The sequence below is a fragment of the Streptomyces seoulensis genome, from assembly GCF_022846655.1.
Lineage (GTDB): Bacteria > Actinomycetota > Actinomycetes > Streptomycetales > Streptomycetaceae > Streptomyces.
Genome location: NZ_AP025667.1, coordinates 5,563,221 through 6,017,344, shown reverse-complemented (window position 1 = coordinate 6,017,344; position 454,124 = coordinate 5,563,221). Strand labels below are relative to the sequence as shown.

417 protein-coding genes, 2 tRNA genes, 2 pseudogenes and 1 riboswitch (1 of these 422 only partly in view) are annotated in these 454,124 nt (G+C 72.1%); of the genes and pseudogenes, 267 read left to right on the top strand and 154 right to left on the bottom strand.

Annotated features, from left to right (window positions below; genetic code table 11):
* The 4 genes from alr to HEK131_RS27495 form a co-directional block, all read left to right on the top strand.
* Positions 1–1,003 carry the 3' portion of an alanine racemase gene (alr, locus tag HEK131_RS27510; RefSeq protein ID WP_244337504.1) on the top strand. 152 nt of this gene lie to the left of the window's left edge, so 1,003 of the gene's 1,155 nt are visible here — the last part of the coding sequence; its start codon lies beyond the left edge, outside the window; the stop codon is at positions 1,001–1,003.
* An 86-nt stretch (positions 1,004–1,089) separates the two neighbouring features.
* Positions 1,090–2,340: an alpha/beta fold hydrolase gene (locus HEK131_RS27505; protein ID WP_244337502.1), complete on the top strand. Its 1,251-nt coding sequence runs from the start codon at positions 1,090–1,092 to the stop codon at positions 2,338–2,340.
* A complete protein-coding gene (gene tsaE, locus HEK131_RS27500) occupies positions 2,297–2,818 on the top strand; it encodes a tRNA (adenosine(37)-N6)-threonylcarbamoyltransferase complex ATPase subunit type 1 TsaE (RefSeq protein ID WP_217461880.1) in 522 nt (173 codons plus the stop codon). Before HEK131_RS27505 ends, tsaE begins: the two co-directional genes overlap by 44 nt.
* Before the next feature lie 128 nt (positions 2,819–2,946).
* Entirely contained in the window at positions 2,947–3,120 is a 174-nt protein-coding gene (locus HEK131_RS27495; protein WP_217461881.1) for a hypothetical protein, read from the top strand.
* A 16-nt stretch (positions 3,121–3,136) separates the two neighbouring features.
* Here HEK131_RS27495 and HEK131_RS27490 read toward each other — a convergent pair whose 3' ends face one another.
* Positions 3,137–3,691, bottom strand: a complete 555-nt coding sequence (locus HEK131_RS27490; protein ID WP_217461882.1) for a hypothetical protein — start codon at positions 3,689–3,691, stop codon at positions 3,137–3,139.
* A gap of 132 nt (positions 3,692–3,823) precedes the next feature.
* Here HEK131_RS27490 and tsaB point away from each other — a divergent pair, with 132 nt between their 5' ends.
* From tsaB to HEK131_RS27470, 4 genes are read left to right on the top strand one after another with little or no spacing between them, the layout of a single operon-like run.
* Positions 3,824–4,480 (top strand): tRNA (adenosine(37)-N6)-threonylcarbamoyltransferase complex dimerization subunit type 1 TsaB, encoded by a 657-nt coding sequence (tsaB, locus tag HEK131_RS27485; RefSeq protein ID WP_217461883.1) that lies wholly within the window; start codon positions 3,824–3,826, stop codon positions 4,478–4,480.
* A gap of 17 nt (positions 4,481–4,497) precedes the next feature.
* Complete coding sequence (gene rimI / locus HEK131_RS27480; RefSeq protein ID WP_217461941.1) at positions 4,498–4,980, top strand: ribosomal protein S18-alanine N-acetyltransferase; 483 nt, start codon at positions 4,498–4,500, stop codon at positions 4,978–4,980.
* Positions 4,973–6,076 (top strand): tRNA (adenosine(37)-N6)-threonylcarbamoyltransferase complex transferase subunit TsaD, encoded by a 1,104-nt coding sequence (gene tsaD / locus HEK131_RS27475; RefSeq protein ID WP_161147246.1) that lies wholly within the window; start codon positions 4,973–4,975, stop codon positions 6,074–6,076. Before rimI ends, tsaD begins: the two co-directional genes overlap by 8 nt.
* Positions 6,073–6,327, top strand: coding sequence for a hypothetical protein (locus HEK131_RS27470; RefSeq protein ID WP_217461884.1), 255 nt, complete (start codon positions 6,073–6,075; stop codon positions 6,325–6,327). The genes tsaD and HEK131_RS27470 overlap by 4 nt, the downstream gene beginning before the upstream one ends.
* A gap of 209 nt (positions 6,328–6,536) precedes the next feature.
* On the opposite strand, the gene HEK131_RS27465 is transcribed toward HEK131_RS27470, so the two are convergent.
* The 4 genes from HEK131_RS27465 to HEK131_RS27450 are packed head-to-tail and all read right to left on the bottom strand — an operon-like array spanning position 6,537 to position 11,866.
* Positions 6,537–8,843, bottom strand: coding sequence for a glycoside hydrolase family 3 N-terminal domain-containing protein (locus tag HEK131_RS27465; protein WP_244337500.1), 2,307 nt, complete (start codon positions 8,841–8,843; stop codon positions 6,537–6,539).
* Between the two features lie 35 nt (positions 8,844–8,878).
* Positions 8,879–9,697, bottom strand: a complete 819-nt coding sequence (locus HEK131_RS27460; protein ID WP_161147249.1) for a carbohydrate ABC transporter permease — start codon at positions 9,695–9,697, stop codon at positions 8,879–8,881.
* 4 nt (positions 9,698–9,701) lie between these two features.
* Positions 9,702–10,562: a carbohydrate ABC transporter permease gene (locus HEK131_RS27455; protein WP_244337498.1), complete on the bottom strand. Its 861-nt coding sequence runs from the start codon at positions 10,560–10,562 to the stop codon at positions 9,702–9,704.
* Positions 10,559–11,866: an ABC transporter substrate-binding protein gene (locus HEK131_RS27450; protein ID WP_244337496.1), complete on the bottom strand. Its 1,308-nt coding sequence runs from the start codon at positions 11,864–11,866 to the stop codon at positions 10,559–10,561. The genes HEK131_RS27455 and HEK131_RS27450 overlap by 4 nt, the downstream gene beginning before the upstream one ends.
* 117 nt (positions 11,867–11,983) lie before the next feature.
* Between HEK131_RS27450 and HEK131_RS27445 the strand changes: the two genes are divergently transcribed.
* A complete protein-coding gene (locus HEK131_RS27445) occupies positions 11,984–13,012 on the top strand; it encodes a LacI family DNA-binding transcriptional regulator (protein ID WP_244337493.1) in 1,029 nt (342 codons plus the stop codon).
* Between the two features lie 25 nt (positions 13,013–13,037).
* Here the strand turns inward: HEK131_RS27445 and HEK131_RS27440 are convergent, their stop codons facing one another.
* Complete coding sequence (locus HEK131_RS27440) at positions 13,038–14,222, bottom strand: class I SAM-dependent methyltransferase (protein WP_432215678.1); 1,185 nt, start codon at positions 14,220–14,222, stop codon at positions 13,038–13,040.
* Positions 14,223–14,312: 90 nt separating this feature from the next.
* Between HEK131_RS27440 and HEK131_RS27435 the strand changes: the two genes are divergently transcribed.
* The 4 genes from HEK131_RS27435 (at position 14,313) to groL (ending at position 18,390) form a co-directional block, all read left to right on the top strand.
* Positions 14,313–15,218, top strand: coding sequence for a polysaccharide deacetylase family protein (locus tag HEK131_RS27435; RefSeq protein WP_244337489.1), 906 nt, complete (start codon positions 14,313–14,315; stop codon positions 15,216–15,218).
* Complete coding sequence (locus tag HEK131_RS27430; protein WP_244337487.1) at positions 15,215–16,009, top strand: polysaccharide deacetylase family protein; 795 nt, start codon at positions 15,215–15,217, stop codon at positions 16,007–16,009. Before HEK131_RS27435 ends, HEK131_RS27430 begins: the two co-directional genes overlap by 4 nt.
* A gap of 327 nt (positions 16,010–16,336) precedes the next feature.
* Positions 16,337–16,645 (top strand): co-chaperone GroES, encoded by a 309-nt coding sequence (gene groES, locus HEK131_RS27425; protein ID WP_135783711.1) that lies wholly within the window; start codon positions 16,337–16,339, stop codon positions 16,643–16,645.
* A gap of 116 nt (positions 16,646–16,761) precedes the next feature.
* Positions 16,762–18,390: a chaperonin GroEL gene (gene groL / locus HEK131_RS27420; protein WP_217461892.1), complete on the top strand. Its 1,629-nt coding sequence runs from the start codon at positions 16,762–16,764 to the stop codon at positions 18,388–18,390.
* A gap of 99 nt (positions 18,391–18,489) precedes the next feature.
* Here the strand turns inward: groL and HEK131_RS27415 are convergent, their stop codons facing one another.
* Positions 18,490–19,263, bottom strand: coding sequence for an SDR family NAD(P)-dependent oxidoreductase (locus HEK131_RS27415; protein WP_217461893.1), 774 nt, complete (start codon positions 19,261–19,263; stop codon positions 18,490–18,492).
* Positions 19,264–19,316: 53 nt separating this feature from the next.
* Positions 19,317–19,985 (bottom strand): MOSC domain-containing protein, encoded by a 669-nt coding sequence (locus HEK131_RS27410; protein WP_217461894.1) that lies wholly within the window; start codon positions 19,983–19,985, stop codon positions 19,317–19,319.
* A gap of 80 nt (positions 19,986–20,065) precedes the next feature.
* Between HEK131_RS27410 and HEK131_RS27405 the strand changes: the two genes are divergently transcribed.
* Both HEK131_RS27405 and HEK131_RS27400 read left to right on the top strand, forming a co-directional pair.
* Positions 20,066–20,965, top strand: a complete 900-nt coding sequence (locus tag HEK131_RS27405; RefSeq protein ID WP_217461895.1) for a LysR family transcriptional regulator — start codon at positions 20,066–20,068, stop codon at positions 20,963–20,965.
* A 151-nt stretch (positions 20,966–21,116) separates the two neighbouring features.
* Positions 21,117–21,323: a hypothetical protein gene (locus HEK131_RS27400; RefSeq protein WP_244337485.1), complete on the top strand. Its 207-nt coding sequence runs from the start codon at positions 21,117–21,119 to the stop codon at positions 21,321–21,323.
* Between the two features lie 181 nt (positions 21,324–21,504).
* Here HEK131_RS27400 and HEK131_RS27395 read toward each other — a convergent pair whose 3' ends face one another.
* Positions 21,505–21,828 (bottom strand): WhiB family transcriptional regulator, encoded by a 324-nt coding sequence (locus HEK131_RS27395; RefSeq protein ID WP_217461897.1) that lies wholly within the window; start codon positions 21,826–21,828, stop codon positions 21,505–21,507.
* 381 nt (positions 21,829–22,209) lie between these two features.
* Between HEK131_RS27395 and HEK131_RS27390 the strand changes: the two genes are divergently transcribed.
* The 4 genes from HEK131_RS27390 to HEK131_RS27375 all read left to right on the top strand — a co-directional run bounded on the left by HEK131_RS27390 (position 22,210) and on the right by HEK131_RS27375 (position 26,974).
* Positions 22,210–22,821 (top strand): response regulator transcription factor, encoded by a 612-nt coding sequence (locus HEK131_RS27390; RefSeq protein WP_003948568.1) that lies wholly within the window; start codon positions 22,210–22,212, stop codon positions 22,819–22,821.
* A gap of 547 nt (positions 22,822–23,368) precedes the next feature.
* Positions 23,369–23,956: a sigma-70 family RNA polymerase sigma factor gene (locus HEK131_RS27385; RefSeq protein ID WP_161149924.1), complete on the top strand. Its 588-nt coding sequence runs from the start codon at positions 23,369–23,371 to the stop codon at positions 23,954–23,956.
* Between the two features lie 247 nt (positions 23,957–24,203).
* Complete coding sequence (guaB, locus tag HEK131_RS27380; protein WP_217461898.1) at positions 24,204–25,712, top strand: IMP dehydrogenase; 1,509 nt, start codon at positions 24,204–24,206, stop codon at positions 25,710–25,712.
* A 137-nt stretch (positions 25,713–25,849) separates the two neighbouring features.
* A complete protein-coding gene (locus HEK131_RS27375; protein ID WP_161149926.1) occupies positions 25,850–26,974 on the top strand; it encodes a GuaB3 family IMP dehydrogenase-related protein in 1,125 nt (374 codons plus the stop codon).
* Positions 26,975–27,036: 62 nt separating this feature from the next.
* On the opposite strand, the gene HEK131_RS27370 is transcribed toward HEK131_RS27375, so the two are convergent.
* Complete coding sequence (locus tag HEK131_RS27370) at positions 27,037–28,245, bottom strand: nucleotide sugar dehydrogenase (protein ID WP_217461899.1); 1,209 nt, start codon at positions 28,243–28,245, stop codon at positions 27,037–27,039.
* Positions 28,246–28,539: 294 nt separating this feature from the next.
* Between HEK131_RS27370 and HEK131_RS27365 the strand changes: the two genes are divergently transcribed.
* The gene (locus HEK131_RS27365; RefSeq protein WP_161149928.1) at positions 28,540–30,246 is read left to right on the top strand and encodes a glycerol-3-phosphate dehydrogenase/oxidase; all 1,707 of its coding nucleotides are present in this window, start codon (positions 28,540–28,542) and stop codon (positions 30,244–30,246) included.
* Between the two features lie 66 nt (positions 30,247–30,312).
* Here the strand turns inward: HEK131_RS27365 and HEK131_RS27360 are convergent, their stop codons facing one another.
* On the bottom strand, positions 30,313–31,473 hold the full coding sequence (locus HEK131_RS27360; RefSeq protein ID WP_244337483.1) for a serine hydrolase domain-containing protein: 1,161 nt from the start codon (positions 31,471–31,473) through the stop codon (positions 30,313–30,315).
* A 171-nt stretch (positions 31,474–31,644) separates the two neighbouring features.
* Between HEK131_RS27360 and HEK131_RS27355 the strand changes: the two genes are divergently transcribed.
* From HEK131_RS27355 to HEK131_RS27345, 3 genes are all read left to right on the top strand, one after another.
* Positions 31,645–33,654, top strand: a complete 2,010-nt coding sequence (locus HEK131_RS27355; protein ID WP_244337481.1) for a serine/threonine-protein kinase — start codon at positions 31,645–31,647, stop codon at positions 33,652–33,654.
* A gap of 162 nt (positions 33,655–33,816) precedes the next feature.
* Entirely contained in the window at positions 33,817–36,273 is a 2,457-nt protein-coding gene (locus HEK131_RS27350; protein WP_244337479.1) for a protein kinase, read from the top strand.
* Between the two features lie 168 nt (positions 36,274–36,441).
* Positions 36,442–38,016: a serine/threonine-protein kinase gene (locus HEK131_RS27345; protein WP_244337477.1), complete on the top strand. Its 1,575-nt coding sequence runs from the start codon at positions 36,442–36,444 to the stop codon at positions 38,014–38,016.
* A gap of 5 nt (positions 38,017–38,021) precedes the next feature.
* On the opposite strand, the gene HEK131_RS27340 is transcribed toward HEK131_RS27345, so the two are convergent.
* A complete protein-coding gene (locus tag HEK131_RS27340; RefSeq protein WP_244337475.1) occupies positions 38,022–38,435 on the bottom strand; it encodes a hypothetical protein in 414 nt (137 codons plus the stop codon).
* Between the two features lie 160 nt (positions 38,436–38,595).
* On the opposite strand from HEK131_RS27340, the gene HEK131_RS27335 reads away from it, so the two are divergent.
* From HEK131_RS27335 to HEK131_RS27315, 5 genes are all read left to right on the top strand, one after another.
* Entirely contained in the window at positions 38,596–40,191 is a 1,596-nt protein-coding gene (locus HEK131_RS27335) for a serine/threonine-protein kinase (RefSeq protein WP_244337473.1), read from the top strand.
* A 79-nt stretch (positions 40,192–40,270) separates the two neighbouring features.
* Positions 40,271–41,884: a serine/threonine-protein kinase gene (locus tag HEK131_RS27330; protein WP_244337471.1), complete on the top strand. Its 1,614-nt coding sequence runs from the start codon at positions 40,271–40,273 to the stop codon at positions 41,882–41,884.
* Positions 41,885–41,950: 66 nt separating this feature from the next.
* Positions 41,951–42,829 carry a serine/threonine-protein kinase gene (locus HEK131_RS27325; RefSeq protein ID WP_244337469.1) on the top strand — a complete coding sequence of 293 codons (879 nt, stop codon included), beginning with the start codon at positions 41,951–41,953 and terminating at the stop codon, positions 42,827–42,829.
* Between the two features lie 125 nt (positions 42,830–42,954).
* On the top strand, positions 42,955–44,568 hold the full coding sequence (locus HEK131_RS27320; RefSeq protein ID WP_244337467.1) for a succinic semialdehyde dehydrogenase: 1,614 nt from the start codon (positions 42,955–42,957) through the stop codon (positions 44,566–44,568).
* Between the two features lie 47 nt (positions 44,569–44,615).
* Positions 44,616–46,445 carry a GMC oxidoreductase gene (locus tag HEK131_RS27315; RefSeq protein ID WP_279614280.1) on the top strand — a complete coding sequence of 610 codons (1,830 nt, stop codon included), beginning with the start codon at positions 44,616–44,618 and terminating at the stop codon, positions 46,443–46,445.
* Between the two features lie 678 nt (positions 46,446–47,123).
* On the opposite strand, the gene HEK131_RS27310 is transcribed toward HEK131_RS27315, so the two are convergent.
* Positions 47,124–47,393, bottom strand: a complete 270-nt coding sequence (locus tag HEK131_RS27310; RefSeq protein WP_217461907.1) for a chorismate mutase — start codon at positions 47,391–47,393, stop codon at positions 47,124–47,126.
* Positions 47,394–47,713: 320 nt separating this feature from the next.
* Here HEK131_RS27310 and guaA point away from each other — a divergent pair, with 320 nt between their 5' ends.
* The 4 genes from guaA to HEK131_RS27290 all read left to right on the top strand — a co-directional run bounded on the left by guaA (position 47,714) and on the right by HEK131_RS27290 (position 52,362).
* Entirely contained in the window at positions 47,714–49,294 is a 1,581-nt protein-coding gene (gene guaA, locus HEK131_RS27305) for a glutamine-hydrolyzing GMP synthase (RefSeq protein WP_161148478.1), read from the top strand.
* Between the two features lie 128 nt (positions 49,295–49,422).
* Positions 49,423–50,217, top strand: a complete 795-nt coding sequence (locus HEK131_RS27300; RefSeq protein ID WP_244337465.1) for a class II aldolase/adducin family protein — start codon at positions 49,423–49,425, stop codon at positions 50,215–50,217.
* 189 nt (positions 50,218–50,406) lie between these two features.
* A complete protein-coding gene (locus HEK131_RS27295; protein ID WP_244337463.1) occupies positions 50,407–51,690 on the top strand; it encodes a hypothetical protein in 1,284 nt (427 codons plus the stop codon).
* A 153-nt stretch (positions 51,691–51,843) separates the two neighbouring features.
* Complete coding sequence (locus tag HEK131_RS27290) at positions 51,844–52,362, top strand: DoxX family protein (RefSeq protein WP_244337461.1); 519 nt, start codon at positions 51,844–51,846, stop codon at positions 52,360–52,362.
* A 47-nt stretch (positions 52,363–52,409) separates the two neighbouring features.
* Here HEK131_RS27290 and HEK131_RS27285 read toward each other — a convergent pair whose 3' ends face one another.
* Together HEK131_RS27285 and HEK131_RS27280 are read right to left on the bottom strand one after the other, a co-directional pair.
* Entirely contained in the window at positions 52,410–52,625 is a 216-nt protein-coding gene (locus HEK131_RS27285) for a hypothetical protein (RefSeq protein ID WP_244337459.1), read from the bottom strand.
* Positions 52,612–54,054, bottom strand: a complete 1,443-nt coding sequence (locus tag HEK131_RS27280) for a PspC domain-containing protein (RefSeq protein ID WP_244337457.1) — start codon at positions 54,052–54,054, stop codon at positions 52,612–52,614. Before HEK131_RS27280 ends, HEK131_RS27285 begins: the two co-directional genes overlap by 14 nt.
* Positions 54,055–54,277: 223 nt before the next feature.
* Between HEK131_RS27280 and HEK131_RS27275 the strand changes: the two genes are divergently transcribed.
* Positions 54,278–55,570 carry an ATP-binding protein gene (locus HEK131_RS27275; RefSeq protein ID WP_244337455.1) on the top strand — a complete coding sequence of 431 codons (1,293 nt, stop codon included), beginning with the start codon at positions 54,278–54,280 and terminating at the stop codon, positions 55,568–55,570.
* Positions 55,567–56,331, top strand: a complete 765-nt coding sequence (locus HEK131_RS27270; protein WP_244337453.1) for a LuxR C-terminal-related transcriptional regulator — start codon at positions 55,567–55,569, stop codon at positions 56,329–56,331. The genes HEK131_RS27275 and HEK131_RS27270 overlap by 4 nt, the downstream gene beginning before the upstream one ends.
* A 54-nt stretch (positions 56,332–56,385) precedes the next feature.
* Here HEK131_RS27270 and HEK131_RS27265 read toward each other — a convergent pair whose 3' ends face one another.
* Complete coding sequence (locus tag HEK131_RS27265; RefSeq protein ID WP_217461915.1) at positions 56,386–57,495, bottom strand: C40 family peptidase; 1,110 nt, start codon at positions 57,493–57,495, stop codon at positions 56,386–56,388.
* A gap of 440 nt (positions 57,496–57,935) precedes the next feature.
* Between HEK131_RS27265 and HEK131_RS27260 the strand changes: the two genes are divergently transcribed.
* Positions 57,936–58,289, top strand: a complete 354-nt coding sequence (locus HEK131_RS27260) for a hypothetical protein (protein ID WP_244337451.1) — start codon at positions 57,936–57,938, stop codon at positions 58,287–58,289.
* Here the strand turns inward: HEK131_RS27260 and HEK131_RS27255 are convergent.
* The gene (locus HEK131_RS27255) at positions 58,267–59,274 is read right to left on the bottom strand and encodes a hypothetical protein (protein ID WP_244337449.1); all 1,008 of its coding nucleotides are present in this window, start codon (positions 59,272–59,274) and stop codon (positions 58,267–58,269) included. The genes HEK131_RS27260 and HEK131_RS27255 overlap by 23 nt on opposite strands.
* Positions 59,275–59,452: 178 nt before the next feature.
* Between HEK131_RS27255 and pcrA the strand changes: the two genes are divergently transcribed.
* Entirely contained in the window at positions 59,453–61,933 is a 2,481-nt protein-coding gene (gene pcrA, locus HEK131_RS27250; RefSeq protein WP_244337447.1) for a DNA helicase PcrA, read from the top strand.
* Positions 61,934–61,993: 60 nt separating this feature from the next.
* Here the strand turns inward: pcrA and HEK131_RS27245 are convergent, their stop codons facing one another.
* The 3 genes from HEK131_RS27245 to HEK131_RS27235 form a co-directional block, all read right to left on the bottom strand.
* Positions 61,994–63,469: a M23 family metallopeptidase gene (locus HEK131_RS27245; protein ID WP_244337445.1), complete on the bottom strand. Its 1,476-nt coding sequence runs from the start codon at positions 63,467–63,469 to the stop codon at positions 61,994–61,996.
* 191 nt (positions 63,470–63,660) lie between these two features.
* Positions 63,661–64,227: an SMI1/KNR4 family protein gene (locus HEK131_RS27240; protein WP_244337443.1), complete on the bottom strand. Its 567-nt coding sequence runs from the start codon at positions 64,225–64,227 to the stop codon at positions 63,661–63,663.
* 43 nt (positions 64,228–64,270) lie between these two features.
* Positions 64,271–65,125: an esterase/lipase family protein gene (locus HEK131_RS27235; protein WP_161146458.1), complete on the bottom strand. Its 855-nt coding sequence runs from the start codon at positions 65,123–65,125 to the stop codon at positions 64,271–64,273.
* 237 nt (positions 65,126–65,362) lie between these two features.
* Between HEK131_RS27235 and HEK131_RS27230 the strand changes: the two genes are divergently transcribed.
* Positions 65,363–65,785 (top strand): cobalamin B12-binding domain-containing protein, encoded by a 423-nt coding sequence (locus tag HEK131_RS27230; protein WP_217461922.1) that lies wholly within the window; start codon positions 65,363–65,365, stop codon positions 65,783–65,785.
* 12 nt (positions 65,786–65,797) lie between these two features.
* On the opposite strand, the gene HEK131_RS27225 is transcribed toward HEK131_RS27230, so the two are convergent.
* Together HEK131_RS27225 and HEK131_RS27220 are read right to left on the bottom strand one after the other, a co-directional pair.
* Complete coding sequence (locus HEK131_RS27225) at positions 65,798–67,417, bottom strand: DUF5691 domain-containing protein (RefSeq protein ID WP_244337441.1); 1,620 nt, start codon at positions 67,415–67,417, stop codon at positions 65,798–65,800.
* A gap of 100 nt (positions 67,418–67,517) precedes the next feature.
* Complete coding sequence (locus HEK131_RS27220; RefSeq protein ID WP_244337439.1) at positions 67,518–68,873, bottom strand: SWIM zinc finger family protein; 1,356 nt, start codon at positions 68,871–68,873, stop codon at positions 67,518–67,520.
* 132 nt (positions 68,874–69,005) lie between these two features.
* Between HEK131_RS27220 and HEK131_RS27215 the strand changes: the two genes are divergently transcribed.
* The 5 genes from HEK131_RS27215 to sucD all read left to right on the top strand — a co-directional run bounded on the left by HEK131_RS27215 (position 69,006) and on the right by sucD (position 76,082).
* Complete coding sequence (locus HEK131_RS27215; protein WP_217461925.1) at positions 69,006–70,136, top strand: ATP-binding protein; 1,131 nt, start codon at positions 69,006–69,008, stop codon at positions 70,134–70,136.
* Positions 70,133–72,517 (top strand): DUF5682 family protein, encoded by a 2,385-nt coding sequence (locus HEK131_RS27210; protein ID WP_244337437.1) that lies wholly within the window; start codon positions 70,133–70,135, stop codon positions 72,515–72,517. The genes HEK131_RS27215 and HEK131_RS27210 overlap by 4 nt, the downstream gene beginning before the upstream one ends.
* Complete coding sequence (locus HEK131_RS27205) at positions 72,514–73,719, top strand: VWA domain-containing protein (RefSeq protein WP_244337435.1); 1,206 nt, start codon at positions 72,514–72,516, stop codon at positions 73,717–73,719. The genes HEK131_RS27210 and HEK131_RS27205 overlap by 4 nt, the downstream gene beginning before the upstream one ends.
* Positions 73,720–73,984: 265 nt before the next feature.
* On the top strand, positions 73,985–75,169 hold the full coding sequence (sucC, locus tag HEK131_RS27200; protein ID WP_161150279.1) for an ADP-forming succinate--CoA ligase subunit beta: 1,185 nt from the start codon (positions 73,985–73,987) through the stop codon (positions 75,167–75,169).
* A gap of 28 nt (positions 75,170–75,197) precedes the next feature.
* Positions 75,198–76,082, top strand: a complete 885-nt coding sequence (gene sucD, locus HEK131_RS27195; RefSeq protein WP_217461927.1) for a succinate--CoA ligase subunit alpha — start codon at positions 75,198–75,200, stop codon at positions 76,080–76,082.
* 82 nt (positions 76,083–76,164) lie between these two features.
* Here the strand turns inward: sucD and HEK131_RS27190 are convergent, their stop codons facing one another.
* A complete protein-coding gene (locus tag HEK131_RS27190; protein WP_432215713.1) occupies positions 76,165–76,992 on the bottom strand; it encodes an RNA polymerase sigma factor in 828 nt (275 codons plus the stop codon).
* A 195-nt stretch (positions 76,993–77,187) separates the two neighbouring features.
* Here HEK131_RS27190 and HEK131_RS27185 point away from each other — a divergent pair, with 195 nt between their 5' ends.
* Complete coding sequence (locus HEK131_RS27185; protein ID WP_432215677.1) at positions 77,188–78,846, top strand: cell division protein PerM; 1,659 nt, start codon at positions 77,188–77,190, stop codon at positions 78,844–78,846.
* Between the two features lie 70 nt (positions 78,847–78,916).
* On the opposite strand, the gene HEK131_RS27180 is transcribed toward HEK131_RS27185, so the two are convergent.
* Positions 78,917–79,669 carry a hypothetical protein gene (locus HEK131_RS27180; protein WP_244337429.1) on the bottom strand — a complete coding sequence of 251 codons (753 nt, stop codon included), beginning with the start codon at positions 79,667–79,669 and terminating at the stop codon, positions 78,917–78,919.
* 269 nt (positions 79,670–79,938) lie between these two features.
* Between HEK131_RS27180 and purN the strand changes: the two genes are divergently transcribed.
* Positions 79,939–80,577 carry a phosphoribosylglycinamide formyltransferase gene (purN, locus tag HEK131_RS27175; protein ID WP_217461931.1) on the top strand — a complete coding sequence of 213 codons (639 nt, stop codon included), beginning with the start codon at positions 79,939–79,941 and terminating at the stop codon, positions 80,575–80,577.
* On the top strand, positions 80,574–82,145 hold the full coding sequence (purH, locus tag HEK131_RS27170) for a bifunctional phosphoribosylaminoimidazolecarboxamide formyltransferase/IMP cyclohydrolase (protein ID WP_244337427.1): 1,572 nt from the start codon (positions 80,574–80,576) through the stop codon (positions 82,143–82,145). The genes purN and purH overlap by 4 nt, the downstream gene beginning before the upstream one ends.
* A 70-nt stretch (positions 82,146–82,215) precedes the next feature.
* Here purH and HEK131_RS27165 read toward each other — a convergent pair whose 3' ends face one another.
* Positions 82,216–82,812: an RDD family protein gene (locus HEK131_RS27165; RefSeq protein WP_217461933.1), complete on the bottom strand. Its 597-nt coding sequence runs from the start codon at positions 82,810–82,812 to the stop codon at positions 82,216–82,218.
* Positions 82,813–83,074: 262 nt separating this feature from the next.
* Here HEK131_RS27165 and HEK131_RS27160 point away from each other — a divergent pair, with 262 nt between their 5' ends.
* The 4 genes from HEK131_RS27160 to HEK131_RS27145 all read left to right on the top strand — a co-directional run bounded on the left by HEK131_RS27160 (position 83,075) and on the right by HEK131_RS27145 (position 86,938).
* Positions 83,075–83,929, top strand: coding sequence for a bifunctional methylenetetrahydrofolate dehydrogenase/methenyltetrahydrofolate cyclohydrolase (locus HEK131_RS27160; RefSeq protein ID WP_161148855.1), 855 nt, complete (start codon positions 83,075–83,077; stop codon positions 83,927–83,929).
* Positions 83,919–84,383 carry a DUF3017 domain-containing protein gene (locus HEK131_RS27155; protein ID WP_244337425.1) on the top strand — a complete coding sequence of 155 codons (465 nt, stop codon included), beginning with the start codon at positions 83,919–83,921 and terminating at the stop codon, positions 84,381–84,383. Before HEK131_RS27160 ends, HEK131_RS27155 begins: the two co-directional genes overlap by 11 nt.
* Before the next feature lie 299 nt (positions 84,384–84,682).
* Complete coding sequence (locus tag HEK131_RS27150; RefSeq protein WP_244337423.1) at positions 84,683–85,639, top strand: helix-turn-helix domain-containing protein; 957 nt, start codon at positions 84,683–84,685, stop codon at positions 85,637–85,639.
* Between the two features lie 309 nt (positions 85,640–85,948).
* Positions 85,949–86,938, top strand: coding sequence for a malate dehydrogenase (locus tag HEK131_RS27145; protein ID WP_031180783.1), 990 nt, complete (start codon positions 85,949–85,951; stop codon positions 86,936–86,938).
* 64 nt (positions 86,939–87,002) lie between these two features.
* Here HEK131_RS27145 and HEK131_RS27140 read toward each other — a convergent pair whose 3' ends face one another.
* Complete coding sequence (locus tag HEK131_RS27140) at positions 87,003–87,689, bottom strand: siderophore-interacting protein (protein WP_217461936.1); 687 nt, start codon at positions 87,687–87,689, stop codon at positions 87,003–87,005.
* A 312-nt stretch (positions 87,690–88,001) separates the two neighbouring features.
* Here HEK131_RS27140 and HEK131_RS27135 point away from each other — a divergent pair, with 312 nt between their 5' ends.
* From HEK131_RS27135 to HEK131_RS27100, 8 genes are all read left to right on the top strand, one after another.
* Positions 88,002–89,717, top strand: a complete 1,716-nt coding sequence (locus HEK131_RS27135; protein WP_244337421.1) for a hypothetical protein — start codon at positions 88,002–88,004, stop codon at positions 89,715–89,717.
* Positions 89,714–90,061, top strand: a complete 348-nt coding sequence (locus HEK131_RS27130; RefSeq protein WP_217461938.1) for a hypothetical protein — start codon at positions 89,714–89,716, stop codon at positions 90,059–90,061. The genes HEK131_RS27135 and HEK131_RS27130 overlap by 4 nt, the downstream gene beginning before the upstream one ends.
* 25 nt (positions 90,062–90,086) lie before the next feature.
* Positions 90,087–91,409: a hypothetical protein gene (locus HEK131_RS27125; RefSeq protein ID WP_244337419.1), complete on the top strand. Its 1,323-nt coding sequence runs from the start codon at positions 90,087–90,089 to the stop codon at positions 91,407–91,409.
* Positions 91,410–91,631: 222 nt separating this feature from the next.
* Positions 91,632–93,152 (top strand): aldehyde dehydrogenase family protein, encoded by a 1,521-nt coding sequence (locus HEK131_RS27120; protein WP_244337417.1) that lies wholly within the window; start codon positions 91,632–91,634, stop codon positions 93,150–93,152.
* 52 nt (positions 93,153–93,204) lie between these two features.
* Positions 93,205–94,737: a GMC family oxidoreductase gene (locus HEK131_RS27115; protein WP_217461125.1), complete on the top strand. Its 1,533-nt coding sequence runs from the start codon at positions 93,205–93,207 to the stop codon at positions 94,735–94,737.
* The gene (locus HEK131_RS27110; RefSeq protein ID WP_244337415.1) at positions 94,734–95,876 is read left to right on the top strand and encodes a quaternary amine ABC transporter ATP-binding protein; all 1,143 of its coding nucleotides are present in this window, start codon (positions 94,734–94,736) and stop codon (positions 95,874–95,876) included. Before HEK131_RS27115 ends, HEK131_RS27110 begins: the two co-directional genes overlap by 4 nt.
* Positions 95,876–97,822, top strand: coding sequence for an ABC transporter permease (locus HEK131_RS27105; RefSeq protein ID WP_244337414.1), 1,947 nt, complete (start codon positions 95,876–95,878; stop codon positions 97,820–97,822). The genes HEK131_RS27110 and HEK131_RS27105 overlap by 1 nt, the downstream gene beginning before the upstream one ends.
* Position 97,823: 1 nt before the next feature.
* Positions 97,824–98,786, top strand: a complete 963-nt coding sequence (locus HEK131_RS27100) for an ABC transporter substrate-binding protein (RefSeq protein ID WP_217461122.1) — start codon at positions 97,824–97,826, stop codon at positions 98,784–98,786.
* A 78-nt stretch (positions 98,787–98,864) separates the two neighbouring features.
* Here the strand turns inward: HEK131_RS27100 and HEK131_RS27095 are convergent, their stop codons facing one another.
* On the bottom strand, positions 98,865–99,365 hold the full coding sequence (locus tag HEK131_RS27095; RefSeq protein ID WP_217461121.1) for a carboxymuconolactone decarboxylase family protein: 501 nt from the start codon (positions 99,363–99,365) through the stop codon (positions 98,865–98,867).
* 46 nt (positions 99,366–99,411) lie between these two features.
* Here HEK131_RS27095 and HEK131_RS27090 point away from each other — a divergent pair, with 46 nt between their 5' ends.
* The 6 genes from HEK131_RS27090 (at position 99,412) to HEK131_RS27065 (ending at position 105,964) form a co-directional block, all read left to right on the top strand.
* Positions 99,412–100,806, top strand: coding sequence for a PLP-dependent aminotransferase family protein (locus HEK131_RS27090; RefSeq protein WP_244337413.1), 1,395 nt, complete (start codon positions 99,412–99,414; stop codon positions 100,804–100,806).
* An 83-nt stretch (positions 100,807–100,889) separates the two neighbouring features.
* On the top strand, positions 100,890–101,246 hold the full coding sequence (locus tag HEK131_RS27085; RefSeq protein ID WP_217461119.1) for a hypothetical protein: 357 nt from the start codon (positions 100,890–100,892) through the stop codon (positions 101,244–101,246).
* A gap of 18 nt (positions 101,247–101,264) precedes the next feature.
* On the top strand, positions 101,265–102,452 hold the full coding sequence (locus HEK131_RS27080; protein ID WP_217461118.1) for a glutathionylspermidine synthase family protein: 1,188 nt from the start codon (positions 101,265–101,267) through the stop codon (positions 102,450–102,452).
* Positions 102,453–102,540: 88 nt separating this feature from the next.
* Positions 102,541–102,627, top strand: a riboswitch (ZMP/ZTP riboswitch).
* A gap of 36 nt (positions 102,628–102,663) precedes the next feature.
* A complete protein-coding gene (locus HEK131_RS27075) occupies positions 102,664–104,121 on the top strand; it encodes a glycine hydroxymethyltransferase (protein ID WP_217461117.1) in 1,458 nt (485 codons plus the stop codon).
* 69 nt (positions 104,122–104,190) lie between these two features.
* The gene (trpS, locus tag HEK131_RS27070; RefSeq protein ID WP_217461116.1) at positions 104,191–105,204 is read left to right on the top strand and encodes a tryptophan--tRNA ligase; all 1,014 of its coding nucleotides are present in this window, start codon (positions 104,191–104,193) and stop codon (positions 105,202–105,204) included.
* A gap of 181 nt (positions 105,205–105,385) precedes the next feature.
* Positions 105,386–105,964 carry a 2'-5' RNA ligase family protein gene (locus HEK131_RS27065; protein ID WP_217461115.1) on the top strand — a complete coding sequence of 193 codons (579 nt, stop codon included), beginning with the start codon at positions 105,386–105,388 and terminating at the stop codon, positions 105,962–105,964.
* 7 nt (positions 105,965–105,971) lie between these two features.
* Here the strand turns inward: HEK131_RS27065 and HEK131_RS27060 are convergent, their stop codons facing one another.
* Positions 105,972–106,727: a decaprenylphospho-beta-D-erythro-pentofuranosid-2-ulose 2-reductase gene (locus HEK131_RS27060; protein WP_244337412.1), complete on the bottom strand. Its 756-nt coding sequence runs from the start codon at positions 106,725–106,727 to the stop codon at positions 105,972–105,974.
* 161 nt (positions 106,728–106,888) lie between these two features.
* Between HEK131_RS27060 and HEK131_RS27055 the strand changes: the two genes are divergently transcribed.
* The gene (locus HEK131_RS27055) at positions 106,889–107,797 is read left to right on the top strand and encodes a YihY/virulence factor BrkB family protein (RefSeq protein ID WP_217461113.1); all 909 of its coding nucleotides are present in this window, start codon (positions 106,889–106,891) and stop codon (positions 107,795–107,797) included.
* Here HEK131_RS27055 and HEK131_RS27050 read toward each other — a convergent pair.
* Positions 107,745–109,028, bottom strand: coding sequence for a D-alanyl-D-alanine carboxypeptidase family protein (locus tag HEK131_RS27050; protein ID WP_347881873.1), 1,284 nt, complete (start codon positions 109,026–109,028; stop codon positions 107,745–107,747). The genes HEK131_RS27055 and HEK131_RS27050 overlap by 53 nt on opposite strands.
* Positions 109,029–109,119: 91 nt before the next feature.
* On the opposite strand from HEK131_RS27050, the gene HEK131_RS27045 reads away from it, so the two are divergent.
* Together HEK131_RS27045 and HEK131_RS27040 are read left to right on the top strand one after the other, a co-directional pair.
* Positions 109,120–109,359: an SCO4848 family membrane protein gene (locus tag HEK131_RS27045; protein WP_161146858.1), complete on the top strand. Its 240-nt coding sequence runs from the start codon at positions 109,120–109,122 to the stop codon at positions 109,357–109,359.
* A 12-nt stretch (positions 109,360–109,371) separates the two neighbouring features.
* On the top strand, positions 109,372–110,679 hold the full coding sequence (locus tag HEK131_RS27040; protein WP_244337404.1) for a metallophosphoesterase: 1,308 nt from the start codon (positions 109,372–109,374) through the stop codon (positions 110,677–110,679).
* On the opposite strand, the gene HEK131_RS27035 is transcribed toward HEK131_RS27040, so the two are convergent.
* The 4 genes from HEK131_RS27035 to HEK131_RS27020 form a co-directional block, all read right to left on the bottom strand.
* Entirely contained in the window at positions 110,680–111,513 is an 834-nt protein-coding gene (locus HEK131_RS27035) for a PIG-L family deacetylase (RefSeq protein ID WP_217461110.1), read from the bottom strand.
* A gap of 169 nt (positions 111,514–111,682) precedes the next feature.
* Positions 111,683–112,462, bottom strand: coding sequence for a VOC family protein (locus HEK131_RS27030; protein WP_217461109.1), 780 nt, complete (start codon positions 112,460–112,462; stop codon positions 111,683–111,685).
* Positions 112,463–112,595: 133 nt separating this feature from the next.
* Positions 112,596–112,802, bottom strand: coding sequence for a DUF397 domain-containing protein (locus HEK131_RS27025; RefSeq protein WP_244337402.1), 207 nt, complete (start codon positions 112,800–112,802; stop codon positions 112,596–112,598).
* Positions 112,799–113,626, bottom strand: coding sequence for a helix-turn-helix domain-containing protein (locus HEK131_RS27020; protein WP_347881872.1), 828 nt, complete (start codon positions 113,624–113,626; stop codon positions 112,799–112,801). Before HEK131_RS27020 ends, HEK131_RS27025 begins: the two co-directional genes overlap by 4 nt.
* Positions 113,627–114,004: 378 nt before the next feature.
* On the opposite strand from HEK131_RS27020, the gene HEK131_RS27010 reads away from it, so the two are divergent.
* Positions 114,005–114,334, top strand: coding sequence for a hypothetical protein (locus tag HEK131_RS27010; RefSeq protein ID WP_244337400.1), 330 nt, complete (start codon positions 114,005–114,007; stop codon positions 114,332–114,334).
* 2 nt (positions 114,335–114,336) lie between these two features.
* Here HEK131_RS27010 and HEK131_RS27005 read toward each other — a convergent pair whose 3' ends face one another.
* From HEK131_RS27005 to HEK131_RS26950, 12 genes are all read right to left on the bottom strand, one after another.
* On the bottom strand, positions 114,337–114,834 hold the full coding sequence (locus HEK131_RS27005) for a hemerythrin domain-containing protein (protein WP_244337398.1): 498 nt from the start codon (positions 114,832–114,834) through the stop codon (positions 114,337–114,339).
* Positions 114,835–114,929: 95 nt separating this feature from the next.
* Entirely contained in the window at positions 114,930–115,658 is a 729-nt protein-coding gene (locus tag HEK131_RS27000) for a TetR/AcrR family transcriptional regulator (RefSeq protein ID WP_279614279.1), read from the bottom strand.
* 11 nt (positions 115,659–115,669) lie between these two features.
* Positions 115,670–116,167 (bottom strand): thiol-disulfide oxidoreductase DCC family protein, encoded by a 498-nt coding sequence (locus tag HEK131_RS26995; protein WP_244337396.1) that lies wholly within the window; start codon positions 116,165–116,167, stop codon positions 115,670–115,672.
* On the bottom strand, positions 116,164–116,571 hold the full coding sequence (locus HEK131_RS26990; RefSeq protein ID WP_244337394.1) for a hypothetical protein: 408 nt from the start codon (positions 116,569–116,571) through the stop codon (positions 116,164–116,166). Before HEK131_RS26990 ends, HEK131_RS26995 begins: the two co-directional genes overlap by 4 nt.
* A gap of 95 nt (positions 116,572–116,666) precedes the next feature.
* Entirely contained in the window at positions 116,667–117,077 is a 411-nt protein-coding gene (locus HEK131_RS26985) for a VOC family protein (protein ID WP_244337392.1), read from the bottom strand.
* A 93-nt stretch (positions 117,078–117,170) separates the two neighbouring features.
* The gene (locus tag HEK131_RS26980; RefSeq protein WP_244337390.1) at positions 117,171–117,662 is read right to left on the bottom strand and encodes a hypothetical protein; all 492 of its coding nucleotides are present in this window, start codon (positions 117,660–117,662) and stop codon (positions 117,171–117,173) included.
* A gap of 76 nt (positions 117,663–117,738) precedes the next feature.
* Entirely contained in the window at positions 117,739–118,347 is a 609-nt protein-coding gene (locus HEK131_RS26975) for a Uma2 family endonuclease (RefSeq protein WP_244337388.1), read from the bottom strand.
* 148 nt (positions 118,348–118,495) lie between these two features.
* A complete protein-coding gene (locus tag HEK131_RS26970) occupies positions 118,496–119,257 on the bottom strand; it encodes a succinate dehydrogenase iron-sulfur subunit (RefSeq protein ID WP_217461101.1) in 762 nt (253 codons plus the stop codon).
* On the bottom strand, positions 119,257–121,011 hold the full coding sequence (gene sdhA, locus HEK131_RS26965) for a succinate dehydrogenase flavoprotein subunit (RefSeq protein ID WP_217461100.1): 1,755 nt from the start codon (positions 121,009–121,011) through the stop codon (positions 119,257–119,259). The genes HEK131_RS26970 and sdhA overlap by 1 nt, the downstream gene beginning before the upstream one ends.
* A 17-nt stretch (positions 121,012–121,028) precedes the next feature.
* Positions 121,029–121,502, bottom strand: coding sequence for a succinate dehydrogenase hydrophobic membrane anchor subunit (locus HEK131_RS26960; RefSeq protein ID WP_217461099.1), 474 nt, complete (start codon positions 121,500–121,502; stop codon positions 121,029–121,031).
* Between the two features lie 5 nt (positions 121,503–121,507).
* Complete coding sequence (sdhC, locus tag HEK131_RS26955) at positions 121,508–121,888, bottom strand: succinate dehydrogenase, cytochrome b556 subunit (protein WP_037774792.1); 381 nt, start codon at positions 121,886–121,888, stop codon at positions 121,508–121,510.
* 188 nt (positions 121,889–122,076) lie between these two features.
* A complete protein-coding gene (locus tag HEK131_RS26950) occupies positions 122,077–122,637 on the bottom strand; it encodes a 2-oxo-4-hydroxy-4-carboxy-5-ureidoimidazoline decarboxylase (protein WP_217461098.1) in 561 nt (186 codons plus the stop codon).
* A 226-nt stretch (positions 122,638–122,863) separates the two neighbouring features.
* Between HEK131_RS26950 and HEK131_RS26945 the strand changes: the two genes are divergently transcribed.
* The 6 genes from HEK131_RS26945 (at position 122,864) to HEK131_RS26920 (ending at position 128,474) form a co-directional block, all read left to right on the top strand.
* Positions 122,864–124,438 carry a beta-N-acetylhexosaminidase gene (locus tag HEK131_RS26945; RefSeq protein ID WP_244452154.1) on the top strand — a complete coding sequence of 525 codons (1,575 nt, stop codon included), beginning with the start codon at positions 122,864–122,866 and terminating at the stop codon, positions 124,436–124,438.
* Between the two features lie 109 nt (positions 124,439–124,547).
* A complete protein-coding gene (locus tag HEK131_RS26940) occupies positions 124,548–125,216 on the top strand; it encodes a DUF4328 domain-containing protein (RefSeq protein WP_244337386.1) in 669 nt (222 codons plus the stop codon).
* A gap of 92 nt (positions 125,217–125,308) precedes the next feature.
* The gene (locus HEK131_RS26935; protein WP_244337384.1) at positions 125,309–125,884 is read left to right on the top strand and encodes a hypothetical protein; all 576 of its coding nucleotides are present in this window, start codon (positions 125,309–125,311) and stop codon (positions 125,882–125,884) included.
* Positions 125,885–126,054: 170 nt separating this feature from the next.
* On the top strand, positions 126,055–126,441 hold the full coding sequence (locus HEK131_RS26930) for a hypothetical protein (protein WP_217461094.1): 387 nt from the start codon (positions 126,055–126,057) through the stop codon (positions 126,439–126,441).
* Between the two features lie 261 nt (positions 126,442–126,702).
* Entirely contained in the window at positions 126,703–127,365 is a 663-nt protein-coding gene (locus tag HEK131_RS26925) for an RNA polymerase sigma factor (RefSeq protein ID WP_244337382.1), read from the top strand.
* Positions 127,365–128,474: a hypothetical protein gene (locus HEK131_RS26920; protein WP_244337380.1), complete on the top strand. Its 1,110-nt coding sequence runs from the start codon at positions 127,365–127,367 to the stop codon at positions 128,472–128,474. Before HEK131_RS26925 ends, HEK131_RS26920 begins: the two co-directional genes overlap by 1 nt.
* An 84-nt stretch (positions 128,475–128,558) precedes the next feature.
* On the opposite strand, the gene HEK131_RS26915 is transcribed toward HEK131_RS26920, so the two are convergent.
* Entirely contained in the window at positions 128,559–129,359 is an 801-nt protein-coding gene (locus HEK131_RS26915; RefSeq protein ID WP_217461091.1) for a L,D-transpeptidase family protein, read from the bottom strand.
* Between the two features lie 81 nt (positions 129,360–129,440).
* On the opposite strand from HEK131_RS26915, the gene HEK131_RS26910 reads away from it, so the two are divergent.
* Both HEK131_RS26910 and leuE read left to right on the top strand, forming a co-directional pair.
* The gene (locus tag HEK131_RS26910) at positions 129,441–131,021 is read left to right on the top strand and encodes an acyl-CoA mutase large subunit family protein (RefSeq protein WP_244337377.1); all 1,581 of its coding nucleotides are present in this window, start codon (positions 129,441–129,443) and stop codon (positions 131,019–131,021) included.
* A gap of 33 nt (positions 131,022–131,054) precedes the next feature.
* On the top strand, positions 131,055–131,708 hold the full coding sequence (gene leuE / locus HEK131_RS26905; RefSeq protein ID WP_217461089.1) for a leucine efflux protein LeuE: 654 nt from the start codon (positions 131,055–131,057) through the stop codon (positions 131,706–131,708).
* A 1-nt stretch (position 131,709) separates the two neighbouring features.
* Here the strand turns inward: leuE and HEK131_RS26900 are convergent, their stop codons facing one another.
* A complete protein-coding gene (locus HEK131_RS26900) occupies positions 131,710–133,074 on the bottom strand; it encodes an FAD-dependent monooxygenase (RefSeq protein ID WP_244452153.1) in 1,365 nt (454 codons plus the stop codon).
* A gap of 83 nt (positions 133,075–133,157) precedes the next feature.
* Here HEK131_RS26900 and HEK131_RS26895 point away from each other — a divergent pair, with 83 nt between their 5' ends.
* A complete protein-coding gene (locus tag HEK131_RS26895; protein WP_244337373.1) occupies positions 133,158–133,808 on the top strand; it encodes a TetR/AcrR family transcriptional regulator C-terminal domain-containing protein in 651 nt (216 codons plus the stop codon).
* 1 nt (position 133,809) lies between these two features.
* Here HEK131_RS26895 and HEK131_RS26890 read toward each other — a convergent pair whose 3' ends face one another.
* Genes HEK131_RS26890 through HEK131_RS26880 form a run of 3 tightly spaced genes read right to left on the bottom strand, consistent with a single transcriptional unit; the run spans position 133,810 to position 137,271 of the window.
* Positions 133,810–134,922, bottom strand: a complete 1,113-nt coding sequence (locus HEK131_RS26890) for an acyltransferase family protein (RefSeq protein WP_244337368.1) — start codon at positions 134,920–134,922, stop codon at positions 133,810–133,812.
* A gap of 40 nt (positions 134,923–134,962) precedes the next feature.
* Entirely contained in the window at positions 134,963–136,297 is a 1,335-nt protein-coding gene (locus HEK131_RS26885) for an alpha-2,8-polysialyltransferase family protein (protein WP_244337366.1), read from the bottom strand.
* Complete coding sequence (locus tag HEK131_RS26880) at positions 136,294–137,271, bottom strand: glycosyltransferase family 2 protein (protein ID WP_244337364.1); 978 nt, start codon at positions 137,269–137,271, stop codon at positions 136,294–136,296. Before HEK131_RS26880 ends, HEK131_RS26885 begins: the two co-directional genes overlap by 4 nt.
* Before the next feature lie 198 nt (positions 137,272–137,469).
* Here HEK131_RS26880 and HEK131_RS26875 point away from each other — a divergent pair, with 198 nt between their 5' ends.
* From HEK131_RS26875 to HEK131_RS26860, 4 genes are read left to right on the top strand one after another with little or no spacing between them, the layout of a single operon-like run.
* A complete protein-coding gene (locus HEK131_RS26875) occupies positions 137,470–138,780 on the top strand; it encodes a DUF6716 putative glycosyltransferase (protein ID WP_244337362.1) in 1,311 nt (436 codons plus the stop codon).
* Positions 138,781–138,827: 47 nt separating this feature from the next.
* On the top strand, positions 138,828–140,090 hold the full coding sequence (locus HEK131_RS26870; RefSeq protein ID WP_244337360.1) for an acylneuraminate cytidylyltransferase: 1,263 nt from the start codon (positions 138,828–138,830) through the stop codon (positions 140,088–140,090).
* 13 nt (positions 140,091–140,103) lie between these two features.
* Positions 140,104–141,042 (top strand): N-acetylneuraminate synthase family protein, encoded by a 939-nt coding sequence (locus HEK131_RS26865; RefSeq protein ID WP_161145862.1) that lies wholly within the window; start codon positions 140,104–140,106, stop codon positions 141,040–141,042.
* A gap of 43 nt (positions 141,043–141,085) precedes the next feature.
* The gene (locus HEK131_RS26860) at positions 141,086–142,177 is read left to right on the top strand and encodes a hypothetical protein (RefSeq protein ID WP_217461082.1); all 1,092 of its coding nucleotides are present in this window, start codon (positions 141,086–141,088) and stop codon (positions 142,175–142,177) included.
* Between the two features lie 4 nt (positions 142,178–142,181).
* On the opposite strand, the gene HEK131_RS26855 is transcribed toward HEK131_RS26860, so the two are convergent.
* Positions 142,182–142,832, bottom strand: a complete 651-nt coding sequence (locus HEK131_RS26855; RefSeq protein ID WP_244337358.1) for a class I SAM-dependent DNA methyltransferase — start codon at positions 142,830–142,832, stop codon at positions 142,182–142,184.
* Positions 142,833–143,064: 232 nt separating this feature from the next.
* On the opposite strand from HEK131_RS26855, the gene HEK131_RS26850 reads away from it, so the two are divergent.
* From HEK131_RS26850 to HEK131_RS26795, 12 genes are all read left to right on the top strand, one after another.
* On the top strand, positions 143,065–144,294 hold the full coding sequence (locus tag HEK131_RS26850; RefSeq protein WP_217461080.1) for a M20 family metallopeptidase: 1,230 nt from the start codon (positions 143,065–143,067) through the stop codon (positions 144,292–144,294).
* Positions 144,295–144,592: 298 nt separating this feature from the next.
* Entirely contained in the window at positions 144,593–145,648 is a 1,056-nt protein-coding gene (locus tag HEK131_RS26845) for a BMP family lipoprotein (RefSeq protein WP_217461079.1), read from the top strand.
* Positions 145,649–145,801: 153 nt separating this feature from the next.
* Positions 145,802–147,388 (top strand): ABC transporter ATP-binding protein, encoded by a 1,587-nt coding sequence (locus tag HEK131_RS26840; protein ID WP_244452152.1) that lies wholly within the window; start codon positions 145,802–145,804, stop codon positions 147,386–147,388.
* On the top strand, positions 147,385–148,512 hold the full coding sequence (locus HEK131_RS26835; RefSeq protein ID WP_217461078.1) for an ABC transporter permease: 1,128 nt from the start codon (positions 147,385–147,387) through the stop codon (positions 148,510–148,512). Before HEK131_RS26840 ends, HEK131_RS26835 begins: the two co-directional genes overlap by 4 nt.
* A complete protein-coding gene (locus tag HEK131_RS26830) occupies positions 148,512–149,798 on the top strand; it encodes an ABC transporter permease (RefSeq protein WP_244337356.1) in 1,287 nt (428 codons plus the stop codon). Before HEK131_RS26835 ends, HEK131_RS26830 begins: the two co-directional genes overlap by 1 nt.
* The gene (locus HEK131_RS26825) at positions 149,795–150,217 is read left to right on the top strand and encodes a cytidine deaminase (RefSeq protein ID WP_217461076.1); all 423 of its coding nucleotides are present in this window, start codon (positions 149,795–149,797) and stop codon (positions 150,215–150,217) included. Before HEK131_RS26830 ends, HEK131_RS26825 begins: the two co-directional genes overlap by 4 nt.
* 76 nt (positions 150,218–150,293) lie before the next feature.
* Entirely contained in the window at positions 150,294–151,577 is a 1,284-nt protein-coding gene (locus HEK131_RS26820; protein WP_244452151.1) for a thymidine phosphorylase, read from the top strand.
* 634 nt (positions 151,578–152,211) lie between these two features.
* A complete protein-coding gene (locus HEK131_RS26815; RefSeq protein ID WP_244337354.1) occupies positions 152,212–153,585 on the top strand; it encodes a DUF4041 domain-containing protein in 1,374 nt (457 codons plus the stop codon).
* 334 nt (positions 153,586–153,919) lie between these two features.
* Entirely contained in the window at positions 153,920–154,189 is a 270-nt protein-coding gene (locus HEK131_RS26810; RefSeq protein WP_244337350.1) for a CopG family transcriptional regulator, read from the top strand.
* Positions 154,186–154,602, top strand: a complete 417-nt coding sequence (locus HEK131_RS26805; RefSeq protein ID WP_347881871.1) for a PIN domain-containing protein — start codon at positions 154,186–154,188, stop codon at positions 154,600–154,602. The genes HEK131_RS26810 and HEK131_RS26805 overlap by 4 nt, the downstream gene beginning before the upstream one ends.
* Positions 154,603–154,754: 152 nt before the next feature.
* Positions 154,755–155,339, top strand: a complete 585-nt coding sequence (locus tag HEK131_RS26800; RefSeq protein WP_244337348.1) for a Uma2 family endonuclease — start codon at positions 154,755–154,757, stop codon at positions 155,337–155,339.
* A 43-nt stretch (positions 155,340–155,382) separates the two neighbouring features.
* Positions 155,383–155,730, top strand: coding sequence for an STAS domain-containing protein (locus HEK131_RS26795; RefSeq protein ID WP_244337346.1), 348 nt, complete (start codon positions 155,383–155,385; stop codon positions 155,728–155,730).
* Here HEK131_RS26795 and HEK131_RS26790 read toward each other — a convergent pair.
* Both HEK131_RS26790 and HEK131_RS26785 read right to left on the bottom strand, forming a co-directional pair.
* The gene (locus HEK131_RS26790) at positions 155,614–156,627 is read right to left on the bottom strand and encodes a sigma-70 family RNA polymerase sigma factor (protein WP_244337344.1); all 1,014 of its coding nucleotides are present in this window, start codon (positions 156,625–156,627) and stop codon (positions 155,614–155,616) included. The two genes, HEK131_RS26795 and HEK131_RS26790, sit on opposite strands and share 117 nt — an antisense overlap.
* 131 nt (positions 156,628–156,758) lie before the next feature.
* Positions 156,759–158,063 carry an MFS transporter gene (locus HEK131_RS26785; RefSeq protein ID WP_244337342.1) on the bottom strand — a complete coding sequence of 435 codons (1,305 nt, stop codon included), beginning with the start codon at positions 158,061–158,063 and terminating at the stop codon, positions 156,759–156,761.
* Positions 158,064–158,126: 63 nt separating this feature from the next.
* Between HEK131_RS26785 and HEK131_RS26780 the strand changes: the two genes are divergently transcribed.
* On the top strand, positions 158,127–159,080 hold the full coding sequence (locus tag HEK131_RS26780) for a LysR family transcriptional regulator (protein WP_217461071.1): 954 nt from the start codon (positions 158,127–158,129) through the stop codon (positions 159,078–159,080).
* A 6-nt stretch (positions 159,081–159,086) separates the two neighbouring features.
* On the opposite strand, the gene HEK131_RS26775 is transcribed toward HEK131_RS26780, so the two are convergent.
* Complete coding sequence (locus tag HEK131_RS26775; protein WP_244337340.1) at positions 159,087–159,848, bottom strand: alpha/beta hydrolase; 762 nt, start codon at positions 159,846–159,848, stop codon at positions 159,087–159,089.
* Positions 159,849–160,313: 465 nt separating this feature from the next.
* On the opposite strand from HEK131_RS26775, the gene HEK131_RS26770 reads away from it, so the two are divergent.
* Entirely contained in the window at positions 160,314–160,667 is a 354-nt protein-coding gene (locus HEK131_RS26770) for an ATP-binding protein (protein ID WP_217461069.1), read from the top strand.
* 96 nt (positions 160,668–160,763) lie between these two features.
* On the opposite strand, the gene HEK131_RS26765 is transcribed toward HEK131_RS26770, so the two are convergent.
* The 5 genes and pseudogenes from HEK131_RS26765 to afsQ1 form a co-directional block, all read right to left on the bottom strand.
* The gene (locus HEK131_RS26765) at positions 160,764–160,967 is read right to left on the bottom strand and encodes a PspC domain-containing protein (RefSeq protein ID WP_217461068.1); all 204 of its coding nucleotides are present in this window, start codon (positions 160,965–160,967) and stop codon (positions 160,764–160,766) included.
* Between the two features lie 381 nt (positions 160,968–161,348).
* A pseudogene (locus HEK131_RS26760) lies at positions 161,349–161,831 on the bottom strand (VanZ family protein); the annotation flags it as partial.
* 94 nt (positions 161,832–161,925) lie between these two features.
* Positions 161,926–162,537, bottom strand: a complete 612-nt coding sequence (locus HEK131_RS26755) for a hypothetical protein (RefSeq protein WP_217461066.1) — start codon at positions 162,535–162,537, stop codon at positions 161,926–161,928.
* Positions 162,534–164,117 (bottom strand): sensor histidine kinase, encoded by a 1,584-nt coding sequence (locus tag HEK131_RS26750; protein WP_244337338.1) that lies wholly within the window; start codon positions 164,115–164,117, stop codon positions 162,534–162,536. Before HEK131_RS26750 ends, HEK131_RS26755 begins: the two co-directional genes overlap by 4 nt.
* Positions 164,114–164,791, bottom strand: a complete 678-nt coding sequence (gene afsQ1, locus HEK131_RS26745; RefSeq protein WP_244337336.1) for a two-component system response regulator AfsQ1 — start codon at positions 164,789–164,791, stop codon at positions 164,114–164,116. Before afsQ1 ends, HEK131_RS26750 begins: the two co-directional genes overlap by 4 nt.
* Before the next feature lie 262 nt (positions 164,792–165,053).
* On the opposite strand from afsQ1, the gene HEK131_RS26740 reads away from it, so the two are divergent.
* Complete coding sequence (locus HEK131_RS26740) at positions 165,054–165,842, top strand: SigE family RNA polymerase sigma factor (protein ID WP_217461064.1); 789 nt, start codon at positions 165,054–165,056, stop codon at positions 165,840–165,842.
* Positions 165,843–166,075: 233 nt separating this feature from the next.
* Here the strand turns inward: HEK131_RS26740 and HEK131_RS26735 are convergent, their stop codons facing one another.
* Positions 166,076–166,711 (bottom strand): uridine kinase family protein, encoded by a 636-nt coding sequence (locus HEK131_RS26735; RefSeq protein ID WP_374201411.1) that lies wholly within the window; start codon positions 166,709–166,711, stop codon positions 166,076–166,078.
* 126 nt (positions 166,712–166,837) lie between these two features.
* Between HEK131_RS26735 and HEK131_RS26730 the strand changes: the two genes are divergently transcribed.
* Entirely contained in the window at positions 166,838–167,260 is a 423-nt protein-coding gene (locus tag HEK131_RS26730; RefSeq protein WP_217461063.1) for a hypothetical protein, read from the top strand.
* 58 nt (positions 167,261–167,318) lie between these two features.
* Here HEK131_RS26730 and HEK131_RS26725 read toward each other — a convergent pair whose 3' ends face one another.
* The 3 genes from HEK131_RS26725 to deoC are packed head-to-tail and all read right to left on the bottom strand — an operon-like array spanning position 167,319 to position 170,636.
* A complete protein-coding gene (locus HEK131_RS26725; protein ID WP_244337332.1) occupies positions 167,319–168,203 on the bottom strand; it encodes an aldehyde dehydrogenase family protein in 885 nt (294 codons plus the stop codon).
* The gene (locus HEK131_RS26720; RefSeq protein ID WP_217461061.1) at positions 168,196–169,632 is read right to left on the bottom strand and encodes an aldehyde dehydrogenase family protein; all 1,437 of its coding nucleotides are present in this window, start codon (positions 169,630–169,632) and stop codon (positions 168,196–168,198) included. Before HEK131_RS26720 ends, HEK131_RS26725 begins: the two co-directional genes overlap by 8 nt.
* A gap of 5 nt (positions 169,633–169,637) precedes the next feature.
* Positions 169,638–170,636: a deoxyribose-phosphate aldolase gene (gene deoC / locus HEK131_RS26715; RefSeq protein WP_244452149.1), complete on the bottom strand. Its 999-nt coding sequence runs from the start codon at positions 170,634–170,636 to the stop codon at positions 169,638–169,640.
* A 162-nt stretch (positions 170,637–170,798) separates the two neighbouring features.
* Here deoC and HEK131_RS26710 point away from each other — a divergent pair, with 162 nt between their 5' ends.
* Positions 170,799–171,497: a PH domain-containing protein gene (locus tag HEK131_RS26710; protein WP_244337328.1), complete on the top strand. Its 699-nt coding sequence runs from the start codon at positions 170,799–170,801 to the stop codon at positions 171,495–171,497.
* Positions 171,498–171,561: 64 nt separating this feature from the next.
* Here the strand turns inward: HEK131_RS26710 and HEK131_RS26705 are convergent, their stop codons facing one another.
* The 3 genes from HEK131_RS26705 to HEK131_RS26695 form a co-directional block, all read right to left on the bottom strand.
* Positions 171,562–172,701, bottom strand: coding sequence for a hypothetical protein (locus tag HEK131_RS26705; protein ID WP_217461059.1), 1,140 nt, complete (start codon positions 172,699–172,701; stop codon positions 171,562–171,564).
* Positions 172,702–172,827: 126 nt separating this feature from the next.
* Positions 172,828–174,459, bottom strand: coding sequence for a phospho-sugar mutase (locus HEK131_RS26700; protein WP_244337323.1), 1,632 nt, complete (start codon positions 174,457–174,459; stop codon positions 172,828–172,830).
* Positions 174,460–174,502: 43 nt separating this feature from the next.
* Positions 174,503–175,327 carry a purine-nucleoside phosphorylase gene (locus tag HEK131_RS26695; protein WP_030806759.1) on the bottom strand — a complete coding sequence of 275 codons (825 nt, stop codon included), beginning with the start codon at positions 175,325–175,327 and terminating at the stop codon, positions 174,503–174,505.
* A gap of 234 nt (positions 175,328–175,561) precedes the next feature.
* Between HEK131_RS26695 and HEK131_RS26690 the strand changes: the two genes are divergently transcribed.
* The 3 genes from HEK131_RS26690 (at position 175,562) to HEK131_RS30195 (ending at position 179,071) form a co-directional block, all read left to right on the top strand.
* Positions 175,562–177,010, top strand: a complete 1,449-nt coding sequence (locus tag HEK131_RS26690) for an NAD(P)H-quinone dehydrogenase (RefSeq protein ID WP_217461057.1) — start codon at positions 175,562–175,564, stop codon at positions 177,008–177,010.
* A gap of 134 nt (positions 177,011–177,144) precedes the next feature.
* A complete protein-coding gene (locus HEK131_RS26685; RefSeq protein WP_161146673.1) occupies positions 177,145–178,083 on the top strand; it encodes a DeoR/GlpR family DNA-binding transcription regulator in 939 nt (312 codons plus the stop codon).
* 40 nt (positions 178,084–178,123) lie between these two features.
* Positions 178,124–179,071 carry an HNH endonuclease signature motif containing protein gene (locus tag HEK131_RS30195; RefSeq protein WP_279614278.1) on the top strand — a complete coding sequence of 316 codons (948 nt, stop codon included), beginning with the start codon at positions 178,124–178,126 and terminating at the stop codon, positions 179,069–179,071.
* Between the two features lie 48 nt (positions 179,072–179,119).
* On the opposite strand, the gene HEK131_RS26675 is transcribed toward HEK131_RS30195, so the two are convergent.
* Positions 179,120–180,892, bottom strand: a complete 1,773-nt coding sequence (locus tag HEK131_RS26675) for an acetyl/propionyl/methylcrotonyl-CoA carboxylase subunit alpha (protein WP_217461056.1) — start codon at positions 180,890–180,892, stop codon at positions 179,120–179,122.
* A 374-nt stretch (positions 180,893–181,266) separates the two neighbouring features.
* On the opposite strand from HEK131_RS26675, the gene HEK131_RS26670 reads away from it, so the two are divergent.
* On the top strand, positions 181,267–181,815 hold the full coding sequence (locus tag HEK131_RS26670; protein ID WP_374201410.1) for a hypothetical protein: 549 nt from the start codon (positions 181,267–181,269) through the stop codon (positions 181,813–181,815).
* On the opposite strand, the gene HEK131_RS26665 is transcribed toward HEK131_RS26670, so the two are convergent.
* From HEK131_RS26665 to HEK131_RS26655, 4 genes are all read right to left on the bottom strand, one after another.
* Entirely contained in the window at positions 181,787–182,401 is a 615-nt protein-coding gene (locus HEK131_RS26665) for a Maf family protein (RefSeq protein WP_217461055.1), read from the bottom strand. The genes HEK131_RS26670 and HEK131_RS26665 overlap by 29 nt on opposite strands.
* A gap of 39 nt (positions 182,402–182,440) precedes the next feature.
* A complete protein-coding gene (mmpB, locus tag HEK131_RS30190) occupies positions 182,441–182,569 on the bottom strand; it encodes a morphogenic membrane protein MmpB (RefSeq protein ID WP_279614277.1) in 129 nt (42 codons plus the stop codon).
* 74 nt (positions 182,570–182,643) lie between these two features.
* Positions 182,644–182,853, bottom strand: a complete 210-nt coding sequence (locus HEK131_RS26660; RefSeq protein WP_217461054.1) for an acyl-CoA carboxylase subunit epsilon — start codon at positions 182,851–182,853, stop codon at positions 182,644–182,646.
* A 22-nt stretch (positions 182,854–182,875) separates the two neighbouring features.
* Positions 182,876–184,477 (bottom strand): acyl-CoA carboxylase subunit beta, encoded by a 1,602-nt coding sequence (locus HEK131_RS26655; RefSeq protein ID WP_244337319.1) that lies wholly within the window; start codon positions 184,475–184,477, stop codon positions 182,876–182,878.
* A 110-nt stretch (positions 184,478–184,587) separates the two neighbouring features.
* Here HEK131_RS26655 and HEK131_RS26650 point away from each other — a divergent pair, with 110 nt between their 5' ends.
* Together HEK131_RS26650 and HEK131_RS26645 are read left to right on the top strand one after the other, a co-directional pair.
* Positions 184,588–185,448: a biotin--[acetyl-CoA-carboxylase] ligase gene (locus tag HEK131_RS26650; protein ID WP_244337317.1), complete on the top strand. Its 861-nt coding sequence runs from the start codon at positions 184,588–184,590 to the stop codon at positions 185,446–185,448.
* Between the two features lie 206 nt (positions 185,449–185,654).
* The gene (locus HEK131_RS26645) at positions 185,655–186,779 is read left to right on the top strand and encodes an adenylate/guanylate cyclase domain-containing protein (protein ID WP_161146679.1); all 1,125 of its coding nucleotides are present in this window, start codon (positions 185,655–185,657) and stop codon (positions 186,777–186,779) included.
* Between the two features lie 8 nt (positions 186,780–186,787).
* On the opposite strand, the gene HEK131_RS26640 is transcribed toward HEK131_RS26645, so the two are convergent.
* The gene (locus HEK131_RS26640; protein ID WP_244337315.1) at positions 186,788–187,780 is read right to left on the bottom strand and encodes a hypothetical protein; all 993 of its coding nucleotides are present in this window, start codon (positions 187,778–187,780) and stop codon (positions 186,788–186,790) included.
* Between the two features lie 192 nt (positions 187,781–187,972).
* Here HEK131_RS26640 and HEK131_RS26635 point away from each other — a divergent pair, with 192 nt between their 5' ends.
* The 3 genes from HEK131_RS26635 to hutH all read left to right on the top strand — a co-directional run bounded on the left by HEK131_RS26635 (position 187,973) and on the right by hutH (position 191,601).
* Positions 187,973–188,767 (top strand): enoyl-CoA hydratase/isomerase family protein, encoded by a 795-nt coding sequence (locus HEK131_RS26635; RefSeq protein WP_217461050.1) that lies wholly within the window; start codon positions 187,973–187,975, stop codon positions 188,765–188,767.
* A 75-nt stretch (positions 188,768–188,842) separates the two neighbouring features.
* Positions 188,843–189,991 carry a GGDEF domain-containing protein gene (locus tag HEK131_RS26630; RefSeq protein ID WP_244337311.1) on the top strand — a complete coding sequence of 383 codons (1,149 nt, stop codon included), beginning with the start codon at positions 188,843–188,845 and terminating at the stop codon, positions 189,989–189,991.
* Positions 189,992–190,062: 71 nt separating this feature from the next.
* Positions 190,063–191,601 carry a histidine ammonia-lyase gene (gene hutH, locus HEK131_RS26625; protein WP_217461131.1) on the top strand — a complete coding sequence of 513 codons (1,539 nt, stop codon included), beginning with the start codon at positions 190,063–190,065 and terminating at the stop codon, positions 191,599–191,601.
* Between the two features lie 65 nt (positions 191,602–191,666).
* On the opposite strand, the gene HEK131_RS26620 is transcribed toward hutH, so the two are convergent.
* A complete protein-coding gene (locus HEK131_RS26620; RefSeq protein ID WP_244337309.1) occupies positions 191,667–192,035 on the bottom strand; it encodes a hypothetical protein in 369 nt (122 codons plus the stop codon).
* A 109-nt stretch (positions 192,036–192,144) separates the two neighbouring features.
* Here HEK131_RS26620 and HEK131_RS26615 point away from each other — a divergent pair, with 109 nt between their 5' ends.
* Complete coding sequence (locus HEK131_RS26615; RefSeq protein WP_244337305.1) at positions 192,145–192,495, top strand: hypothetical protein; 351 nt, start codon at positions 192,145–192,147, stop codon at positions 192,493–192,495.
* 226 nt (positions 192,496–192,721) lie between these two features.
* Positions 192,722–193,984 (top strand): L,D-transpeptidase, encoded by a 1,263-nt coding sequence (locus HEK131_RS26610; RefSeq protein WP_217461046.1) that lies wholly within the window; start codon positions 192,722–192,724, stop codon positions 193,982–193,984.
* An 80-nt stretch (positions 193,985–194,064) separates the two neighbouring features.
* On the opposite strand, the gene HEK131_RS26605 is transcribed toward HEK131_RS26610, so the two are convergent.
* Entirely contained in the window at positions 194,065–194,952 is an 888-nt protein-coding gene (locus tag HEK131_RS26605; RefSeq protein WP_217461045.1) for a helix-turn-helix domain-containing protein, read from the bottom strand.
* A 178-nt stretch (positions 194,953–195,130) separates the two neighbouring features.
* Between HEK131_RS26605 and HEK131_RS26600 the strand changes: the two genes are divergently transcribed.
* On the top strand, positions 195,131–196,174 hold the full coding sequence (locus HEK131_RS26600; protein ID WP_217461044.1) for an NAD(P)-dependent alcohol dehydrogenase: 1,044 nt from the start codon (positions 195,131–195,133) through the stop codon (positions 196,172–196,174).
* 100 nt (positions 196,175–196,274) lie between these two features.
* Here the strand turns inward: HEK131_RS26600 and msrA are convergent, their stop codons facing one another.
* The 4 genes from msrA to HEK131_RS26580 form a co-directional block, all read right to left on the bottom strand.
* Positions 196,275–196,940, bottom strand: a complete 666-nt coding sequence (gene msrA / locus HEK131_RS26595; protein ID WP_217461130.1) for a peptide-methionine (S)-S-oxide reductase MsrA — start codon at positions 196,938–196,940, stop codon at positions 196,275–196,277.
* A gap of 72 nt (positions 196,941–197,012) precedes the next feature.
* A complete protein-coding gene (locus HEK131_RS26590) occupies positions 197,013–198,122 on the bottom strand; it encodes a hypothetical protein (protein ID WP_244337303.1) in 1,110 nt (369 codons plus the stop codon).
* A gap of 66 nt (positions 198,123–198,188) precedes the next feature.
* Complete coding sequence (locus HEK131_RS26585; protein ID WP_244337301.1) at positions 198,189–199,823, bottom strand: M48 family metallopeptidase; 1,635 nt, start codon at positions 199,821–199,823, stop codon at positions 198,189–198,191.
* A gap of 209 nt (positions 199,824–200,032) precedes the next feature.
* Complete coding sequence (locus HEK131_RS26580) at positions 200,033–201,151, bottom strand: hypothetical protein (protein ID WP_244337298.1); 1,119 nt, start codon at positions 201,149–201,151, stop codon at positions 200,033–200,035.
* Positions 201,152–201,281: 130 nt separating this feature from the next.
* On the opposite strand from HEK131_RS26580, the gene HEK131_RS26575 reads away from it, so the two are divergent.
* Entirely contained in the window at positions 201,282–202,439 is a 1,158-nt protein-coding gene (locus HEK131_RS26575; RefSeq protein WP_217461040.1) for a cystathionine gamma-synthase, read from the top strand.
* Positions 202,440–202,445: 6 nt separating this feature from the next.
* Here the strand turns inward: HEK131_RS26575 and HEK131_RS26570 are convergent, their stop codons facing one another.
* The 3 genes from HEK131_RS26570 to HEK131_RS26560 form a co-directional block, all read right to left on the bottom strand.
* Positions 202,446–202,694, bottom strand: a complete 249-nt coding sequence (locus HEK131_RS26570) for a hypothetical protein (RefSeq protein ID WP_244337296.1) — start codon at positions 202,692–202,694, stop codon at positions 202,446–202,448.
* Positions 202,695–202,707: 13 nt separating this feature from the next.
* Positions 202,708–203,175: a sigma factor-like helix-turn-helix DNA-binding protein gene (locus HEK131_RS26565; RefSeq protein WP_244337294.1), complete on the bottom strand. Its 468-nt coding sequence runs from the start codon at positions 203,173–203,175 to the stop codon at positions 202,708–202,710.
* 124 nt (positions 203,176–203,299) lie between these two features.
* Positions 203,300–203,794 (bottom strand): MarR family winged helix-turn-helix transcriptional regulator, encoded by a 495-nt coding sequence (locus tag HEK131_RS26560; protein WP_217461129.1) that lies wholly within the window; start codon positions 203,792–203,794, stop codon positions 203,300–203,302.
* A gap of 161 nt (positions 203,795–203,955) precedes the next feature.
* On the opposite strand from HEK131_RS26560, the gene ilvA reads away from it, so the two are divergent.
* The 3 genes from ilvA to HEK131_RS26545 all read left to right on the top strand — a co-directional run bounded on the left by ilvA (position 203,956) and on the right by HEK131_RS26545 (position 207,227).
* Positions 203,956–205,185, top strand: a complete 1,230-nt coding sequence (gene ilvA / locus HEK131_RS26555; RefSeq protein WP_244337292.1) for a threonine ammonia-lyase — start codon at positions 203,956–203,958, stop codon at positions 205,183–205,185.
* 186 nt (positions 205,186–205,371) lie between these two features.
* Entirely contained in the window at positions 205,372–206,373 is a 1,002-nt protein-coding gene (locus tag HEK131_RS26550) for an ATP-binding cassette domain-containing protein (protein ID WP_244337290.1), read from the top strand.
* Entirely contained in the window at positions 206,370–207,227 is an 858-nt protein-coding gene (locus HEK131_RS26545) for an ABC transporter permease (RefSeq protein WP_217461035.1), read from the top strand. Before HEK131_RS26550 ends, HEK131_RS26545 begins: the two co-directional genes overlap by 4 nt.
* A gap of 84 nt (positions 207,228–207,311) precedes the next feature.
* On the opposite strand, the gene greA is transcribed toward HEK131_RS26545, so the two are convergent.
* Complete coding sequence (gene greA / locus HEK131_RS26540; RefSeq protein WP_217461034.1) at positions 207,312–207,812, bottom strand: transcription elongation factor GreA; 501 nt, start codon at positions 207,810–207,812, stop codon at positions 207,312–207,314.
* 171 nt (positions 207,813–207,983) lie between these two features.
* Positions 207,984–208,382, bottom strand: coding sequence for a DUF4307 domain-containing protein (locus tag HEK131_RS26535; RefSeq protein ID WP_244337286.1), 399 nt, complete (start codon positions 208,380–208,382; stop codon positions 207,984–207,986).
* Positions 208,383–208,539: 157 nt separating this feature from the next.
* On the opposite strand from HEK131_RS26535, the gene mca reads away from it, so the two are divergent.
* Together mca and HEK131_RS26525 are read left to right on the top strand one after the other, a co-directional pair.
* Positions 208,540–209,421, top strand: a complete 882-nt coding sequence (gene mca, locus HEK131_RS26530) for a mycothiol conjugate amidase Mca (RefSeq protein ID WP_244337284.1) — start codon at positions 208,540–208,542, stop codon at positions 209,419–209,421.
* Positions 209,414–209,653, top strand: coding sequence for a hypothetical protein (locus HEK131_RS26525; protein ID WP_244337279.1), 240 nt, complete (start codon positions 209,414–209,416; stop codon positions 209,651–209,653). The genes mca and HEK131_RS26525 overlap by 8 nt, the downstream gene beginning before the upstream one ends.
* 70 nt (positions 209,654–209,723) lie before the next feature.
* Here the strand turns inward: HEK131_RS26525 and HEK131_RS26520 are convergent, their stop codons facing one another.
* On the bottom strand, positions 209,724–212,930 hold the full coding sequence (locus HEK131_RS26520) for a tetratricopeptide repeat protein (protein WP_244337277.1): 3,207 nt from the start codon (positions 212,928–212,930) through the stop codon (positions 209,724–209,726).
* A 466-nt stretch (positions 212,931–213,396) separates the two neighbouring features.
* Here HEK131_RS26520 and HEK131_RS26515 point away from each other — a divergent pair, with 466 nt between their 5' ends.
* The 22 genes from HEK131_RS26515 to HEK131_RS26410 all read left to right on the top strand — a co-directional run bounded on the left by HEK131_RS26515 (position 213,397) and on the right by HEK131_RS26410 (position 238,163).
* Positions 213,397–214,182 (top strand): response regulator transcription factor, encoded by a 786-nt coding sequence (locus HEK131_RS26515; protein WP_217461029.1) that lies wholly within the window; start codon positions 213,397–213,399, stop codon positions 214,180–214,182.
* A gap of 99 nt (positions 214,183–214,281) precedes the next feature.
* Positions 214,282–214,947, top strand: coding sequence for a ScbR family autoregulator-binding transcription factor (locus tag HEK131_RS26510; RefSeq protein WP_217461028.1), 666 nt, complete (start codon positions 214,282–214,284; stop codon positions 214,945–214,947).
* A gap of 435 nt (positions 214,948–215,382) precedes the next feature.
* A complete protein-coding gene (locus tag HEK131_RS26505; protein WP_217461027.1) occupies positions 215,383–216,291 on the top strand; it encodes a phytanoyl-CoA dioxygenase family protein in 909 nt (302 codons plus the stop codon).
* Between the two features lie 19 nt (positions 216,292–216,310).
* Positions 216,311–216,835, top strand: a complete 525-nt coding sequence (locus HEK131_RS26500) for a GNAT family N-acetyltransferase (protein WP_244452148.1) — start codon at positions 216,311–216,313, stop codon at positions 216,833–216,835.
* Entirely contained in the window at positions 216,832–217,758 is a 927-nt protein-coding gene (locus HEK131_RS26495) for a TauD/TfdA dioxygenase family protein (protein WP_244337275.1), read from the top strand. The genes HEK131_RS26500 and HEK131_RS26495 overlap by 4 nt, the downstream gene beginning before the upstream one ends.
* A gap of 125 nt (positions 217,759–217,883) precedes the next feature.
* Complete coding sequence (gene argE / locus HEK131_RS26490) at positions 217,884–219,080, top strand: acetylornithine deacetylase (protein WP_244337273.1); 1,197 nt, start codon at positions 217,884–217,886, stop codon at positions 219,078–219,080.
* A 72-nt stretch (positions 219,081–219,152) separates the two neighbouring features.
* Positions 219,153–220,445, top strand: a complete 1,293-nt coding sequence (locus tag HEK131_RS26485; RefSeq protein ID WP_217461024.1) for an MFS transporter — start codon at positions 219,153–219,155, stop codon at positions 220,443–220,445.
* 103 nt (positions 220,446–220,548) lie between these two features.
* Positions 220,549–221,949 carry a hypothetical protein gene (locus HEK131_RS26480; RefSeq protein WP_244337271.1) on the top strand — a complete coding sequence of 467 codons (1,401 nt, stop codon included), beginning with the start codon at positions 220,549–220,551 and terminating at the stop codon, positions 221,947–221,949.
* A 29-nt stretch (positions 221,950–221,978) separates the two neighbouring features.
* Positions 221,979–223,214, top strand: a complete 1,236-nt coding sequence (locus tag HEK131_RS26475; RefSeq protein ID WP_244337269.1) for a hypothetical protein — start codon at positions 221,979–221,981, stop codon at positions 223,212–223,214.
* Between the two features lie 129 nt (positions 223,215–223,343).
* Positions 223,344–224,663, top strand: coding sequence for a cation:proton antiporter (locus tag HEK131_RS26470; RefSeq protein ID WP_244337267.1), 1,320 nt, complete (start codon positions 223,344–223,346; stop codon positions 224,661–224,663).
* A gap of 38 nt (positions 224,664–224,701) precedes the next feature.
* The gene (locus HEK131_RS26465; protein ID WP_244337265.1) at positions 224,702–225,406 is read left to right on the top strand and encodes a VOC family protein; all 705 of its coding nucleotides are present in this window, start codon (positions 224,702–224,704) and stop codon (positions 225,404–225,406) included.
* Entirely contained in the window at positions 225,403–227,139 is a 1,737-nt protein-coding gene (locus tag HEK131_RS26460; protein ID WP_244337261.1) for a hypothetical protein, read from the top strand. Before HEK131_RS26465 ends, HEK131_RS26460 begins: the two co-directional genes overlap by 4 nt.
* On the top strand, positions 227,129–228,475 hold the full coding sequence (locus tag HEK131_RS26455) for an amidase (RefSeq protein ID WP_244337259.1): 1,347 nt from the start codon (positions 227,129–227,131) through the stop codon (positions 228,473–228,475). The genes HEK131_RS26460 and HEK131_RS26455 overlap by 11 nt, the downstream gene beginning before the upstream one ends.
* Positions 228,472–229,968 (top strand): glutamine synthetase family protein, encoded by a 1,497-nt coding sequence (locus tag HEK131_RS26450; RefSeq protein ID WP_244337257.1) that lies wholly within the window; start codon positions 228,472–228,474, stop codon positions 229,966–229,968. The genes HEK131_RS26455 and HEK131_RS26450 overlap by 4 nt, the downstream gene beginning before the upstream one ends.
* On the top strand, positions 229,955–230,983 hold the full coding sequence (locus HEK131_RS26445; protein ID WP_217461016.1) for a GNAT family N-acetyltransferase: 1,029 nt from the start codon (positions 229,955–229,957) through the stop codon (positions 230,981–230,983). Before HEK131_RS26450 ends, HEK131_RS26445 begins: the two co-directional genes overlap by 14 nt.
* Positions 230,980–232,449: a phosphotransferase family protein gene (locus HEK131_RS26440; protein ID WP_244337255.1), complete on the top strand. Its 1,470-nt coding sequence runs from the start codon at positions 230,980–230,982 to the stop codon at positions 232,447–232,449. Before HEK131_RS26445 ends, HEK131_RS26440 begins: the two co-directional genes overlap by 4 nt.
* The gene (locus HEK131_RS26435; protein ID WP_244337253.1) at positions 232,446–233,183 is read left to right on the top strand and encodes a class I SAM-dependent methyltransferase; all 738 of its coding nucleotides are present in this window, start codon (positions 232,446–232,448) and stop codon (positions 233,181–233,183) included. The genes HEK131_RS26440 and HEK131_RS26435 overlap by 4 nt, the downstream gene beginning before the upstream one ends.
* The gene (locus tag HEK131_RS26430) at positions 233,180–234,451 is read left to right on the top strand and encodes a lyase family protein (protein ID WP_244337251.1); all 1,272 of its coding nucleotides are present in this window, start codon (positions 233,180–233,182) and stop codon (positions 234,449–234,451) included. Before HEK131_RS26435 ends, HEK131_RS26430 begins: the two co-directional genes overlap by 4 nt.
* Positions 234,448–234,870: a GNAT family N-acetyltransferase gene (locus tag HEK131_RS26425; protein ID WP_244337249.1), complete on the top strand. Its 423-nt coding sequence runs from the start codon at positions 234,448–234,450 to the stop codon at positions 234,868–234,870. The genes HEK131_RS26430 and HEK131_RS26425 overlap by 4 nt, the downstream gene beginning before the upstream one ends.
* On the top strand, positions 234,863–235,603 hold the full coding sequence (locus HEK131_RS26420) for a gamma-glutamyl-gamma-aminobutyrate hydrolase family protein (RefSeq protein ID WP_217461011.1): 741 nt from the start codon (positions 234,863–234,865) through the stop codon (positions 235,601–235,603). The genes HEK131_RS26425 and HEK131_RS26420 overlap by 8 nt, the downstream gene beginning before the upstream one ends.
* On the top strand, positions 235,600–236,898 hold the full coding sequence (locus HEK131_RS26415) for a 50S ribosomal protein L11 methyltransferase (protein ID WP_244337247.1): 1,299 nt from the start codon (positions 235,600–235,602) through the stop codon (positions 236,896–236,898). The genes HEK131_RS26420 and HEK131_RS26415 overlap by 4 nt, the downstream gene beginning before the upstream one ends.
* Entirely contained in the window at positions 236,895–238,163 is a 1,269-nt protein-coding gene (locus HEK131_RS26410) for an MFS transporter (protein WP_244337245.1), read from the top strand. Before HEK131_RS26415 ends, HEK131_RS26410 begins: the two co-directional genes overlap by 4 nt.
* 19 nt (positions 238,164–238,182) lie before the next feature.
* Here HEK131_RS26410 and HEK131_RS26405 read toward each other — a convergent pair whose 3' ends face one another.
* Entirely contained in the window at positions 238,183–238,893 is a 711-nt protein-coding gene (locus HEK131_RS26405; RefSeq protein ID WP_244337243.1) for a YczE/YyaS/YitT family protein, read from the bottom strand.
* Between the two features lie 61 nt (positions 238,894–238,954).
* Here HEK131_RS26405 and HEK131_RS26400 point away from each other — a divergent pair, with 61 nt between their 5' ends.
* From HEK131_RS26400 to HEK131_RS26390, 3 genes are all read left to right on the top strand, one after another.
* Positions 238,955–240,346, top strand: coding sequence for a PLP-dependent aminotransferase family protein (locus tag HEK131_RS26400; RefSeq protein ID WP_244337241.1), 1,392 nt, complete (start codon positions 238,955–238,957; stop codon positions 240,344–240,346).
* Positions 240,347–240,418: 72 nt separating this feature from the next.
* Positions 240,419–242,452 (top strand): thioredoxin domain-containing protein, encoded by a 2,034-nt coding sequence (locus HEK131_RS26395; protein WP_244337239.1) that lies wholly within the window; start codon positions 240,419–240,421, stop codon positions 242,450–242,452.
* 141 nt (positions 242,453–242,593) lie between these two features.
* A complete protein-coding gene (locus HEK131_RS26390) occupies positions 242,594–243,475 on the top strand; it encodes a prohibitin family protein (protein WP_244337238.1) in 882 nt (293 codons plus the stop codon).
* A 16-nt stretch (positions 243,476–243,491) separates the two neighbouring features.
* Here the strand turns inward: HEK131_RS26390 and HEK131_RS26385 are convergent, their stop codons facing one another.
* Positions 243,492–244,223 (bottom strand): Mut7-C ubiquitin/RNAse domain-containing protein, encoded by a 732-nt coding sequence (locus HEK131_RS26385; RefSeq protein ID WP_244337237.1) that lies wholly within the window; start codon positions 244,221–244,223, stop codon positions 243,492–243,494.
* A gap of 30 nt (positions 244,224–244,253) precedes the next feature.
* Positions 244,254–244,937 (bottom strand): PAQR family membrane homeostasis protein TrhA, encoded by a 684-nt coding sequence (gene trhA, locus HEK131_RS26380; RefSeq protein ID WP_217461004.1) that lies wholly within the window; start codon positions 244,935–244,937, stop codon positions 244,254–244,256.
* Between the two features lie 373 nt (positions 244,938–245,310).
* Here trhA and HEK131_RS26375 point away from each other — a divergent pair, with 373 nt between their 5' ends.
* Positions 245,311–247,143: a phosphoenolpyruvate carboxykinase (GTP) gene (locus HEK131_RS26375; RefSeq protein WP_244337236.1), complete on the top strand. Its 1,833-nt coding sequence runs from the start codon at positions 245,311–245,313 to the stop codon at positions 247,141–247,143.
* Between the two features lie 6 nt (positions 247,144–247,149).
* Here HEK131_RS26375 and HEK131_RS26370 read toward each other — a convergent pair whose 3' ends face one another.
* Positions 247,150–247,584, bottom strand: coding sequence for a hypothetical protein (locus HEK131_RS26370; protein WP_244337235.1), 435 nt, complete (start codon positions 247,582–247,584; stop codon positions 247,150–247,152).
* A 113-nt stretch (positions 247,585–247,697) separates the two neighbouring features.
* Complete coding sequence (locus tag HEK131_RS26365; RefSeq protein WP_244337234.1) at positions 247,698–248,909, bottom strand: pyridoxal phosphate-dependent aminotransferase; 1,212 nt, start codon at positions 248,907–248,909, stop codon at positions 247,698–247,700.
* Between the two features lie 228 nt (positions 248,910–249,137).
* Here HEK131_RS26365 and HEK131_RS26360 point away from each other — a divergent pair, with 228 nt between their 5' ends.
* Positions 249,138–249,962, top strand: a complete 825-nt coding sequence (locus HEK131_RS26360) for a trypsin-like serine peptidase (RefSeq protein ID WP_244337233.1) — start codon at positions 249,138–249,140, stop codon at positions 249,960–249,962.
* A 3-nt stretch (positions 249,963–249,965) separates the two neighbouring features.
* Here HEK131_RS26360 and HEK131_RS26355 read toward each other — a convergent pair whose 3' ends face one another.
* Positions 249,966–251,576, bottom strand: coding sequence for an N-acyl-D-amino-acid deacylase family protein (locus tag HEK131_RS26355; RefSeq protein ID WP_244337232.1), 1,611 nt, complete (start codon positions 251,574–251,576; stop codon positions 249,966–249,968).
* Positions 251,577–251,588: 12 nt separating this feature from the next.
* The gene (locus HEK131_RS26350; protein WP_244337231.1) at positions 251,589–252,866 is read right to left on the bottom strand and encodes an amino acid deaminase; all 1,278 of its coding nucleotides are present in this window, start codon (positions 252,864–252,866) and stop codon (positions 251,589–251,591) included.
* 155 nt (positions 252,867–253,021) lie between these two features.
* Between HEK131_RS26350 and HEK131_RS26345 the strand changes: the two genes are divergently transcribed.
* From HEK131_RS26345 to HEK131_RS26325, 5 genes are all read left to right on the top strand, one after another.
* The gene (locus tag HEK131_RS26345) at positions 253,022–254,080 is read left to right on the top strand and encodes a sugar kinase (protein WP_244337230.1); all 1,059 of its coding nucleotides are present in this window, start codon (positions 253,022–253,024) and stop codon (positions 254,078–254,080) included.
* Positions 254,077–254,841 carry an IclR family transcriptional regulator gene (locus tag HEK131_RS26340; protein WP_244337229.1) on the top strand — a complete coding sequence of 255 codons (765 nt, stop codon included), beginning with the start codon at positions 254,077–254,079 and terminating at the stop codon, positions 254,839–254,841. Before HEK131_RS26345 ends, HEK131_RS26340 begins: the two co-directional genes overlap by 4 nt.
* Positions 254,838–255,248 (top strand): RidA family protein, encoded by a 411-nt coding sequence (locus tag HEK131_RS26335; RefSeq protein WP_244337228.1) that lies wholly within the window; start codon positions 254,838–254,840, stop codon positions 255,246–255,248. The genes HEK131_RS26340 and HEK131_RS26335 overlap by 4 nt, the downstream gene beginning before the upstream one ends.
* A 126-nt stretch (positions 255,249–255,374) precedes the next feature.
* Entirely contained in the window at positions 255,375–256,850 is a 1,476-nt protein-coding gene (locus tag HEK131_RS26330; protein ID WP_217461148.1) for a GntP family permease, read from the top strand.
* A gap of 100 nt (positions 256,851–256,950) precedes the next feature.
* A complete protein-coding gene (locus HEK131_RS26325) occupies positions 256,951–257,502 on the top strand; it encodes a hypothetical protein (protein ID WP_244337227.1) in 552 nt (183 codons plus the stop codon).
* A gap of 64 nt (positions 257,503–257,566) precedes the next feature.
* Here the strand turns inward: HEK131_RS26325 and HEK131_RS26320 are convergent, their stop codons facing one another.
* A complete protein-coding gene (locus tag HEK131_RS26320) occupies positions 257,567–259,267 on the bottom strand; it encodes a chitinase (protein ID WP_244452147.1) in 1,701 nt (566 codons plus the stop codon).
* 319 nt (positions 259,268–259,586) lie between these two features.
* Between HEK131_RS26320 and HEK131_RS26315 the strand changes: the two genes are divergently transcribed.
* The 14 genes from HEK131_RS26315 to HEK131_RS26250 all read left to right on the top strand — a co-directional run bounded on the left by HEK131_RS26315 (position 259,587) and on the right by HEK131_RS26250 (position 270,707).
* Complete coding sequence (locus HEK131_RS26315; protein ID WP_217461182.1) at positions 259,587–260,429, top strand: hypothetical protein; 843 nt, start codon at positions 259,587–259,589, stop codon at positions 260,427–260,429.
* Positions 260,430–260,490: 61 nt separating this feature from the next.
* Positions 260,491–261,201 (top strand): Flp pilus assembly protein CpaB, encoded by a 711-nt coding sequence (gene cpaB, locus HEK131_RS26310; protein ID WP_217461150.1) that lies wholly within the window; start codon positions 260,491–260,493, stop codon positions 261,199–261,201.
* Between the two features lie 12 nt (positions 261,202–261,213).
* Positions 261,214–262,464, top strand: a complete 1,251-nt coding sequence (locus tag HEK131_RS26305; RefSeq protein ID WP_244337226.1) for an AAA family ATPase — start codon at positions 261,214–261,216, stop codon at positions 262,462–262,464.
* Between the two features lie 2 nt (positions 262,465–262,466).
* Entirely contained in the window at positions 262,467–262,853 is a 387-nt protein-coding gene (locus HEK131_RS26300; RefSeq protein ID WP_217461152.1) for a TadE/TadG family type IV pilus assembly protein, read from the top strand.
* 1 nt (position 262,854) lies between these two features.
* A complete protein-coding gene (locus tag HEK131_RS26295) occupies positions 262,855–263,220 on the top strand; it encodes a TadE/TadG family type IV pilus assembly protein (RefSeq protein ID WP_244337225.1) in 366 nt (121 codons plus the stop codon).
* 13 nt (positions 263,221–263,233) lie between these two features.
* Entirely contained in the window at positions 263,234–264,571 is a 1,338-nt protein-coding gene (locus HEK131_RS26290; protein WP_217461154.1) for a CpaF family protein, read from the top strand.
* A gap of 4 nt (positions 264,572–264,575) precedes the next feature.
* Positions 264,576–265,520, top strand: a complete 945-nt coding sequence (locus HEK131_RS26285; protein WP_244337224.1) for a type II secretion system F family protein — start codon at positions 264,576–264,578, stop codon at positions 265,518–265,520.
* Between the two features lie 16 nt (positions 265,521–265,536).
* Complete coding sequence (locus tag HEK131_RS26280) at positions 265,537–266,424, top strand: DUF5936 domain-containing protein (RefSeq protein ID WP_244452146.1); 888 nt, start codon at positions 265,537–265,539, stop codon at positions 266,422–266,424.
* A gap of 9 nt (positions 266,425–266,433) precedes the next feature.
* A complete protein-coding gene (locus HEK131_RS26275; RefSeq protein ID WP_244337223.1) occupies positions 266,434–267,756 on the top strand; it encodes a sensor histidine kinase in 1,323 nt (440 codons plus the stop codon).
* A gap of 12 nt (positions 267,757–267,768) precedes the next feature.
* Positions 267,769–268,506 (top strand): response regulator, encoded by a 738-nt coding sequence (locus HEK131_RS26270; protein WP_244337222.1) that lies wholly within the window; start codon positions 267,769–267,771, stop codon positions 268,504–268,506.
* A 113-nt stretch (positions 268,507–268,619) separates the two neighbouring features.
* On the top strand, positions 268,620–268,850 hold the full coding sequence (locus HEK131_RS26265; protein ID WP_217461185.1) for a hypothetical protein: 231 nt from the start codon (positions 268,620–268,622) through the stop codon (positions 268,848–268,850).
* On the top strand, positions 268,847–269,458 hold the full coding sequence (locus HEK131_RS26260) for a pilus assembly protein TadG-related protein (RefSeq protein WP_254641005.1): 612 nt from the start codon (positions 268,847–268,849) through the stop codon (positions 269,456–269,458). The genes HEK131_RS26265 and HEK131_RS26260 overlap by 4 nt, the downstream gene beginning before the upstream one ends.
* Positions 269,459–269,491: 33 nt before the next feature.
* Positions 269,492–270,073: a hypothetical protein gene (locus tag HEK131_RS26255; protein WP_217461157.1), complete on the top strand. Its 582-nt coding sequence runs from the start codon at positions 269,492–269,494 to the stop codon at positions 270,071–270,073.
* Positions 270,074–270,080: 7 nt separating this feature from the next.
* Positions 270,081–270,707, top strand: coding sequence for an OmpA family protein (locus tag HEK131_RS26250; protein ID WP_244337220.1), 627 nt, complete (start codon positions 270,081–270,083; stop codon positions 270,705–270,707).
* Between the two features lie 3 nt (positions 270,708–270,710).
* On the opposite strand, the gene HEK131_RS26245 is transcribed toward HEK131_RS26250, so the two are convergent.
* On the bottom strand, positions 270,711–271,067 hold the full coding sequence (locus tag HEK131_RS26245) for a DUF192 domain-containing protein (protein WP_244337219.1): 357 nt from the start codon (positions 271,065–271,067) through the stop codon (positions 270,711–270,713).
* An 81-nt stretch (positions 271,068–271,148) separates the two neighbouring features.
* On the opposite strand from HEK131_RS26245, the gene HEK131_RS26240 reads away from it, so the two are divergent.
* The 6 genes from HEK131_RS26240 (at position 271,149) to HEK131_RS26215 (ending at position 277,879) form a co-directional block, all read left to right on the top strand.
* Positions 271,149–271,628, top strand: coding sequence for a GNAT family N-acetyltransferase (locus HEK131_RS26240; protein WP_217461160.1), 480 nt, complete (start codon positions 271,149–271,151; stop codon positions 271,626–271,628).
* Between the two features lie 32 nt (positions 271,629–271,660).
* Positions 271,661–272,449, top strand: coding sequence for a methyltransferase domain-containing protein (locus HEK131_RS26235; RefSeq protein ID WP_244337218.1), 789 nt, complete (start codon positions 271,661–271,663; stop codon positions 272,447–272,449).
* 386 nt (positions 272,450–272,835) lie between these two features.
* Positions 272,836–273,609, top strand: coding sequence for an isoprenyl transferase (locus HEK131_RS26230; protein WP_161150609.1), 774 nt, complete (start codon positions 272,836–272,838; stop codon positions 273,607–273,609).
* 372 nt (positions 273,610–273,981) lie between these two features.
* The gene (locus HEK131_RS26225) at positions 273,982–275,307 is read left to right on the top strand and encodes a PhoH family protein (protein ID WP_217461162.1); all 1,326 of its coding nucleotides are present in this window, start codon (positions 273,982–273,984) and stop codon (positions 275,305–275,307) included.
* A gap of 402 nt (positions 275,308–275,709) precedes the next feature.
* Entirely contained in the window at positions 275,710–276,426 is a 717-nt protein-coding gene (locus tag HEK131_RS26220; RefSeq protein ID WP_161150607.1) for a transglycosylase SLT domain-containing protein, read from the top strand.
* Positions 276,427–276,568: 142 nt separating this feature from the next.
* Positions 276,569–277,879 carry an AI-2E family transporter gene (locus HEK131_RS26215; protein ID WP_244452145.1) on the top strand — a complete coding sequence of 437 codons (1,311 nt, stop codon included), beginning with the start codon at positions 276,569–276,571 and terminating at the stop codon, positions 277,877–277,879.
* Between the two features lie 22 nt (positions 277,880–277,901).
* Here the strand turns inward: HEK131_RS26215 and HEK131_RS26210 are convergent, their stop codons facing one another.
* The gene (locus HEK131_RS26210; RefSeq protein ID WP_217461163.1) at positions 277,902–278,435 is read right to left on the bottom strand and encodes an alkyl hydroperoxide reductase; all 534 of its coding nucleotides are present in this window, start codon (positions 278,433–278,435) and stop codon (positions 277,902–277,904) included.
* A 3-nt stretch (positions 278,436–278,438) separates the two neighbouring features.
* Positions 278,439–278,993, bottom strand: coding sequence for a peroxiredoxin (locus HEK131_RS26205; RefSeq protein WP_135783929.1), 555 nt, complete (start codon positions 278,991–278,993; stop codon positions 278,439–278,441).
* 135 nt (positions 278,994–279,128) lie between these two features.
* On the opposite strand from HEK131_RS26205, the gene HEK131_RS26200 reads away from it, so the two are divergent.
* Positions 279,129–280,118: a hydrogen peroxide-inducible genes activator gene (locus HEK131_RS26200; RefSeq protein ID WP_244337217.1), complete on the top strand. Its 990-nt coding sequence runs from the start codon at positions 279,129–279,131 to the stop codon at positions 280,116–280,118.
* A 4-nt stretch (positions 280,119–280,122) separates the two neighbouring features.
* Here the strand turns inward: HEK131_RS26200 and HEK131_RS26195 are convergent, their stop codons facing one another.
* Genes HEK131_RS26195 through HEK131_RS26185 form a run of 3 tightly spaced genes read right to left on the bottom strand, consistent with a single transcriptional unit; the run spans position 280,123 to position 283,675 of the window.
* Entirely contained in the window at positions 280,123–282,468 is a 2,346-nt protein-coding gene (locus tag HEK131_RS26195; protein ID WP_244337216.1) for an ABC transporter permease, read from the bottom strand.
* Entirely contained in the window at positions 282,465–283,154 is a 690-nt protein-coding gene (locus tag HEK131_RS26190) for an ABC transporter ATP-binding protein (RefSeq protein WP_217461166.1), read from the bottom strand. The genes HEK131_RS26195 and HEK131_RS26190 overlap by 4 nt, the downstream gene beginning before the upstream one ends.
* A complete protein-coding gene (locus HEK131_RS26185; protein ID WP_244337215.1) occupies positions 283,151–283,675 on the bottom strand; it encodes a PadR family transcriptional regulator in 525 nt (174 codons plus the stop codon). The genes HEK131_RS26190 and HEK131_RS26185 overlap by 4 nt, the downstream gene beginning before the upstream one ends.
* Positions 283,676–283,909: 234 nt before the next feature.
* Between HEK131_RS26185 and HEK131_RS26180 the strand changes: the two genes are divergently transcribed.
* Positions 283,910–286,252 (top strand): transglycosylase domain-containing protein, encoded by a 2,343-nt coding sequence (locus tag HEK131_RS26180; protein WP_217461168.1) that lies wholly within the window; start codon positions 283,910–283,912, stop codon positions 286,250–286,252.
* A 65-nt stretch (positions 286,253–286,317) separates the two neighbouring features.
* Here the strand turns inward: HEK131_RS26180 and HEK131_RS26175 are convergent, their stop codons facing one another.
* The 5 genes from HEK131_RS26175 to HEK131_RS26155 form a co-directional block, all read right to left on the bottom strand.
* A complete protein-coding gene (locus HEK131_RS26175) occupies positions 286,318–288,396 on the bottom strand; it encodes a SpoIIE family protein phosphatase (RefSeq protein WP_217461169.1) in 2,079 nt (692 codons plus the stop codon).
* A gap of 295 nt (positions 288,397–288,691) precedes the next feature.
* Positions 288,692–289,381, bottom strand: a complete 690-nt coding sequence (gene fomD / locus HEK131_RS26170; RefSeq protein WP_217461170.1) for a cytidylyl-2-hydroxypropylphosphonate hydrolase — start codon at positions 289,379–289,381, stop codon at positions 288,692–288,694.
* 94 nt (positions 289,382–289,475) lie between these two features.
* Positions 289,476–290,864, bottom strand: coding sequence for a class II fumarate hydratase (locus tag HEK131_RS26165; protein WP_244337214.1), 1,389 nt, complete (start codon positions 290,862–290,864; stop codon positions 289,476–289,478).
* 110 nt (positions 290,865–290,974) lie between these two features.
* A complete protein-coding gene (locus HEK131_RS26160) occupies positions 290,975–291,754 on the bottom strand; it encodes an SDR family NAD(P)-dependent oxidoreductase (protein WP_244337213.1) in 780 nt (259 codons plus the stop codon).
* 47 nt (positions 291,755–291,801) lie between these two features.
* Positions 291,802–293,472, bottom strand: coding sequence for a fumarate hydratase (locus HEK131_RS26155; protein ID WP_217461173.1), 1,671 nt, complete (start codon positions 293,470–293,472; stop codon positions 291,802–291,804).
* Positions 293,473–293,661: 189 nt separating this feature from the next.
* Between HEK131_RS26155 and HEK131_RS26150 the strand changes: the two genes are divergently transcribed.
* Both HEK131_RS26150 and HEK131_RS26145 read left to right on the top strand, forming a co-directional pair.
* Positions 293,662–294,363: a DUF1707 SHOCT-like domain-containing protein gene (locus tag HEK131_RS26150; protein WP_217461174.1), complete on the top strand. Its 702-nt coding sequence runs from the start codon at positions 293,662–293,664 to the stop codon at positions 294,361–294,363.
* A 177-nt stretch (positions 294,364–294,540) separates the two neighbouring features.
* On the top strand, positions 294,541–294,906 hold the full coding sequence (locus HEK131_RS26145) for a WhiB family transcriptional regulator (protein ID WP_161146701.1): 366 nt from the start codon (positions 294,541–294,543) through the stop codon (positions 294,904–294,906).
* 84 nt (positions 294,907–294,990) lie between these two features.
* Here the strand turns inward: HEK131_RS26145 and glpX are convergent, their stop codons facing one another.
* Positions 294,991–296,025 carry a class II fructose-bisphosphatase gene (glpX, locus tag HEK131_RS26140; RefSeq protein ID WP_217461175.1) on the bottom strand — a complete coding sequence of 345 codons (1,035 nt, stop codon included), beginning with the start codon at positions 296,023–296,025 and terminating at the stop codon, positions 294,991–294,993.
* A 125-nt stretch (positions 296,026–296,150) separates the two neighbouring features.
* Here glpX and HEK131_RS26135 point away from each other — a divergent pair, with 125 nt between their 5' ends.
* Entirely contained in the window at positions 296,151–296,675 is a 525-nt protein-coding gene (locus HEK131_RS26135; protein ID WP_161146699.1) for a DUF4245 domain-containing protein, read from the top strand.
* A gap of 85 nt (positions 296,676–296,760) precedes the next feature.
* On the opposite strand, the gene HEK131_RS26130 is transcribed toward HEK131_RS26135, so the two are convergent.
* The 3 genes from HEK131_RS26130 to xseA form a co-directional block, all read right to left on the bottom strand.
* Positions 296,761–297,351 (bottom strand): malonic semialdehyde reductase, encoded by a 591-nt coding sequence (locus tag HEK131_RS26130; protein ID WP_217461176.1) that lies wholly within the window; start codon positions 297,349–297,351, stop codon positions 296,761–296,763.
* 103 nt (positions 297,352–297,454) lie between these two features.
* Positions 297,455–297,679 (bottom strand): exodeoxyribonuclease VII small subunit, encoded by a 225-nt coding sequence (locus HEK131_RS26125; RefSeq protein WP_217461177.1) that lies wholly within the window; start codon positions 297,677–297,679, stop codon positions 297,455–297,457.
* A gap of 9 nt (positions 297,680–297,688) precedes the next feature.
* Entirely contained in the window at positions 297,689–298,909 is a 1,221-nt protein-coding gene (gene xseA / locus HEK131_RS26120; protein ID WP_244337212.1) for an exodeoxyribonuclease VII large subunit, read from the bottom strand.
* Positions 298,910–298,998: 89 nt separating this feature from the next.
* Between xseA and HEK131_RS26115 the strand changes: the two genes are divergently transcribed.
* The 3 genes from HEK131_RS26115 to HEK131_RS26105 all read left to right on the top strand — a co-directional run bounded on the left by HEK131_RS26115 (position 298,999) and on the right by HEK131_RS26105 (position 301,401).
* Complete coding sequence (locus HEK131_RS26115) at positions 298,999–300,015, top strand: 4-hydroxy-3-methylbut-2-enyl diphosphate reductase (RefSeq protein ID WP_202494770.1); 1,017 nt, start codon at positions 298,999–299,001, stop codon at positions 300,013–300,015.
* Positions 300,016–300,044: 29 nt separating this feature from the next.
* Positions 300,045–300,800 (top strand): polyphosphate--glucose phosphotransferase, encoded by a 756-nt coding sequence (gene ppgK / locus HEK131_RS26110; protein WP_217461179.1) that lies wholly within the window; start codon positions 300,045–300,047, stop codon positions 300,798–300,800.
* Positions 300,801–300,873: 73 nt separating this feature from the next.
* Entirely contained in the window at positions 300,874–301,401 is a 528-nt protein-coding gene (locus HEK131_RS26105; RefSeq protein ID WP_244337211.1) for a hypothetical protein, read from the top strand.
* Between the two features lie 28 nt (positions 301,402–301,429).
* Here HEK131_RS26105 and HEK131_RS26100 read toward each other — a convergent pair whose 3' ends face one another.
* Positions 301,430–301,909: a DUF6542 domain-containing protein gene (locus HEK131_RS26100; RefSeq protein WP_432215676.1), complete on the bottom strand. Its 480-nt coding sequence runs from the start codon at positions 301,907–301,909 to the stop codon at positions 301,430–301,432.
* A gap of 292 nt (positions 301,910–302,201) precedes the next feature.
* On the opposite strand from HEK131_RS26100, the gene ychF reads away from it, so the two are divergent.
* The 5 genes and pseudogenes from ychF (at position 302,202) to HEK131_RS26075 (ending at position 310,604) form a co-directional block, all read left to right on the top strand.
* Positions 302,202–303,290, top strand: a complete 1,089-nt coding sequence (gene ychF / locus HEK131_RS26095; RefSeq protein WP_244337209.1) for a redox-regulated ATPase YchF — start codon at positions 302,202–302,204, stop codon at positions 303,288–303,290.
* Positions 303,291–303,596: 306 nt separating this feature from the next.
* Entirely contained in the window at positions 303,597–305,210 is a 1,614-nt protein-coding gene (locus HEK131_RS26090) for a site-specific DNA-methyltransferase (protein WP_244337208.1), read from the top strand.
* 47 nt (positions 305,211–305,257) lie between these two features.
* Positions 305,258–307,684: a DEAD/DEAH box helicase gene (locus tag HEK131_RS26085; protein WP_279614276.1), complete on the top strand. Its 2,427-nt coding sequence runs from the start codon at positions 305,258–305,260 to the stop codon at positions 307,682–307,684.
* Between the two features lie 116 nt (positions 307,685–307,800).
* Positions 307,801–308,639: pseudogene (locus tag HEK131_RS26080) on the top strand (hypothetical protein).
* 1,125 nt (positions 308,640–309,764) lie between these two features.
* Positions 309,765–310,604, top strand: a complete 840-nt coding sequence (locus HEK131_RS26075) for an SDR family oxidoreductase (protein ID WP_244337206.1) — start codon at positions 309,765–309,767, stop codon at positions 310,602–310,604.
* A gap of 113 nt (positions 310,605–310,717) precedes the next feature.
* Here the strand turns inward: HEK131_RS26075 and HEK131_RS26070 are convergent, their stop codons facing one another.
* The gene (locus HEK131_RS26070) at positions 310,718–311,032 is read right to left on the bottom strand and encodes a hypothetical protein (protein WP_244337205.1); all 315 of its coding nucleotides are present in this window, start codon (positions 311,030–311,032) and stop codon (positions 310,718–310,720) included.
* Complete coding sequence (locus tag HEK131_RS26065) at positions 311,029–312,255, bottom strand: serpin family protein (RefSeq protein WP_217462990.1); 1,227 nt, start codon at positions 312,253–312,255, stop codon at positions 311,029–311,031. The genes HEK131_RS26070 and HEK131_RS26065 overlap by 4 nt, the downstream gene beginning before the upstream one ends.
* A gap of 174 nt (positions 312,256–312,429) precedes the next feature.
* Between HEK131_RS26065 and HEK131_RS26060 the strand changes: the two genes are divergently transcribed.
* The 6 genes from HEK131_RS26060 to HEK131_RS26035 all read left to right on the top strand — a co-directional run bounded on the left by HEK131_RS26060 (position 312,430) and on the right by HEK131_RS26035 (position 319,099).
* Positions 312,430–313,611 (top strand): DUF4190 domain-containing protein, encoded by a 1,182-nt coding sequence (locus HEK131_RS26060; RefSeq protein WP_244337204.1) that lies wholly within the window; start codon positions 312,430–312,432, stop codon positions 313,609–313,611.
* A 159-nt stretch (positions 313,612–313,770) separates the two neighbouring features.
* Positions 313,771–314,523, top strand: a complete 753-nt coding sequence (locus HEK131_RS26055) for a GntR family transcriptional regulator (RefSeq protein WP_217462992.1) — start codon at positions 313,771–313,773, stop codon at positions 314,521–314,523.
* A gap of 367 nt (positions 314,524–314,890) precedes the next feature.
* Positions 314,891–315,082: an SPOR domain-containing protein gene (locus tag HEK131_RS26050; RefSeq protein ID WP_161145706.1), complete on the top strand. Its 192-nt coding sequence runs from the start codon at positions 314,891–314,893 to the stop codon at positions 315,080–315,082.
* Positions 315,083–315,112: 30 nt separating this feature from the next.
* A complete protein-coding gene (locus tag HEK131_RS26045) occupies positions 315,113–315,523 on the top strand; it encodes a (deoxy)nucleoside triphosphate pyrophosphohydrolase (protein WP_244337202.1) in 411 nt (136 codons plus the stop codon).
* A gap of 214 nt (positions 315,524–315,737) precedes the next feature.
* Positions 315,738–316,166 (top strand): ATP-binding protein, encoded by a 429-nt coding sequence (locus tag HEK131_RS26040; RefSeq protein WP_217462994.1) that lies wholly within the window; start codon positions 315,738–315,740, stop codon positions 316,164–316,166.
* A 350-nt stretch (positions 316,167–316,516) separates the two neighbouring features.
* Positions 316,517–319,099 carry a SpoIIE family protein phosphatase gene (locus tag HEK131_RS26035; RefSeq protein ID WP_217462995.1) on the top strand — a complete coding sequence of 861 codons (2,583 nt, stop codon included), beginning with the start codon at positions 316,517–316,519 and terminating at the stop codon, positions 319,097–319,099.
* A 33-nt stretch (positions 319,100–319,132) separates the two neighbouring features.
* Here HEK131_RS26035 and HEK131_RS26030 read toward each other — a convergent pair whose 3' ends face one another.
* A complete protein-coding gene (locus tag HEK131_RS26030) occupies positions 319,133–320,638 on the bottom strand; it encodes a hypothetical protein (protein ID WP_244337200.1) in 1,506 nt (501 codons plus the stop codon).
* Positions 320,639–320,833: 195 nt separating this feature from the next.
* On the opposite strand from HEK131_RS26030, the gene HEK131_RS26025 reads away from it, so the two are divergent.
* From HEK131_RS26025 to HEK131_RS25995, 7 genes are all read left to right on the top strand, one after another.
* Positions 320,834–323,008, top strand: a complete 2,175-nt coding sequence (locus tag HEK131_RS26025; protein WP_244337199.1) for an ABC transporter family substrate-binding protein — start codon at positions 320,834–320,836, stop codon at positions 323,006–323,008.
* 147 nt (positions 323,009–323,155) lie between these two features.
* The gene (typA, locus tag HEK131_RS26020; protein ID WP_217462998.1) at positions 323,156–325,063 is read left to right on the top strand and encodes a translational GTPase TypA; all 1,908 of its coding nucleotides are present in this window, start codon (positions 323,156–323,158) and stop codon (positions 325,061–325,063) included.
* Positions 325,064–325,638: 575 nt separating this feature from the next.
* A complete protein-coding gene (locus tag HEK131_RS26015; protein WP_217462999.1) occupies positions 325,639–326,673 on the top strand; it encodes an ABC transporter permease in 1,035 nt (344 codons plus the stop codon).
* Positions 326,674–326,779: 106 nt separating this feature from the next.
* Positions 326,780–328,591 carry an ABC transporter substrate-binding protein gene (locus tag HEK131_RS26010; protein ID WP_244337197.1) on the top strand — a complete coding sequence of 604 codons (1,812 nt, stop codon included), beginning with the start codon at positions 326,780–326,782 and terminating at the stop codon, positions 328,589–328,591.
* A gap of 89 nt (positions 328,592–328,680) precedes the next feature.
* Complete coding sequence (locus HEK131_RS26005) at positions 328,681–329,661, top strand: ABC transporter permease (protein WP_217463001.1); 981 nt, start codon at positions 328,681–328,683, stop codon at positions 329,659–329,661.
* Between the two features lie 10 nt (positions 329,662–329,671).
* On the top strand, positions 329,672–330,730 hold the full coding sequence (locus tag HEK131_RS26000) for an ABC transporter ATP-binding protein (RefSeq protein ID WP_244337196.1): 1,059 nt from the start codon (positions 329,672–329,674) through the stop codon (positions 330,728–330,730).
* A 20-nt stretch (positions 330,731–330,750) separates the two neighbouring features.
* Positions 330,751–331,875, top strand: coding sequence for an ABC transporter ATP-binding protein (locus tag HEK131_RS25995; protein WP_217463003.1), 1,125 nt, complete (start codon positions 330,751–330,753; stop codon positions 331,873–331,875).
* 221 nt (positions 331,876–332,096) lie between these two features.
* On the opposite strand, the gene HEK131_RS25990 is transcribed toward HEK131_RS25995, so the two are convergent.
* The 6 genes from HEK131_RS25990 to HEK131_RS25965 form a co-directional block, all read right to left on the bottom strand.
* Entirely contained in the window at positions 332,097–332,831 is a 735-nt protein-coding gene (locus HEK131_RS25990; protein WP_244337195.1) for a class I SAM-dependent methyltransferase, read from the bottom strand.
* A 185-nt stretch (positions 332,832–333,016) separates the two neighbouring features.
* On the bottom strand, positions 333,017–334,060 hold the full coding sequence (locus tag HEK131_RS25985; RefSeq protein ID WP_217463005.1) for an ABC transporter ATP-binding protein: 1,044 nt from the start codon (positions 334,058–334,060) through the stop codon (positions 333,017–333,019).
* Between the two features lie 26 nt (positions 334,061–334,086).
* Positions 334,087–335,124, bottom strand: coding sequence for an ABC transporter ATP-binding protein (locus HEK131_RS25980; protein ID WP_217463006.1), 1,038 nt, complete (start codon positions 335,122–335,124; stop codon positions 334,087–334,089).
* A 40-nt stretch (positions 335,125–335,164) separates the two neighbouring features.
* The gene (locus tag HEK131_RS25975; RefSeq protein ID WP_217463007.1) at positions 335,165–336,145 is read right to left on the bottom strand and encodes an ABC transporter permease; all 981 of its coding nucleotides are present in this window, start codon (positions 336,143–336,145) and stop codon (positions 335,165–335,167) included.
* Between the two features lie 111 nt (positions 336,146–336,256).
* Positions 336,257–338,017, bottom strand: coding sequence for an ABC transporter substrate-binding protein (locus tag HEK131_RS25970; protein ID WP_217463008.1), 1,761 nt, complete (start codon positions 338,015–338,017; stop codon positions 336,257–336,259).
* A gap of 80 nt (positions 338,018–338,097) precedes the next feature.
* Complete coding sequence (locus HEK131_RS25965) at positions 338,098–339,126, bottom strand: ABC transporter permease (protein ID WP_217463009.1); 1,029 nt, start codon at positions 339,124–339,126, stop codon at positions 338,098–338,100.
* A gap of 471 nt (positions 339,127–339,597) precedes the next feature.
* Here HEK131_RS25965 and HEK131_RS25960 point away from each other — a divergent pair, with 471 nt between their 5' ends.
* Genes HEK131_RS25960 through HEK131_RS25940 form a run of 5 tightly spaced genes read left to right on the top strand, consistent with a single transcriptional unit; the run spans position 339,598 to position 345,177 of the window.
* Positions 339,598–341,220 (top strand): peptide ABC transporter substrate-binding protein, encoded by a 1,623-nt coding sequence (locus HEK131_RS25960; protein ID WP_244337193.1) that lies wholly within the window; start codon positions 339,598–339,600, stop codon positions 341,218–341,220.
* 5 nt (positions 341,221–341,225) lie between these two features.
* Positions 341,226–342,149, top strand: coding sequence for an ABC transporter permease (locus HEK131_RS25955; RefSeq protein WP_244337192.1), 924 nt, complete (start codon positions 341,226–341,228; stop codon positions 342,147–342,149).
* Entirely contained in the window at positions 342,142–343,125 is a 984-nt protein-coding gene (locus HEK131_RS25950; RefSeq protein ID WP_217463012.1) for an ABC transporter permease, read from the top strand. The genes HEK131_RS25955 and HEK131_RS25950 overlap by 8 nt, the downstream gene beginning before the upstream one ends.
* A gap of 8 nt (positions 343,126–343,133) precedes the next feature.
* A complete protein-coding gene (locus tag HEK131_RS25945; RefSeq protein ID WP_244337190.1) occupies positions 343,134–344,108 on the top strand; it encodes an ABC transporter ATP-binding protein in 975 nt (324 codons plus the stop codon).
* Positions 344,101–345,177, top strand: a complete 1,077-nt coding sequence (locus HEK131_RS25940; RefSeq protein WP_244337189.1) for an ABC transporter ATP-binding protein — start codon at positions 344,101–344,103, stop codon at positions 345,175–345,177. The genes HEK131_RS25945 and HEK131_RS25940 overlap by 8 nt, the downstream gene beginning before the upstream one ends.
* Positions 345,178–345,317: 140 nt before the next feature.
* Here the strand turns inward: HEK131_RS25940 and HEK131_RS25935 are convergent, their stop codons facing one another.
* Positions 345,318–347,438, bottom strand: a complete 2,121-nt coding sequence (locus HEK131_RS25935) for a S9 family peptidase (RefSeq protein ID WP_244337187.1) — start codon at positions 347,436–347,438, stop codon at positions 345,318–345,320.
* Between the two features lie 215 nt (positions 347,439–347,653).
* Between HEK131_RS25935 and HEK131_RS25930 the strand changes: the two genes are divergently transcribed.
* Entirely contained in the window at positions 347,654–347,848 is a 195-nt protein-coding gene (locus tag HEK131_RS25930; RefSeq protein ID WP_018544306.1) for a hypothetical protein, read from the top strand.
* Between the two features lie 53 nt (positions 347,849–347,901).
* Here HEK131_RS25930 and rho read toward each other — a convergent pair whose 3' ends face one another.
* The 3 genes from rho to HEK131_RS25915 all read right to left on the bottom strand — a co-directional run bounded on the left by rho (position 347,902) and on the right by HEK131_RS25915 (position 350,444).
* Positions 347,902–349,041 (bottom strand): transcription termination factor Rho, encoded by a 1,140-nt coding sequence (rho, locus tag HEK131_RS25925; RefSeq protein WP_244337186.1) that lies wholly within the window; start codon positions 349,039–349,041, stop codon positions 347,902–347,904.
* 324 nt (positions 349,042–349,365) lie between these two features.
* Complete coding sequence (locus HEK131_RS25920; RefSeq protein ID WP_161151053.1) at positions 349,366–349,572, bottom strand: DUF397 domain-containing protein; 207 nt, start codon at positions 349,570–349,572, stop codon at positions 349,366–349,368.
* Entirely contained in the window at positions 349,569–350,444 is an 876-nt protein-coding gene (locus HEK131_RS25915; RefSeq protein WP_244337184.1) for a helix-turn-helix domain-containing protein, read from the bottom strand. Before HEK131_RS25915 ends, HEK131_RS25920 begins: the two co-directional genes overlap by 4 nt.
* A 154-nt stretch (positions 350,445–350,598) precedes the next feature.
* On the opposite strand from HEK131_RS25915, the gene HEK131_RS25910 reads away from it, so the two are divergent.
* From HEK131_RS25910 to HEK131_RS25865, 10 genes are all read left to right on the top strand, one after another.
* Positions 350,599–351,051: an ATP-binding protein gene (locus tag HEK131_RS25910; RefSeq protein ID WP_244337183.1), complete on the top strand. Its 453-nt coding sequence runs from the start codon at positions 350,599–350,601 to the stop codon at positions 351,049–351,051.
* A 227-nt stretch (positions 351,052–351,278) separates the two neighbouring features.
* Positions 351,279–352,211 carry a helix-turn-helix domain-containing protein gene (locus HEK131_RS25905; RefSeq protein WP_244337182.1) on the top strand — a complete coding sequence of 311 codons (933 nt, stop codon included), beginning with the start codon at positions 351,279–351,281 and terminating at the stop codon, positions 352,209–352,211.
* A 30-nt stretch (positions 352,212–352,241) separates the two neighbouring features.
* Positions 352,242–352,550, top strand: coding sequence for a DUF7677 family protein (locus tag HEK131_RS25900; protein WP_217463019.1), 309 nt, complete (start codon positions 352,242–352,244; stop codon positions 352,548–352,550).
* Between the two features lie 50 nt (positions 352,551–352,600).
* Positions 352,601–353,455, top strand: coding sequence for an N-acetyl-1-D-myo-inositol-2-amino-2-deoxy-alpha-D-glucopyranoside deacetylase (mshB, locus tag HEK131_RS25895; RefSeq protein ID WP_217463020.1), 855 nt, complete (start codon positions 352,601–352,603; stop codon positions 353,453–353,455).
* Positions 353,452–353,868 (top strand): DUF6113 family protein, encoded by a 417-nt coding sequence (locus HEK131_RS25890; protein ID WP_244337181.1) that lies wholly within the window; start codon positions 353,452–353,454, stop codon positions 353,866–353,868. The genes mshB and HEK131_RS25890 overlap by 4 nt, the downstream gene beginning before the upstream one ends.
* A gap of 152 nt (positions 353,869–354,020) precedes the next feature.
* Positions 354,021–356,291, top strand: coding sequence for a hypothetical protein (locus HEK131_RS25885; RefSeq protein ID WP_244337179.1), 2,271 nt, complete (start codon positions 354,021–354,023; stop codon positions 356,289–356,291).
* 135 nt (positions 356,292–356,426) lie between these two features.
* Positions 356,427–357,362 carry an ABC transporter ATP-binding protein gene (locus HEK131_RS25880; protein ID WP_244337178.1) on the top strand — a complete coding sequence of 312 codons (936 nt, stop codon included), beginning with the start codon at positions 356,427–356,429 and terminating at the stop codon, positions 357,360–357,362.
* Entirely contained in the window at positions 357,359–358,117 is a 759-nt protein-coding gene (locus tag HEK131_RS25875; RefSeq protein ID WP_244337177.1) for an ABC transporter permease, read from the top strand. The genes HEK131_RS25880 and HEK131_RS25875 overlap by 4 nt, the downstream gene beginning before the upstream one ends.
* 5 nt (positions 358,118–358,122) lie before the next feature.
* On the top strand, positions 358,123–359,307 hold the full coding sequence (locus HEK131_RS25870) for a sensor histidine kinase (protein WP_244452144.1): 1,185 nt from the start codon (positions 358,123–358,125) through the stop codon (positions 359,305–359,307).
* Positions 359,304–359,918, top strand: a complete 615-nt coding sequence (locus tag HEK131_RS25865) for a response regulator transcription factor (RefSeq protein ID WP_217463025.1) — start codon at positions 359,304–359,306, stop codon at positions 359,916–359,918. Before HEK131_RS25870 ends, HEK131_RS25865 begins: the two co-directional genes overlap by 4 nt.
* Before the next feature lie 49 nt (positions 359,919–359,967).
* On the opposite strand, the gene HEK131_RS25860 is transcribed toward HEK131_RS25865, so the two are convergent.
* Together HEK131_RS25860 and HEK131_RS25855 are read right to left on the bottom strand one after the other, a co-directional pair.
* Positions 359,968–360,852: a transglutaminase-like domain-containing protein gene (locus HEK131_RS25860; protein ID WP_217463026.1), complete on the bottom strand. Its 885-nt coding sequence runs from the start codon at positions 360,850–360,852 to the stop codon at positions 359,968–359,970.
* 9 nt (positions 360,853–360,861) lie between these two features.
* Positions 360,862–361,881 carry a GNAT family N-acetyltransferase gene (locus tag HEK131_RS25855; protein ID WP_217463027.1) on the bottom strand — a complete coding sequence of 340 codons (1,020 nt, stop codon included), beginning with the start codon at positions 361,879–361,881 and terminating at the stop codon, positions 360,862–360,864.
* Positions 361,882–362,021: 140 nt separating this feature from the next.
* On the opposite strand from HEK131_RS25855, the gene fdxA reads away from it, so the two are divergent.
* Both fdxA and HEK131_RS25845 read left to right on the top strand, forming a co-directional pair.
* Positions 362,022–362,345, top strand: a complete 324-nt coding sequence (gene fdxA, locus HEK131_RS25850; protein ID WP_217463028.1) for a ferredoxin — start codon at positions 362,022–362,024, stop codon at positions 362,343–362,345.
* Between the two features lie 134 nt (positions 362,346–362,479).
* Positions 362,480–363,577: a bifunctional succinyldiaminopimelate transaminase/glutamate-prephenate aminotransferase gene (locus tag HEK131_RS25845; protein WP_217463029.1), complete on the top strand. Its 1,098-nt coding sequence runs from the start codon at positions 362,480–362,482 to the stop codon at positions 363,575–363,577.
* A 57-nt stretch (positions 363,578–363,634) separates the two neighbouring features.
* Here the strand turns inward: HEK131_RS25845 and HEK131_RS30370 are convergent, their stop codons facing one another.
* Both HEK131_RS30370 and HEK131_RS25835 read right to left on the bottom strand, forming a co-directional pair.
* The gene (locus HEK131_RS30370) at positions 363,635–363,919 is read right to left on the bottom strand and encodes a hypothetical protein (RefSeq protein WP_374201464.1); all 285 of its coding nucleotides are present in this window, start codon (positions 363,917–363,919) and stop codon (positions 363,635–363,637) included.
* 313 nt (positions 363,920–364,232) lie between these two features.
* On the bottom strand, positions 364,233–365,240 hold the full coding sequence (locus HEK131_RS25835) for a heavy metal transporter (RefSeq protein ID WP_244337176.1): 1,008 nt from the start codon (positions 365,238–365,240) through the stop codon (positions 364,233–364,235).
* A 95-nt stretch (positions 365,241–365,335) separates the two neighbouring features.
* Between HEK131_RS25835 and dapE the strand changes: the two genes are divergently transcribed.
* The gene (dapE, locus tag HEK131_RS25830) at positions 365,336–366,415 is read left to right on the top strand and encodes a succinyl-diaminopimelate desuccinylase (RefSeq protein WP_244337175.1); all 1,080 of its coding nucleotides are present in this window, start codon (positions 365,336–365,338) and stop codon (positions 366,413–366,415) included.
* Between the two features lie 106 nt (positions 366,416–366,521).
* Entirely contained in the window at positions 366,522–367,280 is a 759-nt protein-coding gene (locus HEK131_RS25825; protein WP_217463032.1) for a TIGR00730 family Rossman fold protein, read from the top strand.
* 48 nt (positions 367,281–367,328) lie between these two features.
* Here HEK131_RS25825 and folP read toward each other — a convergent pair whose 3' ends face one another.
* A complete protein-coding gene (gene folP, locus HEK131_RS25820; protein ID WP_217463033.1) occupies positions 367,329–368,189 on the bottom strand; it encodes a dihydropteroate synthase in 861 nt (286 codons plus the stop codon).
* Between the two features lie 155 nt (positions 368,190–368,344).
* Here folP and HEK131_RS25815 point away from each other — a divergent pair, with 155 nt between their 5' ends.
* Both HEK131_RS25815 and HEK131_RS25810 read left to right on the top strand, forming a co-directional pair.
* Positions 368,345–368,692 (top strand): DivIVA domain-containing protein, encoded by a 348-nt coding sequence (locus HEK131_RS25815; RefSeq protein ID WP_244337174.1) that lies wholly within the window; start codon positions 368,345–368,347, stop codon positions 368,690–368,692.
* The gene (locus HEK131_RS25810; RefSeq protein WP_244337173.1) at positions 368,689–369,285 is read left to right on the top strand and encodes a DNA-3-methyladenine glycosylase I; all 597 of its coding nucleotides are present in this window, start codon (positions 368,689–368,691) and stop codon (positions 369,283–369,285) included. Before HEK131_RS25815 ends, HEK131_RS25810 begins: the two co-directional genes overlap by 4 nt.
* 53 nt (positions 369,286–369,338) lie before the next feature.
* Here HEK131_RS25810 and HEK131_RS25805 read toward each other — a convergent pair whose 3' ends face one another.
* Positions 369,339–370,145, bottom strand: coding sequence for an enoyl-CoA hydratase/isomerase family protein (locus HEK131_RS25805; protein ID WP_244337172.1), 807 nt, complete (start codon positions 370,143–370,145; stop codon positions 369,339–369,341).
* Between the two features lie 374 nt (positions 370,146–370,519).
* Between HEK131_RS25805 and HEK131_RS25800 the strand changes: the two genes are divergently transcribed.
* Positions 370,520–370,687 carry a DUF3117 domain-containing protein gene (locus HEK131_RS25800; RefSeq protein ID WP_018544333.1) on the top strand — a complete coding sequence of 56 codons (168 nt, stop codon included), beginning with the start codon at positions 370,520–370,522 and terminating at the stop codon, positions 370,685–370,687.
* 100 nt (positions 370,688–370,787) lie between these two features.
* Here the strand turns inward: HEK131_RS25800 and HEK131_RS25795 are convergent, their stop codons facing one another.
* Entirely contained in the window at positions 370,788–371,501 is a 714-nt protein-coding gene (locus tag HEK131_RS25795) for an O-methyltransferase (RefSeq protein ID WP_161149001.1), read from the bottom strand.
* Between the two features lie 230 nt (positions 371,502–371,731).
* On the opposite strand from HEK131_RS25795, the gene sigE reads away from it, so the two are divergent.
* From sigE to HEK131_RS25770, 5 genes are all read left to right on the top strand, one after another.
* Positions 371,732–372,442: an RNA polymerase sigma factor SigE gene (sigE, locus tag HEK131_RS25790; protein ID WP_161149002.1), complete on the top strand. Its 711-nt coding sequence runs from the start codon at positions 371,732–371,734 to the stop codon at positions 372,440–372,442.
* Positions 372,439–373,380 (top strand): anti-sigma factor family protein, encoded by a 942-nt coding sequence (locus HEK131_RS25785; RefSeq protein WP_244337171.1) that lies wholly within the window; start codon positions 372,439–372,441, stop codon positions 373,378–373,380. Before sigE ends, HEK131_RS25785 begins: the two co-directional genes overlap by 4 nt.
* A gap of 141 nt (positions 373,381–373,521) precedes the next feature.
* Positions 373,522–375,195 (top strand): trypsin-like peptidase domain-containing protein, encoded by a 1,674-nt coding sequence (locus HEK131_RS25780; RefSeq protein ID WP_244337170.1) that lies wholly within the window; start codon positions 373,522–373,524, stop codon positions 375,193–375,195.
* 84 nt (positions 375,196–375,279) lie between these two features.
* Positions 375,280–375,732 (top strand): sec-independent translocase, encoded by a 453-nt coding sequence (locus HEK131_RS25775; protein ID WP_217463039.1) that lies wholly within the window; start codon positions 375,280–375,282, stop codon positions 375,730–375,732.
* Positions 375,733–376,005: 273 nt separating this feature from the next.
* Entirely contained in the window at positions 376,006–376,677 is a 672-nt protein-coding gene (locus tag HEK131_RS25770) for a hypothetical protein (protein WP_244337169.1), read from the top strand.
* A 59-nt stretch (positions 376,678–376,736) separates the two neighbouring features.
* On the opposite strand, the gene HEK131_RS25765 is transcribed toward HEK131_RS25770, so the two are convergent.
* The 3 genes from HEK131_RS25765 to HEK131_RS25755 are packed head-to-tail and all read right to left on the bottom strand — an operon-like array spanning position 376,737 to position 379,830.
* Entirely contained in the window at positions 376,737–377,870 is a 1,134-nt protein-coding gene (locus HEK131_RS25765; protein WP_217463040.1) for an Mrp/NBP35 family ATP-binding protein, read from the bottom strand.
* Positions 377,871–377,912: 42 nt separating this feature from the next.
* The gene (locus HEK131_RS25760; protein ID WP_217463041.1) at positions 377,913–378,533 is read right to left on the bottom strand and encodes a DUF1003 domain-containing protein; all 621 of its coding nucleotides are present in this window, start codon (positions 378,531–378,533) and stop codon (positions 377,913–377,915) included.
* A complete protein-coding gene (locus HEK131_RS25755) occupies positions 378,526–379,830 on the bottom strand; it encodes a magnesium transporter MgtE N-terminal domain-containing protein (RefSeq protein WP_161149806.1) in 1,305 nt (434 codons plus the stop codon). The genes HEK131_RS25760 and HEK131_RS25755 overlap by 8 nt, the downstream gene beginning before the upstream one ends.
* A 204-nt stretch (positions 379,831–380,034) precedes the next feature.
* Between HEK131_RS25755 and HEK131_RS25750 the strand changes: the two genes are divergently transcribed.
* Positions 380,035–380,781 carry a hypothetical protein gene (locus tag HEK131_RS25750; protein ID WP_217463042.1) on the top strand — a complete coding sequence of 249 codons (747 nt, stop codon included), beginning with the start codon at positions 380,035–380,037 and terminating at the stop codon, positions 380,779–380,781.
* A gap of 220 nt (positions 380,782–381,001) precedes the next feature.
* On the opposite strand, the gene HEK131_RS25745 is transcribed toward HEK131_RS25750, so the two are convergent.
* Positions 381,002–381,532: a hypothetical protein gene (locus HEK131_RS25745; RefSeq protein WP_244337168.1), complete on the bottom strand. Its 531-nt coding sequence runs from the start codon at positions 381,530–381,532 to the stop codon at positions 381,002–381,004.
* 23 nt (positions 381,533–381,555) lie between these two features.
* On the bottom strand, positions 381,556–382,674 hold the full coding sequence (locus tag HEK131_RS25740) for a magnesium and cobalt transport protein CorA (protein ID WP_217463044.1): 1,119 nt from the start codon (positions 382,672–382,674) through the stop codon (positions 381,556–381,558).
* A gap of 459 nt (positions 382,675–383,133) precedes the next feature.
* Here HEK131_RS25740 and HEK131_RS25735 point away from each other — a divergent pair, with 459 nt between their 5' ends.
* From HEK131_RS25735 to HEK131_RS25720, 4 genes are all read left to right on the top strand, one after another.
* On the top strand, positions 383,134–383,730 hold the full coding sequence (locus HEK131_RS25735) for a suppressor of fused domain protein (protein WP_244337167.1): 597 nt from the start codon (positions 383,134–383,136) through the stop codon (positions 383,728–383,730).
* A 118-nt stretch (positions 383,731–383,848) separates the two neighbouring features.
* Positions 383,849–384,490 carry a DUF6758 family protein gene (locus HEK131_RS25730; RefSeq protein ID WP_217463046.1) on the top strand — a complete coding sequence of 214 codons (642 nt, stop codon included), beginning with the start codon at positions 383,849–383,851 and terminating at the stop codon, positions 384,488–384,490.
* A 123-nt stretch (positions 384,491–384,613) separates the two neighbouring features.
* A complete protein-coding gene (locus HEK131_RS25725; RefSeq protein ID WP_217463047.1) occupies positions 384,614–385,471 on the top strand; it encodes a PHP domain-containing protein in 858 nt (285 codons plus the stop codon).
* Positions 385,472–385,607: 136 nt separating this feature from the next.
* Positions 385,608–386,213, top strand: coding sequence for a MarC family protein (locus tag HEK131_RS25720; RefSeq protein ID WP_217463048.1), 606 nt, complete (start codon positions 385,608–385,610; stop codon positions 386,211–386,213).
* A gap of 43 nt (positions 386,214–386,256) precedes the next feature.
* On the opposite strand, the gene HEK131_RS25715 is transcribed toward HEK131_RS25720, so the two are convergent.
* Positions 386,257–386,412, bottom strand: coding sequence for a hypothetical protein (locus HEK131_RS25715; RefSeq protein WP_217463049.1), 156 nt, complete (start codon positions 386,410–386,412; stop codon positions 386,257–386,259).
* Positions 386,413–386,632: 220 nt separating this feature from the next.
* Between HEK131_RS25715 and HEK131_RS25710 the strand changes: the two genes are divergently transcribed.
* A complete protein-coding gene (locus tag HEK131_RS25710) occupies positions 386,633–387,526 on the top strand; it encodes an NYN domain-containing protein (protein ID WP_161149798.1) in 894 nt (297 codons plus the stop codon).
* 63 nt (positions 387,527–387,589) lie between these two features.
* Here the strand turns inward: HEK131_RS25710 and HEK131_RS25705 are convergent, their stop codons facing one another.
* The gene (locus HEK131_RS25705) at positions 387,590–389,899 is read right to left on the bottom strand and encodes a DEAD/DEAH box helicase (protein WP_244337166.1); all 2,310 of its coding nucleotides are present in this window, start codon (positions 389,897–389,899) and stop codon (positions 387,590–387,592) included.
* Between the two features lie 506 nt (positions 389,900–390,405).
* On the opposite strand from HEK131_RS25705, the gene HEK131_RS25700 reads away from it, so the two are divergent.
* Positions 390,406–391,161, top strand: coding sequence for a ferritin-like fold-containing protein (locus HEK131_RS25700; protein WP_217463051.1), 756 nt, complete (start codon positions 390,406–390,408; stop codon positions 391,159–391,161).
* A gap of 22 nt (positions 391,162–391,183) precedes the next feature.
* Here the strand turns inward: HEK131_RS25700 and HEK131_RS25695 are convergent, their stop codons facing one another.
* From HEK131_RS25695 to HEK131_RS25680, 4 genes are all read right to left on the bottom strand, one after another.
* A complete protein-coding gene (locus tag HEK131_RS25695) occupies positions 391,184–391,450 on the bottom strand; it encodes a hypothetical protein (protein WP_217463052.1) in 267 nt (88 codons plus the stop codon).
* 167 nt (positions 391,451–391,617) lie between these two features.
* Positions 391,618–391,845, bottom strand: coding sequence for a DUF3107 domain-containing protein (locus HEK131_RS25690; RefSeq protein WP_217463053.1), 228 nt, complete (start codon positions 391,843–391,845; stop codon positions 391,618–391,620).
* A gap of 120 nt (positions 391,846–391,965) precedes the next feature.
* The gene (locus HEK131_RS25685) at positions 391,966–392,607 is read right to left on the bottom strand and encodes a TetR/AcrR family transcriptional regulator (protein WP_161146898.1); all 642 of its coding nucleotides are present in this window, start codon (positions 392,605–392,607) and stop codon (positions 391,966–391,968) included.
* A 146-nt stretch (positions 392,608–392,753) separates the two neighbouring features.
* Positions 392,754–392,978, bottom strand: coding sequence for a hypothetical protein (locus HEK131_RS25680; RefSeq protein ID WP_217463054.1), 225 nt, complete (start codon positions 392,976–392,978; stop codon positions 392,754–392,756).
* A 197-nt stretch (positions 392,979–393,175) separates the two neighbouring features.
* Here HEK131_RS25680 and HEK131_RS25675 point away from each other — a divergent pair, with 197 nt between their 5' ends.
* From HEK131_RS25675 to HEK131_RS25615, 13 genes are all read left to right on the top strand, one after another.
* Positions 393,176–394,156 (top strand): alpha/beta fold hydrolase, encoded by a 981-nt coding sequence (locus HEK131_RS25675; RefSeq protein ID WP_244337165.1) that lies wholly within the window; start codon positions 393,176–393,178, stop codon positions 394,154–394,156.
* An 8-nt stretch (positions 394,157–394,164) separates the two neighbouring features.
* On the top strand, positions 394,165–395,514 hold the full coding sequence (locus HEK131_RS25670; RefSeq protein WP_244337164.1) for a DUF3152 domain-containing protein: 1,350 nt from the start codon (positions 394,165–394,167) through the stop codon (positions 395,512–395,514).
* Positions 395,515–395,595: 81 nt separating this feature from the next.
* The gene (locus HEK131_RS30245) at positions 395,596–395,691 is read left to right on the top strand and encodes an Ms4533A family Cys-rich leader peptide (protein ID WP_329014725.1); all 96 of its coding nucleotides are present in this window, start codon (positions 395,596–395,598) and stop codon (positions 395,689–395,691) included.
* 184 nt (positions 395,692–395,875) lie between these two features.
* A complete protein-coding gene (locus tag HEK131_RS25665; RefSeq protein WP_217463057.1) occupies positions 395,876–397,588 on the top strand; it encodes an ABC transporter substrate-binding protein in 1,713 nt (570 codons plus the stop codon).
* Between the two features lie 4 nt (positions 397,589–397,592).
* Positions 397,593–398,588, top strand: coding sequence for an ABC transporter permease (locus HEK131_RS25660; protein ID WP_217463058.1), 996 nt, complete (start codon positions 397,593–397,595; stop codon positions 398,586–398,588).
* Entirely contained in the window at positions 398,585–399,583 is a 999-nt protein-coding gene (locus HEK131_RS25655; protein WP_217463059.1) for an ABC transporter permease, read from the top strand. Before HEK131_RS25660 ends, HEK131_RS25655 begins: the two co-directional genes overlap by 4 nt.
* A complete protein-coding gene (locus HEK131_RS25650; RefSeq protein ID WP_347881870.1) occupies positions 399,580–401,175 on the top strand; it encodes a dipeptide ABC transporter ATP-binding protein in 1,596 nt (531 codons plus the stop codon). The genes HEK131_RS25655 and HEK131_RS25650 overlap by 4 nt, the downstream gene beginning before the upstream one ends.
* A 202-nt stretch (positions 401,176–401,377) precedes the next feature.
* Complete coding sequence (locus HEK131_RS25640) at positions 401,378–403,060, top strand: DUF3492 domain-containing protein (RefSeq protein WP_244337163.1); 1,683 nt, start codon at positions 401,378–401,380, stop codon at positions 403,058–403,060.
* On the top strand, positions 403,057–404,238 hold the full coding sequence (locus HEK131_RS25635) for a hypothetical protein (RefSeq protein WP_244337162.1): 1,182 nt from the start codon (positions 403,057–403,059) through the stop codon (positions 404,236–404,238). The genes HEK131_RS25640 and HEK131_RS25635 overlap by 4 nt, the downstream gene beginning before the upstream one ends.
* Positions 404,239–404,445: 207 nt before the next feature.
* Positions 404,446–405,405, top strand: a complete 960-nt coding sequence (locus tag HEK131_RS25630) for an NAD-dependent epimerase/dehydratase family protein (RefSeq protein WP_161147047.1) — start codon at positions 404,446–404,448, stop codon at positions 405,403–405,405.
* Positions 405,393–406,142 carry a spherulation-specific family 4 protein gene (locus tag HEK131_RS25625; RefSeq protein ID WP_244337161.1) on the top strand — a complete coding sequence of 250 codons (750 nt, stop codon included), beginning with the start codon at positions 405,393–405,395 and terminating at the stop codon, positions 406,140–406,142. The genes HEK131_RS25630 and HEK131_RS25625 overlap by 13 nt, the downstream gene beginning before the upstream one ends.
* Before the next feature lie 64 nt (positions 406,143–406,206).
* Positions 406,207–407,385: an adenylyltransferase/sulfurtransferase MoeZ gene (gene moeZ, locus HEK131_RS25620; protein ID WP_244337160.1), complete on the top strand. Its 1,179-nt coding sequence runs from the start codon at positions 406,207–406,209 to the stop codon at positions 407,383–407,385.
* 179 nt (positions 407,386–407,564) lie between these two features.
* Positions 407,565–408,077, top strand: a complete 513-nt coding sequence (locus tag HEK131_RS25615) for a hypothetical protein (protein WP_217463064.1) — start codon at positions 407,565–407,567, stop codon at positions 408,075–408,077.
* A 6-nt stretch (positions 408,078–408,083) separates the two neighbouring features.
* Here HEK131_RS25615 and HEK131_RS25610 read toward each other — a convergent pair whose 3' ends face one another.
* Together HEK131_RS25610 and HEK131_RS25605 are read right to left on the bottom strand one after the other, a co-directional pair.
* Positions 408,084–409,625, bottom strand: a complete 1,542-nt coding sequence (locus HEK131_RS25610; RefSeq protein ID WP_244337159.1) for an alpha/beta hydrolase — start codon at positions 409,623–409,625, stop codon at positions 408,084–408,086.
* Between the two features lie 99 nt (positions 409,626–409,724).
* A complete protein-coding gene (locus HEK131_RS25605; RefSeq protein WP_244337158.1) occupies positions 409,725–412,535 on the bottom strand; it encodes a lysylphosphatidylglycerol synthase transmembrane domain-containing protein in 2,811 nt (936 codons plus the stop codon).
* Positions 412,536–412,719: 184 nt separating this feature from the next.
* Here HEK131_RS25605 and HEK131_RS25600 point away from each other — a divergent pair, with 184 nt between their 5' ends.
* From HEK131_RS25600 to nudC, 5 genes are all read left to right on the top strand, one after another.
* Entirely contained in the window at positions 412,720–413,091 is a 372-nt protein-coding gene (locus tag HEK131_RS25600; RefSeq protein ID WP_217463067.1) for an MGMT family protein, read from the top strand.
* A gap of 167 nt (positions 413,092–413,258) precedes the next feature.
* A complete protein-coding gene (locus HEK131_RS25595; RefSeq protein ID WP_244337157.1) occupies positions 413,259–416,678 on the top strand; it encodes an ATP-dependent helicase in 3,420 nt (1,139 codons plus the stop codon).
* 85 nt (positions 416,679–416,763) lie between these two features.
* On the top strand, positions 416,764–420,186 hold the full coding sequence (locus HEK131_RS25590) for an ATP-dependent DNA helicase (protein WP_244337156.1): 3,423 nt from the start codon (positions 416,764–416,766) through the stop codon (positions 420,184–420,186).
* A gap of 10 nt (positions 420,187–420,196) precedes the next feature.
* On the top strand, positions 420,197–421,600 hold the full coding sequence (locus tag HEK131_RS25585; protein ID WP_244337155.1) for a dipeptidase: 1,404 nt from the start codon (positions 420,197–420,199) through the stop codon (positions 421,598–421,600).
* Between the two features lie 155 nt (positions 421,601–421,755).
* Complete coding sequence (nudC, locus tag HEK131_RS25580) at positions 421,756–422,700, top strand: NAD(+) diphosphatase (protein WP_244337154.1); 945 nt, start codon at positions 421,756–421,758, stop codon at positions 422,698–422,700.
* A 61-nt stretch (positions 422,701–422,761) separates the two neighbouring features.
* Here the strand turns inward: nudC and HEK131_RS25575 are convergent, their stop codons facing one another.
* Positions 422,762–423,019 (bottom strand): mycoredoxin, encoded by a 258-nt coding sequence (locus tag HEK131_RS25575; protein ID WP_217463072.1) that lies wholly within the window; start codon positions 423,017–423,019, stop codon positions 422,762–422,764.
* A gap of 110 nt (positions 423,020–423,129) precedes the next feature.
* Here HEK131_RS25575 and HEK131_RS25570 point away from each other — a divergent pair, with 110 nt between their 5' ends.
* The 4 genes from HEK131_RS25570 (at position 423,130) to HEK131_RS25555 (ending at position 426,786) form a co-directional block, all read left to right on the top strand.
* Positions 423,130–425,442: an ATP-dependent DNA helicase UvrD2 gene (locus tag HEK131_RS25570; protein ID WP_432215712.1), complete on the top strand. Its 2,313-nt coding sequence runs from the start codon at positions 423,130–423,132 to the stop codon at positions 425,440–425,442.
* Positions 425,443–425,582: 140 nt separating this feature from the next.
* Positions 425,583–425,906, top strand: coding sequence for a hypothetical protein (locus HEK131_RS25565; protein ID WP_161147074.1), 324 nt, complete (start codon positions 425,583–425,585; stop codon positions 425,904–425,906).
* Between the two features lie 173 nt (positions 425,907–426,079).
* Positions 426,080–426,448 (top strand): WhiB family transcriptional regulator, encoded by a 369-nt coding sequence (locus tag HEK131_RS25560; RefSeq protein ID WP_030807350.1) that lies wholly within the window; start codon positions 426,080–426,082, stop codon positions 426,446–426,448.
* 11 nt (positions 426,449–426,459) lie between these two features.
* Complete coding sequence (locus HEK131_RS25555; RefSeq protein WP_217463075.1) at positions 426,460–426,786, top strand: hypothetical protein; 327 nt, start codon at positions 426,460–426,462, stop codon at positions 426,784–426,786.
* 135 nt (positions 426,787–426,921) lie between these two features.
* Here the strand turns inward: HEK131_RS25555 and HEK131_RS25550 are convergent, their stop codons facing one another.
* Both HEK131_RS25550 and HEK131_RS25545 read right to left on the bottom strand, forming a co-directional pair.
* A complete protein-coding gene (locus HEK131_RS25550; protein WP_244337152.1) occupies positions 426,922–428,352 on the bottom strand; it encodes an ABC1 kinase family protein in 1,431 nt (476 codons plus the stop codon).
* Positions 428,345–429,604 carry a TOMM precursor leader peptide-binding protein gene (locus HEK131_RS25545; RefSeq protein ID WP_244337151.1) on the bottom strand — a complete coding sequence of 420 codons (1,260 nt, stop codon included), beginning with the start codon at positions 429,602–429,604 and terminating at the stop codon, positions 428,345–428,347. The genes HEK131_RS25550 and HEK131_RS25545 overlap by 8 nt, the downstream gene beginning before the upstream one ends.
* A gap of 239 nt (positions 429,605–429,843) precedes the next feature.
* Between HEK131_RS25545 and HEK131_RS25540 the strand changes: the two genes are divergently transcribed.
* The 4 genes from HEK131_RS25540 to HEK131_RS25525 all read left to right on the top strand — a co-directional run bounded on the left by HEK131_RS25540 (position 429,844) and on the right by HEK131_RS25525 (position 433,584).
* On the top strand, positions 429,844–430,410 hold the full coding sequence (locus HEK131_RS25540; RefSeq protein ID WP_244337150.1) for a M48 metallopeptidase family protein: 567 nt from the start codon (positions 429,844–429,846) through the stop codon (positions 430,408–430,410).
* A gap of 111 nt (positions 430,411–430,521) precedes the next feature.
* The gene (locus HEK131_RS25535; RefSeq protein ID WP_244337149.1) at positions 430,522–432,120 is read left to right on the top strand and encodes a TerD family protein; all 1,599 of its coding nucleotides are present in this window, start codon (positions 430,522–430,524) and stop codon (positions 432,118–432,120) included.
* An 11-nt stretch (positions 432,121–432,131) separates the two neighbouring features.
* Positions 432,132–432,812, top strand: a complete 681-nt coding sequence (locus HEK131_RS25530; RefSeq protein WP_161146972.1) for an AIM24 family protein — start codon at positions 432,132–432,134, stop codon at positions 432,810–432,812.
* Positions 432,813–432,828: 16 nt separating this feature from the next.
* Positions 432,829–433,584: an AIM24 family protein gene (locus HEK131_RS25525; protein WP_217463080.1), complete on the top strand. Its 756-nt coding sequence runs from the start codon at positions 432,829–432,831 to the stop codon at positions 433,582–433,584.
* 85 nt (positions 433,585–433,669) lie between these two features.
* Here HEK131_RS25525 and HEK131_RS25520 read toward each other — a convergent pair whose 3' ends face one another.
* Complete coding sequence (locus tag HEK131_RS25520; protein ID WP_244337148.1) at positions 433,670–434,191, bottom strand: NUDIX hydrolase; 522 nt, start codon at positions 434,189–434,191, stop codon at positions 433,670–433,672.
* On the bottom strand, positions 434,188–435,636 hold the full coding sequence (locus HEK131_RS25515; RefSeq protein ID WP_217463082.1) for a zinc-dependent metalloprotease: 1,449 nt from the start codon (positions 435,634–435,636) through the stop codon (positions 434,188–434,190). Before HEK131_RS25515 ends, HEK131_RS25520 begins: the two co-directional genes overlap by 4 nt.
* A 191-nt stretch (positions 435,637–435,827) precedes the next feature.
* Here HEK131_RS25515 and HEK131_RS25510 point away from each other — a divergent pair, with 191 nt between their 5' ends.
* From HEK131_RS25510 to HEK131_RS25495, 4 genes are all read left to right on the top strand, one after another.
* Positions 435,828–436,955 (top strand): SDR family oxidoreductase, encoded by a 1,128-nt coding sequence (locus HEK131_RS25510; RefSeq protein ID WP_217463083.1) that lies wholly within the window; start codon positions 435,828–435,830, stop codon positions 436,953–436,955.
* A gap of 76 nt (positions 436,956–437,031) precedes the next feature.
* The gene (locus HEK131_RS25505) at positions 437,032–437,493 is read left to right on the top strand and encodes a molybdenum cofactor biosynthesis protein MoaE (RefSeq protein WP_217463084.1); all 462 of its coding nucleotides are present in this window, start codon (positions 437,032–437,034) and stop codon (positions 437,491–437,493) included.
* Positions 437,494–437,634: 141 nt separating this feature from the next.
* Positions 437,635–437,808: a hypothetical protein gene (locus HEK131_RS25500; RefSeq protein WP_217463085.1), complete on the top strand. Its 174-nt coding sequence runs from the start codon at positions 437,635–437,637 to the stop codon at positions 437,806–437,808.
* Positions 437,809–437,858: 50 nt separating this feature from the next.
* Positions 437,859–438,956, top strand: a complete 1,098-nt coding sequence (locus HEK131_RS25495) for a YlbL family protein (RefSeq protein WP_217463086.1) — start codon at positions 437,859–437,861, stop codon at positions 438,954–438,956.
* A gap of 113 nt (positions 438,957–439,069) precedes the next feature.
* On the opposite strand, the gene HEK131_RS25490 is transcribed toward HEK131_RS25495, so the two are convergent.
* Positions 439,070–439,612: a PPA1309 family protein gene (locus HEK131_RS25490; RefSeq protein ID WP_202494841.1), complete on the bottom strand. Its 543-nt coding sequence runs from the start codon at positions 439,610–439,612 to the stop codon at positions 439,070–439,072.
* A gap of 163 nt (positions 439,613–439,775) precedes the next feature.
* Here HEK131_RS25490 and HEK131_RS25485 point away from each other — a divergent pair, with 163 nt between their 5' ends.
* From HEK131_RS25485 to HEK131_RS25465, 4 genes are all read left to right on the top strand, one after another.
* Complete coding sequence (locus HEK131_RS25485) at positions 439,776–442,652, top strand: UPF0182 family membrane protein (RefSeq protein ID WP_244452143.1); 2,877 nt, start codon at positions 439,776–439,778, stop codon at positions 442,650–442,652.
* 43 nt (positions 442,653–442,695) lie between these two features.
* Positions 442,696–442,769, top strand: a tRNA-Met gene (locus tag HEK131_RS25480).
* A gap of 205 nt (positions 442,770–442,974) precedes the next feature.
* On the top strand, positions 442,975–444,813 hold the full coding sequence (locus HEK131_RS25470) for a tetratricopeptide repeat protein (RefSeq protein ID WP_279614275.1): 1,839 nt from the start codon (positions 442,975–442,977) through the stop codon (positions 444,811–444,813).
* A 72-nt stretch (positions 444,814–444,885) separates the two neighbouring features.
* Positions 444,886–444,959 (top strand) — tRNA-Met (locus HEK131_RS25465).
* Positions 444,960–445,059: 100 nt separating this feature from the next.
* Here HEK131_RS25465 and HEK131_RS25460 read toward each other — a convergent pair.
* From HEK131_RS25460 to hisN, 3 genes are all read right to left on the bottom strand, one after another.
* Positions 445,060–445,476 (bottom strand): Fur family transcriptional regulator, encoded by a 417-nt coding sequence (locus HEK131_RS25460; protein WP_217463088.1) that lies wholly within the window; start codon positions 445,474–445,476, stop codon positions 445,060–445,062.
* A 116-nt stretch (positions 445,477–445,592) separates the two neighbouring features.
* Positions 445,593–446,024: a CBS domain-containing protein gene (locus HEK131_RS25455; RefSeq protein WP_244337147.1), complete on the bottom strand. Its 432-nt coding sequence runs from the start codon at positions 446,022–446,024 to the stop codon at positions 445,593–445,595.
* Positions 446,025–446,186: 162 nt separating this feature from the next.
* Positions 446,187–446,987: a histidinol-phosphatase gene (gene hisN, locus HEK131_RS25450; protein WP_217463090.1), complete on the bottom strand. Its 801-nt coding sequence runs from the start codon at positions 446,985–446,987 to the stop codon at positions 446,187–446,189.
* A 165-nt stretch (positions 446,988–447,152) separates the two neighbouring features.
* Here hisN and HEK131_RS25445 point away from each other — a divergent pair, with 165 nt between their 5' ends.
* Complete coding sequence (locus tag HEK131_RS25445; RefSeq protein ID WP_244337146.1) at positions 447,153–447,758, top strand: TetR/AcrR family transcriptional regulator; 606 nt, start codon at positions 447,153–447,155, stop codon at positions 447,756–447,758.
* Between the two features lie 4 nt (positions 447,759–447,762).
* On the opposite strand, the gene HEK131_RS25440 is transcribed toward HEK131_RS25445, so the two are convergent.
* The 4 genes from HEK131_RS25440 to HEK131_RS25425 form a co-directional block, all read right to left on the bottom strand.
* Positions 447,763–448,086 (bottom strand): DMT family transporter, encoded by a 324-nt coding sequence (locus HEK131_RS25440; protein ID WP_086693118.1) that lies wholly within the window; start codon positions 448,084–448,086, stop codon positions 447,763–447,765.
* 84 nt (positions 448,087–448,170) lie between these two features.
* Positions 448,171–449,181 carry a ribosome small subunit-dependent GTPase A gene (rsgA, locus tag HEK131_RS25435; RefSeq protein WP_244337145.1) on the bottom strand — a complete coding sequence of 337 codons (1,011 nt, stop codon included), beginning with the start codon at positions 449,179–449,181 and terminating at the stop codon, positions 448,171–448,173.
* Between the two features lie 17 nt (positions 449,182–449,198).
* Entirely contained in the window at positions 449,199–450,515 is a 1,317-nt protein-coding gene (aroA, locus tag HEK131_RS25430; protein ID WP_217463093.1) for a 3-phosphoshikimate 1-carboxyvinyltransferase, read from the bottom strand.
* 72 nt (positions 450,516–450,587) lie between these two features.
* Entirely contained in the window at positions 450,588–451,310 is a 723-nt protein-coding gene (locus HEK131_RS25425; protein WP_244337144.1) for a M50 family metallopeptidase, read from the bottom strand.
* 50 nt (positions 451,311–451,360) lie between these two features.
* On the opposite strand from HEK131_RS25425, the gene HEK131_RS25420 reads away from it, so the two are divergent.
* From HEK131_RS25420 to rsrA, 4 genes are all read left to right on the top strand, one after another.
* Positions 451,361–452,215, top strand: coding sequence for an SOS response-associated peptidase (locus tag HEK131_RS25420; RefSeq protein ID WP_217463095.1), 855 nt, complete (start codon positions 451,361–451,363; stop codon positions 452,213–452,215).
* A gap of 13 nt (positions 452,216–452,228) precedes the next feature.
* The gene (locus HEK131_RS25415; RefSeq protein ID WP_217463147.1) at positions 452,229–452,858 is read left to right on the top strand and encodes an alpha/beta hydrolase family protein; all 630 of its coding nucleotides are present in this window, start codon (positions 452,229–452,231) and stop codon (positions 452,856–452,858) included.
* A gap of 258 nt (positions 452,859–453,116) precedes the next feature.
* The gene (locus HEK131_RS25410) at positions 453,117–453,812 is read left to right on the top strand and encodes a sigma-70 family RNA polymerase sigma factor (protein ID WP_217463096.1); all 696 of its coding nucleotides are present in this window, start codon (positions 453,117–453,119) and stop codon (positions 453,810–453,812) included.
* Positions 453,809–454,111, top strand: a complete 303-nt coding sequence (gene rsrA / locus HEK131_RS25405) for a mycothiol system anti-sigma-R factor (RefSeq protein ID WP_161149708.1) — start codon at positions 453,809–453,811, stop codon at positions 454,109–454,111. The genes HEK131_RS25410 and rsrA overlap by 4 nt, the downstream gene beginning before the upstream one ends.
* Positions 454,112–454,124: the final 13 nt, after the last annotated feature.

Sequence of the window (454,124 nt, the reverse complement as noted above, 5' to 3'; positions counted from 1 at the left end):
CGCCGTGCCCTGCGCCCGCGCGGCCCTGGACGCCGGGGCGACCTGGCTGGGCACCGCCACCCCGGAGGAGGCCCTCGCGCTGCGCGCGGCCGGGCTGCCGGGCCGGATCATGTGCTGGCTCTGGGTGCCCGGCGGGCCCTGGCGGGAGGCGATCGAGGCCGACCTCGACGTGTCCGTCAGCGGCATGTGGGCGCTGCGCGAGGTGACGGCCGCCGCCCGCGAGGCGGGCCGCCCCGCGCGGGTGCAGCTCAAGGCCGACACCGGTCTCGGCCGCAACGGCTGCCAGCCCGACGACTGGCCCGAGCTGGTCGCCGAGGCCCTGGAGGCCGAGGCCGCCGGGCTGATCCGGGTCACCGGCCTGTGGTCCCACTTCGCCTGCGCGGACGAGCCCGGTCATCCCTCCATCGCGGCCCAGCTCGCCCGGTTCCGGGAGATGGTGGGGTACGCCGAGGAGCGGGGCGTGGAGCCCGAGGTCCGGCACATCGCCAACTCCCCGGCCACGCTGACCCTTCCGGAGACCCACTTCGACCTGGTCCGCACCGGCATCGCCGTGTACGGCATCTCGCCCAGCCCCGAGCTGGGCACCCCGGCCGACTTCGGACTGCGCCCGGTGATGACGCTGAGCGCGTCGCTGGCGCTGGTCAAGCGGGTGCCGGGCGGCCACGGCGTCAGCTACGGCCACCACTACGTCACCCCCGGCGAGACCACCCTCGGCCTGGTGCCGCTCGGCTACGCCGACGGCATCCCCCGGCACGCCTCCAGCGGCGGTCCGGTGCTGGTCGACGGCAAGCTGCGGACCGTCGCGGGGCGGGTGGCGATGGACCAGTTCGTGGTCGACCTCGGCGGCGACGAGCCGGAGGCGGGCACGCGGGCGGTGCTGTTCGGGCCGGGCGACGGAGGCGAACCCACCGCCGAGGACTGGGCGCAGGTGTGCGGGACGATCGCGTACGAGATCGTCACCCGGATCGGCACGCGTGTGCCCCGCGTCCATGTGAACGCGTGACCCCTGCGGGCGCCGGGCACGCTACTGTCCGGTAGCCCTTGGCACACCGGCCCGGCGGACCGTAGTACGGCGAGGAGGAACGGCACGTGAGCGAGAGCAGTGCGGAGGCCGTGGTGGACGCGGTCGCCGCGACGGCCGCGTCCGGCGGCTGGCGCAAGGCGACCGGTCTCGCCGGCGCCGCGATAGGCGTCCTCGCCGCGGGCGCGGCGGCCGGTGTCGCCATCGAGCGGATGACGGTCGGGCGCGGCATACGCCGCAACGCCGCGCTGGCCCTGGACTCCACGGGCCCCTACGGCACCCTGCGCGGCACCCCCGGCAAGGCCGTCGCCGACGACGGCACCGAGCTGTACTACGAGGTCGACGACATCGACCCCGACCCCGGCCCGAACGTCTCCCCGCGCCGCCGCAGGCTCTTCGGCCGCAAGACGCCCGCCCCGGTGACCGTCGTCTTCTGCCACGGCTACTGCCTCGGCCAGGACTCCTGGCACTTCCAGCGGGCCGCCCTGCGCGGCGTCGTCCGCACCGTGCACTGGGACCAGCGCAGCCACGGCGAGTCCGGGCGGGGCGTGTCCCAGACCCGCGACGGGCTGCCGGTCACCATCGACCAGCTCGGCCGGGACCTCAGGGCGGTGCTGGACGCGGCCGTCCCCGAGGGGCCCGTGGTGCTGGTGGGGCACTCGATGGGCGGGATGACGGTGATGGCGCTGGCCGCGCAGTACCCGGAGTACATCCGGGACCGGGTCGTCGCCACCGCGTTCGTCGGCACCTCCTCGGGCCGGCTCGGCGAGGTCAACTTCGGTCTGCCGCTGGCCGGGGTGAACGCGGTGCGCCGGGTGCTGCCGGGCGTGCTGAAGGCGCTGGGGCAGCAGGCCGAGCTGGTGGAGAAGGGGCGCCGGGCCACCGCCGAGCTGTTCGCCGGGGTGATCAAGCGGTACTCGTTCGCGGGGCGGGACATCGACCCGGCGGTCGCGCGGTTCGCGGAGCGGATGATCGAGTCCACCCCGATCGACGTGGTCGCGGAGTTCTACCCGGCCTTCACCGACCACGACAAGACCGAGGCGCTGGCCTGCTTCCAGGAGCTGCCGGTGCTCGTGCTGGCCGGGGTACGGGACCTGGTCACGCCGAGCGAGCACAGCGAGGCCATCGCGGACCTGCTCCCGGACGCCGAGCTGGTGCTCGTGCCGGACGCCGGGCACCTGGTGATGCTGGAGCACCCCGAGGTCGTCACCGACCGCCTCGCCGACCTGCTCACCCGCGCCGGCGCCGTTCCGGCAGGGGCTACCGTAAGCGGTTATGGAAGAGGCACCAGCAGCAGCGGCACCGTACGACCCGGCTGAGACCCGGCTCACCGTCACCTCCCCCGAGCAGATGCGGGAGCTGGGCCTGAGACTGGCCGGGCTGCTGCGCGCGGGCGACCTGGTGATGCTCACCGGCGAGCTGGGCGCGGGCAAGACGACGCTGACCCGCGGGCTCGGCGAGGGGCTCGGGGTGCGTGGCGCGGTCACCTCGCCGACCTTCGTGATCGCGCGGGTCCACCCCTCGCTGGTGGACGGGCCGCCCCTGGTCCACGTCGACGCCTACCGTCTGTCCGGCGGGCTCGACGACATGGAGGACCTCGACCTCGACGTCTCCCTGCCCGACTCGGTGATCGTCGTGGAGTGGGGCGAGGGCAAGGTCGAGGAACTGACCGACGACCGGCTGGAGATCCTCATCCACCGCGCGGTCGGCGACACCACCGACGAGGTCCGCCACGTCACGCTGACCGGCCTCGGCGACCGCTGGGCGAAGGCGGATCTGGACTCGCTCGCCGGCTGAGGGCGCCGATATCCCGACAGGGTGTCGGAATCGTATTGCGCGGGACGTACCGGGCGTGGTCACATGGTACCCAGCCCGTGGTTAGGCATACCTAACCTCGCCCGCCCCCGCAGCTCAGGAGGCGCCCCATGTCCGTTCCGCGTCCCACGGCCCGCCCCGAGGGGGCGACGCGCGCCCAGGTGACCGCGCAGGTGTCCATGCGCGACCTGCTGGCGTCGTGCGCGGCGGCGAAGGCGGTCTCCACCCCGCCGCCCGCGCCGGTCCCCGCCGAGTGCACCCCGGACCACCGCGAGGCGGCCTGAGCGGCGGGCCCTCGCCTCAGCGGATCACGACCACCGGCACGCCGATCGTGGCGAACTGCCACATGGCGTCGCCGTCCCGGCGGTTCTCCCGGATGCCGCCCGTGCGGGCGGAGGAGCCGGCTCCGTCCGGCTGGTCGCGCACGGCCGCACTGAAGCCGACCGTCACTCCGTCCACCGTGGTGAAGCGGACGACGTGCTCCACGGGGACGCCGTCGCTGCCGGTGATGGCGTTCGAGCGCGAGGTGACCCAGTAGGAACCCGGCGCCGGGTCGACCCCGCCGGGGCGGACGCCGAAGGTGCGCCGGACGCGGCTGTGGTCGTCCACCAGCCAGACCCGGTCGTCGTCCACCGAGTACACGACCCGCTCGCCCCTGCCCGAGTGGGCCGGCAGCGCCGTGGGATGCCGCCGGTCGCGCGGGGCCTTGGTCACGGCCACCGAGGGGGACGCGCTCGCCGAGGGGGCGCGCAGGCTCGCCGGGACGTTCGCGTGGGCCTGGTAGGCGAGGAGGCCGACGGTGCCGACGGACACCGCGACGAGTCCGGCCACGATCCCCGAGCTGGTCCCTGCCACGTGCGCCACCTCTGCCTCGTACCGACCCGTTACGGTTCGCGGGATATGTCGTACTTCATACAGACCGTAGCAGTCAGTGACGGTCCGACCGGGACGGCCGTGCGCGAGCCGTGGGCGCCGTAGGCTGTTCGCGTGCTTCTGCTCGCTCTGGATACCGCCACCCCCGCCGTCACCGTCGCCCTGCACGACGGGACGGACGTCGTCGCCTCGTCGAGCCAGGTGGACGCCCGCCGACACGGAGAGCTGCTGCTGCCCGCCGTCGACCGCGTGCTCGCCGCCGCCGGGCTGAAGCTGGACGCCGTCACCGGCATCGTCGTCGGCACCGGCCCCGGCCCCTACACCGGTCTGAGGGTCGGCCTGATGACCGCCGACACCTTCGGGCTCGCCCTCGGCGTCCCCGTGCACGGCGTGTGCACGCTGGACGGCCTCGCCTACGCCGCCGACATCGGCGAGGGCCCCTTCGTCGTGGCCACCGACGCCCGGCGCAAGGAGGTCTACTGGGCGACGTACGCCGACTCCCGCACCCGGCTCACCGGCCCGGCCGTGGACCGCCCGGCCGACATCGCCGAAACCGTCGCGGGGCTGCCCGCGGTGGGCGCCGGCGCGCTGCTCTACCCGGACACCTTCCCCGACGTCCACGAGCCCGAGCACGTGTCCGCCGCCGCGCTCGCCTCGCTGGCCGCCGAGAGGCTGGCCGCCGGACAGGAGCTGGACGAGCCGCGTCCGCTGTACCTGCGCAGGCCCGACGCCCAGGTGCCCAAGAACTACAAGGTGGTCACCCCGAAGTGACCGCGGAGCTGCGCGAGATGCGCTGGTGGGACATCGACCGGGTCCTCGACCTGGAGAAGGACCTGTTCCCCGAGGACGCCTGGTCGCGGGGCATGTTCTGGTCCGAGCTGTCCCACGCGCGGGGCGACGGCGCCACCCGGCGCTACCTCGTCGCCGAGAACGGCGGCCGGCTCGTCGGGTACGCCGGGCTCGCCTCCTCGGGCGACCTCGGCGACGTCCAGACCATCGCCGTCGCCCGCGACCAGCAGGGCACCGGCCTCGGCGCCCGCCTGCTGACCGAGCTGCTGCGGGCCGCCACCGCCTTCGAGTGCGCGGAGGTGATGCTGGAGTGCCGGGTGGACAACATCCGCGCGCAGAAGCTCTACGAGCGCTTCGGCTTCGTCCCCATCGGCTTCCGGCGCGGCTACTACCAGCCGGGCAACGTGGACGCCCTGGTCATGCGCCTGACCGACCCCTCATCCTCCCTGGAAGACGTACAAGGAACCGAGATCAATGGCTGACGAACCTCTCGTCCTCGGCATCGAGACCTCCTGCGACGAGACCGGCGTCGGCATCGTGCGCGGCACCACCCTGCTCGCCGACGCGGTCGCCTCCAGCGTCGACGAGCACGCCCGCTTCGGCGGTGTCGTGCCCGAGGTGGCGTCCCGCGCGCATCTGGAGGCGATGGTCCCGACCATCGACCGCGCGCTGAAGGAGGCGGGCGTCTCCGCCCGCGACCTCGACGGCATCGCCGTCACCGCGGGCCCCGGCCTCGCGGGCGCCCTGCTGGTCGGTGTCTCGGCGGCCAAGGCGTACGCCTACGCCCTGGGCAAGCCGCTCTACGGCGTGAACCACCTCGCCTCGCACATCTGCGTGGACCAGTTGGAGCACGGCCCGCTGCCCGAGCCGACCATGGCGCTGCTGGTCTCCGGCGGCCACTCCTCGCTGCTGCTCTCCTCGGACATCACCTCCGACGTCCGGCCGATGGGCGCCACCATCGACGACGCGGCCGGTGAGGCGTTCGACAAGATCGCCCGCGTGCTGAACCTGGGCTTCCCCGGGGGCCCGGTCATCGACCGCTACGCCCGCGAGGGCGACCCGACGGCCATCGCCTTCCCGCGCGGTCTGAGCGGTCCCCGCGACCCCGCCTACGACTTCTCCTTCTCCGGCCTGAAGACCGCCGTGGCCCGCTGGATCGAGGCCAAGCGCGCGGCCGGCGAGGAGGTGCCCGTCCGGGACGTGGCCGCCTCCTTCCAGGAGGCCGTGGTGGACGTGCTGACCCGCAAGGCGGTGCGTGCCTGCAAGGACGAGGGCGTCGACCACCTGATGATCGGCGGCGGTGTCGCGGCCAACTCCCGGCTGCGGGCGCTGGCCCAGGAGCGCTGCGAGCGGGCCGGTATCCGGCTGCGCGTGCCGCGTCCCAAGCTGTGCACGGACAACGGCGCGATGGTCGCCGCGCTCGGCGCCGAGATGGTCGCCCGCAACCGGGCCGCCTCCGACTGGGACCTGTCCGCCGACTCCTCCCTGCCGGTCACCGACCCGCACGTGCCGGGCACCGGCCACACGCACGACCACGACCACGTGCACGAGGTCAGCAAGGAGAACCTCTACTCATGACCGTCGCCCTGATGTGGGAGGCGCGGGCCGCCGAGGGCCGGGGCGAGGAACTGCTCGCCTGGGCGCGCGGACAGCGGCTCGACCCGGGCCCGCAGCGCAGGGAGACCTTCCGGGCGCCGGGGGACCGGGTACTGGTCATCACCTGGTGGGACGCGGCCTACGACGCGGACCTGCCGGAACTGCCCGCACCGGACGCCGGTCTGGTGTCCCGGCCGGTGCACCGGTGGCGGTTCGAGCCCGTCGGGAACTGATCCACGGCAGGAGTGGCGCGCGGCGGCGATCTCTGGCTATGATCATCACACAGCGAACGGCCGGAACAACTCCGGTTCGAACGCCAGGCGTTGGTGGTCCAAGTCAAGACGCCCCGCTTCCTGCGGGGAAATGCAGGTGCAAGACCTGCCCAGCGCTCCGATCAGAAGGCCGCTCCGGTTCACCGGGGCGGCCTTCGCCGTTGTGCGGCTCACCCGGCCGGTGTCACCGTGGTCCCGCAGCGCAGCACCCGGTCCGGCCCGACCTCCCGCACCGGCCCCGTCAGCCGCAGCCGTGTGGTGTGCCGTACCTCGGCGCTGGACGGCCCGAGGCGCAGCTCCAGCGCGCCCGGCTCGACGATCCGTACCCCCGCGACCCCGGTGAAGGACGCCAGGTCGGCGTGGAAGGCGAAGGTGATCCGGCGGGCCTCGCCGGGCGCGAGCTCCACCCGCTGGTAGCCGACCAGCCGTATGTCCGGCCGGGTCACCGAGGCCACCGGGTCGTGCAGATAGAGCTGCACCACCTCCGCGCCCGCCCGGTCCCCGGTGTTGCGCACGGTCACCGTGATGTCGTACGAGCCGTCCGTGCCGGTCTCCGCCTTTGCCGCGCCGAAGTCCGTCCAGGCGAACGTGGTGTACGACAGGCCGTGGCCGAAGGGGTGCAGCGGGGTCGGGTCCAGGCTGCTGACCTCGCCGGCCAGGCCCAGCGGGGGCTGGAGGTAGGTCCACGGTTGTCCGCCGGGCCCGCGCGGCACGCTCACCGGGAGCCGCCCGGAGGGGTTCACCCGGCCCGACAGGACCCCGGCCAGTGCCGGGCCGCCCTCCTCGCCGGGGAAGAAGCCCTGCACCACCGCGCCGAGCCGGCCCTCCCAGCGGCCCAGCGCGTAGGGGCGCCCGGTGAGCAGCACCAGCACCACCGGCGTGCCGGTCGCCACCAGCGCGTCCAGCAGCTCGCCCTGTACGCCGGGCAGCCGGAGGTCCGCCGCGTCGCAGCCCTCGCCGGAGGTGCCGCGCCCGAACAGGCCCGCCCGGTCGCCGAGCACCGCCACGCACACGTCGGCCCCGGCCGCGCCGGCCACCGCCGCGGCGAACCCGGAGTCGTCCGCGTCCGACACCCCGCAGCCCTCGGCGAACGTCAGCTTCGCGTCCGGGAGTTCGGCCCGCAGCGCGTCCAGCACGGTCGGGATGGCGATGCCGGCCGGGGTGCCGGGGTGGTGGGGGAGGACGTGGGCCGGGAAGGAGTAGCAGCCGAGCATGGCCAGCGGGTCCGCCGCGCGCGGGCCGACCACCGCGATCCGGGAGCCGGGGGCGAGCGGGAGCAGCCCCGCCGGGTTCTCCAGCAGGATCACCGACTCCTCGGCCAGCCTCCGGGCCAGCGCGCGCCCCTCCGGCGGGTCCAGGTCGACGGGGCCGGCCGGTTCCGGACGCCAGTCGGGGTCCAGCAGGCCCAGTTCGCACTTCTGGAGCAGCACCCGGCGGGCCGCCCGGTCGATGAGGGCCTCCGGGACGCGGCCCGCGCGTACGGCGTCCAGCAGCGGGGTGCCGTAGCAGTCGACGGTGGGCAGCTCCACGTCCACGCCCGCCTCCAGGGCCAGGTGAGCCGCCCCGGCGCGGTCCCCGGCCAGCCGGTGCTGGGTGCGCAGGAAGCCGACGCCGAAGTAGTCCGCGACCACCGTGCCGGTGAAGCCCCACCGCTCGCGCAGCACCCCGGTCAACAGCCGGGCGTCGGCCGAGGCGGGCACCCCGTCGGTCTCGGTGTACGCCGCCATCACCGACCGCGCCCCGCCCTCGCGCAGCGCCAGCTCGAAGGGCGGCAGCGTCACGTCCGCCAACTCCCGCGCGCCCGCCCGCACCGGGGCGAGGTTCCGGGCGCCCGCCGAGGACGCGTACCCGGCGAAGTGCTTGAGCGTGGCCACGATCCCGGCCGACTCCAGCCCGCCCACGTAGGCGGCGCCGACCGTGCCGACCAGGTACGGGTCCTCGCCGATGGTCTCCTCCACCCGGCCCCAGCGCGGGTCGCGGACCACGTCGAGCACCGGGGCGAGGCCCTGGTGGACGCCGGCCGAGCGCAGGTCCCGGCCGATGCGGGCGCCCACCTCGGCCACCAGCGCCGGATCGAAGGAGGCGCCCCAGGCGAGCGGTACCGGGTAGGCGGTGGCGCCCCAGGCGGTGAACCCGGCCAGGCACTCCTCGTGGGCGAGCGCCGGGATGCCGAAGCGGTTCGCGGCGGCGATCCTGCGCTGGGTGGCGGCGAGCGCGCGGGCGCCCCGCTCGGCGGCGACCGGGGCGGTGCCGAAGGAGCGGGTGAGCTGGCCGAGACCGTGGGTGATCAGCGCGTCCCAGTCCGGCACCGCGCTCATCTCGCTCTGCAGCGGGGCGACTTCACCGCCGTCCGGACCGGCGCCCACCCAGACGCCGTACAACTGGGCGGTCTTCTCCGCCGGCGTCATCCGGGACAGCAGGTCCTCGACGCGTACGGCGGCGGGCAGGGCGGGGTCACGCCAGGCGGCGGTGGTCATGGAACTCCTGTCGGGACTCGTACGGGGGGAGGGGATCACTTGCCGCCCGCGCCCATCAGGCCGCCGACCAGGGTGCGCCGGGCCACCAGGTACACGGCGAACACGGGGACGCCGGAGAGGACGACCGAGGCGAGCAGGGCGGGGATGTCCACCCCGAACTGGCTGACGTAGGTGAACAGGCCGAGCGTCAGCACGCGGCTGTCCTCGGACTGGGTGAAGATCAGCGGGAAGAGGAAGCCGTTCCACGCCTGGAGGGACGCGTAGACGACGACGGTGCCGATGCCGCCCCTGGCCAGCGGCACGACGAGCCGGAACAGCATCCGCGCCGGGGACGCGCCGTCCAGGGCCATCGCCTCGTACAGCTCCTCGGGGACGTCCCGCAGGGTGCCGGTGAGCACCAGTACCGACACCGGCATGGCGAAGGCCGCCGTGGGCAGCGCGACGGCGAGCAGGCTGTCGTACAGGTGCAGCTTGGTGATCATCAGGTAGAGCGGGACCACCACCGCCTGCGCGGGGACGGCCACGCCCAGCAGGAAGAGCCTGAAGGCCGCGCCCGACCAGAAGCCGCGGGTGCGCACGGCCACGTACGCCAGCGGGACGCACAGGACCAGGACGATCCCCACCACCACCGCGGCGACGAGCACGGTGTTGGCCAGGAAGTGGCCGAACCCGTTGTCGAGGACGGTGCCGTAGTTGGCGAGGGTGGGGTGGCGCGGCGGCCGGAGGGCGTTGGCGCCCAGCGCCTCGTCCTGGCGGGTCAGGGACACCGACAGCATCACGTAGACCGGGACGAGGACGACGGCGAGCCAGACCAGCGCGCCGAGGCCCGCCAGCGGGTTGGCCGGGCGGGTCACGGGGTCACATCCCTTCCCGGGTGCTGCGCATGGCGCCGAAGCCGGTCACCCGGACCAGCAGCAGCGACAGCGCGGTGGCGGCCACGACGAGGAAGGTGGCGATGGCGCTCGCGTAGCCGAAGTCGTAGGCCTTGAAGCCCGACTCGTACATCAGGTACGGCAGGATCGCGGTGTCCGTGCCCGGACCGCCCTGGGTCAGGATCAGCACGGTCTCGAAGTAGGTCAGCGAGCCGACGACCATCAGCACACCGGAGGTGGCCGCGGTGTTGCGGAGCTGGGGCAGGGTGATGGAGCGGAACCGGCGCAGGCGTCCGGCGCCGTCGATGGCCGCCGCCTGGTAGAGCACCTCGGGGATCTGCCGGGCGCCGCCCTGGTAGATCAGGGTGTGGAAGGGGATGAACTGCCAGCCGCCGACGAAGACGAGGGCGAGGAAGGCCCCGGACGTCGTGCCGAGCGTGTCGCCGGGCACGATGCCGAAGTTGGGGTCGAGCAGGGCGTAGAAGAGCAGCGAGACCGCGGTCGAGGACAGCAGGAACGGCACGAAGAAGACCGCCGACAGGACCGCCCGGTTGCGCTGCGGGCCCGCCGCCCAGACCCCGAGCAGCAGGGCGGTGGTCGTCTGGAAGGCGCAGCTCACCGCGGTCAGTGCGACGGTGACGGTCAGCGAGCGGGTCAGCCGGCCGTCGGTCAGCAGCGCGTGCCAGTTGGCGAGTCCCGCCGGGCGCGGCTCGCCGAGGCCGTTCCAGGTGGTGAAGGACAGGCCGAACGCCAGGACCATCGGGACGAGGGCGAAGAGGCCGAAGAAGAGCACGGCGGGCAGGGCCCAGGAGGGATGCGGGCGTCCGGCGCCTCTCGCGGGCCTCACTTCAGCTCCTTCAGCGCCGCCACGAACCGCTCCGGGGACGACTTGCCCACGAACAGCTTGTTGACCTCGGTCAGCATCGGCGTGGCCGCGTCCGGGTCGACCGCCTGGTCCCAGCTCAGCGTGAAGGCGGGGGCCTCGCGCACCATCCGGTACTGGAAGCGGGCGAACTCCGGGTCGGGGGAGGCGTCGAGGAGCTTGTCCGCGTTCGCGGTGGCCGGGACGTCGCCGTTGGCGATCAGCTCCCTGGCGTACTGCTCCGAGGCGCAGGTCCGGAGGAAGGCGAGCGCCGCGTCCTTGTTCCCGGTGCGGGTGTTCACCGACCAGTAGTTGGTGGGGTTGCCGACCACGTTGCGGATGTCACCGGCGCCGCCCTCGAACTCCGGGAACGGGCACCAGCCCAGGTGCTTCCTGGCGAAGTCCGGGAACTTGCCGAGCTGGGTGGAGTACTCCCACGACCCCATCAGATGCATCGCGGCCTTGCCCTTGGCGAGCGCGGCCGGTGCCCCGCCGTTGGTGTAGGCCACCGAGCTGAAGCCCTTGCCGAAGGCGCCGCCGTCGACGAGTTCCCGCACCGTCCGGGCGGCCTCGAGCACGGCGGGGTCGCCCCAGCCCGCCGTGTCGCCGTTCTTGATCCGGTCGAAGACCTTCGGGCCGCCGATCCGGTCCACCAGGTACTCCAGCCACATCAGTTCGGGCCAGATGTCCGCCCCGCCGAGGGCGAACGGGGTGATCCCGGCCTTCTTCAGCCTGGCGTTGTTGTCGAGGAGCTGGTCCCAGGTCGCGGGCGGCTTCAGGCCGTGCTCGGCGAACAGGGTCCTGTTGTAGAAGAGGATCACGGGCTGCATGCCGCGCATCGGGATGCCGTACGCGCGGCCGCCGAGCGCTCCGGAGGCGAGCACGGAGGGCAGGAAGCCGTTCTTCAGCACGGGGTCGGCGGCGATGGTGCCGGTGAGGTCGAGGACCTGGCCGGCCTCCTGGTAGGCCCGGATGGAGCCGCCGCCCCAGTTGAAGAACACGTCCGGGGCGTTGGGCGAGCCCATCGCGGTGCGCAGCTTGGCCGGGTACTCCGCGCCGGGCACCTTCTCCAGCCTGACGCGGCCCTTCGCCTTGCGGGCCGCCGCCGAGTCGTTGAACCGGGAGACCGCCTTCGCCTGCACCTTCGCCGCGTCGTCGCCGTACACGAACGCCGTGAGGGTGCCGTCCGAATCGCCGGGGCCGCCGGAACCGCAGGCGGTCAGTCCGGCGGCCGAGACGAGGGCGGTGGTGCCCGCGCCGAGGAACCAGCGTCTGCTGTAGGTCTCCATGTGCCGGGCACCCCTCACGGTCGTACCGAAAATTTCGAACTGTGGCTCGAATGTTCCGGGAACGTATGGCCATCCTGAGGGTTCGTCAAGACCTCGCGCAGAGCTACGATCTCGGCCATGAAGCCGTCGAAGACCGCAGTACCGCGCAGCGCCACGCTCGCCGAGATCGCCCGGGAGGCCGGGGTGTCGGCTCCGACTGTTTCGAAGGTGCTCAACGGGAGGGCCGACGTGGCGGCGGCCACCCGTACCCGTGTCGAGGAGCTGCTGCGCGTCCACGGCTACCGCCGCAGGCGGGCCGAGGTCACCCGCTCGCCGCTGATCGACCTGGTCTTCCACGAGCTGGAGAGCGCCTGGGCGATGGAGGTCATCCGGGGCGTGGAGAACGTGGCCCGCGACGCGGGGCTGAGCGTGGTGCTCTCCGAGAGCGCCGGACGCCTCACGCCGGGCCGGACCTGGGCCGACCAGGTGGCCGGTCGCCGGCCGCACGGGGTGATCCTGGTGCTGTCCGGGCTCGACGAGTCCCAGCGGGCCCTGCTGACCAGCCGGTCCGTGCCCTTCGTGGTGATGGACCCGGCGGGCGACCCGGGGGCCGACGTCCCCTCGGTCGGCGCCACCAACTGGCAGGGCGGTCTGGCCGCCACCCGGCATCTGGTCGACCTCGGCCACACCCGGATCGGTGCCATCAGCGGCCCGTCCCGGATGATGTGCGCCCGCGCCCGCCTCGACGGCTACCGGGCGGCGCTGGAGACCGCCGGGCTGCCCGCCGACCCGGCGCTGATCAGGGAGGGCGACTTCCACCACGAGTCCGGCCACCGCCTGGGCCTGGAGCTGCTCGGCCGCCCGGACCGGCCCACGGCCGTCTTCGCGGGCAACGACCTCCAGGCGCTGGGGCTGTACGAGGCCGCCCGCGAGCTGGGGCTGCGCGTACCCGAGGACCTGAGCATCGTCGGCTTCGACGACCTGCCCGTCGCCCGCTGGGTGGGGCCGCCGCTGACCACCGTGCGCCAGCCGCTGACCGAGATGGCCGAGGCGGCGGCCCGGCTGGTGCTGGAGCTGGGGCGCCAGGACCGTGAGCGGACGGCCACGCGGCTGGAGCTGGCGACCAGCCTGGTGGTGCGGTCGAGCACGGCGGCCCCGGCCGGGTGAGGGCCGCTCGAAACTTTCGAAGGGCCTACGCCGGGTGCCCGATCAGCATGGTCGGAGCGCCCGCCACGCGGGTCATGAACACCGTCGCCGAGTTCGGTCCCTGCGGCTTGACCTTGCGGCGCAGTTCCTCCGGCTCGACCGCCGAGCCGCGCTTCTTCACGGTCAGGTTGCCCACCTGCCGCTCCCGCAGCAGCGCCTTGAGCTTCTTGACGTTGAACGGCATCCGGTCGGTGATCTCGTAGGCGGAGGCGTACGGGGTGGGGCGCAGCTCGTCGGCGGTGATGTAGGCGATCGTCTCGTCCAGCAGGCCGCCGTCCAGCTCCTCGGCGACCTCCGCGACCAAGTGGGCGCGGATCACGGCGCCGTCCGGCTCGTAGAGGTACCGGCCGGGCGGGCGGACCGCCGGGTCGGGCAGGCCCCGGCCCTGGAGGCCGCGCGGGCCCGGCAGCAGGGTGGCGCGGACACCGCCGGGGATGCCGGTGCCGAACCACAGCACGGCCTCCTTCACGTCGCCGCCGTCCGAGATCCACTCGGCCTCGGCCTCGGCGGGCACCGCCTCGTGCGGGATGCCGGGCGCGATCTTCAGGGCGGCGCGGGGCGCGGCGAGCGCGGTGGCCACGGCCCAGGACAGGGGCGGTGAGTACGCCTCCGGGTCGAAGATCCGGCCGCGTCCGCCGCGCCGGGCGGGGTCCACGAACACCGCGTCGTACCCGGCGGTGTCGACCTCGGTGACGTCGGCCTCGCGCACCTCGATCAGCTCGGCCAGCCCCAGTACCTCGGCGTTGGCCCGCGCCACGGCCGCCGTCAGCGGGTCCCGGTCCACGGCGAGCACCCGGATTCCGGCGCGGGCCAGCGCGAGCGCGTCGCCGCCGATCCCGCAGCACAGGTCGGCGACCGAGGTGATGCCGAGCGTCCGCATCCGCTCCGCGCGGTACGCCGCCACGCTCGCCCGTGTCGACTGCTCGACCCCGTTCGGCGTGAAGAACATCCGCTCCGCGTCCTCCGCCCCGAACTTGGCGGCCGCCCGCTGGCGCAGCCGGGCCTGGCCGAGCGCGGCCGACACCAGGCCGGCCGGGTGGGTGCGGCGCAGCCGGGTGGCGACGGCGAGTTCGTCGGCCGGTGCGGTGCCGCGCACCTCGTCGAGGAGGGCTTGGCCCTCGTCGGTGCGCAGCGCGTGGAATCCCTGGAGGGCGGAGAGCTGGTCGTTCACCGGCTCATTGTGGGCCAGTCGGTGGACCGTGCGCCTCCGGCGGCGGTGTCGGGCCGGGATCGGGGCCGGTGCCTGCCAGGATCCGGCACCATGCGACATGTAGGACAAAATGACAAACTCCGGGCACGCTCCCGGTCCCTGGCCGTCCGCTGCTCGGTCGCCGCCCTGGCCACCGCCGCGGCCCTCACCGGCTGCTCGGGCTCCGGCTCCGCCCCCGCGGGCCGGCAAGGCCCCGCCGACGCCCCTGACGCCACATCGGCCCGCCTCGCGGAGCAGCGGCGCATGGTGGCAGCGGCCCGCAAGTGGCGGCTCGACCAGGTCCCGCTCACGGCCCCGGCCCCGCCCAAGGTCAAGCCGAGGATCACCGCCCGCGAGGGCTTCGAGGTGGACCACCAGGAGGACGAGAACCTGCCCCCGGTCTTCACCACCGTCCCCACCGACAAGAAGATCGTCTTCCTCACGATCGACGACGGCGCCGAGAAAGACCCCCGGTTCCTCTCGATGATGCGGGAGCTGAAGATCCCGTACACCGCCTTCCTCAGCAACTACCTGGTGAAGGACGACTACGGCTACTTCCGCAAGATGCAGTCGTACGGGAACACCGTCGACAACCACACCCTGACCCACCCCTACCTGCCCGGCCTCTCCTACGAGCAGCAGCGGGACGAGATCTGCGGCATGCAGGACATCATGGAGAAGCAGTACGGCAAGCGCCCCGAGGTCCTGCGCCCGCCCTACGGCGACTACAACCAGGACACCCTGCGCGCCGCCAAGTCCTGCGGCATCAAGTACGCGCCCATCTGGAACGAAGAGGTCTTCGTCGACCACTGGGAGTACCGCGAGGACGACAAGAGGCTCAGACGCGGCGACATCGTCCTCACCCACTTCCGGGGCACCGACGAGTGGGACGGCACGATGGTCGACGACATGCGCCGCTTCCTCGACAAGGTCACCCGCGAGGGATACGCCGTGGCACGCCTGGAGGACTACCTGTGAGGCGCCGGGCGCGGCCGGGCGGCGGCAGCCGTGCGGCGCGGGCCGTCGCGCTCGTCTCGGCCCTCCTGCTGCTCACCGGCTGCGCCCAGTCGGTCGACCCCATCGAACGCCTCGGCAAGAAGGCGGCGGAGGGCGTACGCCGCTCGGCCCCGGCCCCCGAACGCGCATACCGCCGCTGGGGCCTGGCCGCCCCCCTCGCCGCCCCGCCCCGCCACGCGGCCCGCCCCCTCGCCACCCGCACACTGAGCCTGGCCGGTGTGGTGGACCGCGTCGCCACCACCGACCGGGTCGTCTTCCTCACCTACGACGACGCGGCCGTACATGACCGGAGCCTGACCGCGCTGGTCGGCGAACTGCGCCTGCCGGTCACCGTCTTCACGGCCCCCGACACCCTGGGCCCCGGCCGCGCCGCCCGGCTCCGCGCGGCGGGCGTCACCGTCGGCGGCCGCCTCCCGCGCCACCCGGCCCTGCCCGGCCTGCCCCGCGCCCGTCAGCGCGCCGAACTGTGCGCCCGCCAGGACCGCCTCGCCGCCCGCACGGGCAGCCGCCCCCGGCTGCTGCGCCCGCGCGCGGACGCGTACGACGCCACCACCCTGCGCGCGGCCGCCGACTGCGGCATCACCACCTTCGTCCGCGGGACCGGTGCCGACGACCCCGACCGCCTGGCCCCCGGCACCATCATCCGCGTCACCCCGGACGACGAGGACGGCCTCACCGGGCGCACGGCGCGCGTGCTGAGAGAGGCCCAGGGCAGGGGCCTGACGGTGGGAAACCTGAGGGACTACCTGTAGGCCCAGCCAATCCAGCCCGTCCGGCGCTTGAGGACGAGGCCCGTCCAGGGCCGAAGCGGGGGTCCGGGGGCGGCAGCCCCCTGGGGGTGAGCGGACCAACGGCACGGTGAAGGCAACTCCAGCCGGCCCCGTACGCCGACGCGCCGCACGGCAATTGGCACTCCGCTTGACCGAGTGCTAACCCCGGTCATAGTCTCGGCACTGGCACTCGGCACATGAGAGTGCCAACAAAGCGACGGGCAGGTCCGGCACCCGCGACGACGGATCCACCTGGTCGCCACCTCAGACAGTCAACCCCGTGAATTCTCCGAAGGGGGAGGTCGGATCGTGACGACCGCCAGCTCCAAGGTTGCCATCAAGCCGCTCGAGGACCGCATCGTGGTCCAGCCGCTGGACGCCGAGCAGACCACGGCCTCGGGCCTGGTCATCCCGGACACCGCGAAGGAGAAGCCCCAGGAGGGCGCCGTCCTCGCCGTCGGTCCGGGCCGCTTCGAGAACGGCGAGCGCCTGCCGCTCGACGTCAAGGTCGGCGACATCGTGCTGTACAGCAAGTACGGCGGCACCGAGGTGAAGTACAACGGCGACGAGTACCTCGTCCTCTCGGCCCGCGACGTCCTCGCGGTCATCGAGAAGTAGTTCACCCCGAAGCATCTGCTTCACCACTGCGCCCCTGGTTCCCGCGACCGTAAAGAGCCGGGCGGCCGGGGGCGCAGGCACATCCACCCAGATTTTCCGAGAGGGCTCCCGCTGTCATGGCGAAGACACTGAAGTTCGACGAGGACGCCCGTCGCGCCCTTGAGCGCGGCGTCAACAAGCTGGCCGACACGGTGAAGGTGACGATCGGCCCCCGCGGTCGCAACGTCGTCATCGACAAGAAGTTCGGCGCCCCGACCATCACCAACGACGGTGTCACGATCGCCCGTGAGGTGGAGATCGAGGACCCGTTCGAGAACCTCGGCGCCCAGCTCGTGAAGGAGGTGGCGACCAAGACCAACGACATCGCGGGTGACGGCACCACCACCGCCACCGTGCTGGCCCAGGCGCTGGTCCGCGAGGGCCTGAAGAACGTCGCCGCCGGTGCTTCCCCGGCCGCCCTGAAGAAGGGCATCGATGCCGCGGTCAAGGCGATCTCCGAGGACCTGCTCGCCTCGGCCCGCCCGATCGACGAGAAGTCCGACATCGCCGCCGTCGCCGCGCTGTCCGCCCAGGACCAGCAGGTCGGCGAGCTGATCGCCGAGGCCATGGACAAGGTCGGCAAGGACGGTGTCATCACCGTCGAGGAGTCCAACACCTTCGGTCTGGAGCTGGACTTCACCGAGGGCATGGCCTTCGACAAGGGCTACCTGTCCCCGTACTTCGTCACCGACCAGGAGCGTATGGAGGCCGTCCTCGACGACCCGTACATCCTGATCAACCAGGGCAAGATCTCCTCGATCACCGAGCTGCTCCCGCTGCTCGAGAAGATCATCCAGACCAACGCCTCCCGGCCGCTGCTGATCATCGCCGAGGACGTCGAGGGCGAGGCCCTGTCGACCCTGGTGGTCAACAAGATCCGCGGCACCTTCAACGCCGTCGCGGTGAAGGCCCCCGGCTTCGGCGACCGCCGCAAGGCGATGCTCCAGGACATGGCCGTCCTCACCGGCGCCACCGTCATCTCCGAGGAGGTCGGCCTCAAGCTCGACCAGGCCGGCCTGGACGTGCTCGGTTCCGCCCGCCGCGTGACCGTCACCAAGGACGACACCACCATCGTCGACGGCGGCGGCAACTCCGCCGACGTGCAGGGCCGCGTCGCGCAGATCAAGGCCGAGATCGAGAACACCGACTCCGACTGGGACCGCGAGAAGCTCCAGGAGCGCCTCGCCAAGCTGGCCGGCGGCGTGTGCGTGATCAAGGTCGGCGCCGCCACCGAGGTGGAGCTGAAGGAGAAGAAGCACCGTCTGGAGGACGCCATCTCCGCGACCCGCGCCGCGGTCGAGGAGGGCATCGTCTCCGGTGGTGGCTCCGCCCTGGTCCACGCGGCCAAGGTGCTGCAGGACGGTCTCGGCAAGACCGGCGACGAGGCCACCGGTGTGACCGTCGTCCGCAACGCGGTCGTCGAGCCGCTGCGCTGGATCGGCGAGAACGCCGGCCAGGAGGGCTACGTCATCGTCTCCAAGGTCAAGGACCTGGAGAAGGGCCACGGCTACAACGCCGCCACCGGCGAGTACGGCGACCTGGTCAAGGCCGGCGTCATCGACCCGGTCAAGGTCACCCGCTCCGCGCTGGAGAACGCCGCCTCCATCGCCTCCCTCCTCCTGACGACCGAGACCCTGGTCGTCGAGAAGAAGGAAGAGGAGCCGGCCGACGCGGGCCACGGCCACAGCCACGGCCACTCGCACTAAGGCAACAGCCCTCTGGGGCCAGCGACTTCGCCCCGCCAGGGTTCTCCTGGCGGGGCGAAGTGCTGTGTCAGCGGTCTCCCGACTCCGGGCCCACCCCCGTCAGCGCGGCCCGTACTTGCGCCCCGTGCGCGCGCTGATCCCGCCCAGCAGGCCGCGCGGGGCCACCTTGGCCAGGCCCATGAGGGCCTTGTAGCGGGGGTCGGGGATGGAGACCGTCTTGCCGCGGGAGAGGTCGGTCAGCGCCTCGGCGACCAGCTTGTCGGCGTCGAGCCACATCCAGCCGGGGATGTTGTCCGTACCCATCCCGGCCCGCTCGTGGAACTCGGTGCGCACGAAGCCGGGGCACAGGGCCATCAGCCGGACCCCGCTGCCCGCCAGGTCCTTCGCCGCGCCCTGGGTGAACTGCACGACCCACGCCTTCGAGGCGCCGTACGTACCGCGCGGGACGAAGGCCGCCACCGAGGCGACGTTCACCACCCCGCCGCGCCCCCGCTCCCGCATCGCCTCCGCCGCCGCCGAGGTCAGCCGGAGCACCGCCTCGCAGTGCACCTTGATCATCCGCAGCTCGTCGGCCATGGAGACGTCCAGATAGCGGCCCTTGTTGCCGAAACCGGCGTTGTTGACCAGCAGGTCGACCGGGTTGCGGCGGTCGCCGAGCCGCTCGGCCACCGTCTCGATGCCCTTGTCCTCGGCGAGGTCGGCGGTCAGCACCTCCGCCTCGATGCCGTGCCGGTCGTGCAACTCGGTCGCCTGCTCCCGCAGCCGCGCCGTGTCGCGCGCCACCAGCACCAGGTCGTGCCCGTCCGCCGCCAGCCGCCGCGCGAACGCGGCGCCGATCCCCGCGGTCGATCCCGTAATCAGAGCCGTTGTCATGGCCCAAGAGTAGTGACCCGGACCGGGGGCTTCCGGCCCGTCGTGACGGTTGTTCAGCGGGCCTGGCGCTCCAGGTACTTGTGTACGGCGGCCAGCGTTTCGGCGTGCAGGGCGTCGCCCGCCGCGAGCAGCGAGGGCAGCAGCTCGCGCTCGGTGGTCACCGCGCGGAACTGCGTCGCCGCCGTGATCCCGTGGTCCGGCCGGCGCACGATCTCCACCGCGTCGCCCGCCCGTATCTCGCCCGGCTCGATCACCCGCAGGTAGGCACCCGTGGCGCCCTTCCGGGTGAACCTCTTCACCCAGCCCCGCTCGGCCATATGGCCCTGGAACGTCCGGCACGGGATCCGCCCCGCCGTCACCTCGAGCACCACCCCGGAGCCGATCCGCCAGCGCTCGCCGATCAGCGCGCCGGAGACGTCGAGCCCCTCGGTGGTCAGGTTCTCCCCGAAACAGCCGTTGGCCAGCGACCGGCCCAGCTCGCGCCCCCACTCGTCGAGGTCCTCGCGCGCGAACGCGTACACCGCCTGGTCGTCCCCGCCGTGATGGCGCAGCTCGCACACCGCGTCCCCGGCCAGCCCGCTGCCGCCGACCCCCTTCGCCCCCGGCGCCGCCACCCGCACCGGGCCCTCGACGGGCCGCTTGTCGATGCCCGTCAGCCCCTCGGCCTGGTCGGTGTACGGCACCGCGCGGGGTCGCCCCAGATTGACGGAGAGAAGCTTCATGCGCGCACGGTACGTGACCGGTTCCCAAAGCGTCGACGCGATATCGGGACCCGGGCCCAAGTACGGCTTATGCTCGAAGGGTGATCGAGGCCCGCCATCTCCGCGTCCTGCGCGCCGTCGCCGCCACCGGTTCCTTCTCGGCGGCGGGGCGCGACCTGGGCTGCACCCAGCCCGCCGTCAGCCAGCAGATGAAGGCGCTCGAAGCCTCCGTCGGCACCCCGCTGCTGGTCCGGGGCGGGCGTGAGATGCGGCTGACCCAGGCCGGCGAGGCCCTGGTCCGGCACGCCTCCGGCATCCTCGCCGGGCTCACCGCCGCGGAGGAGGAGGTCGCCGCCATCGCGGGCCTGCGCGCGGGCCGGGTCCGGCTGGTGTCCTTCCCCAGCGGTTCCTCCACCCTGGTCCCCACCGCCCTCGCCGCCCTGCGCGCCGCCCACCCCGGCACCCGGGTCTCCCTGGAGGAGGCCGAACCGCCGAGGTCCGTGGAGCTGCTGCGCGAGGGCGACTGCGACCTGGCCCTCGCCTTCCGCTACGAGGGCGCGGCCGCCACCGAGGAGTGGGACGACCTGGTGATACGCCGCCTGCTGACGGACCGTCTCGTCGCGCTGGTCCCCGAGCGGCACCGGCTCGCGGGCGCTGACGCCGTCGCCATCGGGGAGCTGGCCGGGGAACCCTGGATCGCGGGCTGCCCGCGCTGCCGTGGCCAGCTCGTCCAGGTCTGCGAGGGTGCCGGCTTCACCCCCCGCATCGACTTCGCCACCGACGACTACCCGGCCGTGGTCGGCCTGGTCGGCGCCGGCCTGGGCGTGGCCGTACTGCCCCAGTTGGCGGTGGAGTCGGTACGGGCCAGGGGAGTGCGCGTGGTCCGGCTGGAGCCCGCGGTCCGGCGGGAGATCGTCGCCCTCACCCTGCCCGACCTGGCCCAGGTCCCGGCGGTCGCGGCGACGTTGGAGCAGCTCGGCAAAGCGGCCTCGCGGCCTTAGGGCCTGCCTCGTCGACCAGGCCGGGTTCGCGTCGCGCCGCCTCCCCTCGCGGGCCTCATACGGAGCCCCCATGCTGAGACAAGAGGGCGCCGTCGTTTCGAGATCCGTCCTTCCCGAAGGCCACGAGGGCGCCTGAGAGGAGGAGGAAGTCATGCGTGTGCGCAGAATCCTGGCCCTCGTCCTGGCCACGGCAGCCTTTGCCGGCGTGAGCGCTGTCGGCGCTGTCAGCGCCGGGGCCGCCTCGTCTCCGAACATCTCCAGAGACGACTGCGTGGCCGCCGGCGGGCAGATCGTTTCACGCCCCTACGCGGGCGAAGCCTGCGCGCTGCCCGGCGGGACCACACCGGCGATCACCTGACCGCGCGGACCCCTGGCACCTCGCCGCGCTCGCGCGACGGCGTACAGAACCCCCGCCCACCGTGGGCGGGGGTTCCGCCGACTCGGACGCGGGGGGCCCGGAGGGCCGGCCCGGCCAAGTCCGGCCAGGCACGGCTCAGGGGCACGCGGGTGCGTGCCCTGGTGGATGCAGAAACGTTCCTTCAGGCGTGGGAGCCGTGGCCCCCGCTGGTGGTGGACACCAGGCGGTTGCGTGCCCGGCCCATCAGCTCTTCGCGCTCGTCCTCGGTCAGCCCGCCCCACACGCCGTACGGCTCGCGCACCGCCAACGCGTGTGCCGCGCACTGCGCTCGGACCGGGCACCGCATGCAGACCTCCTTGGCCGAGTTCTCACGTGCACTCCGCGCCGCACCGCGCTCGCCCTCCGGGTGGAAGAAGAGCGAGCTGTCCACCCCTCGGCAGGCTGCCAGCAACTGCCAGTCCCACAGGTCCGCGTTCGGTCCGGGAAGGCGGGAGAAATCTGCCATTACGTGACCCCTTGTAGCCGTTCTGGGCGGATACTGTGCCTTCGACCGTACATCTCCGGTCTAAGGAGATGAAAATATGACTCATTGCGAATCTAGCCTCAGACACCGAGAAATGGGACCAAAAACGGCTAAATGGGGCACGGGTTGTGATGAAAAGCCGTGGGTCCGTCGAGCATGTCTGCACCGTGTCGGAGCCCTCACGTAGAGTGCCGAAGTCAGTACGCCGACCCGTAACTCTTTCGGGTGACCGTCGTTGAGAGTGCGGAGGCGGTTGAAAACACAAGTGCTCGGGCAGGCGTCCGAGACGGTCGACCGCACAGGTGACGATTCCGTACCAGCCTGGAGGCTCAAGGTGACGCGCATTTGCTGCGGAGGGCGGTCATGACTTCCGTCCTCGTCTGCGACGACTCCCCGCTTGCCCGAGAGGCGCTTCGCCGCGCGGTTGCGACCGTGCCCGGCGTCGAGCGCGTGACGACGGCTGCCAACGGCGAGGAAGTCCTCCGCCGCTGGGGCGCCGACCGCTCCGACCTCATTCTGATGGACGTACGCATGCCCGGCCTGGGCGGCGTCGAGACCGTGCGCCGTCTGCTGTCCGCCGATCCGGGCGCGCGCATCATCATGCTCACCGTCGCCGAGGACCTCGACGGCGTCGCTCTCGCGGTGGCCGCGGGCGCGCGGGGCTACCTGCACAAGGACGCCTCCCGCGCGGAGTTGCGGGCGACCGTGACGCAGGCCCTCGCCGACCCCACCTGGCGACTGGCCCCGCGTCGGCTCCGCTCGGCCGAGATGGGCGCCGCGCCCACGCTCACCGCGCGCGAGATCCAGGTGCTCGAGGGCATGAGCCACGGCCGTTCCAACGCCGAGATCGGTCGAGAGCTGTTCCTCTCCGAGGACACCGTCAAGACCCACGCCCGGCGCCTGTTCAAGAAGCTCGGTGCCTCCGACCGCGCCCACGCGGTGGCACTCGGCTTCCGCTGGGGACTGGTCCGGTAGGTCATGCGCAGCCGCTGCGTCCGGCCTGGGCGGGATCGTCCTCGGCGGGTGGTGGAGGGTGTGCGCGGGTGCGGCCGGTCGGGTCCGGCGGCGGTTTCGGTCGCCGGCGGCACCCGCCGTGGGAGCGGTCGGCCGGCCTCGGCGCCGGATGCCGTACGCGCCGCGCGCGGGCGGTTCCCGGCCGGAGCCGTCCCTGGCGCGGGCGGCACCCGCTGTCCGGACCCCGTGGGTCCGCCGGTCGGCGACGACGTCGCGGAACCGTGTGCTCACGGGCACGTCCGACCCGGCTCGACGGCCGTCCGGAAGGGGGGATTCCCCTCCGTGGCCACCGTGCGCGGGACCCGCTCTCCGGGTGCGTGCTGCTTGTTTCGGCGGGGATGCCGCATCCTTGAGGTGTGGAGTCTCTCGGGGACGAGTCGAGCGAGCGGAAAACCAGCGGAAGGGGAGGGCGCAGGAGATGAGTGCCGGCGCACCTGCTCATAACGCTTCGGTGCATAACCACGAACGTGATGCGACGGACCGGACGGCCGCAAGGCACCATGGACCGATGCGCGACGACGAGGCGGGCACGGCCCCCGGGCCCATCGGCGCCCTGGTGCACCGTGCCGTCGACGGGGACGAGCAGGCCACGCACGACCTGCTCGCACACGTGCACCCCCTCGCGCTGCGCTACTGCCGCACCCGCCTGTCGCGGCTGCCCGGCGACGCCCGCCACTTCGTGGAGGACCTCGCCCAGGAGGTCTGCGTGGCGGTGCTGCTCGCCCTGCCGCGCTACCGCGACACCGGCCGCCCCTTCGAGGCGTTCGTCTTCGCCATCGCCTCGCACAAGGTGGCCGACCTCCAGCGCGCCGCGATGCGCCACCCCGGCTCGACGGCCGTCCCCTCGGACGAGATGCCGGAGCGCCCCGACGACTCCCTCGGCCCCGAGGAGCGCGCCCTGCTCAGCTCCGACGCCGCCTGGGCGAAGAAGCTGCTGGCCAACCTCCCCGAGAACCAGCGCGAACTGCTGCTGCTCCGTATCGCCGTGGGCTTGACCGCGGAGGAGACAGGGCAGATGTTGGGAATGTCACCAGGAGCGGTGCGAGTGGCCCAGCATCGCGCGCTGAGCCGCCTGCGCGCCCTGGCCGAGCAGTAGCCCCTGACCGCCCGCCGAGGTGCGCCCCGGCGTGACGGCGACGGATCCGCCTTGGCGTGAACGAGCCGGTGAGAAGCCCGAGAAGGCCCCGGCACCGGCTCCGCGCCGAGTCGTGCGTGAACGTGCGCGCCGCCGGATCCGTACGAACATACGAAGCCTGAAGCGCCCCCGTAGCGTGGAATTTGCTCACGACGCTTCCCGTTAGCATGGACATCCGCACCGATCAAGGCCATTTGGGGAAGGTGTCATGACTGCCAACGTCGACGGAGTGCCCGGTAAATTCCAGACACTCGGGCTGACCTACGACGACGTGCTGCTGCTGCCGGGCGCGTCGGACATGGCGCCCGACGAGATCGACACCGCCTCGTACGTCTCCCGGAACGTGCGGGTCAACATCCCGCTGCTGTCCGCGGCCATGGACAAGGTGACCGAGTCCCGCATGGCGATCGCCATGGCCCGTCAGGGCGGCGTGGGCGTGCTGCACCGCAACCTGTCCATCGAGGACCAGGCCAACCAGGTCGACCTGGTGAAGCGGTCGGAGTCGGGCATGGTCACCGACCCGATCACCATCCACCCGGAGGCCACGCTCGCCGAGGCCGACGCGCTGTGCGCCAAGTTCCGCATCAGCGGCGTGCCGGTGACCGACCCCGACAAGCGGCTGCTGGGCATCGTCACCAACCGCGACATGGCCTTCGAGAACGACCGCACCCGGCGGGTGCACGAGGTCATGACGCCGATGCCGCTGGTCACCGGCAAGGTCGGCATCTCCGGCCCGGAGGCCATGGAGCTGCTGCGCAAGCACAAGATCGAGAAGCTGCCGCTGGTCGACGACCGCGGTGTGCTCAAGGGTCTGATCACGGTCAAGGACTTCGTCAAGGCCGAGCAGTACCCGAACGCGGCCAAGGACGCCGAGGGCCGGCTGCTCGTCGGCGCGGCGGTCGGCGTGGCCGGTGACTCCTTCGAGCGCGCCCAGGCGCTGATCGAGGCGGGCGCCGACTTCATCGTCGTGGACACCGCGCACGGTCACTCCCGCCTGGTCGGCGACATGATCGCCAAGATCAAGTCCAACTCCTCCGGCATCGACGTCATCGGCGGCAACATCGCCACCCGCGACGGCGCCAAGGCGCTGGTGGACGCGGGCGCGGACGGCATCAAGGTCGGCGTCGGCCCCGGCTCGATCTGCACCACGCGTGTGGTCGCCGGTGTGGGTGTCCCGCAGGTCACCGCGATCTACGAGGCCGCGCTCGCCGCCAAGGAGGCCGGTGTCCCGGTCATCGGCGACGGTGGCCTGCAGTACTCCGGCGACATCGCCAAGGCGCTCGTCGCGGGTGCCGACACGGTGATGCTCGGCTCGCTGCTCGCGGGCTGCGAGGAGTCGCCGGGCGAGCTGCTCTTCATCAACGGCAAGCAGTTCAAGTCCTACCGGGGCATGGGCTCGCTGGGCGCGATGCAGACGCGTGGCGACCGCCGTTCGTTCTCCAAGGACCGCTACTTCCAGGAGGGCGTCGCCTCCGACGAGGCGCTGATCCCCGAGGGCATCGAGGGCCAGGTGCCCTACCGCGGCCCGCTGTCCTCCGTGGTGCACCAGCTCGTCGGCGGTCTGCGCCAGTCGATGTTCTACGTCGGCGGCCGCACCGTCCCGGAGCTGCAGGACAACGGCCGGTTCGTCCGGATCACCTCGGCGGGTCTCAAGGAGAGCCACCCGCACGACATCCAGATGACGGTCGAGGCGCCGAACTACAGCAACAAGAAGTGACGCACGCGCACGTGTGCGGTTCGTGACGAGGGCGGTTCCGGGGTATCCGGGACCGCCCTCCTCGTCGCCGGGGACGGCCATCGCCTGCCCGGTCGGCGATACTGGAAGACGCTGTAAACATCAGGGAAAGGCATGACGTGACTGAGATCGAGATCGGGCGCGGCAAGCGCGGCCGCCGGGCGTACGCCTTCGACGACATCGCCGTCGTCCCCAGCCGCCGTACGCGGGACCCGAAGGAGGTCTCGATCGCCTGGCAGATCGACGCCTACCGTTTCGAGCTGCCGTTCCTGGCCGCTCCCATGGACTCGGTCGTCTCCCCGGCCACCGCGATCCGCATCGGTGAGCTGGGCGGTCTGGGTGTCCTCAACCTCGAGGGCCTGTGGACCCGGCACGAGGACCCGCAGCCGCTGCTGGACGAGATCGCCGAGCTGCCCGCCGAGCTGGCCACCCGCCGCCTCCAGGAGATCTACGCGGCTCCCGTCAAGGAGGAGCTGATCGGCCAGCGCATCAAGGAGGTGCGCGACGCCGGTGTCGTCACGGCGGCCGCGCTCTCCCCGCAGCGCACCGCCGAGTTCTCCAAGGCGGTCGTGGACGCGGGCGTGGACATCTTCGTCATCCGCGGCACCACGGTCTCGGCGGAGCACGTCTCCTCCTCGCACGAGCCGCTGAACCTCAAGCAGTTCATCTACGAGCTGGACGTCCCGGTGATCGTCGGCGGCTGCGCCACGTACACCGCCGCCCTGCACCTGATGCGCACCGGCGCGGCCGGCGTGCTGGTCGGCTTCGGCGGCGGCGCCGCGCACACCACGCGCAACGTGCTGGGCATCCAGGTCCCGATGGCGACCGCGGTCGCCGACGTGGCCGCCGCCCGCCGCGACTACATGGACGAGTCCGGCGGCCGGTACGTGCACGTGATCGCGGACGGCGGTGTCGGCTGGTCCGGCGACCTGCCCAAGGCGATCGCCTGCGGTGCCGACGCGGTCATGATGGGCTCCCCGCTCGCCCGTGCCACGGACGCGCCCGGCAAGGGCCACCACTGGGGCATGGAGGCGGTCAACGAGGAGCTGCCGCGCGGCCAGAAGGTCGACCTCGGCACCGTCGGCACCCTGGAGGAGGTCCTCACCGGCCCCTCCCGCACCCCCGACGGCTCCATGAACTTCTTCGGCGCCCTGCGCCGCGCCATGGCCACCACCGGCTACAGCGAGCTGAAGGAGTTCCAGCGCGTCGAGGTGACGGTCGCGGACAGCCAGCACCGCCGCTGATCTCCTCTTCTCGAGCGGAAAGGGCCCGGTCACCACGGGGGTGACCGGGCCCTTTCGTGTGCTCAGAGGCGGTGTGCCGCGCCCGTCGGGGTCACTCCCCGGGTGTCCAGCAGGAGCTGGGCCTTCACCGAGAGGCCCTGGAGGTCGTAGGTGCGGTGGGGCTGGAGGAGGAGGGTGAGGTCGGCGGCGGCCGCGGCTTCGTAGAGGGAGTCGGCACGGGGGACCGGGCGGTCCAGGACGTGCCAGGCGGGGATGTGGGGGTCGTGGTAGCTGATGGAGGCGCCGAGTTCCATCAGGCGGACGGCGATCTCGTGGGCGGGGGTGCCCTGCTGGTCGGCGAGGTCGGCCTTGTAGGTGACGCCGAGGAGCAGTACGCGGGCGCCCCGGGCGGACTTGCCGTGTTCGTTGAGGAGGGCGGCGGCGCGCTGGACGACGTAATGCGGCATGCGCTCGTTGACCTGCTGGGCCAGCTCCACCATGCGCAGACCCCGGCTCGCGTGGCCGGTGAGGTCCTGCGGCACGCCGTGGCCGCCGACGCCGGGTCCCGGCCGGAACGCCTGGAAGCCGGACGGCTTGGTCTCCGCGCAGCGGATCACGTCCCACAGGTCGACGCCCAGTTCGTGGCAGACGACGGCCATCTCGTTGACGAGCGCGATGTTGACGTGCCGGAAGTTGGTCTCCAGCAGCCGTACCGCCTCCGCCTCGCGGAGTCCGCGCGCGCGGACCACCTTGTCGGTGAGCCGGCCGTAGAACGCGGCGGCCGATTCGGTGCAGGCCGGGGTGAGGCCGCCGATGACCCTGGGGGTGTGGGCCTGGGGGTGGTCGCGGCTGCCGGGGTCGGCCCGGCTGGGGGAGTAGGCGAGGTGGAAGTCGCGTCCGGCGCGCAGTCCCGAACCCCGCTCCAGGATCGGGCGCAGGAGCTCCTCGGTGGTGCCGGGCAGGACGGGCGACTCCAGGATGACCGTGGTGTGCGGGCGCAGCCGCTCGGCCAGGGTGCGGGCGGCCGCCTCGACCTGGCCGAGGTCGAGTTCGCCGTCGGCGCCGCGCGGGGTGGGCGCGCAGATGACGGCGGTGCGGACCCGGCCGAGCTGGGCCGGGTCGGTGCTGAGCCGGAAGCCGGTGGAGCGCATCCGGCGCAGCTCGGCGGGGCTGAGCGACCCCGCCTCGGGGCCGGTGGCGTACCCGATGGTGGGGATGCCTGCGGCGACGGCGGCCTGGGCCAGCGGCAGGCCGTAGGGACCGAGTCCGATGACGGCGAGATCTGCGGGCATGGCGTGGGCCGTCCTTCCCGATAGCCGAAGTGGGAATGGTGCGCAAGCCCTGTGGACCGCACGAGCGAGCGCACAGTCAGACTAGGTACAAATATGACCGTTATGTGTGATTGTGTTCGTGTGTCTTCGGGATGATACGCGCGGGTTTTCCACAGGCTGGGAGCCCGTGGTGGCCGAAGCCGGTCGGCACCGCCACACTTTTGAGCATGTGGTTCTGGGCATGAGGAGGGGACGAAGGGACCGCGCCCACCGGGTGCGGCCCGGCCAGCGGGTTTGCGAGAGCGGGAGGCAGCGGTGAGGACAGCGACCCTAGACCCGGCGCGGCGCGCCGAGGCACTGGCGGAGATGGCCGAGCGCGAACTGGACGTGCTCGTGATCGGCGGCGGCATCGTGGGCGCGGGCACCGCGCTCGACGCGGCCACCCGTGGCCTGTCCACCGGTCTGATCGAGGCGCGTGACTGGGCGTCCGGCACCTCCAGTCGGTCCAGCAAGCTGATACACGGCGGTCTGCGCTATCTGGAGATGCTCGACTTCCCCCTCGTGCGCGAGGCCCTGAAGGAGCGCGGCCTCCTGCTGGAGCGCCTGGCTCCGCACCTGGTCAAACCGGTCCCGTTCCTCTACCCCCTCCAGCACCGGGGCTGGGAGCGGCTGTACGCGGGCACGGGCGTCGCGCTCTACGACGCGATGTCCATGGCCCGCGGCCACGGCAGGGGCCTGCCCACGCACCGCCACCTCAGCCGCACCCGCGCCCTGCGCGTGGCCCCCTGCCTGCGCAAGGACGCCCTGGTCGGCGCCCTCCAGTACTACGACGCCGAGGTGGACGACGCCCGCTTCGTGGCGACCCTGGTCCGCACGGCGGCGTCCTACGGCGCGAAGGTGGCCAACCGCGCCCGCGTGACCGGCTTCCTGCGCGAGGGCGAGCGGGTCGTCGGGGTCCGGGTGGAGGACGTGGAGGGCGGCGGGGAGTACGAGATCCGCGCCCGCCAGGTCGTCAACGCCACCGGGGTGTGGACCGACGACACCCAGGCGCTGGTGGGGGAGCGCGGCCAGTTCCACGTCAAGGCGTCCAAGGGCATCCACCTGGTCGTGCCCAAGGACCGCATCCACTCCAGCACCGGTCTGATCCTGCGCACCGAGAAGTCCGTCCTCTTCGTCATCCCCTGGGGCCGGCACTGGATCGTCGGCACCACCGACACCGAGTGGGACCTCGACAAGGCCCACCCGGCCGCGTCCAGCGCCGACATCGACTACCTGCTGGAGCGCGTCAACTCGGTCCTCGCGGTGCCGCTCACCCGCGACGACGTCGAGGGGGTCTACGCGGGCCTCAGGCCGCTGCTGGCCGGCGAGTCCGAGGCCACCAGCAAGCTCTCCCGCGAGCACACCGTGGCCCATCCGGTGCCGGGCCTGGTGGTCGTCGCGGGCGGCAAGTACACGACGTACCGGGTGATGGCCGAGGACGCCGTGGACGCGGCGGTGCACGGTCTGGACCGGCGCGTGGCCGACTCGGTCACCGAGGAGATCCCGCTGCTCGGCGCCGAGGGCTACCCGGCGATGTGGAACGCCCGCGAGCGCATCGCCGACCGCAGCGGACTGCACGTGGCCCGGGTGGAGCACCTGCTGAACCGGTACGGCTCGCTGGCCGAGCAACTGCTCGACCTCATAGCCGCCGACCCCTCCCTGGGCGAACCCCTGCGGCACGCCGACGACTATCTGCGCGCGGAGATCGTCTATGCCGCCTCGCACGAGGGCGCCCGCCACCTGGACGACGTCCTCACCCGCCGCACCCGCATCTCCATCGAGACCTTCGACCGGGGCACCCGCAGCGCCCGCGAGGCCGCCGAGCTGATGGCACCGGTGCTCGGGTGGGACGAGGACCAGATCGCCCGCGAGGTCGAGCACTACGAGAAGCGGGTCGAGGCCGAGCGCGAGTCCCAGCGTCAGCCCGACGACCTCACGGCGGACGCCGCCCGGCTGGGGGCGCCGGACATCGTGCCGCTGTAGGGGCGAGGCCGAGCTTCACTCGGACGAGTGGCCGGGTCCGGGATCTCCGTTCCCGGCCCGGTCGTTCTACCAGGTGCGGGGGCAGAACTCGGCTGCGAGCAGGGCCCGTTCGAGCCGGGGGTCCGTCTTCGCGTCCGTGTTCACCCGGAAGGTGAGGACCCGGCCGCCGTCGGCGGTGGCCGCGGTGCGCACATAGCTTCCCGCGATCCGTCCGTTGTGTCCCCAGACGGTGAGCCCGCACGGAAGCCGTTCCGGGTAGAGGCCCATGCCGTACGCGCCGTGTGCGGCCCGCGTATCCAGCATCTCGCGCTGCCATCGCGAGGGGAGCAGGGCGCCGCTCAGCAGGGCCGCGTAGAAGCGGTCCAGGTCGTCGAGCGTGGTCACCAGCTCGCCGGCCGCCCCGGCCACGCGGGGGTCGAGTTCGGTGACGTCGGAGCCGTCGGCGGTGTAGGCCCGGCCGTGCGGTGCGGGCAGGGAGCGGCGTGAGCCGGGGAAGGAGGTGCCCGTCAGGCCGAGCGGGGCGATGATCCTGCGCTGCGCCTCGGCGGCGTAGGAGCGGCCGGTGACCTGACGGACGACCATGCCGAGCAGGACGTAGTTGGTGCTGGAGTACGCGTGGCGGCCAGGGCGGCCGGGAGGGAGGGCGAGGGCGAGCCGGACGGCCTGGCGCGGGGTCAGGGGCACGGTGCCCCGGGTGGCCCCGGCGAAGTCGGCGATGCCGCTGGTGTGGGTGAGCAGGTCGCGCAGGGTGATGCGGGTGCCGTCGACGCGAGGCGCGGCGGGCGGGTGCGACGCGGGAGGCCCGTGAGGCGGCCGGTCCGGCCGGGCCGGGGTGACGCGGCCGGATTCCTCGCCGGTGTGCCGTGTCCCGGCGCGGAGTCGGGGCAGGAGACCGGGGAGGTGCTGTTCGACGGTGTCGGACAGGGAAAGCCGGTGTTCCGCGGCGAGTTGCAGCACGACGGTCGCCACGAAGGTCTTGGTGATGCTCCCGGCGCGGAAATGGTCGGCACGGGCGATGCCCCGGCCCGCGTCCGCGTAGCGCCATGCGCGGCGTGTGCCATGACGGTCCTGCGCGAGCAGGGCCGCGGCAGGGGCTCCACCCTCGCTGACCAGCAGCGGAAGCACAGTGTCCGAGAACCTGACGACGGGGGCCGCGCCAGGGGCCGAGGGGGTGAGCAGCAGAGCCACGAGAACCGGTATGGACAGGACTGTCCGAAGGGTCGGCATCCCTGGCTCCTTCCGTGTCGGGGCCCATCATCCCGGCAACTGGAACATCTGGTTCAGCGGGTCCGCCGACACCGCGGACGGGGTGCGCCCGGAAGGGCCCCCTGGGCGTCGGCCGGTTGTCGCGTGAGGGACAATGAAGGCTCTGTCAGGGCGGGTTGCATGAGGGGACGCATGTCGGAGGCGGAGCGGGCGGGGACATCCCGTCAGGAGACTCGTCAGGGCAAGAACGAGCGTCGTCTTCTCGCCGGGCGGTACCGGCTGGGGGACGTGCTGGGCCGGGGTGGCATGGGCACGGTCTGGCGTGCCGAGGACGAGACCCTGGGCCGGACGGTGGCCGTCAAGGAGCTGCGGTTCCCGTCGAACATCGACGAGGAGGAGAAGCGGCGCCTGATCACGCGCACGCTGCGCGAGGCCAAGGCGATCGCCCGGATCCGCAACAACAGCGCGGTGACGGTCTTCGACGTGGTCGACGAGGACGACCGCCCGTGGATCGTCATGGAGCTGGTCGAGGGCAAGTCCCTGGCCGAGGTCATCCGTGAGGACGGCGTCCTGACGCCCCGTCGGGCCGCCGAGGTCGGGCTCGCCGTGCTGGACGTGCTGCGTTCCGCGCACCGCGAGGGCATCCTGCACCGCGACGTGAAGCCGTCCAACGTGCTGATCGCGGACGACGGCCGGGTGGTGCTCACCGACTTCGGTATCGCCCAGGTCGAGGGCGACCCGTCCATCACCTCCACCGGCATGCTCGTGGGCGCCCCCTCCTACATCTCCCCCGAGCGGGCCCGAGGGCACAAGCCCGGTCCGGCCGCCGACCTGTGGTCGCTGGGCGGTCTGCTGTACGCGTCGGTCGAGGGCGTGCCGCCGTACGACAAGGGGTCGGCCATCGCCACCCTGACCGCCGTGATGACCGAGAACCTGGAGGAGCCCAAGAACGCGGGTCCGCTGGGCGAGGTCATCCGGGGCCTGCTCACCAAGGAGCCCGCGCAGCGGCTCGACGACGCGGGCGCGCGGGCCATGCTCAACAAGGTCATCCACGCCTCCGAACCGGAACCCCTGGACGCCACGCGGGTCGTGCCGATCCCGGCGCAGCCCGACTCCCCCGAGGGCAAGCGGGGCGAGGATGCCGGGGACAAGGTGCGCGGCGCCCTGCGCTCGGTCCGCAAGGCGGCCGGCGCGTCGGCGGCCGCCGCTGCCGCACGGCCGAAGAGCGGCTCCGGGGCATCGACGGACGCGCGCTCCCAGAGCGCGGGCGCGTCGACGGGCGCCGGTGGCCGCGGCAGTTCCGACACGCCGAACTCCAGCGCGAACAAGCCAAGTTCGAGCTGGCCCGTGATGCCGTCGCCGGACCTGGATCTCGCGCGCAGGCCCGCGCCGAAGGCGTCGCTCACCGACGTGGTGCCCAAGCGCACGCTGGTGGTCATCGCGGTGGTCGTCGCCCTGGCCGTACTGGTGCTCGGTACCGTCCTCGCCCTCACGCTCGGCGGCGACGACGACAAGGGCGGCGCCAAGGCCGCGCCCAGCGCCGGTGCCTCCGCCAAGCGGGACACGGGCAAGGACGGCGGCTCCGGCGGGACGAGCCCGGACGGCTCCAATGCCGCGACCGCCACCGACGGCTCCCGCTCCGGCGAGGCGAGCGGCGGCGCGGGCACCGCCGACGACTCCGACGGCAAGGGCGGCAGCGGCGATTCGGACGACGACTCCGGCTCGTCCGGCTCGTCCGGTTCCTCCGGGGACAAGGGCTCCGGCAGCGCGCCCGCCGTCACGACGCGCAAGAGCTCCCAGGGCTACTCGATCGGGCTGCCCAAGGGCTGGAAGTACGTGTCGACGAGCGCCGCCGGCGACCGCTACACCGGCCCCGAAGGACAGAAGTTGCTCGTCGGCTGGACCAGCACGCCCAAGAGCGACCCGGTGAGGGACTGGGAGAACCAGGAGCGGTACATGGTCCGCTCCCAGTACGACCGCATCCGCATAGAGAAGGTGGACTACCGGGGCTGGAACACGGCCGACTGGGAGTTCACCTACGTGGACGGCGGCACCAAGTACCGCTCGATCGACCGGGGTTTCGTGGTCAACGACCACCTCGGGCACGCGCTGATGTACACCGCCAGGAGCGCCGGGTGGGACGACTCGCTGCGCGAGGACACCTGGAAGACGCTCACGACGTCCTTCGAGCCCAAGTCGTGACCTGAACGAGCCCGGGTTGGGAGCCTGGAATCGGTCATCCCCTCGGTGCGGGTTGCCTCCGGCACGTATCGTGAATGGTTGAGAACCGTACGCAGCCGGGTGTGACGCGTGACGGGCGGCGAACGATCGCCGACGACCGGAAACGGCAGGGGGGTGGCAGACGTGGACGACTACGCGGGCCGAGTTCTCGCAGACCGCTACCGCCTGCCGCTCCCGCCCTCCGACGAGTACGAACTCACCGAGACGTACGCCTTCGACACCTACAGCGGGCAGGAGGTGCTGGTCCGTCAGGTGCCGTTGCCCGAGGTCGTCGAGGCCGAGGTGATCGACGCCGAGGGACTGCCCGAGGGGTTCACCGCGCGTGAGCGCGGCCGCCGTTCCCCGGCGGGCCGCAGCGCCACCCGTTCGCCGAAGGACCCGGCCGTCCGGCGCGCCGTGGAGGCCGCGCAGGCGGCCGCCCGGATACCGGACCATCCGCGTCTGGACCAGGTCTTCGACGTGTTCGCCGAGGCCGGTTCGCTGTGGATCGTCAGCGAGGCGGTGTCCGCGCGCCCGCTGTCCGCGCTGCTCGCCGAGCGCCCGCTGTCCCCGTACCGGGCCGCCGAGGTCGCGGCCGACGTGGTGATGGCGCTGCGCGTGCTGCACGCGCACGGCTGGACGCACCGCAACATCACCGCCCGCACGGTCCTGGTCTGCGACGACGGCCGGGTCATGCTGACCGGCCTCGCGGTCGGCGCGGCGGAAGAGGCGCTGTGCGGGTACGACCCGGTCCCGGCCCAGGACGAGCCGGAGGAGCCGCCCGCGCCGGACCGGCGGCTCCCGGCCGGGAGCGCGGCTACCCGTCCGGCCGCCGCGGCCGCCGACCCGGACCCCGAGGCCGCACGGCGTGCCGCGATACAGGCACGGGTCGCCGGCCGACTGCCCGGACCCGCCTCGAACGGCGACCCCGCTCCCGCCGCCCCGGTCCTGCCGCGGACGCCGGAGAGCGGGGACGACATCCGGGCCGCCCGTGCCGGGGCCATCGCCGCGTACCGCGCCGGTGCCCGGGCCGCGGCCCGTGTGCAGGAGACGCAGCAGGACGGCCGTACCGCCCTGCCCGGCGCCCGTACGGCCGCCGAGGGCGAGATCGCAGCGGAGGGCGGCACGCCGCCCGGTTCCGTGGCCGACCCGTACGGGGTGGCCGGGCGGCCCTGGCACGGCGCCGTACCCCGCCCCGGCACCCCCGTCCAGGCGGACCCCGCGGCCGGCGGCCCGCCCTACCCGTTGAACCCGGCCCAGCCGGGTGTGCCCGCTCCGCCCCGGCCCGCGCTGCCCGCGCAGAGCGGTGGTCCGGGCGTGTCCGGGTGGGACGAGCCGGAGGCCGCCGGGGCGCGGCGCGGGCCCGGTACCGCGATCGCTGCCGAGCGGGCGCGGCACATGCGGATGACCGTCGTGGGGCCGGTGACCGAGCGGTGGGCGCCCGAGCAGGCCGGTCCCGTGCACGAGAACTGGCAGTTGGCCGCGCCCGTGGGGCCCGCCACCGACCTGTGGGCGCTCGGCGCGTTGCTCTTCCGTGCCGTGCAGGGGCACGCGCCCTACCCGGAGGAGTCCACCGCCGAGTTGGTGCAGCTGGTGTGCGCGGAGCCGCCCGCCTACGCCGAGGAGTGCGGTCCGCTGCGCCCGGTCGTGGAGTCGCTGCTGCGCCAGGACCCCACCGAGCGGCTGGACTTCGAGGAGCTGAGCGGCTGGCTGCGCTCGCTGGTGCGCTCCGCGCCCGAGCCGGACGCCGGTGCCCATGTGGTGCCGGTGCCGCCCGCCGACCCGACCCGGCTGCCGATAGTGCGGCGGCGCGGCGAGCTGGCCCGGTGGCGGCGCCGGAACAAGGCGCCCGTGCCGCACCCGCACGCCCGGCACAAGCGGGCCCGGCAGGAGGCCGGCGGCGGTTCGCCGCGCAGCCTCGGCCGGGTGCTGCTGCTGCTCGTCTTCCTGCTGCTGGCCGGAGCCGTCGCCTACGCGGTGATGTTCATGCCCAAGCAGGGCGAGGAGGGCGGCCGTGCCGGAGCGGCGGGACCGGCGAGCCCCGCGCCCTCCCGTGAACAGCAGCCGTCGGGCGGGCAGAGCACCCCGGACGACGGCCCGACCGCTTCCTCGCCCGCCACCGAGACCCAGACCGGTGGCGGGGCGGCGGCGGACGGGTTCACCCTGCGCACCGACCCGGCCGGCTTCAAGGTGGCCGTGGCCAAGGGCTGGAACCACGCGCCGCGCAACGGAAGCGGGCAAGTCGTCTATTCCCACCAGAACTTCGAACTGGTCGTCGTGCCCGGACGGGACAGCACCGCGACCTACGGCAGCGACCCGATGGTCTACCAGCGGGACAAGGAGCGGGAGTTGCAGCCGTACCGCGACTCCAGTTGGGCCACCGCGTCGGGTCTGCGCACCATCGAGGTGGGCGGACGGACCATGGCCGAGGGGCAGTTCACCTGGACCGACGCGCAGGGCCGCGACCTGTTCGTACGCAACATGGCGATGCTGCTGAACGGGCGGTACCACGTCGTGCAGGTCCGCGGCCCGGAGGCGGAGCGCGACGAGGTCACCCGGCTCTACGACCAGGCGACGGCCACCTACCGCTACACCGGCTGAGGCGACGCTCCGACAGGAGCCGTTGCGGAGGCGGGCGTTCGGTTCCCCGGGCTGTGCGGAAGCGACAACAGTCACAGTGCGGATTCCGTGGGACCCCGCCGGTTCCCTGCGCCCGGACCGGTCCATAGTCTGACCCTGACAAGAGCATTGCGGGGCAACGTGAATCAGATGCAGGGCCAGCTCGTGGCGGGCCGCTACCGGCTCACCGATTCCATCGGCAGCGGCGGCATGGGCCGGGTGTGGCGCGCCCATGACGAGGTGCTGCACCGGAAGGTCGCCGTCAAGGAGCTGACCGCGGCGCTCTACGTCTCCGAGAGCGACCAGCACATCCTGCTGGCCCGCACCAGGGCGGAGGCCCGCGCCGCCGCGCGCATCAACCACTCCGCCGTCGTCACCGTGCACGACGTCCTCGAACACGACGGCCGCCCCTGGATCGTGATGGAGCTGGTCGAGGGCGAGTCGCTGGCCGACGCGGTCAAGGAGCGCGGCCGGATCGAGCCCCGCGAGGCCGCGCGGATCGGCCTGTGGGTGCTGCGGGCGCTGCGCGCCGCGCACACGGCGGGCGTGCTGCACCGCGACGTGAAGCCCGGCAACGTCCTGCTCGGCCGGGACGGCCGGGTGCTGCTCACCGACTTCGGCATCGCCCAGATAGAGGGCGACAGCACCATCACCCGTACCGGTGAGGTCGTCGGCTCGGTCGACTACCTCGCGCCGGAGCGAATACGCGGCCACGACCCCGGCCCCGCCTCCGACCTGTGGGCGCTCGGCGCGACGCTGTACACCGCCGTCGAGGGCCGCTCGCCGTTCCGCCGCACCTCCCCCCTCGGCACCATGCAGGCCGTAGTGGAGGAGGACGCCGAGAACCCGCACAACGCCGGCCCCCTCGCCCCGGTCATCACGGCCATGCTCCACAAGAACCCGTCCCACCGCCCGGACGCGCACGCTGCGGAGCGGATGCTGGACGACGTAGCCGCGGGCCGGCCGACGCAGACCGCGCCGGTGTGCGCGCCGCCCCCGGCGCCGAGCCCGCGCGGCGCCGTCCCCGCGTCACGGGACACCGCCGTCACACCTGTCGCACCCGTCGCCCCCGCCCGTCGCGGCTCCCGCACCCGCATGCTCGCCCTGGCCGCCGCAGCCGTCCTGGTCTTCGGCGCGAGCCTGGCCGTCGGCTACCTCCAGTGGGGCGGCGGCCACCACGCGGCGGTGAAGGACGACCTCACCGAAAGCCCGTCCGCCTCCGCGTCGGCCACGAACGGCAGCAGCGCCGTCCCCGACGACTGGGAGCGGTACGACGACCCGGTCGGCTTCAGCGTCTCCCTGCCCAAGGGCTGGAAGCGGTCCGTCTCCATCGACCAGGACGGGCTCCGGCAGGTCGACTACTCGCCGGACAAGGGCAAGCGGCTGGTCCGGATCGCCGTCGACACCGACCCGGACTTCCGCACTTCGTACGAGCACCTGACGGCCCTGGACCAGCGGGTCTCACCGCGGCTGGTGGACTACAGGCGGCTGAACCTGAAGGAGGAGCTCTACCGCGACATGCCGGGTGCCCGCTGGGAGTACACGTGGAACGCGCTGGCCAAGGACGGGCCCCACTTCTTTCCGGGGCCCTACCACGCGATCGACGTCGGGTACATGAACGGTGACGACACCGAATACGCCATCTACGCGTCCTCCCCGGCCGTCGACTGGGCCACCACCAAGAAGCAGTTCAACTGGATCCTGCGCAGTTTCCAGGAGGGGTGACCGGCTCAGGCGTAGTCCGAGCAGACGCGGACGATCTTGCTGCCCTCGATGACCGCCACCTGAGCGCCGATGTAGTCGAGATCGTCACCGGCGGGGGACGCGTACGTGGTGAAGGAGGTGGTCGATCCGTTGCCGTCGTACTCGGAGTGCCAGGGCCACTCCGTGACCCACCCGGTGCTGTCGTCGATGGAGACGAACCGGATGGCCACATGGTGACCGTCGGCAGCGGTGTCCTTGACCCAGCCGCTGATGTTCACGTGGCGGGACGTCCAGTTGGTGAACGTGAGGCTCCCCGAGGCGCCGGTCACCGAGCAAGCGGCTCCGCCACCCGCCGCGCTGGCGTTGGTCACCGTGGTCGTGGCGAATATCGCCACCGCCGCGACACCCGTGATGCAGAGACGCTTCAATGTGTTGGTCATGAGGGCAAGGTAGGGGCTCTCATGATTCCCGGGGCAGCGTGATTCCAGCCATCCGTTTCCTCACGGCGCTCGCCCCTCGACCGTTTCGTTGAGCCGCCACGCGCACCTTGGCCGGTCAGCGCCCCGGAGGGGATACGTCCGGTACGGCATGATGGGGCACATGGGGACCGAGGGGCACGACCTCCGTGTGATCGCGGGCCGTTACCGCCTTGAGGCGCGCATCGGACGCGGCGGGATGGGTGTCGTCTGGCGGGCCGACGACCTGGTGCTGGGCCGTCAGGTGGCCGTCAAGGAACTCACCCTGGACGACTCCCTGTCGGAGGAGGACGCCCGCAGGCGGCGGGAGCATTCGTTCCGCGAGGCGCGGGCGGTCGCGCAGTTGCGGCATCCGCACATCATCGTGGTGCACGACGCGGTCGAGCAGGACGAACGCCCCTACCTCGTCATGGAGCTGATCGACGGCGGCTCGCTCGCCGAGCGGATCACCGCCGACGGCCCGGTGTGCGCCGCCGAGGCCGCCCGGATCGGCGCCGACCTGCTGAGCGCGCTGGCCACCGCGCACGCCGCCGGGGTGCTGCACCGGGACATCAAGCCCGCCAACGTGCTGCTGGAGTCCGGCACCGACCGGGTCGTGCTCACCGACTTCGGCATCGCACGGGTCGCGGGCGCATCCACCCTCACCGAGACCGGCTCCTTCGTCGGCTCGCCCGAGTACACCGCCCCCGAGCGGATGTCCGGGCTGCGCGGCGGGCCCGCGTCCGACCTGTGGTCGCTGGGCGCGCTGCTGTGCGCCGCGCTCAGCGGCGAGTCGCCCTTCCGGCGCGACTCGCTCGGCGGCATCCTGCACGCCGTCGTCACCGACGAGATCCGGCCGCCCGCCGAGGCCGGGCCGCTGCTCCCCGTCGTCCGGGGCCTGCTGGAGCGCGACCCCGAGCTGCGGCTCGGCGCGGCCGACGCCGAGCGGATGCTGCGGACCTACCTGGACACCGGCCGTATGCCGCCCCCCTCCGGCGTACCCGCCGCCGCCCGCACCCTCCGGCTGTTCGGCGGGGTACGCGCCGCCAGGTCCGACACGCCGTCCCCGCCGGCCGTGTCCGACGCGCCGCACGGCACCGCCGCCCCGGCCCCGCCGTCCGGGCGCCGCCCGCCCAGACGGGCCAGGCTGGTCGCCTCGCTGCTGGTGGCCGCCGTGGCCGGGGCGGCGGTATCGGCCGCCGTGCTGCTGGTCCACCAGGAGCGCGGCCGGGGCGACGACGCGCCCGGCGCCACCCCCTCCGCCTCCCGGACACCGGCCCCCGCCGGCACCCCGGCGCCCTCCGGGTACCGCACCGCCCGCGACCCGGCGGGCTTCACCCTCGCGGTGCCGAGCGGCTTCACCCGCGATCGGCAGGGTGTGCGGGTCTTCTACCTCTCCGCCCGAGGCACCTTCCGTATCGGCATCAAGGTCGCCCCGCCGGAGCCCGGCGGCCCCGCCGCCGTCCTGCAGCGGCTCGCGGCCGACGGCGCGGACAGCAACCCCGGTTACCGCGACGGCCGGGTCACCGAGACCAGCCGCGAGGGACACCCCGCCGCGCTCTGGGAGTTCACCTGGGACGGCTTCAGCCCCACGGAGGGCGCCCGGCACACCTACGACCTGTGCTGGGAGGAGGGTGGCCGGATGTACGACGTGTGGGTGTCGGGCCCGGTCGGGAAGGTGCGCGAGGCCCGCGAGCACTTCGACGTGGCCGTGGACACCTTCACCGTCACGGCCCGCTGAACCCCCGCTTGGTCACGGCTCTGTGACCGGTTCGCGTTCCCCCTGGCTGCGCGCGCGGACGGCGCGATAGGGATGAGCCATGAGCAGCGACGGGGGAGTCGGCCGGGCGGCTGACGACACGACGAGTTTCGTACTGCGCCCGCCGGACCGGGAGGCGGGGCCACCGGCCGGGCCGGCCGTCCCCGCGCAGGCGCCCCGGCCCGTCCCGGAGCCCGGCGCCGGGCGGCTGATCGCCGGACGGTACCGGCTGCTCGCCAAGCTGGGGCACGGCGGCATGGGCACCGTGTGGCGGGCCAGGGACGAGACGGTGGAGCGCGAGGTCGCCGTCAAGGAACCCCGCGTGCCCGACCACCTCTCCGAGCGCGAACGCGCCAACGTCTTCGAGCGGATGCGCCGTGAGGCCCGCGCCGCAGCCCGCCTCGACCACCCGGCCGTCGTCGGGGTGCACGACGTCGCCGTGGTCGACGGCCGCCCCTGGATCGTCATGGAGCTGGTGCACGGCCGTTCCCTCGGCAGCGCCCTCCAGGAAGGCACGCTGGACCCGCGCGAGGCGGCCAGGATCGGCCTGGAGGTGCTCGGCGCGCTGGAGACCGCGCACGCGGCGGGCGTACTGCACCGGGACGTGAAACCGGACAACGTCCTGCTGGGCCGGTACGACCGGGTCGTCCTGACCGACTTCGGCATCGCCCAGATCGAGGGCGAGACCCAGCTCACCGACACCGGCGGCTTCGTCGGCTCGCCCGAATACACCGCGCCGGAACGGGTGCTGGGCCGCCGGCCCGGCCCGGCGAGCGACCTGTGGTCCCTCGGTGTCGTGCTCTACACGGCCACCGAGGGCGTGTCGCCGTTCCGCCGCAGCAACACCCCGGCCACCCTCCAGTCGGTGCTGCACGCCACCCCGGCACCGCCCGCCGCGCGGGGCCCGCTGGCCGAGGTCATCGACGGCCTGCTCCGCAAGGACCCCGCCGCCCGGCCCGCCGCGTCGCAGGTGCGCGCCCTGCTGGAGGCGGCCGTCCGGCCCCCGGAGCCGCCCCCGGTGCCGACCCGTACCGAGGTCGTCTCCCGGCCGGGCCGGCGTCCGGGCCGCGCCACCTGGCTCGGCGCCGGAGCCGTCGTGGTCGCGGCCGCCGTCGCCGGATGGGTGCTGCTCGCCGACCCGTTCGCGGGCCCGCTGCCCGACGGCTGGACGGACCGGAAGGCACCGGCGCTGGGCGCCACCCTCGCCGTCCCGGAGAGCTACCGGGTGAGGCTCCCCGACAAGGACGACACCGAGCGGAACTGGGTGTCGTACACCGACTGGAGCGGTGCGGTGTCCGTCGTGCTGAGCCTGGACCGCAAGGCCGACGACTCCCTGCACGAGATCCAGAGCAACGCCGCCGCCCAGATGTACGCCGACGACGAGAAGTTCAAGAAGAGCGGCGAGTACCGGCTCGACATGCCGAGCGGTGCGCGGACCAGACCGGACGGCTCGGCCACCTACCAGGGGCGCAAGGCGGCCCGGAACACCGTCGTCTACACCACCGACGACACGCAGGACCCGCTGCCGCGCGAGCTGAAGCTCTTCTACTACCGCACCGCCTCGGGCGACATGTACAAGCTCGTCGTCGGCTATCCCGGCAAGGGCGACTTCACCGCGCGCGGCCGGGAGGTGGCCGACGAGGCCATCGCCGGGCTGCGCTTCGACAAGCCCTGAAACCAGCCGAGTCGAAGGCGCGTACCCGCGTCGACAAGCGTCGGGTGCGCACGGTACTCATGAGGCATGAGTGAAGACGGCGCACACCCGCTCGACGGACCTCTGGTCGGCGGGCGCTACCGGCTCCTCGAACGCCTCGGGGCCGGGCCGACCGGCACCGTCTGGCGGGCCCGCGACGAGCGGGACGGGGACATGGTCGCCGTCAAGGAGCCCCGGCTGCCCGGCGATCCGGCCGGGGACGAGGCCAGCGGGCGGATCGCGCACCGGCTGCACCGAGAGGCGGGCGCCGCCGCCCGGGTGCGCCACCCCTCCGCCGTGCGGCTCCGGGACGTCGTCACCGAGGACCGACTCCCCTGGATCGTCATGGAGTTGATCGAGGGAGAGTCGCTGCGCGAGACCGTGCGGCGCGGGCCGCTGGCGCCCGCCGAGGCGGCCCGGATCGGGCTCGCAGTGCTGGGCGCGCTGCGCGCCGCGCACGCCGTCGGCATCGTGCACCGGGACATCAAGCCCGCCAACGTGCTCGTCGAGTCCGGCACCGGGCGCGTCGTCGTCACCGACTTCGGGATCGGCGACGGGCACGCCGAGGACGCCCCCGAGGGGTTCGTCGCCCCGGAGCGGGCCTCCGGGCGCGGCGCCGGGCCCGCCTCCGACCTGTGGTCGCTCGGCGCGCTGCTCGCCGCCGTCGTGGCGGACGGCGACCCCGGGCCGCTGGGCCCGCTCCTCGACCGTCTGCGCGACCCGGACCCCGACGCCCGGCCGGACCCGGCGGAGGCGGCGGCGGCCCTGCGGGCGTGCGCCGGAGTGCGGGCCGAAGAGGCCGAAGCGCGGCCGGAACCCGAGCCCGTGGAGGTCACGCAGACCGTCGTGACGCCCGCCCCCGCCGTCCGCCGGACCCCGCTCGCGGCCCTCGGCCTGCTGCTGTCGAAAAAACCCGGAGCCGAGTGACCTGGGCCGACAACGCCCTGATCAGCGCATTCGCCGCCAGTGATCACTGGCGGTATGTGTGCGGCCGGTGAAAGCCCGTTACCGACGGGTACCGAAAGCTCGCGCTCCGGCATACCCTGCGGCTCATGACGGACTCGCAGGCCCCCGAAGTCACGGGCACCAACCCGATCGCCCCGGCCCCCGAGGGCGTGCGCACCGCCTCGGACGTGGTCACGCCGGAACTGGTGGCCCAGCTCACCAAGGGCGTCACCGGCTCCGGCCGCACCGCCAACCACACCCCGTTCACCGGCGGGAAGCTGGCCGACCTGCCCGAGTCCACCCCGGACGACGTACGCGCCGCCTTCGAGGCCGCCCGCGCCGCCCAGGGCGCCTGGGAGCGGACCCCGGTGCGTGAGCGGGCGGCCGTGCTGCTGCGCTTCCACGACCTGCTGCTGGAGCGTCAGCCGGAGGTGCTCGACCTCATCCAGCTTGAGACCGGCAAGGCCCGGCTGCACGCCCACGAGGAGGTGCAGGCCGTCGCCGTCGCCGCCCGGCACTACGGCCGCAAGGCCCCCGCCTATCTGCGGCCCAAGCGGCACACCGGCGCCGTGCCCACCCTGACCAAGGTCACCGAACTGCGGCACCCGCGCGGGGTCGTGGGCCAGATCGCCCCCTGGAACTACCCGCTCGAACTCTCCGTCGGCGACGCCCTGCCCGCCTTCGTCACCGGCAACGCGGTCGTGATGAAGCCGGACACCGAGACCTGCCTGACCGCGCTGTGGGCACGCGACCTGCTCATCGAGGCCGGACTGCCCGCCGGGGTCTTCCAAGTGGTGCTGGGCGAGGGCCCGGTGGTCGGCCCGGAGCTGGTCCGGCACGCCGACTACGTCTCCTTCACCGGCTCCACCCGCACCGGCCGCGAGGTCGCCCAGGGCGCCGCCGCCCGCCTGATCGGCGTCTCCCTCGAACTCGGCGGCAAGAACGCCATGCTCGTCCTCGACGACGCCGACATCGAGAAGGCCGCCGCCGGTGCCGTGCGCGCCTGCTTCTCCTCGGCCGGGCAGCTCTGCATCTCCATCGAGCGGCTCTACGTCCACGAGTCGGTCGCCGACGCCTTCCTGGAGCGCTTCGCCGCCCGCGCGAAGGCCATGCGGCTCGGCACCGCCCTCGCCTACGGCGCCGACATGGGCTCGCTGGCCGGGGAACGCCAGCTCAAGGCCGTCGAGGCGCATGTGACGGAGGCCGTCACCAAGGGCGCCAAGGTACTCGCGGGCGGCGTGGCACGGCCCGACATCGGCCCGTACTTCTTCGAGCCGACCATCCTCGACGGCGTCGACGACACCATGTCCGTCTGCGCCGAGGAGACCTTCGGCCCGGTCGTCTCCGTCTACCGCTTCGGCTCCGACGACGAGGCGGTGGAGCGCGCCAACGCCACGCCGTACGGCCTCAACGCGTCGGTGTGGACGACCAGTGCCAAGCGCGGCCGGGACGTCGCCGCCCGGCTGCGCACCGGCACGGTCAACGTCAACGAGGGCTACGCCCCCGCCTACGGCAGCGCCCAGTCCCCGATGGGCGGCATGAAGGACTCCGGCCTCGGCCGCCGCCACGGCTCCGAGGGCATCCTCAAGTACACCGAGGCCCAGACGGTCGCCCACCAGCGGCTGCTGCCGATGGCGCCCTCGCTCGGCATGGACGACGCCGCGTACGCGGCCTTCATGAGCCGCAGTCTGAGGCTGATGAAGGCGTTCCGCTTCCGCTGACCCTCCCGATCCGCCCGTTCCACCACCGTTCTCGACGAGGAGAGCACGTGCCGCAGGAGAAGACTGTCCCCACCCGGAACGAGGAAGGGCGCGAAGGGCGCGACGACGGTTACGACTACGACGTACTCGTGGTCGGCTCCGGCTTCGGCGGCTCGGTGACCGCCCTGCGCCTGACCGAGAAGGGCTACCGCGTCGGCGTGCTGGAGGCGGGCCGCCGCTTCACCCGAGCCACGCTGCCCCGCAACTCCTGGGACCTGCGCAACTACCTCTGGGCCCCCAGGCTCGGCCTGTACGGCATCCAGCGCATCCATCTGCTGGGCAACGTCATGGTGCTGGCCGGCGCGGGCGTCGGCGGCGGCTCCCTCAACTACGCCAACACCCTGTACGTGCCGCCGAAGCCGTTCTTCGAGGACCTCCAGTGGCGGCACATCACCGACTGGCAGGACGAGCTGGAGCCGTTCTACGACCAGGCCCGGCGCATGCTCGGCGTACGGCTCAACCCGACGACCACCCCCTCCGACACGCACCTGAAGGCGGCGGCGCAGCGGATGGGCGTCGGTGACACCTTCCACATGGCGCCGGTCGGTGTGTTCTTCGGTGACGGCGAGGACGCCGACGGCGCGGCCAAGGCGCGGCCCGGCGAGAAGGCCGCGGACCCGTACTTCGGCGGCGCCGGGCCCGAGCGGCGGGCCTGCACCGAGTGCGGCGAGTGCATGACCGGGTGCCGGCACGGCGCGAAGAACACCCTCAACGAGAACTACCTGTACCTCGCGGAGAAGGCGGGCGCGGTGGTGCACCCGCTGACCACCGTCGTCTCCGTCACGGACGACTCGCGCGGCGGCTACGCGGTCGCCACCCTGCCCACCGACCGCAAACGCACCGCTCAGGGAAGGCTGTTCACCGCGCGCCGGGTCGTCCTCGCGGCCGGCACCTACGGCACCCAGACCCTGCTGCACCGCATGAAGGCGAACCGCCAGTTGCCCCACCTCTCCGACCGGCTCGGCGACCTCACCCGCACCAACTCCGAGGCCCTGGTCGGCGCCCAGACCGACAACCGGCGCTACCGCAAGGCGCACGGCGCGGACAAGGTCGACTTCACGCGCGGGGTGGCCATCACGTCCTCCGTCCACCCGGACGCCAACACCCACATCGAGCCGGTCCGCTACGGCAAGGGCTCCAACTCGATGGGCGGCCTCACCATCCTCCAGGTGCCCTACGCCGAGGGCTCCTCGCGCGTCCTCGGCTGGCTCGCGCACGCGGTCCGGCACCCGGTGCAGCTCGCCCGCTCGCTCTCCAACCGGCGCTGGTCGGAGCGGACCATCATCGGCCTGGTGATGCAGTCGCTGGACAACTCCCTGACCACGTACCTGAAGCCCGGCGGCGTCGGAAAGGGCCTGCTGACCGCCCGGCAGGGCCACGGCGCGCCGAACCCGACCCAGATCGAGGCCGCCACCGAGGCCGCCTCCGCGCTCGCCGCCGAGATCAACGGCTTCGCGGGCAGCAACGTCGGCGAGCTGATGGGCACCCCGCTGACCGCGCACTTCCTCGGCGGCTGCCCCATCGGCGACTCCCCGGAGACCGGCGTGATCGACCCGTACCACCGCCTGTACGGCCACTCTGGCATCTCGGTGGTCGACGGGGCGGCGGTCTCCGCGAACCTGGGCGTCAATCCGTCGCTGACGATCACCGCGCAGGCCGAGCGGGCCATGTCGTACTGGCCGAACAAGGGCGAGGCGGACCCGCGTCCGGCGCCGGGTGCGGCGTACCGGCGGCTGGAGCCGGTGGTGCCGCGCAGTCCGGCGGTCCCGACGGACGCCTTCGGCGCGCTCCGGCTGCCGCTGCTGGCGGTCCCGGAGGTGCCGCGCAAGAAGGGCTGAGGGCCCGCGCGGAAAGAGACGAGGACCTGCGTCCCCCTCCGAACGCAGGTCCCTCGTTTCTCACCGTTTTCTTGATCCGGCAGGTGGTTCGATGCGTGAGGACGGCCGGGGGTTGTGCCGCCGCCCCGGATTTCGGTGTGGCGTCCGTCACAGAGGTGTCCGGGCATGACGAAGGGCCCCGCGGGACTCGGCCGCGGGGCCCTTGTCGTCGGCACCGGCGTCAGGGAAGTGCCGGTGCCCGGAAAGCGGCGCCGGGGGGTCGCGCCGCCCGCCCGGTGGTCCCGCACCTCCGGCGGAGGGTGGGTGCGGGCCCCTGGTGGAGGGTCGGTGCCGGTGTCCGCGCGGGGACATGGGGAGGGTGCGCTCGCGTACCGCACGCCCTGAGGCGTCCACGGCCGCTCGACCCGGCACTGGTTCATGTGTGCAGTTGTCCGCCGGACGGCTCCGGGCGTCCCCGGAGCCGGCCGTTTCTCCTGGGTGACCGGGCTGCTGTCCCCTGCCGTCCGGTCACTTCTCCGGGACGAGGTCCCACGGCGTACGGCACGACCCGTACGCCTCATCGCCCCGGCGAGCCACGCGTGGTTCTGTCGGGCCCGCCCCTGGCTGGCACGGACAACGGGCTCAACGAAGGGGTGCGCGAGCCGGTCACGCGCCGTACGGGTGAGAGCGGCACCGAACTCAGATGCGACCCCGGCACAGCTCCAGCAGGGTCATGGCGAGCGCGGTGCCGGGCTTGCCGAGGGCGTCCCGGTAGCGGCCGAGGATCTCCATCTCGCGCGACAGGCTCACCCGGCGCCCGCCGGAGGCGATCCGGGTCTGCTGGACCACGGCGGAGACGGCCATCCGTTCCTGGACGAGACCGATGATCCGGTCGTCGAGCGCGTCGATCCGCTCACGGGCGTCGTCGATGGTGCGCTCGGGGCCGGTCTGCGGGGTGGCGGTGGTCATGTCGGGGCTCCTGGTGGCTGATGGCCGCCCCGGACCGGCAGGACCCGGAAAGACGACAGGCGCTCCGGGCCTTGTCGGCCCGGAGCGCCTGTCGGAAGTCGCTTGTTATGTGCTCAAGCGAGACGACCATGGCAGCCGGCGGGCCCGGTGCCATAGGTAAAGAGGAACGTCGTCTGGGTGAACACGGGGTCAGTATGCCACGACCACCGGTCACCCCGGACCCCCTGTGGACAGCGCCCTCCGGCGTCCGGGAGGGGGTCGGCGCCCACCCCGTTAGAATCGGTCATACAGACCCCCGCCCCACCGCCGGAAGGCACCCCGTGTCATCAGCGACCCAGTCTGCCGACGCCCCCGACACCGTTCTGGTCGTCGACTTCGGCGCGCAGTACGCCCAGCTCATCGCCCGTCGCGTCCGCGAGGCGCGGGTCTACAGCGAGATCGTGCCCAGCAGCATGCCGGTGGCCGAGATGCTCGCCAAGAACCCCGCGGCGATCATCCTCTCCGGAGGCCCCTCCTCGGTCTACGAGGAGAACGCCCCGCAGCTCGACGGCGCCCTCTTCGAGGCCGGCGTCCCCGTCTTCGGCATGTGCTACGGCTTCCAGCTCATGGCGCAGACCCTCGGCGGCACCGTCGACAACAGCGGCGCCCGCGAGTACGGCCGCACCGGCCTGCACGTCTCCAAGTCCGGCTCCACCCTCTTCGAGGGCACCCCGGACGAGCAGCCCGTGTGGATGTCGCACGGCGACGCCTGCTCCGCCGCCCCCGAGGGCTTCACCGTCACCGCCTCCACCGACGTGGTCCCGGTCGCCGCCTTCGAGAACGACGAGAAGAAGCTCTACGGCGTCCAGTACCACCCCGAGGTCATGCACTCCACGCACGGTCAGCAGGTGCTGGAGCACTTCCTGTACCGGGGCGCGGGCCTGACCCCGTCCTGGACGACGGGCAACGTCATCGAGGAGCAGGTCGCCGCGATCCGCGAGCAGGTCGGCGACAAGCGCGCCATCTGCGGCCTGTCCGGCGGCGTGGACTCCGCCGTCGCCGCGGCCCTGGTCCAGAAGGCCATCGGCTCCCAGCTCACCTGCGTCTACGTCGACCACGGCCTGATGCGCAAGGGCGAGACCGAGCAGGTCGAGAAGGACTTCGTCGCCGCCACCGGCGTCCAGCTCAAGGTCGTCGACGCCGAGGAGCGCTTCCTCAAGGCGCTCGCCGGGGTCTCCGACCCCGAGGAGAAGCGGAAGATCATCGGGCGCGAGTTCATCCGCGTCTTCGAGCAGGCCCAGGCCGAGATCATCGCGGACGAGGGCCCGGCCGTGGAGTTCCTGGTCCAGGGCACCCTGTACCCGGACGTGGTCGAGTCCGGCGGCGGCACCGGCACCGCCAACATCAAGTCGCACCACAACGTCGGCGGCCTCCCCGAGGACCTCGAGTTCCAGCTCATCGAGCCGCTGCGCAAGCTGTTCAAGGACGAGGTCCGCATGGTGGGCCAGGAGCTCGGCCTGCCCGAGGAGATCGTCCAGCGCCAGCCCTTCCCCGGCCCCGGCCTCGGCATCCGCATCGTCGGTGACGTGACCAAGGAGCGCCTGGACCTGCTGCGCGAGGCCGACGCCATCGCCCGCGAGGAGCTGACCGCCGCCGGTCTGGACCGCGAGATCTGGCAGTGCCCGGTCGTGCTGCTCGCCGACGTCCGCTCGGTCGGCGTCCAGGGCGACGGCCGCACCTACGGCCACCCGATCGTGCTGCGCCCGGTCTCCTCCGAGGACGCCATGACCGCCGACTGGTCGCGTCTGCCGTACGACGTCCTCGCGAAGATCTCCACCCGGATCACCAACGAGGTCCGCGACGTCAACCGCGTCGTCGTCGACGTGACCTCGAAGCCCCCGGGCACCATCGAGTGGGAGTGACCCTGGCGCCGGCCCGCTGACCGGCTCCGAGAAGAGGTGGAACGGCTCCGGCCGTTCCACCTCTTTTGGTACACCCCCACCCGACGGTAACTTCCGGTCCGTAAAGCACCCCCAGCGCTGGAGGACTCATGCACCGGCCCACCCCTCCCTCGCCGCTGCCCACCGACAAGCTGCGGTTCGCCATGCCGCCCATGCACGAGTCGGTCGACGAGGAACGCCGCCACCGCAAGGAACGCCTCGCGGGTGCCCTGCGCCTCTTCGGGCGCGCCGGGTTCGAGGACGGCGTGTCGGGCCACATCACCGCCCGCGACCCGGAGTTCAGCGACTGCTTCTGGGTCAACCCCTTCGGGATGCCCTTCAAGCACGTCACGGTGAGCGACCTCGTCCTGGCCAACCAGGACGGCCAGGTCGTCGAGGGCCGCTACCACGTCAACCAGGCCGCCTTCACCGTCCACGCGGCGGTCCACGCGGCCCGCCCGGACGTCGTCGCCGTCGCCCACTGCCACTCCGTCCACGGCCGCGCCCTGGCCGCCCTCGGCGAGGTCCCCGACCCCCTCACCCAGGAGAGCTGCGCCTTCTACGAGGACACCGCGCTCTACGACGCCTACACCGGCGTCACCGTCGACGCCGAGGAGGGGCGGCGCATCGCGTCCGTGCTCGGCTCCCGCAAGGCCCTCGTGCTGCGCAACCACGGCCTGCTCACGGTGGGCGACTCGGTCGACGCGGCCGCCTGGTGGTTCATGTCCATGGAGCGCTCCTGCCAGGTCCAGCTCACCGCCGAGGCCGCCGGCCGCCCGGTCCTGATCGACCACAAGCAGGCCGTGGCCACCCGCGAACAGCTCGGCGGCGACCTCGTGGCCTGGATCAACTACCAGCCCCTGTGGCAGGACATCAGCCAGAGCGAGCCCGACCTCCTGTGCTGAGCCGCACGGACAGGTGTGCGACCGGGTCAGCAGGATGGGCGGTCCTTTCCGCCCGACGTGGACCGGCGAACCCCGACTGCCCGGCGTAGGGCACAATTCGCTTTTGTCAAAGGGGAGTTGCGCGGCCGGCGCATGCACTGTGGGTGACGACGGCCATGTCTCGGGTAACGGGGAAGGCGGGCGTCGGTCGTGGCGGTGCAGGAGGCGAGGCAGAGCGCCGCGGACGGCGCGGGAGCCCACGGGGGCGGCTGTACATGCGGGGACTGTCCGCACGGGGCGCGTGAGGGGCACCGCCGCGCCCTCGCCGCCTTCCTGCACGGCCGCGACGAGTTCGCCGCCGGACGCGGGCTGCCCCCGGCCGTGGCCCACTCGGCCTCGGCGTCCCGCCAGTGGATCTCCACCGAACTCGCCCAGCGGGCCGAGGCGGTCGCCGATCGCGGCCGTGCCGAGGGTGAGGCGTGGCTGGCGGGACTGTGGACCCGCACGGCATGCCTGGCCTGGGGAGCCGTGGTCGTGCTGCTGCTCGCCCAGGCCCTCACCGCCATCGGCGCGGGCTGGAGCAGCGCCCGCACCGCCGGACTGCTCGCCGCGGTGGCGGTCGCGGGGGCGCTGACCCTCGCCGGCTTCTTCCACCGGGCGCGCGGCGGGGCGCTGGCCCCGATGATCGGCGAGGACAACCGGATGTCGACCTCCCGCACGGTGGCGGCCTGCTGGGTGCTGTTCGTCGCCTACGCCGTCCTGCTGCTGGCGGGGCGCCTGGCCGCCGCCTCCGACCCCGCCGGACGCGACGCCCTCATCGCCGGTCTCGACCTCGCGCGCGGCGCGGGCGTGGTGACCGTCCTCGCCGTGGTGTGCGGTATCGCCGCCCTGGTGCGCCGGGTGGTCGGGCTGCGCGTCCTCGGCCAGCGGCTCCAGAAGGTCCCGGCGCACCGGCCGCGCGCCGCGGACCTGCTGACCGACGACGCGGGCCGGGGCGCCTTCGCCGACATCCAGTACGTCGTCATCAGCGCCGTCGCCCTGGTCTTCGCCGCCGTCCGGCTGGGCCGCCGCCCCGACCAACTGCCCGACCTGCCTTGGGGCCTCGCGGTCCTGGTGCTGATCTCGGCGGCCACCTATCTGGCGGGCAAGTACGCCGAGGGCGGCCGTCCGGTGGTGCTCTCCGTGGTCCGCGCCCGCGAGCCCGGTGACCTGGACGGGCCCATCCGCACCGGGGACGACATCGAGATCCGGGGCACCGGGTTCGTCCCGCCCGGCGCCCAGGGTGCCGACCGCCTCGCCCGCATGGTCGTCCGCATCGGCGCGGTCGACGTCCATGTGCCCCTGATCCCGGTCGCCGGTGGCTTCCGCAACCCCACCGACACCGTCCTCACGGTCCCGGTCCCGGTCGAGGTGGAGCCGGGCACGGTGGAGGTGCAGGTGGTGACGGCGGCCGGTCTGGCCACCAACCGCTGCTCCATCGAGGTGACGGACTAGGTCGCGGCGACGGGCCGGGCGACCCTGTACGGTGCACCGATAACCGGAAAAACCTCCGAGAGAGGATTGAACCGGCCCCCGGCGTCATACGTATCGTCGGGTGAGGGGTCCGGCACGGCGGGCGAGAGGCGGCTAGCAGTGATGACTCACGGTATGCGTACGGACACGCACGCCTCCCATCTCGACGGGGGGCGTGACTGGCGGGCCACCGCCACCCGTTACGCGCTCCTCCCACTCCGGATCTTCCTCGGCGTCACCTTCGTGTACGCCGGCCTGGACAAGCTCACCGACAGCGCCTTCATGAAGGCCGACGGCGCCGGATCGCTCGGCGACACGATGCGCGCGGTCCGGGACTCCTCCGCCATCCCGGCCCTCGTCGACCTGGCCCTGAAGAGCCCCGTCGGCTTCGGCTACGCCATCGCCCTGGGCGAGCTGGCCGTGGGCATCGGCATCCTGATCGGACTCCTCGGCCGGCTGGCCGCCCTCGGCGGCGCGCTGATCTCCCTCAGCCTGTGGCTGACCGTGAGCTGGGCCTCCAGCCCGTACTACTACGGCAACGACCTCGCCTACCTGATGGCCTGGCTTCCCCTCGTCCTCGCCGGAACCCCCTATCTCTCCGTCGACGCCTCCCTCCGCGACCGCCGTCGGCGCCGGTCGGGCGGCTACCGCTAGAACCGGCCGCCCGGCTCCGGCGCGCGTGCCTGCTCCGGGCGCGCGCCTCAGACCTTCTCGTCCTCCGCGCCGCTCCGTCTGCGGACGGCGCGGGTGAGGGCGGTCGTCACTCCCGCGAGGAACAGGCCGCCCACGGCCAGGGGGATCGCCGTGAACCAGGGGATCTCCCACAGGCCGCGCAGGTCCCCCAGGTAGAGGGCGCCCGCGGTGGTGAGGCAGAGTCCGCCGACCAGCCGTCCGGGCTGGAACTCATGACGCAGCACGGCTCACCTCCACCTGTCCGACGCCCACATGCAGGTCGATCCGCAGCACGCCCGCCTCCTCGGTGCCCTTGTCCGGAGCCAGGTCCGCCGTCTCGTGCCGGCCCGGCCGCACATCCACGTTCTTCCTGTCGTCACCGGGCAACCGGATGTCGCCCACCCCCACGTCGATGCTCAGCACCGCGGTGGCGTCCGCGGGGACGACCACTCTCAGCAGGCCCGCTCCCAGTCCCGCTCTGGTGGACACCGTCTGGTCCTTGGTCAGGTGCAGCTCGGTCAGGTCGAGGGTGGCCGAGCCCGATCCCAGCTCGTACGCCGGACGGAGGTCCGCCGTGGCCGCCGGGCGCCAGGCCGTGGTCCGCCAGTGGGAGGTGACGTCGCTCGGCAGCGCGGCGCTCCCGGCCAGCAGCAGCGCCGTGACCAGGGCGAGGAAGGCCGACCCGCCTCCCGTGCGTCCCAGGAAGGCGCTGACGGCTATGCCCAGTCCGAACACCACGAGGGCGCAGGCCAGTCCGGTCTGCAGGCTGGTGGCCAGCGGACGTGTCTCCCAGGTGCGGCTGCCGCCCAGGCCGCCCGCCAGCAGGGCGAGCAGGAAGACCCAGCCGCTGATCCAGCGCGGGCCCCGGGGCCGGGGCCGCTTCACGCTCGGGGCGCGGCCCGCGAGGGAGTGGGGCCAGGGGAGCTGGATGCCCACCTCCAGGGCCGGGGAGGTCGCGACGTGGTCGCTGTAGGCGTCGCCGGGGCCCCAGAAGTACCCGGTGCCGCCGACATGGGTGCCGTCCTTGACGATCGGGTCGCGCCACCAGGAGGGGGTGCTGTAGGTGATCGGCGGGGCCTGGGTCTCCGGCGGGGCGTCGGCAGCCGCCTGCGCGGCTATGGGGTGGCCCCTGGGTGACTTCGGCCCGTCGCTCGGGGCGGGATCGGGGTCGGTGGTGGCCCGGTGCCGCGACCAGTAACCGGCCCCGGCCAGCAGGAGGGAGAGCACCACGGCGAAGGTCAGCACCCCGCCGTTGCGCAACGTGGTCAGGATGACCCCGCAGCCGATCAGGGCGAACAGGACGGCGGCCAGCGCCTGCCCGTCGACCCGGCCGGTCAGCAGCTTGCGTACCTCGTTCTCCTCGTCGTCGTCGTACGGCACGAGGAGCCAGGCGAAGCCGTAGAAGATCAGGCCGATGCCGCCGGTCGCGGCCAGCACGGCCAGGGTGATGCGGAAGATCACCGGGTCCATGTCCGTGTGCCGGCCGAGGCCCGCGCACACGCCCGCGATCATCTTGTGCCGCCGGTCGCGCCGGAAGCGGCGGGGGGCCTCGGGGGTGCCGGGGCCCTGCCCGTCCGCCGCGGCGGGCGCGGCATCCGGCGGCCCGGTGCCCGAGGCCGGGCGCGGGCCGGAGCCGGGTCCCGGACCCGTCGCGGCGTGCTCGTGATCCGTCATGTGTCCATGGTGACGGGCCGGGAGCCGTGAGGGCAGTCGGGTCGACCCTGGTCGAACCCTGAAATCTTCCCTGAGACCGGACCGGGGAGATGTTCGACTCCCGGCCGCCGCTCGGGCCCTGGGACCGGCGGCCGGAGATCAGGGAGATCCCGGCGAAGATCAGGGGAGTCTCGGGGGACGACCCTGATGCCCCGGCCCCCGCCGCCGTGTGACCATCGTTGGCATGCCGGAAGCCGCAGCACTCCCCCTCGAAGCCCCGCGGCCGCCGCGCAAGCTCTACCGCAGCGGTGACGGCCGCTGGCTGGGCGGAGTGGCGCGGGGCCTCGCCGGGCATCTCGGGCTGCCCGTGGTGTGGGTGCGGCTCGCCTTCGTGGGCCTGTTCATGGCGAACGGCCTCGGCGCCCTGCTGTACGCCGCGTTCTGGTTCTTCGTCCCGCTCGGCGTCGGCGGTGTGGGCGACCACAAACCGTCCTCGCTCGTCGGCACCGAGACCTCGCCGGACGGGCGCCGCCGACTGGTCGCCCGCAAGCCGGACAAGGGGCAGATGGTCGCGCTGCTCCTCATGGTCATCGTGTCCATCGTCTTCCTGGGCAGCGTCAACCTGACCAACACGGCCAAGGCGTACCTGGTGCCGGCCGTGCTCGTCGCGGCCGGTGTCGCCCTGGTGTGGCGTCAGGCGGACAACGCCCGCCGGGCCCGCTGGGTGGAGGTCGGCAGCCACCGGCGCACGCTCACCCTGCTCCGCGCGGGCGTGGGCGTGCTGCTGGTCACGGCCGGGGTCTCCGCCATCTTCGTGATGCAGGTCTCCGCGGCCCACCTGGGCGCGGTCCTGGAGGCCGCGCTCGCCGTCTTCGTCGGGATCACCCTGCTCGCCGGTCCCTATCTCGTCCGTGTGACCCAGGACCTGTCCGAGGAACGCCTGATGCGCATCCGCGCCCAGGAGCGGGCCGAGGTCGCCGCGCACGTCCACGACTCGGTGCTGCACACCCTCACCCTGATCCAGCGCAACGCGGACAACGCGGGCGAGGTGCGCCGCCTGGCCCGGGCGCAGGAGCGGGACCTGCGCACCTGGCTGTACAAGCCGGAGGGCACCGGCAAGGACGAGGCCGACGAGCCGGACACGGTGGCGGAGGCGGTGCGGCGCAACGCGGCCGAGGTGGAGGACAAGCACGGTGTGCCCATAGAGGTCGTGGTGGTCGGCGACTGCCCGCTGGACGAGGGCACGAGCGCGCAGATGCAGGCCGCGCGCGAAGCGATGGTGAACGCCGCCAAGTACGGTGGCGAGGGCGGTGCCGTGCAGGTCTACGCGGAGGTCGAGGGCCGTACGGTCTTCGTGTCCGTCCGCGACCGGGGGCCGGGCTTCGACCTCGACTCCATACCCGCCGACCGCATGGGGGTCAGGGAGTCGATCATCGGGCGTATGGAGCGCAACGGCGGTACGGCCCGGCTGCGGTCGGTGCCGGACGGCGGCACGGAAGTCGAGTTGGAGATGGAGAGGGCGGAGAAGACGGCATGAGTGACGCGACCGAGGCGAACGGCACGACGGGGGACGCGGAGGCGGCCGGACCCGGACGCGACACCGCGGCAGTGGCCGGGGCGGCGCAGGGCACGGTGGGGCGCCATGTGCGCGTGGTGCTCGTGGACGACCACCGCATGTTCCGCACCGGGGTACAGGCGGAGATCGGCCAGACCGCCCGGACCGGGGTGGAGGTGGTCGGCGAGGCGGCGGACGTCGACCAGGCGGTCTCGGTCATCACCACGGCCCGGCCCGAGGTGGTCCTGCTCGACGTCCATCTGCCCGGCGGTGGCGGGGTCGAGGTGCTCCGGCGCAGCGCGGCGCTGATGGCGGACCCCGAGCGGCCGGTGCGTTTCCTCGCGCTCTCCGTCTCCGACGCCGCGGAGGACGTCATCGGGGTGATCCGGGGCGGCGCGCGCGGCTATGTCACCAAGACCATCACGGGGTCCGACCTGATCGACTCGATCTTCCGGGTGCAGGAGGGCGACGCCGTCTTCTCGCCGCGGCTGGCCGGGTTCGTGCTGGACGCCTTCGCCTCCACCGACGCCCCGCCGGTCGACGAGGACCTGGACCGGCTCACCCAGCGAGAGCGGGAGGTCCTGCGCCTGATCGCACGGGGCTATGCCTACAAGGAGATCGGCAAGCAGCTCTTCATCTCGGTGAAGACGGTCGAGTCCCACGTCTCCGCGGTGCTGCGCAAGCTGCAGTTGTCCAACCGGCACGAGCTGACCCGCTGGGCGACGGCCCGTCGGCTGGTCTGACCCGGCGGCACCTGGCGGGCCCCCGAAGCAGACCCCCAGGGGGCCCGGTCCCGCTCAGGCCACCCGGGTGGCTCCCGCGAACGGCATCTGGTCGATGGGCGCCACCCGGACCGGCGCCGAGGGGTTGGGGGCGTGGATCATGCGGCCGTCGCCGACGTAGATGCCCACGTGGCTGACGCCGGAGTAGAAGAACACCAGGTCGCCGGGCTGGAGCTGGGAGCGGGAGACGCGCCGGCCCGCGTTGATCTGGGCGTAGGTGGTGCGGGGGAGGGAGATGCCCGCGGAGCGGTAGGCGGCCTGGATCAGACCTGAGCAGTCGAAGGCGTTCGGGCCGGTCGCGCCCCAGACGTAGGGGCTGCCGAGCTTCCGGTAGGCGTAGGCGACGGCCGCCGAGGCACGGGAGTTCTGCGCGGCGGCGCGACCGGTGTGCGCGGTCGCCCGGCCGGAGGACGCCTTGGCGGGGACGGCCGGGGCCGGTGCCGAGCGGCCGCCGGTGCCGGAGCGGGTGGCGCGGGCCGGAGCCGCCGCGGTGCCGGTGGTGACCTCGGCGCGCTCGGGCGGGGTGAGCCGGTCGAGCAGTTGCCGCGCCTGCTTCAGCTTGGCGGTGACGGTGTCCTTCTGCCGCTTGAGCTCCGCCTGCCGGGACCGTACCGACTTCGCCTCGACGCGGGCCGCGCCGCGCAGTCGCTCGATCTCCCGGAGCTGGGCGCGTACCCGGGTCACCTGCCTGGCCCGGCGGTCGCCGGCCCGCTCGGCGTAGGCCGCGCCGTCCAGGTAGCGGTCGGGGCTGCTGGAGAGGGCGAGCTGCCAACTGGGGGCGATCGCGCCGTCGCGGTACTGCGCGGCGGCGAAGGAACCCAGGGCGCCGCGGGCCGTGTCGAGTCTCGCCTGCCTCCGGGCGGTCTCGTCGCGCAGGGTGTTCAGCCGGTGCTGGGCGGCGCTCGCCTTCTCGTGCGCGTCGTTGTACTTCTCGGTGGCTGCCTCCGCCTCGCGGTACAGCCGGTCCACCTTGCTCTTGACCTGGGCCGTGGTGAGTCGCGGCTCGGCGTGTCCCGTTCCGTCGAAGACCGTCGCGGTGGCCGCTCCCGCCAGGGCGAGAGTGGCGGCCGTGCGGGCCGTGTTGCCGCTGAGTGAGCGCGCTCGGAGCTTTCGGTGCGCTGCCACCTGGACCGTCACGTCCTTCCATGCAACTCGTGCGGCCGAGGACGGCTGCACCCCGGAGCGGGGCGGGTGTCCGGCGGCCACCGCACAGGGGAGACGGCGGCCGACGGACGGTCCTCGGCGGTGATGTCCGGCTGCCACCCATGGTCCGGGCGGCTTGTGGGGAGCCGGTCACCTGGGGCAGGACGCTAGGCCGAATGGTGACAGGTTGGTAACGCGTGTACGGAACTGCCCCTGACGGACCGATAAGTGACCGTTCTTGACCGGGAAGCCGGGGTGGCTGAGTCGCCTTCCCGCAGCGTGACGATCAAAGAGAGGAACACGGGGCCCGAGGGAGTCAGGGGGTGCTATGGCCCACGAGCGGGTGAGATCCGCCCGTCCCGTGAGAGCGGCGCGGGCCCGGTGCCGGGCCGACGGCGTGTCCCGAACTAGGCTCGGTTGCCATGACCGTACTCATCCATGTCTTCGTCGGCCTGCACATCATCGGCATCGCCGCACTGCTCGGCGGCTTCCTCACCCAGATGAAGGCGATGGGCCGGGGTACGGCCCGCTTCGTGCCCGCCATGCTGCACGGCGCGATCACCATGCTGGTCACCGGAGTGGTGCTGGTCGGCCTCGACGAGGCGGACGGCCACCACGTCAACAACATCAAGATCGGCATCAAGCTGGCCCTGCTGATCGTGATCCTCGCGCTGGTCTACGTGAAGCGCGACGAGGAGACGGTCGACAAGGGCATGTTCGGGCTGGTCGGCGCACTGACCACGGCGAACGTCTTCATCGCCGTGCTGTGGACGTGACGCCCGGCGCCCCCGCCTCCTGAGGACCCAGGCTCCCGGCGCGCGCCGCGAGCACCGCGCCCACGGCGGCCGCCAGCCACACCGCGACCGCCACCCACACCAGCACCTTCCCCGGCCCGTCCAGCCACGACACGTCCAGGGCGGCCGCGACCGCGAGGGTCGCCGTCGCCGTCATCCCCATCGAGAACACCGTCGCCCACCGCAGCAGGCCGTAGCGCGGCCGGGGGCGGGTCAGCTCGGCCAGCAGCAGGACGGCGTAGCAGGCGAGGTCCAGCACCAGCAGGATCGCGGTCACCTGGTGCAGGACATCGCTGTCGTCCTTGTTCCACAGGTACAGCCGCGCGCTGTCGGCGGAGATCAGCCGGGCCCCGGCCAGCGCCGAGACCGAGAGCGCGCCGCCCGCGATCCAGTGGTCGCCCGGCCCCTGGAGCACCTGCCGGGTGTCGAAGCGGGGCATGGTGAGGGCGTAGAGCAGCAGGCCCAGCCAGAACAGGACCAGCGCGGTGTGCGCGAGCCAGGCCGCCGCCTCGGCACCCGCCAGCGTGGCCGCCAGCACCGCGACCGCCTGTGTGGCCACGCAACACATGAACACCGTGCCCGGCATGCGCAGCCCCCAGTTCCGCAGGACGGCGAAGAGCAGGACCGGCCAGAGGAGCGCCGACAGGGCCAGCAGGGCCTGGGCCAGGGGCTGGACGCCGAGCAGCGAGATCCGGGTGCCGAGCACCGCGGTCGCCGCCACGGCGGTGAGCGCCGCCGGGGCGCGCGCCTCCTCGGCCCAGCGTCCCCGCTGCCCGGCCAGCCGCAGCGCGAAGGTGACGGCGAGGGTCAGCCAGGCGAGGCAGGCCAGTACCAGGAAGATCCGGGACACCACCTCGACGCCCGCCAGTCGCAGGCCGATGGAGACGACGGCGGTCGCCATGACGGCGGCCCCCGCCGCCGGAGGACGCTCCGCCACCCACGTACGCACACCCGAGATGCCCGACATGTCCCTGATGCTAGGGAGCGGTGCGCCCCCGGCAGGGACCCCACGCGCGCGTGGAGCTCGAAAAGAGGACCGGGACCAGCGCGGACGCCCGGTGCGCGGAGATCGTCCCGCCGGGAATCCGGCCGGGTTCCCGGGACCGGGACCGGTTGTCGGCGGGGCGCCCTAGACTCGTAGAGCGATGAGCAGCCTCTTTGACGACAGCTTCCTGGCGAACCTCCAGCCCCCGCGCGGGCACGAGGAGGAGTCCGCACCGCCCGAGGACGAGCACGCTCCGGAGCCGGTCCCGGACGACCTGTTCGGGGGGAAGTTCGACCTGCCCCCGGACCGGGACACCCACTACCGCGGCGGCGCCCCGCGCCCCCCGATCGACGCGGCGGCCCTGCTGGAAGGGCTGAACGAAAACCAGCGCGCGGCCGTCGCCCACGCCGGCTCCCCGCTGCTCATCGTCGCGGGCGCCGGTTCCGGCAAGACGCGGGTGCTCACCCACCGCATCGCCCACCTCCTCGCCGAGCGCCATGTGCATCCGGGGCAGATCCTCGCGATCACCTTCACCAACAAGGCCGCGGGCGAGATGAAGGAGCGCGTCGAGGAGCTCGTCGGCCCGCGCGCGGGCGCGATGTGGGTCATGACCTTCCACAGCGCCTGCGTCCGCATCCTGCGCCGCGAGTCGAAGCGGCTGGGCTTCACCTCGTCCTTCTCGATCTACGACGCGGCCGACAGCAAGCGTCTGATGGCCCTGGTCTGCCGCGACCTGGACCTCGACCCCAAGCGCTACCCGCCCAAGTCCTTCAGCGCCAAGATCAGCAACCTGAAGAACGAGCTGATCGACGAGGAGGACTTCGCCGCCCAGGCCACCGACGGCTTCGAGAAGACCCTCGCCCAGGCGTACGCGCTCTACCAGTCGCGGCTGCGCGAGGCCAACGCCCTCGACTTCGACGACCTGATCATGACCACGGTCAACCTGCTGCGCGCCTTCCCCGACGTGGCCGAGCACTACCGCCGCCGCTTCCGGCACGTCATGGTCGACGAGTACCAGGACACCAACCACGCGCAGTACGCGCTGGTGCGCGAGCTGGTCGGCACCGGGGCGCACGACGAGGACGTGCCGCCGAGCGAGGCCGACCTGCCGCCCGCCGAGCTGTGCGTGGTGGGTGACGCGGACCAGTCGATCTACGCCTTCCGGGGCGCGACCATCCGCAACATCCTCCAGTTCGAGGAGGACTACCCCGACGCGACGACGATCCTGCTGGAGCAGAACTACCGCTCCACGCAGACCATCCTGTCCGCCGCCAACGCGGTCATCGAGCGCAACGAGTCCCGCCGCCCCAAGAACCTGTGGACCAACGCGGGCCAGGGCGCGGGCATCATCGGCTACGTCGCGGACAACGAGCACGACGAGGCCCAGTTCGTCGCCGACGAGATAGACCGTCTCACCGACGCGGGCGACGCCAAGGCCGGGGACGTGGCGGTGTTCTACCGCACCAACGCCCAGTCCCGTGTGTTCGAGGAGATCTTCATCCGCGTCGGCCTGCCGTACAAGGTCGTCGGCGGTGTGCGCTTCTACGAGCGCAAGGAGGTCCGGGACGTCCTGGCCTACCTGCGCGTGCTGGCCAACCCCGAGGACTCGGTGCCGATGCGCCGCATCCTCAACGTGCCCAAGCGGGGCATCGGGGAGCGCGCCGAGGCGATGGTCGACGCCCTCGCCCAGCGGGAGAAGATCAGCTTCCCGCAGGCGCTGAAGCGGGTGGACGAGGCGTACGGCATGGCCGCGCGCTCCACCAACGCGGTCCGGCGGTTCAACGCGCTGATGGACGACCTGCGCACCGTCGTCGAGTCCGGCGCGGGCCCGGCCACCGTGCTGGAGGCGGTCCTGGAGCGCACCGGCTACCTGGCCGAGCTCCAGGCGTCCACCGACCCGCAGGACGAGACCCGGATCGAGAACCTCCAGGAACTCGCGGCCGTGGCGCTGGAGTTCGAGCAGGAGCGCGAGGACGGCGAGCAGGGCACGCTGGCCGAGTTCCTGGAGCGGGTCGCCCTCGTCGCCGACTCCGACCAGATCCCCGACGAGGAGGACGGCGACGGCGTCATCACGCTGATGACCCTGCACACCGCCAAGGGGCTGGAGTTCCCGGTCGTCTTCCTCACCGGCATGGAGGACGGCGTCTTCCCGCACATGCGCGCCCTCAGCCAGACCAAGGAGCTGGAGGAGGAGCGGCGCCTGGCCTACGTCGGCATCACGCGCGCGCGTGAGCGGCTCTACCTCACCCGCGCCTCGCTGCGCAGCGCCTGGGGCCAGCCGTCCTACAACCCGCCCTCCCGGTTCCTGGAGGAGATCCCGGCCACCCACCTGGAGTGGAAGCGGACCGGTGCCTCGGCCGCGCCCGCGTTCGGCAAGGCCGCCTCCTCGGTCGCGTCCACCCTCTCCTCGTCCCGCTCCCGCTCCTCGGCGGCCGGCGCGTCCGGGTTCGCCACCCGCCGGACCGGCGACAAGCCGGTGGTGTCGCTGGCGATCGGGGACCGGGTCACCCACGACCAGTTCGGCCTCGGCACGGTGGTCGCGGTGGCCGGCGAGGGCGACAAGGCGCAGGCCACGATCGACTTCGGGGCCGGCAACTCCAAGCGGCTGCTGCTGCGGTACGCGCCGGTGGAGAAGCTCTAGACGACTCGAGCCCCGCCGGTCGGGCGGGGCTCGAACTCGAAGGTTTTCCGGGAAGCGGGATCAGGTCGGGTCCAGGCCGTGGCTGCGCAGCCACGGCAGGGGGTCGACCGCCGCGCCGCCCGCCGGGCGGACCTCGAAGTGCAGGTGCGGGCCGGTGGAGTTGCCGGAGTTGCCGGAGTAGGCGACCGGCTCGCCCGCCTTGACGCTGGTGCCGGAGGGGACGCGGTAGCTGGAGAGGTGGCAGTACCAGGTCTCCGTGCCGTCCTTCGCCGTCAGGACCAGCATGTTGCCGTAGGCGCTGTTCCACTTGGTGGTGACGACACCGTCGGTCGCGGCCATCACCGTGGTGCCGTACGACACGGGGAAGTCGATGCCGGTGTGGACGGACATCCAGTTCACGCCCGCCTGGCCGAACTGGGCGCTGAGCCCCTTCTGCGCCACCGGGATGGCGAACTTGGGCCGCAGTCTCTCCTTGAGCGCGGCCTCGGCGGCGGCCTTCTTCTTCTCCAGCGCCTGCTGCGCCTTGAGGTCGATGCGCTCCTGGGTCCGGCTCACCCGGTCGGTGAAGTCGTCGGCCCCGGCGGACAGGGTCCGTAGCTGGGTGTCGAGCTTGCTGTTGGCGACGGAGGGCTTCACCGCGGGCGCGTCGGCCGCGGAGGCGGCGGCCTCCTGGGTGTCACCGGTCAGGTCGCCCACCGACGCGGCGGCGATCCCGGCCACCCCCATCACACAGGCCGAGGGCACGGCGACGGTCAGCAGCGCGGAGCGCTTGGCCGGTGTCCGGCGCCGGGAGCGGGCCGCGGCGCGGGAGCCGGCCCGCGGGACCGGGGTGACCTCTTCCTGGTCGTCCAGGAGGACGGGCGCGTCCGGGACTTCGCCGGTGCCGGTCAACTCGTCGTCCGAGGCGGGGTGTTCGTCGTACTGGTGGTCCGCGTACTCGGCGTATGCCGCGTCGTCCCCGTACGGGTCGTGGGTCACCTGGTCGAAGGTGGCCGTCGCCTGCTGGTCGAACGGCTCCTCGGCCCGCTGGTGCTCGGCGGCCGTGCCGTCGGTGTTCCACTGGGTGGCGTCGTAGGCGCCGGTGTCGAAGGTCTGGGTGCCCCACTCCCACTGCTGGGCGGGGTCCGGGACGGGCTGCTGCCCTTGCTGGGACCAGGCGTTGGGGTCCCAGGCGCCGGTGTCCTCATGGGTGCCCTGCGCGGGGACGGTCCAGGCGGCGGTCTCGTACGCGCCCGTGTCGTAGCCGGTGTGCTGCTGGGCCGCGTAGGGGTCGTGGGGGACGTGCCCGCCGTCGCCGGTCTGCCAGTGCGTGGTGTCGTACGCGCCCGTGGCCTGGAGACCGGCCGGGTAACCGCCGAGGTGCGGGTCGGTGGCATAGGCCGCCTCGCCCACCGGGAAACCGCTGGCGTCGTAACCGCCGTACGTGGTGGAGTCGTCGTACGGGACTTCCGGTGCTCCGTACGGTGCGTAGTGCGCGTTGGAGGCGTCGGAAGCCGGAGCCGGGGTCATGGTCCCCGACGGGTGACGGTCGTTCACCAACTTCTCTTTCGCCTCGACAACAGGGGCTGCCAGAGCAGTGCGGCGACTGTACCCGGCGGTACGCGGGCGCGACAATCTTCCGCTGGTTTCACGCGGACGGGAAACGGGCATTCGGCCGTGTTTCGGGGTTCGCCGGACGCGACTTTGGCCCTGTGTTCGAAGAGTGTTCGAGAATCTGTGACGCTCCGTCACTCGTGGGAAGCCTGTGGCAGGGCCGCGAGCCAGTCCGTGTACCAAGTGTGGAAGTCGGGGTGCGATGGGGTGAAGCCGCCCCAGTCCGGGTCGAGGAACCAGATCTCACCGGCGCGCGGGCCGTTCAGGACGAGCCGGGAGTACGTTCCGCAGCCCTGTTCGGACAGCAGCAGCGTGCCTCGGGTCAGCGTGTCGGCGTCGGCGATACGGCCGGGCCGGGGCTCCGCCAGCGGGAACGGGGAGGTCAGGCGCCCCGGAAGCCTGTCCCGCGCCCACTCGTCGTCCACCGCCCGGTCTTCGTCGGCCTCGGGGTGTGGGGTGGTCAGCGGCATGAGTCCGTGGGCCGGGCCGGCGGGGCCGTCGCCCACCTGGGTGACGAAGGTGCGGTACTCCGGGGGCAGCTCGATGCCGTGGGCGGTCTCGAAGGCCCGGACCTCGTGCTCCGGCAGCGGGGGTCGCAGTTCGTAACGGTGCGTATCCGCCCCGAAACGCTCCCTGGGCCGGTCGAGCGCCGCGGCCTCCCGCAGTCGGGTCCGTACGGCCGCTTGGTCCCAGCTCTCCATGGCGCCGACCGTAACAAGGTCGGGTGACCTGTTGCGGGGGCTCTCAGGCCACGGTCAGGCCGCCGCCCTCCTGCCGCTTCATGGCGGACTCGGAGTCGAGGGCCTCCCGTATCCCGGCCGCCACGGTGGGGTGGACGGGGAGGGCGAGGTGGCCGATGCCGCTCACCCGGATGTTGTGCGCCTCCAGGTCGGGGTGGTCGACGCAGGCCGCCTCCAGCGGGGCCATCACCGAGTCCAGGTCGCTCCAGAAGCTCACGAACCGCGTACGGCAGCCCGGCGCCGGACCGGCCAGCTCCTCGATCACCGGCGAGTCGGGGCGCATCTGCCGCACGATCGGGTGCGCGTTGGCCAGCGGCACCGCGCGTGTCCCGGAGTGCGGGGTGCCCAGGGTGACCACGGTTCGCACCCGGGCGTCACCGCCGAGGCACTGTGCGTAGTACCGGGCGATCAGGCCGCCCAGGCTGTGGCCCACGATGTCCACCTGGGCGCTGCCGGTGCGCTCGCAGATCTCCTCCACATGCCTGCCCAGCAGCTCGGCCGCCGTGCGGATGTCGCAGGTCAGCGGGGAGTAGTTCAGCGACTCCACCCGCTGCCTGCCGTGCTGGGCGAGGCTGCGGCGCAGCAGGACGAAGACCGAGCGGTTGTCGATGAAGCCGTGCAGCAGCACGACCGGCGGACCGGTCGGGACGGGGAGCCTCGCCGCGCCGCTCGGCACGGGAAGGTCGGCCTGGCGGCGCTCCTGGGTCAGGCCGGTCGGGTACAGCAGCACGTGACCGGCGAGGATCGCGGCCTCCAGGGCGGTGGCCTTCACCAGCGTCACGGATACGGAGGCCAGTCTGCCGGGCCAGAGACGCCGGCAGATCGGGAGGAAGAGTGGCAGTACCCCGGTGACCTTCATTGGCCGACCTCCTGTCGGCACGTGGGGGGCGGCTCTGTCCCCCAGGTGCCCTCATGTCCCACCATGTGATTTCCCCCTCGCCGCGTGCCGTAAAACAGTTCGCTGCGGGATGCTGGGGATAACGTTCGTTCACTTTCGACAGGTGGCGGAACGTGCCAGGTGTGCGGTACTTGTCAGTACGGGACGGAAGCGGTCGCTTCCCGCTCCCTTGATGGTGGTCGCTTGATGGAGGCAGTGATGGGTGTGGCAGCCGGTCCGATCCGCGTGGTGGTGGCCAAGCCGGGGCTCGACGGCCACGATCGCGGGGCCAAGGTCATCGCCCGCGCGCTGCGCGACGCGGGTATGGAGGTCATCTACACCGGCCTTCACCAGACGCCCGAGCAGATCGTCGCCACGGCGATCCAGGAGGACGCCGACGCGATCGGCCTGTCCATCCTCTCGGGCGCCCACAACACGCTCTTCGCCGCCGTCATCGACCTCCTCAAGGAGCGCGACGCCGACGACATCCTGGTCTTCGGCGGCGGCATCATCCCGGAGGAGGACATCGCGCCGCTGCGGGAGAAGGGTGTCGCCCAGATCTTCACACCGGGCGCGACCACCACGTCCATCGTGGAGTGGGTACGGGCGAACGCGCGCCAGCCGGCCGCCTCCGGCGGCTGAGTCCCACCTCCTTCACGGGCCGTCCGGGGACAGCTCGCGTACCATCGCCGCGCGCAGTCGCAGGGTGGTCGCCAGCCGTTGGAACGCCTCCGCCCAGTAGCCACCGGCGCCGGGGGTGGTGTCCTCCCGCTCGTCGGGCACGGCTGGCAGGCTGTCCAGCCGGGCCGTCTCGACGGGGTCGAGGCAGCGCTCGGCCAGGCCCATCACCCCGCTGAAGCTCCACGGGTAACTGCCCGCCTCCCGGGCGTTCTCGAGGGCGTCGACGACCGCACGGCCCAGCGGGGCCGTCCACGGCAGCGCGCACACCCCGAGCAACTGGAACGCCTCCGACAGACCGTGCCCGGATATGAACCCGGCCACCCAGGCGGCCCGTTCGTCCGCGTCCAGCGCGGCCAGCAGCTTGGCCCGGTCCGCCAGGGACACCGCGCCCGGCCCGCCCGCCTCCGGCGCGGACGGTGACCCCAGCAGCGCCCGCGCCCACCGCGCGTCCCGCTGCCGGACCGCCGCACGGCACCAGGCCGCGTGCAGCTCGGCCTGCCAGCCGTCCGTCACGGGCAGCGCCACGATCTGCTCCGGGGTGCGCCCGCCGAGCCGGTCCGGCCACGTGGGAAGCGGCGCGGCTTCCACCAACTGTCCCAGCCACCAGGACCGTTCGCCCCGGCCGGTCGGAGGTCTGGCCGTCACGCCGTCGCGTTCCATGTCCGCGTCGCAGGCGGCCGGCGCCTCCACGACTATCGCGGCCGCGCTGCCGGTGTGGTCCAGGGCCACGCAGGTCGCGGCCCGCTTCGCCATCCGCGCGGCGAGTGCCGATCCGGGCAGCGTGGACAGCAGCTCGGCCGCCGTCGCCCGCACGTTTCGGCTGCGGTCGCCGAGTGCCTGCTCCAGGAAGGGTTCGTCATCGGCCGACAGGCCGGCGCGCAGCGAGTCCAGGAACATCAGCCGGTCCTCGGCCCGCTCCTGCGACCAGGTTCCCGCGAGCAACTCCCGCGCGGCCTCGGGTGTACGGGCGCGCAGCGCGGTCAGCAGGGCCACCCGCTCCGCGAACAGGCCCTCCTGCCACAGCTTCCGTACCGCCTCGCCGTCCTCGGTACCGGGCAGCGCCGAGGTGCCGCCGGAGGCCGAGCGCTGGGCGAAGCGCCAGTCCGGGTTCAGCCGGGCCAGCCACAGCGCCCGTGCGCCCGCGAACTCCAGCGCGGCCGGGCGCAGATCAGTACGGGCCCGGGCGGCGTCCAGCAGGGCGGGCAGCGTCTGCGGGGGTGCCGCGTAGCCGTGCGCGTTGGCCGCCGCCAGCCACTGGGGGAGGAGTTCGGTGAGGTCGGGGGTGCTTCCTCGGCGGCCGCCGCCTCCGCCGGGGCGGTCGGCCAGCAGGAGCGTGAGCCGGTGGGCGGCGGCGGGGGGCAGCGCGGGGCGGGTGTCGGCGGGGGCGGGTTCGGGCCGTGCGGCCACGCGTCCGGGCCGCAGCCCGGCCCGCCGCCGCACGGCCGCCACGGCGGCGGCGTCCAGCAGGGCGACGGGGGCTTCCCGCCCGGCGGGGTCCACGGGGAGGGGGCGGCGGTCGGTGCCGAGGAGGGCGGTGGTCAGGAGGTCTTCCCAGGGGGGCGCCGGGGTGGTCGCGGCCGGGGTTCCGTGCATGGGGTTCCCTTCCGGTGAAGTCGTAGGTGGAGGTGGAGCGTTCGGTGTGGCGCCACCGTGTTGCCGAGGTCTCCGGCAGCGCCGGCCCTGTCCGCCGGGTTCAGCAGAGGCTCACCGGCTCGCCCCCGCCCTCCGTCCACGTCGTCAGCGGAGTGAAGCCTCGGTGGCCGCACTCGCCGAACACCGTGAGCGGGGCCCCTCCGGAGAGGGCGACCAGGCGCCACAGGCTGGGACGCGTCAGGAACGTCGGGGTGAGCGGCAGGGCGGTGTCCGAGTCGGCGTCGGCCAGGTGCCAGGAGCCGGGGTCGCCGTCCGGCACCGGTACGACCGCGCTCAGGGTGACCGGGACGGACTCCAGCCAGGGGTCCTCGGCGAGGGCTTCGCCGTACGAGGTCAGCGCTTCGGTGGTGGTGATGCCGGGCGGGCGGGACGCGGCGGGTGCCGCCGGGGCGTGCCGTTCGCCCAGGGTGGCCCGGACCTGGCCCGCTCCGGGATGGTCGGACAGGTCCGCGTCCAGGGTCATGCCCAGCGGGAGGGAGAGTTCGGGGGCCCGGCCCGCCGCGCCGTAGGAGAGGAGCAGGCGGGTGCGGCCCGAGTCCGTGCCGTGCAGCCAGATACGGCGGGTCGTCAGTTTGGCGTCGGCCGAGTCGTACTGGGCGAGGACCTGCCAGCGGTCGCGCAGCGACGGACCGTCCGCCGGGGTGGGCAGGCCGAGGCGGGTACGGACCGTGGCCGCGAGTGCGTCCGGGAGCCGGTCATGGTGGAGCCAGCCCTGGTCGAGGAGGTGGAGCAGCGCGCATTCCTCCAGCAGCCGGGCCGGCCAGCCCGCACCGGATGCCGGTATCGCTCCCAATTCCCTGGCACGCGCCGCGAGTCCGGGGGCCTGGGCGTCGACCATGCGGGCCGCCGTCTCCTCCCAGAGCCCGTATCCCGCCCGCTCGGCCGAGGCCAGGCCGTCGCGGAGCAGGTCGGCGAGGCGTCGCTCCAGCTCGGTGGCACCAGCCGTGACCCGCTGGTCCCGCCGCTCCGCACGCCGGCGGGCGGCCTCGGGGTCGGCCGTCGAACTTGCCGCCGCCTGCGTCTTCTTGGCCTCCGCCCGTCCGCGTCTGCCCGCGAGCCACTGCTCGGCCCAGTCCGGTGCCGTGGCCGAGGCGGGCACCGCGCCCTCGTCCCCCGCCCAGAGCAGCAGCAGTCCCAGCGCGTGCTTGCACGGGAACTTCCGGCTCGGACAACTGCACTTGTACGCCGGCCCGGCCGGGTCCGACAGGTCCACCACCGTCTGGTACGGCTTGCTGCCGCTGCCCTTGCACAGCCCCCACACCACCCCCTCCTCGCCGCTGCCCGCACCGGACCACGGCCCCGCCACACCCAGTTTGCTTCCCGCTTTGCGCGACGACGCGTCAGGCGCCAGAGCCAGCACCTGTTCCGCAGTCCGGCGCACCCCCTGCTGAGTCATGCCGAAGACGTTAGGACCCACCACTGACAATGCGTCCGGTGGGCGCGTTTATGCAGGTCAGGGCGATTGTCAGTGGGGTGCTGCATGGTGGGTGCCAGATGACCCACGGCCGAGCTGGAGGGGGCCTCAGCCATGACTGTGTCCATGGAACCCACGAACGTCGAACCGAACCCGGGCCAGGCGCCGCAGGCGTTGCGACCGCATGCCGAAGACGCCTTCGCCGCCGAACTCGCGGCGCTCGCCGCGCAGGACGACCGGCCGCGCCCCGAGCGCTGGAAATTGTCGCCGTGGGCGGTCGCCACGTACCTGCTCGGCGGCACGCTGCCGGACGGCACCGTGATCACACCCAAGTACGTGGGCCCGCGCCGCATCGTCGAGGTCGCCGTCACCACGCTGGCCACCGACCGCGCGCTGCTCCTGCTCGGCGTGCCCGGCACGGCCAAGACCTGGGTGTCCGAGCATCTGGCGGCCGCCGTCAGCGGTGACTCGACCCTGCTGGTGCAGGGCACCGCCGGCACTCCGGAGGAGGCGATCCGGTACGGCTGGAACTACGCCCGCCTCCTCGCCCACGGACCCAGCCGGGACGCCCTCGTGCCGAGCCCCGTCATGCGCGCCATGTCCGAGGGCATGACGGCGCGGGTCGAGGAGCTGACCCGCATACCGGCCGATGTGCAGGACACGCTGATCACGATCCTGTCCGAGAAGACCCTGCCGATCCCGGAGCTGGGGCAGGAGGTGCAGGCCGTGCGCGGTTTCAACCTCATCGCCACCGCCAACGACCGCGACCGGGGCGTCAACGACCTCTCCAGCGCGCTGCGCCGCCGCTTCAACACGGTGGTGCTGCCGCTGCCGGAGAGCGCCGACGCCGAGGTCGACATCGTCAGCCGCCGCGTCGACCAGCTCGGCCGCTCGCTCGACCTGCCCGACGCACCCGAGGGCCTGGACGAGATCCGCCGCGTCGTCACGGTCTTCCGCGAGCTGCGCGACGGCGTGACCGCCGACGGCCGCACCAAGCTGAAGTCGCCGAGCGGCACGCTGTCCACGGCGGAGGCCATCTCCGTCGTCACCAACGGCCTCGCCCTGGCCGCCCACTTCGGCGACGGCGTGCTGCGCGCCGGGGACGTGGCCGCGGGCATCCTCGGCGCCGTGGTCCGCGACCCGGCCGCCGACCGGGTCGTCTGGCAGGAGTACCTGGAGACGGTCGTGCGCGAGCGCGACGGGTGGACGGACTTCTACCGGGCCTGCCGGGAGGTGAGCGCGTGAGCGACGCCCCGTCCCCGGCCGGGGCGTTCGACTCCGGTCCGCTGCTGCTGGGTGTCCGGCACCACGGGCCGGGCTCCGCGCGGGCGGTGCGGGCCGCGCTGGACGCCGCCGCGCCCGCCGTCGTCCTCATCGAGGGGCCGCCCGAGGCCGACCCGCTGATCCCGCTGGCCGCCGACCCCGCGCTGCGGCCACCGGTCGCGCTGCTCGCCCACGCCGTGGACGAGCCCGGCCGCTCGGCGTTCTGGCCGCTGGCCGAGTTCAGCCCCGAGTGGGTGGCGATCCGTTGGGCCGTCGAGCAGGGGGTCCCGGCCCGCTTCATCGACCTGCCCGCGACGCACTCGCTGGCCTGGGAGGCGGACCCGGGCGACTCGGAAGAAGAAGCCTGCGAAGAAGAAGCCTCGGAAGAAGAGGCCTCGGCGGAAGAAGAGGCCCAGCAGGCACGCGTGGACCCGCTCGCCGCTCTCGCCGAGGCCGCCGGGTACGACGACCCCGAGCGCTGGTGGGAGGACGCCGTCGAGCACCGGGGGCCGGGACTGCGGGAGCCGTTCGCGCCGTTCGCCGCGCTGGAGGACGCCATGGGCGCCCTGCGGGAGCGGTACGGCGACGGCGGCCGGCCACGCGACCTCGTGCGGGAGGCGTACATGCGGCTCCAGATCCGCGCCGCCCGCAAGGAGTTCGGGGACGAGGTGGCCGTGGTCTGCGGCGCGTGGCACGTGCCCGCCCTCCGCGCCAAGGCCACCGTCACCGCCGACCGGGCGCTCCTCAAGGGCCTGCCCAAGCTCAAGACCGACCTGACCTGGGTGCCCTGGACCCACCGCAGACTGGCCCGGTCCAGTGGATACGGCGCCGGGATCGACTCGCCGGGCTGGTACGCCCACCTGTTCGGCGCGCCGGACCGGCCGGTGGAGCGGTGGCTCACCAAGGTCGCGGGGCTGCTGCGGGAGGAGGACCGGATCGTGTCCTCCGCCCATGTCATCGAGGCGGTCCGGCTGGCCGACACCCTCGCGGTGATGCGCGGCCGCCCGCTGCCCGGCCTCACCGAGACCACGGACGCCGTGCGGGCGGTGCTCTGCGAGGGCTCGGACGTGCCGCTGTCCCTGGTGTACGACCGGCTGGTGGTCGGGGACGTGCTGGGCGAGGTCCCCGAGTCCGCGCCCGCGGTGCCGTTGCAGCGTGACCTGGCCCGTGAGCAGCGCCGGCTGCGGCTCAAGCCGGAGGCGCTGGAGCGCGAGCTGGAGCTGGACCTCCGCAAGGACACCGACGCCGCGCGTGCCCGGCTGCTGCACCGGCTGCGGCTGCTGGGCGTCGGCTGGGGCGAGCCGGCCCGCTCGCGCGGGAGCACGGGCACCTTCCGGGAGACCTGGCGGCTGCGCTGGGAGCCGGAGCTGTCGGTGCGGATCGCCGAGGCCGGGGTGTGGGGCACCACGGTGCTGGGCGCGGCCACGGCCAAGGCCGAGGCGGACGCGGTCGGCGCGCGGGCGCTGGCCGACGTGACCGCGCTGGCCGAGCAGTGCCTGCTCGCCGGGCTGCCGGACGCGCTGCCCGTGGTGATGCGGGTGCTCGCGGACCGCGCGGCCCTCGACGCCGACGTCGGTCACCTCGCGCAGGCGCTGCCCGCCCTGGTCCGCTCCCTGCGCTACGGCGATGTACGCGGCACCGACACCGGCGCCCTCGCCGATGTCGCCGCAGCCCTCGCCGAGCGGGTCTTCATCGGCCTCCCGCCCGCCTGCGCCACCCTGGACACCGACGCCGCCCAGGAGATGCGCGGCCACGTGGACGCCGTGCACGGCGCGGTCGGCCTGCTCGCCGAGACGCTCACCGGGCACGACGGCCTCCGGTCCCGCTGGCGGGCCGTGCTGCGCACCCTCTCCCGGCGGGACACCGTGCCCGGTCTGCTGCGGGGCCGCGCGGTGCGGCTGCTGCTGGACGACGGGGTGCTGGAGGCCGAGGAGGTGGCCCGGCTCATGGGGCTGGCGCTGTCGCCGGGGACCCCGCCCGGCGACGCGGCCGCCTGGGTCGAGGGGTTCGTCGGCGGTGGCGGGGGAGGGCTGCTGCTGGTGCACGACGAGCGGCTGCTCGCGCTCGTCGACGCCTGGCTGACCTCCGTACCCGCCGACGCGTTCACCGACGTGCTGCCGCTGCTGCGCCGCACCTTCTCGGCGTACGAGTCCGGGGTGCGCCGGACCCTCGGCGAGCTGGTCCGGCGCGGTCCGGGCGGCGGCACCGCACGGACGGCCGACCCGGCGACGCGGCCCGGCTTCGCGCCGGAACCCGACGCCGGGCGCGCGGAGGCCGTGCTGCCGGTGCTGCACCTGCTGCTCGGCCTGACGCAGCGGCCGGAACCGATGGACGACAACAGCTTCGCGGGGGTGGGGACATGACGACCAGGACGACCGGGACGACTGCGACGACCGGGACGACGGTGGACGACGGCGACGCCGAGCGGCTGCGCCGATGGCGGCTGGTGCTCGGCGGGGACCAGGCCGACGGCACCGGAGTCGCGCTGTCCGGCCGGGACGCGGCGATGGACGGCACACTGACCGCGCTGTACGGCAGGGGCGACAAGGCGGGCAAGAACCCGGCGGGACGGGAGCGTTCGGCGGGACTGGGCGGTTCGGCGCCCTCCGTGGCGCGCTGGCTCGGGGACATCCGTACCTACTTCCCCTCCTCCGTCGTGCAGGTCATGCAGCGCGACGCCATCGACCGGCTCGGCCTGGCCGCGCTGCTGCTGGAGCCGGAGATGCTGGAGGCGGTGGAGGCCGACGTCCACCTGGTCGGCACCCTGCTCTCGCTCAACAAGGCGATGCCGGAGACCACCAAGGAGACCGCGCGGGCCGTCGTGCGCAAGGTGGTCGAGGACCTGGAGAAGCGGCTGGCGACCCGCACCCGCGCCACGCTCACCGGCGCCCTCGACCGCAGCGCCCGGATCAGCCGGCCGCGCCACCACGACATCGACTGGAACCGGACCATCGCGGCCAACCTCAAGCACTATCTGCCGGAGTACCGGACGATCGTGCCGGAGCGGCTCATCGGGTACGGGCGGGCCGCGCAGTCGGTGAAGAAGGAGGTGATCCTCTGCATCGACCAGTCCGGGTCGATGGCCGCGTCCGTGGTCTACGCGTCGGTGTTCGGGGCGGTGCTCGCCTCAATGCGGTCGATCAGTACGCGCATGGTCGTCTTCGACACCTCCGTGGTCGACCTCACCGACCAGCTCGACGACCCGGTGGACGTCCTGTTCGGCACCCAGCTCGGCGGCGGCACCGACATCAACCGGGCGCTCGCCTACTGCCAGTCGAAGATCACCCGGCCCGCCGAGACGGTGGTCGTGCTGATCAGCGACCTGTACGAGGGCGGTATCCGGGACGAGATGCTCAAGCGGGTCGCGGCGATGAAGGCGTCCGGCGTGCAGTTCGTGACCCTGCTCGCGCTGTCCGACGAGGGAGCGCCCGCCTACGACCGGGAGCACGCGGCCGCCCTGGCCGCGCTCGGGGCACCGGCGTTCGCCTGTACTCCGGACCTCTTCCCCGAGGTGATGGCCGCCGCCATCGAGAAGCGGCCGCTGCCCATACCGGACACCGAGTGACAAGGCGGATGCGTGCTCCGGTCGAACAAATGCACCCCACAAGGCACGGCGTGTCAGGGAAACCGGCATCATGTGACAGGTATCACCGCCTGGGTGTGACCCGCGATTTAGAGGCCCCCGGCAAGCAGGGATAACCTGCGAGACGGACATGCCGCGCGCTCGGACACCGTGTGCGCACCCCTTGTGACAAGCGGACGTCACGTTGCCCTTCGCGGCACGCCCACGCATCCAACGACCGCGAGATCACTGATAGGGACGGAAGCGCGTGGACCTGTTCGAGTACCAGGCGAGGGACCTCTTCGCCAAGCACGATGTACCGGTGCTGGCCGGTGAAGTCATCGACACGCCTGAGGCGGCGCGCGAGATCACCGAGCGTCTGGGCGGCAAGTCCGTCGTCAAGGCGCAGGTGAAGGTCGGTGGTCGTGGCAAGGCCGGCGGCGTCAAGCTCGCCGCCACCCCGGACGAGGCCGTCGCCCGCGCGACGGACATCCTCGGCATGGACATCAAGGGCCACACGGTCCACAAGGTGATGATCGCCGAGACCGCTCCGGAGATCGTCGAGGAGTACTACGTCTCCTACCTCCTCGACCGTGCGAACCGCACGTTCCTCGCCATCGCCTCCGTCGAGGGCGGCATGGACATCGAGGAGGTGGCGGCCACCCGTCCGGAGGCCGTCGCCAAGATCGCGATCGACGCCATCGACGGCGTGGACGAGGCCAAGGCCCGCGAGATCGTCGAGGCCGCCAAGTTCCCGGCCGAGGTCGCTGACAAGGTCGTCAACGTCCTGATCAAGCTGTGGGACACCTTCATCAAGTCGGACGCCCTCCTCGTCGAGGTCAACCCGCTTGCCAAGGTCGCCTCGGGCGAGGTCCTCGCCCTCGACGGCAAGGTGTCGCTCGACGAGAACGCCGAGTTCCGTCACCCCGAGTACGAAGAGCTGCACGACAAGGAAGCGGCCAACCCGCTCGAGGCCGCCGCCAAGGCGAAGGGCCTCAACTACGTCAAGCTCGACGGCCAGGTCGGCATCATCGGCAACGGCGCGGGTCTCGTCATGAGCACCCTGGACGTCGTCGCGTACGCCGGTGAGCAGCACGGCGACGTGAAGCCCGCCAACTTCCTGGACATCGGTGGCGGTGCCTCCGCCCAGGTCATGGCGAACGGCCTGGAGATCATCCTGGGCGACCCGGACGTCAGGTCCGTGTTCGTCAACGTCTTCGGCGGCATCACCGCCTGTGACGAGGTCGCCAACGGCATCGTCCAGGCGCTGCAGCTCCTGGAGGAGCGCGGCGAGAAGGTCGAGAAGCCGCTCGTCGTCCGCCTCGACGGCAACAACGCCGAGCTGGGCCGCAAGATCCTCACCGACGCCGACCACCCGCTGGTCCAGCGCGTCGACACCATGGACGGCGCGGCCGACAAGGCCGCCGAGCTGGCTCACGCCGCCGCCAAGTAAGCACTCAGGACGAGGACACCAACACACCATGGCTATCTGGCTCAACAAGGACAGCAAGGTCATCGTCCAGGGCATGACCGGCGCCACCGGCATGAAGCACACCAAGCTCATGCTGGGTGACGGCACCGAGGTCGTGGGCGGCGTGAACCCGCGCAAGGCGGGTCAGACCGTGGACTTCGAAGGCACCGAGGTACCCGTCTTCGGGACCGTCAAGGAGGCCATCGAGAAGACCGGCGCGAACGTCTCCGTCATCTTCGTGCCGGAGAAGTTCACCAAGGACGCCGTCGTCGAGGCGATCGACGCCGAGATCCCGCTGGCCGTCGTGATCACCGAGGGCATCGCCGTGCACGACACGGCCGCCTTCTGGGCGTACGCCGGCAAGAAGGGCAACAAGACCCGGATCATCGGCCCGAACTGCCCCGGCATCATCACGCCGGGCCAGTCCAACGTCGGCATCATCCCGGGCGACATCACCAAGCCGGGCCGCATCGGCCTGGTCTCGAAGTCCGGCACGCTGACGTACCAGATGATGTACGAGCTGCGTGACCTCGGCTTCTCGACCGCCGTCGGCATCGGTGGCGACCCGATCATCGGCACCACGCACATCGACGCCCTGGCCGCGTTCCAGGACGACCCCGACACCGACCTGATCGTGATGATCGGTGAGATCGGTGGCGACGCCGAGGAGCGCGCGGCCGCGTTCATCAAGGACAACGTCACCAAGCCGGTCGTCGGTTACGTCGCGGGCTTCACCGCCCCCGAGGGCAAGACGATGGGCCACGCCGGCGCGATCGTGTCCGGTTCGTCCGGCACCGCCCAGGCGAAGAAGGAGGCCCTCGAGGCCGCCGGCGTCAAGGTCGGCAAGACGCCGACCGAGACCGCCAAGCTGGCGCGGGAGATCCTGAGCGCCTGACGCTCGGCCCCCTTCGGGCAGCACACCGGCGGGCCCGTCCCCTTCTCGGGGGCGGGCCCGCCGCTGTTTTCGCGGCCCGGGGTCATCCGGGTGACGGCACGAGCCGTTCCGGGCCGTTCCCGTCCTCACCGCGCAGCTTGTCGCGCAGCGACAGCTCGGTCCGCGAGAGCGGGCCGAGGGCGGGGGCCGGGGGGACCCCGCGTACGGCCTGGGCGGGGGCGATGGGCGCCTCGTAGTGCGTGGGCGCCGTCCTGAGGGTGAGGCCGGTCGCGCCGATGATGGCGACGGTGAAGGCGATGGCGGCGCGGGTCCAGAAGGCGTTGCGACGCTCGCCGCAGGTGCGCACCGATGTCGGGGCGTCGGCGCGCAGCCTTTCCATGGAGGCGAGTTCGGTCAGGCGCCGGTGCAGGGCCGCCGGGTCGGCCAGCTCCGGCACCTGCGCGGCGACGGCCTCGCGGGCGCGGGTCAGCCGGCCCGCCGCGGCCGGGGTGCTCGCCTCGGTCTCGGCGGCCGTCTCGGGCAGGTCGAGGCCGACGCCGTCGTACAGCACGAGCGTGCGGCGGTAGGAGGGCGGGAGCCGCAGCAGCGCGTGCAGCAGGGCGCGGGCGGCCGGGTCGGCGGGCGGGGGCTCGGGCTGGCGGTAGCGGGGGCGGAAACCGTGCCAGGGGGAGAGGGCGTACTCGTACGCCGTCGCCCGGACCCAGCCGCCCGGGTCCCGGTCGCGGGCCACCTCGGGCCAGCGCTGCCAGGCCGCCTGGAACGCCCGCTCCACCGCCTCACGGGCCAACTCCCGCCGCCCGGTGAGCAGATAGGTCTGCCGGACCAGGGCGGGGGCGCAGAACGCGTACAGCGCGTCGAACGCCTGATCGGGGGTCAGGGAAGGTGTCGTCGGCATCGTCTCTCCCCTCAGGGAGGCTTCCTGAGTGCCCGTCGGGCTCGTGGTGAGGGCCCGGCGGGTGGTGGTACTCCGCGTCACAGCTCACCCCTCTGTGTGAAAAGGCACATAAACACATATTGGGCGACACTTCGGGGGTTCGCCTGTTACGCCGGGAAAGCGCGTGTCGTTGGGAGCATGGCGGACGTGATGCCGCTGACACTCCGTCGCATGTCGTCGTCCCTGCGGTCCCGGATGCGCGACCGTTCACCCGGCCTGGGCGCCGGTCTCGCGGGCGGCGCGCTCGCGGCCGGGCTCGGGCTCGGCGCGTGCGCGGCGCTGGTGATGCTGCTCTGGGTCAGTTCGCCCTACCCGGACAGCGGGCCCGGTGGTGCGCTGCATGTCGCGGCCGCGCTGTGGCTGCTGGCGCACGGAGTCGAACTGGTCCGCGCCGACACGCTGTCCGGGGTGCCCCAGCCGGTCGGGCTGACCCCGCTGCTGCTGCTCGCGCTGCCGGTGTGGCTGGTCTACCGGGCGGCGCGGGACGCCACGGACGCCTCCGACGAGCCGGACGGCCCGCCCCCGGTCCCCGCGCGCACCGCGTGGACGGGTGTCGTCCTCGGCTACCTCGGCGTCGGCGCCGCGGCCGCGCTGTACGCGTCCGGGGGCGAACCGCGCCCCGAGTGGCCCTGGGTGACGGTCTGTCTGCCGCTGCTCGCGGGCGGGGCCGCGGCGGTCGGCGTCTGGGCGGGCTGCGGCCGGCCGCACCGGCCCTTCTCGCCCGGGCTGTCGCCCCGCTGGGTGCGCGGACCGCTGTCCGGCGCGGACGCGCGGCGCAGGCTCGGTACGGCGGCCCGCGCGTCCGGAGCGGCCACGGCCGTGCTCACCGGTGGCGGGGCGCTGCTGCTCGGCACGTCCCTCGTCTGGCACGGGGACACCGCCCGGCTGGCCTTCACCGAGCTGACGGAGGGCTGGACCGGACGGTTCACGGTGCTGCTGCTCGCCGTCACCCTGATCCCCAACGCGGCCGTGTGGTCGGCCTCCTACGCCCTCGGCCCCGGCTTCGCGCTCGGCTCCGGACACATGGTGCACCCCCTCGCCTCGGACCCCGCCCCGCTGCTGCCCCCGTTCCCCCTGCTCGCCGCCGTACCCGACGCGGGCCCCGGTTCCCCGCTGAACTGGGCGGTCGTCCTGGTGCCGATGGCGGCCGGGGTGACGGCGGGCTGGGTCGTCGGCTCGGCGGCCGTGACGCCGGCCCGGCCGTGGCTGCACTGGTCGGCGGGGCGGACCCTCGGCGTCCTGGCGCTGGCCGCGCTGACCTGCACCGTCGCCCTGGCCCTGCTCGCCGAACTGTCCGGCGGCCCGCTGGGCGGCTCCGCCCTCTCCCGCTTCGGCCCCCTCGGCAGGCTGACCGGCCCGGCGGCCGGGCTCTGGGTGCTCCTCCTGGGCACGCCGGTCACCCTCACCGCGAGAGCCTGGCGTCTGCACGCCCTCCGCCGCACCGGCGTGCTGCCTCCGCGCAGGTCCCGTCCCGCGGGGAGACGCCGCAGCTCACTGGCATGGCTGACCGGAGCCGGCGAGCCCCCTGCCGTGGAGGCGACCCCGAGCGTCACCGAGCCCGCCCCGGAGCAGGAGGAGGAGCTGTACGACTTCCTCCAGACGGACACCGAGGAGGCGGCCGACGCCCTGGCGGTGCCGCGTGCCTCACAGGAGTCGTCCGGTCCCCGGACCCCGGAAGCCGCCGACACCGTCCCGCACCAGCCCCCCGCCGAGCCCGAAGCCCCTGCGCCGGAAGCTCCGTCCCGCGACCCGGAACCCACCGAAGCCCTGGCCCCCGCCCGGACCCCGGAAGCCGACCCGGACCCGGCCGAGTCGGACTCTTCCGTCTGAGCCAGGCCCTCCGAGCCAGGCCCGCTGAGCCAGCCCCCCCCGGATCACCTGCCGAAGGGCGCGGCGCTTCTCAGGAGTTGGCCGACCCCAGTACCCCCCGCAGGTTCTGCGGCAGGAGCTGTTCGCAGGACTGCTTCGACTGCTGGGTCAGGGCGTCGTTCACGCACGTGTAGTAGTCGCGGTAGACGAGCTGGACGGTGAAGACCGCGCCCACCAGGACGAGGGCGAGGGCCGCGGTGACCATGCCGGCGACGGCCGCCGTGGTCTGGGGGCGGACGCCCTGAGGCGCGGCCGGCTCGTCCGGGGACGGGGTGCGGGGCTTGGCGCGCAGCGAGCTGCCGCCCCAGTACAGGGCGAGGGCGCCGAGGAGGAGGGAGACGTAGGGCCAGCCGAGGAGCACGAAGAAGATGGCCCACATTCCGGCCAGGAGCGCGTACCGCGCGCGGCGCTGGGCCGGGTCAGTGGGGTCCCAGCGCTGCTTGCCGCTGCCGCCGCTCTGCCCCTCGGGGCCGGAGCCGGGGCGCTCGCCGAAGCTGCCGGGGGCGCGGCCGGGCTGGCGGTCGCTCCACTGGCTGCCCCAGCGGGAGTCGTCGGAGCCGCCCTCGGGGTGACGCGGGCGCCACGGCTGGTCGGGGCGGTCCTCGGGCGGGGCCGCGTAGGGGTTGTCGTCCTGCTGGTCACCGCCCCGGTCGTCGTCGCCCCGGCCGCCGGAGGGTGCCTGGGGCGGCGAGGTCGGCCGCTCCCGCAGCAGTACGGCGCCACGCTCGCCCTCCAGGCCGGGGAGCGGCGGGAACGTGAGGAGTCGCGGGCTGCGATCGGGCATCAAAGGAGCGTCTTCCCCTAGGTGATTCAAAGTCCGACGTGAGCTGTCATCCCGTGAACGCGCCGCACGGCGACCGCGTTCCCGAGCCGGCTCGCTGTGAACGCTACCTTCCGGCCACGCCCCCGTCCCGTGGGGGCCGTCCGGAGTGCCGGTATCGTTGCTGGCGGCCGGCCGCTTCGTAGACTTCCCCGTATGGCGGGACGCGAAGCATTCGTAGAACCCTACAAACGCCGGCCGGACACACCGCCGTCCCGAGAAAGGGCCTCATCGTGGCCGCCACCCCCGCCGGTCCAGCGGCCCGGCGCCTCGTCGTGCTGGTCTCCGGTTCCGGCACCAACCTGCAGGCCCTGCTGGACGAGATCGAGCGCGTCGGAGCCGAGTCGTACGGCGCGCGGATCGTCGCCGTGGGGGCCGACCGCGACGGCATCGAGGGGCTGGCCCGCGCCGAGCGCGCCGGGCTGCCGACCTTCGTGTGCCGGGTGAAGGACCACGCGAGCCGCGAGGAGTGGGACGCGGCCCTCGCCGAGGCGGTCGCCGCCCACGAGCCCGACCTCGTGGTCTCGGCCGGCTTCATGAAGATCGTGGGCAAGGAGTTCCTGGCCCGGTTCGGCGGCCGGTTCGTCAACACCCACCCGGCCCTGCTGCCGAGCTTCCCGGGGGCCCACGGCGTACGCGACGCGCTCGCGTACGGCGCCAAGGTCACCGGCTGCACCGTCCACTTCGTCGACGACGGCGTCGACACCGGGCCGATCATCGCGCAGGGCGTGGTGGAGATCCGGGACGAGGACGACGAGAGCGCGCTGCACGAGCGCATCAAGGACGTCGAGCGAAGGCTGCTCGTCGAGGTCGTGGGGCGGCTCGCCCGTAACGGCCATCGCATTGAGGGACGAAAGGTAGTTATCCCGTGACCGCCACCGCCGAGAGCACCAAGCGGCCCATTCGCCGGGCGCTCGTCAGCGTCTACGACAAGACCGGCCTGGAAGACCTCGCGCGCGGGCTGCACGAGGCCGGGGTCGAGCTGGTCTCCACCGGCTCCACCGCCGCCCGTATCGCCGCCGCCGGCGTCCCCGTGACGAAGGTCGAGGAGCTGACCGGCTTCCCCGAGTGCCTGGACGGCCGGGTCAAGACCCTGCACCCCAAGGTGCACGCGGGCATCCTCGCCGACCTGCGTCTGGACAGCCACCGCGAGCAGCTCACCGAGCTGGGCGTCACGCCGTTCGACCTGGTCGTGGTCAACCTGTACCCGTTCCGGGAGACCGTCGCCTCCGGCGCCTCGCCCGACGAGTGCGTGGAGCAGATCGACATCGGCGGCCCGTCCATGGTCCGCGCCGCCGCCAAGAACCACCCCTCGGTCGCCGTGGTCACCAGCCCCGAGCGGTACGCCGACGTCCTCGGCGCCGTCAAGGACGGCGGCTTCGACCTCACCACCCGCAAGCGGCTGGCCGCCGAGGCGTTCCGGCACACCGCCGCCTACGACGTGGCCGTGGCCGACTGGTTCGCCACCGAGTACGCCCCGGTCGACGACTCCCCGTTCCCCGACTTCCTCGGCGACACCTGGGACCGCGCGCACACCCTGCGCTACGGCGAGAACCCGCACCAGCCCGCCGCGCTGTACGTCGAGCCGGGCGCGAACGGCCTCGCGCAGGCCGAGCAGCTCCACGGCAAGGAGATGTCGTACAACAACTACACGGACACGGACGCCGCCCGCCGTGCCGCGTACGACCACGACGAGCCCTGTGTGGCGATCATCAAGCACGCCAACCCCTGCGGCATCGCGGTCGGCGCGGACGTGGCCGAGGCGCACCGCAAGGCGCACGCCTGCGACCCGCTGTCCGCGTTCGGCGGGGTCATCGCGGTGAACCGGCCGGTCAGCAAGGAGCTGGCCGAGCAGGTCGCGGAGATCTTCACCGAGGTCATCGTGGCGCCGGACTACGAGGAGGGCGCGCTGGAGGCCCTCGCCCGGAAGAAGAACATCCGGGTCCTCAAGGCCCCGCACGGGCCCGCCGCCACCGTCGAGATCAAGCCGATCGACGGCGGGGTGCTGGTCCAGGAGGCCGACCGGCTCCAGGCGGACGGCGACGACCCGGCCAACTGGACGCTGGCCAGCGGTGACGCGCTCTCCCCGGCCGAGCTGGCCGAGCTGGCCTTCGCCTGGAAGGCGTGCCGGGCGGTGAAGTCCAACGCGATCCTGCTCGCCAAGGACGGTGCCTCGGTCGGCGTCGGCATGGGCCAGGTCAACCGCGTCGACTCCAGCAGGCTGGCCGTCGAGCGGGCGGGCGAGGAGCGGGCGCGGGGCGCCTTCGCGGCCTCCGACGCGTTCTTCCCGTTCCCCGACGGACCGCAGATCCTGATCGACGCCGGAGTGCGGGCCATCGTCCAGCCGGGCGGCTCGATCCGGGACGAGCAGGTCGTGGAGGCCGCCAAGGAGGCGGGCGTGACCATGTACTTCACGGGCACGCGGCACTTCTTCCACTGAGCCACGCGCGAAAAGCGGCCGCCCGCTCCCCTCGCGGAAGGGGAGCGGGCGGCCGCCTGTCGTACCGCGTCTACTTGCTGACGATCACGATCGAGCCGCAGACCTTGTCGGCGAACGTCTGGCTCTTGGAGTCCCACGCCGGCCACAGGTAGCCGAGGTAGCAGGGCAGGCCGTCGAGGATGTGCGCGAGCTGGCGGACGAACGCCATGCCGCCGCCGAGCGGCTGGCCGGTGTCCTCCTTCAGCGTGCGGGTGCCGACGATCTTCTTGCCGATCGTCTGCCCCGTCTTCCCCTCCTGGATGACCTGGTAGATCAGGAAGCCGATCATGAAGAGGAAGCCGATGAGCGCGAGCGCCGGGATCTCCGCCTTCGCGCCGATGACCACGAGCGGCACGTAGACCACCATGTAGCAGATGGTGTCGATCAGCCGGCTGAGGAACCGCTGGCCCCAGTTCGCGTACTGCGGCTGCTGGTAGCCGTAACCGGGCTGCTGCGGGTAGCCGTAGCCCGCCTGCTGCGGGACCGGGGGCGCCTGCGGGTAGCCGTAGCCCGGCTGCGGCGGCACACCCTGCGGGGCCTGCGGGTAGCCGGGCTGCTGCGGCTGCCCGTATCCCTGCTGGGGGTCCTGCGGCTGACCGTAAGGGTTCTGGGGCGAGCCGAAACTCATGGCTGGTTTCCTCCGTTGGTACTGCGGGAACGACGCGGACAGCACGGAGGAACGTCAAGATCTGAGCGGTTTGCCCCCCACCGGACCGCGATGTATGCGCCGTTCATCGTTGTGGAGCCACAACTTCTTGTCCAGCCGCATTCCCTATGTGTTGTGCAAGTGCAACATCAACGATCATCGCCGGACATCTGGGGCGCGACGGTGGCGCAGCCCACGCGGACCGGATTGGAACCGGGGGCCCGTCATCCGCGAGGATGGGTCCATGACCGCCCAGATTCTCGATGGCAAGGCCACCGCAGCCGCGATCAAGTCCGATCTGACCGCCCGCGTGGCGGCGCTGAAGGAGAAGGGAATCACGCCCGGCCTCGGCACCGTCCTGGTCGGTGAGGACCCCGGCAGCCAGAAGTACGTCGCGGGCAAGCACCGCGACTGCGCCCAGGTCGGCATCGCCTCCATCCAGCGTGAGCTGCCCGCGACGGCCACGCAGGAGGAGATCGAGGCGGTCGTCCGCGAGCTGAACGAGGACCCCGACTGCACCGGCTACATCGTCCAGCTCCCGCTGCCCAAGGGCATCGACGAGAACCGCATCCTGGAGCTGATGGACCCGGAGAAGGACGCCGACGGTCTGCACCCCATGAACCTCGGCCGCCTCGTCCTCAACGAGCCCGCGCCGCTGCCCTGCACCCCCAACGGCGTGCTCACCCTGCTGCGCCAGTACGGCGTGGAGACCAAGGGCGCCGAGGTCGTCGTCGTCGGCCGTGGCGTGACCATCGGACGCTCGATGCCGCTGCTGCTCACCCGGCGCAGCGAGAACGCCACCGTCACCCAGTGCCACACCGGCACCCGTGACCTGGCCGCCCACCTCAAGCAGGCCGACATCGTCATCGCGGCCGCCGGCTCCCCGCACCTGATCCGCGCCGAGGACATCAAGCCGGGCGCGGCCGTGCTGGACGTCGGTGTCTCCCGCAACGCCGAGGGCAAGATCGTCGGTGACATCCACCCGGACGTCGCCGAGGTCGCCGGGTGGATCTCCCCGAACCCCGGTGGCGTGGGCCCGATGACCCGCGCGCAGCTCCTGGTCAACGTCGTGGAGGCGGCGGAGCGCCGTGCCGGCTGAGGATTCCGGGGAGCCGCAGGTGCGGGACGCGATCAGCGCCCCCGACGCCCAGGGGCGTACGAGGCGCATCACCCGCCGCTTCCCGCTGTTCACCAAGGACACCGCCCGTCCCGAGGGCGGCGGCCGGGCCGCGGCCGGTGACGCCCCGGCGCCCGCCCGGCAGTGGCCCGTGCTCGTCGTGCTCTCCGCCACCGCGCTCGGTCTGCTGCTGGTCGCCCTCGACGTGACCCGTGTCGGCCTGCTGCTGGTCGGTGCCGCCCTGCTGGCGGGCGCCGCGCTGCGCTGGACGCTGCCCGGCGTCGGCATGCTGGCCGTCCGCTCCCGGTTCACGGACATCGTCACCTACGGGGTGCTGGGCCTCACGATCGTCCTGCTGGCCCTGATGGTCCAGCCCGACCCCTGGCTGCGGGTCCCGTTCCTCAAGGACACGCTCCACTTCACCGTGGCCGGCTGACCTTCCACGCGTAGGCCGGCGGCTCGCCCCCACCCCCGATCAGGGGCGAGCCGCCGGGACTTCACCCTGGCGGCCGTCGGGTGCGCCGGGCAACGCCTGTCCGTGCGCTGTGGCACGGAGGTGACCGTTCCGCCACCGTGTCCGCGCTCTGCCACACCTGGTCGATCGGCGCCGGAACAGGGGCAGTTCGCCGGATACGTCATGAAGACCCCCCTCCCGCGGGCTACCGTGGAGCGGGGGCGGTGGCGTGGCGCGGGGAGGTGTCGCGGTGCTGCCGGGGGAGCAACGAGGGGGGAAACATGGCTCGTTGGAAAGCGCTGCCGGACGATCTCGATCCGCAGATCGGCGAGTTCACCGGTCAGTTGCGGCGGCTCGTGGACCAGGGCGGTCTGAGCGTCGCCGCGCTGGCCGACCGCACCGGGTACAGCAAGACGTCCTGGGAGCGGTATCTGAACGGGCGGCTGCTCGCGCCCAGAGGTGCGATCGCGGCGCTCGCCGAGGTCACCGGCACCAGCCCGGTCCACCTCACCACCATGTGGGAGCTGGCCGAACGCGCCTGGAGCCGCGCCGAGATGCGCCAGGACCGCACCATGGAGCAGATCCGGATCACCCAGGCCCGCGCCGAACTGGGCGACTTCGGCGGCGCGCGGGCCGAGGCCGAGGCGGCGGGCGGCACCCGGACCGTCCCGGCGGGCACGGTGACGGACACCGCTTCGGAGGTGGACGCGCGCCGGTCCTCGGCGACCGCCGAGTCCCACGAGGGCAGGCGCCGCCTCCTGCTCTTCGTCGCGGGCGCCGCGGCCGTACTCGTCGTCATCGGTACCGTCTTCCTGCTCACCGGCCGGAACGAGGGCGCGGGCGCGGCCCGCGCGGCGAACTCGCCCTCGCCGACCGCCACCAGGGCGGCCGATCCGCCGCCCGGCGTCAAGTGCGTGGGCGCCGGCTGCACCGGCAAGGACGCCGAAGCCATGGGATGCAGCGGCGGCGGCCTGGTGACCACCGCCAGGACCGCCACGGTCGGCGCGGCCACGCTGGAGGTCCGCTACAGCAGCACCTGCGGCGCCGCCTGGGGGCGGATCACCGGTGCCGCCCAGGGCGACCAGGTGCGGATCACGGCGGGCCGGGCGGCTCAGCGCGGTGACGTCACCGCCGCCGGCGACACCATCGCGTACACACCGATGGTGGCCGTGACCGGCGCGGGCGAGGCCGAGGCGTGCGTGACCCTGGCGGCCGGGCGGACCGGCTGCACCAAGTGAGCGCGGGAGTTTCCGGTACGGGGTGCATGGGTCGCGGGAACCGGGGCAGGCGGACAAGTACCCCCCCCACGGGAGTCCGGCGAGCCGGTACCCCCACCGGCGGCCGCCTTCGTCCTCCTCTCCCGGACGGGCGGCCGCTGCCGTGTGCGGGGCCGGAACCGATGCGAGGGCTGTGGGGCGGGCCACAGGGCCCCGGACGTCCGGCATGCAGGATGCGCGATAGCCTGACCGCTGATCTCTCTTGACGCCAAGAGATCGATCATCCGCACGGGGCAGGGACGCCCCACCGCCAGCCATACGGAGAACGCCATGACCCGCACTCCCGTGAACGTCACCGTCACCGGCGCGGCCGGCCAGATCGGTTACGCCCTGCTCTTCCGCATCGCCTCCGGGCAGCTCCTCGGCGCGGACGTGCCGGTCAACCTCCGCCTCCTCGAGATCACCCCGGCGCTCAAGGCGGCCGAGGGCACGGCCATGGAGCTGGACGACTGCGCGTTCCCGCTGCTGAACGGCATCACGATCACCGACGACCCGAACGTCGCCTTCGACGGCACCAACGTCGCCCTGCTCGTCGGCGCCCGCCCGCGCACCAAGGGCATGGAGCGCGGTGACCTGCTGGAGGCCAACGGCGGCATCTTCAAGCCGCAGGGCAAGGCCATCAACGACAACGCCGCGGACGACATCAAGGTCCTCGTCGTGGGCAACCCGGCCAACACCAACGCGCTCATCGCGCAGGCCGCCGCCCCGGACGTACCCGCCGAGCGCTTCACCGCGATGACCCGCCTCGACCACAACCGCGCGCTGACCCAGCTCGCGAAGAAGACGGGCACCCCGGTCTCCGAGATCAAGCGCCTGACGATCTGGGGCAACCACTCCGCCACCCAGTACCCGGACATCTTCCACGCCACCGTCGCGGGCAAGAACGCCGCCGAGGTCGTGGGCGACGAGCAGTGGCTGGCCGACGACTTCATCCCGACCGTCGCCAAGCGCGGTGCCGCGATCATCGAGGCCCGCGGTGCCTCGTCGGCCGCTTCCGCCGCCAACGCCGCGATCGACCACGTGTACACCTGGGTCAACGGCACCGCCGAGGGCGACTGGACCTCCATGGGCATCCCGTCGGACGGCTCCTACGGCGTCCCGGAGGGCCTGATCTCCTCGTTCCCCGTCACCACCAAGGACGGCAAGTACGAGATCGTCCAGGGCCTGGACATCAACGAGTTCTCCCGCGCCCGCATCGACGCCTCGGTGCAGGAGCTGGCGGAGGAGCGCGACGCGGTCCGCGGTCTCGGCCTCATCTAGGCTCCGCGCGTACCCGGTGACGGGCCCCCTCCGGTCTTCCGGACGGGGCCCGTCCCCATGTCGCCTACTCCAGGCCGCGCTTGCCCGGCGCCCAGAACGGCTTGGTCAGCACCGAGCGCCGGTCCCAGCCCGCGTCCCGCAGCACATGGCGTACCGCCTGCACGGTGCGCGCCTCACCGGCGACGTACGCCACCCCGCCCGGCGCGGGCGCCAGCCGGCCCACCGCCTCGGGCAGCGGGATCTCGCCGCGCAGCACCCAGTCGAGCCGGCCCGCGTGGGGGAGCGGCAGCCGGTCGGCCGCCGTGTCCGTCTCGACGCAGCCCGACACCCGCGACCCGTCGGGCAGTTCGGCGAGCATCGCGCCGAAGGCGACGGACGCCGTCTCGTCCCCGACGAAGACGTGGTGGGCGGCGTCGGGGCGCAGCGTGAACGAGCCCTCCGGCTTGCCCATCCGCACCTCGTCTCCGACGGCTGCCTCGCGCGCCCAGCGGGCGCCGGGGCCGTCCCCGGCATGGTCCAGGACGCACAGCTCGACGGCGCCGGAAGGGTCGTAGCGCCACACCGAGTACGTGCGCCGGGTGAGCGCGGAGCCCACCAGGACCCGGACCTGCTGTCCCGGCAGCACGTCGAGCCCGGCCAGGGCGTCGCTCTCGATCCGCAGGCGCCGCATCCGCGCGGTGAACCGCTCCACGGCGGTGACGGTGCCCCTGAGCATCAGCAGATCGAGGACAGGGTTCAGCAGCGCGGGCATGCACGGCTCCTAGAAGTGGACAACTCGGTTCTATCGGACCGGAGTTGATTATCGGTGGGGGGTGGAGGGCGATGCTACGCGCTCCGGGGTGGGGGCGGCGGCGCGGAGGGTGCGGTTCCGGCCGCCGCGGCCACGCCCGCGCCCGCGACCACCGGCCGTCGGGCCGGCCCTGCTCGCGCCCGGCTCCGCCCCCGCGTCCGGGAGTCGACGGGCGGGCGAATTCCGGTTCCCTGACCCGCCGTCAGCCCTCTATGCTCGGCGGTCGCGTCCACCTTCTCGTGGGCGAGGGACTTCCATGCATCGGGGGATGGCATGAGCAGTGCTCACGTGCCGGGCCAGGCGGACCGGACCACGGCCGAGGGGGCGCCGGACCATCCGCCGCCCGCGCCGCCGCACACGAGCGAGGCGACCCGGCTGCTGTGCGCGGGCACCTACCTGGACTCCGGCTACCGGGACCGCGTCATCGAGGAACTCCACCTCAACGAACAGCGGATCGTGGCGCCTTCGCTCGGCTTCGACGCGGCCAGGGTGCTCGCGCACGCGCTGCGGGCCCGGCGGCAGGAGCTCCTGTGGGCCGGGGCGATCGCCGGGCTGTGGCTGGTGGGCATGCTGCTCAGCGGCGGGCTGCTCGCACTGTTCCTGTGGCCCAGCATCTGGCTCGCGCTCGCCCCGTGGCTGCGCGGGCGGGCCGAACGGCCGCCGCTGTACCGCCTGGTCCTCGCCTTCCTGGCGCGGTGGTGGGGCCGCGCGTGGTTCGCCGCGCTGTTCGTCCTCACCGTCTTCTCCGCGTTCGGCGGGGGCGCGTCCGACGAGCCGGCGTACGACCCGTACGGGTACGGCAGCCCCGAGGACTTCTCCGACTCGCTCAGCCCCGCCGTGGAGGTCTGGCAGGCGTGGTTCGCGCTGGTCGTGCTCGCGCTGATCGCGGTGTGCGTCCATGCCCAGCGCACCCAGTTCAGCCGGGCCCTGGCGGCCGAGCTCTCCCCGCGGCGCTTCCCGGACGTCGCCTCCGACCCCGCCGAGCAGGCACCGGGCCCCCGCTTCCAGCGGCTGGGCCGGCGCGTCCGGCTGGAGCAGCACGCCCCGCTGGTCATGTACCACGAGGCACGCCCGTTCTGCGGCGCCGGAGACGCGTACGACACCTGGGTGCTGGCCGTCGAACTCAAGCCGGACGAGCTGAGGAAGGAGCGGCAGCCGCTCAGCAACCGGGCGATCCTGGAGAAGATCCGGCCCCGGCTGGAGCAGTTGCGGGTCCCGGCCGAGTACGCGGGCCCCGGCGTCCGGGACCGGCTGCGCCGGCTGGAGATCGACGAGTGCGTGTTCCTCCCGGTGGAGGGGCTGCTCACCCGTGACCAGGCCCCGTACACCCCGCAGGCGTTCGAGGAGCACCGGGCGCGGGCGGTGGAGGAGGGCGCCGAGAAGCGGCGGCACTTCCTGCGCGTGCGGGTCGGCGGCTGGGAGGAGGAACTGGTCGTCACCGTGTACGTCCGGGTCCACACCCAGGGCGGCATGCTGATGCTGGAGATCGCCCCGCACGTGCTGACGCCGGTGCGCGAGGACTTCAAGGACGCCGACCGGACGGCCCACCGGTTCCGCAACAACAACGCCCTCGGCAAGGCCGTCACCGCCCTCGTCCTGGTACCGGGCTCGGCGGGCCGCGCCCTCGCCCAGCTCGGCCGGGGCCTGGTGTACGGGTGGCGGCTGCTGACCGGCGGCTACGCGGGCGCCCTCCCGGACGGCCCCGCCCTCTCGGTGCGCGAACTGGGCTCCACGCCCGTCGGCTCGCTGTTCCAGGAGATGGACGTCGCCCGCTATCTGCGGGGCGTGCAGGACCGGGTGGCCGACGGCGTACGGTCCGCGCTCGCCGAATCCGGTTACGAGACGGGCGAGTTCGTCCGCAAGGTCGTCAACATCAGCAACGGTGACGTGCACATCGGCCGGGTCGAGGGCAGCACCTTCGCGGTCGGCAGCCACGCATCCGCGACGGGCGCGCCCGCGCCCGCGCCGCAGAAGGGAGCCGGGACATGACCGGTGAGGAGCCGAACGTACGCATCGGGGACGTGTCGGGGAGCACCTTCGCCATCGGCAGCCACGCCCGCGCCGAGAGCCACCACCACGGCACGGGCGCACCGGCCGACCGGGAACTCCTCCAAGCGGTGAAGGAGTTGCGGGCCGACCTGGAGCGGGTGCGGAGCACCGAGCAGACGGCCGCGCTGGACGAGGCGCTCGCCGAGACCGAGGCCGAGATCGCCCGTACCGGCCAGGCGGGCCCCACCCGCCGGGAGCGCCTGCGTCAGTCGCTGGACGACTCCCAGGCCCTGCTCAGCGTGCTCGCCTCGGCGGGTGCCGTGGCCGGACTGCTCGGAATGTGACCGGAAGACCAGGAGGGGGGCCGCGATGAGCGGGGGAGAGCGGTACTGGAACGAGGACACTCAGCGCTGGGAGGAAGGCGCGGGAGCGGGCGGCGCGGCGGGGGCCACGCCGCCGCCCCGGCCGGACCACGCCCCGCCGACGCGCCCCGCGTGGCCGCCGGCCGGCGAGCCGCGGGAGCCCGCCGCCTCCGAGCAGTCGCCCGCCGACCCGGCCCCGACGCCTCCGGCCTCCGACTGGCCGCGCGCCGGAGACTCCGGGGAGTCTCCGGCCGCCGAGAGGCCGTCGGTCGACCGGCCCACCGCGCCTCCGGCCCCCGCCTGGCCCCCCGCCGGTGAGTCCTCCGCGCCTCCGGCCCCTGCCTGGCCGCCCGCCGGTGAGTCCTCGGCGCCTCCGGCCCCTGCCTGGCCCCCCGCCGGTGAGTCCCAGGGGCTCCCGGCCCCCGCTTGGCCCCCCGCCGACGACTCCCCGGCGCCCCCGGCCGCCCCCTGGCCCCCCGCCGGTCAGTCCCCGACCGCCGCCTGGCCGCCCGCGGATCACCCCGCGCCCCCGACCGCCCCCTGGCCGTCGACCGACCCGGCCTCGACCACCGCCGACTGGCCCCCCGTCGATCTCTCCGAGCCCTCCGAGCCCCCCGCCAAGGGCCCGAGCCGCCGTGTCCTCTGGTCGGTGATCGTCGGTGCGGCGGCGGCCGGGGTCGCGGTGAGCCTCGTCCTGGCGCTGGTCGTCGGCAAGGACGACTCCGACGACCGGGGCCCCGTCGCCCGGCGCACCCCCTCCGCCCCGGCGACGTCCGCCCAGGAGACCTCCGCGGACCCGAGCCCCTCCCCCTCCCCCTCGCCCAGCGGCCCGCCCGCCGGATACGCGGTGCGCGACGACTCCGAGGGGTTCCGGACCGCCGTGCCCGAGGGGTGGACGCGTGCCTCGGTCCCCTCCGAGCACGGCATCTCCGTGGTCAACTTCCGCAGCCCCGACCGTGAGCGCAGGCTCCAGGTGTACGAGGTGTCGGAAGCCTCCCCGGACGCCTCCTTCGAGCTGTACCTGTCGCCCGAGACGGCCAAGCCCCGCGGCTTCGAGCAACTGTCGCTGCGCAACCTCGACGAGGGCGACTTCACCGGATCGCGCCTGGAGTACCTGGCCGACACGATCCGGGACGAGCCCGAGGTCGGCACCTGGCACGTCTACGACGAGCGGTTCGTCGCCTCCGACGGCAAGATCTACGCACTCGCCGCGTACGGCGCCGACGCCGACGGCCGGGACGACGAGCTGGAGCTCCTCACCACCGCGCTCGCCTGGTTCTGCCCGCCCGGCATGAACTGTGACGACGACGGGAACGCGGCGCTGGACTGATCGAATCGACCCGGTTCGCTCCCGTGCGTACCGCCGTCGTGATCTATGCCACCCTCACGCGTCCGATTCCTCCGCCTTTCTCCCGTAATTTCCGTGACGCAGCACACTTTCGGCCACTGAATGCGCATGCGTTTCGCGGGCCGAGGGCATGCGGTCAACCGCCCGGACGTGGCAGCTCTGTCACGCAGGGCCGCTGAACAGGAACGGAAGGCAAAACCGATCATGGCGGACAGAACGGAACGACTGGCTACGGCCACCATCCACGCGGGGAGCGAGTGGCTGGAAGCTGACTCCAGCGCGACACGCGAGATCCTCGACCCCGCGGACGGCCGGCCGTTCGCCGTGGTCGCGGAGGGTGACGCCAAGGACGTCGACCGTGCGGTGGCCGCGGCCCGCCGCGCCTTCGACGAGGGCCCCTGGCCGCACACCCCGGTCGCCGAGCGAGCCGCCTTGCTGCGCCGCGTCGCCGACCTCCTCGTGCGCGACCGCGAGGAGCTGGGCCTGCTGGAGAGCAGGGACGCGGGCAAGACCGTGGAAGAGGGCCGCGTCGACATCGACTGCGTCGCCGACGCCTTCCGCTACTTCGCCGACCTGGTGGCCGCCGAGACGCCCGGCCGGGTGGTCGACGCGGGCTCGCCCGACATCCACAGCGTCGTCGTGCACGAGCCGGTCGGCGTGTGCTCGCTGATCACCCCCTGGAACTACCCGCTGCTCCAGGCGAGCTGGAAGATCGCTCCGGCGCTCGCGGCGGGCAACACCTTCGTGATCAAGCCCAGCGAGATCACCCCGATGACCACCATCGCGCTGATCGAACTGCTGGTGGAGGCCGGCCTCCCCGAGGGCGTCGCGGGCCTGGTCACCGGCCCCGGTCACACCGTCGGCGCCCGCATGGCCGACCACCCCGACGTCGACCTCGTCTCCTTCACCGGCGGCCTGGTCAGCGGCGTCAAGGTGGCCCAGGCCGCCGCGCCGAGCGTGAAGAAGGTCGCCCTGGAACTCGGCGGCAAGAACCCCAACGTCGTCTTCGCCGACGCCTGCGCCACCGAGGAGGGCTTCGACACCGCCGTCGACCAGGCCCTCAACGCCGCGTTCATCCACAGCGGCCAGGTCTGCTCGGCGGGTGGACGGCTCATCGTCGAGGAGTCGGTCCGCGACCGCTTCGTCGCCGAACTCGCCCGCCGCGCCCAGAAGATCAGGCTCGGCCGGGGCACCGCGCCCGGCGTCGAGTGCGGCCCGCTCGTCTCCGAGCAGCAGCGCGCCAAGACGGAGGAATTCGTCGCCTCCGCGCTCGCCGAGGGTGCCACTCTGGTCTGCGGCGGCAAGCGCCCCGAGCCCACCGCCGACCGCCCCGAGTCCGGCTACTTCTACGAGCCGACCGTCCTCGACCACTGCCACCGCGAGATGCGCGTCGTGCGGGAGGAGGTCTTCGGACCGGTCCTCACCGTCGAGACCTTCCGCACCGAGGACGAGGCCGTCGCGCTCGCCAACGACACCGAGTACGGCCTCGCGGGCGCCGTGTGGACCACCGACCCCGGCCGCGCCCGGCGCGTCGCCGCCCGGCTGCGCCACGGCACCGTGTGGATCAACGACTTCCACCCCTACCTGCCGCAGGCGGAGTGGGGCGGCTTCGGCAAGAGCGGCACCGGCCGCGAACTGGGCCCCGCCGGCCTCGCCGAGTACCGCGAGACCAAGCACGTGTACCAGAACCTGGCCCCGAGCCCGGTGCGCTGGTTCGCCGGCTGACCCCCTCCAGACCTCCGCGTACGACCTCCCTGCCCCAGGAGTCAGACACCTCATGCCCGAACACACCCACGAGTACGACTACGTCGTCGTCGGCGGCGGCACGGCGGGCTCCGTCATCGCCTCCCGCCTGACCGAGAACCCGGACGTCACCGTCGCCGTCATCGAGGGCGGCCCGAGCGACGTCGACCGCGACGACGTGCTGACCCTGCGCCGCTGGATGGGCCTGCTCGGCGGCGACCTCGACTACGACTACCCGACCACCGAGCAGCCGCGCGGCAACTCCCACATCCGGCACAGCCGCGCCCGTGTCCTCGGCGGCTGCTCCTCGCACAACACCCTGATCTCCTTCAAGCCGCTCCCCTCCGACTGGGACGAGTGGGAGCGGGCGGGGGCGACCGGCTGGGGCGCCGTCCCGATGGAGGCGTACTTCGCCCGGCTGAAGAACAACATCGTCTCGGTGGACGAGAAGGACCGCAACGCCATCGCGCGCGACTTCGTGGACGCCGCGCAGTCCACGCTGGGCGTGCCACGCGTCGAGGGCTTCAACAAGAAGCCGTTCACCGAGGGCGTCGGCTTCTTCGACCTCTCGTACCACCCCGAGAACAACAAGCGCTCCTCCGCGTCCGTCGCCTACCTCCACCCGGTGATGGACGAGCGCCCGAACCTCCACATCTTCCTGGAGACCTGGGCGTACAAGCTGGAGCTGGACGGCACCCGCGCCGAGGGTGTCCACGTGCGCACCAAGGACGGCCAGGAGCTGCTGGTCAAGGCGCGCAACGAGGTGGTGCTCTGCGCGGGCGCCGTCGACACCCCGCGCCTGCTGATGCACTCGGGGATCGGCCCGCGCGCCGACCTGGAGGCCCTCGGCATCCCGGTCGTGCTCGACCTGCCCGGCGTCGGCGAGAACCTGCTCGACCACCCGGAGTCGGTCATCGTCTGGGAGACGAACGGACCGATCCCGGAGAACTCCGCGATGGACTCCGACGCGGGTCTGTTCGTCCGCCGCGACCCCGAACACGCGGGCCCGGACCTGATGTTCCACTTCTACCAGATCCCGTTCACGGACAACCCGGAGCGCCTCGGTTACGAGCGGCCCGAGTTCGGCGTCTCCATGACCCCGAACATCCCCAAGCCCAAGAGCCGCGGCCGCCTCTACCTGACTAGCGCCGACCCCGAGGTGAAGCCCGCCCTGGACTTCCGCTACTTCACCGACGAGGACGACTACGACGCCAAGACCCTGGTCGACGGCATCCGCATCGCCCGCGAGATAGCGAAGTCGGAGCCGCTGGCCCACTGGCTCAAGCGCGAGGTGTGCCCCGGCCCCGAGGTCCAGGGCGACGAGGAGCTGAGCGAGTACGCGCGCAAGGTCGCGCACACCGTGTACCACCCGGCCGGCACCTGCAAGATGGGCGCCGCCGATGACGAACTCGCCGTGGTGGACCCCGAGTTGCGTATCCGGGGTCTGAACGGCATCCGTATCGCCGACGCGTCCGTCTTCCCGACGATGACCGCGGTGAACCCGATGATCGGAGTGCTCATGGTCGGGGAGAAGGCCGTCGAACTGATCGGTGGTGACGCGCGATGACGCTCACCGTTCCCACCCGTAAGCCGCCCACCGCCACCGAGGGGACCGGCGCGCCGGTCTTCGCCGTCGACGGCCTGTGGAAGGTGTTCGGCCCCAAGCCCGAGCGCGTCCCCGCCGACCCGGAGCTGGCCGCGCTGAGCCCCGCCGAGCTGCGCGCCGAGACCGGCTGCACGGCCGCCGTGCGGGACGTGTCCTTCGAGGTCCGCAAGGGCGAGGTCTTCGTCGTCATGGGCCTGTCCGGCTCCGGCAAGTCCACCCTGGTGCGCTGCCTGACCCGGCTCATCGAGCCCACCGCCGGCACCATAGCCATCGACGGCGAGGACGTGCGCGCCATGGACCGCGGCCGGCTGCGCGAACTGCGCCGCCACCGCGCCGCGATGGTCTTCCAGCATTTCGGTCTGCTGCCGCACCGCACGGTCCTCGACAACGTCGCCTACGGCCTGGAGATCCAGGGCATGGGCCGCGCCGAGCGCCGCGAGAAGGCCGCCGAGGTCGTCGCCAAGGTCGGTCTCGCGGGCATGGAGAAGCGCCGTCCCGGCCAGCTCTCCGGCGGTCAGCGCCAGCGCGTCGGTCTCGCCCGCGCCCTCGCCGTCGACCCCGAGGTGCTGCTCTTCGACGAGCCGTTCAGCGCGCTCGACCCGCTGATCCGGCGCGACATGCAGGACGAGGTCGCCCGGCTGCACAGCGAAGAGGGCCGCACGATGGTCTTCATCACCCACGACCTGACCGAGGCCCTCAAGCTCGGTGACCGCATCGCCCTGATGCGCGACGGCCGCGTGGTCCAGCTCGGCACCCCCGAGGAGATCGTCAACTCCCCGGCCGACGACTACGTCCGCGAGTTCGTCCGGGACGTGCCCCGCGAGCAGGTCGTCACCTGCCGCACCGCCATGCGCCCCGCCTCCCTGGAGGAGGCCGGCAGCGGGCCCGCCGTACGCCCCGAGGCCCCGGTTGCCGAGGCCATCGAGGCCGTCGCCCGCGCCGGTGAACCGGCCCGCGTGATGGACGACGGCACCTGCATGGGTGTCGTGGACTCCGACGCGCTGCTCAACGTGGTCGCGGGCACCGGTACGGCCGCCCCCGCCGAGCGGGAGGCCGAGCCCACCCTCGTGTCCGCCACCCCTGAGCCCGAGGCGGTCTGATGGCCACGATCACCGCCCCCACCGCCCGGCGCGCCCTGCCCGGCCTGCTCAGGTCCCGCCCGGTGGCCAAGCTCCTCACGCTCGCCGTCGCGGCCGTGGTCCTCGTCCCCCTGCTCGACAGCCGCTGGGGCAGCGGACACTGGCCGCACGCGCTGACCGTGAGCCTCACCGGCCCGCTCGGCGACGCCAGCGACTGGGTGATGAACAACCGCGACAGCCACCCGCTGTTCCTGTACTTCTTCGGCCACATCAGCAACGCGGTCGTGCTCTGCGTACGCGGCGTCTACCTCGCCCTGCTCGCCATGGGCTGGGTCGGCGTCACCGCGCTCGGCGCGCTGGTCGCCTGGCGGGTGGCCGGGCTGAAGCTGGCCGCCGGGACGACGGTCGCGTTCCTCGCCTGCGGCGCGCTCGGTATGTGGGTGCCCACCATGCAGACGCTCGCGCTCATGGTGGCCGCCGTCCTCGCCTCCGTCGCCGTCGGCGTCCTGCTCGGCCTCGCCGCCGGGCTCTCGGACCGGCTGGACCGCGCCCTGCGCCCGGTGCTGGACACCATGCAGGTGCTCCCGGCCTTCGCCTACCTGCTGCCCGTGGTGCTGGTCTTCGGCATCGGCGTCCCCGCCGCCGTCCTCGCCACCGTGGTCTACGCCGCCCCGCCGATGGCGCGTCTCACCGCGCTCGGCCTGCGCGGAGCCGACCCCGAGGTGCTGGAGGCCGTGCGCTCGCTCGGCGCCACCCCGCGCCAGCGGCTGCTGACCGCGCGCATCCCACTGGCCCGCAAGGAACTCCTGCTCGGCCTCAACCAGACGATCATGATGGCGCTGTCCATGGCCGTCATCGCCTCCGTCATCGGCGCCGGCGGCCTCGGTGACCGCGTCTACCAGGCGCTCGCCTCCGTCGACGTCGGCGCCGCCCTCGCGGCCGGTATCCCGATCGTGCTGCTCGCCGTCGTGCTGGACCGGGTGACCGGCGCCGCCGGCCGCGCCGCCGACGACACCGGCGAGTCCCGCCGCACGGTGTGGCTCCTCGCGCTCGCGGCCACCGTCGCCGCCGCCGTCGTCGCACGGCTGCTGGGCCGCGCCGAGTGGCCCGGGGGCGCGACCCTGAACATCGCGGAGCCGGTCAACCACGCCGTCAACTGGATGACCGCCCACCTCTACTCCGGCGTCCCCGTCATCGGCGGCACCGCCGACTGGGCCGCGCACTTCACCACCTGGATGCTGGACCCGCTCCGCGACGGCCTGCGCGCGCTGCCCTGGTGGTCGGTACTGCTGCTGGTGGCCGGGCTCGCCTGGCTGATCGGCACCTGGCGCACCGCGCTGACCGCCACCCTCGCCATGGCCGCGATCGGCGTGCTCGGTGTGTGGGACTCCTCGCTCGACACCCTCTCCCAGGTGCTGGCCGCGGTCGCCGTCACCCTGGTCCTCGGCATCGCCACCGGCATCGCGGCCGCCCGCAGCGACCGGGTGGACCGGATGCTGCGCCCGGTGCTGGACGTGTTCCAGACCATGCCGCAGTTCGTGTACCTGATCCCGGTCGTCGCCCTGTTCGGCGTCGGCCGCGCCCCCGCCGTCGCCGCCGCCGTGGTCTACGCCCTTCCGGCCGTCGTCCGGATCACCGCGCAGGGCCTGCGCCAGGTCGACCCGGCCGCGCTGGAGTCCGCCCGCTCGCTGGGCGCCACCGGCCGCCAGCAGCTCTGGCAGGTCCAGCTCCCGCTGGCCCGCCGCTCGCTGCTGCTCGCCGTCAACCAGGGCGTGGTCCTGGTCCTCGCCGTCGTCATCATCGGCGGTCTGGTCGGCGCGGGCGCGCTCGGCTACGACGTCGCCTTCGGCCTCGCCCAGGGCGACCTGGCGACCGGCCTGGTGGCCGGTGCCGCGATCGTCTGCCTCGGCCTGATGCTCGACCGGGTGACCCAGCCCACCGGCCGCCGCGCGAAGAAGGGAGCGTGACATGCGATTCCGTACGACCCTCTCGGTGAGCGTCGCGGCCGCGTCCGCGCTCGCCCTGCTCACCGGCTGCGGCGCCGCCGACATGACCAAGCAGGCCAGCCCGTTCGCCAACGCGGGCGGCGCCAAGAGCATGACCCTGTCCGTGCAGTCCTGGGTCGGCGCGCAGTCCAACGTGGCCGTCGCCAAGTACCTGCTGGAACACAAGATGGGCTACCGCGTCGACACCGTCCAGGTCGACGAGATCCCCGCCTGGGACGCGCTCAGCCAGGGCCGCGTCGACGCCCTGCTGGAGGACTGGAGCCACCCCGAGCAGGAGAAGCGGTACGTCCACGACAAGAAGACCGTCTCCTACGCGGGCGGGCTCGGCGTCACCGGGCACATCGGCTGGTTCGTGCCGACGTACTTCGCCAAGCAGCACCCGGACGTCACGAACTGGAAGAACCTGAACAAGTACGCCTCCCGGTTCCGCACCGCCGAGTCCGGCGGCAAGGGCCAGATCATGGACGGCTCCCCGGCCTACGTCACCCATGACAAGGCCCTGGTGAAGAACCTGAAGCTGAACTACCAGGTCGTCTTCGCCGGCTCCGAGGCCGCGCAGATCACCCAGATCAAGCAGTTCGCCAAGGAGAAGAAGCCCTTCCTGACCTACTGGTACACCCCCCAGTGGCTGTTCAAGAAGGTCCCCATGACGGAGGTGAAGCTCCCGCCCTACAAGGAGGGCTGCGACACCGACACCGCGAAGATCACCTGCGCGTACCCGAAGACCCCGCTGCGCAAGTTCCTCAACGCCGACTTCGCCCGCTCCGGCGGCAAGGGCGCTGCGTTCCTGAAGAAGTTCCAGTGGACGACGGAGGACCAGAACGAGGTCTCCCTCATGATCGCCGAGCAGAAGCTCAGCCCCGAGGAGGCCGCGAAGAAGTGGGTCGACGCCCACCCGGACCAGTGGAAGCGCTGGCTTCCCTGACCCCCTGACCCGGTGCCTGACGGCGGACGGCGGCGCGGCCCCCTGTGGCCCGCGCCGCCGTCCGCCGTCCGGGTACGGCTACTTGTGCTGCCCCGGCGTGTAGTGCCCCGGCACCATCCGCGTCGTCACCGCGAACCGGTTCCACGCGTTGATCACCGTGATCGCGGCGATCAACTGCGCCAGCTCCGCCTCCTCGAACTGCTTGGCGGCGCGCTCGTACACCTCGTCCGGCACGAAGCCGTCGGTGAGCACGGTGACCGCCTCGGTCAGTTCGAGCGCCGCCAGCTCCTTCTCGGTGTAGAAGTGCAGCGACTCCTGCCAGGCGCTGAGCTGCACGATCCGCTCCACGCTCTCCCCGGCCGCGAGCGCGTCCTTGGTGTGCATGTCGAGGCAGAACGCGCAGTGGTTGAGCTGGGAGGCGCGGATCTTCACCAGCTCCAGCAGCGTCGGGTCGAGCCCCTTCCGGGCGGCGGTGTCCAGGCGGACCATCGCCTTGTAGACCTCCGGCGCGTGCGCGGTCCAGGCCATACGGGCGGGGTGCTCGGGGGCGTACTCGGTGGTGTTCTCCGTGGTGTCCATGCTGGAAGCCTAGGAGCGAAGCAGCCCAGGAGTATGGTCCATTCCCATGGCGGAATCATGGGCCAATCTGGGCATCGACCTCCACCTCGAACCGGCCGGGAGCAGCGGCCTGCGCCGGGGCCTGACCGACGCGCTGCGCGACGCCGTACGCACCGGCAGGCTCGCCCCCGGCACCCGTCTGCCCTCCTCCCGCACCCTGGCGGCGGACCTCGGCATGGCCCGCAACACCGTCGCCGAGGCGTACGCCGACCTGGTCGCCGAGGGCTGGCTCACCGCCCGCCAGGGCTCCGGCACGCGCGTCGCCGACCGGGCCGTGACCCCGGCCGGGGCCGAGGGCGCACCCGTCCGGCGCCGCCCGCCGGGCCGCCCCACGCACAGCCTGGTCCCCGGCACCCCCGACCTCGCCGCCTTCCCGCGCACCGAGTGGCTCAAGGCCGCCCGCCGCGCCCTCACCGCCGCCCCCAACGACGCGCTCGGCTACGGCGATCCACGCGGCCGACCCGAACTGCGCACCGCCGTCGCCGGATACCTCGCCCGCGTCCGGGGTGTCCGCACCGACCCCGGCTCGGTGCTGATCACCGCCGGCTTCTCCCACGCCCTGCGCCTGCTGGGCACCGTGCTGCGCGGACGGGGCGCCCGCACGGTCGCCGTCGAGTCCTACGGCCTCGACGTGCACCACGACCTGCTCGCCCGGGCGAACCTGACGACCACCGCGCTGCCGTACGACGAACTCGGCACCGACACAGAGGCATTGAGGAGCGAAGGCGCCGTACTCCTCACCCCCGCCCACCAGTTCCCCATGGGCACCCCGCTGCACCCCGACCGGCGGGCCGCCGTCGTCGACTGGGCGCGGCGCACCGGCGGGCTGATCCTGGAGGACGACTACGACGGCGAGTTCCGCTACGACCGCCAGCCCGTGGGCGCCCTCCAGGGCCTCGATCCCAGCCATGTCGTCTATCTGGGCACCGCCAGCAAGTCCCTCGCCCCCGGTCTGCGCCTGGGCTGGATGGTGGTGCCCCCGGCGCTCATGGCGGAGCTGGTCGCGGCCAAGGGGCACAGCGACACCGTCGGCGTGCTGGACCAGTTGACGCTGGCCGAGTTCCTCACCTCCGGCGCCTACGACCGCCATGTGCGCGCCGCCCGGCAGCGCTACCGGCGCCGCCGGGACGCCCTCGCCACGGCCGTCGCCGACCGGGCGCCCGAGGTGACGGTCACCGGGATCGCGGCCGGGCTGCACGCGGTGCTGCGGCTGCCGCCCGGCACCGAGCAGGCGGTCGTGCGGGCCGCCGTCTGGCAGGGACTCGCCCTGCACGGCCTGGCCTTCTACCGCCACCGGCAGGCCGTCGCCGAACCGCTGGACGCCCTGGTCGTCGGCTACGGCACCCCGCCCGACAGCACCTGGCCCACCGCCCTGGAGGCCCTGTGCCGGGCGCTGCCGTAGAAATCCGGAGGGGTACCGGTGCGTCGGAGCGTGCCGGTCTCTAGGGTTGGGTCGAACGCAACACCGACGGGGGAGAAGAGAACATGGCCGACGCCCGCGCACAACTGCGCTCCACCACAGTCGTCCTGGGGGGTATGGGGCTGCTCGCCGCCGCCCTCACGGCGTGCTCGTCCGACCCGGACAAGCGCTGCGTGGACCGGGACAGCTACAACGTGGCCAAGGGCTACCACGTCGTCTCCGACAAGAACTGCAAGTTCACCACGGGCGCCGACGGCGCCTACTACTACGGCGGCAAGAAGAAGGGCTCCTGGGTCCGCGGCGGCTCCTTCACCCGGCCCGGCAAGTCCGGCGGCTCCTCGGGCGGTTCGCACTACGACGACGACAACCACAGCGTGCACCGGGGCGGCTTCGGCGGCGGCCACGGCAGCTCCGGCGGCTGACCGGACCGGGACGCCAGCATGGAACGCCGTACGATCACGCCCCGCCCCGACTGGCAGCGCACCGTCGAGGAGCAGGGGATCGTCTACCCGCTCACCCGCCACCCCGACGGCAGCCTGCGCCCCTACTGGGACGAGAGCGCCTACTACGTCTTCTCGCTGCCCGAGGTCGAGGCGCTGGAGGAGACCGTCGAGGAACTGCACGCCATGTGCCTGGCCGCAGCCGGGCACCTGGTGGAGCACGACCGCCTCGCCGACCTCGGCATCACCGACCCGCGGGTGGCCGCAGCCGTCACCGAGGCATGGCACCGCCGCGCCGAACTCCCGTCCGTGTACGGCAGGTTCGACTTCCACTACGACGGCACCGGCCCGGCGAAGATGCTGGAGTACAACGCGGACACCCCGACCTCCCTGGTCGAGGCCGCGTCCGCCCAGTGGTTCTGGATGGAGGACCGCTTCCCCGGCGCCGACCAGTGGAACTCGCTGCACGAGCGGCTGATCGACACCTGGCGCAAGCAGGCCGGGCTGCTCCCGCCGGGCGTCCCGCTGCACTTCGCGCACTCCTCGGCCGACGAACTCGGCGAGGACCTGATGACGGTCGCCTACCTCAAGGAGACCGCCGAGCAGGCCGGGCTCACCACCGACTGGCTCGCCATGGAGGAGATCGGCTGGGACACCCTCTCCGGCCGCTTCGTGGACAACCGGCTGAGGTTCATCCGCGCGATCTTCAAGCTGTACCCCTGGGAATGGCTCACCACCGACGCGTTCGCCGGCCACGTCCTGGACACCCTGGACAACGGCGGCGGCACCGGCAGCACCCTGTGGATCGAGCCCGCCTGGAAGATGCTGCTCAGCAACAAGGCCCTGCTGGCCGTCCTCTGGGAGCTCTACCCCGGCCACCCGAACCTCCTCCCGGCCTACCTGGACGGCCCCCGCGAGCTGGCCGCCACCACCGGCTACGCCGCCAAGCCCCTGCTCGGCCGCGAGGGCGAGGGCGTCACCCTGCACCCGCCCGGCAGCACCCCGCCCCCGCCGCACGAGGAACCGTGCTGCTACCAGGCCCTCGCCCCGCTGCCCGCCTTCGACGGCAACCACGTCGTCCTCGGCGCCTGGGTCGTCGGCGACGAGGCGGCCGGCCTCGGCATCCGTGAGTCCTCCGGGCTGATCACCGACTCCTACGCCCGCTTCCTGCCGCACGTGATCCTCTAGGCAGTGTCCCGCCGGCCGGGCCGGACACCCCCTGCCCCCGTCCGCCCCTCGGACCGGCCCGCGTCCGTCACCCACGGCCGGTAGTCTGGTCGTGGGCCGTGACTGGCGCGCTGGGATGGGACCGACCATCGGGGAGCGGCCCGGGAAGACAGTGCCGTGCGCCTGGGCCGAACCGAACACGACGACACTGACGCCCTGTCCGGAGGCCCCGATGCCCGAGAACCCCACCCCGTACGACTCCGCCGAGTCCACCGCCTACCGCGCCGCACTCGACGTCATCCGCGCGGTCGAGCCCCGCGTCGCCGACGCGATCGGCCAGGAGGTCCACGACCAGCGCGACATGCTCAAGCTGATCGCCTCCGAGAACTACGCCTCCCCGGCCACCCTGCTGGCGATGGGCAACTGGTTCAGCGACAAGTACGCCGAGGGCACCGTGGGCCGCCGCTTCTACGCCGGCTGCCGCAACGTCGACACGGTCGAGTCCCTCGCCGCCGAGCACGCCCGCGAGCTGTTCGGCGCCCGGCACGCCTACGTCCAGCCGCACTCCGGCATCGACGCCAACCTCGTTGCCTTCTGGGCGGTCCTCGCCGACCGGGTGGAGGTCCCCTTCCTGGAGAAGGCGGGCGTCCGCCAGATGAACGAGCTGTCCGAGGCCGACTGGGCCGAGCTGCGCCAGGCGTTCGGCAACCAGCGCATGCTGGGCATGTCCCTGGACGCGGGCGGCCACCTCACCCACGGCTTCCGGCCCAACATCAGCGGCAAGATGTTCGACCAGCGCTCCTACGGCACCGACCCGGCCACCGGCCTGATCGACTACGAGGCGCTGCGTGCCCAGGCCCGCGAGTTCCGCCCGCTGATCCTGGTCGCCGGGTACTCCGCCTACCCGCGCCTGGTGAACTTCCGGATCATGCGCGAAATCGCGGACGAGGTCGGCGCGACCCTCATGGTCGACATGGCCCACTTCGCCGGTCTGGTCGCGGGCAAGGTGCTCACCGGCGACTTCGACCCGGTCCCGCACGCCCAGATCGTCACGACCACCACCCACAAGTCGCTGCGCGGCCCGCGCGGCGGCATGGTGCTGTGCGACGACTCCCTCAAGGACCAGGTCGACCGGGGCTGCCCGATGGTGCTCGGCGGCCCGCTGCCGCACGTCATGGCCGCCAAGGCGGTCGCCCTGGCCGAGGCCCGGCAGCCGTCCTTCCAGGACTACGCCCAGCGCGTCGTGGACAACTCCCGCGCGCTCGCCGAGGGCCTCATGCGGCGCGGCGCCACCCTGGTCACCGGCGGCACCGACAACCACCTCAACCTGATCGACGTCGCCGCCTCCTACGGCCTCACCGGCCGCCAGGCCGAGTCCGCCCTGCTGGACTCCGGCATCGTCACCAACCGCAACGCCATCCCGGCCGACCCCAACGGCGCCTGGTACACCTCCGGCATCCGGATCGGTACCCCCGCCCTGACCACCCGCGGCCTCGGCCGGCCGGAGATGGACGAGGTGGCGGGCCTGATCGACCGCGTCCTGACGGCCACGGAGCCGGGCACGACCAAGTCGGGCGCCCCCTCCAAGGCCCAGCACGTCCTGGACCCGAAGACGTCGGACGAGATCTCCCGGCGGGCCACGGACCTGGTGGCGGGCTTCCCGCTGTACCCGGAGATCGACCTCGGCTGAGTCCTCGTCGTGAACGCGGGGCCGGTATCGGTGCCGTCACCACTCCGCGCACCTGAGAGAATGGTGTGCATGGCGACTGACCGACCCCGCGTGCTTTCTGGTATTCAGCCCACCGCAGGCTCGTTCCACCTCGGCAACTACCTGGGCGCCGTCCGCCAGTGGGTGGCGCTCCAGGAGACCCACGACGCCTTCTACATGGTCGTCGACCTGCACGCGATCACGCTCCCGCAGGACCCGAAGGAGCTGCGCGCCAACACGCGTCTGGCCGCGGCCCAGCTCCTCGCGGCCGGTCTGGACCCGGACCGCTGCACCCTCTTCGTGCAGAGCCAGGTCCCCGAGCACGCCCAGCTCGCCTGGGTCATGAACTGCCTCACCGGCTTCGGCGAGGCGTCCCGCATGACCCAGTTCAAGGACAAGGCCGCCAAGCAGGGCGCCGACCGGGCCAGCGTCGGCCTCTTCACGTACCCGATCCTCCAGGTCGCGGACATCCTGCTCTACAACGCCGACGAGGTGCCGGTCGGTGAGGACCAGCGCCAGCACGTCGAGCTGACCCGCGACCTCGCCGCGCGCTTCAACAGCCGCTTCGGCGACACCTTCACCAGCCCCAAGCCGTACATCCTCAAGGAGACGGCGAAGATCTACGACCTCCAGGACCCGGCGGTCAAGATGAGCAAGTCGGCGTCCACGCCGAAGGGCCTCATCAACCTGCTGGACGACCCGAAGGCGACGGCGAAGAAGGTGAAGAGCGCGGTCACCGACACCGACACGGTGATCCGCTTCGACCGGGAGGGCAAGCCCGGCGTGAGCAACCTGCTCACGATCCACTCCACCCTGACCGGCACGCCGATCGCCGACCTGGAGCGGGAGTACGAGGGCAAGATGTACGGCGCCCTCAAGACCGACCTCGCCGAGATCGTGGTCGCGTTCGTCACCCCCTTCCGCGAGCGCACCCAGCAGTACCTGGAGGACACCGAGACGCTGGACTCGATCCTCGCCAAGGGCGCGGAGAAGGCCCGCGCCGTGGCCGCCGAGACCCTGGCGCTGGCGTACGACCGCGTGGGCTTCCTGGCGGCGAAGCACTGACCGGCGTCCGGGGGCGCACAGCCGCCCCCGGACGTGCGACCGCACGCGTGTCCGATGGGGCAGAGCGCCGTACATCACTTCCGTTGCGCCTGCCCTCGGGACACCCGTGGCCGTACAGTCGATAGCCGAAGGCCGTACGTGAAGACGGCCCAGAAGACAGCACGCGATGACAGGAGACGACGTGGGGATCGTAACGATCGGCGTGTCGATCGCGGTCCCGGAGCCTCACGGCAGCCTGCTCCAGGAGCGGCGCGCGGGCTTCGGTGACACCGCCGCGCACGGCATCCCCACCCATGTCACCCTGCTGCCGCCCACCGAGGTGGAGGAGGCGGACCTGTCCGCCGTCGACGCCCATCTCGCCGAGGTCGCGGCGGCCGGCCGCCCGTTCCCGATGCGGCTGTCCGGCACCGGCACCTTCCGCCCCCTCTCACCGGTCGTCTACGTCCGGATCGAGCAGGGCGCCGAGGAATGCGCCGGACTCCAGGCCCACGTGCGGGACGCCTCCGGGCCGGTGCCGCGCGAGCTGCAGTTCCCGTACCACCCGCACGTCACCGTGGCGCACGGCATCGACGAGGCGGCGATGGACCGCGCCTTCGAGGAGCTGGCCGGGTTCGAGGCCGCCTGGCCGTGCACCGGGTTCGCGCTGTACGAGCAGGGCCCGGACGGGGTGTGGCGCAAGCTGCGCGACTACCCCTTCGGCAGCCCCGTGGTGCCGCCCCAGGCCGGAGCGGCCGAGCGCGACACCATCGCCAGCCGCTGAGCTCCGCTCAGACCGGCAGCCTGCGGAAGAGCGCGCGCGGCGCGTGCCGCAGTACGGACATCACCGGGCGCAGCGCACCGGGCACCCACACCGTCTCCGAGCCCCGGCGCAGCCCGAGCTCGACGGCCGCGGCCACCTGTTCCGGAGTGGTGGAGAGCGGTCCCGGCGCCAGATGGGCGGTCTTGTCGGTGCGCACGAATCCGGGGCGCACGACCATGACCTGCACACCCGTGCCGTACAGCGCGTCGCCGAGGCCCTGGGCGAAGGTGTCCAGGCCGGCCTTGCTGGAGCCGTAGATGAAGTCCGAGCGGCGGGCGCGTTCGGCCGCCACCGAGGAGAGCACCACCAGCGCGCCGTGCCCCTGGTCCTGGAGTGCGCGGGCGGCGACCAGGCCGGACGAGACCGCGCCGGTGTAGTTGGTCGCGGCGACCCGCACCGCGCGCAGCGGCTCCCGCTCGTCCCGCGCCTGGTCCCCGAGGACCCCGAAGGCGAGGAGGACCATGTCGACGTCGCCCTCGGCGAACACCTTGCCGAGGACGGTCTCGTGGGATTCCGGGTCCAGCGCGTCGAAGTCGACCGTGCGGACCTCGGCGCCGAGCGTGGCGAGGCTGCCGGCCGCGCGGTCGAGGGCGGGGCCGGGGCGGCCCGCGAGCCAGACGGTGCGGGTACGGCGGGCGACGAGGCGGCGCGCGGTGGCCAGCGCGATCTCCGATGTGCCGCCGAGGACGAGGAGGGACCGGGGAGGACCGCAGACAGCAGACATGCGGGTGACCGTATCGTCCCCATATGGGGGAAGAGTCGCAAGGCGCCGCCGGGCTCCCCGCAATGGGTGATTAATGAGACGCGGCCCCTGGTGGCTGCCGGGTTCCCGCGTATCCGGGGTATCGGCACATGGAGTTCCCGCGACTAGGGCAGAGGCGGATCATGGACTGGCTGAAGAAGCTGCCCGGCATCGGGCCGATCGTGACCTGGCTGATGACCACGCACGCGTGGCGCTCGTACGCGCGCCTGGACCGCGTGAACTGGACCTGGCTGGCCGCCGCCATCACCTTCGTCAGTTTCGTGGCGCTGTTCCCGCTGCTGACCGTCGCTGCGGCGATCACGGCGGCCACGATGAGCCCGGCCCGGCAGAAGACCGTCGAGCACAAGATCGCCGACCAGTTCCCCGGCCTCTCCGACCAACTGGACCTGGGTGCGCTGGTGCAGAACGCCGGCACCGTCGGGATCATCGCCGGTGCCGCGCTGCTGTTCACCGGTATCGGCTGGGTCGGCCAGGTCCGGGACTGCCTGCGCGCGGTGTGGGAGCTGCCCGAGCGGGACGGCAACCCGATCGTGCTGAAGCTGAAGGACGCCGGGGTCCTGATCGGGCTCGGCGGCGCCCTGCTGCTGACCCTTGCCGCCTCCACCCTGGCCTCGGCCGCCATCGGCCGGCTGGCGGGCGCGATCGGCCTGGACGAACACGGCTGGGGGACCGTGCTGCTGCGGGTGGCCGCCTTCGCCGTCGCCGTGCTCGCCGACTTCCTGGTGCTGTTGTACGTCCTGAGCCTGCTGCCCGGTGTCGAACCGCCGCGCCGCCGCCTGGTGGTGGCCGCCCTGCTCGGCGCGGTCGGTTTCGAACTGCTCAAGCTGCTGCTGAGCGGCTACATCCAGGGAGTCGCCGCGAAGAGCATGTACGGCGCCTTCGGTGTCCCCGTGGCCCTGCTGCTGTGGATCAACTTCACCTCGAAGCTGGTGCTGTACTGCGCCGCCTGGACGGCGACGCGCAGCGAGGAGGGGAAGGTCACCGACGTGTCCGACGACGCATCAGATCAGGCAGCGGCCAGCGGCGGTTGACCAGGAAGGCCGCGCCCGCGAGCAGCACCAGCAGCCCCGCGGAGACGGCCAGGGCGGTCCCGGCGCCACGCGAGCCGCCCTGGGCGGCAGCGCCCTTCACCGGCTCCGACCCGGCCCCCGCGGTGCCCTGCGGGGCGCCGGTGACGGCGGCGCTGGGGGCACCGCTCGGCCGCGCGCTCGGCGTGGCGTTCAGCGGCGGCACGAGCGTACCGACCGGCTGGACCTTGCCCGCCGCCTTGAAGCCCCAGTCGAAGAGCCGGGCGGTCTCCTTGTAGACCTCGTTGTGCTCGGGCTTCTCCGGGTTCATCACGGTGACCAGCAGCACCTTGCCGCCGCGCTCGGCGACACCGGTGAAGGTGGCGCCCGCGTTGGTGGTGTTGCCGTTCTTGACCCCGGCGATGCCCGGGTAGACGGAGATGTCCGCGTCGCCGCTCAGCAGGCGGTTGGTGTTCTGGATCTCGAAGGTCTCGCGGGTCGGCTTGCCCTTGCCCTTGTGCGTGGTGGCGCCGGGGAACTTGGCCCGCACGGTGGAGCAGTACTCCCGGAAGTCCTTCTTCTGCAGCCCCGAGCGGGCGAACAGGGTGAGGTCGTACGCCGAGGAGTACTGCTCCTTCGCGTCGTAGCCGTCGGGACTGACGACGTGGGTGTCGCGGGCCTGGAGGGCGTCGGCGTGGGCCTGCATGTCCCGGACCGTCTGCGCGACACCGCCGTTCATCGAGGAGAGCACGTGGACGGCGTCGTTGCCGGAGCGCAGGAAGACGCCGAGCCACAGGTCGTGGACGGTGTAGGTCTCCTGCTCCTTTATCCCGACCATGCTCGAACCGGCGCCGATCCCGGCCAGGTCCTTGGGCAGCACCTGGTGGCGCTGCTCCTTGGGGAAGCGGGGCAGCACGGTGTCCGCGAACAGCATCTTCAGCGTGCTCGCCGGGGGCAGCCGCCAGTGCGCGTTGTGCGAGGCGAGCACCTCGCCGCTCTCGGCGTCGGTGACGATCCAGGAGTGGGCGGTCAGCCCCTTGGGCAGCACCGGCACGCCCTGGGCGAGGTTCACCTGCGTACCGGGCACGCCCAGCCGGGCGCCGCCGACCTGGGACATCCGGGCGGGCGGCGCGGTGGTGGGGCTGGTGGAGGGCTTGGGGGCGGCGAAGGCTGCCGGTGCGGTGACGGAGAAGGACAGCAGCGCGGCAGATGTGATCAACAGGGATCGCTGAGCGATCTTCTTCGGTGCGGACACGAGCGAGAACGTACCTGCCACAGGCTGTGAAGTCCCGCCTCCCGCTCCACCCCGGCCACGGAACCGGACGGCGGGCGGCGATACTGGACTCATGAAGCTCAGCCGCCCGGTCTCCTGGTTCCTGCTCGCCTTCGGGGTGTGGAGCTGGGTCATCTGGGTCACTTTCGTCAAGAATCTCGTTGCGGACGGCAGCGGTCTCGCCTTCGACGACGGGCATCCCACGGCCTACTTCTGGGTGCACCTGCTGCTGGCGGTCGTGTCCTTCGTACTGGGGACGGTCGTCGGGGTCATCGGGTTGCGCGGACTGCGCGCATTGCGTCGGACGTCATAGGGGACACGTCGGGTGGTCATCGTCTTCGTGCTCGTCGCCCTGGCCGTACTGGCCCTCGTGGCGGGCCTCCACTGGTACGTCTGGCGCCGCCTGGTCCGCGACACCACCCGGCCGCGCGGGGCCGCCCGCCGTGCGGGCACGGTGCTCTTCGTCGCGGCCCCGGTGCTGATGGTCGCCGCCCTGGTCGCGGAACGCTCCGGCGCCCCCTTCTGGCTCCAACGGACCCTGGCCTGGCCGGGGTTCCTGTGGATGGCCCTGGCCCTGTACCTGCTGCTGGCGACGGTCGCGACCGAGCCGGTGCGGGTGTGGGCGGCCCGGCGGGCGCGCCGCGCCACGCGGGAGGCGGTGCTCGCGGGGCTGGCGGGGGTACCGGTGCTGTCGCCTCCGGCGGGGCGGGCTGCGGGGGAGGGGACGGCGTCCCCGGCGGAACCCTCAGCAGCGGCCGATGACGCGGCCGAGGATGCCCCGGAGGCCACGGCGCTCGCCGCCTCCGCCCTCTCCCGCCGCGTCTTCGTCTCCCGGGTCGCCGGGGGCACGGCCGCGGCGGTGGCGCTGGGTACGACCGGCTGGGGCACGTACGGGGTGCTGCGCGGTCCGCGCGTGAAGCGGCTGACGGTCCCGCTGGCCAAGCTCCCGCGCTCGGCGCACGGCTTCCGCATCGCGGTGGTCAGCGACATCCACCTGGGCCCGGTGCTGGGACGGAACTTCGCGCAGACGGTGGTCGACACGATCAACTCGACCCAGCCGGACATGATCGCGGTCGTCGGCGACCTGGTGGACGGCAGCGTCAAGAACCTGGGTCCGGCGGCGGCTCCGCTGGCGGGGCTGGAGTCCCGGCTCGGCACGTACTTCGTCACCGGCAACCACGAGTACTTCTCCGGCGCCGCGCAGTGGCTGGACGAGGTCCGCACCCTGGGCATGCGCCCACTGGAGAACGCCCGCACCGAGCTGCCGTACTTCGACCTGGCCGGGGTGAACGACCTCCAGGGCCGGGGCGAGGGCCACGGCCCGGACTTCGCCAGGGCCCTCGGCGACCGCGACGTCTCGCGGGCCTGCGTCCTCATGGCCCACCAGCCGGTCCAGGTCCACGAGGCCGTCCGCTACGACGTGGACCTCCAGCTCTCCGGCCACACCCACGGCGGCCAGCTCTGGCCCGGCAACCTCATCGCGAAGGCGGCGAACCCGACGGTGGCGGGCCTGGAGCGCTACGGCGACACCCAGCTCTACGTCAGCCGGGGCGCGGGGGCGTGGGGCCCGCCGACGCGGGTGGCCGCGCCGTCGGACATCACGGTGATCGAACTGGCCTCACGCGAGGCGTAGTCAGCGCAGTCCGGCGAAGAGGTCGTCCTCCGGGGTCGGGGCGCCGGTGGTGTCCCGGACCCGTACGAAGGTCTCCGTGCCCATCAGCTCGCCGAACCTCTCCTTGCCCATCTTGAGGAAGAAGATGTTCTCGCCCTGACTGGCGTGCGCGGCCAGGGCGTCGTACTTCTGGTCGCTGTAGAGGGTGGTGTCGACCCAGGTGGTGATCTCGTCGTCGGGGAGTCCGATCTCGGCCAGGGCGGCGGCCTCGGCGGGGTCGGGCTCGGGCATGTCGCCCGCGAACTCGCGCATGACCTCGCCGAAGCGGGCCATCTGCGAGCGGGGGACGGTGGTCCAGTAGACCTTGGGGGTCAGGTCGGTCAGCTCCAGCGCGGCCATGGTGATGCGGTGGGCCTGGATGTGGTCGGGGTGCCCATAGAAACCGTTCTCGTCATAGGTGACGACCACATCGGGGCGGTAGTGCCGCATCAGCTCCGCGAGGCGGGCCGCGCCTTCCTCCACCGGGGTCTGCCAGAAGGAGTCGGGGGCGTCGTTGCTCGCCCAGCCCGTCATCCCGGAGTCGGCGTAGTCCAGCATCTCCAGGTCGCTGATCTTCAGGACCTCGCAGCTCGCCTCGAGCTCGTCCCGCCGCATCCGGGCGACCGCCACCGGGTCATGTCCGGCCTCGCCGGGCTTCACACCCCCCGGCCCGTCCCCGCACCCACCGTCGGTACAGGTCACCAGCACCGTCCGGATGCCCTCCGCCGCATACAGCGCGAGGACCCCTCCGGTCCCGGTGGCCTCGTCGTCGGGGTGGGCGTGCACTGCCATGAGCGTCAAGGGCCGGTCAGCCATGAAGAGTCCTCCTGCGAATCAGGTCGTGGTCGAAGTACGCGGCGGGCGCGTCCCTCGGTCGATGCAACCCCGCAGACCGGATCACGTGTTCCCGGACCGGCCGCTGAAGCCGGGCCGAGCGCCCCTGGCCCCGGCCGGGCGTTCCGGCGGGGCTGTGGGGCTCGGGGGATCAGGGCATGTTCGGCTGGATCATCGCGAACGGGGCGCCCTGCGGGTCGGTGACCACGGTCATACGGCCGGCCGCCATGTCGAACGGCGGCACGAGGACGTTGCCGTCGCGCCGGACCAGGGCGTCCACCGTGGAGTCCACGTCGTCGACCGCGAAGTACGTCAGCCAGTGGGCCGGGGTGCCCGGCGGGTCGTTGGCGAGGAGGGTGGCGCCGCCGACCGTACGGCCGCCGACGTGCAGCTCCCAGTAGGAGTCGTGGCCCTCGGCCGGCATGATCTCGATGCCGAACGCCTCGCCGTAGAAGGCGGTGGCGGCCTCCACGTCGCTGGTGTGCAGCTCGTTCCAGGTCAGCGCGCCCGGCTCGTTGACCACGCCCGCGCCGAAGAACTCGCCCGGCTGCCATACGCCGAACACCGCGCCCTGCGGGTCGGCGGCGACCAGCATCCGGCCCAGGCTGCCGACCTCCATCACCGGCGCCAGCAGCGTGCCGCCCGCCGCGACGATCTGGTCCTGGGTGGCCACCGCGTCCGTGGTGGCCAGATAGCTCGTCCACACGGTGGGGGGTTCCGACGAGCCCTCGGGGGCCATCGTCGGGCCGATACCGGCGACGGCCCTGTCCTCCAGCTCACAGACCGCGTAGCCGCCGAACTCGGGCGGACCGGCTTCGCCCTGCCAGCCGAACAGGTCACGGTAGAAGTCCAGCGCGGCCTGCTGGTCCTGCGCCATCAGATCGACCCAGCAGGGTGTGCCGGTCGCGTAGGGGGTGGTGACTTCGGGCATCGCTCGCTCTCCCAGGTGGTAGGTCGTCCAGGCGGACACCTTTACGCCCCGGTACGGCCCGTGCGCCCCGACACGCCGCGAAGCCTCGCCACCCGTGGGCGACGAGGCTCTGTCGTCCTACGCGGAGGCGGTCTCAGACGGTGCCGAAGTCCCCGCCCTTGACGCCGGTCACGAAGGCGGAGAAGGCACCGGCGGGGAGTTCCAGTACGGCGCCCGCGGGGACCTTGGAGTCACGGACGGGGACGATGCCGTGCGTGGGGAGCAGGTTGGTGGCGACCTCGACGCAGGCGCCGCCGTTGCTGCTGTAGGAGGACTTGAACCAGTTCGGGGTCTCGCTCACGGTGTGCCCTTTCGAATCTGTTCGATCATGGCCACGGAAGCCGCCTGCGACAGCGCTTCAGCCTGCAGTTGATGGTAGGCCGTCAGCATCGCCACGACCGGAGCGGTTTCGCGCATCAGATGCCCTCGCTGGGCCGACTCCGCGTAGGCGAGGTTGGCCCTGTCGGCCAGGGTCAGCAGGTGGACCGGCAGGTCGAACGCTCGTCGCTCACCGAGGTCGAACGGCGCCACTTGGAGCACGCTGGTGGGTAGTTCGGCGAAGTCGAGAAGCTTGGCGAGCTGCGCTTCCATGACTTCGGGGCCGCCGACGATCCTCCTGAGGCAACTCTCGTCGAGAACCACGAACACCAGCGGTGGCGGAGTGCGCTCCAGCGCTGCCCGCCGTTGTGCGAGTAACGCCAGCCGCTCCTCGGCCTGTTGCTCCGTGATCGCTCCACGCCGGACGGCTCCGGTCGTGATGGCAGCGGCATACTCCGGCGTCTGGAGCAGGCCAGGAATGATCCCCAGTTCGAAGAGCCTGATTTCCACTGCTCTCTTCTCGTGCGGGACGTACTCCGGAAACCCCTCCAGCAGGCCGGTGTTGCGCACGGCTCGCCCCTGGCGCTCGAACCGATCACCGGTTCCGAACGCCTTGTCGACGCTCTGCGCGAAGTGGGGAGTTGGGGAGCGGCGACCAGTTTCCACGGCCGAGATGTGAGTGCCCGAATACCCCATCCGCTCCGCCAGTTCGTCCTGCGTCCAGCCTCGCTCGTCCCGCAGGCTGCGCAGACGCTGTCCGAAGGCTGCTCCGGGCGACCTATCGGGCTCCAGCTCTTTCCGGTTCAACAGTCACCATCCCAACTATCCGTGCAAATAGCGCAAGTTGAAGACAGCCCAACTCTAAGCCACGCTGACTTCCCTTGGTAGTGGATTCGCTACGGAGAGGAACGATCCCGTGCTGGACGAACCCCCTCAACCCCCGCCCGTCGGAACCCTCTTGGTGGACGTGGACGACCGCGTGGGGGAGTTCCGCGGGGAGTGGGCCGGGCTCTGGTCGCTGCGGCCCGCCACCGGTGGGACCGAATGGACCGTCCGTCCCCAGGACACGCGTCCGGCCACCCCCGAGCAGCGATTACGGGCCCTGACCGCTCGCGCGAACGCCCGGAGCAGGGGTGAGTACCTGTGACGCGAACCCGACGACGACTTCGAGGAGGCCCTCACGCCATGAGGCACTGCAACCAGACCGGCCGGCCACCCCGCGACGAGTTGATCCGGCACCTCCGGGACGCGGGGGAGGACCCGGCCGACCTGCCCCCGCACGAACTGACACACGCCACCTGCGAGCTGGAAGCCACCCACGAGGGCCTCCACGCCGACCATCTGGCCGAGATCGACAGGGCAGCGCAGCTATGGGTGCGGTGGGGCGGCGACCGGTACACGTTCGTCCGGCTGGGGCCCTGCGAGGCCCCGGCCGGGGACGACGACGTGTGCCGGCTCTTCGACGGCCACGACCCCGGCCACTCCTGGGAGATGCGGGACCTCCTGCACGGCTGACTTCAGTCGGAGGAGCCGACGATGCGGCGCAGGTTCTCGACCGAGCCCGGCTCGTCCTTGAGGCGGTGGTCGCGGTCCGCGACGAAGGCCGCGCCCAGCTCCTCGCGACGCGGCATCGGCACGTTCTCGCGGGCGCCGTTGAGGATGGTGCGTTCCTCCTCGTCGGTGTGGTGGGTGATGGCCTCCACCAGCTCCTCCAGCTTGGAGTTCCAGTCCTCGGAGCCGACCTCCTTCACCTCCAGCAGGTTCAGCAGGGCCTCGTTCCCCTCGTCGTGCTCGTGCTCGCCGTGCTCGACCTCTTCGTCGTCGATGTTCCGGTACCGCTTCAGGGCGGGGTAGACCTCCGCCTCCTCCGCCAGCGCGTGCGCCACCAGCAGATCGGCGAACTCCTTGAGCGCCCCGGCCCGGTCGGCCTCGACGCTGCGCATCTGCCGGAACAGGTCCTCCATACGGCGGTGGTCAAGGAGGATGAGTTCGACGACGTCCTGGGTCTCGGCCATGAGGGGCACCACTCTCGTGCGAAGTATGCGAAGTGTTCGGGCCCCCACCGTGTACCCCCGCCCTGCGCAGGGATGACCTGCCGCGCGGGGCGGAATCAGCTTCGGCCGCGCGGCGCAGGGAGGGCCTTCGTCATGCCCGGCAGGAAGTCGTTGAAGAGCTCGTGGACCTCCAGGACCAGCGGGCGCAGGACCCGGAAGCGGGACAGGGCCACGCCCCGCGAGGTCAGGCGGGCGCCGCGTCGCGCCAGGCGGTAGCTGCGCTCACGGTTCTCCGTACGGTCGAAGACCCAGTACAGGACCAGGCCCATCTGGGAGAGCCACATCAGTTCGGGCAGGGCGTCCCGGAGCTCGGGGGAGACCTTGGACTTCGAGCCCGCCAGCACCTCCCGGTGCACGCTGATCGCCTGCTCGCGGGCGTGCTCGCTCTCCGGTGAGAAGGGGCTGAGCGGGCTGTCCGGGTCGGCCGCGTTCTTGAAGAACTGCACGGCGAACTCGTGGTACGGCTCGGCGATGTCCAGCCACGCGGTCAGGACGCCCGCGAGCCGGGCCTCCAGATCGGACTCCTCGTCCAGCACCGACCGGACCGCCACCTGGTGCTCGGCGGCGATCCGGTCGTAGAAGCCCTGGATCAGGTGCTCCTTGCCCGCGAAGTAGTAGTAGGCGTTGCCGACGGAGACTCCCGCCTCCTTGGCGATGGCCCGCATCGTGGTCTTGTCGTAGCCGTTCTCCTGGAACAGCCGCATCGCGGTCTCGAGGATCAGCGCACGGGTCTGCTCCGACTTGCTCTGTGGTCCGGCCTCGGGGCCGTCGTTCTTCGCGGGCACGATAGGAGAGCCTAACCAGTGGGGCAGGCGCCGTCGGCGCAGGACGGGGGCTCGTACACCCAGCCCGCGTCGGGCTCGTACCGCCAGCCGTCCGCCCGGCTGTACGTCCTGCGCCCGCCCCACTGCGCTCCCCGGTACCTGGCCGCCGCCAGCACCGCCCCCCGCGCCAGCACCGCGCCGGTCGGCGAGCTGAGGCGGTGTGCCAGCGGGCGGTGCTCGCGCAGCGCCCACAGCACGACGATCCAGGCCGCCGTGCCCCGGTACACCTGGCCGGAGTCCCCGATCACGGTGACCTCCTCCAGGGTGCGGGCGGGGTCGATGCCGGGGAACCGCGTGCGGGCCTCGGCCGACCCGGCGGGCACCAGCTCCAGCGGCACCAACTGCGACTGCCTCACGAGCCAGTCGCGCAGGTGGGTGCAGAGGGCGCACTCGGCGTCGTAGAGGACCGTCAGCCCCCGGACCGGGGCGCTCGTGACGCCCCGGTCCGCCGCGGTGGCCACGGTGCTCACGCCCCGGCCGTCGGCGGCACCCAGCCCTGCGGGGCGACCGGCGGCTGCGTCTCCCGCTCCATCAGGCCGCGCCGGCGGATCTTGTTGAGCACGAAGACGTTGCCCAGGTGCATCGCGCCGAGCACCAGCAGCACCACGCCGAGCTTGGCCGACAGGGCCTCGAAGACGCCCCGGGTGTCGTCGATGGTGCCGTCGTCGCTCAGGTAGAGCGTCACGAAGCCGAGGTTGACGAGGTAGAAGCCCACCACCAGAAGGTGGTTGACGGCGTCGGCGAGCTTCTCGTTGCCGTGCAGCACGTCGGCCAGGAAGACCCGGCCGTTGCGGCTGAGCGTCCGGGCCACCCAGACGGTCAGCCCGATGCTGACGGCCAGGTAGATCACATAGGCGATGACGGTGCGGTCCATGCCCCACCCCTTCTTGAACGCGTTCAAAACGCTGACAGGCATGACTGTAGCCCTGTTTTTGAACGTGTTCAACCAAGAGAGGTGAGGCCCGGATCTCAAGCCCTGCGGGCGAGTTCGGGGCGCTTGGTGTAGTCGGTGAAGCCGAAGATGTTGCCCCAGGGGTCGGCGAACTCGACGGTCCGCCCGGTCGCCGTCGACATCGCCTCGTCCAGCGGCTCGAAGCCGCCCTCCGCCATCCGCCGCGCCGCCGCCCGCGCGTCCGGCACCTCCAGCCACAGGCGTGGCGAGGGCCAGGAGGGCGGCCGGTGCCCGAGCCCCTCCTCGAACCGCAACAGGATGCCGGGCGTCTCCCCGCCCACCCTCAGCAGCGCGATCCCGCCCTCGTCGAACCGGAACCCCACGGTGAAACCGGCCCGCTCGTAGAACCCGACGGCCTCCCCGACATCCCCTACGGGCAGCACCGCGTTGTCGAACCCCAGCAGCTCATGCGCTTCGTCGTCTGACATTCCGTCAGGCTAGGGGGGTCTCCCGGCCCAGCGGGGCGGGCCGCCCGTACAGGGGTTGCTTGATCACTCGTTGAGCCGAGACGGCGCGGCGGATCACATCCCGCTCAGCGACCGCGCGTAGGCGACCTGAGCCATGACCGCCTGGAAGGCGTCCTGTCGGTGGGCCGGGATCATCGTGGAGTGGTGCCGGCCCGCGCTGGTCACACTGACCTGGATGTAGCCCGTGGTCTTCTTCTCCTTCATCAGGAGGAAGAACAGTCCCAGCAGGCAGAAGATGAAGAAGACGATCGCCAGCACGATGGCGTGCGACGGGATCTTCTCCTCGGTGTGGGAGAGGTCGGTGGCGTTCCAGACCGCGCCCCGCAGGGGCAACGTCCCCGCCGGGGTGATGATCTGGTCGCCGACCACCGTGATATCCCCGAGAGCCAGCAGCGGGGCTCCCGGAGGGGCGGTCTGCTGCGGGAAGCCGTACCCGGCGGGCTGCTGCGGCGGCGGATACGCCGGGTAGCCGTAGCCGGGCGTCGCCGGGGGCTGCCCGGGGCCCCACTGCGGGGTCTCGCCGGGCTGCGGGTACGGCTTGTTCATGCTGGTGGCCCCCTGTGTCACGCGATGTCCTGGCGGAGCCCATCCTGCCAGCCCGGTTGCGACGGCACGGAAAGAATCAAGGACGCTGTGGGCGCCCCGCCTCGATGATCGCGGCCGCGTCCAGGGTTACCTTCGCGCCGATGGAGTCGGGGAGGACGACGAGTTCGCCAGGGGTGTGGGGCCGATGGCTCTCGTAGGTGTCCCCCACGGGGCGGGAGAGCACGTGCAGTCGTTCGTGCTTCCGGTCCACGATGACGTACACCGGAACCTTCGCCTCGGCGTAGGCGGCGACCTTGGTGCGCAGGTCGGTGCGGTAGTTGCTGGAGGTGACCTCCACGACGAGGCGGAAGCACACGGGGGCGTAGCAGTTGTTGCCCACGTAGTGGTCCCGGTAGTCGCTGTCGACCAGGGAGACGTCGGGGATCGCGTAGTCGTCGGCGCCCGTCGGCAGCCAGAGGCCGATGCCCGCCACGATCTTGGACTCGGTTCCGTGAAGACCGGCGGACGCGAAGGGCAGCATCACATCGGTCATGGCGACACCGTGCGGACCGTCAGGAGGCGGGGACACGAGGAGCTGGCCTCCGATGATCTCGACGCGGTAGCCCGGATTACGTTCCATGAGCCGGTTGGCTTCCGCGATCAGCGCGCTCTCGCCGTGAGGCTGCTCGACGGCTGCTGCGGACATGAGGTGCCTCCCAGGGACCGGTGCCGAGAGCATCATCGTAGGCCGCGCCGTCCCCCTACGTCCCGAACGATCCCCTTCACCCGAAGGTGTCTCCGGACGACGAAGGGCCCCGTTCCGGAAACCGGAACGGGGCCCTCGCGGGTCGGTCTCAGAAGCGGCGCGTGATCAGGGCGCGCTTGACTTCCTGGATCGCCTTCGTGACCTCGATACCGCGCGGGCAGGCGTCCGTGCAGTTGAAGGTCGTGCGGCAGCGCCACACGCCGTCGCGGTCGTTGAGGATCTCCAGGCGCTGCTCACCGGCATCGTCGCGCGAGTCGAAGATGAAGCGGTGCGCGTTCACGATCGCGGCCGGGCCGAAGTACTGGCCGTCGTTCCAGAACACCGGGCACGACGAGGTGCACGCGGCGCACAGGATGCACTTCGTGGTGTCGTCGAAGCGCTCGCGGTCCTCCGCCGACTGCAGCCGCTCACGGGTCGGCTCGTTGGTGTCGTTGGTGACCAGGAACGGCATGACGTCCCGGTACGCCTGGAAGAACGGGTCCATGTCGACCACGAGGTCCTTGAGCGCGGTCAGGCCCTTGATGGGCTCGACCGTGATCGGCTTCTCGGGGTTGACGTCCTTGATCAGCGTCTTGCAGGCCAGACGGTTCTTGCCGTTGATCCGCATCGCGTCGGACCCGCAGATGCCGTGGGCGCAGGAACGGCGGAAGGTCAGCGTGCCGTCGAGGTCCCACTTGATCTTGTTGAGCCCGTCGAGGACGCGCTCCTTGGGGTCCATCTCCAACTGGAAGTCTTCCCAGTGGACCTCCGCCGAGACCTCCGGGTTGAACCGGCGGATGCGCAGGGTGACCGTGATGTAGGGGGACGCCGCGGAGTCCGCCTCCACCTTGTCCAGAACAGGGGTAGCCATCAGTACTTACGCTCCATCGGCTGGTAGCGGGTCTGGACGACCGGCTTGTAGTCGAGACGCACGGTCTCCGAGCCGTCGTCGCCCACCTCGCGGTACGCCATCGTGTGGCGCATGAAGTTGACGTCGTCGCGGTTCGGGTAGTCCTCGCGGTAGTGACCGCCGCGGGACTCCTTGCGGGCCAGTGCGGAGATTGCCATGACCTCGGCCAGCTCCAGCAGGTTGCCCAGCTCGATGGCCTCCAGCAGGTCGGTGTTGAACCGCTTGCCCTTGTCCTGGATCGACACGTTGAGGTACCGCTCGCGCAGCTCGGCGATCTTCTCGACCGCCGTCTTGATCGTCTGCTCGGTGCGGAACACCATGACGTTGGCGTCCATGGTCTCCTGCAGCTCCCGGCGGATGTCGGCCACCCGCTCGGTGCCCGTGGCGTCCCGCAGTCGCTCGATCTGCGCGACGACCATCGCCTCGGGGTTCTCCGGCAGCTCGACGAAGTCCACGGTGTGGGCGTAGTCGGCGGCGGCGATGCCCGCGCGGCGGCCGAACACGTTGATGTCCAGCAGCGAGTTGGTGCCCAGGCGGTTGGCGCCGTGCACGGAGACACAGGCGACCTCGCCGGCCGCGTACAGACCCGGCACGACGGTGGTGTTGTCCGACAGGACCTCACCCTCGACGTTGGTCGGGATGCCGCCCATGGCGTAGTGCGCGGTGGGCTGGATCGGGATCGGGTCCGTGTAGGGCTCGATACCGAGGTAGGTCCGCGCGAACTCCGTGATGTCGGGCAGCTTGGCGTCGAGCTGCTCCGGCGGGAGGTGCGTGAGGTCGAGGTAGACGTGGTCGCCCTCGGGACCGCAGCCGCGGCCCTCACGGATCTCCGTGTAGATGGAGCGCGAGACGACGTCACGGGACGCGAGGTCCTTCATGACCGGCGCGTACTTCTCCATGAAGCGCTCGCCGTCCTTGTTGCGGAGGATGCCGCCCTCACCGCGGGCGCCCTCCGTCAGCAGGATGCCCATGCGCCAGATGCCGGTCGGGTGGAACTGGAAGAACTCCATGTCCTCCAGCGGGATGCCCCGGCGGAAGCACGCGGCCTGGCCGTCACCGGTCAGGGTGTGCGCGTTGGAGGTCACCTTGAAGAACTTGCCGGTGCCGCCGGACGCGTAGATCACGGACTTCGCCTGGAAGACGTGGATCTCGCCGGTGGCCAGCTCGTACGCGATCACACCGGAGGACGTCTTGACGCCGTCGACCTCGGTGATGAGCTGGTCCAGCACGTAGAACTCGTTGAAGAACTCCACGCCCTCCTTGACGCAGTTCTGGTACAGCGTCTGGAGGATCATGTGGCCGGTGCGGTCGGCCGCGTAGCAGGACCGGCGGACCGGGGCCTCGCCGTGGTTGCGGGAGTGACCGCCGAAGCGCCGCTGGTCGATGGTGCCGTTGGGTGTCCGGTTGAACGGCAGGCCCATCTTCTCCAGGTCGAGGACCGCGTCGATGGCCTCCTTCGCCAGGATCTCGGCGGCGTCCTGGTCGACCAGGTAGTCACCGCCCTTGACCGTGTCGAAGGTGTGCCACTCCCAGTTGTCCTCCTCCACGTTCGCCAGCGCGGCGGCCATGCCGCCCTGCGCGGCGCCCGTGTGGGAGCGGGTGGGGTAGAGCTTGGTCAGCACGGCGGTGCGGCTGCGCTTCGTGGACTCGATGGCCGCGCGCATGCCCGCGCCACCGGCGCCGACGATGACGGTGTCGTACTTGTGGATCTTCATGATTCTCGCAGCCCCGCCTAGCGGATGTTCGGGTCGAAGGTGAAGATCACCAGCGTGCCCAGCAGGATGGTGAACACCGTGGCCGTGTAGAGCAGGCCCTTGAGCCACAGGCGGGTGTTCACGCGCTCCGCGTAGTCGTTGATGACCGTGCGCAGGCCGTTGGCGCCGTGGAGCATCGCCAGCCACAGCATCAGCAGGTCCCAGACCTGCCAGAACGGGGACGCCCAGCGGCCGGCCACGAAGGCGAAGCCGATCTTGGAGACGCCGCCGTCCAGCACGAGCTGGATCAGCAGGTGGCCGAGGACCAGGACGACCAGCACGACGCCGGACAGGCGCATGAAGAGCCAGGCGGCCATCTCGAAGTTGCCCCGCGTGGACTTCGGGGTCTTCTTGGTGCGGGTGCGCGCGCGGGGCGCGTCGAGGGACAGCGCGTAGGCGTCCTCGGCGGCGTCCGCGGAGGAGCCCGTCAGGTTGATCTCAGAGGTGGACATCGGCGTCAGCTCCCGAACAGGACACGAGCGGCGTGGCCGAGGACCGGGTACAGGGCACCGGCCATCAGGATGATCCAGACGCCGAGGACGCTCCACAGCATCTGCTTCTGGTAGCGCGGGCCCTTCGACCAGAAGTCGACGGCGATGACGCGCAGACCGTTGAGCGCGTGGAAGAGGATTGCGGCCACGAGGCCGTACTCCAGCAGCGCGACGATCGGGGTCTTGTACGTGGCTACGACCTTGTCGTAGTCCTCGGGGGAGACACGCACGAGGGCGGTGTCCAGCACGTGAACGAACAGGAAGAAGAAGATGAGGACGCCGGTGACTCGATGAGCCACCCAGGACCACATACCTTCCCGGCCGCGGTACAGCGTTCCAGCCGGCACGGAAGAACCCTCCGGATGCGGGGACTAGGGCCGCGCCGGCTTCACTGTCGGTCGGGCCCGGCCGGGTACGGTCCACCGGCCCTCAGCATCGTATCCATGAGGCGCGGTGCGGCTGACGGGGGGCCTGTTTCGGGTGATCCGGCCCGTTCCGTGATTCCCGCTTCGGCGCATCCGGGCGGGTTCGTCCGCTATACGCCCGGCCGGGGCGCGTAGTGGCTGGTCGCGCGGGTGCCCATGGAGCCCAGATGGGCCGCGAGGCGGTGCCTGGCCAGACCCCGGAGTTCCTCGGCGGCGACCACCCGCTCGTCCTCGGGATCGTTCGCCAATCGTGACCGGATGCCTTCCAGGACGCGGTCGAGTGCTTCCTCGGGGGTGGCGCCGCCCGGCGCGATGACGAACACATGGCCGAAGCGGGCCTCGTAGGCGGCGTGTGCCGCGCTCAGGGCCGTGTGGGCCGCCGAGTAGGTGTCCTCGGGCAGCTCGGGCAGGGACTCGCTCGCCAGGGCGTCGGCCAGGTCGACGGGCCGCAGGTCGTAGGCCGCCTCGTCCGCCGCCGCCAGCAGGGCGCCCAGGTCGGGATAGGGGCGGTGCTCGGCGAGCCGGTGCGCCCAGCGGGCGTTGCGCAGACAGCGCAGGAGCAGCGCGCGGGCCTCCTCGGCAGGCGCCAGATTGAAGGCGTCCAGCGGGGTGGGGAGATACGGCGAACGGTGCGCAGGCAGCGTGGGTCCTCGCGTCACTGGATGCGGCATGGGGGGAGCCATGGTGGCAGGGGCGGCAGGGGGAGCTGTGAAGGATGTGCCGACACGTTATCGAGAGTGGTCACTGTGTGTCCGACGGATGCCCGAATTTCACTCGGACGGGAGAGTTTCAGAGCGGCTCGATGACGAAAGATCGGCGTTTCGGTCGTACGTTGGGAGGGTGAGCCAGCACAGACACCGTGCTACGGCGCGGCAGGTCAAACGGAAGCGGGCCATCATGGCCGCCGCGGTCGTCGGGACCGTGGTGACCGGGGTGGGCGTCGGAGTGTGGGCATCATCCGGAGGCGGTGGTTCCGGTGGAGGCTCGGACGCGGGCGCGGTCGGTGCCTCCCGGCAGGCCGACCCGCCGACCCCGTCGCCGAGCCGCTCGTACCCGATGTCCCAGGCGCCGAAGACGATCCCGGCCGTGCGCGACCACACGTCGGCGCGCGGGCCCGGCTGGAAGCCGCGGGACGGCGCACGGGTGGTGGTGACCGACCCGGCGCTGGCCGACGAGGGCAAGCTCATAGCCGGTGAGCTGGGCCTCGACTACGGCGGCGAGAAGAACGACACCCGGGCCGGCGACGTCCGGCTCGGCCTGGGCGGGAGCGGCAACCCGGAGTCGTACACCATGACCGTGCGCGACGGCCGCGTCGACATCACGGGGCCCGCCGACGCGGGCGTCTTCTACGGCACCCGGACCCTGAAACAAGAGGTCCACGGCGGCGGCACCGCCCCCGAGGGCGTCGTCAAGGACGAGCCCGCCAAGCCCTCGCGCGGCTTCATGCTGGACATCGCGCGCAAACCGTTCTCCGAGACCTGGATCGAGGACCGGATACGCGAGCTGGGCGACCTGAAGTACAACGAGCTGGGCCTGCACTTCTCCGACGACCAGGCGTTCCGCATCCAGTCCACCAGCCACCCCGAGATCGTCTCCAAGGACCACCTCACCAAGGCGCAGGTCAAGAAGATCGTCGACCTGGCCGCCGCCCGGCACATCCAGATCGTGCCCGAGATCGACTCGCCGGGGCACCTGGGCGCCGTCATCGCCGCCCACCCCGATCTCCAGCTCCGCAACGTCAACGGCAAGGCCACGCGCGGCGCGATCGACATCTCCAAGCCCGAGTCCGCGAAGATCGTCGACGATCTGCTCGACGAGTACGCGGACCTCTTCCCGGGCGACAAGTGGAACCTGGGCGGCGACGAGTACCAGGCGCTGGTCGTCTCCGACCCCGAGGCGTCCTACCCGCAGCTCGCCGCGGCCGCCCGTGACGCCTACGGCGCGAACGGCAACGTCGCCGACCTCACCACCGGCTGGCTGAACGGCCGAGCGGACACCATCCGGGCCCACGACCGCACCATGCGGGCGTGGAACGACGGCTTCCTGCGCGACTCCACGATCCAGCCCGCCAAGGACATCCAGGTCGCCTACTGGACCGGCAAGGAGATCGGCGCCCGGCCCCCGGTGGACTACCTGAGCGCGGGCCGCGAGGTCTACAACTACAACGACGAGTACCTGTACTACGTCCTCGGCGAGCCGAACGACTTCACCTACCCGACCGGCCAGCGGATCTACCAGCAGTGGACCCCGCGCGTGATCCGGGGCACGAGCGCGGTCCCGGCGCGGTACGACGGTCAGATCCCCGGCGGTTCCTTCGCCGTGTGGTGCGACTTCCCGAATGCGCAGACCGAGAGCCAGGTCGCGTCCGGCATCCGGATGCCGCTGCGGGCCACGGTGCAGAAGCTCTGGGACTCGGGTCAACCACCGCTGTCCTGGCCGCAGTTCAAGGAGCTGTCGAACAAGCTGGGCTGAGTGGACGGAATGTGGGCGTAACACGTAAGTTTCCGTGTTCGCTCGTGTGTACGCGGCTCTGGGGAGGGCCGCGTACGCCGTTTCAGCCGTACCGGGGGGGAACACCGCCATGATCTGCGCCAGTTGCCACAGCACCGAGGCCGTCACCGGGGAGACGCGGTGCGCCCGCTGCGCGCCGGCCGACTCCTTCGCGCCCTTCGTGCCGCCGGGGCCGCCGCTGCGTTCGCCGGTCGGGCTGGGGCGGGCCACGGCCGTGCTGCTCGGGCTGGTCGCGGTCGGTGACGTGGCCGCGCTCTGGGTCGACTGGCGGCTGCCGTCCGACCTGACCGTGGCGGTCGTCAGCGGCACGCAGGTGGCCCTGCTGGTCGCCACCGCGGTCGTGTACCTGTGCTGGCTGTGGCGGGTGCGGCACAACGCCGACGTGTTCGACGGGAGTTCGCAGAGTCTGGGGCGCTGGTGGGCGATCGCCGGCTGGTTCGTCCCCATCGTGAACTTCTGGTTCCCGCGCCGGATCGTCCTCGAGGCATGGGACGCCAGCGCACCGCAGGGCCGGCCGGCCGGGCACGCGCTGGTCAACCTGTGGTGGACGCTGTGGGTGGCCGATCTGCTCGCCGACCGGTTGCTGCGCGGCGGGGGCGGGGTGGGGGCGCTCGCCCTGGCCGACTCCCTCGACCTTCTCGCCGCGGTCCTCGCCGCCGTGGTCGTCCTGAAGCTGACCCGGATGCAGCACGAGAAGGCGCTTGGGGGGCCGTTGCTGCCGAGCGCCGCTCTTGGCTGAAAAACGGTGACTGTGACACTCCGGGCCCGTCGCACGCAGTAAGGGGAAATGCGGGCTCCGTACAGGCGGTGCCCAGGCGAGGGAGGAATTCCATGAGCCTGGTGGAACTGATCGCACAGGCCGACGCACGCGGGCTTGCCGCGAGCGGGCTGGCTTGTTCGGATCGGTGCGTGTCCTTGCTCGTCGAGGACGACGAGTTGCTGCGCCCGCTGTGGGCGCATCTCGTGGACGACTCCGACTGGTCCGAGAGCCTGCTGAAGGCGTGCGCCGCGCTCGGCCCGGCGGACCCCGGCGAGGACGAGGCGGCGGGGCTGGCCCGCGAGATGCTGGCGTCGGCCCCGGCCGAGCGGACCGGTGAGGCGCTGCGGGCGTGGGCCGACGCCTGCTCGCTGGCCTCCCTGCGCGTCCACCGCCTGCTGGACCCCGGCGACCCCGCCGAGCCGTCCGAGGGCGCGGCGACGGCCGAGGACGACGAGGCGGTCCGGGGCGAGGACGGCGCGGACGAGGCGCCGCCGCTGGTCGCCGCCGAGCTGGGCCGGCAGCTCGTCGTCCTGCAACTCCTCGCCGAGCACGGCCCGCAGGGGCTGCGGCGCGCCCTGGACGTGTCCGGGGAGGGGCGCCGGGTGCTGCGCGCGGTGGTGTCGCGGAGGGCGCGCGGACGCGGCTGAGCGGCCGCAGGAGGTTCAAACCCGATCTCGGGGCGGGTTCTGTGTCCGTCCTGGGAGTGCCGTGGGGCGGTCCTGCGCCGGTTGCCGGAAGAGGCGCCGAACCCTGTTACGCGAGGCCGGTCAGGACCGCTTTTCCTTATGTGACGACCCAGTTTGCGACAGCGCAGTACGTGACAGCACAGACGGAGCACCGCCCCTCCGCCGCGGCGCGGCCCGTGCGGTGGGCCGCGGACATGGTGGCCACCATGCGCGAGGGCGCCCGTCTCCGCCTCGACTACTCGCCCCAGAGCCTGTGGCGGGTGGACCGGGTGATCGAGGAGATACGCCGCGACCGCCCCCCGCTGGAGGCGGTCGAACGCGCCCTGCGCGGCTTCGGCGCCTACGCGGGCGAGGTGGTGGTCCGCCAGACCGGCGGCGAGTGGTGGGCCACGGGCGAGGACCACTGGGTCCGCACCCCGGACGGCCGCCTCTGGGACCCGGTGGAGGAGGCCCGCCGGGCGTTCGGTGGGCACGGGTCGCTGCGGTTGTTGTGCCGGGAGGCGGCGGGGACGCACTGACGGCCGGGCCGCGCGTCCCCTTCATCCGTGGCGCTCAGCCGAGGCGACGGCCGGGGCCGCCACCCCCCACAGGAGAGACCCCGGCCGTCGCGTCGCGGGCCGCTGGGCGGTCCGTGTCTTGTTCTGCGCCGTGGGCGCGTCATGTGTCACACCTGGGCCGTGTCACGAGTCAGTTGCATCTTCCACAGACATGGACGAGCAGCGGTTTCAGGCCGTAACGTGCCTTTCGCGCCGACCGAGGACGGGCGTAAAGGGAGTGCGGTGCAGGGGGACGACGCGGAGTTGACGGCCGCGGTGCGCGCGGCCCAGGCGGGGGACGAGACCGCGTTCCGCACGGTGTACCGCGCGGTGCATCCACGCATGCTCGGCTATGTACGCACGCTGGTCGGTGACTTGGACGCCGAGGACGTCACGTCCGAGGCGTGGCTGCAGATCGCGCGCGACCTCGACCGGTTCGACGGCGACGCCGACCGGTTCCGGGGCTGGGCCGCGCGGATAGCCCGCAACCGCGCCCTGGACCACATACGCATGCGCGGCCGCCGCCCCCTGATAGGCGGCGACGAGACCGAACTGACCGGCCGGGCGGCCGAGTCGGACACCGCCGGTGAGGCCATGGAGGCCCTGAGCACCGACGGCACCCTCTCGCTCATCGCCCGGCTCCCGCAGGACCAGGCCGAGGCCGTCGTGCTGCGCGTGGTGGTCGGGCTGGACGCCAAGACCGCCGCCGAGACGCTCGGCAAGCGCGCGGGCGCCGTCCGCACCGCCGCGCACCGGGGTCTGAAGCGGCTCGCCGAACTGCTCGGCGCCGACCAGGAATCGGCGGGAGGGCTCGACGCGCTCCCGCCTCAGCGAACGCCGCGCGGTGGCGCGGTGAGGTCCGTGAGTGTGACGCATACGCGTACGCGGACGCAGAAGGACATGTGATGGCCGACGAGCACGACAAGTGGCTGGACGGCGAGGCGTCGGAACGTCTGCTGCGCGGTGAGCCGTTGGAAGCCGTCGACGCCGACGCCCGGCTCCGGGCGGACCGGCTCGCGGGACTGCTCGGCACCCTGGCCGCCCAGGCGGCGCCCGCTTTCGGTGAACTCCCCGGCGAGAAGGCCGCATTGGCCGCCTTCCGGGAGGCGCGCGTGTCCGTCCCCGCCGAGAAGGCGTACGGCTACGGCGCCGACGCCGGTGTGATCCGTATCGGCGCCCCCGCCCCGGCCCGCCGCTCCCGCTGGGGCCGCCCGGTCCGGCTGGGACTCGCCGCCGCGCTGGCCGCCGGCACGCTGGGCGGGGTCGCGGTGGCCGCGGGCAGCGGGGTGCTGCCCGGCCCGTTCCGCCACGGCACCCCCCGGCCCGGCGCCTCCGTCTCCGCCGCCGCGACCCCGGCCCGGCCCGGTGACCCGTCGTCCCCGGCGCCCTCGCCGGGCACCACGGACACCCCGGACGTGACTCCCCGCGCACCGGCCCCGGACGACTCCCGTGCCGAGGCCGGAGGCGGGGACACGGACGAGGGCACCGCCCGCGCGGACCGGCCCGGTCCCGGCGAGCCCTCCCGCCGGCCCGGCACCCGCTGGTGGGCGGCCACGCTGGCCTGCCGTGACCTGCGGGGCGGACGCGAACCGGAGCCCGGGAACAGGCGGGCCCTGGAGGGCCTGGCGGGTGGCCCGACGCGGGTCAAGGCGTACTGCCGGGCCGTGCTCGCGGCGGTCGAGGCGGACGCCTCCGGTCACGTACGAGACCGTGACCACCGGGGTGCGGACAGCGGGATCGGCGGCGGCAAGGGCGACTCGCGGGGCGAGGGCCGGCACGACGGCGGTCAGGGCGACGGCGGTCAGGACGACGGCCGGAGCGGCGACGGCGGCCGGGGCGGCGACGGCGGTCACGTGCTGCGCCCCCGGACCCACCTGAACCTTCCCTCGGTTCGTCAGATCCCCTCTGACCTGCGACTTTGTCACTTCCGAAAATTTGTTTCGGAAAGGTGTGACGTTTCTGGAGCCGGCGGCGCAGTACTGAGTGAGCCGACTGGTCATCGGCCGTCGCACTGAGCCGGGGTTCCCCCCGTACCTCAAGGCTCGTGCACACGGCGCGGGCGGGACACGTTCCCCCGGTCCCGCCCGCGCCCTCCCTCGTCAGCGGTACACCACGACCCGGTCGCCGTTGCGTACCTGGGCGAAGAGCGCCGCGATCGCCGTCTCGTCCCGGACGTTCACGCAGCCGTGCGAACCGCCCGCGTAGCCGCGCGCCGCGAAGTCGTACGAGTAGTGGATCGCCTGGCCGCCGCTGAAGAACATGGCGTACGGCATCGGGGAGTCGTAGAGCGTCGACACATGGTGCCGGGACTTCCAGTAGATGCTGAACACACCCTCGCGGGTGGGGGTGTACTGCGAGCCGAAGCGGACCGAGACGGTGGTGAGCGTACGGCCGTCGATCATCCAGCGCAGGGTGCGGCTGGACTTGCTCACGCACAGGACGCGGCCGGTCAGACAGCGCGGGTCGGGCGCGGCGGCGGGCTGGCCGCCCATCAGATACAGCTCCCACCTGCCCGGCCGGTGCGTCATCGCCAGCAGCCGCTGCCAGGTGACGGTGTCCGTCCGCCCGGTCCTCGGCAGCCCGCGCTTGCCCTGGAACCCGCTGACGGCCTTCTCGGTGAGGTCGTCGTACTCCCCGGTCGGCCCGTCGTACAGCCACTGCACCTGACGCAGCCGGGCCTGCAGCTCCCGCACCCCCGTCCCGCTGTCCCCGCGTGAGAACAGCGCGCGCGTGCCCGTGGCGGGCGCCGGGGTGTGCGGGCCGGTGGACGGCGTGTCGAAGTGGACGGGGTAGCGCGGCTTCCCGTCGGCCCCCTCGGGAGGCGGCTTGCATCCCCCGAGCGCCACGGCGAGGGCGGCGGCCGAGGCGAGCAGGGCGGCGGTTCTCCCCGGAATCCTCATGCCGGGGATGCTTCCCCCGCGCGCCCGCCGCTGAACAAGAGGGCATCGTGGGAGGGAAGCGAACTCCTCCCGGAGGCGGCGATGGCGCGTGAGTCGGAGTCGGGGACGCCGGTCGAGCCCGTGTACGGACCCGAGGCGCTGGCGGGCTGGCGGCCCGAGGTCCAGCTCGGTGAGCCGGGGCACTACCCGTACACCCGTGGCGTGTACCCGACGATGTACACCGGCCGCCCCTGGACCATGCGGCAGTACGCCGGTTTCGGCACCGCCGCCGAGTCCAACGCCCGCTACCGGGAGCTGATCGCCCACGGGGTCACCGGGCTGTCGGTCGCCTTCGACCTGCCCACCCAGATGGGGTACGACTCCGACGCGCCGCTCGCGCGGGGCGAGGTGGGCCGGGTCGGGGTGGCGGTGGACTCGATCGAGGACATGCGGGAGCTGTTCGACGGCATCCCGCTGGACGGGGTCTCGACCTCGATGACGATCAACGCCCCGGCGGCCGTGCTGCTGCTCCTCTACCAGTTGGTGGCCGAGGAGCGGGGAACACCGGGCGACAGGCTGACCGGCACCGTGCAGAACGACGTGCTCAAGGAGTACATCGCGCGCGGCACCTACATCTTCCCGCCCCGCCCCTCGCTGCGGCTGACCGCCGACCTCTTCGCGTACTGCGCGCGCGAGCTGCCCCGCTGGAACACCATCTCCATCTCCGGCTACCACATGGCGGAGGCGGGTGCCTCGCCCGCGCAGGAGATCGCGTTCACGCTGGCGGACGCGGTCGCCTACGTCCGCACCGCGCTCGCGGCCGGCATGGACGTGGACGACTTCGCGCCGCGCCTGTCCTTCTTCTTCGTGGCGCGTACGACCCTGCTGGAGGAGGTCGCCAAGTTCCGTGCCGCGCGCCGGATGTGGGCCCGGATCATGCGCGAGGAGTTCGGGGCGCGCGACCCGAGGTCGTGGATGCTGCGCTTCCACACCCAGACGGCGGGCGTCCAGCTCACCGCGCAGCAGCCGGAGGTGAACCTCGTCCGGGTCGCCGTCCAGGCGCTCGCCGCGGTCCTCGGCGGTACCCAGTCGCTGCACACCAACGCCTTCGACGAGGCCATCGCGCTGCCCACCGACAAGAGCGCCCGCCTGGCCCTGCGCACCCAGCAGGTCCTGGCCCACGAGACCGACGTGACCGCGACCGTCGACCCCTTCGCCGGTTCGTACGCGGTGGAGCGGCTCACCGACGACGTGGAGCGGGCCGCGCTGGAACTGCTGCGCTGGGTCGAGGACCTCGGCGGGGCGGAGGCGGCCATCGAACTCGGCTACCAGAAGGGCGAGATCGAGCGGAACGCGTACCGGATCGCCCGCGAGACCGAGTCCGGCGAGCGGGTGGTGGTCGGCGTGAACCGCTTCCGGCTGGACGAGGAGGAGCCGTACACCCCGCTCCGCGTCGACCCCGGCCTGGAGGCCCGCCAGTGCGAGCGCCTGGCCCGGCTACGCGCCGAGCGGGACGGCCGCGCAGTCGACGCGGCCTTGGCCGACCTCCGCGAGGCCGCCGAGGGCACGGCCGACGTCCTCCCGCCGATGAAACGCGCCCTCCGCGCCCGAGCGACCCTGGGGGAGGTCTGCGACACCCTGCGCTCGGTGTGGGGGACGTATCAGCCACCGGACGCCCGCTGAACCCTCCGGCGACTCCGTGCGACACTCGCTCTCATGTTCGGCGTCATCGATCTACCCGCCTACCTCGCGGGACTCGTGCTCATCGTGTTGTTGCCGGGGCCAAACTCCCTGTACGTGCTGTCCGTCGCCGCCCGGAAGGGCATCAGGCCGGGGTACACGGCGGCCGCCGGGGTGTGGTGCGGGGACACCGTGCTGATGACGTTGTCCGCGGCCGGGGTGGCCTCGCTGCTCCAGGCCAACGCCGTGCTGTTCGGGATCGTGAAGTACGCCGGGGCCGGTTATCTGACCTGGCTGGCGATCGGGATGCTGCGGGCCGCCTGGCAGATGTGGCGCACCCGGCGCTCGCCGGTGGTGGCCGAGGCCGCCGCCGAGGAGGAGCCGGAGGCCGAGCGGCCGTTCCGGCGTGCCCTGGTGGTCAGCCTGTTCAACCCCAAGGCGATCCTGTTCTTCGTGGCCTTCTTCGTCCAGTTCGTGGACCCGGCCTACGCCTATCCCGCGCTGTCCTTCATCGTCCTCGGCGCCTTCGCCCAGGCCGCCAGCTTCTTGTACCTCACCGCCCTGATCTTCAGCGGTACCCGCCTGGCCGCCGCGTTCCGCCGCCGCAGGCGGCTCTCGGCGACGGCCACCTCGGCGGCCGGGGTGCTCTTCCTCGGCTTCGCGGTGAAGCTGTCGCTGGCCGCGGGCTAGTTCAGCCCAGGCCGACACGGCGGGCGTATTCACCGAGTCCCTCGGCCGAGTCGCCCGCCCAGCCGACGTAGCCGTCGGGGCGGATCAGGAAGATGCCGGGGCCGTACGCGGCGGGCAGGGAGCGTGTGCCGGGGAGTTCGGCGCCCAGCAGGGTCCAGTGCGGGCCCCGGAAGGCGTCGAAGAGGCGGACGCCGTCCACCGTGCCGTCCGGGGCGCGGTCGCCCGCGCGTATCTCCGTAGGCTCCGGCCGGGTGTCCTCGCTCAGGGTCGACTCCCGATATCCCAGGTCGAGTTGGACCGTCGCCTTTCCCCGCTGGACCTCGCCCCGGTGCACCCCCGTGGAGAGGTCCAGCATGGCGGCGGCGTTGGCGCGGCGCTCCTCCTCGTAGGTGTCGAGCAGGGCGTCCGGGGCGCCGTCGCGCAGCACCGCGCCCAGCTTCCAGCCCAGGTTGTAGGCGTCCTGGACGCTGGTGTTCAGTCCCTGCCCGCCCGCCGGGGAGTGGACGTGGGCCGCGTCCCCGGCGAGGAACACCCGCCCCACCCGGAACCGGTCCGCGAGCGCCGCCCTCGGCCGGAACTCCGACGCCCAGCGCACCTCGGTGACGTCCTCCGGGTCGAGGTGGGTGTACGCGCCGACCAGCTTGCGCAGGCCCTCCAGGGACAGGTCCGCGGTCCCGCCCTCGGGCAGGCGCGCGGCCAACTGGAAGTCGTCCGTACCGGCCAGCGGGCACAGCATCAGACCGGTGCCGTCCTCGCCGGGGAACGTGTGCCAGTACTCCCGGCCGAGCCCGCGCACCCGCACGTCCGCGACCAGGAACGGGCTCGGGTCGACCGTCTCCCCGGTCATGCCGACGCCCACCGCGCGCCGCACCGCCGAGCGGCCCCCGTCGGCCGCCACCACGTACCGCGCGCGCAGCGTCGTACCGTCCGCGAACCGCGCCGTCACGCCCTCGGCGCCCTGCTCCAGCCCGGTCAGCTCGCGGCCGAAGGCGACCCGGCCGCCCAGCTCGGTCAGCCGGGCGTGCAGTACCTCCTGGGTGCGCCACTGGGCGACCATCAGCGGGTCGGTGTACGGGGCGCCCTCGGTCGGCTCCACCGGCTCGAACATCGGGCGGACACCGGCCTGTTCACCGTCCCGCCAGAGCATCCGGGGCGGGTACGGGCCACCGGCCGCGCGGATCGCGTCGAGCACGCCGAGGTCGTGGAAGACCTCCTGGGTGCGCGGCTGGATGCCCTTGCCGCGCGAGCCGGGGAACAGGGTGTCCGCCCGCTCCACCACCAGCGCCGCCACCCCGCGCCGGGCGAGGTCCGCCCCGAGGGTCAGCCCGGTCGGACCGGCCCCCACCACCAGCACATCCACATCCATCGGGGCATTCATGGCATCTCTCCTTAACGCCGTTAAGTGCCGTCGCTCATGAGACTGCCCTTAACGTTGTTAAGCTGTCAAGCGTGAGTACGGAACGACGCGCCCCCCTGGACCGCCGCCGGGTCGCGGACACCGCGCTGCGGCTGCTGAACGAGACCGGCCTGGACGGGCTGACCCTGCGCGCCATCGCCAGGGAGCTGGACGTCAAGGCGCCCGCGCTGTACTGGCACTTCAAGGACAAGCAGGCGCTGCTGGACGAGATGGCGACCGAGATGTACCGCCGGATGACGGCCGGCGCGGTGCTCGACCCCGCCGACACCTGGCAGGAACGGCTGCTGGCGGCCTGCCGGGGTCTGCGCGCCGCGCTGACCGGCTACCGCGACGGAGCCAAGGTCTTCAGCGGCTCCCGCTTCACCGGCACCGAGCACGCCCCCGCGATGGAGTCCCACCTGCGCGTCCTCACCGGCGCCGGCTTCACCCTGGCCCAGGCCGTGCAGGCGATGCGCACGGCGAACATGTACACGATCGGCTTCGTCACCGAGGAGCAGGGCGTACGGCCGCTGCCGGGGGAGCGGCGCGAGGGGTACGACGTGGAGGAACGGGCCCGCCGCCTGGCCGAGTTCCCGCTCGCGGCCGAGGCCGGGAAGCTGCTCTTCGACGGCTACGACGAGCAGTTCGAGGACGGTCTGAAGCTGATCGTGGCCGGGATCGAGGCCGCGTACGGCATCCGGTAGCTCAACTCTTGAGCGCCCGCCGCAGCCGGGGCCCGAACGGCTTCTCCACGAACCGGTGCAGCAGCCACGCCAGCACCAGCATCCCCGCCACCGTCAGCCCGAGCGTCGGCCAGGGCGCGAGCCCCAGCCCCCGGTGCAGCACCCGGACGGCGAACCAGCCCAGGTGCTCGTGCACCAGGTAGAACGGGTACGTCAGCGCGCCCGCCGTCACCAGCCAGGGCCAGGACGCCCACCGGGTCCACCCCAGCGCCACGGCCGCCACCGAGGCGAAGGCCAGCGTGACCACCAGCACGATCACCTCGGGATGCCGGGTGAAGTCGGACTGTGCCCCCGGATGCCACAGCCCGCGCACGGCCGCGCTCTGTCCGAGCAGCCAGGACATCGCCACCAGGCCCCACGGCAGCGGACCGCTCCCGAAGCGGTGGACCAGGTAGAGCGCGAGCCCGCCGATGAAGAAGGGCGCGTACTCCGGCATCACCAGCGCGTCGGTGAGGGCGTTCCCGGCGGTGGTGGAGATGGCGGCGGCCAGCGTCCAGAGGCAGGCGAACAGCACCACGCGCCGGTAGGTGGCCCCGCGCCAGACCACGAACAGGGCGAACAGCGCGTAGAACCGGACCTCCGCCCACAGCGTCCAGCACACCCCCAGCACCCGTGAGGCGCCCATGGGCTGCTGGAGCATGGTCAGGTTGACCAGGAACTCGTCCGCCCGCACCGGGTGCACCACGACCGGCAGCACGAAGGCCGCCCCGGTCACCAGCACCAGCGCCACCCAGTACGCGGGGTACAGCCGGGCCACGCGGGAGCGGAAGAAGTCGCCGAGCGTGCGGCCCCAGCCGCTCATGCAGATGACGAAGCCGCTGATCACGAAGAAGAACTGCACGCCCAGACAGCCGTACGGGGCCACCTGTGAGAGCCGGGGGAAGACCTCGGACGGGCTCTGGTGCCAGGACTCCGAGATCGTGCCGCCGCGCCCGGCGTAGTGGTACAGGCACACCATCAGCGCGGCCACGAGCCGGAGCCCGTCCAGGGCGAGCAGCCGCCCCCGCGTCCCGGTGGCGACCGGCTGGGAGAGGCCGGCGGGCGGGGCCGGGGCGAGCGGCGGCGTGGCGGTCATGTGCGCAGTCCTTGGCGTGAGTCGGTCGGCAACAGGGGGTTCAACCGCGGGCTGCCCGGCGCAGGCCGCGCGCCCGGCGGGCCACCCGGCGGACGGTGGCGTTGCGCGGGATGAACGCGAGCTGCGCGGGCACCCCGCCGGGCAGCCCCAGCACGGTCAGCCGACGGCGCTTGAAGTAGCGCAGGGTGGCCGGGTCCAGGTGCCGGGCGAGGAAGCCCTCGACCTCGGCGCGCAGCCGGGGCAGTATTTTCGGCTGCATGGCGAAGCCCACCGCGCGTACCAGCTCGCCCAGTTCGGCGACCTCCCTCCCCCGCCGGCCCTCCGTGACCCCCGCCCGGTCGCCCAGGTCGGGCAGCAGCGCGTCGACCACGGTGACCGGGACCCGGTTGCTGTTCTCGTAGGGGGCCAGCCGCTCCAGCAGGGTGCCGGTGCCGACCCGCGCCACGGGCAGGCCGTACAGCGTGGCGGCGGTCAGCAGGGCGGTGGAGAAGCAGCCGACGACCAGCGCCGGGCGCATCCGCTGGTACAGCACCTCCGCCAGCACCGGGGTGTCCAGCACCGTGAGGTCGGCCCCGAGCCGCTCCGCCTCCTCCTCCAGGCTGCGCGCGTAGCGGGCCGGTGCGGTGGGATGCGGCTTGAACACCACGCGGGTGTGGCCCAGTTCGACCGCGCCGCGCAGCATCCGGACGTGCAGCGCCTCCTCCTCGTCCGGGGTGAGGATGTCCAGCGCGGACAGGTACTGGCCCAGCAGCAGTGCGGGTTCCTCGATCGCGGGCAACGCGTCACCCGTGGAGGCGAGTTCGGCCAGCACCTTGGTGAAGGCGGCCGACGGCACGATCTCGGCAGGGACCCCGAACTCGGTGAGCAGCAGCGGCTGAAGGCCCGGCACCAGGTCGAGGTGGAGCAGCCGGTCCACGCGGGTGCCGACCAGCGGGTCGATCTTGTTGCGGGTGGGGCCGTAGCTCATCAGGCCGTCGGCGTAGACCGTGACCGGGGCGCCGGTGAAGATCTGGGCGAGCGCCAGCGACGGGTTGACCTGGATCGACTCGACCGCCAACTCGACGTCGGCACTGCCCAGTTCCCACTCGTGGCGCAGGTACCGCTGCCACAGGGGCATGTCGTCCACGCGGGGCAGCCAGCCGCCGGGGTGGAAGGGGTGGATCGTCTCGTTGTACGACAGCACGTCGTCGAAGCGGTCGCGCAGCCGCTCGAAGCCGGGCATCTCGTCCAGCGGGGGCGTGGTCTCCGGGGTCGCCGCGTTGTTGCAGACCAGCAGGATTCGCCGGTCGGCGGGGGCGAAGCAGCCGGAGTCCAGGGCGGCGGCCAGCGTGGCCACGCCGTACAGCGTGGACGCCTGGAAGATCTGGGTGGTCATGCGGCGGCCCCGGCGGGGGAGGGGCGGCGGCGCAGCCGGCGTAGCCGGGTGGCGCGCTCCAGGTCCATGGAGTCCAGCGCCTCGTTCAGCACGTCCTGCGGCATGCGCCTGAGGGCGGCCGCGCTCAGGGATTTCAGTTTTCGCGCCACCGGGGGCTCGAACCTTTCGATGCTTCCCAGATGGTGGGAAATGATCGCGCAATAGGTGCGCACGGCTTTCGGCAGCAGTGCTTCCGCATCCCGGTCGGCGGCGGTCTCCGCTATGACCTGGTCGAACGCGCGCAGGAAATCGAGCTGACGGACATCACCGATCTGGGTCAGCGAGGAGGCGACCCCGCGCCGGTAGAAAACCCCGAGCAGTCCGACGACGGCGAACGACTCCGCCTCCCGGTGCAGCTTCCAGATCCACGGCCGGTCCTCCGCCGTGCGCAGCCCGTCCGTGAAGCGCAGCAGCCCCCGCTCCGCGAGGCGCCGGTGATAGATCCCGGCCCAGGCGTACGCGTAGTCCACCGAGGTCGACCGGTCGGCGGGCAGGATCGCCGCCCTCGGGTCCATCACGACACCCCGCCGGCCGTGCGGCACCCGGTGCACGGCCCGCGCCCGCGCGGTGCACTGCACATGGTCGGTGCGCAGGAAGTCGCAGCCCAACTCGTCGATGTGCGCGACCAGTTGGTCGTAGTAGCCGGGGGCGAGCCAGTCGTCGCCGTCGAGGAACGTCAGATACTCGCCCCGCGCCCGGTCGATACCGGTGTTGCGGGCGGTCGCCAGCCCGCCGTTGCGCTCGTGCCGGACCAGGACCGCGCCGGGCAGCTCGCGCCCGGCACGCTCGAGAATGCCCGGTGTCCCGTCGCGGGAACAGTCGTCCACGAGAATGAACTCGTAATCGTCCCGCGCGTTCGCACGAAGACTCCTCAATGTGTCCGGCGCGTATTGCTGCACGTTGTAGAACGGCACGATGACCGAGAGCTTGACCACGCCGAGGACGTTAGGGCGGGGCCCGGCATTCGGGTCGACGCTCGTCTTGATATCGGGTGAACGACGCGTGGCGAAGCAGTGAACCGGGCTTTCCCCGGCCCCGATCCGGGCCCGAATCCCCATTCGTCGATGTGCTGTTAACCGTTTGTTGCGTTCGGGTTGGGCGGGACCTCCAAAAGGCTTCCTAGCGTCTGCGGCGTGCCAGCAAGTGCAACGAAGTCCCCCCGGATCGCCGTCCTCGCCGATTCCGACACCCGGTGGAAGTGGGGCGCGCTCACCGCGCGCCGTATCGCTCCCGCCGCCGCCGGACGGCTCGACGGCTACCTCCTGCGGGGCCGGGCCACCCCGACGCCCCGCCAGCTCGCCGAGACCGGCGCCACCGCCGACTCGCTCCGCGAGGTCACCGGCGCGGAGTTCCTGCGCGCCATGACGGAGGAGTCCTACGACATCCTCGTCCTCGCGCTGGTCGGCGGCGGTGTGCAGGCGATGCTGCACGGCCTGCGGCACGCCTGGGGCGGCGGACGGCGCCCGGTGGTCGTCACCGGCTACGTCGGCGTCGTCTACGAGAAGCTCGCAGACGGCCTGCTGCTACGGCACGGCGCCGACCTCGTCCTCGCCAACTCGGCCGAGGACGCGGACCGGTTCCGGGCCGTGTACGAGGGGGTCGGCGCGGACGCCGGCGCGGTCACCGAGGTCGCGCTGCCGTTCCTCGGCGGGACGGCTTACGCGGGTGAACGGGCGCCCTGCACCGTGACGTTCGCGGCCCAGCCCTCCGTGCCCGAGAGCCGCGCCGACCGGACCTACCTGCTGGACCGGCTCATCGGGCACGCCCGGCGCCACCCCGAGCGCGAGGTGCTGCTCAAGCTGCGCTCCAAGCCCGGCGAACACACCACGCACATCGAGGAGCTGCCCTACCAGAAGCTCGTACGGGGGCGGGAGCTGCCCGCCAACCTCCGTCTGGTGTACGGGCACATGGGCGAGGTGCTGGACCGGACCGACCTGCTGGTCACCATCAGCTCCACCGCCGCCCTGGAGTCCCTGCACCGGCGCATCCCCACCGCCGTGCTGACCGACCTCGGGGTGCGCGAGGCGCTCGGCAACCACCACTTCCTCGGCTCCGGCTGCCTCACCTCCTGGGACCGCCTGGACGCCGGGCACCGCCCGGAACCGGACCCCGGCTGGCTGGAGCGGCAGGGCGTCGCCGCCGGGGAGGGCTCGTACGCCTCCGCCTTCGACGCCGCCCGCGCACGCATCGCCGCCCTGCTGGACCGGTCCGGCGTGCTGCTGCCGCTGAACCCCTACTACACCCCCGAGACCGCGCCCGGCTATCTGCCCGGCCTCCTCGCCCGCCACCACCTCGGCCCCGACGGTGCCCCGCTGCCCGGCACCCCCGCCGCCCGCGCGGAACCCGGCCCCGTCCGGCAGATCGTCCGCCGCGCCGCCCGCGGCGCCTACCGCCACGGCGTCCAGCGGGTCGCCCCGGTGATCCGGCGGATGGGCGAGCTGTGAACGCCCCGAACTCCCAAGTCTGCGACGCCTTTCGAGGAGCTGACCCCATGACCCACTGGCCCGCCGAACGAGGCGGCCCGCCCGGCCGGGTGCTCGCCGTGATCCCGGCGCGCGGCGGCTCCAAGGGTGTGCCCGCCAAGAACCTCGCCCCCGTGGGCGGCGTCCCGCTGGTGGCCCGCGCGGTGCGCGCCTGCCTGGCCGCCCCCGCCGTCACCGACGTCGTCGTCTCCACCGACGACGCGGCCGTGGCCACCGCGGCCCGCGCGGCCGGCGCCGAGGTCGTCACCCGGCCCGCCGCCATCGCCGGGGACACCGCCACCTCCGAGGCCGCCGTCCTGCACGCCCTCGACGCCTTCGAGGAGCGGGCCGGGGCAGCCGTCGACGTGGTGCTGCTCGTGCAGTGCACCAGCCCCTTCCTGCTCGCCGACGACATCGGCCGGGTCGCCGAGGCGGTCGCCCGTGACGGCGCGGACACCGCCGTCACCGTCGCCCCCTTCCACGGCTTCGTCTGGCGCGACGAAGCCCCCGACGACGCCGCCGAGCCCGGCGGCCATGGCGTCAACCACGACAAGGCCGTGCGCCCCCGCCGCCAGGACCGCCCGCAGGACCTGCTGGAGACCGGCGCCGCCTACGCCATGGACGCCACCGGCTTCCGCGCCCACGAGCACCGCTTCTTCGGCCGCACCGAGCTGGTCCGCACCGACCCGGCCCGCGTGCTGGAGATCGACGACCCGCACGACCTGGTCCGCGCCCGCGCCCTGGCCCCGCTGCTGGACACCGCCCCGGCGGGCGCGCTGCCCACGCTCGCCGACGTAGACGCGGTCGTCCTCGACTTCGACGGCACCCAGACCGACGACCGGGTGCTGATCGACACCGACGGACGGGAGTTCGTCTCGGTGCACCGGGGCGACGGGCTCGGCATCGCCGCGCTGCGCCGCGCCGGGCTGCCGACGCTGATCCTGTCCACCGAGCAGAACCCCGTCGTCGCCGCCCGCGCCCGCAAGCTGCGCCTTCCGGTGCTGCACGGCATCGACCGCAAGGACGTCGCCCTCAAACAGTGGTGCGAGGAACAGGGCATCGCCCCCGAGCGGGTGCTCTACGCCGGCAACGACGTCAACGACCTGCCCTGCCTCGCCCTCGTCGGCTGGCCCGTCGCGGTCGCCGACGCCCATGACGCCGTACGCGGCGCCGCCCGCGCCGTCACCACCGTCCCCGGTGGATACGGCGCCATCCGGGAGATCGCGGGCTGGCTCCTCGGGCCCTCCCTCGACACCCCTCCCGGTCCCCTCCCCACCTCCCCCGGCAAGTAAGGAACACCCTGACATGAGCACCAACTCCCGCATCCGCAGCTTCGGTTCGCGCGAGGCCGGACCCGGCCGCCCGGTCTACGTCACCGGCGAGATCGGCATCAACCACAACGGCGACCTGGACAACGCGTTCAAGCTGATCGACGTGGCCGCCGAGGCCGGCTGCGACGCCGTGAAGTTCCAGAAGCGCACCCCGGAGATCTGCACCCCGCGCGACCAGTGGGACATCGAGCGCGACACCCCCTGGGGCCGGATGACCTACATCGACTACCGCCACCGCGTGGAGTTCGGCGAGGACGAGTACCGCCAGATCGACGCGTACTGCAAGGAGAAGGGGATCGACTGGTTCGCCTCCCCGTGGGACACCGAGGCCGTCGCCTTCCTGGAGAAGTTCGACGTGCCCGCCCACAAGGTGGCCTCCGCCTCCCTCACCGACGACGAGCTGCTGCGCGCCCTGCGCGCCACCGGCCGCACGGTGATCCTCTCCACCGGCATGTCCACCCCGCGCCAGATCCGCCACGCCGTCGAGGTGCTGGGCAGCGACAACATCCTGATGTGCCACGCCACCTCCACCTACCCGGCCAAGTCCGAGGAGCTGAACCTCCGCGTGATCAACACGCTGGAGAAGGAGTTCCCGAACGTCCCGATCGGCTACTCCGGCCACGAGACCGGCCTGCAGACCACGCTGGCCGCCGTCGCCCTCGGTGCCGTCTTCGTCGAGCGCCACATCACCCTCGACCGCGCCATGTGGGGCTCCGACCAGGCCGCCTCGGTCGAGCCGCAGGGCCTGGTCCGCCTGGTCCGCGACATCCGCGCCATCGAGGCGTCCCTCGGCGACGGCGTCAAGAAGGTCTACGACTCCGAGCTGGGCCCGATGAAGAAGCTGCGCCGGGTCTCCGGCGTGGTCGCCGAGGCGGAGATCGCCGCCGCCGCGGGCGAGCCGGTCGCGGTCTGACCCCGCTCGCCCGACTGCGCTACGACGGGACGGTCGTACCCCCATGAGCCCTCGCGCCGGACACCCCGGCCCCGCTGCCCGCACGCTCGCCTTCGTGGAGAGCCCGGTGCAACTGCTGAACGTACTGGAGTGGGCCCACGCGGGCGGGGTGCCCGCGCGCGAGGGGGCCGGGGCGGAGCTGACGCTCGTCGTGCTGGCCCCCACCGACCCCATGACCCGGGGCCAGCTACGCCGCATGGCCGACCTCGCGCGGGACGAGGGGTACGACGTGCGCTGGGAGGAGGCGCGGGGCGGGGCGAGTGCGCCGTTCCGCACCGTCGGCGCGCTGACCGGGGCGCTGCGGCGGGCCGGCCGGATCGTCATGGGCGACCCCTTCTCCCGCTACGTACAGCTCCTGCTCACCATCACCCGCGCGCCCGAGCTGGTCGTCGTGGACGACGGCACCGCCACCATGGAGTTCGTCGCCCAGCTCGCCCGCGGCGAGCGCCTGGTGCGCTGGCACCGCAAGGGCGGGCGGCCCGGCCCCCGCGACCTGCTCTTCGCCCCGGTCGCCGGCACCGCCCGGCGCCGCCTCACCCCGAGCGGCGGCAGACGCGTGGAGGTCTTCTCCGCGATGCCGGTGACCGAGACCCCGGACGGCGTCACGGTCACCGCCAACGACTTCGCCTGGACCCGCGCCCGCTTCGGGCCGCCGCGCGTCACGAGGAGCGCCGACATCGTCGGCACGTCCCTGGTGGAGACCGGCGTGGTCGACGCCGACCGCTATCTCGCGGCCGTCCAGGCACTGGCCACGGCCCACGGCGCCACCCGCTACTTCGCCCACCGCCGCGAGAGCACCCCGAAACTGCACCGCCTGGCCACCGAGACCGGCCTGGAGGTCGTCCGCCCCGACCTCCCCCTGGAGCTGATCGCCCGCCGGGGCCCCATCGGCGGCACCGTGCTGAGCTTCCCCTCCACGGTCGTCCACACCCTGCCCCTGGCCCTGAAGGGCACCGGCGTCCGCGTGGCGGTGTGCGACATCGACCCCGCCTGGCTCACCGCCCACGCCTCCCCCCGCGCCCAGGGCTTCCTGTCCGGCGTGACGGGCACGGCCAGGACGGCCCACCACCTGACGACGGTGACACCGGGGACCTGAGGCTTCAGTCCTTGCGCGCCAGTACGAACCCCCGTGGGCGGGCCTCCTCGCCCTGGGGCTCGCGGACCATCGAGGCGACCAGGGTCAGCCCCGCCTCGGTGAGGCGGGCGGCGATGGCCGCCGGGGAGCGCATCCAGTAGTCGAGGTCGATCTCGTGGCCGAAGCGTTCCGTCAGGTGCATGTGGTCGGCGTCGCCGGTCTGGAAGGCCAGCAGGACGGGTGCGCCGGGGCGCAGGGTCCGGTGGAACTCGGCGAAGGCCCGGGGGAGGGACTCGTCCGGCACGTGGATCGTGGAGTAGAGGGCGAGGATGCCGCCCAGGGTGGCGTCCGGGAGGTCCAGGGCGGTCATCGAGCCGACGTGGAAGCGGAGGTGCGGGTGGGCCTCGCGGGCCAGGGTCACCATCGCGAGGGAGAGGTCCACCCCGAACACCGGTACGCCCAGACCGTCCAGCAGCGCCGTGACGTACCCCGGCCCGCTGCCCAGGTCGGCCACCGGGGCCGGGCCGTTGTCCTTGACCAGCTCGGCGAAAGCGCTGATCAGGGAGCGGTCCAGCGGGTGGGGGAGGCCCGAGGGGAACCGCTCGGCATAGTCCTTGGCGATCGCGTCGTAGGACGAGCGGGTGGTGTGCAGGAAGTCCGCGTCGGTGTCGGTCACGCCGCCGCACCCTACCGGCGCCGCTGCGCCGCACGGGTCCGGTCCATGGACAAACCGAGCGCGAGAGCGGGAGGCGTGGTATCCGTGGAGGGAGAAAGAAAGGTTTTACCCAGACCAGTCCACCGCCATGCGTCCGCCGGTCAGATTTTCTTCCCCTCACGGGCTGAACTTTTGTTGATCGAGGGTCAGTTGACCGTCCGGGCGTCCTACCCTTCAGAGGGTGAACCGATTGATGACCCGAGAGACCGTGGCCGACCTCCCCGGTGCTGTGCTCCCCGGCGCGCTCAGCGAGTCACTGCACGCTGAACTCGTAGCCTTCCGGCGCGACTTGCACATGCACCCCGAGCTGGGCAACCAGGAGTTCCGTACCACCGCCGCCATCAAGGAGCGGCTGGAGCGGGCCGGGCTCAAGCCCCGCGTCCTGGTCACCGGAACCGGGCTCATCTGCGACATCGGGCACATCGAGGGCGAGCAGCGCTCCGACGTGTCGCTGCTGGCCCTGCGCGCCGACATCGACGCGCTGCCCATCCCGGACACCAAGGACTGCCCGTACCGGTCCACCGTGCCCGACCGCGCCCACGCCTGCGGCCACGACGTGCACACCACCGTCGTGCTCGGCGCCGGCCTGGTCCTCGCCGACCTGCACGCCAAGGGGCTGCTGTCCCGCCCGGTGCGGCTGATCTTCCAGCCCGCCGAGGAGCAGCTCCCCGGCGGCGCCCTGACCGCCATCGCCGACGGCGCGCTCGAAGGCGTCGGCCGCATCCTCGCCCTGCACTGCGACCCCCGCGTGGAGTGCGGCAGGATCGGCCTCCGACACGGCCCCATCACCAGCGCCTGCGACCGCCTCGACGTCGCCCTGGACGGCCCCGGCGGCCACACCGCCCGCCCGCACCTGACCACCGACCTGGTCACGGCCGCCGCCCGCGTCGCCACCGACGTGCCCGCGCTGATCGCCCGCCGCGTCGACACCCGCAGCGGACTCGCCCTGACCTGGGGCCGTATCGAGTCGGGCCACGCACCCAACGTCATCCCGCAGCACGCCGAACTCTCCGGCACCGTCCGCTGCCTGGACCTCGACGCCTGGCGGGACGCGCCCGACGTCGTGCACGCCGCGATCGACGAGGTCGCCACCCTGCACGGCGCCAAGTCGGAGATCACCTACGTGCGCGGAGTGCCGCCGGTCGTCAACGACCGCGACTCCGCCGAGCTGCTACGCCGCGCGATGGTCACCCGCTGCGGGCTGGACTCGGTGGAGAGCACCGAGCAGAGCCTCGGCGGCGAGGACTTCTCCTGGTACCTGGAGCACGTGCCCGGCGCCATGGCCCGCCTCGGCGTCCGCCGCCCCGGCGAGCGGACCGTACGCGATCTGCACCAGGGCGACTTCGACGCGGACGAGAACGCGATCACGGTCGGCGTCGAACTCTTCACCGCGGCCGCCCTGATGGCGTCGCCCGAGGTGTGACCCCGGCCCGCTGAAGTCATGCCGCGACGGCCCTCGCACACATGCGGGGGCCGTTCGCGCAACACATCCGCAGGCCATTCGTATCCGCCCCGAAACACGGGGGCCCAGGGCTTGGAAGATCGAGTTCAAGTGCCGTTTGCCTCGGTTCGATAACGGCTGCCCGAGAGGTGTTTTTCTGACATCTACGCGCGTTACGATGCCGCGAAGCCGACGCCGACGGGGCGTCTCGGCCGGGGCGTCGTCAGACGCTCCCACCAAGCGCCATGGTGGCGCTCAGGTCAGGTGAAGGAGCCTTCCCGTGCGCCGGGTAGCCAAGCTTTCCGCTGCGTGTATAGCCACCGCAGCTCTCGCCCTTTCTGCCACGGCCTGTGGCAGCACCTCCTCCGAGAACGACAAGTCGTCCTCCCCCTCCGGTGACGGCAAGGGCGTCAAGATCGGCCTCGCCTTCGACGTCGGCGGCCGTGGTGACCGCTCCTTCAACGACTCCGCCGCGCGCGGTGCCGACAAGGCGAAGGACGAGTTCGGCGGTTCCGTCAAGGAGCTGACCGCCAAGACCACCGACACCGAGGCCGACCGCGAGCAGCGCCTCTCCGACCTGGCCGACGCGGGCTACAGCCCGATCATCGGTGTCGGCTACGCGTACGCGCAGTCCATGGGCAAGGTCGCCAAGAAGTACCCCAAGACCAGCTTCGGCATCGTCGACTCGGTCGTGGACGCGCCCAACGTCGACAGCATCACCTTCACCGAGGAGCAGGGCTCCTACCTGGCCGGTGTCGCCGCCGCGCTGAAGACCAAGAAGACGCACGTCGGCTTCATCGGCGGTGTCGACGTCCCCCTGATCAAGAAGTTCGAGGCGGGCTTCGTCCAGGGCGCCAAGGACACCAACCCCAAGATCAAGGTCGAGACCCAGTACCTGAGCCACGGCTCGGACACCTCCGGCTTCGCCAGCCCCGACAAGGGCAAGGAAGCCGCGCAGGGCATGCTGGACAACGGCGCCGACGTCATCTACTCCGCCGCCGGCTCCTCCGGCAACGGCGCGATCGAGGCCGTCAACGGCAAGAAGGGCGCCTGGGCGATCGGCGTCGACTCGGACCAGTACAACATCCCGGGTCTCGCCAAGTACAAGAGCTCGATCCTGACCTCGGTCATCAAGAACGTCGACCTGGGTGTCTACGACCTCATCAAGTCCGTCCACGGCGGCAAGCCGCAGACCGGCAACAGCGTCTACTCCCTCGCCAAGGACGGCGTCTCGCTGTCCACCAGCGGCGGCTTCATCGGTGACATCCAGGCCAAGCTGGACGCCGCGAAGAAGAAGATCGTCGACGGCTCCATCAAGGTCAAGACCACTCCGTGACCTGATGGGTCCATCCGGACCTCGGCTCGGCGTGGGGGCGCCAGAAGGTGCTCCCCGCCGGGCCGTAACAATGTGTCAACTCTACGCGTGTAGTGCCGAGTTGCCGCGCTAGCGTCGCCGACGCCTGCCCTCACTCCCTCTGTAATCCTCCGCATCCCCCTTCCCCGAGGAGAGTGCGCCATCAACGCGTCCAGCCCTCCCGCTGCCGTCGAACTGCGCGGCATCACCAAGCGTTTCCCCGGCGTCGTCGCCAACCGCGACATCGACATCACCGTCCGCGCGGGCACCGTCCACGCCCTGTGTGGCGAGAACGGCGCCGGCAAGTCCACCCTGATGAAGATCCTCTACGGCATGCAGCAGCCGGACGAGGGCACCATCACCATCCACGGCGAACAGGTCACCTTCGGCAACCCCGGTGACGCCATCGCACGCGGCATCGGCATGGTGCACCAGCACTTCATGCTCGCCGACAACCTCACCGTGCTGGAGAACGTCGTCCTCGGCGCGGAGAAGCTGCACGGCATCGGCTCCAAGGCCCGCACGAAGATCAAGGAGATCTCCGACGCGTACGGCCTCGGCGTCCGCCCCGACGTGCTCGTGGAGCGCCTCGGTGTCGCCGACCGCCAGCGCGTGGAGATCCTCAAGGTCCTCTACCGAGGCGCCAAGACCCTGATCCTGGACGAGCCGACGGCCGTGCTGGTGCCCCAGGAGGTCGACGCGCTCTTCGACAACCTGCGGGAGCTGAAGGCCGAGGGCCTGACCGTCATCTTCATCTCGCACAAGCTGGGCGAGGTGCTGTCGGTCGCCGACGAGATCACCGTCATCCGGCGCGGCACCACCGTCGGCACCGCCGAGCCGAGCACCACCACGCCCAAGCAGCTCGCCGAGCTGATGGTCGGCAGCGAACTGCCCACGCCCGAGACGGAGGAGTCCACCGTCACGGACGTCGCCCTCCTCCAGATCGACGGGCTGCACCTGGCCCAGACCGACCTGGACGGCATCGAGCGCGTCATCCTCGACGAGATCTCCTTCACCATCCACAAGGGCGAAGTCCTGGGCATCGCCGGTGTGGAGGGCAACGGCCAGTCCGAACTGGTCGAGGCGATCATGGGCATGCGCGACCCGGACGCCGGCACGGTCACCCTCGATGGCGCCGACGTCAGCCACGTCCCCACCCGCCGCCGCCGCGAGGCCGGCATCGGCTACATCCCCGAGGACCGCCACCGCCACGGCCTGCTGCTCGAAGCGCCGCTGTGGGAGAACCGCATCCTCGGTCATGTCACCGAGCGCCCCAACTCCCGCCGGGGCCTGCTGGACCCGAAGGCCGCCCGCACCGACACCGAGCGCATCGTCGCCGACTACGACGTGCGCACCCCCGGCATCGACGTCACCGCGGCCTCGCTGTCCGGCGGCAACCAGCAGAAGCTGATCGTCGGCCGCGAGATGAGCCACGCCCCCAAGCTGCTCATCGCCGCCCACCCCACCCGTGGTGTGGACGTCGGCGCGCAGGCCGCGATCTGGGACTACATCCGCGCGGCCCGCCGCGACGGACTCGCGGTCCTGCTGATCTCCGCCGACCTGGACGAGCTGATCGGTCTCTCCGACACCCTGCGGGTGATGTACCGCGGCCGTCTGGTCGCCGACGCCGACCCCTGCACGATCACGCCCGAGGAGCTGGGCTCCGCCATGACGGGAGCGGCCTCCGGCCACCTGGAGCACATAGAGGACGACGCGCGATGAAGAAGCTGACCTCACGGATCGACAAGGAGCGGCTGCTCCTCGGGATCGCGGCGCCGCTGCTGGCCATCGTCGCGGCGCTCCTCGTCACCGCCCTGGTGATCCTCGCGACGGGCAAGAGCCCCGGCGCCGCGTTCAGCGACATGGGGACGTACGGCTTCGCGGCCGACAGCCAGGTCTACATCCTGAACAAGGCGACGACGTACTACCTCGCGGGCGTCGCGGTGGCCATCGGCTTCCGCATGAACCTGTTCAACATCGGTGTCGACGGCCAGTACCGGCTCGCCGCGTTCGTCGCCGCCGTTCTCGGCGGCGCGCTGACCGTGCCCGGCTGGCTCGCCATCCCGTTGATCATCCTGGCTGCCATGGTGACCGGTGCCCTGTGGGCCGCCATCGCGGGCATCCTCAAGGTGACCCGCGGCGTCAGCGAGGTCATCGCCACGATCATGCTGAACTCGATCGCCACCGCGATCATCGGCTACCTGCTCCAGCCCAGCCAGCTCGGCCAGCTCGACAAGGCGGGCACGCTGGTCTCCACCAAGCCGCTGCCGGAGTCCTCCTGGTTCTTCCAGATCGACACCGGCCCGGCGGGCATCCTGTGGGGCTTCATCGTCGTCGCGGTGATCGTCGGCATCGGCTACTGGTTCGTGCTCGGCCGTACCCGCTTCGGCTTCGACCTGCGCACCGTCGGCCAGTCCGAGACGGCCGCCGCCGCGAGCGGTGTCGGCGTGAAGAAGATGATCGCCACCAGCATGATCATCTCGGGTGCGGTGGCCGGTCTCATCGGCATGCCGACCCTGCTGAACGACAGCCACCAGTTCAGCAACGACTTCCCGGCGGGCATCGGCTTCACCGGCATCGCCATCGCGCTGCTCGGCCGCAACAACCCCGTCGGCATCGCACTGGGCGCCCTCCTGTGGGGCTTCCTGGAGCGCACCACCAACCACCTTGAGTTCCAGGGCTACGACAAGGAGATCCTCGGCGTGATCCAGGGCGTCATCGTCCTGTGCGTCGTGATCGCCTACGAGGTCGTGCGCCGCTACGGCCTCAAGCGCCAGCAGCAGAGGGTCGGCGCCGAGCTGGCCGCCCGCGCCGCCGCACCGACCGAGATGCAGGAGGTGGCGTGATGACCGCCACGATGACGGACGCGCCGCCGCCCGCGGCGCCCAAGGCGGACGACGCAGCCCGGCCCGCGGGCCGTTCGCTCGCGAAGATCCTCATGATCGTCGGCGGTGCGCTGCTGCTCGTCGCCGTGGTCCGGGTCATCACCGGGGCCAACCAGCTCACCTCCGAGGGCCAGGTCAGCGCGGCCCTCGGGCTCGCCGTGCCGATCGGCCTCGCCGGTCTCGCGGGCCTGTGGTCCGAGCGGGCCGGCGTGGTCAACATCGGCCTCGAGGGCATGATGATCCTCGGCACCTTCGGCGCCGGCTGGATCGGCTGGCAGTCCAGCCCCTGGCTCGGCCTGCTGTGCGGCGTCGGCTTCGGCGTCCTCGGCGGTCTGGTGCACGCGGTCGCCACGGTGACCTTCGGGGTCGACCACATCGTCTCCGGTGTGGCGATCAACCTGCTCGCGCTGGGCGCCACCCAGTACCTGGCCAAGCTGTTCTTCGCCGAGGGGACGGCCGCCGAGGCGGGCGGCAACCCCAAGCAGTCCCCGCCGGTGGAGTCGCTCGGCGACGTCACGGTGCCCGGACTGTCCGACGCGCTGCACTCGGTCGAGCAACACCACTGGTTCCTCATCTCCGACATCGCGGGCATCCTCGGCGGTATCGTCACCGACGTGTCCGTGGTCACGATCCTCGCCGTGCTGCTGTTCGTCGGCAGTTGGTGGGTGCTGTGGCGGACCTCGTTCGGTCTCCGGCTGCGCTCCTGCGGTGAGAACCCGGTCGCGGCGGAGTCCCTCGGCGTGAACGTGTACCGGTACAAGTACGCGGCCGTCGCCGTCTCCGGTGGTCTCGCCGGGCTCGGCGGTGCCTTCCTCGCCCTGGTCACCTCGCACACCTACCTGGAGGGCCAGACCGGCGGCCGCGGTTACATCGGTCTCGCCGCGATGATCTTCGGCAACTGGCGTCCGGGCGGTCTCGCCATGGGCGCGGGCCTGTTCGGCTACTCCGACGCCCTCCAGCTCCGCAACGGCGGCGTCACCGTGCACGCCCTGCTGCTCCTGCTGGTCGTGCTGCTCGCCGCCCTCGCGGGCTGGAAGCTGTACCGCAAGGCGCTCTGGCAGGGCGTGATCAGCGCGGTCATGGCCGTGGCGGTCCTGGCCTGGTACCTGTTCACCGACGAGGTCCCCAGCGACTTCGTCGGCGCCACCCCGTACGTCGTCACGCTGCTGGTGCTGTCGCTGTCCGCGCAGCGGCTGCGGATGCCGAAGGCGGACGGCATGCGGTACCGGAAGGGGCAGGGCAAGTGACCGAGGCGGCCACCGGGTTCGACTCGTTCGACTCGTTCGACTGGGAGAAGCTGCGCGCCGAGGCCCGCGAGGCCATGGCGCACGCCTACGCCCCCTACTCGGGCTACCCGGTCGGCGTGGCCGCCCAGGTCGACGACGGCCGGACGGTCACCGGCTGCAACGTGGAGAACGCCTCCTACGGGCTCGGTCTGTGCGCCGAGTGCGGGATGGTCTCCCACCTCCAGCGCACCGGCGGCGGGCGCCTGACACACTTCACCTGTGTGGACGGCACCGGCGCCCTCCTCGTGCCGTGCGGCCGCTGCCGCCAGCTCCTCTACGAGTTCGGCGGTCCCTCGCTGCTGCTGGACACCCCCGAGGGCGTCCTCCCGCTCTCCGAGATGCTGCCGCAGGCGTTCGGCCCGGACCATCTCACCAAGTAAGTCCGTGCGGCCCCCTTGCCCGCGTCGCTTCGCGAGCAGGGGGGCCGCACACCTGCACCTCCCCGGAAGGAACTCCCTGGCCATGGACGCCATCTCCGTCATCCGCAGCAAGCGGGACCGCGCCGCACTGACCGACGAGCAGATCGACTGGGTCATCGACGCGTACACCCGCGGCGAGGTCGCCGACTACCAGATGGCCGCCCTCAACATGGCCATCCTGCTCAACGGCATGGACCGCCGGGAGATCGCCCGCTGGACCGCGGCCATGATCGCCTCCGGCGAGCGCATGGACTTCTCCTCGCTCTCCCGCCCGACCGCCGACAAGCACTCCACGGGCGGCGTCGGCGACAAGATCACGCTGCCCCTGGCCCCGCTGGTCGCCGCCTGCGGCGCGGCCGTGCCGCAGCTCTCCGGGCGCGGCCTCGGCCACACCGGCGGCACGCTGGACAAGCTGGAGTCCATCCCCGGCTGGCGCGCGCTGCTGTCCAACGAGGAGATGCTCTCCGTGCTGGACGGCGTCGGCGCGGTGATCTGCGCGGCCGGTGACGGCCTGGCCCCGGCCGACAAGAAGCTGTACGCGCTGCGCGACGTGACGGGCACGGTGGAGGCGATCCCGCTGATCGCGTCCTCGATCATGTCGAAGAAGATCGCCGAGGGGACCGGCTCCCTGGTCCTGGACGTGAAGGTAGGCTCCGGCGCCTTCATGAAGACCCTGGACGACGCCCGTGAGCTGGCCTCCACCATGGTGGGCCTCGGCACCGACCACGGCGTGAAGACGGTCGCCCTGCTCACCGACATGTCCACCCCGCTCGGCCTCACCGCGGGCAACGCCCTGGAGGTCCGCGAGTCCGTCGAGGTCCTCGCGGGCGGCGGCCCGGCGGACGTCGTCGAGCTGACCCTCGCGCTGGCCCGCGAGATGCTGGACGCGGCCGGCCTGAAGGACGCCGACCCGGCGAAGGCCCTGGCCGACGGCTCCGCGATGGACGTGTGGCGCCGCATGATCGCGGCCCAGGGCGGCGACCCGGACGCGACCCTCCCGACCGCCCGCGAGCAGCACGTGGTGACGGCCCCCGCCTCCGGCGTCCTCACCCGCCTCGACGCCTACGACATCGGCATCGCCGCCTGGCGCCTGGGCGCGGGCCGCGCCCGCAAGGAGGACCCGGTCCAGGCGGGCGCGGGCGTCGAGCTGCACGCCAAGCCGGGCGACGCGGTGGTCGCCGGCCAGCCACTGCTGACCCTCCACACGGACACGCCGGAGCGCTTCGGGTACGCGCTGGAGGCGACGGAGGGGTCCTTCGACATCGCGCCTTCCGGCACTGCGTTCTCGGCTTCGCCGGTGGTGCTGGGGCGGGTGGACTGATCCGGGGACTCTTCCTTCGGGACGAACGGGGGCGTGGGTTCGTATCCCGCCCCCGTCGACAGCCGCAAGACCAGGTCAGGCCCGGCGCTGAGAGATCAGCATCGGGTCTGACCTGCTTTGCGGGCCTTGCTTCGGCCAGCTCCGATTCTGTCTTTTCTGCCATCCGCGAGGAACGCACTGGTGTCCGCCCACAGTGCTACGAGCGCGCCAGGACTGACCCATGCCTGCAGGCCGTTGCTGTCACTTCGAGAAACCGCATGCAGGTGTTCGGTTGGCCGATCACCAAGAAGATGTCACCCTACGTCTGCCGGGATTATCCGGCGCCCTGGGTGCTGGGGAGCCTCAGGGGGCGAGGGGGTGGGGAATGAGTGCTTACCGATTCAATCCGCCGCCGGGTTGGCCTGTGCCACCCGCAGGATGGATGCCGCCACCGGACTGGCGCCCCGACCCCTCGTGGCCCCCGCTGCCGCCGGGATGGCAGCTGTGGGTTCCTGAGGCCGGCTCCGTTACCGACACCAGTGCGCCCGGTCCTACGGCAGGCTCTGGGGTACCGGCTGCGGCCGCTCCCGTCAGCACGACGGCGGTGCCATCGCCGCGGAAGGGCGGGCTGTTCGGGCGGCGCCGTGCGAATGCCGTGTCCGAGGCCGAAGAGCTGCGGGCGTGGATCGCCAGGACGCAGGGGCTGGATGCCGCTCGGGTCGCGGGCCTCGTGCAGCAGGTCGAGGCGGAGGCTGCCACGCTGCATGAAAGGGCGACCGCCGAAGCCGCCGATGAGGCCGAGGGAATCCTCAAAGACGCACGCGAGACGGCGAAGGAGATCCTAGGCGACGCACGCCTTACGGCGAAGGAGACCGAGCGGGTACGCAAGGAGGCCGATCGTCACCGCAAGGACGTCGTAGACGCCGAGCGGCGGCTTGCTGAACTACAAGCCCGGATCGTCAACGCGGATGAGACCGCCATGCTGCAGGAGGCCGGTATCTATGCCTACCGGCATGCGCTGCACGACGCGATCGCCTACCGCAGTCGGCTCGACACGTTGCAGAACGAGATCAAGGCTCTCGCCCGTGCGGGCCGCGCCGTCCAGGCAGCCACGGACTGGACGGTCAATGGCTCCAAGCGTGAGGGCCAGAAGATGGTTCGCGACTTCTCCAAGCTCATGCTGCGCGCCTACAACGCCGAAGCGGACTACGCCGTACGGTCGATGCGGCCGCATCGGCTGAGCTCCCTCGTGGACCGGCTCTTCAAGAGTCGCGAGACGATCGCCAAACTGGGCGCCACCATGCACATCCGGATCACTGACGAGTACCACAGTGCGCGCGTGCGGGAATTGGAGCTCACCGCCGACTTCCTGCAGAAGAAGGAGGAGGAGAAGGAGGCCCAGCGCGAAGCCCGTGCCCGGGAGCGCGAGGAGGCCGCGGTCCAGCGGGAACTCGACCGGCAGCGCGAGAAGCTGAACAAGGAACTCGGCCACTATCAGGCAGCACTGGAGCGCCTACGCGAGCGCTGTGATGCCGCAGGCGTTGCCGAGATGGAGGCCAAGCTGGCCGAGATCGAGGACGCTCTGCAGGACGTTGATTCCCGCGCGGCGAACGTCCGCGCCGGCTACGTATACGTCATCTCGAACATCGGCGCCTTCGGCGATCGTATGGTGAAGATCGGCATGACGCGTCGGCTCGAACCTTTGGAACGTGTCTACGAGTTGAGCGGCGCAGCTGTACCTTTCCGCTTCGACGTCCACGCGTTGATCTTCAGCAAGGACGCGGTCGGCCTGGAGACGGAACTTCACCGGCAGTTCGCCTCGAAGCGGGTCAACCAGGTCAACAGTCGGAAGGAATTCTTCTACGCCACCCCGGCGGAGGTGCGCAACGCGCTGCAGCGGTGCGCCGGCCAGCATCTTGTCGAGTTCACCGAGGAGCCCTTGGCGCTGGAATGGCGGGCCGGTAGGCGCATGGGCGAAGCCAGTGCGCCCGTCGCAGGCGCAGGAGGAGTTGCATCCCGGACAGCATGATGTGCGGCGAAGCATCACTACGATCACCGCCACCGAGAGGGGATCTTGGTCAGAGTCTCCAAGTGGCTGCAGCGAGGCGAGCCTGATCAGCAAGTACCGGCCACCCAGTCGGCGTCCTCTTTGATCTACCCGGCCCAGTTCCTGCAACCGCGGAAACTGAGTTCAGAGATGTCGGTCCAGGGCGTTCGCGGAAGCGCTGACCGCGGTCGAGGGATACCTGGAGATGCCGTAGCGCACGGTGTCGTCCCGAGTCCTCCCCTCCCTGAGGCAACAGCTCGCCAACGAGGTCAGCCCCGCTGGTAAGGAGTGCGACACCGGGAGTATGGTCGCTTGTATGGCGACCAAGAAGGTGACCGTGACGATCCCCGAGGATCTCCTGGACGAGATCCGCGCGGACGCGGCAGAGCGGGGCCTGTCGGCGTACGTCGCCGAGGCGCTGCGCTTCAAGCGCGACCGGGACCGGCTCCGGGAACTGGCCGACTGGCTGCAGGAAGAGCACGGCCCTGTGACCGAGGACGAGCGCGGGGCGGTCCTCGGCGAGCTGGAGGATCTCGACGCCGAGCACGAGCGGCGCCGCGCCTCCGGTCGGCACGAGGCTGCGTGAAGATGCGACGCGGGGAGCGGCCGCTCCGTGTCTTCGTCCTGGACTGCGAGGCCCTCTCCCTGGCCGTGCGCGGCGATCGGAGGATGATCGCCTGGCTCGACCTCGCGGCGCGAGGGGAGGCCGAAGTGGTGACATCGCCGATGACCCTGGTCGAGGCATACGACGGCAGGACGACCGAACAGCGCTGGGACTGGGTGCTGTCCCGGCTCCAGGTCGTCGACATCGGGAAGGACGAGGCCCGCCAGGCGCGCCGGCTCCTGGCCGATGCCGAGTTGCACGGCCACAAGTACGCGATCGACGCCGTGCTCGCCGTGATCGCGCGACAGCAGAAGGGGCAGGTCACCGTCTTCACCTCGGACGTCGACGACCTGGAGAAGCTGGTCCCGGCCACGATCGTCGTCAAGAAGGTGTGACCCGCCCCCGCACGGAGTGCTCGGCTTCGCCGGTGGTGCTGGAACGAATCGCCTGATCAGGGGACTTCTTCGTTCGGGTGAACGGGATCGGTGGACCCCCGCCGGTCCCGTTCGCCATGCTGGGATCGGTGACGCACTGATCGGAGACCGCCATGAGCGCATTCACCGTGAGCCAGGACCCCGACCGGACCTGGGACGACCTCGTCCGGTTCTGGGACGAGTCGGACTGGCCCGAGGGCAGCAGGGTGGAGATCATCGAGGGGATCGTCACCGTGTCGCCCACTCCCGAGAACCAGCACAATTCCATTGTCGAGTTGGTTCAGAGCCGCCTGTACCGGGATATCCCGGACGGATGGGGCATCTATCAGACGCAGTCACTCGCCGTGCCTTCCCGGTTGGGCATGTTCATCCCGGACCTTGTGGTCGCCCCGAGAAGCGTGGTGAGGGCACCGGGCAATTACATTCCCGCTGCCGCGGCCGACCTCGTCGTCGAAGTCACCTCGAAGTCCAACGCGCGTCACGACCGCGTCGGCAAGCCCGCCGCGTATGCCTCGGCCGGAATTCCCTACTACTTGCTGATCGATCGCTGGGCTCAGGGCGGCCCGACCATCACGCTCTATGGCGAGCCGCAGAGGGATGTCTACCGGGTCCTGCACGCAGGCAAGTTCGGGGACGAGTTCTTGCTGCCGGAGCCCTTCAACCTCAGGCTCGACACCAGCGAGTTCCCCGTGGACTGACCCCGCTGCGATGAGTTAAGCCCGTCCCCCCGGTCTACCGCACGTGGACCCCACGACCGACCCCGTGCTCGCACTGCGTGGCCCCGTCACCCGGGATGAGGTGGCGGGGCTGTGCGATGTGGTGCGGGGGTTGGCCCCCAGCAGCGGAGTCGTGGTGTGCGACGTGGCCCGGCTGGGGCCGCCCGGCCTCGCGCACGTCGATCTGCTCGCCCGGCTGGAGCTGGCCGCCCGCCGGGGAGGCGGGCGGATACGGCTGCGGAGCCCCGACCCCGCGCTACGCGCCCTGCTCGGACTCGTCGGGCTCTGCCTCCAGGTGGAGGGGGAGGTCGAAGAGGGGGAACCAGCGGGGGGTGTCGAGGAAGCAGTGGAAACCGGTGATGCGGCCTCCTGAGATCTCCAGGACCTGCACCGCCCAGGGGGTGAAGCCGCCCTTCTCCGGGTCCGGCTTGTAGTGGGCGAAGCCCGGCAGGCCGTTGACCTCGACCGGGATGAGGCGGGAGCCCGCGCAGGAGGCGCCGATGGTGGACATGAAGCCGGTGATGTCGGCGGGGCCGAGCAGCCACAGGTCGAACGGCGGCATCGTCATCACCGCGTCCTCGTGGAGCAGCGCGGCGAGCGCCGTCATGTCGTACCCCTCGAACGCCTTCACATAGCGCTCCAGAAGCTGCTTCTGCTCCTCGTCCAGCGGGTCGGAGACCGCCGCGTCGGCGCCCGTGTCCGCGCGCTCGGCGAGGGTGGCCCGCGCCCGCTGGAGGGCGCTGTTGACCGAGGCGACCGTGGTGCCCAGCAGCTCGGCCACCTCACTGGCCCGCCAGGCCAGCACCTCGCGCAGGATCAGCACCACCCGCTGCTTGGGCGGCAACTGCTGCAGCGCCGCCATGAACGCCAGCCGGATCGACTCGCGGGCCACCGCCGCCTCCGCCGGGTCCGTCACCGCGGGCAGCACCCGCGTGTCCGGCACCGGCTCCAGCCAGGTGTGGTCCGGGCGCGGGGAGAGCGCGGCCTGCGCCAGCGGGGTCGGTTCGGTGAGGTCCATCGGGCGGGCCCGCTTGTTGCCCGCGGCCAGCATGTCCAGGCAGACGTTGGTGGCGATCCGGTACAGCCAGGACCGCAGACTCGACCGGCCCTCGAACTTGTCGTAGCTCCGCCACGCCCGCACCAGCGTGTCCTGGACCGCGTCCTCGGCCTCGAAGGACGAGCCGAGCATGCGATAGCAGTACCCGGTCAGCTCGGTCCGGTGCTTCTCCAGCGCGACATCGAGGTCCGCCGTCGCCGTGCCGTCACCCATCGTCCACCCACCCCTGTGGCCGTCCCGTACGCGCGCCGTCGCGCCCCAGTACTCCGGAAGCTATCGCAGCCCACTGACAATGGCCCCCGGAGTGGGGAAATGCGCGGGGACGGGCGGGCGCGCGTACCGGCTCAGTGCGCCGGTGCCGCTTCCCGGCGCGACGCGGTGCGGGCCGCGAGGGTGCCCAGCGCGGTGATGGCGACGACGCCCAGGATCGCGAGCAGGCCGACGCCGACCGTGCCCGCCCAGCCGCCGGAGTGGAAGGCGAGCGCGCCGATCGTGCTGCCCGCGCTGGAGCCGATGTAGTACGCCGACTGGTACAGCGCCGTGGCCTGGGCGCGGCCGTGCGTGGCCGTCTTGCCGACCGCCGAGGAGGCGACCGCGTGGCCCGCGAAGAAACCGGCCGTGATCAGCACCAGGCCGAGCAGGACCAGCGGCAGGGTCGGCGCCAGCGACAGCAGCAGGCCCGCTGCGGTCGTGCCGCCCGCCGTGTACAGCGCGCCCCGGCGGCCGAGCCGGCCCACCAGACGGCCCGCGGACGACGCGGAGACCGTGCCGACCAGGTACACCAGGAAGATCGAGCCGATGATGCCCTGTGGGAGGGAGAACGGCGCCTCGGTCAGGCGGTAGCCGATCACCGTGTACACCCCGCCGAACACCGTCATGAACAGCGCGCCGATCGCGTACAGGCGACGCAGCAGCGGTGAGGAGAGGTGGTCGCGGACCGCGCGGGCCAGCACCCGGGGGCGCAGCGAGCCCGCCTCGAAGTGCCGGGGCGCGGGCAGCAGCAGCCGGAACGCCACCGCGCAGCCCACCGCGACCACGCCGATGACGGCGACGGCGATGCGCCAGCCCCACTCCTGCGCGACCCAGCCGGTGATCACCCGGCCGCTCATGCCGCCGACGCTGTTGCCCGCGACGAACAGGCCGATGGCCGTGACCAGCGCCTTCGGCCGGACCTCCTCGGCCAGATATGCCGTGGCGGAGGCGGGCAGCCCGGCCAGCGCGGCGCCCTGTACGGCCCGCAGCGCGACCAGCGCGCCGATGGACGGCGCGAACGGCACCAGCAGACCGACGCCGACCGCGACCATCAGGGACGCCGTCATCACGGTCCGGCGGCCGAACCGCTCCGACAGCGCGCTCATCGGCAGCACGAACAGCGCCAGCCCGCCGGTCGCGGCCGCCACGGTCCAGCTCGCCTCGCCGGCCGCGACCCCGTAGTCCTCGGAGATCAGCGGCAGCAGGGCCTGGGTGGAGTACAGCAGCGCGAAGGTCGCCACGCCCGCGAGGAAGAGGGCGAAGCTCATCCGGCGGTAGCCGGGGCCGCCGGGTGTCAGCCGTGAGTCGGCCGGGGCGGGGGTCTCGGAGGTCTCGGAGGCGGGGACGGGCGTGCGGGCGTCCACGCGGATGGACGCCTCGGTACTGGCGGGAGACATGCCTCGAAACTAAGGACGCGACCACTCATCCGTCCAATGCATGGAATCGTCATAATCGTTCCCATGGAGCATCAGCAGAGGTCACGGCCGCGGCTGTCACCATCCGGTGACACAGAAGACATGGCGCTGCTGCTCGCGCCCCGCCTCGCCTACTTCGCCGGGGTGGCCCGCACCGAGCACGTCACCCGGGCCGCGCACGAGATGAACGTGCCGCAGTCCACCCTCTCCCGCGCGATGGTCCGGCTGGAGCAGGACCTCGGGGTGGACCTGTTCGCCCGGCACGGCCGCACGGTCTCCCTGACCCCGGCCGGCCGCACCTTCCTCGGCTCGGTGGAGCGCGCGCTCGCCGAGGTCGAGCGGGCCGCGGAGGAGGTGCGCGCCGACGCCGACCCCGCCACCGGCAAGGTCGCCTTCGGCTTCCTGCACACCATGGGCGCCGAGACCGTACCCGGTCTGCTGCAGGCGTTCCGCGCCGACCATCCGCGCATCCGCTTCAGCCTGGTGCAGAACTACGGCGAGGCCATGCTGGAGCGGCTGCGGGCGGGCGAGCTGGACCTGTGCCTGACCTCTCCGGTGCCGGACGCCCCGGATCTGGTCGCCCGGCGGCTGGACGAGCAGAAGCTCCGCCTGGTCGTCCCGGCCGACCACCGGCTGGCCGGCCGCCGCCGCATCCGGCTCGCCGAGGCGGCCGACGAGACCTTCGTGACCCTGGAGCCCGGCTACGGCCTGCGCCGCATCACCGACGACCTGTGCCGCGAGGCGGGCTTCCGGCCGAAGGTGGCCTTCGAGGGGGAGGAGACGGAGACCCTGCGCGGCCTGGTCGCCGCCGGTCTCGGTGTCGCCCTGCTGCCGCCGCCCACCGTGCCCCGGCCGGGTGTGGTGGAGCTGACGGTGACCGCGCCGAGGGCCGTCCGCGAGATCGGCGTCGCCTGGCTGGCCGACCGTCCGGACACCCCGCCGGTGGCCGCGTTCAAGAAGTTCCTCCTCTCCAGGAGGGGGAACCTGCTGCCCTCCTGAACCGGCCTACCTGCGCAGCGACTTCCCGAACCCCGACGCCAGCGGCATGCGCAGCCCTATCGGCGGTGGTGCCGCGAGGGCGTCCTCCACCGGGCGGGAGAGCGGCTGGCCGAAGAGGGCGCCCAGGGTGAAGTCCACGGTCAGGGCGAGGACTTCGTCCCGGTGCTGGTGCAGCCCGTGTCCGTCGGAGTGGACCTCGAAGCGGCAGACCTCCCGGTTCACCTTCTTCGCGCGGGCCGCCAGCCGGAACGACAGCTCCGGATCGCACCGTTCGTCGTTCGTGCCGTGCGCGATCAGCACCCGGCGCCCCACCAACTGCTTGACCGGCTCGTCGGCCTCCCCGCCCTCCTCCGGCAGCCAGGGGGCTATGGCCACCACGGAGTTGACCGCCTCATGGCCCCCGGCGCCCAGCGCGGCCCGGCCGCCCATGTCCAGCCCCACCAGGCACACCGGCACGTCCCCGTACCGCCGGACCACCTCGTCCGCGGCCCAGGCGGCGTCCGCCGCGAGGTGGGCCTCCGTGCCGTTCCAGCCGCGGTAGCGGTAGTGCACCGGGTGGACGGCGAGCCCCTCCGCCTGGCCCGCGCGGGCCAGGCTGCGGGCCAGGGCGCGGACGAGGGTGCCGGGCAGGAGCGGGGACGGGCGGCGGGTGGATGTCTCGTCCCCGCCGGGGAGCAGCAGCACCGCTCCGCTCACCGAGGTCGGCACGGGGCCGACCGCCTTTCCCAGCCTGGCCGTCCGGACCGGCGTCGTCGCTTGCTGTCCCATGGCAGAACACTGTCAGAAGGCGAGGTGTACGAAACCCTTCCCGGCGGTCACCATTGCGTATCGACGCGCACGGGGTACGGATCGCGCCACTGTGTGAACGGCCGGAATTCGAGCACCCCGCCGAGAGGTTCGCCCGCACGCTCGATTCCTCGGCGCCGCTTTTGAGTCAATGTGATGAGATCAAGGTTCATCCCTTTCGATGAACGCCCAGCAGCGGCGCAGGACTTCACCCGCCCCCGACGTGAAGGATGGCTGCCCGAATGACTGTTCCCGTGCACCGCTTTCACCAGCGCTTATGCGGGAACCGGATGGCTGTATTACTTATCGCGCGGCCGAAGAATACGTACAGGGATTCACAGGTCGTCCGCATTTCGGTGATTGCGGCGGACGGTCCGTGATGTTTACGGTCATGGACCGCTCGGATCATCACTGATCCATGTCTCCGCATTCAAGGACGCATTCACCATGAAGCAGTCTGCTGCCAAGACCCTCGGTGTCGCCGCCCTCGGTGCCGCTTTCGCCGCCGCCGGTGCGGGCGCGGCCGACGCGGCCCCGGCCGTCCCGGACGCCCTCCCCGTCGTGGGCTCCGTCGCCCAGACGCTGCCGGCCGCGAACGTCACCGAGGCGCTGCCCGGCGCCGCTGAGGCCGTCTCCCACGGGCAGGGTGTGATCGGCGGTGGCCTGGCCACCGCGCGGCCCGCCGTGCAGAAGATGCTCGCCCAGGGCCCGACCGCGCCCGTCGCCGGCCTCCTCGGCGGTCTGCCGGTGCAGGGCCTGCCCACCCACGGCCTGGGCCTCAACGGCATCCCGCTCGGCTGACCCGGCCGCGCACACGGCACCGCCGAGGCCCCCGGCACCCTCCGGGACGGCCTCGGCGGTCTTCGTCCACCCGGACCCGGCCGGGCGGCCTCGTCGTCACCAGGCGGTGGCGCGGGCCTTGTCCTCGGAGGGCAGCAGTATCCACAGGGCTATGTAGAGCAGGAACTGCGGGCCGGGCAGCAGGCAGGACACCAGGAAGATCACCCGCATCGTCCCCGCCGAGGTGCCGAAACGCCGCGCCAGCGCGGCGCACACGCCGCCGATCATGCGGCCGTGGGTGGGGCGGGCAATGGCGGTCATGGCTGGCTCCTCCGTCGTCGTCGGCCCGAAAAGCGGGCCGCCTGCCGGGGCCGGCCGAGCGCCGCACCCCGTCTGTTCGTCGTATGCCCAACGGTACGGAGACGAAGCGGGAGAAGCGTCACCCTAAGGGGCGATACCGACCCTGGGAATCGTCGGGGTCCGCCCCTGAGACAGCTCCCCGCGCAGGCTCACCGTGCCACCGGCCGGCCCCGAACTCCCGGCCCCCGCGGCCCTGTCGGCCCCGCGCGCCTCCCCGGCCCGGTACCCGTCGTGACCCCCGGGCACGCCCCCTGAGACACCCCTGGGGACACCCCCGAGCCCGCCGCGTCCGCCGAATCCCCCGCGCCCGCCGAATCCCCCTCGGCTGCCGTACCCCTCCTGCTCCCCGGCCGTGCTCCGGATCCGCCGCCGCAGCCACGCCCGCCCCGCCGGGACGACCGTCAGGTGGGCCAGCAGGACGCCCGCGGTGTTCAGCAGCAGCGCGTCCACGTCGACCACGCGTCCCGGAACCCCCGTCTGCATCAGGGCGATGCCGAGGGAGATCAGGGCGCCGGCGGCGACCGTGCGAAGCAGCGAGGCGAGGGGGGAGACGGTGAGCCTGCCGTCGGCCATCGGGAGCAGTACGCCGAGCGGGGCCAGCAGGGCCAGCCCCTCGCCGATGCGCAGACCCGCCTGCGGCCAGCCCAGCGCCAGATCGGCGCGCAGCCCGGCCAGCGGGCGCAGATTCGCCGGCCGTACCCACGGCACGTCCAGGGGCCGCAGCGTCAGCCAGGCGACGAGCGCGAGATGCGCGACGAGGAGGATTGCCCCGGTCACTCGGATGCGGTTCGCGGCGCTGCCGCCGATGGAGCCTTGACGCTGCACGTCCCCCAAGACGCGCCGCCGCGCTCGAACGGTTCCGCTTCCCCGCCCCCGCCCCGCTGAGGCGTGCACCACACCCTCCGCCGGAGCGGGGCCGTCAGTTCAACGCGACCGAACCGGACGGCGGTTGGACCCGGCCGGGGTGGTCGCGGACGTCCTCGGTGCACTCGTAGCGGCGGGGCGCGGCCGGCGCCGGACCGGCGAGGATCACCGAGCCGTCGCCCTCCGCCGCCGCGGAGTCGGAGAAGGTGCACACCACCTGGGCGAGCGCGGGGGAGCCCAGTTTGTCCGGGGCGGTGCTCAGCCGCAGCGCCTCCTCGGGCTCCTCGCGGCCCGGCCCGGTGACGGTGAGGCCGCCCGGTACGCGGGTCTGGTAGCCCGCCGCCCGTTCCCCGGCGGACGGCGCCGAGGCGAGCTGGTCCAGCAGCCCCTGCGCGACCATGACCCGGCGCCGCGCGTCCGGGGTGCCCTCCGGCACCCGCACCGAACGGTCCACGGTCACCAGGGAGGCCCCGCACAGCAGGAAGACCTGCACCGGCACCCCCTCCGGGGACTGCGTGGCCCGCCCGGACCCGGTCGGCGAACACGGCACCCGCGACGGCGCCCCGCCGAAGTCGGTCGGCACCTCCGTCGGCCGGATGCCGCACCCGGTGAGCAGCGCGCCCAGCAGCGGCAGCGCCAGCAGCCCGCGTACCGCCCGCCCGCTCACACCGTCTCCCCGTGGCTGCCCTCGGCCGGGGTGTCGCCCTTCGCGTCGTCCTCGGGCTCCTCCGTCAGGCTGGAGGCGTCCAGTGGTAGCCGGAGGGTGAACACCGCGCCGCCGTCGGGGGAGTTGGCGGCCGTGATCTCGCCGCCGTGGATGTGGGCGTTCTCCAGCGCGATCGAGAGGCCGAGCCCGCTGCCCTCCGAACGCGGCCGGGAGGCGCTGGCCTTGTAGAAGCGGTCGAAGACGTGCGGCAGGACTTCCTCGGGGATGCCCGGCCCGTGGTCGCGTACCGCGATCACCAGGTCGTCGCCGTCGATGCGGACCGAGACCCGCACCGGGGAGCCGCCGTGCTTGAGGGCGTTGCCGATCAGGTTGGCGAGGATGACGTCCAGGCGGCGCGGGTCGAGCCGGGAGTGGATGCCGCGTTCGGCGTCCAGCTCGACCGCGTCCAGCCAGGCGCGGGCGTCGATGCAGGCGGTGATCTGGTCGGCGAGGTCCACGTCGTCCAGGACGAGACGGGCGGTGCCCGCGTCGAAGCGGGTGACCTCCATCAGGTTCTCGACCAGGTCGTTCAGGCGCCGGGTCTCGCTCACCACCAGGCGCACCGCGGGCTCGATCATCGGGTCGATGCCGCCTCCCTCGAACTCCAGCTCGTCCTCCAGCACCTCCGTCACGGCGGTGATGGCGGTGAGCGGGGTGCGCAGCTCGTGCGACATGTCGGCGACGAAGCGGCGGGACGCCTCGTCACGGGCGGCCATGTCCGCGACCCGTTTCTCCAGCGCCTCGGCCGCGTTGTTGAACGTCCGTGACAGATCGGCGAGTTCGTCGGTGCCGGAGACCCGCAGCCGGGTGTCGAGCCGGCCCTCGCCGAGCCGCCTGGCGGCCACCCCGAGCCGGTGCACCGGCTTCAGCACGGTCGTGGCGGCGGCCTGCGCGAGCAGGGCCGAGCCGATCAGGGCGAGACCGGTGGCGATCCCCAGCGACCAGGCCAGGGAGTTGAGGTCCTTGGCCTCCGGCTCCAGCGACTTGGCCATGTAGCCCGTCGAGCCGCCGTCGACCACCTTCGTCCCGGCCACCAGGAACGGGGTGCCCTGGTCGGTGATCCGCTGCCAGTACAGGTGGTACGGCGACTTGTCGGCGCCGCTCTGCTTCTGCCGCTTGTTCACCGCCGCGCGCAGCGAAGGGGGTACGTCCTTCAGCGAGAAGCCGCTCAGGCCGCCCGAACCGCCGTACACCGTACGGCCGTCGGGGTCCTGGGCGACCAGCAGCACGCTGAAGCGCTGGCTGCTGCCCGCCATCTGCCCGGCGGCACGCTGGAGTTCGTCCTGTGTGGGATGCGCGGGCAGGGCGCCCGCGCGGTTCTGCATCTCCTGGCGGAAGTCGCGCAGCACCGAGTCCTGGGCGCGGGTGAGCACCGCCTCGCGGTTGAGCCAGTACGCGATGCCCGACGCGCTCACCGCGGCCGTCAGCGCCACCAGTCCGAAGACCAGGACCAGCCGCAGCCGCAGGCTGGTGAACCGCGTCCCGGCCAGCTTCCTCCCCCGCTCGGCCGTCCAGCGGCCGAATCCCCCACGCTCGCTCACTGAGGGGCGTCCAGGCGGTAGCCGACACCACGGACCGTGCGGATCAGGGTCGGGGAGGACGGCACGTCCTCGACCTTCGCCCGCAGCCGCTGCACACACGCGTCCACCAGACGGGAGTCGCCCAGGTAGTCGTGCTCCCAGACCAGCCGCAGCAACTGCTGCCGGGACAGGGCCTGACCCGGCCGGCGGCTCAGCTCCAGGAGCAGCCGCAGTTCGGTCGGGGTGAGCTGCAGGTCCTCGCCGTTCTTCGTCACGGTCATCGCCGACCGGTCGATGACGACGTTGCCGAAGGTCGCCGAGTCGCTGGACTCGCGCTCCCCGCGCCGCAGCACGGCCCGGATACGGGCGTCCAGGACGCGGCCCTGCACCGGTTTGACCACGTAGTCGTCGGCGCCGGATTCCAGCCCGACCACCACGTCGATGTCGTCGTTGCGCGCGGTCAGCAGGATGATCGGGAACTGGTCGGTGCGCCGGATACGGCGGCACACCTCGAACCCGTCGATGCCGGGCAGCATCACGTCCAGCACGATCAGGTCCGGGCGCTGCTCACGCAGCAGCTTCAGACCGTCCTCGCCGCTCGCGGCGGTTGCGACCCGGTGCCCCTGGCGCGTCAGGGAGAGCTCCAGGGCCGTACGGATGGCGTCGTCGTCCTCGATCAGCAACAGGGAAGGCACGGGCTCATTCTGGCCCATGTACCGCCTGTCGTACGACCCGTGCCGCGCCCCGTTCGCCCGGCGCCGGACACGGGGTGACAAAAGCGGCCCTTGCCACCTCCCGGTGCCCGGACCCGGTCACGACCCGCCGCCACCGGCCCCTGTGACAGGTCTGTGACAGTCGGCGGACACGGCCATGAAGGTCGATCGGCAAGCTTTTCGACAGGCGGGAGAGCACCACCGGCCCCGCAGATCACCGGAAGTCCACGACGGGGAGCGCGAGATGAACACGCCACACGGCATGAGCACCAGCGCAGTGGTCACGCGTCTGCACGACGCACACCGGGGGGCTGCGCCTTCCGGGAATTCCGGGAAGTCCGGTGCCGGGACCGCGCTGCTGGAACGCGGCCGCGAGTCCCAGGGAGTACGGGGGTGCGCCCGCGGCACCGGGCGTCAGCACACCGGTTACATGACGGTGGTCGACGCCCGCACGGGGGAGGGGCACGGGGGAAGCGCGTACGGGGAGGAACCGGGGGAGCGTCGCTCGCTGACGGAGGCGGAGTTCACCGCCTACGTCCAGGAGCGCCGCGCCTCCCTGTATGCGACCGCCTACCACCTGACCGGCGACCGGTTCGAGGCCGAGGACCTGCTCCAGAGCGCACTGTTCTCGACCTACCGGGCGTGGGAGCGGATCAGTGACAAGGCCGCGGTCGGCGGTTACCTCCGCCGCACCATGACCAACCTGCACATCAGCGCGTGGCGCCGCCGCAAGCTGAACGAGTACCCGACCGAGGAACTGCCGGAGACGCCGGCCGGCACGGACGCCATGCGCGGCACCGAGCTGCGCGCCGTCCTGTGGCAGGCGCTCGCCCGGCTGCCCGAGCCCCAGCGCACCATGCTGGTGCTGCGCTACTACGAGGGCCGTACCGACCCGGAGATCGCCGACATACTCGGCATCAGCGTCGGCACGGTGAAGTCCAGCATCTGGCGCTCGCTGCGGCGCCTGCGCGAGGACGAGGTCCTGAGCTTCGGCCGGGACCACGAAGACGCCTTCGGCGAGCTGGTCGCCTGAAGGACGGGTCCACCGGGGGAGGTGGATCCACGGGGGAAACGGGGGGAACGAGCCGTCACGGCTCGGCCCGAGGGGATACGGGGAATCGCGGGGGTCCACCGGGGGGAGGGTCCGCGCGAGAACCCGTAAGGGGAAACACGGGGGAACAACCGGGGGAAACACGGGGGAACACCGGAAGCGGGGCTGGACGGCTGGGGGGCCGTGCAGTCCCGCTTCCTCATGTCCGCGCCCGCCTATGCCGCCGTCTGCTGCCGCGTCTGCCGGCCCGCCGCTGCCGCCGCCATCCGGCTCAGCGCCTCGTCCCGGCCGCACGGGTGCGCGCCCAGGGACACCTGGCGGGTCACGATCGAGCGTTCCGCGCGCAGCAGCCGCCAGCCCCGGCGCAGCAGGAACGGCACCGACTTGCGGCCCTCCTTCAGATCGCGCAGGAAACGGCGCCGGAAGGTGGTGACCGGGCCCCGCGTCAGACACAGCGCGTCCGCCAGCACCCCCAGCTCCCGGCAGCGCTCCACGATCTCCGCCGCGAAGATCCCCTCGGCGATGAACAGCGGGGTACCGCCGATGCTCAGGGTGTCCTCGCCGGTACGGGCGCTCAGCGAGATGTCGTACACCGGCACCGGCGTCGAACCGGACGCGCACAGCCGGGCGATCGCCGCGAGGGCCACGTCCGCGTCCCAGGACAGCGGATGGTCCCAGTCGATGTCCGAGCTCCCGTCCACCAGCGGCAGGGTGGGGTCGTCGCCCTCCTTGTAGAAGTCGTCGAGGCGCAGCACGGGCAGCCCGGAGAGGGCTGCGACCAGTGACTTGCCCGAACCGGAGGGGCCGCTCAACAGCACCACGCGGGCGGGGGACGGAAGATGGATGCTCACGGAACACCAGTTTGACGCATGGTGGCCGTCCTGCCGACCCCGCGGGCCGCATTGGAGCGTGCGTCACATCTCAACTACCCTACGTGTCGACCGTATTACCCTGCGCACCAGAAGGCGGCACCACTGATGGCACGACACTCCGCACCCCGGTCTCCCCGTCAGCCCGCCGCACGGCGCGCCCTGATCGCCCTCGCGTCGGCCGGAGCGGCCCTGGCGGCGGGTGCGAGCACGGCCCACGCCGACGCGGCCGCGCCGCTGCTGGACGTGCCGCCGCTGCGCTCCGCCGACATCGGCGACGTCAATCCGCAGTCCGGGGTGAACGCCCTCGCCATGTCGGTCGGCTACGCCACCGGCACCGTCGCCGGCCTCAAGCCCAACCCGCTGGCGGGCACCGGCACCGACCCGCTGAACAACGGCATCGGCACCACCGTCGCCGACTTCAAGCCGCTCAACACCCTGGCGCTGACCGGCCCGATCGCCCAGGCCCCGTCCTTCGGCGCGGTCCCGGTCGTCGGTCAGACGCTGGGCCTGCTCACGCCCAAGGGCTGACAAGCGCGAAGCCGCGCCGCCCCTTCGAGGTGAAGGGACGGCGCGGCTCCGTGTGCGCTCAGTACGACGAGCCCGACGCGCCCAGCGCCCCGGTGGGGTGCCAGACCGTCTTGGTCTCCAGGAAGGCCGTCATCCGGTCGATGCCCGGCGTCGCCGTGTGGTCCACAGGCTGTGGACGGAGAACCCGCTTGAGGTTGTCCGCCGCCGCGATCTCCAGCTCCTTCGCCAGCGCCTCGTCGGCGCCCGCGAGGTCGATCGCGTTGACGTCCTGGTGCGCGGCGAGCGGCGCGGCCAGCTCGGCCGTGGCGCCCGACAGGATGTTGACGACACCGCCCGGCACGTCGGAGGTGGCCAGCACCTCGCCGAGCGACAGGGCGGGCAGCGGGGCCTTCTCGGAGGCGATGACGACCGCGGTGTTGCCGGTGGCGATCACCGGGGCGATCACCGAGACCAGGCCCAGGAAGGACGAGTCCTGCGGGGCCAGCACCGCGACCACACCGGTCGGCTCGGGCGAGGAGAGGTTGAAGTACGGGCCCGCGACCGGGTTGGCGCCGCCCACGACCTGGGCGATCTTGTCGGTCCAGCCCGCGTACCAGACCCAGCGGTCGATGGCCGCGTCCACGACCGCGGCGGCCTTGGCCTTCGACAGGCCCTCGGCCTCCGCGACCTCGCGGACGAACTGCTCCTTGCGGCCCTCCAGCATCTCGGCCACCCGATACAGCACCTGACCGCGGTTGTACGCGGTCGCGCCGGACCAGCCGCCGAACGCCTTGCGCGCGGCCACGACCGCGTCACGGGCGTCCTTGCGGGACGAGAGGGGCGCGTTCGCCAGCCAGTTGCCCTTGGAGTCGGTCACCTCGTACACCCGGCCGCTTTCGGAGCGGGGGAACTTGCCCCCGACGTACAGCTTGTAGGTCTTGAAGACGCTCAGTCGGTCAGACATCGAGGTAAGCCTCCAGGCCGTGGCGACCGCCCTCGCGGCCGAAGCCCGACTCCTTGTAACCGCCGAAGGGCGAGGTCGGGTCGAACTTGTTGAACGTGTTGGACCAGACGACACCGGCGCGCAGCTTGTTCGCCACGGCCAGGATCCGGGAACCCTTCTCGGTCCAGATGCCCGCCGACAGCCCGTACTGGGTGTTGTTGGCCTTGGCGACGGCCTCGTCCGGGGTGCGGAAGCTGAGCACCGACAGCACCGGGCCGAAGATCTCGTCGCGGGCGATGGTGTGCGCCTGGGTGACGTTCGTGAACAGCGTCGGGGCGAACCAGTAACCGGAGGAGGGCAGTTCGCAGGCCGGGGACCAGCGCTCGGCGCCCTCCGCCTCGCCCTTCTCCGCCAGCGCGGTGATCCGGGCGAGCTGCTCGGCGGAGTTGATCGCGCCGATGTCGGTGTTCTTGTCCAGCGGGTCACCGAGGCGCAGCGTGGACAGGCGGCGCTTGAGCGCGTCCAGCAGCTCGTCCTGGATCGACTCCTGGACCAGCAGACGCGAGCCCGCGCAGCAGACCTGGCCCTGGTTGAAGAAGATGCCGGTGACGATGCCCTCGACGGCCTGGTCGATGGGGGCGTCGTCGAAGACGATGTTGGCGCCCTTGCCGCCCAGCTCCAGCGTGAGCTTCTTGCTCGTCCCGGCGACCGTGCGCGCGATCTGCTTGCCGACGGCCGTGGAGCCGGTGAAGGCGACCTTGTTCACGTCCGGGTGGGCGACCAGCGCGGCGCCCGCGTCGCCGTAGCCCGGCAGGATGTTGACGACACCCTTGGGCAGGCCCGCCTGGCGGCAGATGTCCGCGAAGAACAGGGCCGACAGCGGGGTGGTCTCGGCGGGCTTGAGGACGACCGTGTTGCCGGTGGCCAGCGCCGGGGCGATCTTCCACGCCAGCATCAGCAGCGGGAAGTTCCACGGGATGACCTGGCCGGCGACGCCCAGCGGAGCCGGGTTGGCGCCGAAGCCGGCGTGGTCGAGCTTGTCGGCCCAGCCCGCGTAGTAGAAGAAGTGCGCGGCGACCAGGGGGAGGTCCGCGTCGCGGGTCTCCTTGATCGGCTTGCCGTTGTCCAGCGTCTCCAGCACGGCCAGCTCGCGGCTGCGCTCCTGGATGATGCGGGCGATGCGGAACAGGTACTTGGCGCGCTCGGAGCCGGGCAGCGCCGACCACTTCTCGAACGCCTTGCGGGCGGCCTTGACCGCGCGGTCCACGTCCGCCTCACCGGCCTGCGCGACCTCGGAGAGCACCTCCTCGGTGGAGGGGGAGACGGTCTTGAAGACCTTGCCGTCGGCGGCTTCGGTGAACTCGCCGTCGATGAAGAGCCCGTAGGAGGGGGCGATGTCGACGACGGCGCGGGACTCGGGCGCCGGCGCGTACTCGAAGAGGGAAGCCATGGTGATCAGTCCACCGTCACGTAGTCGGGGCCGGAGTAGCGGCCGGTGGCCAGCTTCTGACGCTGCATCAGCAGGTCGTTCAGCAGCGAGGAGGCGCCGAAGCGGAACCAGTGGTTGTCCAGCCAGTCCTCGCCCGCGGTCTCGTTGACCAGGACCAGGAACTTGACCGCGTCCTTGGTGGTGCGGATGCCGCCCGCGGGCTTCACGCCGACCTGGACGCCGGTCTGGGCGCGGAAGTCGCGCACCGCCTCCAGCATCAGCAGGGTGTTGGCGGGGGTGGCGTTGACCGCGACCTTGCCGGTGGACGTCTTGATGAAGTCCGCGCCCGCCATCATGCCCAGCCAGCTCGCCCGGCGGATGTTGTCGTACGTCGACAGCTCGCCGGTCTCGAAGATGACCTTCAGCCGGGCGCTCGTCCCGCAGGCTTCCTTCACGGCGGTGATCTCGTCGTACACCTTGAGGTAGTCGCCCGCGAGGAAGGCGCCGCGGTCGATGACCATGTCGATCTCGTCGGCGCCCGCCGCGACCGCGTCGCGCACGTCGGCCAGCTTCACGCCGAGCGCGGCCCGGCCGGCCGGGAAGGCGGTGGCCACGGAGGCGACCTTGACGCCGGAACCGGCGACGGCCTCCTTGGCGACGGCCACCATGTCGGGATACACGCAGACGGCGGCGGTGGTCGGCGTCGTACGGTCCGTGGGGTCCGGGTGGGCCGCCTTGGCGCCGAGCGCCCGGACCTTGCCGGGAGTGTCCGCGCCTTCCAGCGTGGTCAGGTCGACCATCGAGATGGCGAGGTCGATGGCGTACGCCTTCGCGGTGGTCTTGATCGAGCGGGTCCCGAGGGACGCCGCACGCGCCTCCAGGCCGACCGCGTCGACGCCGGGCAGCCCGTGGAGGAAGCGGCGCAGCGTGCTGTCGGACGCGGTGACGTCGGCGAACGCCTTTGCGGGGGATGCGATGGGAGCACCGCCCTGTTCGAGCGGAGTCGAGAGCTTGGGGGAGGGCATGGTCACCAGACGAGCATATCTACGCGCGTAGCGGCTGTATAGCCCCGGGGGCGGGGTTGTGGGGGGCCCAAGAGGGCCGGAAACGCCACCGCAGGTCACGGATGCGTTCCTCTATCGGGCCGGGTGGTGGTGGCCGCGCGGCGTTCGTGCACAATCGGGGCCATGACGACCCCGGACCACCAGTCACCCGCGTCGCGGCCCGTGGCGCCCGCCGCCAGGGACCGGATCTACCGCTCGCCGATGGCCCTCGTGGGCGGTGTGCTCGTGCTGGCCCTCGTCGTCTGGCTCGGCTGCGACGCGCTGTTCCGCGGCACGGGCCGTGTGCCGTGGCTGGCGCTGGCCGTGATGATCCTGGTGGTGCCGCTGGTGACCGCGTTCACCCTGCGCCCGGCGGTCTACGCCGACGAGGAGCGGCTGCGGGTCCGCAACCCCTTCCGCGTGATCCACCTGCCCTGGGGCCGGCTGTCCTCCCTGCGCTCGGGCTACTCCAACGAGGCGCTGACCGAGTCCGGTACCAAGTTCCAGCTCTGGGCGATCCCCGTCTCGCTGCGCGCCCGCAAGCGCGCGGCCAACAAGCGGGCCCGCGCTGCGGCGGACGCGGCCCGCGGCACCCGTGGCGGCAGCCGCTTCGGCGGGGTCTTCAGCGGCGGGGGAGCGGCGGCGTTCGGTGCCGCCGAGGCGGCTGCCGCCCCCGCCCGCGCGGAGAGCGACAAGATCATGGACGACCTCCGGGACCTCCACGAACGCCACGGCGAGGCGGAGCACGCCCAGGGCGAGATCACCATCCGCTGGGCCTACGAGATCCTGATCCCGGCCCTGGCGGGAGCCGTACTGCTGGCGGTCCTGCTGATCACGGGCTGAGTCCGGGCACGGCCGGCGGCGGACGGGGAGACTCCGGCCGCCGCCGCTTTTCGGGAACCGGCGCTCAGACCTTGTAGTACAGGTCGAACTGCCTGTCGCTGCCCGAGTTGTTCGTGATGCCGAAGCAGAGACGCGGGGCGCCCGCGCCGGTGTAGACGGCCATGCCCTCCGGCTCGCGGGGGTCCGCCGCCGCGTCCGCCTCGGAGTGGGTGCTCGCGATGTAGCCCGTCGTGGGGTCGTTCCGGGTGCCGTTCAGGTCGAACGACGTGGTGTGGACGGCCCACTTGTCGACGCCGGTCAGGGTGCCGGAGGGCGTGGTGGTGCGGGGGTCGCCGTCGAGCATGTAGACGTACTGGCCGTAGGACGTGAAGCCCTGGAAGGTCGCCGGGGTGGTGGGGTCCGGGGTGCCGTCGGCCTTGTACTTGTACAGCGGGGGCTGCTGGATGCGGGCCAGCGGGGCCGGCAGCGTGCCGGTGCCGGCCGTGGCCACCGCCGCCGACAGGTCGTACGCGGCGAACCAGTGCGCGGAGCCCAGCGCGTAGCGGATCAGCAGGATGTCGTGGTCCACGTCCACCGAGGGCGTCATCGAGGTCGCCGCCGGGTCCGGAGAGCCGAAGCGCTGCACGGCGGGGTGGCTCGTCCACAGCACGGTCTTGGTGGCGAAGGGGAAGCGGACGAACTCCTGCCCGTACCCGCCGCGCCCCGACCCCGCCTCGGTCCAGACGTACGCCGGGGCGCCGCCGCTCGCGGGCTGGATGCCGAGGGAGACGCCGTGGCCGAAGCCCAGCAGGTACATGTACCCGTTGACCGCGCCCGTGGCGATGTCGTGCCGGGTCAGACAGAGGTCGCCCGACTCGGCGTGGTCGTCGCCGCCGATGGACGCCGTCACCGCGACCTGGCCGCCCGAGCGGAGGTAGGCGATCTGGCTCGCCCCGGCCACCTGGAGCGTGTAGAAGTGCCCGTTGGCCGAGTCGAAGGCGATCCCCTGGAGCGTGGTCGAGCTGTCCTGGTTCGCGACCCCGGCCAGCCAGCGGGTGGAACCGGCGGCCACGTCGATCAGCGCGGTCCCGGTCGGCACGCTCGCGGGGTTCTCCACGGGCGCGGCCACCGCCGCCTGAGCGGGCAGTCCCAGCCCGGCGGCGGCCGCCGCGGCGATCCCGGTGCCGCCGCGTATCAGACCGCGGCGAGTCATGTTCATGGTCATGACCGGGACCCTAGTGGCCCAACAGGGGCCCACCACCAGGTACTTGTGCAGATCTTGACCGGAGGGGACTCCCCGGCAGGGCCGACCAGCGCACGGATCGGCCCGCGCACGGATCGGCCCGTCCGCTCAGATCCCCGCCGCCTGGGACAGGTCCCGCTTGATCTCCGCCAGCAGCTCGGCCGCCTTCGTGCGTGCCGCCGGGAGGGCGTCACGGCCGGCGACCGGGACCACGACCTCCAGGTAGCACTTCAGCTTGGGCTCGGTGCCGCTCGGGCGGACGATGACGCGGGCGCCGTCCAGGGTGTAGCGCAGACCGTCCGTGGGCGGGAGGGCGGCCGTGCCACGGGTCAGGTCCTCCGCCGAGGTGACCGTCAGGCCGGCGAGCCGGACCGGCGGCCGCTCGCGCAGGCGGCGCATCGCGTCCGCGATGACCGACAGGTCCTCCACCCGCACCGACAACTGGTCCGTGGCGTGCAGGCCGTGCTCCAGCGCGAGGTCGTCGAGGAGGTCGAGCAGGGTGCGCCCCGACTCCTTCAGCCCGGAGGCCAGCTCGGTGATGAGCAGGGCCGCCGTGATGCCGTCCTTGTCGCGCACGCCCTCGGGGTCGACGCAGTAGCCGAGCGCCTCCTCGTACCCGTAGCGCAGGCCGTCCACGCGGGCGATCCATTTGAAGCCCGTCAGGGTCTCCTCGTGGCCGAGCCCGGCCTTCTCTGCGATCCGGCCGAGGAGGGAGGAGGAGACGATGGACTCCGCGAAGGTGCCGGTGACGCCCCGGCCCACCAGGTGCGCGGCGAGCAGCGCGCCCACCTCGTCACCGCGCAGCATCCGCCAGTCGGCGCCGTCGCGTACGGCCACGGCGCAGCGGTCCGCGTCCGGGTCGTTGGCGATCACGAGGTCCGGGCCGGTCGCGCGGGCCAGCGCGAAGGCGAGGTCCATCGCGCCGGGCTCCTCCGGGTTGGGGAAGGCCACGGTCGGGAAGTCCGGGTCGGGCTCGGCCTGTTCGGCCACGAGCGCGGGCTCCGGGAACCCGGCCCGCGCGAAGGCGGCGAGCAGCACGTCCTTGCCGACGCCGTGCATCGCCGTGTAGACGGTCCGGGCGGTACGGGCCGAGCCCTCGCCCAGGACGGCGTCCGTACGGGCCAGATACACCTCCAGCACCTCGTCGCCGAGCACCTCCCAGCCGGACTCCGGCCGGGGCACGTCGGCGAGCGCGCGCACCGCGTCGATCTCGGCGGCGATCTCCGCGTCGGCGGGCGGCACGATCTGGGAGCCGTCGCCGAGGTACACCTTGTAGCCGTTGTCGCGCGGCGGGTTGTGGCTGGCCGTGACCTCCACGCCCGCGACCGCGCCCAGGTGCCGTATGGCGTAGGCCAGGACCGGGGTGGGCAGCGGGCGCGGCAGCACGGCGGCGCGCAGTCCGGCGCCGGTGATCACGGCGGCGGTGTCCCGCGCGAAGTCGGCCGACTTGTGCCGGGCGTCGTAGCCGACGACGACCAGGCCGCCGGTCTCCCCCTTGGCCTTCAGGTACGCGGCGAGACCCGCGGCGGCGCGGATGACGACGGCGCGGTTCATCCGCATCGGGCCCGCGCCCAGCTCGCCGCGCAGCCCGGCGGTGCCGAACTGGAGCGTGCCGCTGAAGCGCGCGGTCAGCTCCGTGACGTCCCCGGTGTCGATGAGCTTGGCCAGCTCCTCGCGGGTCTCGGGGTCGGGGTCCTCGGCCAGCCACGCCTGGGCCCGTGCGATGACTTCGTCCTGCACCTCGGGTGAACCTCTCTCTCGATCTGTCCGCTGCCGCCCTCGGCTACAGCCGGTTCAGCACCTGTCCCAGCAGCTCGCCCATGCGCGCCGCCGAGTCACGGCCCGCCTGGAGGACCTCCTCGTGGTTCAGCGGCTCGCCCGTCATGCCGGCGGCGAGGTTGGTGACCAGGGAGATGCCCAGCACCTCGGCGCCGGCCTCGCGCGCGGCGATGGCCTCCAGCACCGTGGACATGCCGACCAGGTCCGCGCCGATCACGCGGGCCATGCGGATCTCGGCCGGGGTCTCGTAGTGCGGGCCGGGGAACTGCGCGTAGACGCCCTCCTCCAGGGAGGGGTCGATCTCCTTGCACAGGGCGCGCAGGCGCGGCGAGTACAGGTCGGTGAGGTCGACGAAGTTGGCGCCCACGATCGGCGAGGTGGCCGTCAGGTTCAGGTGGTCGCTGATCAGCACCGGCTGGCCGGGGCGCATGCCCTCGCGCAGGCCGCCGCAGCCGTTGGTCAGCACGATGGTCTTGCAGCCCGCGGCGACGGCGGTGCGCACGCCGTGCGCGACGGCGGCGACGCCACGGCCCTCGTAGTAGTGGGTGCGGCCCAGGAAGACCAGGGCGCGCTTGTCACCGAAGGTGTACGAGCGGATCTTGCCGCCGTGTCCCTCGACGGCCGGCGGCGGGAAGCCGGGCAGCTCGGTGACCTGGAACTCGGCGTCGGGCTCGCCCAGGGCGTCCACGGCCGGGGCCCAGCCGGAGCCCATCACGAGGGCGACGTCGTGGGTCTCGGCGCCGGTGAGTTCGCGCAGGCGCGCGGCGGCGGCGTCGGCGGCGGCGTGCGGGTCGCCCTGGCGGTCGTCCGGAAGGAGAGATGCGTTCACGCCGATGAGGGTAGCCGGTGTTCTCCTACGCGCGTAGATGACAGAGCCCATGGGAATGCGATCGTTGTCAGGCAGATTTCGACAAAGGCTGGGCAAAACGGCTGCGCGCAGTTGACCGGCGGTGCATTCCGCACCTCGCCGCACTGTGAAAACTCCGGCCCCACCAGCCCCTATGGGCGCTTCCGCCTCCGGGGTGCCGCCCCGGCGCGCTCGCTTCTCGCGGGGTGCGGGACAATGGGGTACGTGACTCGGATCGTGATCATCGGTGGCGGACCCGGCGGATACGAGGCGGCGCTGACGGCCGCCCAGCTCGGCGCGGAGGTGACCGTCGTGGACTGCGACGGTCTGGGCGGAGCGTCGGTGCTGACCGACTGCGTGCCGTCGAAGACCCTTATCGCGACGGCCGAGGTGATGACCACCTTCGACTCCTCCTACGAGGAGCTGGGCATCATCGTCGCCGACGACACCCCGCACATCGAGCAGGCGGCCCGCGTGGTCGGCGTGGACCTCGGCAAGGTCAACCGCCGGGTGAAGCGGCTCGCGCTCGCCCAGTCCCACGACATCACCGCCTCCGTGACCCGCGCCGGCGCCCGCGTCATGCGCGGCCGGGGCCGCCTCGAGGGCATGCAGGCCCTCGACGGCTCCCGCAAGGTCGTCGTCACCGCCGCCGACGGCACCGAGGAGACCCTCACCGCCGACGCCGTGCTCATCGCCACCGGCGGTCACCCGCGCGAGCTGCCCGACGCCCAGCCGGACGGCGAGCGCATCCTGAACTGGACCCAGGTCTACGACCTGGACGAGCTGCCCGAAGAGCTGATCGTGGTCGGCTCCGGCGTCACCGGCGCCGAGTTCGCCGGTGCCTACCAGGCGCTCGGCTCCAAGGTCACCCTGGTCTCCTCGCGCGACCGCGTGCTGCCGGGCGAGGACCCGGACGCCGCCGCCGTGCTGGAGGACGTCTTCCGCCGCCGCGGCATGAACGTGATGGCCCGCTCCCGCGCCCAGTCCGCCAAGCGGGTCGGCGACCGGGTCGAGGTCACCCTCGCCGACGGCCGTGTGATCACCGGCAGCCACTGCCTGATGGCGGTCGGCGCGATCCCGAACAGCGCGGGTCTCGGTCTCGAGGAGGCCGGGGTCAAGCTGCGCGAGTCCGGGCACATCTGGACCGACAAGGTCTCCCGCACCAGCGCGCCCGGCGTGTACGCGGCCGGTGACGTGACCGGCGTGTTCGCGCTGGCCTCCGTGGCGGCGATGCAGGGCCGTATCGCGGTCTACCACTTCCTCGGTGACGCGGTGGCCCCGCTGGACCTCAAGACGGTCTCCTCCAACGTCTTCACCGACCCCGAGATCGCCACCGTCGGCTACACCCAGGCCGACGTGGACGCGGGCAAGATCGACGCGCGCATGGTGAAGCTGCCGCTGCTGCGCAACCCGCGCGCGAAGATGCAGGGCATCCGGGACGGCTTCGTCAAGATCTTCTGCCGGCCGGGCACCGGGATCGTGGTCGGCGGTGTGGTCGTCGCGCCGCGCGCCTCGGAACTCATCCACCCCATCTCGATCGCGGTCGACAACAATCTGACGGTCGAGCAGATCGCCAAGGCGTTCACGGTCTACCCGTCGCTGTCCGGCTCGATCGCCGAGGTGGCCCGCCAGTTGCAGAGCCGCAAGGCGGGCGGCGAGGGCTGACCGGGGCGGCCCATGCGGGCGGCATAGTCGGCTGGTAAGGCCCTATATCACTTCCAGGGTCCCCTTGCGAACAACTTCTGCTATTCGGCGCAAACTGCTGAAAGCAGACGGTCGTTGGGGTTACTGTCAGTTTCGTGTTCGCTGCAGAACGTCGTCAACTGATCCTCGAAATGGTGCGAGCCAATGGGGCCGTGTCGCTCCGTGAACTCGCCCGCGTCGTCCAGACCTCCGAAGTGACCGTACGGCGGGACGTGCGCGCGCTGGAGGCAGAAGGACTCCTCGACCGCCGGCATGGCGGTGCGGTACTGCCGGGTGGATTCACGCGAGAATCCGGCTTTCCGCAGAAATCACATCTCGCGACCGCGGAGAAGACGGCCATCGCCGACCTCGCCGCGGGACTCGTCGAAGAGGGCGAGGCCATCGTGGTCGGCGCCGGTACAACCACCCAGGAGCTGGCCCGCCGGCTGGCCCGGGTGCCCGGCCTGACCGTGGTCACCAACTCCCTGTTGGTGGCGCAGGCGCTGGCCCACGCCAACCGGGTGGAGGTCGTCATGACCGGCGGCACCCTGCGAGGGTCCAACTACGCCCTCGTCGGCTCCGGCGCCGAGCAGTCCCTCCAGGGCCTGCGCGTCTCCAAGGCGTTCCTCTCCGGGAGCGGCCTGACCGCCGAGCGCGGGCTGTCCACGTCCAACATGCTGTCGGCCTCCGTGGACCGGGCCCTGGTCCAGGCCGCCTCCGAGGTCGTGGTCCTGGCCGACCACACCAAGCTGGGCACGGACACCATGTTCCGTACGGTGCCCACCGAGGCGATCACCCGCCTGGTCACCGACGAGCCCCCGGCCCACGACGACCGCGCCGCCACCGAACTCCAGGCCCTGGCCGACCAGGGCGTGCAGATCACGGTGGCCGGAGCGGCCGGTGCCCCGGCCCAGGAACAGCCCCCGGCCCCCCGCGGCCAACGCTCCCAACTCCCCGGCCCCCGCCGCGGCCAGGTCCCCGGCGCAGCCCTCCGCGGAGTCCTGGGCGACCAGCCCACCGACCGAGCCCGGGTGGCGGACCTGCGCCGCAGGTAGCCGTAGGCCGGCCCGCGCACGCCCTGCGTAGGCTTCCGGCATGACCCAGGCGCACCCCACCCGCACGGCCCCGGAGGACCTCCTCCACCGCCTCACCCACCTCAGGGTGAACCGTTCCTCCGGCGGACCGGCGCTGTACAAGCCGGTCACCCTGCTGTGGGCCATGGCGCGGGCCCTGCGGGGTGCGGAGCGGCTGCTGTCCTGGTCCGAGACCGAGCGGGAGCTGGGCGGGCTGCTGGCCGCTTCGGGAGTGCCCCCGCGCCCGCACTACCCGGTGGCCTCGCTGAGCCGGGACGGGCTGTGGTCGCTGCCCGGCCAGGGCGACGCGCCCACCGCCCACGGCGACCCGCGCCGCTGGTTCACCGAGCGCCGGCCCCTGGGCGGCCCGACCGAGGAGGTCTACGACCTCTTCCGGAACTCCGCCGTCACCCGGCTCGCCGTGCAGGAACAGTTGCTGGAGCTGTACTTCGGCGACCGCGATCCCGCCCCGCTGCTGGCCGAACTCGGCCTGCCGTGCCCGGAGCCCGACGCGGTGCCCGGCGAGCCGGAGGCACCGGAGCGCGACCTCGGGCCGGCCGGTGCGGGCCCGGAGCAGTGGCTCCTCACCGCAGCCGAGTACGAACAGGGCTGCCGCCTGCTGGAGCTGACGGAGGAGCGGCGGCACGGCACGCGAGCCCCGGCCGGTGGCAGTCGGCCGAAGCGCTCGCGGGCGGCCCGTCTGCTGGTGCTGGGACGCAGCGAGGGGCGCTGCGAGAACCCGGAGTGCGCCGGGCAGCCGACGGAGCTGACCGACCGGGGGCTGCCGCTGCTGGAGGTCGACCATGTGCGGGACCTGGCCCTGGGCGGCCGGGACCACCCGAGCCGGATGGTGGCCCTGTGCCCGAACTGCCACGCGGTCAAGACCCGTGGCCGCTCCCGCGAACGGCTGCGCGCCCTGCTGCTGACGGTGGCCGAGGAGCGGCACCGGGGGATGGGCGCCGGGAAATGACGAACGCCCGGCTCATGGCCGGGCGTTCGCGTCGATCGTTCTTCGGGGTCAGTCCTTGATCTCGCAGATCGGGGCGCCCGAGGTGATGGAGGCGCCGATCTCGGCGAGGAGGCCCTTCACCGTGCCCGCTCGGTGGGCGTTGAGAGGCTGTTCCATCTTCATGGCCTCCAGGACGACGATCAGGTCGCCCTCCTGGACCGTCTGGCCCTCCTCGACGGCCACCTTGACGATGGTGCCCTGCATCGGGGAGGCGAGGGTGTCGCCGGAGGCGACGGGGCCGGACTTCTTGGCCGCGCGGCGCTTGGGCTTGGCGCCCGCCGCGAGGCCGGTGCGGGCCAGGGACATGCCCAGCGACGAGGGGAGGGAGACCTCCAGGCGCTTGCCGCCCACCTCGACCACGACCGTCTCGCGGCCCAGCTCCTCGTCCGCCTCCGCGTCGGCGGGGGCGGTGAAGGGCTTGATCTCGTTGACGAACTCGGTCTCGATCCAGCGCGTGTGAACCGTGAAGGGGTCCTTGGAGCCGGTCAGCTCCGGGGCGAAGGCCGCGTCCCGGACCACCACGCGGTGGAACGGGATGGCCGTGGCCATGCCCTCGACCTGGAACTCGTCCAGCGCCCGCGCGGCGCGCTCCAGCGCCTCCTTGCGGGTGCGGCCGGTGACGACCAGCTTGGCCAGCAGGGAGTCCCACGCCGGGCCGATGACCGACCCGGACTCCACGCCCGCGTCCAGCCGGACACCGGGACCGGTCGGCGCCTCGAAGCGGGTGACCGTACCGGGGGCGGGGAGGAAGCCCCGGCCCGGGTCCTCGCCGTTGATGCGGAACTCGAAGGAGTGCCCGCGCAGCTCGGGGTCGCCGTAGCCCAGCTCCTCGCCGTCGGCGATACGGAACATCTCGCGGACCAGGTCGATCCCGGCGACCTCCTCGGTCACGGGGTGCTCGACCTGGAGGCGGGTGTTGACCTCCAGGAAGGAGATCGTGCCGTCCTGGCCGACCAGGAACTCACAGGTGCCGGCGCCCTCGTAGGCGGCCTCCTTGAGGATGGCCTTGGAGGCGCGGTACAGCTCGGCGACCTGCTCCTCGGAGAGGAACGGCGCCGGTGCCTCCTCGACCAGCTTCTGGTGGCGGCGCTGGAGCGAGCAGTCACGGGTGGAGACGACGACCACGTTGCCGTGCTTGTCGGCCAGGCACTGGGTCTCCACGTGCCGCGGGCGGTCGAGGTAGCGCTCCACGAAGCACTCGCCCCGGCCGAAGGCGGCGACGGCCTCGCGGACCGCCGAGTCGTACAGCTCCGGCACCTCTTCGAGGGTGCGGGCCACCTTCAGACCGCGCCCGCCACCGCCGAAGGCGGCCTTGATGGCGATCGGCAGGCCGTGCTCCTTCGCGAAGGCCACGACCTCCTCGGAGCCCGAGACCGGGTCCGGCGTACCGGCGACCAGCGGGGCACCCGCGCGCTGCGCGATGTGCCGGGCGGCGACCTTGTCACCCAGGTCCCGGATGGCCTGCGGCGGCGGACCGATCCAGGTCAGACCCGCGTCCAGCACGGCCTGGGCGAACTCGGCGTTCTCCGAGAGGAAGCCGTAGCCGGGGTGGATCGCGTCCGCGCCGGACTCCCGGGCGGCGTTCAGGACCTTCTCGATGTCCAGATAGCTGGTGGCCGGGGTGTCACCGCCCAGGGCGAACGCCTCATCCGCGGCCCGGACGTGCAGAGCGTCCCGGTCCGGGTCGGCGTACACGGCCACGCTCGCGATGCCTGCGTCTCGGCAGGCCCGCGCCACACGGACAGCGATTTCGCCACGGTTGGCGATGAGCACCTTGCGCACGATTGAGGCTCCCTCCTTGAAACAAGCCGAGTTTAGGGACTGCCGACACGGCACATCGACCCGTCCCCAATGGTGAGCTTGCCCACACGGAGCGTGATGCGAGGCCCGCTCGACCCGCGAAAGCCCTTGTCGCACCTCGGTACGCAGGACTCCACCGGAAAACCCTAGCCCCGTCATGTGGCCAAGGTCTCTGTGAGAGCGTGCTGCGGGCCACGCTGTTTCTTTGTGGAGTCCCTACGAATGGCCCAATGATTCTTTGCCCCCGGCCGAGGTCTTGTCCCCCGTCCTACCCGTTAGTAGCGTTCGCGCTGACCGGCGTACTGCCGGTAACAGGCGATCCGCGCGGGGGCGGCGGCGAAGGTGGGGTGGGGCCGGTGGTGCGCAGACCGGTGGCATGGCTCGTGGCGGTCGTCCTGCTGGCCGAGGCGCTCGGCGTAGCGGCGGTGAACTGGCTGCTCGGCATGGTCGCGGACCGCCAGCGCATGTCGCTGGCCGGGCTCGACCCCGACGTGATGGCGACGTCCTCGAAGGTGGGAGCCGTGGTCTTCGGGCTCTACTTCGCCTTCTGCGCCCTGGTGGCCCTGCTGGTCGCGGTGCGCGACCGCGCCCCGGCCGGCCTCGGCCGCGTCCTGCTGATCAGCGCCGCCGTGGTGAACGCCCTGCTGGGCGCGGTCGCGTGGGGCCTGCGGGGCCCGGCGGACTTCCTGGTGCTGATGGCGGTCTTCGCCCTGATCGTCCTGCTCCTGATGACGTACGACCGTCCGCGTGACGCGGGTGCCCGGCCGGCCGGCGACACGCCCGGACAGGGCGGCACTCCCGCGGCCGCCCCCGAGCCGGCGCCCACATCCACCCCTACGGGTGACGCGCAGGGCCGTCCGGCCGACACCGGGAAGATCACTCGGACGGCGCCCACAACTCCGTGATGCCGACACCCAGTTCGCGCAGCAGTTTGCGGACCAGCGGCAGGCTGATGCCGATCACGTTGCCGTGGTCGCCCTCGATGCCCTCGATGAACGGCGCCGAACGGCCGTCCAGGGTGAAGGCCCCGGCGACGTGGAGGGGCTCGCCGGAGGCGACGTAGCGGGCGACCTCCTCGTCCGTGGGCTCGCCGAAGCGGACCACGGTGGAGGCGGTCGCGGAGACGTACCGCTTGGCGGCGGTGTCCCACACGCAGTGCCCGGTCTGGAGGACCCCGGCCCGGCCGCGCATCGCCTTCCAGCGGGCGGTGGCCTCCTCGGCGTCGGCGGGCTTGCCGAGCGCCTGCCCGTCCAGCTCCAGCACCGAGTCGCACCCGATCACCAGCGCGCCCTGCACCTCCGGCCGGGCCGCCACCACGGACGCCTTGGCCTCGGCGAGGGCGAGCGCCAGTTCGGCCGGGGTGGGGGCGGTGACGGCGTCCTCGTCCACCCCGCTCACGATCACCTCGGGCGCCAGCCCGGCCTGCCGCAGCAGACCCAGACGGGCGGGGGACTGGGAGGCGAGGACGAGACGGCGCTGCGGGTCGGTCATGCGATCAGCCTAGCGCCGCCGCCCCGTCCGCCCGAGCGCTCACCTCAGCCCGATCACGATCATCGCCAGCACCATGGCCAGGGCTATGAAGAGGCCGAGCCGTCTGAGCTTCTCCTCCATGTGACGGAGTTCCTCGGGCGGCTCGTCCTTGGGGTCTGACCACAGCATGGCTCCAGCGTGGGGCGCGGCCCGGCCCGCGCGCCTGAGTACCCGTACTCAGGTTGCCGCTCAGCCCGGCCGGCTCAGCCCGGCCAGTAGGTGCGGGACCAGGAGACCGGGCCCGGCGGGGGCAGGCGGCGGCCCGCGAGCCGGGCCGGGTCCGACCACGCGTCCCTCGGCCGCCGCGCGCCGGACGACGGCTCGGCCGCCGCCACGGCGCGGGCGCGGACCACCGCCAGTGCGGCGGCCAGCTCCTCCGGGGTGGGATTGCCTCGTACGACCTTGATGTTCATGACGGCTCCCGTGTCCGCGGGCCTACAGGGGGATGTTGCCGTGCTTCTTCGGAGGCAGGGATTCCCGCTTCGTACGGAGCTGACGCAGGCCCCGGACGATGTGCGCGCGGGTGTCGGACGGCATGATCACCGCGTCGACGTAGCCGCGCTCGGCCGCCACGTACGGGTTGAGCAGCGCGTCCTCGTACTCCTGGACCAGCCGCGCCCGCGTCTCCTCACCCGTGCCGGCGGCTTCCGCCTCGGCGATGGTGCGGCGGTGCAGGATGCTGACCGCGCCCTGCGCGCCCATCACCGCGATCTGCGCGGTCGGCCAGGCCAGGTTGAGGTCGGCGCCCAGGTGCTTGGAGCCCATCACGTCGTACGCGCCGCCGAACGCCTTGCGGGTGATGACGGTGATCAGCGGGACGGTGGCCTCGGCGTAGGCGTAGATCAGCTTGGCGCCCCGGCGGATGATGCCGTCGTGCTCCTGGTCCACGCCGGGCAGGAAGCCGGGCACGTCCACGAAGGTGAGCACCGGGATGTTGAACGCGTCGCAGGTGCGCACGAACCGGGCGGCCTTCTCGGACGCCGTGATGTCCAGGCAGCCCGCGAACTGCATCGGCTGGTTGGCGACCAGGCCCACCGGCTGCCCCTCGACCCGGCCGAAGCCGGTGAGGATGTTCGGCGCGAACAGCGCCTGCGTCTCGAAGAACTCCCCGTCGTCCAGGACGTGTTCGAGCACCGTGTGCATGTCGTACGGCTGGTTCGCGCTGTCCGGCACGAGGGTGTCCAGCTCGCGGTCCTCGTCGGTGAGGGCGAGGTCCGCCTCCTCCGGGTAGACCGGGGCCTCGCTGAGGTTGTTGGACGGCAGGTACGACAGCAACTGCTTGACGTACTCGATCGCGTCCTTCTCGTCGCCCGCCATGTGATGGGCCACGCCGGAGCTGGTGTTGTGGGTGCGGGCGCCGCCCAGCTCCTCGAAGCCGACGTCCTCACCGGTGACCGTCTTGATCACGTCGGGGCCGGTGATGAACATGTGCGAGGTCTTGTCGACCATCACCGTGAAGTCGGTGATCGCGGGGGAGTACACCGCGCCGCCCGCGCACGGACCGACGACCAGGCTGATCTGCGGGATCACCCCGGAGGCGTGGGTGTTGCGGCGGAAGATCTCGCCGTACGCGCCGAGCGAGGCGACCCCCTCCTGGATGCGGGCGCCGCCGGAGTCGTTGATGCCGATGACCGGACAGCCGGTCTTCAGCGCGAAGTCCATGATCTTGACGATCTTCTGGCCGTACACCTCGCCGAGGGCGCCGCCGAAGACGGTGAAGTCCTGCGAGAACACGGCCACCGGGCGGCCGTCCACCGTGCCGTACCCGCTGACGACACCGTCGCCGTACGGGCGGTTCGCCTCCAGGCCGAAGTTGGTGGAGCGGTGCCGGGCGAACTCGTCCAGCTCGACGAACGAATCCTCGTCCAGGAGGAGTTCGATGCGCTCACGCGCCGTCAGTTTGCCCTTGGCGTGCTGCTTCTCCACCGCGCGTTCCGAACCGGCGTGCGTCGCCTCGTGGATGCGCCGCTGGAGATCCGCGAGCTTCCCGGCGGTCGTGTGGATGTCGGTCTCGTGACGCTCTTCCGGCTCGGACATCGGGATGCGGCTCCCTGCCTGCTCAAAAGGGGGGACGATTACTCATCCGTAGCGTAGTGCGGGGTCCACCTCTCAGGAGTGCGGTCTTTCCCACACCTAGGGTGACTTGCATGACGCCGCACAATGCCTCAGGTTCCAGCCGCTGGTCCGACCTCGACCGTCCGCCGCTCAACGCCACCGCGCTGCGCCGCGCGCTCGTCCAGGAGGGCGGACTGTGGTCGTCGGTCGATGTGGTCCAGCGCACCGGCTCCACCAACTCCGACCTCGTGGCCCGCGCGTCCTCCGGTGCGGCGGAGGAGGGCGCGGTGCTGATCGCCGAGGAGCAGACGGCGGGGCGCGGGCGGCTGGACCGGCGCTGGACGGCTCCGCCGCGCTCGGGGCTGTTCTTCTCCGTACTGCTCCGGCCCGCCGAGGTGCCGCTGGAGCGCTGGGGCTGGCTGCCGCTGCTGACCGGCGTCGCGGTGGCCACCGGCCTGTCCCGCGCCGCGGGCGTCGACGCGGCCCTGAAGTGGCCGAACGACCTGCTGGTCACCGTCGGCGGCGAGGAGCGCAAGGCGGGCGGCATCCTCGCGGAGCGCGCAGGCGAGGACGGGGTGGTCGTCGGCGTCGGCCTCAACGTCACCCTGCGCGCCGACGAACTCCCCGTCCCCGGGGCGGGTTCCCTCCTCCTCGCCGACTCCGTGAGCACGGACCGCGACACGCTGCTCCGCTCCGTCCTCCGCTCCCTGGAGACCTGGTACGACCGCTGGCGCGCGGCGGGCGGCGACCCGGTCACGAGCACCCTCCAGGAGACCTACACGGCCGGCTGCGCCACCCTGGGCCGCGAGGTCCGGGCGGAACTCCCCGGAGACCGGGACCTGGTGGGCGAGGCGGTGGCGGTCGACGGGGACGGAAGGCTGGTCATCGCCACGCCACAGGGCACGCGGGAGGCCGTCGGCGCGGGGGACATCGTGCACCTGCGTCCGGCGTAGCGGGCGTTCCCGGCCGCGGAAAGTGGGCAGAGGGGCGTGGTGGCGGCGGCCCGCGCCCCCGCCGTGCGCTGTGCGCGCGGGGGGTGCTTCCAGGGGGTGAAGGGTGCGTCCGGGCGGGCGGTCCCGGCGGAGTGAGCTGGCGCACACCTGCCGTAGAGTTGAGCCCGGTCGGTACCTGACCGCGGCAGATCGGAAGGGCAGCAGGCGTGAGCGTCGACGACACGGGCTCCGGCGCGGGCGCGGAGGGCCGGGTGGACCCCGATGCCCCCGACCCCGGCGACGACCCGCTCGCCCTCCGCCTCGAACAGCTCATCCTCGGCGCCGAGCGCCGTTACACCCCCTTCCAGGCCGCCCGCAGCGCCGGTGTCTCCATGGAGCTGGCCTCCCGTTTCTGGCGGGCCATGGGCTTCGCCGACATCGGCCAGGCCAAGGCGCTCACCGAGGCCGACGTCCTCGCCCTGCGCCGCCTGGCCGGTCTGGTCGAGGCGGGACTGCTCAGCGAGGCCATGGCGGTGCAGGTGGCCCGCTCCACCGGGCAGACCACCGCCCGGTTGGCCGAATGGCAGATCGACTCTTTCCTGGAGGGCCTGACCGAGCCCCCCGAGCCGGGCATGACCCGTACCGAGGTCACGTACCCGATCATCGAGCTGCTCCTGCCCGAGCTGGAGGAGTTCCTCGTCTACGTCTGGCGCCGCCAGCTCGCCGCGTCCGCCGGGCGTGTGGTGCAGAACGTGGACGACGCGGAGATGGTCGACCGGCGGCTCGCCGTCGCCTTCGCCGACCTCGTCGGCTTCACCCGGCTCACCCGCCGGATGGAGGAGGAGGAACTGGGCGAGCTGGTCGAGGCGTTCGAGACGACCGCCGCCGACCTGGTGGCCGCGCGCGGCGGCCGGCTCATCAAGACCCTGGGCGACGAGGTCCTCTACGTCGCCGATGACGCGGCCATCGCCGCCGACATCGCCCTGCGCCTGGTCGAGACGCTGTCCAACGACGAGACGATGCCCGAACTGCGCGTCGGCATGGCGCTCGGCACGGTGACCACGCGGATGGGCGACGTGTTCGGCACGACGGTGAACCTCGCCTCCCGGCTGACCTCGATAGCGCCGCGTGACGCCGTGCTGGTCGACAGCGCCTTCGCGCAGGAGCTGATCCGCGCCGGTCTGGCGCCCGCCTCCGAGGCGGAAGCGGCGGAGGCGGCCGCGACCGCCGAGAAGGAGGGCGAGGAGCCCCCGCAGTACCGCTTCACGCTCCAGCCGATGTGGCAGCGCTCGGTGCGCGGCCTGGGCATGGTCGAGCCGTGGCTGCTGTCCCGCCGGGGCGAAGCGGGCTGACGGCCCTACTACCCGCCCCGCAGTTCCAGGCAGACACCCAGTACGGGGACGCAGACGCCTTTGCTGCTCGGCTTCGGAGCCGGTGCCGGTGCCGCGCTGCTCGGGGTCGGTACCGGAGTCGGCTCGGCCGCCGGTGCGGGGGCTTCCGTACGGGCTTCCGGAGGTGCGTGCGCCGGGCCCTGGGGGCGCGGTACGGCGGCCGTCGCGGCCGGGTGCGGGGCTTCGCTCGGGCGTGCGGCGGGCGGGGGAACCGTCTCGGGGCCGGGCGTGACCGTGCCGCTCGGCGTGGGGCGTGCCGAGGCCGAGGGGGAGGCTTCTGTCACGGGTGAGGCCGGCGGTACCGCGACGACGGTGGCGGACACGCCGGGCGTGGGGCCGGCACCGAGCTTCCACGGCCGCCTTGGCTCCGCCTCGGCGGTACCCGGCCCGGCGTCCGGCGCGATCCGTACGAGACTCGACACCGCGAGGGCGAGCACGGCCGCCCCGGCCAGCAGCAGGACCACCCGCCGCCCTCGCCGGTGCCGACCGCGCCGCAACGCGGCCACGGCGCGCCAGGCCCGGGTGGGCGGGTCCGGGTCCGGTTCCGGTTCCGGGAGCAGGGGGAGCACGGCGGTCGAGGCGACAGGGGCGGGCGGGGCCGCGGCCGCCTTCGGCCGATCGGCGGAGTCTGCCTCTTCCTGGTCGACGGCCTCACGCGTGCTCGCCTCGGGGCGACCGGCCGCCTCACGCATGTCCGCCTCGGGGCGACCGGCCGCCTCGGCCCTCTTGGTCCCCGCCCGCGGCAGTACGGCGGCTCCGCTCAGCGCCGCCCCCGCCTCGGTCCGCGGCAGGCCGTCACGCCCGCCCCGCGCCGCCCCCTGGACGACCCCCGTCCGCACCCGGAACGACACCCCCGGCGGCTTGGTCGGGTCGGTCGGGATGCGCCCCGGTGACACCAGCGGAACCGATTCCGCACTGGGCCGGGACGGAGGCGTCGGGGACTTACGCTCCCTCGGTGTCATGCGCTCCGCTCCTCCCCGCCGTGCGCCGCCGGGCGCGTCAGCCGTGGGGGACGCTATGCGCTCGTGCGGGTGGTCCGGGCCGGGTCGGCCGAGGTGTCACCCGATCGGGTGGGGGCCGCTCTTTTCCGGGGACCGGTCCTGCTGCGATGATCGGCCCGACAGTGTGTTAACCCGCGTTAACCGGAGGGTGTCATGAGCGAGGAGCGGTACGGGGAGTTCGTGCTGGTGCGCAGGCACGGGCACGTGGCCGAGCTGGTGCTCGACCGGCCGAAGGCCATGAACGCCGTGTCGACGGAGATGGCCCGTTCCCTCGCGGCCGCCTGCACGGCGCTCGCCGCCGACCGGGACGCCCGCGTGGTCGTACTGACGTCCTCGGCCGAACGCGCGTTCTGTGTCGGCGCGGACCTCAAGGAGCGGAACTCCTTCAGCGACGCGGACCTGGTCCGGCAGCGGCCGGTGGCGCGCGGCGCGTACACCGGGGTGCTGGAGCTGCCGGTGCCGACCATCGCCGCGGTGCACGGCTTCGCCCTCGGCGGCGGCTTCGAGCTGGCGCTGGCCTGCGACCTGATCGTCGCCGACGCCACGGCCGTGGTGGGGCTGCCCGAGGTGTCCGTGGGCGTGATTCCGGGCGGCGGCGGTACGCAGTTGCTGCCGAGGCGGGTCGGCGCGGCGCGGGCGGCCGAGCTGATCTTCACGGCCCGCCGGGTCGAGGCGCCGGAGGCGGCCGCGCTGGGGCTCGTCGACCAGCTCACGGAGGCGGGCCACGCCCGCGAGGACGCGCTCGCGCTGGCCGCGAAGATCGCCGGGAACTCCCCGGTGGGCCTGCGCTCGGCCAAGCGTGCCCTCCGTCTGGGCCAGGGCCTGGACCTGCGGGCCGGTCTGGAGGTCGAGGACGCGGCCTGGCGTGCGACCGCCTTCTCCGGCGACCGCGCGGAGGGTGTGGCGGCCTTCAACGACAAGCGCGCGCCGCAGTGGCCGGGGGAGTGAGCCGGGCGGGCCGGTGACCACCTGATCGCCCGCGCCGATGCCCCTGATGTGCCCATTCGTCCCTAACCTGGGGTGATGGGTGAGGATGATCGGCTCGCTGCCGTGGTGGGGCTGGCGCAGGGGATGGCGGCCGCGCACACGCCCCCGGAGTCCTGGCGGGCGGCGGCGCTCGGGGCCTGCCGGGCGCTGGCCGGGAACTTCGCCGCGCTGTCGGTGTGGGAGCGGGAGCTGGGGCGGCTCAGGGTCCTGGTGAACGTCGGCAGGCGCGCCGAGGACGAGGAGGAGTTCCCGGAGCTGGAGGCGTACCCGGTGCACCAGTTCCCGGAGATCACCGAGTTCCTGCACGAGCGCTGGGCCGGGGGCGGCGGGGCCAACGCCTGGGTGGAGACCGCGAAGGGCCCGGCCGCGGGCACCCCCGGCTACATCCACCAGCGGGTCGCCGCGCTGCGCCGCCGGGGCCGGGGCTGCTGCGTGGTCGCGCCCATCGTGCTGCACGGCCGGGCCTGGGGCGAGCTGTACGTGGCCCGCGCGGCCGGGGCGCCGGTGTTCGACCGGGGGGACGCCGACTTCGCCACGGTGCTGGCCGCGGTGGTCGCGGCAGGGCTCGCGCAGACCGAGCGGCTGGAGGAGGCCCGGCGGCTAGCTTTCACCGACGCCCTCACCGGTCTGGCCAACCGTCGCGCCGTCGACGTACGGCTGGAGGAGGCGGTGGAGCGGCACCGGGCGGAGGGCGTGGTCGTCAGCCTCGTCGTCTGTGATCTGAACGGGCTCAAGCGGGTCAACGACACCCACGGGCACGCGGTGGGGGACCGGCTGCTGGAGCGGTTCGGGTCGGTGCTGTCGCTGTGCGGGGCGATGCTGCCGGGCGCGCTCGCGGCGCGGCTCGGCGGGGACGAGTTCTGTCTGCTGGCGCTCGGGCCGTCGGCCGAGGACGTGGTCGAGGCGGCCGGGGAGCTGTGCCGCAGGGCGGGCGCGCTGGAACTGGGCGAGGGCGTGGCCTGCGGGGTCGCGTCCACCGGGCACGACATCGGCCCGGTGCGCGACGCCCGGCGGCTGTTCCGGCTGGCGGACGCCGCGCAGTACCGGGCCAAGGCCGACCGGTCGGACCTGCCGGTGGTGGCCGGCCGGGAGGGCCCGGACGACCCGGTCGTACGGCTGGCGGACGAGGCGACCCCGCCCGCGAAGACCGAGCGCCGCCGCTTCCGGGGCCGCCGCCGCTCGTGACCGGTAAGGGGCGCGGGCACAATCCACTAGTGACACCACCGCATTCAATGCGTACGCTCCTGAATATGGATATGCACACTGTGGTGGTGGGGACCACCGGTGTCACCGCGCACGACGTCCTCGCCGTCGCGCGCGCCGGTGCCCGCGTGGAGCTGTCGGAGGAGGCGGTGGCGGCGCTCGCCGCGGCCCGCGAGATCGTGGACGCGCTGGCCGCCAAACCCGAACCGGTCTACGGCGTCTCCACGGGCTTCGGCGCCCTGGCGACCCGGCACATCAGCCCCGAGCTGCGCGCGCAGCTCCAGCGCAACATCGTCCGCTCGCACGCGGCCGGCATGGGCCCGCACGTGGAGCGCGAGGTCGTCCGCGCGCTGATGTTCCTGCGCCTGAAGACCGTCTGCTCCGGCCACACCGGGGTGCGCCCCGAGGTCGCGCAGACCATGGCGGACCTGCTGAACGCCCAGATCACCCCGGTGGTGCACGAGTACGGCTCCCTCGGCTGCTCCGGCGACCTCGCCCCGCTCTCGCACTGCGCGCTGGCCCTCATGGGCGAAGGCGACGCGGAGGGCCCCGACGGGGTCGTACGCCCGGCCGGTGAGCTGCTGCGCGAGCACGGCATCCAGCCCGTCGAGCTGCGCGAGAAGGAGGGGCTGGCCCTCCTCAACGGCACCGACGGCATGCTCGGCATGCTGATCATGGCCCTCGCGGACCTCGACTCCCTCTACAAGTCGGCCGACATCACCGCCGCCCTCAGCCTGGAGGGCCTGCTCGGCACGGACAAGGTCCTCGCGCCCGAGCTGCACGCCATCCGCCCGCACCCCGGCCAGGCCGCCTCGGCCGCCAACATGCTCGCGGTGCTCAAGGGCTCCCAGCTCACCGGGCACCACATGGACGACGCGCCCCGCGTCCAGGACGCCTACTCGGTGCGCTGCGCCCCGCAGGTCGCCGGTGCCGGGCGCGACACCATGGCGCACGCCCGCCTGGTCGCCGAGCGCGAGCTGGCCGCCGCCGTCGACAACCCGGTGGTGCTGCCCGACGGCCGTGTGGAGTCCAACGGCAACTTCCACGGGGCGCCGGTCGCCTACGTCCTGGACTTCCTGGCCATCGCCGCCGCCGACCTCGGCTCCATCGCCGAGCGGCGCACCGACCGGCTGCTGGACAAGAACCGCAGCCACGGCCTGCCGCCGTTCCTCGCGGACGACGCGGGTGTGGACTCGGGCCTGATGATCGCCCAGTACACGCAGGCCGCGCTGGTCAGCGAGCTGAAGCGGCTCGCCGTACCGGCCTCCGCCGACTCCATCCCGTCCTCCGCGATGCAGGAGGACCACGTCTCCATGGGGTGGTCGGCCGCGCGCAAGCTGCGTACCGCCGTGGACAACCTGACGCGGGTGATCGCGGTCGAGCTGTACGCGGCCGCCCGTGCCGTCGAGCTGCGGGAGGGGCTGGAGCCCGCGCCCGCCTCCCGTGCCGTCATCGAGGCAGCGCGCGCGGCCGGGGTGGGCGGTCCCGGACCGGACCGGTTCCTCGCGCCCGACCTGGCCGCGGCCGACGCCTTCGTGCGCGGGGGCGGGCTCGTGGCGGCCGCCGAGACGGTCACCGGGCCGCTGCGCTGATCACCACGGGGGCCTCACCCACGGGCGGGGCCCCCATCGGCCGGTCAACGAATCGTCAAGCGGGCTTAAAACTCAAGGCGTTCCCGGCGTACCGAATACACCACGAACGCCGCGCCCACGGCGAGGAACAGGGTGCCGGAGACCACGTAGGGCGTGGTGTCGAAGCTGCCGGTGTCGGCGAGCCGGGTCGGGTCGGCCGCGTCCTGGGTGGTCAGCCCCGAGACGGTGGTGACCTGCTCGGTGATTCCCGAGGCAGGGTCCCCGGTCTCCGGCGACCCGGCGCCGGACACCCCGCCGTCGACCGCGGTACCGGCGGCCGTGAGGCCCGTCGTGGGGCCGTCCTGCGAGGCGTTGGCGGACGGGACGAACCACAGGGCGCACAGCAGAGTGCCCGCGGCGGTGGCGGTCAGCAACGGACGGCGAGCGGATGCCACGGAATATCGATCCCCTTGTGACGCTGGCGAATTGGCCGTGTGGAGCGATGTTAGTGAAAATCGCGGGTCACAGGAAAGTCACGACAGGTTTCGGTTCTAGGCTCCCCGTATGGAAGCTGAAGAGACATCACGTTTTGTACGTCTTCGGGTCGAGCTGGTCCTCGAAGTTCTCGACGACGACGAGCTGACCAAGGCCGCGCTGCGCCGTATCGCCGGCGACGCGGCGCTGCCCGAGGCGGAGCGGGCCCAGGCCGAGAGCGCTGTGACGGAAGACACCGCCGAGGCGCTCGCGTATCTCGTCGACCCGTTCGACCTGGTCAGCGAGGTGCCCGGGGTGGAGCTCCAGCAGGCTTCCTGGTCCAGCGAGCGGTCCGGGTACGACGCGGATTCGCCCGAGTGGGACCTCGATGAGGATGATGGGGAGGACGACGACGAGCCGGACGGCGAGAACGAGCGGTAGGCCGACGGCTTCGGCCGCACGATTCGGGGCACGGATGACCCGGACGGCAACCGCCGTCCGGGTTTTCTCGTCTCACGAAGTGGCGCACGGAGCAGCGCGCACCGCCCGTCCCCGAGGGGGGACGTGGCGTTTCCCACAGAACCACTGATCGGGGAACGGGTAGGCGCGGCCGTGACGTTGAAAGGGTTCAACGGGGATTCTCGGGGTTCTGGCGGATTCGGCAACGATGGAGAAGCGTGTGATGACGGACAGTAAGCGGCGCAAGGGCCTGACGGTCGCGTCCGCACTGCTCGGTGGTGTGCTCGTGCTCACGGGCTGTTCCGGCGGCGGTGACGCCAGTGCGTCCGACGGCGGTGAGAGCTCGCAGGCGAAGGCCGACGAGGCGGCGGCGAAGAAGTCCTCCGAGGCGCAGATCACGATCACGCCGAAGGACGGCTCGAACAACGCCTCCATCAACAACTCGGCCGCGGTCAAGGTCGCCAAGGGCACCCTGACCGGCGTGAGCATGACCACCGCGGACGGCAAGCCCGTCGACGGTGAGCTCTCCGCCGACAAGCTGAGCTGGAAGCCGACCACCCAGCTCGAGCGGTCGACGACCTACAAGCTCGCCGCCGAGGCCAAGGACTCCGAGGGCCGCGTGGCCCACGAGAACGCCTCCTTCACCACGGTCTCGCCGTCCAACAGCTTCATAGGCAACTTCACCCCGGACAACGGCAGCACCGTCGGGGTGGGCATGCCCGTGTCGATCAACTTCGACAAGGCGATCACCGACAAGGCCGCCGTGCAGAAGGGGATCACGGTCTCCTCCAGCAGTGGCCAGGAGGTCGTCGGTCACTGGTTCAACGCCAACCGCATCGACTTCCGCCCGGAGACGTACTGGAAGGAGAACTCCACCGTCACGCTGAAGCTGGCGCTCGACGGTGTCGAGGGTGCCGACGGCGTCTTCGGCGTCCAGCAGAAGACGATCACCTTCCACGTCGGCCGCAACCAGGTCTCGTACGTCGACGCCAAGACCAAGCAGATGAAGATCACGCGGGACGGCAAGGTCGTCAAGCAGATCCCGATCTCGGCCGGCTCCCCGGAGAACAAGACGTACGCCGGGACCATGGTCATGTCCGAGAAGTTCGAGCAGACCCGGATGAACGGCGCGACCGTCGGCTTCACCGACGACGACGGCAAGGGCGAGTACGACATCAAGGACGTGCCGCACGCCATCCGCCTCACCGGCTCCGGCACCTTCCTGCACGGCAACTACTGGGGCGCGAAGTCCATCTTCGGCAGCGTGAACACCAGCCACGGCTGTGTGGGCCTGTCCGACACCAAGGGCGCCAAGGACCCCAACACCCCGGCCGCCTGGGTGTTCAACAACTCCCTCGTCGGTGACGTGGTGGTCCTCCAGAACACCGGTGACAAGACCGTCGCCCCGGACAACGGCCTCAACGGCTGGAACATGGACTGGGCGCAGTGGAAGGCCGGTTCGGCCGTCTGATCCCACCCCGGAACACCCCCTGAGCGCACGAGTGCCGCCCCTCCTGGTGAGGGGCGGCACTCGCGTTTCGCGGGGGTCCGCTAGAGCGTCGGCACCGAGGCCGCGCCCCAACTGGCCAGCAGGCGCAGGGACTCGGCCGACGGGGAGTCCGGTTCGGCGTGGTAGACGATCAGGGAGAGGTCCGCGTCACCCGTCACCCGCAACCCCTCGAAGCCCAGGGCGAGTTCGCCGACCAGCGGATGCCGCAGCCGCTTCACGCCGTAGAACTGCTCCTTCACGTCGTGCGTGGCCCACAGCCGGCGGAACTCCTCGCTCTTGACCGAGAGTTCACCGACCAGCGCGGCCAGCCGGGCGTCGTCGGGGAAGCGCCCGGCGTCCATGCGCAGCCCGCACACGATGTCGATCGCCTTCTGCTCCCAGTCCACGAACAGCTCGCGGTACTCGGGGCAGAGGAAGACCAGCCGGGCCCAGGTGCGGTCCTCGGGCGCCAGCCGTCCCCAGTCGCCGAACAGCGCGGTCGCCATCCGGTTCCAGGCCAGGATCTCCGTGCGCCGCCCGGCGATGTACGCCGGCACCGCGTCCATCGAGTCCAGCAGGTGCTGGAGCGCGGTGCGCACCTGCGGGCGGCGGGTCTGCGGCCGCTTCTTGTGCGGCGCCGGCTTGGCCAGATGGGTCAGATGCGCGTGCTCGGCGTCGGTCAGGCGCAGGGCGCGGGCGATGGAGTCCAGCACCTCCGCCGACACGTTCCGCCCGTTGCCCTGCTCCAGCCGCGTGTAGTACGCCACCGACACCCCGGCCAGTTGCGCCAGCTCCTCACGGCGCAGCCCCGGCACCCGGCGCCGCCGCCCGAACTGGGGCAGCCCCACGTCCTCCGGCTTGAGGCGGGCCCGGCGGCTGCGCAGGAACTCGCTCAGCTCCGCCCGCCGGTCCAGCGGGCGGCTCGCGGCCGTCTCCGGCTGTTCGTCCATACCTCAAGTATCGAGGGCGGAGCCGGGTCGTACGCGCGGGAGCCTGTCCCTCCCGGTGGTAGGCACGGTGGTCGTACGTAAAACCGTGGCCTGGGTGGGAACGGCGGATCGGGGCACCCTGGGAAAGTGCCCGGTCGAATCGTGTCCGGGCCACCGCAAGAGCTAGGAGAACCCCGGCATGACCACTGTTGCTGCGTACGCCGCGCCCGCCCCCAAGGCGCCCCTGGAGCGGACCACGATCGAGCGGCGGCCGGTCGGCGACCACGACGTCCTGATCGACATCAAGTTCGCGGGGATCTGCCACTCCGACATCCACCAGGCCCGCGACGGCTGGGCCGAGGGCATCTTCCCGATGGTCCCCGGCCATGAGATCGCGGGTGTCGTCAGCGAGGTCGGCCCGAAGGTCACCAAGTTCGCCGTCGGCGACCGGGTGGGCGTCGGCTGCATGGTCGACTCCTGCCGCGAGTGCGACAACTGCAAGGCCGGCCTGGAGCAGTACTGCACCGGCGGCGGCCCCACCCTCACCTACAACGACACCGACAAGCAGGGCGAGCCCACCTACGGCGGCTACTCCGAGAGCGTCGTCGTGAACGACGACTTCGTCGTCCGCATCCCCGACGGCCTCTCCCTGGACGTGGCCGCGCCGCTGCTGTGCGCGGGCATCACCACGTACTCCCCGCTCAGGCACTGGGGTGTCGGCCCCGGCAAGAAGGTCGCCGTGGTCGGCCTCGGCGGGCTCGGGCACGTCGGCGTGAAGATCGCGCACGCGCTGGGCGCCGAGGTCACCGTGCTCTCGCAGTCCCTGCGCAAGAAGGACGACGGGCTGCGGCTCGGCGCCGACCACTACTACGCCACCAGCGACCCGAAGACCTTCGAGGAGCTGGCGGGCACCTTCGACGTCATCCTGAACACCGTCTCGGCCCCGCTCGACTTCGCCGAGTACGTGTCCCTGCTGCGCACCGACGGAACCCTGGTCAACGTGGGCCTGCCCGAGGAGCCGGTGCAGATCACCCTCCAGTCGATGTTCGGCCAGCGCCGCAGCATCTCCAGCTCCGGCATCGGCGGCATCGCCGAGACCCAGGAGATGCTGGACTTCTGCGCGGAGCACGGCGTGGGCGCCGAGATCGAGCTGATCGGCGCGGACGAGATCAACGACGCGTACGAGCGCGTGACCGCCAGCGACGTGCGCTACCGGTTCGTGATCGACACGGCGACGATCTGACGCCCCGGGCATGAAGAAGGGCCGCCCGGCTCCGGCCGGGCGGCCCGTTCTCGTGCGATCAGCCTTGTGTGATCAGCCTCGTGCGATCAGCTTTGTGTGATCAGCCCTGCGCGGGGGCGACGCCGATCGGGCAGGAGACGCCTGTGCCGCCGATGCCGCAGTACCCGGCGGGGTTCTTGTCCAGGTACTGCTGGTGGTGGGACTCGGCCGGGTAGAAGGGGCGGCCCTCGGCCGGGAGGATCTCCGTGGTGATCGTGCCGTGCCCGGAGCCCGACAGAACCTTCTGGTAGGCGGCGCGGGACGCCTCGGCGGCGGCCGCCTGCTCCGGGGTGTGGGTGTAGATCGCGGAGCGGTACTGGGTGCCCACGTCATTGCCCTGGCGGAAGCCCTGCGTGGGGTCGTGGGACTCCCAGAAGGTCTTCAGCAACTGCTCGTAGGAGATGACCTTCGGGTCGTAGACCACGCGGACCGCCTCCGTGTGACCCGTCAGGCCCGAGCAGGCCTCCTCGTAGGTGGGGTTCTCGGTGTAGCCGCCCTGGTAGCCCACGAGCGTGGTGTGGATCCCCGCCGGGAGCTGCCAGAACTTGCGCTCCGCGCCCCAGAAGCAGCCCAGACCGAAGTCGGCGACCTCGAACCCCTCGGGGTAGGGGCCGGTCAGGGAGGTGCCGAGGACGGTGTGCCGGTCGGGGACCTCGAAGGCGGGCACGTCCCGCCCCGCGAGCGCCTGCTCGGGGGTGGGTAGCTGCGGTGTGCGGCCGAAGAGCATGGGGTCTCCCTGGTCGGTCTCGGTACGGACGGGCATTGGTTACAACGACCTGCGAGCCCCGGGCATTCCGGTTCAGTTCCCGGTGCCGCCGCCAGCCAGCACTGCCCTGTCGCGGACCTCGCAGAAGTACTCCGCCTTGTTGTTCCGGTACCGCCACGGCAGCGCGTCCACATGGCCGTCGACCAGCCGGAAGTACTCCACCGCGGCCTCGTCACGGCCCTGGAGGTGCAGGTAGTACGCCAGCAGGTGACGCAGCTCCGGCAGGCGCGGATGCGCCGGGTCGGCGGCGGCCGCGTCCTTGAGGGCCGCCTCCACCCGCGCCACCATCTCCGGGGTGTTGTCGGCGGCGGTGTCGTCCGAGTCGTCGTGCTCGAAGTGCGCGATCAGCGGCAGCGCCGTCAGCAGGCTGCCGACGGGTGCTCCGGCGGCCGCCCGCTCGGCGAACTCGGTCGCCAGCCGCTCCGAGCCGCGCCACTTCGCGCACCAGTACTGCAGGGCCGAGAAGTGCGCCTCGTAGTGGTGCGGGGCGCGCCGGGTGATCTCGGTCCACAGGGTGTCCATGCGGGCGTTGGGGTAGCCGAGGCCGAGCGCCACCCAGATCTCCGCGATGTGCGGTGTCGGGTCGTCCGGGTTCAGCTCGGCCGCCCGCGCGATGTCCTCGCGGGCGTTCACCAGCGCGCGGTGGAAGCCCTGGAACTGCTCCTGCGTCGTGTACTCCGCCCGCTTCCCGCCGCGCACCCGCCAGGCCAGGATCACCGAGCTGCGCGCCCGGACCACGGCCGCGTCCGGGTCGCCGGGACGCTCGGCCTCCCAGGCCAGCAGCCATTCGTCGTCGTCGGCGGCCCGGTCGGCCAGCAGGAACGTCAGCGACGAACGGCGCTCCCAGTCCCGGCCGACGGACGCCATCAGCCCGGCGGCGGCCCGCCAGTCACCGCCCTGGACCGCGGCGAGCGCGGCCGTCGTCTCCGCCGTCAGCGGGCCGGCCGCCCTGGTGTCCTGCCGCTCGGCGGGCAGCAGCCCCAGCGCGGCGGACGCGGCGGCCCCGTCGGTGGCCGCCGCGGCCTCGGCGTCGGCTTCGGGGTCGTGGGAGAAGAACTCCTTCAGGAACACCTTGGCCATCCAGGCCGCGAAGAGCACGAAGGGCAGCGCCAGGACGGCCAGGATCCAGAGCAGGACGGTCATGTGCGGTCGGGGTCCGTTCAGGTGGGGTGTCGGGGGAGGAGGCTTGAGGGGGCTCGGTGCCGTGTCTCAGGCGGGCTGGGCGGCCATCGGCGGGAGCAGGGCCCGCAGGGGAGCCGTGTCCGGCCGGTCGGCCAGGGCCGCGTCCACGGCCGCCTCGAACACGTCCTCGGGGCTCGCCCCGGCGGTGGTCGCCGCGCCGGGCAGCCGTACGGCCGCCGAGCGCGACCAGGAGAACTCCCAGCTCAGCAGGGAACGCGCGCTGAACTCGGCGAGCACCATCGTCCGCAGCGAGTCGCCCAGGGCGGGCCGGGCGAACTCGCGGAACGCCCGCCCCTTCGCCGCGGCGGCCTCCTCGGACAGCGGCAGCCGCTCGGCCACCCGCCACAGCCGGCCCTCGTCGATGGCGTCGAGCAGGTCCGCGAGGGTCGCGGGGCGTCCGTTGTAGGCGCTCAGCGCGCGGTGCAGCGGGGTCTGCGCGGAGGTCATGCCCTCGGCCATCGCGATGTTCAGCAGCTCCGGCCAGTCGGCGGTGCGCCGGAAGCCCAGGGCCTCGGCGGTCAGGACCGCCTCCTCCAGCGCCGTCAGTGTCCGGGCCGGGTCGGTGAGCAGGGCCAGTGCGGGGCCGTCGCCCGCCGTGCCGCGTCCGTCGGCGGGCAGCGCCTCGACGCGGCGCACCCGCTCGGCGATCGGCGGATGGGAGTCGTACCGGGACTCCGGCTCGGCGGGCAGCCGGGCCCGCAGCTTGTCCAGCTCGGCGGCGCGGGCCGTCAGCAACTGGCCGAAGCCGCCGAAGAACTGACCGAGCGGCGGCAGCGTACGGGCGGGCAGGCCCAGGGTGGCGTACGACTCGAGGTAGAAGCCGTGGGCGGCGGCGAGGACCGGTATCTCACGCAGCGCGGAGGCGGTCGCATCGCGTCCGGCGATCCTGGCGGCGGCCATGTCGGCCGCGAACTCCTGCCCGCGCGCGGTGCTCAGCGAGGCCCGCAGATACAGCTTGGCGTACTGGGTGTAGAGCCACGCCATCCCCCGGTACAGGGCGCCGGTGTGCCGGGTGTCGACCTCGTGGGCCTTCTTGCCCTTGGCGATCCGCTTGGCGGCGGTCCGCTCCTGGCGCTCGCGCTCGTCAGCCACCTTGCCGTCGGCGGTGGCGTGGAACTGCTCGACGACCCGGCCGATCTGCGCCCGGCCGCGCACCACGATCGCGGACAGCCGGGTGTCACCGGCGGTGAAGTGCCCGTACTCGTGGGCGAGCACGGAACGGAGCTGGGCCTCGCTGAGCCCGGTCAGCAGCGGGACTCCGAGGGTGAGGGTGCGCGGTCCGGGGCGCAGACCGAGCAGCCGCGCGTCCTCGCGTACGGAGGCGTTGACGTCGGGGGTGAGCAGGATCCGGGCGGGGGCGCGGGTGCCGCTCTCGGCGGCCAGTTCGCGCACCAGCGCCCACAGCCGGGGCTCGTCGGCCTCGCCGGCCTCGACCGAGGCCGGGTCCTCGCCCCTGGGCGTGCGCAGCATGAACATGCCGCGTACGACGGGCACGGCGAGCAGCACCGAGACGATGGCGATCTTGACGGCCGCGAAGCCGTGCGCCCCGAGGTCGAACAGGGCGACGTCGATGCCGATCAGCGCCGCCAGCAGGACGAGGCTGATCAGATAGAAGCCGGACAGCAGGACGAGGGCGCGCAGCGCGCGCAGGGTTGCGCCCAACGGAAAGATCCCCCCACAGGAACCGGGCAAGCCGGAGCGATACGGACAGGCATGGCGCACACCGCCGCGCGGTGCGGCCGCTGAGTGTGGGGGGACTCGGGCCGAGAGCAAAGCAGGAGCAAAGCCCGGGGCATGCGGAGTATGCCCCATCGCAGGTCAGCGCAGCAATACCGATTCCTCAGGCGATCGGCCGGGCGGAGCCGCGGGTGTCAGCCCGGCAGGCTCGCCGGGTTGCCGCCGTTGGCCTCGTAGCCCGCGACCGCCAGCGCCCGGTACACCGCGAACGCCTCCGCCGGGTCCTCGGACAGGCTCCACGGCAGTGCGCCCACGTGGCCGTCCACGTGGGCGAGCTGGTCCATGGCCTCCGCCCAGCGCTCGGCCCGCACCAGGAAGAACACCAGCAGATGCCGGACGTGCGCCAGCATCGGATCGTCCGGCCGGGCGGAGTGCACCGCGTGCAGCGCGCCGTGCATCGCCTTGACGACGACCTCGCTGCGGTAGAACCCCGAGACCAGGTTCACCTCGGGCAGATGCTCGAAGACCGCGAACAGCGGCAGCGCGGCCAGCAGCGAGCCCTCGGGCGCGCGGGCCGCCGCGGCCTCGGCGAACGCGTACGCCTCCTCGCGCGAGCCGTGCCACTTCTCGCAGGTGTAGTGCAGCGCGGCCAGGTGGGCGCCCATGTGGTGCGGGGCGGTGTCGAGGACCTTCCCCCACAGCTCGTCGAACTCCGGCCGCGACCAGCCCAGTCCCCGCGCCACGGAGAGCGTGACGATGTGCGGCACCGGGTCGCCGGGGGCGGCCAGCGCGGCCCGCCCGCAGGCGTCGCGCGCCTCCTCCATGATGATCCGGAAGTCGTCCGTGCCCGGCACCGAGGTCCGCCACGCCTGCTGCGCCAGGAACTCGGCGTGCACCGCCGCGCCGCCCGCGTCCTTGGGCTGCTCGGCCCGCCACACCCGCAGCCACTGGCCGCCCGGTGTCTCGTGTATCCCGCCGGGCCGCTCGCGCAGCTCCAGCGAGGCCGCCCCGGCGAACGCCTGCACCCGCTGCCAGCGCGTCTCGCCCTGCGCCTCCGTGCCCGCGAGGAGCTGGGCCGCGGCGCGGTGGTCCCCGGTGCGGCGGACCACGTCCAGCACGTCCAGCAGGTCCTGGTCGGGGCCCGGCATGCGTACGTCCAGCTCCTCCTGGCGCAGGAAGCCGTACCGCTCCGGGTCGGCGGCGTCCGGGTGGCCCGGATGCACGCGCTCGATCCCGCCGCGCCCGCGCCGGATCAGCGGGAGCAGCGCGAAGGCCAGCAGGGCCAGCGCCAGGAGCAGCCAGAGAGTCGCCATGCGTCAAGCGAACCAGATGCCGCCGACACTTGGCCAACCCCTCCCGCGAGCCTGTGGAAAACTTCCGCCCGCCCCCGCCCCGAGCCCGCCGTCCGGCAGCACCCCCGCGAGCGCATTACGCTCGGTGCACATGAGCGACAGGCACATCAGCGAGCACTTCGAGACTCTGGCGATCCACGCGGGCAACACCGCCGATCCCCTCACCGGCGCGGTCGTCCCGCCCATCTACCAGGTCTCGACCTACAAGCAGGACGGCGTGGGCGGGCTGCGCGGCGGCTACGAGTACAGCCGCAGCGCCAACCCGACCAGGACGGCGCTGGAGGAGAACCTCGCGGCGCTGGAGGGCGGCCGTCGCGGCTTCGCGTTCGCCTCCGGCCTCGCCGCCGAGGACACCCTGCTGCGTACGCTGCTCAGCCCCGGCGACCACGTCGTCATCCCGAACGACGCGTACGGCGGCACCTTCCGCCTCTTCGCCAAGGTCGCCACCCGCTGGGGCGTGGAGTGGTCCGTCGCGGACACCAGCGACCCGGCCGCCGTGCGCGCCGCGATGACCCCGCGCACCAAGGTCGTCTGGGTGGAGACCCCCTCCAACCCGCTGCTCGGCATCACAGACATCGCCGCCGTGGCCCAGGTCGCGCACGCCGGCGGGGCGAAGCTCGTCGTCGACAACACCTTCGCCACCCCCTACCTCCAGCAGCCGCTGTCCCTCGGCGCGGACGTCGTCGTGCACTCCCTGACCAAGTACATGGGCGGCCACTCGGACGTGGTCGGCGGTGCGCTGATCGTCGCCGACGAGGGTCTGGGCGAGGAGATCGGCTTCCACCAGAACGCGATGGGCGCCGTCGCCGGCCCCTTCGACTCCTGGCTGGTGCTGCGCGGCACCAAGACCCTCGCGGTGCGCATGGACCGGCACAGCGAGAACGCCACGAAGATCGCCGACATGCTGTCCCGGCACCCGCGCGTGAGCAGCGTGCTCTACCCGGGCCTGCCCGAGCACCCCGGCCACGAGGTCGCCGCCAAGCAGATGCGGGCGTTCGGCGGCATGGTGTCCTTCCGGGTCACGGGCGGCGAGGAGGCGGCCGTCGCGGTGTGCGACCGCGCCCAGATCTTCACCCTCGGCGAGTCCCTGGGCGGCGTCGAGTCCCTCATCGAGCACCCCGGCCGGATGACGCACGCCTCCGCCGCCGGTTCGGCGCTGGAGGTCCCGTCCGACCTCGTCCGCCTGTCCGTGGGCATCGAGAACGCGGACGACCTGCTGGAGGACCTGCAGCAGGCCCTGGGCAAGTAACCCGGCCTACCAGCCGGACACGGGCGGGGTCGCCGGGGACGGCGGCTCCGCCCACGGCCGGGTCAGCGCGGCCCAGGTGAGGAACGCGACCGCCGCCGCGCACAGCAGCAGCCACAGCAGGCGCCGCCCGGTGCGCAGCAGCCGCAGGCGGCGGGAGCCCCGGCGCACCGCCTCGCCGGGCAGCTCCGGCGGCAGGCTCACCGGCACCGCCTCCATCAGCCGCCGCACGGCGGCCTCGCGCTCGGGCCGGTTCACGGCCCCAGCCCCTTCACGGCGTAGCCGCTCGCGTGCGGGGCGGGCCGGGGCGCGGATGCAGCACCGTGGCCGTCCCCCGGTCGCAGAGCGCGCGTACCCGCTCGGCGGGCAGGCCCAGCAGGGCCGCCGTCTGCTCGTCGGCCAGCCCCTCGTACAGCCGCAGCACCAGGACCAGCCGTTCGCGCGGGGTCAGCGCGGCGAGCGGGCCGTGCGGGCGGGAGCGGTGCCAGGTCGCTTGTGCGAAGCGGGTCGCCAGATGACGGCGTGCGCGGTCGTACGGATCCTCGCCGGGCGGGCGGTCCCAGTGGGCGTAGGTGTGGGCGAGCGCCCGGGTCAGCAGGCGCCGCGCGCGCGGGTTGGCGTCCGGCGCCTCCGCGGTGAGCAGCGTGGCCGTGTGCAGCAGGCGGCCGGCCGCGCCCGCGACGAACCCTCCGAACTCCTGTGCCCTGCGGGCGTCCCGCACGGCCTGCCGATCGCGCACCCCGCCTCCCCCGGCGCACCCTGCGGCGCGAGAAGAACCCGTGGGGCCCGGACGCGTGCCGAGGGCCCGGTCTCATATGAGGCCCGAGGGGGCCCAGGGGTCAAGAGCCGGGACGGGGCGGCCTTCAGGAGGCGGCGGGCGGCTGCGGCTGGACGGCCATGCGCCCCGACAGCGCGGTGTTGAAGCGGGTCAGGAGCGCGCAGAAGCTCTCGCGCTCCGCCGGGGTCCAGTCGTCGGTCAGCTCGGCCATCAACTGGCGGCGCGAGGAGCGTACTTCCGCCAGCCGGGTGCTCCCGCGCGGGGAGAGCTGGAGCACCACCGCGCGCCCGTCCTCGGGGTGCGAGGTGCGCTTGACCAGGCCCGCGTCGACCAGCGGGGCCACCTGACGGGTCACCGTGGAGGAGTCGATGCCCATGCTCGCGGCGAGTGCCTTGACGCCCATGGGGCCCTCGTTGTCCAGGCGGTTGAGGAGGAGGTAGGCGGCGCGGTCCATGGAGTTGCGCACCTGCCCGACCCCGCCGAGCCGGGTCTGTTCCGCGCGGCGCGCGAACAACGCCACCTCGTGCTGGAGCGTGTCGAGCAGACCGCTGTCACCGACGGTTGTCATGTCCATCGACATATCAGGTGTTGTGGGCATGGCCGGAGGCTCGCTTCATGAAGGGGTGCTGGGTTGGGGGACAGGGTACGCGGCCGGGCGGCGGCCCGTACGGGGGCTGGGGAAACCGGTCCCGGCGGCCGGCGTCGGCGCCGTGTGCGAGCGTGAACTGCGAGACTTGAGGCATGAGCTACCGCACGGCCGACCCCTTGCGCTCCGTGACCCTCGACGATGTGCGCGGGGCGCAGAAGATGCTGTCGGGCGTGGCCCGCACGACCGCCCTGGAGGGCAGCAGGCACCTCTCGCGCATGGTGGGCTCACCGGTGCACCTGAAGTGCGAGAACCTGCAGCGCACGGGCTCGTTCAAACTCCGCGGCGCATACGTCCGCATCGCCGGGCTGCTCCCCGAGGAGCGCGCCGCCGGGGTGGTCGCCGCGAGCGCCGGGAACCACGCGCAGGGGGTCGCGCTGGCCTCCTCCCTGCTGGGCGTGCACTCCACCGTGTTCATGCCGCAGGGCGCCCCGCTGCCCAAGGTCAGCGCCACCCGTGAGTACGGCGCCGAGGTGCGCCTGCACGGCCAGGTCGTGGACGAGGCGCTCGCGGCGGCGGAGGAGTACGCGGCCGAGACGGGCGCGGTGTTCATCCACCCCTTCGACCACCCCGACATCATCGCGGGCCAGGGCACGGTCGGCCTGGAGATCCTGGAACAGTGCCCGGAGGTCGGCACGATCGTCGTCGGCATGGGCGGCGGCGGGCTCGCGGCCGGGATCGCGGTGGCGGTGAAGTCCATGCGGCCGGACGTGCGGATCATCGGCGTGCAGGCCGAGGGGGCCGCCGCCTACCCGCCCTCGCTGGCCGCCGGGCACCCGGTGACGGTGGGCAGCCCCGCGACCATGGCCGACGGCATCAAGGTCGGTACGCCCGGCGTGGTGCCGTTCGGCATCGTGGAGCAACTGGTCGACGAGGTGCGCACGGTCGGCGAGGACCAGCTCTCGGCCGCGCTGCTGCTGTGCCTGGAGCGGGCCAAGCTGGTCGTGGAACCGGCGGGCGCCAGCCCGGTCGCGGCGCTGCTGGCCGACCCCGGCGGCTTCCCCGGGCCGGTCGTCGCGGTGCTGTCCGGCGGCAACGTCGACCCGGTGCTGCTCCAGCGGGTGCTGCGGCACGGCATGGCCGCGCAGAGCCGCTACCTCGCGGTCCGGCTGAGGCTGACCGACCGCCCCGGCGCGCTGGCCACCCTGCTCGGCGTGCTGTCGGCGGCCGACGCCAACGTGCTCGACGTCAGCCACATCCGCACCGACCCGCGGATCGGCCTCAGCGAGGCCGAGGTGGAGCTGCACCTGGAGACCCAGGGCCCCGCCCACCGCGCCGAAGTCACCGCCGCGCTGCGTGAGTCGGGGTACATGATCATCGACTGAGCGCCTGAACCGCGGCGGTCCGGCGCCCGTGTCACTCGTTCGGGGAACGTGTGCGAAAACCCGTTGAGAGACGCGATACATCGCGTTACGGTATTTCGCACGGGAGTCGGATCGCCGCTCGTTCGCCGTGGGTGCCGGGTCCGCCTGCCTGCCCTTTCCGTGCACCACCGACGACGTGGAGACATCATGCCGGGCGCCATCTATGCCGAGGGTCTGGTGAAGACCTTCGGGGACGTAAGGGCACTGGACGGCGTCGACCTCGATGTGCCCGAGGGGACGGTCCTCGGGCTCCTCGGGCCGAACGGCGCGGGCAAGACCACGACCGTGCGCTGTCTGACCACCCTGCTGCGCCCCGACAGCGGCAAGGCGGTCGTCGCGGGCGTGGACGTGCTCAGGCATCCCGACACCGTCCGTCGCTCCATCGGCCTGTCCGGCCAGTTCGCGGCGGTCGACGAGTATCTGACCGGCCGGGAGAACCTCCAGATGGTCGGCAGGCTCTACCAGATGCGGGGCAAGGCGGCGAAGGAGCGGGCGGCGGAGCTGCTGGAGCAGTTCCATCTCGCCGACGCCGCCGACCGGCCCGCCAAGACCTACTCCGGCGGCATGCGCCGCAGGCTCGACCTCGCGGCCGCGCTCGTGGTCTCGCCGCCCGTGATGTTCATGGACGAGCCGACGACCGGCCTCGACCCGCGCAACCGCCAGCAGTTGTGGGAGGTCATCAAGCAGCTCGTCTCCGGCGGCACCACCCTGCTGCTCACCACGCAGTACCTGGAGGAGGCCGACCACCTGGCCCATGACATCGCGGTGGTCGACCACGGCCGGGTCATCGCCCAGGGCACCTCCGACCAGCTCAAGGCCCGCACCGGCGGCGAGCGGGTCGAGGTCGTGGTGCACGAGCGGGACCGGATCGCGGGCACCGCCGAGGTGCTGCGCGCCCTCGGCAAGGGCGAGACGACGATCGAGGAGCACACCCGCAAGCTGACCGTCCCCGTCACCGGCGGCGCCAAGCTGCTCGCCGAGGTCATCCGGGAGCTGGACGCCCGGGGTATCGAGATAGACGACATCGCGCTGCGCCGCCCCACCCTCGACGACGTGTTCCTCTCCCTGACCGGACACACCGCCGAGGCCGGCCCGGACGCCGCCAAGGACGCCGGGAACACCACCGAGACCGAGGGGGCCGTCAAGTGAGTGCCGTCAGCGACAGCGCGCGGGCCGTGGCGCCCGCCAACCCGTTCAGCCGGGCCGTCCGCGACTCGCTGATCGTGGCCCAGCGGAACCTGATCCGCATGGTCCGCATTCCCGAGGTCGTCATCTTCGGGCTCATCCAGCCGATCATGTTCGTCGTTCTGTTCACCTACGTCTTCGGCGGCTCGATGAAGATCGGCGGCAGCACCAGCGCCGCCGCCTACACGAACTTCCTGATGGCCGGGATCTTCGCGCAGACCGTCACCTTCGCCACCGCGGGCTCCGGCGCGGGCATCGCCGACGACATGCACAAGGGCCTGGTGGACCGCTTCCGCTCGCTGCCCATGGCACGCGGCGCGGTGCTGACCGGCCGTACCCTCGCCGACCTGGTGCAGACCGCGCTCACCCTGCTCGTCCTTGCCGTGGTGGCGCTGCTGGTCGGCTGGCGGGTGGGGTCCGACGGCGACACCGACGCCCTCAGGGTGCTCACCGCCTTCGGCCTGCTGCTCCTGCTCGGGTACGCGTTCACCTGGATCGGCGCCCTCATCGGCCTGTCCGTGCGCACCCCCGAGGCGGCCACCTCCGGCGGCCTGGTCTGGCTCTTCCCGGTGACCTTCCTGTCCAACGCGTTTGTGGACACCGGCAACATGACCCCGTGGCTGCGGCACATCGCGGACTGGAACCCGTTCAGCGCCACCGTCGAGGCGGCCCGCGTGCTGTTCGCCAACCCCGGCGGGTCCACGTCGACCGCGTGGCCCATGCAGCACCCGGTGTGGGCGTCGCTGATCTACTCGGTGCTCATCATCGTGGTCTTCCGCACCCTGGCGGTCCGCAAGTACCGCTCGGCCACCGCCTGAGGAGCGCCGCTCGTCGGCCCCTCCGGTACGACGAAGCCCCCGGAGCCTCGAAGGCGCCGGGGGCCGGTCGGAACAGGTGTCGGGTCAGCCCGAGTACGGCTCGGCCTTCAGGATCTTCACCGTGGCCTTCTTGCCGTTCGGCAGCTCGTACTCCGCGTCCTCGCCGACCTTGTGGCCGATCACGCCCGAGCCGAGCGGGGACTGCGGCGAGTAGGTCTCGACATCGGAGCTCGCGTACTCGCGGGAGGCGAGCAGGAACGTCATCGTGTCGTCCTCGTCACCGTCGAAGGCGATCGTGACGACCATGCCCGGCGCGACGGTGCCGTCGTCGGAGACCGGGGCCTCGCCCACCTGGGCGTTCTCCAGGAGCTGGGTGAGCTGGCGCACGCGCAGCTCCTGCTTGCCCTGCTCCTCCTTGGCCGCGTGGTACCCGCCGTTCTCGCGCAGGTCGCCCTCCTCGCGCGCGGCGGCGATCTTGGCCGCGATCTCCGTGCGCGCAGGACCAGTAAGGTACGCAAGCTCGTCCCTGAGCTTGTTGTACGCCTCCTGGGTCAGCCAGGTGACGTTCTCGCTGGTCTGGGTCACAGGGTGCTCCTCGTCGGTACTGGGAATACAAAGCATCGCCCTACCCAGAAGCATGTTCTCTCTTGGATGGGCGAAACCACGAGCCTAACAATTCAGGGGCGAAAGGGGGAGGACATAAGCCATCAGAATCACATCAGCGCAGGTCACGCTGTACGCATTCCGGGTGAAGCCTCAGCCTGCGTGGCAGCCCAGCAGCTCGGCGGTGGTCCCCTTGGCCGTCGTACGGAGCGTGACGACCTTGTCCACCCGGGTGTCCGGACCGGTGAAGCGGAAGTCGGCCCGGCCGACCTCGGCCCCCTCGGCCGACTGGGAGCGCAGGGTGCAGTAGCCCGCGACGCCGGCGTCCCGGTGGACCTCGAGATGCACCCGCACCGTGTGATCCGTGGCCTGGAAGGTGATGACCTGGGCGCTGATCTCGTTCTTGGCGACGTAGTGGTAGGCGAAGAAGCCGACCAGCGCGATCAGGGCCGCGCCCAGCACCGCGCCGAGGATCTTGAGCCGGTGGTCGGCACGCTCGTCCGAGGAGCGGCCGTAGCGGCCCTCGGGCAGCCGCGTGCTCGCCGTAGCCATGATCGTCCTCTCCGCGGAATTATTCGCCCCCCGATTCGGTCACTATAGAAGCCTGCCGCCCGCCCTCCGACCGCCGCCCCAAGGACGACGTGCCCCCGGCACGGCACCCGTTGACTGCCCCACCGACCGAGGGGCGCCGACCTACAAGGAACGAGTCTTGACTGACCAGCTGCGACTGATGGCCGTCCACGCGCACCCCGACGACGAGTCGAGCAAGGGCGCGGCCACCATGGCGAAGTACGTGTCCGACGGGGTGGACGTGCTGGTGGTGACCTGCACCGGTGGAGAGCGCGGGTCCATCCTCAACCCCAAGCTGCAGGGTGACGCGTACATCGAGGAGAACATCCACGAGGTGCGCAAGAAGGAGATGGACGAGGCCCGCGAGATCCTCGGGGTCGGGCAGGAGTGGCTCGGCTTCGTCGACTCCGGCCTGCCCGAGGGCGACCCGCTGCCCCCGCTGCCCGAGGGCTGCTTCGCCCTGGAGGACGTCGACAAGGCGGCCGGCGAGCTGGTCCGCAAGATCCGCGCGTTCCGCCCGCAGGTGATCACCACCTACGACGAGAACGGCGGCTACCCCCACCCCGACCACATCATGACCCACAAGATCTCGATGGTGGCGTTCGAGGGCGCGGCGGACACCGAGAAGTACCCGGAGGCCGAGTTCGGCCCGGCCTTCCAGCCGCAGAAGCTGTACTACAACCAGGGCTTCAACCGCCCGCGCACCGAGGCCCTGCACAACGCGATGCTGGACCGGGGCCTGGAGTCGCCGTACGGGGACTGGCTCAAGCGGTGGAGCGAGTTCGAGCGGGTCGAGCGCACGCTGACCACGCATGTCCCGTGCGCGGAGTTCTTCGAGATCCGGGACAAGGCGCTGATCGCGCACGCCACCCAGATCGACCCCGACGGCGGCTGGTTCAAGGTCCCGATGGAGCTCCAGAAGCAGGTCTGGCCCACCGAGGAGTACGAGCTGGCGAAGTCCCTCGTGGACACCTCCCTCCCCGAGGACGACCTCTTCGCGGGCATCCGGGACAATGCCTGACATGAGCGCAAGCGTGAGCCTCGCAGTGACGCATCTCGTCCCTCTCGCCAAGGAGATCGACGAGAACAAGGTCACCCCCGGTGTCCTCGGCTTCATCGTGTTCGCGGTGATGGCCCTGGCCGTCTGGGGCCTGATGAAGTCCATGAGCAAGCACATGGGGAAGGTCGACTTCAAGGAGGCCCCCGCCGAGGGCGACGCCTCCGGCAAGGCCGCCGAGCCCCGGCAGGGCTGACCCGGCCGGGCGGGACCCACCGACGGGCGCGACCGGTGCGACGACCGGCCGCGCCCCGCCGGTGCTCCGCTCACCCCTTGGCCGCCGGTACCGGCACCCCCAGCACATCGCGGGCGTGCCGGTCCGGGGTCATGCCGAGCCGCCATGCCTGCCAGCCCGCCTCCAGGCTCACCCCGCGCTCCAGCAGCAGGGCGTAGGCCGGGGCGCATTCGGTGAGCCGCTCGTCCCGCAGCGGATGGCCGGCGCGGACCAGGCGGGCCAGTTCCTCCTGCGCGACCGCCGTGCCCACCTCGGTGCCGCCCGGCGCCGCGTACGGCAGCAGGGTGCAGCGCAAGAAGCGCGCCCAGTCCTCGCCCCGCCGGTCGCCGTAGGCGGTGAACAGCCCGAGCGCCTCGTCGCACAGGCCCAGCGCCTGCTGGGTACGGGCGTTGCCCGCGTCCACCACCGCCAGCTCCAGGCAGGTCCAGGCCTCGCCGTGCGGCACACCGACCCGCTGGAAGTCGGCGCGGGCGTCGACCAGCAGTTGGCGGGCGAAACCGGAGTTGCGCAGCGAGCCGGTCTGCGCGGCCCGCTGGTCGCGGGTCACCCGCGCCGAGTGGTGCCGGGCGCAGGCCAGGCCGTACACGTCCCGCATCCGGGAGAACATCGTGCGCGAGCGCTCCAGCTCCCGCACCGCCCGGTCCAGATCGCCGGTCTCCTCCAGCGCCTGCCCCAGGTGGTACAGCGTCCACGCCTCGCCGCGCGCGTCCTCGTTGTCCCGGTGCCGGGCGGCCGCCCGGCGCAGCGACTCCACGGCGGGCGCCGCGTCGCCGTCGACCAGCCGGGCACGGGCGAGCTGGGTCAGCGCCCACGCCTCGCCGCGCCCGTCGCGGGTGCGCCCGTACCGGTCCAGCGCGGCCCGCAGCTCCGACTCGGCCTGCGGCACGTCGCCCAGGCACAGCGCGAGCTGGCCGAGCTGGTAGTGGGCCCACGCCTCGCCGTGCACCGAGCCGCCCGCCCGGTGCAGGACCAGGGAGCGCCTGAGCAGGTCCAGCGCCTCCGGCAGCCGGGCCCGGTCGCGCTGGACGGCGGCCAGCGCGTGCATCGTCCAGGCGCGGTCGGTCGCCAACTGCGGGGGCGCCTGGAGATCCATCGCCTCCTGCAGCTTGGCGGCCGCCTCGGTCAGGTTGCCCTGGTGGTGCAGGGTGATGCCGAGCGAGCACAGGGCACGGGCGGCGCCCGCGTCGTGCTGCGCCTCCCGGTACAGGTCGACCACCGACGCCAGCGTGGTGTGCGCCTTGTCCAGCTCGCCGAGCTGCCGGGCCGCGATGCCGGTACGCCACTGCACCGAGCGCACCAGCAGGCCCTCGTCCACGGCCTGCGCCAGTTCGTTGATCTCACCGAGCCGGTACAGGTCGCCGCGCAGCAGGCAGTAGTCGCACAGCGCGCCCAGCAGGTTCAGCACCGCGCCCTGGTCCACGCCCTCGGCCTGGCGCAGGGTGGCCGTGATGAAGCTGGTCTCGTCGTCCAGCCAGCGCAGCGCCTCCTCCAGCGAGACGAAGCCGTGCGAGCCGAACCGGTCCGACCGCGTCGACATGTTGCCGTCGACCAGGCGCAGCACCGAGTCGGCCAGCTCCGCGTAGTTCACGATCAGCCGTTCCTGCGCGGCCGTGCGCTCGGCCTGCTGCTCCTCGTCCAGCAGCCGGGCCTCGGCGAAGGCGCGGACCAGGTGGTGCAGCCGGTACCGGTCGCCGCGCACGTGGTCCAGCAGCCCGGCGCGGGCGAGCGCGGCCAGGTGCCGTCCCGCCTCCTGCTCGCCGGTGCCCAGCAGCGCGGCGGCCGCCGCCACGCCCAGCGAGGCCCGTCCGGCCAGCGCGAGCCGGCGCAGCAGGCGGCGGGCGGGCTCCGGCTGGTCGGTGTAGCGCAGCCACAGCACCCGCTCCACCGGCTCGACGGGGCCGTACGCGGCCAGGTCCGCCGCCAGCCGGTCCGCCGGGCGGGAGCCGAGTGCCGAGCCCGCGCAGCGCAGCGCGAGCGGCAGCCCGCCGCACAACTCCCTGATCCGCTCGGTGGATTCGGCGTCGTAGGGGTGGTCGGTGTCCTGTGCGGAGGCGGTCAACAACTCCTCGGCACCGGCCGCGTCCAGCGCCTCCACGGGCAGGTGGTGCACCCAGGCGGGCAGGTCCGCGTCGAGCTTCAGCGGGGTGCGGGAGGTGACCAGGACCAGGCTGTCGGAGCGCTCCGGGAGCAGCGCGCGCACCTGCGCCGGGTCGGAGGCGTCGTCCAGCACGATGGTGACCGGCAGCCCGGCCAGGTGCTGGTGGTACAGCTCGCCGAGCCGTTTGACCTGCTGTTCGGGGGAGGAGTGCTCACGGAACAGCAACTGCTCGCGGGGTGCGCCGAGCCGGTTCAGCAGGTGCAGCAGGGCGTCGCGGGTGGGCAGCGGGCGGGTCTCGCGGCCGTCGCCGCGCAGGTCGACGACGACCGCGCCCCGGAAGTGGTCGCGCAGCTCGTGTGCCGCCCGTACCGCGAGCGTGGTGCGGCCCGAGCCGGGTTCGCCGTGCAGGACGACCACCGTCGGCCGGGTCTCGCTCTCCGCGCGGGCGGCCCGCGCCCACTGGCCGATCCGCGCCAGCTCCTCCGCGCGGCCCGCGAACAGGGCCTCCGGCTCGGGCAGTTGGCCGAACGACTGCTCCAGGACCGTCCGGCGCCGGGCCGCCGCGCTCCTGTCCGATCCCCGCAGCGCCGGGCCGGTCTTCTTCTGCCGGCCCGCGGAGGCGGCGAGTATCCGCTGCTGGTCCAGGAAGGGGCGGATGCCGCGCACCTCCAGCGCGGTCAGCCACTGCAACCGCAACGCCTCGGGGCCGCCGGGCTGGCCCGCCGCGCCCTTGCGGTGGTGGGCGGCGGGCAGATGGACGCCGGCCACCTTCACCACCGTCGCGGCGGCCCCGGCGACTCCCGCGACGACGCCCGCGCCGAGCGCGGTGCCCGCACCCGTGCCGAGGGACAGGTCGGCGACGGCGGCGGCGACCGCGGCCACCCCCGCCACCAGCAGCGGGGTACCGGCGCCCTCGCGGGCGTAGCGCCGGCCGAAGGTGAGCCGGTCCGCCTCGGACTCGTCGAGCGCGCGGGTGTACGCGGTGTACTCCTTGGCCGCCGACCCCGCCATGCCGTCCAGCGCGGCGCGCGCCCGCGTGAGCAGCAGAGGCCCGTCGGTCCGCCCGCCCGACCGGCGCACCTCCTCCTCCACGGCCCGCACCACCAGCCGGTCGGCCTCGGCCCGATGTCCGTCCCGCATGCGTCCCCCTCCCCGCCAACTCCGTCGCGGAACAGTGTGCTTCGGGGGAGGGGGGAGCGCGAGGGGGCGAGGAGGGCGGGTGCGGTGGGCTACGGGCCGGTGCCCGCCGGGCGCTCCACCTTCTGGGGAGGGGGCTCGGTGGAACGTGTAGTGGACAACAAAAAGGTAGATCGATCTGTTCTCCGGGTAAGAATTCCTCAAAAACAGTCTGCGCTGTCTGCTTCGGTTGTCGGGAACGCCGCTCGGCCGTAATCGTCAGTGGGCGGGGGTTTACCCTGCGCTGTGTCCCGAAGGGCCGAATAGTTCCACTTGAACCCTGTTTAGCGGCTCAATTCGTCACACCTGCCCCGACTGCGGCTTCTTCACGGCGTGTTCGGAACTCGTTGACAAACCGACAAGCCAGTCTTTTACTGTCTCCGGCAGTGAGCGGCGTAAGGGTGCGGAAGCGTGCTCGAGGAGGGGGCAGATGAGCGGGCAGGTCGTGGGCTGCGCGGGATTACACGGGCAGCAGCCCTGCGCCAAGGTCACCGTCGAGGCCGACACGCCCCCTTCCCGGGCCGGGGTCGACCGGAGCGAGGGGGGCGGCAGGGGGGCGCAGGTACTCGTCGTCGAGAGCGAGCAGGGTGCCGCCGAGAGCCTGGTGCAGGAGTTGCGGCGTCACGGCTATCCAGCCGAGAGCGTGTCCACCGGCGCCGCCGCGCTGCGCGAGTACCAGGGCGTCGATCTGATACTCCTCGACCTCGATCTGCCCGATCTGGACGGTCTGGAGGTGTGCCGGAGGATCCGGGCCGCCAGTGACGTGCCGATCATCACCGTGACCGCGCGCAGTTCCGAACTCGACTGCGTGCTGGGGCTGCAGGCCGGTTCCGACGACTACGTGGTCAAGCCGTTCGGCCAGCGGGAGCTGATGGCGCGGATGGAGGCCGTCCTGCGCAGGGCGCGCCGCCGCCGGCCGGCGGGACCGGTCGTCACGTACGGGCCGCTCCATCTGGACTCCGGCAAGCGTCAACTGCTTCTGGAGGGACGGCTCGTGGATCTGACTCCGAAGGAATTCGATCTGCTGTACCAGCTCGTCTCCCAGCCCGAGGTGACCCTTTCCCGGCGCCAGTTGATGAGTGAGGTGTGGGACGACGCCTGGTCGCACCGAGGGCGCACCATAGACACCCATGTCAGCAGTATCAGAGGCAAACTGGGTTCCAGTAGCTGGATAGTGACGGTGCGTGGGATCGGCTTCCGTCTCGGTCATCCCTGAGGGAATTTCCCCTCCGGCGGATCTGGTCGGCGCTCGGGCGACCGCATATAGTGCCGACAGGTCTGCTTGGTTTTTGACGATGACGCATAGTGGGTGGGGATGGCTACACAGGAGCGTGGTATCAGATCGAGGCGCTCGATCCTGGAAGCCGCAGCGGATGTGTTCGGCGAACGCGGCTATGACGCGGCGAGCACGAACGAGATTCTCGCCAGGGCCGGACTGACCAGGGGTGCCCTTTACCACCATTTCCCTTCCAAGGAAGCGATCGCCGTGGCGCTCGTGGAGGCCCATAGTGAGGCGCTCGTGGTGCCTCACCAGGAGGTGAGGCTCCAGGCGGTCATCGACCTCACCCTGAAGTTCGCCCAGCGGCTCCAGCGGGACCCGATCCTGCGCGCGAGCGTGCGGCTGGCCATAGAGCAGTCGGCCTTCGCGCCCCCCGCCCGTACCCCGTACATCCAGTCGATCACCGTGATCCGGGAGCTGCTGGAACAGGCGGGCCGGCAGGGTGAACTGCTTCCGGGTACGGATGTGGCCGAGGTCGCGGCGACCGTCGTCGGTGCGTTCACCGGCCTGCAGGTGATGTCCCAGGTCTACAGCAACCGCGAGGATCTGCCCGCGCGTGTTTCGGCGCTGTGGCGGCTCGTGCTGCCCGGTCTCGCCTCGCCCGGGATCATTCCGCGGCTGCGTACCAGCGCCGTTGCCGAGGACGGTACCGGACTGATCGAGCACTCCGTCGCGGCGGGAGGGGAATTCGCCCGTACGTGAGGCCGGTCGCGCCGGGCAGCCGATGTGCCGGGGCCGAGGAGCATCAGCTCCTCGGCCCCGGCTTTTTGTTTCCCCGAGGCCGTGGCCGGCGTTGCCGTGCCCGCCGGGACAACGCTCCGATCAGCGATCTTGACACTTCTCTGACCTTCGCTGAACAAACCTGACGTTACCGGCCGGTCGTCTGCGGAGTGATGACGAACCCTGTATCGGAAGCCGTTGAACTCGGCGATGTCCACCTGTGATCATTTATTTGCGGCCGACGACAGGAGCGGGTCGCGGAATGAACCATTTCCTGTGGTTCCCCCACGTCCGAAGAAGTCCGTGGGGTTGTCACCGCCTATTTCCCCGCCCAGTCGTCTCGACAGGAAAGGCCTGCCCACTGCGCGCAGTCTGTCCTCGGCCTTCGAATCGAGCACATCACATTGGGAGACGGACATGATCAATCCTGATTTCGTCATCAGTGACGAGGACGTCGCCAGCTTCCGGGAGACCGGATTCCTCAAGCTCAGGAACATCTTCTCGGAAGATTTCGTCGAGCACATGAGGAAGCTCAGCAGCTCGGAGATAGCCCCGCCCGCCGACAATTACGGTTCCGGCTTCAGCAAGCTGAAGTACGACATCGGCAACGACGACGCGACCATCCTCGCCGCCATGGGGGACGCGACCTTCGGCGCCGCGATGACCAAGCTCGTCGAGCAGCCGGTCTTCTTCACCCAGGGCCTCGGGTTCGAGCTGGAGAAGAACAAGAGCACCGGCTTCCCGTGGCACGTCGGCACCCAGAGCTTCGGCTTCCAGCGCCGTGAGGACGCCGGCTTCACCATCTGGACGCCGCTGTGCACCATCGACGCCGACGGCCAGCGCGGCGGCATGAAGTACGTGCCCAAGAGCCTGCTCTCCGGTGAGTTCGTGTACCAGCACATCAACCTGCTGCCGGGCTACATGAAGGCCCGGATCGACGCGGGCGAGGAGCTGACGTACGACGACTTCAGCGTCCTGAAGAACACCCTGCTCAACTCCCCGCAGATGACGGACCTCCTGGACCACGTGGCCGTGGAGGACTCCTTCGAGCCCGGCGACGCGCTCATCTTCGACAAGTACGTCCTGCACCGCAGCGTGCGCCTCGGCGAGGGCCCGATCCCCTCCCGCCTCGCCTACGCCCTGCGCTTCTGCTCGGTCGACGCGCTCTACGACAAGTCCCGCGTGGAGGCGCTCGCCTACCCGCGCATCACCTTCAACTACGACGTCGGCAGCGACTTCAACGAGAAGGTCGCCTCCGTCGACGGCGAACAGGTCTACGCGAGCTCGTACTTCGACGGCAGCCGCGAAGCCCGCACCATCGACTGAAGGAGCCATGGCGGTGAACATGGCACAGAGCGCGGCCCCGCTGACCATGCGTCTGGCCCGGGCGGCTGACAGCGGGCAGTTGGCGGAGATCGCACGCGAGGCCTACGGCAAGTACCTCGACGTGGTCGACGAACCGCCCGCGCCCATCCTGCTCGACTACGACCAGGTGGCCGCCGTAGGGCGTACCCATGTGGCCCACGTGGGCGGCCGCATCCTCGGCATGGTGACGGTGGAGCCCGACGGTCCCTGGCTGATCCTGCGCAATCTGGCCGTACGGCCGGACCTCCAGGGCCACGGGATCGGCAAGCGGCTCGTCACCCTCGTCGAGGACATGGCCCGCTCCTCGGGCCGGGACGGGGTCCGGCTGTGGACCCGGGCCGAGATGACCGACAACGTCGCCTTCTACCGGGCGCTCGGATACGTCCTCACCCACTCCGAGAAGAACGATCACGCGCACCGCGTCTTCTTCCGCAAGGAACTCGCCGGCGATGCCGCCGGGGCGTGCGCACCCCTTGACCGCAATGCACTGGAAGGACAGAAGTGACCACTGACTCCGGGGTCTACGCCGCCCGTCTCGCCGGTACCTTCGCCGCCGAGATGAAGGGGCTCGCCCTCACCGACCAGGTGATCGAGGACAAGGGCCGCGAGATCTTCGAGACCTACCTGGACCACAAGGTCCTGGTCTTCCGCGCCCAGGACATCACGCCCAGCACCTTCGCCAGGTTCGGCACGATCTTCGGCCGCCCGGAAGAACATCACGTGGTGAAGCTGCGGCACCCCGAGGAACCGACGCTCACCTACCTCTCCAACCAGAACGAGCCCGGCCGCAACAAGGAGATGAAGACCTCCGGGCAGGGCTGGCACTCGGACTACTCCTACAAGCTCGTCCCCGGCAGCGCCACCATGCTGCACGGCCTGGAGATACCCGAGAGCGGCGGCGACACCCTCTTCGCCGACGCGGAGGCCGCCTTCGCAGCCCTTCCCGAGGAGCGCAAGGCCCACCTGCGCACCCTCCGCGTACGCCACCAGTACCGCTGGTCGCCCGACCGCGAGGACCCGTGGGCCCGCTGGAAGTACATCGGCCCCGAGGAGCGCCGGCAGACGCCCGAGATCACCCACCCCCTGGTCCGCCGGCACCCGGACACCGGGCGCGAGACCCTCTTCCTCCAGCCGCGTGTCATCGGCAGCGTCATCGCCATCGACGGCATGCCGGAGGCGGAGAGCACCGCGCTCATCGAGGAGCTGATCGCGCACATCACGAGCGAGCCCTTCGTCTACCGCCACCGGTGGAACCCGCTGGACGTGGTCGTGTGGGACAACCGCTGCGTCCTGCACTCCGCCACCACCAAGGACCTCGACGAGCGGCACGTACGACGCCTGCTCCGGCTCACCACCCACGGCCAGCCCGTGACGCCTTCGAATCCGGAGACCGGCCACAGCCGTCTTTCGCCCACGTCGGGCGACTGAGGCCCGCACCCGGCACCCCGCAGCCGGGAGCCGGCACCCCGCGAGCGCCCGCGACTCCCCGGAGTCCGGGCCCTCGCCCCCAGGACCCGACCGCCCTGACCGCCTCGACCCGTCAGCGAGCCCCCATGCCCTCAGGTATCCCCGTACGGTGTTCCGACAGCGAACTGTTCACCCACATGCTCGGCATCCTCGAGCGGCTGGTGGCCTTCGACACCACGAGCCACAAGTCGAACCTCGATCTCATCACCTACGTGCGGGAGTTGCTGGAAGGCAACGGCGTCACCAGTGAGCTGCACTGGAACGAGGACCGCACCAAGGCGAACCTGGTGGCCACGGCCGGACCCGGCGGTGGCCAGGACCGCGGCATCGTCTGGTCGGGACACACCGACGTGGTGCCCGTGGACGGCCAGGAATGGTCCGGCGACCCGTTCACCCTGCGCACCGCCGAGGACCGGGTGATCGGCCGGGGCACCGCCGACATGAAGGGCTTCATCGCCTGCTGTCTGGCCATCCTCTCCACCGCGGACCTCTCCCGGCTCAACGTCCCCGTCACCCTCATGCTCACCTACGAGGAGGAGATCGGCTGCGTCGGCGCCCGGCACCTCGTCGAGGAACTGCGCACCTGGCGGGGGCGGGTCAGCGGCTGCATCGTCGGCGAGCCGACCGGCCTGGAGGTCGTGGTCGGCCACAAGGGCAAGCAGAACCACCGCTTCACCTTCACCGGCCGGCCCAAGCACGCGGCGCTGGCCCCGCGGGAGCCGAACCCCGTCACGGCCGCGGCCGCGCTGGCCGGCCACGCCCAGACCCTCAACGAGGGTTTCAGGAGCACCGGGCCGAGCGACGACCGCTTCGAGATCGACCACTCATGGATCAACGTCGGCCGGATCGACGGCGGGGTCAAGCCCAACATCGTCCCCGAGAAGTGCGTGGTCGAGCTGGAGATCAGGAACATCCCCGGCCACGACTGCGACGGCATCGCCGAACGGCTGCGCGGCCACGCGACGGGTGAACTGCTCGACGGGATGCGCGCCAAGGCGCCGTACACCGACGTCACCGCCGAGCAGCTCTCCGACACCCCGTCGTTCTCCATCGACCCCCACCACGACTTCGTCACGTTCGTGCGCAAGGCCTTCGGTACGGACGGGGAGCCGCAGTACGTGCCGTTCGGCACCGAGGCGGGCCTGATCTGGGAGCACGCGGGCGTCCCCGCGGTCGTGTGCGGTCCGGGCTTCATCACCGAGGCGCACACCCCGGACGAGTTCGTGGCCCTCGACCAGCTCCGGCGGTGTCTCGGCCTGCTGAAGTCCCTGCCCCTCGCCTGACCCGGCACGACCCCGGAGTACACGGACGCGCGGGCGCCCACGAGCGCGCCCGGCATCCGGAAGGAGAACGAAGTGACGACCGACGTCCCGACGGTCACCCCGGCGGAGGCGGAGCCCGCCTCCGGACCGGCCCGGCCGGGCCGGCAGTTCGCGAAGCTGTGGTGTGCTTCGGGCGCCTCGGCCCTCGGCGAGGGTGTGACGCTGGCCGCGGCGCCGCTCCTGGCGAGCAGGTTCACCGACGACCCCCGGCTCATCGCGGGCGTCAGCATGGCCCTGACGCTGCCCTACGCCCTGTTCGGGATACCGGCCGGCGTCGTCGTCGACCGGGTCGACCGGCGCCGGACCATGGCCCGCATCGACCTCTTCCGGGGCTGCCTCGTCGCCGTGTTCACCCTGTCCCTGGCGGCCGGCCTCGGCAGCCTGTGGACCCTGTACGTCTGCCTCTTCCTCATCGGAAGCTGCGAGACCGTCTTCCGCAACGCCGCCCAGACCCTGGTGCCCGCCGTCGTACCCGAGAACCTCCTCGTCACCGCGAACGGGCGCATCATGGGCTCGGAGAAGGTGGCCAACCAGTTCGTCGGACCGCTCGTCGGCTCGTCCCTGTTCGTGCTCGCCGCCGCCCTGCCGTTCGGGGTGAACGCCGCCACCTTCTTCACCTCCGCCTTCCTGCTGAGCCGGCTGCGCACCCGGCCGGACGGCGAGACCCGGCCCGGCGGCGAGACCCGGCCGGGCGGCGGCGGGGGTGCGCGGCGCCTGCTCACGGACATGGCGGCCGGCCTGCGCTGGCTCTTCGCCCACCGGGTGCTGCGCAGCCTCTCCCTGACGGCCGGAGCCATCAACGTCGTCTACACCGGCGCGCTGGCGGTGCTCGTCGTCTACGCCCACCGGGAACTGGGCCTGTCCGACGTCGGGTACGGCGTGCTCGTCGCCTGCCAGGCCGTCGGCGCGGTCGCCGCCGCGAAGCTGTCACCGGCGCTCGTGCGGCGCGTCGGCCACGGCTGGACGCTCGTCTGGGTCGGAGCCGCGATCGGCTGCAGCAATCTGGTCATGTGGCTGCTGCCCTCCGTCTGGGCCGTGGGCGCGGCCCTGGCCGTCGGTGCCTGCGCCTCCGTCACCTGGGACATCGTGGCCGTGGTGCTGCGCCAGACCCAGGTGCCGAAGGAGCTGCAGGGCCGGGTCAACAGCGTCTACCGGCTGTTCGCCTGGGGCGCGCTGCCGGTCGGCGCCGGCCTGGCGGGGGTCGTCTCCAAGAGCCAGGGCACCCCCGCGGTGTACGCGCTGGGCGTCGGCGTCATGTCCCTCGTGACCCTCTGGCTGGCCTTCGGGGTCCGCAAGTGGATCAAGGGTGCCTCCTCCGACGGGTGAGAACGGGTGAGGACGGGCGAGCACGCCCGAGGCGACCGCCCCTTCCGCCCCTTCCTCCCCTTCCCGCCCGCACCCGTCCGTATCGACCGAAAGCGAAACCCTCATGACTCACCCCGTCCTGGCACCCCGGTCGGACCTCGGCTCCCGGTACCTCGCGTCGCCGGGGCTGCGCGGCGCCGACCCGGCCGACCTGACCCGGCACGTGGTGGCCGACGAACTCGTGACGGTGGCCTACCAGGGCCGCTTCCTGCCCGCGCCGGTCTTCCTCTCCGCGGGGGAGCGCCGCACCGTGGCCGGTGACCTCTTCCGGGTCCACCAGATGCTCACCCAGCTACCCGAGCGGCTCTTCAACTCGGACGCCGGTGCCATGGCGCGGGAGGTCGGCATGACCGACACCCAGGCCGAGACCGTGCAGCGCGCGGCCAAGGCGGGCGCGCCCCTGATGGCACTGGCCCGCTCCGACCTCTACCGGGCCGCCGACGGCTTCAAGCTGCTGGAGCTCAACATCACCAGCGCGCTCGGCGGCTTCGAGAACGCGGGCATCGCGCGGGCCATGCTGAAGCACCCGGCCCTCGCCTCCTTCGTCGAGGAGAACGGCCTCGCCTACGCAGACACCTTCGGCGGCATCGTCAAGACGCTCTACGCCGAGTGTGCCGCGCACATGCCCACCGACCGCCGTCCCGTGGTCGCCCTGGTGGACTGGCCCGAGAGCTTCAAGACGTACGAGCCCCGGCTCAAGGTGATGGCGGCGCTCTTCGACGCCCTCGGCATCGACGCCCTGCCCTGTCACGCCGGCCAGGTCGGCGAGCGGGCCGGCCGGCTGGAGGTGCACGGACGCGCCGTCGACGTCGTCTACCGCTTCTTCCTCGTCGAGGAGATCGCCACCCCCGCGGACGCCGAACTCGTCGAGCCGGTCCTGCGCGCCTTCGAGGAGGGCCGGGTGGGCATGTTCAGCCGCCTGGACGCCGAGCTGTACGGCAACAAGGGCACCCTCGCGATGCTCTCCGACGACCGCAACCGCTCGGTGTTCTCCCCCGAGGAACTCGCCTGCGTCGACCGGTTCCTGCCCTGGACCCGGCACGTCAGGGAGATCTCCACGGACGCCGCCGGCGAGCGCCTGGACCTGATCGGGTACGCCGTGGCCCACCAGGAGCAGCTCATCCTCAAGCCCACCCTGCTGCACGGCGGCAGCGGCATCGTGCCGGGCTGGACCGTCGGCCCCGAGGAATGGCGCCGCCAGGTCACCGCCGCACTGGACGGCCCCTACGTGCTCCAGGAGCGCATCCGCCCCGTACCCGAGGTCTTCCCGGCCGACGAGGGCACCGGGACCCAGGAACTCTTCCTCAACTGGGGCGTGTTCCTCACCGACCCGCAGGTCACCGGCAACGACGGCTACAACGGCTGCCTCGTGCGCGGCAGCACCGACCCGGAGGTCGGGATCGTCAGCATGTCCGGCGGCGCCCGCGTCGCCTGCTCCTTCTTCGAGCCCGACGAAGCCGCCTGACGTCCCGGAACCTCGGAAAGGGGATCACGTTGAAGATCGCTGTGGTGGACGGTCATTCGACCGGCCGTGCGCTGGTCTCGGCGCTGCGCGAGCGCGGGGCGGCCTGTGTCCATGTGCAGAGCTCACCGGAGATGTCCGCGTACTTCACGCGCGGCTTCCGGGCCGAGGACTACGAGACCCTCCTCGACGGGACGGCCGCACCGGAGGTGCTCGCCGCGCGTCTGACCGCGCTGGGCGTGGACCGGGTGGTGGCCGGCACCGAGTCGGGGGTCATCCTCGCCGACACCCTCACCCATCTGATGGGACTGCCCGGCAACCGCCACGACACGCTCACCGCCCGGCGCGACAAGCGGGTGATGGCGGACGCGGCGGCCGCCGCCGGGGTCGCCATGCCGCGCGGCGAGTCCTTCACGGACGCCATGGCGGCCATGGACTGGTACACCGGCAACGGTCTCGTCGAGGCCGTCGTCAAGCCGCCGAGCAGCGCCGGAACGGACAACGTGCGCTTCTGCCGCACCCGGGACGAGGTGCTCCTCGCCTGCAAGACGGTGCTCGCCTCCGAGAACCTCTACGGCGAGCCCAACACCGCGGCCCTGGTCCAGGAACGCGTACACGGCGTCGAGTACTACGCCAACTCCGTCTCGCACGACGGGCTGCACCGGGTGGCCGAACTCTGGCGCTACACCAAGCGGGCGGGCAGCGCGGGCTACCCGGTCTACGACTACGAGGAGCCGGTGCCCGTGGACTCGGCCGAGGCGGGGGTGCTGCGCCGCTTCGTCGGCGAGGCCCTCGACGCCCTCGGCATCGTCTCGGGCGCGGCGCACACCGAGGTCATGATGACCGCACGCGGCCCCGTCCTCATCGAGTCGGGTGCCCGGCTCGGCGGCGGCACCGCCCCCGCCGTCGTCGAACGGTGCGCCGGCACCTCCCAGACCCGCCTGCTCGCCGAGACGCTCCTCGACCCGCGCCGGCTGCGGGACTTCGACGACACGGCCGTCGGGTGGAGGGGCGCCGTGCGCAACGTCGCGCTGATCAACTCCCGTCCCGGCAAGGTCGGTTCGCTGGACTGGACGGCGCGCCTGGAGGCACTTCCCACCCTGGTGCACCTCGTGCACGGCGCCGTCGTGGGCGAGCACCTGGGGGAGACGGTCGACCTGATCAGCTCGCCGGGCTACGTCTACCTCGCCGACGAGGACCCCCGCGCGATCGAGCGCGACTACCGGGCGCTGCGTGCCCTGGAGGACGAGGGCCTCTACACCGGCTGAGGCCCGCACCACCCGGCGTGCCCCCGCCGGACCCCCGTACGGCAGGAACGGCCCGGACGACCCGGACCGCACGACACCGGCCCCGGCGCCCCGCGCATCGGACGGCCCGGACGGTGAGAGAGGAAAGAGATGACGCTGGCAGCAGGACCCGTCCCTGCCATCGGTCACGAGGAGGCGCTCGTCCTCCTCGTGCAGATCGGTGTGCTGCTGATCCTCGCGGTCGGCCTCGGCAGGCTCGCCGCGCGGCTGAACCTGCCGGCGGTGGTCGGCGAGCTGGTCGCCGGGGTCCTCCTCGGCCCCTCGCTGCTCGGCACCGCGTTCCCGGCGGTGTCACAGTGGCTGCTGCCGCGCGACCCGGAGCAGATGCACCTGCTCAGCGCGGTCGCCCAGCTCGGCGCGCTGCTTCTGGTGGGGGTCAGCGGGGCCCACATCGACCTGGGGCTGCTGCGGCGCGAGAGGGCGGCCGTGGCCTGGGTGAGCGCGGGCAGCGTGCTCCTGCCCCTGGCACTGGGCGTCGGCCTCGGCTTCCTGCTGCCGGTGTCGCTGCTCGGCAGCAACGGTGACCGGCCCACGTTCGCCCTGTTCATCGGCGTGGCCATCGCGGTCAGTGCCCTCCCGGTCATCGCCAAGACGCTCCTCGACATGGGGCTGATGCACCGTAACGTCGGCCAGCTCATCATCGGCGCGGCGGCCGTCAGCGACATCCTCGGCTGGCTGCTGCTGTCGGTGGTCTCCGCCATGGCGACCGCCGGATTCCGGGCCGGTGTCCTGGCGCGGTCGGTGGCCGCCCTGCTGCTGGTGCTCGCGCTGACCGCGTTCGTCGCACGGCCCCTGATCGGGCGGCTCATGCGCCGGGCCGAGCGGTCCGGGAACGGGGACACCGGCCTGTCGATCGCCGTGGTGCTGGTCGTGCTGGCCGGCGCCGGGACGCACGCCCTGGGGATGGAACCCGTCCTCGGCGCCTTCCTGTGCGGCACCGTCATCGGTTCGCTCGGCATCGGCGGACGCAGACACCTGCACGCGATGCGGCCGTTCGTCATGGCCGTCCTCGCCCCGCTGTTCCTCGCCACCGCCGGGCTCCAGGTCGACCTGAGCGCCCTGCGCCGGCCCCCCGTCCTGGTGGCCGCGCTGGTCACCCTGCTCGTGGCCGTGGGCGCCAAGTGCGCGGGCGGCTACATCGGAGCACGGCTCGGGAAGCTCGGCCACGACGAGGCCGTGGCCATCGGCGCCGGTCTCAACGCCCGCGGCGTCGTGGAGATCGTGCTGGCCTCGGTCGGGCTGAACATCGGGGTGCTCAACAGCGCCTCCTACACGGTCGTGGTCCTCGTGGCCATCGTCACCTCCGTCATGGCGCCACCGATCCTGCGCCGCACCACAGCACGCATGGCGCAGACCGCCGTCGAGACCCGGCGAGAACGGGAGTACGCCGCCCAGCCCGCCGCGTCCTGACGTCCCCCACACGTAACCTCCTCAAGGAGAGACCCTCCATGGCAATGCGTGGCGTGTCACACGTCGAACTGTTCGTACGGGACAAGGTCTCGACGGTCCGGCACCTGGTGTCCTCGCTCGGCTTCACCCACGTCGCCGACTGCGTCGAGGTGGACCGGAGTTCCGCCCTCCTGCGCCGCGGGCACGTCCAGGTGCTGGCCACCTCCGGCTGGGCCACCCGTGCGTTCATCGCCCGCAACGGCGAAGGTGTCGCCGGTGTCGCCGTCACCTGCGACGACGTTCCCTCGGCCGTGCGGGGTGCGCGGGCCCTGGGCGCCGAGGTCAGCGTTCTCGCGCACGGCGGCGCGACGGTCACCGGCATCGGCGACGTCGCGCACACCCTGCTGCCGGCCGACGGCCACGACCCCGGCGCCCCGCCCGTCGGCCGCCGCTGGGTGCCGCGCGACGGCGCCTGGCCGGCCGTCGGTGGCGCCTGGGCGCTGGAGCGCGTGACGCTGCGTCTCCCGGTGGCCCTGAGGGAGCGTTACACCATCTTCTGCGGCCGGGTGTTCGGTCTCGAGCGGCACCCCTCGCAGCGGTCCTCGCTGTACAGCGCGTCGGCGGGAGTGACCTTCGCGCTGGAGGAACAGCGGGCGCCGGTCCCTTCCGGGCCTCCGACGCGGGCCGCCGGGTCCCCGGTGGCCGAAGGCGTGACGGCGTACGGCCTCGCGTTCCGCACGCTTGTGGCACCGGTGCTGCGGTGAAGCCCGTGGAGGAGGCCGGGGCCATCGCCAGTCCGGGCTGGGACGGGCTGATACGCCGGGTCGCGTCGGACGCCGCCTCGCACGCGCCCGCCGTCGACGCGGTCCTCGACACCCTGATCGCCATGGGCGGCACCGTGCCGGTGGAACACGGGCTGGGCGCCCTGCCGCGCGAGTCGCGCGAACTGGTGGGCGTCCTGCGCACCCTGCCCTGCCTCGCCGTCATCCCGCGCGCGCCGGACGGCCCGGACGGGGACCGGGGCGCGGCCGAGGGGTACGGGGAGGGCCTGGCCGTCGGCATCACCGCGGACGGGCGGACGCATCTGGTGCGCCTGCCCGACGGGCTGGAGCCGGTCGCCGTGATCCGCGGTGCCACACCGGACGCCGCCCGGCGGCTCGCCGCCGCCCTGGACCGCTGGTGGTCCTTACGGGAGGCGGCCGACGCCGAACGGGAGGAGATCAGGCGCTGGCTGGCGGCTCGCGACCGGGCGGAGGTCGACGACCGGCTGCGCCACCTCGGGCACCTGCTGCTGCACATGGCACCGCTGCGGACGTTCGTCGGCGACACCTCCTTCACCAACCTCGGCAAGGGGAACCTGCCGGGCCGCTCGGTCGCCGCCGACCACGAGGCCAGCGTGCTGCGGCGGCTGCGCGCGGAGCCCGTGGAGCGGTGGAGCGCCGAGGAGGCCGCCTTCGTGGGCGTCTGCTGGGTCCTCATGGCCAGCGGCCCGCAGTCCCGGCTGGAGGAGGCCAACGGCATGTGCCTCGACCTGCCCTGGCTGTCCGACTTCCTCGCCGAGCGGGCGAGCCGGTACGGACTCGGAGCCGACGGCCGCGCCGGGAAGGACGCGCACGACATCGACGGCCTCCTCGGTCTCGCCGCGCGCCTCACCGAGCGCCGCGCGGGGCTGCTCCGCGAGGGCCGCACCTTCTACCGGGAGATCCACGGCGCGAGCCTCCACAAGGAGGAGCGGCTCCTGCCCGGCACCCCCAACCACCGGTCCCTCACCGTGGGAGGACACGCCTGGAGCATGTGGCCCGAGTCGGCGCCGTCCACGGCCCACATGGGCCGGCACGCGGCCCTCCGGGTCCGGCAGGCACCGGCCGCCGAACGCTCCGGCACCCGCGCCCTGACCCTGCACGACCTGCTCCGCGAGGTCACCGAGGCGACCCGCTCCGACGTCGCCCTGGCCCGCGGCCCCCGCGACCTGGCGCTCATCGACGACGACCCGGCCAGCGCCCTCGCCTTCGGCACCGGCGACTTCTACTGCTGTGTCGTGGCCGGGACGGAGTTCGCCGAGCGGCGCCGGGGCCAGGAGCCCCCGCTGCACCGGATACTCACCGCGTACAGCGCCCGGATGCGGTTCAACAGCTGGCACTACCTCCCGCACGTCCTCGGCCGCACCGACCAGGAACGCGACGACTGGTTCTTCGCCCCCACCATGCCCGACCTGACCCACGGCTCCCAGTGGCACCACACCGGGCACGTGAAGTTCGGCGTGCGGCACGCCATCCGGGTGCCGTTCGCCACCACTCTGGGCGGCCTCGAGCTGCCCGGCCTGCACGACCTGCGTCTGGTGCGGACCACTGACGAGCCGTACACCGTCCGGGAGCTGGAGACGGCCGTCGCCTTCGGACAGGTCCTGCGGGCCTTTCACGAGGACGCCTTCGCGGTCTGCCGGGACGCGGTGACCCAGTTCGACAACGCGTGGTTCCGGAGCGCCCATGACGAGTGAACCGCTGTCCGCCGAACCACTGTCTGCCGAATCACTGTCCGCGCATCTCCTCCTCGGCCGCTACGCGCGGGGGGAGCTGCGCCCCTCCGACCATGTCGCCGCCGTCCTCGACCGGATCGACGCCGGCGGCCCGGCCGGTTCGGCGTACGTCCTGCTGGACCGCGCGGGGGCCATGGCCGCGGCCCGCCGCGCCGACGCGGAGTTCCGCGCCGGCCGGCCCGCCGGCCCGCTGAGCGGTGTGCCCGTCTCCGTCAAGGACCTCCTGGACGTGGCGGGGCTGCCCACCGGGCGCGGCAGGGGCGGGCCCGCGCCCGGCCCCGCCACGCTCGACTCCCCGGTCGTCGCGGTGCTGCGCCGCGCGGGCGCGGTGATCGTGGGCAAGACCCGCACCTCCGAGGACGGGTGGTCCGCCAGCACGGTCGGGCCGTCCGGGCCCGCCACCGTCAACCCCGTGTGCCCGGACCGCACCAGCGGCGGTTCGAGCGGCGGGGCGGCCGTGGCCGTGGCGACCGGGACCGGCCCCATCGCGATCGGCACGGACGGAGCCGGGTCGGTGCGGATACCCGCCGCCTGGTGCGGGGTCGTCGGCTTCAAGCCGACCTGGCAGCGCTGGGACTACGGCCCCCGCGGAGACCGTCTGTCGCACGTCGGCTCGCTCACCGCGTCCGTCGAGGACGCCCTCCTCATGGACGCCCTCGTCACCTCCGCCCCGCTTTCGCCCGACCCGGCGCCCCGGCCGCCCCGGCGCCCGGACCTGGTGTGGCCGGTGCTGTCCCGCGCGTCCCACCTCGACGCCACGCTGCGCGCACGGCTCGCCGAACTGCTGGACGGACCCGTCCCCGAGGTGCGGCTGGACACCGGCGACGCCCACCGGGCGCTGGCGGACCTGCTGTCGGCGGGGGAGTATCCGCGCCTGGCCGACGGGCCGCTGTGGCCCGGACACGACCAGGTCGCCCGGTGGGGAGCCGACGTGCCGGAGAGCGGACTGCGCGCGGCGGAGGCCACCTGCCGGCGTCTGACGGCCGCGGTCGACGAGGCGCTCGCCGGCCACGACGCGCTCGCGCTGCCCACCGTGGCCGTCCCCGCCTTCGGACGGGACGAGGAGTTCCCCGCGGGTACCGCCGCGCGGGACTGGCTCGCCTGGGCGGAGCACACCTTCGTCACCAATCTGACCGGACATCCCGCCGTCAGCGTCCCGCTGGGCACCGGCCCCGACGGCATGCCGGCCGGGCTCCAGCTCATCGGCCGCCGGGACGGCGACCGGGCCCTGCTGTCCCTCGCCCGCGACGTGCGGGACCGCTGGGAGAACCGCACGACGAGGAAGGCGACACCATGAAGACAGACGACCGCGACGAATCGCGGGCGACGGCCTCCGGCATGGGAGCCGGCACGAGCACGCGTCCGGGCGCCGTCACCTCCGGCGCCGGGGACACCGCCGCCGTCCTGGCGGCGGCCCGCACGGTGAGCGTCGTCCACGTGCTCTACGGCGACCCGCACGGAATCGCCCGCTCCAAGGCCCTGTCCCCCGGTGCCTTCGCCGACGCGCTCCAGGACGGCGTCGACTTCAGCCCCGGCCCGCTCGTCTTCGACACCGGCCACGCGATCGCGGTGAGCATCGACGACACCGCCTTCGTGAGCGAACTGCGCGGCGCGGGCGACATGGTCGTCGTCCCCGACCTCGGCACCTGGACCGTCACCGAGAGCGGCGGGCGCCGTGTCGGCTGGGTCATCGGCGACGAGCGGCTGCGCGGCGGAGACCCCCACCCGCTCTCCAGCCGCCGGGTCCTGCGCGAGACCGTCCAGCGCGCCGCACGGCACGGCTGGACGCCCGTCATCGGGATCGAGCTGGAGTTCTACCTGCTGCGCCGGCTCCACGAGCACTACGCCGGCACCCCCGGCGGCTTCGGCGTCCAGGGTGTCCCCGAACCGGTCGCCGTGATCGACGGGGGGTACCAGTTCAACTCCACGCGCCTGCTGGAGGCCGCCCTCGACCTCCTCACCCCGCTGTGGGAGCCGCTGGAGGCGCTCGGCGCCCGGCTGCGGACCGTCGAGCACGAGTCGGGCCCCGGCCAGCTCGAGATCACCTTCGCACCGCAGGACGCCCTCGCGGCCGCCGACACCGTACTGATGCTGCGCACCTGGCTGAAGTGCTTCACCCGGCCGCACGGGCTGCACGTGTCCTTCATGGGCCTGCCCGCCGTCGACCGCGGCGACCCCAGCGGCTGGCATCTGCACCAGTCGGGCCTGCGCGCGGACGGCACCCCCTGGTTCGCAGGCGGGGCGGACGGCGAACTCGGGCCGGAGGGACGCAGTTACGTCGCGGGCCTCGTGCGCCGGGCCGCCGACTTCGCGCTGCTGAGCAACGGCACGGTCAACGCGTACCACCGCTTCGCGCCCGAGCACACGCTCTCCCCGACCCGGCTGGGCTGGGCCCGCGAGGACCGGGGCGCCCTGATCCGGGTCGCGGACGGCGGGGCCCCGCACTCCGCGCACGCGGAGAACCGCGTGGGCGACCCCACCGCCAACCCCTACCTCTACATCGCCGCGCAGATCTCCTCCGGCGTGGAGGGCGTGGTCGACGCGCTGCCCCTCGGCCCCGAGGCGCGGCGCCCCCAGCAGGAGGGTGAATCGCTGCCGCGCGATCTCGGCGAAGCCGTCGAGCGGTTCGAGTCGTCCAAGGCCGCGCGGGAACTGGTCGGCCACGACCTCCACCGGGCGCTCGTCGAGCTCAAGCGCAGCGAGTGGAACCGGTTCACCGAGGCGGCGGGGGAGTTTCACCACGGGCGGGTAAGCGAATGGGAAGCATGTGAATACAGTGACGAGTACTGAGAACTCCTACCGCGTCGAGGTCCTGGACAGCGTCGAGGATCTGCCGCCGGAGTGCGCGCACATGGCCGCCGAGCTGGGCCTGTCCACGTTCTACTACGGCACCGAGTTCCTGCGCGCCTACGAGCGCGAGCCGATCCAGCAGGTGCACCACACCCGCTACCTCCTCGTCCGGGACACCGCCGACCGGGTGATCGCCTTCGTGCCCTGCTATGTGCAGGGAGACCCCCTGCGGGCCCTGAACCTGGCCGAAGGCGAGGTCGTCCTGCTCAGCCACGTCTGGCACTGCTCCGACAGCCGGCTGGCCAGCCGCAGCGAGGACCCGGCCGTCGCCGTGGCGGTGGAACGCGCCATGCGCGCACTGGCCCGCGAGCTCGGCGCCGGGCGCTACGGGTTCATCAACGTCGCCGCAGGGGGCCCGACGGCGCAGATGCTGCGCGCGGCCGGCTTCACCCCCCGGCACATCGACACCCGCTACGTCATCGACCTCGCCGCCGCCGGGGACTTCGACGGGTACCTCAAGGGCCTCCGGCCCAACGCCCGCGGCGAGTACCGGCGTCAGCTCAACCGGGCCCGCGACGCGGGCGTGGTCACGTCGGTGCGGGTGCCCGAGGGCGCCGAGGACCCGGCGAGCCTCGACCTCTTCGAGAAGCTGATGGCCAACGTCGGCTCGGCGGGCTACTACGACAAGGAACGCATCTCGCGCTTCCTCACCCACGTCCCCTCCGGCGCCCGGATCGTCGAGGTGCACCAGGACGGCGAACTCCTCGCCAAGTCCGTCGTCTTCCTCGAGGAGACGAAGATCCACGCCTGGGCCGGCGGCTACGACCGCTACGCGGACGAGGACGCCAAGCGCCCCTTCAGCAGCTACTACGTGCTCATCGCCGCGATCCTCAGGCTCGGATTCGAGGCCGGCGTCCGCTACTTCGAGGGCGGCCGCCGCAACGGCCCCTTCAAGGAGCGGTACGGCATGAGCCCGGTCGAACTCGACGCCTACATCAAGGAGGTCGCCCCGTGACGGGTCCCGCCCCGCACGCCGCACGCTGGATGACACCGTCGGACCTCGCCGCCTTCGCCGCCCTCCTCGTCCCGGCCGTCCCCGCGCGGGAGGCCCTCGGCCCGGCGGACGTGTACGTCCTCGGCGACGGACCCGACGCGGACGCCTGCGTCACCCGGCTGCGCGAGGGTCTGGAGCCCTTCGGGCTGCGCGTCGTACCGGTGCCCGACCCCCGGCCGGGCGTGCGCCTCGTCGCCACGCACCGCCCCGGCCCGCCGGCCACCTGGTCCGGCGCGGAGGCGGACGAACTGGTGGCGGACGTACGGGCCGAACGCCTCGGCCACTGGGCCGGCCTCGCCACCGCCCCACCGCGCCTGCGCACGCTGCACCGGCCCGGCTCCGACTCCACCGGCGTCGTCGAATTCGACTGCGCCGAGGGCACGTTCGTCGCCAAGACGGGCCCCGAGGACGTCATGCTCGCCGAGGAGGAGCACGTCCGGCGCGCCCACGACGGCGGCGGCCGCATCTTCCCCACCCCGCGCGGCTACGACGTCCGGGCCGGCTCGGCCACCCGCGTCATGGACGCCGTGCGCGAGGCCGGACTCGTCGAGACGATGTTCCGGCGCGGCCCGGACGGCCTCCTGCGTGCCGACCCCGACCGGCTGGACGCCCTCGGCGACCACCTGGACGTGCTGACCCGATGGCACGGGAGCACGCTCGCCGACGGCGAACCGGAGGTCGCCCCCTACCTGTACGTGGACCGCTTCAGGGACCTGCCGGAGTCCGAGGCGTGCGCGTCCCTCGGGGCGCGGGTGCTGGGCCGCGCCGCCTACGCCCACGCCTTCGAGACCCCGGTCCTGCTGCCCGACGGCAGCCGCGCCGACTACCGCGAACTGGTCTCCTGGGCCGAGGACACGTACCCGAAGTGGCGCCCGGTCCGGTCGTCCCTCGTGCACGGCGACATCTTCACCAGCAACCTCATGCGGGGGCAGGACGGCGAGCCCCGGTTCATCGACCCCCGCAGCGCCTGGGACGGCGTCGCCGAGGCCCCGGCGGGCCGCGGCGACCCGGTCTTCGACCTCGGCACCCTCCTGCACGCGATCTCGCCGATGGTCACCGTCCTGGACGCCTGCGAGCGCGGCGCCGCGGCGGCGCTCCTGCCCGCGGGCGTGCCCGGTGACGGTCCCGTCGACGCCACGGCCGCCGTGCCCGTCGCGGACGACCCGGCGCGCGCCGTCCTCCTCGGCCGCCTGGAACGGCTCACCGCCGACTGGGGCGACGCCGGGGTCCTCACCCGCCTCCATCTCGCCTCCGCGTGCAGCCTCCTTGGCTGGCTGAAGTACGCGAAGGTCCTGCGCACCCCCGAGGCATGGTGGTCGGTCTTCCTCGCGGCCGTCGCCGACCTCGCCCGCGCCCGCCGCGTCCACGACGGACTCGGTGCCCCGTTCACCCACGACAGCACCCGGAAGGGCGGTCAACCCCGATGACCATCGACTACGACCAGATCGCAGGCGAGTACGCGCAGCACCGCCGCGCCTACCCCGAACTCGTGGAACACCTCGCCTCGCTGGTCCCGCAGGGCGGCACCGTCGCCGAGATCGGCTGCGGCACCGCGAACCACCTGCGGGGGATCGCCGCGCTGGTGGACTGCACCGCCGTGGGCCTCGACCCGCACGAGAAGATGCTGGAGGTGGCGGCCGCCGCCGAGGCGGGCGACCGCGCGACCTATGTGCGCGGCACGGCGGAGGACCTCTCCGTGCTCGGCATCCCGGCCGGCGGCGCCGACCTCGTCTTCAGCGTCGACATGGTGCACTACCTCGACGACCCGGCGCGCTACGCCGCCCAGGCGTGGGAGCGGCTGCGGCCCGGCGGCTGGTTCTGCACGGCCACGGACTCCGAGTGGATCATCCGCAACCGGCTGCCCATGACCGCGTACTTCCCCGGCACCATCCCCCTCGAACTCGAACGCCACCACGCCATCGAGGTTCTGGAGAAGGCGTACCGCGCGGCCGGATTCACCGACCCCGGCACCCGCGTCTTCGGCGAGGAGGGCACGCTCGCGGACGCCACCCGCTTCCGGGACAAGGCCAACTCCGTGATGCATCTGCTGCCCGAGGACGAATGGCGCTCGGGCCTGGAGCGCCTGGAGGCCGACCTGGAGCGCGGACCGGTGCCGTCGAACAACAGGACGTGCCTGCTGACGGTGAGGAAGCCGCTTTGATCGCGCGCTACGTCACGCCGGAGATGGCCGCGCTGCTCGGTGACGGGCACCGCTACGACACCTGGCGCAAGGTCGAGGAGGCCGTCTGCGCCGCCTACGTCGAACTCGGCCTGATGCCGGCGAAGGTGCTGGCGGACGTCCGCGCCTCGGACTCCCCGACGGTCGAGGCCGTCCGCTTCGAGGAGGTCCGGCGCGACCACGAGATCCTCGGCTTCCTCGAAGCCTGGGCCCCGCTCATCCCGGACGGCAGCGCCGCCATGGTGCACCGGGGGCTGACCAGTTACGACCTGGTCGACACCGCCAACGCGATCATCCTGAAGGAGGCGGGTGAACTCCTGCTGGCCGGGTGCGAGGAGCTGCTCGCGGTCTTCCGCGACCGGATCACCCGGTACTGGGCCACCCCGTGCCTGGGCCGCACCCACGGCATGGCCGCCCAGGCGACGACCTTCGGCCACCGGCTGGCCACCGTTGCCCTGGAACTGAACCGGGCGGTGGAGGTGCTGCGCCGGGCCGTGGAGGCGGTGGCCGTCGGCACCATATCCGGCGCGGTGGGCACCTATGTCGAACTGCCCCTGGAACTCGAGTCGTCGGTGCTCGACGCCCTCGGGGTCGGACGCGAACCGCTCGCGAGCCAGGTCGTCGGACGCGACCGGCACGCCCAGCTCGCCTCGGCGCTCGCCCTGGTCAGCGCCGTCGTCGAACACCTCGCGCTCGACCTGCGCCTGCTGTCGCAGACCGGTGTGGAGGAGGTCGAGGAGCCCCGTCCGCCGCTGTACCAGGGGTCGAGCATCATGCCCCACAAGCACAACCCCACCGGCAGCGAGCGGCTGTGCGGCCTGTCCCGCCTCGTCCGGGGGCACGCCACGGCCGTCCTGGAGACGGTGGCCCTCTGGAACGAGCGCGACCTGTCCAACTCGTGCGTGGAACGCGTCGCCCTGGCGGACGCGCTCAGCGTCACCGAGTACCAGGTGACGTTCGCGGCCCGACTGCTGCGCGGGCTGGTGGTCCGCGAGGACGTCATGCTCGCCAACCTCCGGCAGGCCGCCGTACGGCTCGGCAGCCCCCGTGCCATGACGGACCTCATCGACGCCGGCGCGAGCCGCGAGGAGGCGTACCGCCGGGTCCAGGCGGCCGTCGACAGCGACGACCCGGCCGCCCTGGCCGCCGTCGGGCTCACCGGGCGCGACACCCTCGACGAGGCCGAGCTGCGGCGGGTGCTGCCCCACCGCGACGAACTGTACGAACGAGTCATGAAGGAACTGGGATGACCATCAGCTACGGAACCGAATCGCCACGCGACGCCGACGTCGAGGAGATCGCCCGCGTCTACCGGGAGTCCGGCCTCGCCGAACGCAGGCCCGTGGAGGACACCGAGCGGTTCACCGCGATGATCCGCGGGGCGGGCCTCCTCCTCGTCGCCCGCGAGGACGGCCGCGCCGTCGGCGTGGCGCGGTGCCTGACCGACGACTCCTACGTCACCTACGTCAGTGACATCGCCGTCAGCGCGAGCCACCAGCGCACGGGCGTCGGCAAGGCCCTCCTCGACGAGATCGAGCGGCAGGTACCGGGCGTCAAGCTCGTCCTGCTCTCGGCCCCGGACGCGCGGGAGTACTACCCCAAGGTCGGCTTCGACCAGCACCCCTCCGCGTGGACCCGGCAGCCCGCTCAGGAGTGGAAGCGTGGCTAGGCCCCCGCTGGTCGGCATCACCACCTACCAGGAGCAGGCGGTCTGGCGCGGCTGGGACCGCAGCGCCTCGCTCGTCCCGCGTGACTTCATCGATCCCCTGTACGCCGCCGGCGCCGCCGTCTGCCTGCTCCCGCCCGGCACGGACGACGAACACACGCTGCGGGCGGCGGACGGGATCGACGCCCTGGTCCTGGTCGGCGGCGCGGACATCGACCCGCGCATGTACGGCGGCGGGCCCGAGGGCTCGTCCCGCGACCGCGCCGAACGCGCCCTGCTGCTCAGGGCGCTGGCGGCCGACCTGCCGGTGCTGGGGATCTGCCGGGGCATGCAGATGATCAACGTCTGCCTCGGGGGCACGCTCGTACCGCACCTGCCCGACAAGCTCGGCACCGAAGAGCACCAGCCGCCGGAGCCGGTCTTCGTGCCGAAGCGGGTGACGCTCGACCCCGAGCGGATGCCCGGCAGCGTGGTGGGCGGCCACTGGGACGTACCGTGCTTCCATCACCAGGCGATCGACGCGCTCGGCACGGGCGTGCTCGCGACCGGCTGGACCGAGGACGGGGTGATCGAGGCGGTGTGTGTGCCCGAGCGGCGTTTCGTGGTGGGTGTCCAGGGACATCCGGAAGCCGCGCCCGTCCAGGAGCTGTTCGGGGCCTTCGTCGAGGCGGCGGCGGAGCGGCGGACCAACCGTGACGGTGTACGGGAACGGACGAGGAGCGTGAACGCCGCATGACGGCCGACCGGATGACGGACCTCTTACGGGGCAGCCACTTCGCCCAGCGCGTCGAACACGCCAGGCGCGGCTCGGGGCAGTGCTACGCCCCCTGGCCGCCCGGCGCCCCCGGGCAGCCGCCCGGCCTGCTGCCCGGGAAGTGGGAACTGACCGCGTTCCGCGGCCTGGTGGCGGCCCGCGACCGCGCCGGACAGGACGGCACCGGCGCGGTCTACATCGGCGAGGACTCCCTGCGCTTCGTCGACACGATCCTCGACGCCCGGCCCACCGGCCGGGCGGTGGACGTGGGCTGCGGATCGGGGATCACCAGCTCCGCCCTCGCCCGCACCTGCGACGAGGTGATCGCGGTCGACGTCCAGCAGGTGTGCCTGGACGCCACCGCGCTGTCGGGCACCCTCAACGGCAGCGCCGACCGCGTCCACCCCTGGCACGGCGACGTCTTCGCCGGCCTCGGCACCGGCGGGACGGCCGACCTCGGCACGTCGGGCCCCTTCGGCTGCGTCGCCGCGAACCTGCCGTACGCCCCCGTGCCGCCCGGCCTCGCCTACTCGGCCGCGGGCAACGGCGGGCCGGACGGGCTGGACCTCAACCGGCTGCTGCTGCGGTCCGCGCCCGGTCTGCTCGATCCTCGTACCGGCATGCTCGTGACGCGCTTCCACTCCCTCGGGGACGCGTCCGGCCCGATACTGCTGCACGAGATCCGCGAGTTCGCCGCGCGCACCGGCCACGACGTGGCCGTGGTGGCGGACGGGCGGACCTCCTCCCTGGTCCGCGCCGCGCTCACGGCCGTGCACGCCGCCCGCCACAACCCGGACCTGGCGGCGGCCGAGGTGCTCCGGCTCGTCGACGCCCACCAGGAGAAGCTCGGCATGCCGTACGTGTACGCCTGCTCCCTGGTGAGCCGGGCGGGCGGCTCCGGGACGGTGACCTTCACCGACCTGTCGTCCCCGGTCAGCTCCGACACCCCGGTCCTGGCCGTACCCGGTGCGTCCCCCGAGTCCGTGCGCGCCGCCGTACGGCTCTACCAGAACCGCACCACCGACCTCCCGGACGGCTTCTGGGAACTGGGCGGCACCGCGGACGTGGAGGGTCCGCCGGAGCGTCTGCCGCAACTGCTGGGGGCCCTGGACGGAGTACCGTCCGGACCGCGCACGGCGCTGACGCTCGCCGAACTGGTCTTCGCGGACCGGTTCGCGGCGGACGCCATCCGGGCGCGCGCCCTGTACGTGACGACCGAAGTGATGCTCGGCTGCCTCGCGGAGGCAGGCGTGGTGAGGAGCGGGACCGGCGAGTGAGCACTGAACCGACGACCGGGCGCACGGCCGGCGAACGCTATCTGGGGGCGGTCCTCCTCCTCGCGCTGGGCGCGTTCGCCGTGGGCACGGACAGCTACATCATCAGCGGCATCCTGCCCGCGATCGCCGGTGAGTTCAGGATCGCCGAAGGGGTGACCGGGCAACTGGTCACCGTCTTCGCGCTCAGCTACGCGATCAGCGCGCCGGTACTGACGACCCTGACGGCCGCCTTCGGGCGGCGCCTGCTGCTGCAGACCGCCCTCGGGGTCTTCCTGCTGGCCAACGTGCTCGGAGCGCTCGCCCCGACGTACGGGGTGCTGCTCGTCGCGCGGGTGCTGGCCGGCGCCGGCGCCGCGATGTACATGAACACGGCGGTGGCGGTGGCCACCGCCGTCGCCGGGGACAGCCGGCGGGGCCGGGCGGTCTCGCTGGTCCTCGGCGGCCTCACCCTGGCCACCGCCTTCGGCGTCCCGCTGGGCTCGCTCGTCGGCAACCTCGGGTCGTGGCGGGGCACCCTCGGGCTGACCGCCGCCCTGGCGGCCGTGGCGATGGCCGGGCTCGCGCTCATCCTCCCGGCCACGGCCGCGCCCCCCGCCGTCAGCATGAGCCGCCGGCTGCGGGTCGCGGCCCGGCCGGGCGTCCTCGTCGCGGTGACGGCCAACACCCTCGTGGTGGGCGGCAGTTTCGTCGTCTTCACCTACCTCGCCGTGCTCACCCGGGCCGTGACCCCGCTCAGCGAGGCCGGGATCAGCGCCGTCCTGCTCGTGTGGGGCGTCGCGGCGGCGGCCGGCAACGCCGCCGGTGGCCGCTCCTGCGACCGCCGCGGCTCCGAACGCACCTACCTGTACGGCGTCGGCGGGGTGGCGGCCTCCTTCGTCGCCCTGGGGACCGTGGCCCTCGCGGCCCCGCGCGGGCACACGGCCACCACGGCCCTGTTCCTCCTCTGCACCCTCGTCTGGAGCGGCCTCTACTGGCTGATCCCGGGCGCGCAGGTGCAGCGCGTGATGCTCCGGGCGCCCGACGCCCCGGTGGTCGCCGTCTCCGTCAGCAGCGCCTCCTCCTACCTCGGAGTCGCCCTCGGCGGCGCGGTCGGCGGCGCGACGCTTCAGTACGCCTCCGCGCAGGTGCTGCCCTGGACCGGCTGCGCGCTGGCGCTCTGCGCTCTGCTCGTCGTCGTCCGGGACCGGTACCAGGCCCCCGAAGCGCTCCCGGACGCGACGAAGGAGCCGAGCGGCTCCACCGTGCGGGAGACGCTCGACACCTGAGGCACGGACGGCCCCGCGGTCACGGCGCGCCCCGCTCGCACGGCGGCGGGGCCGGCAGGCGGACCGTCGTCCGGGGCAGGAAGAAGCCGACCAGCGGCCCCATGGACAGCGCGATGAGCACCGTTCCGACGCCGACCGTTCCGCCCAGCAGCCAGCCGGCTCCGGCGACCGTGACCTCGATCGCGGTGCGGACGGCGGGGAGAGGGAGGCGGGTGACCCTCACGAGGCCGGTCATGATGCCGTCGCGGGGGCCCGAGCCGAACTGCGCGCCGAGGTAGAGCGCGTCGAAGAACGCCAGGGCGACCAGGCCGAGCAGCAGGTAGGCGATCCGGGCGGGCAGCCCGTGCGGCTCGGGGAGCACGGCCGCCGTGGCGTCCGCGGCGAATCCCACGATGGCCACGTTGAGGAACGTGCCGAGGCCGGGCAGCTCCCGCAGGGGGATCCACGAGAGGAGGACGAGGACGGAGATCAGGTTCGTCGCCCAGCCGAACGAGATGCCCGACACGTGGGCCGTGCCCTCGGTGAGCACGTTCCAGCTCGCCGCGCCGAGCCCTGACTGGACCAGCATCATCACGGCGGCCCCGTACCCCACCAGACCGACCAGGAGTTGCAGCAATCGGCGGGTCTTCCGGCCCGCCCGGACCTGGGCGAGGGCGCTCATGCGCAGCAGTACGGGCCGGTCGGGGCGGGGCGGCGTCGAGACGCGTGCGGGGGGAGCAGGGGATGCCATGGAGCAACTCTGCGGATCATCTGGGCACGGGTTCCATAGCCAGATTCACTACGCTGGTCCGGTGAAAGTCAGCTCGCACACGGTGGCCGGCATGCTGGGCAGTTGGCAGGAGGGCCCCGGCCCGGCGCACCGACGCCTCTCCGACCGGCTGCGCCTGCTCGTCCTGGACGGACGCCTCTCGCTCGGCGCGGCGCTGCCCAGCGAGCGGGACCTGGCCGGTGCCCTCGCCACCAGCAGGACCACCGTCGGCGCCGCGTACCGGACCCTGGTCGAGCACGGTTACCTCGCCACCCGGTCCCGCGCCCGGGCGACCGTACGGCTGCCCGACGACACGCCGGCCGAACGGTGGTCCGACGCGAGTCCCGCGACCCTCGACCTTTCCCTGGCCGCGCCGTCGGCCCCGGTCGAGATCCTCCACGCCGCGTTCGCCACCGCGCTCGAACGGCTGCCGCGGCACTTCGAGCGGCGCGGCTACGACCGCTACGGCATCACGGAGCTGCGCGAGGCGGTCGCCCGCTGGTACGAGCGGCGCGGGCTGCCCACCGCGCCCGACCACATCATGATCACCAACGGCGCGCAGCACGCGCTGGCCGTCCTGGCCCGCACCCTCCTGTCACCGCGCGACAGGGTCGTGATCGACCACCCGACCTACCCGCACGCGATCAGGACGTTCCTGGACGTACGCGCCCGGCCGCTGCCCGTGGCCCTGACTCCGTCCGGCTGGGACGCCGGGCAGCTCGGCGAGGCGGCGCGGTCCGCGCAACTCGCCTATCTGATCCCCGACTTCCACAACCCGACCGGGATGAGCATGCCCACGAGCGTGCGCCGCGGCCTCAGGCTGTCCTGTCCCACGGTCATCGACGAGACGATGACCGACCTGGCGCTGGACGGAGCGAGCCCGGAGCCCTTCGCGCTCCACATGCCCACCGCCATCAGCGTCGGCTCGGTCTCCAAGAGCATCTGGGGTGGTCTGCGCATCGGCTGGATCCGCGCGACCCCCTCCCTGCTGGAACGCGCCGAACAGGCCCGTCTCACCACCGACCTCGGCACCCCGGTGGTCGAACAGCTCGCCACCGCCGCCCTGCTGGACGCCCGCCAGACCAGCCGGCCCGAGGCGCTCCGCCAACTGGGAGAGCGCCGCGACGCGCTGAGGCAGGCCCTCGCCGAACACCTGCCCCACGTCCACGCCCCGCGTCCACCCGGCGGCATGACCCTGTGGGCCACCTTCCCCACCCCCATCAGCTCCCGGCTGGCGGCCATAGCCCCCGAGCACGGAGTGACGATCGCGGCCGGCCCGCGCTTCGGCATCGGCGGCGCGTTCGAACGCAACGTCCGCCTCCCGTACACCCTCCCCCCGGCCCGCCTCACCCAGGCGATCCACAACCTCGCCGAAGCGGAACGAGCCCTCACCCGAGGCGCGAGGGGCACCCACACCCCGGCCCCGGTCGCCTGAGCCCGGCGCGCGCTCCTGGGCGGGCCCGGATGATCGACCGCCTCCCGCCCCCACCGTGCAACCATGGTCCCTATGAACCGGCTAGCCGACGTGACCTCGCCGTATCTGCTCCAGCACGCTGACAACCCGGTCGACTGGTACCCCTGGGGGCCGGAGGCGTTCGAGGAGGCTCGGCGGCGGGATGTGCCGATCCTGCTGAGCGTCGGGTACTCCGCGTGCCACTGGTGTCACGTCATGGCGCACGAATCCTTCGAGGACCAGGCCACCGCCGAGTACCTGAACGAGAACTTCGTCAGCGTGAAGGTCGACCGGGAGGAGCGTCCGGACGTCGACGCGGTCTACATGGAGGCCGTGCAGGCGGCGACCGGGCAGGGCGGCTGGCCCATGACGGTGTTCCTCACGCCGGAGGCCGAGCCCTTCTACTTCGGCACCTACTTCCCGCCCCGCCCCCGCCACGGCATGCCCTCCTTCCCGCAGGTGCTGGAAGGCGTGCACCAGGCGTGGCAGGGCCGCCGGGACGAGGTCACCGAGGTGGCCGGGAAGATCACGCGCGACCTCGCCCAGCGGGAGATCGTCCAGCAGGCGGCCGGGGTGCCCGGCGAGGAGGAGCTCGCGCAGGCGCTGCTCGGGCTCACCCGTGAGTACGACCCCCAGCGCGGCGGATTCGGCGGCGCCCCGAAGTTCCCGCCGTCCATGGCGCTGGAGTTCCTGCTGCGCCACCACGCCCGCACCGGCTCCGAGGGCGCCCTGCAGATGGCGAGCGACACCTGCGAGCGAATGGCCCGCGGCGGCATCTACGACCAGCTCGGCGGCGGCTTCGCCCGCTACTCCGTGGACCGCGACTGGGTCGTGCCGCACTTCGAGAAGATGCTGTACGACAACGCCCTGCTCTGCCGGGTGTACGCCCACCTCTGGCGGGCCACCGGCTCCGACCTCGCCCGCCGGGTCGCGTTGGAGACCGCCGACTTCCTCGTCGGCGAACTGCGCACCGGGGAAGGCGGGTTCGCCTCCGCGCTGGACGCCGACAGTGACGACGGCACCGGCAAGCACGTCGAGGGCGCGTACTACGTCTGGACGCCCGAGCACCTGCGCGCCCTTCTCGGCGACGCGGACGGCGACCTGGCCGCCGAATACTTCGGCGTGACCGGCGAGGGCACCTTCGAGCACGGCCAGTCCGTGCTGCAACTTCCGCAGGCGGAGCGGGTGTTCGACGCCGAGCGGATCGCCTCGGTCAAGGAGCGGATGCTCGCCGAGCGCTCCGGGCGCCCCGCGCCCGGCCGGGACGACAAGGTCGTCGCCGCCTGGAACGGCCTCGCCGTCGCCGCGCTCGCCGAGGCCGGCGCCTACTTCGACCGCCCCGACCTGGTCGAGGCCGCCGTCGCCGCCGCCGACCATCTGGTCCGGGTCCACCTCGACGAGCACGGCCACCTCACCCGGACCAGCCGCGACGGCCGGGCCGGTGACAACGCCGGGGTGCTGGAGGACTACGCCGACGTCGCCGAGGGCTTCCTCGCGCTCGCCTCCGTGACCGGCGAGGGCGTCTGGCTGGACTTCGCCGGCCTCCTCCTCGACCAGGTGCTGACCCGCTTCACCGACCCGGAGAGCGGCGCCCTGTACGACACCGCCTCCGACGCCGAGCAGTTGATCCGAAGGCCGCAGGACCCGACCGACAACGCGACCCCCTCCGGCTGGTCCGCCGCGACCGCCGCCCTGCTGTCCTACGCCGCGCACACCGGCTCCGAGGCCCACCGGACCGCCGCCGAGCGCGCCCTCGGCGTGGTCAAGGCGCTCGGGCCGAGGGTGCCCCGGTTCGTCGGCTGGGGCCTGGCCGCCGCCGAGGCGCTGCTCGACGGCCCCCGCGAGGTCGCCGTCGTCGGCCCGTCCCTCACCGACGACCGGACCGCCGCCCTGCACCGCACGGCCCTCCTCGCCACCGCCCCCGGCGCGGTCGTCGCGGCGGGCACCCCGGACGGCGACGAGTTCCCCCTCCTCGCCCACCGCCCCCTGGTGGACGGCGCCCCGGCCGCCTACGTCTGCCGCGACTTCACCTGCGAGGCCCCGGTGACCGGCCCGGACGCGCTCCGCACGGCGCTCGGCGGCCTCTGACGGGAACGGTCGGCGGCCTCTGACGGGAACGGGAGCGGTAAACGGCTACTTCCCGTACACCTGTGCCCGCTACGATGCGCTGCCCGCCGCCCCGTCACGGGGCCGCGGGCCATCGCATCCTGTGGGGGGAAGCCCGTGTTCGTGCTGTCCATACTGCTGCTCATCGCCGCGGTCGTACTCTTCTTCGTCGGCCGCGGCCGGGACGAGAACGGCTGGAAGCTCGGGGCCGCGCTCGGCGCCCTGGGCGGGGTCCTGGCCGGTGTCTTCGCCTGTGTCCATGTGGTCAGCGCCTATGAGGTCGGCGTCCCGGTGACCTTCGGCCGGGTCGGCACCCCGCTGACCTCCGGCATGCACCTGAAGTCGCCGTTCACCGACGTCACCTCCTTCTCCACCCGGCCGGTCGACCTCGACCTGGGCGGCGAGGACGTGGTGGAGGTCCGCTCCTCGCAGGGCGGGGTGCTGTACGCGGACGTCACCATCAAGTGGGCCGTCGTACCGCGCAAGGCGGTCGAGCTGTACCGGCTGGCCGGCAGCGAGGACGCGGTCCAGGAGCGGCTGGTGCTGCCGGACAGCCGCGAGATCGTCCGCAACGTCTTCGCCCGGCACACCAGCGAGGAGGGGTACGCCTCCGCCCGCGAGCGGATCAGCGCCGAGATCGAGAGCCTGGTGAAGGAGCGGCTGGCGCCGCGCGGGATCGACGTGACCACCGTCAATCTGCGCAACGTCCGGCCGTCGAAGCAGTTGCAGGGCCAGATCGACAAGAAGATCCAGCAGGAGCAGGCCACCGAGCGCGCCGTCGAGTCCGCGCGCACCGCCAAGGCGGAGGCGGAGCGCAAGCGGATCGACGCCGAGGGCACCGCCCGCGCCAACAAGATCCTGGAGCGCTCCCTGAGCGACAAGGTGCTGTACAACCAGTGCCTGGACGCCTACCGGGAGGCCGCCAAGTCCCACCCGGTGTACGCGGTGCCGTGCGGCGGCGGCTCGGGAGGCACCCCGGTCATCGTGGACGGCACCAAGAACTGACGGGCGCCGCGAAGGACTAGCCCAGCTCCGCCCGGAACCGCACCGCCTCGGCCACGATCGTCTCCAACTGCTCGTGGTGCGCGCCCTTCCAGTAGGCGCGGCCGCAGTCACCGCAGGCCGCGAACACGTCGTAGGTGTCCCGGGTCCCGGCCTCCAGGCGGTCGGCGACCTCGGACTTGGTGGCGGGACGCAGCGGGCCGTTGCAGGCGGTGCAGCGGGTCCAGGGGGCCAGCTCCGGGGCGAAGCGCTCCAGCACGTCGCGGAGCTGCTGCTCGGGCCGGGTGCTGTACACGTACGCCCCGGCCCACAGCTCGCGGCGGCGCAGCAGGCCCCGGTCGCGGCTGAGCAGGACCCGGCGCTCGGCCGCCGAGCGCGCGGCGAGCGCCGGGTCGCCGATGTCGGTGGACTCGTACGCCGTGTCCACACCGAGCAGCCGCATCCGGCGGGCGAGGGTGCCGAGGTGGACGTCGAGCAGGAAGCGCAAGGGGGCGCCGGGCACCTGCTGGGGGTGGGGGACCGGGCCGACGTGGACGGACTCGCCGTCGGCCGGGACATGGGCGCGGGGGACCTCCCGGCCGTCCACGGTCAGGGTGCCGGCCTCGGTCAGCGGGATGCCGAGGGACTCCACGACATGGCCGAGGCTGGAGACGCCGTCGGTGCCGAGCGCGGTGCCGCCCGCGCGGTGGGCGTGCGGCACGAACAGGTGCAGGTCCGGCGCGACTTCGAGGTGGATCACGGGTCCGTTCACCCGGTCAGGATGGCACGCGCCCGTACGGCCTCAGGCGTGCTGGTAGGCGACCAGCGAGATGCCGACGTAGTGCACGATGAACGCGGCGAGGGTGAGCGAGTGGAAGACCTCGTGGAAGCCGAACCAGCGCGGTGACGGGTTGGGCTTCTTGATGCCGTAGACCACGCCCCCGGCGCTGTAGAGCAGACCGCCGACGACCACCAGGACCAGGACGGCGACGCCGCCGGTGCGCATGAAGTCGGGCAGGAAGAAGACGGCCGCCCAGCCCATGGCGATGTAGCACGGGGTGTACAGCCAGCGGGGCGCGCCGACCCAGAAGACGCGGAAGGCGATGCCCGCCAGGGCGGCCGCCCAGACCCCCCACAGCAGCCCCTGGCCCTTGGTGCCCGGCAGGAGCAGCAGGGCGAGCGGGGTGTAGGTGCCCGCGATGATCAGGAAGATGTTGGAGTGGTCGAGGCGGCGCAGGATGCGGTCGGCACGCGGGCTCCAGTCGCCCCGGTGGTAGAGCGCGCTGACACCGAAGAGCAGACATGCCGTCAGGGCGTACACCCCGCAGGCGATCCGGCCTCGGGTGGAGTCGGCGAGGGCGGTCAGCACCAGGCCCGCGATGAGTGCGGCCGGGAACATGCCCAGGTGCAGCCAGCCACGGAGCCGGGGCTTGACGGGTTCCGGCAGGGAGAGCGCGGCGGAAACGGACGCAGTCATGAACCGCATCGTACCTACGGCACCGTAAGTTACGGATCAGTCCCCCTGTGTGGGCGACCGGGCTCACGCCATTGCCAAGATCCATCGTCTCACGCCCGCTCCGGGGTCCGTGCGTAAAAAATCTGCCATGTACACCCCAGGCGGGCGTAAAGAGGTGTGCATGCCAGCAGGGCGGACGCGGAACACGCCGGTTCGGGGGTACTCGCTCACCTGTGACGCCCTCTGGACATATGCGCACTCGCATCGGATGATCAAATGAGTGCGGTCGGTACCGGATGAGCGGCGACCCCCAAAAGGGTTGCCGCCGGGCATCCGGGCCGCAGCCCCCAAGGGGCCGAGAAAATCCCTCACCAGGGCCATAAACCCTCACTTAGGAGCGATCGTGGCGCGCGACAACGCGGCTCCCACCGTCATCCCGACCACCCATCAGGAACTGATCTCGTGGGTCGACGAGATCGCCGAACTGACGCAGCCGGACAGTGTGGTCTGGTGTGACGGATCCGAGGCCGAGTACGAGCGCCTGTGCGAGGAGCTCGTCGCCAAGGGCACCTTCACCCGGCTCGACCCCGTCAAGCGTCCGCACTCGTACCACGCGGCCTCCGACCCGACCGACGTCGCGCGGGTCGAGGACCGGACCTTCATCTGTTCGCGGGAGGAGGCCGACGCGGGCCCGACCAACCACTGGAAGGACCCCGCCGAGATGCGGGAGATCTTCCAGGGGACCGGCGGCGAGGGCGGCCTGTTCCGGGGCTCGATGCGCGGCCGCACGATGTACGTCGTGCCCTTCTGCATGGGTCCGCTCGGCTCCCCGCTCTCCGCGCTCGGCGTGGAGATCACCGACTCCGCCTACGTCGCCGCCTCGATGCGCACCATGACCCGCATGGGCAGCGCCGTGCTGGAGGAGCTGGGCGCGGACGGCGAGTTCGTCAAGGCCGTGCACACCCTCGGCGCCCCGCTGGAGGCGGGCGAGCAGGACGTGCCGTGGCCCTGCAACTCCACCAAGTACATCTCGCACTTCCCCGAGTCCCGTGAGATCTGGTCCTACGGCTCCGGCTACGGCGGCAACGCCCTGCTCGGCAAGAAGTGCTATGCCCTGCGCATCGCCTCCGTCATGGCCCGCGACGAGGGCTGGCTGGCCGAGCACATGCTGATCCTCAAGCTCACGCCCCCGCACGGTGAGTCCAAGTACGTCGCCGCCGCCTTCCCGAGCGCCTGCGGCAAGACCAACCTCGCCATGCTGGAGCCCACCGTCTCCGGCTGGAGCGTGGAGACCATCGGCGACGACATCGCGTGGATGCGCTTCGGCGAGGACGGCCGGCTCTACGCGATCAACCCGGAGGCCGGGTTCTTCGGCGTCGCGCCCGGTACCGGCGAGCACACCAACGCCAACGCGATGAAGACCCTGTGGGGCAACGCGGTCTTCACCAACGTCGCCCTCACCGACGACGGCGACGTGTGGTGGGAGGGCATGACCGAGGAGCGGCCCGCCCACCTGACCGACTGGAAGGGCAACGACTGGACGCCGGAGTCGGACACTCCGGCCGCCCACCCCAACGCCCGCTTCACGGTCCCCGCCGACCAGTGCCCGATCATCGCGCCCGAGTGGGAGGACCCGCGCGGTGTGCCGATCTCCGCGATCCTCTTCGGCGGCCGCCGGGCCAGCGCGGTCCCGCTGGTGACCGAGTCCTTCGACTGGAACCACGGCGTGTTCCTCGGCGCCAACGTGGCCAGCGAGAAGACCGCGGCCGCCGAGGGCAAGGTCGGCGAGCTGCGCCGCGACCCCTTCGCCATGCTGCCGTTCTGCGGCTACAACATGGGCGACTACATGGCCCACTGGATCGACGTGGCCAAGGACAAGGACCCGGCGAAGCTGCCACGGATCTACTACGTCAACTGGTTCCGCAAGGACGGCGAGGGCAAGTTCGTCTGGCCCGGCTTCGGCGAGAACAGCCGCGTCCTGAAGTGGATCGTGGACCGGCTGGACGGCCGTGCCGAGGGCGTCGAGACCCCGATCGGCGTGCTGCCGGCCAAGGGGTCCCTGGACACCGAGGGCCTGGACCTCACCGACGCGGAGCTGGACTTCCTGCTCACCGTCGACAAGGAGGTGTGGCGCGAGGAGGCGTCCCTGGTCCCCGACCACCTGAACACCTTCGGTGAGCACACTCCCAAGGAGCTGTGGGACCAGTACCGGGCGCTGGTCGAGCGCCTCGGCTGAGCCTGATCAGCGGGCCGCGCTGAGTTCCCTCGGCGCGGCCGGCGCCGTCTCCTGCCCGGTGACCTCGGGGGAGTGCGCGTCCATCCGCTCGGCGGCCAGGATCGCGGCCGCCGTGTCCGCGCGGGAGGCGGCGACTACCAGGGCGCGGCCCGCGAGCATGTGCGCCCGGCGGTGCAGCGGCGCCGGGTCCACGGGCGCCCCCGCGGCCGCCCGTACCGGGGCGTGGCCGCCGCGCAGCCGGGCCACCTCGGCGGACAGCCGCTCGGCGGCCGCGTCCAGCTCGGGGCCGGCGGCCGGGCCGCGCAGCTCGTCCGTGACGGCGAGCAGGGCGGCGAGGTGTCCGGCGAGCTGGAGGTCCAGCTCCTCGTCGCGGGAGCGGTGCGGGAGGTCCGGGGCCGCCGGGGTGCTGTGGACCGACTTGGTGCGGATCGGTTCGTACATGGGACGGCCTCCTCTGCGCTGACAGGAAACCATCCTAGCTTGGATTCAGTCTAAAGTTGAGCCGAGTCACGGACGGCGGTCCGACGGCTACGGCCGGTGCCGCCTCCGGCTGTCTACGGCTGTCCGTAGCCGTCCAGGAAGGTCCCGATCCGGGTCACCGCGTCCGTCAGGTCGGCCACGTTGGGCAGGGTGACGACCCGGAAGTGATCGGGCTCGGGCCAGTTGAAGCCGGTGCCCTGGACCACCATGATCTTCTCTTCGCGCAGCAGGTCGAGGACCATCCGCCGGTCGTCCTTGATCTTGAAGACCTTCGGGTCCAGGCGGGGGAAGAGGTACAGCGCGCCCTTGGGCCGTACACAGGTCACGCCCGGGATCCGCGTGAGCAGCTCGTACGCCGTGTCCATCTGCTCCTTGAGCCGGCCGCCCGGCAGCACCAGGTCCTCGATCGTCTGGCGGCCGCTGAGCGCCGCGACCACGCCGTGCTGGCCCGGCATGTTGGCGCACAGCCGCATGTTGGCCAGGATCGTCAGGCCCTCCAGGTAGGAGTCTGCGTGCGCGCGCGGGCCGGAGACGGCCATCCAGCCGACCCGGTACCCGGCCACCCGGTACGCCTTCGACATGCCGTTGAAGGTGAGGGTGAGCAGGTCGGGGGCGACCTTGGCGGTGGGGGTGTGGACCGCGCCGTCGTAGAGGATCTTGTCGTAGATCTCGTCGGAGCAGACCAGCAGGTTGTGCCGGCGGGCGATGTCGGTCAGGCCCTTGAGCATCGCCTCGTCGTAGACCGCGCCCGTGGGGTTGTTCGGGTTGATGATGACGAGGGCCTTGGTGCGGTCGGTGATCTTGCGCTCGATGTCCGCGAGGTCGGGCATCCAGTCGGCCTGCTCGTCGCACCGGTAGTGCACCGCGGTGCCGCCGGACAGGGAGACGGCCGCCGTCCACAGGGGGTAGTCCGGGGCGGGTACGAGGACCTCGTCGCCGTCGTCCAGCAGGGCCTGCATGGCCATCACGATCAGCTCGGAGACGCCGTTGCCGATGAAGACGTGCTCGACGTCGGTCTCGATGCCGAGGGTCTGGTTGTGCATGACCACCGCGCGGCGGGCGGCCAGCAGGCCCTTGGCGTCGCCGTAGCCGTGGGCCGTGGAGACGTTGCGGAGGATGTCCTCCAGGATCTCCGGGGGGCACTCGAAGCCGAAGGCGGCCGGGTTGCCGGTGTTGAGCTTCAGGATGCGGTGACCGGCCGCCTCCAGTCGCATCGCCTCCTCGAGCACCGGGCCCCGGATCTCGTAACAGACGTTGGCGAGCTTGGTCGACTGGATCACCTGCATGCCCGCGAGCTTACGGCCCGCCCGTGCCCGGTGGACGGTGTTTTCCACCACGTGTCCCACCCGGCGGGACGGGTGGGTTCGCGGTGGTTTCGGCCGAGTGCTCAACTCCGCGCCAGCACGCATGGGTTGACGCGCGGGCGGGAAGAGGCCCCTCGGGTCGGCGCTCTTGTCCTCCCTCATCCCTCTCGTGACAATGTGCATGACAATTCACGAAGAGGGGACCCCCACATGAAGAAGCCTCTCCTGGCCGCGCTCTCCGCCGTGGCGCTCGCCGGGTTCGGCGCGACCCCGGCCCTGGCCGCGCCGCAGGCCAAGGCGGTGACCGTCGACTTCGCCGGGACCGTGTCGCTCAGCAACTGTTCCGGCTCCGTCGTCCGGCTGCCGAACTCGGCGGACAGCGACCCCGCGCTGGTGCTGAGCAACGGGCACTGCCTGGAGACGGGCTTCCCGCAGCCCGGCCAGGTCATCACCGGCCAGTCCTCCAGCCGCACCTTCGGCCTGCTGAACTCGGCCGGCACCAAGGTGGCCACGCTCCGGGCCAACCAGGTCGTCTACTCGACCATGACCGACACCGACGTCACCCTGTACCGGCTGACCACGAGCTATGCGGCGATCAAGAGCTCGTACGGGATCAACGCGCTGCCGCTGAGCGACACCCACCCGGTGGCCGGGAGCGGCATCAAGGTCGTCTCCGGCTACTGGAAGCGGATCTACTCCTGCAACGCGGACGGGTTCGTGTACCGCCTGAAGGAGGGCGGCTGGACCTGGAAGGACTCGCTGCGCTACACCGCCTCCTGCAACACCATCGGCGGCACCTCGGGCTCCCCGGTGATCGACACCGCCACCGGCAAGGTCGTCGCCGTCAACAACACGGGCAACGAGGACGGCCAGTCCTGCACCGAGAACAACCCGTGCGAGGTCGACGAGAACGGCAAGGTCACCGTCCGCCAGGGCATCAACTACGCCCAGGAGACCTACCAGATACCGGCCTGCTTCACGACCGGCAACAAGCTCAACCTCAGCGCCGCCGGCTGCACGCTGCCCAAGCCCTGACCGTCACACCGGGGTACGGCGCACCGACCGGCCCGCCAGTACGTCGGTGCGCCGCCCGTCCTCGATGACGAACCGTCCGTCCAGCAGGACATGCGGAATCCCGGTCGGCAGCGTCCTCGGCTCCGCGAAGGTGGAGCCGGCGGCGACGGTGGCCGGGTCGAACAGCACCAGGTCCGCGCGGTACCCCTCGCGCACCAGGCCCCGGTCCGGCAGCCGCAGCCGGGCCGCGGGCCGCGAGGTCAGCCGGGCCACGCACTCCTCCAGCGACAGCACGCCCAACTCCCGTACATAGGTGCCGAGGTAGCGCGGGAAGGTGCCGTAGGCGCGCGGGTGCGGCTTGGTGCCCTGGAGGATGCCGTCCGAGCCGCCGGTGTGCGCGCGGTGGCGCATGATCGCGCGGACGTTCTCCTCGTGGCCGACGTGCTGGAGGATCGTGGTGCCGAGCCGGTCCGCCAGCAGCAGGCGCAGGACGGTGGTCCACGGCTCCTCGCCGCGCAGCGCGGCCGCCTCCTTCACCGTGCGGCCCACGTACTCGGCCAGAGCCGGGTTCGTCACGCCGGAGACCTCGATCGTCTCCCACTGGGCCGGTACGCCGTGACAGCCGTCCGAGCCGGTGACCTCCAGGCCGTGCCGGATGCGCTCGGCGGTCGCCGGGTCGGCGAGACGGGCCAGGACCGCCGCCGGACCGCCCTCGCTCGCCCAACTGGGCAGCAGGGCGGCCAGGGTGGTGGAGCCGGGGGTGTAGGGATAGGTGTCCAGGGTGATGTCGGCGCCCGCGTCCAGGGCCGCGTCGAGCAGGGCGAGCAGCTCGGGGGCGCGTCCCTCGTTGACGCCGAAGTTCATGGTGGCGTGCGCCAGGTGCAGCGGGCAGCCCGCCTCCCGGGTGAGGGCGACCATCTCGGCGTACGCCTCGAGGGCGCCCGCGCCGTAGGAGCGGTGGTGGGGGCAGTAGTAGCCACCGTAGGAGGCCACCACCCGGCACAGCTCGGTCAGTTCGGCGTCGCCCGCGTACATGCCGGGGGTGTAGGTGAGGCCGGAGGACAGGCCGACCGCGCCCTGCTCCAGGCCCTCCGCGACCAGTCGCCGCATCCGGTCCAGCTCGGCCGCCGTCGCCGGGCGGTCCTCCCAGCCGACGACCAGCGCGCGGACCGTGCCCTGCGGGATCAGATAGGCCGCGTTGACCGCGATGCCCTCGTCCAGCCGGTCCAGGTACTCGCCGACCGAGCGCCAGTCCATGTCGAGGTCGTCGCCGTAGCCGTTCCAGCCGGTGATGGCCCGGCGCACCTCCTCCATCGTGCGGTCGTCGACGGGGGCGTACGACAGGCCGTCCTGGCCCAGCACTTCGAGCGTGACGCCCTGCGCGGCCTTGGCGCTGTGGTCGGGGTCGCGCAGCAGGGCCAGGTCGGAGTGGGCGTGCATGTCGATGAAGCCGGGGGAGAGGACCAGGCCCTCCGCGTCCAGCTCGCGCCGGGCGCGCGGGCGCTGGCAGCCCGCCGCCGCGGCCTCCTTGACGATGGACACGATCCGGCCGCCGTCGACCACCACATCGGCGCGGTAGGCGGGCGCCCCGCTGCCGTCGACGACATCGGCGTCCCGGATGACGAGCTGCTCCACGACCCTGACCTCCTAGAAGAACGTGCGGATGTACTCCACGACCGTGCCGTCCGCCTCGGCCACGGGGATCAGTTGCCACTTGTCGAAGGTGGTGCAGGGGTGGGACAGGCCGAAGCCGATCCAGTCGCCCACCATGACGTCGGCCTCCGGTGTGGTGGCCAGCCACATGTGCTGGTCCGACAGGGCGGTCACCGCGACGCCGGTCGCCGGGCGTTCGACGCCGTCCCTGCGGATCACCTGTGCCTCGGGCCGGTCCAGGTCGTACGCGGCGTCCCGCTTGCCCGCGTTGACGAACGCCTGGCCGGGCTCGGGGCGCGAGACCACCTGGGCCCACAGCCGGAAGGCGGGCTCCAGCGCGCCCTCCTCGGGGACCCGGTTGAAGGGGGTGATGCGGCGGTAGTGGCCGTCGTCGTGGGAGACGTAGGCGCCCGAGCGGAGCAGCTTGAGCACCGGGCGGGACAGCTCGGGCACCTCGGCGAACACCTCGGCCACCGTGTCGAACCAGGCGCTGCCGCCCGCGCTCACGATGATCTCGTCCGCCCCGTCGAACCGGCCCTCGGCGTCGAGGGCGGCGGCGAGCGCGGTCAGCCGGCGCAGATAGGCCGCGACCCGCTCCGCATCCGCCTTCGGCACCTCGCCCTCGTAACCCGCCACGCCGACCAGGCGCAGGGTGTCGGTGGCGGCCACGGCGGCGGCGACGGCCGCGCACTCCGCCTCGGTGCGGGCGCCGGTGCGGGCGCCCTCGCCGGCGGCCAGCTCCACCACCACGTCGACCGGCCGGGCGGTGCCGGCGAGGGCCGCGTCCATCAGCTCGACCCCGCGTACGGAGTCGACGTAGGTCACGAGGCGGAAGTCCGGGTCGGCCGCCAGCTCGGCGGCGATACGGCCGAGGGCGGCCGCGTCCACCAGCTCGTTGGCGAGGAAGATCCGCTGGACGCCGAACTCCCGTGCCACCCAGACCTGATGGGGTGCCGCGACCGTGATGCCCCAGGCGCCGTGCTCGATCTGCCGGGCGAACAGTCGCGGGGCCATCGAGGTCTTGCCGTGCGGGGCGAAGGCGAGGCCGTGCCGGGCGGCGTACGCCTCCATGAGCGCGAGGTTGTGCTCCAGGCGCTCGGCGGACAGCGCGAGGACGGGGGTGGCGAAGCCCCCGGTGAACAGGTTGCGGCGCTCGGCGGCCAGTTCGCCCACCGTCAGCCCGGCGGCATCCGGCGGAAGGCCCTTGAAACGGTGGTCCACCCGTTCCCCGGCGAGCCGCGCCAGGGCTTCGGAACCGGTCTCACGAGCCATACGAGCCTCCTGATCAGCATCGTTGCACCCTATGCAACGTCCATTGCGTATGTCGCTCAGTGCTGTCTAACATCTCGGCCAACACGGGGTCAACGAAGTCGCCACCCCGGACCGCCCGAACCCCCTCCGGCCGACGACGAGGAGCCGAGACCATCGTGACCGCCGACGGACAGTCCAGCGCCGCCCCCGACGCCGTGGATGTCGTGACCCTCGGCGAGTCCATGGTCACCTTCCTTCCCGACCGCCCCGGCCGCCTCGCCGACGTGCCCGCCTTCCGGCGGGGCATCGGAGGAGCCGAGTCCAACGTCGTCTGCACGCTCGCCGCCGCCGGGCACTCGGCCCGCTGGGTCGGCCGGGTCGGCGCGGACGGCTTCGGGCAGCACCTGGTGGAGCGGATCGCCTCCTACGGCGTCGACACCGGCGCGGTCCGCGTGGACCCGGCCCGGCCCACCGGCGTCTACTTCCGCACCGCCGCCGACCGGGCCACCGACGCGCACGAAGTCGCCTACTACCGCGCCGGATCGGCCGCCTCCGCGATGTCGGTCGACAACACCGACCCCGCCGCGCTGGACGCGGGCCGCGTGCTGCACCTGACGGGGATCACCGCCGCGCTGTCGCCGGGGTGCCTTGCGCTGCTGCACGAGCTGACCGCGCCGCGCGAGGGGCGCCCGGTGGTGTCGTTCGACGTCAACCACCGGCCCGGCCTGTGGCGCGAGGCCGACGACGCCCTGGTGCTGCTGGACCTGGCCCGGCGGGCCGACGTCGTGTTCGTCGGCACGGACGAGGCGGAGGGCGCCTGGGGCACGCGGGGCGGCGTCGACGCGGTCCGGCGGCTGCTGCCCGAACCCCGGGTGCTGGTCGTCAAGGAGGGCCCGCTCGGCGCGACGGCGTTCGAGCGCACGGCCACCGGTGAGCACGCGGTGCGCGTGCCCGCGCTCGCCGTGGACGTCGTGGCCACCGTCGGCGCGGGCGACGCCTTCGCCGCGGGCTTCCTCTCCGCCACCCTGCGCGGCCTGCCCGTACGCGACCGGCTGCGGCACGGCCACCTCATGGCCGCCGCCGCCCTCACCGTCCCCGGCGACCTCGCCGACCCGCCCGCCCGCGACCACGCCGACCGGCTGGCCGCCCTCGACGACGAGGCGTGGGGGAGACTGCGACTCGGCCCCGGCTGGACGGGTGCCGACCAGGTCACCGAAGGAACGAGCACCGCATGAGCCAGACCGTCGACCGCGCCCTGAGCATCCTCCCGCTGCTCGCGGAGGGCCCCGCCGACCTCGGCCAGGTCGCCGAGCGGCTCGGCGTGCACAAGTCCACCGCGCTGCGCCTGCTGCGCACCCTGCACGAACACGGCCTGGTCTACCGCCAGTCCGACCAGCGCTACCGGCTCGGCGCCCGCCTCTTCGCCCTCGCCCAGGAGGCGATGGAGAACCTCGACATCCGCGAGATCGCCCACCCCCACCTCGTCCGTCTCAACGAGGCGTGTGGGCACACCGTGCACCTCGCCGTGCACGAGGAGAACGAGGTGCTCTACATCGACAAGGTGGACAGCCGCTACCCGGTGCGCATGTACTCGCGCGTCGGCAAGCCGGTCGCCATCACCGTCGCCGCCGTCGCCAAGCTGCTGCTGGCCGACCTGCCCGAGGCCGAGCGGCGGGCGCTGGCGGAGAAGCTCGAATACCCCCTCTACACGTCCCGTTCCACCCCCAACGCAGGTGCTTTCCTGCGCGAGTTGGAGAAGGTGCGTGATCAGGGCTGGGCCACCGACCTCGGTGGCCACGAGGAGTCCATCAACTGTGTCGCGGCCCCCATCCGGGGCGCCGACGGCCGGGTGGTCGCCGCGATGTCGGTCTCCGCGCCGAACGTCGTCGTCACCGCCGACGAACTCCTCACCCTGCTCCCGCGGGTGCGCCGCACGGCGGACGCGATCAGCGGCGAGTACTCCGGAAGAACCCCAGTGAAGGACCCCACCGCATGACCGACAAGACCGCGCTCACCCCGAAGACCCACACCGTGCCGCCCGCGAAGTTCTCGCACGGCGTGAAGAAGGGCAACATCCTCCAGGTCGCCGGCCAGGTGGGCTTCCTGCCCGCCGAGGAGGGCAAGGCCCCCACCCCCGCCGGTCCGACCCTGCGCGAGCAGACCCTCCAGACCCTGGCCAACGTCAAGGCGATCCTCGAAGAGGGCGGCGCGAGCTGGGACGACGTGATGATGATCCGCGTCTACCTCACCGACGTGGACCACTTCGCCGAGATGAACGACATCTACAACACCTACTTCGGGGAGCAGGGCCTCACCCAGCCCCCCGCCGCCCGGACCACGGTCTACGTCGGCCTGCCCGCCGGGCTCCTCATCGAGATCGACGCGCTCGCCGTCCTCGGCTGACGTCCCTCTCGTAAGCACCCGCACCACCCGCACACGGCACGGCACCTCCTTCGGGTGCCGTGCCGCGCTCCACCCTGCCCGAAAGCCCGATGCACTTACCTCACTCACGCAGAGGACCTCCCTCTCATGTCCCTTCCGCTCGCCGCACCCGCGCCCGCCGCGCCACCCCACACCGGAGGACTGCTCCTCCTGCTGGACGGCACCCCCGGCCTGCTGACCGTCGCCGGCATCGGTATCGCCCTGCTGCTCTTCCTGATCATCAAGGTCCGGCTCCAGCCGTTCGTCGCGCTGCTCACGGTGTCCATAACCGTCGGCCTGCTCGCCGGCCTCTCGGTCACCGAACTCTTCGGCACCGTCCAGCGCTCCGACGCCGTCTCCACCCTCGAGTCCGGCATGGGCGGCATCCTCGGCCACGTCGCCGTCATCATCGGCCTGGGCACCATGCTCGGCGCGATCCTGGAGGTCAGCGGCGGCGCCGAGGTCCTCGCGGGGCGCCTGCTGCGGCTGTTCGGCGAGAAGCGGGCGCCGCTGGCGATGGGTCTGACCGGCCTCATCTTCGGCATCCCGGTCTTCTTCGACGTCGGCATCTTCGTCCTCGCGCCGCTCGTCTACGCGGCCGCCAAGCGGGGCGGCAAGTCGATCCTGCTGTACTGCCTGCCGCTGCTCGCGGGTCTGTCCATGACCCACGCCTTCCTGCCCCCGCACCCCGGCCCGGTGGCCGCCGCCGGACTGCTGCACGTGCAGCTCGGCTGGGTCGTCCTCATGGGCGTGGTCTGCGGCATCCCGGCCGTGCTGGCCGCGTGGGCGTTCGCCGCGTGGGTCGGCCGGCGCATCTTCGTGCCCGTCCCGCAGGACATGGTCGAGGCGGCGGAGGAGGCCCGGCAGGCGGTCCTCGCCGAGCAGCGGGCCTCGGGCGTCGAGCCGCCGGAGAAGCCGGTCCCGCTGGGCACCGTCCTCGCCATCATCGGCACCCCGCTGATCCTGATCCTCGCCGCCACCTTCTCCTCGGTCGCGCTGGACCCGTCCACCGTGCGCTCGGTCATCGAGTTCTTCGGGCACCCCTTCGTCGCCCTCACCATCGCCCTGGTGCTCGCCTACTACCTGCTCGGCATCCGGCGCGGCTGGTCCCGCAAGTCCCTGGAGAACGTCTCCACCGCCTCCCTCAAGCCGGTCGGCAACATCCTGCTGGTGGTCGGCGCGGGCGGGGTGTTCGGCGCCGTCCTCAAGGCCAGCGGTGTCGCCCAGGCCCTCTCGGACACCTTCAACGGCGTCGGCCTGCCGGTGATCGTGCTGGCGTACCTGATCTCGCTGGTCCTGCGGGTCGCCCAGGGCTCGGCGACGGTCGCCATCGTGACGACGGCGGGCATCGTGGCGCCCCTGCTGGCCGAGGGGGACCACTCCCAGGCGTTCGTCGCGCTGGTCATCATGGCCATCTCCGCGGGCTCCATCTTCGCGTCGCACGTCAACGACGGCGGCTTCTGGATGGTCGCCAAGTACTTCGGCATCTCGGAGCGGGACACGCTGAAGACGTGGACGGTCCTCGAATCGGTGCTGTCCGTCGCGGGGTTCGCGGTGGCGGCGGTGGTGAGCCTGTTCGTCTGACGGACAGGACGGGGGCACGGCGGGGGACTTACCGGTGGGATACAGGCGGGAATGGAGCGCCGGGTGGTTCCGGCACAGGTAAGTCGTCCATACTGCCGCCGTGGAGCAGCGCATAGGATCGAGCAGCCAGCCCCTGAAGGGCGAGCCCGTCACGGGTGCCGGGTTCGACCCGGCCTTCATCCCCGGTCTGACGGGCTCCGCCGCCAAGGGGGAAGCGGAGGACGCGAAGCCGGCGGCCGAAGTGGCCGACCCGGCCGGGACGGAGGAGAGTCCGGCGCCCGGGGAATCCGTTCCCGAGGACGCCGTGGACGAGTCCGCGGAGTCCGCCGAGTCCGAGGAGTCCGCGGAGTCCGAGGAGGAAGGCGCCGAGGAGGGGCCCGTCTTCGAGGCCGCCGACCGCCGGGCGCGGATAGTCGCGGACCGGCAGGGTGTGCGGCTCAGTCTGGACGCGGAGGAGTGCGAGTTCGGCTGGCCGGAGATCGCCGCCGTGGCGACGGAGACGGCCCGCTTCGGCAAGCGCTTCACCGTCACGGTGCACACCCCGGACCGGCGCTGGTACCCGATCGAGATCGAGGCCGCCTCCCGCTCGCAGTTCGCCGAGTGGGACGCCTCGATGGACGCGGTACTGGACGCCTACTTCGAGTCCGAGTGAACGAAGGGCGGTGCCCCGGCCTCCCCCGAGGGGGAAGCCGGGGCACCGCCCGTTTCCGGTCCCGTCACGGCATCCCGTGCACGTGCGGGCCGACCGCGCCGGACCAGGCGTTGCCCGCCGTCGCGTCCCAGTTGGTCGACCAGGTCATCGCGCCGCGCAGGTCCGGGTAGGTCCGGGACGGCTTGAAGGAGCCGCAGCCGGTGCCCTTGGCCAGGCAGTCCAGCGCGTTGTTCACCACGGTGGGCGAGACGTAGCCGCTGCCCGCGCCCCGGGTGGAGGCCGGCACCCCGATGCCCACCTGCGAGGGCGCGAGCCCGCCCTCCAACTGGATGCAGGCCAGCGCGGTCAGGAAGTCCACCGAGCCCTGGCTGTACACCTTGCCGTCGCAGCCCAGCATCGAACCGCTGTTGTAGTACTGCATGTTGACGACCGTGAGGATGTCCTTGATGTTCAGGGCCGTCTGGAAGTAGGAACCGGACGTCGACTGCATGTCGATCGTCTGCGGCGCCATCGTGATGATCAGCGACGACCCCGCCTTCGACGCCAGCGACCGCAGCGCCTGCGTCATGTACGTCGGGTTGAGCCCGTTCTCCAGGTCGATGTCGACGCCGTCGAAGCCGTACGTCTGCATCAGCGAGTACACCGAGTTGGCGAAGTTGTTCGCGGAAGCGGTGTCGCTGACCGCGACCGTGCCGCGCTCGCCGCCGACGGAGACGATCACCTTCTTGCCCGCGGCCTGCTTGGCCTTGATGTCGGCCTTGAACTGGTCGACGGTGTAGCCGTTGAGGCCCGCCGAGTCCAGGCTGAAGCTCACCGCGCCCGGCGTGGAGGTGGCGTCCGCGAAGGCCACCGCGACGATGTCGTAGGCGGCGGGCACGTCGGAGATCTTCTGCACGGCCGCGCCGTTGTTGAAGTTCTGCCAGTACCCGGTCACCGCGTGCTTGGGCAGGTCGCCCTTGGGGCCGGTGCCGCCGCCGGAGGTGGTGGTCCCGGTCACGGTCGACGACTTCGCGGACTCACCGGCCGAGTTGGTCGCCGTGACCTGGAAGGAGTACGACGTCGACGCCGTGAGCCCGCCGATCGTGGCGGAGGTGCCACTCACCGCGGTCATCTTGGTGCCGCCCCGGTAGACGTTGTAGCCGGTCGCGCCCGAGACCGTGTTCCAGGCCAGCGAGACCGAGGACGAGGTGGTGCCGGACACCGTGAGACCGCCCGGCGTGGCCGGCACGCTCGGCGCCGGGTCACCGCCCCCGCCGCCGTCCGGGCCCTGCACCCGCACGTCGTCGGCGTAGTAGGCCGCCTGCCCGTACCAGCCGTGGGTGTAGACGGTGACCGAGGTGGTGGCGGAGCCGGTGGTGAACGTCGTGGAGAGCTGCTTCCACGACGAGCTGTCCGGGGTCCAGGTCGACACGTCGGTGGTCCCGGTGCCGGTAGCCCCGAGGTAGGCGTACCCGCCCTGCACCCAGGCGCTCAGCGTGTACGTGGAGTTGGGCTTGACCGCCACGGACTGGGTGCACTGGGCGTTGTCCTGCCCGGCCGGGGTGGCCTTCAGGGCCGCGGAGCCGCCGTGCACCGGGGAGGAGACGGTCGCGCCGCTGCCCGCCGAGCAGGTCCAGTTGGACAGGCCCGACTCGAAGCCGGCGTTCTTGGCGTTGTTGACGTCCGCCGCCGACGCGGGAGCGGCGGCCAGCCCCGCCACGGCGAGGGCGAGAGCGGCGGTCACCGACCAGGCACGGGCCCGGCCGCGCCCGCCGCGCGCGGGCATGACAGATACGAGGTCCAACTGGAGCCTCCGGTGGGGGAGTTCGCGGGGAGTGTGAGTACAAGTTGGTCCAGACCAATTGTGCTGTCAAGGGGCGGCGCTCGGACCGCTCCCGGCCCGCCTGTGCAACCTGTCCTGATTTGGCGCCAGTTGTGACCGGAGAGTTCCCCACGAGCTACACAAACGCTGTTCTCCCGTGATCCAGCCGTGGTTACAGTGCTCACGTAGTCACGCAACGAAGTCGTCCTGGCCCGAGGGGAACCGCGCCGGTGGGCCGAAGGGTGTGAAGAGCGGGGAGCTGCGCGTGCCAACTGCCATCGCCGTGACCAGTGCCGACCTGGCACTGCCGGCGCAGGACGAGCGGACCATGCCCGCCGTCGTCCTGCGCGATCTCGACCGGCGCCCGCTGGACCAGACCCTCACCGAACTCCAGGCGATCATCGACCAGTCCGGCTATCTGGTCGTCCTGTGCTCACGGGCCACCCCCGAGCCGGTGCTGCGCCGGCTGCACACCCTGCGCTCCCTGCTGGAGAGCGACCGCATCGCCGTGTTCCGGCCGGAGTTACCGCCGCTCGGCGTCGCCGTCCTGGCCCGGCAGTTACGCCAGTTGGCCACCTGCGACCTCAGCCCCGGGGTGCTCGCGTCCGCCGGGCGCCTGCTCACCCACTACATCCACGCCGGTGCCGTACTCGGCTCGGTCGCCCGGCTGGACCACGTCCCCGTCGGGCTCAAGGCGCACGCCAAGTCCTGGGTGCCCGGCGCCCAGTTCGCCGTCGTCGCCCATCCCGAGCCCCAGCTCGTCAAGGCCGTGCCCGGCGCCACCCTCAAGGGGCCCGAGTTCAGCACCTGGATGCTCCTGGCGAAGGGCCAGTTGCAGTCCGACTGGATCACCGGGTTCGCCGAGGACTGGGGTGCGCACGGACTGCGCGAGACCCCGCTGCCCGCTGAGTCCCCCGCCTGGTGGGGCACCGGCCGGATGATCGAGTTCTGCGGTTACCTCGCCGATCTCTCCGTGCTCTACCAACTCGTCACCTCGGTGCGGCAGTCCGGCTGCCACTGGTGCGGTCTTGACGTCATCGGCGACCGCTGCGTCTTCTGCTCCGCATCACCGCCCGAACACCCGCTGCCGCCGCCGCGCGCCCTGCGGGGGCGCACCCCCGCCTGAACCGACCCGGACCACGCTCCCGTCCCGCACGACCGATTCCCCCAATGAGGTTGCACGGTTCATGAACTCCCGTCAGCGCCGCGGCGTCATACTCCTGATCCTCTCCGTCCTGTGCGCCCTCGGCGCCTTCGCGGGCGTGCTCTCCGTCATCGGTGACGTGCGCTCCAAGGTCGGCCCCGAGGTCACCGCGTACCGGGTGAAGTCCGCGGTCCAGCCGTACACCGCGCTGGGCGCGGACCAGTTCGAGAAGATACGGATGCCGAAACGGTGGCTGTCGGCCAACGCCGTCACCGACCTCGCCCAACTGCGCGGCAAGATCGCCGTGACCACCCTGCGCGCGGGCTCCCTGCTCCAGACCGACATGGTCGTCGACCGGCCCGAACTGCAGCCGGGCCAGCAGGAGGTCGCCATCATGGTGGACGCCGCCACCGGCGTCGCGGGCAAGATCACGCCGGGCGCGCGGGTCAATGTGTACGCCACCTTCGAGGGGAAGAAGGAGGGCGACCCCGACCAGTCGAAGATCATCGTCACCAACGCCCGCGTCCTCGACCTCGGGCGGATCCGCGCCCTCGAACCCGACCGGGACCGTGACCAGCAGCGGCAGCCCACCGACGCCGTCCCGATCACCTTCGCGCTGTCCGCCCTGGACGCCCAGCGCGTCACCTACGCCGAGTCCTTCGCCCAGCGGGTCCGGCTCGCCCTGGTGGCCCCCGGCGGCGAGACGACCGTCCCGGACCGCGACCGCACCTACGAACTAGCGACGGACAAGTGAGAGGCGGCCCGCATGCCCACCAGGATCCTGCCGGCCGGTGCCGACCCCGACGCCGTACGCTCCCTCACCACCCTGCTCAGCCAGTTGCCGGACGCCGAGCCGGTCCCCCCGGTCACCGACTCCACCCAGCTCATCGACACCCTGGCCCGGCTCGCCGCCGAGTCGGTGGACGAACTCCCCGAGGTCGTCGTCGTCCATGAGCGCATCGGTCCCGTACCGGCGCTGGAGCTGATCCGGGAGGTCGCGCTGCGCTTCCCGGCCGTCGGCGTCATCCTCGTCACCACCGACGCCGGACCCGCGCTGTTCGCCGCCGCCATGGACTCCGGCGCCCGCGGCCTGGTCGGGCTGCCGCTGGCGTACGAGGACCTCGCGCACCGGGTGCACGCCGTCGCCCAGTGGTCCAGCGGGGTGCGCCGCCACCTCGGGCACGGCGGGGCCGACGTGCTCAGCGGTCCCGGCGGCACGGTGATCACCGTCAGCGGCGCCAAGGGCGGCACCGGAGCCACCACGGTCGCCATCCAGCTCGCCCTCGCCGCACAGGCGTCGGGCAGGTCCACCGCGCTGGCCGACCTCGACCTCCAGACCGGCGACGTGGCCTCCTTCCTGGACATCCAGTTCCGCCGCTCGGTCGCCGACCTGGCAGCCATCGCGGACATCTCGCCGCGCGTCCTCGCCGACGCCGTCTACCGCCACGACACCGGCCTCGCGCTGCTGCTCGCCCCCGGCGAGGGCGAACGCGGCGAGGAGGTCACCGACCGCGCCGTCCGCCAGATCACCCAGGCCCTGCGCGCCCGCTACGAGGTCGTCGTCCTGGACTGCGGCGCCCAGCTCACCGGGGCCACCGCCGCCGCCGTGGAGGGCGCCGACACCGCGCTGCTGGTCACCACGCCCGACGTCGTCGCCGTACGCGCCGCCAAGCGGACCGTGCGGATGTGGGACCGGCTGCAGATCCGCAAGGCCGAGGAGACCACCTTGGTGGTCAACCGGTACACCCGCGTCACCGAGATCCAGCCCGCGCTGATCCAGCGCATCACCGGCACCGCCCTGGCCCGCACCACCGTGCCCGCCGCCTTCAAGGAACTCCAGGGCGTGGTGGACGCCGGACGCGTGCACGAACTCGACGCCCGCAGCACCGTGCGCCAGGCCCTGTGGGGCCTCGCCGGGGAACTGGGCCTGGCCAAGCCGGCCGACGGCCCCGCCCACCGGGGCGGCCGGCAGCGCGGCGACCGGGGAGCCGTGGGCTTCCGGCGGCGGAAGGAGTAGGCATGAGGCGCCGCGGCAGGTCACGGGGAGACCGGGGGCAGGTGGCGATCGAGTTCCTCGGCATGACCCCACTGATCGTGCTGACCCTGGTGCTGATGTGGCAGTGCGTGCTGGTCGGCTACGCCTTCACGCTCGCCGGGAACGCCGCCGACGAGGGCGTGCGGGCGGGCACGGCGGCCGCGCGGGGGGCCCGCCCGGGAGTCTGCTCGGACGCCGCGCTGAAGAACCTGTCCGGGGCCTGGCGGGACGGTGCGGAGGTGGACTGCGGCGGCACCGGGTTCGTCACCGCCGACGTGTCGCTGAAGGTCCCCGTCCTCTTCCCCGGCTCCATCGACTTCCCGGTCACGGTGCACGGCCACGCCGGTGCCGTGGAGGAGGTGAAGGACTGAGATGCCTGACACGCGCCGCAGCCGTACGCGCCCCCGCGACCGGGGACAGGTCGCCATCGAGTACCTGGGGTTCGTCCCCGTCCTGCTGATCGTCGGGCTCGCCGGCATCCAGCTCGGCGCCGTCGCCTACGCCGCCGAGCAGGCCGGCACCGCCGCGCGGGCCGGGGCGCGCGCCGCCTCGCTGGGCCAGGGCGCGCAGGGGGCGTGCGCGGCCGCGGTCAGCGGCGGGCTCTCCGTGACCTGCTCGGAGGGCGGCGGGGGAGCGGACTCGGTCACCGTCACCGCGACCGTCCGCATCCCCGACGTCGTCCCCGGCTGGGACCTGGGCAACGCCGTCAAGCTCGCCACCATGCCGCGCGACCACTGAGGAGGGCCGTCCCATGAGCCTGCGGGCACGCATCAACTCCCCCGAGGAGCAGGGCAGCCGGGGCGAGGACGGGCATCTGGTCGCCTCCTACCGGGCCAAGCTGCTCCAGGAGATCGACCTCGCCGAGATGAGTTCGCTGGCCGCCGCCGAGCGCCGGGCCCGGCTCGAACGCGTCCTCGGGCACATCATCAGCCGCGAGGGCCCGGTGCTCTCCACCGCCGAACGCGCCGGGCTCATCCGCCGCGTGGTGGACGAGGCGCTCGGCCTCGGCATCCTGGAACCGCTCCTGGAGGACGCCTCCGTCACCGAGATCATGGTCAACGGCCCCGACTCGATCTTCGTCGAGCGCGGCGGCCGGGTGGAACGGCTGCCGCTGCGCTTCGCCTCCGCCGACCAGCTCATGCAGACCATCGAGCGCATCGTCTCCACCGTCAACCGCCGCGTGGACGAGTCCAATCCGATGGTCGACGCCCGGCTGCCGTCCGGCGAACGCGTCAACGTCATCATCCCGCCGCTCTCCCTCAGCGGCCCCGTCCTCACCATCCGCCGCTTCCCGCGCTCCTACACCCTGAAAGAGCTGATCGGCTTCGGCTCGCTCGACGACCACATGCTGCTGCTGCTCGCGGGGCTGGTGCAGGCCAAGTTCAACGTGATCGTCTCCGGCGCCACCGGCACCGGCAAGACCACCCTGCTCAACTCCCTGTCCGGGCTGATCCCGGCCCATGAGCGCATCATCACCATCGAGGACTCCGCCGAACTCCAGCTCCAGCAGACCCATGTGGTCCGCCTGGAGTCCCGGCCGCCCAACGTCGAGGGCAGCGGCCAGGTCACCATCCGCGACCTCGTCCGCAACTCCCTGCGCATGCGGCCCGACCGCATCGTGGTCGGCGAGGTCCGCGGCGGGGAGGCTCTCGACATGCTCCAGGCCATGTCCACGGGCCACGACGGCTCGCTCGCCACCGTGCACGCCAACAGCGCCGAGGACGCCCTCACCCGGCTCCAGACCCTCGCCTCCATGTCCGACGTCGAGGTGCCCTTCGCCGCGCTGCACGACCAGATCAACAGCGCCGTCGACGTACTGGTCCAGCTCACCCGGTTCGCCGACGGCGCCCGCCGCATCACCGAGGTCGCGCTCCTCGACAGCCACGGCGGCGAGCCCTACCGGCTGGCGACCGTCGCCCGCTTCGACGCCCGCCCCATGACCGCCGACGGCCAGGTCCACGGCGCCTTCCAGTACTTCCCGCTGCCCCGCCGCACCGCCGACCGCCTCTACATGGCCGGCCAGCCCGTACCCCAGGCGTTCGGCGTCGCCCGCACCGCGGACCAGCTCGCCACCCGAGAAGCCAGGTAGGCCCATGGATCTGTCCACCCTCGCCCAGCTCACCACCGGCGTCACCCTGCTGACCTGCGTCCTCGCCGTCGCGGGCCTCCAGACCTACGCTTCCGGCCGGGCCCGGCGCGCCGCCCTCGAAGACCGGCTCGCGCACGCCGACCAGGTGTCGGCGGCCGGCCGCAGGCGCCGCTTCCGCGGGCTGGACCGCCGACTGCGCCGCACCTCGCTGGGCCGCGCCCTGGAACTCCGGCTCGCCGCCACCGGGCTCGACCTCACGCCGGGTGAGTTCTTCGCCGGGATGCTCGCCGCGGTCGCCGCGCTCTGGCTCGTCGGACAGGCCACCCTGGCACCCTTCTTCGGGCCCATCGCCGGCCTCCTCGGCATCTGGGCGGCCGTGCAGTTCCTCAACTGGCAGCGTCAGAAACGCATCGAGCGTTTCATCGGCCAACTCCCCGAACTCGCCCGCATCCTGGCCAACGCCACCCAGGCCGGTCTCGCCCTGCGCACCGCCATCGGCATGGCCGCCGAGGAGCTGGAGGCCCCGGCCGGTGAGGAACTCTCGCAAGTGGCGGACCAGTTGGCGATCGGCCACTCCATGGAGGACGCGCTCGGCGCGCTCGCGGCCCGGCTGCCCTCCCGCGAACTCGTCGTCCTCGTCACCACCCTCGTGCTGTCCAACCGGGCCGGCGGACAGGTGGTCTCCGCGCTGCGCAACCTCACCGAGACCCTGGAGGAGCGCAAGGAGACCCGGCGCGAGATCCGCACCCAGCTCTCCCAGGTCACCATGACCTCGTACGCCGTCCCCGCCCTCGGCGTCGGCGCGCTCTTCCTGATGAACGGCGTCAAGGACGGCGCCCTGGAACGCCTGACCGGCTCACCGGTCGGCCAGGGCTGCGTGATCGTCGCCTTCGCCCTGTACGCGGTCGGGTTCGTCCTCATCCGCCGCATGAGCCGGATCGACGTGTGAGGGGATGACGGACCGGATGGAACTCCTGCTCGCCCTGCTGGCGGCCCTCGGTGTCTGGGGCGCCTTCGCGGGCGTCCGCATGTACCGCGCCGAGACCAAGCTGCCCGGTGACCTCGCCGTCGCCCTGGAGATCGGCGCCACCCGCACCGGCGCGGTCGGCTCCGTCATCGACCGCATGGGCATGCGGTACGCGCCCCTCGTACTGCGCCTGATGGGCCCCGCCCTGGTCACCCGCTACCGCCGCCGCATCGACCTCGCGGGCAACCCCGGTGGCCTCACCATCGACCGGTACGCCGCCCGCCGCGCGGTCTACGGCGTGCTCGGCACCCTCGGCTTCCTGGTCTTCCTGCTGCGCGGCCAGTGGTTCGTCGCGCTGCTGCTGCTCGCCTTCGGCGCGTTCTGGACCGAGGTCGGCATCTGGTCGGCGATCCGGGTCCGCCGGGACGTCATCGAGCGGACCCTGCCGGACTTCCTCGACGTCCTCGCCGTCGTCGTCAGCGCCGGGCTCGGCTTCCGCCAGGCCCTCGACCGCGTCTCCACCCGCTACGAGGGCCCCTGGGCGGACGAACTCCGCATCACCCTGCGCCAGATGGACCTCGGCATGACCCGCCGCCAGGCGTTCACCGAACTCCGCCGCCGCAACGACTCCGAGCAGGTCGCAATGTTCGTCACCGCCCTCCAGCAGGGCGAGGAACTGGGCGCCCCCATCGTCGACACCCTGGTCTCCCTGGCCAAGGACATGCGCCGCACCGACGCCCAGAACGCCCGCCGCAAGGCGGCCCGCGCGGTGCCGAAGGCCACGCTCATGATCACGACGTTCATGGTCCCGGCGACGATGCTGCTGCTGGGCGCGGGCCTGCTGCTCGGGTCCGGGGTGGACTTCGGGTCGTTGGCGGGGGAGTGAGGGCGGGCCGTGGGGGCGGTGGCTGAGAGCGCGGGCGCGGCCGGGGAGGCGGGGGTGCCCGGCCCGGACCCGGCGGCGGACGGTGCGGGACCCGGCCCGGGCGGAGGGGCCGGCACCCCCTCCGAGGGACTCCAGGTCCGGGCTCTGCAGGCCGTGGGGCGGCAGGTCTTCGGGTTCCGGCTGGCCATGATCGTGCTGGCGGCTCCGGCGGCGTTGCTCAACGCCGCGCCCGGTCTCGGGGCCCGGCTGGTCGGTGCCGCCGTCGTCGTCACGTTCATGGTGTCGTACGTGCTCTTCCGGGACTGGGGCCGCTTCGGGCCCCTCCTCCTGCGCCATCCGAGCCTCCTCGCCGCTGACACCCTCTTCGGCTCGCTCCTCCTCGTCTCCGCCGGCCCGGACACCACCCTCGCCTACGTCAGCGTCTGCACCCCGCTGCTGGCCGGGCTCCTCTACGGCTGGCGCGGCGCCGCCTTCTTCGCCTCGCTCCAGTCGCTGATCCTGCTCCTCGTCCACGCCACCCTGGACGCCGGACGCCACACCGGTCTCGCCGAGACCCTGCTGCTGCCCGGCCTGTGCGTCATCACCGGCGCGATGGGCTCCACCCTGCGCAACCTGATGCTCCGGCTCGGCACCGCGACCCACGCCCTGACGGCCGTACGCGCCCGGCTGGCCGCCGCCGAGGCCGTACAGGCCGAACGCGCGCGCCTCGCCCGCGAGATGCACGACTCCCTCACCAAGACCCTGCACGGCGTCGCCCTCGCCTCCGACGCCCTCGCCGTCACCGCCTCGTCCGCCGCCCCCGACCCCGCCCGCCTGCGCCGGGAGGCGGAACTGGTCGCCCGCTCGGCCCGCCGGGCGGCGGCGGAGTCCCGCGAGCTCCTCACCGACCTCCGCGAGGAGGCTCCGCAGGCACCGCTGTGGCCGCGGCTCAACCTTCACGCGGCCGACTTCACGGCCCGCACCGGCCTCCCCGTCACCTGCCACCTCACCGGCACCGCCCCGCTCCCGCCCCTCCCTCCACCCGCCACCCGCGCCCTCCTCGCCCTCACCGCCGAAGCCCTCGACAACGCCCACCGGCACGCGAACGCCACGCAGGTCGTGGTGACGACGGGCGTCGAGGACGGCCACCTCCGCCTCTCGATCCACGACGACGGCAGGGGCCTCCCCGCGGGCATCAGCCTCCAGACCCTGCGCGGATCAGGCCACTTCGGACTGCTCGGCATGGTGGAGCGGGCCGCGTCGGCGGGGGCGCGTATCCGTATCGGCCGGGGCGAGCACGCGTCCGGCACCGAGATCGGCGTCGAACTCCCTCTGCCCGTCCTGAACCCGTGAAAGGAGACTCCGATGCAGTTCCCGCAGGCACCCCCCACCACCCCGCTGCGCCTCGTGGTCGCCGACGACAACCCCGTGGTCCGCGCCGGCCTCACCGCGCTGCTCTCCGGCCGTGAGGACACCACGGTGGTGGCCGAGGCGGCGGACGGGCGCGAGGCGTACGAGGCCGCGCTGCTGCACCGGCCCGACGTCATCCTCCTCGACGTCCGCATGCCGGGCGTCGATGGAATCTCGGCATTGCCGCACCTGGTCCGGCTGGCGCCCGTCATGATGCTGACCTACAGCCATGAGGCCGAGACCGTGCGGGAGGCTTTGCGGCTGGGGGCGGGGGGATATCTGGTGCACGGGGAATTCGGTACGGAGCAGTTGGCGCGGGCGGTGCGGGACGTGTGGGAGGGGCGTCCGCATGTCACGCCGGGGGCGGCGCGCGCGCTGTTGCCTCCGACGGTGGTGCCGAGTGCGAGTGCACACACGGAATCCGAACTTCCTGCTATTGCACGGGAGATGTCTGCAAAAGCACTTTCGCAACTGCAATCTCCTGTGGGACAGTCTTTCCGGTCGAGTTTTCAACTGAGCGCCAGAGAGGCGGAGATCATGGACCTCGTCGCGTCCGGCATGACGAACCATCAGATCGCCGCCACCTGCTTCATCAGCGAGAAGACCGTCAAGAACCACATCAACCACATCTTCGCCAAACTCCACACCACCAACCGCTCCCAGGCGACGGCCAAGTGGTTGGGGGTGAGGTGAGATGCGATTATCCCGCACCGAATGGGCCCTGTCCTGGGCCCAGGGGCCCTCTACAGGACGGCACTTGCTGCCCTACGGTTCTCGCTTCGATGACTACGGTGGAGGAGAGTTCCGTGAGCGATCTGCTGCTGAAGACAGCCGTGGCGACAAAGGTGCTGGTGAACGGCTGGAAGAACACGACGGTCGCGGCGGTTCAGCGGCGCGCCGGGGACAAGGGGCAGACCGCCGTCGAGTATCTGGGCATCATCGCCGTGGTGGTGGCGATCGTCCTGGCGATCACGGGAACGGATATCGGAAAGACGATCCTGGACAAGATCAAGACAAAGATCACGCAGATCACCTGATCTTCCGGCGCGGACACGGCGACAGCGGGCAGGCCTTTCCCATCTACATCACAGTGGCGGCGGGCCTGCTCTTTCTTGCCTTCGCCTACCTTGCCGTCGGTCAGGCCGCGGTGAACAGGAGCGGTGCGCAGACCGCGGCGGACGCGGCGGCCCTCGCGGCGGCGCAGGACCGCCGGGACCTGCTCGCGGGCAAGTGGCTGACCGACCTCGCGGACCCGACCAGGTGGGACGACATCCTGCACGGCCTGACAGACGTGGGCCCCTCGTGCTGGAGGGCTGATGAGCTCGCCGCTCAGAACGATGCCCGGGTGCTGCAGTGCGACGATTCGCAGCCGCTGGAGATCCACGTCGAGGTGAAGACCAACAAGACGGTGGGCGACTCGGTCGTTCCGGGCGTGAGTGACATCCAGTCCACCCGCTCCGCCACCGCCGTGATCAAGTCGAGCTGCGATTTCGATCTTCCGGACGAGGATGTTCCTGACGAGGGAGCCGACGTCGTGCCTCTGCCCGCGCTCCATTGCGACGGCAAGATCTGGAAGCTGGACCCGAAGAAACTTGGCGATCTCCCCAAGCCCGAGGACTTGTTCGATGTCCATCTGGCAGATTGACGAGCGGACGATGAGCGGAAAGAGGAAGCGGGCATGAACATCGGGTCCAATGCGAAGGCCCGCACGGGCGTCGCCACCATCGGCATCACGTTGGCGCTGATGCTCGGTGCCGCCGGCTGCGGTGGTGACGGAGACGGCGACAAGAAACCCACGGGCACCGCCTCGGCGTCTCATGACGGTGGTTCGGCGCCGAGCCCGCAGGAAGGCCAGTCCGCGGACCCGCTCGCGGAGCTGCGGGGTCCCGATGGCCTGACGCTGAAGATCACCTCGGCCACGCGTGACGCGGGTGGCTTTCTCACGATCAACGCGCAGCTCAAGAACGACGGAAGCCATGACGCGGTTCTCTCGTCACAACTGACGGGAAACGAGACCGAGATCATGAAGAACGGGCAGTCGTTCGGAGGCGCCACGTTGGTGGACCCGAAGGGCAGGAAGCGCTACTACGTTCTGCGCGACACGGACGGGAGGCCGCTCACCACCGCCGGCGTGCAGAGCGTCAAGGCCGGGGACACCGTGCCGATCTTCATGCAATTCCCGGCACCGCCCGAGGGCGCGGGCGAGATCACCTTCCAACTGCCCACCTTCCCCACCGCCACCTTCAAAATCACCGGCTGAGGCCAAAGTGACCACCACCCGTCTCGCCCGCCTCCTCGCCACCGCCGCGACCGCAGCCCTCCTCACCCCCCTCACCCCCCTCACCCCCGCCCACGCCGACGGCCCCAGCGAACCCCCCGGCACCGAGCCCAGCGCGACCGCGCCCGTGGAGGTGGACGCCACCGATCCGGATCTGAAGTTGCCGGAGGGGGCCACCCTGGCCGGGGCGAAGGTGCTGGACATCAAGTCGGTCGTCGAGGACCAGAGCGGGGACGAGCGCCGCGAGGACACCAACGCCGACGTCACCTTCGCCCTCCAGGCGGAAGTCCTCTTCGGTAAGGACAGCGCCAAGCTCGGCCCCGAGGCCCGCGCCCGTATCAACACCATCGCCGCGGAGATCGAGAAGCATAAGGCCACCCGCGTACGCGTCTTCGGCTTCACCGACGACCTGGGCTCCTCCGCCCACGGCGACGCCCTGTCCAAGCGCCGGGCCAATGCAGTGCAGGCCGTACTGGACCAGGATCTCAACGCCCCCGACGTCACCTTCGAGGTACGCGGCTACGGCGAGCAGTACCCCATCGCCGACAACTCCACCGAGGCCGGCCGCAAGAAGAACCGCCGCGTGGAGGTCTCCTTCCCCCGCACCGCCCAGTAGCGCCTAGCCGACCGACACCCGCACGCCCGCCGCCAGCCCCCACCCGGCCATCACCCCGGCCCCCGCCTCCAGCACGTGCCGGGACCGGAGCCGGGGCAGCCCCAGGCGCCCCGGCTCCATCGTGCGGATGGCGACGACCCTGAGGGACCGGTCCAGGTACGCCACGTCGATGGCCATCCGCATCCCGAACGTGTGCACACTCGCGGCCGGCGACAGCAGCAGCGCCCCCTCGACCGCGTCCCGCCCGAGCAGGCCCCGGGTCCGCGCCCGATAGGACACCGCCAGTTCCAGCGGCACGCGCAACTCCTCGCCCCGCCGATGGATCGTCAGCACGCCCCGCCCGTCCCGCCACCGCGCCATCCGGCCCCACCTCCGCCCGGACCGTACCCACCGTCCACACGGCCCACGCGATTGTCGGTGCCCCCTGCCACACTCCGGACCATGACAGCCGAGCCAGAAGACGTGCGCCTGCGCGGCGTGACCGAGGACGACCTCGAACTCTTCCTCGCCTTCGAACACGACCCGGAGGCCGTGCGCAGGTCCCGGTTCACCCCGCGCCCCAGGGACGCCTTCCTCACCCACTGGCGCACCCGCGTCCTGCCCGGCCCGGACTCCCTGGTGCGGACGGTCACCGCCGGCGGCGAGGTCGCGGGCAACATCGTCTCCTGGGCGCAGGAAGACGGCAGACGCTTCGTCGGCTACTGGCTGGGCCGCCCCTACTGGGGCCGGGGCATCGGCAGCCGCGCCCTAGCCCTCTTCCTCGCCCTGGACCCCGTACGCCCCCTGTACGCCGACCCGTTCGCCGGCAACACCGCCTCGGTCGCCCTGCTGGAGAAGCACGGCTTCGCGCGCGTGGGGACGGCCGACGGCGAAGGGCACCTGCTCCTGGTCCTCGACGGCCCCGCCCCGAAAACCCCATGACGCCCGGCCCCCGCTCCTGGACCATCGACCCCATGGCGCGGAGCAGGACTTTCGAGGAACTCGTGGCCGAAGGCGCGGCCGTGCCCACCGAGGGGTGGGACTTCTCGTGGTTCGCGGGGCGGGCCACGGAGGAGCGGCCGCGGTGGGGGTACGCCCGGTCGGCGGGGGAGCGGCTGGCGCGGGCGGAGGCGGCGCTCGACGTGCAGACCGGCGGCGGGGAGGTGCTCGGCTTCGCCCTGGAGCAGGCCGCCCCGGCCCGTCCGGCGCTGCTCGCGGCCACCGAGGGCTGGCCGCCGAACGTGGCCAAGGCGGCCGCGCTGCTCGGCCCGCGCGGTGTCGTGGTCGTCGCGGCCCCGGACGACGCGCCGCTGCCGTTCGCGGACGGCGCCTTCGACCTGGTGCTGAGCAGGCACCCGGTGACCCCGGACTGGCCGGAGATCGCGCGGGTGCTGCGGCCGGGCGGCACGTACTTCGCGCAGCACGTCGGACCGGCAAGCGTCTTCGAGCTGGTGGAGTACTTCCTCGGGCCCCTGCCGGAAGCGGTGCGCGGGGCCCGGCATCCCGACCGGGAGAGCGCCGGGGCGCGGGCGGCCGGGCTGGAGGTCGAGGAGGTGCGGACGGCGCGGCTGCGGATGGAGTTCCACGACATCGCCGCCGTGGTGCACTTCCTGCGCAAGGTGGTCTGGATGGTGCCGGGCTTCACCGTGGAGGCGTACGGGGACCGGTTGCGCGCGCTGCACGAGGAGATCACGGCCGACGGCCCGTTCGTGGCGCACAGCACGCGCCATCTGTTCGTGGCCCGGAAGCCGGCCGTCGCTTAGCGGAATCGTCAAGTCACCGTTCGTCGGCGGGGTCGCCCTTCGGAGGGACGCCGCGCGGCGCTCGCCGGGGTCGCTGAAGTGGCCTGAAAACCTGATGATCGTTCGCTGACAGGACGAATCGCCTGGGAATCCGATGCGAATCGGCCACCGGACACCCCTGAACCAAGCATTCCGGGCCCACCGTGGTGTCGCCGGGTGACTGCGCAGAGTAGTTATGGCGCGCCGAGTCGCGCTTCTTCCCTCACAAAGGGTTATGGTGGAAACCCCCCCTCGGGCCGGTCCGTCTCCCCCCCCACGGACCGGCCCGTTTTTCTTGGGCGTGCGCCCCGCGGGTAGGCTCGCCGTTCGCGGGGACCGCAACCGCGGCGTAATGGAGGGGCTCTCACGTGAACCTGCGCGACAAGCTGCGCGGCCTGCTGGTCAGGCTCTACGCACGCCGGGTGGAAGGTCACCTGGACCACGCGTCGGTGCCGGAGCACATCGGCGTCATCATGGACGGCAACCGCCGCTGGGCGAAGGCCGCGGGTTCCAGCACGGTCCACGGTCACCGGGCCGGCGCCGAGAAGATCGAGGAATTCCTCGGCTGGTGCAGCGAGACCGACGTCAAGGTCGTCACCCTCTGGCTGCTGTCCACGGACAACTTCGACCGGCCGCAGGACGAGCTGGGCCCGCTCCTCGACATCATCGACGGGGTCGTGCGCACCCTCGCCGAGGACGGCCGCTGGCGGGTGCACCACGTCGGCACCCGTGATCTGCTGCCCGCCGGGATGCAGCGGACGCTGAAGGAGGCCGAGGAGGGCACCGCCCACGTCGACGGCATAGTGGTCAACGTCGCCATCGGCTACGGCGGCCGCCAGGAGATCGCCGACGCCGTGCGCTCCATGCTGGCCGACGCCCAGGAGAAGGGCGTCACCATGGCCGACCTCGCCGAGTCCGTCGACGTCGACATGATCGGCCGCCACCTCTACACCGGCGCCCAGCCCGACCCCGACCTGGTGATCCGTACCAGCGGTGAGCAGCGGCTCTCCGGGTTCATGCTCTGGCAGACCGCCCACTCGGAGTACTACTTCTGCGAGGTCTTCTGGCCGGCCTTCCGCAAGGTCGACTTCCTGCGCGCCCTGCGCGACTACGCCGCACGTCACCGCCGCTACGGCGGCTGACCGGGCGTCCCGCCCCCACCCGATGACACACCTCGCACCCCGTCGGCACCGGCCCGGCGGGGTGTTCTCGTGTACCCGGCCTCGCCGGGAAGTAACAAGGAGTTCACCGGCCTGCCGGTGGCCCGTTCTGCATGGCCGCACTAGATCGAGGGCATAACGCTCTCAGGCCGACACCCGAACCACGGGCGTCGGACTCAGCGGGCGGCACGGGGTCGCCCGTCCGGGAGGCCCTTTGCACCAGCCCTACCGTGCGTCGCACGCACGGCAGCAGCCGCGGGGGGCCGGTCGCCGGCCCGCCGCACGCGGGGGCCGTAGACCGGTCCAGGTCCACTTCGTCGCTCCCCGACCTCATCCGAGGGGGTACGTCCTTCCGTGGTGACCAGCACAAAGCGCCACAAGCCCGACCGGCGCACCTATGTTCTCGACACCAGCGTCCTGCTGGCCGACCCCAACGCCGTGACCCGCTTCGAGGAGCACGAGGTAGTGCTCCCGATCGTGGTGGTCACCGAGCTGGAGGCCAAGAGGCACCACCCCGAGCTCGGCTACTTCGCCCGCCAGGCCCTGCGTCTGCTGGACGACTACCGGGTCAGGTACGGCCGTCTCGACGCCCCCATCCCGATCGGGGAACTCGGCGGGACCGTCCGTGTCGAGCTCAACCACTCGGACCCCAGCGTGCTGCCCAGCGGCTACCGACTGGGGGACAACGACTCCCGCATCCTCGCGGTGGCCCGGAATCTCCAGGCCGAGGGGTTCGACGTCACCGTCGTGTCGAAGGACCTGCCGCTCAGGATCAAGGCGTCCTCGGTCGGTCTGCTGGCCGAGGAGTACCGCGCCGAACTCGCCATCACGGACTCCTCCGGCTGGACCGGCATGTCCGAGCTGACGCTCCCCGGTGAACAGGTGGACATCCTCTTCGAGGAGGGCCACGTGTTCGTCCCCGAGGCGGCCGAGCTGCCCGTGCACACCGGACTGACCATCCAGTCCGAGCGCGGCAAGGCGCTCGGCCGCGTCACCCCGGACGGCAACGTCAGGCTGGTGCGCGGCGACCGGGAGGCGTTCGGCATCAAGGGCCGCAGCGCCGAGCAGCGCATCGCGCTCGACCTGCTGCTCGATCCGGACGTCGGCATCCTCTCCATGGGCGGCCGCGCGGGCACCGGCAAGTCGGCGCTGGCGCTGTGCGCGGGCCTGGAGGCGGTCCTGGAACGCCGTCAGCACCAGAAGGTGATGGTGTTCCGGCCGCTGTACGCGGTCGGCGGGCAGGAGCTGGGGTATCTCCCGGGCAGCGAGGCGGAGAAGATGGGCCCCTGGGCCCAGGCCGTCTTCGACACGCTCGGGGCGGTCGCCGGCCGGGAGGTCATCGAGGAGATCACGGCGCGCGGGATGCTGGAGGTCCTCCCGCTCACCCACATCCGCGGCCGCTCGCTGCACGACGCCTTCGTGATCGTGGACGAGGCGCAGTCGCTGGAGCGCAACGTGCTCCTGACGGTGCTCTCCCGGATCGGCGCCAACTCGCGGGTGGTGCTCACCCATGACGTGGCGCAGCGGGACAACCTGCGTGTCGGCCGCTACGACGGCGTGGTGGCCGTCGTGGAGAAGCTGAAGGGGCATCCGCTCTTCGCGCACGTCACGCTGACCCGGTCCGAAAGGTCCCAGATCGCGGCGCTGGTGACCGAAATGCTGGAAGACGGCCACATCTGACCCGTCCTCGGACAACCACAGGCGCCGCCCGGACAAGCCGAAGAGCTTAGCCGGGCGGCGTCTTCGCGTGTGGGGGTTTCCTGAATTCCCTTGGGCCAAACGAGGTGTGAGCTTTCACACGCAACCCGGAATTGCCACTCGCCGCCGGGTTACGGCAGAGTCTCACTCCTGTCAGGCCCCGCATACGACACACCTGTACCCCGAGGCACGCTCCAGCCCCCCGGCAGGCGCGATCCGACGGAGCAAGTCGCCAACTCCATAGCGTCGTCGTATGCCGCCCGAGCACCACGCGGCGCTCCCTGTGCGGGAGTTCCCACCGGGCCCGTGTCTCCCGTGACCCTTGAATTGGGAGGCCAGTGTCAGGGGGCACGATTGCGTCCGCCAGGGTCACCGAAGCGGGCGATGCTGGAAGGAAACCGTGTGAGCCGGATTTCGGTCCGGGGATTCGCAGTGGCCTCCGCCACCGCGGTCACCGCCGTAGGAAGCGTCGTCGGAGTTGCCTCGGGCAGCGTCGCGCAGAACAACGACGCCGAGCCGACGGCCGCCGACACCACGCTCCTCGCTGAGCTCCCCGCGGATCAGCAGGCGCAGGTCCAGACCGCGTCCCTGACGCAGCAGGCCGACGCGCAGGCCATCGCGGCCGACGCGAGCGCCAAGAAGGACGCGGAGGCAGCGGCCCGCAAGGCCGCCGCCGAGACGGCCATCGCCAAGAAGAAGGACGCCGAGAAGGCGGCCGAGCTGGCCAAGGAGCGTGCCGAGACCAAGGCCGCCGCCGCCAGCCGCGACGATGTCCGCGACGTCTCCAGCTTCGCCCCCCAGAGCAGCTACTCCGTCGCCCAGATCCAGGCCATGGCCCGGCAGATGGTGGGCGCCGGCCAGTTCCAGTGCTTCAGCAACATCGTGAACCACGAGTCGAGCTGGAACTACCGCGCGGTCAACGCCTCTTCCGGCGCCTACGGCCTCTTCCAGGCCCTGCCCGGCTCCAAGATGTCCTCGGTGGGCGCCGACTGGCAGACCAACCCGGCGACCCAGATCAAGTGGGGCCTCAACTACATGGACAGCCGCTACGGCAGCCCGTGCGAGGCATGGACCTTCTGGCAGGCCAACCACTGGTACTGAGCGCCTTCCTGACGCTCGACCCGGCGCAGCCCCTCCCCCTCCTGGGGTGAGGGGCTTTCGCACTGTACGGTCGTCCTCGGACGGCTCCCCGGCGGGACGGAGTGGGCCCGGGACGCGGGGGAAGGGTACGGACATGACGCGAATGCCAGGATGGCTCGGCCGGCTGGGTGCCGGTCTGACCGAGATGAGTGAGCGCCTGGACGAGCGCCGCGCCGAGGCCGAGAAGGAGCACGCCGCAGCCGACGTGCCCGTCGAGGCCGCGGCGGTCCCCGCCCCACGCCCCGCTCCGCCCACCCCGCGCCCCGACCCCGCGCACGCCGTGCCGTGGGGCGTGCGTGTCGCGGCCGAGGCGGGCTGGCGGCTGCTGGTCCTCGCGGGCACGGTCTGGGTGCTGATGCGGGTCATCAGCGCGGTCCAGCTCGTGGTGTTCGCGTTCGTGGTCGCCCTGCTGGTCACCGCGCTGCTCCAGCCCACCGTGGCCCGGCTGATGCGGTACGGAATGCCGCGCGGCCCGTCGACGGCGCTCACGGCCATATCGGGATTCCTGGTCATCGGGCTGCTCGGCTGGTTCGTGACCTGGCAGGTCATGGAGAACATCGACACCCTCTCCAGCCAGCTCCAGAACGGCATCGACGATCTGCGCAACTGGCTGCTGAAGAGCCCGTTCCATGTCACCGACAAGCAGATCAACCAGATCGCCAAGAACCTCCGCGAGGCCGTCGGAGCCAACACCGACCAGATAACTTCCGTCGGTCTGGAGGGAGTCCAGGTCGTCGTCGAAGCGCTGACCGGCATCCTGCTGGTCTTCTTCTCGACGCTCTTCCTGCTCTACGACGGCAGGCGGATCTGGGAGTGGTTCCTGAAGCTGGTGCCCGCCGCCGCCCGGCCGGGCGTGGCCGGTGCCGGTCCGCGGGCCTGGGCCACCCTGACCGCGTACGTACGCGGCACGGTCCTGGTCGCGCTGATCGACGCCATATTCATCGGGCTCGGCATCTACTTCCTCGACGTGCCGATGGCCGTTCCGCTGGCCGTCTTCATCTTCCTGTTCTCGTTCATCCCGCTGGTCGGCGCGGTCGCCTCCGGCGCGCTCGCGGTGGTCGTCGCGCTGGTGACGCAGGGCGTGTTCACCGCTCTGATGACGCTGGTGGTGGTGCTCGCGGTCCAGCAGATCGAGGGCCACGTCCTCCAGCCGTTCATCCTGGGCCGGGCGGTGCGGGTCCATCCGCTCGCGGTGGTCCTCACGGTCGCGGCCGGCGGCATGGTGGCCGGCATCGGCGGCGCGGTGGTGGCCGTACCGCTGGTGGCGGTGACGAACACGGTGGTGGGGTACCTGCGGCAGTACTCCCAGCAGGTGCATGACGTGCAGGAGCCCGGACGGCCCGATGCCGCCGGGACTCCGGAGCCGTCCGAGGACGCCCCGGAGAACACCGAAGGCCTCGCCCACCAGGAGTGAGCGAGGCCCCGGTACAGCGGGACTACTCGGCGAGGACGGCCTCCGCGTCGAGCGTGACGCCGACCGCCTGGACCACGGAGGCGATCTTGAACGCCTCCTGGATCACGTCGCGCTCGACACCGGCCTTGCGCAGGACCTGCTCGTGCGAGTCCAGGCACAGACCGCAGCCGTTGATCGCGGAGACCGCGAACGACCACAGCTCGAAGTCGACCTTGTCGACGCCGGGGTTGCCGATGACGTTCATCCGCAGACCGGCGCGCAGGGTGCCGTACTCGTGGTCCGACAGCAGGTGCCGGGTGCGGTAGAAGACGTTGTTCATCGCCATGATGGCGGCGGCGGCCTTGGCCGCGTCGTACGCCTCGGGCGAGAGGTTGGCCTTCGCCTCCGGCTCCAGCTCACGCAGCACGATGGGGGAGCGCGAGGCGATCGCGGTCGCCAGCACGGCGCCCCAGAGCTGCTGGGCCGGGAGGTCGGAGTTGCCGATGACCGAGCCCAGGTTGAGCTTCAGGTCCTTGGCGTAGTCCGGGACACGGGACTTCAGCGAGTCGAGGGACATGGGTCACTCACCAGCCAGCAGCGCGACCGGGTCGAGGGTGTCCTCGCCCTTGCTCCAGTTGCACGGGCACAGCTCGTCCGTCTGGAGGGCGTCGAGGACCCGCAGGACCTCCTTGGGGTTACGGCCGACGGAACCGGCGGTCACCATGGTGAACTGGATCTCGTTGTTCTGGTCGACGATGAAGACGGCGCGCTTGGCGAAGCCGTCCTCGCCCTCGATGCCCAGGTCGCGCATCAGCTCGTGCTTGGAGTCCGCCATCATCGGGAACGGCAGGTCGGTGAGGTCCGGGTGGTCCTTGCGCCAGGCGTGGTGGACGAACTCGGAGTCACCGGAGAAGCCGAGGACCTGCGCGTCACGGTCGGCGAACTCGTCGTTCAGCTTGCCGAAGGCCGCGATCTCGGTCGGGCACACGAAGGTGAAGTCCTTCGGCCACGCGAAGACGATCTTCCACTTGCCCTCGTAGGTCTTGTGGTCGATCGTCTCGAACTCCTTGCCCTTCTCCAGCGAGACGCAGGCGGTCAGTTCGAACTCGGGGAACTTGTCACCGACAGTGAGCACGTGCTCTCCTTGCAGCGCGGGGACACCCCAGGTCACGGGATGTCTCCCTTGGGTTGGACTCGGCCGATGTTGGCACAGGGTGGATTGATTAGTGAAATAGCTACACTCGGTCCGGTTGATCGGAGGTGGCTATCAGTGACCATCAGTAGCGGCAAGCGGAAACAGCCGACCCTGGCGCAGTTGCGTGCCTTCGCCGCGGTCGCCGAGCACCTGCACTTCCGGGACGCGGCCGCCGCCATCGGGATGAGCCAGCCCGCGCTGTCCGGAGCGGTCGCCGCGCTGGAGGAGACCCTCGGGGTGGCCCTGGTGGAGCGTACGACCCGCAGGGTGCTGCTCTCGCCCGAGGGGGAGCGGCTCGCGGTGCGGGCGAAGGCGGTGCTCGTCGAGATGGCGGCGCTGCTGGAGGAGGCGGAGGCCGTCCGGGCGCCGTTCACCGGTGTGCTGCGGCTCGGCGTCATCCCGACCGTCGCCCCCTACCTGCTGCCCACCGTGCTGCGCCTGGTGCACGAGCGCTATCCGCAGCTCGACCTCCAGGTGCACGAGGAGCAGACCGCCAGCCTGCTGGACGGGCTGCACTCCGGGCGGCTCGACCTGCTGCTGCTCGCCGTCCCCCTCGGCGTGCCCGGGGTGACCGAACTCCCTCTGTTCGACGAGGACTTCGTGCTCGTCACCCCGCTCGGACACGAACTGGGCTGCCGCAGCGGCATCCCGCGCGAGGCGCTGCGCGAACTGAACCTGCTGCTGCTGGACGAGGGGCACTGCCTGCGCGACCAGGCACTGGAGATCTGCCGGGACGCCGGGCGGGAGATCCGGGGAGCCGGGGCAGCGGCCGGACGGCGGGACCCGGCCCCGGTCACCACCACGGCCGCCGGACTGTCCACCCTGGTCCAGTTGGTAGCCGGCGGGCTCGGCTGCACCCTGCTGCCGCGTACCGCCATCCGGCTGGAGGCGACCCGTGGCAGCAAGGTCCTCACCGGGTCCTTCGCCGCACCCGCCCCGAGCCGCCGTATCGCCCTCGCCATGCGCACGGCCGCGGCCCGCTCCGCCGAGTACGAGGAGCTGGCCGCGGCGCTGCGCGAGGCGATGTGCCCGCTGCCGGTGCGCATCGTGCGGGCGGCGGGCTGACCGGCTACTCCGTGCGCAGCCCCTCGGGGCGGACCATGCGGAGCAGCGGGGGCAGGCTGAGGAGGGTCACCCCCACGATCACCGCGGTGGCCACCGCCGTCATGGACAGGACGCCGGCCCAGTCCACGGCCACGGGGGTCGCCGTCATCTTCAGGAGCACGGCGCCCAGGATCACCCCCACCACCGCGGCCAGGACCAGGCCCAGGGCGATCGGCACCGACGCCTGCCACAGCACCGACAGGCCGAGGGTGCGGCGGCGGGTGCCGACGGCGACCAGGGTGGACAGCAGCTTGCGCCGCTCGCGCAACTGCTCCAACTGGGACACCAGCAGGCTCGCGCCGACCAGCATCAGCACGAAGGCGGCGCCGATGAACAGGCCGGTGCGCAGGGAGGCGTACTTGCCCGAGGTCTCGGACGCGGACATCGTCATCACCTCCGCGACCGGGTCGGCCTTCGCGGCCGTGTTGCGCACGTACTCCTGGAAGTCCGGCAGCGAGCCGTCCGCCCGGACGAAGATCTCACCGGACAGCGAGGGCGCGGCCCGCTCGGGCAGCGCGGCCGGGGTGAGCAGCAGCCCGTTGGCGTCCGGCATCAGCGAGTCGGCGCGGAAGGACGCCTCGGGCAGCGGGGACGGGACGGTGAACGGGACGGAGAGGCCGGGGATGTCGGCGAACGCCGGGTCGATGTAGGCGCGGTGGCCCGGCCGCAGCACCTCCGAGCGCATGCTGTTGTCGAACCGGGAGTCCCAGGCGGGGCCCCTCAGGAGGAACGCGTCGCCGTCGTGGCAGGACGGCAGGCGGGCCAGCTCCCGCAGGGCGGCGCAGTCGCCGACCACCATGTCGACACTGGCTTCCGGATCGCGGGACCGGTTCGCGATCTCGCCGGTGGCCAGCCCCACCGAGGCCCGTACGCCCTTCGTCCGGGCGATCGCTTCCGCCGCCGGGGCCACACGGGCGCGGTCGGGCAGGGTGATCTGCAACTGCGCGCGGGCCGGATCGTGGCCGGTGTCCGACACGTACTGGCTCTCGACGCCCGCGAAGAGCATCTGGAGCGCGATGGCCCCGGCGACCGCGACCGCGACGCCGTTGACCGTGCGGGCGGCCGTACCGCTGCTCAACTGGAGCCTTCGCACGGCGAGTTGCCAGGAGAGCGGGCCGGAGCCGAGGCGGGCGACGACGCGTTCCACCAGCCAGGGCAGCAGCGCGGTCACGCCGACCAGCAGCAGCAGGACACCGCCGGTCACCAGGTACTGGTTGAACTCGCCGTCGGAGCGGCCCTGTCCGAGCATCGGCGCGAGCATCGCGAGGCCCGCCAGCGGCACCAGCAGCCGCCACCACAGTCGGCGCCGGGCAGGGGTGGCGGTACGGACCACGCCCAGCGGCTCGATCACCACCGAGCGCATGGCGAACAGCGTCACCAGCACCGCGCAGGCCGGGACGGCCACCGCGACCAGCACGGCGAGGGCGGGGGAGGGGTCGACGAAGTCGGGGAAGAAGCTCTCGCCCATGATCTCCACCGACCCGGCCGCCTGCCGTCCGAGCAGGAAGAGCCCGGTACCGATCACCAGCCCCAGCACCGATCCGGCCAGCGCCTCGCCCGCCGCGATCCGCCGGGTGGTCCGGCTGTCGGCGCCCACCAGCCTGAGCGCGGCCAGTCTGCGGTCGCGCCGCTCGCCGCCGAACCGCACCGCCGCCGCGATGAACACGGCGACCGGGAGCAGCAGCGCCACGAACACGACCAGCACCATCATCAGCAGCACCGGGTCGGTCTCGCCGTCGCCGCGCTCCTGGCTGCCGAAGGAGGCCAGCCGCTCGGTGCGGGCCCCGCCCGACCTCGGCTCCAGGCCCTCGGCGCCCGCGTAGTAGGCGAGTTCACGCGAACCCAGCAGACCGCTCGCGCCGATGGTCCCCGTGATCCGGTACGGCAGCCGCTCGCGCAGCAGCCGCCCCTCGTCCGAGGCGAGCAGCCGGCGCAGCTCGGGCGAGACCACCATCTCGCCCCGGGCCGGGAAGCCGCTCAGCCCCGGCGGCAACGGGGCCTTGGGCCCTTCGGGTTCGAGCAGCCGGCCCCGGACCGGCTTGCTGCGCCAGTAGGTGTCGGTGGCGGACAGCAGCACCGTGTCGTCGGCCCTGGGCCGCACGGTCGTGGCGAAGGAGTAGTCCTGGCGGGCGTCCTCGCGGGCGTGGCGCGCGGAGATCACGCCGGGCAGCGCGGTGGTGAGCAGCAGCAACGCCACGCCCATACCGACGCCGACCGCGGTCAGCGCCGTACGGACCCACCCCTCGCGCCCCCCGGTCACGGCGAACCGGGCCCCCATCCCCAGGTCGCGGGCGTACTGCCGCACGCTCATACGCTGCGCTCCATGTCCCGTGACCGCCCGTCACGCACGACGACCTCGCGGTCGGACCAGGCCGCCACCCGCGCCTCGTGGGTGACGAGCACGACGGCCGCGCCGGCCGAGCGGGCCGCGTCGGTGAGCAGTTCCATCACGCGCTCGCCGTTGAGCGAGTCCAGCGCGCCGGTCGGCTCGTCGGCGAACAGCACCCGGGGCCCGGTGACCAGCGCCCGCGCCACCGCCACCCGCTGTCCCTGGCCGCCGGAGACCTCGCCGGGCCGCTTGCGCGCGAGGTCGTCCACCTCCAGCCGCTCCATCCAGGTGAGCGCGGCCCGCTCGGCCTCCTTGCGCGGGGTGCCGTTCAGCCGCAGGGGCAGCGCCACGTTCTCCACGCAGGTCAGCTCCGGCACCAGTTGCCCGAACTGGAAGACGAAGCCGAACTCGCCGCGCCTGAGGGCGCTGCGTTCGGCGTCGCCCATCGCGGTCAGCTCGCGTCCGGCGTAGGTGATCGAGCCCGAGTCGGGCCGGACGATCCCGGCGAGGCAGTGCAGCAGCGTGGACTTGCCGGAGCCGGAGGGGCCCATCACGGCGACGACCTCGCCGGGGTGGACGGAGAACGCGGCGCCGTCGAGGGCGGCCGTCGGTCCGTAGGACTTGCGCAGGTCGCGGGCGACGAGCAGGGAGCCGTCGGGCGGGGTCATGCGACCACCTCCGTGCGGAGCCTGTCGAGGCGCGCTGCGGTCAGTTCCAGCCAGCGCAGGTCGGCTTCGAGATGGAACAGGGCGTGGTCGCAGATCAACTGGTCGGCGAGGTCGCCCTTGCGCTTGCGGTCGGTGAGCACGCGCATGCTGCGCAGGTGCTCGGCGCGCTGGGTGTCGAGGATGTCGGCGGCGTCGCGCCGGGTCAGCAGGGCGAGGACGACCTTGGTGTAGAGGGTCGAGCGGAGGTAGTCCTCCGGCTTCTCGGGGCTGGAGAGCCAGCGCTCGACGTCCGTGATGCCGGCGTCGGTGATGGCGTACCGTTTTCGGTCGGGTCCGTCGCCCGCCTCGATGCCCTCGACCTCCACGAGGCCGTTCTTCAGCAGCCGGGACATGGTCGCGTAGACCTGCCCGTAGTGCAGCGGCCGGTCGTGGCCGAAGGTGTCGTCGAAGGCCCGCTTGAGGTCGTAACCGTGCCGGGGGCCGGACTCCAGGAGCCCTAGAAGGGTGTGACCGATGGACATGGCGAGCACTCTACACACGGTGTATACCTCGCGTGTATAGCGGGGTGCGGAACGGGCAAGTCCGCTTTTCCGGGCGTTCCCGAGGGCAACCTCTCCCCCTTCCTGCCCGTCGGTTCCTTTGGGGTGGGTGCTGATTCTCACGTCCGTAAAAGTGTGGATCGGACGCTCTTTGTCACATAGAGGGGTGTTAGCTTTCGGAGCTGACCCCGAGACGGAAGCGGAGCCAAGGGACCCATGGGACGAGCGGACGAGAGACGAGCGCGACAGCGCGGCGGCCACCGCGCGGCACCCGGACGCCGTTCACCAGCCCCGGCGTCCGAGCCGTCCGGCGGCAAGCCCGCCAAGGGCCGAATACGCCGGCTCTTCACCTGGAAGAAGATCGTCGGCACGGTCTTCGGCCTGTGCCTGCTGTGCATGGCCGGCTTCGCCGCGCTGTACATGTCGGTCGACGTGCCGGCCGGCAACGTCGCCGCCCAGCGCCAGAGCAACGTCTACAAGTACGACGACGGCACCGTCCTCGCCCGCGACGGCAAGGTCAACCGCGAGATAGTCGGCCTGTCCAAGGTGCCCCGCAAGGTCCAGCTCACCTTCGTCGCCGCCGAGAACAAGTCCTTCTACACCGACCCCGGCGTCGACCTGAAGGGCACCGCGCGCGGCATGCTCAACACCCTCGCGGGGCGCGGCAAGCAGGGTGGTTCGACCATCACCCAGCAGTACGTCAAGAACTACTACCTCAGCCAGGACCAGACCGTCTCCCGCAAGCTCAAGGAGATGGTCATCTCGCTGAAGGTGGAGCGCGAGAAGTCCAAGGACGACATCCTCGCCGGGTACATCAACACCAGCTACTACGGCCGCGGCGCCTACGGCATCCAGGCCGCCGCCCAGGCGTACTACCGCGTCGACGCCCAGGACCTCACCGTCGAACAGGGCGCCTACCTCGCCGCCCTCCTCCAGGCCCCCAGCCAGTACGACTGGGCCGCCGCCTCGCCCACCGGCAAGCGGTTGGTCACCGAGCGCTGGAACTACGTCCTGAACAACATGGTCAAGGAGCACTGGCTCGACCCGGGCAAGCGCGCCGCCCTGAAGTTCCCGGTGCCCAAGGAGCCCAAGGGCGCCCCCGGCATGACGGGTCAGAAGGGCTACCTGGTCTCGCTGGCCAACTCCCAGCTCGAGAGGCGGCTGATGGAGCAGGAGGGCATCTCCCGCTCGGAGGCCGAGGCCAAGGTCGAGGGCCAGGGCTGGAACATCACCCTCCACGTCGACCGCAAGAAGCAGGCCGCGCTGGAGAAGTCGGTCAAGACCCAGCTCACCAGCAAGCTCGACCCGAAGCGGCGCCCGGTCGACGCCGACGTCCAGGCCGGCGCGGTCTCCGTCGACCCCAGGACCGGCGGGATCGTCGCCCTCTACGGCGGCAAGGACTACTACAGCCACTGGTTCGACAACGCCACCCGCCGCGACTACCAGCCGGCCTCCACCTTCAAGCCGGTCATCCTCGCCGCGGCGCTGGAGCACGGCGCCACCACCCAGAGCGGGACGCTCATCGGGGCGAGCACCGTCTACGACGGCACCAGCCGCCGCCAGGTCCTCGACCACGGCTCCCGCGTCGGCTTCGCCCCGCCCAACGAGGACGACGCGGACTACGGCCCGGTCACCGTCCAGCAGGCCATGAACAAGTCCGTCAACTCCGTGTTCGCGCAGATGGGCGTGGACGTCGGCATGGACAAGGTCATGGACACCGCGAAGCAGCTCGGCATGGACACCGAGGGCATGCAGGCGGTCCCGGCGCAGACCCTCGGCTCCATGGGCGCCAGCCCGCTGGAGATGGCGGGCATGTACGCCACCCTCGACAACCACGGCCGCAAGGTCACCCCGAGCATCGTCAAGTCGGCCGAGCAGGGCGGCCGTACGGTCCAGATGCCGGACCCGGTCGGCGAGCGGGTGCTGGACCGCACCACCGCCGACACCGTGACCTCCGTGCTCACCGGCGTCGTCGACGACGGCACCGCCCGGCAGTCCGTGGCGAACGACGCGCTGCGCGCCGGGCAGCAGGTGGCGGGCAAGACCGGCACCTCCGACTGCAACCGCTCGGCCTGGTTCACCGGGTACACCCCCGATCTCGTCACCTCCGTCGGCCTGTTCGGCGAGGCGGCCAAGGACGGCGGCACCGGCTGCGAGGGCGAGAAGGTCAAGCGCAACGCCCATGTCTCGCTCAAGGGCGCGATGGGCGGCGGCCGCGTCAACGGCGGCGGTCCCCCGGCCCGGATCTGGGCGGCCTACACCTTCGGCGTGACCCGGCAGGCCGAGTTCGACCTCGACACCACCCAGGGTGCCGCCATCGCCCCGACCCCGCCGCCGACCCCCAGCGAGACCCCGTCCCGGACGCCGTCCGAGACACCTAGCAGCGAACCGCCGACCTCCGAGAGCCCGTCCGAGACGCCGAGCGAGACCCCGAGCGACACCGGGACCCCGACGCCTCCCACCCAGAGCCCGACCACGCCGCCGACCACGCAGCCGCCGACCGGGGGCATCACCCCGCGCAACCCGTTCGACCCCCGCCAGCGGGACGACGGCCAGTAGGACCCCGCACGCGCGAAGGGCGCCCGGCGACATGCCGGGCGCCCTTCGCGTCGTACCGGACGGGATCAGCCCCCGTGCAGCTCGAACCAGACGACCTTGCCGACACTCAGCCGGGTCGCGCCCCAGCGCCGGGCCAGCTTGTTGACCAGGTACAGGCCGCGGCCGCCCTCGTCGGTGGCTCTCGCCTGGCACAGCCGGGGCAACTGCGGCACGTCGTCACCGACCTCGCAGCGCAGCACGTCCGTGCGCAGCAGCCGCAGCGTCACCGGACGCGTGGTGTAGCGCACCGCGTTGGTGACCACCTCGCTGACCAGCAGCTCCACCGAGTCCGTCAGCTCCTCCAGGCCCCAGTCGGCCAGCGCCGCACGGGCCAGCCGGCGTGCCTTGCCCGGCGCCGCGTCCTCCGCGTCCAGCGACCAGCACTTCACATCGCTGGACGCGATCCCCTCGAAGCGGGCCGCGAGCAGGGCGATGTCGTCGTCCCGGTCGCCCGGGCCGAGCATGTCCAGCACCTCGTCGCACAGGGCTTCCAGCGGCGGCGGGTGGTCCGGGCCGGTCAGTTGCGCGGTCGCGGTCAACCGCTCCCGCAACTGCTCTATGCCCGTCCACACGTCCCGCAGCCGGGACTCCACCAGGCCGTCGGTGTACAGCAGCAGCGTGGCTCCGGCGGGCGCGTCCAGCTCGACCGCCTCGAAGTCCACCCCGCCCACGCCGATCGGCGCGCCCGGCGGCACCCGCAGCACCTCCGCGGTCCCGCCCAGGTGCAGCAGCACCGGCGGCGGATGACCGGCGTTGGCGATCGTGATGCGGTGCGTGACCGGGTCGTAGACCGCGTACATGCAGGTCGCCATGCGGTCCGTGCCCAGGCGCTGCGCCTGTTCGTCCAGGTGGTGCAGCACCTCCTCGGGCGGCAGGTCGAGACCGGCCAGGGTCTGCGCGGTGGTGCGCAGTTGGCCCATGATCGCCGCCGAGGTCATGGAGTGGCCCATCACGTCGCCGACCACCAGCGCCACCCGGCTGCCCGGCAGCGGGATCGCGTCGTACCAGTCGCCGCCCACCCGGGCCGTCTCCGCCGCGGGCAGGTAGCGCGAGGCCAGCCGCACCCCGGTGGGATGCGGCAGCGTCTCGGGCAGCATGGTGCGCTGCAACTCGTCCGCGATGTACGCCTCGCGGCCGTACAGCACCGCCTTGTCGATGCCGAGCGCGCTGTGCGTGGCGAGCTGCGCCGCCACCAGCAGGTCCTCCGCCTCGAAGGCCAGCCGGTCCGGGCGGCGCAGGAACACCGCCGCGCCGATCACCCGGCGCCGCCCGCGCAGCGGCGCGAGGATCGCCCGCTGCCCGGACGGTACGACCGCCTCGCCGTCCTCGCCGAGCAGTTCGGGCAGCGCGGCGCGGGCGGCGGGGGTGTCCGCGAACACCGGGCGCACCCCGCGCAGCACCTCGTTCAGCGCGCCGCCAGGACGCACCTCGCACAGCTCGGCGGTCAGCGCGGCCGGCCCGGAGAGCGCGGCCAGCGCCGAGGACTCGGCGTCCGGCTCCGGGAACGACGGAGGCAGCAGCAGGCCCTCGGTCTCCCGCTCGTCCGGGATCCGGTCGGTGCGGCGCAGCCGCAGCACCACCGGCCCGGTGGGCCGCTCGTCGCCGACCGGCAGCGGGTCGCGCAGGTAGACGAGGATCGCGTCGGAGAACGTGGGCACGGTGGCGCGGCACAGGCCCATCACGATCTCGTCCAGGTCGAGACCGCGCGCGATGCGCCGGGTGGCCGCGCCGACGAACCGCAGCCGGTCGCCGTCACGGCGCATGGGCATGGGGCGGCCCGGCGGGCCACCGCGCCCGGTGCGTCGCTCCTGGCCGCCCGCCGCGCGCTCCTGCTCGGCGCCCGGCTGGGCGGGAATGGACTCCGGCGCCGGCCTCGGACGGTGTTCCCCCACGCTGGACTTCGCGCGCGCGGGAGGTTCCCCCATGGGCTCGGCGGCGGCCGGCTGCGAGTGCTCAGGGCCGTTGACTGGGCGCTCCTTCTTCTTGTTCTTCCCCGTGCCCGCGCCGCCCCGTGCCTGGGCCGGGGCACCCAGCAGCGCCCCGCGCACGGCGGGGTCGACGCCCGGCTGGGGGCGTCCGCAGGAGGAAGTGGGCTGCTCCGTCACGCGTGTCGAATCCGTCCGTCCGGGGCTGCGCGCAGGGCGCGCGGGAGATGCCGCCGAAGTCCCGATACCCGGAATACATGCCCCAGGAACGGAATTCCCGCGTGGTCGGAGGCAGTTTCCACCGCCGGGGGGAACCCCGCGGTCCTCGCGCCGCCGTTGCCCTCGTACCCCTCGCTCACGTGCTGCCGCCCCTCGGTGACATATGGTCAGGCTCTGCGCAGACTCCGGCAGTTGTACCTCGGTGCCCTTGCGGAGGACGATCCTACGGTTGTGGTCCGGGGGCGCATCAAGGGTCTCATGAGGACATGTGCGCGGGCGTACGGTCCCAGTCCTCCGGAAGTGCCGGAACCGACCACGCCGGATCGGGCCGCCAGTGCTGCCAGCCGTCCGTGAACGGCGCCCCCCATGCCCGGATCACCTCCACCGCCCGCCGTCCCGCCGCCCGGACCCGCCCGGCGGTCTCCGCGTCCATCAGGCCGTCCCGCTGCGCCTGGGCGAACTCGTCCTCGTCCCGCCAGTGCCAGGTGCGGTCCGGGTGGACGGAGATGTCCAGGAAGTGGTCCTCGGAGTCGACCCCGCCGGCCCAACGGGCCAGTGGTTGCTCCAGGTTGACGTACCAGTTCTTGAAGCGCCAGCCCGGTTCCCAGAACAGCCACACCGACCAGGGCTCGCCGGGCCGGGCCAGCTTCAGCACCCCGGTGCCGAACCAGCGGTCCCGCCGCACCACGCGCGGCTTGGTGTAGCGGGACTCCAGCGGTTCCAGATGCACCGGCGTGCCGTCGGCGAGCACCGGCTTGACGCACTCGGTGCCGGGGGCCAGCCAGACCGCGAGCAGATCCGCGTCGTCCCGGACGACGGTGACGGGACGCGCGATGTGGAACGCGTCGCCCGCGTTCTCCCGGTACCGCCACAGGATCGGGGTGCCGGGCGTCCAGTACGCCGTAGGGGCCGCTTCCGCTCGTCTCACCGCTTCGTCGTCCGTCATGGGCAGATATTAGGTGCCGGAAGCACCCGCTGCTGCGGTGCGCGTCACCCTTCCGGACAGGTGGCGGGAAATCGACGGAGCTGTTCGCGGCCCGTCACGGGCGCGTCATCCGCAGGACATCCAGCGCCTCGTCCAACTGCTCCAGGGTGAGGTCACCGCGCTCCACGTAGCCGCCCTCCAGGACCACCTCGCGGATCGTCTTGCGTTCCGCGAGCGACTTCTTGGCGATCCTCGCGGCCTCCTCGTAGCCGACGTAGCGGTTGAGCGGGGTCACCACGGAGGGGGAGGACTCGGCGTACTCGCGGGCGCGTTCCCGGTCGGCGGTGATGCCGTCGATCGTGCGGTCGGCCAGCAGGCGGGAGGCGTTGGCCAGCAGCCGGACCGACTCCAGCACGTTCTTCGCCATGACCGGGAGCATCACGTTCAGCTCGAAGTTCCCGGCGGCCCCGGCGGTGGCGATGGTGGCGTCGTTGCCGACGACCTGCGCCGCGACCATCAGCACCGCCTCCGGGACGACCGGATTGACCTTGCCCGGCATGATCGAGGAGCCCGGCTGGAGGTCGGGCAGCCGGATCTCGGCCAGACCGGTGCGCGGGCCGGAGGACATCCAGCGCAGATCGTTGGCGATCTTCGTCAGGCCGACCGCGACGGTCCGCAGTTGCCCGCTGGTCTCCACGACCGCGTCGCGCGCCCCCTGGGCCTCGAAGTGGTCGCGGGCCTCGGTGAACGGCAGCCCGGTCGCCCGCGCCACCTCCTCGATCACCGCCGCCGAGAAGCCGGGCGGGGTGTTGATGCCGGTGCCCACCGCCGTTCCGCCGAGCGGGAGTTCGGCCAGCCGGGGCAGCGAGGAACGCAGCCGTTCCACGCCGTACGTCACCTGTGCCGCGTAGCCGCCGAACTCCTGACCCAGGGTCACGGGGGTCGCGTCCATCAGATGGGTGCGCCCCGCCTTGACCACGTCGGCGAACTCCGCCGCCTTGCGGGTGAGGGCGGCGGCCAGGTGCTCCAGCGCCGGGATCAGGTCGTGGACCAAGGCCGCGGTGGCCGCCACGTGGAGGGAGGAGGGGAAGACGTCGTTGGACGACTGGGAGGCGTTGACCTGGTCGTTGGGGTGCACGTCCCGGCCCAGCCGCTCACCGGCGAGGGTGGCGATCACCTCGTTGGCGTTCATGTTGGAGGAGGTGCCGGAGCCGGTCTGGAAGACGTCCACCGGGAAGTGCTCGTCCCACCGGCCCGACGCGACCTCCTCGGCGGCCTCCTGGATCGCGTCGGCCACGTCCCGATCCAGCACCCCCAGGTCGGCGTTCACCTTCGCCGCCGCCCCCTTGATCCGGGCCAGCGCCTCGATGTGCGCGCGCTCCAGGCGCTGGCCGGAGACCGGGAAGTTCTCGACGGCGCGCTGGGTCTGCGCGCGCCACTTGGCGTGGGCGGGGACGCGGACCTCGCCCATGGAGTCGTGCTCGGTGCGGTACTCGTCGGTCATACCCGGTACAGCGAACGGGGGCGCCGTGATGTTCCTCGGCTGAGCCGGACGGGGTCCGGCGGGCGCCTTCGGCGGACGGGGCTCGGCGGACGCCGTTCGGTGGACGCCGTTCAGTGGACCGAGAAGCCGCCGTCCACGAAGAGGGACTGGCCGGTGACGTAGGCGGAGGACCGGCTCGCCAGGAAGACGGCCGCGCCCGCGAAGTCCTCGGCGAGCCCGTTACGGCCCACCATCGTCCGCGCGGCCAGCGCCGCCACCTTCTCCGGGTCGGACGACAGCCGGCTGTTGAGCGGCGTCATCACGAAGCCCGGCACCAGCGTGTTGCAGGTGACGCCGTACGGCGACCATTCCTCGGCCTGGGAGCGCGCGAGCGACTCCAGCGCGCCCTTGGACACCCCGTAGGCCCCCGAGCGGACGAACGCGCGGTGCGCCTGCTGGGAGGAGATGTGGATGATCCGCCCGAACCCGCGCTCGGCCATCCCCGGCCCGAACCGCCGGCTCAGCAGGTGGGGTGCATGGAGGTTCACGGCGAGGGTGAGGTCCCACTCCTCCTCGCTCAACTCGCTGAAGGGCGGCCGCAGATTGATCCCGGCGCAGTTGACGAGGATGTCGGGCTCCCCGAACACCCCGGCCGCCTCTTCCCCGGCGGCCCGGACCCCCTCACGGGTGCTCAGGTCGGCGCTCACCCACCCCGCCCGGCAGCCGAGTTCGCCGAGCTGGGCACAGGTGGCCTCCAGCGCCTCCTTGCCGCGCGCCACGACCACCACGGAGGCACCGGCCCGCGCCAGTGCCTCGGCGATGGCCCGCCCGATCCCGGAGCTGCCCCCGGTCACCACGGCGACCCGCCCGTCCAGCGAGAACAGCCCGGAGAGATAAGCCTGAGAAGTCATGCCCGCACCCTAGGGGCCGTCCGGAACGGCCCCCAGGGCGGGAGTGGTCACGCCAGGCCGGGACCCCGGACCGGGATCGACGTGAACGTCGGGGCCGGGGCCGGGTCCTGGAAGAAGTCGTTGCCCTTGTCGTCGACCACGACGAAGGCCGGGAAGTCCTCGACCTCGATCTTCCAGACCGCCTCCATGCCCAGCTCCTCGTACTCCAGGACCTCGACCTTCTTGATGCAGTCCTGGGCGAGGCGGGCGGCGGGGCCGCCGATGGAGCCGAGGTAGAAGCCGCCGTGGGCGTCGCACGCGGCGGTGACCTGCTTGCTCCGGTTGCCCTTGGCGAGCATCACCTTGGAGCCGCCGGCCGCCTGGAACTGCTCTACGTAGGAGTCCATGCGCCCGGCCGTGGTCGGACCGAAGGAGCCGGAGGCGTAGCCCTCGGGGGTCTTCGCCGGGCCCGCGTAGTAGACGGGGTGGTCCTTGAGGTACTGGGGCATGCCCTCGCCCGCGTCCAGCCGCTCCTTGATCTTGGCGTGCGCGATGTCGCGGGCCACGACCAGCGGGCCGGTCAGCGAGAGGCGGGTCTTGACCGGGTACTTGGTCAGCTCCGCGAGGATCTCGTCCATCGGCTGGTTGAGGTCGATCTTCACGACGTCCGAGGACTCGTCGAGGTGCTCGTCCGTCGTCTCCGGCAGGAAGCGCGCCGGGTCCGTCTCCAACTGCTCCAGGAACACGCCCTCGGCGGTGATCTTGGCGACGGCCTGGCGGTCGGCCGAGCAGGAGACGGCGATGGCGACCGGGCAGGACGCGCCGTGCCGGGGCAGGCGCACCACGCGCACGTCGTGGCAGAAGTACTTGCCGCCGAACTGGGCGCCGATGCCGATCTTCTGCGTCAGCTCGAAGACCTTCTCCTCCAGCTCCTTGTCCCGGAAGCCGTGACCGAGCGCGGACCCCTCGGCCGGGATCTCGTCCAGGTAGTGCGCGGAGGCGTACTTCGCGGTCTTCAGCGCGAACTCGGCCGACGTACCGCCGACCACGATCGCCAGGTGGTACGGCGGGCAGGCGGCCGTGCCCAGCGAACGGATCTTCTCCTCCAGGAACTTCATCATGGAGGACTCGTTCAGGACGGCCTTCGTCTCCTGGTACAGGAAGGACTTGTTGGCCGAACCGCCGCCCTTGGCCATGAAGAGGAACTTGTAGGCGCCGCCGTCGGCCGCGTACAGCTCGATCTGCGCCGGGAGGTTGGAGCCGGTGTTCTTCTCCTCCCACATGGTGAGCGGAGCCATCTGCGAGTAGCGCAGGTTGAGGTTCAGGTAGGCGTCGTAGATGCCGCGGCTCAGCGCTTCCTCGTCGCCGCCCTCGGTCAGCACGTTCTGGCCGCGCTTGCCCATGACGATCGCGGTGCCGGTGTCCTGGCACATCGGGAGCACGCCCGCCGCCGCGATGTTCGCGTTCTTCAGCAGGTCCAGCGCGACGAACTTGTCGTTGCCGGAGGCCTCCGGGTCATCGATGATCCGGCGCAACTGGGCGAGGTGGGCGGGGCGCAGGTAGTGCTGGATGTCGTGGATGGCCTCCTCGGCCAGCTTGCGCAGCGCCTCCGGCTCCACCTTGAGGAACGTCCGCCCGTCCGGCCCCTCGACGGTGGACACACCCTCGGAGGTCACCAGGCGGTAGGGCGTGGTGTCCTCTCCCTGGGGGAGCAGATCGGTGTACGCGAACTCAGGCATCTCAGCCCATTCCTCACTCGACGGACGGCGCCCGCCGACGCTGGCGAGCCTGTCCAGCGTAGAACCCCCCTCGGACATCGCGCCGGTGAGGTAAGACTCACTTGGCGGGAGCCGGCGCCGGGCAACGTTGTCGGGGCAGTTGTCCACAGCCCCTAGTCGCGATCTATCGCGTTTCGGTACTCTGCTGTCGTGGACCTTCACAAGCACGCCCAGCCCGCGGACACCGCCCCGCGCCCGGCCGACCTGCGCGCCTCCGACGCGGACCGCGACCGCGTCGCCGACATCCTCCGCGAGGCCCTGGCCGAGGGCCGGCTGACCGCCGAGGAGCACGCCGAGCGGGTGGAGGGGGTGCTGCACACCAAGACCGTCGGCGAGCTGGACGTCTTCATACGTGACCTCCCGGCCGCCCACGACCGCCCCGCAGCGCCCGCGTACAGCTCCGTGCCGAACCGTCCGCTGCCCGGCGCGCTCCCGGCCGAGGCCGACACCAGTGTGGTCGCCGTCTTCAGCAGCGCCGTGCGCCGGGGCCGCTGGCGTGCGGGCCGCCGGCTGCACGCGTTCGCGGTCTTCGGCAGCGTCGAGATAGACCTCAGCGAGGCGCTCTTCGAGTACCAACAGGTGGTGATCAAGGCGGTCTCGGTCTTCGGGGACGTCCAGATCCGGGTCCCGGAGAACGTGTCGCTGCGCGGCACGGGCGGCAGCGTGCTGGGCAACTTCGAGGTCAGCACGCTGGACTCGGTCCAGTCCGACGCCCCCGTGATCTACGTCGACGGCTGGTCGGTGCTCGGGAACGTGGAGGCGCGGCCCAAGCGAGGCCGGATCGTGGCGGACATCCTCGACCGGGTCCAGGATCGGGTCGACCGGAAGCTGCGCAAACACCTGGACCGTTGACGGTCGTGAATTCGTCCCGGTTCCGCGCGGAGGCGGAACCCCGGCGGACGCTCGTGTGAAGGGTGCGAACAAGCCGTCGCGCGCCGGTGGTTGGGAACGCAGTGCATAGGCGCGCGTACAACGGGTAGGGCTTGCTGCATCGTCTCTCGCTAGCGAATCCGTCGTCAGGAGTAGACCGTGCTGCAACCGCCGCATTCGTCCCTGCAGGTAGCCGCCGTTCCGGCCCAGCGGGGGCCGGCGCGAGACAGGGATCAGGACGCGCCCTGGCACACCGAGGCGGTGTGCCGCCGCGACGAGGCCGGTCTGTTCTTCGCCCCGTCGAAGGAGCCGACCGCCGCCCGCCTGTCCCGCGAGGAGGCGGCGAAGCGGGTGTGCGCCCGCTGTCCGGTGATGATCGAGTGCCGTGAACACGCCCTGCTCCAGCCCGAGCCCTACGGCGTCTGGGGCGGCCTGACCGCGGCCGAGCGCCGGGTGGTCCTGGCCCGCAGGCGCAGGCGCGAGGTGGAGCTGCAGAAGACGACGGCGGCCCGCATAGCGGGCTGAGCCGGAAGTTCTCAGGGGCGCGGGGAACCACGCGACCGGTCTCGGCGGACCGGCAACCGCAGGAACCCCCCGCCCCCTCAGGCGCTACTTCGCCCGGTCGAAGTCGACCGCGCTGTAGGCCCGCAGCTTGCTCAGCCGGTGCTCGGAGTCGATCTTCCGCACGGTGCCCGACTTGGACCGCATCACGATGGAATCGGTCGTCGCGGTCTCGGACCGGTACCGCACTCCCCGCATCAGCTCGCCGTCGGTGATCCCGGTGGCCACGAAGAACACGTTCTCCCCGCTCACCAGATCGTCCGTGGTCAGCACCCGGTCCAGGTCGTGCCCGGCGGCGATCGCGCGCTCCCGCTCCTCGTCGTCCTTGGGCCACAGCTTCCCCTGGATCGTCCCGCCCAGGCACTTCACCGCGCAGGCCGAGATGATCCCCTCGGGGGTGCCGCCGACGCCGAGCAGCAGGTCGATACCGGTGCCCTCCCGCAGCGCCAGGATGGAGCCCGCCACGTCTCCGTCCGAGATCAGCTTGATCCGCGCGCCGGTGTCCCGGATCTCCTTGATGACCCCCTCGTGCCGGGGCCGGTCCAGGATGACGACGGTGACGTCCTCGGGCGTGCGCCGCTTGGCCTTGGCGACCCGGCGGATGTTGACCGACACGGGGGCGTCGATGTCGACGAAGTCGGCCGCCTCGGGCCCGGTGACCAGCTTGTCCATGTAGAACACGGCGGACGGGTCGAACATGGCGCCGCGCTCGGCGGCGGCCAGCACGGCGATCGCGTTCGGCATGCCCTTGGCCGTCAGCGTGGTGCCGTCGATCGGGTCGACCGCGATGTCGACCTCGGGTCCGGTGCCGTCGCCGACCCGCTCTCCGTTGAAGAGCATCGGCGCTTCGTCCTTCTCGCCCTCGCCGATGACGACGACGCCGTTCATGGACACGGTCGAGACGAGGGTCCGCATGGCGCGCACGGCGGCACCGTCGGCGCCGTTCTTGTCGCCGCGGCCTACCCAGCGGCCCGCGGCCATGGCCGCGGCTTCGGTGACTCGGACCAGTTCCAGGGCGAGGTTCCGGTCGGGAGCCTCGGAGGGAACATCGAGTTCGGACGGAAGAAGATGATGCTCGGTCATCGGAGCGCACCTTTCTGATACGACGACGGCCGGATGAGGGTGTGGGGTGACTCTATCCCCGGACTGAAAAAATGAGCAGGGGGCCCCACGGATGAGCGCGGAGGGCACCTGCGACCATAGGGGGCGTGGCAGGTTCGAACGGCAAGCAGAAGACGGTCCGGGACATGATCCTCTCCCTGGCCCTCATCGGTATCGCGGCGGCGGTCGTCTACGTCTTCGTCCCGCACGACGACCATGCGCCCGACCTCCCCCGGGTCGACTACACGGTCGAGACGACCACGGCACGCAGGGCCGTGAGCTACCCGGTGGCGGCCCCCGAGGGGCTGCCGGACACCTGGAAGGCGACCTCCGTCCGCTTCCGTGGCGAGGAGTCCGACCGCTGGCACCTCGGCTTCCAGGACCCCGAGGGCGAGTACGTGCAGGTCGAGCAGTCCGCCCAGAAGCGCTCCGACTTCATCGAGCAGGCCACCCAGGGTTCCTCGGCGACCGGGAAGACCGAGAAGATCGACGGCCGAACCTGGACCCGCTACACCGGCGGCCGCTACGACGCCCTCGTGCTGGAGGGCACCCCCGGCTCCACCACGGTGGTGTCGGGCACCGCGTCCTTCGACCGCCTGACCACCATGGCGACGGCGCTCAAGATGGCGTAGCGGCCCCCTCTCACGATGCGCGAAGGCCCCCGGAATCGCATTCCGGGGGCCTTCGCGCGTGCGGTGACCTGCTGAAAGAGCCGGCTCAGACGGTCGTGATCACGTCGTCGTACGCCAGGCGCGGGCTGCGCGGGTACGAGGCGTCCGCGGCCGGGCGGCCGATGTTGACGATCATCAGCGGGGCGTGGTCGTCGTCCAGGAACTCCTTGCGGACACCCTCGGGGTCGAAGCCGGTCATCGGGCCCGCGGCCAGTCCGGCGGCGCGGACGCCGACGACGAAGTAGGCGGCCTGGAGCGCGGCGTTCAGCGCGGCGGAGCGCTCACGGACCGGGCGCTCGGCGAAGAAGGCGTCCTTGGCCTGCGGGAACGCCGGGAACAGGGCCGGCAGCTCCTCGTGGAACTCGTTGTCCGCCGAGAGGATCGCGACCAGCGGGGCCGCGGCCGTCTTGGCGCGGTTGCCCTCCGCCATGTGCCCGAGCAGGCGCTCGCGGGCCTCGGGGGAGCGGACCAGGGTGATGCGCAGCGGGGTCTGGTTGAAGGCGGTGGGGCCGTACTTCACCAGGTCGTAGATCGCGCGGACCTGCTCGTCGGTCACCGGCTCGTCGGTGAAGGAGTTGGCGGTGTGGGCCTCGCGGAACAGCAGGTCCTGGGCGGCCGGGTCGAGAACGAGAGACATGCGTGACTTCCTGGGGTGCGCGTACGGTCCGCGGCGCGGGACCGGCTGACGGACCCGACCCTACGCCAGGGAAGTTCAAGTTTTAACAAAGGCGCGCGGGGCGCTACTCGTCCCCGTCTTCCTCCGCCTCCTCGGCGAGCGCCGCGTCCAGCCGCTCCCGCGCCCCCTCCAGCCAGCGACGGCACACCTTGGCCAGCTCCTCGCCGCGCTCCCACAGCGCGAGGGACTCCTCCAGCGTCGTACCGCCCGCCTCCAGCCGCCGCACGACCTCGATCAACTCGTCCCGCGCCTGCTCGTACGACAGCGCCTCGTCCACCTTGCTGCTCATCCGCCCACCCTATTCATCGCCGCCGACATCCACCCGGACCGCGAACTCGCCCGCCGCCACCCGTGCCCGCAGCGGCTCGCCCTCCGTCACCTCGGCCGGGTCGCGGACCACGTGGCCGTCCTCCTTCTGGAGCACCGCGTAGCCCCGCCGGAGGGTGGCCGCGGGGGAGAGGGCGACCACGCGCGCGTGCGTGTGGGTCAGCTCCGACTCCGCCCGGTCCAGCAGATGCCCCAGTGTGCGCCGGGCGCGGCCCAGCAGCGCGTCCACCTGCTCGGCCCGCTCGTCCAGCATCCGGTGCGGGCGCTCCATCACGGGCCGGGCCAGGGCGTGCGCGAGCCCCCGCTCCTCCCGCTCCAGCAGCGCGCTCGCGCAGCGCCGGCCGCGGTCGCGCAGCATCTGTACCCGCGCCAGCTCCTCACCCACGTCCGGTACGACCTTCTTGGCCGCGTCGGTCGGGGTGGAGGCCCGCAGGTCGGCCACCAGGTCCAGCAGCGGGGTGTCCGGCTCGTGCCCGATCGCCGAGACCACCGGCGTACGGCACGCGGCCACCGTCCGTACCAGCTCCTCGTCGGAGAACGGCAGGAGGTCCTCCACGCTGCCGCCGCCGCGGGCCACCACGATCACGTCCACGTCGTCCCGCGCGTCCAGCTCCTTGACCGCCTGGACCACCTGCGGCACCGCGTGCACCCCCTGCACCGGCACGTTGCGCACCTCGAAACGGACGGCGGGCCAGCGGTGCCGGGCGTTCTCCAGCACGTCGCGCTCGGCCGCCGACGCCCGGCCGCACACCAGCCCGATGAGCTGCGGCAGGAACGGCAGCGGCTTCTTGCGGTCGGCGGCGAACAGCCCCTCCGCCGCGAGCGACTTCTTGAGCTGCTCCAGGCGGGCCAGCAGCTCGCCCACGCCCACCGGCCGTATCTCCGCCGCCCGCAGCGAGAGCTGCCCGCGCGGCGCGTACCACTCCGGCTTGGCCAGCACCACGACCCGGGCGCCCTCGCCGACCACGTCCGCGACGGTGTCGAACACCTGCCGGTAGCAGGTCACGCTCACCGAGATGTCGTGCGAGGGGTCGCGCAGCGTCAGGAAGACCACCCCGGCACCCGGCCGGCGCGACAACTGGGTGATCTGTCCCTCGACCCACACCGCGCCCAGCCGGTCGATCCAGCGTCCGATCAGCCGGGAGACCTCTCCGACCGGGAGCGGGGCCTCGGGCGACGTGTTCACAGCCATGCCGCGAGCGTAACGGCCGCCGCCGACAAAGGGGGTGCGCCGGGAGCACCCCCCGGGGGGATCTACGAGGTTGCCCGCCCGGCCTTACGATGGATCGCATGACCGCTTCGCCTGGCCGCCGTGTCCTGCTCGCCGCCCCCCGTGGCTACTGCGCCGGTGTGGACCGCGCCGTGATCGCCGTCGAGAAGGCCCTCGAGCAGTACGGGGCCCCGATCTACGTCCGGCACGAGATCGTCCACAACAAGTACGTCGTGCAGACCCTGGAGAAGAAGGGCGCGATCTTCGTCGAGCAGACGGAGGAGGTGCCGCCGGGGCACATCGTGATGTTCTCCGCGCACGGCGTCGCCCCGACCGTGCACGAGGAGGCGAAGCGCGGACAGCTCGCCACCATCGACGCCACCTGCCCCCTGGTCACCAAGGTCCACAAGGAAGCCGTCCGCTACGCCAACGACGACTACGACATCCTCCTGATCGGTCACGAGGGCCACGAGGAGGTCATCGGCACCTCCGGCGAGGCCCCCGAGCACATCCAGCTCGTCGACGGCCCCGAGGACGTCGCCAAGGTCGAGATCCGCGACCCCTCCAAGGTCGTCTGGCTCTCCCAGACCACCCTGTCCGTGGACGAGACCATGGAGACCGTGGACGCCCTCAAGGCGAAGTTCCCCGGCCTGGTCTCCCCGCCCAGCGACGACATCTGCTACGCCACCCAGAACCGCCAGCTCGCGGTCAAGCAGATGGGCGCCGAGGCCGAGCTGGTCATCGTGGTCGGCTCGCGCAACTCCTCCAACTCCGTGCGCCTCGTCGAAGTCGCCAAGCTCGCCGGTGCCCGTGAGGCGTACCTGGTGGACTACGCGAGCGAGATCGACGAGACCTGGCTGGAAGGCGTCACCACGGTCGGTGTCACCTCCGGTGCCTCCGTGCCCGAGGTCCTGGTCGAGGAGGTCCTCGAGTGGCTGACCCAGCGCGGCTACGGCGACGTGGAGCTGGTCAAGGCGGCCGAGGAGTCCATCACCTTCTCCCTGCCCAAGGAGCTCCGCCGCGACCTGCGCGAGGAGGCGGCGGCCCTGGCGGCCCAGCGTGGCGGAACCGGTACGCCCGAGGCGTGACCCTCAGTCGTACGTCGTAACGTGGGGCCATGCAGATCTTCGGCGTGGACATCGGCGGATCCGGGATCAAGGGTGCCCCGGTGGACCTGGACAAGGGCGATCTCGCCCAGGAGCGCTGCAAGGTGCTCACCCCGCACCCGGCGACGCCCGAGGGCGTCGCCGACGGTGTGAAGGAAGTGATCGACCACTTCGGCTGGACCGGCCCGGTCGGGCTGACCTTCCCCGGAGTGGTCCAGGACGGCGCCACGATCCTCACCGCGGCGAACGTCGACAAGAGCTGGGTCGGCACGGACGCCCGCGCGCTGTTCAGCGAACGGCTGGGCGGGCTGCCGGTGACACTGGTCAACGACGCGGACGCGGCCGGCATCGCCGAGATGCAGTTCGGTGCCGGGCGCGGGCGGCGGGGCACGGTCATCGTGCTCACCTTCGGCACCGGCATCGGCAGCGCGGTCTTCACCGACGGCGTGCTGGTCGCCAACACCGAGCTGGGCCACCTCGAGCTGAACGGCCACGACGCGGAGAAGAAGGCGTCGAGCAAGGCCAAGGAGGACGGCGACCTGACCTGGGAGCACTGGGCCCGGCGCGTCCAGAAGTACCTGGCGCACCTGGAGATGCTGTTCTCGCCCGAGCTGTTCATCATCGGCGGCGGGGTGAGCCGCAAGGCCGAGAAGTTCCTCCCGCACATCAAGGGCATCAAGTCCGAGATCGTCCCGGCCCAGCTCCAGAACAACGCGGGGATCGTGGGCGCGGCGATGCGGGCGGAGCAGCGGGCTTCCGCGGAGTAGCGGGGCCGGGGCAGCCGCCGGACGCGCGGGGATAGGCTGCCCCGTCCGTGGCTCCGATCAGGAGGTCGTCCCAGTGTTACCCGCCCGCGTGTTCGCCGTCGCCCCGCTGGCTCTGGTGGCGCTCGCCCTGTCCGGCTGCTCCTCCTGGGGCTGCACCGACACGACGGCGGAGCGCGGCACGCCCGGTGCCAGGGTGCGGGTCGTGGACACCGACGGGCGGCCGCTCGGTGTCACCGCCGTGGTCGTCGACTGGCGCCTCGAGCCCCACCCGCAGGTGCCCGCCGAAGGTGACCAGGTCCACTTCCGCTTCCGCTTCGACGGCGCCGGCGATCATGCCGACTCCGCGGTGGACGCCTGCGCGGTCGACAGGGAGCGGGTGGCGTTGGGGTGCGGCACGGTCGAGTCGTCCCAGGCGTTCGGGCCGGCCGCCGATCCCCGCACCGGCGATGCCTGGCTCGCCGTCGAGCATCCCGAGCGGGTCGCCGGAGTGCTGTTCATCCCCAACGACCAGTCCTACGACCGACGCACCTGCGCGGTGGACGTCAAGGACGGCGGCGGAATGCACCCTCCAAAGAGCCCCAGCAGGGGGGACCAGTTGTAGGGCCGGTCCCTCCCCGGCCTGCGTGGCGCTAAGGACGGCGCCGTCTGCTCCGGACCCAGCGCACCCGGCGTACGAGGACCATCACCCCGGCGACCAGCGTGCCGCCGTAGAGCCAGCCCGCCTGGGTGGCGAGGCCGGTGAAGACGCCCATCAGGGAGCCGAGGAAGCCCGCGCCGCCGTCGGCGACGGGGAAGAGCCCGGCGACGAAGGCGATCGGCAGGGACACGGGGGCGGTGAGTACGTCACCGGCCCGTACCCAGAGCGCGGTGAGCACACAGACGGGCAGGAACAGCACGCCGTAGGTGATGAGCGACGAGCCGAACAGCAGGGCGTCCAGGCCGCCGAGCAGCAGCATCGAGGCCACGCAGAACAGGCCGCCGCCGAGCCCGGTGAGCCGGGGGTTCGGGAAGCGCCTCCCGGTCGGCGCGGGGCGCGGCTCGGCGAGGGGCCGCGCGGCGGGGGCGGGGCCGCGGCGGGCCGCCACGGGCGCCTCGGCGACGCCGCGCACGGCGTCCAGGCCCCGGCGGGCCTGGGGCGGAAGGTGCGCGGGCGTGGGTGTGCCGCGTGGCGGCCCGTCTTTCGGAGGTCGCGTTCTGTGTTGCTCCACTGGACCAACTTAGGTCTGTTTATGTGCCGAATCGCCCTTCAGACACGCCGAAGACGTGTCCGCGGGGTGAGTCCGGCCGGACGGGGGACGCTCCCGCTAATTGCCCGGCGCGGACGCCGTAAACTGGTGGATCGGCCGGTGTCCCCTGGCCTCTGGCAGCCCCTGGCCCACTCATCTACGGGAAGTCGCAAACGTGTCGCTCACGATCGGAATCGTCGGCCTGCCCAACGTCGGCAAGTCGACCCTGTTCAACGCCCTGACCAAGAACGACGTGCTGGCGGCCAACTACCCGTTCGCCACGATCGAGCCGAACGTCGGCGTGGTCGGCGTCCCCGACGGCCGTCTGGCGAAGCTGGCGTCGATCTTCTCGTCGGAGCGCATCCTCCCGGCGACGGTGGACTTCGTCGACATCGCGGGCATCGTGCGCGGCGCCTCCGAGGGTGAGGGCCTGGGCAACAAGTTCCTGGCGAACATCCGCGAGTCCGACGCGATCTGCCAGGTCATCCGGGCCTTCCAGGACGAGAACGTCGTGCACGTCGACGGCAAGGTCTCGCCGAAGGACGACATCGAGACGATCAACACCGAGCTGATCCTCGCCGACCTCCAGACCATCGAGAAGGTCCTGCCGCGCCTGCAGAAGGAGTCGCGGATCAAGAAGGACGTCGCGCCGAAGGTGAAGGCGGTCGAGGAGGCGAAGGAGATCCTGGAGAAGGGCGACACCCTCTTCTCCCAGGGCATCCTCCAGGGCTCGGAGCGCGCGGAGCTCCTGCACGACCTGCACCTCCTGACGACGAAGCCCTTCCTCTACGTCTTCAACGTGGACGAGGACGAGCTGACCGACGAGGACTTCAAGAACGCCCAGCGCGCGCTGGTGGCCCCGGCCGAGGCGATCTTCCTCAACGCCAAGCTGGAGCAGGACCTCGCCGAGCTGGACGAGGAGGACGCGATGGAGCTCCTGGAGTCCGTCGGCGCCGAGGAGCCGGGCCTCGCGACCCTGGCCCGCGTCGGCTTCAACACCCTGGGCCTGCAGACCTACCTCACGGCCGGCCCCAAGGAATCCCGCGCCTGGACCATCCCCAAGGGCGCCACCGCCCCCGAGGCCGCCGGTGTCATCCACACCGACTTCCAGAAGGGCTTCATCAAGGCGGAGGTCATCTCCTTCGAAGACCTCGTCGAGACGGGCTCCGTCGCCGAGGCCCGCGCGAAGGGCAAGGCTCGTATGGAGGGCAAGGAGTATGTGATGCGGGACGGGGATGTGGTGGAGTTCCGGTTCAACGTGTAGCCGGTGCTGTAGCACGACACTCATGACCTGGCAAACGCGCAGGCCAAATGGGGTCTGGCTCTTCGGAGGCAGGCCCCCTTTTCACGCCCGTGCTGACTTGGTGCTGACCTGTGGGCACCGCTCAGCACCCCTCTGCACCCCTCCCGTGCTGGTTTGGTGCTGACTCTCGACTGCCGGCGAAGGCGGAGGTGCTGGCGCGTCTCCCGCAGTAACCGAGCAGCCGACGAAGCAGGTTGCACGCCGACTGGCCCTCGTTGTCGGTCCCCGCCGGTACGCTTCAAAAGTCACGACAGTTGGAGGAAAGACATGGGCACCTCGGGGCGTCTCAGTCTGTCTTGGATCAACAAGGACAGGTCGCTCATCAGCACCCAGGACGGCGGCTACGCGTGGGTCGACCGGGACGACTTCCGGGTGACCGAGACGCGTCTCCTCCGGGATGTTGCGACTGTTGGAGAGGTACATGACGACCTCAAGCGAGCTGAGGAAAATCTGCTGATCGCGGGGGATAGTGGAGACGCGCTGAGGGCGCTGGCGAGGCTTCCCGAGTTCGCGGACAAGTACCGAGGCAAGGTCAAGCTCGTATACATCGACCCGCCGTTCAATACGGGGCTGGCCTTCGAGCACTACGATGATGGACTTGAGCATTCGATCTGGCTCACCATGATGCGCGACCGGCTGTTGCTGATTCGCGAATTGCTGTCGGACGAAGGAAGCCTGTGGCTGGAACTCGACGACACGGAGATGGCCTACTGTAAAGTGCTACTGGACGAGATCTTCGGCAGGGCCAACTTCATGTCCACGATTTTGTGGCAGCGACGTCATTCTCGATCGAATGATGCGACTTTCTCTACGTCTCATGACTACATCTTGGTGTATGCGAAGAATTCTGCCAAATTCCGGACGGTGCGTAACAAGCTGCCGCTGGTGCCTGAGCAGGCAAGCGACTACGTCAATCCCGATGAAGACCCGCGAGGGCCATGGCGCTCCATCTCTTTCAGTGCGCCCAATCTTCGACCAAATCTCACGTACGAGATCATGGCGCCCTCGGGTAAGGTGCATCTTCCGCCGAGTGGGCGCTGTTGGAGAACGACTCGCGAAGCCTTCGATAAACTGTTGGAGGATGATCGGATCTATTTCGGATCCAACGGGCTCGGTGTGCCTCGGGTAAAGCAGTTTCTTTCCGAAGCGCCGGGGATTGTCCCAAACACTTGGTGGCCTCATCAAGAAACCGGTCATACGGAAGAGGCGGCCAAGGAGAGTGCTGCATTGTTCGGCCGAACCGCCACTTTCAGCACCCCCAAGCCGGAGCGATTGCTGCAACGGATCATCACCATTTCATCTAACCCTGGCGATATCGTTCTCGATTGCTTTGCTGGATCCGGCACGACAGCTGCTGTGGCGCACAAGATGGGTCGGCGCTGGGTGACAGTTGAACGTGAACTGGAGAGTGTTAAGTCGTTCATTCGCCCGCGCCTGGAAAAGATCGTCAACGGTGAGGATCCGGGGGGCATCTCTGGATCGGCGGGCTGGGAGAAGGGCGGAGGTTTCCGGCATCTGGAAGTCGCGCCGTCTATGTATGAGTGCCTGGGCCACCGGGTTCTCCTCGCTTCGTGGGTGATCGGCGACGCGTTCGCTGAAGCCGCCTGTGCGCAGCTTCCTGGCTTCGAGTTGGAGCCCGGGGCCGAGCCGCCGTTCGTCGGTCGCAAGGGGCGACAGCGTTTGGCGGTTGTCGATGGGCTCGTTTCCGAGAGCACAGTTCAGTCGATTGTTGAGGCCTTGGGCGAGGACGAGAGGGTTCTCATCGTGGCAAAGAGTTACCTGCGCGAGGCAGCAAGCCTTCTGGAGAATCTCAGCCCCGGCTCGCGTATTAAGAAGGCTCCTCAGGATCTGTTGGACATGAAGGGACGTGTGCTGCGTTGAGCTGGATCACATACGACCAGGCAGCGATCGAGGACCTGGCTACTCGCATGGAGCTCCGGGACCCTAACCGTCGCGCCGTGGCCAAGGTCGTTGAGGAGATCCAGTCGGGGGACGGGCGGGAAGTCGTCTGTGACTTGGCAACCGGTGTGGGTAAGACGTACATCTGCCGGGGCCTGATCGACTACCTCGCCGAACAGGGTGTTCGCAACATCCTGATCGTTACTCCTGGCCGGACCATCCAGAGGAAGACGCTCGCCAACTTCACACCCGGCCACCCGAAGTTCGTTCCGGGCGCCAACTACGAGCCGATCGTCATCACACCGGAGAACTATGCGGGTGGCCGCGTCGGCGATGCGCTGCACGACCCAGACGCGTTGAAGGTCTTCATCTTCAACGTCCAGCTGCTGACCAAGCCGACTGTGAAGACCTCGCGCAGCACGTACATCACCGATGAGTTCATCGGGACGGCTCTGTACGACCACTTGCGGACGGTAGATGACTTGGTCGTCATCGCCGATGAGCATCACGTGTACCGGAGTGACGCGAGGAAGTTCCATGAGGCGGTCCGGGATCTTCAGCCCCGTGCGCTAGTGGGCTTGACGGCAACCCCTGACGAGACTGACCGCAAGGTGCCCGGCAGGATCGTCTTCCAGTACTCCCTTGCCGAGGCCATCGCAGACCAGCTCGTCAAGATTCCTGTCATCGTCTACCGCGAAGACGGGCACAACGACGTTCGTACTCAACTGGCTGACGCCTGCCATCTGCGCAAGGTGAAGGAGGAGACCACCCGGGAGTGGGCTGAGAGGAATGGGCGGCCCATGGTCAATCCCGTCCTCTTCGTGGTCTGTCAGAGCATTGAGGAAGCCACCGAGAGCGCCTCGATCTTGGCTGGCCCAGGATTCATCGACGAACCGGGCGCGGTGTTGCAGATCACCTCCGGCAGCAAGGACGACGCGCTCGAAGCTCTCGCCGGCATCGAGGAGCCGGACTCCCCGGTGCGGGCCGTGGTCTCCGTCGACATGTTGAAGGAGGGATGGGATGTCAAAAACATCAGCGTGATTGTTGCGCGGCGTGCTCTCGCCTCTCAGACCCTCACCGAGCAGATCCTCGGCCGCGGCCTGCGCCTTCCCTACGGTGAACGAGTCGGGTTCTCGATGGTCGACTGCGTCGACATCATTGCTCATGAGTCATACCGGAAGCTTCTGGACTCGAAGGAAGCCCTCCTCGAACACACTCTTCCGCAGCGGTCGGAGAACGGCGGCACGCCAGGAGCTGGAGCGAGTGCCGCGGCCAAGTCTGGTGGCGCAAGCCCTCTGCCCGCCTACCACGAATCCCAGACGCAAGGGATGTTGGCGTTCACCGCCGAGGCACCTGTCAGGGACGGCGGGTTCGGCACTGAGACGTCCGAGGCTGTCTATCTCGGTCTGGCCGACATGGAACACCGGCTTGCCGAAGCGGGGGTGGAGAAGAAGGAGATCCAGCAGGTTATGAAGCCTGCTGATGGGGCGCCGGCCATCAAGTTCCCCAGCAAGCGCCTGTTGGAGAAGCCGGACACCTACAGCTTGTCCTTCGTCAGCACCGAGGCCGTCGCGGAGAAGGGGAAGCAGTTCAAGCACGAAATTGAGGTGGAGCTGAAGCGCAAGGCACTGAACGCCTCGCGTGGACTGGACGGAACCGTAACGGTGCAGGCGGAGGACCAGAAGTCCGCCGTCGCGACTCAGCGCAGCTGGCCGATCTCGAAGGTCAGGGAAGACCTCGAAGAGAAGATCCTCAATCTGCCGCAGTTGAAGCTCACGGCTGACGAGGTGGAGGCCGCGCAGGAGATCGTGCATACCTTCCTCGGAGCGGCGATCGAAGTTGACGCGGAGGACAGCACGCCCTGGGAGGAAGCTCGGGCGGAGCTTGCGTTGACGCAGCTGGAGAGGCTTGTGGTCTCCAGTTTCAAGCAGAAACTTGCGGTAGTCGAACACGAGATCGTGAAGGTGACGGTCCCGCCGCCTGCCCGGCCGTGGCCCGGACAGACGATGCCTCAGATGCAGATGACCGACAAGGTAATCCGCGGCATGGGGTACACGGGCTGGGGCAGCTCGATTCTTCCTGTTGTTCACTTCGATGCCCTGTCTACCGAAGTCAAGCTGGCGAGGCTGATGGATGTCAGTCCTAAGGTCGACTGGTGGCTTCGGCTTGAGTCGCAGAGCGGAACGTACATCCAACTCGACAACGGCTCCCGGTACTTCCCGGACTTCATCGCCATAGACACGGACGGTGTGCACTGGCTCGTCGAGGGCAAGTCCAACGCGGAGGCGTCCAGTGAGTCGGTCGTTGCGAAGAAGGTCGCCGCATTGGCTTGGGCCAAGGAGGTGACCGATCGTGGAGACTTCGGTGCGTGGAAGCACCTGTTCGCCACTGAGGACCACCTGAGTCAGGCGAGCAGTTGGGACACCCTGCTGACGATCACGGGTGCCCGCGGATAGATGCTCGGATCACTGCGGAGGACTCCAGTTCGACGGCTGGATTCCTCCGTACGAGGCGCATGGCTACTTGGCCGAGATGGGCCTGCACGTGATGGCCCGCTGCTACGGTCGCACGTATCACGCTCTCGGTACCTGCGGCCCGTTCCGTCGATTTGCGGGTTGAACCTGCTGATGAGGTTCTCAATCGTGTGGAGCGGTCGCTTCAGACGCGCCTGAGTCGGGACACCGTCGTACGCAAGCGCCGCTCGATTGGCGTGCGTACGGACCGCGATACGTGGGTGCGTATCGAGCGGCGTGGGCTCGACCGGATCGGGGTTCAGGGTGGGGACGGCACCGCGTCCGCCGAGGCCCTGCGCGGGATCGCGAAACCGGCCTGGCTTGCCGGCGTCGCGTGGCGGGACGAGACGGAGCCGGTGATGTGGCGGGCGGACGAGACGGAGTTGCTGCCCGGGGCGCCGGTAGGCAGCGCCGTGGTGGCGGAGGACCCGGGGATGACCGAGGAATGTGGGTCGCGCTGAATGCCTCCCTGGACGCCCTCGCCGCGCAGCTCACGAACCGGATCGCGACACCGGACACCGAAACCCTCACACAGGAGCTGGTCACGGCGACGATTCACAGCGTCTTCCCCGGCGTCGATACGGCCGTGGCCGACTGGCGTCCGGCCCACGTGGATGTGACGGCGCCGGCGCTCTGTGTGTTCGACTGGGAGGACTGGGGCATGGCCCCGCGCGGCCTGGACGCGGCGAATCTGTGGGGTGCCTCCCTCGCTGTCCCGACTCTGGCCGATCGCGTCCGCGGCGAGCGGCGTGACGATCTGGAGAGCCGGGACGGCAGGATGATGACGTTGTTCGTCGCCGCGAAGATCCTCGGCCCCTACGCCGACCCGGACGACCCCCGACTGGGGGCCGCCCGGGAGACGGCGGAGCGAGTGGCGAAGGAACTTCAGGCGGGCTGACGGCAGGCCAGGAGGAGCTGTCGGTACTCCCGGACCACCTGGTCGTCGACCTCATACGCCAGGGCGCCGACCAGCTCCCGCAGGTGGTCGACGTCGTCCGTACCGACGGCGACTGCGCCGACCTTGGTCAGGCCGTAGGCGGAGCGGAACGCCGCCTGGACTCTCGTGGCCGGCGGGGAGTCCCGCAGGAAGATCCGCGGGTCGAACCTTCCCCATACCGCCTCGGTCGTACTGCCGCCGAAGGAAGAGCATTAGTCCTAGTAGCGCCTGGGGCAGCTGCTCCCTGAAGCCAGCGTGGTGGGGGTTCCGGGAGGGGCTGCAGCATGAGAGTAGTGCAGTGGACCAGCGCGACGGACGCCACAAGAATCTCCCGATGATGAAGCAGTTCGACGTGATCATTCTGGTAGGTCTGTGCGTGGCGCACCCTGTTGCCCAGAAGTGCGACGCAGCGCTTTGTGAGGTGTGTTGATCGCCGAAGCTCAGTCGTACAGTCGATCATCGCGTTCTCCGCCACGGCCAGCGAGCGGGCTGCAAGTTTGGCGCAGTACCCCACTGGGCGCCTTTGGGATCGCGCCATGGAGGTTGGCATGGCGGTCGGTCAGCCTGGTGGGAGTGGACAGCACCGTCAAGTGCCCGCCCGGCAGTATGCGGGACTTCTTAGCCTCCGTAGCCTTGGTCAATGGGGTGTCGATCTCCGTGCGGTCTCGGGTTGGCTGGGGCAACGATCGGTCGAGGTCTACAGCCGTCGGCTACTCGCACATGTCATCGCTTTCGGGAAGTTCTGCAGTGTGCCGCAGCCTGCATCCACGCACGCGATGTCCCCCTGTCCATGGAGACGAGCCGGAGCGCCGACATGCAAGGTGGGTGAGAGTGGCGAGAGCCGTCCAGATGCACGGTGCTGGGATAGAACGCCCGTGCTGGGATGGTGCTGGGACGCCCACTGGAGAACCCGCGTTTCCGCAGGTGGGAGCTCCGCGCTATAGGTTCCGCTTCAACGTCTAGCCGGTGCTGCTCCGGCAAGCTCGTAGGTGAGAAGGGGCCCGATTCTCCGGAGTCGGGCCCTTTTGCTGTTCCTTCCCTCGATTCGCTGCCAGGGCAGGGCGACGGCCCCTAGCGTGTCGGTACATGACGGTGCTGATCATCGGGGGCAGCGGTTTCCTGGGGACGGAGCTGCTGCGCCAGGCGCGTGCTGAGGGGTGGGACGCGGCCGCGACGTTCCACTCCCGTCCCGGCGAGCCCGCGCTCGCCGCCTGGCATCGGCTCGACGTCCGTGATCCCGCCCGGGTCGAGGCGCTGCTGAAGGCGGTCGCGCCGCGTGCGGTGGTGGACGTGACCAGCGGCGGGGCGGACTGGAAGGTCACCGCGGACGGGTCCGTCCACATCGCCATGGCCACCGCGAAGCTCGGGATCCGCCTGGTGCACGTGTCCAGCGACGCTGTCTTCTCGGGCAGCCGGGTCCACTACGACGAGACCTGCGACCCCGACCCGATCACGCCCTACGGTGCGGCGAAGGCCGCCGCCGAGACGGCCGTGCGGCTCCTGTGTCCGGACGCGGCCGTCGCCCGCACCTCACTGATCGTCGGCCGCGGCCGCTCCGACCACGAACGCCTCGCGCACGCGCTGATCGCCGGAACACGGCAAGGCGTTCTCTTCACCGACGACGTCCGCTGCCCCGTGCACGTCGCGGACCTGGCCGCCGCCCTGTGGGAACTCACCCGCTCCGACGCGGCCGGACTCTTCCACCTCGCGGGCCCCGACGCCCTCAGCCGCTACGACCTCGGCGTACGCATCGCCCGGCGCGACGGCCTCGACGTGTCCCGCCTGCCGGCCGGCCGCCGGGCGGACACGCGGGTACCGGGTCCTCTCGACGTGCGCCTCGACAGCCGCGCCACCCAGCGACGACTGAGCACGAGGCTCCGTGGCGCCCGCGAGTTCCTTGAGTCCCTTGAGGACGGTGGCTCGTGATGTCGGCTCTCGCCGCGTCCGTCATCCTCCAGGGACGGCAGCGGCAAGGACGGCGGCCTGAGCAGGTCACGCGTACCTACTGGTGAAAGGTGGACCGCGAGGCCGTCATGCCGTCATGTGCGGAACGCCCGCGCCGACAGGACGCGGCACTTCACGCCCGCCTTCCTCAGGCCCACCAGCCCCGCGACGTTGAGGGCGCTCGCCGTCAGGTGGAGGGTCAGGGTGAGGAGGGTGGCGAGGGTCGGGCCCGGTTCGAAGGCCGCCGGGGAAAGCGCCATCCAGGCGACGGCCATCAGGACCGAGGACGGCATGGCCGCCAGGCTCCACATCGTCAGCGCCGCGTGGCTGACCGCGTCCACGGGGACGGCTGTGGCGATGCTCAGGGCGACCAGTGCAGCCGCGTACAGGGAGATCAGGCGCGTGCTCATGAGGTCCTCGGGGGTGTGAGGTGCATCGCCGGGTACGGGGTCGGGCTCGTGACCCAGCCGGTGGTGAGGAGGAGGCGGGGGGAGCGGGTGGTGGTGAGGAAGGCGAAGGGGCGGTCGTAGGTGAGGCTGAGGACCGTCGTGGTGTGGGTCTGCTGCGGGGCGCCTCCCGGGCGCGCCGCGACCGCCGTCACCGCTCCCGCCCGGAAGCCCTTCGCGCTGAACTGGGCCACCGCCGACTGGCGGGCCGCGCCGATCGCCAGGGGCGTGTCCGTGATGCCGGGGAAGTGGGCGCCGGGGGTGTACTGGGCCGTGGCAAGGCCGAAGAGGGCCGGGTCGGCCAGGAGGTCGTGGTCGGCGCGCACCTCGTACGCCACCGTGCGGACGTCCAGGGCTATCGGCTCCGGCGTCGCGGACGGGCGCTGCTCCACGTACAGGCCTGGACCCACGTGGCCCAGGGGCAGGCGGCCGCCCTCGGTGACCGGGATCGTGCGCTCCACCAGGCCCACCCCGGCCGTGATGACCTGACCCGGTGTCATGCCCTCCTGGCCGAGCACCAGGTGGATGTCGATGCCGTTGTCCCCGGGGATCGTCAGGGAGGTGACATGGCCGTCCGGTGTCGCCGCGACGCCCACCCGGTCCGGCCGTACCGACCTGCGGAAGAGGCCGAGCAGGGTACGGCCCTGCCACGGCCCGTGCTCCGGGCGCAGCGGGATCTCGGTGAACGGCTGGCGCCACGTCGTACGCAGGGACAGCGCGCTGGCCAGCACCACCTGGGCGTCCCGCGTCAGCTTCAGCGGCATCCGCTCGACCATGCCGCCGGTACGCTCGGCCGCCCACGCGTCGAGGCGTTCCTGCGCGGTGAGCAGGTCGTCCCCGAACGTGCCCCGGGTGCCGGCGGGCAGCCCGGCCCGCCAGTCGTCCCGGAGCCGTAGCGACTGCTGGGTCCAGAGGCCGAGTGCCGCGTCCAGGCCGGTCACCGAGGCCAGTTCGGCGAGGAGTTGACGGGCGGCCGTGGCCGCCAGGTCCGCGGGGACGCCGAGCGCGTCCGACAGTTCCGCCCGGGCCTGGCCGCCCGCGCCGTCCGCGAGGAAGGCCAGCAACGGCCACACCGCGGCCGCCGAGAAGACCGTCCCGTCGTCCGCCGCGACCGTCCGCGCCCACCTCGTGGTGAGGGCGTTGATCGCCCGTACGCCCGCGCTGCCCGCGACCGCGTCGCCGCTCATTCCGTCCCCCACGCTCCGTCCGCCCCCATGTCCGTTCCGCGCGGCGCCCGTTCGGGGCCCAGGTCGTTTTCCGGTCTTGTCCGGACCCGCTTACCATGCGCGCATTCGTACGGTAGCCCGACCGAGAGTCCTCGCTCGCCCCCGCTGCCGCAACTCGTCCCAGAAACGGTACCGGTGTCCATATCCCCTGCCCCTGAACCCCGCGAGCCCGAAGGCCGGAACCCGTACAGAGCGCCCGACGGCGCCGAGGCGGTGAGCCCCGCCCCCTGCGCCCCCCAGGCCCCCTACGTCCCTCAGGCCCCCTACGCCCCCTACGGCACCCTCGCCCCCACGAACCCCTTCGCCATCGCCTCCCTCGTCACCGGCATCCTCTGCTGCCTGCCCGGCGTCGGTCTCCTCCTCGGCCTGATCGCGCTCCGCCAGATCCACGTGCGCGGCCAGCGCGGCCGGGCCGCGGCCGTCGTCGGCAGCGCGCTCTCCGGGGCCGGCCTAGGGCTCGCCGTACTGCTGCTCACCACGGGCGCCGCGACCCGGACCTGGCAGGACGTCAAGGACGGCATGCGCGAGGGCGCGAGCGTCTCACTGGCCAAGGGCGACTGCTTCGACGCCGCCGGCGACCTGGAGGGCGTCGTCGACGGCATCGTCCCGGTGGCCTGCGCGGGCGAGCACGAGGGCGAGGTCTTCGCCACCTTCGGGATCGAGGGCGGCCCCTACCCCGGTGAAGCCGCCGTGGTCGAGGCCGCCGAGCGCTGCACCGGCCTGCGGGACACGTACGCGATGGACTCCTGGGCGGTGCCCCACGACGTCGACGTCTACTATCTGGCGCCCTCGAAGGAGACGTGGGTGTTCGGCGACCGCACGGTCACCTGCGTCCTCGGCAGCGTCACCGAGGGCGGCACCCTCACCGGCTCGCTCCGCGCGGACGAGTCGGTCCTCGACGCCGACCAGGTCGCCTATCTGAAGGCCGTTCGCGTGCTGGACGCGGCCATGGACACCGCGCCCGAGGCCGCCTACGCCGAGGACGACCTGCCGGGACACAAGGCGTGGGCCCGCCGGGTCTCCACCGCCCTGGGCGAGTGCTCGCGGACCCTGCGCGCCCGCCCCTGGCCCGCCACCGCCGCCGAGCCCATGGCCGGCCTCACCGAGCGCCTGGACAAGGCCCGCGCCCTGTGGGCCGAGGCCGCCCGCGCCGAGGACGCCGACGCCTTCTACGTGCCCTACGACGCCGGTGCCACCCTGATCGAGCCTCGCACCACCCTCGCCGTCCGCGAGGCGCTGAAGCTGGCGACCACACCGCCGGACCCGGGCGGCGAGGACGTCGGTGACGACCCGGCGGACGGTGGCGCCCAGGTGTGATCACGGCGGGGCGGGGGAGTGATGGGCGGAGAAAGTCGCTGGACGCAGGTGTGCGCGGACCCTCGTCATCACATCGGGTGATTCTCTGGCCTTCGCTTGCGTGGCACAACCCACGGTTGCCACGCTGTCGCTGTCTGTACAACCTGATGGGAGCGGCCCGTGACATTCGGTGAACAGCCGGCGTACCTGCGTGTGGCGGGTGATCTCCGCCAGAAGATCGTCGACGGTTCACTGCCGCCCCATACGCGCCTCCCGTCGCAGGCCCGCATCCGCGAGGAGTACGGCGTCTCGGACACGGTCGCGCTGGAGGCCCGCAAGGTGCTGATGGCCGAGGGGCTGGTCGAGGGGCGGTCCGGCTCGGGGACGTACGTCCGCGAGCGGCCGGTGCCCCGCAGCGTGGCGCGCTCGGGGTACCGCCCCTCGGGCGGTGCCACCCCCTTCCGGCAGGAGCAGGCCGACGCGAACGCGCGTGGCACCTGGGAGTCCAGCAGCGAGCGGGCTGAGGCCGGGACGGGGGTGGCCGAGCGGCTCGGCATCAAGCCGGGGGAGCGCGTGATGCGCACCAAGTACCTGTTCCGGGAGGCCGGGGAGCCGATGATGCTCTCCACCTCCTGGGAGCCGCTGGCCGTGACCGGGCGCACCCCGGTCATGCTGCCGGAGGAGGGCCCGCTCGGCGGGATGGGCGTCGTCGAGCGGATGCGCGCCATCGACGTCATCGTGGACAACGTCACCGAGGAGGTCGGCGCCCGCCCCGGCCTCGCCGAGGAGCTGATCCTCCTCGGCGGTGTCCCCGGCCATGTGGTCCTGGTCATCCAGCGCACGTACTACGCCTCGGGCCGCCCGGTGGAGACCGCGGACGTGGTGATCCCCGCCGACCGCTATCAGGTCGCCTATCACCTCTCCGTGCGTTAGCGCCCCTTGGTGAGGTAGCGCACACGGGACGCGCTCCCCTGGAGCGCGCCCCGGCGTGCGAACGCGCGCCGAGCTTTCGGCGACCCGCCGTGATCCGGCCGTTCTCCCTGGTGGCCGCGGGTCGGCCCGGATCGCACGTCTTTTCCCTTACCCTCGCCCGACGCGGCGCGTCCGATTCCGTGCGCCCCCCTGCGTTCTGGCCGGTTGCGTACCTCTTCGTGAAAAGCCGTATTCGCTGTGTGAAGGTTGGGCGTACGCTCGGGCATATGCGTATTGCGGTTTCCTCGGGCGGGACACCTTGGAACCCCGGAGCGGGAAGCGGGTGGGGCCGGTGCGAAGTGGCACGGGAAGGGAAACGGTGGGGGCGATGAACGAGGGTGCGGTCGTTCTGCCCTGGCTCGTCATACGTCAGGACGACAACGGCAATCGCTACCGGGTCGGCCGGTACGCGACGCGGGCCGAGGCCCAGAAGATGGCCGACAGTCTCGACGGGCACGGGCACAGGCAGCTCTACAGCGTCGAGCGCGTCGGACAGCACGGCGAGAGCACGCGCAACTGACCACGGGCGCGCTCCCGTAGGCTCCGGACCATGACCGAACGGATCGTGGTGGTGGGAGCCGCGCTGCTCGACGGGGACCGACTGCTCGCCGCGCGGCGCAGTGCGCCGCCGGAGCTGGCCGGGCGCTGGGAGCTGCCCGGCGGTAAGGTCGAGCCCGGCGAGCGGCCCGACGACGCACTCGTGCGCGAGCTGCGCGAGGAACTCGGCGTGGACGCCGAGGCGGTCGAACGCGTGCCGGGGGAATGGCCCCTGAGGCCCCCTTACGTGCTGTGGGTGTGGACGGCCCGGCTCCGTCCGGGTTCCCCGGGCCCCGAGGCCCTCCAGGACCACGACGAGCTGCGCTGGCTCACCCCCGACCGCCTCTGGGAGGTCCCCTGGCTCGACCAGGACGTGCCGGCCGTCCGGGAGATCGCCGCACGCCTCGGCGCCCGGGCGCGCTGACCGGCGTACGGGATGCGTCGACCGGCGCAGGGCGCGGGCCGGCGTGCCGGTACGGTCCGCCGCGCCCCTCACCCGGCCCCCGTCCGGCCCCCGGGACGACTGCGGCCCGGACCCGGGAACAAGTACGCCGTTCGTGCCACAGTGCCCCGGCCCACGCGGTACTGCCCATGGGATACCGGGTATGTGCCCATTAACCCCATGAATTCGGACATGGGTGGGCTTGCTGGCCTGGGAAGTGATCGGCGTGTTCGACACCGAGGGCGACTGCGCCGAGTGGACGTTCCCTTCGGAACCCGGTGCGGTGCGCGCGGCTCGTGTCGCCGTCCGGGGACAGTTGGGCGGCTGGCACCTCGAATCCCTCGCCGATCTGACGGCGTTGCTGGTCAGCGAGCTGGTGACCAACTCCCTGCGGCACGCGGACGGCCCCATCGGCCTGCGCCTGGTGCGCCCCGACGGCCTCGACGGCACGCTGCTGGTGGAGGTCTCCGACCAGTTGCCCGACCTGCCGCGCGAGCGGGTCGCGCGTCCCGAGGACGAGAGCGGGCGCGGGCTTCAGCTCGTCGCCGGCTCCTCCCACCGCTGGGGTACCCGGCCCGGCGGCAGCGGCAAGATCGTCTGGTTCGAGCTGGCGGTCCCGGAGTGACGGTCCCGGAGTGACGGTCCGGCAATGATGCGTACGGCCCCCCTGTGACCCGGAGCGCGGGCGGGTGCATCAGGTGCACGGCGGGGTGAGCCGGGGGTACGGAGGGGTTGCGCGCGCCCCCGCGTGGGTCGGCTCGTGCCCCGGTGCGCAAGCGCGTTGCCGGGCGCGTGGTTCGAGGTCGTGTTCCCTGGTTAGAAGACTGGAAGTGTTGTCGCGGCCCGGTCCGGAAGGCACCCGTACCGAGCTGTGATCGTGAACACCGTGTTGTGCGGCGCCGTAGTGCTGGATACTGCGGGCAGCCGCCCCCGGTGACCGGTGCCGGACGCGGTGAGCTGGAGGGGACGGTTCGCGTGAGCGAGATACCAGCGAAGGCCACGGAGTCCGAGGACCCGTCGGGCGGCGCGAGGGGCCGGGCCGCCGAGGAGGCGGCCCCCGCTGACATGTGGCAGAGCAGTCCGCCCGGCTCGATGTACGACTACATAAAGGTCGCGTCCTTCTCCCTCAGCCCCGGCGGGCTGATCGAGCAGTGGAGCCTGCGCGCCGAACAGCTCTTCGGCGTCTCCGCCGACCGGGCCGTGGGGCTCGACCCGATCGAGGCGTTCGTCGACCCCGACCTGCGCAGCCGTGGCCAGCGCAAGATGGCGGAGATCCTGGACGGGCGGGAGTGGACCGGTGTGGTCCCCTTCCGGATGCCGGACGGACGGGACGGCTCGCGGGGCGAGGAGGGCATGGCCGAGGTCTACGTCATGCCGACCCGTACCGCCGAGGGCGACAAGGCCGCCGTCTGCATCGTCGTGGACGTGCGGACCCTGCGCAGCATCGAGACCGACCTCGCCGCCTCGCAGGCGATATTCGGCCAATCTCCGTTCGGGTTCCTGCTGATCGACAACGATCTGCGGGTGCGGCGGGCCAACATGCGGTTCGCCTCGATCTTCGGCGGCACCCCGGACGACCACCGGGGCAAGGGCGTGCACGACTATCTGCCGCGCGCCGAGGCCGACCGGGTCTCGGCCACCATGCGCCGGGTGCTGGAGACCGGCGACTCCATCACGGACATGCATGTCACCGGCTTCGTACCGGACTCCGACGAGCGCAGGCACTGGTCCATCAACCTCTACCGCGTGCACAGCGGCAGCGGGCGTCCCATCGGCGTGGCCTGGCTCGGCACCGACATCACCGCCCGCCGGGAGGCCGCCCGCGAGGCCGCCTCGGCGCGGCGCAACCTCGCCCTGCTCAACGAGGCCGGCGCCCGCATAGGGAACTCCCTCGACCTGGAGACGACCGCCCGCGAACTCCTCGACGTGGTCGTCCCCGGCTTCTGCGACCTGGCCACCGTCGACCTCTACCAGGCCCTGCTGACCGGCGACGAGGCCCCGCCCAAGCTGGCCGACGGCAGCGCGGAACTGCGCCGGGTCGCCTTCGCGAGCGCCGTCTCCGACGCGCCCCTGGGCGGCTCCGGGGAGCGGGTGGAGCTGGGCGCGGTGCACCGCTTCCCCTTCAACTCGCCCTGTGCGGACGCCCTGCGCACCGCCCGGCCGCAGCGGGTGCCCGCCGAGGAGGGCGGGCTGGTGCAGTCCACGCTGGCCGTGCCGATGGTCGCGCACGACACGGTGGTGGGCATCGTGCAGTTCGCCCGCACCAAGGGCAGCGAGCCTTTCGGGGACCGCGACCGCGACCTCGCGGTGGAGCTGGCCGCGCGGGCCGCCGTCTGCATCGACAACGCCCGGCTCTACCGGCGCGAGCACGAACGCGCGTTGATACTGCAGCGGTCCCTGCTGCCGCCCGGCGACCCCGAGGCGTCCGGCCTGGACATCGCCTGCCGCTACCTGCCCGGCAACGCGGCCACCGAGGTCGGCGGTGACTGGTTCGACGTCATCGAACTGCCGGGCCACCGAACCGCCTTGGTGGTCGGCGACGTGATGGGACGCGGCCTGCGCGCGGCCGTGGCGATGGGTGAACTCCGCACAGCGGTCCGCACCCTGGCCCTGCTCGACCTCGAACCGGCCGAGGTGCTCTCCGCGTTGGACGAGATCGCACGCGGCCTCGGCACCCCCGGCGGGGTGCAGCAGGCCACCCGCGCGGCCCGCCAGCCACGCGACGCCGACCTCAGCGAGGTCTACCTCGCCACCTGTGTGTACGCGGTGTACGACTCCGTCACCCGGCGCTGCACCTTCGCCAACGCCGGGCATCTGCCGCCGGTGCTGGTGGAGCCCGGCGAGCCCGCGCTGATGCTCGACGTGCCGCCGGGGATGCCGCTGGGCGTGGGCGGCGAGCCGTTCGAGGAGGTGGAGGTGGAGCTGCCCGAGGGCGCCCTGCTCGCCCTCTACACCGACGGCCTGGTCGAGTCCCGCGACCATCCGCTGGACGAAGGGCTCCAGGCGTTCGTGCAGGCGCTGACCGACCCCTCCCGGCCGCTGGAGGACGTCTGTGATCACGTTCTGAACAGCCTCGACACCCGGCACGGCGAGGACGACATCGCCCTGCTCATGGCCCGCGTCCAGGGACTGCCCGCCGAGTCGGTCGGCGACTGGACCCTGCCGCGCGAGCCGCGCAGCGTGGGCCGGGCCCGCGAGTACGCGCGCACGCAACTGCTGAGCTGGGACCTGGAACCCCTGGTCGACACCACGGAACTCCTGGTCAGCGAGCTGGTGACCAACGCGCTGCGGTACGGCGAGGGCGAGATCAGGCTCCGGCTGCTGCTGGACCGCACCCTGGTCTGCGAGGTCTGGGACGCCGGTCTGGTCCAGCCCCGCAGGCGGCGCGCACGGGACACCGACGAGGGCGGGCGCGGGCTGCAACTGGTCGGGCTGCTCAGCGCGGCCTGGGGCTCCCGGCGTACCCCGCGCGGCAAGACGGTCTGGTTCGAGCTGCCGCTGCCCGGCGCCGACAGCCCCCTGACCGACCCGGCGGAGGCCCTGCTCAGCCTGTTCTGACCCCTGCGGAGCCCGAGCCGGCGCAGGCATGGCTCAGTCCGTTCCGGGCCGGAGACGGCCGCGGGTCTCCGGCCCGCCGAAGGCCACCGGCGGGCCCCCGTCCGGGTCCCGGGCGAGCAGCACGCCGCCCTGGACCGCCCCGGCGGTCCCCTCGGTGCCGGACTCCGGCACGCCGTGCGCCCGGACGTCCCGTTCGGCCAGTTCCAGCGCGCGGCGCGCGAGGACGGCCGCCTCGACGGGGTGCGGTGCGGCGAGGGTCCGTACCGCCGCCGCGAGCAGGGAGCGGGCCTCCGCGCCGACCGCGCCCCGGTGCACCGCGACGAAGTCCTCGGCCTCGCCGGCCGTGGCCCGCGCCACCAGGTCGGCGGCGGTGTCCAGCACCCCGGTCCGGGCGTCCGGCAGTCGCACCAGGGCGCGGGTGATCCGCCGCAGGGCGGCGAGCGGGTCGTGCGGGCCCGCCGTCAGTTCCCCGCGTACGGCGGCCAGGGCGTCGTCGGCCCCGGACGGCACCGGTGTGCCCGCGTCCCGCGCCCGCGCCAGCACCGCCTCCGCCCCGGTCAGCGCGGCCGGTACCAGCGCCGCCGCCTCACGCAGCCGACGGGCCGTGCGGTCCACCCCGGCCACCAGGATCCCGGCCTGCGCCACGGAGCCCTCGGCGGCCCGGAGCTGACGTACCGCGCGCCCGTCCTCACCCAGGTCGGCCGCGCGGCGGGCCTCGTTGAGCCGGGCGGTGGCGAACACCAGCCGGTCCATGGCCTCTTCGACGCACCCGGCAGCCCGCGCGCCGACCGAGGGCCCGTACCGCTCGCGCAGTTCCGAGGCCGTGGCCCGCGCGCCCGCAGTACGTCCGGCCAGCCGGCGGAACGCCCCCTCCGCCACCCCCAGCGCCGGACCCGTCTCCGTCCAGCGCAGCCGGTCCAGCTCCCCGGCCCGCGCGTCCAGCACCCGCCCCGCCTCCGCGCACCGCCCGATGATCCCCACCAGGGCCTGCCGACGGTCGCCGGGGTCCTGCGGTTCGCCCTCCTCGTACCGGTGCCACAGGGCGAAGGCGGCGGAGAGTTCCGTGCGGGCGGCATGGACCGCCCGGCGGAACGGGGCGAGGGTCCGCTCGTCCGTGAGCGCGGCCGCGAAGGGCAGCTCCTCCTCGCTCGCCCGGACGCTGTCGTCCGCCTGGACGAGGGCGGCGCGGGCCTGGCGGTCGGACTCGGCCGGGGTGGGGGCGGCCGGTGCCGGGGAGACGGTGCCGGGGGAGCGGCGGGTGCGGCGTACGTAGGTGTACGCGACCAGGACGCCGGCCGCGCCGAGGACGGCGACCGGGAGGATCAGGTCGACGGCGGAAGACTCGTCGTCACGGGGAGGGGCGGGAGCGGCGGGGGAGGTGTGCCGGGGCGGAGCCGCCGTCGCCGGTTCCTGGGCCGCCGGCACCGGGAGCGCCAGCCAGCCCGTCCCGGCGACCGCGCCCACCAGCGCGTGCGCGATCCGCACCCGTATGTGCGCCGTGGCGTGCCGGGGGCGGCCCCGGACCAGGGAGGACGTCACCTTTGGGAGCGTATGGGCGGGTACGTGCCTCCGCGAGCGGGCGGGGTTGCGCCGCACGGGTGGGGTTGCCGCGTGGCGTGGTCGTGTCGCCCCGTTTCCCCGGTGCGGTCGTTTTCAGTGGGTGCATAGATCTGATCAGCTCCATATACCGCCAAAAGTGATCAACATGCCCGCGGCTTTCCGGAGGTAGCAGAGATGTCCCACGACGGCGTCGGCTCACGCGCGGTCCTGCGCGCGACCGCCTTCCTCACCGCGGGCGCCCTCGCGGTGCCCCTCCTCGCCGGGTGCGGTTCGGACGAGAAGGCCAGCCGCCCCCTGGCCGGACAGGACATCGCCCAGGCCACCCGCGACAAGGTCGCCCAGGGCGGCACCGTCAAATGGGCCGTGGACGCGCTGCCGGAGACCCTGAACGCCTACCAGGCGGATGCCGACGCGGGCACCACCCGGGTCGCCCAGGCCACCCTCCCCTCGATGTTCCAGCTCGACGCGAACGGACGCCCGGCGGTGAACCCCGCCTACCTGGAGTCCGCCAAGGTCATCGAGACCGAGCCGCGCCAGGTGGTCCTGTACAAGCTGAACCAGCAGGCCGTCTGGAGCGACGGCCGCGAGATCGGCGCCGCCGACTTCGTCGCCCAGTGGCGCGCCCTGTCCGGCAAGGACAGCGCCTACTGGACCGCCCGCAACGCCGGGTACGACCGCATCGCCAAGATCGAGCGCGGCGCCAGCGACCTCCAGGTCCGGGTCACCTTCTCCCGCCCCTACGCCGACTGGAAGTCCCTGTTCTCCCCGCTGTACCCGAAGGACGTCATGGGCACCCCGGACGCCTTCAACGACGGCGCCCGGCGCAAGCTCAGGACCACCGCGGGCCCCTTCAAGGTGGAGAAGGTCGACACCGCCGCCAAGGACGTCGTCCTCACCCGCAACCCGCGCTGGTGGGGGCAGCCCGCCAAGCTCGACCAGATCACGCTGCACACCGTCTCCCGCGAGAACCGGGCCGCCGCGCTCGCCGACGGGACCGTGGACATCGCCGACATCGACGCGGCCGAGGCCGGGCGGATCAGGGCCGCCACCGGTGGCGCCGGTGCGGGCAGCCCGCTCGTGGGCGGTGGCAAGACCTCCGCCAAGAAGCTCCGCTCCTGGGCGCTCGCCCACGGCATGGAGTCGAAGAAGGTGGCGCACGCCGGGCAGAAGAAGCTGCGCAAGGCCATCACCCGGTACCTGGAGGAGCAGGAGGCGCTGCGCTCCTTCGACGTGCGCAAGTCGCTGGAGCCCGCCTACACCCAGCTCGCCCTGAACGGTGCCGGCGGTCTGCTCGCCGACGAGCGGGTGCGCCGGGCCGTGGCCCGCGCGCTGGACCGCAAGGAGCTGGCCAAGCTCGTGCTGACCCCGCTCGGCCTGCCCGCCGAGCCGGTCGGCAGCCACCTCGCGCTGTCCGGCCAGCCGGCCTACGCCGACAACAGCGGCGCCCTCGGCGGCCAGGACACCAAGGAGGCGCAGGCCCTGCTCGCGGACGCGGGCTGGGTGCCGGGCGGCCCGGTCAAGACGGAGAAGAAGGCCGACAAGGCCGCCGGTCCCGAGAGCGCCAAGGACGACGAGGACCGCTCCGAGGGCGGCAAGGACGGCGAGTACATCGTCGGCGAGGACGACAAGAACCACGACGGGAGCGACGACAAGAACGAGCGCGGCGACGGCGGCGGCCGCCACCTCGCCCAGGACGGCAAGCAGTACTCCGGCCAGGGCGGCGCCCCCGGCGCGTACGCCCCCAAGGGCACCGCCGCCCCCGCCGGCGCGGTCAACGGTCCGCTCGCCAAGGACGGCCAGGCGCTCAACCTCCGCTTCGTGCTCCCCACCGGCGCGGGCTCGGAGACCCTGAACACCGTCGCCGGGCGTATCTCCGCGATGCTGGAGAAGGTCGGCATCCGCACCACCGTCGTCAAGGTCCCGGACGAGAGCTACTTCAAGGACCACATCGCGGCCGGCGACTTCGACCTCGCCCTGTACTCCTGGCCCGCCTCCGCCTTCCCGGCCACCGACGCGCGCCCGATCTTCGCCAAGCCCGCCCCCGCCGCCGACGGCTCGGTGAACGTCGAGCAGAACTACACCCGCGTCGGCACCGACCAGGTGGACCAGCTCTTCGACCAGGCCGCCTCGACGCTGGACGAGGACGAGTCGCGCGACCTGATCCGCAAGGCCGACACCCGGATCTGGGCGGCCGCCGGCTCCATCCCGCTCTACCAGCGCCCCCAGCTCGTCGGCGTGCGGAAGACCCTGGTCAACGCCGGAGCCTTCGGCTTCCAGACCCCCGTCTACGAGGACATGGGCTTCCTGAAGAAGGGCGCCAAGGCCGTGCCGAGCCCGTCCAAGAGCTGACCGGAATCGGCCCTCGTGGCCCTGCGGAGGCCGTCCCCCGCAGGGCCACGTACCATGGGGTGAGGCCGTGGCGTGTCCAGCCCGGCAGGTCCCGCGCAGCAGAGTCCCGCGCAGGGCAGTCCGCACACTCCGGGAGAACGCCGCAATATGGCCACGCGCCACGACATCCGTAACGTCGCCATCGTCGCCCACGTCGACCATGGCAAGACCACCATCGTCGACGGCATGCTGAAGCAGGCCGGCGCGTTCGCCGCCCACCAGCTCGACTCCGTCGACGACCGCATGATGGACTCGAACGACCTGGAGCGTGAGAAGGGCATCACGATCCTCGCCAAGAACACGGCGGTGAAGTACCACCCCAAGGACGGTGGGGACCCGATCACGATCAACATCATCGACACCCCCGGCCACGCCGACTTCGGTGGCGAGGTCGAGCGTGGTCTGTCGATGGTCGACGCGGTCGTCCTGCTGGTCGACGCCTCCGAGGGTCCGCTGCCGCAGACCCGCTTCGTGCTGCGCAAGGCGCTCCAGCAGCGGCTGCCCGTCATCCTGTGCATCAACAAGACGGACCGCCCGGACTCGCGCATCGACGAGGTCGTCAACGAGACGTACGACCTCTTCCTCGACCTGGACGCGGACGAGGAGCAGATCGAGTTCCCGATCGTCTACGCCTGCGGCCGTGACGGCGTCGCCTCGCTGACCAAGCCGGAGAACGGCACGGTCCCGGCGGACTCCACCAGCCTGGAGCCGTTCTTCTCCACGATCCTGGAGCACGTCCCGGCCCCGACGTACGAGGAGGACGCGCCGCTCCAGGCCCACGTCACCAACCTCGACGCGGACAACTTCCTCGGCCGTATCGCGCTGCTCCGCGTCGAGCAGGGCGAGCTGCGCAAGGGCCAGACGGTCGCCTGGATCAAGCGCGACGGCACGGTCCAGAACGTCCGCATCACCGAGCTGATGATGACCGAGGCGCTCACCCGCAAGCCGGCCGAGGTGGCGGGCCCCGGTGACATCTGCGCCGTCGCCGGTATCCCGGACATCATGATCGGTGAGACCCTCGCCGACCCCGAGAACCCGGTCGCGCTGCCGCTGATCACGGTCGACGAGCCCGCGATCTCCATGACCATCGGCACGAACACCTCGCCGCTGGTCGGCCGCGGTGGCACGGGCAAGGGCGCGGACGCCAAGTCCGCGGTCAAGGACCGCAAGGTCACCGCCCGCCAGGTCAAGGACCGCCTCGACCGCGAGCTGATCGGTAACGTCTCCCTCCGCGTGCTCGACACCGAGCGCCCGGACGCGTGGGAGGTCCAGGGCCGTGGTGAGCTGGCGCTCGCCATCCTGGTCGAGCAGATGCGCCGCGAGGGCTTCGAGCTGACCATCGGCAAGCCGCAGGTCGTCACCCAGCAGATCGACGGCAAGACCTACGAGCCCGTCGAGCGCATGACGATCGACGTCCCCGAGGAGCACATGGGCGCGGTCACGCAGCTCATGGGCGTCCGCAAGGGCCGGATGGACAACATGTCGAACCACGGCTCCGGCTGGGTCCGCCTGGAGTTCGTCGTCCCGTCCCGCGGCCTCATCGGCTTCCGTACGGAGTTCCTGACCGGTACGCGCGGCACGGGCATCGCCCACTCCATCCACGAGGGCCACGAGCCGTGGTTCGGCACCCTGACGACCCGTAACAACGGCTCGCTCGTCGCCGACCGCTCCGGCGCCGTCACCGCGTTCGCGATGACGAACCTCCAGGAGCGCGGCGTGCTGTTCACCGACCCGGGCACCGAGGTGTACGAGGGCATGATCGTCGGCGAGAACTCGCGCTCCGACGACATGGACGTGAACATCACCAAGGAGAAGAAGCTCACGAACATGCGGTCCGCGTCGGCCGACTCGTTCGAGGCGATCGTCCCGCCGCGCAAGCTCTCCCTGGAGCAGTCGCTGGAGTTCTGCCGCGACGACGAGTGCGTCGAGGTCACCCCGGAGGCCGTTCGCATCCGCAAGGTCGTGCTCGACCAGAAGGAGCGCGGTCGCAGCGCGAGCCGTGCCAAGCACAGCTGAGTACTGAACAACCCGGCCTTGGTGCCGGGTAGTTGAGCCCGGCCGTCCCCGTCTCGGGGGCGGCCGGGCTTTTTGCAACCCGTTTTCGCGCGGCCGCCCACCGTGGGGTGTCCGGAACGCGGAGATCCCGGACCGATAGCCATGTAACACGTCCGTTTCGTGGCCTTCAGTAGGGGACTTGTTTGTCCGGTTTTTGGAAGTTCGACACGTCAGCCGTGACTGAATTGAGATTTAAAGACGGTGGTCGCCATGTGGCTCATGGCAGATAGTTAGCCGCGTAGCGCTCGGGTCAATGGGTCTCGCACTGTGGGGACAGTGCCGGCTCACGAGCACCAGGGGGTGTCTGCCCTTCCGTCAGGGGTGTCGGGAGGAAGACGGGAACCCTCTCCTGTTGGTGAACACGTGGAGTCATGAGGAGGAACCCCCATGCGCGGTGTCACAGGCGTCAGTCGGAGTCGTTCGTCGCTTCCAGTGGTGTGATCCGGCCCTAGTACTACGCGCGTCCGGCTGCGGTTTCGCGCGCTGTCCAGCTTTCCCGGAACCTCCCGCACTCATATCTGTGAAACGGACGAACCGTGACAAGTCCTATCGACATCGAGGGCGGCGGGACTTCGGTCGTCGTCGACGGCGAACCAGGGCCGCTGACGAAGACCGAGACCGTCCAGCTCGAAGGCCGTTCTCCCGGCCGGCTGATGTGGCTGCGCTTCAGGCGTGACCGCACCGGTGTGATCTCGGCCTGTGTGGTGGCCTTCTTCTTCCTCATCGGGCTGCTCTCCCCGCTGATCTCCAAGCTGTACGGCAAGGACCCGTACACGGTGTACGCCGATGAGCGCCCCGAGCTGTTCGACAGCGCGGGCGTCCCGATCCAGCCCAACGGCGGTATCAGCGGCGAGTTCTGGTTCGGCCTCGAACCCGGCAACGGGTACGACGTCTTCACCAAGCTCATCTTCGGTATCCGCACCTCGCTGATGATCTCGCTCGCGGTCACCGTCACCGTCGTCCTCACCGGCATCCTGCTCGGGGTGGCGGCCGGATACCTGGGCGGCCGGACCGACTTCTTCATCGGCCGGGTCATCGACTTCCTGCTCGCCTTCCCGGCGCAGTTGTTCTTCATCGCCAGCATGCCGGTCGTCGTCTCGCTGTTCGTCAGCCCCCGTGACGAGACCCCCACCTACGTCCGGGTGCTGGCACTGATCATCGTCCAGTGGTTCCTGGGCTGGATGAGTCTCGCCCGCATCCTGCGCGGCACCTCGCTCGCCCTGCGCGAACGGGAGTTCATCGAGGCGGCCAGGGTCAGCGGGGCCTCGCCGTGGCGGATCATCAGCAAGGAGATCCTGCCCAACGTCGTCACCCCGCTGCTGGTGCAGTCCACCTACCTGCTGCCCTCGTTCGTCACCGCCGAGGCGGGACTGTCCTTCCTGGGCGTGGGCATCGTCGAACCGACGCCGGACTGGGGACAGATGTTCTCCAAGGCGTCCACGGAACTGGTGATGCAGAACGACATCACCTACATGTTCTTCCCCGGCATCTCGATGATCATCTTCATCGTGGCCTTCAACCTGCTCGGGGATTCGGTCAGAGACGCGTTCGACCCCAAGTCCGCTCGCTGACCGGGCACTTCACAGCACAGCACCGCACGCACAGCACTACCAGCAGTTTCTCCGCACTGGTGACACAGAACGCACTGGTGACACAGAGATGGGTGGGAACCTCGTGATGAGTAGGGGCGGACGCCAGGCATACGGCGCACTTTCCGTGCTCGCGGCCGGAGCGCTTGTGCTCACCGGTTGCAGCAAGGGCGGCAGCGACAAGGGCGGCGACGACGACAAGAAGCAGCAGCAGAACGCCCAGCGCCAGCAGGCGCTGATCGAGTTCGGTGACGCGAAGGCGTCCACCGGACCGGCCGCCGAGGTGCCCGGCGCCAAGCCCGGCGGCACCCTGGAAGTGCTCCAGCGCGACAGCTACGCGCACCTCGACCCGGCGCAGATCTACGTCGCCGACGAGGGTTCGCTGGCCACCCTGCTGCACCGCGGGCTGACCGGGTACAAGGCGACCAGCGACGACGGCAGCAAGCACGAGGTCGTCGGCGACCTCGCCACCGACTCGGGCACCACCACCGACGGCGGCAAGACCTGGAAGTACACGCTCAAGGACGGCATCAAGTTCCAGGACGGCACGCCGATCACGTCCAAGGACATCCGGCACACCGTCGAGCGCCTCTTCGCGCCCTTCATCAACCAGGGCCCGACCTTCCTCCAGCAGTGGCTGGCCGACGCGCCGGGCGCGACCTACCGCAAGCTGCTCAAGGACGGCCCGTACAAGGGCAAGCACCTGCCCGACTCGGTGCTGGAGACCCCGGACGACAAGACGATCGTCTTCCACTTCAAGACCCCGCACGCCGACCTGCCGTACGCGCTGGCCATGGCGGGCTACGGAGTCGTCTCCCAGAAGGGTGACACCAAGGAGCGCTACGACAAGGCGCCCGTGGTGGCCGGCCCGTACAAGGTCGAGTCGTTCAAGTCCGGCAAGTCGATGGTGCTGGTGAAGAACACCAACTGGGACCCGAAGACGGACCCGATCCGCCACCAGTACATCGACCGGCTCAACTTCCGCTTCAACCAGCAGTACGAGGCGTCCACCAAGGCCCTGCTCGCCGACGGCGGCGCGGACCAGACGGGCATCAGCTTCAACAACCAGGTCGACGCGGGCAACCTGTCCTCGGTGCTCAAGGACTCCAAGCTGAAGTCCCGGACGGTCTCGGGCTACCAGTCGTTCGTCGGCCAGATGAACATCAACATGAGCCACAAGCCGATGCAGGACAAGACGGTCCGCGAGGCCATCGCCTACGCCCTGCCGGTCACGCCGTTCGTCCGTGCCTACGGCGGCACCGACGCCATGGAGGTCGCGGGCGGTCTCATCTCCCCGACCGTCTCGGGCTACGACGCCACCTTCGACCCGTGGGGCAAGAAGAAGAAGCCCGCCGGTGACGCGGCCAAGGCCAAGGAGCTGCTGAAGAAGGCCGGCAAGCTCAACATGAAGCTGACCTTCGGCTACATCAACACCCCCGAGGGCCAGCAGTACTCCACCGCCATGGCGGCGGGCCTGAAGAAGGCCGGCTTCGACGTCCAGCGCCAGGAGATCCCGGCCGAGACCTTCTACGACCAGGTCTCCAAGCTGGACAACAACTACGACATCTTCCACACCGCGTGGGGTGCCGACTGGCCGTCCGCCTCGACCGTGATCCCGCCGCTGTACGACGGCCGCGTGATCGCCGAGGGCGCGCAGAACTACTCGCAGATCAACGACCCGAAGATCAACAGCGAGATCGACCGGATCGGCAAGATCACCGACCCGGCGAAGGCCGCGTCCGAGTGGGAGAAGCTCGACCAGTACATCGTGAAGGACGTCGTCAACGTCGTCCCGACCGCGTACTACAAGCAGACGCAGATCGCCGGTTCCAAGGTCGGCGGACTGGTCTACGACGACGTGCTCAGCGGCATCGACCCGCGTCGCCTCTTCATCAAGTAACCGCCTCCCGCCCGGCATCCGGCGCGCCCCGCTCGGGGTGCGCCGGGCGCCGGGCCCCGGACCGCCGACGTCAGAGAGCTGCCCCTGTCATGCTGCGCTTCCTCGTCCGCCGGACCCTCGGTGCCGTCGTCATCCTCTTCCTGCTGAGCATCGTCACGTTCGTCCTGTTCTTCGGGGTGCCCCGCGACCCGGCGCTGCTGATGTGCGGCAAGACCTGCAACGCGGAGGCCATCGAGAACATCCACCATGTGCTCGGCCTCGACAAGTCCATCCCCGAGCAGTACATGATCTTCCTGCACAACCTCGCCATGGGCAGCGACAGCTTCGCCCAAGGGCCGTGCCCGGCACCCTGCTTCGGCTACTCGTACCACACCAACGAGCAGGTCTGGGGCACGCTGATCGACCGGCTGCCCACCACCGTGTCGCTGACCATCGGCAGTGCGGTGTTCTTCCTCGGCATCGGTATCGGCGCCGGCCTGCTGGCCGCCTGGCGGCGCGGCACCATGATCGACAAGCTGGCCACGGCCGGCGCGATGGTCATCAGCGGGATGCAGATCTACTTCCTCGGCCCGCTGGCCCTGGCGCTCCTCGTCTACCAGACCCACTGGTTCGAGAAGCCCGACTACCACGACTTCACCGCGAACCCGATCGACTGGTTCGCAGGACTGGTCATCCCCTGGGTGATCCTCTCCACCATCTTCGCGGCGCAGTACACCCGTATGGCGCGCTCCTCGATGATCGAGCAGTTGCAGGAGGACCACGTCCGCACCGCCCGCGCCAAGGGCATGTCCCGGCGGTACGTCTTCTTCCGGTACGCCTGGCGCGGCTCGCTGATCCCGATCGTCACCATCTTCGGCATCGACCTGGGCTCCCTGCTCGGCGGCGCCATCATCACCGAGTGGACCTTCGGTCTGCCGGGGCTCGGCCAACTGTCCGTGCAGTCCGTCTACTTCAGCGATCTTCCGCTGCTGCTCGGCGTGATGCTGTTCGCCGCCGCGATGATCCTGCTCTTCAACATCGTCGTCGACGCCGCGTACGCCTTCATCGACCCGCGCGTGCGGCTGTCCTAGGAGCACTGTCGTGACCACTTTGACCAAGGAGGCCGGTGTCCCGGCCCCGGCGGGCGACGGTCCGCTGCTGTCCGTGCGCGATCTGCACGTCAGCTTCAAGACCGAGGACGGCATCGTACGGGCGGTGGACGGGCTCTCCTTCGACCTGGAACGCGGCAGAACCCTCGGCATCGTGGGGGAGTCGGGGTCGGGCAAGTCGGTCACCAACCTGACCGTCCTCGGCCTGCACAACCCGATGTTCACCACCGTCGAGGGCGAGATCCTGCTGGACGGGCAGGAGTTGACGACCGCGCGGGAGTCGGAGCTGGAGAAGCTGCGCGGCAACAAGGTCGCCATGATCTTCCAGGACCCGCTGACCGCGCTCTCCCCTTATTACACGGTCGGCCGGCAGATCGCCGAGCCGTACATGAAGCACACCGGCGCCTCCAAGCGGGAGGCGTGGGGCCGCGCGGTGGAGATGCTGGGCAAGGTCGGCATCCCCAACCCCAAGGCACGGGCGGGTGATTACCCGCACCAGTTCTCGGGCGGCATGCGCCAGCGCGCGATGATCGCCATGGCCCTGGTCTGTGACCCGGACCTGCTGATCGCCGACGAGCCGACCACCGCGCTGGACGTGACGGTCCAGGCGCAGATCCTCGATCTGCTCAAGGACCTCCAGCAGGAGTTCGGTTCGGGCATCATCTTCATCACCCACGACCTGGGGGTGATCGCGGACATGGCCGACGACATCATGGTGATGTACGCGGGCGGCGCGGTGGAGCGCGGCTCGGTCGACACCGTGCTGCACGCCCCCGAACACCCCTACACCTGGGGCCTGTTGAACTCGATGCCGCGGCTCGACTCGGACCCGTCGATCGCGCTCACCCCCATTCCCGGCGCACCGCCCTCCCTGCTCAGCCCGCCCTCGGGCTGCCGCTTCCATCCCCGCTGCCCCTTCCAGGACCGGGTCGAGGGCAACCGGTGCGTGACCGAGCGCCCGCTGCTGGGCGAGGGGGAGTCGGCGTGCCATCTGACCCCGGCGCAGAAGCGGGACATCTTCGTGGACGAGATCAAGCCCCGGCTGGGCTAGGGCGCAAAGGAGTAACCGTCATGACCAAGGACCTGTTGCTGCCCGCTCCGCGGGACGAAGGCGCCGACGCGGGCGGCGAACCGCTGCTCGAGGTCTCCGGGCTGACCAAGCACTTCCCGGTCAAGGGGGGCTTCCCGATCCGGCGGACCATCGGCGCGGTCCAGGCGGTGGACGGGGTCGACCTCTCGGTGCGGGTCGGCGAGAGCTTCGGCCTGGTGGGTGAGTCGGGCTGCGGCAAGTCGACCACGGGCCGGCTGATCACCCGGCTGATGGAGCCGACCGCGGGCACGATCTCCTACCGGGGCAAGGACATCAGCCATGCCTCGCGCCGGGAGCTGGCGCCGATCAGGTCCGAGATCCAGATGATCTTCCAGGACCCGTACTCCTCCCTCAACCCCCGCCAGACCGTCGGCAAGATCATCTCGGGGCCTATGGAGATCAACGGCATCGAGCCGCCCGGCGGCCGCGAGAAGCGGGTGCGGGAGCTGCTGGAGATCGTGGGTCTCAACCCCGAGCACTTCAACCGCTTCCCGCACGAGTTCTCCGGCGGCCAGCGCCAGCGCATCGGTGTGGCGCGGGCGCTCGCGCTGGAGCCCAAGCTGATCGTGGCGGACGAGCCGGTGTCCGCGCTGGACGTCTCCATCCAGGCGCAGGTGGTGAACCTGCTCCAGAAGGTGCAGCGGGAACTCGGCATCGCGTTCCTGTTCATCGCGCACGACCTGGCGATCGTCCGGCACTTCTCGCAGCGGGTGGCGGTGATGTACCTCGGGAAGATCATCGAGGTGGGTGACCGCGATTCCATCTACACCCGCCCCCGGCACCCCTACACCCACGCCCTGCTCTCCGCCGTGCCGGAGGTGAGCGTGGCGGGCGAGCAGGCTCCGGCCCGCGAGCGCATCCGGCTCGCCGGTGACGTGCCGTCCCCGATCGACCCGCCCTCCGGCTGCCGCTTCCGCACCCGGTGCTGGAAGGCGCAGGACAAGTGCGCCACGGAGGAACCGCCGCTGGTGCAGATCACGGGGAACCGCGCCGGCCACCTGACCGCCTGCCACTTCCCGGAGGAGCCCACGACCGAGGCCCGCGAGGAGGACATCGTCCTGGACCCGGCGCTGCTGGCGCTGGAGGAGGACATCGCCAAGGACTAGGGCCTGTCCGGCGGATCAGGGTGCGGGTGAGCAACGGTGCCGAATCGACCCAGGTGAGCGGGGTCTGGTGCGTCCAGATGCAAGGCGGAGGAGGGAGTCGACGCGGAGCGGTGGGGGTCCCCCCTGCTCGAGCGGAGGCGAGAGCTTGGGGGAGAGTGACGACAACGCCGCAGATGGGCGTGCCAGACCCCGCGTCCGCGCCATGATCCGCCGGACAGGCCCTAGGCAACGGCGACGGTGATGATCTCCGGGGACTCGGGGGTCAGCGGGCTTCGGTCCCAGTCGCCGTAGCGGGCCGCGATGTTCAGCCCTGCCCCGGCGAGGAAGTGGTCCAGTTCGCCGGGGTCCAGGAAGCGGAGGGTGTTGCGGCCGGTCCTCGGGGCCGGCCAGCTCGCGCAGGCGAAGGTCTCGGTGAAGCCGACGACGCCGTTCTCCGGTCCGTGCGTCACCTCGTGGTGGACCCGGATCTCGGCGCCGTCGGCACCGGTGATCGTGTGCACCCGGTCCGGGGTCCAGCGCTCCCAGGCGCGGGCGCCGGGGTTACGGGTCTCGAAGACGAAGCGCCCGCCCTCGGTCAGCGCCTCCCGTACGGCGCCCAGGCACTGCCGGATCTCCTCGTCCCGGACCAATTGCTGGAAGGCGTGCCCGGTCATCACCGCGAGCGCGAACTCGCCCTTCCACTGGCGGCTCCGGGTGTCCCCGAGCACCCACTCGACATCCGGGGCGCCCGCTCGGGCGTGGACCAGCATCGCGGCGGCCGGATCGAGTCCGGTCAGCCGTCCGGGGTGCCCCTCGGCGCGGGCCCTGCGGAGCAACTGGCCGGTGCCGCAGCCGATGTCGAGCACCGAGGCCGCCGCCCTGATCAGGCCGAGGTGGAAGTCGTCGCCCGGACCCCAGGGATTGAGGGCGTCGTAGAACGGCGCTAGCGAGAAGTCGTTGAACGGTTGGGCTACCACCGGGGCAGTCTCACACGGGTGCCCGGTCGCGCGTACGGCCGGCGAAAGGTTCCGGCCAGAGCAGGCGGAAGGCCCGCGTCAGGGTGGACGCGGGCCTTCGGTCCCCTGGAACAGGACATTCGGGGCTCGGGTCAATGGGCCGGTGAAAGTCCGTTCCGCAGGTGGCGGTCGACGAAAGGGGTGTGTCAGACCGCTTCCTGGGGGGTCTTGGAGAGACTGGCGACCGGAATGATCTCCTGTGACTCCGGGTAGTGGCAAGCCGTGAGGTGGCCGGGCTTGTTGCCCTCGGCCTCCGCGAGCGGCGGGGCCTCGGTCGCGCACTTCTCCGTCGCCTTCCAGCAGCGGGTGCGGAAGCGGCAGCCGGAGGGCGGGTCGATGGGGGAGGGCACGTCTCCGACCAGGCGGATGCGCTCGCGCGGGGTCTCGTCCACCGTGGCCTCGGGGACCGCGGAGAGCAGGGCGCGGGTGTAGGGGTGGCGCGGGTTGTTGTAGAGGTCGTCCCGGTCGCCTATCTCCACGATCTTGCCGAGGTACATCACCGCGACGCGCTGCGAGAAGTGCCGGACGATCGCCAGGTCGTGCGCGATGAACACGAAGGCGATGCCGAGTTCCCGCTGCACCTTCTGGAGCAGGTTGACGACCTGGGCCTGGATGGAGACGTCCAGCGCGGAGACCGGTTCGTCGGCCACGATCAGCTTCGGGTTCAGGGCGAGCGCGCGGGCGACGCCGATGCGCTGGCGCTGGCCGCCGGAGAACTCGTGCGGGAAGCGGTTGAAGTGCTCGGGGTTCAGACCCACGATCTCCAGCAGCTCCCGCACCCGCTTCTCGCGGCCGCCGGGAGGCTCGATGCCGTTGATCTCCATCGGACCGGAGATGATCTTGCCGACCGTGTGCCGCGGGTTCAGCGAGGCGTACGGGTCCTGGAAGATCATCTGGATCTCGGACCTGATCGGGGCGAGTTCCTTGCGGCCGGCGTGCGTGATGTCCTTGCCCCGGTACGCGATCCGGCCCGCGGTGGGCTCCATCAGCCGGGTGATCAGCCGCCCGGTGGTGGACTTGCCGCAGCCGGACTCGCCGACCAGGCCCAGGCTCTCGCCCTCGGCCACCTGGAAGTCCAGCCCGTCCACGGCCTGGACCGCGCCGACGGTACGCCGGATCGGGAAGCCGCCCTTGATCGGGAAGTGCTTGGTCAGCCCGGAGACGTCCAGGAGGGGAGTGTCGCTGCTCATGGTGGTGAAATCCCGTCTCGTGTACGTCAGATGGCCTTGCTGGCGGCAAGGTCGGCGAGGAACTCACGGCGCTGGCCGTCGGAAAGGTGGCAGGCGTTGCCGCGGCCGTCCTCGATCTGCAGCGGCGGGCGCTCGGTGGCGCACCGGTTGCCCTCGACCTTCTCCGCGAAGGCGCAGCGCGGGTGGAAGCGGCAGCCGGTGGGCGGGTTCAGCAGCGAGGGCGGGGACCCCGGGATCGGGTTGAGCGGCACGTCGACCGGGCCGTCCAGGCTCGGCATGGAGCCGAGCAGACCCCAGGTGTAGGGGTGCTGCGGGGTGCGCAGCACCTCCTCCTTGGGGCCGCGCTCGACGCAGCGGCCGCCGTACATCACCAGCACGTCGTCGGCGATGTCCGCGATGACGCCCAGGTCGTGGGTGATGAAGATGATCGAGGTGCCGAACTCCTGCTGGAGGTCCTTGAGCAGGTCCATGATCTGGGCCTGCACGGTGACGTCCAGCGCGGTGGTGGGCTCGTCCGCGATCAGGAGCTTCGGGTCGCAGACCAGGGCCATGGCGATCATCGCGCGCTGGCGCATGCCGCCGGAGAACTCGTGCGGGTAGTTGTCCACCCGCCGGTCCGGCTGCGGGATGCCGACCCGGCGCAGCATCTCGATAGCCCGCTCCCGCGCGGCCTTCTTCGAGGCGCCGGTGTGCTTGCGGTAGACCTCGCCGATCTGGGTGCCGATGGTGTGGTACGGCGACAGCGAGGCCAGGGCGTCCTGGAAGATCATCGCCATCTTGTTGCCGCGGAGCTTCTCCAGCGTGCGGTCGGAGGCGCCGTTCAGCTCCTCGCCGTCCAGCTCGATGGAGCCCTCGACCTTGGTGGTGTCCGGGTTGTGCAGCCCCAGGATGGTCAGGTTGGTGACCGACTTGCCGGAGCCCGACTCGCCCACGATGCCGAGCGTCCTGCCGCGAGCGAGGTCGAAGGAGAGGCCGTCGACGGCCTTGACGGTGCCGTCCTCGGTCGAGAAGTGCACCTTCAGGTCCTTGACGGACAGGAAGGGCTGCGAATCGGTGCTCGTCACGGGGACGCTCCAGAAAGGGTGATGCGGGGGGCGGGCGGGTTCAGGCGAGCCGGATACGCGGGTCGATCATCGCGTAGACCGCGTCGACGATGATGTTGGCGACCACCACGAAGGAGGCGGTGATCACCATGACGCCGAGCAGCATCGGCAGGTCGTTGGTGAACACGGACTTCACCGCCAGCATGCCGAGGCCCTGGAGGCTGAAGGTCTTCTCGGTGATCATCGCGCCGCCGAGCAGCACGCCCATGTCGATGCCGAAGATGGTGACGATCGGGCCCATCGCGCCGCGCCAGGCGAAGCGGAAGAAGACGTTGCGGCGGGACATGCCCTTGGCGCGGGCCGTGCGGACGTAGTCCTCGCTGAGCGTCTCGACGAGCTGGGAGCGGGTCATACGGGTGTAGTTGGCCGTCCAGATCAGCGCCAGCACCAGCCAGGGAACCAGCAGTCCCGTGAACCACGCGCCGGGGTTGTCGGTGAAGGGCGTGTACGAGGGCTGCGACAGGATGTGCGACTGGTACACGAGCAGGTACAGCGCGACCGGGCCGACGAAGTAGATCTGCATGGACGAGGCGACCAGCGAGGCGGAGCTGGCGATCTTGTCCAGCATCCGGCCCTGCTTCACCGCGGCGAGCATGCCGGCGCCGATGCCGAAGAACAGGAAGACGACCGAGGAACCGATGGCCAGCGAGGCCGTGGTGGGGAAGCGGTCCAGGATGGTGGCGAGGACCGGCTCGCGGTTGACGAACGAGTAGCCGAGGCACGGGGCGTCGCAGTGGCCGAAGCCGGAGTAGTCGCGGCCCACGAAGATGGCCGACAGCCAGTGCCAGTACTGGACCGGCATCGGGTCCGAGATCCCCATGTTGTGCCGGATGACCTCCAGGGTCTCCGGCGTGCAGACCTTGCCGCAGGCCAGCCGGGCCGGATCGCGCGGTACCGCGTAGAAGAGCATGAACGTGACCGCGCTGATGATCACCACTGTGATCACGGCGCCGAGAAGTCGGCGAACGAGGAAGCGAAGCATGGGGGTTGGCTTTCCTGGGAGGGCCGTCGTGCGGATCGGGCCGGGTCGGGCCCGGTGGACGAGCCGAGGGTGGGGCGGCGGGCCGCCGCCCCACCTCTCAGGGACGGATCGCTACTTGACGTACATCTTGTAGAGCATGCAGCCGTCGAACTGCGGGTCCATCTTCACGTTGCCGAGCTTGGAGCCGTGGATGTACAGGCGCTTCATGTAGACGTCCGGGATGAAGGCACCCAGCTCGGTGACCTGCTTGTCCAGGGCGGCCCACATGGCGTTGGCCTTGGTCTGGTCCGGCTCCGCGGTGGCGGCCTTGATGGCGGCGTCCACGTCGGGGTTCTTCAGGTGGCAGTAGTTGGTGCCCTGATCCACCACGTTGTGGCTGTCGAACAGCGGCTGGAAGACCGAGTAACCGGTCGGCCAGTCCGAGGACCAGCCGCCCCAGTAGATGTCGTAGCCGTTGTCGAGCTTGCCGATCTGGTCGTACCAGGTGGTGGAGTCGATGCCCTTGGAGACGACGTCGAAGCCGGCCGCCTTCAGGGCGTTCTCGACGACGACCTTCACCTTGGCGTTGACCGGGTCGTTCATGTACGCGTAGACGACCTTGGTGCCGGTCTTGCCGGCCTTCTTCAGGATCGCCTTGGCGGCGGCCGGGTCACCCGCGGGGTTCTTCAGCTTGCCCCACACGTCCTGCGACTCGTAACCGGCGACGAGCGGGCTCATGATGCCGGTCGCGTAGTCACCGCGGTGCGTGCCGCCCTGGAGCTGGCGGATGCCGGCCGTCGGCCAGGCGCGGATGATGGCCTCGCGGACCTTGATGTCGGTGACGCGGGTCTGGTTGATCCAGTAGACGCTGGTGCCGCTGCTCAGGTCCTCGAACAGGCGGTCCTTGGCCTTGGCGGTGGCCTGCTGGACGCGGTCCTGCGGGACGGTGCGCCAGGACACGGCGTACTGGTCGTTGCCGGAGTCGGCGATCAGACGGTCCGCGGCGGTCTGCTGCTCGATGCCGAAGGTGAAGTCGAACTCGTCCGGGTAGGCGTTGCGGATCGGGTCGGTGGCCGGGTCCCAGTGCTTGTTGCGGACCAGGACCATCGACTTGTCCGTGACGTGGGACTTGATCATGTAAGGGCCGTTGGAGAACGGCTTCTTGTCGTAGTCCTGCTTCTTGTCGTGCTTCACCGGGGTCGGCGCGTACGACTGCATCGCCACGACGTAGTTGAAGTCCGGACGCGCCTCGGAGAGGTGGAACGTGATGGACTTGCCGCTGATCTCGATCGACTTCAGGTGCTTGCCCTTGAAGGGGCCCGAGTACGACTTGCGGTACTCCTGGGTGCCCGTCAGCCAGGTCTGGGCGTAGACGGCGCCCTCGGTGATGAAGTTGGCGAAGGCGCGCTCGAAGCCGTGGCGGACGTCGTCGACGGTGACGTCGGAGCCGTCCTCCCACTTGATCCCGTCCTTCAGGGTGAAGGTCCAGGTCTTGCCGCCGTCCTTCATGGTGCCCGTGTCGGTGGCGAGGTCGCCGACCAGGGTCATCGAGCCGTCGTCACCGATCTTGTAGCCGGTGAGCGAACGGGAGAGGACGACGACGGCGAGCGAGTTCCACGCGTAGTAGACGCGCTGCGGGTCGAGGTGCGAGAAGTCGTCGTCGTTCAGCAGGTAGACCTTGCCGCCCTTCTTGGCACCGGAGACCTCCGGAGCCGGGCCCTTGGAGTCCTCCGCCGTGCCGATCTTGACCGTGCTGGCGTGGGCCTGGGCCGCTTCCTGCTTGCCGGCCTTCCCCGCGCTGCTCGTGTTACCGCTGCTGCACGCGGTCAGCACCGAGCCCGAGGCAGCGGCAACACCAGTGGCTATCAGGAAGTTTCTGCGCGAGAAGGACATCGCATCCTGCCTTGAAGTGGGTTGATGAGAGAGAACCGGCACCGCGGCAGCCTTGCCGAGGCCCTGGAGTCGAGCCGGAGTCAGCGGTTGGTCTTCGGGTCGAGCGCGTCGCGCACCGAGTCACCGAGGAGGTTGAAGGCCAGGACGAAGACGACCATCGTCACGCCGGGGAACAGCAGGAAGGTGAAGTCGTCCTGGTAGAACTGGGCGGCGTAGCCGATCATGATGCCCCAGTCCGGGGTCGGGTCCTGGATACCGACGCCGAGGTAGGCGAGGCCCGCTTCCGTCGTGACCATCGCCGGGAGCAGCAGGGTGCCCTGGATCAGGATGGGCGTCCAGAGATTGGGCAGCAGCTCCTTGAAGATGATGCGGGCCGGGGAGGCGCCCGTGACCTTCGCCGCCTCGACGAACTCCCGCTCGCGCAGGGCCAGTACCTGGCCGCGCAGCAGCCGGGCGATGGAGGCCCAGCCGAAGATGGTGAGCAGCAGGATGAGGCAGACCACGACCAGCCAGGTGGGCGTGTTCTCGTTGTCCGCCACGAAGAGCGCCAGGACCACCGGGGTGAAGGCGACGAAGAAGAGCTGCTGCGGGAAGGCGAGCAGGATGTCGATGACCCGGCCGAGGAACCAGTCCGTCTTGCCGCCGACGTAGCCCGCGCTGATGCCGATGACCACGCCGGCGACCATGGTGAGCACGGTGATCGCGACGGAGATCATCAGCGAGTTGCGGATCGCGTACAGCAGGAACGTGAAGACGTCCCGGCCGAGCTGCGGGTCGATGCCGAACCAGAACTCGCTGTCGATGCCGCCGTTCGGCTTCGCCGGGAAGCCGTTGTCGCCGAGCAGCCCCGGGGTGTTGAGCCCGTACGTGGTGTACGGGTCCTTCCCGTAGAGGTGGGCGATGAGCGGGGCGGCGAGGCTGACCACGAAGAAGAAGACCACGATGACGGCCGAGACGACACCGACGCGGTCCCGCTTGAACCGGAGCCAGGCCAGTTGTCCCGGAGACCTGCTCTCGGTGCCCTTCGGGCCCGGAGAAGTGGTCGACTTCTCGACGGGCTCGTCGGTCACCTCAAGCGGGGCAGCCGCAGATGGAGTTGGGGTGGTCATTGGTGCTCCTGGCCCGAGGGAGGGTCTGAGGACTCCGCAGGGCGCTCCCCTACGGGCTACGCCGGACTTTTTCAACGCAATTCATTCAAGGTCAATAAATTCTCGGTCGACTTGGTTTTCTATTTACCTTCTTTACTTCTGCTTGACGCATCCGTAGCTACGCGTGTAGCGCGACCGTAATCAATCCGTGCTTCACTCCGGACTATTCGGGTAAATCGACCAATGGGTTCGATATGCGGATGGCAGGGTGTCGAAATGCGTACATCGACGCGTCACGATCCAACGTTTCGGCAACGTTGCGCGGCGATCCATTGCGTTGTGTCCGCAAGATCACCGAGGCCGTTCCCGACCTGCCTGCATATGGCTGACGTGTCCCTCTAAAGGCGGGGCAATCGGGCGGCGGGCATGCGGGACGTGCCGTAGGGGCCGATATTGACCGGTAACGGTGAGGTGATCGCTAAGGAGGCACGCATGCGCGGAATCACGCACGCCCGATGGTTCGTCGGCGCTGCGGCGGTGGCGCTCGCCGCCACCGGCTGCGGCGGCGGAGCGAGCGGCGCGGCGGACGGCGGGATGCTCACCTCCTCCTGGGGCGACCCGCAGAACCCGCTGGAGCCGGCCAACACCAACGAGGTGCAGGGCGGCAAGGTGCTCGACATGGTCTTCCGGGGCCTGAAGCGGTACGACCCGAGGACCGGCGAGGCGCAGAACATGCTGGCCCGGTCGATCGAGACCACGGACTCCCGGCACTACACCGTGAAGCTGAACGACGGCTGGTCCTTCTCCAACGGCGAGAAGGTGACCGCCCGCTCCTTCACGGACGCCTGGAACTACGGCGCCAGCCTGAAGAACAAGCAGAAGAACGCGTACTTCTTCGGCTACATCGAGGGCTACGACCAGGTCCACCCCGAGATGGGGAGCCAGCGCGCCACCACCCTGTCGGGGCTCGAGGTGGTCGACGACCGCACCTTCACCGTCACGCTCAACCAGAAGTTCTCCGGCTTCCCCGACACCCTCGGCTACGCCGCCTTCGCCCCGCTGCCCCGCGCCTTCTTCACCGACCACGCCGCCTGGCTGAAGACCCCGGTCGGCAACGGCCCGTACGCCATCGAGTCCTACACCAAGGGCTCCCAGATGAGCCTGCGGAAGTGGAACGGCTACCCCGGCGCCGACAAGGCGCTCAACGACGGCGTGATCCTCAAGGTCTACACCGACAACAACACCGCCTACACCGACCTGATGGCCGGCAACCTCGACCTCGCCGACGACATCCCCGCCGCCCAGCTCAAGAACGTCAGGACCGACCTGGGCGAGCGGTACATCAACACCCCGGCCGGCATCATCCAGACCCTCGCCTTCCCGTACTACGACGAGCGCTGGAACCGGCCCGGCATGGAGAAGGTCCGCACCGGGCTCTCCATGGCCATCAACCGCGACCAGATCACCAAGACCATCTTCCAGCGCACCCGCACCCCCGCCACCGACTGGACCTCACCCGTCCTCGGCGCCGAGGGGGGCTTCAAGGCGGGCCTGTGCGGACGCGCCTGTACCTACGACCCGGCGGCCGCCAAGCGGCTGGTCCGGCAGGGCGGGGGCATCCCCGGCGGCTCCCTGAGGCTCACCTACAACGCGGACACCGGCTCGCACCGGGAGTGGATCGACGCGGTCTGCAACTCCATCAACCACGCCCTCGACGACGACAACGCCTGCGTCGGCAACCCGGTCGGCACCTTCGCCGACTTCCGCAACCAGATGGCCCAGCACAAGATGAGCGGCCCCTTCCGGGCGGGCTGGCAGATGGACTACCCCCTCATCCAGAACTTCCTCCAGCCGCTGTACTTCACCGGCGCCTCCTCCAACGACGGCAAGTGGTCGAACTCCGAGTTCGACGAGCTGGTGGACCGGGCCAACGCCGAGACCGACCCGGCCAAGGCCATCTCCACCTTCCAGCAGGCCGAGGAGGTCGTCCGGGACAACATGGCCGCCATCCCGCTCTGGTACCAGAACGGCAACGCCGGCTACTCCCAGCGCCTCACCGGCGTCCAGCTCAACCCGTTCAGCGTGCCGGTGTACAACGAGATCAAGGTGAGCTGAGCCCCATGGGACGCTACGTCGTCCGGCGACTGCTGCAGATGGTGCCGGTGTTCGTCGGGGCCACCCTGCTGATCTTCCTCATGGTCAACGTGATGGGCGACCCCATCGCCGGCCTGTGCGGGGAGCGGCAGTGCGACGCCGCCACCGCGGCCCAGCTCCGCAGCGAGTTCGGCCTCGACCGGCCGCTCTGGCAGCAGTACGCGACCTACATGGGGAACGTCTTCACCGGTGACTTCGGCACCGCGTTCAACGGGCAGCCCGTCACCGAGCTGATGGCGGCCGCCTTCCCCGTCACCATCCGGCTGACCATCGTCGCCGTCCTCTTCGAGCTGGTCGTCGGCATCACCCTCGGCGTGCTCACCGGGCTGAGCCGGGGCAGGCCGATCGACACCGGCGTCCTGCTGCTCACCCTCGTGGTGATCTCGGTGCCCACCTTCGTCACCGGTCTGGTGCTCCAACTGCTGCTCGGTGTGGAGTGGGGGTGGATCAAGCCCTCGGTCTCCCCGGAGGCGCCGTTCGACGAGCTGATCGTGCCCGGCCTGGTGCTGGCCTCGGTCTCGCTCGCCTACGTCACCCGGCTGACCCGGACCTCCATCGCGGAGAACCGGCGTTCCGACTACGTCCGTACCGCCGTGGCCAAGGGGCTGCCCCGGCGCCGGGTCATCGTCCGGCACCTGCTGCGGACCTCGCTGATCCCCGTCGTCACCTTCATCGGCACCGACATCGGCGCGCTGATGGGCGGCGCGATCGTCACCGAGCGGATCTTCAACATCCACGGCGTCGGCTTCCAGCTCTACCAGGGCATCCTGCGGCAGAACACGCAGACGGTGGTCGGCTTCGTCACCGTGCTGGTCCTGGTCTTCCTGGCCGCCAACCTGCTGGTGGACCTGCTCTACGCGGTACTCGACCCGAGGATTCGCTATGCCTGAGCCGTCGTCGTACGAGCCGCGGGGGGCGATCGCCGGGACCGGCATGGGCGGGGCGATGGACCTCGCGACCGGTGAGGCCGCCACCCTGGAGCGGATGCCGGGCGGGCCGGAGGGCGGCGGGCCGCAGAGCAGGCCGCGTTCGCTGTGGTCGGACGCCTGGCGGGACCTCAGACGCAACCCGGTCTTCCTGCTGTCCGCGCTCGTCATCGTCTTCCTGGTCTTCATCTCCATCTGGCCCTCGGCCATCACCTCCGGCAGCCCGCTCGACTGCGACCTCGCCAAGGCCCAGGACGGGTCCGCGCCCGGCCATCCCTTCGGCTTCGACGGGCAGGGCTGCGACGTCTACACCCGGACCGTCTACGGCGCCCGTACGTCGGTCACGGTGGGCGTGTGCGCCACCCTCGGGGTGGCCCTGCTCGGCTCGGTGCTCGGCGGGCTCGCGGGGTTCTTCGGGGGCGCCTGGGACGCGGTGCTGTCCCGGATCACCGACGTCTTCTTCGCCATCCCGGTGGTCCTCGGCGGCCTGGTGCTGCTGTCGGTGGTCACCAGCAACACCGTCTGGCCGGTCGTCGGGTTCATGGTGCTGCTCGGCTGGCCGCAGATCTCCCGCATCGCGCGCGGCTCCGTCATCACCGCCCGCCAGAACGACTACGTACAGGCCGCCCGCGCGCTCGGCGCCTCGCCCGCCCGGCTGCTGCTGCGGCACATCGCGCCCAACGCCGTGGCACCCGTGATCGTCGTGGCCACCATCGCGCTCGGCACCTACATCTCGCTGGAGGCCACCCTGTCCTACCTCGGCGTCGGCCTGAAGCCGCCCAGCGTGTCCTGGGGCATCGACATCTCCGCCGCCTCCCCCTACATCCGCAACGCCCCGCACGCCCTGCTGTGGCCCTCCGGTGCGCTGGCGGTCACCGTCCTGGCCTTCATCATGCTCGGCGACGCGGTACGCGACGCCCTCGACCCGAAGCTGAGGTGACGGCGCCCATGCTGCTCGAAGTACGCGATCTGCACGTGGAGTTCCGCACCCGCGACGGCGTCGCCAAGGCGGTCAACGGGGTGTCGTACGGGGTCGACGCGGGCGAGACGCTGGCGGTGCTCGGCGAGTCCGGGTCCGGCAAGTCGGTCACCGCGCAGGCCGTGATGGGCATCCTCGACATGCCGCCCGGCCGGATCACCGGCGGCCAGATCCTCTTCCAGGGCCGCGACCTGTTGAGCATGAAGGAGGAGGAGCGGCGGAGGATCCGGGGTGCCGGAATGGCGATGATCTTCCAGGACGCGCTGTCCGCCCTCAATCCCGTGCTCTCCGTGGGCGACCAGCTCGGGGAGATGTTCACGGTGCACCGGGGGATGTCCCGCAAGGACGCGCGGAAGCGGGCCGTCGAGCTGATGGACCGGGTGCGCATCCCCGGTGCCGCCCAGCGGGTGCGGGACTATCCGCACCAGTTCTCCGGCGGCATGCGCCAGCGCATCATGATCGCCATGGCGATCGCGCTGGAACCCGCGCTGATCATCGCCGACGAACCCACCACCGCGCTCGACGTCACCGTGCAGGCCCAGGTGATGGACCTGCTCGCGGAGCTGCGCCGGGAGTACCGGATGGGGCTCGTCCTCATCACCCACGACCTCGGTGTGGTCGCGGACGTGGCCGACCGGATCGCCGTGATGTACGCGGGCCGGATCGTGGAGTCGGCACCCGTGCACGACATCTACAAGGCACCGGCCCACCCCTACACGCGCGGCCTGCTCGAATCCATCCCCCGGCTCGACCACAAGGGCCGCGAGCTGTACGCCATCAAGGGCCTGCCGCCCAGCCTGACCCACATCCCGCCCGGCTGCGCCTTCCACCCGCGCTGCGCGATGGCACGGGACGTCTGCCGCACGGACGAACCCCCGCTGTACCAGGCGGGCCCCGATCGGGTGAGCGCCTGCCACTTCTTCAGGGAGTGCCTCGATGGCTGAACCCGTCCTTCAAGCCCGCGGTCTGGTCAAGCACTACCCGCTCACCCGGGGGATCGTCCTGCGCAAGCAGATCGGCGCCGTGAAGGCGGTCGACGGCGTCGACTTCGCCCTCGGCCGGGGCGAGACCCTCGGCATCGTGGGGGAGTCGGGGTGCGGCAAGTCCACGGTGGCCAGGCTGCTCTGCCATCTGGAGCGGCCCACCGAGGGAGAGATCCGGTTCCGGGGCGAGGACATCACCGGCGCGTCCGGGCGCCGGCTGAAGGAGGTGCGCCGGAACATCCAGATGGTCTTCCAGGACCCGTACACCTCGCTCAACCCCCGGATGACGGTCGGGGACATCGTCGGGGAGCCCTACGAGATCCACCCCGAGGTGGCCCCCAAGGGGGAACGGCGGCGCAGGGTGCAGGAGTTGCTGGAGGTGGTCGGGCTCGACCCGGAGTTCCTGAACCGCTATCCGCACCAGTTCTCCGGCGGCCAGCGGCAGCGGATCGGCATCGCGCGGGCGCTGGCGCTGCGCCCGGAGGTGATCGTCGCGGACGAGCCGGTGTCCGCGCTGGACGTGTCCGTGCAGGCGCAGGTGATCAACCTGCTGGAGCGGCTCCAGGCGGAGTTCGGGCTGTCCTACGTGTTCATCGCGCACGACCTGTCGATCGTGCGGCACATCTCGGACCGGGTCGCGGTGATGTACCTAGGGCGGATCGTGGAGACCGGGACGGACGCGGAGATCTACGAGCACCCCACGCATCCGTACACCCAGGCGCTGCTGTCGGCGGTGCCGGTGCCCGATCCGGAGGCGCGAGCGCACCGGGAGCGGATCATCCTGAGCGGTGACGTGCCCTCGCCGACCGCGATCCCCTCCGGGTGCCGGTTCAGGACCCGGTGCTGGAAGGCGGAGAAGCGGTGTGCGGTGGAGGTGCCCGAGCTGGCGGTGCCGGAGGTGTTCCGGGCGGTGCCGGGGGCGGAGGCGGGGCCGGTCGCGCATCCGTCGGCGTGTCTGTTCGCGGCGGAGCGGCAGGTGGTGCCGGGGGCCATGGAAGGGCACGGGGGGCACGGCAACGGGCCGGGATGACATGGCGTATCCCGGCCCGTTCACGGCACCCGCACGGCCGTACGCGAATCAGACTCGCGGGTCCGTATATCGGAGCGGCGTCCGTGAAGTTGCCTGCGTGTTAACGCGGTTCACGGGGGTTTGCCCCTCCTGCGGTGCCGTCACTTCAGGGAGCGCTTGAGGAAGTCCACCTGGAGCAGGAGCAGGTTCTCCGCGACCTGCTCCTGCGGGGTCATGTGGGTGACGCCGGAGAGCGGCAGCACCTCGTGCGGGCGGCCGGCGGCCAGCAGGGCGGAGGACAGCCGGAGGGTGTGGGCGGCCACCACGTTGTCGTCGGCCAGACCGTGGATGATCATCATGGGCCGGTGCGGTTCGGCGGGGGCGGACAGGCCCTCGTCGGTGATCAGGGAGTTGCGGGCGTAGCTCTCCGGGTCCGCCTCGGGGTCGCCCAGGTAGCGCTCGGTGTAGTGGGTGTCGTACAGCCGCCAGTCGGTGACCGGGGCGCCCACGATGCCCGCATGGAACACGTCCGGGCGGCGCAGGACCGCCAGGGCGGAGAGGTAACCGCCGTACGACCAGCCCCGGACGGCCACGCGGGAGAGGTCCAGCGGGTAGCGCTTCGCCAGGTCCTGGAGGGCGTCGATCTGGTCGTCGAGGGAAAGCGTGAAGTCCTGGTGGATCGCCTTCTCCCAGCCGGGGGAGCGGCCGGGGGTGCCCCGGCCGTCGGCGACGATCACGGCGAAGCCCTGGTCGGCGAACCACTGCGAGGCCAGATGGGCGTTGTGGGCGGCGACGACCCGCTGGCCGTGCGGGCCTCCGTAGGGGTCGAGGAGGACGGGCAGGGGAGTGTCGTCGGGGTAGTCCGTAGGCATAAGCACGGCGCACGGAATTCGCTGTGCGCCCCCCTCGGTCAACGTCACGCGGGGGGACATACCGGGATTTTCGGCGTACGACGGGACACCGAGCGCCGGTTTTCCGTCACGCAGCACCTGGACACGGGCGCCGGGGCTGTCCAGTGTCGCGGAGACCAGGACCAGCACCTCGCCCGAGCGCACCGCCGAGTGCACGCCGGGTTCCTGCGACACGCGTTCGACGCCCAGTTCGCTGACCCTGTACACATGGATCTCGCCGATTTCAGGGTCCTCGGCCGCCTCTCCCGCGGAGGCCGAGACGAGGATGCCGTCGGCCGACACGTCCAGCACCGCGCGGACGTGCAACTGCGGTCCGGTCAGCGGGCGTTCGCCCACGGTGAGGACCCGCGCGCCGCCCTCGTCCGCGATGCGGACCAACTGTCCGGAGGGGGTCCAGGCGGGCACCCCGGCGAAAAGTTCCAGCCAAGTTGGATCTTCATCGGCGTGCACCGTCCGGGTCTCGCCGGTCTCCGGGTCCACGGCCAGATACGCCTGGCCGCGCTGGTCCCGCGACTGCACCAGGAGCAGCGGCGCACCCGCCTGTGACCAGTGCACACGCGCCAGATAGGGGTGGCGCTCACGGTCCCAGCGGACCTCGGTGCGGGCTCCGTCCAGGCCGATGACGAACAGCGTCACCTCCGCGTTGGCGGTGCCCGCCGCCGGGTAGCGCACGTGGTGTGGCTCACGGTCGGGGTGTGATGTGTCCGCGATCCACCAGCGCCGCACCGGCGTGTCGTCCGCCCGCGCCACCAGCAGCCGGTCGGACTCCGGGGACCACCAGAAGCCGCGGGTACGGTCCATCTCCTCGGCCGCGATGAACTCCGCCAGGCCGTAGGTCACTTCGTCGCCCTCGGGGGTGGCGAGCGGCCGGTCGTCCGCTCCCTCGGCGCCGACGACCCGCAGCTCGCCCCCGGCCACGTACGCGATGTGCGTGCCGTCGGGGGAGGGGCGGGGGTCGATCACCGGTCCGGGGACGGCCAGTTCACGTGCGGTGCCGGCGCGCAGCTCGGCCGTGAAAAGCCGCCCCGACAAGGCGAAAGAGGCCAGTTCGGCGGCCGCGTCGGTGGCGTATCCGACGATGCCCGCGCCACCTTCCCGGCTGCGCTCGCGGCGGGCCCGTTCCTCGGGCGACAGTTCCTCGTCGGCGCCCGCGAGCAGGGCGCGCGGGTCGGCGGCGATGCGTTCGGTGCCGTCCGTCGTGTCCAGGATCCACAGGGAGTTGGCGCGGTCCGTGCCGGAGTCCGAGCGGAGGAACGCGACACGTGAGCCGTCGGGCGCCACGGTGAACGCGCGCGGCGCGCCGAGCGAGAAGCGCTGGGTCCGGGCGTGTCGACGGGGGAAGGAGTCGCTGTCGACTGTCTGGGTCGTCATGGCTCGACCATATTGGCCATGCGCCCCCTTGTGCGGCCGTGCGCCGAGCGATGCGCGAGCACGGATAGTTATGATCACTGTCGCTGCGTGGGTATGAACCTGGCGGCGTCCGCGTGGACTTGGCTCTCGGGCTCGGTCCGCCGGGGCTGTACCGAGTCACAACCCCCATAGTCCGAACCCCCCGTGTCCCTGGGATTCATTGGAGGTGAGCCGCCGTGGCACTCTCGATTTCGGCGGTGGTGCTGCTGGCGATCATCGTCTTCCTGCTGATCAAGAAGTCGGGACTGAAAGGGGGGCACGCCGCCATCTGCATGCTCCTCGGCTTCTATCTCGCCTCCTCGACCATCGCACCCACGATCAGCGAGCTGACCACGAACGTCGCCAGCATGATCGGCAGCATCAAGTTCTGACGCGGGCCCGGGGTGGCGGCGCGGCCTGCCACCCCACCCGCCGGGTACGGCGCTCAGGCGGCCGGCAGGGTCGGCTGCACGCGGCGCAGGAACGTGGCGTTGTCCGGGGTCTCCCGCATCCGCTGCAGCAGGGTCTCCAGCGATGCGTCCCCGTGGGAGCGCAGGGCGCGGCGAAGGCCGCGTGTGACCGTCAACTCGTAGGGGTCCAGCAGCAGTTCCTCGCGGCGGGTGCCGGTGCGGTCGATGTCGACGGGCGGGAAGACGCGGCGGCCCGCCAGCTCCCGGTCCAGGCGGAGTTCCATGTTGCCGGTGCCCTTCAGCTCCTCGAAGAAGAAGCCGTCGGCGCGTGAGCCGGTGTCCACCAGCGCGCTGGCGAGGATGGTCAGCGAACCGCCCTCCTCGGCCTGCCGGGCGGCGCCGAAGAACCGCTTGGGGCCGAGCAGCGCGCCCGCGTCCACGCCTCCGCTGAGGGTGCGTCCGCCCGCCGCCGAGGCGTTGTTGTGCGCCCGGCACAGACGGGTCAGCGAGTCCAGCAGGATGACGACGTCCTCCCCGGCCTCCACCCGCCGCTTGGCCCGCTCCACGACGAGGTCGGCGAGGGCGATGTGGTCCTTGGCGGGCCGGTCGAAGGTGGAGGCGTACACCTCGCCGCGTACGGAGCGGCGCATGTCGGTGACTTCCTCCGGGCGTTCGTCCAGCAGCAGCACCATCAGGCGGCACTCGGGATGGTTGCCGGCGACGGCCGCGGCCAACTGCTGGATCAGGACGGTCTTTCCGCTCTTCGGCGGCGCCACGATCAGTCCGCGCTGGCCCTTGCCGACGGGCGCGAGCAGATCGGTGAGACGCCCGGCCAGGCCGGACGCGGGGTGTTCGAGGCGCATGCGCCGGTGGGGGTGCAGGGGGGTCAGGTCGCCGAAGCTTCTGCGATGTTCCGCGGGGCCGTGGCCGTCCACGGCGGTGACGTCGGTGAGCGCCCGCTGCGGTCCGCTCACGCCTTCGACGAGGTCGCCCTTGCGGAGGCGGTGCCGTCGGATCAGCGCGGGTGACACCTGCGGGTCGGCGGGGGAGGGCAGCAGGCTCGCGGCGGCCCGCAGGTGGCCCTTCCCGTGCGCGTCGATGTCGAGGACGCCGGTGACGGTCCGGGTGGCCGGGGTGTCCCGGACCTGGGTGGGGGGTTCGAGGGTGGTGGTCATGGTCGGGGTGTCCTTTCGGGACGGGGAACGGCAGAGAAGAGGAAGGGGCCGCAGATCACGGAGGGGCGGACACGCCTGCCTCCGGGCGACGGGAACGACACCTCTCGCGGGGCGGTGAAAGCCCTGGTCATGAGGTGATCCGGGAGAAGCCCGGCCGGGTCGAGGACCATCGGCACGAGGGCTGGGAGAGGAACGCGGCACCGGCGCCGGAAAAAGGGGCGCGGGGCATGCCGCTCATTGCACTGTACCCGTGCGGGGGGTGGCGTCAAGGGGGACGCGGTACGAGAGCCGGCCCCGGCGTGGCTGTGCCGGGGCCGTCAGGTGTCAGTCACGTACGCCCGCGACGAACGCCGTCCAGGTCTCCTGCGCGAGGGCGAGCCGGGGGCCTGCCGTGTGCTTCGAGTCGCGGACGTGGATGGTGCTGGGGGTGACGGCGAGTTCCACGCAGGAGTTGCCGTCGGTTCCGCCGCTGTAGCTGCTCTTGAACCACGCCAGCTCGGAGGCGTCCCCGGCAGTGGTCTTGCGGATCATGTCTCTCCCAGCAGTTGTTCGATGAAAGCCAGCGACTCCCGTGGCGAGAGCGCCTGAGCCCGGATCGTGCCATACCGCAGCTCAAGGATGCGTAGCTGTTTGGGGTCCAAGGTCGGCCGACCGTTGAACGCGCCGTCGGAGCGGCCCATCGCAGTGCCGTCCGCGAACTTCAGCAACTCGATCCTGCCGTCGAGGCCGGGGTGGGCCTCGGTGTTCGTCCGTATGACCTGAAGCGTGACGTTGTGCAACTGCCCCACCTCCAACAGGCGTTCGAGCTGCCGTCGCCATGCCATTGTGCCCCCGATCTGGCGGCGCAGGGGAGCCTCTTCCAGCACGAAGTGAATCGGCGGGGCCGGAACACGGTCGAAGACCGACTGTCGGGCCAGCCGGGCGGCCACCATGCGCTCCACATCGTCCGGCGTCTCCGGCGGCTGTGCCGCCCCGATCAACGCCCGCGCATGCTCAGGTGTCTGCAACAAGCCCGCGATGATGTTGCACTCGTACACCCCGATCTCGACCGCCTGCGCCTCCAGCTTTCCCAGCTCACGGACCTTCCTGGGATACCGGACCTTCTTCACGTCCTCCCAGGCCGCCGCGATCAGACCGCCCGCGTCCAGCACTTCGTCCGCCCTGTCCAGATACTCCTGGCGCGGAATCCGTTTGCCGGCCTCGACCTTGTAGACCAGGTCCTCGCCGTACCCGATCAGCGTGCCGAACTCGGCGGCGCGGAGCCCTGCCGTCTCGCGCCGCAGCTTCAACTGGCGTCCGACCGTGGCGATCACCGCCGCGCCCCACTCGTCGTCCGGTTCCACCTCCCAGCCGGGCTCGTCCGTCTCCGTCGTGAGCCGTGCCAACTCGCCGTCCACCGACATGCGCACCCTCCGGTCCCTCGTCGCGCCCGCACCTCCTGCCGACAGCGCGGACACCCCCGGACAACCTGCCGACAGTGACCGTACGCAACGGTGCGATCACTCTTCACGGTAGGGCCGGGCGGACACCCTGGGTGATGTGAATCAGGAAAACGCCGTGGCCGCGGCCCAACTCGATGCCCGTGCGCGCGAATTCAGCGTGCTGCTCTCCTCCACCCCGCGGGGTGCCCGGCTGGCCCGGCTGCTCGCCGCCGAGCAGGTCCGGAGCTGGGGGCTGCCCTGGGAGGAGGCCGCCCAGATCGTCGCCGAACTGGCCGCCAACGCCGCCACCCACGGCCGCCTGCCGGGACGGAGTTTCCGGCTCGCGCTGCACGCCGTCCACGGCACGCTCCGTATCGAGGTGACGGACACGCGCGGTGACCGTCCCCCGGTGTGCCGGGAGCCGGGCGCGGAGGACGAGGGCGGTCGGGGGCTGCTCCTGGTGGCCGCTCTCGCCGACCGCTGGGGAGTCTCGGAGGACCGGTTCCCCCGCAAGATCGTCTGGGCCGAACTGGTCTTTCTGTCACCGGAACCCGAGGCGTTGTGCTCCGGTGGCAGGAGTGGCCAATAAGACGTAAAGAACCGGGGGAAAGCAACCCGCCAAGCCCCACCCCTCCCGCCCGTGGCCGCCCGCAGGGCCTCGCTCACTCGGGTGGGTGAACATCGCTGTTTCCGCTGGCAATTGCCACCCCTGCGGGCCCTACGCTCAGCACGACAACCGCAGACATACGTCGGCCCCCGCCGGGAGTGGCATCCCAGTGCGAGGGCCTGACCATCAAGGAAGAACCGAACTTCCCGATGGATATCCAGCACCCTAGCGCGCCCTCGCGCGCCCGGTCCCGCATTGCGGGCCACGACCACCCGAACCGGGGCGGTCTCATCCACGACAACTCCCGCCACACCGAACGCTTCACGGTGATCGGCAACCACCTCGCGCAGCACGCGGACCTCTCCCTGCTGGCGATCGGGCTCGGGACGCACATCCAGTCGCTGCCGCCGGGCGCCCGTATCGACATCAAGAGCCTGGCCGCCCGCTTCCCCGAGGGTGTCGCCCGTATCGCCGCCGCCCTGCGCGAGCTGGAGAAGCACGGCTACCTGCGCCGCGAACGGCTGCGCGTCCCCGGCGGCCGCATCGTCACCCGCACGATCTCCTGCAACCAGCCCCCGGCCGCCCGCCGCCACCGGCCCGGCCACGAGAGCGCGGACCGCGAGCGCGTGAGCGACCGGGCGACGCGGCCCGCCCCCGCACCCGCCCCCGGCGACTGTGCGCCGGGACCCCGTCGCAAGGCCCTCTCCGCCGTGCCGTCCCCTTCCTGCTCCGCCCCCGCACTCCTCCAGGCCGCCACCGACGTCCTCACGGACCTGCGCCGCCACGACACCCGTCTGCTGCTCTCCGCCACCGACACGGCCCACCTCGCCCCCGGCGTCGCCGCCTGGCTGGAGCGGGATGTCACTCCGACGGGGGTGCGCCGAGCCCTGACCGAGGGCCTCCCGGAGACCCCCCTGCGGCGCCCGGCCGCACTGCTGGCCCACCGCCTGACCGCTCTCCTCCCACCCCCGCCCGCGTTCGCCCCGCCGGCCGCCGCCCCGCCTCCCGTGCGGCACCCCTTCCAGACCTGCGACGGCTGCGAGCGCGTCTTCCGCGCCCCAGCCCCGGGCCCCTGCCGAGACTGCCGAACCGCACCCCGGGACATCAGCTCACACCGGACCGGTCAGCCGGCCACGGGCTGACCGGACGCGTCCCCCGAGGAAGATGACCCTGTGGCACACCTCCCGACAGATGTACGCGCAGCCCTGCGGTTCTTCGCCTTCTACCTGGGCAACGGCACGCTGGACGTCGACCTGCTGGACGGCATCGACTACCGCGCCCGCCTGCTCGAGTACGGCTCGGACCTGGAGATGATCTTCGCGATCTACGCCAACGTCCTCGAGGTCGACGATCACGGGGAGACGCTCAACGACGGCGACGCCCAGTACCGCGTCGCCCAGTGGATACGCCAGTGCTGTGATCCCGGCTACCGGGCGGAGCCCCCGTTCGAAGCATGGGAGACCGAGCTTCACGGTCCCTGACGTCGGCTCCCTTGCCCGACCAGGTCCGCCCGCCCTCGTACGCTGGTCCCATGACGGAACTGCCCTCCCGGCGTCTGCTGCTGGTGCACGCGCACCCGGACGACGAGTCGATCAACAACGGCGCGACCATGGCCAAGTACGTGGCCGAGGGGGCGCACGTGACCCTGGTGACCTGCACGCTCGGGGAGCGGGGGGAGGTCATCCCGCCGGAGCTGGGGCATCTGGGCGGGGCCGCGCTGGGGGCCCACCGGCGCGGTGAGCTGGACGCCGCGCTCGGCGAGCTGGGCGTCACGGACGTGCGGCTGCTCGGCGGCGCGGGGCGGTACGGGGACTCCGGGATGATGGGGCTGCCGGACAACGACGACCCCGCCTGCTTCTGGCAGGCCGACCTCGACGAGGCCGCCGGGCACCTCGTGGACGTGATCCTGGAGGTCCGGCCGCAGGTCGTCGTCGCCTATGACGACAACGGCGGCTACGGCCACCCCGACCACATCCAGGCCCACCGGGTCGCCATGCGCGCCGTCGAGCTGGCCGCCGCACGCGGCCACCGGGTGGCCAAGGTCTACTGGAACCGCATGCCCCGCTCGGTCGTCGAGGACGCCTTCACGCGGCTCGCCGAGGACCTGTCCGGCCTGCCCTTCGGCAAGAGCGCCGACATCGCCGACCTGCCCGGCGTGGTCGCGGACGAGCGCGTCACCACCGCCGTCGACGGCAGCGCGTACGCCGCCGCCAAGGCCGCCGCGATGCGCGCCCACGCCACCCAGATCACCGTCGCCGGTGAGTACTTCGCGCTCTCCAACGACCAGGCCCAGCCGCTGTTCACCACCGAGTACTACGAGTTGGCGCACGGCCACGCCGAGCCCGGCGAGAGCGACCTGTTCGCCGGAGTGGAGGTGGCGTCATGAGCGACGCCGGACGCGGCTCGATGCTCGCCCAGCCGCTGCAACGCCCCTCCTTCGGCCGGATGGCCGCACTGCTCGGGCTGTGCGTGCTCGGCGCGGTCGTCGGCATCGCCGGGGCGCTGGTGCAGGCCGCCTGGTTCCCGCTCGGCCTGCTGCTCGCCCTCGCGGGCGCGGGCGGGGTGTTCCTCGGCGGGGGCTACGCGCTGCGCGGGCGGTCCGGTGCGGTGGCGCCGGTGCTCGGCTGGATCATCGCCGTCATCCTGCTCACCGCCAGCCGCCCGGAAGGTGACTTCCTGTTCGGCGCGGGCGGCGGCTCGTACGTCTTCCTGCTCGGGGGCATGGCACTGGCTGTGATCTGCGCCACCTTGGCTCCCGGACGGCAACCTGACGGCGGCTCCACCCGACTTGGCAAGTGACGTACCACTTCGCGTGGCCCCCGTGCGGGTCCGGTGCGGATTTCCCCGGCGGTCGTGGGATTCCCGCCAGAAGTGGCCAGTATGGTGGTGCGCGCCGCCGAGATGCCCGCTGAGGTCGTGACGGGCGGCGGAGCCAACCGGGAGAACCTGCCTTGAGTCGTGAAACTGACACTCCGTCCTCCGGGCCCAACGGGCGCGGCGGAGCCGCATACCCCTCCGGCACCCCGCCGTACGGGACGCCCATGGCTTCCGGCGACGGGACCGGCGCGGGAAGTCCGGGCTCGCGTCCCGAGGAGCGCAAGACCGAGACCACGCTGACCACGCGCATCCGGATCAACATCCCCGGATCGCGGCCCATTCCGCCGGTCGTCGTGCGCAAGACCGTCGAGGGAAGCGAGACCGGCGGCGACGAGCCGGGCGCCGACGCGCACCCCGAGCCCGCCGCCCCGCCCGCCCCCGAACCGGCCGCCGAGGCCGCACCGCAGGCGGAGGAGAAGACCAGCGACTGGTTCGCTCCCCGCAAGGGCGGTGCCCCCAAGGGTGGTTCGGGCGGCGGCGGGACCAACGGCGCCGGAATGCCGGGCGGTTCGGCCGCCGGTGCGAGCGGTCCGCGTCCCGGCATGCCCGCCCTGGGCCCCGGCACCGGAGCCCCCGCACCGCGTCCCGCCGCCCCCGCGCCTGGCGCCCCCCGCCCCGGCGGCACCAACGGCTCCGGCATGTCCGGCGCCACCGGTGGTCCGGTCGCGCCGGGCCACGGCGGCGGCACCGGCTCCTTCGACGTGACCGAGGCGCTGTCCTCGGGTCCGCGCGGCGGCGCCCGCACCGGCGAGCCCGCCCGCGACGAGCTGCCCTTCTTCTCCGACAACGGCGGCGCCCCGGCCGGCGGTCCCGGTGCCCCCGGCGGTCCTGGTGCCCCCGGCGCCAACGGCCGTGGCGGCCCCGGCGGTCCGAGCGGCTTCAACGGCCCCGGCGGCCAGGGTGCCCCCGGCCCGAAGGGCCCCGCGGGCCCGACCGGCGGCCCGGTCACCGGCGACGGCCCGCTGCCCACCCGCCCGGTCCCCGGCAGCGCCCCCGGCGCTCCGGGTGCCCCCGGTGCTTCCGGCGCGCCCGGTGCTCCCGGCATGCGGGGCATGGAGCCCGGCGAGCCCTTCGACGGCCCGCCCGCGTTCCGCGCCCCCGGCGGCGGCGCCCCCAAGAGCACCCAGGGCCCCCAGAGCCCCCAGGGCCGTCAGGGCGCCCCGCAGGCCGGTGCCGTCCTCGGTGACGACACCGCGATCCTCACCCCGCAGCAACTGGCCGCCCCCGGCACGGCCAACCGCCCGCCGCACAGCGCCGTCTCCGGGAACACCGTCACCAGCGGCATCCCGGTCTTCCCCGGCGACGAGGCCGCCGACCCGTTCGGCCCCGCCGCCGACCGTCCGGCGCAGACGGCCCCCAAGCCGGCCGCCCCGCAGGCGAAGGCCGCGCCGCAGCCCAAGAAGAAGGGCCGCAGCAAGCTGATGCTGCTGGTCGCCGGTGTGGTCGTCGTCGCGGGCGGTGCCTACGGCGCCGGGCTGCTGATGAACCGCACCGACGTGCCCAAGGGCACCACCGTGCTCGGTCTGGACATCGGCGGCGGCACCCGTGACGACGCCGTCAAGAAGCTCGACGACACCTTCCGGGGCCGGGTGAACAAGCCGCTCCAGTTGTCCGTGGGCGGTGGGAACGTCGCCCTCACCCCGGACAAGGCGGGCCTCCAGTTCGACTACCAGGCCACGGTCGCCGAGGCCGCAAAGAGCGACTACAACCCGGTCTCCGTGATCGGCTCCCTCTTCGGGCAGAAGCGCGTCGTCCAGCCGGTCACCCCGGTGGACGAGGAGAAGCTCCAGGTCGCACTGCAGCAGGCGGGCGGCGGTTCTGGCTCGGTCGTCGAGGGCGGCATCAAGTTCGAGGGCGGCAAGGCCGTCGCGGTCTACGGCAAGCCCGGCAAGGCCGTCGACGCGGCCGCCTCCGGCAAGGCCGTCGAGCAGGCGTACCGCACCCTGGTGGAGACCGGCACCGCGACCCCGGTCACGGTGCCCACGACCACCAAGCAGCCGACGGTGCCGAACGCCGAGGTCGACCGGGAGATGAAGACGTTCGCGGAGCCCGCGATGTCGGACATCGTCACCGTCCAGGTCGACGCGGCACACAAGATCAATTTCGGTCCCAAGTCGCTGCCGAAGATCCTCAGGTTCCAGGCGGTGGGCGGCAAGCTCACCGACACCTACGACCTCGAGGCGCTCAAGGAGGCGTACGGCACCACCTTCGTGGGCGTGAAGGTGGAGAGCGCCACCGGCAAGCGCGACATCCTCCCGCAGGACGTCGTGGGCGCCCTGCGCAAGGCCCTGGTCGGCAAGAACACGGCCGAGCGCACCGCCGTGATCGACATCAAGCCCACCTGACCCCGTCCCGCACGCGGTCACCGCGGCCCCCGGACCTCACCGGTCCGGGGGCCGTCGTCGTATGACATCTGTCATCCGGCACACAGGACCGTCGGCACTGCCGCCGGCCCCGCCCTTCCGGCCAGCATGGACGGCATGACGACGACAGCGGCAGCGCCCGCCACCACCACGCCCGTGGTGGCCGGGTTCGATCAGGTGAGCAAGGTGTACGGGGAGGTGCGGGCGGTTGACGGGCTGTCGCTCGCGCTGCGGCCGGGGGAGACCGTCGCGCTGCTCGGGCCCAACGGGGCGGGCAAGTCCACCACCCTCGATCTGCTGCTGGGGCTCAAGCAGGCCGACAGCGGACAGGTCAGCGTGTTCGGGACCAGCCCGCGGGAGGCCATCGTCGCCGGGCGGGTCGGGGCCATGCTGCAGAGCGGCGGGCTGATGGAGGACGTGACGGTCGCCGAACTGGTCGGCCTCGCCCGCTCGTTGCACCCGCGTCCCTACCCCGCCTCCGAGGTGCTCGCCCGCGCGGGGATCACGCAGATCGCCGACCGCAAGGTCAACAAGCTCTCCGGCGGCCAGGCCCAGCGCGTCCGCTTCGCCCTGGCCACCGCCGGGGACAGCGACCTGATCGTGCTGGACGAGCCCACCACCGGCATGGACGTCACCGCCCGCCAGGCGTTCTGGGCCACCATGCGCGAGCAGGCCGACCGGGGCCGTACGGTCCTCTTCGCCACCCACTACCTCGAAGAGGCCGACGCCATCGCGGACCGGGTGCTCGTCCTGCACCGCGGCCGGCTCCTCGCCGACGGCACCGCCGCCGAGATCAAGGCCCGCGCGGGCGCCCGCCGGGTCGCCTTCGACCTGGACGGCACCATCGACGAGACCGCGCTGGCCGCCCTGCCCGCGCTCACCTCCCTGGACGTCTCCGGACAGACCGTCCGTATCCAGTCGTCCGACGCCGACGCCACCGTGCACGCCGTGTACGGGCTCGGCCTGTACCCCCGCAATCTGGAGGTCGCCGGGCTGGGCCTGGAGCAGGCCTTCGTCGCCATCACCGAGGCCGAGGAGGCCAAGCGCGCATGACCGGCATCCTCGCCTCACGGGCCCTGATCAAGCTCGAACTCACCCGCGCCCTGCGCAACCGCAAGTTCCTGTTCTTCTCCGTGCTCTACCCCTCGATCATCTTCCTGATCTTCGCGGGGAGTTCGGGCACCGACGAGAAGGTGGACGGCACCGGCCTGACCGTCGCCACCTACCTGATGGTCTCCATGGCCTCCTTCGGCGCCCTGACCGCCGTGCTCATGGGCAACAGCGAGCGCATCGCCAAGGAGCGGGAGAGCGGCTGGGTGCGCCAGCTCCGGCTGACCCCGCTGCCGGGCCACGGGTACGTCCTGGCCAAGACGGCCGGCGCTGCCGTGGTCAGCCTGCCGTCCATCGTCATGGTGTTCATCGTGGCCGCCGTCGTGAAGGACGTACGCCTCGACGCCTGGCAGTGGCTCGCCCTCACCGGCGTCATCTGGGCGGGCAGCCTCGTCTTCGCCGCGCTCGGCGTCGCCATCGGCTACCTCGCCTCCGGGGACGCGGTACGCCCCATCACGATGATCGTCTACTTCGCGCTGTCCCTCCTCGGCGGCCTGTGGATGCCCTCGGCCGGGTTCCCGAAGTGGCTCCAGGACATCGCCGAGTGGCTGCCGACCTACGCGTACGCTGCCCTGGGACGCGCGGTCGAGCAGAGCCAGGCCCCGCAGGCGCGGGACGTCGCCGTCCTCGCCGTGTACTTCGTCCTCTTCGCGGGCGGCGCGGCCTGGCTGTACCGGAAGGACACGCTGAAGGCGTGAGCGCGATGACCGAGGACCGGTGGGCAGGGACAGAGACGGACACCCCCGTGGGGCGTCCGCCGCGGGGCCGGCGCGAGCTGTGGGCGAAGGTGCTGTGGATCGGCGTCTGGCTGGTCTTCCTCAGCTCGCCCGTCCACGACCTGGTGAGCGGGGACCACGGCACGGCGGCCACCTGGGCCGGAGCGGCGGGGCTCGCCGCGTTCGTCGCGGTGTACCTGGGACTGGTCTTCCGGAACATGGGGAGGCGGTTCTCCGGTCCGGCCGTGGTCCTGCACCTGCTGGCCCTCGGCATCCTCGCGCCGCTCCTCGCCTACACCCTCGGCAGCGCCTGGCTCGGCCTGTTCGTCTACCTCTCGGTGGCCTGCGGGGCGACCCTGCCGACGCGGGCCACCTACTGGGCGATCCCGGCGTCGGCGGCCGTGATGTACCTGGTCGGACTGCACTCCGGCGAGGAGGAGGCGCGGAACCTGATCCTGCTGGTGGTGCTGATCGGCTTCGCCATGACGGGCGTACGGCAACTGGTCCGCACCACCGTGGAGCTGCGCAAGGCACGCGCCACGGTGGCACAGCTCGCCGCCAACGAGGAGCGGCTGCGGCTCGCCCGTGACCTGCACGACCTGCTGGGGCACTCCCTGTCCCTGATCACGCTCAAGAGCGAGCTGGCGGGACGGATGCTGCCCGGACAGCCCGAGAAGGCGGCCCAGCAGGTCGCCGACATCGAGCGGGTCAGCAGGCAGGCCCTGGTCGACGTGCGCGAGGCCGTCACCGGCTACCGGCGGCCCCGGCTCGCGGCCGAACTCGCCGGTGCGCAGGTCGCGTTGACCGCCGCCGGGGTCATCGCCGAGATCCCCGGCGAGCCCGACCTCGCCGGGCTGCCCGAGGAGGCCGAGGCCGCGCTCGCGTGGACCCTGCGCGAGGCGGTCACCAACGTGGTCCGGCACAGCGGGGCCGAGCGGTGCGCGGTGGAACTGCTGCACCGGCACACCCTGGACGGGCCGGTGCTGGAGCTCTCGGTCGAGGACAACGGCTCGGGCGGCTCGGGGAAGGGGCCGGGCAACGGCCTGACCGGGCTCGCCGAACGGCTCGAGAAGGCGGGCGGCACCCTGGAGGCGGGCCGGTCCGCCAAGGGCTTCCGGCTGGTCGCCCGCGTCCCGTCGGCCGCCGTCGCGGACGTAGTATCCGGGTCATGACGAGCACGATCAAGGTCCTCCTGGCCGAGGACCAGTCGATGGTCCGCGAGGCGCTCGCCGCGCTGCTCGGGCTGGAGGACGACATCGAGGTCGTCGCGCAGGTCGCGCGCGGTGACGAGGTGCTGGCCGCCGTCGCCGAGCACGGCGTGGACGTGGCCCTGCTCGACATCGAGATGCCCGGCTGCACCGGTATCGAGGCCGCCGCGCGGGTCCACCGGGCGCACCCCGGCGTGAAGCTCGTCGTCCTCACCACCTTCGGCCGCCCCGGCTACCTCCGCAGCGCCATGGAAGCGGGCGCCGACGCCTTCCTCGTCAAGGACGCCCCCGCGGCCCAACTCGCCGCCGCCGTACGCAAGGTGCTCGCCGGGGAACGCGTCATCGACCCCACCCTGGCGGCCGCCGCCCTGGCCGACGGCGCGAACCCCCTCACGGACCGCGAACGCGAGATCCTCCGCGCCGCGGCCGACGGCTCCACCAACGCCGAGCTCGCCCGGACCCTCCACCTCTCCCAGGGCACGGTCCGCAACTACCTCTCGACCGCGATCCAGAAGCTCGCGGTCCGCAACAGGGCGGAAGCGGTCCGCATCGCACGGGAGAAGGGCTGGCTCTGAGCCTGCCTCCGGCGCAGGGGCCCGGAGCCGGTTCGCCGGGCCCGGTCGGTCAGTTGAGCAGCGCCCTCGCCGCGTGGGCCTGGGCGCGGGCCTTCTCCTCGGCCGTCGGGTCGACCACCGACACCAGTTCCGCGTACGCCTCCAGCTCCGCCGCGCCCTCGGTGAACTCGCCGCGCTGGACCAGCAGGCGGGCGCGTTCGTAGCGCAGGCGGGCCGGGCGGGAGGGCAGGAGCATCGCCAGCTCGACGGCCCAGAGGGCCACGTCGGAGCGCTCGGGGCGGACCGTGGCCCAGGCGCGGATGTTGTTCAGGATGCGCTGGATGACCTGGAGGGGGGCCGCCGGGACCAGCATCGAGGGTTCCAGGGGAGCGCCCGTCGCCCCGGCCACCAGCAGCTCGGTGTCCATGCCGCTGAGGACCCGGCCGCCGTCGAAGGGGTCGGCCAGGACCCGGTCGCCGGCCGTGCCGAACCCGACCACGAAGTGCCCCGGCAGCGCGACCCCGTACACCGGGGCGCCCGCCCGCCGGGCCACCTCCATCCACACCACCGACAGCAGGATCGGCAGCCCGCGCCGCCGCCGCAGCACCGAGTGCAGCAACGAGGACTCCAGCCGCTCGTACTCCCCGCCGGTCCCGCAGAACCCGTGGGTCCCGCCCAGCAGCCGGCCCACCGCACGCGCCCACTCCAGCGGCCCGCCCGGCCGGTACGGCAACTGCCCGGCGAGTTCGTCCAGCTCGATCTGGGCCGCGTCGATCCCGGCCTCGTCCAGCGTGCCGTCCGCCTCGGCGCCGATCAGCAGGCACAGCGCGGACAGGTCGGGCCACTGCGACCGCGACTCCTCCGCGAACCGCCGCCGCAGCTCCGCCGACCGTGCCGACGGCGGCGGGTACGGGGGCGGGAAAGCGGGGCGCCTGGCCGGTTCCTGAGCGTCCACGACGGGCTCCTACGACCGCCCGGAGCCGGTCGCGTCCGGCTCCCGGTAGTGGTGGTAGGCGTGATGCGCGGCGAGGCCGAGCCCGTCGTACAGCCGCCGCGCGCCCGCGTTGTCCTCCTCGACCTGGAGCCACGCGGCCGAGGCGCCCTCGTCGAGTGCCCGGCGGGCCAGCGCGGCCATCACCTCGGTGGCCAGCCCCTGCCGCCGCCGGGCCGGGTCGACCTCGACGGCGGCGAAACCGGCCCAGCGGCCGTCCACCACGCACCGCCCGATCGCCGCCGGCGGCTCGCCGTCCGCGCCAGGCACGCACGCGAACCACACCGACGCTCCCTTGCCGAGCACCCGCAGGGCCACCTCGCTCACTCCCTCGCGCCCGTACCGCGCGAGCCACGCCTCGTCCGCCGCGCGGGAGAGCACCACACCGGCACCCCCGGCCCGGTCCGCGACCGGCGCCAGCGCCCCGGTCCACAGCTCCGCCGTGACCTCCCGCGTCCAGCCGCGCCGCTCCAGCTCCGCCGACAGCAGCTCCTGCGTGCCCTCGGCACCGGTGGCGGTCTGGACGTAGGCGGGCAGTCCGCGCTCGCCGTACCAGCCTCTTACGGAAGTCAGGGCCGCGTCGAGCGGAAGCCCCGGCTCACCGAGCGGCAGCACGCTGTTGGCACGCCGGGTGAAGCCCCCGGCCGCCCGCAGTTCCCACTCGCCGAGCCGCTCGCTCTCCACCGGCCGCCACGCCCGCGCGGCGACCCTCGCCAGCTCCTCGTACCCCGCCGACGGGCCCCGGCGACGCGCCGGGACCGACGGGACGACCTTGCCCGCGACCAGAGACGACGCATCGATCCTCACCACCCGGCCGTCCCGACGTGTGATCATGAGCACGCCGTCGTCGTCCCAGGATGTGAGAACACCTACCGTGTCGGTGAACTTCTCGCCCGCCGCACCCGATCCCGTCAACTGCCGTACGGATACCCTTTTGCCCACGTCTGCTGGGGTGATGAGGACCTTGAGCAGTCCTGTCACCGAGATTTCCACGGGTCGCTCCACCCCTCCTGTTCGGATCACGCTCCGGAACGGAGATACTAGGTGCGGGCATCGACGACGCCGCGCTCCCGCGCGCCAGGCGGCGGAGCCTGAGGAGGCCCGCCAGCGCCCTATCGAGGAGGAACGACAGCGTGACCTACGTCATCGCGCAGCCTTGTGTCGACGTGAAGGACAAGGCGTGCATCGAAGAGTGCCCGGTCGACTGCATCTACGAGGGCCAGCGGTCCTTGTACATCCACCCGGACGAATGCGTCGACTGTGGTGCCTGTGAGCCGGTCTGCCCGGTCGAGGCGATCTTCTACGAGGACGACACTCCGGAGGAGTGGAAGGACTACTACAAGGCGAACGTCGAGTTCTTCGACGATCTGGGTTCTCCCGGTGGCGCCAGCAAGCTGGGTCTGATCGAGCGCGACCACCCCTTCATCGCCGCGCTCCCGCCGCAGGTGGGCGAGTGACCGTCAAGCCGGCCCAGCGGCCCGCTTGAGCGCGCCGCCTCGGTCCCGTGCGGCCCGGTCGACCCCGACCGCGGCCGTACGGGACCGAGGCGTTCGCCGTACCAGTGCCGCACGCAGGAAAGAGAGCACGTCCCGTGTCCGCAGTCTCCGACCGGCTCCCCGCCTTCCCCTGGGACAAGCTGGAGCCCTACAAGAAGACCGCAGCCGCGCACCCGCGCGGCATCGTCGACCTCTCCGTGGGCACCCCGGTCGACCCGGTTCCCGAGCTGATCCAGAAGGCGCTGGTCGACGCCGCCGACTCGCCGGGCTATCCGACGGTCTGGGGCACGCCCGCGCTGCGCGACGCGATCACCGGCTGGCTGGAGCGCCGCCTCGGCGCCCGTGACGTCACCCACCGGCACGTCCTGCCGATCGTCGGCTCCAAGGAACTGGTCGCCTGGCTGCCGACCCAGCTCGGTCTCGGCCCGGGCGACGAGGTCGCCTACCCGCGCCTGGCCTACCCGACCTACGAGGTCGGCGCCCGCCTCGCCCGCGCGGACCACGTGGTCTACGACGACCCGCGCGAGCTGGACCCGGCGAACCTGAAGCTGCTCTGGCTCAACTCGCCGTCCAACCCGACCGGCAAGGTCCTCTCCAAGGAGGAACTGACCGGCATCGTGGCCTGGGCCCGCGAGCACGGCGTCCTGATCGTCTCCGACGAGTGCTACCTGGAGCTCGGCTGGGAGGCCGACCCGGTCTCGGTCCTGCACCCGGACGTCAACGGCGGCTCCTACGACGGCATCGTGGCCGTCCACTCCCTCTCCAAGCGGTCCAACCTGGCCGGCTACCGCGCGGCCTTCCTCGCGGGCGACCCGGCGGTGCTGATGCCGCTGCTGGAGATCCGCAAGCACGGCGGCATGATGACCTCCGCGCCGACCCAGGCCGCGGTGGTGGCCGCCCTCGGCGACGACGAGCACGTACGCCTCCAGCGCGAGCGCTACGCCGCCCGCCGCGACCGCCTGCGCGCGGCCCTGCTGTCCCACGGCTTCCGCATCGAGCACAGCGAGGCCAGCCTCTACCTCTGGTCCACGCGGGACGAGTCCTGCTGGGACACGGTGGCCCACCTGGCCGAGCTCGGCATCCTGGTGGCGCCGGGCGACTTCTACGGCGAGGCGGGCGAGAAGTTCGTCCGCGTCGCGCTGACCGCGACGGACGAGCGCATCGACGAAGCGGTGGCACGCCTGACCGCGTAGGCACATGACGAAGGGGTCCGGGGCACGCACGCCCCGGACCCCTTCGTCGTGCGGTGCCTAGCCGAGCGGCAGTCCCTTCAGCGGGAGACCGCCGAGCATGCTCCCCGCCGCCTTGCCCGCCGCGGGCGCCGGCACGGCCTTCTTCACGGCCTTGCTGTCCGCCAGCCCGCCCACGGCCTTGTCCACGTGCGCACCGTCCAGCTTGGTCAGACCACCGAGGTCCGGCACGGCGGGCTGGTTGGTGGCCGCACCGGCGGTGCCGGCGGCGCCGACCCCGGCGGCCGCCCCGGCGGCGACGAGCAGCGCGGCCGTGGTGATCCGGCGAGTCAGGGGGAGGGACATGATGCTCCATTCGGAGAGGTGAGAACGGTGTGGTGTCCGAGCCCGGACGCACTGACTACCGCTCGAACCCGCCGAAGGTTGCGGACGCCGAAGGTAAAGACTCGATAACGCATCGCATTATCAGGTGTGGATAAAAACGGGCAAAGACCGTCCAGGAGCAGCCCCGCAGAATCCTTACACCCCTTGATGCGCAAGGGCTCGGGGCCGTACCCCGCCACGTGCCCCCGCACGCGCCCCCCGACAACCCCCGCAACCCGTACGAGGGTGTCCCCGCACAAGCGTCCGCCGCCTTCTCAGGACCCTGTGCGCCCTCTCAGGACCCCGTGACGATCCGGACGGACGCCAGCGACGACTCCGCCCCGGCCGCCCCCGCCGTGCCCGACGCAGGACTCCGCACCGGGTGCCAGTCCCCGCCGCCGTTCGACGCGGTCCACTCGCGCCCCTCGTAGGTCACCCGGGCGATGCGCAGCGCCGAGGAGTTGGCCACCGCCCACTGGGCCAGTTGCCACCCCCGCTGCCGCTCGCTGCGCCCGTGGGCGTCCGTGACCGTGCCCTGCGGCACCGGCACGGTCACCGTCCGCCCCCGCGCCGTGGCGGTCACGCTGGGCGAGGGGGAGGGCGTGGGGACGGCCGTACCGCCCACCTCCGCGCCGGTCTCCTGGAGCGCGTCGCGCCCGAAGTCCCGCACCAGCGCCGCCCGTACCGCGTCCGGGCCGGCCGCCTCGGTGGCGCGCGACGTGCGGCCGTCGCAGGTCAGGGTGGCCGCCGAGCGGCCGGTGAGGGCGGAGGCCAGCAGCGTGGCGTCCGGCTCGTGCTTGGCGTACGCCTCCGGGAAGCCGCTGCGCTGCACCTTCTGCGCCGCGACGGTGAGCGGGAGGCCGGTGTACCCCGGCACGCGGGCCAGGTGCGCGTAGAAGATGCCCGCCGAGTACGCCGGGTCCATGATCTGCCGCTCGGTGCCCCAGCCCTGCGAGGGCCGCTGCTGGAACAGGCCCAGCGAATCCCGGTCCCCGTGCGTGATGTTGCGCAGCCCCGACTCCTGCAGGGCGGTGGCGAGCGCGATGGTCACCGCCCGCTGGGGCATGCCGCGCCCGGTGCCGACGGCTGCGATGGTGGCCGCGTTCACGGCCTGCTCGGGTGTGAACGCGTACGACTTCTCGTCTCCCTTCACGGAGACCACCGTGCAGCCGCGCGCGCCGCCGCCTCCGGTCACGTACTGGACCACGAGGTAGGCGCCGACACCGGCGAGGACGAGCAGGGCCGCGCAGATCCGGAACACACGGCCGCGACGCTTGGGGCGAGATGGGGACGGCTCTGACACGCGTACAAGGTACTGGAGTGCGTGATCGCCCTCGCCCCGGGCCCGCGCCCGGCGACGCGGCGGGGCCCGGCCCGGTGGGCGTTAGGGTCACGAGCATGGCCGACACCACCCTTGACCTCACGCTGGACGCCGCCGCACTCACCGCCCGGCTCGTGGACATCCCGTCGGAGAGCGGCACGGAGCAGCCCCTCGCGGACGCGATCGAGACCGCCCTGCGCGCTTTGCCCCACCTCGCGGTGGAGCGCTTCGGCAACAACGTGATCGCCCGCACCGCACTGGGCCGCGCGGAACGCGTCATCCTCGCCGGACACATCGACACCGTCCCGATCGCGGAGAACGTCCCCTCCCGGCTCGACGAGGACGGCGTGCTGTGGGGCTGCGGCACCTGCGACATGAAGTCCGGCGTCGCGGTCCAGCTACGCATCGCGGCCACCGTGCCCGAGCCCAACCGCGACCTCACCTTCGTCTTCTACGACAACGAGGAGGTCGCCGCCGAGCTGAACGGCCTCAAGCACCTGGCCGAGGCCCGCCCCGAGTGGCTGGAGGGCGACTTCGCGGTCCTGCTGGAGCCCTCCGACGGCGAGGTCGAGGGCGGCTGCCAGGGCACGCTCCGGGTGCTGCTGAGGACCAAGGGCGAGCGGGCCCACTCCGCGCGCGGCTGGATGGGCTCCAACGCCATCCACGCGGCCTCCCCGATCCTCGCCCGCCTCGCCTCCTACGAGCCCCGCTGGCCGGTGATCGACGGGCTGGAGTACCGCGAGGGGCTGAACGCGGTCCGCATCGGCGGGGGAGTGGCCGGCAACGTCATCCCGGACGAGTGCGTGGTCACCGTCAACTTCCGCTACGCCCCCGACCGCACCGAGGAGGAGGCGGTCGCGCACGTCCGCGAGGTGTTCGCGGACTGCGGCGTCGAGGAGTTCGTGATCGACGACCACAGCGGCGCCGCCCTGCCCGGCCTGTCCCACCCCGCCGCCGCGGCCTTCATCGAGGCGGTCGGCGGCACCCCGATGCCCAAGTACGGCTGGACGGACGTCTCCCGCTTCGCCTCCCTCGGCATCCCGGCCGTCAACTACGGCCCCGGAAACCCCCACTTGGCGCACAAGCGGGACGAGCGGGTCGAGGTGGCGAAGATCCTCGCGGGCGAGGAGCGGCTGCGCGCCTGGCTCACCGCGTGACGCCCGCACCACGCGGCGCCGCGTTCCGGACATGCTCACGTCCCCCCTCCGTAACGGATGCGGATCTAGGCTGAGGACGAACTACCGGCAAGCGGAGGGAGCGCACATGGCTACCGGAAACCCCGAGGGGAAGAAGCGCCCACCGGACGAGCAGCGTCTCGGCCCGGTGCTCCGGCGACGGGACCAGGTCCAGTCCAGCACCACCGACCAGCGGCTGCTGGACGAGCGTGCACCCACCGACTGGGTGCACACCGACCCCTGGCGGGTGCTGCGCATCCAGTCGGAGTTCATCGAGGGCTTCGGCACCCTCGCCGAGATCCCGCCCGCGATCAGCGTGTTCGGCTCGGCGCGGACCCCGGTCGACTCGCCCGAGTACGAGGCGGGTGTGCGGCTCGGGCGCGGTCTGGTCGAGGCCGGCTGGGCGGTGATCACCGGCGGTGGTCCCGGCGCCATGGAGGCGGCCAACAAGGGCGCGCTGGAGGCGGGCGGCCTCTCGATCGGCCTCGGCATCGAGCTGCCCTTCGAGCAGGGGCTGAACCAGTACGTCGACATCGGCCTGAACTTCAGGTACTTCTTCGTCCGCAAGATGATGTTCGTGAAGTACGCGCAGGGCTTCGTCGTCCTGCCCGGCGGGCTCGGCACCCTGGACGAGCTGTTCGAGGCGCTCACCCTGGTGCAGACCCAGAAGGTGACCCGCTTCCCGATCGTGCTGTTCGGCAGCGAGTACTGGGGCGGGCTCATGGACTGGCTGCGGGGCACGCTGGTCGCCCAGGGGAAGGCGTCCGAGAAGGACCTGATGCTGTTCCACGTCACGGACGACGTGGACGAGGCGGTCGCCCTGGTCTCCAAGGAGGCGGCCCGCTGAACCCCTCCCCAGGGGCGGCCCGCGGTGCCGTCCCTGGGGAGAAGCCGCTCAGGCCAGGCCCCGCCGGGCGGTCGCCGGGGGCCGGTGGCCCGCGATCGACGCCACCATGTCCAGCACCTGCCGGGTCTCCGCGACCTCGTGCACCCGGTACACCTGCGCCCCGAGCCACGCCGACACCGCCGTGGTGGCCAGCGTGCCGATCAGCCGCTCCTTCACCGGCCGGTCCAGCGTCTCCCCGACGAAGTCCTTGTTGGACAGCGACACCAGCACCGGCCAGCCCGTCGCCACCATCTCGTCCAGCCGCCGGGTCGCCTCCAGACTGTGCCGGGTGTTCTTGTTGAAGTCGTGCCCCGGATCGATCAGCACCGACTCGCGCGGCACCCCCAGCGCCACCGCACGCTCGGCCAGCCCCACGGTCACGTCCAGGATGTCGGCCATCACGTCGTCGTAGGCGACCCGGTGCGGTCGCGTACGGGGCTCCGCGCCCCCGGCGTGCGTGCACACCAGGCCCACCCCGTAGCGCGCGGCGACCTCCGCCAGAGCGGGGTCCACGCCGCCCCACGCGTCGTTCAGCAGGTCCGCGCCCGCCTCGCACACCGCCGCGCCGACCTCGGCCCGCCAGGTGTCCACGCTGATGATCACGTCGGGGAAGCGGCGCCGGACCTCCGCCACGAAGCCGACCGTGCGCCGGGCCTCCTCCTCGGCGGTGACCTCCTCGCCCGGCCCGGCCTTCACCCCGCCGATGTCCACGATGGCCGCGCCCTCGGCCACCGCCCGCTCCACGCGCGCGAGGGCCGGCTCGTCGGCGAACGTCGCGCCCCGGTCGTAGAAGGAGTCAGGGGTCCGGTTCACGATCGCCATGACCACCGGTTCGTGCGCCCCGAATTCCCGCTTGCCCAGCCTGAGCATCCCCTGTGACCTCTCCTCGTACCTCGGACGTCCGGTGCCCTGAGGGCCCGGACTGTCAGCCTCGCATGGCACGATCGGACCCAGACACATCCGGCTTCCGGCACGAGGTCGCGAAGACCTGACGTCCGGCACATCGAGCTTGGGGAACCCTGGCGATGCTGATGTTCTTGTTCCTGGTCCTCGCGCTGGCCGTCGTGGTCGGCGCGGTGACACTCGCCGTGGTGGGCGGCGGCGAGAGCGCCCCGCTCCAGGACGCCGCGCCCGAGCGGCTCCAGGACCCGCTGCCCGCGGACCGCCCGCTGCACGGCACCGACGTGGAGAGCCTGCGCTTCCCCCTCGCCGCGCGCGGCTACCGCATGGCCGACGTCGACGAGGCGCTCAGCCGCCTCGCCGCCGAACTCGGCGAGCGGGACGCCCGGATCGCGGACCTCCAGACCGCGCTGGCCGGTGCCCGCGCCGCCCACCCCCGGCCGGACGAGCCCGGCGGGGAGGACGGCCGATGAGCACCGGGGATGCCCTCGCCGGGTCGGACGGCGCGCTGCGCTGCCCCTGGGCGCTGTCCACCGAGGACTACGTCTCGTACCACGACGACGAGTGGGGCCGCCCGGTGCACGGGGACGACGCCCTGTTCGAACGGCTCAGCCTGGAGGCGTTCCAGTCGGGCCTGTCCTGGATCACGATCCTGCGCCGCCGGCCCACGTTCCGGACCGCGTTCGCCGACTTCCGGATCGAGAAGGTCGCCGCCTTCACCGACGAGGACCGCGAGCGTCTCCTCGCCGATCCGGGCATCATCCGCAACCGCGCCAAGGTCGACGCCACGCTCGCCAACGCGCGCGTGCTCGCCGGGTGGTCCGAGGGCGAGCTGGACGAGCTGATCTGGTCCCACGCCCCCGACGCGGCCGCACGCGCGGTCCCGAAGGTGCTGGCCGACGTGCCCGCCGTGACCCCGGAGTCCACCGCGCTGTCCAAGGCGCTGAAGAAGCGGGGCCTCAGGTTCGTCGGCCCCACCACTGCCTACGCGCTGATGCAGGCGTGCGGCCTGGTGGACGACCACCTCGAAGCCTGCGTCAGCCGGGGTGCCGCCGCGCGCGTCTGACGGCGGCCGGCCGGCGCGGGGCCCGGTCCGCCACGCCCGGCCGTCCGCGGAGTTCAGCGGCCCAGGTACTTGGGCTTCTCCTTGTTGACGAACGCCTGTACGGCGATGGTGTGGTCCTCGGAGGTGCCCGCGCGGGTCTGGAGTTCGTCCTCCTTCTCCAGCGACTCGTCGAGCGAGTGCGTCAGCCCGTAGGCCACCGCCTCCTTGATCGCCGCGTACGCCACGGTCGGCCCCTCGGCCAGCGCGCGCGCCGTCCTCTCCGCCTCGGCGCGCAGTTCGGCGGCCGGGACGACGCGGTTGGCGATGCCCAGCTCCAGCGCCTCCTGGGCGCCGACGGTGCGCGGGAAGAGCAGCAGGTCGGCGGCGCGGCCCGGCCCGACCACGCGGGGCAGCGTCCAGGAGATTCCGGAGTCCGCGCTGAGCGCCACGCCCGCGAACGAGGTGTTGAAGGCGGCCGTGTCCGCCACCAGCCGGTAGTCGGCGAGGAGCGCGAAGCCGAAGCCCGCCCCGGCCGCCACGCCGTTGACCGCGGCGATCACCGGCTTCTTCGCTCCGGCCAGCGCCCGCGCGATCGGGTTGTAGTGCTCCTTGACGGTGCTCATCGTCTTCCCGCCGCCCTCGCCCTGCCGGTCGGCGGCGAGCAGCCCGATGTGCTCCTTGAGGTCCTGGCCCACGCAGAACGCCCGCTCGCCCGCAGCGGTCAGCAGGATCGCCCGTACCGAGTCGTCCGCCGCCGCGGCCTCGACGGCCTCGCGCAGGGCGTTCTTGGTGGCGATGTCCAGCGCGTTCATCGCCTCGGGGCGGTTCAGCGTGATCGTGGCGAGCCCGTCGTTCACCTCGTGGAGCACGGTGTCGGCCATGGCGCGTCCCCTCCGTTTCGCGGCTGACGACGTACCGGTCGGTACGCCGCTGTCCGGGGACAGCATGGCGGAGATCCTGGCCCTTCACGCGCACCGGACGTGTGACCTGCGTCTAACAAAACCACTACGGAGGTGGCCGAGGAGTGTGCCGAGGGTGGCGCAGTATCGCAGGCACATCCCCGAATTGAGTGGTTTTGCTCGTGCGCGTGTCCCAAGCGATGCGGACCGATGTTGGTCATCGGGTCCTGAGATGCGGGATAATGGCTTGGAAGCAATGTGTTCGATGCCGGTGTCGCGCGTCCCTCCTGGACCGCGGGTGCCCTCCGTGGGGTCGTCGGCAGACGATGAGCCTGGTTTCAGGAAGGGGTACGAGCATGGCGGCCATGAAGCCGCGGACGGGTGATGGCCCGCTCGAGGTGACCAAGGAGGGGCGGGGCATCGTCATGCGCGTTCCGCTCGAAGGCGGCGGTCGACTCGTCGTCGAGCTGACCCCCGACGAGGCAGAAGCACTGGGTGACGCCCTGAAGAAGGTCGTCGTCTGACGCGCCGCGATCTTTTCCTTCCGACTGCCCCGGTACCCGCGAGGTGCCGGGGCAGTCGCGTGTCCGGTGCTCTTTCCGGCGGTCTCGGGGTGCGGCGGGGTCAGCGCTTGACGGCGCAGAGCAGGCCGTCGCCCACCGGCAGGAGCGAGGTCACCAGCTCCGGGCTCTCGCGCACCGTGCGCAGCAGTTCGCGCAGCCGGACCACCTCGGTGGGCTGCGGGCCGGAGTCGACCGTGCGGCCGCTGGCGAAGACACCCTCGAAGACCACCAGCCCGCCGGGTCTCAGCAGGCGCAACGATTCAGCGAGGTAGTCCGAGTACTCCAGCCGGTCACCGTCGCAGAAGACCAGGTCGTAGCCCGAGTCGGCGAGGCGGGGCAGGACGTCGAGGGCGGGGCCCGGGATGAACCGGGCCCGGTTGCTGGCGAAGCCGCAGGCGCGGAACGCCTGCCGGGCGAACTGCTGGTGCTCCGGCTCCGGATCGACGGTGGTCAGGACCCCGTCGGGGCGCATTCCGTGCAGCAGGTGGATTCCGGACACCCCGCAGCCGGTACCGATCTCCGCGACGGCCTTGGCGTCCACGGAGGCGGCGAGCAGTCGCAGTGCGGCACCCGTGCTGGGGGCCACCGAGCGCAGTCCCGCGTCGCGGGCACGGTCGCGGGCCCAGCGCAGTGCTTCGTCCTCGGCGACAAAGGCGTCGGCGAACGCCCAGCTCGTCTGCCGGTTGCCGGTAATGACCCTCTCCTGTCCCCGTGATTGCCTCGGCGTGACTGTATCCGTTGCGCCGGGAACCCGCTGATGGGACCGAGCGTTCACAGAGGAGAGCCGACGTGCGGACCGCGCGGCGGGTACGGGACGGGGGGTGAGGGGTGACTCAGGGTGCGGCGCACATGCTGACGCGGACGGATGAGCCGGGTCAGCGGGTGTCAAATTTTCGTAAAACCGCTTATCCGGAGCTAACGGGCGAGGTGGCTATGGTAGGGGCTCCACTGGACACCACCAGAGCCGACAGGGGAGGTGCGGCCGCACCCGAGGACCGGGCTGGAGTGCTGCGGCGCTTCCTCGGGTCGGGCAGGCCGAAATCCGTGACCGACACCGCTGCTGACCACCACGCCGCCGGTTCCGCCGCAGGCGAGGCCCAGACCGCGACCTTCGCCACCGACGCGGACGGACAGGCGTGGACTCCGCCCACCTGGGAGGAGATCGTCAGCACCCACAGCGGCCGCGTCTACCGCCTCGCCTACCGCCTGACGGGCAACCAGCACGACGCCGAGGACCTCACCCAGGAGGTCTTCGTCCGTGTCTTCCGCTCGCTGTCGACGTACTCGCCGGGCACCTTCGAGGGCTGGCTGCACCGCATCACCACCAACCTGTTCCTGGACATGGTCCGCCGCAAGCAGCGCATCCGCTTCGACGCCCTGGGCGACGACGCGGCCGAGCGCCTGCCCAGCCGCGAGCCCTCCCCGCAGCAGGTCTTCAACGACGCCCATTTCGACGCCGACGTCCAGCAGGCCCTGGACACCCTCGCGCCGGAGTTCCGCGCCGCCGTGGTGCTGTGCGACATCGAGGGCCTGTCGTACGAGGAGATCGCCGCGACCCTCGGCGTCAAGCTCGGCACCGTCCGCTCCCGTATCCACCGGGGCCGTTCGCAGCTCCGCAAGGCTCTCGCCCACCGCTCTCCCGAGGCCCGCAAGGCCGAGCGCCGTTCGTTCATGCCTCGGGTGCCCGCGCTGGGAGGAGGGGGCACACCCGCGTGAGTGGAACCGGACCGAACCCCGCGGAGGCCCACCTCGCGGAACAGCACCTGGGAGACCGCCTCTCCGCCCTCGTGGACGGAGAACTGGGTCATGATTCGCGCGACCGCGTCCTCGCCCACCTGGCCACCTGCTGCCGGTGCCGGGCGGAGGCCGACGCGCAGCGCCGGCTGAAGAACGTGTTCGCGGAGGCCGCCCCGCCCCCGCCCTCCGAATCCTTCCTCGCCCGCCTCCAGGGCCTCCCCGGCGGCGACGCCGACGGCCCCACGAGCCCCGGCGGCTCCTTCGGCCGCGGCTCCGGCGAGGGCGTCTTCGGCGTGGGCGACGGTGAGCGGTTCGCGTTCGGCTACGTACCGGCCGCCTCCGCGCACGCCCCCGAGCAGCGCGGCTTCCGTATCCACCCCGTCGCCGACCGGCCCTCCTCGCGCGGGCTGCGGTTCGCCGCCGCGGCCGCCGGAGCGGTGTCCCTCGCCGCCGTCGCCCTCGGCGGCGTCACCACCGCCCTGCCCGGCGACCTCAGCGCCGACGCCCGCGGCGGTTCCGGCGCCGGGAGCAACGTCGCCCCGTCCCGCTCGGCGGGCACGGGCACGGGCACGGGTGCCGGTACCGGCACGGCGGCCCCCGACAACCAGCGGCGCCGCTCTGCCGCCCCGCTGCTCGCGCAGGGCGGGGGTGCGCCCGACCGGACCCCGGCGGCGCCCGTCTCCGCCTCCGCGCCCCTGCTGCCGGGCATTGCGGCCCCGGTGGACGCGCGGGTGCAGGACACCGCGCGGGACCTGGCCATGCCGGTGATGGCCGGCGCGGCCGCCGTCTCCCCGCTGATACGCCCGCTCGGCGAGACCACCCCCTTCTCCCTGGACTCCTGGCCCCTCGCACCACAGGCCGCCGGGACCACCGTGGCCGCCGCGCCGACGAACTCCCCTTCCTCCTCGGCACCCTGACGGCCCGATCCCTGCGGCGGGACCGGCGGACCTGGTTGAATCCTGTGAGGCCGTGCCCGCCGCGCCACCGACGCCGGGCACGGGATCGACACGCCGCGACCCCCGCCGAACGACGCGGACGCGGCCGGCCCTGGGGAGAGCATGAACGAGGGGAACCCGACGGCGGACCCGTCCCCGTCCCGGACCGACGGCGACTTCGAACTGGCCAGGCCGGGGGCTGCTCCCGGCCCGACCGGGACCGAGGCGGGCGGTGTGCCGGAGGGGACGGCCCCCGGCGACGAGAGCGCCGAGGACCGTCGAGCCGAACCGGGTGCGGACCGAGGCGCCACCGGGCGCCCCAGGCCGCTGCACGACCCCGACCCCTACAGCACCCCGCCCTACGGCGGACCGGGCCCCTGGGCCCCCGCACCGCCCGTCCAGCACCCCATGGCGACCCCGGCCCACGGCACGCCGTCGGTCAAGGCGCCCGTCCCCGCCCCGCCGAGCCACCCCGGAGCCGTGGCCCCCGCCGCCCCGGAGCCCACCGTCCCGGCCCCCGCCCGGTCCCCGGACGCCCTCCTGGACCCGGCACCCTCGCAGGACCCCGCAGCGCCCCCCACCCCCCGCTACGACCCCTGGAACCCCGCGCCCCCCTCCCAGCAGGGCGCTCCGCTCCAGCACACCGGCGCCCCCCTCGCCGTCGCCCTCACCCGGACGCCGCGCGATCGGCGGGCCTGGGGGAGGCTCGTCGGCGCTTTCCTGGGCATCTCGCTGCTGGCGGGCGGGATCGGCGGGTTCGCCGGGGCCTGGATCGAGCGGGAGGGGACCACCGAGGTCCGCCTGCCGCAGGCCGGTGCCGTGCCCGACGGGCGGGACCGGGACAGCGTGGCCGGGATAGCCGCCCGCGCCCTGCCCAGCGTGGTCACCCTGCACGTGCGGGGCGCCGACGAGGCGGGTACCGGCACCGGCTTCGTGCTCGACGGCCGCGGGCACATCCTCACCAACAACCACGTCGTCGCCCCCGCCTCCACCGGCGGCGACATCACCGTGACCTTCAGCAGCGGCGACACCGCCGAGGCCGAGGTCGTCGGCCGGGACAGCGGCTACGACCTGGCCGTCGTCCGGGTCAAGGGCGTCCAGGGCCTCACCCCGCTGCCGCTCGGCGACTCCGACGGCGTACGGGTCGGTGACCCGGTCGTGGCCATCGGCGCCCCCTTCGACCTCGCCAACACCGTGACCTCCGGCATCGTCAGCGCCAAGGAACGCCCCATCACGGCGGGCGGCGAGAGGGGCGACGGCAGCGACGTCAGCTATGTCGACGCCCTCCAGACCGACGCGCCGATAAACCCCGGCAACTCCGGCGGCCCCCTCCTCGACTCCCACGCCCGCGTGATCGGCATCAACTCCGCCATCCGCTCGGCCGGCCGGGAGGCCGACTCCGCCGAGGGCCAGTCCGGCTCCATCGGCCTCGGCTTCGCCATCCCGGTCAACCAGGCCCGCCGGGTCGCCGAGGAACTGATCAACACCGGGCACGCGAACCACCCCGTGATCGGCGTGACCCTCGACATGGACTACTCCGGTGACGGCGCCCGTATCGACACCAGGGGCGGCGCGGGCGGCCCCGCCGTGCTCAAGGGCGGCCCCGGCGACCGGGCCGGGCTGAAGCCGGGCGATCTGATCACCGGCGTCGACGGCCACCCCGTCCACTCGGGCGAGGAGCTGATCGTCAGGATCCGCGCCCACCGTCCCGGCGACCGGCTCCGCCTGACCGTGGGCCGCCCCGGTGCCGAGCGGACCGTCACGCTGAAGCTGGGGGCGGCGTCCGGACAGAACTGACGCAAGTCTCACCTCGGGGCGGTACCGGTCCCGCGGGTGTGCCGGGTACCGTTGAGCGACCGAGGACACGCAAGGAGCTTTCAGGTGTTCAATGACATAGGGCCGCTTGAGCTCGTCACGCTCATCGTCCTCGCCGTGCTCGTCTTCGGTCCGGAGAAGCTCCCCAAGTTCATCCAGGACGTGACGCGCACGCTGCGCAAGATCCGGGAGTTCTCGGACAACGCCAAGCAGGACATCCGCAGCGAGCTGGGCCCGGAGTTCAAGGACTTCGAGTTCGAGGACCTCAACCCCAAGGCGTTCCTGCGCAAGCAGCTCGACAACGACGAGCTGGGCCTCAAGGAGATCCGCAGCGGCTTCGACCTCAAGCGGGAGATGGCCGACCTGACGGACTCCGTGAACGGCCACGACACCGCCTCCTCGGCGCTGCCCGGCCCCACCTCGGCCGCCCCCGCGGTGTCCGGCGGCCGGGTCGACATGACCAAGAAGCCCGAGCCGTCGCAGGACGACCGCCCGCCCTTCGACGCCGACGCCACCTGACGCCCGTACCGGAAGACGTCACCCGGTCGGCCCCGCAGCGCGCCGACAGATCACGACACGCCACGAAACCCGCCCCTCGAGGCGGGTTTCGGTGCGTGTACCAGCCGAACATCGCGTGATCGGCCGTCCCCGGAGCCCCACGCGCCCGCCGCCTTCCGGGCTGCCCTCAGCGGTGTGGATATGCTGCCGAGTTGTTGTGCGGACCGGGCGCGTACGCCCGAAGGGGGGCGGGCCTTGCCCCGGTCCGACGAGAACGAGGAGGCGTCCGGGCAGATGGAGACCACAAGTCGGGTAAGCGCGCAGACGCCGGCCGGTGAGAGCGGCCGGCGCGGCCACCTCGGGGGCCGGACGGTCGACGGCTATCTGCGGGCGCCTTTCCCCTGGTACGGCCTCGACGAGGCGTTCACGGGCCCGCGCTGGCTGCTGCAGGTCGGCACGGCCGCCGACGGGGCGGTGGAGCACGGTTCGATCGGGCACGGCGACGAGCCCTCCGTGCGCAACGAGCACAGCGCGAACTCCTCGGACGAGCCGAGGGAGAAGTTCGCCGTCGTCGTCACCGTGCCGGTGAACCCGTCCCGCCGCAGTGCGGACGGCACCGGGCTGCTGGAGGCCACGTCGGTCTCCTCGGCGGCCTGGCTGGCCGGGGTCGGGCTGCTGTCCGTCACCTGGCCCGGCCAGATGGACCACACCCTGCGCGACGACTGGCTGGACCAGCAGACCGAGACCGCGTGGGCGCTGGCCGACGACCTCGACGGCGCGGAGTGGTCCATGCTCTCCCTGCCGGTGGACGGCGTCGCCACGCCCTTCCACTACCGGGAGTCGGAGTTCGGCTGGGTCCTCGCCGGTGCCACCGAGGCGGGCGTCCACGTCGGCGCGTACGGCCGGGGCATGAGCGCCTACGGCCTCGGCTTCGCCGTCGTGAAGGACATTGGCGCCTACGCCTGAGACACGGGAAGAGGGGGCGCCGGCGAATCCGCCGGCGCCCCCTCTTCCCGTGTCCGGGCTCAGAACTTGTTGCGCGGGGTGATTCCCAGCGACAGCCCCGACAGGCCGCGCTGACGGCCGCCCAGCTTGCCCGCGATGGCGCGCAGCGCCGAGCCCGCGGGGGAGTCGGGGTCGCTCAGCACGACCGGCTTGCCCTCGTCGCCGCCCTCGCGCAGCCGCACGTCGATCGGGATGCTGCCGAGCACCGGGACCGTCGCACCCGTGGTGCGGGTCAGGCCGTCCGCGACCAACTGGCCGCCGCCGGTGCCGAAGATGTCCACCATCTCGTCGCAGTGCGGGCAGGGCAGACCGGACATGTTCTCGACCACGCCGACGATCTTCTGGTGGGTCTGCACCGCGATGGAACCCGCGCGCTCGGCCACCTCGGCCGCCGCCTGCTGCGGGGTGGTGACCACCAGGATCTCCGCGTTCGGGACCAACTGCGCCACCGAGATGGCGATGTCACCGGTGCCCGGCGGCAGGTCCAGCAGCAGCACGTCCAGGTCGCCCCAGTACACGTCCGCCAGGAACTGCTGGAGCGCCCGGTGCAGCATGGGGCCGCGCCAGACGACCGGGGCGTTGCCCGGGGTGAACATGCCGATGGAGATGACCTTCACGCCGTGCGCCGACGGCGGCATGATCATGTTCTCGACCTGGGTGGGCTTGCCGTCCGCGCCCAGCATGCGCGGCACGCTGTGCCCGTAGATGTCGGCGTCCACGACACCGACCTTCAGGCCGTCGGCGGCCAGCGCGGCCGCCAGGTTCACCGTCACCGAGGACTTGCCGACACCGCCCTTGCCGGAGGCGACCGCGTAGACCCGGGTGAGGCTGCCGGGCTTGGCGAAGGGGACCTCGCGCTCGGCCTGCCCGCCGCGCAGCGCGTTGGCCAGCTCCTTGCGCTGCTCGTCGCTCATCACGTCCAGCGTGACGTCGACGCGGGTGACGCCCTCGACGCCGGAGACCGCGTCGGTCACGCGCTGGGTGATCGTCTCGCGCATCGGGCAGCCGGAGACCGTCAGGTAGACCGTGACCGCGACCGCTCCGTCCGCGCCGATCTCCACCGATTTGACCATCCCGAGTTCGGTGATGGGGCGGTTGATCTCGGGGTCGTTCACCGTCGCCAGTGCCTCGCGCACCGCGTCTTCCGTAGCCATAGGACGATGGTACGGCGCCGCCGGGGGCCTTCGGGTAGCCCCTCAGCGGTCGTCTGCGTCACGCCCCGGCGGGCGGTTCGCGCGTTCTGCCGGGAATACGTACTGACCGGGCCGGCCCGTGCCCTCCTGGCGCCGCTCCAGCTCCAGCTCCCGGACGAGGTCCTGCAGCTCGGACCTGATCCAGTCACGGGTGGCGACCTCGCCCAGTCCCGCGCGCAGCGCGGCGATCTCGCGGGTCAGGTACTCGGTGTCCGCGATGGACCGCTCGTTCTGCTTGCGGTCCTGCTCCAGGTTGACCCGGTCGCGGTCGTCCTGCCGGTTCTGCGCGAGCAGGATCAGCGGCGCCGCGTAGGACGCCTGGAGGGACAGCATCAGGGTGAGGAAGATGAACGGGTAGGAGTCGAAGCGCACCACGTCCGGTGCCGCGATGTTCCACAGCACCCAGACGATGATGACGACCGTCATCCAGACGATGAAGCGTCCCGTGCCGAGGAACCGGGCGATCTTCTCCGACAGCCGGCCGAACGCCTCCGGGTCCCACTCGGGCACCACCCGGCGGCGGGGCGGGCGCGGCTGGTCCAGCCGGAACCCGCGCGGCCGGGATGCCGTGGCGCCCACCGGGGGACGGTCGCGGCCCTCGCGGCCGCCGTCGCGCTCAGCCATGCGTGCCCGCTTCCCGCCCGGCGCCCGCGTCCGGCACCTCGTCCAGGTGGAACTCCGTCTCGCGCCAGTCGTCGGGCAGCATGTGGTCCAGCACGTCGTCCACCGTCACCGCGCCCAGCAGCGACCCGGACTCGTCCACCACGGGCGCGGCGACCATGTCGTAGGTGGCGAAGAACCCGGCGATGACGGGCAGCGTGGCGTCGGGGTCGAGCGGCAGCAGGTCGTCGTCCACCAGCGAGCTGACCAGGGTGTAGGGCGGGTCGCGCAGCAGCCGCTGGAAGTGCACGGTGCCCAGGTACTTGCCGGTCGGCGTCTCGTCCGGGGGCCGGCAGACGTAGACCTGGGCGGCGAGCGCGGGGGAGAGGTCGGGGTTGCGGACCCGGGCGAGCGCGTCGGCGACCGTGGCGTCCGGGCGCAGCACGATCGGCTCGGTGGTCATCAGCCCGCCCGCGGTGTGCTCCTCGTACGACATCAGGCGCCGCATGTCGGCCGCGTCCTCGGGCTCCATCAGGCTCAGCAGGCGCTCCTGGTCCTCCTCCGGCAGCTCGCCGAGCAGGTCGGCGGCGTCGTCGGGGTCCATGGCCTCCAGGACGTCCGCGGCGCGCTCCTCCTTGAGCTTGCCGAGGATCTCGATCTGGTCGTCCTCCGGCAGCTCCTCCAGCACGTCGGCGAGCCGGTCGTCGTCGAGGGCGGCGGCCACCTCCGCGCGCCGCTTGGGGGAGAGGTGGTGCAGGACGTTGGCGAGGTCGGCGGGGCGCAACTGCTCGAAGGTGGCGAGCAGGCTCTCCGCGCCCTGCCCGTGCTCCTCCAGGGAGAACCCGGTGACGGCCGACCACTCCACGGTCAGCGTCTCGCCCTTGGCCCGCCGGAAGGCGCCGCCCTTCCTGCCCTTGCGGACGTAGACCCGGTCCACCTCCCACTCGCGGCGCGCGGGCAGTTGCTGCACGGACAGGTCGAGGACGGTGACCTCCTCGCCGGTCTCCACCAGCTTCACCCGCCGGTCCAGCAGTTCCCCGAAGACCAGCCGCTCGGTGGGCCGCTGCTCGAAGCGGCGGACGTTGACCACGCCGGTGGAGATGACCTGGCCGGAGTCGATACCGGTCACCCGGGTCATGGGCAGGAAGATCCGGCGCCGGGTGGACAGCTCCACCACCAGGCCGAGCACGCGGGGCGGGCGGCGGCCGACGCGCAGCATGACGACGATGTCGCGGACCCGGCCGACCTGGTCCCCCGCCGGGTCGAAGACGGGGACCCCGGCGAGGTGCGAGACGAAGATCCGGGGAACTCCGGCTGCCATCTGTGCTTCCTTTGCCGTGCTCGGGATGCGTCGGGATTGGTGCGGATTCGCTCTGATACGGCCACGTCCGTGCGCTTCAGGCTAGCCCGTACCGATAGGAAACGCCCCGGCGGACGGTCCGGACGGACGGGCTCCGCTCGGGGCGCGTGCCCCCGGTACGCTGCCGTACGCCCAATCGGAACCGGCAGAGAGGCAGCCCCACCTGTGACTGCGATTCCCCAGGCACGCACCTGGAGAACAGCGCGAACCGTGCGGGCGACCGCGCTGTGCGTGCTGGCCGTGTCGGCGCTGACGATGCTGACGGGATGCGGCGAGGAGGACCCGGACGCCGGGACCAACGGGGTGGGCCGGCTGCCCGCGCAGAAGATCCAGACACGCAGCCTCGCGGCGGCCGACGCGGCACCCGCGGTGCACCTGGCCGGGACCGTGGTCACCGGCGGCGTCACCTTCACGCTGGACATGCGGCTGAAGTCCGGCGGCAGCAGCGGCTCGGTGACCTCCAAGGGTTCGAGCTTCCGGCTGCTGCGGGTCGGCGAGCAGCTCTACCTGAAGGCCGACGCCGCCTTCTGGAACCACGGCGGGGACACCTCGGCCGCGGGCAAGCTCGACGGCAAGTACGTGAAGGTCCCCCAGGAGGACCCGGCGTACAAGAAGTTCAGCGGCTTCACCGAGAAGGACGCGCTGCTGCCCGCCCTGCTCACCCTGCACGGCAAGCTCGCCACCGTCGGCCACCACGAGCAGGCCGGCACCCGCACGATCCGCGTCACCGGCGACGGCGGCCCCGGCGGCACCCTCGACGTCTCCCTGGAGGGCAAGCCCTACCCGCTGCGCCTGGTGCGCGGCGGCGGCGGCGGGACGCTCACCTTCTCGGAGTGGGGCAAGGACTTCTCCGCCGCCGAACCCGACAAGTCCGAGACGGTCGACTACGGCGGCCAGTTGCCGGGGGCCTAGGACCTTTCTTCCGGATCAGGCCGACTCGGACCTACGGCTCCTTCCGGCCGACCCGAGCGGGGTCTGGTGCGTGCGGCTGCAAGGCGGAGGAGGGAGTCGACGCGGAGCGGTGGGGGTCCCCCCTGCTCGAGCGGAGGCGAGAGCTTGGGGGAGAGTGACGACAACGCCGCAGATGTGCGTGCCAGACCCCGCGACCGCGGCAAGATCCGGAAGGCAGGGCCTAGCCTCGCCTGCGTCGCCGCGCCAGCAGCTTGGGCAGCGCGGGCGGTACGGGTGCGCGGGTGGTGGCCGGGGTGGGCAGCGGGGGCTCGGCCAGGCTGCCGGTGGGCGGTGGGGCCACGGTGCCGGTGGGCACCAGGCGCAGCACCGTGCACTCGCGTGCCCAGCGGGCCGCGATCTCCTCGCCGCCGGGGGCGTTGAGCCGCTTGCCCTTCAACTCCGCGACGGCCGCCTCCCACTCGGCCGACCCGGGGGCCAGCCGGTGCGCGGTCGCCGGCCAGGTGACGAGCCGGCCGCCCTTGTCCTTGCTGCGCACCGCCACCTCGGCCGCGCCGCCGTCGGTGAGAGCGGGCAGCGGCTGCTCGCCGGGGCCGTCACCGACCAGGCAGGCGGCGCCGTCGTGCCAGACGTGCCACAGCGGGCGCGCGGCGGGCGCTTCGGCGCCCCGGACCCAGATCAGGCCGGACTTCTTGGTGGCCTCCTCGATGAGGGCCTGGTCGAAAAGGGCCTGGGCGGGCGGCTCGCTGGTCATGCGCCCAGCCTATCCAGGCGCGCTCAGAGCCAGCCGTTGCGCTTCAGCGTGCGGTGGATGCCCAGACAGAGGGCGACCGTGACGCACATGATCACCGGGTAGCCGTACTTCCAGTGCAGCTCGGGCATGTGGTCGAAGTTCATGCCGTAGACCCCGCACACCATGGTGGGCACGGCGATGATCGCGGCCCAGGCGGTGATCTTGCGCATGTCCTCGTTCTGCGCGACCGACGCCTGCGCCAGGTTGGCCTGGAGGATGGAGTTCAGCAGTTCGTCGAAGCCCATGACCTGCTCGTGGACGCGGGCCACGTGGTCGGCGACGTCGCGGAAGTACTTCTGGATGTCGGGGTCGATCAGCCGCATCGGCCGCTCGCTCAGCAACTGCATGGGGCGCAGCAGCGGGGCGACCGCGCGCTTGAACTCCAGTACCTCGCGCTTGAGCTGGTAGATCCGGGCCGAGTCGACACCGCGCGAGACACCGCCGTTGCGGCCGGGGGAGAAGACCTCCGTCTCCACCTCGTCGATGTCGTCCTGCACCGAGTCCGCGACCGCGATGTAGCCGTCCACCACATGGTCGGCGATGGCGTGGAGCACCGCCGAGGGACCCTTGGCGAGCAGCTCGGGGTCGTCCTGGAGCCGGTGGCGCAGTGCCCGGAGCGAGCCCTGCCCGCCGTGCCGCACGGTGATGAAGAAGTCCCGGCCGGTGAAGCACATGACCTCACCGGTGTCGATGACCTCGCTGTTGGCGGTGAGCTCGTCGTGCTCGACGTAGTGCACGGTCTTGAACACGGTGAACAGCGAGTCGTCGTAGCGCTCCAGCTTGGGCCGCTGGTGGGCCTGGACCGCGTCCTCCACGGCCAGCGGGTGCAGCCCGAACACGCCCGCGATGCCCGCGAACTCGGCCTCGGTCGGCTCGTGCAGGCCGATCCACACGAACCCGCCGTCCTTGCGGACCTCGCGCATCGCCTCCTGCGGGCTGAGGGTGCGTCCGCTCTCCACGCGGGCGCCGTCGCGGTAGACCGCGCAGTCGACCACGGCCGAGGAGGCGGTGGGGTCGGCCTCGAAAGGGGCGGCCGCGTCCTTGCGCGGGGCGGGGCGGGAGGACGGACGGACCACGGCTCGCAGGTCGCGGATCATCGACATGGGCAGGCTCCTTCGCGGGCGGGCAACGAAAGTGCGCCTGCGACGGGTGGAACTACCCGGAATGGGGACGTTCGGACTGCATGTGTTTGGCACGTCCACAAAGCGGGGAGCACCGCACCGTCGCGGTGGCGACTTCGCTACTGATGCAGGACTGAGTCAGATCAGGCAGATCAGGCAAAGCGAAACGAAGTGCTCTTCCGGACGGCGAAGCGAACGGGAAGGTGGCAGCCAGCCAGGAATGACATCAACAGCCGGAAGAGCGAGTGGTACTGCACGGTCGACTTCGATCCATGACAGCCCCACCTCCTCCGGCCGGTCCCTCGTAAGGGAGTCTCATCGGCGTCGGGGACTCGACGGCGAGCATGTGCACGCGGCCCCGAACCACCGGCTCAGCGTAGCAGCAGCCTTCGGTGTCAAGGCGCAGCTTTGCCTGCCACTGACGAGTTCTATGCTCACCGCATGGTTGATGTTCTTCCTCTGGTCGAGGCGCGGCTGAACTCGGCGCTCGGTGAACCGGATGCGCGTGCCTCCGTCACCTTTCTCGGCGCGGACCGCATCGAGGTGCTCCGTTTCCAGGAGGGGGACGTGGTCCGGTACGCCACGCTGGGTATGTCGGCGCACCCCATGACCGACCCCACGGCGATGATCGCCGACCCCGTCGAGGGCCCGCGTGCCGAGCTGGTCCTCTCCGTCCGCGCCGGGCTCGCCGACACCGGCCCGGTGCTCCGGCCGCTCGCCGTGCTGGCCGCTTCCCCGCAGGTCGAGGGAGTGGTCGTGGCCCCCGGCGCCTCACTGGACGTGGGGGAGCCGCTGTGGCCCGGCGCACCCTTCACCTCGGTACTGGTGGGGGAGCCGGGCGGACTGGTGGAGGACCTGGAGCTGGACGCCCCGCTGGACCCCGTGCGCTTCCTGCCGCTGCTGCCGATGACGCCGAACGAGGCCGCCTGGAAGCGGGTGCACGGCGCGGAGGCCCTCCAGGAGCGCTGGCTGGTCAACGGCACCGACCTGCGCGATCCCCACCGCGTCTCCGTCCCGCTCGGACCGGCGCCCGAGTGAGCAAGCTCACCAAGTGCCCTTGATGGGCGGGGAGTTGGTCGGACGCCGAGGGGAGCGCCGGGGCCGTACGGGTGATCGTCCTTGACGTGCGGCGGCCGGGGTAGGACCGTGGGGCTCTATGAGGGGCGAACCCAGTTGCCCGAGGTGCGGTGGCCGGGTCCGGGCTCCCGGCCTCTTCGCCGACACGTGGCAGTGCGACGCGCACGGCGCGGTGTACCCGCTGCAGCCCGCGATCCCGCCCAGCGTCGAGGCACTCACCGCCGTGGTGCAGCGCACCGGTGTCCCGCTGTGGATGCCGTGGCCGCTGCCGGTCGGCTGGCTGTTCACGGGCGTCGCCTACGCGGGGGACGCCCCCGGCGGCGGCCGGGCCACCGTCGTGGCCTGCTCCGGTCCCGGCCCGCTCGGCGGTCCCGGCGAGCTGGTCCTCGTCGCCGAGGAGCTGGGCGTCGGCCTCGGCGCGCGGTACGCGGGCCTGGAAGGCCCCGACCCGGGCCCCTGCCTGGACGTCGAGAAGCCGCCGCAGGCCAAGGTGCTGGCCGCCGGCCGCCCCACCCCGCTCTGGCACGTCAGTGACACCCCGGACGACCGCGCGGTCTTCGCCGGCGAGGCCCTCGGTGTCTGGCTGTGGGCGGTCACCTGGCCCGCGCAGTCCGGCCTGCTGATGTACGACGAACTGGTGCTGACGGATCTCCGGGACGCGGGCCCCGAGGTCGACCTGGTGCCCTGCGGGGCGCTCTCGCCCCGGCTGATGCAGCCCTGAGACGTAGCTGATGCAGCCCTGAGGTGTAGGGGGCGCCTCCGGGGTGCGGGGGTGACAGGGCATGCCTTCGGCGCGGCTATCCTTAGGTGGTCCCCGCCGTCCCCCTAGCCTCCTGGAGCAGCCGTGCGCATCGACCTGCACTGCCACTCCAGCGCCTCCGACGGCACGGACACCCCCGCCGAGCTGATGCGCGCGGCCGCCGGCGCCGGACTGGACGTGGTCGCGCTGACCGACCACGACACCACCCGCGGGTACGCCGAGGCGCGGGCCGCGCTGCCCGAGGGCCTCACCCTGGTCACCGGCGCCGAACTCTCCTGCCGGACCGACGGCGTCTCGCTGCATCTGCTGGCCTACCTCTTCGACCCCGAGGAGCCCGCCCTGCTCGCCGAGCGCGAGCTGGTCCGGGACGACCGGGTGCCCCGCGCCCACGCGATGATCGCCAAGCTGAACGCGCTCGGCGTCCCGGTCACCCGGGAACAGGTCGAGCGGATCGCCGCCGGGGGCACGGTGGGCCGTCCGCACCTGGCTTCCGCGCTGGTGGAGCTGGGTGTCGTACCGACCGTGAGCGACGCCTTCACGCCCGAGTGGCTGGCCGACGGCGGCCGGGCCTTCGTCGAGAAGCACGAGAGCGATCCCCTGGAGGCGATCCGGCTGGTGAAGGACGCGGGCGGCGTGGCCGTCCTCGCCCACCCCGCCGCCGCCAAGCGCGGCCGCACGGTGCCGCAGGACGCGATCGCCGCCATGGCCGCCGCCGGACTCGACGGGATCGAGGCCGACCACACCGAGCACGACCAGGCCACCCGGACCCGGCTGCGCGGCCTCGCCCAGGACCTGGGCCTGCTGGTCACCGGCTCCTCCGACTACCACGGCACCCGCAAGACCGTCGCCCTCGGCGAGAACACCACCGATCCCGAGGTCTACGGCGAGATCATCCGCCGTGCGACCGGCGCGTTCCCCGTCCCCGGCACCGGCGGAGCCTGAAGCCCCCGGCGCCCCGCGCCCTCTCCAGCTTTTCCCCCCACCCGATCACCCGCACGTCCGCCGTGCGCGCCCGCCGCATGCCCGTAAGGGAGTCACGGGCGTCTCGCGGCGGTAGTTCCATCACGCAAGGCACATCATGTTCGACCTCGCCGTCTTCGGCTCCCTGTTCCTGACCCTCTTCGTCATCATGGACCCGCCGGGGATCACCCCGATCTTCCTCGCCCTCACCGCGGGGCGGCCCGCCAAGGTCCAGAAGCGGATGGCCTTCCAGGCCGTCTGTGTGGCGGGCGGGGTCATCACCGTCTTCGGCCTCCTCGGCCACCAGATCCTCGACTACCTGCACGTCTCGGTCCCGGCGCTGATGATCGCGGGCGGGCTGCTGCTCCTGCTGATCGCGCTCGACCTGCTCACCGGCAAGACCGACGAGCCCAAGCAGACCAAGGACGTCAATGTCGCCCTCGTGCCGCTGGGCATGCCGCTGCTCGCCGGTCCCGGCGCGATCGTCTCGGTGATCCTGGCCGTACAGAAGGCCGGAAGTGTCGCCACGCAGGTCTCGGTCTGGTCGGCGATCCTCGCCATCCATGTCGTGCTATGGCTGGTGATGCGTTACTCGCTGCTGGTCATCAAGGTCATCAAGGACGGCGGTGTCGTCCTGGTGACACGGCTCGCGGGCATGATGCTCTCCGCGATCGCCGTGCAGCAGATCATCAACGGGGTCACTCAGGTGATCCGGGGGAGCTGAGACTCGGCCTCGGCTCCCCCGGAAGGCTTGAGTGTCGTGCGCCCTATGAGGCCGGGCGAGTGTCGGCCGGGCGGATCCACAGGCGCTGGCCGATGGCGGCCGCCTGTTGCACGATCCGGTTGACGGAGGCGGCGTCCACGACGGTGCTGTCCACGGTGCTGCCGTCGACCTCGTCGAGTCGCATGATTTCGAAGCGCATCGGCTTCTCCCTTCGTCTGGTCATCCTCCTGCGGAGAACTACTGGTGTGCGACGCGTTGTCGCGGTGTCACATGTGTAGACAACGAACGGCCTACCGCAAACATTCCCTACGCTAAGGAAATTTTTTGACGGGCTAATTACTGTCCGGTAAAACAACCTCGCAAGGGGACTGACGGGGACCGGTTGTGTTCGCAGCGTGACGGCCGGGACAATGGACCCGATGAACGACGACCTGGCGGCACTCGGCGCCCGCATCGACCACACGAACGAGCTGCTACAACGCATGCTCGCGGAAGTGGCGAAAACACCCTCCACCCACGCGATCTTCGTCGACGCGGGCTATCTCTACGCGGCCGCGGGCCGTCTGGTGGCCGGGACCGAGGACCGCCGCGCCTTCGACCTCGACGCCGAGGGCCTGATCGACGCGCTCATCGACAAGGCCCGCTCGATCTTCGCCGACAGCCGTCTGCTGCGCGTGTACTGGTACGACGGCGCCCGGCGCCGCATCCACACCGCCGAGCAGCAGTCGATCGCCGAGCTGCCCGACGTCAAGGTCCGCCTCGGCAACCTCAACGCCCACAACCAGCAGAAGGGCGTCGACTCCCTGATCCGCACCGACCTGGAGTCCCTGGCCCGCCACCGCGCCATCAGCGACGCGGCGCTCCTGGGCGGTGACGAGGACCTCGTGTCGGCGGTCGAGGCCGCGCAGGGGTACGGGGCGCGCGTCCACCTGTGGGGCATCGAGGCGCCCGAGGGCCGCAACCAGGCCGAGCCGCTGCTGTGGGAGGTCGACAGTCAGCGCACCTTCGACCTGGAGTTCTGCAAGCCGTACGTCTCGCGCCGCACGGCCGCCGCCTACGAGGCGACGGGCAACCGGCCGACCCGCGAGGACGTGCGCTTCGTCGGCGCCCAGATCGCGGCGAAGTGGCTGGTCTCGCGGGGCCGGGACAGCCTGATGGAACTCCTGCCCGGTCACCCGTACCTGCCCGGCTCGGTCGACCAGGACCTCCTGGTGGAGGCGGAGGGCCTGCTCCAGTACTCCCTGCGCGGCCAGGCCGACCTGCGCCGGGCCCTGCGGGACGGCTTCTGGGAGCACCTGCAGACGCAGTACTGACAGCGGGAAGGCCCGGTCCCCTTCGACGGGGGCCGGGCCTTCCTGCTGTCGTGCGGGTTCCGCTTACGCCTCGGTGGGCTCCACGGCGGCGACCTTGCGGGTGCGGCGGCGCGGCTTGGCCTCCGGCTCCTCGGTGGCCTGAGCCGGGATCTCCGTCGCGACGGCCTTGGCGGCGGCCGTCTTGCGGGTGCGGCGGGGCTTGGTCTCGGCCTCGGGGGTCTCGACCGGCTCCGTCGCGGCGGCCTTGCGGGTGCGGCGCGGCTTGGTCTCCACGGCCTCGGCCGTCTCGACGGCTGCGACAGCGGCCTTGCGGGTGCGGCGGGGCTTGGTCTCGGCCTCGGGGGTCTCGACCGGCTCCGTCACGGTGGCCTTGCGGGTGCGGCGCGGCTTGGTCTCCGTCACCTCGGCCGTCTCGACGGCGGGGGCAGCGGCGGCCTTGCGGGTGCGGCGGGGCTTGGTCTCGGCCTCGGGGGCGTCGACCGGCTCCGTGACGGCGGCCTTGCGCGTGCGGCGCGGCTTGGTCTCGGCCTCGGGGGTCTCGACCGGCTCCGTCACGGCGGCCTTGCGGGTGCGGCGCGGCTTGGTCTCCACGGCCTCGGCCGTCTCGACGGCTGCGACAGCGGCCTTGCGCGTGCGGCGGGGCTTCGTCTCGGCCACGGGGGCCTCGACGGTGTGCACGACCGCCTCGGCGGGGGCGGCCGCCTTGCGGGTGCGGCGCTTCGGGGCCGGGGCCTCGGTGACCGGCTCCACGACCACGGCCGGCGCCTCGACGACGGCCTCGGCCACGACCGGAGCCGCCTCCGCCCGCTTGCGGGTGCGGCGGCGCGGCTGGGCCGGAACCTCCGGCGCCTCGGGGACCTCCACCACGGCGACGGCGGCAGCCGCGGGCGCCGGGGTCTCGGTGACCGTCTCCACGGCGGCCGTCACCGGCTCGCCGGCCGCAGCGCCGCGCGTACGGCGACGACGGCGGGGGGTACGGGGAGCCTGCGGCTCCTCGACTGCGGTGGTCTCCGCCGCGGGGGCGGCGGCACCGGCCTCCACCGGGGCACCGCCGCGCATGCGGCGGCGACGGCGCGGGGTGCGCTCCGAACGCTCCGAGCGCTCCGTACGCTCCCGCTCCGGCGTGGCCTCGGGGCGTCCGCCACGGCCGGACCGGCCGCCGCCGCGCGCACCACGGCCACCGGTCTCGCCGAGGTCCTCCACGACCTCCGCGTCCAGACCGGCACGCGTGCGCTCCGAGCGGGGCAGGACACCCTTGGTGCCCGCGGGGATGTTGAGGTCGGAGAACAGGTGCGGGGACGTCGAGTACGTCTCCACCGGCTCGTTGAAGTCCAGCTCCAGCGCCTTGTTGATGAGCTGCCAGCGCGGGATGTCGTCCCAGTCGACGAACGTGACGGCCGTGCCCTTGTTGCCGGCGCGGCCGGTGCGGCCGACGCGGTGCAGGTAGGTCTTCTCGTCCTCGGGGGACTGGTAGTTGATGACGTGGGTCACGCCGCTGACGTCGATGCCGCGCGCGGCCACGTCGGTGCAGACCAGCACGTCCACCTTGCCGTTGCGGAAGGCGCGCAGCGCCTGCTCGCGGGCGCCCTGGCCGAGGTCGCCGTGGACCGCGCCGGAGGCGAAGCCGCGGCGCTGGAGCTGCTCGGCGATGTCGGCGGCGGTGCGCTTGGTGCGGCAGAAGATCATCGCGAGACCGCGGCCGTCGGCCTGCAGTATGCGCGCGATCATCTCCGGCTTGTCCATGGAGTGGCCGCGGTAGACGAACTGCTTGATGTTGGCGACCGTGGCGCCCTCGTCGTCCGGCGCGGTGGCGCGGATGTGCGTGGGGCGGGACATGTAGCGGCGGGCGAGACCGATGACCGCGCCCGGCATGGTGGCCGAGAACAGCATGGTCTGGCGCTTGACCGGCAGCATGTTGACGATCTTCTCGACGTCGGGAAGGAAGCCCAGGTCGAGCATCTCGTCGGCCTCGTCCAGCACCAGGCACTTGACGTGGCTGAGATCCAGCTTCTTCTGGCCCGCCAGGTCCAGCAGCCGGCCGGGGGTGCCGACGACGACGTCGACGCCCTTGTTCAGGGCCTCGACCTGCGGCTCGTAGGCACGGCCGCCGTAGATGGCGAGGACGCGCACGTTGCGCACCTTGCCGGCGGTCAGCAGGTCGTTGGTGACCTGGGTGCACAGCTCGCGGGTGGGCACGACGATGAGCGCCTGCGGCGCGCTGGTCAGTGCCTCCGGGGCGGCGCGGCCGGCCTCGACGTCGGCGGGGACGACGACGCGCTCCAGGAGCGGCAGACCGAAGCCGAGGGTCTTGCCCGTGCCGGTCTTGGCCTGGCCGATGACGTCGGAGCCCGAGAGGGCCACCGGGAGCGTCATCTCCTGGATGGGGAAGGGATTGACGATGCCGACGGCTTCCAGCGCCTCGGCGGTCTCGGAAAGGATGCCGAGGTCACGAAATGTCGTAGTCAGGAGCTTTGCCTCTTCTGTGTGTGCGGTGCGAGGCGAGCGCGGGGATCATGTCTGACCGTGCCGGGGACGTCGGCCGCCGTACGGGCGACCCAACCGGGGCAAGCCGTATGACACGGGACCTCTGCCGACGCTCTAGCGCTCGAACCGCTAAGGATGTCCCTCCGCTCGTCGTACGCGTGCTGCGGTACGGCCGGGGAGGGCTGTCAGGTCGGAGCCGATCGGGCCACCGACCGGGCATCCTCATGCGTGCGCCCGCGTCGGAACACGCCGAACACCGTCGGCGCGCTCAGCAGGCGCAATACCATCATACCCCGGATTGACGCACACGCGATGGCCGAATTGGTCACGTAGTGGTGGTCACAGTGTTTGACCAGGGGCTTCCGGGACAGGGTGAGCGGGCTATTGTGCGGCTCATGACTAGCTCTGACAAGCCTGAGACCCCTGAGAACGCAGGCGCCGCCACCGACGGCCCCACCGGAGTCGCAGCCCAGGACTGGGCGCGAGCCGCGACGGAGCCGCAGTACCGCGCGGCTGTCGTGGACCTGCTCGGCGCGCTCGCGTACGGCGAGCTGGCGGCGTTCGAGCGGCTCGCGGAGGACGCCAAGCTGGCGCCGACCCTCTCGGACAAGGCGGAGCTGGCCAAGATGGCCTCGGCGGAGTTCCACCACTTCGAGCGGCTGCGCGACCGGCTGACCGAGATCGGCGCGGAGCCCACCGCCGCGATGGACCCCTTCGTCGCCGCGCTGGAGAGCTTCCACAAGCAGACGGCCCCCTCGGACTGGCTGGAGGGCCTGGTCAAGGCGTACGTCGGCGACTCGATCGCCAGTGACTTCTACCGCGAGGTCGCGGCCCGCCTGGACACCGACACCCGTGAACTCGTCCTCGCCGTCCTGGACGACACCGGGCACGCGGAGTTCGCGGTGGAGAAGGTCCGCGCGGCCATCGACGCCGACCCGCGCGTCGGCGGACGGCTCGCGCTGTGGGCGCGGCGGCTGATGGGCGAGGCGCTCTCGCAGTCGCAGCGGGTCGTGGCGGACCGGGACGCGCTGTCGACCATGCTGGTCGGCGGGGTCGCGGACGGCTTCGACCTCGCGGAGGTCGGCCGGATGTTCACCCGGATCACCGAGGCGCACACCAAGAGGATGGCCGCTCTGGGCCTCGCGGCCTGAGACCCCCGCCGGTCAGGGGCGGCTACGCCGGTGCGGACCGGCGCAGTCGCCCGGCCGGGCGCAACAGCAGCGACAGGGACGCGGCGGACACGACGGCCGCGCCCAGCAGGCTGAGCAGGACCGGGGCCGGGCCCAGGGCGCTGTGCGTGACGAAGTCCCCGAAGAGGGCGCCCGCGACGGCGGTGGCGAAGACCAGGGGGCGGGCGGGCAGCCGGTGCGGCAGACGGTGCGCCGCCGCGAAGGCGAGGACGAGGCCGAGCACAGCCGAACCGAGCACTTCCAGGATCATCGGGGGGTCCCTCCCACGTCGGCGTGCTCATGCGGTCACGGTCCGACATACCCGTGACCTGCGCGTTGCAATCCTCCCCCGTGCCCGGCCCGTGCGCGAGCCGTGCGCGCCGCGCATACGAAAGGACCCGGCGGCGGATGCCACCGGGTCCTTCACGGGTGTCGCGCCTACAGCGTGCCGAAGCCCACCTTGCGGACGGTCGGCGCGCCGATCTCGACGTACGCCAGACGGTCCGCCGGGATGACGACCTTGCGGCCGCGCTCGTCCTCGAGGCTCAGCAGCGGCGACTTGCCGGCCAGGGCGTCGGCCACGACGCGCTCGACCTCCTCGGCGCTCTGACCGCTCTCCAGAACGATCTCGCGGGGCGCGTGCTGCACGCCGATCTTGACCTCCACGGCTATGTCCCTCCGACGGTCAGTGATGTGCGCGATCTGCCGCGCCGTACGCTGCACACATTAGCCCGGTGAGGGGACGCTCATGCTTCCGGCGGGAACGCCATCAGCGAACACGGCGTGTCAGTGGTGGTCGGTGCCGTGCAGCGGGAAACCCGCGATGCCCCGCCACGCCAGCGAAGCGAGCAACTGCACCGCCTGATCGCGCGGCACGCTGCGGTCGCTGTGCAGCCAGGAGCGGGCCACCACCTGGGCGAGCCCGCCGAGCCCGGAGGCGAGCAGCATGGACTCCGCGCGGGACAGGCCCGTGTCCTCGGCGATGACCTCGCAGATCGCCTCGGCGCACTCGGTGGTCACCTTGTCGACGCGCTCGCGCACGGCCGGCTCGTTCGTCAGGTCCGACTCGAAGACCAGGCGGAAGGCGCCGCCGTCGTCCTCGATGTACGCGAAGTAGGCGTCCATGGTCGCCCGTACGCGCTGCTTGTTGTCGGTCGTCGAGGCGAGCGCGGCGCGCACGGCCTGGATCAGCGCCTCGCAGTGCTGGTCCAGCAGGGCGAGATAGAGGTCGAGCTTGCCGGGGAAGTGCTGGTACAGCACCGGCTTGCTGACTCCGGCGCGCTCGGCGATGTCGTCCATCGCGGCCGCGTGATAGCCCTGGGCGACGAAAACCTCCTGGGCAGCGCCCAGCAACTGGTTGCGCCGGGCTCGGCGCGGCAGACGGGTGCCGCGCGGGCGTGCTGCCTCTGTTTGCTCGATGGCTGTCACGCCGCCTCCCTATGTCGTCCCTCATGCGGTGTCGGGCCGCGCGGCCATCGTACTTTTCGGTAACCGTGGTGTGCGCGGTGCGAGCGCAGAATTTCACGTACCGGACGACGGCGAAAGCCGTGGCCCTCGGCCAGGTGCCCGCTCGGTCAGCGGTAATCCTCCTCGTCGGGGCCGACGACACGTGCCTGCTCGATCAGATCGCCCTCGCTGCCCCGGTCCGGGTCCACCTCGCTCAGCGGCTCGTCCCGCTCGTCCGTGAGGGGCACGCGCTGCTCGGCGGCGTCGTGCTCGGGGGCCTCGACGTCGATCGGCGCCCGCGCGCCGTCGTCGGGGTCCTCGATCTCGTCCGGCTCGGTGGGGTAGTGGGCCATGACGGCCTCCCTTCCTTCCAGCATCCGTCCAGGAACCTCTGGATCGGGCGGGTACCCCGCGGGTGCGCTGTCATACGAGCCTAGGAGACCGCCCCCGGCGACGCCACGCCGTCGGCGTACGGGCCGCCGCCCCTTCGGTCCCTCCCTGTGAGGGCGAACACATGAGCCGCGGTGTGATCGTCTCGTAACATTGGCGCATGTCTTCGACCGAGTCACCTTCCGTGCCGGCCGCGAGCGTGCTCCCTCGGGTCGCACCCGTAAGGGTGGGCGAGGGCGAGCGGATGAGGTCGGTGCGACTGCCGGGGGTCACCCTGTCGGTCCGGTCCCGGCCGCCCGCACGGGACGGCCTGGAACCCGCGCTGTACGTGCACGGCCTGGGCGGTTCCTCGCAGAACTGGTCCGCGCTGATGGCCGAGTTGGACAGCGACGTCGACTCCGAGGCCGTCGATCTGCCGGGCTTCGGCGACTCCCCGCCGCCGGACGACGGCGACTACTCCGTCACCGGGCACGCGCGTGCCGTCATCCGCCATCTCGACGCGGCCGGACGCGGCCCGGTCCATCTCTTCGGCAACTCCCTGGGCGGCGCGGTCTCCACGCGCGTGGCCGCCGTCCGCCCCGACCTCGTCCGCAGCCTGACGCTGGTCTCGCCGGCCCTGCCGGAGCTGCGCATCCAGCGCAGCGCGGCGCCCACGGCCCTGCTGGGGGTGCCCGGTGTGGCCGCGCTGTTCAACCGGATCACCAGGGAGTGGACCGCCGAGCAGCGGGTACGCGGGGTCACGGCCCTCTGCTACGGCGACCCGGGGAGCGTGTCGCCGGAGGCGTTCCAGTACGCGGTGGAGGAGCTCGAACGGCGCCTGAAGCTGCCGTACTTCTGGGACGCGATGACCCGCTCCGCGCGCGGGATCGTCGACGCCTACACCCTGGGCGGGCAGCAGGGACTGTGGCGGCAGGCCGAGCGGGTGCTCGCGCCCACCCTGCTGGTCTACGGTGGCCGTGACCAACTCGTCGGCTTCCGCATGGCCGCCAAGGCCGCCCGCTCCTTCAGGGACTCACGTCTGCTGTCCCTGCCGGACGCCGGGCACGTGGCGATGATGGAATATCCGGAGCTGGTGGCCAGGGCGTTCCGCGAACTCCTCGCGGAGAGCGCCGTATCGGGCGCCACGAACGCGGAGAACTGAGGGCAGGGGTGGGACGACACAGCCGCCGAGGACCGGCTCCCAAGGGGGACGCCTCGGCCATAGAAGGCACGAACACGGCGGCCGAGGCCGCCGAGGGCGTCACCGGCACGGGTGACTCCGCCGCGCGGCGGCGTCCGCAGGGCGGTGAGTCGTGGGGTGCCGGACGTCAGGGTCCGGGTGCCTTCGGCGCGACCGTCAGCGGTGCCGGGCGGCATGTCCCGGACGGCCGGGGCAGGGGTGAGGACGACGGGGCCCGCGGCCGGGCTCCGGGTTCCTTCGCCGAGGGGTTCGGGCAGGCGCGTGGCGGTCACCCCGAGCAACGTGAAGAGGGCGGTGGCTGGGGGGAGTTCGAGGGTTCCGGGCGACGTTCCGCGACGCCCTTCCCCCGGCAGCGCAGCGCGGAGCCGGTGGACGCGGGTCCCGGCCCCCGCAGGGAGTACCTGGACGCCTTCGCCGAGGGCGCCGCGCCGCAGGCGCCCCGCCGTACCGAGGTCCCCGGGCCCAGGACCGCGCCGGACGACGGCGGGACACCGCCGCCACCACCGGCGGCCGGCACCGCGCCCCGGCACGGGGGCAGGGGGCGCGCCTTCACCGGGGTCGCGGCCGCGGCCGTGACCACCGTGCTCGCGGTCGTCGTCGCCGGGCAGGTGGCCGACGGCCGCGCCCAGGGCGAGTCGCGGGCCCAGGCCGCCACCGGCGGCACGTCGGCCGGCTCCCAGGCGTTGCCCTCGGCCCCGCCGAACGCCGCCGTCCCGCTGACGTACGCCCAGAAGATGGACCGTCTCTATCCCCTGGGCGCGGACCTGAAGGGTTCGGGCAGGTTCGAGGCGGTGCCCGGTTCCGCCAAGGCGCCCGGCAAGGGCCGCAAGCTGACCTACCGGGTGGACGTCGAGCAGGGACTCGGCCTGGACGGCGTGCTGTTCGCCGACGCCGTGCAGCGCACCCTCAACGACGACCGGAGCTGGGCCCACGGCGGTGAGCGCGCCTTCGAGCGCGTCTCCTCCGGCAAGCCGGACTTCGTGATCACGCTGGCCAGCCCCGGCACCACCGCCGAGTGGTGCGCCAAGTCGGGCCTGGACACCACCGAGGACAACGTCTCCTGCGACTCGGCGGCCACCGAGCGCGTGATGATCAACGCGTACCGCTGGGCGCAGGGCAGCGCCACCTACGGGGACGCCGAGATCCACGCCTACCGCCAGATGCTCATCAACCACGAGGTCGGCCACCGGCTCGGCCACGGGCACGTGACGTGCGACAAGGACGGCGAGATCGCCCCGGTCATGCAGCAGCAGACCAAGTTCCTCGACCACGACGGAATCCACTGCCTGCCCAACGCCTGGCCGTATCCCAAGAGTTGACGCGAGGATCGACGCAGGAGTCGACGGGGGCCGGCTCATGTCACATTGACATGAGTCGCATGTTCGTTCATATTTCTGCGCATGTGGTCCCGTCACGCCGTCCTCCGCAGCGCCGCCATCGAGCTGGCGCTCATCGGCGTGACCGCCCTCTGCGTGGCCGACATCGACTGTCGCTGACGCCGCCTTCCTGGCGTCCGCGTCGATGCGTGCCTTTCTCTCCCTGCCGCCCGTGACCGTTGTCGCGGGATCTCTCGACGTCTGACGCCGGGGCCGACACCTGTCCGCAGGTGTCTCACTCCTCGTCCCCCTGTCTCACCCCTCGGGATATCCCGGAGGGTTCCCTGAGAGGTCGTCATCTCCGATGCGTCAACCGTCCGTCATAGCGCGCCGCGTGGCAGCGGCATCCGTCAGCCTGGCCGTGGCAGCGGGCGCCGCCGCCTGCGGTCCTGAGGACAACGATGCCAAGGGCGCCGGTGGCGACTCCACGCCCCACAAGGGCGGCACCCTCACCGTGCTGAACGCCGAGGCCCAGACCGACTTCGACCCGGCCCGCCTCTACACCTCCGGCGGCGGCAACGTCCCCTCGCTGGTCTTCCGCACCCTCACCACGCGCAACCGCGAGAACGGCGCCGAGGGCGCCGAGGTGGTCCCCGACCTCGCCACCGACACCGGCCGCCCCAACAAGGACGCGACCGTGTGGACGTACACCCTGAAGAAGGGGCTGAAGTACGAGGACGGCACCCCGATCACCTCGGCCGACGTCAAGTACGGCATCGAGCGGTCCTTCGCCCCTGAACTCTCCGGTGGCGCGCCCTACCTGCGGGACTGGCTGAGCGGCGCCGCCGACTACCAGGGCCCGTACAAGGACAAGAAGGGCCTGAAGGCGATCGGGACGCCGGACGAGCGGACCCTCGTCTTCCATCTGAACAAGCCCGAGGGCGAGTTCCCCTTCCTCGCCACCCAGACGCAGTTCGCGCCGGTGCCGAGAGCCAAGGACACCGGCACCAAGTACGAGCAGCACCCGGTCTCCTCCGGCCCGTACAAGGTCGTCGAGAACCAGAACGACGGCGAGCGCGTCCTGCTGGAGCGCAACCCGCACTGGAGCGGCGACGACGAGCGCAAGGCGTACCCGGACAAGGTCGACGTGCGCTCCGGTCTCGACTCCTCCGTCATCAACCAGCGGCTCGCCGCCTCCCAGGGCGCCGACTCCGCCGCCGTCACCACCGACACCAACCTCGGCCCGGCCGAACTCGCCCGCGTCAGCGGCGACAAGAGCCTCGCCGCGCGCGTGGGCACCGGCCACTTCGGCTATACGGACTACATCGCCTTCAACCCGAAGGTGAAGCCGTTCGACGACCCCAAGGTGCGCCAGGCGATCTCCTACGCCGTCGACCGCTCCTCGGTGGTCAACGCGGCCGGCGGCTCCGCGCTCGCCGAGCCCGCCACCACCTTCCTGCCCGACCAGAAGTCCTTCGGGTACACCCCGCACGACCTGTTCCCGGCCGGCAAGTCGGGCAACGCGGCCAAGGCGAAGGAACTGCTGAAGGAGGCCGGGCACCCGAACGGGCTGACCGTCACCCTCACCCACTCCAACAGCAAGGACTTCGAGACCAGCCCGGAGATCGCCACCGCCCTCCAGGACGCCCTGAAGAAGGCCGGGATCACGGTCAGGCTCCAGGGCCTGGAGGACAACGACTACCGGGACAAGATCCACAGCACCAAGACCGAGCCCGGCTTCTTCCTCGCCCACTGGGGTGCCGACTGGCCCTCCGGCGGTCCCTTCCTCGCCCCGATCTTCGACGGCCGCCAGATCGTCAAGGACGGCGCCAACTTCAACACCGGCCTGCTGGACGACAAGTCGGTCAACACCGAGATCGACGCCATCAACAAGCTGACCGACCTCGACGCCGCCGCCAAGCGCTGGGGCGCGCTGGACAGGAAGATCGCCGGACAGGCCCTCGTCGTCCCGCTGTTCCACCCCGTCTACAAGCGCCTGTACGGCAAGGACGTCAAGAACATCGTGATCAGCGACTGGACCGGCGTGCTGGACATCTCCCAGGTCTCGGTGAAGTGACCCGGTGAGCGAAGCACTCGTCGCCGTCGAGGCCGCCGGGGCGGACATCGCCGCCCCGGCGGCCTCGGGGGCCCGTCAGTTCTGGCGGCGGCTGCGCGCGCAGCGGGCCGCCCTGGTCGCCGCGGCCGTCGTCGCGCTCCTCGTGCTGGTCGCGCTCGCCGCGCCGCTGCTCACCGCCGTCGAGGGGCAGGACCCCACCACGTACCACCCCGGCCTGATCGACTCCGCGCGCGGCGGTGTGCCCGTCGGGCCGCTCGGCGGGATCAGCGCCGAGCACTGGCTGGGCGTCGAACCGCAGACCGGCCGCGACCTGTTCGCCCGGCTGGTGGAGGGCGCCCGCGTCTCGCTCGGCGTCGCCTTCGCCGCCACCCTCATCCAGGTGCTCATCGGCGTCGTCATCGGCGTGGCCGCCGCCATGGGCAGCCGCTGGATCGACCAGCTCCTCAGCCGCGTCACCGACATCATCGTCGCCCTGCCGCTCATGATCATGGCGCTGGCGCTGCTGGCCATCGTCCCGGCGAGCTTCCCCCGCCCGGTGCTGGTCGCCCTGGTCATCGGGCTGATCGCCTGGGGCAACGTCGCCAAGATCGTGCGCGCCCAGACGCTCACCCTCAAGGGGCTCGACTACGTGGCCGCCGCCCGGCTCAGCGGGTGGGGCGCCGTGCGGGTGGCCCGCCGCGAGCTGCTGCCCGGCCTCGCCGCGCCGGTCATCACCTACGCCGCGCTGCTGGTGCCCACCAACATCTCCGCCGAGGCCGCCCTGTCCTTCCTCGGTGTCGGGGTGAAGCCGCCGACGCCGTCCTGGGGACAGATGATCACCGCGGCCGACGTCTGGTACCAGGCCGCGCCGCAGTACCTGCTGTTCCCGGCCGGTGCCCTGTTCACCACCGTGCTCGCCCTCACCGTCCTCGGCGACGGCGTCCGCACCGCACTCGACCCCCGCGCGGCCTCCCGTCTGCGCGTCGGCACCGGCCGCGCCCGGAAGGAGGGCGCCGCGTGAACGCCTTCGGCGGATTCCTGCTGCGCCGCGCGGTGGGCACGGCCATCACCCTGCTCGCCGTCTCGGTCCTCGTCTACGTGGTCTTCTACGCCACCCCCGGCGACGTCGCCCAGATCACCTGCGGCCCGCGCTGCTCCCCGGCGCAGGTGCACCAGGTCGCGGCCCAACTCCGGCTCGACGACCCGCTCTACCTGCGCTACTTCCACTTCCTCCAGGGCCTGTTCGTCGGCCAGGACTACTCCACCGGCACCTCGGTCGAGCACTGCGCGGCGCCCTGCCTCGGGCTCTCCTACCAGAGCGACCAGCAGGTGCTCACGCTGCTGCTGGCCAAGCTGCCGGTCAGCCTCTCGCTGGTGGCCGGCGCGATGGTGCTCTGGCTGGTCATCGGCGTCGGCACCGGCGTCCTCTCCGCCTGGCGGCGCGGCCGGCTCTCCGAGCGGGTGCTGACCGTCCTCACCCTCGCCGGCTGGGCCACGCCCGTCTTCGTGCTCGGCCTGGTCCTGATGATCGTGGTCTGCGGCGAACTCCAACTGCTGCCCTTCCCGCAGTACGTGCGCTTCGCCGACGACCCCGAACAGTGGGCGTGGAACCTGCTGCTGCCCTGGCTCTCGCTGGCCCTGATCGAGGCCGCCGCGTTCGCCCGGCTCACCCGCTCCGCCATGCTGGAGACCCTCGCCGAGGACCACATCCGCACCTTCCGCGCCTACGGCGTCGGCGAGCGGGCGATCGTCGGACGGCACGCCCTGCGCGGCGCCCTCGCCCCCGTCATCGCGCTCAACGCCAACAACGTCGGCTCCGCCGTCGGCGGCGCGGTCCTCACCGAGACCCTGTTCGGGCTGCCCGGCATCGGCCAGGAGCTGGTCCACGCGGTCAAGGTCGTCGACCTGCCCGTGGTCGTCGGCATGGTCCTGGTCGTCGCCTTCTTCGTCGTCATCGCCAACGCCGTCGCGGACATCCTGTACGCGCTGGCCGACCGCCGGGTGGTCCTCGCATGAGCCTGGTCGAAGTCACCGATCTCACCGTCGAGTTCGGCGCCCTGCGTGCCGTGGACGGACTCTCCTTCACCCTGGAGAAGGGGGCCGCGCTGGCCCTCGTGGGGGAGTCCGGCTCCGGCAAGTCCACCGTCGCGGGCGCCCTGCTGGGCCTGCACCGGGACACCGGGGCACGGGTCGGCGGGTCGGTCCTGGTCGCGGGCACCGACGTGGCCGCCGCCTCCGACACCGAGCTGCGCAGGCTGCGCGGGGCCAAGGCCGCGATGGTCTTCCAGGACCCGCTGTCGTCCCTCGACCCGTACTACGCGGTCGGCGACCAGATCGCCGAGGTGTACCGCGTGCACACCCGCGCCTCCCGGCGGGCCGCACGCGCGCGTGCCGTCGAGGTGCTGGACCGGGTCGGCATCCCCGACGCCGCCCGGCGCGCCCGGTCCCGGCCGCACGAGTTCAGCGGGGGCATGCGCCAACGGGCGCTGATCGCCATGGCGTTGGCGTGCGAACCGGAGCTGCTGATCGCGGACGAGCCGACCACCGCGCTCGACGTCACCGTGCAGGCCCAGATCCTCGACCTGCTGCACACCCTGCGCCAGGACGACGGTCTCGGGCTGCTGCTCGTCACCCATGACGTGGGCGTCGCCGCCGAGAGCGCCGACGACGTGCTCGTCATGCGGCACGGCCGCGCAATCGAACACGGTCCGCTGCGGCAGGTGTTGGCCGCACCCGAGCAGGCGTACACCCGTGAACTCCTCGCCGCCGTACCGCGCGTGGACGCCTCCCGCGCCGCGCCCGCCGGGGAGCCGGGGGAGACCGTGCTCGAAGCGACCGGGCTGCGAAAGGAGTTCGGGCGCGGGCGAGGGGCGTTCACCGCCGTGGACGACATCACGCTGACCCTGCGTCGGGGCGAGACCCTGGGGATCGTGGGGGAGAGCGGCAGCGGCAAGACCACGCTGGGCCGCATGCTGGTCGGGCTGCTGGAACCGACCTCCGGCACCATCCGGCACGCCGGCCGCGCCCACAGCGGGGTCGACCCGTCCGTGCAGATGGTCTTCCAGGACCCCGCCTCCTCCCTCAACCCCCGCCGCACGGTGGGCGATTCGATCGCCGACCCGCTGCGCGCCAAGGGCGGGAGGGACGAGAAGGCCATCCGGGAACGGGTGACCGGACTGCTGGAGCGGGTCGGGCTGGAAGCGGCCCACCACGACCGCTACCCGCACGAGTTCAGCGGCGGGCAGCGCCAGCGCGTCGGCATCGCGCGGGCCCTCGCCGCCGACCCGCGCGTCATCGTCTGCGACGAGCCCGTCTCCGCGCTCGACGTCACCACCCAGGCCCAAGTGGTCGCGCTGCTGGACGAGTTGCGCCGGGAGCTGGGGCTCGCGCTCGTCTTCATCGCGCACGACCTCGCCGTCGTCCGCCAGGTCAGCGACCGGGTCGCGGTCATGCGCCGGGGACAGGTCGTCGAGACCGGCCCGGCCGACGAGGTGTACGAGAACCCGCGCGACCCGTACACCCGCCAACTCCTGGCCGCCGTACCGGCGCTGGACCCGGAGGTGGCCGCACGGCGCCGGGCGGCCAGGCGGGAGCCCGCTCCGGCGTAACGTTTCGCGTGCGGAACGTCACCGACCGGTCTCTTAGCGTGTCGGAACGCGGCTCGCCCGCGAAAGTTACGACCGTTCACCCCTTTTGGTGGTGCGACGGACAACCGTCCGTCGTGCCACCGCCCTCTGCGCGTACGTTCGTCCCGCTGCGAGCCGCCGGGACGACGGCGGCTCCCACACACGGGAGATCGGGGGTGCACGCGTGCGCATCGGACTGCTTACCGAGGGTGGCTATCCGTATGTCGGCGGTGACACCGGGCTCTGGTGCGACCGGCTCGTGCGCGGGCTCGGGCAGCACGAGTTCGACGTCTACGCGCTCAAGTGCGGCAGACAGCAGGAGGACGACGGCTGGGTGCCGCTCCCGCCGCAGGTCAGGCGGGTACGGACCGCTCCGTCGTGGACGGAAGGGGGCGACCGCGCCACGCCGGGCCGCCGCGCCCGCAAGCGGTTCGCCGAGCACTACGGCGAGCTGCTCGGCGCGGTCTGCGCCCCGGCCGGCCCCTCCCCGGAGGACCCCTGCGCCGAAGTGGCGGACCGTTTCGGCAACGCGCTGTACAACCTCGCCGAACTCGCCCGCGAGACCGGCGCCCTGACCGGAGCGCTCCGCTCCGACCACGCCGTCAGCGCCCTGGAGCGCGCCTGCCGCGCCCCCGGCGCCCCGCGCACGGCGCGCGAGGCCCGCGTGCCCGACCTGCTGGCCGTCACCGATCACCTCGCCCGCGCCCTGCTCCCCCTCTCCCTCGACTGGTACGGCGAGGACGCCCTCGCCGCCGTCGACCTCTGCCACGCCACCTCCGGCGGCTCCACCGCGCTGCCCGGCCTGCTCGCCCGGCACTTCGCCGGTGTGCCCCTGCTGGTCACCGAGTACGGCGTCCAACTGCGCGCGCACTACCTCGCGCTCGGCCCCGACACCGCCGCCCCCGCCGTACGCGCGCTGCTCGCCGCCTTCCACGGGCGGCTCGCCGCCGAGGTCTACCGGCGCGCCGAGATCCTCACCCCCGGCAGCACCCACGCCCGCCGCTGGCAGGAGCGGTGCGGCGCCGACCGCGCCCGCATCCGCACCGTCCACCCGGGCATGGACGCCGACCGCTTCGCCGAGGTCGGCGAGGCGCCCGACCGCGCCGACGCGGACACCCTGGTGTGGGTGGGCCGGATCGAGCCCGCCCGCGACCTGGTCTCCCTGCTGCACGCCTTCACCGAGGTCCGCAAGGAGGAGCCGCACGCACGGCTGCGCATCGTGGGCGTGCCGGTGGGGGCCGAGGGGGAGGCGTACCTCGCGCAGTGCCGGGCGCTGGCCGCCCAGCTCTTCCCGGACGAGGCCGAGGGGCTGCACGCCGTCGGGGACAACCCGGTGGCGTTCACCGAGGTGGGGGCGCCCGAGGCGCCGACGCTGCCCGACGCGTACGCCGCGGGGGCCGTCGTGGTCCTCTCCAGCGTGGTCGAGGGGTTCCCGGTCAGCCTGGCCGAGGCCATGTTCTGCGGGCGGGCCACGGTGTCCACGGACGTGGGCGCGGTGGTCGAGGTCATCGGGGGCACCGGGCTCGTCGTACCGCCGCGCAATCCGCGGGCGCTCGCCGAGGCGTGCGTGGCGCTGCTGCGCGACCCCGAGCGCCGGGCACGCCTGGGGGCGGCGGCGCGAGCCCGTGCGCTGGAGCTGTTCGGCGTCGAACAGAACATCGCGGCATTTCACGGCATTTACCTGGAGATCATGTCGCACTGCCCGGTGCGGAGGGTCGCCGTCGACGAGACCGGCGGGCCGCTGCCGTTCGCCGTCCCGGCCGAGGCCCATGTCCCCGGCGGCTGGACCGTCCCCGCGGCCCGCACCCTCCTGCGCGGCCGGGGCTCACCGGCACCGGTCCGCGCGAGCGCGGAGGGGGCGCGATGAAGGGCGTGGAGAGAACCGGTCCGGGAACCGTCGCCGCGTCCGACGCCGACGGGACCCCCGAGGCCGACACCCGGAGCAGTGCCCCCCGCAGGGGTGCCGTCGACCCCGTGAAGGCGCTGCTGCACCAGCACCGGGAGCTGTGCGAACGGGCCGTGGACCCCCTGGAGATCGCTGCCGGACTGGAGGCGCACGGGTTCACCGACCGCTCGGCCGCCCGGTACCGGCACCGCGACGTGTTCTCGCTCGCCGAGGAGCTGTACGCCCGTGTGCCCCGCGACGCGGACCCGTCCCCCGAGCCCGCGCCGGGGCCCGGCCCCCGTATCCGCGCCGGGTGGGTCCTGCTCACCCTGCTGCCCGGAGCGGTCGCCTCGGGCACCGTGGTGGGCCTGCGGTTCAGCCACGGCCATGCCCGCCCCCTGGTGGCCCTCGGCGGACTGCTCGCCCTCGCCCTCGCCTTACGCGCCGCCCTCGGCCGGGGCCCCCTCGCGGCCCGCCCCGGCGCGGCCCCGCGGCCCTCCGCCGCCGTCTGGACCGCCTGCCTGCTCGGCTACGTCCTCCTCGGGGACGGCCTGCTGGACGCCGTGGTGAGCGGCGGCCCCGACACGCTGCCCACCGGCGCACCGGACGGCCCCTGGCCCGTCGCCACCGCGCCGGCCCTGGCCCTCGCGCTGTCCTGCGCCCCCGCCGCCTGGTGCGCCCACCTTCTCGACCTCGGCGCCCGCCGCCGGCTCGCGGGCAGCCGGGGCCTGGAGGACTTCACCTCCGGCGCGCGCCCCCTGCTGCTCGGCGTCCTCGCCCTCCACCTGGCCGCCCTGACCGGCCTGCTCGCGCTGACCGGCGCCGTACTGGACGAGGACCCCGCCTACCCGCAGGCCCTCACCCTGGGTGCCCTGCTGTTCCTCGCCCGCCTCCTCACCGTCCACCGGCACCGGCACGCACCGGCCGTGGTCCTGGGCGCGGCGGCGGCCGCCGAACTGGCCGCGCCCGCACTGGTCCTGAGCGGACGCCTCCCCGACTGCGGCTTCCTCGCCGTCCCCGTGACGACCCTGACCGACCCCCTGGGCCCGGCCGCGATCCCCGCTCTCACCTGCGGATTCGCGGCCCTGGCCCTCCTGACCCACGCCCTGCGCACCCTCACCCGAGCCTCGGCCCACGCCCCCGCGGGAGCCCCGGAGTGAGCCTTCCCGCAGGCGTCCCCGGTGGCCCGCGCCACGCGCGCGACGCTCCCCGAGCTCTCCCCATCGCACCGGCGCCCCACCGCCCCCACGTCCTCTCCCCCTTCATCCCTGAGAAGGAGAACACCAGATGACCACCTCCCGACACGGAGTCACCGCAGTGGCCGGGTCCGTGGGAGCAGTCGCGGCGCACACTCCGGGAGCCGCCCTATGAGGGTTCTGCTGATCGGAGCCAACGGATACATCGGCCGCTTCGTCGCCGACCGTCTCCTCGCCGACCCGGCCGTGCAGCTCACCGCGCTCGGCCGGGGCGACGACGCCGACGTCCGCTTCGACCTCGCCACCGGCAGCCCCGGCGCGCTCACGAGGTTCCTGGACGCCGTGCACCCCGGCGTCGTCGTCAACTGCGCGGGTGCCACCCGGGGCGGCGCCCGCGACCTCACCCGGCACAACACCGTCGCCGTGGCCACCGTCTGCGAGGCTCTGCGCCGCAGCGGCTGCGGGGCCCGGCTGGTGCAGATCGGCTGCGGCTCCGAGTACGGGCCCAGCCAGCCCGGCTCCTCCACCGCCGAGGACGCCGTACCCCGTCCGGGCGGCCCCTACGGGGTCAGCAAGCTCGCCGCGACCGAACTGGTCCTCGGCTCCGGCCTGGACGCCGTCGTCCTGCGCGTCTTCTCGCCCGCCGGACCCGGCACACCGGCAGGGTCGCCCCTGGGCAGGCTCGCCGAGGCGATGCGCCGCGCCATGCAGGCGGGCGACGGCGAACTCAAGCTCGCCGGGCTCGGCGTACAGCGCGACTTCGTCGACGTGCGCGACGTGGCCAGAGCCGTGCACGCCGCCTCGCTCTCCGCCGCGCAGGGGGTCATCAACATCGGCTCCGGCCGCGCCGTACGCCTGCGGGACGCAGCCACCGTCCTCGCCCGTGTCGCCGGGTACGGCGGCGCGCTCAACGAACTCGACGCCCCGGCCGGTCCGCTGCGCGGTCCGATCGGGCACCCGCGCGGCGACATGGACCACGCGGTGCCGGTCGCGTACCCCTACCCGGACGGGTGCGGGAGCTGGCAGCAGGCCGACGTGCGCACCGCCCGCGACCGGCTCGGCTGGCGGCCCCGGATCAACCTGGAGGAGTCCCTGGCGGACATCTGGATGGAGGCGGCATGCCGCATCTGACCACCGCCCCCGCGCCCCCCTCCGGCACCGCCGTACGCACCGCGATCGGCGTCCCGGACTACGCCCACCCGCTGACCGCGCCCGCCCAGTGGGCCGAACTGGCCCGTCCCGGAACGCCGTTGGACTGGGTGGTGCTCAACGTGGCGGCCGGGCCCGGCACCCGCCCCGACCCGCACTGCCTGGAAGCGGCGGGCCGGCTGCGCAACGGCGGCGTCCGCGTCCTGGGACACCTGGACCTCGCGCACGGCATCCGCCCCTTCGCCGACCTGGTCTCCGACGCGCACCGCCATCTCGACTGGTACCGCGTCGACGGCTTCCTGCTGGAGCGGTGTCCCGGCGACCGGGCCGCGCTCCCCGAGGTCCGCCGTGTGATCACCACGCTCCGCGCGCTCGCCGGGGACACCCACGTCGTCCTCGGCCACGGCGAGCACCCCTGTCCCGGGTACGCGGAGAACGCCGACCAGTTGGTGACCTTCCGCGGCTCCTGGTCCGACTACCGCTGGTCGCAGGTGGCCGAGTGGACCGCCGACCACCCGGAGAGCCGCTTCTGCCACTTCGTGCACGGGGTGCCGCGCGGCCATCTGGAGGAGGCGCTGCGCATCGCGCGCTGGCAGGGCGCCGGGACGGTCTACCTCACCGACCGCACGGACCAGGGCGGCCGGGCCAACCCGTGGGAGACCATGCCCGGCCACTGGGACGAATTCGTCTCGCGGGTCGGAACGGGTGTCTCGGAATGAAGAAGGCCGTGGCAGTGTTACGGGGAGAACAACCCGTAGTGATCGACCGACCAACGGAGTTCCCGTGTCGCTGCCACCCCTGGTCGAGCCCGCTTCCGAGCTCACCGTAGACGAGGTCCGCCGGTACTCCCGCCACCTGATCATCCCGGATGTCGGGATGGAAGGGCAGAAGCGGCTGAAGAACGCCAAGGTGCTCTGTGTGGGCGCCGGCGGCCTGGGTTCGCCCGCGCTGATGTACCTCGCGGCGGCCGGTGTCGGCACGCTCGGCATCGTGGAGTTCGACGAGGTCGACGAGTCCAACCTGCAGCGGCAGATCATCCACAGCCAGGCGGACATCGGCCGCTCCAAGGCGGAGTCCGCGCGGGACACGGTCAAGGGCATCAACCCGTACGTGGACGTGGTCCTTCACGGGGAACGGCTCGAGGCCGAGAACGTGATGGACATCTTCAGCCAGTACGACCTGATCGTCGACGGCACGGACAACTTCGCCACGCGCTACCTGGTCAACGACGCGTGCGTGCTGCTGAACAAGCCGTACGTCTGGGGCTCGATCTACCGCTTCGACGGCCAGGCGTCCGTCTTCTGGTCCGAGCACGGCCCCTGCTACCGCTGCCTCTACCCGGAGCCCCCGCCGCCCGGCATGGTCCCCTCCTGCGCCGAGGGCGGCGTGCTCGGCGTGCTGTGCGCGTCGATCGGCTCGATCCAGGTCAACGAGGCGATCAAGCTGCTGGCGGGCATCGGCGACCCGCTGGTCGGCCGCCTGATGATCTACGACGCCCTGGAGATGCAGTACCGCCAGGTCAAGGTCCGCAAGGACCCGGACTGCGCGGTGTGCGGCGAGAACCCGACGGTCACCGAGCTGATCGACTACGAGGCGTTCTGCGGCGTCGTCTCCGAGGAGGCCCAGGAGGCCGCGGCCGGCTCCACGATCACTCCCAAGCAGCTCAAGGAGTGGATCGACGACGGCGAGAACATCGAGATCATCGACGTCCGCGAGCCGAACGAGTACGAGATCGTCTCCATCCCCGGTGCCAAGCTGATCCCCAAGAACGAGTTCCTCATGGGCACCGCCCTGGAGACCCTCCCGCACGACAAGCGCATCGTCCTGCACTGCAAGACGGGCGTCCGTAGCGCGGAGGTCCTGGCGGTCCTGAAGTCCGCGGGCTTCGCCGACGCGGTCCACGTGGGCGGCGGCGTGATCGGCTGGGTCAACCAGATCGAACCCAGCAAGCCGGTGTACTGACACATCCCGTCCCCGACGGCCCACGACCCCTGATCATTCGGGGCCGTGGGCCGTCGTCGTTCCCGCGCACCCGTCACCGACGGCCGGTGGCCCGGTCCCGCAGACCCCGGACGCCGTTTGCGGGTGAGTCCGGGTGGGCAGCCCAGGACCGGTGTCGTCGGACGAGCGGGGGCTTCGGTGTGGACGGTCAGGGGACGTCGGTCGTCATCTCGGTCGTCGCTGTGGTCATCAGCGTGCTGTCGCTCTACGTGGCCCGGCGCAAGGATCGCAGGGACGCCCTGCTCAGGTTGCACGAGTCGCTGATCAGCCCGGAACTGCAGCACGGCAGGCGGGCGCTGTTCCTGATGCATGAGCGGGGGGCCGGGGTGGCGGAGCTGAGCCCGGAGGACTACGCCGTCGTCAACCGGGCGTTCGCGGCCTTCGACGTCGTCGGGCTCTACTGCCACAAGGGATACGTGAGCGAGAAGGACATCCTCGAGCTCTGGGCGGTCCCGCTGGCCAGGATGAAGCACGCCGGCGCGGAGTTCCTCGCCTACCGGGACTCCCAGGTGGCGGGGATGATCCCCACCTGGCCGCGCTACCGGCGCCTGGCCGACCGGGCGGAGGCGTATCTGCGGGCGAAGGGGGTCGATGTCGCCGGGCTCACCGCGCCCACGCCGCCGGTGCCCCGGAGCCGTACCGGGCCGTCGTAGGGCGGGTCAGGAGCAGACCGTGTCCGGCTCGGGGGTCCTGCCCGTCAGGAGGTAGTCGTCGACCGCCTTCCGGACGCACTTGTTCTTGCTGTCGTACGCCCCGTGCCCCTGGCCCTTGTAGGTGAGTTCCACGGCCACGCCCTTGCCGAGCGCGTCGACCATCGCGCGGGCGCCCTCGTACGGGGTCGCGGGGTCGCCGGTGTTGCCGACGACCAGGATCGGGGCAGAGCCGGGGGCGCGGACGTCGGGGTGGTCGGCGGCGCCGGGGACGGCCCAGTCGGTGCAGCCGGCCATGCCCCAGGCGAGGTAGTCCCCGAACACGGGGGAGGCCTCGCGGAAGTCGGGGAGCTTGCCCTGGATGTAGGCCGCGTCGTAACGGGGCTTCTCGTCCGAGCAGTTGATGGCGATGTTGGCAGCCGTGATGTTGCTGTACTCGCCGTTCGGACTGCGCCCGTTCATCGAGTCGGACAGCACCATCAGTACCCTGCCGTCCCCGTCGTACGCCTGGTCGAGCCCCTCGGTGAGGTACTCCCAGAAGTCCTTGGAGTACAGCGACTGCGCGATGCCGTTCGTGGCCGCGGTCTGCGTCAACTGGCGTGGATAGATGCCGGGGATGGGTTTCTTCTCCAGGTCCCTCAGAAGCTTCGCGATACGGTCCTTCACGTCCTCGGGGGTGTCGCCGATGGGGCAGTCCTCGACCTTGCTCGTGCAGTCCTCGGCGAAGTTGTCCAGCGCGAGCTGGAACCCGCGTGCCTGGCTGAGCGCCCCCTGCTCCGGGGTCTGGGTGGGGTCCACGACCGCGTCGAAGACCGCCCTTCCCACGTGCTTCGGGAACAAGTGCGCGTAGACACCGCCGAGTTCGGTGCCGTACGAGATACCGAAGTAGTGCAGCTTGGCGTCCCCGAGCACCTCACGCATCAGGTCCATGTCGCGGGCCGCGTCCGTGGTGCGGACATGGGGCAGGATCTTCTTGGAACGCCGCTCGCACGCGTCGTTGAACTTCTCCGTGCGGGCGATGAGCCGCTTCTGCTCGGCGGTGTCCTCCGGCGTCGCGTCCTGCTGGAAGTACGTGTCGAGCTGGGAGTCGGTCTCGCACAGCACCGGCGCACTGCGGCCGACCCCGCGCGGGTCGAAGCTGACCAGGTCGTAGCGGGTGCGCAGGGCCGCGTAGTCCTCGCCGAACGCGGGCAGCGTCGTGACACCGCTGCCGCCGGGGCCGCCGAAGTTGAACACCAGCGAGCCGATCCGGTCCTTCGCCGGGCCGTCCGCCTTGGCGCGGATCAGGGCGATGCCGATGGTGTCACCCTTGGGCTCGCCCCAGTTCAGCGGCGCCTTCATGGTCGCGCACTGCCACTCGGTGCCACCGGGCAGGGGCGAGGGGGCCGTGCCGCCGCCCTCCGCCTCGGACGGGGCGGGACAGTCCTTCCACTCCAGCTTCTGCTTCGTCAGGTCCCCGTCCCCCGAACCACCGCAGCCGGCCAGCAGGGCGGCCATGAGCACGGCACTGGTCGTCAGAGCGGCGGCACGCGGCCGGGAAGGGTTCGGCATACAGCCATCCTCACGGCGCGCCCGCCACTCCGCGCGGGGCACGGTCCGTAAGAGGTACGGGCCAGGAGCGCAGGGTGGGGCACGGCGTCGCCCCGTCCCCTAGAGCGCTCCCTTACGGGTCAGGTGATTGAACGCCAGCCAGCCCGGCAGCACCGGCAGCCACAGCGTCAGCAGCCGGAACAGCAGGACCGCCGGAGCCGCCACCTCCTTGGGCAGCCCGACCGCGATCAGACCCACCGTCAGCGTCGCCTCCACGGCACCGACACCACCCGGCGTGGGCGCCGCGGAGCCGAGCGCGTTGCCCGCGAGGAAGACGACCGCGACGCTGGCGATGCTGATGGACACCGACTCGTCGCCGAAGGCCCGGATCGAGGCGTCCAGGCACATCACGAAGCAGCCGGTGAGCAGCAGCATGCCGCCGATGCCGGTGACCAGCTTCTGCGGCCGCTGGAGCACGTCCAGCATGCGCGGCACCACCCCGGCGAACAGCGACCGCACCCGCGTGACGACGAACTTCCGCAGCAGCGGCACCGACGTCACCACGAGCACCAGCACCGCCACCGTCAGCAGACCGGCGATGACCGTCCGGGACGGCGACAGCGACGGCGTCTTCTCGGTACCGGTCAGATAGCCGAAGGACAGCAGCATGAGGATGTGGCAGCCGAGCCCGAACAACTGCGACGCGCCCACACTCGCCACCGCGAGCCCCGGCCGCACGCCCTGCCGCTGCAGGAACCGCGTGTTCAGCGCGACACCGCCGACCGCCGCCGGAGCGACGATCTTCACGAACGACCCGGCGACCTGCGCCGCCACCGTCCGCACGAACGGCACCCGCTCCGGCACGAACCCGAGCAGCGCCATCGCGGCGGCCACGTAGCTGAGCGCGGAGAACGCCACCGCCGCCGCCACCCAGCCCCACTGGGCCTGCGCGAACAGCTTGCCGAACTCGATGTGGGTGAGCTGGGTCAGCAGGAAGTACCCGCCGATCGCGCCCGCGATGAAGCTGATCAGGGTGCGCGGCCGGATGCGCTCCAGCCGGGCCGGCTCCACCGGGGCCTGCGGCCTGATCCGCAGCACCTGGTGCCGGATCTGGGTGAGCAGGTCCTCCTCGCGGGCCTCGTCGATCGCCTCGTCGATGGCCCGCTTCTCGGCCCGCTGCTCGGCGCGGACGGTCTTCTTGTCGGGCTTCTCCGGAAGGGCCGCGCCCTCCTCGGAGGCGGCCTCCAGCCGGGCCTGCTTGGCCAGCCGGGACGACTCCAGCACCGCCTCCCGCTCCCGCTCGGCCCGCTCGCGGTTCAGCTTGCGCAGCGTGGCGCGGGTGGAGCGGGTCAGCGCGATGGGCTGGAGCATCGGCAGGCAGTTGGCCACCGCGTCCGGGCCGAGCACCTCGACCGCCGAGGCCACCGCGCGCTCGGCGCCCACCCTCAGGCCGAGCGTGGTGAGCATCTGGGCCACGTCCATGCGCAGCAGCAGGTCGCCCGCCGCGATCTCACCGCCGCGCAGCTCGGCCAGGATCACCTTGCCGGAACGATCCACCAGTACGGCGTCGCCCGCGAGCCTGCGGTGCGCGATGCGCCGGGACTGCAGCGCCCGCACCTGGTGCCAGACCTTGTGCAGCAGCTCGTCGGTGATCTCGTCGTCGGCCAGCGAGTCCAGGGTGCGGCCGCCGGTGTGCTCGTAGACGAGCATGACCGCGTCCGGGCCCAGCTCGCTGGTGGCGATCAGCTTGGGGGCGTTGGCGCCGGCCGCGATGGCCGCGTACGCGAGGAGCGCCTCCTGCTCCAGGGCCTGTCTGAGCGACTGGAGGCTGGAGCGGGTGGCGAAGCCGCGCAGGGTCAGGTTGCGCCAGGCGCGGTAGAAGAAGCCCTGGGCCTGCTGCTCGCGGTCGACGACGGTCACGTCGAGCGGTGGGCCGTCCTCCAGGGTGACGAAGTAGCGCCGGCCCCGGTCGCCGTTCTCCGCGTCGGGGCCCTCCTCGCGGACCGCGCTGCGCGGGTGGAAGCCGACGTGGCGCAGGCCCGCCATCAGGGTGCGCCCGGTGGGGCGGACGTTGGGGGAGCCGACGGCGTAGAGGGTGCCGTAGGCGATGGTCCAGCCGATCAGCACCGTCAGGATGATGGCGAACGGCGTGGTGTAGCCGGTGACCAGCATGGAGAACGCGTCGAGGAGCAGCACGATCCACAGCACCGCGCGCCAGCGGGGTCTGCGGGACATGCCGACGGCCGTCATATAGGCGATGACGGGTGCGAGATAGCCGTGCACCGGGTCGGTCAGGGCGTGCACGTCGCCGGGGGCGGGCTGGGTCAGCGCCTCCTGGATGGACCCGGGGGCCGCGCGGGCGACCCACAGGTCCGTGGCGAGGGTGACCCCGTGCGCGAGGACCGCCGCGAGCACACCGTCGGCGATCCGCAGTCCGTCGCGTTTGATCAGCCGCTCGATGGCGAACGCGACCGGCACGAGCAGGATGGCGATGCTGGACGCCAGCCCCGCGATCTTGATCAGCAGGTCGGGCGCCTGGCCGGTGCCCTTGTTGATGTCCTGTTCGAGCCCCGAGGTGGTGCCGTGCGCGAACGCGGCGACGGCGAGCAGCAGGGCGATGGCCAGCACGCCCACCAGCAGCCGCATGAGGTCGGAGGGGCGGTGCACGCGCGCGGGGAGCAGCGGTTCGTCGCCCTCGACCTCCTCCGGCGGGACGATGTCGTCGCCGGGACTGACGGGGGCGTGCGCCCGCGCGGGGCCGCCGCTCCCCTCGGGGGTCGCCGGCTCGTCGCGGTCGCGCTCACGCGCGCGCGTGACGTCGTCCCCGGAGGGGTCGCCGGGGCCGTCGGTGGCTTCGCGGGAGGTGCCGGGGCGCGCGGACGCGCCAGAGGTGCCCTCCGCGTCGTCGGGGTGCACACCCTGCTGTTTCATGATCTCTTCTTGGTCTCGTATCACCGGTCACCGCCCGCACGATGGTGGCACGACTGAGGGGCGCGAGGGGGCATCAGGGTGCGGATGGGGGTGCGAAAAGTGCGTTTGGGCGCCGTGCCGGCCCGTCCGGACGCCCCTGGCCGGGCTCGTCCCATTGTCGTAGGCGTACGGCAGGATGGGGTGGATGAGCGAGCAGAGCCCTGCCGAGGAGGGGCGCGCGGACGCGCTTCCGGAGTACGCCGAGCGTGTGCTCGACGTGGCCGAGCGCATTCCCCCCGGCCGGGTCATGACCTACGGGGACGTCGCCGAGTGGCTCGACGAGGGCGGGCCGCGCCAGGTGGGCCGGGTGATGTCCCTGTACGGGGGCGCGGTGCCGTGGTGGCGCGTGGTGCGGGCCGACGGGGCGCTGCTGCCGGGGCACGAGCTGCGTGCCCTCGACCGGTACCGCGCCGAGGGCACCCCGCTGAAGGAGGCTTCCCGCAGCGCCGGGGGCCATCTGCCGAGACTCGACATGAGACGGGCCCGCTGGGACGGGGGCTCGGCGGACCACGCCTGAGGGCCTCCGGCAAGGGGCACGGCCAGGGTCCGCTCGTACGGAGGACATCGGGCACGTCCGCGACATGACGTACGTTCGTCGGGGACGGGCTCCGCGAAAAGGCGGGCGCCCGGATTCTTTACGCGACGCCCCTACGACCACCCCGCACCACAGGACCGGCGAACCACGTGAGCACCACCTCCTCCACCGGACGCCTGCCGCACCCCCAGGGTCGGCAGGCGCCTCGTGGTGCCTACCGGCTGGTCCGCACCCCGCCCGCCCAGACGCCGCCGCCCCGCCCGGACGCCGCCCAGCGCGCGGTGATCGAGCACGACAGCGGGCCGCTGCTCGTCCTCGCGGGTCCGGGCACCGGCAAGACCACCACCCTGGTGGAGTCCGTCGCCGCGCGCGTCGCCCGCGGCGGCGACCCCGAGCGCATCCTGGTGCTGACCTTCAGCCGCAAGGCCGCCGTCGAGCTGCGCGACCGGATGGCCCGGCGCATGGGCGCCGCCCGCGCGCCCCGCGCCACCACCTTCCACTCCTACTGCTACGCCCTGGTCCGCGCCCACCAGGACAGTGACCGCTTCGCCGAACCGCTGCGGCTGCTCTCCGGCCCCGAGCAGGACGTCACCGTGCGCGAGCTGCTCGCCGGGCAGCCGGAGCTGGAGCGGCTCGGGCTCACGCATGTGCGCTGGCCCGACGACCTGCGGGCCTGCCTGACCACGCGCGGCTTCGCCGACGAGGTCCGCGCGGTCCTCGCGCGCAGCCGTGAGCTGGGGCTCGCCCCCGGCGCGCTGGACGCCTTCGCGCGCCGCATCGGCCGCCCCGACTGGCGCGCGGCGGCGGCCTTCCTCGCCGAGTACCTCGACGTGATCGACCTCCAGGGCGTCATCGACTACGCCGAACTCGTCCACCGCGCGGTGCTCCTCGCCCACCGCCCCGAGGTCGCCGAGCGCCTCGCCGCGTCCTACGACGCCGTGTACGTCGACGAGTACCAGGACACCGACCCCGCGCAGGTCCGGCTGCTGCACGCGCTGGCCGGGGGCGGCCGCACCCTGGTGGCCGTCGGCGACCCCGACCAGTCGATCTACACCTTCCGGGGCGCCGACGTGAACGGCATCCTCGACTTCCCGGCCGCCTTCCCGCGCCCCGACGGCACCCCCGCCCCCGTCGAGGTGCTGCGCACCTCCCGCCGCTCCGGGGCCCATCTGCTGGCGGCGACCCGCCGCATCACCCAGCGCATGCCGCTGTCCCAGCTCCCCGCCGGGAAACTCCGCGTCCACCGGGAGCCCACGGCCGTCCGCGACGGCGGCCAGGTGGAGGTGTACACCTACCCGACCTCCGGCACCGAGCTGGACAACATCGCCGACATCGTCCGCCGGGCCCACCTGGAGGACGGCATCCCGTGGAACGAGATGGCGATCCTCGTCCGCGCGGGCTCCCTCACCATCCCGACCCTCCGCCGCGCCCTCACGGCGGCGGGCGTCCCGCTGGACATCGACGGCGACGACCTCCCGCTGCGCCACGAACCCTCGGTCGCCCCGCTGCTGACGGCCCTGCGGGCGGTGGCGCTCGCGGAGACGGGCCTCGCGGGGGCTTCCGGCGCCGGGGCGGAGCCGGTGTCCGGGCCGGAGCCGGTGTCCGGGCCGGAGGACATCGAGCCCGACGCCACCGAGCCCGACGCCACCGAGCCCGATGAGACCGCCGAGGCCGACCCGCGCACCACCCCCGCCCCCTGGCTGGACGCCGAGACGGCCATAACCCTCCTCTCCTCCCCCCTCGGCGGCATGGACGCCGCCGATCTGCGCAGGCTCGGGCGAGCCCTGCGCGATGAGGAGCGGGCCGCCGGGCAGGCCCTGCCCGCGCCGTCCGACGTGCTGCTCGCACGGGCGCTGGCCGAGCCCGAGCGGCTCGTCGCCCACGACCCGGCGTACGCGCGCGGGGCACAGCGGCTGGGGGCGCTGCTGCGCAAGGCGCGGGAGTGCCTGGCCGAGGGCGGCACCGCCGAGGAGGCGCTGTGGGCGCTGTGGAACGGCACCCCCTGGCCCAGCAGGCTGGAGCGGTCCGCGCGGCGCGGGGGCGCGGCCGCCCGTAACGCCGACCGCGACCTGGACGCCGTCTGCGCGCTGTTCGCCACGGCCGCCCGCGCGGAGGAGCGCACCGGCGGACGCGGCGCGCTGAACTTCCTGGAGGAGATCGGCGCCGAGGACATCGCCGCCGACACCCTCACCCGGCGCGCGGTACGCCCCGACGCCGTACGCCTGATGACCGCGCACCGCTCCAAGGGGCTGGAGTGGCGGCTGGTCGTCGTCGCGGGCGTGCAGGAGGGGCTCTGGCCCGACCTGCGCCGCCGCGGCTCCCTGCTGGAGGCCGACCGGATCGGCCGGGACGGCCTGGCCGAGCCGCTGACCCCCGGCGCCCTGCTCGCGGAGGAGCGCAGGCTCTTCTACGTGGCCGCCACGCGCGCGCGGGACCGGCTCGTCGTCACCGCCGTGAAGGCCCCGGCCGACGACGGCGACCAGCCCTCCCGCTTCCTGACCGAGCTGGGCGTAGAGCCCCGCGACGTCACCGGCCGCCCGCGCCGCCCGCTGGCGGTCGCCGCGCTCGTCGCCGAGCTGCGCGCCACCACCGTCGACCCGAGTGCCTCGGACGCCCTCAGGGACGCGGCCGCGCGCCGGCTGGCCCGGCTCGCCGCGCTCGCCGACGAGGATGGCCGCCCGCTGGTGCCCGCCGCGCACCCCGACCGCTGGTGGGGGATGTACGAGCCGACCGCGAGCCAGGTGCCGCTGCGCGACCGCGACCAGCCCGTGGTGCTCTCCGGCAGCGCGCTGGACCAGTTGGCCAACACCTGTGCCCTCCAGTGGTTCCTGGGCCGCGAGGTGAAGGCCGACGCACCCGCCACGGCGGCCCAGGGCTTCGGCAACGTCGTCCACGTCCTGGCCGACGAGGTCGCGTCCGGCCGCACCCCCGCCGACCTCGACGTCCTGATGGAACGCCTGGACTCGGTGTGGAACGCGCTCGCCTTCGACGCGCCCTGGAAGTCCGCCCAGGAGAAGGAGACCGCCCGCGCGGCGCTCGAACGCTTCCTGAACTGGCACGTCCTGGACCGCGCCGCCCGCACCCCGGTCGCCAGCGAGCGGGACTTCGACGTGACCCTGGAGGCCGGCGAGTACCAGGTCCGCATCCGGGGCCAGATGGACCGGGTCGAGACGGACGGCGACGGCCGGGCCTACGTCGTGGACTTCAAGACCGGCAAGAACACCCCCACCTCCGCCGAGGTGGCCCGCCATCCCCAGCTCGCCGTCTACCAGCTCGCCGTGGCCGAGGGCGCCGTGGACGACGCCTTCGACGGCGCCCGCCCGGAGCCCGGCGGCGCCGAGCTCGTCCAGCTCAGACAGGGCGCGGCGAAGAAGGACGGCGGCGAGACCCTGCCCAAGGTCCAGGCGCAGCAGCCGCTGGAGGGGGAGTGGGTCGGGGACCTGCTGGCCACCGCCGCCGGAAAGGTGCTGGACGAACGGTTCACCCCCAGCACCGGCCAGCACTGCACGCACTGCTCCTTCCGCGCCTCGTGCGGCGCCCGCCCCGAGGGACGGCACGTGGTGGAGTGACGTACGGCACCACAGCACCCCGCTGACCTGCGCTTTCCACAGGTCCGGCGCCCGCTTGTCGGCGCTCGCCGCTAGCCTTCCCCGCATGCCCGCGCACCTCACCGACCCCGAGCAGCTCAAAGAGCTGCTCGGCATCCCGTTCACCCCGGAGCAGACGGCCTGCATCATCGCGCCGCCCGCCCCGCAGGTGATCGTGGCCGGAGCAGGCTCGGGCAAGACCACCGTGATGGCCGCCCGCGTGGTCTGGCTGGTCGGCACCGGACAGGTCGCCCCCGAGCAGGTGCTCGGCCTGACCTTCACCAACAAGGCGGCCGGCGAACTCGCCGAACGCGTCCGCAAGGCCCTGATCAAGGCCGGGATCACCGACCCGGACGCGATCGACCCGGACGACCCGCCCGGCGAACCGGTCATCTCCACGTACCACGCCTTCGCCGGGCGCATGCTCACCGACCACGGCCTGCGCCTCGGCCTGGAGCCCAGTTCACGGCTGCTCGCCGACGCCACCCGCTTCCAGCTCGCCGCCCGCGTGCTGCGCGAGGCGCCGGGCCCGTACCCGGCGCTCACCCGCTCCTTCGCCGACCTCGTCACCGACCTGCTCGCGCTCGACTCCGAGCTGTCCGAGCACCTGGTCGACCCCGAGGAACTGCGCGCCTGGGACGCGGACCTGCTGACCACCCTCGGCGGCGTCAAGCTCAGCAACGCCGACCTGCGCAAGGTCCCGGAGACGCTGGCCGCGCGCGGGGAGCTCGCCGGGCTCGTCCAGCGCTACCGGGCCGCCAAGCGCGCCCGCGACCTGCTCGACTTCGGTGACCAGATCGCCCTGTCGGCCCGCCTCGCCCGCATCCCCGAGGTCGGCCGTCTGCTGCGCGAGGAGTTCCGGGTCGTCCTGCTGGACGAGTACCAGGACACCTCCGTCGCCCAGCGCGTCCTGCTCGCGGGCCTGTTCGGCGAGGGCACCGGCCACCCCGTCACCGCCGTCGGCGACCCCTGCCAGGCCATCTACGGCTGGCGCGGCGCCTCCGTCGCCAACCTGGACGACTTCCCCGAGCACTTCGCCCGCGCCGACGGCACCCCCGCCACCCGGCAGGCGCTCAGCGAGAACCGGCGCAGCGGCGGCCGCCTCCTCGACCTCGCCAACGGCCTCGCCGAGCCCCTGCGCGCCATGCACGCGGGCGTGGAGGCGCTGCGCCCCGCCCCCGGCGCCGAACGCGACGGGCTGGTCCGCTGCGCCCTGCTGCCCACCCACGCCGAGGAGATCGACTGGCTCGCCGACTCCCTCGCCCACCTCGTGCGCACCGGGACCCCGCCCGGCGAGATCGCCGTCCTGTGCCGCACGGCCACCGACTTCGCCGAGATCCAGGGCGCGCTGGTCGCCCGTGACGTGCCCGTCGAGGTCGTCGGCCTGTCCGGGCTGCTGCACCTGCCCGAGGTCGCCGACCTGGTCGCCGTCTGCGAGGTGCTCCAGGACCCCGGCGCCAACGCCGCCCTGGTCCGGCTGCTCACCGGCCCGCGCTGGCGCATCGGACCGCGCGACCTGGCCCTGCTCGGCCGCCGCGCCCGGCTGCTCGTCGCCCACGCGCGCGTGGACGGCGCCGACGACCCCGACCGCAGGCTCGCCGAAGCCGTCGAGGGCGTCGACCCCTCCGAGGTGACCTCGCTCGCGGACGCCCTGGACACCTTCCTGGAGACCTCCTTCGGCACGGACGGCCACGAGGACGACCTGCCGTTCTCCCCGGACGCGCGCGTGCGCTTCGCCCGCCTCGCCGCCGAACTGCGCGACCTGCGCCGCAGCCTGTCCGACCCCCTGATGGACGTGCTGCACCGCGTGCTCGCCGTCACCGGCCTGGAGGTCGAGCTGTCGGCGTCCCCGCACGCGCTCGCCGCCCGCCGCCGCGAGACCCTGTCGAACTTCCTCGACGTGGCAGCCTCCTTCGCCGCCGGCGACGGCGAGGCCACCCTGCTCGCCTTCCTCGCCTTCCTGCGCACCGCCGCCCAGTACGAGAAGGGCCTCGACAACGCCCTGCCCGGCGGCGAGAACACCGTCAAGGTGCTCACCGCGCACAAGTCCAAGGGGCTGGAGTGGGACGTGGTCGCCGTCCCCGGCCTGGTGGGCGGCACCTTCCCCAGCGCCCAGGGGCGCGAGAAGTGGACCGCGCAGGCCAAGGTGCTCCCGCACGCCCTGCGCGGCGACACCGCCACCCTGCCCGACGTGGACTCCTGGGACGCCAAGGGCGTCAAGGGCTTCCACGAGGCCATGAAGGAGCACCAGCACACCGAGGAGCTCCGCCTCGGCTACGTCACCTTCACCCGCCCCCGCTCCCTCCTCCTCGGCTCCGGCCACTGGTGGGGGCCCAGCCAGAAGAAGCCGCGCGGCCCCTCCGACTTCCTGACGGCCCTGCACGACCACTGCGCCGCCGGGTACGGCGAGACCGAGGTGTGGGCGGACGCCCCGGAAGAGGGCGAGGAGAACCCCGCACTGCACACCGGCACCGCCGAGCAGGCCTGGCCGCTGCCCCTGGACGCCACGGCCTTCGAACGCCGCCACCGGGCCGCCCGTACCGTCCGCGCCCACCTCCTCACACCGCCCGCCGCGGCCCCCGTCCCGTACGACGACCCCGACTGGCCCACCGCGCCCCCGGACGACGAGGACCCGTACGACGCCCTGGACGAGCCCGGCGACTGGGACTCCCTGAGCGCCGACCGCCCCACGCTCCCCGTCCCCCACCAGGCCGCCCCCGTCGAGCCCGAACCCCGCCTCACCCCGGAGGAGGCCCGCGCCGTCGCCTCCTGGGACCGGGACCTCGACGCCCTCGCCGGGGAGCTCATGCGCGTCAGGCGCAGCGTCACCGAGGTGCCGCTGCCCGCCGTCCTCACCGCCACCCAGATGCTCCGGCTGGCCGAGGACCCGGACGGGCTCGCGCAGGAACTCGCGCGCCCCATGCCACGCCCCCCGCAGCCCGCCGCGCGCCGTGGCACCCGGTTCCACGCCTGGGTCGAGTCCCGCTACGAGGAGCTGACGCTGCCCCTGCTGGAGCCGGACGAGCTGCCCGGCACCGACGCGGAGATCGCCGACGAGGCCGACCTCGAAGCCCTCAAGGAAGCCTTCGAGCGCACCGAGTACGCCCGGCGCACGCCCTACCGCGTCGAGGTCCCCGTACAGCTCACCCTCGCGGGCCGGGTCGTACGCGGCCGGATCGACGCCGTCTACAAGGACGGCGACGGCGACGACGCCACGTACGAGATCCTCGACTGGAAGACCGGCCGCACCCGCAGCGCCGACCCGCTCCAGCTCGCCGTCTACCGGCTGGCCTGGGCCGAGCAGCAGGGCATCCCGCCCGAATCGGTCACGGCCGCGTTCCTGTACGTGCGCACCGGCGAGGTCGACCGTCCGGACCGGCTGCCCGGCCGCCAGGAGCTGGCGCGACTGCTCGAAGGGGAGCGAACCGGGGCGACGGGGACGCCCGAGTGTGACGAACCGCCCGCCGAGGATGTCCGTGCGGGCCGATAGGCTCGTGAGCATGAGCCAGACCCCGGACAGCGCCGTCCACGCGTACATCGACCGGCACCGCGCCGCCTTCCTCGACGACCTCGCCGCGTGGCTGCGCATCCCGTCCGTGTCCGCCCAGCCGGAGCACGCCCCCGATGTCCGGCGCAGCGCGGACTGGCTCGCCGCGAAACTCACCGAAACGGGCTTCCCGGCGGTCGAGGTCTGGCCCACCGCCGGTGCCCCGGCCGTCTACGCCGAATGGCCCTCGGACGACCCCGGGGCCCCCACCGTGCTGGTCTACGGCCACCACGACGTCCAGCCCGCCGCCCGCGAGGACGGCTGGGACACCGACCCCTTCGAGCCCGTCGTACGCGGCAACCGCCTTTACGCGCGCGGTGCCGCCGATGACAAGGGCCAGGTGTTCTTCCACACACTCGGCGTCCGCGCGCACCTCGCCGCGACCGGCCGCACCGCCCCCGCCGTCCACCTCAAGCTGCTGATCGAGGGCGAGGAGGAGTCCGGCTCCCCGAACTTCCGCGCCCTGGTCGAGGCGAACGCCGACCGGCTCGCCGCCGACGCCGTGATCGTCTCCGACACCGGCATGTGGTCCGAGGACACCCCCACGGTCTGCACCGGCATGCGCGGCCTCGCCGAGTGCGAGATCCGGCTGTACGGCCCCGACCAGGACATCCACTCCGGCTCCTTCGGCGGCGCCGTGCCGAACCCGGCCACCGCCGCAGCCCGCCTGGTCGCCGCCCTGCACGACGAGCACGGGCGCGTGGCCGTCCCCGGCTTCTACGACGGCGTCGTGGAGCTGACCGAGCGCGAGCGCGAACTCTTCGCCGAGCTGCCCTTCGACGAGGCCGAGTGGCTGCGCACCGCCAAGTCCCACGCCGCCCACGGCGAGGCCGGGTACAGCACCCTGGAGCGGATCTGGGCCCGCCCGACCGCCGAGGTCAACGGCATCGGCGGCGGTTACCAGGGCGCCGGAAGCAAGACGATCATCCCTTCCTCGGCCGTGGTGAAGCTCTCCTTCCGGCTGGTCGCCGGCCAGGACCTCGGCACCGTCGAGAAGGCCGTGCGCGACTGGGCCGAGCGGCAGGCGCCCGCCGGGATCCGGCTGGAGACCGAGTTCAGCCCCGGAACGCGGCCCTGCCTCACCCCGCTCGACCACCCCGCGCTGAAGTCCGTGGCCCGCGCGATGGGCCGCGCCTTCAAGGCTCCGGTCCGCTTCACCCGCGAAGGAGGCTCCGGCCCCGCCGCCGACCTCCAGGAGGTCCTCGGCGCCCCGGTTCTCTTCCTCGGCATCTCCGTCCCCTCCGACGGCTGGCACGCCCCGAACGAGAAGGTCGAGCTGGACCTGCTGTTCAAGGGCGTCGAGACCAGCGCCCACCTGTGGAGCGACCTCGCCGAGAACTGGCGCCCCGCCCCCTGAGGAAACCCGCCGTTCGGGAACGGCACCGCGAGCCGGGCACACTGGAAGGACCGCCCGGCCCGGCCACCCCCGCCCCGGCCGCGGTGCCCCTGTCCCACGTCCCGCCGAACCGCCCGCCGAACCGAACCGTTCCATTGGGGGAGTTGGAAGCACCCGTGACCACCCGGACCGACCACACCGCTGACCGACCCATCTCGCTCACCGCCCCGAGCGGCATCGACCGAGCCGCCCACCACCGGCTCGACGAAGCCTGGCTCGCGGCGGCGTGGAGCCACCCCTCGACCCGCTGCTTCGTGGTCTCCGGCGGCCAGGTGCTCATCGACGAGACGCCCGACGGGCGTACCGAGCTCGTCATGACCCCCTCCTTCGAGGCCCCCCTGACCGAGGCCCACCGCTACTTCCTGGGCGAGGACGAGGACGGCGTCAGCTACTTCGCGCTCCAGAAGGACTCGCTGCCCGGCCGTATCGACCAGTCCGCCCGCCCCGCCGGACTGCGCGAGGCGGGGCTGCTGCTCTCCCCGCGCGACGCCGGGCTGATGGTGCACGCGGTCGGCCTGGAGAACTGGCAGCGCACCCACCGCTTCTGCTCCCGCTGCGGCGAGCGCACCGTCATCGCCGCCGCCGGGCACATCCGCCGGTGCCAGGCGTGCGGCGCCGAGCACTACCCGCGCACCGACCCGGCCGTGATCATGGCGGTCACCGACGGACAGGACCGCATCCTGCTCGGCCGCCAGGTGCACTGGCCCGAGGGCCGCTTCTCCACGCTCGCCGGCTTCGTCGAGCCCGGCGAGTCCATCGAGCAGTCGGTGCGCCGCGAGGTGTTCGAGGAGGCGGGCATCACCGTCGGCGAGGTCGAGTACATCGCCAGCCAGCCCTGGCCCTTCCCGTCCAGCCTGATGCTGGGCTTCTTCGCCCACGCCACCTCCACCGAGATCGACGCCGACGGCGAGGAGATCGAGGAGGCCCGCTGGTTCTCCCGTGACGAACTGGGCGCGGCCTTCGAGTCCGGCGAGGTCCTGCCGCCCTACGGCATCTCGATCGCCGCCCGGCTGATCGAGCTGTGGTACGGCAAGCCGCTGCCGACCCGGAGCGCCTTCTAGACGCGAGAAAACCCCGGCCGCCCTGTCCACGGGCTGCCGGGGTTCTCGCGTGTCACCGGGGTCAGGCGCCGAGCGCCTGCTTCACCTGGGCGAGGCTCGGGTTGGTCATGACGACCTCGGGGCCATCACCGGAGGGGACGACGCGCACGGTCGGGACCGTCTGGTTGCCGTCGTTCGCCTTCTCCACGAACGCGGCCGACTCCGGGTCGTGCTCGATGTTGATCTCGGTGAAGGGGATGCCCTCCCGGTCGAGCTGGCCCTTCAGGCGGCGGCAGTATCCGCACCAGGTCGTGCTGTACATCGTCACAGTGCCCTGCATGTCTCGCGCTCCTCAGGCGGCCGGGGGTACGTCTCAACGTCGTGCACAGGGCAAACGTGCGGGACCGGGCATGAATTCCCACGGATGTGACCCCCGCCGCACCGACCGCTGTGACACCCGCCGCATTAAAACGACTATCAGGGCCCGCCTGTGGACAACCGACGCGGTGTTCCCGGACGACCTGGCAGCATGGCTGTGTGACAGCAGCAACGCCCTCCCCCCTCTTCCCGCGGACCCCGGACACGGCCGACGCGGTGCTCGAAGGGCTCGACCCCGAGCAGCGCGAGGTCGCCACCGCCCTGCACGGGCCGGTGTGCGTCCTGGCCGGAGCGGGCACGGGCAAGACCCGCGCGATCACCCACCGGATCGCCTACGGGGTGCGCTCGGGCCTCCTGACGCCCTCCAGCGTGCTCGCCGTCACCTTCACCAACCGCGCCGCGGGCGAGATGCGCGGCCGGCTGCGCCAACTCGGCGCCCAGGGCGTGCAGGCCCGCACCTTCCACTCCGCCGCGCTCCGCCAGCTCCAGTACTTCTGGCCGAAAGCGATCGGCGGCGGCATGCCCCGGCTGGTCGACCGCAAGATCCAGTTGGTCGCCGACGCGGCCGCCGCCTGCGGGCTCCGCCTGGACCGGGGCGAGCTGCGGGACACGACCGCCGAGATCGAATGGTGCAAGGTCACCCAGACCGTCCCGGCCGACTATCCGTACGCGGCCGTGAAGGCGGGCCGCGAGACCCCGCGCGACCCGGCCGAGACCGCCCACGTCTACGCGGCCTACGAGAACCTCAAGCGCGACCGCGCCGTCATCGACTTCGAGGACGTGCTGCTGCTCACCGTCGCCGTCCTCCAGGACCGGCACGACATCGCCGACCAGGTACGCGCCCAGTACCAGCACTTCGTCGTGGACGAGTACCAGGACGTCAGCCCCCTCCAGCAGCGCCTGCTCGAACTCTGGCTCGGCGACCGCGACAGCCTGTGCGTCGTCGGGGACGCCAGCCAGACCATCTACTCGTTCACGGGAGCAACGCCCGACCATCTTCTCGACTTCCGGCTCCGCCATCCCGGCGCCACCGTCGTCAAGCTGGTCCGCGACTACCGCTCCACCCCCCAGGTGGTGCGCCTCGCCAACGGCCTGCTCGCCCAGGCCCACGGCCGCGCCGCCGACCACCGGCTGGAACTGGTCTCCCAGCGCACCCAGGGCCCCGAACCCGTCTACACCGAGTACACCGACGAGCCCGCCGAGGCCGAGGGCGCCGCCCGCCGCATCCGCGAGCTGATCGCCGCCGGGACCCCGGCCTCCGAGATCGCCGTCCTGTTCCGCACCAACTCCCAGTCCGAGACCTACGAACAGGCCCTCGCCGACGCCGGCGTCCCCTACCAACTGCGCGGCGCCGAGCGCTTCTTCGACCGGCCCGAGGTGCGCAAGGCGGGCGTCGCCCTGCGCGCCGCGGCCCGCTTCGGCGGCAACGACTCCCTGCTGGACGAGGCGGTCGACCTGCCCTCCCAGGTCCGCGCCGTGCTCTCCGGCGAGGGCTGGACCAGCGCGCCCCCGGCGGGCTCCGGCGCCGTCCGGGAGCGCTGGGAGTCGCTGGCCGCCCTGGTCGCCCTCGCCCACGACTTCGCCGCCGCCCACCCCAAGGCCACCCTGGGCGACCTGGTCGCGGAGCTGGACGAGCGTGCCGGTGCCCAGCACGCCCCGACCGTCCAGGGCGTCACCCTCGCCTCCCTGCACGCCGCCAAGGGCCTGGAGTGGGACGCCGTCTTCCTGGTCGGCGTCGCCGAGGGCATGCTGCCGATCAGCTACGCCAAGACCGACGAACAGATCGAGGAGGAGCGCCGCCTCCTCTATGTGGGCGTCACCCGTGCGCGGGAACGGCTCCACCTCTCCTGGTCGCTGGCCCGCTCACCCGGCGGCAGGGCGGGCCGCAGGCCGAGCCGCTTCCTCGACGGACTGCGCCCCGGCTCCACCGCCACCGTGGGCCGCGCCGCGACCGGCACCGGCGGCGTCGAGCGCGGCACCCTGGGCGGCCTCCCGGCGGCACCCCGGCGCGCCCAGCGCACCCCGGCCCGCTGCCGGGTCTGCGGCCGCACCCTCACCGACGCGGGCGAGATGAAGCTGATGCGCTGTGAGGACTGCCCCTCCGACATGGACGAGGGCCTGTACGAGCGGCTGCGGGAGTGGCGGGCGGTCGAAGCGGGACAGAGCGGACAGCCGGACTTCTGCGTCTTCACCGACCGGACCCTGATGGCCATCGCCGAGAACCGTCCCGACTGCGCCGCCGAACTCTCCCGCATCCCCGGCGTCCTGGACCGCAAGCTGCGCCGCTACGGCACCGACGTACTGGCCATCTGCGCAGGCCAGGAGGCCGGGACGGACCCGCGGAACGAGGCTTGTGCGACTGATGCGAACTCGTCGAAAAAATAGTTTGCGCCCGTGCCGGGAATCCCCATAGGTTCTAGGCACGGAAACGGCGGCCTTCTCGAAGGCTGTGATTCCGTGCTGTACTTCTTTGACCGACGACCGGTTCTCACCGGTCCCCAAGACGCCGAGAGGAGGCGAGCCCAGTGATCAGCATCGAGACCAGCATCATCAGCCCGGTCAAACTGACCGATCGTCCGGCCGTCTCCCTGTGCATGCTCGGCGCGCCCTCCGAGGGCACCGGTCTGTCCGGCATCCGTGCCGCCCTTCCGGTCTCCTCCCTGCTCTCCGCGGACCTTCCTGTCCGGGAGCGCAATGAGCGACCGACCAAGGCACTGGCAGCGGTAGAGGCACAGGCGCAGGCCGCCTATGCCTTCGCGGCGGCCGGTGCCGGATTCCGGAAGCAGACGACGCAGCACCCCCAGATGTGGGCCTTCCGTGGGCCAGAACCCTGGAGTGATCCAGCCTGATCGCCGATCAGGCAGGCGCCTTCAGGGCCGCGGAACCCCATCCGGGAACCGCGGCCCTTCTGTTTTCCCCGAACGGGGACGACAACCGAAGGCGCCTCGGGACAACAAAAGAACCCGGTACCCAGCCGACACCCGGTCCACCGGCCGGAACGACCAGACGAGGAAAACACCCCGTGCAACTCGAAGCGCACGCCCCGTCAGTACCGCCTTCCCAAGCGATCACTCAGCTCGGCTCCACGGAGGACCCCGCCTTGCTCCCCCTCACCGCGCTCACCGCGCTCGACGACGCCATCGAGAACCTCGGCGTGCCCGTCCCCTGCCGTTCCTACGACCCGGAGGTCTTCTTCGCCGAGTCGCCGGCCGACGTCGAGTACGCCAAGTCGCTCTGCCGCACCTGCCCGCTGGTCGAGGCCTGCCTCGCCGGGGCCAAGGAGCGCCGCGAGCCCTGGGGCGTCTGGGGCGGGGAGCTCTTCGTCCAGGGTGTCGTCGTCGCCCGGAAGCGGCCCCGCGGCCGCCCGCGCAAGAACCCGGTCACGGCATGAACGTCGCAGGCATGAACACCGCAGGAACGATCGACCGTCCCCTCACGCACGACCCCAAGAAGCAGGCCCCGATGAAGCCGTCCACCAGCGAGCCCACCGGCTCGGCGACCCCAGACCTCAACACCCGTGGCGTGACAGGCTCGCGCCAGACGAACAGGACCCGCGAGATGCAACTCATCCCAGAAGCCTTGGCTCGTGCTCATATGCACGAGCGCCTGCAGGACGCCCACCGGGAGCGCCGGGCCATGAGCCTGGTCACCGCCCGGCGGATGCAGCGCCGGGCGGAGCGCGCCTCCCTGCGCGCCCGCCGTGCGCTCGCCGTCGCCGTCATGCAGTAGGCGCCGCCCTCGAAGCGCGCTGAGCGCACCCACCCGAAGCGGTGGCCTCCCGCCCTGGGAGGCGAAGTCTTCCCCTCGGGGGCCGGTCCGGCCGAACGGACCGGCCCCCGAGGCATGTCCGCGACGGCCCCGGACTCACGCCTCGGCGGCGGGCGCCTCCGGCAGCTCCTCCTCGTCGGACTCGGGTGCCTCCTCGTCCGTCTCCGTCAGCTCCGCCTCCGGACCGAACCCCGGCAGCCACTCCTCCAGCTCCTCCCGGAGCCGGACCGTCGCGCCCAACTGGCACAGCACCCCGATGGTGCTCAGCGTCACCCGGTGGATCAGCAGATACGACGGCGGCAGATTGAGCTGCTTGCCGAGCTGGTACGCGGGGGAGCGGGGGTCGGCGACCCGGGCCGCCTGACCGCGCATCCAGGACCGGGTGAAGGTGAAGGTGTCCACCCGGGCGGGCTCGATGATCGGCAGCAGATAGTCGAGGACGCCGTCGGGGTCCAGGTCCATGGACTCCTTGATGAACCCTTCCTCGCACAGCATCTCGTAGACCGGCTCGGCGTCGCCCTCCAGCGTCATCCGCAGCGCCACCCCGATCGTCGAGGGCAGCCCGCCGGGGAGCCGGTCGACCGTGCCGAAGTCCAGTACGCCCAGACGCCAGCGGTCCGCCTCGCCGGCCTCACCCGCCTCGTCCGGCCCCACCGGCAGCAGCCGGAAGTTGCCCGGATGCGGATCGGCGTGCAGCAGACCGGTGCGGGCCGGGCCGGAGAAGAGGAAGCGCGCCAGCAACTGCCCGGCCCGGTCGCGCTGCTCCTCGGTGCCGCCGGAGATGATCTCGGACAGCGGGATGCCGTCGATCCACTCGGTCACCAGCACCTGGTCGCACTGGTGCACCACCGCGGGGACCAGCACGTCAGGATCGTCCGCGAACTCCGCCGCGTGCGCGGCCTGCGCCTGCGCCTCCAGCTCGTAGTCCAGCTCCTCGGAGACGCGGTCCTTCAGCTCCGCGATCAGCGGCTTGATGTCCATGCCGGGGATGAGCGGCCCCAACAGCCTGACGAAGCGGCTCAGTTGGTTCAGGTCCGACACCAGTGCCTCACCGGCGCCCGGATACTGGACCTTGACCGCCACCTCCCGGCCGTCGTGCCAGACCCCCCGGTGCACCTGCCCGATGGAGGCCGCCGCCGAGGGCTTGTCCTCGAATTCCAGGAACAGCTCCCGCCAGTCCTCGCCCATCCGCTCCTCCAGCACGGCGTGCACCGTGCGGGTCGGCATCGGCGGCGCCGCTTCCTGGAGCTTGGTCAGCGCGGCGCGGTAGGGCCCGGCGACCTCCTCGGGCAGCGCGGACTCGAAGACGGACAGCGCCTGCCCGAACTTCATCGCACCCCCCTTCAGCTCGCCGAGGACCTTGAAGAGCTGCTCGGCCGTCCGCTGCTGAAGCTCCCGGCCGACGAGTTCCGCCGACTCACCCACGATCCGCTTGCCCAGCCCCCAGGTGGCCCGGCCGGCGAAGCCGAGCGGGAGCGCGGCGAGCTTCGCGGTCCGGGTGACCGCCTTCCGGGGAAGATCAGACATGCGCCCTCCAAGTCCCTGTCGGCCGCGCCGCGCCGGTCTCGCGTCGCCGCTCGGCCGACGGCCGTTGCACCGCCATTGTCGCGCGCGGCAGCCCTCGCGTTGAGGAGTGCTCCCCCACGGCTTCCTCCCCGGTCCCCGCCGGGGTGCTCCCTCTCCTCCTCTCCTTCGCCCCGCAACCGCATGCCGGATGCGGGGCGACAGGGCGAGGGTCCCAGGTCAGAGCGGGTAGGGACGCCTCCCAGCGGGTGCCGGTGGCGGCCGGTTCGGCCCCGTCGAGGAAGCTCAGGGCGTGGGCGGCGGCGAGTCCCGCGACCGCCGTGGCCAGGGTCAGATCGCAGGCGCCCACCCGGCGCGCCCTGCCCGAGCGCCACTGGGTGATCAGCCGGGGCCACGCCGGGTCCTCGTCGGTGCGGTGCTGCTGGAGACAGCCCGCGCACCCCGTCCGGCCGGGCAGCACCAGCGGCCCGACGACACCCGTGCCCTCCACCACACCCGCGTGGAGATGCGGGGTCCCGGAGATCATGAGCGGCTCGGCGAGGAAGGGGTCCGGCGCGTGCACCGCGACATCGTCGCGCGGAGCGAGGACCACCAGCGAGAGTCCCGGTTCGTCCGGCCCGGGAGCGGAAAGCCGGCCACCACGGGTCCGGCGCGGCGGCCGCTCCGGGGCCGCCCGGCGCACGGCAGCCCGCGCCGCCTCGTCCCGCCGCTCGCCCACCGCCTCGGCCGGCAGCCCGCCCGGCGCCACGTCCCACGGCTGCACCCGGCCCACGTCGCGCACATCGACCTCCCCGACCCCCGCCCCGGACAGCAGCGCCGCCAGTACGGAACCCACCCGGCCCGCGCCCAGGACCCGCACCCGCAGGGCACGCCGGGCGGCGAGGCGGGTGAGCGCGCCGCCCGGCTCCGCCGTGGTCAGCGACAGCGAGGCGAGATCCGGGCGCAGCCGCTCCAGCGCCTCCCCTCTCTCCCGCAGCGCGGTCGCGGCCGGGGAGCAGTCCCGTGTGTCGTCGAGCAGCCCCGCCCGGCCCAACCGCCGCACCAGCCGCTCGGCATGACCGTCAGGAAGATCCATCCGCCGGGCCTCCTCCCGCAGCAGCGGCACATCGCGGGTGCCGTCGAGCAGTTCCAGGAAGGAGGCCGTGGCCAGGTCCACCGGGCCAAGAGTGATCGCGTGCGCCGGAGTCATGCCGAACTGCACGGTGCCGAGATCGCGCCAGCCGCGCCGCAGCGCCGGTTTCACCATCGGATGCATGACGGGCCCCCGTCTCCCAGGTCTCGCGCACATCCCGGCCGGGCGTGCGTCGTCCTTCCTTCCGTACGTCGGCCGAGCCGGTCCCGCTCGCTCCGACGACAGCCAGCATGGCCGGGTTCCGGAGAACGTGCCGAGAGTTGTCCACAGGCACGGGCTGATCGTCGTACCACCTGTCTGCCGGTGGATTCGGCCGTCCACAGGTCCGGCCCGTTGTCGGCGCGGACGGGTACTTTCGGAACGTGCCCATCGAACCCACCGAACAGCAGCAGCCCACCGCACACGGCCCCGTCGAGGTCCGGCGCAGCGACCGGCGCCGCCGGACCGTCTCCGCGTACCGCGAGGGCGACCGCACCATCGTGCTGATCCCCGCCCGCATGTCGAAGGCGGAGGAACAGCGGTGGGTCACCGCCATGCTCGACCGGCTCGCCGCCAAGGAGGCCAGGCGGACCGCGCCCGGCGGTGACGCCGCGCTGACCGAGCGCGCCGAGCGGCTGTCGCAGCGGTACTTCGAGGGCCGGGCCAAGCCCGGCTCGGTGCGCTGGGTGACCAACCAGAACACCCGCTGGGGATCGTGCACCCCGGCGGAGGGCACGATCCGGCTCTCGCACCGGCTGCGGGTGATGCCCGAGTACGTCGTCGACTACGTGCTCTGCCACGAGCTGGCCCATCTGCTGGTGCCCGGTCACGGCCCGGATTTCTGGCGGCTGTTGGAGTCGTACCCGCGCACCGAGCGGGCCCGCGGCTATCTGGAGGGCGTGGCCGCCGCCGCACGGCTGCCCGAGGACACGGACGACGAGGAGGTGTGAGAGCCGGGACGCGGTTCTGTACCGGGTGTGTACCGGCTGAGACCGATGTCGGTATTTGCGGTTAGCCTGACGCGACGCAACTGCTTTCGGGACGGGGGACGGACGTAACGCATGTCCAGGGAATTCCAACGCGGCCACAAGGCCCGGATCAGTGACCTCACCGCGGGTACGGATCTGTACGTGGGCGTGCAGATCTCCGCCCCCGGACTGAGCTTCGACATCAGTTGCTTCGGCCTCGACGCCGACGAACGCCTCTCCGACGACCGGTACTTCGTCTTCTTCAACCAGCCGAAGTCCCCCGAGGAATCCATCCAGTTGCTGGGCGCGCAGGCCGGCGACACCGAGTCGTTCCGGGTCACGCTGGACCGGATCCCGCCGCAGATCCACAAGCTGTCGTTCACCGCGACCATCGACGGTGACGGGCAGATGTCCAAGATCGCACCCGGCTATCTGCGTATCGTCGCGGGTGGCGAGGAGGTGGCGCGGTACGCCTTCACCGGCGCCGAGTTCACCACCGAGCGGGCCGTCATGCTCGGCGACCTCTATCTCAAGGACGTGTGGCGCTTCGCCGCGGTCGGACAGGGCTTCGACGGCGGTCTCGAGGCGCTGCTGAGGAACTTCGGCGGAGAGGTGGCCGAGGAGGAGGCGCCCGCGCCGGCCCAGCCGGAGCCCGCCGCCCCCGGTTTCGCCCCGCCCGCCTTCGCCGTGCCCTCCGGACCGGCCACGCCCTCCGCGCCCCAGGCGTTCACCCCGCCCGCGGCGCCCCGGCCCGACGTGCACGCGGCGCCCACCCTGGTCGAACCCCTGACCCCGGCCGCCGGCACCGTCCCGCCGCCGGCCCCGGCACCCGCCGCCCCGCCGAGCGCACCCCTGCCGCCGGGCTACGGCCAGGCCCCCGGCCAGCCCCCGGCAGCGCCGATGCCGCCCGGCTACGGCACCCCGCCCTCCCACGGCGGCCCGCCCGCCGCCCCCATGCCGTCGGGCCACGCCCAGGTCCCCGGCCAGGCCACCGCCTCCTACGGCGTCCCCCAGGGCGCGCCCCAGGGAGCGGCCGGAGTGGGTGCCGCGCTCCAGAAGTTCAAGGAGGCGCCCACGGGGCAGCGCTGGACCCAGCAGAACCAGAAGCTGATCCGCGTCGACCTCGGCGCCGGCGGCCAGCCGGTGCTGGCCCGTCAGGGCAGCATGGTGCTCTACCAGGGCAAGGTCGACTTCAACTACAAGGGCGCCGGATTCGCCGGACGGCTCGCGGGCAACGCCACCGGCCAGGAGATGCAGTTGATGCGCTGCACCGGCCAGGGCCAGGTCTTCCTCGCCGACGAATCCACCCACCTCCACCCGATCGAGCTCCAAGGCGACGCGATCTGCGTCTCCGCCGAGAACGTCCTCGCCTTCGACGAGAGCCTCCAGTACGAGGTCCGCCGTATCGAGGGCCACGGCATCCCCGGCGGCGCGCTGTTCACCATGCAGTTCCAGGGCACCGGCACGCTCGTCGTCAAGACCCACGGCACGCCCGTCGTGCTGCCCGTGACCCCCACGACCTTCGCCGACTGCCACGCGGTCGTCGCCTGGTCGGCCGCCTCGCAGGTGATCGTCTCCAGCCAGGTCCGGATGCGCCGCAACGCCTACGCGGGCGACACGGGAGAGAGCGTGAACCTCCAGTTCCGGGGCGCCCCCGGCAACTTCATCGTCGTCCAGCCGTACGAGGTCTGAGGGAGCCCGTCATGAACCAGCCGCTCGCGGGCTTCGCCCCCGCACCCGTCACCGCCCGCATGGAGAACCACGGCAGCCACATGCTGAAGGTCGCCATGCAGACCGGCAACGACCTCCTCGCGCGCGTGGGCTCGATGGTCGCCTACGAGGGCTTCATCCAGTACGAGCCCAACCCGCCCGCCGTGCGCCAGATCGCCCGCGACTGGATGACCGGCGAGGGCGCCCCGCTGATGAAGTGCTCCGGCGACGGACTGCTCTACCTCGCCGACTACGGCGCCGACGTGGTGGTGATCAACCTCGCCGGCGACGGCATCTCCGTCAACGCCACCAACCTGCTCGCCTTCGACGCCGGCCTCACCTGGGGCGTGGAGCGGGTCAAGGGGCTCGCCAAGTTCGCCGGGCAGGGCCTGTGGAACACCCGGATCTCCGGGCAGGGCTGGGTCGCGCTGACCTCGCGCGGCACCCCGATCGTCGTGGACTGCGGCGGCGGCGAGGACGAGACCTACGTCGACCCGGACGCTCTGGTGGCGTGGTCCCCGAACCTCAAGGTGAAGGGCAAGCGCAGCTTCAAGGCGCAGTCACTGATCGGCCGGGGCAGCGGCGAGGCGTACCAGATGGCCTTCTCCGGACAGGGCATCGTCGTCGTCCAGCCCAGCGAGGACAGCACCGACCGCCTCCGGTTCCGGGGCTGAGGGGGAGCAAGACACCATGCAGAGCCCGCTTTTCGCGCACAACGACATCCAGACCCAGGAGCGCTGGAGCCTGCAGAACGCGCAGATGCTCCGCGTCACCCTGGAGGGCCACGACGACCTGCTCGCCCGCAAGGGCACCATGGTCGCCTACCAGGGCATGGTCGAGTTCGACGCCGAGCACCGGGGCCAGGGCCAGCGCCGGGCGCGGGCCCACACCGGCGAGGGCCTGGACCTGATGCGCTGCCACGGCCAGGGCACCGTCTACCTCGCCAACCTCGCCCAGCACGTCCACCTCCTGGACGTCGAGCAGGACGGCCTGACGGTCGACAGCTCCTACGTCCTCGCCATGGACTCCACGCTGCACCACGAGGTCATCGCCGTGGACAGCCTCTACGGCATCTCCGGCTCCGGGAAGTACCAGCTCAACATCACCGGACGCGGCAAGGTCGCCCTGATGACCTCCGGCGCGCCCCTGCTGATGCAGGTCACACCGGACCGGTACGTCAACTGCGACGCGGACGCCATCGTCGCCTGGTCCACCTCGCTGCGGGTGCAGATGCAGGCCCAGACCCACTCCTCCGGGATCTGGCGGCGGCGCGGCAACACCGGTGAGGGCTGGGAGCTGAGCTTCATGGGCTCCGGCTTCGCCCTGGTGCAGCCCAGCGAGCTGCTGCCGCCGCAGCACGCGCAGATCGGCGGCGGTGTCGCGGCCCAGTTCGGCATGGGCCAGCAGGGCGCGCGTGGGCAGAACCAGGGCAACGTCTGGAGCTGACCGCGTCAGCGCCTAAGACGGCCGAACGAACGTGAGGGGCGCCCGCATCGGCGGGCGCCCCTCATCCGTTCACGGCCGGCCGGGTTCAGAGCCGGGCGCGCGTGGCCTCCAGCAGGCGGACGACCGAGTCGTCCGCCACGTCGGCGACCTCGTCGTAGCCGAACCAGCGCAGGTCCAGCGACTCGTCGCTGATCGCGTGCTCGGCGCCGCGTGGGGCCAGGACCGCGTACTGCACGTCGTGGTGCCAGTGGCACGGTGCCGGGATCGGGTGCCGGTCCAGGCGGACCGGGCCCCCGGGCAGCAGCGTCAGGCCGGCGATGCCGGACTCCTCCGTCGCCTCGCGCAGGGCCGCGGCCGCCACGGAGGTGTCGCCAGGCTCGCAGTGGCCGCCCATCTGGAGCCACATCCGCAGCTTCCTGTGCAGGGTGAGCAGCACACGGCCGTGCTCCGGGTCGATGACCAGGGCGCTGGCAGTCAGATGCCCCGCGTGGCAGGACTTCCACATGCCGTCCGGATGCGCGGCCAGGTGGGCGAGGTAGGCGTCACGCAGCTCGGGCTGGTCCTCGTAGCCCTTGAGCACGAGGACCGCGTCGTCGTACAGGCTCACTCGGTCTCGTCGCCCTTGCTCTCGCCCTTGCCGTCGCCCTCGTCCTTCTTCAGGTCGGGCTTCTGCGCGCCGCCCGCCGCCTCGCCGAGCATCTTGTCCAGCTCGGAGAAGTCCATCTGCTCGCGGTGGACGAAGCCGTCCGGGTCGTCCAGGTCGGTGGCCGTCGGCAGCATGTCCGGGTGGTGCCACAGCGCGTCCCGGCCGTCGACCCCGCGCGCGTCCGTGAGCGAGGCCCACAGACGGGAGGCGTCGCGCAGGCGGCGCGGGCGCAGCTCCAGACCGATCAGCGTGGCGAACGTCTGCTCCGCCGGACCGCCGCTCGCGCGACGGCGGCGCAGCGTCTCGCGCAGCGCGTCGGCGGAGGTCAGTCGAGGCTTCGCGGCCGCGTGGACCACCGCGTCCACCCAGCCCTCGACCAGCGCGAGCGCCGTCTCCAGCCGGGCCAGGGCAGCCTTCTGCTCGGGCGTGTCCTCGGGCTGGAACATGCCCTGCTGCAGCGCGTCCTGAAGCTGCTCGGGGTTCTGCGGGTCGAACTGGCCGACCACGTCCTCCAGCTTGGCGGTGTCGACCTTGATGCCGCGCGCGTACCCCTCGACCGCGCCGAACAGGTGCGAGCGCAGCCACGGGACGTGTGCGAACAGCCGCTGGTGGGCCGCCTCACGCAGGGCGAGGTACAGCCGCACCTCGTCCATGGCGACGCCCAGGTCCTTGCCGAACGCCTCCATGTTGACCGGGAGGAGCGCCGCCTTGCCCGCCGGGCCCAGCGGCAGGCCGATGTCGCTCGAACCGACGACCTCGCCCGCGAGCACGCCGACCGCCTGCCCGATCTGGGTGCCGAACATGGCGCCGCCCATCGAGCGCATCATGCCGATCAGCGGGCCCGCCATGGCCTGCATCTCCTCCGGCAGGACATCGCCCATGGCCGCGCCGACCCGCTCGGCGACCGGGTCGACCAGTTCCTTCCAGGCCGGGAGTGTGGCCTCGACCCACTCCGCGCGCGACCAGGCCACGGCCGTGTTCGCACCGGAGGGCAGCGAGGTCGCGTCGTCCAGCCACAGGTCGGCCAGGCGCACGGCCTCCTGGACCGCGGAGCGCTCGGAGGGGCCGACACTCGCGTCCTTGACACCGTCCTGGGTGCCCTGGGCGACCGTCTGGCGGGCGATCTGCTTGGCCATGTCCCAGTTCACCGGGCCGCCCTCGTAGGAGAGCATCTGGCCGAGCTGCTGGAACGCGGCGCCCAGGTCGCCCGGGTTCAGGGAGCCGAACATCGCGGCGAGCGGGTTGTCGGCGCCGGGGCCGCCAAAGCCGCCGGCTCCCGGCAGACCACCGAAACCGAACGGGTCCGGTCCCTGCCCACCGCCGCTCTGCTGGTCCTTCTTCTTGCCCTCGTCGCCGTCGTCCGGCTCCTCCGGCGGAAGGCCGAATCCGAATGGGGTGTCACTCACGGGGTTCCTCGGCTGGTAAGGCCACCGGTTCTCTCCGGCGGCGCGGCTGCCCGACTTCACCACCCAGCGTAGACACCCGGACCGGATAGGGCCTCGGTGCTTCGCCCACAGATGGGCTGCGGCAGGATGGATGCACCTGGTACGGGCGCGTCGTCCGCGCTCGTACTGAAGACAACCGCTGGAGACGCCCGGTGAGTTCCCCAGATCCGCAGGTTCGCGCAGCGCGAAACCCCTCATCTCCGCCCTCATCCCCCTCGCCCGCGGTGCGCGGGCCCGTCGTCGCGGTCACCGGCGCCGCCACCGGGATCGGCGCGCTGCTCACCGAGCGGCTCGCGGCGTCGGAGGAGATCAGGCAGGTCGTCGCCATCGACGAACGGCGCGGGGAATGCGCCGAGGCGCGCTGGCACATCCTCGACGTGCGCGACCCGGCGATCGCGGAGAAGCTGCGCGGCGCCGACGTGGTCGTGCACCTGGCGCTCGACCTCGACCTGGGCAGCGACGCGGCCGCCCGCACCGCCTACAACGTGCGCGGTACCCAGACCGTGCTGACCGCCGCGGCGGCCGCCGGGGTGCACCGGGTCGTGCTGTGCACCTCCGCCATGGTGTACGGGGCGCTGCCGGACAACGAGCTGCCGCTGTCGGAGGACGCCGAGCTGCGCGCGACCGCCGACGCCACCGGGGTCGCCGACCTGCTGGAGATCGAGCGCCTGGCCCGCCGCGCGCCCCGCGCGCACCCTGGTCTCAACGTCACCGTGGTGCGCCCCGCGCTGCTGGTCGGCGGTACGGACACCGCGCTGACCAGGTACTTCGAGTCGCCCCGGCTGCTCGTGGTCGCCGACTCCCGGCCCGCCTGGCAGTTCTGCCACGTCGACGACCTGTGCACGGCGCTGGAGTACGCCGTGCTGGAGAAGGTCGACGGGGAACTCGCCGTCGGCTGCGACGGCTGGCTGGAGCAGGAGGAGGTGGAGGAGCTGAGCGGCATCCGGCGCATGGAGCTGCCCTCCGCGGTCGCCCTCGGCGCCGCCGCCCGGCTGCACCGGATCGGGCTCACCCCCTCCCCGGCGGGCGACCTGGCGTACACGATGTACCCCTGGGTGGTCAGCGGCAGCAGGCTGCACTCGGCCGGGTGGCGGCCGCGCTGGACGAACGAGGAAGTGCTCGCGGAACTGCTGGCGGAGGTCTCCGGCCGGCACACCGTCGCCGGACGCAGGCTCGGCCGCAAGGACGCCACGGCGGCCGGCGCGGCGGGCGCGACCGTGGCCCTGCTGGGCGCGGCGGCGGTGGTACGCCGGGCCCGCAAGGCACGGCGCAGGATCTAGGGCGGCCGAGCGTCGCCATCCAGGGCGGCCGAGCGTCGCATTCCCCCTCCTCCGCGACGTGCGGCACCATGGAGACATGGCACTCACGAACGAACACCCCGGTGAGCAGGCGGCTCCCAGCCCCATCAAGCTGATCGGCATCCGGGACACGCCGCTCTCGGTGGACGAGGTGTTCGCCGCCCTCGGGGACGAGGCGGCGGGCGGCATCTCGCTGTTCGTGGGCACCGTGCGCAACCACGACGGGGGTGCGGACGTCGACGCCCTCGGCTACTCCTGCCACCCCTCCGCCGCCGACGAGATGCGGCGGGTCGCGGAGAAGGTCGTCGCGGAGTACCCGGTGCGGGCCCTGGCGGCCGTCCACCGGGTGGGTGACCTGGCCGTCGGTGACCTCGCCGTCGTCGTCGGCGTGTCGTGCCCGCACCGGGCCGAGGCGTTCGAGGCCTGCCGCAAGCTGATCGACGACATCAAGCACGAGGTGCCGGTCTGGAAGCACCAGCGCTTCTCCGACGGCACCGAGGAATGGGTCGGCGCCTGCTGACGAAGACGGGCCGCCGGTGACGTACGGCCCATCGAGTGCTCCGGTTGCGTAACCGCCCCCCGGGCGTGAGCGTTGTCCGTGCGAGTGGTTAATCTGCTGATCAGTAGGTTCCGCGGACGCTCATGGGGTTGGGAGGTCGGCATGGCGGTGCTCGTCTGGTTGCTGATTCCGCTTATCGCCGCGATCGCGGCCGGTCTCTGGGGAAGCTGGGCCAACCGGACCCGCAGAACCCGAGGCGACGGGCCCGAGCTCGACGGCTACGCACGGTTCCGCGAGGCGATGGAGAAGTCCAGCACGGGTGCCCCCGGCGCCTGACGGGGGTGCCCTGACGGGGTGCTGACACACGTGTCCCGTACTGTCGTGCCATGCCACGCCGTACCGCGACGATGCTCGCGTCCACCCTGATGCTGATCGCGCTGCTCTGCGCGGGAGTGCTCATCCCCGTGCCGTACGCGGAGATGTCGCCGGGGCCGACCGTGAACACGCTCGGGGAGCACGACGGCGAACCGGTCCTGCAGGTCTCGGGCCACCGCACCTATCCGGCCGACGGCCACCTGAACATGACCACCGTCCGGGTGACCAGCGCGGACTTCCGGATGAACCTGGTCGAGGCCGTCTACGGCTGGCTGGCCCACGACACCAAGGTCGTCCCGCACGACACGCTCTACCCGGACGGCAAGACCGAGGAGCAGTCCACCCAGGAGAACGCCGAGGAGTTCAGCCAGTCCCAGGAGAGCGCCAAGGTCGCCGCCCTGGACGAGCTGCACATCCCGGTGACGTCCTGGGTGATCGTCTCCACGGTGATCAAGGACTCCCCGGCCGAGGGCAGGCTGCACGCGGGCGACGTGATCAAGGCCGTGGACGGCACGCGGGTCAAGCAGCCCTCGGACGTGGCCAAGCTGGTGACGAAGCACGAGCCGGGGCAGAAGGTGGTCTTCACCGTCGTCCCCGCCAAGGAGCAGGCGGCCGCCGAGAAGGCGCACAGGACGGCGACCCGGACCCAGGACGTGACGATCACGACCACCGGCTCCGACGACAAGGGCGCCCGCCGGGCCATCGTCGGGATCTCCGCCGGGACCGACCACACCTTCCCGTTCACCGTCGACATCAAGCTCGCCGACGTGGGCGGCCCCAGCGCCGGACTGATGTTCGCGCTCGGTATCTACGACAAGCTCACCCCCGGCAGCCTCACCGGCGGCAAGTTCATCGCGGGCACCGGCACCATCGACGACGACGGCACGGTCGGCCCCATCGGCGGCATCGAGATGAAGACGGTCGGCGCGCGCGACAAGGGCGCCCAGTACTTCCTGACCCCCGCCGACAACTGCGCCTCCGCCGCCAAGGACACCCCGAGCGGTCTCACCCTGGTCAAGGTGAAGAAGATCGGCGACGCCCTGGACGCCCTCGAGGACATCCGCGAGGGGCGCACCTCCGACCTGCCGAAGTGCACCACCAAGGGCTGAGAGACACCCGGCACGCGCGCGGGGGCGCCCCCGGAGATCCGGTGGGCGCCCCCGCGTCGCAATGACGGTGTCGCGCAATGACGGTGTCGCGGTATGAGGAACGTATCGGTGGGCTAGTCGGCGAACGTCGCCGCGAGGGCCTCCGCCAGACCCGGCACCAGGTCAGGACCGGTCAGGACCTCGGTCGAGGAGTCCTTCTCCCGCAGCCGCAGCGCCGACTCGCGGTTGCCGTCGCGCAGCACCGCGACCGTCATCCGCACCTCCTGCCGCTCCGGGCGGGCGGCCACCCACTTGGCCAGCTCGGCGTCGCTCAGGCCCTGCGGGACCTGCGTGTCGACGGACGAGGGCAGCATCAGGCGCTCCACGGTGAGCGCGCAGCCGACCACCGCGTCCGGCCAGGCGATGGTGGCGAGGAACTCGTCGAGCGGCTTGTCGGCCGGGACCTCGTCCTGCTCGATCGGGGTGAGACCGGTGGTCGCGGTCTCCTCGTCCAGGCCCAACTGGGCCGCGAGAGAGGGTTCCTGGGTGCGCAGCCGCGCGGTGTCGACGAGGGCGAAGAGGCGGGCCGGCTGGTCCCAGCCGAGGCCGGAGGCGTACTCGTCGATCTCGAGTACGGCCCGGGTGAGCGGGCTCGCCGCCATGGGAGTGTTGGACATGGTCACAATCCTGCCTCGTTCCCGGCCGAAATCGGGAACCGAGTAAACCGTGAGTAAGTTGCATAGGTGGGGGCCCACGATCACAGCGGGCCACCGGAGGCCCGCGAACACGAGGGTCTGACGGATCGACAGCGACTTCGAGGTGCGCACCTTGGCTTTCCAGATGCCGGACCGCGGCGGAGGCCCGACGGGGCCACGGATCAGGGCGGGCCGACCGTCCCGGCGGGTGAGGACCCTGCTCGTCACCCTGGGCGTCCTGGCCGCCCTCGCGATGGCCTTCACGATGTTCGCCGGCTTCTGGACCGACTGGCTCTGGTACCGGTCGGTGCACTACTCCTCGGTGTTCACCACCACCCTGTGGACGAAGATCGGGCTGTTCTTCGTCTTCGGTGTGCTGATGGCCCTCGCGGTGGGCTTCAACATCTGGCTCGCGCACCGGCTGCGGCCCCCGCTGAGCGCCATGTCCATGGAACAGCAGAGCCTCGACCGGTACCGGATGGGGATCGCGCCGTACAAGACCTGGCTGCTGCTCGCCGTCACCGCGCTGGTCGGCCTCATCGCTGGCGCCTCCGCGGCGAGCCAGTGGCGGACCTGGCTGATGTGGGTCAACGGCGTGTCGTTCCACCAGAAGGACCCCCAGTTCCACAGGGACGTCTCCTTCTACGCCTTCGACCTGCCCTGGTACCGCTTCCTGCTGGCCTTCGGCTTCGCCACGGCCATCCTGTCGCTGATCGCGGCCGGGCTCACCCACTACCTGTACGGCGGGCTGCGCGTCACCAGCCCCGGTTCGCGCGCCTCCTCCGCCGCGACCGGACATCTGTCGGTGCTCCTCGGCATCTTCGTGTCCCTGAAGGCCATCGCCTACTGGCTCGACCGGTACGGCCTCGCGGTGAAGTCCAGCGACTTCAAGACCACGGGCAACTGGACGGGCCTGCGCTATGTGGACGCCAACGCCTATCTGCCCGCCAAGACGATCCTGTTCTTCATCGCCGTCATCTGCGCCCTGCTGTTCTTCGCCACCCTGTGGCGGCGCACCTGGCAGCTCCCCGTCATCGGCTTCGGCCTGATGGTGCTCTCCGCGGTCCTGATCGGCGGCCTCTACCCGGCCATCGTGCAGAAGTTCCAGGTCCAGCCGAACGAGCAGGCCAAGGAGGCGCCGTACGTCCAGAAGAACCTCACGGCGACCCGCGAGGCGTACGGCATCGACCACACCAAGGTCAGCGAGTACTCGGGCCGGTCGTCGACCGACGACAAGACCAAGCTGCGCGACCAGGTCGGACAGACCGCCAGCATCCGCATCATGGACCCGAACGTGGTCTCGCCCACGTTCCAGCAGCTCCAGCAGATCCGGAACTACTACGGCTTCCCCACCAACCTCGACGTCGACCGGTACACCACCAAGGACGGCAAGGAGCAGGACACCGTCCTGGGCCTGCGCGAGCTGAACCTGGCCGGAATCCCGAAGAACAACTGGATCAACGACCACTTCCGCTACACCCACGGCTACGGCGTCGTCGCCGCCAAGGGCACCGAGTCCGACGACAAGGGCCGCCCGGTCTTCACCGAGAAGAACCTCCCCTCCAAGGGCGACCTGGGCATCTACCAGCAGCAGGTCTACTACGGCGAGAAGACCACCACGTACTCCATCGTCGGCGGTCCCCAGAAGGAGATCGACTACTCCGACGACGAGGGCGAGAAGACCACCAGCTACACGGGCAAGAGCGGCGTCAACCTCGACAACCCGCTCAACCGGGCCGCGTACGCGGTGGCGTTCAACGAGCCGCAGATCCTCTACTCCGGGGCGATCGGCAAGGGCTCGCGCGTCCTGTACAACCGCACGCCCAAGGACCGTGTCGAGTCCGTCGCGCCCTGGCTGACCATCGACGGCGACGCCTACCCGGCCGTGGTCGACGGGCGCATCCAGTGGATCGTCGACGCCTACACGACCAGCAACGGCTATCCGTACGCCTCGCGCACCACGCTCGGGGACACCACGGCCGACTCGCTGACCGCGAACAACAACTCCCGCGCGGTGGTGGCCCAGCAGAACCAGGTCAACTACATCCGCAACTCGGTCAAGGCGACCGTCGACGCGTACACCGGTGACGTCAAGCTCTACCAGTGGGACGCGGCCGACCCGGTGCTCAAGACGTGGATGAAGGCGTTCCCGCACACGGTGAAGCCCCGCGCGGACATCAGCCCGGCGCTGATGGCCCATCTGCGCTACCCGCAGGACCTGTTCAAGGTCCAGCGCGAACTGCTCACCCGGTACCACGTGACCAACGCGCAGACCTTCCTCAGCGGCAGCGAGGTGTGGCAGGTCCCGAACGACCCGTCCAACGACTCCAGCGACTCGGTCCCGCCGTACTACCTGAGCATGAAGATGCCGGACCAGAAGCAGCAGGTCTTCTCGCTGACGACGACCTTCACCCCGAACGGCCGGGACAACCTGAGCGCGTTCATGGCCGTCGACTCCGATCCGCGCGCCAGCGACTACGGCAAGATCAGAATCCTGAAGCTGCCGACGAGCACCACCGTCGACGGCCCCAAGCAGGTGCAGAGCCAGTTCAACTCCGAACCGTCCATCGCGGAGACGATCAGCCTGCTGAGCCGGGGCCACTCCCAGGTGGAGTACGGCAACCTGCTCACCGTCCCGCTGGACGGCGGCCTGCTGTACGCGGAGCCGGTCTACGTGCGCGGCGGCACGCTGAAGTACCCGCTGCTGCGCAAGGTGCTGGTGACCTACGAGGGCCGGACCGCCTTCGAGGACACCCTGGACGAGGCGCTGGACAAGGTCTTCGGGGTCAAGGGCTCCGAGCCGCCGTCCACCGGCACCACCGAACCGCCGGCGTCCACCAGCCCGACGGTCCGCCAGGCGCTGGAGGACGCCCAGAAGGCGTACGACGCGGGCCAGGAGGCCCTCAAGTCCGGCCCGGACTGGGATGCGTACGCCAAGGCGCAGAAGGACCTCCAGGACGCGCTGCGCAAGGCCGAGGACGCCCAGTCCAAGGTGGACAAGCCCCGGACCAGCGGCGACTGACCGAACCCGCTCCCGCGCCGTGATAGTGTTTGGAACACAACGGCGCGGGGTGGAGCAGCTCGGTAGCTCGCTGGGCTCATAACCCAGAGGTCGCAGGTTCAAATCCTGTCCCCGCTACTGAAAACGAAGGCCCGGATCTCATCGAGATCCGGGCCTTCGTGATGTGCGAACTCATGTCCGGGGACTCTCATCGGCCGCGCCGCCGCCCGGAGTTGGGCCAACTGTGTTTGACTTGTCTCTCCGTGGGCATGTCGACAAAACGCTGAAGTGACCTCACGGGCTGCGGTACACCGGGTGTACCCAGGTTGCAGGTGGTGCGACGATGGACGTTATGGGGGACAAGGCAACTCTGTTCGAGACAGGGCGATTTGTGCAGCCTTCGGGTGAAGAACCATCCCGCGACGAGGACGAGATGGGGGAGGCCACCGAGGACACCGAGGAGGTGCGCCTCGGGATGGCGGCGCGCACCGGAGACGCCGAGGCCGCCAGTGTCCTCGGGGCCATGCTGCTGCGCCGGGGGGACCTGGACGCGGCCGAACCCCAGCTCCGCGCCGCCGCCTCCGCCGGCGACCGGCCCGCCGCCAACAACCTGGGCGTGCTGCTGCACCAGCGCGGCTACCCCGACGAGGCCGCCGTCTGGTGGCGGATCGCCGCCGTCGCCGGATCGGCCGCCGCCGCGCACGCGCTCGGCCGTCACCACCGTGAGCGCGGCGACGAACCCGCCGCCGAGTACTGGCTGCGCCAGTCCGCCGAGCAGGGTCATGTGCTCGGCGCCTACGCCCTCGCCGACCTGCTGGAGCACCGGGGCGACTCCCGCTCCGCGTACTGGATGCGCGCCGCCGCCGAGCGCGGTCACCGCGAGGCGGCCTACCGCCTCGCCCGGTCCCTGGACCGCAGCGACCCGGAGCCCGGCGGCCCCGAGGAGGAGTCCGGCACCGAAGAGGCGTCCCCCGAGGCCGAGCAGTGGTACCGGCAGGCCGCCGCGCGCGGCCACCGTCGGGCCGCGCTGCACCTCGGCGCCATCCTGGAGAAGCGCGGCGAGCTGAAGGAGGCCGGGCGCTGGTACCTGACCTCGGCCAAGGACGGCGAGGCCCGTGCCGCCTGTGCCCTCGGCTTCCTGCTGCGTGACGCCGGGGACAGCGAGAGCGCGGCCGTGTGGTGGCTGCGCGCCGCCCAGGACGGCGACGGCAACGCCGCCAACGCCCTCGGCGCGCTGCACGCCGAGCGCGGCGAGACCCAGACCGCCGAGCGCTGGTACCGGGCCGCGCTGGACGCCGGGGACGACAACGGCGCCTACAACCTCGGGCTGCTCTGCGCCGAGCAGGGCCGCACCGCCCAGGCCGAGCAGTGGTACCGGCGCGCCGCCTACGCCGGGCATCGGGAGGCGGCGAACGCGCTGGCCATCCTGCTGCTCCGGGGTGGCGACACGAGCGGCGCCGAGCCGTGGTTCTCCAAGGCGGCCGAGGCCGGCAGCGTGGACGCCGCGTTCAACCTCGGCATCCTGCACGCCGGCCGGGACACCGCACGGGACAGCGAGGCCGCCGTGCGCTGGTACGAGCGGGCGGCCGCCGCCGGGCACACCGAGGCCGCCCTCCAGGTGGGCATCGCCCGGCTGCGCGAGGGGGACGAGCAGACCGCCGAGCGGCACCTGCGGTGCGCGGCGGGCGGCGGCAGCGCGGAGGCCGCGTACCGGCTGGCCACCGTGCTCGACGCGCGCCGTCCGCCGGAGCCCGCGCACGAGCTGGGCGAGAGCGTGCACCACAAGACCGAGTGCGAGGAGTGGTACGAGCGGGCGGCCGGCCAGGGCCACCGGCGTGCACAGGTGCGGGTCGGCATGCTCGCGGCGGCGCGCGGCGACGTGGTGGAGGCCGCCCGCTGGTACCGGGCTGCCGCCGAGGCCGGTTCCCGCAACGGCGCCTTCAACCTGGGGCTGCTGCTGGCCCGCGAGGGCAGCGAGCCCGAGGCGGCCGTGTGGTGGACCCGTGCCGCCGACGCCGGGCACGGCCGGGCCGCGCTGCGCCTGGCCCTGGTGTACGCGCGCCGGGGCGAGCTGGCCGAGGGGCAGCGCTGGGCCGCCCGCGCGGTGGAGCTGGGGCCGGTCGAGGTGGCCGAGCGGGCGGCGCGGCTGCGGGACGCGCTGCGCGAGGAGCTGTCCGCGTGACCTGGTCCGAAGGGGCGCGAGGGAATGGATTTGCCTCCGGGGCCATGGGTCCCGTAGTGTCATATTCATCGACGCGGGGTGGAGCAGCTCGGTAGCTCGCTGGGCTCATAACCCAGAGGTCGCAGGTTCAAATCCTGTCCCCGCTACTGAAGGCCGAGGGCCGGAATCCGAATTGGATTCCGGCCCTCTGTCGTATGCGGATGAACGGGACAAGGCCCCGGCGACGGGAAGCCGCGGGGCCGTTCGTCAGGCGGCGGAGCACTCCGGGCACAGGCCGCGGTAGGTCACCTCGACGTCCGAGACCGAGAAGCCGAAGCGCTCGGTGTCGGGGAGTTCGGAGAGCGGGTCGCCGGTGGGGTGCACGTCACGGATCGCGCCGCAGCCGGAGCAGACCAGGTGATGGTGCGGGCGGTGCGCGTTCGGGTCGTACCGCTTGGCGCGCCGGTCCGTGCTGACTTCCAGCACCTCGCCCAGGGAGACCAGCTCACCCAGGGTGTTGTAGACGGTCGCCCGGGAGATCTCGGGCAGCTTCACCACGGCGCGCGCGTGGACCTCGTCGGCCGTGAGGTGGACGTGCTCGCCGTCCAGCACCTCGGCCACCACACGGCGCTGCGAGGTCATCCGCCATCCGCGTCCACGCAGCCGGTCCAGAAGGTCACTCATGGCAGCCAGCGTAACAGTAGGCCGAACAGATCCCGAATGGATGTGATTTTGGAACCAGGGCAGGATTGGACCTTGTCCAAGTAGTCCAAGGAGTGGTCCAACCCTGCCGGGCGGGGTCAGAGAGCCGGTTCCGGGGCGCGGGCCGGGCTCCAGCAGCGGATGATGTCGCGGACCGAGACGATGCCCGCGGGCTCGCCCCGGTCGAGCACGACCAGGTGCCGGAAGCCGCCGTGCGTCATGGCGCGGGCAGCCTCGTGCAGGGTCCAGGCCGGGGCGGCGAAGACCACGGACGTGGTGGTGTGGGCGTGCGCGGCCTCCGCGTCCGGGTTCTGGCCCAGACCGACGGAGTTGAGGATGTCCCGTTCGGTGAGGATGTCGATGCCGCCCGCGTCCGGGTCGAGCACCACGGCGGCGCCGACCCGGCGGGCGGACATCAGGGCGGCGGCCTGGCGGAGGGTGTGGGCGGGGCCGATGGTGAGGACCACCGTGCTCATGGCGTCTCGGACGAGGGCGGGGGCGGGTTCGGGCGCGGGCGCGGGCGTGAGCATGGAAGGGAGCCACCTCCTGCGGAAATCCGCGCCGCACGCGCGGATTCACGAATTCACAAGTGAGGGAGGCTTCAGGGTGACAGGTAAAGGAGAGGTCAACAAGAGGGCGCGCGTGGGCAGTTGAGGGCGCACGGGCCGCGCGGGCGTGCTCGGCCGGCCGGTTCAGCCCACCTTGCCGAGACGGCTCAGCAGCTCCTCGTGCAGCAGTCCGTTGGAGGCCGCCGCGTCACCGCTGTGCGGGCCGTGACGCCCGTCGAGGCCGGTGAAGGTGCCGCCCGCCTCGGTGACGATGATCGCGTTGGCCGCCATGTCCCACAGCGACAGCTCCGGCTCGGCGCACAGGTCCACCGAGCCCTCCGCCACCATCATGTAGGGCCAGAAGTCGCCGTACGCGCGCGTGCGCCACACCTCGCGGGACAGCTCCAGGAAGCCGTCGAGCCGGCCCCGCTCCTCCCAGCCGGTGAGCGAGGAGTAGGCGAAGGAGGCGTCGGCCAGGTCGCTCACCCCGGAGACGTGGATACGGCTCGCCGAGGTCAGGCTGCGCCCGGTGAAGGCGCCGTGGTCCTTCGCGGCCCACCAGCGGCGGCCCAGCGCGGGCGCGGAGACCAGGCCCACGACCGGGTGGAACCCGCCCGGCCCCGCCTCCATCAGCGAGATCAGGGTCGCCCACACCGGGACCCCGCGCACGTAGTTCTTGGTGCCGTCGATCGGGTCGATCACCCAGCGGCGCGGGCCCGAGCCTTCGGCGCCGTACTCCTCGCCGAGCACCGAGTCGCGGGGACGGGCGCGCTGGAGGTGGTTGCGGATCAGCTCCTCGGCGGCCTTGTCCGCCTCGCTGACCGGCGTCATGTCCGGTTTCGTCTCGACCTTCAGGTCGAGGGCCTTGAAGCGCTCCATGGTCGTCGCGTCGGCGGCGTCCGCGAGGACATGGGCGAGGCGCAGATCGTCGAGATAGTCCGGCATGTGACGACCGTATCGGCCGGGGGCGTCCCGAAGCCACCAGGGGGAGCATGGGCGCGGCGTACGGCGCCCTTGGCCGAACCGTGCCCCCGGCATGCCCCCGGACCCTTGACAGGCTTGAGGGGCGAGTCAAATCTAAGCGCCACAGCTCGCCCCAGGGAGGCGAAGATGCCCGCAGCCCGCGAATCGCTGCTGGACGCCGCAGGCAGAGCGCTCGCCCACCGGCCGTGGTCGACGGTGCGGATGGTCGACGTGGCCGCGGCCGCCGGAGTGTCCCGGCAGACGCTCTACAACGAGTTCGGCAGCAAGGACGGCCTGGCCAGGGCCCTGATACGGCGCGAGGCCGACGGCTACCTCGCCGGGGTGGACCGCGCCCTGGCCACCCACGCCGACCCCCGCGACCGACTCGCCGCCACCGCCGAGTGGACCGCCACCGCCGCCCGCGGCAACGCGCTGGTACGGGCCATGCTCACCGGCGCCTGGACCGAACGGCTGCCCGCACCCGCCCGCCCCGGCGTGCCCTCGACCTCCACGGTGCCCGCGCAGCGGCGGGCCGACGGGCCGCTGCCCGCACCCGGAGACTTCCTGCGGATCGTGCGCGACCGCGCCGTGGCCGTCCTCACCGCACCCGGCACCCCCGCGGCCGACACCGCCAGGCTGGCCTTCGCCTGCGAACTCGCCCTCCGGCTCGGCCTGTCCTGCGTGGCGGCACCGGCGGGCGAGGGTGGCACCGCGGCCCTCGTCCACCACGCCCTGTACCCGCAGCAGCCCTGAGGGCTCAGTGCGCCGACCCCGACAACTGGAGGCCGATCACCCCGACGATCACCAGGGAGATGGAGACGATCTTCAGGGTGGACACCAGGTCACCGAGGAAGACCATGCCGTAGATCGCCGTCCCGGCCGCGCCGATACCGGTCCACACCGCGTAGGCGGGACCGACGTCGAGCTTCTTCAGGGCCAGGGTGAGGAGGCCGAAGCTGCCGAGGGCGAAGGACGCGAAGGCGATGGTCGGCCAGAGCCGGGTGAACCCGTGGGACAGCTTCAGGCACACGGCGAAGCCGGTCTCCAGAAGCCCGGCGACGATGACCAGCAGCCACGCCATGTGCTGTCCTCCCGTAGGTCCGGAACCCCGGCTCGGGGCGATTATGCACTTACCGAACGCGCACCCCGGCAAACCACACGAGGCTCAGTCGCCCTCGCGGCGCTCCCGCGTGGACAGCAGCCGGCGCAGCGAGTACAGCCGGGCCTGGCCCGCGTGCCCCTCGGCCACCCAGGCGTCCAGCGCGCAGTCCGGCTCGTCGTGGCTGCACGCGCGCGGGCAGCCCTCCGTCCCCGGCACCAGGTCCGGGAAGGCGTTGATCACCCGTGAGGGGTCGATGTGCGCCAGCCCGAAGGACCGCACGCCCGGAGTGTCGACCACCCAGCCCGTGCCGTCGCCGAGCGGCAGCGCGAGCGCGGAGGTCGTGGTGTGCCGGCCCCGGCCCGTCACCGCGTTGACGTGTCCCGTCGTACGCCGCAGGTCGTCCGGCACCAGCGCGTTGACCAGGGTCGTCTTGCCGACGCCGGAGTGGCCGACGAACGCCGTTATCTTCCCGTCCAGTTGCTCGCGCACCCGGTCGGCGGCGTCGCCGTTCTCCAGCTCCTCGCGGCTGGTCACCACGTAGGGGATGTCCAGGTCGCCGTACTGCTCCAGCAGCTTGTCCGGCGAGGCGAGGTCCGACTTGGTCAGGACCAGGAGGGGTTCCAGGCCGCCGTCGAAGGCCGCGACCAGACAGCGGTCGATCAGCCGGGGGCGCGGCTCGGGGTCCGCGAGGGCGGTGACGATGGCGAGCTGGTCGGCGTTGGCCACCACGACCCGCTCGTAGGGGTCGTCGTCGTCGGCGGTCCGGCGCAGCAGGGAGGAGCGCTCCCCGATGCGCACGATCCGCGCGAGCGTGTCCTTCTGGCCCGACAGGTCGCCGACGAGCGACACCCGGTCGCCCACCACGGCCGCCTTGCGGCCCAGCTCCCGGGCCTTCATCGCGGTGATGGTCCGCCCCTCGACCAGGCAGGTCAGCCGGCCCCGGTCGACGGTGAGGACCATGCCCTCCGCCGCGTCCTCGTGCTTGGGCCGGATGTTGGTCCGCGGCCGGTTGCCCTTGCGGTTGGGACGCGTGCGGATGTCGTCCTCGTCGGTGTGCTTGCCGTAGCGGCGCATGATCGTCAGTCCGCCCGTCAGTTACCGAGCATCCCGGCCCACAGCTCGGGGAAGTCCGGGAGGGTCTTCGCCGTCGTCGCCACGTTCTCGATCCGCACACCGGGCACGGCCAGGCCGATGATCGCGCCCGCCGTCGCCATCCGGTGGTCGTCGTAGGTGTGGAAGACACCGCCGTGCAGCGGGCGCGGGCGGATGTGCAGGCCGTCGGCGGTCTCGGTGACGTCGCCGCCGAGCTCGTTGATCTCCTTGGTCAGCGCGGCCAGCCGGTCCGTCTCGTGCAGCCGCAGGTGGGCCACGCCCCGCAGGGTCGAGGGGGAGTCGGCGAGGGCCGCGACCGCGGCGATGCCGGGGGTCAGCTCGCCCACGTCGCCCAGGTCCACGTCGATGCCGTGCACGGCGCCGGAGCCGGTGAAGGCCAGCCCGTACTCGGTCAGCTCGCAGGAGCCACCCATCTCGGTGAAGATCTCCCGCAGCCGGTCACCCGGCTGGGTGGTGCGCTCGGGCCAGTCCGGGATCGTCACCTTGCCGCCGGTGACCAGGGCCGCCGCCAGGAACGGCTGCGCGTTGGACAGGTCCGGCTCGATGGTCAGGTCCCGGCCCAGCAGCGCGCCCGGCGTCACCCGCCACACGTTCGGCTCGCCGCCCGACTCCGGGGTGTCCACCTGGGCGCCGACCGCGCGCAGCATGTCCACCGTCATCCGGATGTGGGGGAGCGAGGGCAGGGTCGCGCCGGTGTGGCGGACCTCCACGCCCTGGTTGAAGCGCGGCGCGGACAGCAGCAGCGCCGAGACGAACTGGGACGAGGAGGAGGCGTCCACCGACACCGGGCCGCCCTCCAGCGCCCCGCCGCCGTGCACCGTCAGCGGCAGCGCGCCCCGGCCGTCGTCGTCGATCCGGGCGCCCAGGACCCTGAGCGCGTCGATCACGCCGTGCAGCGGACGCTCGTAGGAGCGGGGGTCGCCGTCGAAGCGGACCGGGCCGTCGGCCAGCGCGGCGACCGGCGGCAGGAAGCGCATGACCGTGCCCGCGTTGCCGACGTCCACCGTGGCCGGACCGCGCAGCCCCGTCGGCAGCACCCGCCACGCCTCGCCGGAGCCGTCCGGGCCCACGCCCTCCTCGATCTCCACGCCCATCGCGCGCAGCGCCCCGGCCATCAGCAGCGTGTCCCGCGAGCGCAGCGGGCGGCGCAGCCAGCCCGGCTCGGAGGCGAGGGAGGCCAGCACGAGGGCCCGGTTGGTGACCGATTTGGAACCGGGCACGTGGACCGTCGCGTCGACGGCTCCGGTCGCGTGCGGGGCGGGCCAGAGGGCGGTATGAGCGGGGTTCACGGTCATGCGCCCCACTTTAGTGGCTGGGACCGTACCCAGATCTTGATCGAACCCCGCGGGGAAGGCCCGGTTCCGCGTTCACAGCCGCAGCAGCCACTGACCGCCCCCGATCAGTGAGCACAGCGACACCGCGTGGAACAGGAACAGCCACAGCCCCGCCGGTACGTGGGTGAGCCGGGACAACTGGTCCGCGTCCGAATCGCCGGCGCCGCCCCGCCTGCGCTTGGCCTGCAGCTCGAAGGGCGGGCGCACCCCGCCCAGCAGCAGGAACCACACCACCGCGTACGCGAACGCCGCCTGCACCTGCGGTCCCGCAAGCCACGACACCAGCAGGAAGGCCCCGCCGGTCAGCACCACGGTCAGCACCCCGTAGGCGTTGCGGATCATCACCAGCATCGCCAGCAGCAGGGCGGTCGCCACCCACAGCAGCAGGGTGATGCGCCCGGCGGCCAGCAGCGCGGCGCCGCCGAGCCCGAGCAGCGAGGGGGCGGTGTAGCCGGCAGCGGCCGTCAGGATCATGCCGATCCCGTACGGCTTGCCCCGGCTGACCGTGAGGCCGCTGGTGTCGGAGTGCAGCCGTATCGCGGTCAGTTTCCGGCCGGTGACGAGCGCGATCAGTCCGTGGCCGCCCTCGTGCGCGATGGTGATCGCGTTGCGGGCCACCCGCCACACCGGGTGCGGGGCGACCACGGCGAGCGCGGCGGCCAGTGTGGCGAGGACCACCCACAGGTCGGGACCGGGCTGGGTACCGCTGAGCCGGTCCCAGAGGTCGGGCAGCGCGGTGGTCGTGTTGCTGTCCATGTCTGCGGGTGGCTCCCTGTCGTCGGACGGACTCTGGCACTGTGGCTGATATGTGCGGACGGTATGCGGCCAGTCGTAGCCCAGAGGATCTCGCGGGAGTCTTCGGGATAGAGGTGGGGGTCCCCCAGGCCCCGTCGGAGGCGGGTTCCCGCGCGCCGGAACCCGAGGAGACCCTGGCGCCGGACTACAACGTGGCCCCGACCAAGGAGGTCCACGCCGTTCTGGACCGTCCGCTGAAAGACGCCGCCGACCGGCGTCCGGTTCGCCAGTTGCGCCGGCTGAGGTGGGGACTGGTGCCGTCCTGGGCCAAGACGCCCGAGGGCGCCGCCCGGATGATCAACGCCCGCGCCGAGACCGTGCACGAGAAGCCCGCCTACCGCCGCGCCTTCGCCGCCCGGCGCTGCATCCTGCCCGCCGACGGCTACTACGAGTGGGTCACCGGTGAGCAGGAGCGCGACCTGGAGGTCGAGGGCAGGAAGAAGCGGGCCCGCAAGCAGCCCTACTTCGTGCTCCCCGCCGACGGCTCGGTGTTCGCCATGGCCGGGCTGTACGAGTTCTGGCGCGACCCGACCCTGCCCGCCGACCACCCCGGTGCCTGGTGGGCGACCTGCTCGGTGATCACCACGGAGGCCGAGCAGGGCCCGCTGGCCGTGGCCCCGGCCGAGGGCCCCGGCTCGCTCGCCGACATCCACCCCCGGATGCCCCTGATGCTCACCCCGGACCGCTGGGACGCCTGGCTGGACCCCGCGCGCACCGATCCTGAGGAGCTGCGGGAGCTGCTGGCCCCGCCGCCCGAGGGCCTGATGCGCGCCTACCCGGTGCCCACGGCCGTCAGCAACGTCCGCAACAACGGCCCGGAGCTGCTGAAGGAGCTGGAGGGGCCGGAGGAGGGCACACTCTTCTGACGTGACCTCCAGCATGATCGAGACCATCGAGACCGAGGCCGGGACCGCGCGCGTCACCTGGCATCCCGCGGACGGACCCCGGCTGGTCCTGGCCGTGAGCCACGGTGCCGGGGGCGGCATCGAGGCGCGTGATCTCCAGGCGCTGGCCGCCGCCCTGCCCGCGCACGGGGTGAGCGTCGCCCTGGTCGAACAGCCCTGGCGGGTGGCCGGGCGCAAGGTCGCCCCCGCGCCGAAGACGCTGGACACCGGCTGGCGGGGGCTGTGGCCCGCGCTGACCCGGCCCGGCCTGCCCGTGGTCTCCGGCGGCCGCAGCGCCGGCGCCCGCGTCGCCTGCCGCACCGCCACCGAGCTGGGCGCCCGCGCGGTGCTCGCGCTGAGCTTCCCGCTGCATCCGCCGGGCAGGCCGGAGAAGTCCCGCGCCGGTGAGCTGCTCGGCGCCGGGGTCCCCACCCTCGTCGTCCAGGGCGGGAACGACCCCTTCGGCAGGCCCGGGGAGTTTCCCGGGGAGGGCGATTTCGAACTCGTCGAGGTGCCCTTCGGCGACCACTCCTTCGCGGTGCCCAAACGGGCCCCCGTGACCCAGGAAGCCGCGCTGACGACCGTGACGGACGCCGTCGTGAGGTGGGCCGTGTCACTCGGGTGACCCTCGGGAATGCCGGGCGGGGCACCGCTGTTGTGCCGGACAGAAGTGCTGGAGCGCCGGTGAGGCGTCGTCGCGGGAGAGGAAGTCAGCCGCATGGGTTCGACCGCATGTCCGAGTCGCAGCAGCCGTACTGACCTGGACTGGACGGTGCTGCACGCGGCCAAGACCGCTCCGATTCGAGCGGCGGCGGGTACGGGTCGTGTTCTATCCTCCGAAACGAGTGGGGCCGGTCTCGGCCTCGCGCGGGAACTTGAGGAGGTGGGTCCGGTCACTGGGACCGACGCAGGGGCCGGCAGCGGCCAGGCGGAGCAGCCCGAGGGCCAGGGCGAGAGCGCGGGAACGGGCGCCGAGACGAGCACGGAGCGCAGCGCGCGCTTCGAGCGGGACGCGCTCGAATACCTCGACCAGATGTATTCGGCCGCGCTGCGCATGACGCGCAACCCGGCCGACGCCGAGGACCTGGTGCAGGAGACGTACGCCAAGGCGTACGCCTCGTTCCACCAGTTCCGCGAAGGCACCAACCTCAAGGCGTGGCTGTACCGGATCCTCACCAACACCTTCATCAACTCGTACCGCAAGAAGCAGCGCGAACCCCAGCGCAGCGCGGCCGAGGAGATCGAGGACTGGCAGCTCGCCCGCGCCGAGTCGCACATGTCGACGGGGCTGCGCTCCGCCGAGTCCCAGGCGCTGGACCACCTGCCGGACTCGGACGTGAAGTCCGCGCTCCAGGCGATCCCCGAGGAGTTCCGCATCGCCGTCTACCTCGCGGATGTAGAGGGCTTTGCGTACAAGGAGATCGCGGACATCATGGGGACACCCATCGGTACGGTGATGTCCCGGCTGCACCGGGGCCGCCGCCAACTGCGCGGCATGCTGGAGGACTACGCGCGCGAGCGCGGCCTGGTCCCGGCCGGCGCCGGAGAGTCGGACGAAGCGAAAGGCTCGGGCTCATGAGCTGCGGAGAGCCGCACGAGACGGACTGCAGTGAGGTCCTCGACCATCTGTACGAGTTCCTCGACAGCGAGATGCCGGACGTCGACCGCGACAAGTTCCAGCACCACTTCGAGGAATGCCACCCGTGCCTGGAGAAGTACGGTCTGGAGCAGGCCGTGAAGAAGCTGGTCAAGCGGTGCTGCGGACATGACGACGTCCCCGCCGACCTGCGCGCCAAGGTCATGGGCCGGATCGAGCTGATCCGCTCCGGCGGCACCGTCCCCGAGCATGACGTGACCGCGGTCGCCCGCGAGAGCTGACCGACCCTCTCTT

Bases quoted from the DNA above. Each gene is read 5' to 3' on its own strand.
- HEK131_RS27115 (WP_217461125.1), top strand. From the start codon at position 93,205: ATGCCCGAACACACCCACGAGTACGACTACGTCGTCGTCGGCGGCGGC.
- HEK131_RS26255 (WP_217461157.1), top strand. From the start codon at position 269,492: ATGAACATCGGGTCCAATGCGAAGGCCCGCACGGGCGTCGCCACCATC.
- HEK131_RS25500 (WP_217463085.1), top strand. From the start codon at position 437,635: ATGGCGGTGCTCGTCTGGTTGCTGATTCCGCTTATCGCCGCGATCGCG.
- HEK131_RS26865 (WP_161145862.1), top strand. From the start codon at position 140,104: ATGAGCACCAACTCCCGCATCCGCAGCTTCGGTTCGCGCGAGGCCGGA.
- HEK131_RS26045 (WP_244337202.1), top strand. From the start codon at position 315,113: ATGACCGAACGGATCGTGGTGGTGGGAGCCGCGCTGCTCGACGGGGAC.
- HEK131_RS27230 (WP_217461922.1), top strand. From the start codon at position 65,363: ATGGGTGTGGCAGCCGGTCCGATCCGCGTGGTGGTGGCCAAGCCGGGG.
- HEK131_RS25535 (WP_244337149.1), top strand. From the start codon at position 430,522: ATGTCCAGGGAATTCCAACGCGGCCACAAGGCCCGGATCAGTGACCTC.
- HEK131_RS26125 (WP_217461177.1), bottom strand. From the start codon at position 297,679: ATGAGCAGCAAGGTGGACGAGGCGCTGTCGTACGAGCAGGCGCGGGAC.
- HEK131_RS26730 (WP_217461063.1), top strand. From the start codon at position 166,838: ATGGCACGACACTCCGCACCCCGGTCTCCCCGTCAGCCCGCCGCACGG.
- HEK131_RS26405 (WP_244337243.1), bottom strand. From the start codon at position 238,893: ATGGCATCCCCTGCTCCCCCCGCACGCGTCTCGACGCCGCCCCGCCCC.
- HEK131_RS26910 (WP_244337377.1), top strand. From the start codon at position 129,441: ATGGCGCGTGAGTCGGAGTCGGGGACGCCGGTCGAGCCCGTGTACGGA.
- HEK131_RS27340 (WP_244337475.1), bottom strand. From the start codon at position 38,435: ATGACCAACACATTGAAGCGTCTCTGCATCACGGGTGTCGCGGCGGTG.
- hutH (WP_217461131.1), top strand. From the start codon at position 190,063: ATGCACACTGTGGTGGTGGGGACCACCGGTGTCACCGCGCACGACGTC.
- HEK131_RS30370 (WP_374201464.1), bottom strand. From the start codon at position 363,919: ATGTCCCTCCCCCTGACTCGCCGGATCACCACGGCCGCGCTGCTCGTC.
- HEK131_RS26535 (WP_244337286.1), bottom strand. From the start codon at position 208,382: ATGGCTACGGCGAGCACGCGGCTGCCCGAGGGCCGCTACGGCCGCTCC.
- HEK131_RS25755 (WP_161149806.1), bottom strand. From the start codon at position 379,830: ATGGCAGCCGGAGTTCCCCGGATCTTCGTCTCGCACCTCGCCGGGGTC.
- HEK131_RS26005 (WP_217463001.1), top strand. From the start codon at position 328,681: ATGCTGCGCTTCCTCGTCCGCCGGACCCTCGGTGCCGTCGTCATCCTC.
- HEK131_RS25495 (WP_217463086.1), top strand. From the start codon at position 437,859: ATGCCACGCCGTACCGCGACGATGCTCGCGTCCACCCTGATGCTGATC.
- HEK131_RS25875 (WP_244337177.1), top strand. From the start codon at position 357,359: ATGACCGGCATCCTCGCCTCACGGGCCCTGATCAAGCTCGAACTCACC.
- HEK131_RS25705 (WP_244337166.1), bottom strand. From the start codon at position 389,899: ATGACGCTCCCGGTGGCCCTCTCGGGCTCCGACGTCATCGGCCAGGCC.
- HEK131_RS26195 (WP_244337216.1), bottom strand. From the start codon at position 282,468: ATGAGCGTGCGGCAGTACGCCCGCGACCTGGGGATGGGGGCCCGGTTC.
- xseA (WP_244337212.1), bottom strand. From the start codon at position 298,909: ATGGCTGTGAACACGTCGCCCGAGGCCCCGCTCCCGGTCGGAGAGGTC.
- HEK131_RS26500 (WP_244452148.1), top strand. From the start codon at position 216,311: ATGGCACAGAGCGCGGCCCCGCTGACCATGCGTCTGGCCCGGGCGGCT.
- HEK131_RS26610 (WP_217461046.1), top strand. From the start codon at position 192,722: ATGGAGAAGCGTGTGATGACGGACAGTAAGCGGCGCAAGGGCCTGACG.
- tsaD (WP_161147246.1), top strand. From the start codon at position 4,973: ATGGCTGACGAACCTCTCGTCCTCGGCATCGAGACCTCCTGCGACGAG.
- HEK131_RS25485 (WP_244452143.1), top strand. From the start codon at position 439,776: ATGCCGGACCGCGGCGGAGGCCCGACGGGGCCACGGATCAGGGCGGGC.
- HEK131_RS26340 (WP_244337229.1), top strand. From the start codon at position 254,077: ATGAGCCAGACCGTCGACCGCGCCCTGAGCATCCTCCCGCTGCTCGCG.
- groL (WP_217461892.1), top strand. From the start codon at position 16,762: ATGGCGAAGACACTGAAGTTCGACGAGGACGCCCGTCGCGCCCTTGAG.
- HEK131_RS26240 (WP_217461160.1), top strand. From the start codon at position 271,149: ATGACAGCCGAGCCAGAAGACGTGCGCCTGCGCGGCGTGACCGAGGAC.
- HEK131_RS26560 (WP_217461129.1), bottom strand. From the start codon at position 203,794: ATGTCGATGGACATGACAACCGTCGGTGACAGCGGTCTGCTCGACACG.
- HEK131_RS26520 (WP_244337277.1), bottom strand. From the start codon at position 212,930: ATGCGGGACGGACATCGGGCCGAGGCCGACCGGCTGGTGGTGCGGGCC.
- HEK131_RS26580 (WP_244337298.1), bottom strand. From the start codon at position 201,151: ATGGCGACTCTCTGGCTGCTCCTGGCGCTGGCCCTGCTGGCCTTCGCG.
- HEK131_RS27030 (WP_217461109.1), bottom strand. From the start codon at position 112,462: ATGCCCGAAGTCACCACCCCCTACGCGACCGGCACACCCTGCTGGGTC.
- cpaB (WP_217461150.1), top strand. From the start codon at position 260,491: ATGAACTCCCGTCAGCGCCGCGGCGTCATACTCCTGATCCTCTCCGTC.
- HEK131_RS26900 (WP_244452153.1), bottom strand. From the start codon at position 133,074: ATGGATGTGGATGTGCTGGTGGTGGGGGCCGGTCCGACCGGGCTGACC.
- HEK131_RS26465 (WP_244337265.1), top strand. From the start codon at position 224,702: ATGGCAATGCGTGGCGTGTCACACGTCGAACTGTTCGTACGGGACAAG.
- HEK131_RS25770 (WP_244337169.1), top strand. From the start codon at position 376,006: ATGGAGACCACAAGTCGGGTAAGCGCGCAGACGCCGGCCGGTGAGAGC.
- rho (WP_244337186.1), bottom strand. From the start codon at position 349,041: ATGACCACCACCCTCGAACCCCCCACCCAGGTCCGGGACACCCCGGCC.
- aroA (WP_217463093.1), bottom strand. From the start codon at position 450,515: ATGACCGTGAACCCCGCTCATACCGCCCTCTGGCCCGCCCCGCACGCG.
- HEK131_RS26590 (WP_244337303.1), bottom strand. From the start codon at position 198,122: ATGACCGTCCTGCTCTGGATCCTGGCCGTCCTGGCGCTGCCCTTCGTG.
- HEK131_RS25740 (WP_217463044.1), bottom strand. From the start codon at position 382,674: ATGTCGATGATCCGCGACCTGCGAGCCGTGGTCCGTCCGTCCTCCCGC.
- trpS (WP_217461116.1), top strand. From the start codon at position 104,191: ATGGCGACTGACCGACCCCGCGTGCTTTCTGGTATTCAGCCCACCGCA.
- HEK131_RS27185 (WP_432215677.1), top strand. From the start codon at position 77,188: ATGTCGTCGTCCCTGCGGTCCCGGATGCGCGACCGTTCACCCGGCCTG.
- HEK131_RS26285 (WP_244337224.1), top strand. From the start codon at position 264,576: ATGGATCTGTCCACCCTCGCCCAGCTCACCACCGGCGTCACCCTGCTG.
- HEK131_RS27085 (WP_217461119.1), top strand. From the start codon at position 100,890: ATGGCCGACGCCCGCGCACAACTGCGCTCCACCACAGTCGTCCTGGGG.
- HEK131_RS25680 (WP_217463054.1), bottom strand. From the start codon at position 392,978: ATGGCCCACTACCCCACCGAGCCGGACGAGATCGAGGACCCCGACGAC.
- HEK131_RS27335 (WP_244337473.1), top strand. From the start codon at position 38,596: ATGGGGACCGAGGGGCACGACCTCCGTGTGATCGCGGGCCGTTACCGC.
- HEK131_RS27325 (WP_244337469.1), top strand. From the start codon at position 41,951: ATGAGTGAAGACGGCGCACACCCGCTCGACGGACCTCTGGTCGGCGGG.
- HEK131_RS25960 (WP_244337193.1), top strand. From the start codon at position 339,598: ATGCGCGGAATCACGCACGCCCGATGGTTCGTCGGCGCTGCGGCGGTG.
- HEK131_RS27385 (WP_161149924.1), top strand. From the start codon at position 23,369: ATGCGCGACGACGAGGCGGGCACGGCCCCCGGGCCCATCGGCGCCCTG.
- HEK131_RS26370 (WP_244337235.1), bottom strand. From the start codon at position 247,584: ATGTACGAACCGATCCGCACCAAGTCGGTCCACAGCACCCCGGCGGCC.
- HEK131_RS27010 (WP_244337400.1), top strand. From the start codon at position 114,005: ATGAGGCACTGCAACCAGACCGGCCGGCCACCCCGCGACGAGTTGATC.
- HEK131_RS27400 (WP_244337485.1), top strand. From the start codon at position 21,117: ATGCGTGTGCGCAGAATCCTGGCCCTCGTCCTGGCCACGGCAGCCTTT.
- HEK131_RS26525 (WP_244337279.1), top strand. From the start codon at position 209,414: ATGCCTGACATGAGCGCAAGCGTGAGCCTCGCAGTGACGCATCTCGTC.
- HEK131_RS27330 (WP_244337471.1), top strand. From the start codon at position 40,271: ATGAGCAGCGACGGGGGAGTCGGCCGGGCGGCTGACGACACGACGAGT.
- HEK131_RS26920 (WP_244337380.1), top strand. From the start codon at position 127,365: ATGGCCGACGAGCACGACAAGTGGCTGGACGGCGAGGCGTCGGAACGT.
- HEK131_RS25695 (WP_217463052.1), bottom strand. From the start codon at position 391,450: ATGATCCTGGAAGTGCTCGGTTCGGCTGTGCTCGGCCTCGTCCTCGCC.
- HEK131_RS25440 (WP_086693118.1), bottom strand. From the start codon at position 448,086: ATGGCGTGGCTGCTGGTCATCGTCGCCGGGCTTCTGGAGACCGGCTTC.
- HEK131_RS25945 (WP_244337190.1), top strand. From the start codon at position 343,134: ATGCTGCTCGAAGTACGCGATCTGCACGTGGAGTTCCGCACCCGCGAC.
- HEK131_RS25905 (WP_244337182.1), top strand. From the start codon at position 351,279: ATGGATATCCAGCACCCTAGCGCGCCCTCGCGCGCCCGGTCCCGCATT.
- HEK131_RS27160 (WP_161148855.1), top strand. From the start codon at position 83,075: ATGACCGCCCAGATTCTCGATGGCAAGGCCACCGCAGCCGCGATCAAG.
- HEK131_RS25975 (WP_217463007.1), bottom strand. From the start codon at position 336,145: ATGCTTCGCTTCCTCGTTCGCCGACTTCTCGGCGCCGTGATCACAGTG.
- HEK131_RS26940 (WP_244337386.1), top strand. From the start codon at position 124,548: ATGATCTGCGCCAGTTGCCACAGCACCGAGGCCGTCACCGGGGAGACG.
- HEK131_RS27145 (WP_031180783.1), top strand. From the start codon at position 85,949: ATGACCCGCACTCCCGTGAACGTCACCGTCACCGGCGCGGCCGGCCAG.
- HEK131_RS25950 (WP_217463012.1), top strand. From the start codon at position 342,142: ATGCCTGAGCCGTCGTCGTACGAGCCGCGGGGGGCGATCGCCGGGACC.
- HEK131_RS26780 (WP_217461071.1), top strand. From the start codon at position 158,127: ATGGAGCATCAGCAGAGGTCACGGCCGCGGCTGTCACCATCCGGTGAC.
- hisN (WP_217463090.1), bottom strand. From the start codon at position 446,987: ATGCCGGACTATCTCGACGATCTGCGCCTCGCCCATGTCCTCGCGGAC.
- msrA (WP_217461130.1), bottom strand. From the start codon at position 196,940: ATGCTCTTCGGCCGCACACCGCAGCTACCCACCCCCGAGCAGGCGCTC.
- HEK131_RS26010 (WP_244337197.1), top strand. From the start codon at position 326,780: ATGAGTAGGGGCGGACGCCAGGCATACGGCGCACTTTCCGTGCTCGCG.
- HEK131_RS25590 (WP_244337156.1), top strand. From the start codon at position 416,764: ATGCCCGCGCACCTCACCGACCCCGAGCAGCTCAAAGAGCTGCTCGGC.
- HEK131_RS27260 (WP_244337451.1), top strand. From the start codon at position 57,936: ATGACCGTACTCATCCATGTCTTCGTCGGCCTGCACATCATCGGCATC.
- HEK131_RS27055 (WP_217461113.1), top strand. From the start codon at position 106,889: ATGGACTGGCTGAAGAAGCTGCCCGGCATCGGGCCGATCGTGACCTGG.
- tsaE (WP_217461880.1), top strand. From the start codon at position 2,297: ATGGAAGAGGCACCAGCAGCAGCGGCACCGTACGACCCGGCTGAGACC.
- HEK131_RS26600 (WP_217461044.1), top strand. From the start codon at position 195,131: ATGACCACTGTTGCTGCGTACGCCGCGCCCGCCCCCAAGGCGCCCCTG.
- HEK131_RS26710 (WP_244337328.1), top strand. From the start codon at position 170,799: ATGACGACCCCGGACCACCAGTCACCCGCGTCGCGGCCCGTGGCGCCC.
- HEK131_RS25665 (WP_217463057.1), top strand. From the start codon at position 395,876: ATGCGTCAACCGTCCGTCATAGCGCGCCGCGTGGCAGCGGCATCCGTC.
- HEK131_RS26690 (WP_217461057.1), top strand. From the start codon at position 175,562: ATGGGGTACGTGACTCGGATCGTGATCATCGGTGGCGGACCCGGCGGA.
- HEK131_RS27320 (WP_244337467.1), top strand. From the start codon at position 42,955: ATGACGGACTCGCAGGCCCCCGAAGTCACGGGCACCAACCCGATCGCC.
- HEK131_RS25890 (WP_244337181.1), top strand. From the start codon at position 353,452: ATGAGCGACGCCGGACGCGGCTCGATGCTCGCCCAGCCGCTGCAACGC.
- HEK131_RS26190 (WP_217461166.1), bottom strand. From the start codon at position 283,154: ATGACCCCGCCCGACGGCTCCCTGCTCGTCGCCCGCGACCTGCGCAAG.
- HEK131_RS25635 (WP_244337162.1), top strand. From the start codon at position 403,057: ATGAAGGGCGTGGAGAGAACCGGTCCGGGAACCGTCGCCGCGTCCGAC.
- HEK131_RS25490 (WP_202494841.1), bottom strand. From the start codon at position 439,612: ATGTCCAACACTCCCATGGCGGCGAGCCCGCTCACCCGGGCCGTACTC.
- HEK131_RS25965 (WP_217463009.1), bottom strand. From the start codon at position 339,126: ATGACCACCCCAACTCCATCTGCGGCTGCCCCGCTTGAGGTGACCGAC.
- HEK131_RS26800 (WP_244337348.1), top strand. From the start codon at position 154,755: ATGAGCGCATTCACCGTGAGCCAGGACCCCGACCGGACCTGGGACGAC.
- HEK131_RS27240 (WP_244337443.1), bottom strand. From the start codon at position 64,227: ATGGAGAGCTGGGACCAAGCGGCCGTACGGACCCGACTGCGGGAGGCC.
- HEK131_RS26130 (WP_217461176.1), bottom strand. From the start codon at position 297,351: ATGTCTCTCGTTCTCGACCCGGCCGCCCAGGACCTGCTGTTCCGCGAG.
- mmpB (WP_279614277.1), bottom strand. From the start codon at position 182,569: ATGCTGTGGTCAGACCCCAAGGACGAGCCGCCCGAGGAACTCCGTCAC.
- HEK131_RS26025 (WP_244337199.1), top strand. From the start codon at position 320,834: ATGTCCCACGACGGCGTCGGCTCACGCGCGGTCCTGCGCGCGACCGCC.
- HEK131_RS26970 (WP_217461101.1), bottom strand. From the start codon at position 119,257: ATGGCTACCCCTGTTCTGGACAAGGTGGAGGCGGACTCCGCGGCGTCC.
- HEK131_RS27060 (WP_244337412.1), bottom strand. From the start codon at position 106,727: ATGTCTGCTGTCTGCGGTCCTCCCCGGTCCCTCCTCGTCCTCGGCGGC.
- HEK131_RS25880 (WP_244337178.1), top strand. From the start codon at position 356,427: ATGACGACGACAGCGGCAGCGCCCGCCACCACCACGCCCGTGGTGGCC.
- HEK131_RS26515 (WP_217461029.1), top strand. From the start codon at position 213,397: ATGAGCGGGCAGGTCGTGGGCTGCGCGGGATTACACGGGCAGCAGCCC.
- HEK131_RS27205 (WP_244337435.1), top strand. From the start codon at position 72,514: ATGACGACCAGGACGACCGGGACGACTGCGACGACCGGGACGACGGTG.
- HEK131_RS26290 (WP_217461154.1), top strand. From the start codon at position 263,234: ATGAGCCTGCGGGCACGCATCAACTCCCCCGAGGAGCAGGGCAGCCGG.
- HEK131_RS26985 (WP_244337392.1), bottom strand. From the start codon at position 117,077: ATGTCAGACGACGAAGCGCATGAGCTGCTGGGGTTCGACAACGCGGTG.
- HEK131_RS25735 (WP_244337167.1), top strand. From the start codon at position 383,134: ATGGTTGATGTTCTTCCTCTGGTCGAGGCGCGGCTGAACTCGGCGCTC.
- HEK131_RS26785 (WP_244337342.1), bottom strand. From the start codon at position 158,063: ATGTCTCCCGCCAGTACCGAGGCGTCCATCCGCGTGGACGCCCGCACG.
- HEK131_RS27410 (WP_217461894.1), bottom strand. From the start codon at position 19,985: ATGAAGCTTCTCTCCGTCAATCTGGGGCGACCCCGCGCGGTGCCGTAC.
- HEK131_RS26915 (WP_217461091.1), bottom strand. From the start codon at position 129,359: ATGAGGATTCCGGGGAGAACCGCCGCCCTGCTCGCCTCGGCCGCCGCC.
- HEK131_RS26455 (WP_244337259.1), top strand. From the start codon at position 227,129: ATGACGAGTGAACCGCTGTCCGCCGAACCACTGTCTGCCGAATCACTG.
- HEK131_RS26320 (WP_244452147.1), bottom strand. From the start codon at position 259,267: ATGCCCGCGCGCGGCGGGCGCGGCCGGGCCCGTGCCTGGTCGGTGACC.
- HEK131_RS26215 (WP_244452145.1), top strand. From the start codon at position 276,569: ATGCCAGGATGGCTCGGCCGGCTGGGTGCCGGTCTGACCGAGATGAGT.
- HEK131_RS25800 (WP_018544333.1), top strand. From the start codon at position 370,520: ATGGCGGCCATGAAGCCGCGGACGGGTGATGGCCCGCTCGAGGTGACC.
- HEK131_RS25625 (WP_244337161.1), top strand. From the start codon at position 405,393: ATGCCGCATCTGACCACCGCCCCCGCGCCCCCCTCCGGCACCGCCGTA.
- HEK131_RS27395 (WP_217461897.1), bottom strand. From the start codon at position 21,828: ATGGCAGATTTCTCCCGCCTTCCCGGACCGAACGCGGACCTGTGGGAC.
- HEK131_RS26945 (WP_244452154.1), top strand. From the start codon at position 122,864: ATGGCCGCCGCGGTCGTCGGGACCGTGGTGACCGGGGTGGGCGTCGGA.
- HEK131_RS27390 (WP_003948568.1), top strand. From the start codon at position 22,210: ATGACTTCCGTCCTCGTCTGCGACGACTCCCCGCTTGCCCGAGAGGCG.
- HEK131_RS27220 (WP_244337439.1), bottom strand. From the start codon at position 68,873: ATGACTCAGCAGGGGGTGCGCCGGACTGCGGAACAGGTGCTGGCTCTG.
- HEK131_RS27300 (WP_244337465.1), top strand. From the start codon at position 49,423: ATGCACCGGCCCACCCCTCCCTCGCCGCTGCCCACCGACAAGCTGCGG.
- rsgA (WP_244337145.1), bottom strand. From the start codon at position 449,181: ATGCGCCGCTACGGCAAGCACACCGACGAGGACGACATCCGCACGCGT.
- HEK131_RS25745 (WP_244337168.1), bottom strand. From the start codon at position 381,532: ATGACCAGCGAGCCGCCCGCCCAGGCCCTTTTCGACCAGGCCCTCATC.
- HEK131_RS25720 (WP_217463048.1), top strand. From the start codon at position 385,608: ATGTTCGACCTCGCCGTCTTCGGCTCCCTGTTCCTGACCCTCTTCGTC.
- glpX (WP_217461175.1), bottom strand. From the start codon at position 296,025: ATGACCGAGCATCATCTTCTTCCGTCCGAACTCGATGTTCCCTCCGAG.
- HEK131_RS25600 (WP_217463067.1), top strand. From the start codon at position 412,720: ATGAGCGAGCAGAGCCCTGCCGAGGAGGGGCGCGCGGACGCGCTTCCG.
- HEK131_RS30245 (WP_329014725.1), top strand. From the start codon at position 395,596: ATGTGGTCCCGTCACGCCGTCCTCCGCAGCGCCGCCATCGAGCTGGCG.
- HEK131_RS27445 (WP_244337493.1), top strand. From the start codon at position 11,984: ATGAAGCCGTCGAAGACCGCAGTACCGCGCAGCGCCACGCTCGCCGAG.
- HEK131_RS25920 (WP_161151053.1), bottom strand. From the start codon at position 349,572: ATGATCCGCAAGACCACTGCCGGGGACGCCTCCGAGCTGGCGTGGTTC.
- HEK131_RS26235 (WP_244337218.1), top strand. From the start codon at position 271,661: ATGGCGCGGAGCAGGACTTTCGAGGAACTCGTGGCCGAAGGCGCGGCC.
- HEK131_RS27370 (WP_217461899.1), bottom strand. From the start codon at position 28,245: ATGCCCGCAGATCTCGCCGTCATCGGACTCGGTCCCTACGGCCTGCCG.
- HEK131_RS26935 (WP_244337384.1), top strand. From the start codon at position 125,309: ATGAGCCTGGTGGAACTGATCGCACAGGCCGACGCACGCGGGCTTGCC.
- HEK131_RS25445 (WP_244337146.1), top strand. From the start codon at position 447,153: ATGCCCGCAGCCCGCGAATCGCTGCTGGACGCCGCAGGCAGAGCGCTC.
- HEK131_RS25470 (WP_279614275.1), top strand. From the start codon at position 442,975: ATGGACGTTATGGGGGACAAGGCAACTCTGTTCGAGACAGGGCGATTT.
- HEK131_RS25780 (WP_244337170.1), top strand. From the start codon at position 373,522: ATGAACGAGGGGAACCCGACGGCGGACCCGTCCCCGTCCCGGACCGAC.
- HEK131_RS26550 (WP_244337290.1), top strand. From the start codon at position 205,372: ATGCCGGGCGCCATCTATGCCGAGGGTCTGGTGAAGACCTTCGGGGAC.
- HEK131_RS25985 (WP_217463005.1), bottom strand. From the start codon at position 334,060: ATGAGCAGCGACACTCCCCTCCTGGACGTCTCCGGGCTGACCAAGCAC.
- HEK131_RS25630 (WP_161147047.1), top strand. From the start codon at position 404,446: ATGAGGGTTCTGCTGATCGGAGCCAACGGATACATCGGCCGCTTCGTC.
- HEK131_RS25955 (WP_244337192.1), top strand. From the start codon at position 341,226: ATGGGACGCTACGTCGTCCGGCGACTGCTGCAGATGGTGCCGGTGTTC.
- HEK131_RS26630 (WP_244337311.1), top strand. From the start codon at position 188,843: ATGGGTGAGGATGATCGGCTCGCTGCCGTGGTGGGGCTGGCGCAGGGG.
- HEK131_RS27275 (WP_244337455.1), top strand. From the start codon at position 54,278: ATGCCGGAAGCCGCAGCACTCCCCCTCGAAGCCCCGCGGCCGCCGCGC.
- HEK131_RS26505 (WP_217461027.1), top strand. From the start codon at position 215,383: ATGATCAATCCTGATTTCGTCATCAGTGACGAGGACGTCGCCAGCTTC.
- HEK131_RS25970 (WP_217463008.1), bottom strand. From the start codon at position 338,017: ATGTCCTTCTCGCGCAGAAACTTCCTGATAGCCACTGGTGTTGCCGCT.
- HEK131_RS26210 (WP_217461163.1), bottom strand. From the start codon at position 278,435: ATGTCCCTCGACTCGCTGAAGTCCCGTGTCCCGGACTACGCCAAGGAC.
- HEK131_RS25555 (WP_217463075.1), top strand. From the start codon at position 426,460: ATGAACACCGCAGGAACGATCGACCGTCCCCTCACGCACGACCCCAAG.
- HEK131_RS26775 (WP_244337340.1), bottom strand. From the start codon at position 159,848: ATGGGACAGCAAGCGACGACGCCGGTCCGGACGGCCAGGCTGGGAAAG.
- HEK131_RS26615 (WP_244337305.1), top strand. From the start codon at position 192,145: ATGGAAGCTGAAGAGACATCACGTTTTGTACGTCTTCGGGTCGAGCTG.
- HEK131_RS25605 (WP_244337158.1), bottom strand. From the start codon at position 412,535: ATGAAACAGCAGGGTGTGCACCCCGACGACGCGGAGGGCACCTCTGGC.
- leuE (WP_217461089.1), top strand. From the start codon at position 131,055: ATGTTCGGCGTCATCGATCTACCCGCCTACCTCGCGGGACTCGTGCTC.
- HEK131_RS27150 (WP_244337423.1), top strand. From the start codon at position 84,683: ATGGCTCGTTGGAAAGCGCTGCCGGACGATCTCGATCCGCAGATCGGC.
- HEK131_RS26070 (WP_244337205.1), bottom strand. From the start codon at position 311,032: ATGAGCACGCGCCTGATCTCCCTGTACGCGGCTGCACTGGTCGCCCTG.
- HEK131_RS25870 (WP_244452144.1), top strand. From the start codon at position 358,123: ATGACCGAGGACCGGTGGGCAGGGACAGAGACGGACACCCCCGTGGGG.
- HEK131_RS27120 (WP_244337417.1), top strand. From the start codon at position 91,632: ATGGCGGACAGAACGGAACGACTGGCTACGGCCACCATCCACGCGGGG.
- HEK131_RS26990 (WP_244337394.1), bottom strand. From the start codon at position 116,571: ATGGACCGCACCGTCATCGCCTATGTGATCTACCTGGCCGTCAGCATC.
- HEK131_RS26860 (WP_217461082.1), top strand. From the start codon at position 141,086: ATGAGCCCTCGCGCCGGACACCCCGGCCCCGCTGCCCGCACGCTCGCC.
- HEK131_RS25610 (WP_244337159.1), bottom strand. From the start codon at position 409,625: ATGCCGAACCCTTCCCGGCCGCGTGCCGCCGCTCTGACGACCAGTGCC.
- HEK131_RS27225 (WP_244337441.1), bottom strand. From the start codon at position 67,417: ATGCACGGAACCCCGGCCGCGACCACCCCGGCGCCCCCCTGGGAAGAC.
- HEK131_RS27080 (WP_217461118.1), top strand. From the start codon at position 101,265: ATGGAACGCCGTACGATCACGCCCCGCCCCGACTGGCAGCGCACCGTC.
- HEK131_RS27290 (WP_244337461.1), top strand. From the start codon at position 51,844: ATGCGTACGGACACGCACGCCTCCCATCTCGACGGGGGGCGTGACTGG.
- HEK131_RS27100 (WP_217461122.1), top strand. From the start codon at position 97,824: ATGCGATTCCGTACGACCCTCTCGGTGAGCGTCGCGGCCGCGTCCGCG.
- HEK131_RS25995 (WP_217463003.1), top strand. From the start codon at position 330,751: ATGACCAAGGACCTGTTGCTGCCCGCTCCGCGGGACGAAGGCGCCGAC.
- HEK131_RS25455 (WP_244337147.1), bottom strand. From the start codon at position 446,024: ATGCTCACGCCCGCGCCCGCGCCCGAACCCGCCCCCGCCCTCGTCCGA.
- HEK131_RS27450 (WP_244337496.1), bottom strand. From the start codon at position 11,866: ATGGAGACCTACAGCAGACGCTGGTTCCTCGGCGCGGGCACCACCGCC.
- HEK131_RS25425 (WP_244337144.1), bottom strand. From the start codon at position 451,310: ATGGACAGCAACACGACCACCGCGCTGCCCGACCTCTGGGACCGGCTC.
- rimI (WP_217461941.1), top strand. From the start codon at position 4,498: ATGCGCTGGTGGGACATCGACCGGGTCCTCGACCTGGAGAAGGACCTG.
- HEK131_RS26295 (WP_244337225.1), top strand. From the start codon at position 262,855: ATGCCTGACACGCGCCGCAGCCGTACGCGCCCCCGCGACCGGGGACAG.
- HEK131_RS25715 (WP_217463049.1), bottom strand. From the start codon at position 386,412: ATGCGCTTCGAAATCATGCGACTCGACGAGGTCGACGGCAGCACCGTG.
- HEK131_RS25865 (WP_217463025.1), top strand. From the start codon at position 359,304: ATGACGAGCACGATCAAGGTCCTCCTGGCCGAGGACCAGTCGATGGTC.
- HEK131_RS26605 (WP_217461045.1), bottom strand. From the start codon at position 194,952: ATGGACGAACAGCCGGAGACGGCCGCGAGCCGCCCGCTGGACCGGCGG.
- HEK131_RS26975 (WP_244337388.1), bottom strand. From the start codon at position 118,347: ATGTCCGCAGCAGCCGTCGAGCAGCCTCACGGCGAGAGCGCGCTGATC.
- sucD (WP_217461927.1), top strand. From the start codon at position 75,198: ATGGCTATCTGGCTCAACAAGGACAGCAAGGTCATCGTCCAGGGCATG.
- HEK131_RS25550 (WP_244337152.1), bottom strand. From the start codon at position 428,352: ATGTCTGATCTTCCCCGGAAGGCGGTCACCCGGACCGCGAAGCTCGCC.
- HEK131_RS26090 (WP_244337208.1), top strand. From the start codon at position 303,597: ATGGGCACCTCGGGGCGTCTCAGTCTGTCTTGGATCAACAAGGACAGG.
- HEK131_RS25815 (WP_244337174.1), top strand. From the start codon at position 368,345: ATGCTGATGTTCTTGTTCCTGGTCCTCGCGCTGGCCGTCGTGGTCGGC.
- HEK131_RS26655 (WP_244337319.1), bottom strand. From the start codon at position 184,477: ATGTCCGAGCCGGAAGAGCGTCACGAGACCGACATCCACACGACCGCC.
- HEK131_RS26665 (WP_217461055.1), bottom strand. From the start codon at position 182,401: ATGACCGACCCGCAGCGCCGTCTCGTCCTCGCCTCCCAGTCCCCCGCC.
- HEK131_RS26115 (WP_202494770.1), top strand. From the start codon at position 298,999: ATGGATCGCATGACCGCTTCGCCTGGCCGCCGTGTCCTGCTCGCCGCC.
- HEK131_RS26180 (WP_217461168.1), top strand. From the start codon at position 283,910: ATGGGACGAGCGGACGAGAGACGAGCGCGACAGCGCGGCGGCCACCGC.
- HEK131_RS27075 (WP_217461117.1), top strand. From the start codon at position 102,664: ATGCCCGAGAACCCCACCCCGTACGACTCCGCCGAGTCCACCGCCTAC.
- HEK131_RS27360 (WP_244337483.1), bottom strand. From the start codon at position 31,473: ATGCCGACCCTTCGGACAGTCCTGTCCATACCGGTTCTCGTGGCTCTG.
- sdhA (WP_217461100.1), bottom strand. From the start codon at position 121,011: ATGAAGATCCACAAGTACGACACCGTCATCGTCGGCGCCGGTGGCGCG.
- HEK131_RS26185 (WP_244337215.1), bottom strand. From the start codon at position 283,675: ATGTCCATCGGTCACACCCTTCTAGGGCTCCTGGAGTCCGGCCCCCGG.
- HEK131_RS27135 (WP_244337421.1), top strand. From the start codon at position 88,002: ATGAGCAGTGCTCACGTGCCGGGCCAGGCGGACCGGACCACGGCCGAG.
- HEK131_RS25765 (WP_217463040.1), bottom strand. From the start codon at position 377,870: ATGGCTACGGAAGACGCGGTGCGCGAGGCACTGGCGACGGTGAACGAC.
- HEK131_RS26065 (WP_217462990.1), bottom strand. From the start codon at position 312,255: ATGAGCGGCGACGCGGTCGCGGGCAGCGCGGGCGTACGGGCGATCAAC.
- HEK131_RS26830 (WP_244337356.1), top strand. From the start codon at position 148,512: ATGACCGCCACGATGACGGACGCGCCGCCGCCCGCGGCGCCCAAGGCG.
- HEK131_RS25700 (WP_217463051.1), top strand. From the start codon at position 390,406: ATGACTAGCTCTGACAAGCCTGAGACCCCTGAGAACGCAGGCGCCGCC.
- HEK131_RS27280 (WP_244337457.1), bottom strand. From the start codon at position 54,054: ATGACGGATCACGAGCACGCCGCGACGGGTCCGGGACCCGGCTCCGGC.
- HEK131_RS27495 (WP_217461881.1), top strand. From the start codon at position 2,947: ATGTCCGTTCCGCGTCCCACGGCCCGCCCCGAGGGGGCGACGCGCGCC.
- HEK131_RS26980 (WP_244337390.1), bottom strand. From the start codon at position 117,662: ATGAACAAGCCGTACCCGCAGCCCGGCGAGACCCCGCAGTGGGGCCCC.
- HEK131_RS26330 (WP_217461148.1), top strand. From the start codon at position 255,375: ATGTCCCTTCCGCTCGCCGCACCCGCGCCCGCCGCGCCACCCCACACC.
- HEK131_RS26480 (WP_244337271.1), top strand. From the start codon at position 220,549: ATGACTCACCCCGTCCTGGCACCCCGGTCGGACCTCGGCTCCCGGTAC.
- HEK131_RS26885 (WP_244337366.1), bottom strand. From the start codon at position 136,297: ATGACCACCCAGATCTTCCAGGCGTCCACGCTGTACGGCGTGGCCACG.
- HEK131_RS27215 (WP_217461925.1), top strand. From the start codon at position 69,006: ATGACTGTGTCCATGGAACCCACGAACGTCGAACCGAACCCGGGCCAG.
- HEK131_RS26765 (WP_217461068.1), bottom strand. From the start codon at position 160,967: ATGACCGCCATTGCCCGCCCCACCCACGGCCGCATGATCGGCGGCGTG.
- HEK131_RS25420 (WP_217463095.1), top strand. From the start codon at position 451,361: ATGTGCGGACGGTATGCGGCCAGTCGTAGCCCAGAGGATCTCGCGGGA.
- HEK131_RS25915 (WP_244337184.1), bottom strand. From the start codon at position 350,444: ATGTCGGTGGACGGCGAGTTGGCACGGCTCACGACGGAGACGGACGAG.
- HEK131_RS27165 (WP_217461933.1), bottom strand. From the start codon at position 82,812: ATGAGTTTCGGCTCGCCCCAGAACCCTTACGGTCAGCCGCAGGACCCC.
- HEK131_RS26395 (WP_244337239.1), top strand. From the start codon at position 240,419: ATGAACCGGCTAGCCGACGTGACCTCGCCGTATCTGCTCCAGCACGCT.
- HEK131_RS26075 (WP_244337206.1), top strand. From the start codon at position 309,765: ATGACGGTGCTGATCATCGGGGGCAGCGGTTTCCTGGGGACGGAGCTG.
- HEK131_RS26155 (WP_217461173.1), bottom strand. From the start codon at position 293,472: ATGCCTGAGTTCGCGTACACCGATCTGCTCCCCCAGGGAGAGGACACC.
- HEK131_RS27105 (WP_244337414.1), top strand. From the start codon at position 95,876: ATGGCCACGATCACCGCCCCCACCGCCCGGCGCGCCCTGCCCGGCCTG.
- HEK131_RS25805 (WP_244337172.1), bottom strand. From the start codon at position 370,145: ATGGCCGACACCGTGCTCCACGAGGTGAACGACGGGCTCGCCACGATC.
- HEK131_RS26270 (WP_244337222.1), top strand. From the start codon at position 267,769: ATGCAGTTCCCGCAGGCACCCCCCACCACCCCGCTGCGCCTCGTGGTC.
- HEK131_RS25760 (WP_217463041.1), bottom strand. From the start codon at position 378,533: ATGGCTGAGCGCGACGGCGGCCGCGAGGGCCGCGACCGTCCCCCGGTG.
- HEK131_RS25810 (WP_244337173.1), top strand. From the start codon at position 368,689: ATGAGCACCGGGGATGCCCTCGCCGGGTCGGACGGCGCGCTGCGCTGC.
- folP (WP_217463033.1), bottom strand. From the start codon at position 368,189: ATGCTCAGGCTGGGCAAGCGGGAATTCGGGGCGCACGAACCGGTGGTC.
- rsrA (WP_161149708.1), top strand. From the start codon at position 453,809: ATGAGCTGCGGAGAGCCGCACGAGACGGACTGCAGTGAGGTCCTCGAC.
- HEK131_RS26850 (WP_217461080.1), top strand. From the start codon at position 143,065: ATGACCCGAGAGACCGTGGCCGACCTCCCCGGTGCTGTGCTCCCCGGC.
- HEK131_RS26510 (WP_217461028.1), top strand. From the start codon at position 214,282: ATGGCTACACAGGAGCGTGGTATCAGATCGAGGCGCTCGATCCTGGAA.
- ppgK (WP_217461179.1), top strand. From the start codon at position 300,045: ATGCAGATCTTCGGCGTGGACATCGGCGGATCCGGGATCAAGGGTGCC.
- HEK131_RS26350 (WP_244337231.1), bottom strand. From the start codon at position 252,866: ATGGCTCGTGAGACCGGTTCCGAAGCCCTGGCGCGGCTCGCCGGGGAA.
- guaB (WP_217461898.1), top strand. From the start codon at position 24,204: ATGACTGCCAACGTCGACGGAGTGCCCGGTAAATTCCAGACACTCGGG.
- HEK131_RS26870 (WP_244337360.1), top strand. From the start codon at position 138,828: ATGACCCACTGGCCCGCCGAACGAGGCGGCCCGCCCGGCCGGGTGCTC.
- HEK131_RS26160 (WP_244337213.1), bottom strand. From the start codon at position 291,754: ATGACTTCTCAGGCTTATCTCTCCGGGCTGTTCTCGCTGGACGGGCGG.
- HEK131_RS30195 (WP_279614278.1), top strand. From the start codon at position 178,124: ATGACCCAGGCGCACCCCACCCGCACGGCCCCGGAGGACCTCCTCCAC.
- HEK131_RS26415 (WP_244337247.1), top strand. From the start codon at position 235,600: ATGACGGCCGACCGGATGACGGACCTCTTACGGGGCAGCCACTTCGCC.
- HEK131_RS27470 (WP_217461884.1), top strand. From the start codon at position 6,073: ATGACCGTCGCCCTGATGTGGGAGGCGCGGGCCGCCGAGGGCCGGGGC.
- HEK131_RS26365 (WP_244337234.1), bottom strand. From the start codon at position 248,909: ATGCAGGTGATCCAGTCGACCAAGCTCGCCAACGTCTGTTACGAGATC.
- HEK131_RS27035 (WP_217461110.1), bottom strand. From the start codon at position 111,513: ATGGCTGACCGGCCCTTGACGCTCATGGCAGTGCACGCCCACCCCGAC.
- HEK131_RS25710 (WP_161149798.1), top strand. From the start codon at position 386,633: ATGAACGACGACCTGGCGGCACTCGGCGCCCGCATCGACCACACGAAC.
- HEK131_RS26245 (WP_244337219.1), bottom strand. From the start codon at position 271,067: ATGGCGCGGTGGCGGGACGGGCGGGGCGTGCTGACGATCCATCGGCGG.
- HEK131_RS26635 (WP_217461050.1), top strand. From the start codon at position 187,973: ATGAGCGAGGAGCGGTACGGGGAGTTCGTGCTGGTGCGCAGGCACGGG.
- HEK131_RS27130 (WP_217461938.1), top strand. From the start codon at position 89,714: ATGACCGGTGAGGAGCCGAACGTACGCATCGGGGACGTGTCGGGGAGC.
- pcrA (WP_244337447.1), top strand. From the start codon at position 59,453: ATGAGCAGCCTCTTTGACGACAGCTTCCTGGCGAACCTCCAGCCCCCG.
- HEK131_RS26835 (WP_217461078.1), top strand. From the start codon at position 147,385: ATGAAGAAGCTGACCTCACGGATCGACAAGGAGCGGCTGCTCCTCGGG.
- HEK131_RS27270 (WP_244337453.1), top strand. From the start codon at position 55,567: ATGAGTGACGCGACCGAGGCGAACGGCACGACGGGGGACGCGGAGGCG.
- HEK131_RS25545 (WP_244337151.1), bottom strand. From the start codon at position 429,604: ATGCATCCGATGGTGAAACCGGCGCTGCGGCGCGGCTGGCGCGATCTC.
- HEK131_RS25585 (WP_244337155.1), top strand. From the start codon at position 420,197: ATGAGCCAGACCCCGGACAGCGCCGTCCACGCGTACATCGACCGGCAC.
- HEK131_RS25460 (WP_217463088.1), bottom strand. From the start codon at position 445,476: ATGAGTGACCTTCTGGACCGGCTGCGTGGACGCGGATGGCGGATGACC.
- HEK131_RS26470 (WP_244337267.1), top strand. From the start codon at position 223,344: ATGACGCTGGCAGCAGGACCCGTCCCTGCCATCGGTCACGAGGAGGCG.
- HEK131_RS25525 (WP_217463080.1), top strand. From the start codon at position 432,829: ATGCAGAGCCCGCTTTTCGCGCACAACGACATCCAGACCCAGGAGCGC.
- HEK131_RS26650 (WP_244337317.1), top strand. From the start codon at position 184,588: ATGACGCCGCACAATGCCTCAGGTTCCAGCCGCTGGTCCGACCTCGAC.
- HEK131_RS25825 (WP_217463032.1), top strand. From the start codon at position 366,522: ATGGCTACCGGAAACCCCGAGGGGAAGAAGCGCCCACCGGACGAGCAG.
- HEK131_RS26705 (WP_217461059.1), bottom strand. From the start codon at position 172,701: ATGACCATGAACATGACTCGCCGCGGTCTGATACGCGGCGGCACCGGG.
- trhA (WP_217461004.1), bottom strand. From the start codon at position 244,937: ATGCGGTTCATGACTGCGTCCGTTTCCGCCGCGCTCTCCCTGCCGGAA.
- HEK131_RS27180 (WP_244337429.1), bottom strand. From the start codon at position 79,669: ATGCCCGATCGCAGCCCGCGACTCCTCACGTTCCCGCCGCTCCCCGGC.
- HEK131_RS27090 (WP_244337413.1), top strand. From the start codon at position 99,412: ATGGCGGAATCATGGGCCAATCTGGGCATCGACCTCCACCTCGAACCG.
- deoC (WP_244452149.1), bottom strand. From the start codon at position 170,636: ATGCCCTCCCCCAAGCTCTCGACTCCGCTCGAACAGGGCGGTGCTCCC.
- HEK131_RS26425 (WP_244337249.1), top strand. From the start codon at position 234,448: ATGACCATCAGCTACGGAACCGAATCGCCACGCGACGCCGACGTCGAG.
- HEK131_RS27095 (WP_217461121.1), bottom strand. From the start codon at position 99,365: ATGGACACCACGGAGAACACCACCGAGTACGCCCCCGAGCACCCCGCC.
- HEK131_RS25530 (WP_161146972.1), top strand. From the start codon at position 432,132: ATGAACCAGCCGCTCGCGGGCTTCGCCCCCGCACCCGTCACCGCCCGC.
- HEK131_RS25675 (WP_244337165.1), top strand. From the start codon at position 393,176: ATGTCTTCGACCGAGTCACCTTCCGTGCCGGCCGCGAGCGTGCTCCCT.
- HEK131_RS27465 (WP_244337500.1), bottom strand. From the start codon at position 8,843: ATGACCACCGCCGCCTGGCGTGACCCCGCCCTGCCCGCCGCCGTACGC.
- HEK131_RS26660 (WP_217461054.1), bottom strand. From the start codon at position 182,853: ATGAACATCAAGGTCGTACGAGGCAATCCCACCCCGGAGGAGCTGGCC.
- fomD (WP_217461170.1), bottom strand. From the start codon at position 289,381: ATGACGGACGACGAAGCGGTGAGACGAGCGGAAGCGGCCCCTACGGCG.
- HEK131_RS25575 (WP_217463072.1), bottom strand. From the start codon at position 423,019: ATGCAGGGCACTGTGACGATGTACAGCACGACCTGGTGCGGATACTGC.
- HEK131_RS26725 (WP_244337332.1), bottom strand. From the start codon at position 168,203: ATGTCTGACCGACTGAGCGTCTTCAAGACCTACAAGCTGTACGTCGGG.
- HEK131_RS26810 (WP_244337350.1), top strand. From the start codon at position 153,920: ATGGCGACCAAGAAGGTGACCGTGACGATCCCCGAGGATCTCCTGGAC.
- HEK131_RS26280 (WP_244452146.1), top strand. From the start codon at position 265,537: ATGGAACTCCTGCTCGCCCTGCTGGCGGCCCTCGGTGTCTGGGGCGCC.
- HEK131_RS27140 (WP_217461936.1), bottom strand. From the start codon at position 87,689: ATGCCCGCGCTGCTGAACCCTGTCCTCGATCTGCTGATGCTCAGGGGC.
- HEK131_RS27345 (WP_244337477.1), top strand. From the start codon at position 36,442: ATGCAGGGCCAGCTCGTGGCGGGCCGCTACCGGCTCACCGATTCCATC.
- HEK131_RS25415 (WP_217463147.1), top strand. From the start codon at position 452,229: ATGATCGAGACCATCGAGACCGAGGCCGGGACCGCGCGCGTCACCTGG.
- HEK131_RS25935 (WP_244337187.1), bottom strand. From the start codon at position 347,438: ATGACGACCCAGACAGTCGACAGCGACTCCTTCCCCCGTCGACACGCC.
- HEK131_RS26085 (WP_279614276.1), top strand. From the start codon at position 305,258: ATGGAGCTCCGGGACCCTAACCGTCGCGCCGTGGCCAAGGTCGTTGAG.
- HEK131_RS25505 (WP_217463084.1), top strand. From the start codon at position 437,032: ATGGCACTCACGAACGAACACCCCGGTGAGCAGGCGGCTCCCAGCCCC.
- HEK131_RS26740 (WP_217461064.1), top strand. From the start codon at position 165,054: ATGAACACGCCACACGGCATGAGCACCAGCGCAGTGGTCACGCGTCTG.
- mshB (WP_217463020.1), top strand. From the start codon at position 352,601: ATGACGGAACTGCCCTCCCGGCGTCTGCTGCTGGTGCACGCGCACCCG.
- HEK131_RS26305 (WP_244337226.1), top strand. From the start codon at position 261,214: ATGCCCACCAGGATCCTGCCGGCCGGTGCCGACCCCGACGCCGTACGC.
- HEK131_RS27355 (WP_244337481.1), top strand. From the start codon at position 31,645: ATGTCGGAGGCGGAGCGGGCGGGGACATCCCGTCAGGAGACTCGTCAG.
- HEK131_RS26360 (WP_244337233.1), top strand. From the start codon at position 249,138: ATGAAGAAGCCTCTCCTGGCCGCGCTCTCCGCCGTGGCGCTCGCCGGG.
- HEK131_RS26960 (WP_217461099.1), bottom strand. From the start codon at position 121,502: ATGTCCACCTCTGAGATCAACCTGACGGGCTCCTCCGCGGACGCCGCC.
- HEK131_RS26450 (WP_244337257.1), top strand. From the start codon at position 228,472: ATGAAGACAGACGACCGCGACGAATCGCGGGCGACGGCCTCCGGCATG.
- typA (WP_217462998.1), top strand. From the start codon at position 323,156: ATGGCCACGCGCCACGACATCCGTAACGTCGCCATCGTCGCCCACGTC.
- HEK131_RS26640 (WP_244337315.1), bottom strand. From the start codon at position 187,780: ATGACACCGAGGGAGCGTAAGTCCCCGACGCCTCCGTCCCGGCCCAGT.
- HEK131_RS26300 (WP_217461152.1), top strand. From the start codon at position 262,467: ATGAGGCGCCGCGGCAGGTCACGGGGAGACCGGGGGCAGGTGGCGATC.
- HEK131_RS26435 (WP_244337253.1), top strand. From the start codon at position 232,446: ATGACCATCGACTACGACCAGATCGCAGGCGAGTACGCGCAGCACCGC.
- HEK131_RS27110 (WP_244337415.1), top strand. From the start codon at position 94,734: ATGACGCTCACCGTTCCCACCCGTAAGCCGCCCACCGCCACCGAGGGG.
- HEK131_RS27125 (WP_244337419.1), top strand. From the start codon at position 90,087: ATGAGCGGGGGAGAGCGGTACTGGAACGAGGACACTCAGCGCTGGGAG.
- HEK131_RS26720 (WP_217461061.1), bottom strand. From the start codon at position 169,632: ATGGCTTCCCTCTTCGAGTACGCGCCGGCGCCCGAGTCCCGCGCCGTC.
- HEK131_RS27235 (WP_161146458.1), bottom strand. From the start codon at position 65,125: ATGAAGGTCACCGGGGTACTGCCACTCTTCCTCCCGATCTGCCGGCGT.
- HEK131_RS25650 (WP_347881870.1), top strand. From the start codon at position 399,580: ATGAGCCTGGTCGAAGTCACCGATCTCACCGTCGAGTTCGGCGCCCTG.
- argE (WP_244337273.1), top strand. From the start codon at position 217,884: ATGCCCTCAGGTATCCCCGTACGGTGTTCCGACAGCGAACTGTTCACC.
- HEK131_RS26770 (WP_217461069.1), top strand. From the start codon at position 160,314: ATGAAGCAGTCTGCTGCCAAGACCCTCGGTGTCGCCGCCCTCGGTGCC.
- HEK131_RS27045 (WP_161146858.1), top strand. From the start codon at position 109,120: ATGAAGCTCAGCCGCCCGGTCTCCTGGTTCCTGCTCGCCTTCGGGGTG.
- HEK131_RS27435 (WP_244337489.1), top strand. From the start codon at position 14,313: ATGCGACATGTAGGACAAAATGACAAACTCCGGGCACGCTCCCGGTCC.
- HEK131_RS25730 (WP_217463046.1), top strand. From the start codon at position 383,849: ATGAGGGGCGAACCCAGTTGCCCGAGGTGCGGTGGCCGGGTCCGGGCT.
- HEK131_RS27255 (WP_244337449.1), bottom strand. From the start codon at position 59,274: ATGTCGGGCATCTCGGGTGTGCGTACGTGGGTGGCGGAGCGTCCTCCG.
- HEK131_RS26165 (WP_244337214.1), bottom strand. From the start codon at position 290,864: ATGACCGACGAGTACCGCACCGAGCACGACTCCATGGGCGAGGTCCGC.
- HEK131_RS26220 (WP_161150607.1), top strand. From the start codon at position 275,710: ATGCTGGAAGGAAACCGTGTGAGCCGGATTTCGGTCCGGGGATTCGCA.
- HEK131_RS26790 (WP_244337344.1), bottom strand. From the start codon at position 156,627: ATGGGTGACGGCACGGCGACGGCGGACCTCGATGTCGCGCTGGAGAAG.
- HEK131_RS26890 (WP_244337368.1), bottom strand. From the start codon at position 134,922: ATGACCGCCACGCCGCCGCTCGCCCCGGCCCCGCCCGCCGGCCTCTCC.
- HEK131_RS27310 (WP_217461907.1), bottom strand. From the start codon at position 47,393: ATGACCACCGCCACCCCGCAGACCGGCCCCGAGCGCACCATCGACGAC.
- HEK131_RS26950 (WP_217461098.1), bottom strand. From the start codon at position 122,637: ATGCCGCATCCAGTGACGCGAGGACCCACGCTGCCTGCGCACCGTTCG.
- HEK131_RS27005 (WP_244337398.1), bottom strand. From the start codon at position 114,834: ATGGCCGAGACCCAGGACGTCGTCGAACTCATCCTCCTTGACCACCGC.
- HEK131_RS27415 (WP_217461893.1), bottom strand. From the start codon at position 19,263: ATGACAACGGCTCTGATTACGGGATCGACCGCGGGGATCGGCGCCGCG.
- HEK131_RS26575 (WP_217461040.1), top strand. From the start codon at position 201,282: ATGAGCGACAGGCACATCAGCGAGCACTTCGAGACTCTGGCGATCCAC.
- HEK131_RS26050 (WP_161145706.1), top strand. From the start codon at position 314,891: ATGAACGAGGGTGCGGTCGTTCTGCCCTGGCTCGTCATACGTCAGGAC.
- HEK131_RS25940 (WP_244337189.1), top strand. From the start codon at position 344,101: ATGGCTGAACCCGTCCTTCAAGCCCGCGGTCTGGTCAAGCACTACCCG.
- dapE (WP_244337175.1), top strand. From the start codon at position 365,336: ATGGCCGACACCACCCTTGACCTCACGCTGGACGCCGCCGCACTCACC.
- ilvA (WP_244337292.1), top strand. From the start codon at position 203,956: ATGAGCTACCGCACGGCCGACCCCTTGCGCTCCGTGACCCTCGACGAT.
- HEK131_RS26335 (WP_244337228.1), top strand. From the start codon at position 254,838: ATGACCGACAAGACCGCGCTCACCCCGAAGACCCACACCGTGCCGCCC.